The organism is Flavobacterium fructosi, assembly GCF_042787335.1.
Taxonomy (GTDB): domain Bacteria; phylum Bacteroidota; class Bacteroidia; order Flavobacteriales; family Flavobacteriaceae; genus Flavobacterium; species Flavobacterium fructosi.
This window is the reverse complement of sequence record NZ_JBHZQA010000003.1, coordinates 115,344-536,722: the sequence shown is the minus strand read 5'-3', so window position 1 is coordinate 536,722 and position 421,379 is coordinate 115,344. Positions and strand designations below refer to the sequence as shown.

At 33.0% G+C, this 421,379-nt stretch carries 378 protein-coding genes, 7 tRNA genes, 1 other RNA gene and 2 pseudogenes (1 of these 388 only partly in view); 230 read left to right on the top strand and 158 right to left on the bottom strand.

The genetic code is table 11. From position 1 onward, the window contains the following. The 3 genes from ACFX5D_RS07720 to ACFX5D_RS07710 all read left to right on the top strand — a co-directional run. On the top strand, positions 1-520 hold a 520-nt coding region (locus tag ACFX5D_RS07720), incomplete at its 5' end, for a thermonuclease family protein (protein WP_379857659.1). Positions 521-873: 353 nt separating this feature from the next. Beyond that, positions 874-2,025 carry a saccharopine dehydrogenase family protein gene (locus ACFX5D_RS07715; RefSeq protein ID WP_379857658.1) on the top strand — a complete coding sequence of 384 codons (1,152 nt, stop codon included), beginning with the start codon at positions 874-876 and terminating at the stop codon, positions 2,023-2,025. 119 nt (positions 2,026-2,144) lie between these two features. Beyond that, complete coding sequence (locus ACFX5D_RS07710) at positions 2,145-2,894, top strand: GYF domain-containing protein (RefSeq protein WP_379857657.1); 750 nt, start codon at positions 2,145-2,147, stop codon at positions 2,892-2,894. An 81-nt stretch (positions 2,895-2,975) separates the two neighbouring features. Here ACFX5D_RS07710 and ACFX5D_RS07705 read toward each other — a convergent pair whose 3' ends face one another. The 6 genes from ACFX5D_RS07705 to ACFX5D_RS07680 form a co-directional block, all read right to left on the bottom strand. Next, the gene (locus tag ACFX5D_RS07705; protein ID WP_379857656.1) at positions 2,976-3,569 is read right to left on the bottom strand and encodes a 2OG-Fe(II) oxygenase; all 594 of its coding nucleotides are present in this window, start codon (positions 3,567-3,569) and stop codon (positions 2,976-2,978) included. Between the two features lie 210 nt (positions 3,570-3,779). Continuing rightward, positions 3,780-5,243 (bottom strand): AAA family ATPase, encoded by a 1,464-nt coding sequence (locus tag ACFX5D_RS07700; RefSeq protein ID WP_379857655.1) that lies wholly within the window; start codon positions 5,241-5,243, stop codon positions 3,780-3,782. Between the two features lie 38 nt (positions 5,244-5,281). After that, on the bottom strand, positions 5,282-6,400 hold the full coding sequence (locus tag ACFX5D_RS07695; RefSeq protein ID WP_379852928.1) for a vWA domain-containing protein: 1,119 nt from the start codon (positions 6,398-6,400) through the stop codon (positions 5,282-5,284). 102 nt (positions 6,401-6,502) lie between these two features. Further along, on the bottom strand, positions 6,503-6,886 hold the full coding sequence (locus tag ACFX5D_RS07690) for a YchJ family protein (protein WP_379857654.1): 384 nt from the start codon (positions 6,884-6,886) through the stop codon (positions 6,503-6,505). 24 nt (positions 6,887-6,910) lie between these two features. Further along, positions 6,911-7,147, bottom strand: a complete 237-nt coding sequence (locus ACFX5D_RS07685; protein ID WP_379857653.1) for a hypothetical protein — start codon at positions 7,145-7,147, stop codon at positions 6,911-6,913. An 8-nt stretch (positions 7,148-7,155) separates the two neighbouring features. Then, positions 7,156-7,311: a hypothetical protein gene (locus tag ACFX5D_RS07680; RefSeq protein ID WP_139259865.1), complete on the bottom strand. Its 156-nt coding sequence runs from the start codon at positions 7,309-7,311 to the stop codon at positions 7,156-7,158. A 377-nt stretch (positions 7,312-7,688) separates the two neighbouring features. Between ACFX5D_RS07680 and ACFX5D_RS07675 the strand changes: the two genes are divergently transcribed. Further along, positions 7,689-9,656 (top strand): PAS domain S-box protein, encoded by a 1,968-nt coding sequence (locus tag ACFX5D_RS07675; RefSeq protein WP_379857652.1) that lies wholly within the window; start codon positions 7,689-7,691, stop codon positions 9,654-9,656. Then, entirely contained in the window at positions 9,653-10,048 is a 396-nt protein-coding gene (locus ACFX5D_RS07670; protein ID WP_379857651.1) for a response regulator, read from the top strand. Before ACFX5D_RS07675 ends, ACFX5D_RS07670 begins: the two co-directional genes overlap by 4 nt. A gap of 74 nt (positions 10,049-10,122) precedes the next feature. Here ACFX5D_RS07670 and ACFX5D_RS07665 read toward each other — a convergent pair whose 3' ends face one another. Continuing rightward, on the bottom strand, positions 10,123-10,668 hold the full coding sequence (locus ACFX5D_RS07665; RefSeq protein ID WP_379857650.1) for a hypothetical protein: 546 nt from the start codon (positions 10,666-10,668) through the stop codon (positions 10,123-10,125). A gap of 92 nt (positions 10,669-10,760) precedes the next feature. Between ACFX5D_RS07665 and ACFX5D_RS07660 the strand changes: the two genes are divergently transcribed. The 6 genes and pseudogenes from ACFX5D_RS07660 to ACFX5D_RS07635 all read left to right on the top strand — a co-directional run bounded on the left by ACFX5D_RS07660 (position 10,761) and on the right by ACFX5D_RS07635 (position 13,774). Then, a complete protein-coding gene (locus ACFX5D_RS07660) occupies positions 10,761-11,009 on the top strand; it encodes a hypothetical protein (protein WP_379857649.1) in 249 nt (82 codons plus the stop codon). A 174-nt stretch (positions 11,010-11,183) separates the two neighbouring features. Further along, complete coding sequence (locus tag ACFX5D_RS07655; RefSeq protein WP_379857648.1) at positions 11,184-11,624, top strand: KTSC domain-containing protein; 441 nt, start codon at positions 11,184-11,186, stop codon at positions 11,622-11,624. Between the two features lie 223 nt (positions 11,625-11,847). Then, positions 11,848-12,030 (top strand): hypothetical protein, encoded by a 183-nt coding sequence (locus tag ACFX5D_RS07650; RefSeq protein ID WP_379857647.1) that lies wholly within the window; start codon positions 11,848-11,850, stop codon positions 12,028-12,030. 317 nt (positions 12,031-12,347) lie between these two features. Then, the gene (locus ACFX5D_RS07645) at positions 12,348-13,115 is read left to right on the top strand and encodes a DUF4369 domain-containing protein (protein WP_379857646.1); all 768 of its coding nucleotides are present in this window, start codon (positions 12,348-12,350) and stop codon (positions 13,113-13,115) included. Positions 13,116-13,133: 18 nt separating this feature from the next. After that, positions 13,134-13,520: pseudogene (locus ACFX5D_RS07640) on the top strand (TlpA family protein disulfide reductase); the annotation flags it as partial. 173 nt (positions 13,521-13,693) lie between these two features. Then, a tRNA-Tyr gene (locus ACFX5D_RS07635) sits at positions 13,694-13,774 on the top strand. A 192-nt stretch (positions 13,775-13,966) separates the two neighbouring features. On the opposite strand, the gene ACFX5D_RS07630 is transcribed toward ACFX5D_RS07635, so the two are convergent. Next, on the bottom strand, positions 13,967-14,656 hold the full coding sequence (locus ACFX5D_RS07630) for an SIMPL domain-containing protein (protein ID WP_379857645.1): 690 nt from the start codon (positions 14,654-14,656) through the stop codon (positions 13,967-13,969). 58 nt (positions 14,657-14,714) lie between these two features. Further along, positions 14,715-15,353, bottom strand: coding sequence for a rhomboid family intramembrane serine protease (locus ACFX5D_RS07625; protein ID WP_379857644.1), 639 nt, complete (start codon positions 15,351-15,353; stop codon positions 14,715-14,717). A gap of 115 nt (positions 15,354-15,468) precedes the next feature. Here ACFX5D_RS07625 and ACFX5D_RS07620 point away from each other — a divergent pair, with 115 nt between their 5' ends. Beyond that, positions 15,469-16,338, top strand: a complete 870-nt coding sequence (locus ACFX5D_RS07620) for a lysophospholipid acyltransferase family protein (protein WP_379857643.1) — start codon at positions 15,469-15,471, stop codon at positions 16,336-16,338. Positions 16,339-16,656: 318 nt separating this feature from the next. Here ACFX5D_RS07620 and ACFX5D_RS07615 read toward each other — a convergent pair whose 3' ends face one another. From ACFX5D_RS07615 to ACFX5D_RS07600, 4 genes are all read right to left on the bottom strand, one after another. Beyond that, positions 16,657-17,208 carry a carboxymuconolactone decarboxylase family protein gene (locus ACFX5D_RS07615; protein ID WP_379857642.1) on the bottom strand — a complete coding sequence of 184 codons (552 nt, stop codon included), beginning with the start codon at positions 17,206-17,208 and terminating at the stop codon, positions 16,657-16,659. 82 nt (positions 17,209-17,290) lie between these two features. Continuing rightward, on the bottom strand, positions 17,291-17,407 hold the full coding sequence (locus ACFX5D_RS07610; RefSeq protein ID WP_379857670.1) for a hypothetical protein: 117 nt from the start codon (positions 17,405-17,407) through the stop codon (positions 17,291-17,293). A gap of 49 nt (positions 17,408-17,456) precedes the next feature. Then, positions 17,457-17,792, bottom strand: a complete 336-nt coding sequence (locus tag ACFX5D_RS07605) for a helix-turn-helix transcriptional regulator (RefSeq protein ID WP_379857669.1) — start codon at positions 17,790-17,792, stop codon at positions 17,457-17,459. Positions 17,793-18,372: 580 nt separating this feature from the next. Beyond that, entirely contained in the window at positions 18,373-19,860 is a 1,488-nt protein-coding gene (locus ACFX5D_RS07600; RefSeq protein WP_379857641.1) for an aminotransferase class V-fold PLP-dependent enzyme, read from the bottom strand. Between the two features lie 183 nt (positions 19,861-20,043). Between ACFX5D_RS07600 and ACFX5D_RS07595 the strand changes: the two genes are divergently transcribed. The 3 genes from ACFX5D_RS07595 to ACFX5D_RS07585 all read left to right on the top strand — a co-directional run bounded on the left by ACFX5D_RS07595 (position 20,044) and on the right by ACFX5D_RS07585 (position 21,370). Then, complete coding sequence (locus ACFX5D_RS07595) at positions 20,044-20,463, top strand: DM13 domain-containing protein (RefSeq protein ID WP_379857640.1); 420 nt, start codon at positions 20,044-20,046, stop codon at positions 20,461-20,463. A 10-nt stretch (positions 20,464-20,473) separates the two neighbouring features. Then, complete coding sequence (locus tag ACFX5D_RS07590) at positions 20,474-20,608, top strand: hypothetical protein (RefSeq protein ID WP_379857639.1); 135 nt, start codon at positions 20,474-20,476, stop codon at positions 20,606-20,608. Between the two features lie 72 nt (positions 20,609-20,680). Beyond that, on the top strand, positions 20,681-21,370 hold the full coding sequence (locus ACFX5D_RS07585) for a hypothetical protein (RefSeq protein ID WP_379857638.1): 690 nt from the start codon (positions 20,681-20,683) through the stop codon (positions 21,368-21,370). Between the two features lie 87 nt (positions 21,371-21,457). Here ACFX5D_RS07585 and ACFX5D_RS07580 read toward each other — a convergent pair whose 3' ends face one another. The 3 genes from ACFX5D_RS07580 to ACFX5D_RS07570 form a co-directional block, all read right to left on the bottom strand. Then, positions 21,458-22,039, bottom strand: coding sequence for a porin family protein (locus tag ACFX5D_RS07580; RefSeq protein ID WP_379857637.1), 582 nt, complete (start codon positions 22,037-22,039; stop codon positions 21,458-21,460). 37 nt (positions 22,040-22,076) lie between these two features. Then, entirely contained in the window at positions 22,077-22,853 is a 777-nt protein-coding gene (locus tag ACFX5D_RS07575; protein WP_379857636.1) for a membrane metalloprotease, read from the bottom strand. Positions 22,854-22,949: 96 nt separating this feature from the next. Continuing rightward, positions 22,950-23,993: a hypothetical protein gene (locus ACFX5D_RS07570; protein ID WP_379857635.1), complete on the bottom strand. Its 1,044-nt coding sequence runs from the start codon at positions 23,991-23,993 to the stop codon at positions 22,950-22,952. Positions 23,994-24,252: 259 nt separating this feature from the next. Between ACFX5D_RS07570 and ACFX5D_RS07565 the strand changes: the two genes are divergently transcribed. The 3 genes from ACFX5D_RS07565 (at position 24,253) to ACFX5D_RS07555 (ending at position 28,265) form a co-directional block, all read left to right on the top strand. After that, the gene (locus ACFX5D_RS07565) at positions 24,253-24,768 is read left to right on the top strand and encodes an RNA polymerase sigma factor (protein ID WP_379852873.1); all 516 of its coding nucleotides are present in this window, start codon (positions 24,253-24,255) and stop codon (positions 24,766-24,768) included. Positions 24,769-24,829: 61 nt separating this feature from the next. Further along, positions 24,830-25,744, top strand: coding sequence for a FecR family protein (locus ACFX5D_RS07560; RefSeq protein WP_379857634.1), 915 nt, complete (start codon positions 24,830-24,832; stop codon positions 25,742-25,744). Beyond that, the gene (locus ACFX5D_RS07555) at positions 25,731-28,265 is read left to right on the top strand and encodes a TonB-dependent receptor plug domain-containing protein (protein ID WP_379857633.1); all 2,535 of its coding nucleotides are present in this window, start codon (positions 25,731-25,733) and stop codon (positions 28,263-28,265) included. The genes ACFX5D_RS07560 and ACFX5D_RS07555 overlap by 14 nt, the downstream gene beginning before the upstream one ends. Before the next feature lie 82 nt (positions 28,266-28,347). Here the strand turns inward: ACFX5D_RS07555 and glmM are convergent, their stop codons facing one another. Continuing rightward, positions 28,348-29,736 (bottom strand): phosphoglucosamine mutase, encoded by a 1,389-nt coding sequence (glmM, locus tag ACFX5D_RS07550; RefSeq protein ID WP_379857632.1) that lies wholly within the window; start codon positions 29,734-29,736, stop codon positions 28,348-28,350. Positions 29,737-29,855: 119 nt separating this feature from the next. Between glmM and ACFX5D_RS07545 the strand changes: the two genes are divergently transcribed. From ACFX5D_RS07545 to ACFX5D_RS07320, 46 genes are all read left to right on the top strand, one after another. Further along, the gene (locus ACFX5D_RS07545) at positions 29,856-30,440 is read left to right on the top strand and encodes an acyl carrier protein phosphodiesterase (RefSeq protein ID WP_379857631.1); all 585 of its coding nucleotides are present in this window, start codon (positions 29,856-29,858) and stop codon (positions 30,438-30,440) included. Next, positions 30,437-32,122 (top strand): gamma-glutamyltransferase, encoded by a 1,686-nt coding sequence (gene ggt, locus ACFX5D_RS07540; protein WP_379857630.1) that lies wholly within the window; start codon positions 30,437-30,439, stop codon positions 32,120-32,122. Before ACFX5D_RS07545 ends, ggt (ACFX5D_RS07540) begins: the two co-directional genes overlap by 4 nt. A gap of 15 nt (positions 32,123-32,137) precedes the next feature. Beyond that, positions 32,138-33,823, top strand: a complete 1,686-nt coding sequence (gene ggt, locus ACFX5D_RS07535; RefSeq protein WP_379857629.1) for a gamma-glutamyltransferase — start codon at positions 32,138-32,140, stop codon at positions 33,821-33,823. 40 nt (positions 33,824-33,863) lie between these two features. Next, positions 33,864-34,544, top strand: a complete 681-nt coding sequence (locus ACFX5D_RS07530) for a DNA alkylation repair protein (protein WP_379857628.1) — start codon at positions 33,864-33,866, stop codon at positions 34,542-34,544. Between the two features lie 32 nt (positions 34,545-34,576). After that, positions 34,577-36,361 (top strand): chloride channel protein, encoded by a 1,785-nt coding sequence (locus tag ACFX5D_RS07525; protein WP_379857627.1) that lies wholly within the window; start codon positions 34,577-34,579, stop codon positions 36,359-36,361. 87 nt (positions 36,362-36,448) lie between these two features. Then, positions 36,449-39,280 carry an excinuclease ABC subunit UvrA gene (gene uvrA / locus ACFX5D_RS07520; protein ID WP_379857626.1) on the top strand — a complete coding sequence of 944 codons (2,832 nt, stop codon included), beginning with the start codon at positions 36,449-36,451 and terminating at the stop codon, positions 39,278-39,280. Positions 39,281-39,316: 36 nt separating this feature from the next. Beyond that, a complete protein-coding gene (locus ACFX5D_RS07515) occupies positions 39,317-39,676 on the top strand; it encodes a cupin domain-containing protein (RefSeq protein WP_379857625.1) in 360 nt (119 codons plus the stop codon). A gap of 121 nt (positions 39,677-39,797) precedes the next feature. After that, on the top strand, positions 39,798-40,526 hold the full coding sequence (locus ACFX5D_RS07510; RefSeq protein ID WP_379857624.1) for an LOG family protein: 729 nt from the start codon (positions 39,798-39,800) through the stop codon (positions 40,524-40,526). 186 nt (positions 40,527-40,712) lie between these two features. Further along, entirely contained in the window at positions 40,713-43,460 is a 2,748-nt protein-coding gene (locus ACFX5D_RS07505; RefSeq protein WP_379857668.1) for a gluzincin family metallopeptidase, read from the top strand. A 186-nt stretch (positions 43,461-43,646) separates the two neighbouring features. Then, on the top strand, positions 43,647-46,055 hold the full coding sequence (locus tag ACFX5D_RS07500; RefSeq protein ID WP_379857623.1) for an alpha-ketoacid dehydrogenase subunit alpha/beta: 2,409 nt from the start codon (positions 43,647-43,649) through the stop codon (positions 46,053-46,055). Positions 46,056-46,231: 176 nt separating this feature from the next. After that, entirely contained in the window at positions 46,232-46,360 is a 129-nt protein-coding gene (locus ACFX5D_RS07495) for a hypothetical protein (RefSeq protein WP_379857622.1), read from the top strand. Positions 46,361-46,561: 201 nt separating this feature from the next. Next, positions 46,562-47,239: a peptidoglycan DD-metalloendopeptidase family protein gene (locus ACFX5D_RS07490; RefSeq protein ID WP_379857621.1), complete on the top strand. Its 678-nt coding sequence runs from the start codon at positions 46,562-46,564 to the stop codon at positions 47,237-47,239. 3 nt (positions 47,240-47,242) lie between these two features. Further along, positions 47,243-47,719 carry a hypothetical protein gene (locus tag ACFX5D_RS07485; RefSeq protein ID WP_379857620.1) on the top strand — a complete coding sequence of 159 codons (477 nt, stop codon included), beginning with the start codon at positions 47,243-47,245 and terminating at the stop codon, positions 47,717-47,719. Between the two features lie 392 nt (positions 47,720-48,111). Next, positions 48,112-48,675, top strand: coding sequence for a helix-turn-helix domain-containing protein (locus ACFX5D_RS07480; protein WP_379857667.1), 564 nt, complete (start codon positions 48,112-48,114; stop codon positions 48,673-48,675). Next, positions 48,659-52,003: a PAS domain S-box protein gene (locus ACFX5D_RS07475; RefSeq protein ID WP_379857618.1), complete on the top strand. Its 3,345-nt coding sequence runs from the start codon at positions 48,659-48,661 to the stop codon at positions 52,001-52,003. The genes ACFX5D_RS07480 and ACFX5D_RS07475 overlap by 17 nt, the downstream gene beginning before the upstream one ends. A 2-nt stretch (positions 52,004-52,005) precedes the next feature. Further along, positions 52,006-52,440 carry a response regulator gene (locus ACFX5D_RS07470; protein WP_379857617.1) on the top strand — a complete coding sequence of 145 codons (435 nt, stop codon included), beginning with the start codon at positions 52,006-52,008 and terminating at the stop codon, positions 52,438-52,440. A 94-nt stretch (positions 52,441-52,534) separates the two neighbouring features. Next, a complete protein-coding gene (locus ACFX5D_RS07465; protein WP_379857616.1) occupies positions 52,535-53,359 on the top strand; it encodes a CheR family methyltransferase in 825 nt (274 codons plus the stop codon). Next, on the top strand, positions 53,360-53,920 hold the full coding sequence (locus ACFX5D_RS07460) for a chemotaxis protein CheB (protein WP_379857615.1): 561 nt from the start codon (positions 53,360-53,362) through the stop codon (positions 53,918-53,920). Positions 53,921-53,956: 36 nt separating this feature from the next. Next, complete coding sequence (locus ACFX5D_RS07455; protein WP_379857614.1) at positions 53,957-57,733, top strand: response regulator; 3,777 nt, start codon at positions 53,957-53,959, stop codon at positions 57,731-57,733. Between the two features lie 268 nt (positions 57,734-58,001). Next, positions 58,002-60,443 (top strand): response regulator, encoded by a 2,442-nt coding sequence (locus ACFX5D_RS07450; protein ID WP_379857613.1) that lies wholly within the window; start codon positions 58,002-58,004, stop codon positions 60,441-60,443. Positions 60,444-60,841: 398 nt separating this feature from the next. Then, positions 60,842-61,675 (top strand): ice-binding protein, encoded by an 834-nt coding sequence (locus ACFX5D_RS07445; RefSeq protein ID WP_379857611.1) that lies wholly within the window; start codon positions 60,842-60,844, stop codon positions 61,673-61,675. Positions 61,676-62,002: 327 nt separating this feature from the next. Continuing rightward, positions 62,003-62,452 (top strand): ferritin-like domain-containing protein, encoded by a 450-nt coding sequence (locus ACFX5D_RS07440; protein WP_379857610.1) that lies wholly within the window; start codon positions 62,003-62,005, stop codon positions 62,450-62,452. Positions 62,453-62,742: 290 nt separating this feature from the next. Beyond that, a complete protein-coding gene (locus ACFX5D_RS07435) occupies positions 62,743-62,937 on the top strand; it encodes a hypothetical protein (protein WP_073209943.1) in 195 nt (64 codons plus the stop codon). A gap of 317 nt (positions 62,938-63,254) precedes the next feature. Then, positions 63,255-63,611, top strand: a complete 357-nt coding sequence (locus ACFX5D_RS07430; RefSeq protein WP_379857609.1) for a hypothetical protein — start codon at positions 63,255-63,257, stop codon at positions 63,609-63,611. Between the two features lie 18 nt (positions 63,612-63,629). Next, entirely contained in the window at positions 63,630-64,622 is a 993-nt protein-coding gene (locus ACFX5D_RS07425) for a 2-hydroxyacid dehydrogenase (protein WP_379857608.1), read from the top strand. A 391-nt stretch (positions 64,623-65,013) separates the two neighbouring features. Next, the gene (locus ACFX5D_RS07420) at positions 65,014-65,364 is read left to right on the top strand and encodes a DUF892 family protein (RefSeq protein WP_379857607.1); all 351 of its coding nucleotides are present in this window, start codon (positions 65,014-65,016) and stop codon (positions 65,362-65,364) included. A 22-nt stretch (positions 65,365-65,386) separates the two neighbouring features. Further along, positions 65,387-66,769, top strand: coding sequence for an NAD-dependent succinate-semialdehyde dehydrogenase (locus ACFX5D_RS07415; RefSeq protein ID WP_379857606.1), 1,383 nt, complete (start codon positions 65,387-65,389; stop codon positions 66,767-66,769). 25 nt (positions 66,770-66,794) lie between these two features. Further along, positions 66,795-67,793, top strand: a complete 999-nt coding sequence (locus ACFX5D_RS07410; RefSeq protein ID WP_379857605.1) for an NADP-dependent oxidoreductase — start codon at positions 66,795-66,797, stop codon at positions 67,791-67,793. A gap of 38 nt (positions 67,794-67,831) precedes the next feature. Beyond that, positions 67,832-68,305 (top strand): Dps family protein, encoded by a 474-nt coding sequence (locus ACFX5D_RS07405; RefSeq protein WP_379857603.1) that lies wholly within the window; start codon positions 67,832-67,834, stop codon positions 68,303-68,305. Between the two features lie 19 nt (positions 68,306-68,324). After that, positions 68,325-68,492, top strand: coding sequence for a hypothetical protein (locus tag ACFX5D_RS07400; protein WP_379857602.1), 168 nt, complete (start codon positions 68,325-68,327; stop codon positions 68,490-68,492). 402 nt (positions 68,493-68,894) lie between these two features. Further along, on the top strand, positions 68,895-69,278 hold the full coding sequence (locus ACFX5D_RS07395; RefSeq protein ID WP_379857601.1) for a hypothetical protein: 384 nt from the start codon (positions 68,895-68,897) through the stop codon (positions 69,276-69,278). Positions 69,279-69,323: 45 nt separating this feature from the next. Continuing rightward, on the top strand, positions 69,324-69,542 hold the full coding sequence (locus ACFX5D_RS07390) for a YidH family protein (RefSeq protein ID WP_379857600.1): 219 nt from the start codon (positions 69,324-69,326) through the stop codon (positions 69,540-69,542). A 332-nt stretch (positions 69,543-69,874) separates the two neighbouring features. Next, on the top strand, positions 69,875-70,633 hold the full coding sequence (locus tag ACFX5D_RS07385) for an MlaE family ABC transporter permease (protein WP_379857599.1): 759 nt from the start codon (positions 69,875-69,877) through the stop codon (positions 70,631-70,633). A 1-nt stretch (position 70,634) separates the two neighbouring features. Further along, entirely contained in the window at positions 70,635-71,411 is a 777-nt protein-coding gene (locus tag ACFX5D_RS07380; protein ID WP_379857598.1) for an ABC transporter ATP-binding protein, read from the top strand. Positions 71,412-71,440: 29 nt separating this feature from the next. Next, positions 71,441-72,325 carry an MlaD family protein gene (locus tag ACFX5D_RS07375; RefSeq protein WP_379857597.1) on the top strand — a complete coding sequence of 295 codons (885 nt, stop codon included), beginning with the start codon at positions 71,441-71,443 and terminating at the stop codon, positions 72,323-72,325. Positions 72,326-72,374: 49 nt separating this feature from the next. Further along, positions 72,375-73,046 (top strand): ferredoxin reductase domain-containing protein, encoded by a 672-nt coding sequence (locus ACFX5D_RS07370; protein WP_379857596.1) that lies wholly within the window; start codon positions 72,375-72,377, stop codon positions 73,044-73,046. A 145-nt stretch (positions 73,047-73,191) separates the two neighbouring features. Next, the gene (locus ACFX5D_RS07365) at positions 73,192-73,959 is read left to right on the top strand and encodes a DUF4382 domain-containing protein (protein WP_379857595.1); all 768 of its coding nucleotides are present in this window, start codon (positions 73,192-73,194) and stop codon (positions 73,957-73,959) included. 158 nt (positions 73,960-74,117) lie between these two features. After that, positions 74,118-74,318 carry a hypothetical protein gene (locus ACFX5D_RS07360; protein WP_379857594.1) on the top strand — a complete coding sequence of 67 codons (201 nt, stop codon included), beginning with the start codon at positions 74,118-74,120 and terminating at the stop codon, positions 74,316-74,318. A 141-nt stretch (positions 74,319-74,459) separates the two neighbouring features. After that, entirely contained in the window at positions 74,460-74,861 is a 402-nt protein-coding gene (locus tag ACFX5D_RS07355; RefSeq protein WP_379857593.1) for a low affinity iron permease family protein, read from the top strand. Between the two features lie 145 nt (positions 74,862-75,006). Further along, positions 75,007-75,192 carry a CsbD family protein gene (locus ACFX5D_RS07350; RefSeq protein WP_379857591.1) on the top strand — a complete coding sequence of 62 codons (186 nt, stop codon included), beginning with the start codon at positions 75,007-75,009 and terminating at the stop codon, positions 75,190-75,192. 159 nt (positions 75,193-75,351) lie between these two features. Further along, on the top strand, positions 75,352-75,816 hold the full coding sequence (locus ACFX5D_RS07345) for a sll1863 family stress response protein (protein ID WP_379857590.1): 465 nt from the start codon (positions 75,352-75,354) through the stop codon (positions 75,814-75,816). Between the two features lie 200 nt (positions 75,817-76,016). Further along, a complete protein-coding gene (locus ACFX5D_RS07340) occupies positions 76,017-76,655 on the top strand; it encodes a porin family protein (protein WP_379857588.1) in 639 nt (212 codons plus the stop codon). A 123-nt stretch (positions 76,656-76,778) separates the two neighbouring features. Next, positions 76,779-76,931 (top strand): lmo0937 family membrane protein, encoded by a 153-nt coding sequence (locus ACFX5D_RS07335; protein ID WP_196851007.1) that lies wholly within the window; start codon positions 76,779-76,781, stop codon positions 76,929-76,931. Positions 76,932-76,964: 33 nt separating this feature from the next. Further along, complete coding sequence (locus ACFX5D_RS07330) at positions 76,965-77,342, top strand: YtxH domain-containing protein (RefSeq protein WP_379857587.1); 378 nt, start codon at positions 76,965-76,967, stop codon at positions 77,340-77,342. A gap of 52 nt (positions 77,343-77,394) precedes the next feature. After that, positions 77,395-77,742 (top strand): hypothetical protein, encoded by a 348-nt coding sequence (locus ACFX5D_RS07325; RefSeq protein WP_379857586.1) that lies wholly within the window; start codon positions 77,395-77,397, stop codon positions 77,740-77,742. A gap of 1 nt (position 77,743) precedes the next feature. Further along, a complete protein-coding gene (locus tag ACFX5D_RS07320; RefSeq protein WP_379857585.1) occupies positions 77,744-78,097 on the top strand; it encodes a hypothetical protein in 354 nt (117 codons plus the stop codon). Positions 78,098-78,143: 46 nt separating this feature from the next. Here ACFX5D_RS07320 and ACFX5D_RS07315 read toward each other — a convergent pair whose 3' ends face one another. Beyond that, the gene (locus ACFX5D_RS07315; protein WP_379857584.1) at positions 78,144-78,590 is read right to left on the bottom strand and encodes an IS3 family transposase; all 447 of its coding nucleotides are present in this window, start codon (positions 78,588-78,590) and stop codon (positions 78,144-78,146) included. A 77-nt stretch (positions 78,591-78,667) separates the two neighbouring features. Continuing rightward, the gene (locus tag ACFX5D_RS07310) at positions 78,668-78,817 is read right to left on the bottom strand and encodes a hypothetical protein (protein ID WP_379857583.1); all 150 of its coding nucleotides are present in this window, start codon (positions 78,815-78,817) and stop codon (positions 78,668-78,670) included. A gap of 270 nt (positions 78,818-79,087) precedes the next feature. Here ACFX5D_RS07310 and ACFX5D_RS07305 point away from each other — a divergent pair, with 270 nt between their 5' ends. From ACFX5D_RS07305 to ACFX5D_RS07285, 5 genes are all read left to right on the top strand, one after another. Continuing rightward, entirely contained in the window at positions 79,088-80,869 is a 1,782-nt protein-coding gene (locus tag ACFX5D_RS07305) for an Ig-like domain-containing protein (protein ID WP_379857582.1), read from the top strand. 78 nt (positions 80,870-80,947) lie between these two features. Continuing rightward, the gene (locus ACFX5D_RS07300) at positions 80,948-82,978 is read left to right on the top strand and encodes an OmpA family protein (RefSeq protein WP_379857581.1); all 2,031 of its coding nucleotides are present in this window, start codon (positions 80,948-80,950) and stop codon (positions 82,976-82,978) included. A gap of 230 nt (positions 82,979-83,208) precedes the next feature. After that, on the top strand, positions 83,209-83,688 hold the full coding sequence (locus ACFX5D_RS07295; RefSeq protein ID WP_379857579.1) for a nuclear transport factor 2 family protein: 480 nt from the start codon (positions 83,209-83,211) through the stop codon (positions 83,686-83,688). Next, positions 83,678-84,124, top strand: coding sequence for a DinB family protein (locus tag ACFX5D_RS07290; RefSeq protein WP_379857578.1), 447 nt, complete (start codon positions 83,678-83,680; stop codon positions 84,122-84,124). The genes ACFX5D_RS07295 and ACFX5D_RS07290 overlap by 11 nt, the downstream gene beginning before the upstream one ends. Positions 84,125-84,258: 134 nt before the next feature. Beyond that, positions 84,259-85,347 (top strand): AI-2E family transporter, encoded by a 1,089-nt coding sequence (locus ACFX5D_RS07285; RefSeq protein WP_379857577.1) that lies wholly within the window; start codon positions 84,259-84,261, stop codon positions 85,345-85,347. Between the two features lies 1 nt (position 85,348). On the opposite strand, the gene ACFX5D_RS07280 is transcribed toward ACFX5D_RS07285, so the two are convergent. From ACFX5D_RS07280 to ACFX5D_RS07245, 8 genes are all read right to left on the bottom strand, one after another. Then, the gene (locus ACFX5D_RS07280) at positions 85,349-86,395 is read right to left on the bottom strand and encodes an o-succinylbenzoate synthase (protein WP_379857576.1); all 1,047 of its coding nucleotides are present in this window, start codon (positions 86,393-86,395) and stop codon (positions 85,349-85,351) included. A 278-nt stretch (positions 86,396-86,673) separates the two neighbouring features. After that, positions 86,674-87,882, bottom strand: a complete 1,209-nt coding sequence (locus ACFX5D_RS07275) for a tetratricopeptide repeat protein (RefSeq protein WP_379857575.1) — start codon at positions 87,880-87,882, stop codon at positions 86,674-86,676. A gap of 165 nt (positions 87,883-88,047) precedes the next feature. Next, the gene (locus tag ACFX5D_RS07270) at positions 88,048-88,725 is read right to left on the bottom strand and encodes a metal-dependent hydrolase (protein ID WP_379857574.1); all 678 of its coding nucleotides are present in this window, start codon (positions 88,723-88,725) and stop codon (positions 88,048-88,050) included. Positions 88,726-88,802: 77 nt separating this feature from the next. Then, a complete protein-coding gene (gene menA, locus ACFX5D_RS07265; protein ID WP_379857573.1) occupies positions 88,803-89,753 on the bottom strand; it encodes a 1,4-dihydroxy-2-naphthoate octaprenyltransferase in 951 nt (316 codons plus the stop codon). Between the two features lie 23 nt (positions 89,754-89,776). Next, the gene (locus ACFX5D_RS07260) at positions 89,777-91,291 is read right to left on the bottom strand and encodes a PH domain-containing protein (protein WP_379857572.1); all 1,515 of its coding nucleotides are present in this window, start codon (positions 91,289-91,291) and stop codon (positions 89,777-89,779) included. After that, entirely contained in the window at positions 91,291-91,806 is a 516-nt protein-coding gene (locus tag ACFX5D_RS07255; protein ID WP_379852740.1) for a PH domain-containing protein, read from the bottom strand. Before ACFX5D_RS07255 ends, ACFX5D_RS07260 begins: the two co-directional genes overlap by 1 nt. Before the next feature lie 83 nt (positions 91,807-91,889). Next, on the bottom strand, positions 91,890-92,720 hold the full coding sequence (locus ACFX5D_RS07250) for a 1,4-dihydroxy-2-naphthoyl-CoA synthase (protein WP_379852738.1): 831 nt from the start codon (positions 92,718-92,720) through the stop codon (positions 91,890-91,892). 725 nt (positions 92,721-93,445) lie between these two features. Further along, positions 93,446-94,300, bottom strand: coding sequence for a CvfB family protein (locus tag ACFX5D_RS07245; protein ID WP_379857571.1), 855 nt, complete (start codon positions 94,298-94,300; stop codon positions 93,446-93,448). A 376-nt stretch (positions 94,301-94,676) separates the two neighbouring features. On the opposite strand from ACFX5D_RS07245, the gene ACFX5D_RS07240 reads away from it, so the two are divergent. Further along, the gene (locus ACFX5D_RS07240) at positions 94,677-96,029 is read left to right on the top strand and encodes a M28 family metallopeptidase (protein WP_379857570.1); all 1,353 of its coding nucleotides are present in this window, start codon (positions 94,677-94,679) and stop codon (positions 96,027-96,029) included. Between the two features lie 152 nt (positions 96,030-96,181). On the opposite strand, the pseudogene ACFX5D_RS07235 reads toward ACFX5D_RS07240, so the two are convergent. Further along, positions 96,182-96,277 (bottom strand): annotated as a pseudogene (locus tag ACFX5D_RS07235) (DUF2853 family protein); the annotation flags it as partial. 1 nt (position 96,278) lies between these two features. Continuing rightward, the gene (menD, locus tag ACFX5D_RS07230) at positions 96,279-97,940 is read right to left on the bottom strand and encodes a 2-succinyl-5-enolpyruvyl-6-hydroxy-3-cyclohexene-1-carboxylic-acid synthase (protein WP_379857569.1); all 1,662 of its coding nucleotides are present in this window, start codon (positions 97,938-97,940) and stop codon (positions 96,279-96,281) included. A 94-nt stretch (positions 97,941-98,034) separates the two neighbouring features. On the opposite strand from menD, the gene ACFX5D_RS07225 reads away from it, so the two are divergent. Further along, positions 98,035-98,532, top strand: a complete 498-nt coding sequence (locus tag ACFX5D_RS07225) for a GNAT family N-acetyltransferase (RefSeq protein ID WP_379857568.1) — start codon at positions 98,035-98,037, stop codon at positions 98,530-98,532. A gap of 92 nt (positions 98,533-98,624) precedes the next feature. Beyond that, the gene (locus ACFX5D_RS07220) at positions 98,625-99,575 is read left to right on the top strand and encodes a tRNA dihydrouridine synthase (RefSeq protein WP_379857567.1); all 951 of its coding nucleotides are present in this window, start codon (positions 98,625-98,627) and stop codon (positions 99,573-99,575) included. A gap of 62 nt (positions 99,576-99,637) precedes the next feature. On the opposite strand, the gene ACFX5D_RS07215 is transcribed toward ACFX5D_RS07220, so the two are convergent. The 5 genes from ACFX5D_RS07215 to ACFX5D_RS07195 form a co-directional block, all read right to left on the bottom strand. Then, positions 99,638-100,225: a glutathione peroxidase gene (locus ACFX5D_RS07215; RefSeq protein ID WP_379857566.1), complete on the bottom strand. Its 588-nt coding sequence runs from the start codon at positions 100,223-100,225 to the stop codon at positions 99,638-99,640. A gap of 143 nt (positions 100,226-100,368) precedes the next feature. Beyond that, the gene (locus ACFX5D_RS07210; protein WP_379857564.1) at positions 100,369-102,582 is read right to left on the bottom strand and encodes a TonB-dependent receptor; all 2,214 of its coding nucleotides are present in this window, start codon (positions 102,580-102,582) and stop codon (positions 100,369-100,371) included. 8 nt (positions 102,583-102,590) lie between these two features. Then, a complete protein-coding gene (locus ACFX5D_RS07205) occupies positions 102,591-103,886 on the bottom strand; it encodes a tetratricopeptide repeat protein (protein WP_379857562.1) in 1,296 nt (431 codons plus the stop codon). A gap of 104 nt (positions 103,887-103,990) precedes the next feature. Further along, positions 103,991-104,542 (bottom strand): DUF4331 family protein, encoded by a 552-nt coding sequence (locus ACFX5D_RS07200; RefSeq protein ID WP_379857561.1) that lies wholly within the window; start codon positions 104,540-104,542, stop codon positions 103,991-103,993. Positions 104,543-104,568: 26 nt separating this feature from the next. Beyond that, on the bottom strand, positions 104,569-105,219 hold the full coding sequence (locus tag ACFX5D_RS07195; protein WP_379857560.1) for a DUF4331 family protein: 651 nt from the start codon (positions 105,217-105,219) through the stop codon (positions 104,569-104,571). A 231-nt stretch (positions 105,220-105,450) separates the two neighbouring features. Here ACFX5D_RS07195 and ACFX5D_RS07190 point away from each other — a divergent pair, with 231 nt between their 5' ends. Both ACFX5D_RS07190 and ACFX5D_RS07185 read left to right on the top strand, forming a co-directional pair. Then, positions 105,451-105,981 carry an RNA polymerase sigma factor gene (locus ACFX5D_RS07190; RefSeq protein WP_379857559.1) on the top strand — a complete coding sequence of 177 codons (531 nt, stop codon included), beginning with the start codon at positions 105,451-105,453 and terminating at the stop codon, positions 105,979-105,981. Beyond that, complete coding sequence (locus ACFX5D_RS07185; protein ID WP_379857558.1) at positions 105,981-106,766, top strand: anti-sigma factor; 786 nt, start codon at positions 105,981-105,983, stop codon at positions 106,764-106,766. The genes ACFX5D_RS07190 and ACFX5D_RS07185 overlap by 1 nt, the downstream gene beginning before the upstream one ends. A gap of 102 nt (positions 106,767-106,868) precedes the next feature. On the opposite strand, the gene ACFX5D_RS07180 is transcribed toward ACFX5D_RS07185, so the two are convergent. The 4 genes from ACFX5D_RS07180 to ACFX5D_RS07165 form a co-directional block, all read right to left on the bottom strand. Beyond that, positions 106,869-106,991 (bottom strand): IS3 family transposase, encoded by a 123-nt coding sequence (locus ACFX5D_RS07180; RefSeq protein ID WP_379857556.1) that lies wholly within the window; start codon positions 106,989-106,991, stop codon positions 106,869-106,871. A 14-nt stretch (positions 106,992-107,005) separates the two neighbouring features. After that, positions 107,006-107,488: an IS3 family transposase gene (locus ACFX5D_RS07175; protein ID WP_379857555.1), complete on the bottom strand. Its 483-nt coding sequence runs from the start codon at positions 107,486-107,488 to the stop codon at positions 107,006-107,008. Between the two features lie 284 nt (positions 107,489-107,772). Continuing rightward, positions 107,773-107,955 (bottom strand): transposase, encoded by a 183-nt coding sequence (locus ACFX5D_RS07170; protein WP_379857554.1) that lies wholly within the window; start codon positions 107,953-107,955, stop codon positions 107,773-107,775. Between the two features lie 467 nt (positions 107,956-108,422). Continuing rightward, positions 108,423-111,566, bottom strand: coding sequence for a cytochrome c biogenesis protein CcsA (locus ACFX5D_RS07165; RefSeq protein WP_379857553.1), 3,144 nt, complete (start codon positions 111,564-111,566; stop codon positions 108,423-108,425). 200 nt (positions 111,567-111,766) lie between these two features. Between ACFX5D_RS07165 and ACFX5D_RS07160 the strand changes: the two genes are divergently transcribed. From ACFX5D_RS07160 to ACFX5D_RS07120, 9 genes are all read left to right on the top strand, one after another. Then, positions 111,767-112,540, top strand: coding sequence for a Rossmann-like and DUF2520 domain-containing protein (locus tag ACFX5D_RS07160; protein WP_379857552.1), 774 nt, complete (start codon positions 111,767-111,769; stop codon positions 112,538-112,540). Then, positions 112,524-113,051, top strand: coding sequence for a KdsC family phosphatase (locus ACFX5D_RS07155; protein WP_379857551.1), 528 nt, complete (start codon positions 112,524-112,526; stop codon positions 113,049-113,051). The genes ACFX5D_RS07160 and ACFX5D_RS07155 overlap by 17 nt, the downstream gene beginning before the upstream one ends. 43 nt (positions 113,052-113,094) lie before the next feature. Further along, positions 113,095-114,018, top strand: coding sequence for a geranylgeranylglycerol-phosphate geranylgeranyltransferase (locus tag ACFX5D_RS07150; RefSeq protein WP_379857549.1), 924 nt, complete (start codon positions 113,095-113,097; stop codon positions 114,016-114,018). Further along, a complete protein-coding gene (locus ACFX5D_RS07145) occupies positions 114,011-114,595 on the top strand; it encodes a Maf-like protein (RefSeq protein ID WP_379857547.1) in 585 nt (194 codons plus the stop codon). The genes ACFX5D_RS07150 and ACFX5D_RS07145 overlap by 8 nt, the downstream gene beginning before the upstream one ends. 13 nt (positions 114,596-114,608) lie before the next feature. Then, positions 114,609-115,139 (top strand): mechanosensitive ion channel domain-containing protein, encoded by a 531-nt coding sequence (locus ACFX5D_RS07140; protein ID WP_379857545.1) that lies wholly within the window; start codon positions 114,609-114,611, stop codon positions 115,137-115,139. Between the two features lie 188 nt (positions 115,140-115,327). Beyond that, the gene (locus tag ACFX5D_RS07135; RefSeq protein WP_379857544.1) at positions 115,328-116,548 is read left to right on the top strand and encodes an AI-2E family transporter; all 1,221 of its coding nucleotides are present in this window, start codon (positions 115,328-115,330) and stop codon (positions 116,546-116,548) included. Positions 116,549-116,582: 34 nt separating this feature from the next. Further along, on the top strand, positions 116,583-118,403 hold the full coding sequence (locus tag ACFX5D_RS07130) for a BamA/TamA family outer membrane protein (RefSeq protein WP_379857542.1): 1,821 nt from the start codon (positions 116,583-116,585) through the stop codon (positions 118,401-118,403). Between the two features lie 148 nt (positions 118,404-118,551). Further along, positions 118,552-118,869, top strand: a complete 318-nt coding sequence (locus tag ACFX5D_RS07125; RefSeq protein WP_379857541.1) for a hypothetical protein — start codon at positions 118,552-118,554, stop codon at positions 118,867-118,869. Between the two features lie 166 nt (positions 118,870-119,035). Continuing rightward, positions 119,036-119,521, top strand: coding sequence for a hypothetical protein (locus ACFX5D_RS07120; protein WP_379857539.1), 486 nt, complete (start codon positions 119,036-119,038; stop codon positions 119,519-119,521). 55 nt (positions 119,522-119,576) lie between these two features. Here the strand turns inward: ACFX5D_RS07120 and ACFX5D_RS07115 are convergent, their stop codons facing one another. The 13 genes from ACFX5D_RS07115 to ACFX5D_RS07055 all read right to left on the bottom strand — a co-directional run bounded on the left by ACFX5D_RS07115 (position 119,577) and on the right by ACFX5D_RS07055 (position 135,213). Then, the gene (locus ACFX5D_RS07115; protein ID WP_379857538.1) at positions 119,577-119,921 is read right to left on the bottom strand and encodes a protease complex subunit PrcB family protein; all 345 of its coding nucleotides are present in this window, start codon (positions 119,919-119,921) and stop codon (positions 119,577-119,579) included. A gap of 126 nt (positions 119,922-120,047) precedes the next feature. Beyond that, complete coding sequence (gene bshA / locus ACFX5D_RS07110) at positions 120,048-121,181, bottom strand: N-acetyl-alpha-D-glucosaminyl L-malate synthase BshA (protein ID WP_379857536.1); 1,134 nt, start codon at positions 121,179-121,181, stop codon at positions 120,048-120,050. Positions 121,182-121,257: 76 nt separating this feature from the next. Further along, entirely contained in the window at positions 121,258-123,273 is a 2,016-nt protein-coding gene (locus ACFX5D_RS07105; protein WP_379857535.1) for a heavy metal translocating P-type ATPase, read from the bottom strand. A 1-nt stretch (position 123,274) separates the two neighbouring features. Further along, a complete protein-coding gene (locus tag ACFX5D_RS07100; RefSeq protein ID WP_379857533.1) occupies positions 123,275-124,456 on the bottom strand; it encodes an MFS transporter in 1,182 nt (393 codons plus the stop codon). A 38-nt stretch (positions 124,457-124,494) separates the two neighbouring features. Continuing rightward, positions 124,495-125,115 carry a phosphatase PAP2 family protein gene (locus tag ACFX5D_RS07095; RefSeq protein WP_379857532.1) on the bottom strand — a complete coding sequence of 207 codons (621 nt, stop codon included), beginning with the start codon at positions 125,113-125,115 and terminating at the stop codon, positions 124,495-124,497. Between the two features lie 159 nt (positions 125,116-125,274). Next, positions 125,275-128,268: a glycoside hydrolase family 3 N-terminal domain-containing protein gene (locus ACFX5D_RS07090; protein WP_379857531.1), complete on the bottom strand. Its 2,994-nt coding sequence runs from the start codon at positions 128,266-128,268 to the stop codon at positions 125,275-125,277. Positions 128,269-128,282: 14 nt separating this feature from the next. Continuing rightward, positions 128,283-128,765 (bottom strand): ABC transporter ATPase, encoded by a 483-nt coding sequence (locus tag ACFX5D_RS07085; protein ID WP_379852708.1) that lies wholly within the window; start codon positions 128,763-128,765, stop codon positions 128,283-128,285. A 34-nt stretch (positions 128,766-128,799) separates the two neighbouring features. Beyond that, positions 128,800-129,573, bottom strand: coding sequence for a phosphatase PAP2 family protein (locus tag ACFX5D_RS07080; RefSeq protein ID WP_379857530.1), 774 nt, complete (start codon positions 129,571-129,573; stop codon positions 128,800-128,802). Between the two features lie 33 nt (positions 129,574-129,606). Next, positions 129,607-130,398 (bottom strand): (Fe-S)-binding protein, encoded by a 792-nt coding sequence (locus ACFX5D_RS07075; RefSeq protein WP_379857529.1) that lies wholly within the window; start codon positions 130,396-130,398, stop codon positions 129,607-129,609. 82 nt (positions 130,399-130,480) lie between these two features. After that, positions 130,481-131,818: a 4Fe-4S dicluster domain-containing protein gene (locus ACFX5D_RS07070; protein WP_379857528.1), complete on the bottom strand. Its 1,338-nt coding sequence runs from the start codon at positions 131,816-131,818 to the stop codon at positions 130,481-130,483. A gap of 5 nt (positions 131,819-131,823) precedes the next feature. Then, on the bottom strand, positions 131,824-132,789 hold the full coding sequence (locus ACFX5D_RS07065) for an MlaD family protein (RefSeq protein WP_379857527.1): 966 nt from the start codon (positions 132,787-132,789) through the stop codon (positions 131,824-131,826). Between the two features lie 50 nt (positions 132,790-132,839). Continuing rightward, positions 132,840-133,997: an N-acetylmuramoyl-L-alanine amidase gene (locus ACFX5D_RS07060; RefSeq protein ID WP_379857526.1), complete on the bottom strand. Its 1,158-nt coding sequence runs from the start codon at positions 133,995-133,997 to the stop codon at positions 132,840-132,842. A 46-nt stretch (positions 133,998-134,043) separates the two neighbouring features. Continuing rightward, complete coding sequence (locus ACFX5D_RS07055) at positions 134,044-135,213, bottom strand: N-acetylmuramoyl-L-alanine amidase family protein (protein ID WP_379857525.1); 1,170 nt, start codon at positions 135,211-135,213, stop codon at positions 134,044-134,046. An 82-nt stretch (positions 135,214-135,295) separates the two neighbouring features. Here ACFX5D_RS07055 and ACFX5D_RS07050 point away from each other — a divergent pair, with 82 nt between their 5' ends. Next, positions 135,296-138,043 carry a putative LPS assembly protein LptD gene (locus ACFX5D_RS07050; protein ID WP_379857524.1) on the top strand — a complete coding sequence of 916 codons (2,748 nt, stop codon included), beginning with the start codon at positions 135,296-135,298 and terminating at the stop codon, positions 138,041-138,043. A 136-nt stretch (positions 138,044-138,179) separates the two neighbouring features. Continuing rightward, positions 138,180-138,560, top strand: coding sequence for a RidA family protein (locus ACFX5D_RS07045; RefSeq protein WP_379857523.1), 381 nt, complete (start codon positions 138,180-138,182; stop codon positions 138,558-138,560). 170 nt (positions 138,561-138,730) lie between these two features. Here the strand turns inward: ACFX5D_RS07045 and ACFX5D_RS07040 are convergent, their stop codons facing one another. The 4 genes from ACFX5D_RS07040 to ACFX5D_RS07025 form a co-directional block, all read right to left on the bottom strand. Further along, the gene (locus ACFX5D_RS07040; RefSeq protein ID WP_379857522.1) at positions 138,731-139,582 is read right to left on the bottom strand and encodes an N-acetylglucosamine kinase; all 852 of its coding nucleotides are present in this window, start codon (positions 139,580-139,582) and stop codon (positions 138,731-138,733) included. 145 nt (positions 139,583-139,727) lie between these two features. Beyond that, positions 139,728-140,732, bottom strand: a complete 1,005-nt coding sequence (gene gap, locus ACFX5D_RS07035; RefSeq protein WP_379857521.1) for a type I glyceraldehyde-3-phosphate dehydrogenase — start codon at positions 140,730-140,732, stop codon at positions 139,728-139,730. A 76-nt stretch (positions 140,733-140,808) separates the two neighbouring features. Beyond that, positions 140,809-141,795, bottom strand: coding sequence for a 6-phosphofructokinase (pfkA, locus tag ACFX5D_RS07030; RefSeq protein WP_379857520.1), 987 nt, complete (start codon positions 141,793-141,795; stop codon positions 140,809-140,811). Positions 141,796-142,110: 315 nt separating this feature from the next. Beyond that, entirely contained in the window at positions 142,111-146,544 is a 4,434-nt protein-coding gene (locus ACFX5D_RS07025) for a translocation/assembly module TamB domain-containing protein (protein WP_379857666.1), read from the bottom strand. A gap of 210 nt (positions 146,545-146,754) precedes the next feature. Between ACFX5D_RS07025 and tsaD the strand changes: the two genes are divergently transcribed. The 8 genes from tsaD to ACFX5D_RS06985 all read left to right on the top strand — a co-directional run bounded on the left by tsaD (position 146,755) and on the right by ACFX5D_RS06985 (position 154,856). After that, positions 146,755-147,777 (top strand): tRNA (adenosine(37)-N6)-threonylcarbamoyltransferase complex transferase subunit TsaD, encoded by a 1,023-nt coding sequence (tsaD, locus tag ACFX5D_RS07020; RefSeq protein ID WP_379857519.1) that lies wholly within the window; start codon positions 146,755-146,757, stop codon positions 147,775-147,777. 3 nt (positions 147,778-147,780) lie between these two features. Then, positions 147,781-148,488: a 16S rRNA (uracil(1498)-N(3))-methyltransferase gene (locus ACFX5D_RS07015; RefSeq protein ID WP_379857518.1), complete on the top strand. Its 708-nt coding sequence runs from the start codon at positions 147,781-147,783 to the stop codon at positions 148,486-148,488. A gap of 23 nt (positions 148,489-148,511) precedes the next feature. Beyond that, positions 148,512-149,150 (top strand): DUF4159 domain-containing protein, encoded by a 639-nt coding sequence (locus ACFX5D_RS07010; RefSeq protein WP_379857517.1) that lies wholly within the window; start codon positions 148,512-148,514, stop codon positions 149,148-149,150. Positions 149,151-149,534: 384 nt separating this feature from the next. Beyond that, positions 149,535-150,485, top strand: a complete 951-nt coding sequence (locus ACFX5D_RS07005) for a zinc metalloprotease (RefSeq protein WP_379857516.1) — start codon at positions 149,535-149,537, stop codon at positions 150,483-150,485. Between the two features lie 500 nt (positions 150,486-150,985). Beyond that, the gene (locus ACFX5D_RS07000) at positions 150,986-151,936 is read left to right on the top strand and encodes a zinc metalloprotease (RefSeq protein WP_379857515.1); all 951 of its coding nucleotides are present in this window, start codon (positions 150,986-150,988) and stop codon (positions 151,934-151,936) included. Between the two features lie 75 nt (positions 151,937-152,011). After that, positions 152,012-153,103, top strand: a complete 1,092-nt coding sequence (locus tag ACFX5D_RS06995) for an AI-2E family transporter (protein ID WP_379857514.1) — start codon at positions 152,012-152,014, stop codon at positions 153,101-153,103. A 2-nt stretch (positions 153,104-153,105) separates the two neighbouring features. Next, entirely contained in the window at positions 153,106-154,287 is a 1,182-nt protein-coding gene (locus ACFX5D_RS06990; RefSeq protein WP_379857513.1) for a THUMP-like domain-containing protein, read from the top strand. Positions 154,288-154,289: 2 nt separating this feature from the next. After that, positions 154,290-154,856: a hypothetical protein gene (locus ACFX5D_RS06985; RefSeq protein ID WP_379857512.1), complete on the top strand. Its 567-nt coding sequence runs from the start codon at positions 154,290-154,292 to the stop codon at positions 154,854-154,856. Here the strand turns inward: ACFX5D_RS06985 and ACFX5D_RS06980 are convergent, their stop codons facing one another. The 4 genes from ACFX5D_RS06980 to ACFX5D_RS06965 all read right to left on the bottom strand — a co-directional run bounded on the left by ACFX5D_RS06980 (position 154,857) and on the right by ACFX5D_RS06965 (position 155,878). Continuing rightward, positions 154,857-155,513 (bottom strand): M15 family metallopeptidase, encoded by a 657-nt coding sequence (locus tag ACFX5D_RS06980; RefSeq protein WP_379857510.1) that lies wholly within the window; start codon positions 155,511-155,513, stop codon positions 154,857-154,859. Between the two features lie 93 nt (positions 155,514-155,606). Next, positions 155,607-155,680, bottom strand: a tRNA-Arg gene (locus ACFX5D_RS06975). A gap of 22 nt (positions 155,681-155,702) precedes the next feature. Continuing rightward, positions 155,703-155,777 (bottom strand) — tRNA-Pro (locus tag ACFX5D_RS06970). A gap of 17 nt (positions 155,778-155,794) precedes the next feature. After that, a tRNA-Ser gene (locus ACFX5D_RS06965) sits at positions 155,795-155,878 on the bottom strand. Between the two features lie 229 nt (positions 155,879-156,107). Between ACFX5D_RS06965 and ACFX5D_RS06960 the strand changes: the two genes are divergently transcribed. After that, the gene (locus ACFX5D_RS06960) at positions 156,108-157,286 is read left to right on the top strand and encodes an acetyl-CoA C-acyltransferase (protein ID WP_379857509.1); all 1,179 of its coding nucleotides are present in this window, start codon (positions 156,108-156,110) and stop codon (positions 157,284-157,286) included. A 71-nt stretch (positions 157,287-157,357) separates the two neighbouring features. Continuing rightward, complete coding sequence (locus tag ACFX5D_RS06955) at positions 157,358-158,119, top strand: C40 family peptidase (protein ID WP_379857507.1); 762 nt, start codon at positions 157,358-157,360, stop codon at positions 158,117-158,119. 52 nt (positions 158,120-158,171) lie between these two features. Here ACFX5D_RS06955 and ACFX5D_RS06950 read toward each other — a convergent pair whose 3' ends face one another. After that, positions 158,172-159,440, bottom strand: a complete 1,269-nt coding sequence (locus tag ACFX5D_RS06950) for a tetratricopeptide repeat protein (protein ID WP_379857506.1) — start codon at positions 159,438-159,440, stop codon at positions 158,172-158,174. A 47-nt stretch (positions 159,441-159,487) separates the two neighbouring features. Continuing rightward, positions 159,488-162,109 (bottom strand): DNA gyrase subunit A, encoded by a 2,622-nt coding sequence (gene gyrA / locus ACFX5D_RS06945; RefSeq protein ID WP_379857505.1) that lies wholly within the window; start codon positions 162,107-162,109, stop codon positions 159,488-159,490. 256 nt (positions 162,110-162,365) lie between these two features. Between gyrA and ACFX5D_RS06940 the strand changes: the two genes are divergently transcribed. The 3 genes from ACFX5D_RS06940 (at position 162,366) to ACFX5D_RS06930 (ending at position 166,949) form a co-directional block, all read left to right on the top strand. Continuing rightward, positions 162,366-164,912: an ATP-dependent Clp protease ATP-binding subunit gene (locus ACFX5D_RS06940; protein ID WP_379857504.1), complete on the top strand. Its 2,547-nt coding sequence runs from the start codon at positions 162,366-162,368 to the stop codon at positions 164,910-164,912. A 138-nt stretch (positions 164,913-165,050) separates the two neighbouring features. Further along, positions 165,051-166,421 (top strand): 30S ribosomal protein S6--L-glutamate ligase, encoded by a 1,371-nt coding sequence (gene rimK / locus ACFX5D_RS06935; RefSeq protein ID WP_379852684.1) that lies wholly within the window; start codon positions 165,051-165,053, stop codon positions 166,419-166,421. Between the two features lie 18 nt (positions 166,422-166,439). After that, positions 166,440-166,949, top strand: a complete 510-nt coding sequence (locus ACFX5D_RS06930) for a DUF421 domain-containing protein (protein ID WP_379857503.1) — start codon at positions 166,440-166,442, stop codon at positions 166,947-166,949. A 109-nt stretch (positions 166,950-167,058) separates the two neighbouring features. Here the strand turns inward: ACFX5D_RS06930 and ACFX5D_RS06925 are convergent, their stop codons facing one another. From ACFX5D_RS06925 to hutH, 3 genes are read right to left on the bottom strand one after another with little or no spacing between them, the layout of a single operon-like run. Next, entirely contained in the window at positions 167,059-168,405 is a 1,347-nt protein-coding gene (locus tag ACFX5D_RS06925; protein WP_379857502.1) for an inorganic phosphate transporter, read from the bottom strand. Positions 168,406-168,433: 28 nt separating this feature from the next. After that, entirely contained in the window at positions 168,434-169,078 is a 645-nt protein-coding gene (locus tag ACFX5D_RS06920; protein WP_379857501.1) for a DUF47 domain-containing protein, read from the bottom strand. Positions 169,079-169,125: 47 nt separating this feature from the next. Next, positions 169,126-170,640: a histidine ammonia-lyase gene (gene hutH, locus ACFX5D_RS06915; RefSeq protein WP_379857500.1), complete on the bottom strand. Its 1,515-nt coding sequence runs from the start codon at positions 170,638-170,640 to the stop codon at positions 169,126-169,128. A gap of 679 nt (positions 170,641-171,319) precedes the next feature. Between hutH and thrA the strand changes: the two genes are divergently transcribed. From thrA to thrC, 3 genes are all read left to right on the top strand, one after another. Next, positions 171,320-173,767: a bifunctional aspartate kinase/homoserine dehydrogenase I gene (gene thrA / locus ACFX5D_RS06910; protein ID WP_379857499.1), complete on the top strand. Its 2,448-nt coding sequence runs from the start codon at positions 171,320-171,322 to the stop codon at positions 173,765-173,767. Positions 173,768-173,807: 40 nt separating this feature from the next. Continuing rightward, positions 173,808-174,728, top strand: coding sequence for a homoserine kinase (locus ACFX5D_RS06905; RefSeq protein WP_379857498.1), 921 nt, complete (start codon positions 173,808-173,810; stop codon positions 174,726-174,728). A 136-nt stretch (positions 174,729-174,864) separates the two neighbouring features. Beyond that, a complete protein-coding gene (thrC, locus tag ACFX5D_RS06900; RefSeq protein ID WP_379857497.1) occupies positions 174,865-176,154 on the top strand; it encodes a threonine synthase in 1,290 nt (429 codons plus the stop codon). 130 nt (positions 176,155-176,284) lie between these two features. Here the strand turns inward: thrC and ACFX5D_RS06895 are convergent, their stop codons facing one another. Further along, the gene (locus tag ACFX5D_RS06895) at positions 176,285-176,824 is read right to left on the bottom strand and encodes a lipid-binding SYLF domain-containing protein (protein ID WP_379857496.1); all 540 of its coding nucleotides are present in this window, start codon (positions 176,822-176,824) and stop codon (positions 176,285-176,287) included. Between the two features lie 362 nt (positions 176,825-177,186). Between ACFX5D_RS06895 and ACFX5D_RS06890 the strand changes: the two genes are divergently transcribed. Continuing rightward, positions 177,187-177,696 (top strand): GNAT family N-acetyltransferase, encoded by a 510-nt coding sequence (locus ACFX5D_RS06890; RefSeq protein ID WP_379857495.1) that lies wholly within the window; start codon positions 177,187-177,189, stop codon positions 177,694-177,696. 28 nt (positions 177,697-177,724) lie between these two features. After that, entirely contained in the window at positions 177,725-178,261 is a 537-nt protein-coding gene (locus ACFX5D_RS06885; protein WP_379857494.1) for an SRPBCC family protein, read from the top strand. Between the two features lie 197 nt (positions 178,262-178,458). On the opposite strand, the gene ACFX5D_RS06880 is transcribed toward ACFX5D_RS06885, so the two are convergent. Continuing rightward, entirely contained in the window at positions 178,459-178,842 is a 384-nt protein-coding gene (locus ACFX5D_RS06880; RefSeq protein ID WP_379857492.1) for a DUF3037 domain-containing protein, read from the bottom strand. Next, the gene (locus tag ACFX5D_RS06875) at positions 178,820-179,614 is read right to left on the bottom strand and encodes a HipA family kinase (protein WP_379857491.1); all 795 of its coding nucleotides are present in this window, start codon (positions 179,612-179,614) and stop codon (positions 178,820-178,822) included. Before ACFX5D_RS06875 ends, ACFX5D_RS06880 begins: the two co-directional genes overlap by 23 nt. 290 nt (positions 179,615-179,904) lie before the next feature. Between ACFX5D_RS06875 and ACFX5D_RS06870 the strand changes: the two genes are divergently transcribed. Continuing rightward, positions 179,905-181,257 carry a TlpA family protein disulfide reductase gene (locus tag ACFX5D_RS06870; protein WP_379857490.1) on the top strand — a complete coding sequence of 451 codons (1,353 nt, stop codon included), beginning with the start codon at positions 179,905-179,907 and terminating at the stop codon, positions 181,255-181,257. Positions 181,258-181,286: 29 nt separating this feature from the next. On the opposite strand, the gene ACFX5D_RS06865 is transcribed toward ACFX5D_RS06870, so the two are convergent. After that, positions 181,287-182,132, bottom strand: coding sequence for an NAD(P)H-hydrate dehydratase (locus tag ACFX5D_RS06865; protein ID WP_379857489.1), 846 nt, complete (start codon positions 182,130-182,132; stop codon positions 181,287-181,289). A 194-nt stretch (positions 182,133-182,326) separates the two neighbouring features. On the opposite strand from ACFX5D_RS06865, the gene ACFX5D_RS06860 reads away from it, so the two are divergent. From ACFX5D_RS06860 to ACFX5D_RS06835, 6 genes are all read left to right on the top strand, one after another. After that, on the top strand, positions 182,327-183,862 hold the full coding sequence (locus ACFX5D_RS06860; protein WP_379857488.1) for a S10 family peptidase: 1,536 nt from the start codon (positions 182,327-182,329) through the stop codon (positions 183,860-183,862). Positions 183,863-184,191: 329 nt separating this feature from the next. Beyond that, positions 184,192-185,274, top strand: a complete 1,083-nt coding sequence (gcvT, locus tag ACFX5D_RS06855) for a glycine cleavage system aminomethyltransferase GcvT (protein ID WP_379857486.1) — start codon at positions 184,192-184,194, stop codon at positions 185,272-185,274. Positions 185,275-185,281: 7 nt separating this feature from the next. After that, a complete protein-coding gene (locus tag ACFX5D_RS06850; RefSeq protein WP_379857485.1) occupies positions 185,282-187,312 on the top strand; it encodes a S41 family peptidase in 2,031 nt (676 codons plus the stop codon). 105 nt (positions 187,313-187,417) lie between these two features. Further along, the gene (locus tag ACFX5D_RS06845; RefSeq protein ID WP_379857484.1) at positions 187,418-188,131 is read left to right on the top strand and encodes a YebC/PmpR family DNA-binding transcriptional regulator; all 714 of its coding nucleotides are present in this window, start codon (positions 187,418-187,420) and stop codon (positions 188,129-188,131) included. Positions 188,132-188,212: 81 nt separating this feature from the next. Beyond that, positions 188,213-189,070: an EamA family transporter gene (locus ACFX5D_RS06840; protein WP_379857483.1), complete on the top strand. Its 858-nt coding sequence runs from the start codon at positions 188,213-188,215 to the stop codon at positions 189,068-189,070. Positions 189,071-189,458: 388 nt separating this feature from the next. Next, positions 189,459-191,531 (top strand): hypothetical protein, encoded by a 2,073-nt coding sequence (locus tag ACFX5D_RS06835; protein WP_379857482.1) that lies wholly within the window; start codon positions 189,459-189,461, stop codon positions 191,529-191,531. A gap of 73 nt (positions 191,532-191,604) precedes the next feature. Here the strand turns inward: ACFX5D_RS06835 and ACFX5D_RS06830 are convergent, their stop codons facing one another. Next, complete coding sequence (locus ACFX5D_RS06830) at positions 191,605-192,645, bottom strand: PLP-dependent cysteine synthase family protein (protein WP_379857481.1); 1,041 nt, start codon at positions 192,643-192,645, stop codon at positions 191,605-191,607. 70 nt (positions 192,646-192,715) lie between these two features. Beyond that, the gene (locus ACFX5D_RS06825) at positions 192,716-194,776 is read right to left on the bottom strand and encodes a S9 family peptidase (protein ID WP_379857480.1); all 2,061 of its coding nucleotides are present in this window, start codon (positions 194,774-194,776) and stop codon (positions 192,716-192,718) included. Positions 194,777-194,917: 141 nt separating this feature from the next. On the opposite strand from ACFX5D_RS06825, the gene ACFX5D_RS06820 reads away from it, so the two are divergent. Next, a complete protein-coding gene (locus ACFX5D_RS06820) occupies positions 194,918-195,238 on the top strand; it encodes a YbaB/EbfC family nucleoid-associated protein (protein ID WP_379850375.1) in 321 nt (106 codons plus the stop codon). 68 nt (positions 195,239-195,306) lie between these two features. Here ACFX5D_RS06820 and ACFX5D_RS06815 read toward each other — a convergent pair whose 3' ends face one another. Continuing rightward, positions 195,307-196,332 carry a threonine aldolase family protein gene (locus ACFX5D_RS06815; RefSeq protein ID WP_379857479.1) on the bottom strand — a complete coding sequence of 342 codons (1,026 nt, stop codon included), beginning with the start codon at positions 196,330-196,332 and terminating at the stop codon, positions 195,307-195,309. An 89-nt stretch (positions 196,333-196,421) separates the two neighbouring features. Here ACFX5D_RS06815 and prfB point away from each other — a divergent pair. After that, positions 196,422-197,523 (top strand): peptide chain release factor 2 gene (gene prfB, locus ACFX5D_RS06810; RefSeq protein ID WP_379857478.1). Its coding sequence is split into 2 segments (ribosomal slippage): positions 196,422-196,484 and positions 196,486-197,523, totalling 1,101 coding nucleotides; the frame shifts between segments, so codons are not numbered across the junction. A gap of 145 nt (positions 197,524-197,668) precedes the next feature. Here prfB and ACFX5D_RS06805 read toward each other — a convergent pair. Further along, on the bottom strand, positions 197,669-198,385 hold the full coding sequence (locus ACFX5D_RS06805; RefSeq protein ID WP_379857477.1) for a L,D-transpeptidase family protein: 717 nt from the start codon (positions 198,383-198,385) through the stop codon (positions 197,669-197,671). 503 nt (positions 198,386-198,888) lie between these two features. Between ACFX5D_RS06805 and lpxD the strand changes: the two genes are divergently transcribed. From lpxD to ACFX5D_RS06780, 5 genes are all read left to right on the top strand, one after another. Continuing rightward, positions 198,889-199,887, top strand: coding sequence for a UDP-3-O-(3-hydroxymyristoyl)glucosamine N-acyltransferase (gene lpxD, locus ACFX5D_RS06800; RefSeq protein ID WP_379857476.1), 999 nt, complete (start codon positions 198,889-198,891; stop codon positions 199,885-199,887). A 166-nt stretch (positions 199,888-200,053) separates the two neighbouring features. Beyond that, the gene (locus ACFX5D_RS06795) at positions 200,054-201,682 is read left to right on the top strand and encodes an acyl-CoA carboxylase subunit beta (protein ID WP_379857475.1); all 1,629 of its coding nucleotides are present in this window, start codon (positions 200,054-200,056) and stop codon (positions 201,680-201,682) included. Positions 201,683-201,767: 85 nt separating this feature from the next. Continuing rightward, the gene (locus tag ACFX5D_RS06790; protein WP_379857474.1) at positions 201,768-203,351 is read left to right on the top strand and encodes a S41 family peptidase; all 1,584 of its coding nucleotides are present in this window, start codon (positions 201,768-201,770) and stop codon (positions 203,349-203,351) included. Positions 203,352-203,580: 229 nt separating this feature from the next. Next, positions 203,581-204,180 carry a hypothetical protein gene (locus tag ACFX5D_RS06785; protein ID WP_379857472.1) on the top strand — a complete coding sequence of 200 codons (600 nt, stop codon included), beginning with the start codon at positions 203,581-203,583 and terminating at the stop codon, positions 204,178-204,180. 125 nt (positions 204,181-204,305) lie between these two features. Continuing rightward, positions 204,306-204,728: a DoxX family protein gene (locus ACFX5D_RS06780; protein ID WP_379857471.1), complete on the top strand. Its 423-nt coding sequence runs from the start codon at positions 204,306-204,308 to the stop codon at positions 204,726-204,728. Between the two features lie 60 nt (positions 204,729-204,788). Here ACFX5D_RS06780 and ACFX5D_RS06775 read toward each other — a convergent pair whose 3' ends face one another. Together ACFX5D_RS06775 and ACFX5D_RS06770 are read right to left on the bottom strand one after the other, a co-directional pair. Next, complete coding sequence (locus tag ACFX5D_RS06775) at positions 204,789-205,835, bottom strand: AMP-binding protein (protein ID WP_379857470.1); 1,047 nt, start codon at positions 205,833-205,835, stop codon at positions 204,789-204,791. Positions 205,836-205,878: 43 nt separating this feature from the next. Then, complete coding sequence (locus ACFX5D_RS06770) at positions 205,879-206,793, bottom strand: CPBP family intramembrane glutamic endopeptidase (protein WP_379857469.1); 915 nt, start codon at positions 206,791-206,793, stop codon at positions 205,879-205,881. Between the two features lie 104 nt (positions 206,794-206,897). On the opposite strand from ACFX5D_RS06770, the gene ACFX5D_RS06765 reads away from it, so the two are divergent. Beyond that, on the top strand, positions 206,898-207,239 hold the full coding sequence (locus ACFX5D_RS06765; RefSeq protein ID WP_379857468.1) for an ArsC/Spx/MgsR family protein: 342 nt from the start codon (positions 206,898-206,900) through the stop codon (positions 207,237-207,239). Between the two features lie 100 nt (positions 207,240-207,339). After that, on the top strand, positions 207,340-209,802 hold the full coding sequence (locus tag ACFX5D_RS06760; RefSeq protein WP_379857467.1) for a TonB-dependent receptor: 2,463 nt from the start codon (positions 207,340-207,342) through the stop codon (positions 209,800-209,802). Positions 209,803-209,908: 106 nt separating this feature from the next. Here the strand turns inward: ACFX5D_RS06760 and ACFX5D_RS06755 are convergent, their stop codons facing one another. After that, complete coding sequence (locus ACFX5D_RS06755; protein WP_139259793.1) at positions 209,909-210,082, bottom strand: hypothetical protein; 174 nt, start codon at positions 210,080-210,082, stop codon at positions 209,909-209,911. On the opposite strand from ACFX5D_RS06755, the gene ACFX5D_RS06750 reads away from it, so the two are divergent. Continuing rightward, positions 210,081-210,308 (top strand): hypothetical protein, encoded by a 228-nt coding sequence (locus ACFX5D_RS06750; RefSeq protein WP_379857466.1) that lies wholly within the window; start codon positions 210,081-210,083, stop codon positions 210,306-210,308. The genes ACFX5D_RS06755 and ACFX5D_RS06750 overlap by 2 nt on opposite strands. 20 nt (positions 210,309-210,328) lie before the next feature. After that, the gene (fumC, locus tag ACFX5D_RS06745; RefSeq protein WP_379857465.1) at positions 210,329-211,726 is read left to right on the top strand and encodes a class II fumarate hydratase; all 1,398 of its coding nucleotides are present in this window, start codon (positions 210,329-210,331) and stop codon (positions 211,724-211,726) included. A gap of 165 nt (positions 211,727-211,891) precedes the next feature. Here fumC and ACFX5D_RS06740 read toward each other — a convergent pair whose 3' ends face one another. Then, positions 211,892-213,094 (bottom strand): NAD(P)-dependent oxidoreductase, encoded by a 1,203-nt coding sequence (locus ACFX5D_RS06740; RefSeq protein ID WP_379857464.1) that lies wholly within the window; start codon positions 213,092-213,094, stop codon positions 211,892-211,894. A 245-nt stretch (positions 213,095-213,339) separates the two neighbouring features. Here ACFX5D_RS06740 and ACFX5D_RS06735 point away from each other — a divergent pair, with 245 nt between their 5' ends. The 3 genes from ACFX5D_RS06735 (at position 213,340) to ACFX5D_RS06725 (ending at position 216,025) form a co-directional block, all read left to right on the top strand. Continuing rightward, positions 213,340-214,551 (top strand): serine hydrolase domain-containing protein, encoded by a 1,212-nt coding sequence (locus ACFX5D_RS06735; RefSeq protein ID WP_379857463.1) that lies wholly within the window; start codon positions 213,340-213,342, stop codon positions 214,549-214,551. A 96-nt stretch (positions 214,552-214,647) separates the two neighbouring features. Next, positions 214,648-215,044: a transfer-messenger RNA gene (ssrA, locus tag ACFX5D_RS06730) on the top strand. A 129-nt stretch (positions 215,045-215,173) separates the two neighbouring features. Next, a complete protein-coding gene (locus tag ACFX5D_RS06725; protein ID WP_379857665.1) occupies positions 215,174-216,025 on the top strand; it encodes an EamA family transporter in 852 nt (283 codons plus the stop codon). A 505-nt stretch (positions 216,026-216,530) separates the two neighbouring features. On the opposite strand, the gene ACFX5D_RS06720 is transcribed toward ACFX5D_RS06725, so the two are convergent. Further along, on the bottom strand, positions 216,531-216,983 hold the full coding sequence (locus ACFX5D_RS06720; protein ID WP_379857462.1) for a hypothetical protein: 453 nt from the start codon (positions 216,981-216,983) through the stop codon (positions 216,531-216,533). A 282-nt stretch (positions 216,984-217,265) separates the two neighbouring features. Then, positions 217,266-217,985, bottom strand: a complete 720-nt coding sequence (locus tag ACFX5D_RS06715) for a hypothetical protein (RefSeq protein WP_379857461.1) — start codon at positions 217,983-217,985, stop codon at positions 217,266-217,268. 279 nt (positions 217,986-218,264) lie between these two features. Here ACFX5D_RS06715 and ACFX5D_RS06710 point away from each other — a divergent pair, with 279 nt between their 5' ends. Next, entirely contained in the window at positions 218,265-219,176 is a 912-nt protein-coding gene (locus ACFX5D_RS06710; RefSeq protein WP_379857460.1) for a DUF6268 family outer membrane beta-barrel protein, read from the top strand. A gap of 100 nt (positions 219,177-219,276) precedes the next feature. Here the strand turns inward: ACFX5D_RS06710 and ACFX5D_RS06705 are convergent, their stop codons facing one another. Both ACFX5D_RS06705 and ACFX5D_RS06700 read right to left on the bottom strand, forming a co-directional pair. Then, on the bottom strand, positions 219,277-220,857 hold the full coding sequence (locus ACFX5D_RS06705) for an NADP-dependent glyceraldehyde-3-phosphate dehydrogenase (RefSeq protein WP_379857459.1): 1,581 nt from the start codon (positions 220,855-220,857) through the stop codon (positions 219,277-219,279). A gap of 59 nt (positions 220,858-220,916) precedes the next feature. After that, positions 220,917-221,228, bottom strand: a complete 312-nt coding sequence (locus ACFX5D_RS06700) for a rhodanese-like domain-containing protein (protein WP_379857458.1) — start codon at positions 221,226-221,228, stop codon at positions 220,917-220,919. 331 nt (positions 221,229-221,559) lie between these two features. On the opposite strand from ACFX5D_RS06700, the gene ACFX5D_RS06695 reads away from it, so the two are divergent. The 8 genes from ACFX5D_RS06695 (at position 221,560) to ACFX5D_RS06660 (ending at position 227,109) form a co-directional block, all read left to right on the top strand. Next, entirely contained in the window at positions 221,560-222,192 is a 633-nt protein-coding gene (locus ACFX5D_RS06695; protein WP_379857457.1) for a Crp/Fnr family transcriptional regulator, read from the top strand. A gap of 72 nt (positions 222,193-222,264) precedes the next feature. After that, entirely contained in the window at positions 222,265-223,053 is a 789-nt protein-coding gene (locus ACFX5D_RS06690; protein ID WP_379857456.1) for a sulfite exporter TauE/SafE family protein, read from the top strand. A gap of 79 nt (positions 223,054-223,132) precedes the next feature. Continuing rightward, positions 223,133-224,545 (top strand): MBL fold metallo-hydrolase, encoded by a 1,413-nt coding sequence (locus ACFX5D_RS06685; protein ID WP_379857455.1) that lies wholly within the window; start codon positions 223,133-223,135, stop codon positions 224,543-224,545. A 109-nt stretch (positions 224,546-224,654) separates the two neighbouring features. Beyond that, positions 224,655-224,864 carry a YgaP-like transmembrane domain gene (locus tag ACFX5D_RS06680; protein WP_379857454.1) on the top strand — a complete coding sequence of 70 codons (210 nt, stop codon included), beginning with the start codon at positions 224,655-224,657 and terminating at the stop codon, positions 224,862-224,864. Next, positions 224,861-225,685, top strand: coding sequence for a methyltransferase domain-containing protein (locus ACFX5D_RS06675; RefSeq protein ID WP_379857453.1), 825 nt, complete (start codon positions 224,861-224,863; stop codon positions 225,683-225,685). Before ACFX5D_RS06680 ends, ACFX5D_RS06675 begins: the two co-directional genes overlap by 4 nt. Before the next feature lie 2 nt (positions 225,686-225,687). Then, positions 225,688-225,903, top strand: a complete 216-nt coding sequence (locus tag ACFX5D_RS06670; RefSeq protein ID WP_379857452.1) for a hypothetical protein — start codon at positions 225,688-225,690, stop codon at positions 225,901-225,903. Positions 225,904-225,914: 11 nt separating this feature from the next. After that, positions 225,915-226,214 carry a thioredoxin gene (gene trxA, locus ACFX5D_RS06665; RefSeq protein WP_379857451.1) on the top strand — a complete coding sequence of 100 codons (300 nt, stop codon included), beginning with the start codon at positions 225,915-225,917 and terminating at the stop codon, positions 226,212-226,214. Positions 226,215-226,362: 148 nt separating this feature from the next. Continuing rightward, on the top strand, positions 226,363-227,109 hold the full coding sequence (locus ACFX5D_RS06660; protein ID WP_379857450.1) for an LOG family protein: 747 nt from the start codon (positions 226,363-226,365) through the stop codon (positions 227,107-227,109). Between the two features lie 91 nt (positions 227,110-227,200). Here ACFX5D_RS06660 and ACFX5D_RS06655 read toward each other — a convergent pair whose 3' ends face one another. From ACFX5D_RS06655 to ACFX5D_RS06635, 5 genes are all read right to left on the bottom strand, one after another. Then, the gene (locus ACFX5D_RS06655) at positions 227,201-229,345 is read right to left on the bottom strand and encodes a response regulator (protein ID WP_379857449.1); all 2,145 of its coding nucleotides are present in this window, start codon (positions 229,343-229,345) and stop codon (positions 227,201-227,203) included. A 688-nt stretch (positions 229,346-230,033) separates the two neighbouring features. Continuing rightward, a complete protein-coding gene (locus ACFX5D_RS06650) occupies positions 230,034-230,390 on the bottom strand; it encodes a PAS domain-containing protein (RefSeq protein WP_379857448.1) in 357 nt (118 codons plus the stop codon). A gap of 25 nt (positions 230,391-230,415) precedes the next feature. Beyond that, entirely contained in the window at positions 230,416-230,598 is a 183-nt protein-coding gene (locus ACFX5D_RS06645; protein WP_379857447.1) for a hypothetical protein, read from the bottom strand. Between the two features lie 5 nt (positions 230,599-230,603). Then, positions 230,604-232,304: a CheR family methyltransferase gene (locus ACFX5D_RS06640; protein WP_379857446.1), complete on the bottom strand. Its 1,701-nt coding sequence runs from the start codon at positions 232,302-232,304 to the stop codon at positions 230,604-230,606. Positions 232,305-233,008: 704 nt separating this feature from the next. Next, the gene (locus ACFX5D_RS06635; RefSeq protein ID WP_379857445.1) at positions 233,009-238,684 is read right to left on the bottom strand and encodes a PAS domain S-box protein; all 5,676 of its coding nucleotides are present in this window, start codon (positions 238,682-238,684) and stop codon (positions 233,009-233,011) included. A gap of 174 nt (positions 238,685-238,858) precedes the next feature. On the opposite strand from ACFX5D_RS06635, the gene ACFX5D_RS06630 reads away from it, so the two are divergent. The 5 genes from ACFX5D_RS06630 (at position 238,859) to ACFX5D_RS06610 (ending at position 245,203) form a co-directional block, all read left to right on the top strand. Continuing rightward, a complete protein-coding gene (locus ACFX5D_RS06630) occupies positions 238,859-240,172 on the top strand; it encodes a TolC family protein (RefSeq protein WP_379857444.1) in 1,314 nt (437 codons plus the stop codon). 4 nt (positions 240,173-240,176) lie between these two features. Beyond that, complete coding sequence (locus ACFX5D_RS06625) at positions 240,177-241,259, top strand: efflux RND transporter periplasmic adaptor subunit (protein ID WP_379857443.1); 1,083 nt, start codon at positions 240,177-240,179, stop codon at positions 241,257-241,259. A 173-nt stretch (positions 241,260-241,432) separates the two neighbouring features. Further along, on the top strand, positions 241,433-244,624 hold the full coding sequence (locus ACFX5D_RS06620) for an efflux RND transporter permease subunit (RefSeq protein WP_379857442.1): 3,192 nt from the start codon (positions 241,433-241,435) through the stop codon (positions 244,622-244,624). Positions 244,625-244,700: 76 nt separating this feature from the next. Next, on the top strand, positions 244,701-245,006 hold the full coding sequence (locus ACFX5D_RS06615) for a hypothetical protein (RefSeq protein ID WP_104000500.1): 306 nt from the start codon (positions 244,701-244,703) through the stop codon (positions 245,004-245,006). Between the two features lie 11 nt (positions 245,007-245,017). Next, a complete protein-coding gene (locus ACFX5D_RS06610; protein WP_379857441.1) occupies positions 245,018-245,203 on the top strand; it encodes a YgaP family membrane protein in 186 nt (61 codons plus the stop codon). Between the two features lie 101 nt (positions 245,204-245,304). Here the strand turns inward: ACFX5D_RS06610 and ACFX5D_RS06605 are convergent, their stop codons facing one another. Continuing rightward, positions 245,305-247,458 carry a catalase gene (locus ACFX5D_RS06605; RefSeq protein WP_379857440.1) on the bottom strand — a complete coding sequence of 718 codons (2,154 nt, stop codon included), beginning with the start codon at positions 247,456-247,458 and terminating at the stop codon, positions 245,305-245,307. Between the two features lie 786 nt (positions 247,459-248,244). Here ACFX5D_RS06605 and ACFX5D_RS06600 point away from each other — a divergent pair. From ACFX5D_RS06600 to ACFX5D_RS06530, 15 genes are all read left to right on the top strand, one after another. Then, a complete protein-coding gene (locus ACFX5D_RS06600) occupies positions 248,245-248,700 on the top strand; it encodes a MarR family winged helix-turn-helix transcriptional regulator (RefSeq protein WP_379857664.1) in 456 nt (151 codons plus the stop codon). A gap of 8 nt (positions 248,701-248,708) precedes the next feature. Further along, positions 248,709-249,341 carry an NAD(P)H-dependent oxidoreductase gene (locus ACFX5D_RS06595; protein ID WP_379857439.1) on the top strand — a complete coding sequence of 211 codons (633 nt, stop codon included), beginning with the start codon at positions 248,709-248,711 and terminating at the stop codon, positions 249,339-249,341. A gap of 44 nt (positions 249,342-249,385) precedes the next feature. Next, entirely contained in the window at positions 249,386-249,952 is a 567-nt protein-coding gene (locus ACFX5D_RS06590; RefSeq protein WP_379857438.1) for a YceI family protein, read from the top strand. 331 nt (positions 249,953-250,283) lie between these two features. Further along, a complete protein-coding gene (locus ACFX5D_RS06585; RefSeq protein WP_379857437.1) occupies positions 250,284-251,684 on the top strand; it encodes an anthranilate synthase component I family protein in 1,401 nt (466 codons plus the stop codon). A gap of 94 nt (positions 251,685-251,778) precedes the next feature. After that, entirely contained in the window at positions 251,779-252,345 is a 567-nt protein-coding gene (locus ACFX5D_RS06580; RefSeq protein WP_379857436.1) for an anthranilate synthase component II, read from the top strand. Positions 252,346-252,418: 73 nt separating this feature from the next. Continuing rightward, on the top strand, positions 252,419-253,411 hold the full coding sequence (trpD, locus tag ACFX5D_RS06575) for an anthranilate phosphoribosyltransferase (RefSeq protein ID WP_379857435.1): 993 nt from the start codon (positions 252,419-252,421) through the stop codon (positions 253,409-253,411). Positions 253,412-253,480: 69 nt separating this feature from the next. Then, the gene (gene trpC, locus ACFX5D_RS06570) at positions 253,481-254,260 is read left to right on the top strand and encodes an indole-3-glycerol phosphate synthase TrpC (protein WP_379857434.1); all 780 of its coding nucleotides are present in this window, start codon (positions 253,481-253,483) and stop codon (positions 254,258-254,260) included. 51 nt (positions 254,261-254,311) lie between these two features. Then, the gene (locus ACFX5D_RS06565) at positions 254,312-254,962 is read left to right on the top strand and encodes a phosphoribosylanthranilate isomerase (RefSeq protein ID WP_379857433.1); all 651 of its coding nucleotides are present in this window, start codon (positions 254,312-254,314) and stop codon (positions 254,960-254,962) included. Positions 254,963-254,973: 11 nt separating this feature from the next. Then, positions 254,974-256,155, top strand: a complete 1,182-nt coding sequence (gene trpB, locus ACFX5D_RS06560) for a tryptophan synthase subunit beta (RefSeq protein ID WP_379857432.1) — start codon at positions 254,974-254,976, stop codon at positions 256,153-256,155. Positions 256,156-256,392: 237 nt separating this feature from the next. After that, positions 256,393-256,713 carry a gamma-glutamylcyclotransferase family protein gene (locus ACFX5D_RS06555; protein WP_379857431.1) on the top strand — a complete coding sequence of 107 codons (321 nt, stop codon included), beginning with the start codon at positions 256,393-256,395 and terminating at the stop codon, positions 256,711-256,713. Between the two features lie 61 nt (positions 256,714-256,774). Then, complete coding sequence (gene trpA / locus ACFX5D_RS06550) at positions 256,775-257,536, top strand: tryptophan synthase subunit alpha (RefSeq protein ID WP_379857430.1); 762 nt, start codon at positions 256,775-256,777, stop codon at positions 257,534-257,536. 238 nt (positions 257,537-257,774) lie between these two features. Further along, entirely contained in the window at positions 257,775-259,490 is a 1,716-nt protein-coding gene (locus ACFX5D_RS06545) for a serine hydrolase (protein WP_379857429.1), read from the top strand. A 407-nt stretch (positions 259,491-259,897) separates the two neighbouring features. Then, a complete protein-coding gene (locus ACFX5D_RS06540) occupies positions 259,898-260,458 on the top strand; it encodes a DUF6642 family protein (RefSeq protein WP_379857428.1) in 561 nt (186 codons plus the stop codon). A 146-nt stretch (positions 260,459-260,604) separates the two neighbouring features. After that, positions 260,605-261,120, top strand: coding sequence for a GNAT family N-acetyltransferase (locus ACFX5D_RS06535; protein WP_379857427.1), 516 nt, complete (start codon positions 260,605-260,607; stop codon positions 261,118-261,120). A 64-nt stretch (positions 261,121-261,184) separates the two neighbouring features. Continuing rightward, positions 261,185-261,631, top strand: a complete 447-nt coding sequence (locus ACFX5D_RS06530) for an endo-arabinase (protein WP_379857426.1) — start codon at positions 261,185-261,187, stop codon at positions 261,629-261,631. A gap of 94 nt (positions 261,632-261,725) precedes the next feature. Here the strand turns inward: ACFX5D_RS06530 and ACFX5D_RS06525 are convergent, their stop codons facing one another. Beyond that, the gene (locus tag ACFX5D_RS06525; RefSeq protein ID WP_379857425.1) at positions 261,726-262,268 is read right to left on the bottom strand and encodes a DUF4494 domain-containing protein; all 543 of its coding nucleotides are present in this window, start codon (positions 262,266-262,268) and stop codon (positions 261,726-261,728) included. A 258-nt stretch (positions 262,269-262,526) separates the two neighbouring features. Between ACFX5D_RS06525 and ACFX5D_RS06520 the strand changes: the two genes are divergently transcribed. From ACFX5D_RS06520 to ACFX5D_RS06505, 4 genes are read left to right on the top strand one after another with little or no spacing between them, the layout of a single operon-like run. After that, positions 262,527-263,153 (top strand): TetR/AcrR family transcriptional regulator, encoded by a 627-nt coding sequence (locus ACFX5D_RS06520; RefSeq protein WP_379857424.1) that lies wholly within the window; start codon positions 262,527-262,529, stop codon positions 263,151-263,153. Next, positions 263,143-264,468, top strand: a complete 1,326-nt coding sequence (locus tag ACFX5D_RS06515; RefSeq protein WP_379857423.1) for a TolC family protein — start codon at positions 263,143-263,145, stop codon at positions 264,466-264,468. Before ACFX5D_RS06520 ends, ACFX5D_RS06515 begins: the two co-directional genes overlap by 11 nt. A gap of 9 nt (positions 264,469-264,477) precedes the next feature. Then, positions 264,478-265,557 carry an HlyD family secretion protein gene (locus ACFX5D_RS06510; RefSeq protein WP_379857422.1) on the top strand — a complete coding sequence of 360 codons (1,080 nt, stop codon included), beginning with the start codon at positions 264,478-264,480 and terminating at the stop codon, positions 265,555-265,557. A gap of 1 nt (position 265,558) precedes the next feature. Then, complete coding sequence (locus ACFX5D_RS06505; RefSeq protein WP_379857421.1) at positions 265,559-267,139, top strand: MDR family MFS transporter; 1,581 nt, start codon at positions 265,559-265,561, stop codon at positions 267,137-267,139. 72 nt (positions 267,140-267,211) lie between these two features. On the opposite strand, the gene yaaA is transcribed toward ACFX5D_RS06505, so the two are convergent. After that, positions 267,212-267,970 carry a peroxide stress protein YaaA gene (yaaA, locus tag ACFX5D_RS06500; RefSeq protein ID WP_379857420.1) on the bottom strand — a complete coding sequence of 253 codons (759 nt, stop codon included), beginning with the start codon at positions 267,968-267,970 and terminating at the stop codon, positions 267,212-267,214. Positions 267,971-268,132: 162 nt separating this feature from the next. Here yaaA and ACFX5D_RS06495 point away from each other — a divergent pair, with 162 nt between their 5' ends. From ACFX5D_RS06495 to ACFX5D_RS06465, 7 genes are all read left to right on the top strand, one after another. Continuing rightward, positions 268,133-268,657, top strand: coding sequence for a GNAT family N-acetyltransferase (locus tag ACFX5D_RS06495; RefSeq protein WP_379857419.1), 525 nt, complete (start codon positions 268,133-268,135; stop codon positions 268,655-268,657). Between the two features lie 5 nt (positions 268,658-268,662). Further along, on the top strand, positions 268,663-269,940 hold the full coding sequence (locus tag ACFX5D_RS06490; RefSeq protein ID WP_379857418.1) for an MFS transporter: 1,278 nt from the start codon (positions 268,663-268,665) through the stop codon (positions 269,938-269,940). A 105-nt stretch (positions 269,941-270,045) separates the two neighbouring features. Beyond that, positions 270,046-271,284 carry an NAD(P)/FAD-dependent oxidoreductase gene (locus tag ACFX5D_RS06485; protein ID WP_379857417.1) on the top strand — a complete coding sequence of 413 codons (1,239 nt, stop codon included), beginning with the start codon at positions 270,046-270,048 and terminating at the stop codon, positions 271,282-271,284. Positions 271,285-271,590: 306 nt separating this feature from the next. Next, positions 271,591-273,009, top strand: coding sequence for an adenosine deaminase (locus ACFX5D_RS06480; RefSeq protein ID WP_379857416.1), 1,419 nt, complete (start codon positions 271,591-271,593; stop codon positions 273,007-273,009). A gap of 222 nt (positions 273,010-273,231) precedes the next feature. Beyond that, positions 273,232-274,023, top strand: a complete 792-nt coding sequence (locus tag ACFX5D_RS06475; RefSeq protein WP_379857415.1) for a transglutaminase domain-containing protein — start codon at positions 273,232-273,234, stop codon at positions 274,021-274,023. A 22-nt stretch (positions 274,024-274,045) separates the two neighbouring features. After that, the gene (locus tag ACFX5D_RS06470) at positions 274,046-274,360 is read left to right on the top strand and encodes a glyoxalase superfamily protein (protein ID WP_379857414.1); all 315 of its coding nucleotides are present in this window, start codon (positions 274,046-274,048) and stop codon (positions 274,358-274,360) included. 103 nt (positions 274,361-274,463) lie between these two features. Next, the gene (locus tag ACFX5D_RS06465) at positions 274,464-275,525 is read left to right on the top strand and encodes an alkaline phosphatase D family protein (protein WP_379857413.1); all 1,062 of its coding nucleotides are present in this window, start codon (positions 274,464-274,466) and stop codon (positions 275,523-275,525) included. A gap of 110 nt (positions 275,526-275,635) precedes the next feature. Here ACFX5D_RS06465 and ACFX5D_RS06460 read toward each other — a convergent pair whose 3' ends face one another. The 3 genes from ACFX5D_RS06460 to ACFX5D_RS06450 form a co-directional block, all read right to left on the bottom strand. Further along, on the bottom strand, positions 275,636-275,890 hold the full coding sequence (locus ACFX5D_RS06460) for an NlpC/P60 family protein (protein ID WP_379857412.1): 255 nt from the start codon (positions 275,888-275,890) through the stop codon (positions 275,636-275,638). A 552-nt stretch (positions 275,891-276,442) separates the two neighbouring features. Beyond that, complete coding sequence (locus ACFX5D_RS06455) at positions 276,443-277,486, bottom strand: RluA family pseudouridine synthase (protein ID WP_379857411.1); 1,044 nt, start codon at positions 277,484-277,486, stop codon at positions 276,443-276,445. Then, on the bottom strand, positions 277,476-278,099 hold the full coding sequence (locus ACFX5D_RS06450; protein ID WP_379857410.1) for a PASTA domain-containing protein: 624 nt from the start codon (positions 278,097-278,099) through the stop codon (positions 277,476-277,478). Before ACFX5D_RS06450 ends, ACFX5D_RS06455 begins: the two co-directional genes overlap by 11 nt. 304 nt (positions 278,100-278,403) lie before the next feature. Between ACFX5D_RS06450 and ACFX5D_RS06445 the strand changes: the two genes are divergently transcribed. From ACFX5D_RS06445 to ACFX5D_RS06425, 4 genes are all read left to right on the top strand, one after another. Beyond that, positions 278,404-279,378 carry a D-alanine--D-alanine ligase gene (locus ACFX5D_RS06445; protein WP_379857409.1) on the top strand — a complete coding sequence of 325 codons (975 nt, stop codon included), beginning with the start codon at positions 278,404-278,406 and terminating at the stop codon, positions 279,376-279,378. A gap of 38 nt (positions 279,379-279,416) precedes the next feature. Then, entirely contained in the window at positions 279,417-279,641 is a 225-nt protein-coding gene (locus tag ACFX5D_RS06440) for a DUF433 domain-containing protein (protein WP_379857408.1), read from the top strand. A gap of 341 nt (positions 279,642-279,982) precedes the next feature. Then, positions 279,983-280,438 carry a pantetheine-phosphate adenylyltransferase gene (gene coaD, locus ACFX5D_RS06430; RefSeq protein WP_379857406.1) on the top strand — a complete coding sequence of 152 codons (456 nt, stop codon included), beginning with the start codon at positions 279,983-279,985 and terminating at the stop codon, positions 280,436-280,438. Positions 280,439-280,584: 146 nt separating this feature from the next. Continuing rightward, positions 280,585-281,163 (top strand): PhnA domain-containing protein, encoded by a 579-nt coding sequence (locus tag ACFX5D_RS06425; protein WP_379857405.1) that lies wholly within the window; start codon positions 280,585-280,587, stop codon positions 281,161-281,163. A gap of 163 nt (positions 281,164-281,326) precedes the next feature. On the opposite strand, the gene ACFX5D_RS06420 is transcribed toward ACFX5D_RS06425, so the two are convergent. After that, a complete protein-coding gene (locus tag ACFX5D_RS06420; RefSeq protein WP_379857404.1) occupies positions 281,327-282,676 on the bottom strand; it encodes a DEAD/DEAH box helicase in 1,350 nt (449 codons plus the stop codon). A 135-nt stretch (positions 282,677-282,811) separates the two neighbouring features. Here ACFX5D_RS06420 and ACFX5D_RS06415 point away from each other — a divergent pair, with 135 nt between their 5' ends. Continuing rightward, positions 282,812-284,542 carry a M14 family metallopeptidase gene (locus ACFX5D_RS06415; protein WP_379857403.1) on the top strand — a complete coding sequence of 577 codons (1,731 nt, stop codon included), beginning with the start codon at positions 282,812-282,814 and terminating at the stop codon, positions 284,540-284,542. Between the two features lie 160 nt (positions 284,543-284,702). Here the strand turns inward: ACFX5D_RS06415 and ACFX5D_RS06410 are convergent, their stop codons facing one another. Further along, complete coding sequence (locus ACFX5D_RS06410; protein WP_379857402.1) at positions 284,703-285,305, bottom strand: NUDIX hydrolase; 603 nt, start codon at positions 285,303-285,305, stop codon at positions 284,703-284,705. A gap of 7 nt (positions 285,306-285,312) precedes the next feature. On the opposite strand from ACFX5D_RS06410, the gene pyrE reads away from it, so the two are divergent. Both pyrE and ACFX5D_RS06400 read left to right on the top strand, forming a co-directional pair. Further along, positions 285,313-285,954, top strand: a complete 642-nt coding sequence (gene pyrE / locus ACFX5D_RS06405) for an orotate phosphoribosyltransferase (protein WP_379857401.1) — start codon at positions 285,313-285,315, stop codon at positions 285,952-285,954. Between the two features lie 27 nt (positions 285,955-285,981). Then, positions 285,982-286,374 carry an SRPBCC family protein gene (locus ACFX5D_RS06400; protein WP_379857400.1) on the top strand — a complete coding sequence of 131 codons (393 nt, stop codon included), beginning with the start codon at positions 285,982-285,984 and terminating at the stop codon, positions 286,372-286,374. Positions 286,375-286,440: 66 nt separating this feature from the next. Here the strand turns inward: ACFX5D_RS06400 and ACFX5D_RS06395 are convergent, their stop codons facing one another. Further along, positions 286,441-287,169 (bottom strand): biotin--[acetyl-CoA-carboxylase] ligase, encoded by a 729-nt coding sequence (locus ACFX5D_RS06395; protein ID WP_379857399.1) that lies wholly within the window; start codon positions 287,167-287,169, stop codon positions 286,441-286,443. 95 nt (positions 287,170-287,264) lie between these two features. On the opposite strand from ACFX5D_RS06395, the gene rsfS reads away from it, so the two are divergent. From rsfS to ACFX5D_RS06360, 7 genes are all read left to right on the top strand, one after another. After that, positions 287,265-287,636, top strand: a complete 372-nt coding sequence (gene rsfS / locus ACFX5D_RS06390) for a ribosome silencing factor (protein ID WP_073207166.1) — start codon at positions 287,265-287,267, stop codon at positions 287,634-287,636. A gap of 14 nt (positions 287,637-287,650) precedes the next feature. Then, positions 287,651-289,576, top strand: a complete 1,926-nt coding sequence (gene ftsH, locus ACFX5D_RS06385; protein ID WP_379857398.1) for an ATP-dependent zinc metalloprotease FtsH — start codon at positions 287,651-287,653, stop codon at positions 289,574-289,576. 114 nt (positions 289,577-289,690) lie between these two features. Continuing rightward, a complete protein-coding gene (locus tag ACFX5D_RS06380) occupies positions 289,691-290,293 on the top strand; it encodes a lactate utilization protein B/C (RefSeq protein WP_379857397.1) in 603 nt (200 codons plus the stop codon). 1 nt (position 290,294) lies between these two features. After that, on the top strand, positions 290,295-291,185 hold the full coding sequence (locus ACFX5D_RS06375; RefSeq protein WP_379857396.1) for a phosphatidate cytidylyltransferase: 891 nt from the start codon (positions 290,295-290,297) through the stop codon (positions 291,183-291,185). Further along, complete coding sequence (locus tag ACFX5D_RS06370; protein WP_379857395.1) at positions 291,175-291,828, top strand: phosphatidylserine decarboxylase family protein; 654 nt, start codon at positions 291,175-291,177, stop codon at positions 291,826-291,828. The genes ACFX5D_RS06375 and ACFX5D_RS06370 overlap by 11 nt, the downstream gene beginning before the upstream one ends. Continuing rightward, entirely contained in the window at positions 291,828-292,097 is a 270-nt protein-coding gene (locus ACFX5D_RS06365; RefSeq protein ID WP_379857394.1) for an acyl-CoA-binding protein, read from the top strand. Before ACFX5D_RS06370 ends, ACFX5D_RS06365 begins: the two co-directional genes overlap by 1 nt. Before the next feature lie 7 nt (positions 292,098-292,104). Continuing rightward, positions 292,105-292,872, top strand: coding sequence for a superoxide dismutase (locus ACFX5D_RS06360; protein WP_379857393.1), 768 nt, complete (start codon positions 292,105-292,107; stop codon positions 292,870-292,872). A 98-nt stretch (positions 292,873-292,970) separates the two neighbouring features. Here the strand turns inward: ACFX5D_RS06360 and ACFX5D_RS06355 are convergent, their stop codons facing one another. Then, complete coding sequence (locus ACFX5D_RS06355; protein WP_379857392.1) at positions 292,971-294,842, bottom strand: alpha-amylase family glycosyl hydrolase; 1,872 nt, start codon at positions 294,840-294,842, stop codon at positions 292,971-292,973. A gap of 287 nt (positions 294,843-295,129) precedes the next feature. On the opposite strand from ACFX5D_RS06355, the gene ACFX5D_RS06350 reads away from it, so the two are divergent. The 8 genes from ACFX5D_RS06350 (at position 295,130) to hemN (ending at position 305,406) form a co-directional block, all read left to right on the top strand. Continuing rightward, entirely contained in the window at positions 295,130-296,752 is a 1,623-nt protein-coding gene (locus ACFX5D_RS06350) for an OstA-like protein (protein WP_379857391.1), read from the top strand. Positions 296,753-296,883: 131 nt separating this feature from the next. After that, a complete protein-coding gene (locus tag ACFX5D_RS06345; RefSeq protein WP_379857390.1) occupies positions 296,884-298,074 on the top strand; it encodes an aspartate aminotransferase family protein in 1,191 nt (396 codons plus the stop codon). A gap of 242 nt (positions 298,075-298,316) precedes the next feature. After that, the gene (locus ACFX5D_RS06340) at positions 298,317-299,714 is read left to right on the top strand and encodes a tetratricopeptide repeat protein (RefSeq protein ID WP_379857389.1); all 1,398 of its coding nucleotides are present in this window, start codon (positions 298,317-298,319) and stop codon (positions 299,712-299,714) included. Continuing rightward, positions 299,714-300,463, top strand: a complete 750-nt coding sequence (locus tag ACFX5D_RS06335) for a shikimate dehydrogenase family protein (protein ID WP_379857388.1) — start codon at positions 299,714-299,716, stop codon at positions 300,461-300,463. Before ACFX5D_RS06340 ends, ACFX5D_RS06335 begins: the two co-directional genes overlap by 1 nt. 336 nt (positions 300,464-300,799) lie before the next feature. Further along, the gene (locus ACFX5D_RS06330; protein ID WP_379857387.1) at positions 300,800-302,824 is read left to right on the top strand and encodes a DUF349 domain-containing protein; all 2,025 of its coding nucleotides are present in this window, start codon (positions 300,800-300,802) and stop codon (positions 302,822-302,824) included. A 145-nt stretch (positions 302,825-302,969) separates the two neighbouring features. Beyond that, positions 302,970-303,317: a hypothetical protein gene (locus ACFX5D_RS06325; protein WP_379857386.1), complete on the top strand. Its 348-nt coding sequence runs from the start codon at positions 302,970-302,972 to the stop codon at positions 303,315-303,317. Between the two features lie 291 nt (positions 303,318-303,608). Next, on the top strand, positions 303,609-303,890 hold the full coding sequence (locus ACFX5D_RS06320) for a hypothetical protein (protein WP_379857385.1): 282 nt from the start codon (positions 303,609-303,611) through the stop codon (positions 303,888-303,890). A 151-nt stretch (positions 303,891-304,041) separates the two neighbouring features. Next, positions 304,042-305,406 (top strand): oxygen-independent coproporphyrinogen III oxidase, encoded by a 1,365-nt coding sequence (hemN, locus tag ACFX5D_RS06315; protein ID WP_379857384.1) that lies wholly within the window; start codon positions 304,042-304,044, stop codon positions 305,404-305,406. A gap of 69 nt (positions 305,407-305,475) precedes the next feature. Here the strand turns inward: hemN and ACFX5D_RS06310 are convergent, their stop codons facing one another. The 8 genes from ACFX5D_RS06310 to ACFX5D_RS06275 all read right to left on the bottom strand — a co-directional run bounded on the left by ACFX5D_RS06310 (position 305,476) and on the right by ACFX5D_RS06275 (position 314,239). Then, entirely contained in the window at positions 305,476-306,177 is a 702-nt protein-coding gene (locus ACFX5D_RS06310; RefSeq protein ID WP_379857383.1) for a sulfite exporter TauE/SafE family protein, read from the bottom strand. A gap of 75 nt (positions 306,178-306,252) precedes the next feature. Then, positions 306,253-306,702, bottom strand: coding sequence for a FixH family protein (locus tag ACFX5D_RS06305; RefSeq protein WP_379857382.1), 450 nt, complete (start codon positions 306,700-306,702; stop codon positions 306,253-306,255). A gap of 38 nt (positions 306,703-306,740) precedes the next feature. Continuing rightward, a complete protein-coding gene (gene ccoG / locus ACFX5D_RS06300) occupies positions 306,741-308,159 on the bottom strand; it encodes a cytochrome c oxidase accessory protein CcoG (protein WP_379857381.1) in 1,419 nt (472 codons plus the stop codon). 80 nt (positions 308,160-308,239) lie between these two features. Continuing rightward, positions 308,240-309,130 carry a cbb3-type cytochrome c oxidase N-terminal domain-containing protein gene (locus ACFX5D_RS06295; RefSeq protein ID WP_379857380.1) on the bottom strand — a complete coding sequence of 297 codons (891 nt, stop codon included), beginning with the start codon at positions 309,128-309,130 and terminating at the stop codon, positions 308,240-308,242. Positions 309,131-309,157: 27 nt separating this feature from the next. Beyond that, the gene (locus tag ACFX5D_RS06290; protein WP_073207217.1) at positions 309,158-309,328 is read right to left on the bottom strand and encodes a CcoQ/FixQ family Cbb3-type cytochrome c oxidase assembly chaperone; all 171 of its coding nucleotides are present in this window, start codon (positions 309,326-309,328) and stop codon (positions 309,158-309,160) included. A 5-nt stretch (positions 309,329-309,333) separates the two neighbouring features. Beyond that, the gene (gene ccoN, locus ACFX5D_RS06285) at positions 309,334-311,523 is read right to left on the bottom strand and encodes a cytochrome-c oxidase, cbb3-type subunit I (protein ID WP_379857379.1); all 2,190 of its coding nucleotides are present in this window, start codon (positions 311,521-311,523) and stop codon (positions 309,334-309,336) included. Positions 311,524-311,525: 2 nt separating this feature from the next. Continuing rightward, positions 311,526-311,717 (bottom strand): cbb3-type cytochrome oxidase assembly protein CcoS, encoded by a 192-nt coding sequence (ccoS, locus tag ACFX5D_RS06280; RefSeq protein WP_073207223.1) that lies wholly within the window; start codon positions 311,715-311,717, stop codon positions 311,526-311,528. Positions 311,718-311,833: 116 nt separating this feature from the next. Beyond that, complete coding sequence (locus ACFX5D_RS06275) at positions 311,834-314,239, bottom strand: heavy metal translocating P-type ATPase (RefSeq protein WP_379857378.1); 2,406 nt, start codon at positions 314,237-314,239, stop codon at positions 311,834-311,836. A gap of 112 nt (positions 314,240-314,351) precedes the next feature. Between ACFX5D_RS06275 and ACFX5D_RS06270 the strand changes: the two genes are divergently transcribed. Then, positions 314,352-315,032, top strand: coding sequence for a Crp/Fnr family transcriptional regulator (locus tag ACFX5D_RS06270; protein ID WP_379857377.1), 681 nt, complete (start codon positions 314,352-314,354; stop codon positions 315,030-315,032). A 15-nt stretch (positions 315,033-315,047) separates the two neighbouring features. On the opposite strand, the gene mazG is transcribed toward ACFX5D_RS06270, so the two are convergent. The 3 genes from mazG to def all read right to left on the bottom strand — a co-directional run bounded on the left by mazG (position 315,048) and on the right by def (position 317,097). Continuing rightward, positions 315,048-315,830 carry a nucleoside triphosphate pyrophosphohydrolase gene (mazG, locus tag ACFX5D_RS06265; protein ID WP_379857376.1) on the bottom strand — a complete coding sequence of 261 codons (783 nt, stop codon included), beginning with the start codon at positions 315,828-315,830 and terminating at the stop codon, positions 315,048-315,050. Between the two features lie 87 nt (positions 315,831-315,917). Further along, the gene (locus ACFX5D_RS06260) at positions 315,918-316,421 is read right to left on the bottom strand and encodes a DUF5606 family protein (protein WP_379857375.1); all 504 of its coding nucleotides are present in this window, start codon (positions 316,419-316,421) and stop codon (positions 315,918-315,920) included. 88 nt (positions 316,422-316,509) lie between these two features. Then, positions 316,510-317,097 carry a peptide deformylase gene (gene def / locus ACFX5D_RS06255; RefSeq protein ID WP_379850115.1) on the bottom strand — a complete coding sequence of 196 codons (588 nt, stop codon included), beginning with the start codon at positions 317,095-317,097 and terminating at the stop codon, positions 316,510-316,512. Between the two features lie 197 nt (positions 317,098-317,294). On the opposite strand from def, the gene ACFX5D_RS06250 reads away from it, so the two are divergent. Further along, on the top strand, positions 317,295-319,508 hold the full coding sequence (locus ACFX5D_RS06250) for an FUSC family protein (protein WP_379857374.1): 2,214 nt from the start codon (positions 317,295-317,297) through the stop codon (positions 319,506-319,508). A gap of 65 nt (positions 319,509-319,573) precedes the next feature. Here ACFX5D_RS06250 and ACFX5D_RS06245 read toward each other — a convergent pair whose 3' ends face one another. From ACFX5D_RS06245 to ACFX5D_RS06235, 3 genes are all read right to left on the bottom strand, one after another. Further along, complete coding sequence (locus tag ACFX5D_RS06245) at positions 319,574-321,070, bottom strand: malate:quinone oxidoreductase (protein WP_379857373.1); 1,497 nt, start codon at positions 321,068-321,070, stop codon at positions 319,574-319,576. Between the two features lie 97 nt (positions 321,071-321,167). Further along, positions 321,168-321,584 carry a Holliday junction resolvase RuvX gene (gene ruvX, locus ACFX5D_RS06240; protein ID WP_379857372.1) on the bottom strand — a complete coding sequence of 139 codons (417 nt, stop codon included), beginning with the start codon at positions 321,582-321,584 and terminating at the stop codon, positions 321,168-321,170. 266 nt (positions 321,585-321,850) lie between these two features. Then, entirely contained in the window at positions 321,851-322,342 is a 492-nt protein-coding gene (locus tag ACFX5D_RS06235) for a class I SAM-dependent methyltransferase (protein ID WP_379857371.1), read from the bottom strand. A 185-nt stretch (positions 322,343-322,527) separates the two neighbouring features. On the opposite strand from ACFX5D_RS06235, the gene ACFX5D_RS06230 reads away from it, so the two are divergent. Genes ACFX5D_RS06230 through ACFX5D_RS06215 form a run of 4 tightly spaced genes read left to right on the top strand, consistent with a single transcriptional unit; the run spans position 322,528 to position 326,264 of the window. Then, the gene (locus tag ACFX5D_RS06230; RefSeq protein ID WP_379857370.1) at positions 322,528-323,343 is read left to right on the top strand and encodes a 2,3,4,5-tetrahydropyridine-2,6-dicarboxylate N-succinyltransferase; all 816 of its coding nucleotides are present in this window, start codon (positions 322,528-322,530) and stop codon (positions 323,341-323,343) included. Between the two features lie 36 nt (positions 323,344-323,379). Further along, positions 323,380-324,360, top strand: coding sequence for a glycosyltransferase (locus ACFX5D_RS06225; protein WP_379857369.1), 981 nt, complete (start codon positions 323,380-323,382; stop codon positions 324,358-324,360). 20 nt (positions 324,361-324,380) lie between these two features. After that, the gene (locus ACFX5D_RS06220; protein WP_379857368.1) at positions 324,381-325,445 is read left to right on the top strand and encodes a glycosyltransferase family 9 protein; all 1,065 of its coding nucleotides are present in this window, start codon (positions 324,381-324,383) and stop codon (positions 325,443-325,445) included. A gap of 30 nt (positions 325,446-325,475) precedes the next feature. Then, positions 325,476-326,264 carry a glycosyltransferase family 2 protein gene (locus ACFX5D_RS06215; protein ID WP_379857367.1) on the top strand — a complete coding sequence of 263 codons (789 nt, stop codon included), beginning with the start codon at positions 325,476-325,478 and terminating at the stop codon, positions 326,262-326,264. Here the strand turns inward: ACFX5D_RS06215 and ACFX5D_RS06210 are convergent. Beyond that, positions 326,250-327,014, bottom strand: a complete 765-nt coding sequence (locus tag ACFX5D_RS06210) for a lipopolysaccharide kinase InaA family protein (RefSeq protein WP_379857366.1) — start codon at positions 327,012-327,014, stop codon at positions 326,250-326,252. The two genes, ACFX5D_RS06215 and ACFX5D_RS06210, sit on opposite strands and share 15 nt — an antisense overlap. 185 nt (positions 327,015-327,199) lie before the next feature. Here ACFX5D_RS06210 and ACFX5D_RS06205 point away from each other — a divergent pair, with 185 nt between their 5' ends. Continuing rightward, positions 327,200-328,270, top strand: coding sequence for a glycosyltransferase family 4 protein (locus ACFX5D_RS06205; protein WP_379857365.1), 1,071 nt, complete (start codon positions 327,200-327,202; stop codon positions 328,268-328,270). A 73-nt stretch (positions 328,271-328,343) separates the two neighbouring features. Here ACFX5D_RS06205 and ACFX5D_RS06200 read toward each other — a convergent pair whose 3' ends face one another. The 3 genes from ACFX5D_RS06200 to ACFX5D_RS06190 form a co-directional block, all read right to left on the bottom strand. After that, positions 328,344-328,946 carry a polysaccharide deacetylase family protein gene (locus ACFX5D_RS06200; protein ID WP_379857364.1) on the bottom strand — a complete coding sequence of 201 codons (603 nt, stop codon included), beginning with the start codon at positions 328,944-328,946 and terminating at the stop codon, positions 328,344-328,346. 234 nt (positions 328,947-329,180) lie between these two features. Then, the gene (locus ACFX5D_RS06195) at positions 329,181-330,293 is read right to left on the bottom strand and encodes a glycosyltransferase (protein ID WP_379857363.1); all 1,113 of its coding nucleotides are present in this window, start codon (positions 330,291-330,293) and stop codon (positions 329,181-329,183) included. Positions 330,294-330,369: 76 nt separating this feature from the next. Further along, a complete protein-coding gene (locus tag ACFX5D_RS06190) occupies positions 330,370-331,341 on the bottom strand; it encodes a WaaS/CpsH family glycosyltransferase (protein WP_379857362.1) in 972 nt (323 codons plus the stop codon). A gap of 525 nt (positions 331,342-331,866) precedes the next feature. Here ACFX5D_RS06190 and ACFX5D_RS06185 point away from each other — a divergent pair. The 6 genes from ACFX5D_RS06185 to ACFX5D_RS06160 all read left to right on the top strand — a co-directional run bounded on the left by ACFX5D_RS06185 (position 331,867) and on the right by ACFX5D_RS06160 (position 337,265). Beyond that, complete coding sequence (locus ACFX5D_RS06185) at positions 331,867-332,859, top strand: glycosyltransferase family 2 protein (protein ID WP_379857361.1); 993 nt, start codon at positions 331,867-331,869, stop codon at positions 332,857-332,859. 13 nt (positions 332,860-332,872) lie between these two features. After that, positions 332,873-333,439 (top strand): L-threonylcarbamoyladenylate synthase, encoded by a 567-nt coding sequence (locus ACFX5D_RS06180; protein ID WP_379857360.1) that lies wholly within the window; start codon positions 332,873-332,875, stop codon positions 333,437-333,439. A 67-nt stretch (positions 333,440-333,506) separates the two neighbouring features. Continuing rightward, on the top strand, positions 333,507-334,940 hold the full coding sequence (locus ACFX5D_RS06175) for a CCA tRNA nucleotidyltransferase (RefSeq protein ID WP_379857359.1): 1,434 nt from the start codon (positions 333,507-333,509) through the stop codon (positions 334,938-334,940). Between the two features lie 51 nt (positions 334,941-334,991). Next, positions 334,992-336,014, top strand: a complete 1,023-nt coding sequence (locus ACFX5D_RS06170) for a COX15/CtaA family protein (protein WP_379857358.1) — start codon at positions 334,992-334,994, stop codon at positions 336,012-336,014. Between the two features lie 57 nt (positions 336,015-336,071). After that, positions 336,072-336,845 carry a CDP-alcohol phosphatidyltransferase family protein gene (locus tag ACFX5D_RS06165; RefSeq protein ID WP_379857357.1) on the top strand — a complete coding sequence of 258 codons (774 nt, stop codon included), beginning with the start codon at positions 336,072-336,074 and terminating at the stop codon, positions 336,843-336,845. Between the two features lie 237 nt (positions 336,846-337,082). Continuing rightward, positions 337,083-337,265, top strand: a complete 183-nt coding sequence (locus tag ACFX5D_RS06160; RefSeq protein ID WP_379857356.1) for a CsbD family protein — start codon at positions 337,083-337,085, stop codon at positions 337,263-337,265. A 106-nt stretch (positions 337,266-337,371) separates the two neighbouring features. On the opposite strand, the gene ACFX5D_RS06155 is transcribed toward ACFX5D_RS06160, so the two are convergent. From ACFX5D_RS06155 to ACFX5D_RS06125, 7 genes are all read right to left on the bottom strand, one after another. Beyond that, a complete protein-coding gene (locus ACFX5D_RS06155; protein ID WP_379857663.1) occupies positions 337,372-338,127 on the bottom strand; it encodes a LytR/AlgR family response regulator transcription factor in 756 nt (251 codons plus the stop codon). Positions 338,128-338,175: 48 nt separating this feature from the next. Next, positions 338,176-339,666 (bottom strand): ArnT family glycosyltransferase, encoded by a 1,491-nt coding sequence (locus tag ACFX5D_RS06150; RefSeq protein WP_379857355.1) that lies wholly within the window; start codon positions 339,664-339,666, stop codon positions 338,176-338,178. A gap of 59 nt (positions 339,667-339,725) precedes the next feature. Beyond that, the gene (locus tag ACFX5D_RS06145) at positions 339,726-340,067 is read right to left on the bottom strand and encodes a 2TM domain-containing protein (protein WP_379857354.1); all 342 of its coding nucleotides are present in this window, start codon (positions 340,065-340,067) and stop codon (positions 339,726-339,728) included. Further along, a complete protein-coding gene (locus tag ACFX5D_RS06140; RefSeq protein ID WP_379857353.1) occupies positions 340,045-340,341 on the bottom strand; it encodes a 2TM domain-containing protein in 297 nt (98 codons plus the stop codon). The genes ACFX5D_RS06145 and ACFX5D_RS06140 overlap by 23 nt, the downstream gene beginning before the upstream one ends. A gap of 27 nt (positions 340,342-340,368) precedes the next feature. Beyond that, positions 340,369-341,724 (bottom strand): histidine kinase, encoded by a 1,356-nt coding sequence (locus ACFX5D_RS06135; protein ID WP_379857352.1) that lies wholly within the window; start codon positions 341,722-341,724, stop codon positions 340,369-340,371. A gap of 28 nt (positions 341,725-341,752) precedes the next feature. Further along, the gene (locus ACFX5D_RS06130) at positions 341,753-342,373 is read right to left on the bottom strand and encodes a hypothetical protein (protein ID WP_379857351.1); all 621 of its coding nucleotides are present in this window, start codon (positions 342,371-342,373) and stop codon (positions 341,753-341,755) included. 194 nt (positions 342,374-342,567) lie between these two features. Then, positions 342,568-344,775, bottom strand: coding sequence for a TonB-dependent receptor (locus ACFX5D_RS06125; RefSeq protein WP_379857350.1), 2,208 nt, complete (start codon positions 344,773-344,775; stop codon positions 342,568-342,570). A 138-nt stretch (positions 344,776-344,913) separates the two neighbouring features. Here ACFX5D_RS06125 and ACFX5D_RS06120 point away from each other — a divergent pair, with 138 nt between their 5' ends. From ACFX5D_RS06120 to ACFX5D_RS06090, 7 genes are all read left to right on the top strand, one after another. Beyond that, positions 344,914-345,471 (top strand): sugar O-acetyltransferase, encoded by a 558-nt coding sequence (locus ACFX5D_RS06120; protein WP_379857349.1) that lies wholly within the window; start codon positions 344,914-344,916, stop codon positions 345,469-345,471. Positions 345,472-345,477: 6 nt separating this feature from the next. Next, positions 345,478-345,666: a hypothetical protein gene (locus ACFX5D_RS06115; protein ID WP_379857348.1), complete on the top strand. Its 189-nt coding sequence runs from the start codon at positions 345,478-345,480 to the stop codon at positions 345,664-345,666. Positions 345,667-345,752: 86 nt separating this feature from the next. After that, positions 345,753-346,142, top strand: coding sequence for an SMU1112c/YaeR family gloxylase I-like metalloprotein (gene gloA2, locus ACFX5D_RS06110; protein WP_379857347.1), 390 nt, complete (start codon positions 345,753-345,755; stop codon positions 346,140-346,142). Positions 346,143-346,300: 158 nt separating this feature from the next. Beyond that, entirely contained in the window at positions 346,301-347,605 is a 1,305-nt protein-coding gene (locus tag ACFX5D_RS06105; RefSeq protein ID WP_379857346.1) for a chloride channel protein, read from the top strand. A 9-nt stretch (positions 347,606-347,614) separates the two neighbouring features. After that, complete coding sequence (locus ACFX5D_RS06100) at positions 347,615-348,220, top strand: HPP family protein (RefSeq protein ID WP_379857345.1); 606 nt, start codon at positions 347,615-347,617, stop codon at positions 348,218-348,220. A gap of 154 nt (positions 348,221-348,374) precedes the next feature. Beyond that, on the top strand, positions 348,375-348,914 hold the full coding sequence (locus ACFX5D_RS06095; RefSeq protein WP_379850056.1) for an IS1096 element passenger TnpR family protein: 540 nt from the start codon (positions 348,375-348,377) through the stop codon (positions 348,912-348,914). A gap of 94 nt (positions 348,915-349,008) precedes the next feature. Further along, positions 349,009-350,067: a nucleoid-associated protein gene (locus ACFX5D_RS06090; RefSeq protein WP_379857344.1), complete on the top strand. Its 1,059-nt coding sequence runs from the start codon at positions 349,009-349,011 to the stop codon at positions 350,065-350,067. 597 nt (positions 350,068-350,664) lie between these two features. Here ACFX5D_RS06090 and ACFX5D_RS06085 read toward each other — a convergent pair. Continuing rightward, positions 350,665-351,732 (bottom strand): hypothetical protein, encoded by a 1,068-nt coding sequence (locus ACFX5D_RS06085; RefSeq protein ID WP_379857343.1) that lies wholly within the window; start codon positions 351,730-351,732, stop codon positions 350,665-350,667. A gap of 397 nt (positions 351,733-352,129) precedes the next feature. On the opposite strand from ACFX5D_RS06085, the gene ACFX5D_RS06080 reads away from it, so the two are divergent. From ACFX5D_RS06080 to ACFX5D_RS06050, 7 genes are all read left to right on the top strand, one after another. After that, a complete protein-coding gene (locus ACFX5D_RS06080; RefSeq protein ID WP_379857342.1) occupies positions 352,130-353,962 on the top strand; it encodes a PAS domain-containing sensor histidine kinase in 1,833 nt (610 codons plus the stop codon). After that, complete coding sequence (locus ACFX5D_RS06075) at positions 353,952-354,353, top strand: response regulator (RefSeq protein ID WP_379857341.1); 402 nt, start codon at positions 353,952-353,954, stop codon at positions 354,351-354,353. The genes ACFX5D_RS06080 and ACFX5D_RS06075 overlap by 11 nt, the downstream gene beginning before the upstream one ends. 67 nt (positions 354,354-354,420) lie before the next feature. Continuing rightward, complete coding sequence (locus tag ACFX5D_RS06070) at positions 354,421-355,317, top strand: ABC transporter ATP-binding protein (protein ID WP_379857340.1); 897 nt, start codon at positions 354,421-354,423, stop codon at positions 355,315-355,317. 56 nt (positions 355,318-355,373) lie between these two features. Beyond that, positions 355,374-356,210 (top strand): ABC transporter permease, encoded by an 837-nt coding sequence (locus tag ACFX5D_RS06065; protein ID WP_379857339.1) that lies wholly within the window; start codon positions 355,374-355,376, stop codon positions 356,208-356,210. Between the two features lie 15 nt (positions 356,211-356,225). Continuing rightward, positions 356,226-358,565: a T9SS type B sorting domain-containing protein gene (locus ACFX5D_RS06060; RefSeq protein WP_379857338.1), complete on the top strand. Its 2,340-nt coding sequence runs from the start codon at positions 356,226-356,228 to the stop codon at positions 358,563-358,565. Between the two features lie 24 nt (positions 358,566-358,589). Then, positions 358,590-363,614, top strand: coding sequence for a T9SS type B sorting domain-containing protein (locus tag ACFX5D_RS06055; protein ID WP_379857337.1), 5,025 nt, complete (start codon positions 358,590-358,592; stop codon positions 363,612-363,614). An 82-nt stretch (positions 363,615-363,696) separates the two neighbouring features. Further along, positions 363,697-366,483 (top strand): T9SS type B sorting domain-containing protein, encoded by a 2,787-nt coding sequence (locus ACFX5D_RS06050; RefSeq protein WP_379857336.1) that lies wholly within the window; start codon positions 363,697-363,699, stop codon positions 366,481-366,483. A 150-nt stretch (positions 366,484-366,633) separates the two neighbouring features. On the opposite strand, the gene typA is transcribed toward ACFX5D_RS06050, so the two are convergent. After that, complete coding sequence (gene typA / locus ACFX5D_RS06045; RefSeq protein WP_379857335.1) at positions 366,634-368,430, bottom strand: translational GTPase TypA; 1,797 nt, start codon at positions 368,428-368,430, stop codon at positions 366,634-366,636. A 168-nt stretch (positions 368,431-368,598) separates the two neighbouring features. Between typA and ACFX5D_RS06040 the strand changes: the two genes are divergently transcribed. Both ACFX5D_RS06040 and ACFX5D_RS06035 read left to right on the top strand, forming a co-directional pair. After that, positions 368,599-370,314 (top strand): PAS domain S-box protein, encoded by a 1,716-nt coding sequence (locus ACFX5D_RS06040; protein ID WP_379857334.1) that lies wholly within the window; start codon positions 368,599-368,601, stop codon positions 370,312-370,314. Further along, on the top strand, positions 370,314-370,721 hold the full coding sequence (locus ACFX5D_RS06035; RefSeq protein ID WP_379857333.1) for a response regulator: 408 nt from the start codon (positions 370,314-370,316) through the stop codon (positions 370,719-370,721). Before ACFX5D_RS06040 ends, ACFX5D_RS06035 begins: the two co-directional genes overlap by 1 nt. A gap of 136 nt (positions 370,722-370,857) precedes the next feature. Here ACFX5D_RS06035 and rpsT read toward each other — a convergent pair whose 3' ends face one another. The 5 genes from rpsT to proS form a co-directional block, all read right to left on the bottom strand. Further along, positions 370,858-371,109, bottom strand: coding sequence for a 30S ribosomal protein S20 (rpsT, locus tag ACFX5D_RS06030; protein WP_073207384.1), 252 nt, complete (start codon positions 371,107-371,109; stop codon positions 370,858-370,860). Positions 371,110-371,143: 34 nt separating this feature from the next. Next, positions 371,144-371,215: transfer RNA gene (locus ACFX5D_RS06025), tRNA-Glu, on the bottom strand. 39 nt (positions 371,216-371,254) lie between these two features. Beyond that, positions 371,255-371,326, bottom strand: a tRNA-Glu gene (locus ACFX5D_RS06020). A gap of 46 nt (positions 371,327-371,372) precedes the next feature. Beyond that, a tRNA-Glu gene (locus tag ACFX5D_RS06015) sits at positions 371,373-371,444 on the bottom strand. A 78-nt stretch (positions 371,445-371,522) separates the two neighbouring features. Continuing rightward, complete coding sequence (proS, locus tag ACFX5D_RS06010; RefSeq protein ID WP_379857332.1) at positions 371,523-373,001, bottom strand: proline--tRNA ligase; 1,479 nt, start codon at positions 372,999-373,001, stop codon at positions 371,523-371,525. Between the two features lie 101 nt (positions 373,002-373,102). On the opposite strand from proS, the gene ACFX5D_RS06005 reads away from it, so the two are divergent. The 5 genes from ACFX5D_RS06005 to ACFX5D_RS05985 all read left to right on the top strand — a co-directional run bounded on the left by ACFX5D_RS06005 (position 373,103) and on the right by ACFX5D_RS05985 (position 378,629). Continuing rightward, on the top strand, positions 373,103-374,086 hold the full coding sequence (locus ACFX5D_RS06005) for a hypothetical protein (RefSeq protein WP_379857331.1): 984 nt from the start codon (positions 373,103-373,105) through the stop codon (positions 374,084-374,086). 48 nt (positions 374,087-374,134) lie between these two features. Continuing rightward, on the top strand, positions 374,135-375,640 hold the full coding sequence (locus ACFX5D_RS06000; RefSeq protein ID WP_379857330.1) for an OmpP1/FadL family transporter: 1,506 nt from the start codon (positions 374,135-374,137) through the stop codon (positions 375,638-375,640). 218 nt (positions 375,641-375,858) lie between these two features. Continuing rightward, positions 375,859-377,172 (top strand): 30S ribosomal protein S12 methylthiotransferase RimO, encoded by a 1,314-nt coding sequence (rimO, locus tag ACFX5D_RS05995; protein WP_379857329.1) that lies wholly within the window; start codon positions 375,859-375,861, stop codon positions 377,170-377,172. Between the two features lie 42 nt (positions 377,173-377,214). Beyond that, entirely contained in the window at positions 377,215-377,682 is a 468-nt protein-coding gene (locus tag ACFX5D_RS05990) for a hypothetical protein (RefSeq protein ID WP_379850024.1), read from the top strand. Positions 377,683-377,726: 44 nt separating this feature from the next. After that, on the top strand, positions 377,727-378,629 hold the full coding sequence (locus ACFX5D_RS05985; protein ID WP_379857328.1) for an N-acetylmuramoyl-L-alanine amidase: 903 nt from the start codon (positions 377,727-377,729) through the stop codon (positions 378,627-378,629). Positions 378,630-378,863: 234 nt separating this feature from the next. Here ACFX5D_RS05985 and ACFX5D_RS05980 read toward each other — a convergent pair whose 3' ends face one another. After that, a complete protein-coding gene (locus ACFX5D_RS05980) occupies positions 378,864-379,913 on the bottom strand; it encodes an outer membrane beta-barrel protein (RefSeq protein ID WP_379857327.1) in 1,050 nt (349 codons plus the stop codon). A 553-nt stretch (positions 379,914-380,466) separates the two neighbouring features. On the opposite strand from ACFX5D_RS05980, the gene ACFX5D_RS05975 reads away from it, so the two are divergent. Both ACFX5D_RS05975 and ACFX5D_RS05970 read left to right on the top strand, forming a co-directional pair. Beyond that, on the top strand, positions 380,467-380,826 hold the full coding sequence (locus ACFX5D_RS05975; RefSeq protein ID WP_379850018.1) for a hypothetical protein: 360 nt from the start codon (positions 380,467-380,469) through the stop codon (positions 380,824-380,826). 35 nt (positions 380,827-380,861) lie between these two features. Then, positions 380,862-381,341, top strand: a complete 480-nt coding sequence (locus ACFX5D_RS05970) for a hypothetical protein (protein WP_379857326.1) — start codon at positions 380,862-380,864, stop codon at positions 381,339-381,341. Positions 381,342-381,431: 90 nt separating this feature from the next. Here the strand turns inward: ACFX5D_RS05970 and ACFX5D_RS05965 are convergent, their stop codons facing one another. From ACFX5D_RS05965 to ACFX5D_RS05920, 10 genes are all read right to left on the bottom strand, one after another. Continuing rightward, positions 381,432-382,268 (bottom strand): hypothetical protein, encoded by an 837-nt coding sequence (locus ACFX5D_RS05965; protein ID WP_379857325.1) that lies wholly within the window; start codon positions 382,266-382,268, stop codon positions 381,432-381,434. Between the two features lie 39 nt (positions 382,269-382,307). Beyond that, positions 382,308-383,660 (bottom strand): NAD-dependent succinate-semialdehyde dehydrogenase, encoded by a 1,353-nt coding sequence (locus ACFX5D_RS05960; protein ID WP_379857324.1) that lies wholly within the window; start codon positions 383,658-383,660, stop codon positions 382,308-382,310. A gap of 67 nt (positions 383,661-383,727) precedes the next feature. Then, positions 383,728-384,378 carry a GNAT family N-acetyltransferase gene (locus ACFX5D_RS05955; protein ID WP_379857323.1) on the bottom strand — a complete coding sequence of 217 codons (651 nt, stop codon included), beginning with the start codon at positions 384,376-384,378 and terminating at the stop codon, positions 383,728-383,730. A gap of 76 nt (positions 384,379-384,454) precedes the next feature. Next, the gene (locus tag ACFX5D_RS05950) at positions 384,455-385,876 is read right to left on the bottom strand and encodes an aldehyde dehydrogenase family protein (protein WP_379857322.1); all 1,422 of its coding nucleotides are present in this window, start codon (positions 385,874-385,876) and stop codon (positions 384,455-384,457) included. Beyond that, positions 385,873-387,174, bottom strand: coding sequence for an aspartate aminotransferase family protein (locus ACFX5D_RS05945; protein WP_379857321.1), 1,302 nt, complete (start codon positions 387,172-387,174; stop codon positions 385,873-385,875). The genes ACFX5D_RS05950 and ACFX5D_RS05945 overlap by 4 nt, the downstream gene beginning before the upstream one ends. After that, positions 387,167-387,652: an Lrp/AsnC family transcriptional regulator gene (locus ACFX5D_RS05940; protein WP_379850004.1), complete on the bottom strand. Its 486-nt coding sequence runs from the start codon at positions 387,650-387,652 to the stop codon at positions 387,167-387,169. The genes ACFX5D_RS05945 and ACFX5D_RS05940 overlap by 8 nt, the downstream gene beginning before the upstream one ends. Positions 387,653-387,709: 57 nt before the next feature. Next, positions 387,710-389,305 carry an amidohydrolase gene (locus ACFX5D_RS05935; RefSeq protein ID WP_379857320.1) on the bottom strand — a complete coding sequence of 532 codons (1,596 nt, stop codon included), beginning with the start codon at positions 389,303-389,305 and terminating at the stop codon, positions 387,710-387,712. Between the two features lie 57 nt (positions 389,306-389,362). Then, entirely contained in the window at positions 389,363-390,709 is a 1,347-nt protein-coding gene (locus tag ACFX5D_RS05930; protein ID WP_379857319.1) for an aspartate aminotransferase family protein, read from the bottom strand. A 21-nt stretch (positions 390,710-390,730) separates the two neighbouring features. Next, positions 390,731-391,402, bottom strand: coding sequence for a GNAT family N-acetyltransferase (locus tag ACFX5D_RS05925; RefSeq protein ID WP_379857318.1), 672 nt, complete (start codon positions 391,400-391,402; stop codon positions 390,731-390,733). A 10-nt stretch (positions 391,403-391,412) separates the two neighbouring features. Continuing rightward, positions 391,413-392,939, bottom strand: a complete 1,527-nt coding sequence (locus ACFX5D_RS05920; protein WP_379849996.1) for a Na+/H+ antiporter NhaC family protein — start codon at positions 392,937-392,939, stop codon at positions 391,413-391,415. Between the two features lie 205 nt (positions 392,940-393,144). Here ACFX5D_RS05920 and mmsA point away from each other — a divergent pair, with 205 nt between their 5' ends. Both mmsA and ACFX5D_RS05910 read left to right on the top strand, forming a co-directional pair. Continuing rightward, positions 393,145-394,602, top strand: a complete 1,458-nt coding sequence (gene mmsA, locus ACFX5D_RS05915) for a CoA-acylating methylmalonate-semialdehyde dehydrogenase (protein WP_379857317.1) — start codon at positions 393,145-393,147, stop codon at positions 394,600-394,602. Between the two features lie 73 nt (positions 394,603-394,675). Then, positions 394,676-396,007 carry an aminotransferase family protein gene (locus ACFX5D_RS05910; protein ID WP_379857316.1) on the top strand — a complete coding sequence of 444 codons (1,332 nt, stop codon included), beginning with the start codon at positions 394,676-394,678 and terminating at the stop codon, positions 396,005-396,007. A 61-nt stretch (positions 396,008-396,068) separates the two neighbouring features. On the opposite strand, the gene ACFX5D_RS05905 is transcribed toward ACFX5D_RS05910, so the two are convergent. The 7 genes from ACFX5D_RS05905 to ACFX5D_RS05875 all read right to left on the bottom strand — a co-directional run bounded on the left by ACFX5D_RS05905 (position 396,069) and on the right by ACFX5D_RS05875 (position 405,429). Further along, positions 396,069-398,210, bottom strand: coding sequence for an ATP-binding protein (locus ACFX5D_RS05905; RefSeq protein WP_379857315.1), 2,142 nt, complete (start codon positions 398,208-398,210; stop codon positions 396,069-396,071). A gap of 292 nt (positions 398,211-398,502) precedes the next feature. Next, a complete protein-coding gene (locus ACFX5D_RS05900; RefSeq protein ID WP_379857314.1) occupies positions 398,503-400,044 on the bottom strand; it encodes an acyl-CoA carboxylase subunit beta in 1,542 nt (513 codons plus the stop codon). Between the two features lie 116 nt (positions 400,045-400,160). After that, entirely contained in the window at positions 400,161-401,600 is a 1,440-nt protein-coding gene (gene accC / locus ACFX5D_RS05895; protein ID WP_379857313.1) for an acetyl-CoA carboxylase biotin carboxylase subunit, read from the bottom strand. A 100-nt stretch (positions 401,601-401,700) separates the two neighbouring features. Beyond that, positions 401,701-402,186, bottom strand: a complete 486-nt coding sequence (locus ACFX5D_RS05890; RefSeq protein ID WP_379857312.1) for an acyl-CoA carboxylase biotin carboxyl carrier protein subunit — start codon at positions 402,184-402,186, stop codon at positions 401,701-401,703. 99 nt (positions 402,187-402,285) lie between these two features. Next, positions 402,286-404,487: a B12-binding domain-containing radical SAM protein gene (locus ACFX5D_RS05885; protein WP_379857311.1), complete on the bottom strand. Its 2,202-nt coding sequence runs from the start codon at positions 404,485-404,487 to the stop codon at positions 402,286-402,288. A 29-nt stretch (positions 404,488-404,516) separates the two neighbouring features. Further along, a complete protein-coding gene (locus ACFX5D_RS05880) occupies positions 404,517-405,170 on the bottom strand; it encodes an SdpI family protein (RefSeq protein ID WP_379857310.1) in 654 nt (217 codons plus the stop codon). A gap of 4 nt (positions 405,171-405,174) precedes the next feature. Next, positions 405,175-405,429 (bottom strand): autorepressor SdpR family transcription factor, encoded by a 255-nt coding sequence (locus ACFX5D_RS05875; RefSeq protein ID WP_379857309.1) that lies wholly within the window; start codon positions 405,427-405,429, stop codon positions 405,175-405,177. Positions 405,430-405,550: 121 nt separating this feature from the next. On the opposite strand from ACFX5D_RS05875, the gene ACFX5D_RS05870 reads away from it, so the two are divergent. The 4 genes from ACFX5D_RS05870 to ACFX5D_RS05855 all read left to right on the top strand — a co-directional run bounded on the left by ACFX5D_RS05870 (position 405,551) and on the right by ACFX5D_RS05855 (position 409,662). Continuing rightward, the gene (locus tag ACFX5D_RS05870) at positions 405,551-406,180 is read left to right on the top strand and encodes a hypothetical protein (RefSeq protein WP_379857308.1); all 630 of its coding nucleotides are present in this window, start codon (positions 405,551-405,553) and stop codon (positions 406,178-406,180) included. Positions 406,181-406,229: 49 nt separating this feature from the next. Next, complete coding sequence (bshC, locus tag ACFX5D_RS05865) at positions 406,230-407,822, top strand: bacillithiol biosynthesis cysteine-adding enzyme BshC (RefSeq protein WP_379857307.1); 1,593 nt, start codon at positions 406,230-406,232, stop codon at positions 407,820-407,822. A gap of 36 nt (positions 407,823-407,858) precedes the next feature. Further along, on the top strand, positions 407,859-409,130 hold the full coding sequence (locus ACFX5D_RS05860; RefSeq protein ID WP_379857306.1) for an acyltransferase family protein: 1,272 nt from the start codon (positions 407,859-407,861) through the stop codon (positions 409,128-409,130). Positions 409,131-409,242: 112 nt separating this feature from the next. After that, on the top strand, positions 409,243-409,662 hold the full coding sequence (locus ACFX5D_RS05855; RefSeq protein ID WP_379857305.1) for a nucleoside-diphosphate kinase: 420 nt from the start codon (positions 409,243-409,245) through the stop codon (positions 409,660-409,662). 111 nt (positions 409,663-409,773) lie between these two features. Here the strand turns inward: ACFX5D_RS05855 and ACFX5D_RS05850 are convergent, their stop codons facing one another. Both ACFX5D_RS05850 and ACFX5D_RS05845 read right to left on the bottom strand, forming a co-directional pair. After that, positions 409,774-410,070, bottom strand: coding sequence for a DciA family protein (locus tag ACFX5D_RS05850; protein WP_073207467.1), 297 nt, complete (start codon positions 410,068-410,070; stop codon positions 409,774-409,776). Further along, the gene (locus tag ACFX5D_RS05845; RefSeq protein WP_379857304.1) at positions 410,051-410,551 is read right to left on the bottom strand and encodes a hypothetical protein; all 501 of its coding nucleotides are present in this window, start codon (positions 410,549-410,551) and stop codon (positions 410,051-410,053) included. Before ACFX5D_RS05845 ends, ACFX5D_RS05850 begins: the two co-directional genes overlap by 20 nt. Before the next feature lie 194 nt (positions 410,552-410,745). Between ACFX5D_RS05845 and ACFX5D_RS05840 the strand changes: the two genes are divergently transcribed. Beyond that, positions 410,746-411,810, top strand: a complete 1,065-nt coding sequence (locus ACFX5D_RS05840; protein ID WP_379857303.1) for a serine hydrolase domain-containing protein — start codon at positions 410,746-410,748, stop codon at positions 411,808-411,810. A 189-nt stretch (positions 411,811-411,999) separates the two neighbouring features. On the opposite strand, the gene ftsY is transcribed toward ACFX5D_RS05840, so the two are convergent. The 9 genes from ftsY to ACFX5D_RS05795 form a co-directional block, all read right to left on the bottom strand. Then, the gene (gene ftsY / locus ACFX5D_RS05835; protein WP_379857302.1) at positions 412,000-412,980 is read right to left on the bottom strand and encodes a signal recognition particle-docking protein FtsY; all 981 of its coding nucleotides are present in this window, start codon (positions 412,978-412,980) and stop codon (positions 412,000-412,002) included. 127 nt (positions 412,981-413,107) lie between these two features. Next, positions 413,108-413,260, bottom strand: coding sequence for a DUF4295 domain-containing protein (locus ACFX5D_RS05830; protein WP_073207479.1), 153 nt, complete (start codon positions 413,258-413,260; stop codon positions 413,108-413,110). 74 nt (positions 413,261-413,334) lie between these two features. After that, complete coding sequence (gene rpmG, locus ACFX5D_RS05825; protein WP_017495179.1) at positions 413,335-413,517, bottom strand: 50S ribosomal protein L33; 183 nt, start codon at positions 413,515-413,517, stop codon at positions 413,335-413,337. Positions 413,518-413,544: 27 nt separating this feature from the next. Then, on the bottom strand, positions 413,545-413,781 hold the full coding sequence (gene rpmB / locus ACFX5D_RS05820; RefSeq protein ID WP_024980263.1) for a 50S ribosomal protein L28: 237 nt from the start codon (positions 413,779-413,781) through the stop codon (positions 413,545-413,547). 71 nt (positions 413,782-413,852) lie between these two features. Beyond that, positions 413,853-415,106: a CinA family nicotinamide mononucleotide deamidase-related protein gene (locus tag ACFX5D_RS05815; protein ID WP_379857301.1), complete on the bottom strand. Its 1,254-nt coding sequence runs from the start codon at positions 415,104-415,106 to the stop codon at positions 413,853-413,855. A gap of 42 nt (positions 415,107-415,148) precedes the next feature. Beyond that, positions 415,149-415,862: a hypothetical protein gene (locus tag ACFX5D_RS05810; RefSeq protein WP_379857300.1), complete on the bottom strand. Its 714-nt coding sequence runs from the start codon at positions 415,860-415,862 to the stop codon at positions 415,149-415,151. Between the two features lie 168 nt (positions 415,863-416,030). Next, positions 416,031-416,375, bottom strand: coding sequence for an Hpt domain-containing protein (locus tag ACFX5D_RS05805; protein ID WP_103999852.1), 345 nt, complete (start codon positions 416,373-416,375; stop codon positions 416,031-416,033). Then, on the bottom strand, positions 416,375-416,986 hold the full coding sequence (locus ACFX5D_RS05800; protein WP_379857299.1) for a fumarylacetoacetate hydrolase family protein: 612 nt from the start codon (positions 416,984-416,986) through the stop codon (positions 416,375-416,377). Before ACFX5D_RS05800 ends, ACFX5D_RS05805 begins: the two co-directional genes overlap by 1 nt. A 37-nt stretch (positions 416,987-417,023) precedes the next feature. Next, the gene (locus ACFX5D_RS05795; RefSeq protein WP_073207492.1) at positions 417,024-417,794 is read right to left on the bottom strand and encodes a 3'-5' exonuclease; all 771 of its coding nucleotides are present in this window, start codon (positions 417,792-417,794) and stop codon (positions 417,024-417,026) included. A 315-nt stretch (positions 417,795-418,109) separates the two neighbouring features. Between ACFX5D_RS05795 and ACFX5D_RS05790 the strand changes: the two genes are divergently transcribed. Then, complete coding sequence (locus tag ACFX5D_RS05790) at positions 418,110-419,348, top strand: porin (protein WP_379857298.1); 1,239 nt, start codon at positions 418,110-418,112, stop codon at positions 419,346-419,348. Between the two features lie 83 nt (positions 419,349-419,431). Here ACFX5D_RS05790 and ACFX5D_RS05785 read toward each other — a convergent pair whose 3' ends face one another. After that, positions 419,432-420,736, bottom strand: coding sequence for a dihydrolipoamide acetyltransferase family protein (locus tag ACFX5D_RS05785; RefSeq protein WP_379857297.1), 1,305 nt, complete (start codon positions 420,734-420,736; stop codon positions 419,432-419,434). A gap of 84 nt (positions 420,737-420,820) precedes the next feature. Next, positions 420,821-421,379 carry the end of a glycosyltransferase family 2 protein gene (locus tag ACFX5D_RS05780; RefSeq protein WP_379857296.1) on the bottom strand. 605 nt of this gene lie beyond the right edge of the window, so only the last 559 of its 1,164 coding nucleotides appear in the window; its start codon lies off the right edge, out of view; it ends in the stop codon at positions 420,821-420,823.

Genomic DNA, 421,379 nt, shown 5'->3' with positions numbered 1-421,379 from the left:
TAATTGTACACCAAAATCAGGTGGTCAATTTGAACTGGAAAGTGGTGGTCAGTTTGCTCCGAAACTGGTGGTCAATTTACACTGGAATAGGGTGGTCAATTTGACCGGTTTTTCCAATTATATAACAAAAAGAGAGTTTGAAATTCGCTTATATGGAATTGACGCGCCTGAAATGACCTATTGCAACAAAATTAAAAATGATGAAAAAGCACTACAAATGCCAGCTGCTCTATTAATCAAACTGGGGTACCTATCATTTAACTTTTTAAAAGATCAAGTTAACTTAGGTGATGTTTGTACGTTGGTTCAGGAAGAAAATAATTTAGTTGACAAATACGGTAGATCCCTTGGTTATTTGATACTAAATGACGGTAGAAGTTTGAATGAAATAATGATTCGAGAAGGATATGCAAAACCATATAGCGATGTATTTTGTAAAATGCTACCTTTGTACCAAGAATGGAGTTTACAAGCAAAAATCACATCAAAAGGACTTTATTCTTTAGTGAGTAAATTCTAATAGATATTGTTAATTATTGTCTTGTATTTATGGTTTTTATCGATTATTTGATGGCTGTTTGTTGCCCAATCTTCGTTAACCACTGTAAATATTAACTACTTCATATTCTGCATCGGAAAGTAATTATTTTACTGTCTGAACACACGATACATTGCAAGTCCGCAGAAAGTTATCCGTAAAATATAACCCCATAAGTAACTTCCTCAGGTTGCTGTTTCAGTGTTTGTTTTATAAGGTGCTTCTTCCCTTGCGTGCTTTTCATTAATATCCTTGACAGGAATCGGGCTTTCATAATCCACAAATTACTATACAATCTCAAATACTGAATAAAGAAAAAGCGGTATCTTTATTGTATGAAAAAGCACTTCAACATTATTATTGCTGGAGCTGGAGGAATTGCCGAAGCCGTCGGTTTGATATTGATGGAATGGAGCGAAGTCACCCCTACTCTTTTTATTGGTGACAGAACCCATTCGAAAGCAAAAAAAGTAGCTAATTGGATTCAAGAAGGAACAACCAATTCCGGATTCATAAAGGACTTTCATCTTGCGGAAACAGGTCTAACGGATGAAATGAGAGTAATCTTGCGCCAGGGAGACATCATTCTGGACTGTCTACCTGGAAGCCAGGCACCAAGGATCGCTCAGTTTGCCAAAGATTTCAAACTGCAGTACGCTAACCTCACGGAATATGTTTCCGAAACTGAAGAAATAATCGCTTTGGCAAAAAATGCCGAAACTGGTTTTTTACTTCAGACAGGTCTAGCTCCCGGATACATTGGCTTATTGGCCAACGGGATTTTTCAAGAGTTTTGTTCTGATTTTAATGTTGCCAAAGTGGACAAACTTGAGTTAAAAGTTGGTGCACTTACCACACATGCTGTTGCTCCACATTATTATGGATTTACTTGGAGCCCAATAGGTGTTGCAACTGAATATCTTGAAGACACCATTGTACTGAGAAACTTTATAAAAACTACCCTGCCATCCTTATCAGAAAGAAAAACGATTATTATTGATGGTGTAACTTACGAGGAAGATCTGACATCAGGTGGGTCAGCAGATTTGGCTGATGCATTATCGGGAAAAGTGGGCTCCCTTGATTACAAAACCCTTCGCCATCCAGGACATTATGCATGGGTACAGGATCAATTTTTAAATTTGGTGAATTTCGACAATTCAATTATTGACTTACAACAAAAAATGGAAGCTATAATACCTCACGTAGAAGACGATCAAATTATTTTATATGCTGCGGTAGAAGGAAAAGATGCAGATGGAATTTTACGCCGGCGAGAAATTGCCAAACGCATACTTCCTCAAAAAATAGGAAAGCACCAATTAAGAGCCATACAAACCACCACGGCTGCTCCTTTAGCCCAAGCTGCTAAGCTATTGCTCGAAAATCCTCATAATGGTATTATTCTGCAAAGCCACATTGATTCGATAGCGTTTTTAAACGGAAATTATATTGTGCGGGTCTACGGAAAAATGAAAACTTCATAAACTACTAATGAGTAAATCGAAATAAATATTCAAATAAAAACTTCTATAGAAAAAAGCGATTTGTTTTGTACTTTTGAATATTTAAAGCAGTAAATCTACAAATACATAAGTGTCAGTACATGAATACCTACTACATACATAACGGAAATGAAAGTACAGGTCCATTTGGGCTAGACGAACTAAGAAGTAAAAAAATTACTAAAACTACTCCTGTCTGGTGCCAAGGAATGGAAGACTGGAAATACGCAGAAGAAGTGGTAGAATTGAAAACTATTTTAATCATAATTCCTCCCCCTTTAAAATCTATCATTACGCCTACACAAACGACAAAATCTATAGATAAAGAACTTAATACCAAAATTTTAGGAATTAAAAAAGATATCTTTTTTCCAGTTTTAATTGTTTTAGTTTTAATAATTGGAACAATAAGTTTTAATCTTTTTGAAGAAAATAGAAAAAATGTTTTAGAGCAAAAAAATAAGATTACGGAAAGAAACAATCAACAATTTCTGATACAACAAAGAGAAATCGAGGAACAAAAAATCCGTATTGCAGAGCAAGAACGCAAAGAGTTAGAAAGGCTGACAACCGAAAGAAAGCAACAATTAAGTAGTCGGCTTTTAGAGATTCAAAAACAACTACTTGATGATATTAGAAATCTGGAAGAGGCAAAAAATAAATTAGTTGAAGCAAACGATTTCGAGTTTTTGCGAACAACCGATGAAAAAAGTGAAGAAATAAGTTTAATCCAAAGAGATATTGAACATTGGATAAACGAAATTGATAAACTTAGAAAAGAAAAAGATCAATTGTACTTAGAGCTGGAAAAAATACAGCCAAAAGTTAGTGGAGTTACTGACGTAAATTAGTTCGTGATTTTAATTAATTAGTAGTCGTATTTTCTGAATTTTAGAGAACAATAAAAGTAATAATTGTAACGAATACAGCTATCAATCGCACTTCAACCACCCTGTGATACTCATTCGGGTATTATGGGTTACCAAAACCTCATGCACCAATTCGTCACTTTTAAAGAAAACGGTTTTACCCTGAGTAGGTGAAATTTTTTGATTGTTATTTATTTGATGAATTAATAACTCTCCGCCATCACTTTCTTGCCAATCACTATTCAAATAACTAATCATCGAGTACTTTCGACTTGGGTTGTTTTTGAACTGATCCAAATGCTTTAGATAAAAATCTCCTTTTTCATACAAGGAATAATGAAACTCATATCCAGTAATTCCAGTATAACAACTTAAATTTAAGTAGGTTATAAAAGCTTCAATTTGAGTAAAGAATTCATTTTCGAATATATTATTGTGCTTTTTATCCAGCCAATAAATAGAATCTCTTCTTACCGTACTATCGTAAGAAACAACTTCTGAGTTGCCTGTTCCTGCTTCTATCAATAAACTCTGTTGGTTTAAAGCAAGTAAATTTTGCTTTAGGTTATTTGCCAAAGCGTCACTTAAAAAATGTTCGGATATACCTACACTATTTTCAATATAGGAGGCTATTAAATCCTCAAAGCTGTTTTCCATGTCGTTTTTGTTAACTGCAAATACCGCCAACGGGACAAGGTAGACTAAATAAAATCGTTATTGGCTCATTACGAAATAAATAAAAATTTAAAATGCAAAATCGTTTCTTTAAAGTAAAACACACTAACAATTATATCCATAAAAGTCATTTAAGAAACTACAAAATTGAAATTCCTTAAATGACTTACATGGCTTATAACTTGCAGGTATTTATAACTTACTGATATAACTTCCGTAGATATCTTTAAATTGATAGCCATCAGCAAAGCGATCTTTACTAAGTTTCTTATATTCCACTAATCCCCAAAGTATAAATTCTTTCATGAAAAACTTTTCCTCTTTTTCTAATTCTGGTTGGTATTTCTTGATTAAAATTTCTAAAGGAACAATACCTCCCAGAATTCTTTGGTACTCATCATCAGAACAATCATCCAATAATTCGAAACCGCTTTCTGCAAAAAACCATTCGATGATATCCGTATAAGGTGTTTTCTCGTCTTGTTTTTCCAGTTTTTCAATTTTTGGGAAATAGGCAGGAAAAAAAGTATGAATGGCATCCCCTAATAAATGTTGTGCTACAGCGGCTGCGCCCTCCTGCTCTCCTTCGTAAACTAATTCTACTTTACCGGTAATAGCGGGAATAATTCCCATAAAATCAGATAATCGTAAAGTAGTTTTATCTTCTCCTGATTTCAATGCTCTTCTTTCGGCAGTGCTTAATAAATTCTCTAAAGCGGTAATACTCAATCTGGCACTCACGCCACTTTTATTATCAATATACTCACTTTCTCGTGCTTCAAAACTGATTTGTTCCAATAAATCTCGGGCTAACGAAGGAACATAAACCATATCACTTTGTTTAACATCAAGTTTAGCTTCCTGCTCTGTAATTGTTCTGGCAATCTTAATAGTATCTGGGTAATGTGTTAAGATTTGAGATCCAATTCTGTCTTTCAAGGGCGTAACAATACTCCCTCGATTCGTGTAATCCTCTGGATTAGCAGTGAAGACAAACTGCATATCTAGTGGCATTCGCAATTTAAAACCTCGAATCTGGATATCACCCTCTTGCAATATATTAAATAAGGCCACTTGAATTCGAGCTTGTAAATCAGGTAGTTCATTGATTACAAAAATACAACGATTCGCACGCGGAATCATTCCAAAATGTATCACACGATCATCCGCGTAAGACAGTTTTAAATTCGCTGCTTTTATCGGATCTACATCGCCTATTAAATCCGCAACGGTAACATCCGGCGTGGCTAATTTTTCGAAGAAACGGTCGCTTCTGTGTAACCAGGAAATTGGCGTTTCATCGCCTTTTAATTCAATAATGTCTTTTGCAAAACGGGAAATTGGTTGCAACGGATCGTCATTAATTTCGGAACCGTTTACAAACGGAATATATTCGTCTAATAATTCCACCATTTTACGTGCCAATCTGGTTTTGGCTTGACCACGAAGACCTAACAAATTGATATTGTGACGCGATAAAATTGCACGTTCTAATTCTGGAATTACCGTATTCTCAAATCCATGAACTCCTTCAAAAGTGGGTTTTCCTAATTTAATCTTTTCTCTAAGATTGGTACGCAACTCATCCTTGATGCTTTTGCTTTTATAACCTGATTCTTTTAATTCTCCGAGTGTTTTTATATTTTCTATTTTCATGTAAATTGTCTTTCGTCTTGTTTCTTTTCTCTAATCCTTTATTTTATTCTTTTTTTACGATTTGTTTCATAATCTTCAAAAATCATTTCTCCTAAACCTTTCAATCCAGTATAAAATGCTTTTCCTTGGTTAGCTTCCGTAAACCGATTGACAAACTGTTGTAAATACGGATCATTAGCAATCATAAAAGTAGTAATGGGAATGTGCAATTTTCGGGCCTGTTGTGCCTGACTGTAGCATTTATCCACAATATATTCGTCCAAGCCATTGCTGTTCATGTAATAAGAACCATCTTTTTCGCGAACACAACTTGGTTTACCATCGGTAATCATGAAAATTTGCTTGTTGGTATTTCGTTTCCTGCGGAGAATATCCATGGCCAATTGTAAACCTGCGACCGTATTAGTGTGAAAAGGTCCTACTTTTAAATAGGGCAAGTCCTTGATTGCTATAGTCCAGGCATCATTCCCAAAAACCAAAATATCTAAAGTGTCTTTTGGATAACGTGTCGTAATCAATTCAGCCAGAGCCATTGCCACTTTTTTAGCAGGTGTGATTCGGTCTTCACCATATAAAATCATACTGTGACTGATGTCGATCATCAAAACGGTACTCATTTGGGATTTGAATTGGGTTTCTTCAACGACCAAATCATTTTCAGTGAGCATAAAACTTTCTACCCCATTATTAATTTGGGCATTGCGTAAACTTTCGGTCAATGAAATTCTTTCGAGACCATCACCAAAATGAAACTCTCGAAATTCTCCTGTATGTTCATCTCCATTCCCAGAATGTTTAGTTTTGTGATTACCAGTTCCAGAACGCTTTAAGTTCCCAAAAATGGTATCTAACGCTTGTTGCCTGATGGCGCGCTCCGTTTTTGAAGTAATTCCAATTCCTGAAGTACCATCTTCTTTGAGTTCATCACGGATGTACCCTTTTTTCTTTAAATCTTCGATGAAATCATCAATGGTGTAATGTTCATCAGTCAATTTATACTCCTTATCTAATTCTCTTAACCAATCAATCGCTTCATCAAAATCTCCTGAAGTATGTGTGATTAATTCTTTGAAAACACCAAAGAGTTTATCAAATGGAGACTGAAATGGCGCTTCATATTGTTTAAAATAAAATCCTTTTTTATTATCATTTTTCATAGACTTTAAAAGTACATTATTTTAAACCGTAGGTTAGACAAACGTTTATTAATTTTTAGTTAAAACATAAAGACACTATTATGCAGGTATAAAAAATAAAAATTAATTAAAAAATTCCCCATCGACATAAAACCAACTTCCGTTTTCACATATGAAAGCAGAACGTTCATGATGAATTTGTTTTTGAAATTCTCTGTCCAAAAAATAGGCTTTGAATTCAACCGTATTCGCTGTAGCGTTGATAATTTCTAATTTAAGCCACTGATTACTACTAGCCCAATTTAGAATTTCGGATTTAGAATGGTATTTCCTTTCAGAAAAATGAGTTGTAGCCATTAAATAATCAACGTGAAGTGTGGCATAAGCGGAATACCGAGATTGCATTAGTGTTACAGCAGTTGGGGCTTTTTTACTTTCGTTTATAAAAGGTTCACAACAGTCCTTAAAAGTTTTAAAGGAACCGCAATAGCATTTTTTTTGAATCATTAAATTGATAAGATCTTTTTAAATTTAACTTGTCGCTTGTCCGTCAAGCCCCGCTATTTTTTGATGCAATTGATTTAACAATACTTGATAGCGACTTACTTCCATTAGATCTTCATCGTCGTCAGAAAAATCAAGCAATTCGTCCAGTTCCTCACTTACTTCAACTAATCTATTGTTGGCCTTTCTCGAATTTTTTTCGGCAATAAAATTAATTATTTCCTGCACCTTATTTTTTATTATATTAAATTTATCTTTTTGCATACTAGTATTTATTGGTTACTCTCGGAAGAATTAGTTTCGTTAAACTTCTTTACAATTTGCTTTAATTTTTCTTTACGATCTCGTTCAGCTTGCTTTGCTTTGTCCTGTGCTTTATGCAGTTTATCGTTGTGTTTCTTGATATTCCCTTCATTATTTCTACTCATTTCCTTTACTCTTAATTATCACAATCAATTATTTGATTCAAAACTTGTGCAAAGTTCGGGTTATTTATTCAAATTTAGATTGTTTTTGTCTTGATTATCGATTGAATTCAAGATTCACTGAGACTAATTAGCAACTTTTTAAACGAAAAAAAATAAAAAAAATAAGATATTACTTATAGATAAATTAATTTTATTACAAAAATTAAATCCGCAATTTAAATAGCGTTGATAAACAATTATATAGGAATACAATATGGACTACTTCACTAGCGTCAGAAAATTTCTTTGCAATCAATTAACGACTTGTGCTAATTAATTTTTTTTATTTATATTTAGCCACTAGTAAAAAAAAGTCTCAAAGCCGATCAAATTATCCTATGATATTAGAAAAAAAATGGACAAAGTTTATTTCGTGGTTTTTAAATAAACCAAAAACTACAGGTCTGCTTGTGTTCCTTTTTTTGAGCCTAGTTGTTGGCTATATTGTTTATCAACAATATCGAATAGTTAAAGAAGATGAACACACGGAAATGAATAACACGCTACAAAGCGTTCAACAAAATATAGAACAATCGCTAAGAAACTGCTACACTACTGCATTAACTTTAGCATTAACTATAAATGACAAAGGTGATCCACAAAATTTTGATGCTATTGGAAAAAAACTATTAGAATCAAATCATAGTATTTCTGCCGTTCAACTAGTGCCAAAAGGAGTGATTAAATATATTTATCCAATGAAAGGGAATGAGGCTGTGATAAATTTAAATATTTTAGCTCCTCCTTATCTTAAGGAAGCACTAAAATCGATTGCAACTCAAAAAATGTATTTTGCCGGTCCTTTAGATTTAAAACAGGGAGGTGTTGGAATTGTTGGACGTTTCCCTGTTTTTCATAATAACGTATTTTGGGGATTTTCTGCTGTAGTCATTAAATTGAATCATTTATTAGATTCAGGCATTAATAATGCTGATGGGTCAAAATATTATTTTCAGTTATCCAAAAAAAATGCAGTTACCTTACAAGAAGTTTTTTATTTACCTAATACAAGTAATTTTTCTAAAAAATATCACATTTCTGCATCTATTCCTGATGGAGAATGGAAATTATACCTAATTTCTAAACATCAAAATTATCTTTACTACCAAATTTTAATCCCAGGAATATTAGGTCTTATTTTTGCGGCAGTTTTTGGTTTTACGATAACTTCACTTTTAAGAATGCCTCAAGAATTTCAGCTTTTAGTTCATAACCAGGCAACGAAACTTTTGAATAGTGAAATAAAATACAAGTCAATTTTTGATCAGGCCGCCGTAGGAATTGCCTATATTGATTCGTATTCTGGCAATTTTCTGAAAATAAATAAGCAATTATGCAACTTACTAGGATATTCTGAACAGGAAATGAAAGAAATGAGTTTTCAATTCGTAACCTATCCAGATGATTTAGAAGAAGATTTAATGAGTATGGCAAAATTAAAAGAAGGAAAAATAAGAGCGTATTCAATGGAAAAACGCTATATTACAAAGAAAAACAATGTTATCTGGATAAAACTTACTGTTTCGCCTCTTTGGAATATCAATGAGAAACCCACAACTCACATTGCAATTATTGAAGACATTTCATTAAAAAAGGAAGCCGAAAAAGAATTAAATGATTCTTTCAATTTAGTTACGGAGCAAAATAAAAGACTTCTTAATTTCTCTTATATCGTTTCTCATAATTTAAGATCACATACGAGCAATATTTCTTCGATTATGGATCTAATTGAAATTTCGGAATCAGAAGAAGAAAGAAATGAAATGATCCAGTTATTGAAATCTATTTCTAATTCATTGAATGAAACCATGCTTCACTTAAACGAGGTCATCAATATAAGAACGAATATAGGTTTAGTATCAGAATCCTTAAATCTAAAACAATATATAGACACTGCGCAAAGGGTCCTAACCGAACAAATAACACTAAATGATGTTGCAATTACCTCTATGATACCAGACGACGTCATGGTAAATTATAATCCGGCTTATCTGGAAAGTATACTTTATAATGTTATCTCTAATTCCATTAGATACAGGCATCCGGAGCGAAAACCAGCTATTTCAATCAAATGGCTTTTAGAAAATGAGATAAATGTGCTACAAATTTCAGATAATGGAGTTGGAATAGATCTTGTTAAAAATGCGGATAAAATTTTTGGAATGTACAAAACATTCAGTAATAATTCAGATGCAAAAGGAATTGGGCTATTTATAACAAAAAATCAAATTGATGCCATGGGAGGCAATATAACTGTAGAAAGTGAACCTAATATTGGGACAACATTTAAAATCTATATTCAATGAGAAAAAAAACAATATGGGTAATAGACGACGATACTATATATCAAATTATAGTTAATAAAATTATTCAAAAATCTGAAATGTTCTCTAACGTAACTTCTTTTAAAAACGGTAAAGAAGCAATAGATACTTTAACTTCTCTAGCAAAGCAGGATGAATTGCTACCAGATATCATATTATTGGATATTAATATGCCCATTATGGATGGATGGGAATTTATGGAAGAAATGACAATTTTAAAGCCTTCAATGACCAAAAAAATTATTGTTTACGTCGTAAGTTCTTCCATTGCTATAGAAGATAAAAATAAATCGAAAACGTATCCAGATATATTAGGATATTTATCTAAACCTGTACACATAAACGATTTAATTTTAATTGCCTCAAATGATTAAAATACCATAATAAATTTTGGCAATTGTTGATTGTATTTCGAATGACATAAATCTTTGTTATTAAGGATTGAAAGCTAAACGATTTCTCTTTTTATTTCGTCCAAAGTTCTACGGGTAAATATTAATTCCTCAATAATTTTTTTTCGCAAAATGTCCAAATCATCATATTCAAAATACTTTGCCCATGATGTCAACGCAAAGAGATTCCTAATTTGTTTGATTCTTTTTGTGGTTTCAAAACTCGTCCGAAGAATGGCTTTATTATCATAATTTGAATTGTTTTTATGCTGATAATTGACAGTCTGTTTCAAATAATTTGCTTCTAAATAATACAACTCATCCACTGGATTATCATAATAAAAATTCTCCCAAGGAGCAAAACCTAATTTAATTTTAGATTCTGATTCAGGTTCCAGTGGCTCCAAACGCCATTTGCTATTAGCCAATCGCCCCCAATGATTAGACAATCGATACATTCCTGATTTAGAATAATAATAACTGCTCCCTGCTTTACTTTGGTATTGAACTACCAATCCTTTCAGGCTAATCAATGACACTTCCTGAAACACACAAAAGGTATTTTTGAATGAATTGGGATTGGGACGAAATATTTTTTCCATAAAACAAAGGTAATCAGAAAGTCTAAAATAGAGCAAGACAAATAATATTTGATTAACTTTGCAAACTAGAATTTCAATAAATAAAATAGATCATGACCAAAGCTGCAGACGAAAAGATGTTACAAAAAGGGGTATATACCGGAATAATTGAAAAAGATGAAAACAACAATTTTTTTTGTGGTGTATATCTTTTAGATTACAAAATGGTTCAGGCTAAACATATTGTTGGAGATTGGATTACAATAAAATCCATAATAGAAAATCCAAGTGATATTAGTTATAATAAATATCAGAAAAAGTCAAAAAACTTTGACAAAGCAAATAATAAACCACAGCAATAAAAATCGTTGAACCGTATTTTTAAATAAAATACATAAGTATTGGTCACTTTTTTTTGAAAATTTTTTAGTCATAAACTAAAAAGTTAAAAAAAAGTGTACCTTTGCAAAAAATTTGTCGATTTTGAAATCAAATTATATTGATTTTATATTAAAAGACAAGTAGTTACCATATTTATGAAAAAAATAGTTGAATACCGCAAACTACTAAATGTAGACAAAACTGCTGCGCTTAAAGATTTGAAAACAATTTATCGTAATGCGATGAAAGAAGCACATCCTGACAAATTTTCAGGAGATGAAGCTGGATTAAAAGCTGCTGAAGAAAATAGTAAAAAAATTATTGAAGCTTATCATTTCTTGGTAAGTATCAATCCGGAAACTCTTAAACAAAACTTACCAGAATATACTGAAACTATTGCAACTGCAACAATTTCAGATTATAAGTTTGTTGAAGGTCGATTGATAATCAATTTTTCAAATGGTAGTGTTTACGAGTATATTAGTGTACCAAAAGCAACTTATGTGAAAATGGTCAATGCAGATTCTCCTGGAAGATTTGCAAAAAGACATATTCTTAATTCTTTTACTTGGAGAAAAACGATAAACCAAGATTAATTTTTTAAGATAGAATATCCCAAGCACCCTATAGACGGGTGCTTTTTTATTTTAATATAATTTTATTCTTTGTTTTCGAAGAGTCCTTCAAAAAACAAACTTGTGTAATAAACTTATATTTAACAATTTAGCGATCAAAAGTAAATTTAAATATAAAATCATAAAACATCCTTGCGAAATATTTAAGTCCCAATGCAAAAAAGCAAAAGAAACTTTGGAGATATTGCAACTACAAAAATCTCAAATTGAATTAGTGCTTGAATCAAATCCTATCTCTTCGGGTTTAAACAAAAAATTGAGAGAAATCAATTTAGACATTAAGATTCCCGTTAATGAATTAGAACATGCGGATTACAGTAATGCAAAATGTGAAATTAGTCATCCTACATCTATAGAAAATACTTAATCCTATTGCTAAATAAAACATCCATAACCTTTTCCATTACTCGAAGGTCTGATTGTGTTGTTACTACTATTTATTTTTACTGAAATTAGGCTAAACAATTACTAATCAGTATTTTAAAATATATTGTTTTTTTAGAAATAGAAATCAAAAAAAATTACAAATTTGATTTAGTATAATATCGCCAATTATTTCGCTTTTAACGATCCTAAAAGCTTATTAAGAATAAAAAACTATAACAAAAATTTAAGTGCTAAAGTTATAGATAATTTATTTTTTTAAATACTTTTGCTGACTTAACTTAATTAACTAAATAAATAATGAAAAAAATAATTTTATTACTTTCTGCTGTTGTGATCTTGACTTCTTGTGCTAAAGATAAATATACCATCTCCGGTACTGCAACAGGATTTGAAAATGGAAAAACAGTGATCATGGAAACCCAAAATGAAAATGGTATGGGAATGATTGCTATCGATACTGTAAAAATTGAAAATGGTAAATTTGAAATTAAAGGAAAAGCTTTAGAGCCTACTTTTCATACATTACAAATTGAAGGAACACAAGAAAAAATTCCTTTCATTTTAGAAAATGGCGATATTACAATAGTAGTAAATAAAGACACTCTTCAAAAATCAAAAGTTTCAGGTACATATAACAACGATGAATATGTAACTTTCAATAAGGAAATTACTCAAGTTCAAAAGAAATTAATGGATTTCCAAACAAAAAACATGCAAGCAATGAATGCTGCACAACAAACTAAAGATACTGTTGTAATCAATGGTTTAATGAAAGATTTTGCTAAAATCCAGAAAGAAGTTGGCGAGGCTTCAAAAGCTAAATATGTAGCTTATGCTGAAACTCACCCAAAATCATTTATTTCTGTTTTAATTATTCAAGGAATGTTGAATGATCCAAGCGCTGATTCTAAAAAATCTGAAAAAATGTACAATGGCTTAGAGGAGTCTCTAAAAAATACGAAACCAGGTAAAGCAGTAAAAACAAAACTTGCCGAAATGAAATCACCGTCTGTTGGAACTACTCCTCCAGCGCCGGCTCCAGCTCCAGCAGCTGAAGCTAAATGAAGAGCAGATTTTTCTGGTCCTAACCCTGAAGGGAAAGTAATTTCTCTGAAAGAATGTTTAGGTAAAGTTACAATCGTTGATTTTTGGGCTTCTTGGTGTGGACCTTGTAGAGCAGAAAATCCAAATGTTGTAGCAATTTATAAAGACCTGCATTCAAAAGGTCTTAATATTGTTGGGGTATCTTTAGATAAAGATGCTAAAGCTTGGAAAGAAGCTATAGCTAAAGATAAATTGACTTGGAACCATGTTTCAAATTTAAAATTTTGGGATGAGCCTATTGCCAAACAATATAAAGTAAAATCTATTCCAGCCACTTTTATTCTTGATGCTTCAGGGAATGTAGTTGCAAAAGATCTAAGAGGTGAAGAATTAAGAGCGAAAATTATAGAGCTTTTGGCTAAATAAACGTAATTAATAGAATAAACTGAAAAATCTCCCTAGTGGAGATTTTTTTATTTTATTCAATACCAACACTTTAAAAATAATAGTAAAATTAAGTGCAAATATAGTTTGGAAACTTCAAAACAGTTTTTATATTTGCACCCGGTTAGCACAATAAGCAATGCTTGTTGAGTCTTGGGGAGATACTCAAGCGGCCAACGAGGGCAGACTGTAAATCTGCTGTGTAAACTTCGCAGGTTCGAATCCTGCTCTCCCCACTAAAACGTTTCAAGCAATTGAAACGTTTTTTTTATATAAAAATTTTGTAGGTTCTCCAACCCTGAAGTCTCCTAATTAGGGACTGCTATCAACATAAAATGTTTAACTTTTTTTTTTGCAAAAATAAATTCAAAAAAAATCCCATCTCTTTTTAAATGAGATGGGATTTATATAATTCATAATTTATTTTATTACTCCAAAATAAAACTTACACTAACATTAGCAGTAATATTAATTTCTCCCACTGCCAGCGTTTCTCTTGGAGCTTTAGAATCGCTCATTTCCATTGATTTCATGGCCGCATACATTGGTTGTGGATAATAAGTCTGTGAATTGTCAGATATTGTCATAGCACGCCCTACTTTTTGTCCCAGAACAGAAACATAATCCTCCGCTTTCATTTTTGCCTCTTTCATAGCTAATTTTCTAGCTTCAGATTGGTATTGAACCAACTTAGAAGATTGAAAGGTTACATTATCAATTCTATTAATCCCCTGGTCGACTAAACCGTCCATTAATTCATCATATTTTGATAAATCTCTTAGCAAAATTTCCACAGTCTGAGTTGCATTATAGCTGTGTTTCTTTTTTTCATAATCGTATTGTGGATTCAAAGAAACACGTTGGGTCTTGTAATCTGCGGCAGCCAAGTTCATTTTTTTAATAAATCTCAAAACGGCTTCCATTTTTTGATCATTGTCTTTTTTAACGTCTTTGGCGTTATTCCCTTTGGTTTCAATTGTTGCAAGTATAGTCGCCTGATCCGGAACAACCTTTACTTTACCTTCCCCATTTACATTTATTTGCGGAATTTGTTTAATTTCCTGACCATAAGAAAGTGTGAGAAATAGAATTGACAGAATTAGTAGTGCTTTTTTCATCTTATCTAATGTTTAATTGTTTTTTGTTGTACTACTCTTTCAAAAGTTGTGCCATTACTTATAACTTGCCCATTTTTTCCATCACAAAAAGAATAACTATGGGAATAGCCAATAAAATCACCATCAAGGTATGATCTACAAACAATTGAGGGTCTTTTATAAGTGTTATCATATATCCTCCAATAGCGCCTCCGAAATGCGCAGTGTGACCAATGTTATCATTTTTAGCTTTCATCCCATAAATAGAATACATTAAATAAAGAATTCCAAAAAGATAAGCTGGTATAGGAATAACGAAAAATAAACCCAACATCATATCCGGTTGTAATAATATCGCCGAATATAAAACACCTGTAACTGCCCCTGATGCTCCTACGGCTCTATAACTATAATCATTTTTATGCAAAATCATAGTCAATAAACTTCCAAAAATTAAACTCCCGATATAAATCAAAGCAAAAGAGAACTCTCCCAAATACTCAATAACAACAGGTGCAAAAAAATATAGCGTTAACATATTAAAAATCAGATGTGGAAAATCAGCATGAAGAAATCCTGACGAAAACATTCGGATTTGTTCTCCAGCTCGAATACTGCCCACATGAAACTCATATTTTCTAAAAAAAGAAAGGTCATTAAACCCTTTGTAACTCATCAGTACATTAGCAACTATTATTCCTATTAAAATGGCATTCATAAAGTATATTTATTTTGAATTGTAAATGTAGTGATTCTCCTAGATCTCTTTAGTAAGTGTTCAAAACTTATATCGATATTCATTTTTGCCTTATATTTGCATAAAAAATTACTGAATGCAATTTCTTATATTTATAATAGCTTATCCATTTCTATGGATGATTTCTATTCTCCCTTTTCGCATTTTTTATTGGTTATCTGACTTCGTCTATTTTATAGTCTATTACATCATTGGTTACCGAAAGAAAACCGTTAGAGCAAATTTAACCTTGGCGTTACCTCATCTTAATGACGAAGAACGTCTCGTCATAGAGAAAAAATCCTATCAGCATTTATGCGACATGTTCATGGAAATGATAAAAACCATGACCATTTCGTCTGAAGAAATGAACAAAAGATTCGTAATAACAAATCTGGAGGTTATTAAGGACTATGAGAAAAAAGGAAAAAGTATTATGCTAATAGCTTCTCATTATGCAAGTTGGGAATGGCTGATTACACTGAACCAAAAAATATCTTTTCAAGGTGTCGGTGTTTACAAAAAATTAGCTAACAAGTATTTTGATAAACTCGTTCGAGATATTCGATCAAAATACAACACAGAATTAGTTCCAACGTATAAAACAATTCCATTGATTGCAGCTAATCAAAAAAATGGGATTCATTGTGTATATGGACTAGCCAGCGATCAATCTCCAAAAGCAGACCGGATATTCCATTGGGATAGCTTCATGGGTGTCGAAGTTCCTGTTCATACCGGCCCTGAAATGTTAGCCAAAAAATATGATATGACCGTAGTTTTTGCCAAAGTAAAAAAGGTTAAAAGAGGGTATTACGAACTTACCATAATTCCTTTAAGTGACAATCCAAATTCAGTTCCCGGCTTTGGGATTACTCATACCTTTATAAAAGAAGTAGAAAAACAAATACACGAAGCTCCTGAATATTATTTTTGGACGCATAAAAGATGGAAACATAGGAAATAGTGTTTATTTAAAGGTATCTAACAAAAAAAAATCAAGAAAAAATTACATAGTATAAACAATTACGTTTATGCGATGTGATTTTTATGTTTCTTTTAAACATCCTCTTTCCAGCTCTATTTACAATATTTTCAATTCTCATTTAACTCTTTCAATTGAATAGTCAATATGGTTTTTTTACCTGAAGAAACTCAGGAATACCGACATCGTCCTTTGCAACTTCCTAACACGGAGCTCGGATTTCCTCTGCCAATAAAAAAACCAACAAAAAAATTAATCTTTATTGGTTTTAATAATTAAAAAGATACAGGATTGTTTTATTTATTTTTTCCAAACTCTATCTGCGAAGGTTGCATCAACTTCAGCATTAGTAATGTGATTGGAGTAATTACTCATTAATTTTACTGCAATTCCTGCAATAATACCCAACACATGCACTTCTTCATATCCAGCTGCTAAAAAAGAATCTACGTCTGATTGGGCAGCATTACCACGCGTTGAAGTAAGAATTCGTGTTAATGTAGACAATGCTGCTAATTTTTCATCCGGAACTTGTTTTCCATCACGGATGGCGTTTGTTACTTCTGTTGGAACTTTTGACATTTTATCCGCAATAAAACTATGAGCTGCAACGCAATAGTCACAATTATTCTCGAAAGCTACTGATAAAAAAATAACTTCCTGCTCCACAGAATTAAAACCTGAATTAGCTCTGAAACTGTTGTAAGAATAAATATAGGAATCCAACAAAGCAGGATTTTGTCCCATTTTCGTGTACATATTAGGAATAAAACCCAAACCTTTTTGTGTTTTATCAAAAATTTCCTGTGAGATTGGAGAAATTGAATTATTTTCTAATTTTAAATGTGCCATTTTTTTCTTTTTTAAGTTAAATAACGGCTATGCTATCTAACAAAACAAAGATAGCATGAATAGGTCGAAAAAACTTTTGTAATTAGTTCAATAATTTGCCTATTTGGTTCAATCGATACGTTGAAGGAATACAATTGAATTTATCATGAAAGAGAGTGGAAAAATTAGCCAAATCGTTAAAACCGCAATCAAAAGCAATATCCGTGACTCTCTCTTCTGAAACAAATAAATACTGCTGCTTTTTCTAACTATTTATTCCGAATATAATTCGCAGGACTGTCATTGTAATTTTTTTCGAATACACTTTTAAAAGAAGAAAGACTAAGATTTGCCATTTGTGCAAAGTCATCCATAGTAAAATGTGAAAATAAATTATTCTCGATAACTTGTTTAAGAGAATAACTTGTAGGAGAGAAAAGTTGAGATAAAATTTGCTGAATTACAAGAGCATTTTTTGTCTGACACAATAACAAAACAATCTCTTTTAACTTTATGATCAAAATATCCTCATTTATAAATGTTGGCTTATCAAAGTAAAACAACATGCCTTCAATGTATTTTTGTATTAGAAAATCATTATTGATTTTTCCTAAACTTACACTTAGATCTCTTTTCGCAGGCTCTTGAAAAATCTTTGGTAAATCCGTATTGTAATTTTTTTTAGGATTTCAGGATGAAAATGAACAATTACAATCTGATTATTTTTTGATGTTGTACTATTTCTAATTTGGCTAAAATAATTACCACACTTTAATATGACAGCAACATTAACTGGAATAGTAACGCTTTTATTTTCAATTCATACTTAATGTGACCTTCTACCAGGTAAATAAAACAAGCTTCCTCTGGCATTGGATTTGGTATTTTAAAAGGGGTTTCAATAATCACTTTCTCAAAATGATTTTCCCAAATAATTCATGTTGTTTTCTAAAAAGTATCATTATTTAGTATCGGTTTCCATTTATTGACTGCAGAAAATTAGCCTTTTTTATTTAAGTTAAAAACTGTAGGCTTTTATAAGCTTACAATGTAATTTTATTCTGGATAGTTAGATTCCTAATATGTTAACTTATTGTCTTTATATTACTTTTAATACAAGTTTATCTTCATTGTTTTATTTATTTATCCAATCTAAAAAAATACTAATGAAACAAATGTTCAGTCTTATAACGAAAACCAATTTTTAACCAATTCATCTTCTAAAGGTTTTGCGTTCTGATGCACAAACTCATTGGTAGCCGAATTATAATCATAATCCAAAGCCCAGGTTTTATGACTTTCGGCCAATGCTTTTATTCCGTTACAGACGAATTCAATTTCAGCATTTGTAGTTGTTGGATGAATAGACATTCTGATCCAACCCGGTTTTCTGATTAAATCGCCTAAAGTGATTTCGTCAATTAATTTATGGGAGGTTTCTTGGTCTACATGCAACAGAAAATGACCATAAGTTCCCGCGCAACTGCAACCTCCACGAGTTTGAATTCCAAATTTATCGTTCAGCAATTTCACCCCTAAATTAAAATGCAAGTCCTCAATAAAAAAAGAAATCACCCCTAATCTATCCTGATGTTGACCGGCAAGGATTTTAATATTTGGCACATTACCTAATGATTCAAAAACATAATCAACGATTTCGTGCTCGCGTTTCAGAATATTATCAATTCCCATTTTCTCTTTCAACTGAATAGCTAATGCGGTTTTTATGACTTGAAGAAAACCAGGTGTTCCGCCATCTTCCCTATCTTCAATATTATCGATGTATTTGTGTTCTCCCCATGGATTCGTCCAACTTACGGTTCCTCCTCCGGGATTATCAGGAACTAAATTTAGATATAATTTTTTATTAAAAACCAAAACGCCACTTGTTCCTGGGCCTCCAAGGAATTTATGTGGTGAAAAGAAAATGGCATCCAAATAACTTTCCGGATCTTCGGGATGCATATCTATTTTTACATAAGGTCCAGAACAGGCAAAATCTACGAAACACAATCCATTATGCTGATGGATCAATTTTGCTGCTTCATGATACGGCGTTCTGATTCCCGTAACATTGGAACAAGAAGTGATCGAAGCAATTTTGAAAGTTCTATCTTTATATTTTTCAAGAAGTATTTCTAAATTTTCAACACTGAACAAACCATCTTCAGTAGACGGAATTACTTCAACATCAGCAATAGTTTCTAGCCAAGAAGTTTGATTGGAATGGTGTTCCATATGCGAAATAAAAACTATTGGCTTTTTTTCGACTGGGATAGTGATAAAATCTTTTAGGTTTTCAGGTACTTTTAAACCCAAAATACGTTGGAATTTATTAACAACTCCTGTCATTCCGGTTCCATCAGTTATTAAAACATCGTCACGATTTGCATTAACGTGCTGTTTGATAATATAACGTGCCTGATGATATGCTTTAGTCATTGCTGTTCCCGAAACGGTAGTTTCTGTATGTGTATTTGCCACAAAAGGACCAAATTCATTCATCAGTTTTTCTTCAATAGGGCGATATAAACGACCACTGGCTGTCCAATCTGTATAAATAATTTGTTGCTGCCCGTAGGAAGTTTCAAATTTTTGATTGATTCCAATAATGTTATCGCGAAACTGTTGGAAGTATTGTTCTAATTGAGTTGGCATTTCTGTGGTGGTCATTGTTACTTAATTTGAGTTCAAAGATATCGATTTTTACTAAATAGTCTTTTTCAAATATCGTTAATCCCATCATTAAACTAAATTAAAAAAATTGGCTAAATGTAAACTAGCTGACAAAGAATAAACCGGATTGCTTTTAAATTTGATTACTTGATTAAGTATGAATTAAAATCCATTTTGACTATGAAAAAAATTGCATTTTTATTACCCATCTTCTTTACCCTACTTTCCTGTAAGATTGAAGGTCAATTGACTCGGAAACCAGAGCAAGATGCTGGAATTCCTGAAAATACAATTCCTGTATTTACAGGCAATTTTATGCCAACTTCAGGTATAAATGTTAATGGTTCTGCTAAAATTTATTTAAATGCAAATCAGAATGATGTGCAATTGGAAAATTTTAGTATTTCTAATGGCCCAGATTTAAAGGTATATCTTTCTAAAACAGATACGCCAACCGACTTTGTTACTTTAGCAAATTTAACTTCGGGAACCGTTTACAAAATTCCGTCGCGAGTAGATGTTTCACTTTATAAATATGTACTAATTACTTGCCAGCAATACAATCATCTTTTTGCAATAGCACAATTATCCAAAAATTAAAAACATACGCATGAAAAAAATAATATTAATTTTTGCTTTAGGATTCGTTTCAAATTCCCATGCACAAGGATGGAGTGACGCGGGGATTTGTTCAATTGCCAACAGCTTTCATACTTCAGATCGAGAATATAAAAACAGAATATAAATAGGAAGTTTTTTTGGCGCTGGTGAAGCCGATGTTTCTTATTTTTCACCTTCTGTTACCTATACAACGACTGTGAATGACCGCTTATCGTTAAGTTCAAAAATCACGTACTCGGTCGCTAGTGGAAGTTTTGGAAAAAGAGGAGGTTTGGGTGATGGGTATTTAATAGGAAATTACAATTGGAAAATAAAAACTAAAACCCAATGGAGTACTCTATTAAGTTTTAAAATACCTTTTACCACTTCGAATCAAAAAATTAATGGTTTTTCACTTCCGCTAGACTATCAGTCGAGCCTTGGAACTTTTGACTTGATTGCGGGATTGAATTTAAATTATAAGAAATGGGACTTAAATACCGGTTTTCAGATTCCTCCATTCAATAACAATAAAAATTCATATTTTAAGGAGTTTTCTAACTCGGATGATTTTCCTTCTACCAATTTATTCGAAAGAAAATCTGATGCGCTTTTTAGAACAACTTATTCCTTTCAAATTGCAAATAATAAATTCACTTTTAAGCCCAATATTTTATTTATCTATCATTTAGGTGAAGATAACTATGAAAATACTTTTGGAAAAAGAGAAAACATTAAAAACTCTGATGGATTGACCATTAATGGGAATTTAATTGTTTCTTATACGATTAATTCTAAAAATTCTATAGAGTTATCAGTTGCTACTCCATTTGTAGTGAGAGAAATTAGACCAGATGGCTTAACGCGGAAATTTACTGGAGGGCTTATTTATAAATACTCTTTTTAGACCTCCAGCAAAAGAAAAAGAAATAGAAGTACAAACAAAAAAATGTCCAAGAATTCTTGGACATTTTTAATATATACTTGGTAGGTTTTATAAATCAAACCCTACTGAAAATTGCCAAACTCTGTTGTGCGCCTGACCATTATCATACAGATCTCCTAAGCCCAAATGATAACGAACACCTAAACTTATACCGGAATCGGTTTTAAAACCACCTCCAAAGTTCATTCCCCAGTCAAAATTGTTTGGATCGTATTCTTGTGAACTACTAATAAAACCATTGTACTCTTCTTTGTGAGAAATCGCCAATCCTATTTGTGGGCCTGCTTCCAAAAAGAAATTTTTAGAAGGGTACGCTTTAAGCATTACCGGTAAATTGATATAATTTAATTTTTGCGTAAATGTCCCGTTACTGTCTTTGATCTCATATCCTTGTTGAGAATACATTAATTCCGGTTGAATTGAAAAATTTGGGCTAATAAATTCCTCACCGTAAACACCTACATGAAATCCATGACGTTGTCCTGTTTCTCCTTGACCATCATAATTTACTGCGGCTAAATTATACCCGCCTTTTATACCTGCGCTTGATTTGTGATACGTTTTATTTTGGGCACTGATTGAAGCTACCATCCCAAAAAATAAGGCTAATACTAAATTCTGCTTTTTCATAAAATTACTGTTTTTGAATTATTATATTTATACTATTTTATTTTCCTCCATTGGCACGCAGATCTGCAATACATTGCGCGTCCAACTGCGGCGCTGATCCACCTGAAACCATATTCCCAATACCATTTCCTGTTTCTGAAGACCAAAACATTAAGCAACTATTTACATTACAATGCTTAGCATGTGCCGTATCTTCATGATTACTTTGCAAAGCAGTACCAAGGTTTGTTAGTCCAAGAATATGTCCAAACTCGTGTGTAATTACGGTCGTTTCAAGCAAAGCCCTGTTGGGCTCAAATGGACTGTCGCTTAAACCTTGAACGGTTTTCTCATAAATAACAAATGAAGTATTTCTATATGCGGTTCCTAAAATAACACTTGTACTGGTATCACTAGTTGATTGTCCATCGGCAAAGAATGCCCATATTGCTACTTGATTTGCCGTATTGTATTTTGTTCTGTTAGCATCCTCAATTGCTGCGATTTCTTCATTTGTATAAGGAGCATTCCCAGGCGAGGTAATTGCTCTTTTAATTACAGTTATTCCCTCAGGTTTATAGGTTCTTGCTTCTAGAAACGCTACGAAGTTGTTTATTGCGGCAGTTGTGGGTTCAAAACCTACGACATAAACCAATTCAACAACTGTACTTTTAAAAGTATTGTCAGATAATAAATCATTTGCCGAACTACCGGTAGGCTTTTTATTGTTAGCAATGGAACTTCCTGTCCCGGAAACGTTACTTAAATCATCCTCTTTTGAACAGGATAGTAATAAGCCAAAACATATCGTTAGTACTGCAATTCTTTTTTTCATTATTATCTTTTTAGGTTATTAGTTAATTTATAAATAACAGCCACAGTATTTACCGCAACTGTTATTTATTATATAGCATTCAAATTAAACCCTGCTTTATATTTGTTTCAAAACTACTGTTACTGCTGCGTTAGTAGTACTTTGTAATGAAATTGATGTCGCAGTAAAACTAATTACTTTCCAATTATTGTTTAATAAATTGAATGTCGCATTACCAGAAAAATTCAATTTAAGAAAAACTTCTAATTGTGAACTTACAGCATAGGTTCCATTTACAGTTGCGCTTAATGTACTAACAGCAGTTACAGATAAATTATTTGCAAAATCAACCGTGTAATCTTTATAGTTAGTTGCGGTATTGACTCCTGAAGTTAAAAATGATTCCACTTTAAACTTTCCATTTACCAAAATTGTCTCTAGTTTTTTTGAATTTTCAATCGCAGCTGCCATCGTCGCTTCTGTTTTTAGAGATGCATTAATAGTCGATTGAAATTCGGCGTCACTTGAAATTGTTGTTTTTGTACCATCAATAAGTGTAACTGTCATTGGGTATTTTACTGAAAATAATTCCGTGCTACTTACATTAGACATATACGTGTATAATTGTTGTTCGGATGTGATGACAACACTTCCTGTTTGTACTAAACTTACATTATAGGTTAAAATTGTAATTGGGAAGTTAATATTTACCGAAGAAATGGCATCTTGTCCAGAAGCCTCTGCTGATGTACACGCATTAAGAATAGCATTATACTCGGTTTGATTAATAACAGTAGCCTCTGTATAGTTACTTAATCTTACTTTTAAAGGGAATTGCAAAACGACAGTATCTTGATTATTATTGTATTGCCCTAAAATAGAAATTACCTGTTGGTAATCCAGTTGACTTAAAATTGAAACCTGAATACCATTAACTTTTGCACTAGCTGGTAGTACAATTGAAGAGCAAGAAGCTCCATCAATAAAATCATCAAATGAGCCATCGTACATAGAAGTACGTTTTAAATTGTTTGCAGTCGTAGAATTGGCTGCATTTGTATTTGGATTTTCTCCGTAAACATCGTTTACTTCACTTTGACAAGAAGTAAAACCTAAAATAGCCATTAGTGCAATCCCTGTAATCGTTTTTAATTTTTTCATGATTTTCAAATTTAATGTTTTTTTATATTTACAAGCGGTCTTTCTTGCGCCTTTCTGTTAGTAAGACAACTCTCTTTATATTTACCCTACCCTAAATTCTAAAAAAAATAAAATAATTAATCAAATAAAACGCAACACATTTATTTACAATATTTTAAACATTTAAATTTTAATTAAAATAAAGTAAACTCATAATTTGCAACATTAATTTTGAAAAAAAAATTTACTTTTACCACCTACCAAAATGAAATAGTATTAAATGAGCGACGATAACACTAAACTTTGCGAAGAAAATCATTTTAGAGACTTTTACTTAAAACATGTCCAATCGGCAAATAACTTTGCTTATTATAAGTGTGGAGATAACGAAGCTGCATTAGACTTGGTACAGGATGCATTTACTAAAATTTGGGAGAATTGTTCCAAAATTGATTTTAGTAAAGTAAAAACCTATTTGTTTACCAGCATCAATAATTTATTTCTAAACAATATCAAGCATCAAAAAGTCGTACTGGCTTATGCTAAAGAATCTCCAAATTTAGATACCAACAATCAAAGTCCTGAATATTTATTAGAAGAAGAAGAATTTAAACAAAAACTTACCCATGCAATCGCATCATTAAGCGAAGTGCAAAGGGAAGTGTTTTTACTGAATCGTATTGATGGAAAAAAGTATAGAGAAATAGCAGAGTTACTCGATATCTCTCAAAAAACCGTAGAGAAAAGAATGTCTGGAGCACTACAAATATTAAAAGCCCAAATAGAAAATATATAATTAGTCATTTAGCTATAGGGTAAATACAAAGTTAGTTGTCTTATAAACATAGAAATATAAAATGAAAAACGAAAAAGAGATATTAAAATGGTTGAATAATGGGCTTTCAAGCAAAGAAATTGAGGATTTAAAACAATCTGAAGGTTTTGAAACGCTGGAAAAAATTGCTCATTATGCATCACAATTGGAAACTCCAAAAGTGGATGCAGCTGTTGCGCTTGAAGCTTTTAAGCTCAGAAACAAAACTAAAAAAGAAATAAAAGTTAGAACATTAAACTTTAAAACATTCTATAAAGTTGCTGCTGTTCTGGCTATTTTATTAACTTCATCCTATTTTTTATTCTTTAATAATACTACCTCATTTGAAACTCAAATAGCACAAACGAAAACCTTCAATCTTCCCGATAACTCAGAAGTAACATTAAATGCTGCTTCAAAAATAACTTTCAATGAAAAGAAATGGAAAGAAAAAAGAGATTTATCACTGCAAGGCGAAGCTTATTTTAAGGTGCAAAAGGGACAAACTTTTAGTGTTAATACCTCCGATGGAATCGTTCAAGTACTAGGCACACATTTTAATGTAAAACAACGGGACAACTATTTTGAAGTTCATTGTTACGAGGGATTAGTAAGTGTAACGTATAAAAATGAAACCGTAAAATTACCACCTGGTAAAACATTTCGAGTTATAAATGACATTATCGAAAATGTTGAAGATTTTAATGCCCAAAATCCTTCGTGGATTCAACAAGAATCAAGTTTTAATCAAATACCATTAAATCAGGTTATTGCAGAATTGGAGCGTCAATATAATATAAAAATTAAAGTGAAGGATGTGGATACTTCAAAACTTTTTACGGGAAGTTTTACACATACTGACAAAGAAATAGCGCTTCAAGCGGTTACAATTCCGCTTCAATTAAGTTACAGCACCGAAGGCAAAAATATTATATTTTACAACTATGGTCTTAAATAAATGGCTGATTTATTTGCTACTTTTTATTGGCAATATTTGTTACGGACAAAATACAGCTAAAAAAACACCTTTGACCGAGGTCATTATTTCCCTCGAAAAACAATTCAATGTTAAGTTTTCGTATGCTGTTGAAGATGTAGCCATCATTAAAATTGACAAACCGAATGCTTCTTTTACATTACAAGAAATAATTGATTATTTAAATTCGAAAACCACTCTGAATTTCAAGGCGTTAGACGATCGATATGTTACAATTTCTGTGCTAAACAAAACAATATCTGTTTGTGGAATTGTTTCCGACGAAAAAAAATCTCCTTTAGTTGGCGCTTCAATATTGGTAAATGATATTGGAAAAAGTACCATAACAGATGAAACGGGAAAATTTAAATTACAGAACATTCCGATCAATGCAATACTAAGCATTTCCTATTTGGGTTTTGAATCCAAACAATTTGAAGCAAGCGAATTGTTTTCTGCACAAAAAAACTGCAAAGAAATTGTTCTATCTGCAAAAAATGAGGAACTGAATCAGGTTTTGATAAATGTCTATTTAACCCCTGGATTACAAAAATATTTAGATGGAAGCACTGTTTTAAACACTAAAAAATTTGGTATTCTTCCCGGATTAATAGAACCGGACATTTTGCAATCTATACAAGCGCTTCCCGGTGTTGAAAGTTCCAATGAAAGCATCGCTAATATCAACGTTCGTGGCGGTACTAATGATCAAAATTTAATCCTGTGGGATAATATCAAAATGTACCATTCCGGTCACTTTTTCGGTTTAATTTCTGCTTACAACCCAAACCTTACCGAAAAAGTAGTGGTGAGCAAAAACGGAACAAGTGCTGAATATAGCGATGGCGTTTCCAGCACGATAAGTATGTACACTAAGGATATCATATTTAATACGTTTACAGGAGGCGGAGGAATAAATCTACTCAGTGCCGATGCGTTTTTGGAAATCCCTATTGCTAGAAACCTGGCACTACATATATCCGGACGCCGTTCTATTACCGAATTATTTAAATCCCCTACCTATACCCGATATTTTGAACGCAGTTTTCAAGACAGTGAAATCAATGCCGACAGCGATAAAAATGATACTTCATCTGACTTTTACTTCTATGATTATACGGCTAAATTGCTTTTTGATTTAAATGAAAAACATCAATTCAGAGCTAACGTTATTGGGATTAATAATGCGTTAGATTATTCAGAACGTTTAACTGCAAACTCAAATACAAACCAATCTAAAACCAGTAACCTATCTCAGAAAAATATTGGTTACGGAGGAAATTGGAAAGCACAATGGAGTCCAAAATTAAGCTCCAACTTCAACACTTACTTTTCTAGATATAATATTGATGCTACGGATTATAGAGTTGAAACGGATCAACGCTTGACTGAAGCCAATGAAGTGCTTGAAACGGGAGTAAAATTGAATACTTATTACAAAACTAATGAGCACTTAAATTTCTTAGTTGGTTATCAATTAAATGAAACGGGTATGCTCAATCAAACCGTTGTTAGTAATCCTTCCTACTCCAGCACCATAAAAGACGTATTGCGAAATCATGCTGTATTTTCTGAAGCCGAATTCAACAAAAAAAACACCTATTTGAGAGTTGGGGTACGCTTAAATTATTTTCAAAAATTTGCAAAGTTTTTGGTGGAGCCGAGAATAAACTTTAGACAAAAATTATCAAACGAATTTGCGTTAAAACTTGAAGGAGAATTTAAAAACCAATCTACTACTCAAATTGTAGATTTTGAGGATGATTTTCTAGGTGTGGAGAAAAGACGTTGGGTTCTGGTAAATAATAATGATATTCCTATTGCCATAAGCAAGCAGGGTTCTGTTGGTGTGGAATTCAATAAAAATAAGCTAATGGTTGATCTTACGGGTTTCATAAAAAAAGTTGACGGAATCACCGCCTCCAATCAGGGATTTTATAACAATTTTCAATATAAAAATGCTCATGGCAGCTATATTGTAAAAGGCATCGAGTTTTTAGCAAATAAGACTGCTCGCAACTATAGTACTTGGATTAGTTATACTTTTAGTGTCAATGATTATGAATTTGAAATTTTTAATCCATCGACATTCCCGAATAATGCAGATATTAGACATTCGATTTCTTTTGGCCTTAACTATGAAATTAATAAAAACTTAAAAGCCTCTATTGGCGGAATTTGGAGAAATGGACAACCATATACAAAACCAGTTAAAGGTGATGAAACAGTAACCATTGGCAATACAACGATGGTCAATTATGATAGCCCTAATGGTAGCAGCCTAAATAATTTCATGCGTTTGGATGCATCCTTTAGTTATAACTTTAATGTTACAAATGCCATAAAGGCAACTGTGCGTGCAGGTATAATTAATTTAACTAACGAAGATAATATAATCAATAGGTATTACAAGGTCGATCCAAACAACACTGATAACGCTATAAAAGTGGATAACAAATCACTTGGCCTAACCCCAAATGTAAGTTTTAGAGTGAATTTTTAATTCCATTTTATACCGCATAAGAAAAATTAAAACCCTTTCAAATTTTATTTTGAAAGGGTTCCTATTATATAAAAACATGAAATTAAATTCCTGCTACTGCTTTTATTTCTTCAATGATTCGAAGTGCTAACACATCTGCTTTTTCTTGTGAAGAAGCTTCTGTGTAAATACGAATAATTGGCTCGGTATTCGATTTTCTCAGATGAACCCAATTTTCTGCAAAATCAATTTTTACTCCGTCAATGGTTGTGATATCTTCATTTTTGTATTTCTCCGTCATAGCAACAAGAATCTCATCAACATCAATTTGTGGTGTCAATTCAATTTTATTTTTGCTCATATAATATTCAGGATACGAAGCGCGCAAAGCCGAAACAGTCATTTTTTTGTTGGCCAAATGCGTTAAAAACAATGCCACTCCCACCAAACTATCGCGACCGTAATGCAATTCCGGATAAATGATTCCGCCGTTTCCTTCACCGCCAATCACCGCATTATTCTTCTTCATCAATTCCACTACATTTACCTCGCCTACGGCACTGGCTTCATAGCTTCCGTTATGTAAATTGGTAACATCACGCAAGGCACGAGACGACGACATATTTGACACGGTGTTTCCTGGTGTTTTACTCAAAACATAATCGGCGCAAGCCACCAAGGTATATTCTTCACCAAACATTTCACCGTTTTCGCAAATGAAAGCCAAACGATCCACATCGGGATCTACCACGATACCTAAATCGGCTTTTTCTTTAACTACTAATTCTGAAATATCCGTCAAATGTTCTTTTAAAGGTTCCGGATTATGAGGAAAATGTCCGTTTGGTTCACAATATAATTCTACTACTTCCACGCCCATTAATTCCAGTAATCTTGGAATAATAATCCCTCCTGAAGAATTTACACCATCCACCACCACTTTAAATTTAGCCGCTTTTACAGCATCAACATCTACAAGTGGTAAATTTAAGACCTCGTCAATATGAATATCCATATACGCATCGTTAATCATAATAGCGCCTAAATCATCCACATCCGAGAAATCGAAAGCTTCCGCCTCAGCAATTTCAAGAATTTTAAGCCCTTCTTCGCCATTCAGGAATTCTCCTTTTTCGTTCAATAATTTCAAGGCATTCCATTGTTTAGGATTGTGCGAAGCAGTAAGAATAATTCCACCTTCCGCTTTTTCAAGAGGAACAGCAACTTCAACCGTTGGTGTTGTTGAAAGCCCTAAGTCAATAACATCAATTCCCAAACCTATTAAAGTATTCACTACTAGATTGTGAATCATGGGGCCAGAAATACGAGCATCACGACCTACAACAACAGTAATTTTTTCTTTACCAATATATTTTTTCAACCAAGTTCCATACGCCGAAGCAAATTTAACCGCATCAACTGGTGTAAGATTATCACCTACTTTACCTCCTATTGTTCCCCGAATTCCTGATATTGATTTTATTAAAGTCATTGATTATTATTTTAATTTTTGAAATATAAATTTTAAATTGCTCACAAATATAATAATTGACGGTTTATAAAAGTCATTTAGAATTCAAAATTCATCATTTAAATTCCTAAATTAGGCGAATGAATTTTCTAGCACATATCTATCTTTCCGGCGATAATAATTTAATCAAAATTGGCAATTTCATGGCCGACGGAATTCGTGGAAAACATTTTGAGAGTTATCCTTTAGAAATTCAAAAAGGAATCATCCTGCATCGTGCTATTGACACTTTTACCGATGCACATCCCATTTTTAGACAAAGTACTAAAAAACTTCATCAAAATTACCATCATTATGCCGGAGTGATTGTAGATGTTTTTTATGATCACTTTTTGGCAAAAAACTGGAACACTTATTCTGATGAGAAATTGGAAGAATTTGTAGCAAGGTTTTATCAATCTTTACAGGATAACCATACCACTCTTTCGGAAAGGACCAAGGAAATAATGCCCTATATGATTGAGCAAAATTGGCTCGTTAGTTATCAAACGGTGGAAGGAATTAATCGAATTTTGACGCAAATGGATCAACGTACCAAAAACGAATCTAAAATGCGCTTTGCTACTAATGAACTTTCAGAATTTTATACGGAATTTGAAAAGGAGTTCACTAATTTTTTTCAAGAATTAATACAATTTTCGAATACTAAAATAATCACTATATGAAAAAAATACTATTCTTACTGGCCTTTGCCGTTTTGGGTTGCAAATCGAATGAAAAAACGGTAGAACCCACTGGTTTAGTAACTTCAAAAGCCATGGTCGTTTCGGCACGGGAAGAAGCTTCACAAATTGGAGTTGAAATCATGAAAAAAGGTGGAAACGCTTTTGACGCTATGGTAGCGACTGAACTGGCTTTGGCGGTTTCACATCCACAGGCAGGAAATATTGGTGGTGGCGGTTTCATGGTTTTCAGAAAAGCCAATGGCGAAACAGGTGCTATAGATTACCGAGAAAAAGCACCTTTGTCAGCATCAAAAGATATGTTCTTGGATAAAAACGGAAATGTTATTGAAGGTAAAAGTAGAGAAACCGCTTTGGCATCCGGAATTCCGGGTACCATTGCAGGAATATTTGAAGTACATAAAAAATATGGTTCTTTACCCATAGGTGAAATTCTTAAACCTGTAATTGCTTTGGCAGAAAGAGGTGTTGTCGTTACTAAATTTCAAGCGCAAAGTCTAGCGGATTACCGAGCTTCTTTCATCAAGGTTAACGGGCGTAACAGTTTATTTTCAAAAGAATATAAAGAAAATGACACTATTAAATATCCAGCATTAGCAGCTACTTTAAAAAGAATTGCAATGAATGGCCGTGATGAATTTTATCATGGAGAAACCGCTCAAAAACTAGTTGCTTTTTTAGCCAATAAAGGCGGAAATGTAACAATGGAGGATTTGAAAAAATACCAAGCAAAATGGAGAACACCCATTACATTTCAATATAAAGAATTAAAGATTACCTCAATGTCTCCACCAAGCAGTGGCGGAATTTGTTTGAATCAAATCATGAAAATGATTGAGCCTTATAACCTTTCACAAATGGGACACAACAGTCAAAAAACGATTCAGGTAATTACGGAAGCGGAACGAAGAGCGTATGCCGACCGGAATTATTTCTTGGGAGATCCTGATTTTGTAAAACTTCCGTTGAAAGAATTAGTCGATCAAACCTATTTAGAAAAGAGAATGACTGATTTTTCATTCGATCAAGCTTCAAAATCTTCGGATATCGCTAATGGGAAAATTAAAGGATATGAAAGCAAGCAAACCACTCATTATTCGATTGTGGATGCCAAAGGGAATGCTGTATCAGTAACGACTACATTAAACGACAATTATGGTTCTAAAATATATTGTGATGAATTGGGTTTCTTTTTAAACAATCAAATGGACGATTTCAGCGCAAAGCCAGGTGTTCCAAATTTATATGGACTTACAGGAACGGAAGCCAACAGCATTGCTCCCGAAAAAAGAATGCTGAGCTCTATGTCGCCAACAATTGTGGAGAAAGACGGTAAACTTTTTATGGTTGTGGGAACGCCGGGCGGGTCAACTATCATTACATCCGTTTTACAAACGATATTGAATGTGTATGAATTTGGAATGAGCATGCAAAAAGCGGTAAACGCACCTCGTTTTCATCATCAATGGCTACCCGATGAAATTACATTTGAACCAAATTCTTTTGATAAAGAATTATTAAATAACTTGAAAAAAAAGGGATATATTATCAATGAAAAAAACAAGGAAATCATTGGAGAAGTAGATGCTGTTTTAATTCTTCCAAATGGTAAACTAGAAGGTGGTGCAGATAAAAGAGGTGATAATAAAGCGGTTGGTTTTTAAATTTATACTATTCTAATGAAAAAAATTATTATTCTATTGAGTGTTCTTTCTATTGGTTGTAAAACGCAAAACGTTATGGTTAATCCCACAGGACTAGTAGCTAATGAAGCAATGGTAGTTTCGGCACGTGAAGAAGCTTCCAAAATTGGAGTTCAAATTATGAAGAAAGGCGGCAATGCTTTTGATGCGATGGTGGCAACCGAACTGGCGCTTGCAGTGGCTTATCCGTTTGCAGGAAACCTTGGTGGAGGAGGTTTTATGGTATATCGAAAAGCAAATGGCGAAATTGGTTCTTTGGATTACCGAGAAAAAGCACCATTAGCAGCCACTAAAGATATGTTCCTTGACGAAAAAGGAAATGTTATAAAAGGAAAAAGTACTGCTACAGCTTTGGCCATTGGCGTGCCTGGAACGATTGCCGGAGTTTTTGAAGTTCATAGAAAATTAGGCTCCTTGCCTATAGAAGAAATATTAAAACCTGTAATTGCATTAGCAGAAAGAGGTGTGATTGTTACTAAGAAACAAGAACTTCGTTTTAATGATTATAAAGCGGAAATATTAAAAAAAAACGGACCAAATTCTCTCTTTTCGACTGTTTTCAAAGTAAATGACTTTATAAAATATACTGCTTTAGCGGCTACTCTAAAAAGAATTTCTAAAAATGGCAGAGACGAATTTTACATCGGAGAAACAGCCAAAATATTAGTCAAATACCTTCAAGAAAAAGGAGCTATTATCACCTTGGAAGATTTGTCCAAATATGAAGCTAAATGGCGTACTCCTCTTACTTTTGATTACAAAGATTTAAAGATAATCTCCATGTCTCCGCCAAGCAGTGGCGGAATATGCCTGGCAGAAATATTCAAAATGATTGAGCCCTATGACCTGGCAAAAATGGGTCATAATTCATCCCAAGCCATTCAGGTTATAGTTGAAGCCGAAAGAAGAGCGTACGCGGACAGAAGTTATTTTCTGGGGGATCCTGATTTTGTAAAAATACCTGTAAAGGAATTAATGTCAGATGAATATTTGAAACAGAGAATGTCAAACTTTAGTTTTGATAAAGCCACTTTATCAACTGATATAAAACAAGGAAAAGTAAATTATAACGAGAGTATGGAAACTACTCATTATTCTATCGTAGATCATTTTGGTAATGCCGTTTCTGCCACCACAACATTAAACGACGGCTATGGTTCGAAATATTATTGTGATGAATTGGGCTTTTTTCTAAATAATGAAATGGATGATTTCAGTGCCAAACCGGGTGAACCCAATATGTTTGGATTAGTTGGAAATGAAGCCAACAGTATTGCACCACAAAAACGAATGTTGAGTTCTATGACTCCAACTATTGTAGAGAAAAAAGGCAAATTATTTATGGTTGTGGGTTCCCCTGGCGGTTCTACGATAATCACATCAGTATTACAAACGATATTAAATGTTTATGAGTATTCTTTGAGTATGCAGGAAGCGGTAAATGCGCCTCGTTTTCATCACCAATGGTTACCAGATTTAATTACTTTTGAGCCTAATACTTTCAACACTAAAACCTTTGAAACCTTGAAATCAAAAGGATATCTTATCAACGAAAAAACGACACCCGTAATAGGTAAAGTGGATGCGATTTTGGTTTTACCAAATAAAAAACTGGAAGGTGGTGCTGATTTTAGAGGAGACGATAAAGCGGTGGGATTTTAGCCCTTCGTCTGCGCTCAGGATGACCAAAAATTTACTATTTATGAACTTTATAATTGTCTTAGAAAACGCTTTTAAACAAAATAAGAATCCAGAAAATGCTTTGTCCATGGCAAAATACATGAAAAATAACTTTCTTTTTTTTGGAATAAAAACAGACGACAGAAGACGCATTTTTACAGAAATTTGGAAAGAAAACAAACAAGAAGTTACCGAAAATGTTAGAGAAATTGCAGTTGCGTTATATTCTAAACAAGAACGGGAATTTCATTATTGTGCTATTGAAATTTTGATAAAAGAACTCAAAGGAAATTATAAAAAAGAGGATATTCAATTAATTGAAAAACTGATAGGCAACAATTCTTGGTGGGATAGTGTCGATACAATTGCAAAGTACATTTTAGGAGAATATTTATTAGAATTTCAATCGGAAACAAAAAATGTAATGGAACGATTTTCAAATTCAGAGAATATGTGGTTGAACCGAAGTGCTATTTTATTTCAATTGGGTTACAAACAAAAAACGAAAGCTGCTTTTTTATTTTCAGAATGCATCAAACAGGCTCATTCTAAGGAATTTTTTATTCAAAAAGCAATTGGCTGGGCATTACGGGAATATGCAAAAATAAATCCCGAAGAAGTGAAGGATTTTGTTCTAAACAGTGATTTAAAACCATTAAGTACAAAAGAAGCATTAAAAAATATTTTGTTGCCCTTAAAATAGTAGTAATTTTGCACCCCCTTTAAAAAATTATAATGTTCAAAAAATATTTATCAAAATTAGAAACCATAATAGCTTTTGCGCAATCTATGTTGACGCCAAAGCAGTTTATCTTTTTGTCCTCTGTATTAGTTGGCATTTCTGCGGCTTTTGCCGTTATCGTTTTAAAAACTTTTGCGCATTGGGTATTTTCTTTCGCCACTTATGTAAGTGGAATTTTGAAATTGGGGTTCATCAACAGTATTTTACCAATCATTGGAATTTTGCTTACCGTTTTTGTTGTCAAAAGAGTTTTAGGTGGCACTATTGAGAAAGGAACTTCGCAGATTTTATATGCCGTTGCCAAAAAAGCGAGCATTATTCCAAAAAAACAAATGTATGCTCAAATAATAACCAGCTCACTTACAGTTGGTTTAGGAGGTTCGGCAGGTTTAGAAAGTCCTATTGTAATTACCGGTGCCGCTTTTGGATCCAATTATGCTCAGAAATATAAATTAAGTTATAAAGACCGAACTTTATTGATAGGTTGTGGTGTTGCTGCAGGAATTGCCGCGGCTTTTAATGCTCCTATTGCCGGAGTTTTATTTGCTATTGAAGTTTTGTTGGTTGATGTAAGTATTTCGGCGTTTACTCCCATTATGATTGCGGCTGCGACTGGTGCATTAGTATCCGTTATAGCTTTAGACGAGACTATTTTATTATCTTTTAAACAGCAACAAACTTTTAACTATCATAATATTCCTTTTTATGTTCTTTTAGGATTATTTACAGGATTTATTTCTGTTTATTACTCCAGAAATTTTGAAAGAGTAGAACATTTTTTTGACCGACTTAAATTTTCTCCTTATAAAAAAGCATTCTTTGGGGCTTCTGTTTTGGCTATTCTAATTTTTATTTTTCCGACACTTTTTGGAGAAGGATACGAAAGTATTAAAACATTATCAGAAAATGATCCTGGGCAATTATTAAAAAACACCCTCTTTGAGGGATTTAGAAATAACAGTTGGGCCCTTTTGGCTTTTGTTGGTGTAACAATGATGCTAAAAGTTTTCGCCACAGGAATTACGCTGGGTTGTGGGGGTAATGGAGGAAACTTTGCTCCCTCCCTCTTTTTAGGCTCCTATGTTGGGTTTTTCTTTTCCAAATTTTTAAATCTTACCGGATTAACAAAATTGCCAATCAGTAATTTCACTATGGTTGGAATGGCAGGGATTTTAAGCGGTTTGTTTCATGCGCCACTAACGGCTATTTTCTTAATTGCTGAAATTACCGGAGGATACAACTTAATGATTCCTTTAATGATTGTCGCTTCAATTAGTTTTGCCATTTCTAAACGATTTGAAAAACATTCTATGGACGTGAAAAATTTAGCAAAAAAAGGACATGCTTTTACCAGTAATAAAGACACAAACGTATTATCTACATTAGATACTAATTCCATTATTCAAACGGATTATTTAACCGTTTCTCCAGATGAAAATCTAGAAAAATTAGTTGATTTAATTTCACATTCCAATCAAGTTATTTTTGCTGTGGTTGATAAAGACGGAGAAATATTAGGTATCGTACATTTTAATACCATTAGAGAAATTATTTTTAACCCATATCGCGTAAAATATACCTTGATAAAAGAAGTTATGATTTCGCCTGTTGAAATAATATCCCCCGAAGATAGTATGGAAACCGTAATGAATAAATTTGAAAAAGCGAAAGTTGTTTTTCTGCCCGTAATCAAAGAGGGGAAATATTATGGTTTTATCTCCAAATCTATTGCTCTTGAAGCCTACAGAGCCAAACTAAAATCAATGACGATAGAATAAATTATAATACTTCTTTTAACACAATCTTCTAAACTGTTCTATCGAAAGAATAAATCAAAATGGTAACTTTGCTTTTTTGCAAAAATTATGTTAGACAAAGACAATACCATTGAAGTTCAAGGCGCTCGCGTTCACAATCTTAAAAATATAGATGTTTCCATTCCTCGGGAGAAACTGGTTGTGATTACCGGTCTTTCAGGTTCTGGGAAATCTTCCTTAGCTTTTGATACTATTTATGCAGAAGGGCAACGCCGTTATGTAGAGACTTTTTCTGCCTATGCGCGTCAATTTCTGGGTGGTTTGGAGCGTCCCGATGTAGATAAAATCGACGGACTTTCTCCAGTAATTGCCATTGAACAAAAAACAACCAGTAAAAGTCCGCGTTCCACTGTGGGAACAATTACTGAGATTTACGATTTCCTGCGCTTATTATATGCCCGTGGTGCCGATGCGTACAGCTACAATACCGCTGAAAAAATGGTGAGTTATAATGATGAGCAAATCAAAAATTTGATTATTCAGGATTTTACCGGAAAGCGAATCAATATTTTAGCTCCGGTTATTCGTGCTCGAAAAGGACATTATGCCGAGCTTTTTCAGCAAATTGCCAAGCAAGGTTTTCTTAAAGTTCGAGTAAACAACGACATACTGGATATTACTTTAGGAATGAAATTAGACCGTTATAAAACACATGATATAGAAATTGTTGTGGATCGAATGGTGATTGATGATACTCCCGAAAACGAAAAACGTTTGACTGAAAGCATCAATACGGCGATGCATCATGGGGAGAATGTCTTGATGGTTTTAGACCAAGATTCAAATGAAGTACGTTTTTTTAGCAGGAATTTGATGTGTCCTTCTACTGGAATTTCCTATCAAAATCCCGAACCTAATTTATTTTCTTTCAATTCCCCAAAAGGCGCTTGTGATCATTGCAACGGTTTGGGAACGGTAAATGAAATCAATACTAAAAAGATAATCCCAAATCCGAAATTATCTATAAAAGCAGGTGGATTTGCTCCTTTGGGAGAATACAAATCCTCTTGGATATTTAAGCAATTGGAAATCATAGGTGAAAAATATGGCTTCAAATTGACGGATGCCATAGAAACCATTCCGCAGGAAGCCATGGAAATGATTTTGAATGGCGGAAAAGAAAAATTCACCATCAACTCCATAGATTTAGGCGTTGCACGAGAATATAAAATTGATTTTGAAGGAATTTCGCATTTCATAAAAAACCAACATGACGAAAGTGGATCTACAACTATAAAACGTTGGGCAAAGGAGTTTATGGACGAAATAAAATGTCCTGTTTGTGAAGGTTCCCGCTTGAAAAAAGAAGCGATGTTCTTTAAAATCAATGAAAAAAATATAACCGAATTGTGCGATATGGACATTTCGGATTTGACAGCTTGGTTCAATGACCTTAACAGTCATTTATCAGATAAACAAAAACGTATCGCCACTGAAGTTATCAAAGAGATTAAGGATCGATTGAACTTTTTGATGAATGTAGGTTTGGATTATTTGGCTTTAAGCCGAAGCTCAAAATCACTTTCTGGTGGTGAAGCACAACGCATTCGATTAGCTACTCAAATTGGTTCGCAGTTGGTTGGGGTTTTATACATTTTGGATGAACCCAGTATTGGTTTACACCAAAGAGACAACGATAAATTGATTCATTCTCTCGAACAATTACGAGATATCGGAAACTCCGTAATTGTGGTGGAACACGATAAAGACATGATTGAACGTGCGGATTATGTCATTGATATTGGTCCAAAAGCGGGAAAATACGGAGGAGAAATCATCAGTAAAGGAACACCTGCGGAAATTCTGAAACATCATACTATTACAGCGATGTACATGAACGGTGAAATGAAAATTGAAGTTCCTGCAAAACGTCGGGAGGGAAATGGAAAATTCCTGAAACTGACTGGAGCAACAGGAAATAATTTGAAAAATGTTTCGATAGAATTGCCTTTAGGCAAAATGATTTGCGTGACTGGAGTTTCCGGAAGTGGAAAATCAACTTTGATAAATGAAACGCTCTACCCTATTTTGAACGCCTATTATTTTAACGGTGTCAAAAAACCGAAGCCTTATAAAAAAATTGAAGGATTAGAACATATTGATAAAGTGATTGATATTGACCAAAGCCCGATTGGAAGAACTCCAAGAAGCAATCCAGCAACTTATACCGAAGTTTTTACCGAAATCAGAAACCTGTTTACGATGACTTCTGAAAGTCTGATTCGGGGATATAAAGCAGGACGATTTAGTTTTAATGTGAAAGGCGGACGCTGCGAAACCTGTCAAGGTTCCGGTGTGCGAACCATTGAAATGAACTTTTTACCCGATGTGTATGTAGAATGTGAAACGTGTCAAGGAAAACGTTTTAACAGGGAAACATTGGAAATTCGATTCAAAGGAAAATCCATTTCGGATGTGTTGAATATGACGGTAGATGAAGCGGTTCCGTTTTTTGAAATGATTCCGAAGATTTATAGAAAAGTAAAAACCATTCAGGATGTTGGTTTAGGTTATATTACGCTTGGCCAACAAAGCACAACGCTTTCCGGCGGTGAAGCACAACGCATCAAACTGGCGGGAGAATTATCTAAAAAAGATACCGGAAACACTTTTTATATTTTGGATGAACCCACGACTGGATTGCATTTTGAGGACATTAGAGTGTTAATGGAAGTGATTAATAAACTGGTGGATAAAGGAAATACGATTTTGATTATCGAACACAATATGGACGTAATTAAACTTGCAGATTACATTATTGACATTGGTCCTGAAGGAGGAAAAGGTGGCGGACAACTTATTGCCAAAGGAACTCCGGAAGAAATTATAAAAAATAAAAAAAGCTACACGGCGCAATTCTTAAAAAAAGAATTACTTTAGTATACATAATAAGTAAAAAAATAATTTGTGCAAATTATGAATTTAAAAGAAGCGTTCAGTACTGTCGAAAACTACTTTTCACCTAAAATAATTGGTGAAGTTAATGATCAATTTATAAAAGTGGCAAAAATCAAAGGCCAAGATTTGCCATGGCACAATCACGAAAATGAAGATGAATTATTTTACATTGTAGAAGGAGAACTTTTAATGGAAATTCAAAACGAACCTAAATCGACTTTGAAAAAAGGTGATTTATTTGTGGTGAAAAAAGGTGTAAATCATAGAGTTTCTTCCACTGATGAATGTTTAATAATGCTTATAGAATCAAAAACTACTGAACATACTGGTAAAGTTATATCCAAAATAACAAAATCCATTGAACAACAAACGTATTAAATTTGCCTAGCCCTGATAGTAATGGAAATCCTTTATTGTTTTTCTTTAAAACAATAAAGATTGAAATGAATAGCAGGAAATAGCTCCAAAAAAAAACAGAAATTAAATTATATTTTTGAAAATGAGATTAGAAGATTTTGATAATGACGAGGATAAAGTAATCCAAGACAGATTGAAAAGAAAGACGTGGAACGAAATAAGAACCAATGATAGTTGGGCGATTTTTAAAATTATGGCCGAATTTGTTAACGGTTATGAGAGTATGGGACGTATAGGTCCGTGTGTTACTATCTTTGGCTCTGCCAGAACAAAACCAGATCACGATTATTATTTGCTTGCCGAAAAAATTGCCTATAAAATAAGTAAAGCAGGCTATGGCGTGATTACTGGTGGCGGACCCGGAATTATGGAAGCAGGTAATAAAGGAGCGCATTTAGGCGGTGGAACTTCAGTGGGACTGAATATTGTATTACCTTTTGAGCAACATTACAATCCTTATATTGACAGTGATAAAAATTTGAATTTTGATTATTTCTTTGTTAGAAAAGTGATGTTTGTTAAATATTCACAAGGTTTTGTAGTGATGCCAGGAGGTTTTGGAACTATGGATGAATTGTTTGAAGCGATGACTTTAATTCAAACAAAAAAAATAGCCCGATTCCCTATTATCTTGGTTGGAACCAGTTTTTGGTCGGGATTGATTGACTGGATTAAGACGGTACTTGTAGAAAAAGAAGGCACGGTTCACGCTGAAGATTTGAATTTATTTAAAATTGTAGACACCGCTGATGAAGTTGTTGATGTTTTAGATAAATTTTATAAAAAATATGATCTAACTCCAAATTTTTAATTATAAGCTGCCTAAAAGCAGCTTATTTTATTTTGAACTAACATTTCTTCATTTAATGTTTAATAATAAGTACATTTATTTTTTATTAAATTTTAAATTATTTACTTGAAATCACTCTATAAAATCATCGTTTTAACTCTTGTTTTATTAGCTTCAATAAAACAATATGGACAACATCATTCTACAATGACTGTTGAATTGAATTCAGAAAATAAAACGCTGTATGTAGAACAAGAAATGACTTTTTTTAATCAATCAAATGATACTTTGACATCGATTGTTTTGAATGATTGGAACAATGCCTATTCTAATAAAAATACTCCACTGGCAAAACGATTTTCTGATGAGTTTTACAGAGGTTTTCACTTAGCTAAAGAGGAAGAACGAGGAAGTACCAAAAATTTGACTATTACCGATAAAAGTCATTTAGCATTTATGTGGGAACGAACAGAGAAAAACCCTGATTTTATCGTTGTTAAATTAAAAGATAAATTAATCCCCAACCATAAAATCACATTACAACTTACCTATATTACTAAAATTCCAAGTGATAAATTCACTAAATACGGTTATAATGATAAACAAGAAATAAACCTTAAAAACTGGTTCCTTACTCCTGCTCGTTATGAAAATCATGATTTTATTAGATACAGCAACAATAATTTAGATGATATCTCAAACGCAGTTTCAGACTTTGATATAAATTTGACTGTTCCTTCTAATTTAGAAGCCACTTCTGATTTAAATAATAATGCTCCAATTAAGAATAAAAGTCTTTCTATCTATAAATTATCCGGGGAGAATAGAACAGATTTCAGTCTTTTTCTCGAACCCAAATCCAGTTTTATCAGTTTTAAAAACAGCACTAACGAGGTGCTGACCAATCTTAAAGAAAATAAGCTAAGCGCCGTTCAAAAAGCAATTATTATGGACCGTGTGATGAATTATGTAACCAAGCAAATTGGCCAATATCCGCATAAAAAAATAATTGTTTCACAAACCGATTACGAAAGAAACCCCTTTTATGGTTTGAATCAATTGCCCTCCTTCTTGAGTCCGTTTCCGGATGAATTTATTTTTGAAATTAAATTTTTGAAAACTTATCTGAATACTTATCTCAAAAATAGTTTAGGATTAAATCCTAGAAATGACAACTGGATTTATGATGGAATTCAGGTTTATGCCATGATGAAATACATTGACGAAAACCATCCAAATACGAAGATGTTTGGTAGTATTTCCAAATTTAAATTATTGAAAAGTTATAATCTGACAAACTTAGATTTTAACGAGCAATACAGCTATTTTTATATGCTTATGGCACGGAAAAATTTAGATCAACCGTTAGGAGATCCGAAAAATACCTTAATAAAATTCAATGAGCAAATTGCGAGTAAATATCGTGCGGGTTTAAGTCTTTTATACTTGGATGATTATTTAAACCTGAATACCGTAAAGAATAGTATTCGTCAATTTTATCTTCAAAACAAGGAAAAACAAACCTCGAGAGATGATTTTGAAACCTTATTAAAATCAAATACCACCAAAGATATTGATTGGTTTTTCAAAACAATCATCAATTCCAGGGCTATTGTTGATTACAAATTTTCGGGCGTCTCAAGAACTTTAGACAGCATTACTTTTTCCGTAAAAAGCAAAACAGGAGTCTTGGTTCCTGTTCCTGTTTATGGTATTAAAAAAGGAGAAGTTGTTTTTAAGAAGTGGCTTGATATACCTGAAATAGACAGCAGTTTTACTATTGAGCGAAAAAGTGTTGATAAAATTGTCTTGAATTACAACAATGAAGTTCCAGAGTATAATTTAAGAAATAACTGGAAATCATTAAAAAGTTTCTATCCAAACAATCGCCCTTTCAAATTTAATTTCATGAAGGATTTAGAAGATCCTTATTACAATCAAATTTTGTACGTTCCCTCGATAACTTATAATTTATACGATGGTTTGTCACCGGGATTACGATTACACAACAAAACAATATTAGATAAACCATTTATCTTTGATATAAATCCATCTTATTCTACTAAAACTAATAATTTTTCCGGTTCTGGTTGGTTTGCAATTAACCAAAATTATAGAGAAAGCAGACTATATAACGTGAGATATTCGCTATCAGGTACTTATTTTCATTACGCCCCTGATGCTTTTTATCAGAAGATAAATCCAATGGTTCAAATGAGAATTAGAGAAGAAAATTTTAGAGACAACAGAAAACAATTAATTATGCTGCGTCAAGTCTTAGTAAACCGCGAGAAAAGCGCTTTTGTTGTTGATAATTCAACGGAAAATTACTCGGTTTTTGATGCGAAATACTTTAATTCAACAACGGAAGTGACCAATCATCTCAGTTTCACGTCGGATATACAAATCGCAAGCAAATTCGGAAAAATTGCAAGTGAATTGGAATACCGAAAACTGTTTGAAAATAATCTTCAAATCAATTTAAGATTGTACGCTGGAAGCTTTTTATACAACAAAACCGATTCGGATTTTTTTAGTTTCGCACTGGACAGACCTACGGATTATTTGTTTGATTATGGCTATTATGGAAGATCCGAAAGTACTGGTCTTTTTAGCCAGCAATTTATATTATCGGAGGGCGGATTTAAATCGAAATTAGCAACTCCTTATGCTAACCAATGGATTACGACGGTGAACGGAAGTTTTAATATTTGGAATTGGATCGAAATTTATGGAGACTTGGGTTTGGTTAAAAACAAGTATCAAAATCCAAAATTTGTTTATGATAGTGGTATTCGTCTGAACTTGGTTACTGATTATTTTGAATTGTATTTCCCTGTATATTCGAATAACGGATGGGAAATAGCGCAGAATAATTTCAATGAAAAAATACGATTTTTAGTTACTTTTTCACCAAAAACATTAATCAATCTTTTTAATCGAAAATGGTTCTAATCGATTGTTAAAATGATTTTTATTTACATAATTATCATTAAAATCGTTATTTTAATAAATATAACAAAAAAAGAAGTCCATTTTATATCAAATTTATTACAATAATTAAATTATATTTTTTTCAATGAATTATGAAAATAGCTAGTTTTTAATTAAATTTGCCTCACAAAGTTATACTTTTCAATTATGATAAAAGAAAAAACCAATTCTACGTTGACATTTGAAGATTTCAAAACCGAAGTATTAAATGACTATAGAACAGCCATAGTAAGTCGGGAATGTAGTCTATTAGGACGTAAAGAAGTATTAACCGGGAAAGCAAAATTTGGAATATTTGGAGACGGAAAAGAAGTTCCACAGTTAGCCATGGCCAAAGCTTTTAAAGATGGTGATTTTCGTTCTGGATATTATCGTGACCAAACTTTTATGATGGCCATTGGTCAATTAACCGTACAACAATTTTTTGCAGGATTGTATGGTCATACGGATATTGAACAAGAACCAATGTCAGCAGGAAGACAAATGGGTGGGCACTTTGCGACACACAGTTTGAATGAAGACGGAACTTGGAAAGATTTAACAAAACAAAAAAATTCAAGCGCAGATATTTCTCCAACGGCCGGGCAAATGCCAAGGTTGTTAGGGCTTGCACAAGCTTCAAAGATTTACAGAGAAGTTTCAGGTATAAAAAACGCAAGTAATTTCTCTGACAAAGGGAATGAAATTGCTTGGGGAACGATAGGAAATGCCAGCACATCTGAAGGATTATTTTTTGAAACTATAAATGCTGCAGGTGTTCTACAAGTACCAATGATAATGAGTGTTTGGGATGATGAATACGGTATTTCAGTACATGCAAGACATCAAACTACTAAAGAAAATATTTCTGAAATTCTAAAAGGATACCAAAAAGAAAAAAATACCAATGGGTTTGAAATACTAACAGTCAAAGGATGGGATTATGTTGATTTAGTTGCTACTTACGAGAAAGCTGCCCTTATATCAAGAGAAAACCATGTTCCGGTTTTAATACACGTAAACGAACTTACGCAGCCACAGGGGCATTCCAGTTCAGGATCTCATGAGAGATACAAGGATGCGGCCAGATTAGCCTGGGAGAAAGATTTTGATTGCATTCGCCAAATGAAACTATGGATGATAGCCATTAACATTGCGTCTCCAGAAGAAATTGAAGCCATTGATCAGGAAGCCCGAAAAGAAGTATTGGAAGGAAAAAAAGCAGCTTGGAGTGCTTTTTTAAACCCTATTATTGACGAACAGAAAGAACTTGTTTCTTTGTTGCAAAAAGTAGCAGAAACCAGTAAAAATAAAGAAACAATATTAAAATTCGTTTCTGAATTAAATAGCAATAAATCTCCTTTGAAAAAAGAAATTCTTGTTGCCGCTCGAAAAACATTACGCTTAGTGATGAACGAAGCCGGAAAAGAGGAATTATCTCAATGGATAACTTCCTATACTAAAAAAACACAGCAAAATTTTAGTAGTAACTTATTTTCTGAAACCGAATTGAATGTATTTTCAGTAGAGAAAGTTTTACCGGTATATTCAGAAAATGCTAAAGAAGACACAGATGGACGCATGATTTTGCGTGATAATTTTGATGCTATTTTTACCAAATATCCGGAAACACTAATTTTTGGCGAAGATGCAGGAAATATTGGAGATGTAAACCAAGGTTTAGAAGGAATGCAAGAAAAATATGGAGAACTCCGTGTTGCCGATGTAGGAATTCGTGAAGCAACCATTCTTGGTCAAGGTATTGGAATGGCATTACGTGGTTTACGACCTATTGCTGAAATTCAGTATTTAGATTATTTGTTGTATGCCATCCAAATTATGAGCGATGACCTAGCAACATTAAGATATCGTACGGTAGGCAAGCAAAAAGCACCTTTAATCATACGTACACGTGGTCATCGTTTAGAAGGAATCTGGCATTCCGGTTCTCCTATGGGAATGATTATTAATGCCATAAGAGGAATTCATGTTTTGGTTCCAAGAAACATGACACAAGCTGCTGGATTTTATAACAGTTTATTAGAATGTGATGAACCGGCTTTAGTAATCGAATGTTTGAATGGCTACCGATTAAAAGAAAAAATGCCGTTGAATTATGGTGAATTCAAAACTCCTATCGGCGTTGTTGAAACGTTGAAAGAAGGTCTAGATATTACATTAGTTTCTTATGGTTCGACTTTGAGATTGGTACAACAAGCGGCCAAAGAATTGATTGAAGTAGGGATTGATTGTGAGATTATCGATTTACAGTCTTTACTCCCTTTTGATATTAATCATGATCTTGTAAAAAGTATAGCCAAAACAAATCGACTTTTAGTAATAGATGAAGATGTTCCGGGTGGTGCTTCGGCCTATATTTTACAGCAAATAATAGAACACCAAGATGCCTATAATTATTTAGACAGCAAGCCACAAACTTTAACTGCAAAAGCACACCGACCAGCTTATGGCACGGATGGGGACTATTTCTCAAAACCATCAGTTGAGGATATTTTCGAAAAAGTATATGGAATGATGAATGAGGTTAATCCAGTTAAATATCCTAGTTTGTATTAAAACATAATTTTAAAAAAATTGAAATCCCATTTTTATGAATGGGATTTTTTTTGATTTATAATTAATCACTTGTTAACAAAGACTAAAATATTAAATTGGCGATCAATTATTTAGTCAACAACCATAAAAACAAATAATAGAAAAAAAAAATACTGATCTTAGAAATACTTACGATTATGACAATAGTTTCCTGCAAGAAAAAAGACAACAAACTTAAGACTTCACAAGCAGAAACGTTTACTACTACAACTATAGACGCTTCTAAAACTGATGCTTCAGGGCAGGTAAAGACAGCTCCTCAATAATAGTTGGCACAAATGGCGTCAATGTTAGTACTAAAATTGGCACCACCAAAACTATTGTAAATATTTCTGGTGGTACGGCAAAAATTGAGGTAAAAAAAATAAGATTCGGATATTCTCTTAATTAAAAGTTATAATGCCAATGTAAATTTTTTATGTTGGCATTTTTTATTTTATTTTAAGGTTTATTCCAAATAATATAAAATGAACACATTACAAACTATTTTAAAAAGTATTCATAACGTCAAAGTAATTGATGATTCTATTGTTACTAAATACTACACTCCTTTAGATTTATCCGTTTCAAATAGTTTTTTTTCAAAACAAGAAATTAGCACATCAGGCGATTTCGAAGAATTTATTGAAAAATATTTAGCAAAAGAAAATTCAAAAGTAGCTTTTGGTGGTTACAATGAAGAACGCAATTTATACAAGCGAAGTACTGTTTTTAATGATGCTGAAACAGCAGAAAGAAATATTCACATTGGATTAGATTTATGGATAAAAGCGGGAACTCCGGTACTGGCGGCTCTTGATGGAACAATTCACAGTTTTAAACACAATATAGGCTTGGGGGATTATGGTCCAACTATTATCTTAGAACACAAGATAGAAAATCAAACTTTTTATACGCTTTATGGCCATTTATCAATAGAAAGCATTACTAAAATTGAAGTTGGCACTACTTTCAAAAAAGGACAACAATTAGCAACTTTGGGTAATGCAGCCATTAACGGAGATTATGCGCCACATTTGCATTTCCAAATTATAAAAAATATAGGAGATAATTTTGGGGATTATCCCGGGGTTTGCAGCAAAAATGACCTGGATTATTATTTAGAAAACTGTCCAGATCCAAACATATTATTAAAAATCACATAAATTATGAAAAAGATAATTCTTATTTTAGTAGTAGCTTTATTTACTAGCTGTAAATCTAAAAAGGTCGGTGATGCACCAAAGCCTGCCGAAATAAAAATTGCAAAACTGATGCTGTCTGATGTTAGTGTCTCTCAAAAAGATAAAGCGTACGAATTAGGAAAAAGAGTGCTGATGACGTGCAATACTTCCAAGTTTAAACCTTTTAACGAAAGTGAAGCAATTACTTCGGTTATTCAAAATACAACCGAAGAAAGATTGACAAAAACATGCACTAAATTTCGTCAATATTACGGCACCTTTAAAGACCTACAGTTAGTCGAAATCTATAAAAACTACATTGACAAAATAATTATTTTTAGATATAAAGCTTTGTATACCAAAAAAGTGGCTAACAAAGAGCTCCGAGTATCAATGAATGAAGAAAACAAAGTTTCGGCTATTAAATCTCTTGATTGGATAGATACTTTTCAAAATAAATAATGCCAAACTGAAAAACTGGTTTCAAAATTTATTTGGAATATTAGTTTTAACTTTTTACAAAAACTCGGTACCGGGTATTACTTTGGGACAATTCAATACTACTATTACTGCTTCTACTACTAGTTTCTGAACGCTACTATTTTATTAAAATGGAATTAGTTTCCCTTTGTCGCAGTTTCTTCGTAAATTTAAAGAAAGTTTTTTTTGAGGGTTTATATGTTTAAAAAACAGCTTCCATTTAACTACTTTTTCTTTGAACACCAACATTATTGAAATTAATAATGTGTGAATTATGCAACTTTTTCTGTAAGTTATATAAGTAATTTTAACCTATTTATTCGATTTTTACATAATCAATTAAAAAAAATAATTTGAAACTATATATCAAATACATGGTTAGTAATCGCTGTAAAATGGCGGTAAAAGAGGAATTGAAAAAACTTGGACTACATTTTATTGTTGTTGATTTAGGTGAAGTTGAAATCATGGAGAATATTACTATGATTCAACGTGAGCAATTAAAAAAAGTTCTTTTAGATTCAGGACTTGAATTGATGGACGATAAAAAGGCGATGTTGATTGAAAAAATAAAAAATGTTATTATTGAAATGGTACATCATTCAACTGAAAATATCAAAGTGAATTTTTCTGATTATTTAAGTGAAAAAATGAATCATGATTACACTTATTTATCTAATTTATTTTCGGAAGTTCAAGGAACTACTATTGAACAATTTATAATTTCACATAAAACAGAAAGAATAAAAGAATTGATTATTTACGGTGAATTGAATATTACCGAAATTGCTTGGAAAATGAACTACAGTAGTGTAGCACATTTATCGAGTCAGTTTAAAAAAGTTACCGGTCTCTCCCCTTCTCATTTTAAACAATTAAAAGATAAAAGACGAAATCCAATTGAAGAAATTGGAACTTCACATGAAACAAATAATTAAAATGGAAACTTCAAGAACGCAGGATCCTCTGTATACTCGTAGTTTAATTGAAGCCAGCTTGGACCCTTTTGTAACTATTAGTTTAGAGGGAAAAATTACTGACGTTAATGAGGCATCGATAAAAATTACTGGTATTTCGCGGGCAAAATTGATAGGTACCGACTTTTCAAACTATTTTACGGAAAGAGAAAAAGCTAAAAAAGGATATGAACAAGTTTTTGAAAAAGGATTTGTTAAAGATTATCCTTTGACCATAAAACACAGCAATGGAAAATTAACTGACGTGCTGTATAATGCTTCTGTTTATAAAAATGAAACAGGCGATGTGTTAGGCATTTTTGCAGCTGCAAGAGATGTAACAGCCCAAAGACTATCATCTAAGTATTCCCTTAGCTTGATTGAAGCAAGTTTAGATCCATTAGTTACGATAAACATTAGTGGTAAAATCACTGATATGAATCAAGCGACGGTTAATATTACTGGAATAGAACGTAAAAAGCTAATTGGTTCAGATTTCTTTGATTATTTTACTGACCCCCAAAAAGCTCGTGAAGTATATCAAAAAGTTTTTGCAAAGGGATCAGTTGCTGATAGTCCGCTGACACTTCGCCATAAAGACGGTAAGTTAACTGATGTATTATTCAACGGATCAGTTTATAAAGATGACAGAGGAAATGTTTTAGGGGTTGTGATTGTCGCCAGAGATGTTGCAGAGCAAAAATGGTCAATAGAATTGCGTTCCGCTAACAAAGAACTGGCATACCAAAATGATGAAAAAGAAAAACGTGCAAATGAGTTAGTTATCGCCAATAAAGAGCTGGCGTATCAAAACGATGAAAAAGAAAAACGTGCAAATGAGTTGGTTATCGCCAATAAAGAGCTAGCGTATCAAAACGATGAAAAAGAAAAACGTGCAAATGAGTTAGTTATTGCGAATAAAGAACTGGCATACCAAAACGATGAAAAAGAAAAACGTGCAAATGAGTTAGTTATTGCGAATAAAGAACTGGCATACCAAAATGATGAAAAAGAAAAACGTGCAGATGAGTTAGTTATTGCCAATAAAGAGTTAGCGTATCAAAATGAAGAAAAAGAAAAACGTGCAGACGAGTTGGTTATTGCCAATAAAGAGTTAGCATTTCAAAATAATGAAAAAGGAAAACGGGCAGACGAGTTGGTAATTGCCAATAAAGAACTTCGTTTTCAAAACAATGAAAAAGAAAAACGTGCCGCAGAATTACTAATTGCCAACAAAGAACTTATTTTTCAAAATAAAGAAAAAGAAAAACGAAAAATTGAAAATAAAGAGCTGGAAGATTTTAGCAATTCTTTAAAATTAGCTTCACAATATTCTTTAAGTTTAATTGAAGCAAGCCGTGATCCTTTATTTACTATTAGTCCAAAAGGCAAAATAACAGATACTAATGAAGCATCAGTGAGAGTGACTGGCATTCTGCGTGAAAAGTTAATTGGTTCAGATTTCTTTGATTATTTTACCCAACCACAAGATGCTCGTAAAGCGTATCAGGAAGTTTTTGACAAAGGTTTTATTGTCGATTATGCATTAACTATAAAAGATCATAAATTAACGGATGTTTTGCTGAATGGTTCTGTATATAAAAATGAGCAGGGTGAAGTACTTGGAGTTGTTGTGGTTGCAAGAGATATTACGGATCAAAAAAGAATTGAAAAAGAATCAATAGAAGCTAGACTTTTTGCCGAATTAGCAACCGAAATTGCAGAAGAAGCAAAACTTAATGCCGAAAACGCTACAAGTATAGCAGAAGATGCAGTGAAGGCAAAACAACAGTTTTTGTCAAACATGAGTCATGAAATTCGTACGCCGATGAATGCTATTATCGGATTTACAAAAGTAGTCTTGAAAACTGAATTATCTGCCAAACAAAAAGAATATTTAACAGCGATAAAAATGAGTGGAGATGCATTAATCGTACTCATAAACGACATACTTGATTTAGCAAAAGTAGATGCAGGTAAAATGGTGTTTGAAAAAACTCCCTTTAAAATGAAGACTTCCATATCTTCAATGCTTCATTTATTTGAAACTAAAATCCAAGAAAAAAATTTACTTTTAATAAAGGAATATGACAACAAAATTCCTGCAGTTCTGGTGGGAGATCCAGTTCGATTACATCAAATAATTTTAAATCTCGTAAGTAATGCTGTAAAATTTACGCATAAAGGAAATATTACTGTAGGAGTTCATATGCTCCATGAGGATAATGAAAAAGTAATTCTTGAATTTGCAATTACAGATACTGGAATTGGTATTCCCAAAGCGAAAATAGAAACCATATTCGAAAATTTTCAACAGGCATCCAGCGGAACTTCCCGATTATACGGAGGAACTGGACTAGGACTCGCTATCGTGAAGCAATTAGTTGAACCCCAGGGTGGCAAAATCCGAGTAAAAAGTACGATTGATATAGGAACTACATTTAGTTTTACATTACCTTTTCAAAAAACAAATGCTGATGCTGAATTAGAACACGAAATTTTAGAATTAGATACTGAAATAAAAGATATAAATGTATTAGTAGTTGAAGATATTGCACTTAATCAATTATTAATGAAAACGCTGCTGGATGATTTTGGATTCAATAAAGATATTGCCGAAAATGGCCTAATAGCAATTGAAAAACTAAAAGGCAAAAAGTATGATATTATCCTGATGGATTTGCAAATGCCGGTAATGAATGGATTTGAGGCTACAGAATATATCCGCAATACCATGAATTCAAAAATTCCCATTATAGCTTTAACTGCTGACGTCACCACAGTGGATTTGGCTAAATGCAAAGCCGTCGGAATGAATGATTATATTGCAAAACCTGTTGACGAAAAAATACTATACAGCAAAATAGTTGGAATATTAAAAAAACCAAAATTAGAACAACTTAGTATAAAACTGAATAAAAATATTGAGATTAAAGATGGGGCAGAAAAAAAACAAAAATGCACTGACTTGGTTTATTTAAATCAACGAACAAAATCAAATCCGAAATTAATGATGGAAATGATTTCTCTTTATTTAGAACAAACTCCGTCCTTAATAAAAACTATAAAGCACAGTTTAGCTAAAGAAGACTGGCTCTTATTAGGCTCAACTGTACATAAAATGATTCCTTCTTTTTCAATGATGGGAATACATCCTGATTTTGAAAATATGGCAAAAAAAATTCAGGAATATGCAAATGCGCAAGAACAAAAAGACGGAATACATGACTTGGTCAATCAAATTGAAGATGTATGTTTGCAAGCCTGTAATGAATTACAAGAAGAATTTAACCTTATAAAAAATAATTAACTATGAAAAACGATACTAAAATAAAAATATTCTTAGTTGATGATGATGCACTTTTCTTAAAGTCTTTAGAAATTGAATTTCTAGAAAATGCTGATTTTACGATTGAAACTTACCCTACTGGAGAATTGTGCGTTGCCAATTTATCTAATACTCCTGATGTCGTAATATTAGATTATCAACTTGATGGTATTGTTGAAAATGCAATGAACGGATTAGAAACTTTGGATAAAATAAAAGGTTTTAATATAAATATTCCAGTTGTCATGTTATCATCTCAAGATAAAATTGAGGTAGCTATAAACTGTATGCACCACAAGGCATTTGATTATGTTGTAAAAAGTGAAACTGCCTTTGTTCGTTTGCAAAAGATTATTACTACCATTTTTAAATATCAAAAAATGGAAAAAGAATTAAGCTGGTATATGGACCGAATGTAATCCATATTCCTCTATAATTATCCTTATCATTCATCGATAAGTATTTTAATCACACTCGATTTGGTCAAATTAAAACCAAATTTATTTCAATAAAATGCATTATAAAGACACATCAGATCTAGAAATTTTATTGCTATTAGAAGCGATTTATAGAAAACATGGTTATGATTTCAGGCAGTATTCTCAAGCTCATATTCGCCGAAGAATAATGAACAGAATGGCCATTTCAGGATTTGCAGATGTTTCTCAAATGCAGTCTAAAGTTTTGAATGACGAAGAATTTGCTTCAGAACTCCTGCAGGATTTATCAATAACGGTAACCGAAATGTTTCGTGACCCAACTTTTTATCGGTCATTAAGAGAAAAGGTCATCCCTATTTTAAAAACGTATCCCTTTATAAAAATATGGCATGCTGGCTGTGCTACAGGAGAAGAAGCGTACTCAATGGCTATTCTTTTGCAGGAAGAAGGCCTGTATGACAGAACTACGATTTATGCCACTGATTTTAACCAGTTGGCATTGAACCGTGCAAAAGAAGGTATTTTTTCGAACAAAATGATAAAAGAATACACTGTAAACTATCAATTGTCTGGAGGAAAAGAATCTTTTTCAAGTTATTATACTTCAAGTTATGACAATGTGATTATGAACCAATCTTTGAAAAAAAATATTGTTTGGGCCAATCATAATTTAGTTACAGATAGCGTATTTGCTGAAGTTAACTTGATATTATGTCGAAACGTACTCATATATTTTGATAAAAATTTGCAAAACAGTGTGCAAACTCTTTTTTACAATAGCCTCATTAATGGAGGTGTTTTATGTTTAGGCTCTAAAGAAAGTTTGCGATATTCCGATTTATATTCGGAGTATCAAGAGATGGATAATAAACAACGAATATTTAAAAAGAAATATTAAATGCGTTATGAAGCAATTGTTATAGGAGTTTCATCTGGAGGCATGAATGTTTTAAAAATCATATCCGCGGCCTTACCGATTGATTTCAAAATACCAATTATTGTAGTTCAACATGTAGGGGCACATTCCGATAGCCAATGGATACAACTTTTAAATGAAAAAAGTAATCTTCATGTTAAGGAAGCCGATGAAAAAGAAAAAATAGAAAAGGGAAAAATTTACATTGCTCCGCCTAATTATCATTTGCTAATTGAAAAAGATAAAACTTTTTCACTTACAATAGACGAGCGCGTAAATTTTGCAAGACCAGCAATTGATGTTTTATTTGAATCAGCTGCTGAGGCTTACAGGAACAAATTAATAGGAATCGTGCTAACAGGCTCAAATAATGATGGCACTAACGGTATAAAACGAATAACAGAATGTAATGGTCTAACCATTATTCAAGACCCAAAAACAGCTGAATCTCCTTATATGCCCGAATCAGCTATTAGGGCTATTAAACCGGATCATGTTTTATCAATAGAGAACATAATCGCATTCTTGATAAAACTAAATTAGTAAAAACGAATAGATATAAACTTTACAAATAAAAAAATGAAAATGACCCTTGGCAGAAAAATAGTAATAGGATTTAGTACCTGTGCCGTTATCCTTTTAGCAGTTGCAATTTTCTCTTTTAAAAATAGTGAGAAATTTGTGGCTTCAAATGCCTTGGTTAATCATTCTAATGAGGTGATAAATCAATTTGACCTAATATTGATAGCGACTATCGATTCTGAGACAGGAGTACGAGGTTATGCAATTACAGGTAACGAAGATTTCCTAAAACCATTTTTATCTGCCAAAACAAGAATAATAGAGCAACTTGGTAAGGCTAAGCAACTAACAACCGATAATGCCAATCAACAAAAAAATATAGAGGAACTTTCGGAACAGATCAAAGTTCGTTTTGATAATCTAAATAAATGCATTGCTTTTCGTAAAAGCGGTTTTAAAAAAGTGCAAGAATTTATTGCGTCTGGCGAGGGAAAACAGCTTCAAGATGAAGTAAGAAGAACAATTGCCAAAGCACAAGAAACAGAATATACTTTACTCAACGAAAGAAAACAAACGAGCGAATATGATGCTAGTAAGTTTAATCTTGTTTTTGCTTTTTTATTGTTTATTATTTTTCTAATTCTCCTTGTTGTTTACACTATAGTCATTGAAAATTTGAAAGCACTTAAAAGCTCCGAATCAGAAACTGCCAATAAAAACTGGCTGCTTACAGGTAACTCAGAACTGAACGAAAAATTAATAGGAAATCAAAGTATTGTGCAATTAGCAAACAATACCATTAGTTTTTTATGTAATTATCTGAACGCTAATATAGGAGCTGTTTATCTATATAATGAAAAAGAAAATACGCTGATTCTAAAAGGAAAATTTGCTTTTTCATCTTCAAAAGAAGGTAAGGAAATATTTAAAGTAAATGAGGGACTAATTGGTCAGGCCGCCTGGGAACAGAAACAAATTGCTATAACAGAAGTATCCGAAGATCAAATACGCATCACATCAACCGTGCTGGATGCAAAACCTAAAAATTTACTTATTACCCCTTTTCTGCTTGACGGAAAAACGATAGGAGTAATCGAAATAGGCAAGCTTAACGATTTTAATGAAACAGAAAAGGAATTTGTTAATGTCTCGATGAATAGTATTGCCATAAGTGTCAATACGGTACAACAAGCTGAAGAAAAGGAAAAAAGAGCTGCAGAGTTAGGAATTGCCAACAAGGAGCTTGCTTATCAAAATGATGAGAAAGAAAAAAGAGCTGCCGAATTAGGAATTGCCAACGAAGAACTCGCCTATCAAAATGATGAGAAAGAAAAAAGAGCTGCCGAATTAGGAATTGCCAACGAAGAACTCGCCTATCAAAATGATGAGAAAGAAAAAAGAGCTGCCGAATTGGGAATTGCCAACAAAGAACTCGCCTATCAAAATGATGAGAAAGAAAAAAGAGCTGCCGAATTAGAAATTGCAAACAAAGAACTCGCCTTTCAAAATGAAGAAAAAGAAAAAAGGGCTGTCGAATTAGGAATTGCAAACAAGGAACTCGCCTTTCAAAACGATGAAAAAGAAAAAAGAGCGGTAGAGTTGAGTTTTGCAAACAAAGAGCTTTCGATTCAAGCAGAAGAACTTCAAATGCAGCAGGAAGAACTCAGACAACTGAATGAAGAACTGGAACAACAAACGCAAAATCTTAAACAGCAACAAGAGAAATTGCAAATGACCAATCAAGAATTGGAAGAGCAGACCCAGTCATTAGAAGAGAAAAACAAAGAAGTTGAAGCCTCAAAAAACAGTATAGAATTAAAAACAAAACAACTGGAGATAAGCAGCAAGTATAAATCTGAATTCCTGGCAAATATGTCCCATGAATTGAGAACACCACTGAATAGTTTACTGATACTGTCAAAAGATCTATCAGAAAACAGAAAGAAAAATCTGGACGAAGTACAGGTTGAAAGTGCGGAGATAATTTATAAAAGTGGACATGACTTACTGGTCTTAATAAACGAGGTACTGGACCTCTCTAAAATTGAAGCAGGTAAAATGTCTATCAACATTGAAAAAGTATACTTAAAAAATTTCACCGATGATTTAATTCGTGATTTTAGACATCAGGCAGAACAGAAAGGATTAAAACTAGTGTGCAAATTGAATACTAATTTACCCGAATATATACATACTGATTCACAACGATTGAATCAGATAATAAAAAATCTTATATCCAACGCTATAAAATTCACCGAAAAAGGAAGTGTAACTTTATCTATTGACCCAAATACAGCAACTACATTGAACATTTCAATTACCGATACCGGTATTGGAATATCTGAAGACAAACAAACCGCCATATTTGAGGCTTTCCAACAAGCCGAAGGTGGTACTTCAAGAAAATATGGAGGAACGGGTCTAGGACTTTCTATTTCTCGTGAACTTGCAAAATTATTAGAAGCAGAAATTCAGTTAAAAAGTGAATCAAACCGTGGTTCTGTTTTTTCTCTTATTATTCCATTACAAATTCACCCTCAAAAAGAATCATTCCACCCAATTCCGGTACAAGCTGTTTCCTATACATCACAAGTTACAAAGGAATTAACGTATCTTAATTATGACACCATAAAAGATGATAGAGATACGATAAATAAGGAGGATAAAGTGGTACTGATCATTGAGGATGATCGAAATTTTGCCGCTATCCTTTTAAAACAAGCGCACAAAAAGGGATTCAAATGCTTGTCGGCAGCAACAGGCGAAGATGGACTATTACTGACTTCAAAATACAAACCTAACGCCATTATTTTAGATATGGGTTTACCCGGAATCAAAGGGCGGCAAGTATTACACGAACTAAAAGCAAATCCCTCCATAAGACATATACCGGTACATATCATTTCAGCAAATGACCGCACACTAGAACCAATTAGAGAAGGTGCTGTGGAGTATTTGATGAAACCAATCGATAAAAATGAACTGGAAGAAGCTTTCAACCGAATTGAGAATTTTGTCAATAGAAAAATTAAAAACCTGCTGATTATTGAAGATAATGAAAATTCCAGAAAAGCAATGAAAATACTCATTGGTAATGGCGATGTAAAATGTTTTGAAGCAGGAAGCGGTAAAGAAGCTTTAGAGCTATATGAACAAAATAACATCGATTGCATTATTTTAGACATTGGTTTACCAGACATAAGTGGCTTTGAGCTCATCCATAAATTGGAAGAGATCAAAGGACATAACATGCCTCCTATTATTATTTACACCGGAAAAGAACTCACAAAAGAAGAAAACAATCTGCTTCAAAAATATGCAGAAAGCATTATTATTAAAGGAATAAAATCAGAAGAAAGATTACTCGACGAAACCGCGCTATTTCTGCATCGTACAATTAGTAATTTACCAAAATCGAAACAAATAATCATAAATAATTTGTACGATAAAGAGGCTATATTTCATTCTAAAAAAATACTTTTAGTGGATGATGATATGCGAAATGTTTTTGCATTATCCAAAATACTTCAAGAACGCGGAATGGAGGTTATAAAAGCCGAAAATGGAAAAACAGCATTAGATATGATGGAAAAAAACCCTGATATTGATTTAGTTCTAATGGATATAATGATGCCTGAAATGGACGGTTATGAAGCCATGAAAAGAATACGTAATCAAATAAAATTTAGGAGTTTACCTGTTATTGCACTCACCGCAAAAGCCATGAAAGACGATAAACAAAAATGTATAGACGCTGGTGCAAATGATTACATTTCTAAGCCCATTGATGTAAAACGTTTGCTATCATTGATGCGCGTATGGTTAAGCAAATAATGTAATGTCATTAAGTCTTGTTGATATTTCAATATTCGTTATTGAAAATTCAACTTTCAAACTTTTATTTTAAAATTGTATTTGTTTAAATAGTCTTCAAAAAAGAAAAAAACAACGAATTTTGAAATATAAAAAAAACTTAACATAATGACATTGGGTATTTCCCGATAATTATCAGGAGAAGCAATCTTAACCTTGTGAACAGGTTGCTTCACTTCACTAACCTTCGCAATGAAATAAAAAAAATTGAGATTAATTTTTATTGAAAATGAAAATAAATAGCCCTGTTAAAATTTTATTAGTAGACGATTTACCTGAAAATTTGTTTGCCTTAGAAGTAATTCTGCGTACGGAGGATTATTTATGCGTAAAAGCAACTTCCGGTAATGATGCCTTAAAAATTCTACTTCATGAACAAGATTTTGCCATTATATTAATAGATGTGCAAATGCCCTTGATGGACGGATTTGAAACTGTAGAACTAATTCGCCAAATCGAAACACTCAAACATGTTCCGATTATTTTTTTAACAGCAAGTATGGACAATACGGTCCAAATTTTCAAAGGCTATCAAGCAGGGGCCGTCGATTATATGATTAAACCGCTTTCTCCTGAAATATTAAAGGCAAAAGTGGCGGTTTTTGTAGATCTTTATAAGAAAAATCAGGAACTATTAGTTCAAGCTGAGCAACTTAAAAAATTAAATACTGATTTGACTGCACAAAAATTACTATCTGAATATTCACTTAGCCTTATTGAAGCAAGTCATGATCCTTTGTTTGCTATTAATCCTGAAGGAAAAATAACCGATATGAATAATGCATCAGTGCAAGTAACTGGAATGCAACGAGAAAAATTAATTGGAACCGATTTTTTTGATTATTTTACTGAGCCTCAAAAGGCCCGTGAAGTGTATCAAAAAGTGTTCGAAAAAGGATTTGTTGCTGACTCACCACTTATTCTTCGCCATAAAAATGACAAGCTGACAGACGTATTATTTAATGGATCGGTATACAAAGATGAGAAAGGAAATGTGCTTGGAGTAGTAATTGTTGCCAGGGATGTTACAGATCAAAAAAGAATCGAAACCGAGCTGATTGAAGCAAAAGTATTTGCGGAGTTAGCCACCTTAATTGCGGAAGAAGCAAAAAGTAAAGCAGAAGATGCTATGAAAGCAAAACAGCAATTTTTGTCTAATATGAGTCACGAAATCCGGACGCCAATGAATGCGATTATCGGGTTTACAAAAGTGTTGATTAAAACCCACTTGACGGATAAACAGAATGAATATTTTAATGCTATTAAAGTATCGGGAGATGCCTTAATAGTACTCATTGACGACATACTCGATTTGGCAAAAGTTGATTCAGGAAAAATGACCTTTGAGCAAACTCCTTTCAAAATAGCGACATCACTATCAGCCATGCTTCATTTATTTGAAACAAAAATTCAGGATAAAAATCTACAATTATTTAAAAATTACGACAGTAAAATTCCTGAGGTTTTGGTTGGAGATCCAGTCCGTTTGCACCAAATTATTTTAAATTTAGTCAGTAACGCTTTAAAATTTACCATAAAAGGAGAAATTACAGTTAGTGTTGACTTGGTACATGAAGATAATGAAATAGTTATTATCCAATTTGCAGTTACAGATACGGGAATAGGTATTGCTGCAGAAAAAATACCCACAGTTTTTGAAAATTTTCAACAGGCTACAAATGGAACCTCAAGATTGTATGGGGGAACTGGTTTAGGATTAGCCATAGTAAAACAATTAGTAGAAACACAAGGAGGCAACATACAAGTAGAAAGTAAAATTGACCAAGGTTCAACATTTAGTTTCACACTCCCTTTCCGTAAAACAAAAGCAAAAACAAAAGCAAAATCAAAATCAAAATCAGAGAAAGTTATAACACAATTAAATTCGGAAATTAAAAATATAAAAGTATTGGTAGTGGAAGATATTGCTCTTAACCAGTTACTGATGAAAACCCTACTGGATGATTTTAGATTTGAACGCGATATTGCCGAAAACGGAAAAATAGCCATCGAATTATTTCAGAAGAATTCCTATGATATTATTTTGATGGATTTGCAAATGCCCATAATGAATGGATTTGAAGTCACGGATTATATTCGTAATACCCTGAAATCAAATATTCCCATCATTGCATTAACTGCTGATGTAACAACAATTGATCTCGCTAAATGCAAAACAGTTGGGATGAACGATTATATTTCGAAGCCAGTCGACGAAAAGATATTATACAGTAAAATCGTTGGCTTAGTAAAAAAATCGAATCTCGAAAAAACCGAAGAGTTTATTGCGGTTGAAAATAGTCAACGTAAAAAAACAAAATGTGTTGACTTAACGTATTTGAACAACCGTACCAAGTCAAATCCTGCATTAATGATGGAAATGATAATCTTATATATGACTCATACTCCTCCTTTAATTACTACCTTAAAACAGAGTTTAGAAGACAAAAACTGGACTTTATTAGCAGCTGCGGCACATAAAATGATTCCTTCTTTTTCGATAATGGGTATCAGTGCAAATTTTGAAAGTATGGCTAAAAAAATTCAGGAATTGGCTGATAAAGAAGAAAACACAACTGAATTAATCGATTTAATTAGTCAACTTGAAGCTATTTGTGCTCAGGCTTGTGAAGAATTAGAAGAAGAATTTGCCATTATAAAAAACAAATAATATTTTAACTAAATTACAAAAGAACACTTTAAAATAATTTTTAGAAAAAATTGAAGAAAAGTTAAAATTAACACATTATTTTCCTTGTTTGAAAATTCAAAAAAGCGAGATATTACACTTTGATAAAAGCCACTAATAATAAAAAATCTTTTAAAAATAGTACATAATGCCATCTATTCTTAAATCTGATCAAAATTTAGAACCGCAAAAAACCGCTTTCTAATTTAATATAAATTATTGTTTTTTTAATAATTTATCAGAATTTTTATTCATTATTTACAATAATAGTTGAATACTACAACATTAAACTCATATCTTATAACTTCTTTGGATAGCAAACCGTGCATCTTTGTGATGTGATAAATATGTCCCAAAATAAATAAATAAATAAATGAGTTATGAAATTAAAAAATACACTATCTACCCTTGCATTGCTTTCGGTAGTATTTTTTTCCAGTTGTAATAATGATACTGCTGAGAAATCAACTGCCAACAGTTCTACTGTTGCAAAATCAGATGGTTCAGCTTCAAACATATATGCATTTAATGAAACCTATAATATAACGCCAAGCGTGGGTTCGTTGAATCCTGTAAATCTAGGTATTGCAGGAGATTTTGCTATTTTATCAAAAACAGGAATTACCGATGTTTACAAATCAGCAATTACGGGTGATATTGGTTCAAGCCCAATAACTGGTGCTGCTATTTTAGTTAGATGTACAGAAGTAGTGGGAACAATTTATACTGTTGATGCAGCAGGACCACTCCCATGTAGTGTAACTAACGCAACACGATTAACTACAGCAATTGGAGATATGCAAACAGCATACACGGATGCAGCTGGACGAACTAATCCTGATTTTCTAAATTTAGGTGCGGGAAGTATCGGCGGAAAAACACTTACGCCAGGCTTGTACAAATGGACAACTCCACTTAATATTCCAACCGATATAACGATTGCAGGTAGCCCAACAGATATTTTTATCTTCCAAGTAGCTGGTACTCTTAAATTGAGTTCTGCTGTTAGAATGACATTAACCGGAGGAGTTCAAGCTAAAAATATTTTCTGGGTAACTTCGGACGCTGTTACATGTGGAACGACTAGTCATTTTGAAGGTAACATACTAGGAATGACAGGTATTAATTTACAAACTGGAGCAACAATCAACGGAAGAATGTTAGCACAAACGGCCGTAACTCTACAAATGAATTCGGTTACGAAACCACAATAAATTAAAATAATTCAATTCTCAAGAAGAGGCTGTCCTAACGGATAGCCTTTTTTTTTGCAATTTTGCTAATGCTTCAAACACTTATGCCGTATCGAAAGTTACGTTTATAAATCAGGTCAGATCTATTTTTTAACTCTTAGCATCCATTAATTTCGGTTATTATACCATATAAAAAATCAACAGTTAAATAATTATTAAATACTATATACCAAACACTTAAGTATGTGTGAATATTAAAAAAAAAAAAAATAATTATATAAAAATAATACTCTAAATTTTATTGAACTTTGTATTGTGAAAATTAATTCACTACATAAATATTAAAAAATGGATACTGAAAAATCAATTGCCATATTAAATTCCTTAATCCAAATTAATAACGATCGAATTGAGGGATACGAAACTGCTTCAAAGGAAGCTGATGAAACAGACTTAAAAACATTGTTTTCTCACTTTACTGAAACTAGTTTAAAGTGTAAAGCTGATCTTGTTACAGAAGTAAAAAGATTAGGTGGGAAACCTACGGAAGGAACAACTGCATCAGGTAAATTATTTAGAGTATGGATGGATATAAAATCAGCTATTACCGGTCGCGACAGAAAGGCCATAGTTAATTCATGTGAATACGGCGAAGATGTTGCTGTTCAAACTTACGACGACGCATTAAGTCATAGCGAAGATTTAACTCCAGAGCAATTAATGATGATAAAAGAACAACATTCAGTTTTAAAAGCAAATCATGACAAAATCAAAAACTTGCGCGATTTAATGGGGTAATCAATACTGATTTTTAATCAAAATATTCGTTAACTGCAATGTCTTTTCTACGCCAATTTTTTTTCTTTCTCCAGCTTAGACTTTAGTCTTTTACTTTTTAAGTGTGAATGATGTAACTTATAGTGACAATTATATAATAATTTTTAGACTTTATAAAAATACATTTGTGATACAATTATGATGCTAAGCGTAAGAGATTTAAAATATTTTTTCTCTTTATTTTAAAGTCTATTAATCATTGAAAACATCTAATTCAAAAAAATATACTAATAAATCTAAAAATAAAAATTATGAATCTTAAAAGAATCTTTGGAGCATTACTTACAGCTCTCGGAATAGGTGGTCTAATCTACACTGCAATAGTGTTTAGTAGCACTTCAGGTGAAACACAGGATATAAAATCACTCATCATTTATGGTGTTCTTGGAATTGTATTCTTTGTTTCAGGAATTAGCTTAGTTCGCACCACAAAGGACGAAGCATAATTTAAAATTGGTTAAACAGTTCTATTTTTTTTTAAATATAACTAATTATATAATGGTTAAAAATCAAATCGCTCTGGTATTTTCGAATATTCAAAAGCGGTTTTTTTGTTTTACCTTTTCTATATTCCTTAGTCGATCCATTTTTCTGCTTTTAAAATTCAATTATAGTAGATGTAACGACTTATATATCAAATACTTAATTTTATTTGTTTTTAATAATTACCTGTTAAAATGTGAATAATACAACTCTTACCCTTAATTTTGTAACAGTGTTTTATTATATTATTCCAACCTTGAATTTTTAAATACTAAAAAAAATGAAAAAGAAAGCAATTATCTCGAACCCGCTTAAAAAGGAATTAAATAAAGAGAATGAGGACAATTTTCCAGATCATCAAATCTATCCCTCCAGTGACGATATTTATAACAAAAATCACAAAGAAAGCGATATAGATCCTGAAGACATTGACAAAATGAAAGAGGCAATAGAAAGAGATCAAATTGGCGCATCTAATGAAAAAAATTTTAATCAGGATATGTCAGGAAATGATTTAGACATTCCAGGTACAGAATTAGATGACATACAAGAAAATATAGGAAGTGAAGACGAGGAAAACAACTATTACAGTACTGGGGGCGACAATCATAATGACTTAGAGGAAGATAACGGTTAATCATTTTAAAATTAAATAATGAAAATAGCGGTATTTAGTACAAAACCCCATGACCGGGAATATCTAGATAAATTCAACAGCAATAACAGGCATCAGCTTACTTACTTTGAAGCACCTCTAAATGCTGATACAACTAATCTAGCATTAGGATTTGAGGCTGTTTGCATATTTGTCAATGATAAAATAGATGCAGTAACGATTGAAAACCTTTTCAAAATAGGTGTTAAACTTATTGATTTAAGAAGTGCAGGTTTTAATAATGTTGATATTGAAGCCGCAAAAAATAAAAATATAAAAGTAATGAGAGTTCCTGCTTATTCTCCAGAGGCAGTTGCGGAGCATGCAGTAGCATTAATTTTGACTCTAAATAGAAAAACCCATAAAGTTTACAATAGAGTGCGTGAGAGCAATTTTTCATTAGAAAACCTTATTGGATTTAATCTTCATGGAAAAACAGTTGGAGTTGTTGGAACAGGAAAAATAGGTATGGCGTTTTGCCAAATAATGTTAGGTTTTGGATGCAAAGTCATTGCTTATGATATTACTGAATCTGAAATGCTAAAAGATAAAGGCATTGAATACACAACCTTGGTTGACTTGTATAAAAACTCAGATATAATTTCACTGCATTGCCCTTTAAATGAGAAAACAAAATATCTCTTTGACATTAGAACCTTTTCTACAGTAAAAAAAGGAGTCATGCTCATTAATACCAGTCGAGGAGCTTTAATCAAAACATCCGACGCAATTGATGCGTTAAAAAAAGGTCAACTGGGGTATTTAGGAATCGATGTTTATGAACAAGAAGAAAATTTATTCTTTAACGATCTGTCTGAAAGTATTATCGAAGATGATTTAATAGAGCGATTAATGGCGTTTCATAATGTTTTGATTACACCTCATCAAGGATTTTTTACAAAAGAAGCGTTAGATCAAATTGCCGTTACTACCTTAAAAAACTTCGCGGATTTTGAAGAAGGATTACCATTAGAAAACGAAGTCAAATTATAAGATATTAATTGATTTTATTTTTTATATAAAGTACAATAACCAATTGATTTAAAATTAATTATATTTTTTTATGATCTTTTTAACTAAAATCAGGGCTTAAATCCTTAAATTTAAATTGCGATTCCATTTACAATTTTTAATCAGCAGGTATACCTTACTGATATTTAATCCGGCTATTTAGGCCTCTTCGTAAAAAAAAATTGGCATAATAAATCATATAAAATAGTCCTGTAATTTTTTTCAATACCAAACCATTTTTTTGAACTATTCCATATTTCCGAATGAAAATGTGTGAAAGTTGTAACTCATATATAAAATTGTATAAAGCGTTAAATCACATTAAACCTGAAATTTACAATATTAAAATTTCACGATAATTAAATACAAAATTATGAAAAGTACCGACACCAAAACTGATAAAAAAAGAATGACAAAAGAGGGGAAGGGAAAATCAATGTTTGCAAAACAAGAGATAAAGGAAGGTTGTCGCAATATTTTTGTTGATGAACTTAAAGAGATTTATTTTGCTGAAAAAGCATTAATTATATCCATACCCATAATGATTAAAAAGGCTACAACGAAAGAATTAGTTGATGCGCTTACCATACATTATGACTTTACAAAAGAACATATCAAACGCTTAGAAGCTATTTTTTGTTCGATAGGGGAATCGGAAATAATAACGAAATACGAAGCAATGTATGGGGCGATTAAACCTTTAAAAGAAGAAGAAAAGGAATAATACCTATCAAAAATTACAAACTATGTCTATTCAAACCGTTAATCCAAACAATAATAAAGTTGTCAAATCATTTGAAGAAATGTCTGACAAAACTGTTGACACATTAATAGAAAAATCTGCAAAAACATTTAAAGAATGGAAAGAAACAAGCTATGCAGAACGTGCTAAAATATTGCACAAAGTGGCTAAATTAATGCGTGATAAAAAAAAATCGCTTGCTAAAATAATTACTTTGGAAATGGGAAAATTAATTGCTCAAGCTGAAGGTGAAATTTTATTAAGTGCTGATATTTTTGATTATTACGCAAATAATGCCGCTCATTTTTTAGCTGATAAACATTTGGAGCCGGAGTTCGGGAGCGCTTTAATACGGTTCAGTCCAATAGGAATAATTTTAGGTGTAGAACCTTGGAATTTTCCATTTTATCAAGTAGCGCGTTTTGCTGCTCCAAATATAATGGTAGGAAATACGGTTTTAGTAAAACATGCCTCCTCGGTTCCACAATGTGCCATTGCCATTGAAGAATTGTTTAATGAAGCAGGAGCCCCAGTTGGTCTTTATACCAACCTTTTAATTTCAGGTAAAAGAGCTTCCGCTCTAGTTTCTGACAAAAGAATAAAAGGAGTAGCATTAACCGGTAGTGAAGAAGCAGGCGCAAATATAGCCGCAGAAGCAGGTAAAAATTTGAAAAAATCTGTTCTGGAATTAGGAGGTAGCGATGCTTTTATCATATTAGATGATGCTGATGTTGATAAAACTGTTGAATGGGCTGTCGTTGGTAGAATTAACAACAATGGCGAGTCCTGCGTGGCTTCCAAAAGATTTATAGCAGTCGAAGCTGTTGCTGATGAATTTATTAAAAAATTCAAAGAAAAATTATCAATCTTAGTTATAGGTGATCCAATGGATCCTAAAACCGAGCTTGGTCCATTAAGTAGTGAAGCGGCAGCTATGCATATCGCAGACCAGATAAAACGATCAGTCGATGCTGGCGCAAAACTTTTATTAGGCGGTACACGGTCTGATCGTGAAGGTGCTTTTATGCAACCTACAATTTTAACTGCTTTAAATCCTAAAATACCAGCTTACTACGAAGAGCTATTTGGCCCGGTTGCTTCTTTTTATCGGGTAAAAAATGAGCAGGAAGCAATTGACTTAGCAAATGATTCGAATTTTGGCTTAGGTTGTTCCGTTTTTACTCAAGATATAGAAAGAGGAAAACGTGTTGCTGATAAAATCGATGCCGGTATGGTTTTCATTAATCATCCAACTGGTACTAAAGCAAATCTACCTTTTGGAGGAACAAAAGGCTCGGGTTATGGAAGAGAATTATCGGAATTGGGAATTCAAGAATTTGTAAATAAGAAACTCATTCGCGTAAGCGGTCTTTCGGACCCTTTTTAGAATTTGACTTTTAATGAAAAACGTAATGAAAACAAAACAAATAGTATTAGCATCAAGACCAAAAGGATTCCCTACTCTTAACAATTTTAGATCAGAAACTGTTGATGTGGCTGAACTTAAAAATGGTGAAGTTTTATTAGAAGGGATGTATTATTCCGTTGATCCTTATATGCGAGGCCGAATGAATGATGCAAAATCTTACAGTCCTCCTTTTAATTTAAATCACCCTCTAAATGGTGGTGTGATTGCAAAAGTATTGGAAAGTAAATCTGATATTCTTAAAGCGGGTGATATCGTTTTGGGAATGTTACCGTGGAAAGAAAAATGTACGGTTTCAGAAAAAGATTTAAAAAAAATTGATACTTCTATTGCACCAGCAAGCTATTATTTAGGTGTTTTAGGAATGACAGGACTTACCGCTTATTTTGGTTTATTGAATATTTGTAAACCAAAAAAAGGAGAAACTGTTGTCATATCAGGCGCTGCCGGAGCTGTGGGAGTTGTGGTAGGACAAATGGCAAAAATTCAGGGATGTCGGGTTATTGGTATAGCCGGTTCTGATGAGAAAACTAAATTGTTAAAAACCGAATTCGGTTTTGATGAAACCATCAATTACAAGACCACTAAAGACATGAGCAAAACAATTGGAATGTTGTGTCCAAATGGTGTAGATATTTATTTTGATAATGTAGGCGGTGAAATCTCTGATGCAGTTATAGCAAATATAAATTTTAATGCAAGAATCGCATTATGCGGACAAATTGCTTTGTACAATAGCACTGACACACCCATGGGACCCCGTTTACAGCCAATGTTATTGACTAGAAGTGTACTAATGCAAGGCTTTATAGTAAGTAATTTTAAAAACGAGTTTTCCGAAGGTATCAGCCATTTAGCGAATTGGGTAAAAGACGGAAAAATAAAATTTACTGAAACAATCGAAAATGGCTTTGATCAATTACCTAAAGCATTGCTCGGATTATTTAAAGGAGAGAACACAGGCAAAATGATTGTTAAAGCTTAATAATTATATGAAAAAAACAAAATATAAAACAAAGAATTATGAAACCACAAATTGGAATTACAGAAAGTCATTTACAAAAAAGCAATTCATTTCTTTCGTCTATTTTAGCTAATGAAATGACATTATATGTTAAATTAAGAAAATTTCATTGGAATGTTGCTGGTGAAAATTTTATGGAACTGCACAAATTATTTGAAGGTCAGTATAAACAATTGGAAGAAGCGATTGACGAAGTTGCGGAACGTATCGGCAAACTTGGTGGCAAAACTATTGGTACGATGAAAGAGTTCTCGGAACTGACCATTCTTAAAGAATCGCCAAATCATTACCCTTCTAATAAAGAAATGAAAAAAGAACTGTTAGAAGATCATGAAACTCTGATTGTACAATTACGAAAAGATATTGATATCTGTGCTGAGGAAAATAAAGATGCCGGTACTGCAGATTTTATAACTGGATTAATGGAGCAGCATGAGACAATGGCATGGGTATTAAGGAGATATTTAAGCTAATTTAAACTTTTATCCTAAAATGGAAATATCAGAAAACAATTTACAAATCGTTTCCAAAAGTAATTGCAGAGTTGGTAAAATAAGCTCCTCAAGAGTTCTTGATGAAGAGAAACTAATCACTGAAATGGAGTTTGAAAAAGAAAATTTGGAGATATTAAATGACACTATCACAGTTGAAGTTTCCTAAATAATCTTTATTACCTATTGATTTATACATAAAAAGTAAAATTTTATTGAAGAATGTAATTCTATATTAAGCAAATGGTCTGTTGAATTAGAACGATTATAAAAAACAATAAGTTGAGTATTTTTTTTGGTTTGGATTAAGAGGGCTGTTGGTATCAACAGCCCTTTGATAGTTAAAAATAATTACAACTGCTAAATACACTTGCACCAATCACGATTGTAAAGAATAAAAAAAATCTTCTCTATTTTCTTCTTGAATTAAAAAATACGTGAATTATATAAATATATCGCAAAGTTATATAACATTTTTAATACATAAATAACTGAACTTTAGACTATTGCAATTCCTAGATTATAAATAGTGTTTATGATTTCATATTTATCATATTTTTAAAATAAAGTTATGAAAACGAGAAAAAGATTAGGCATTTGGATGGATCATTCTATTGCGCATTTAATGGAATTTACCAATAAGCATTTTGAAATCAAAACCATTGTATCAAAATTAACTGATGAGGTAAAAGAAGAAACTTTGTCTGAAAGAGAAAGTCTAATGCACATTAAAAAGAAACGCCTTCTTTTAGACTATTATAAGAAATTAAGTGAGGCAATTAAGGATTATGAGCAAGTTATACTCTTTGGTCCTACTAATGCTAAAATTGAATTTTTTGATATTATAAGCGAGGATATTCATTTTTTCAAAATAAAATTCAAAATAAAAAATACCGATAAAATGACTCATAATCAGCAACATGATTTTATTAAAGAATACTTTTCAGAAGCATAATTATATTAAAAAAAATAATTAATAACCCCTATAAAAAATAAAAACATGCAATTAAAAAATTTAGGAATCGCAATGGTCATAATAGGAATAGTTATGATGGCATATACGGGGTTTAACTATGTAACTACTGAAAAAGTGGTTGATTTTGGCCCTATTCAAGTAAACAAAGAGGTAAACCATCCGATAAACTGGTCTCCTATAGTTGGAATTGTATTGGCTGTGGGAGGTATTGTATTAATTCTAACAAATAAAAAAACTACTTAAGCAGTGCTTCATTATTGCAGTTTAATCTGTTAATCTGTGAATAATACAACTTTTAACAAAAGTTATGTAAAAAATTAAAATGAAATCTTAATGATATTTGCACGCTGTTATTTTGCTGTACTAAATATTAAAACACATTAAAGAGGATTATTATTCTTTTTTATAAAAAAAAATAATAATAAAATGCTTCACTGTTTTTTATTTTGAATTGGTATATTCATAAATGAAATTGGATAAAACACTTTAGTTTTTACATTTTTTGTCAGCATATTTTATACTTTTATATTGTATGGTATCAATAATAAATTAAACTAACCTAATAAATATAGATTTTGATTATTTATTTAAAAAATATTTTTGACGATGTTGGTAAAGTTTCGATTTTTGCGATTCGATTTTTCAAAGAAGTTTTAAAACCACCCTATGAATTCAAAGAGTTTATTAAGCAATGTTACGTCATTGGTTATAAATCTTTGCCATTAGTGGCTATTACAGGCTTTATAATGGGATTGGTCCTTACACTTCAATCTAGACCCACTTTAGCAAAATTTGGTGCAGAATCTTGGTTGCCGGGAATGGTTGCACTTTCTCTAATAAGAGAGATTGCTCCTGTAATCACAGCCTTAATTTGCGCGGGGAAAGTTTCATCTGGTATTGGGGCCGAACTAGGTTCAATGAAAGTTACCGAACAAATTGATGCTATGGAAGTAGCAGCTATTAATCCTTTCAAATATCTGGTAGTTACAAGAATTTTAGCCACTACGCTTATGATTCCGGTTTTAGTAATATTTGCAGATGCAATTGGAATGTTAGGAGGATATATTGGTGTGAATATGCATAGCGAAATTAACCTAACCCGCTATACCTCTCAAGTTTTTGAATCGTTAGCCTTTTTAGATATTATACCAGCAACAATTAAAACATTTTTCTTTGGTTTTTTTATTGGAATGATTGGATGTTATAAAGGATTTACTGCCGCTAACGGAACTGAAAGCGTTGGTTTAGCAGCAAACTCTGCCGTGGTTACTGCTTCCTTGACTATATTCATTATTGATATGTTGGCAGTACAGATAACTGATTTATTCTTTTAAAATGATACGAGAGAAAAAAAATATAGATACTCCTGCCCTACCAGATAACAAAGCTCCAATAATAGAAATTATAGACTTGTATAAATCCTTTGGAAAAAACGAGGTACTCAAAGGAGTGAGTTTGATTGTAAATAAAGGAGAAAACTTAGTAATATTAGGGAAATCCGGATCTGGAAAATCAATAACTATTAAATGTTTAGTTGGGCTGGTTTTAGCGGATAAAGGCGAAATAAAAGTTTTTGACACGGATATAACTAAGCTGGATAATAGTCAGCTGAACGAAATCAGGGTCAGAATTGGGTTTCTTTTTCAAAATGCTGCTTTGTATGACTCGATGAGCGTTCGGGAGAACCTGGGTTTTACATTGAAAAGACATGTAACGGATTTATCACCTGAAGAACTGGAAGCTGAAATAAAAGCAGTTCTAGAAAGTGTTGGCTTGGCTGATGCAATTGATAAAATGCCGTCAGAATTATCAGGTGGTATGCGTAAAAGAATTGGACTTGCACGTACGCTTATCCTTAAACCTGAAATAGTACTTTATGACGAACCTACAACAGGATTAGACACTATAACATCAAGGGAAATAAGCGAATTAATACTGGATATACAGAAAAAAAACAAAACGTCTTCTATCATTATTACTCATGATATGGCTTGTGCAAAACACACGGCTGACCGATTGATCATTTTAAAAGATGGGGTAATTCATGCGGAAGGCAGTTATGAAGAATTAGAGAAAAGCGACGACGAATGGGTACGTTCTTTTTTTATTTAAACATTAAAATAATATTAAAAATATAAATTATGAATAAAGAATCTGGGTTCCAATGGAAATTAGGAATGTTTGTAATAATTGGATTAGTCCTGTTTGTTAGTACTATATATTTTATTGGAAAGCAGCAAAATCTTTTCGGTTCAACATTTAATTTAAAATCTAATTTCAAAAGCGTTAGTGGTCTTGAGATAGGAAATAATGTGCGTTTTGCCGGAATCAATATTGGCACGGTGAGTGACATTCAGCTAAAAACAGATTCCTCAGTAGTCGTGGTCTTTTTAATTAAAGATGAGGTACGAAAGTTTATTAAAACCGATGCAACGGCAAGTATTGGTTCAGACGGGCTGATGGGAGATAAAGTATTGACAATCTCTCCTGGAATTGCCTCTAATAAAATTGTTGAGGATAATGATGTTATTGCCTCAAAAATACCAATAGACATGGAAGATGTGATGGGTAGCGTTAAAAAAAGTGTAGACAATGCCGGAATTATAACTGCACAACTTGCCCAATTTACGTATAACATGAATAATGGAAATGGGACTTTATCAAAATTAATGACTGATAAAGAAATGGCCAACAGTATAAAAAAATCACTCTCTAACCTTGAAAACAGTTCCAATGACTTCTCCTCATTCACCACTAAAATGAACAATGGAAATGGCGCTTTATCAAAATTAGTGACGGATAAAAAAATGGGTAAAATGATAGATTCTACGATGAAAAACATTCAAGAAACTACTAAAGGATTTACAGAAATTACGGAAGCTGCAAAACATAATTTTTTATTGAGAGGTTATTTTAACAAAAAGAAAAAAGCGGAAGATAAAAAGCTGGAAAATTTAGATAATCAGGAAGAGATTGAAATGAAAAAAGAATTGAAGATTACTGAAGATAGTATCTCCAAAAAATAATTTGTTTGAAAAAAATTTACCAAAAAGTAACATTAAAAATTAAGGGGTCATGGAAAAACATACGGTAAAAATAAAATCTATAAAAAGCGTCACACATGATGTTTTGCAAATTGTAACCAACAAACCAGAATTTTACACCTTTTCACCAGGGCAAGCCACAGAGTTATCAGTTAATAAAGTTGGGTGGGAAAGTAAAAAAAGACCTTTTACTTTCACCAGTCTACCACAGAATGACTATCTTGAATTCACGATAAAAACATACCCATCACATAAAGGAGTTACGAATGAACTTTTGAAATTAAAAAAAGATGATGAGTTAATTTTACATGAAGTCTTTGGTTATATCTCATACAAAGGGGAAGGTATCTTTATAGCGGGAGGAGCAGGCATTACCCCTTTTATATCAATTTTCAGACATCTTAAATCGATAAACAAAATTGGGAATAACAAACTTATTTTTGCTAATAAAACTAAAGATGATATACTATTAGAAGATGAATTTAAAGAGCTGTTAGGTAATAATTTTATTAATATTCTGTCACAAGAAAAACGTATTGGATATGAGTATGGTCAAATCGATGAAAATTTCATTAAAATCAACCAAAAAGGAACTGCTGAATTATTTTACCTCTGCGGACCTCCGCCAATGATGGAAGCAGTAGAAAAGCAATTAACAGTTTTACAAGTCAAAAAAGACCGTATTATAAAGGAAAAATTCTGAGATAGGGAAAAAAGTATAATTTAATGTATTTTCTATGTGTGAATCCTGTAACTTAATGCTAAAGTTATATAACAAATCATTTTCACGTTGCTATTACCTTTACTAAATACTATAAAGTATCTTATAACTATAAAAATAAATGAAAATGAAAAAAATGAAAATCATCCTATCTTTCTTCGTATTGGGAATTATTATGACTGCATGTAACAACAACGATGAATCGTCTTCAAGTTATCCTTATGCTATTAAAATGACTGATGCTCCCGGACCATATCAGAAAGTAAATATTGATTTACTAGGCGTAGAAGTAACTGGAGATGCAGGACAGACAGTAACATTGAATGTTCGCAAGGGAATTTATAACCTGCTTGATTTTTCTAATGGTGTAAGCACATTAATCGCTACTGATACATTGCAAATTTCTAAAGTTGCTCAAATTAGACTTATACTTGGAACAAACAATACGGTAGTTGTTGATAATGTAACCTATCCTTTGAGTACTCCAAGTGCTGAACAATCTGGACTAAAATTACAAGTACACCATACACTTGAACAAGGAATTTTGTATAATGTATTACTTGATTTTGATGCGAACAAATCAATTGTGAATACAGGAAACGGTACTTATAAATTGAAACCTGTTGTTAGAACAATTGAAACTGCAATAAGCGGTAATATAAAAGGTAAAATTACTCCTGTAGGTAGTTTAGCTGTAGTAACCGCTGTTGATGTTCTTACAAGTTTATCTTATTCAACCAACGTGAATACAAGTGGTGAGTTTTTAGTTATGGGACTTCCTTCAGGAACATATAATGTAACTATTACTCCTGTATTACCATTGTTGCCAGTAACCAAAAGTACTATTGTAGTGACAACGGGAATTACAACAGATATTGGAATAATTACATTTTAAAAAAGAATTAATATTTCTATTAAAAACACTTAATTTTCTAAAAAAATTAGGTGTTTTTTTATCATAACGCATTCTATAATGAGATATTTTTAAATTAAAAAACACAACATCCTCTTATTATAAAAACAGTCCATTTAAAAAATAAAAAAATAATTATTATGAAAACTGAAACTGAAATCGAAGATGCTATTCTTAAAATCACAATGAAAATCAAAACTGAGTATCCCGAATTATCTAAATACCTGGAAGAAATGCCTACCACCGTTCCCGACGTCAAAAATCCGGAAATAAATATAAAAATTTTACAGGATTACTATAATTCTTTGGAATCATTGTTAAAAAAATATACGATAAAATAATACCACTATAAATCATAAATAATTACTTTTATTTTTTTTTAGAACCAACAAAAATATATAAAATTAAATTTACTGAAATGATAGATTTAATTTTTATATATTTTACTTGTTTTTATAATTTTGAAATTAAACTTAAAATTCATGATTAAAATTTATGGCCATTTAGAAAGTGTTTTTGAAAAACTCACTTCTGTAGCAACAAGTATTCTTGGTAATTCAATTACATTTATTATTGCATTAGGTTTAGTGTTGTTCTGGTGGGTCAACAGTTTTTTAGCTACGCGAGATATGCATCAAATTATTGGAGATATTATTTTTGGAACCACTTTTTTAAGTTTATTCATCATTCAAAAATCATTTAATAAATTTTCAGCGTCATTACATTTAAAAATTAATGAGCTAGTTTCCTCCCACGATACAGCTAGTAATACAGTACTGAATGTTGAAGCAAAAACAGAACGTGAAATAACAGAACTTTCTAAAGAGTACAGCGAACTTGCTGAAAAAGTTAGTGATCTTAACGATGAAATTGAAACTAAATAATTTTATTTTTTCTGTAAAAAAAATTACTTTATTAGCAATGTGTGAAATATATAAGTTTTGAGTAAAATTCTATAAGCCAAATCATGTCTCAATCATCGAACTTTGTACAATCATGAACACTTTTTTATGGTATAAATAAATCAAAATGAAAGCGGAAGAATCAAAAGGGAATTGGGACGAACAGAAAGATAAATTAAAACAAAAGTTCGCTGCATTGACTGATAATGATATGTTGTTTAAGGAAGGCACAAAAGAAGAACTGATTACAAAACTTCAACAAAAACTGGGAAAAACCAAAGAAGAATTACTCAAAATTATTGAAGGACTTTAAATAAATTTATATCATATTATCCCACGGTTTAAACATTTTACACCCGCTCTATTTCAGTTCCAAAGCTTGCTAAATTTTTTAATTTTGACAAAAAAATGCTTCGGACAAGTAAATTCTAATTGACTACTTCAACGATTGTAAATCTTTAAATTTCAAAAAATGAGCAAAACAATTTATATGTTAGGAATACTAACCGTCATGACAGCGACAGTGTTAATAGCATGTCAAACTTCTGCAAAAAAAGAAGACGAGGCGAAAGACAATATAGCAGATGCTCGAGAAGACACAGAAGATGCCAAAGAAAATTTAATGGTGGCTAAAAAAGTGGCAACTGCTGAAGAGTGGAGAAAATTCAAAGAAGAAACAAATATAAGAATATCTGAAAATAAAATTATAATAACTAAATTGAAAGCTAAAATAAAAAATACTGGGAGTTCAATAGACGTTATGTATGCAAAAAAAATTGATGAACTGGAACAAAAAAATAAGGGAATCAAGATTAAAGTTGATAGTTACAAAAACGATACCAGTGATGATTGGGAATCTTTTAAACGAGAATACAATCACAATATGGATCAGTTAAGTCAGGCGCTAAAAAACTTGACTGTAGATAATAAAAAATAATTTACAGCACTAATTCTAAAAGCGAGTTTTAAAAAACTCGCTTTTTTTTGTGCTATATATTTCCTTAAAAAAATAGGGTTTCTGCTTTAAATATTTAGAGGTGTGAATAATGTAAGTTTTACAAAAAGTTTTGTAACTCTCTTCTCCCTAATCATGACCACCTTTGTATTATATCAAAAACACATTAAATATAAATTAAAATGAAAAATTCAAGGAACATAATTTTAGCTTCTTTCGTCTTAACTTTTATGGGTTATATTAATGCTAACGCTCAAAGTAACGTCACCGAGTTTGGTGTAAAAGGAGGCGTTAACTTCTCTAACTTGTATACGGACAATGCCGATGACGAAAATGTCTTAACTGGTTTTAATGTTGGTTTGTACGCTAAGGTTCCTGTAACCAATTCTATTTCTATTCAACCGGAAATTTATTATACAGGAAAAGGTGCTGAAGTAGTTTATAACAATGCTTTTGCTTCAGGAACGGCAAAATTCAAACTGAATTATATTGAAGTACCAGTTATGTTAGTTGCAAACGTTACCACAAATTTCAATGTACAAGTAGGACCTTATGCTGGTTATTTAATTAATGGTAAAACTACAAACGAATCAGGGTCTTATAATTTCCAAGACAATATAAACACAGATAATTTCAATAAAATTGATGCTGGTGTTGCTGCTGGTCTTGGGATCGATTTAGAAACTGTTAGTTTTGGTGTACGATATAATTACGGTCTTACTAAAGTAGGAAAAGAAAGAAATTATTATGGAACAAATCAAACTTTTCCGGACGCTAAGAATAGTGTGTTAAGTTTTTATGGAGCTTTTTCATTTAACTAATACCCAAAGTGGCAATAAAATAAAATAATATTTTAAAAAAATACATAAATAACTGCAATACAGTTAATTAATTTTTTTAAATTTAAGTAATAATTAGTAATTAATAACTAAAAAATAGAAATCATGAGCAATCTTCTTTACACAATCGCAGTAATTTTAATCATTTTTTGGGCAATCGGATTCTTTGCATACAGCGCTGGATCAATAATACACATACTTCTTGTTATTGCAGTTATCGCGATAATATTGAGACTTATCCAAGGAAGAAGATTATAAAAATCAGAATACAAACAGTAAAAAAAATTTATTATGAAAACAGATAAAGTAGTTTTAGGTATATTAGGCGGTGTTGCTGCCGGAGCATTATTAGGAATCTTATTTGCACCTGAAAAAGGAGATAAAACAAGAAAAAAACTTATGGACAAAAGTAATGATTATGCTGATGAGTTGAAAGACAAATTAGATACATTATTAGGAACCATTACTAACAAATACGAAAAAATTTGGAAGGAAGGTGAAAACTTAATTGCTGAAGGAAAATCAAAATTTGAAGATATTAAATCAGAAGGAAAATCAATGTATGATGATGCTAAATCTGAAGGAAAATCAAAATTTGATGATGTTAAAGCAGAAGGAAAAACAAAATTTGATGACCTTAAAAATGAGATTAAAAATACAAGTATTTGAAAGTATTACGATGACAAAATTTCATAATACAAATAAGTTTAAATTTTAAATCATGGACAATCAAGCAACACCAATAGAAAAGCTTTTTGAAAAAGCGGAGGATTACACCCGAACAACGGTAGAATTAGCAAAACTAAATGTTATTGATAAATCTGCCGATGTTTTATCTTCATTACTTTCAAGATTAACCGTTATCATTGTTGTTGCTATGTTTGTTGTATTGATTAATATTGGACTTTCAATTTGGATAGGTGAATTACTTGGTAAAATCTATTATGGTTATTTTATGGTTGCCAGTATATACTTTATTCTTGCTATCGTTATAAATAGTTTTAAAGATCAATGGATTAAATTACCCGTTAGTAATTTTATAATAACAAAAATGCTTAAAAAAAGATAGTATGAAAAAGAGTAATGAAACGGACGCTTTAAATGAAACTATCGCTTTATTAGAATACAGACAAAAGCAAGAATTAAGGATACTCAAAGAACAATTTGAAGTGACCTATGCTAGTTTAAAACCATTAAACATCATTAAGAGAGTCTATTCTGAAATGACAACTTCTCCTGACTTAAAAGGGAATCTAATTAGTATTGTCATTGGGATGGCAACAGGCTACATTACCAAAAAAGTAGTAGTAAGTTCTAGCCATAATCCACTCAAAAGATTATTAGGTAACGTTTTGCAATTTGTAATTACTAATGTCGCTACAAAATATAGTGACACTAGGAAATCGAGGGAATTACTGGAATAGTAAACAACACCAACAGAACTAAAAAACATTCTTACTTTTTTATTTTTTATACATAGCTATATATTGAATTATATTCTAAAACAGGATCGCATTTACTACGGTATAGGTTACTTCGATATGCAAATAAAACCCGCAGTATTAGTTTAGCAACATTTTTAAAATTATTTTTCTTTTTCCAGAATTCTTCAATAGTTGCATAATTCAAAACAAAGTTTCTCCTTTTTCTGTTGTACCAAATTTTAATATGTTCAAAGATTTCCAGTTTCATTTGTTCTTTAGAAATCAGTTTGTTTCCATAAATCAATTCAGTTTTCAAGTATTTAAAAAAGCTTTCCGCTACCGCATTGTCGCGAAAATTTTCTTTGCGACTCCTACTGCAGGTTATTTTTTTATAGGAATCAAGAACATTTACAAACTTTTTGCTCGCATATCGAACACCTCTTTCGGAATGAAAAATCAAACCTTCCTCAATATTTCGGTTTTTAACCGCCATTTTCAAAGCTCTAAGCTTAGTTTACTTCGCCTGTTCACTATCGCTCGGATCATCTGTACTCATCCATCGATCAAATTTCAACCTATAATTTTTCGGTCGTATAAATCCATAATAGTTGTCAGGTATACAAATCCCTCTTTGGTTTGGATATAGGTGATATCCGAAACCCAAGCATTTGAAGGTATTTTCAAAAGAAACGCTCCAGTAATCACAAATTTACTTTCCATACTATTAGTATTGCATTTATGTAAAAAAAACGACGCTGTTTTTTGAATGAAATTTAAAGTTTTTTTAGATTTTTTTTAAAATTTTTTTAGTAGCGAACTAGTGGCTAAAACAATAAATAAACATAAATAACTATATAACAGTACATTAATAAATAGAATAAATTTATAATAAGTGAATTTTACAAGCTAATTTTTTAATTGTATAATAGATTTAGTCTGCAACTAACCAATCTTTGTCTTAGATAATTTCTTAACCTAAATACAATGAAAATGAAAACAAAAAATTTACTTTTAACCCTTGCAATAGTGTTTATCGCATTCTTTTCTGGCTGCGCCGAAGATGATTTCGTAGAAATCGACGGAGTTTGTCCAGTTGTTGTGTCTACCGTTCCAGTAAACGGAGCTACAAATGTACCCCTAGATCAAGTAATTAGTGTTACTTTTAATGAAGAAATGAATGCTGAAACAATTAATCAGTCTTCCTTTACTTTGAAAAGTGGTACTTCTCAAATAGCTGGTGTAATTACATACATAAATAAAACAGCGACCTTCAAGCCATCTGCTTTACTTGATCCTAACACAACTTATAGTGCTAGATTAACAAGAAAGGTTATGGATCTTACTGGTAATGCGATACAAACAGAAACTAATTGGACTTTCAGTACAGGTTTAACCGTTACCCCAATGGTTACGTCAACTGATCCAGACAATAACGCAAACAACATATTTTTGAATAAAGTTGTAAGTGTTAACTTCAATATGCCAATGAAAGCTTCAACCATTAATACTACAACTTATACCTTAAAACAAGGAACTATTGCCGTGCCAGGAACCGTATCCTACAGTGGCACTACAGCTATTTTTATTCCTACGGGACTTTTGGCTCCAAATACTGTTTATACGGCTACTGTTTCAAAATCAGTGACAAACTTAGACAACACCACGTTGATAGGTGATTATATATGGAAATTCACAACAGGTTCTTTGGTAGCTCCAACTGTGACTTCTACTGATCCTATCAACAGTTCAACAGGAATTAGTCTTTCAAAAACCATTACCGCTAACTTTAGTATGATTATGGATCCGTTGACAATTACCGGAACAACTTTTACCTTAAAACAAGGTGCAACAGTAATTGCTGGCGCTGTAACTTATACTGGGTCTACTGCCTCTTTTAAACCTACCAATGCTTTATTAGAAGGTAAAATTTATACTGCTACAATTACAACTGGGGCAAAAAGTGCTACCGGATTACCTTTAGCAAATGACTTCGTATGGAATTTTACAACATTAGTTGTTAATGCTCCTGCTCCAACTGCAGGTTTATTCTTCGGAGTATTTGGTGGAAATGCAGGAATAACTAATCAAGGTCTTAATACCAGAATTAATAATGGAGGTATCGGAACAACAGCTGCTTCGACATTAGTAACTGGATTCACCGATAAATTAGCTTCGCCAAATGATATTTATACCGTTACACCACTTAATAACGGGCTTGTTTTTGGTGGAATCTATGCCGCTGCACCATTGCCAGGAAATGCTTTAAAAGCGCAAAAAGCACTAGAAGGATTGAATGAAGCAAGAGCACTTTATAACAGTATTTCTCCCGCTTCAAAACCAGGAGGAAGTGACCAAGGATCAGGTGAGCTGGGTGGATTAACTTTAGCCGCAGGAGTTTATAAATCAGCCAGTGGTACTTATAAAATTACAAATGGAGATTTAACTTTATCCGGAAGTGCAACTGACGTTTGGATTTTCCAAGCAGAGTCTTCATTAACAGTAGGTTCTCCCGCAGCTGTCAGAAATGTTAAATTGTCAGGTGGAGCCTTGGCTAAAAATGTATATTGGTATGTAGGTAGCACAGCAGTTATCAACTACGCCGGTGGTGGTGTAATGACAGGAACGATACTTGCAGAAGACGGAGTTACATTGTCTTCTCCAGGTAGTAGCACAACTTTACCAGGTCAAGAAACGGTATTAAACGGAAGAGCAATTTCATTAATTGCTTCGGTAACGATGGTAAATACAATTATTAATGTTCCTGCGAACTAAGCAATTAATATAAAATTTAAATATCCCGTCTTAGGGCGGGATTCATTTAAATAAAATCTAATAATAAAATATATAAAAATGAAATCAAAAAATATTTATAATGAGACATCATTTATTTCATTGTCTCCTAATAAGCTAACCATTAAAAGTGTTGCATTAATTGCTTTGTCGTTGTTAAGCTTTCAAACAGCAGTTCAAGCACAAGAGACACTACCAGTTAAATACACAAAACCCTCTTGGTTTTTTGGCGTAGCAGGTGGCGCAAATTTCAATTTCTATCGTGGTTCTACGCAGCAATTGAATGCTAGTTTTACATCCCCAAAAACATTTCATGACGGATTTGGTGCTGGACTATTCATTGCACCACTTTTAGAATACCGTCCTACCGATTCAAGATGGGGTGTTATGTTACAAGCTGGATATGACAATCGTTCAGGTAAATTTGACCAAGTGATTACAGCATGCGACTGCCCAGCTGATTTAAAAGCCAACGTGAGTTACATTACCATAGAACCAAGTTTGCGTTTTGCACCATTTAAATCTGACTTTTATTTATATGGAGGTCCACGTTTAGCTTTCAACATGGATAAATCATTTACTTACCAATTAGGTGTTAATCCGGCGTTTCCAGATCAGGAACCTAATGCCGCTGTGAAAGGTAATTTTGACAATATCGAAAAAACAATTATTTCAATGCAAATTGGAGCAGGATATGATATTCCGCTTTCATCAGACAGTAACAAGACACAATTTGTATTATCGCCTTTTGTATCGTTCCAACCTTATTTTGGTCAAAATCCACGTTCAACTGAAACATGGAATAATACCACTGTAAGAGCCGGTGTTGCATTAAAATTTGGACAAGGACAAAATATCCAACAGTCTACTGATATGGAGAAAGACGGTGAAGTTCAATTCTCTGTAAACTCTCCTAGTAATGTTCCGGGAGAAAGAAAAATGACGGAAATTTTCCCACTTAGAAACTATGTATTCTTCAATACTGGATCTACTGAAATACCAAATCGTTATGTCTTATTAAACAAAGATCAGGTTAAAGATTTTAAAGAAGATCAATTGGAAGTATTTGCACCAAAAACTTTATCAGATCGCTCAAAACGTCAGATGATTGTTTATTATAACGTTCTAAACATACTTGGTGACCGTATGCAAAAAAATCCTTCAGCAATAATTACTTTAGTGGGTTCATCAGAAAAAGGCCCTGACGATGGAGCTGTAATGGCAGAATCAATCAAAACTTACTTGGTAACTGTATTTGGTATCAATCCTTCTAGAATTAATACTAAAGGTCAAAATAAGCCAAATATCCCATCAGAACAACCTGGTGCAACATTAGAACTTGAACTTTTGCGTGAGGGAGATCAAAGAGTTTCAATCGAAAGTAACTCTCCAGATTTATTAATGGAATTTCAAAGTGGACCAGATGCACAGATGAAGCCTGTTGTAATCAATGCGCTGAAAGAAGCACCCGCTGAAAGTTACGTTACTATAAATAACAACGGAGCTAAAGAAGCTTTGTCTTCATGGTCCGTACAAATGACTGATGAACAAGGAAAAGTACAATCTTTTGGACCGTACAGCGAAGATGTGGCTAGTATTCCTGGAAAATCAATTTTAGGAGACAGACCAGAAGGAGACTTTAAAGTTAAAATGGTAGGTCAAAGTAAAAGTGGTAAAATTATAGAAAAGGAAACCACTATGCATGTTGTACTTTGGACACCTGCAAAAATTGAAGAAGGTATTAGATATAGCATCATCTACGAATTTAATAAATCAAAAGCGATTGCAATTTATGAAAAGTACCTAACTGATATTGTAACACCAAAAATTCCTGCAGGAGCAACTGTAATCATTCATGGTCACACTGATATTATTGGTGAAGAAGCGCATAATCTTGATTTATCTTTAGCCCGTGCTAATGATGTGAAAGGAATTCTTGCAAGCGCTTTATCTAAAGCCGGTAGAAATGACGTGAAATTTGAAGTAAACGGATTTGGAGAAGATGAAAATAAATCTCCTTTTGAAAACAAAACTCCAGAAGAACGTTTTTATAACCGTACAGTGATAATTGATATAATTCCGGCAAAGTAATTAGTTAATCATTTTACATATTTTTATTGAATACAAGAAAGGATAGAAACTTAAAAGTCTATCCTTTTTTTTGTACCTAATTTCTAATTAGAACTCATTTCTGCTTAAGCAATTACAATACTAGATTATCAATTACGATTTAAAATTCTACAAATTAAAAGGTTGAAGTTTAAAAAAAGAAAAAAATTAACAAAAAAATTACTAATTTTACTATTCATTTTTATGTAAATATGATTGAAAACGATAAAACCTTAATCAAATTTTATACTGCTTTTGCAAACGCTGATGCAGCAAGCATGTGCGAATGTTATCATGGTGATATTCAATTTCGTGATCCTGTCTTTGGCTTACTAAAAGGAAACGATGTTTGCGAGATGTGGAAAATGTTGGTTGAAAAAAGTAACGGAAAACTTAAAATCGAGTTTGATGAAGTAAAAGCGACTGAATACATTGGTTCAGCACAATGGATTGCAACCTATAACTTTAGTAAAACGAACAGAAAAGTAGTTAATGTGATTAATGCTCAGTTTAAATTTAAGGATGGATTAATAATTAAGCATACTGATGATTTTGACATTTGGAAATGGTCTACGCAGGCCTTTGGAATTAAAGGTTATTTATTTGGATGGACGGGTTTCTTTCACAAAAAACTTAATGAACAAGCATTATTTTCGTTGAAAAAATATAAAGAAAATAAACATGCTAATTAAAACTTTAAAATCGGTATTCACTAGAGATTTAAATAAACTTAAAGCAGAAATTGAATTATATAGAAATGATAGTGATATTTGGAAAACCCAAGAAGGCATAAGTAATTCTGCCGGGAATCTTTGTCTACATTTAATAGGTAATCTCAACACCTACGTAGGAGCTGAATTTGGAAAGACCGGTTATATTAGAAACAGAGCCCTTGAATTTTCACTGAAAGATATTCCGAAGACAGAATTGCTATCAAAAATCGAGGAAACTATTATTGTCGTTGACGATGCACTTAATAACATCTCAGATGAAGAATTAAAACTGGAATTTCCTATTTTAGTTTTCGAAACAAAAATGACAACTGAATTCTTTTTGATTCATTTAACTACTCACCTAGCCTATCATTTAGGCCAAATCAATTACCACAGACGATTATTGACCTCATAATAAATAATTTACTTATATTATCATCGTTTAAAACGGCTAATAGATTTAAAATTTGTAAATTTATTATTAGTATTCTTTATAAAACTCTGATACTAAAGCTAGGGAAGAAATTGAAGTTTTAATACGATAAAAGTATGGTACCATTTCCAAATATACCCAACCCAATTACTTCCAAAAGAACCTTTTCAGCACTGGAAATCCTTCAACTAATCGTATTTACTTCGTTGATACTTTACTTTGGAAAAACACTTTTTATTCCTTTAAGTTTTTCATTGCTCATTAGTTTTATTCTGTATCCAATATGTAAATGGATGGAGAAAAAAGGAACAAGCAAAGGCCTTTCAATTGTAATCTCTCTTGTTTTTGTCACTTTAATAGCAACATCAATTATCTATCTAATTTTAGCACAAGTGATGGAATTCTTAAATGAATGGCAATTGTTGCAAGTAAAACTTAAGGATGCGACAACTCAAATAAGTACTTTTATCACGGAGCGCTTTGACATAAGCAATGAAAAACAATTGGAATTTATCAAAAAAACAATTGACAATTCTGGGTCTGAAGCTTTTTCAGTGCTACGCAACACGGCTTACTCGATATCAGAAACATTCTTTTTTCTTTTAATAATACCTGTCTTTTCCGCTCTTATATTGTATCATCGCCAACTTTTATCAAATGCACTATACGGCATTTTTCCGGTTGAACGAAAAAATATTATACATGAAATCCTTATTGAAACCATTCATGCCTATTACAATTTCATCAAAGGAATGCTGGTTGTATATATGATTGTTGGGCTATTAAATAGTGTTGGTCTCGCAATTATTGGTGTGCCACATCCTTTTCTGTTTGGTTTTATCGCTTCCATTCTAACATTTATACCCTATGTAGGAATAATGATATCATCACTACTGCCAATAGCAGTTTCTTGGATCACCTATAACTCTATCTGGTATCCATTAGGTGTAATTCTTGTATTTTCTATTGTACAAGTACTGGAAGCTTATGTTATATTTCCTTTTACAGTTGGAAGTCGTCTAAAAATAAACACACTTGTCATTATTATAATGGTACTTGTGGGAGGCATTTTATGGGGTGCTGCGGGAATGATTCTATTTATTCCATTTATAAGTATTGTGAAATTAATTGCAGACCGTACACCAAGTTTAAAATCATTATCCGTTTTATTGGGTGATGGCGAACACGAAAATCTAGGAAAATAATCTACTCTAAAAGGTCAAAATCAAACGCCCAGCCCAACTCTTTTTTATACCATAATTGTCCTTGCGAAACTTCTAATGGACAATCAAAATTATTAGTATAAAGACCTCCAGTTCCCAAACCTTGAGGCATCGAATTGTGCTTTAAAAACGTCCATTGTGAAATTGCGTTTAGACCAATATTACTCTCTAAAGCGGAGGTAATCCACCAGCCAATTTTATACTTTTCAGCCAATGAAATCCATTCTTGCGTACCTCGAAAACCACCTATAAAACTAGGTTTCAAAATAATATATTGAGGCCTAATTTTTTTCAATAATTGTTCTTTTTCACCCAATGTAAACACACCAATCAGCTCTTCATCCAAAGCAATAGGAAAAGGAGTGGTTTTACACAGCTCTGCCATCCTGTCAGTACAATTTGTTCGTATCGGTTGTTCTATACTATGTAACTTAAATTCAGATAGTTGAAGTAATTTACCTAAAGCTAAATTTACACCAAAAGCACCGTTCGCATCGACACGTATTTCGACTTGTTCCGGAGTGAAATGTTCTCGAATAAACCGCAATAATTGCAGTTCTTTATCGAAATCTATTGCACCAATTTTGAGTTTTACGCATCGGAAACCCTGAGCTAGTTTTTCCTCGATTTGTTCCTTCATAAAAGCCGCGTCACCCATCCAAACTAAACCGTTTATCAGGATTGATTTTGCACCACTTGTAAAGTCCGAAGGAAACAGTAAAAAAGGGTTTTCACTCTCCAAAGATTGAAACGCCATTTCTACTCCAAACTGTATCGAAGGAAACTCCAATAATGCTTTCCAAAGCTGGTCTTTTCCTAGGTGGATATGACCACAAGTCCATCGCAATTTTTCTTCATAATCTGGTCGATCATCAATACTCAATCCGCGAAGAATTCCGCATTCACCAATACCTTTTTTACCATCGTGTTCCAAGACGATAAACCAAGTTTCTTTTTGGGTCATAACACCACGAGAAGTTCCTGATGGTCGTTTGAAATCTAGAATATATTTGTGGTAGGTTGCTTTCAAAATGAATAGTGAATAGTTAGTGGTGAATAGCTGTTAAACTTTTAATTGAATTATGCTATTTCAATTTCTAATAAGAAATTCCAATTAAAAAAAATCCTAAAAGACATAATAGGAAAAACAGGTAAGTTGGCCATTCATTAAAAATATACATTTTTAATATTTAAAATTATTCCAACAAGAAAAACAAATAATCCAAAATAGCGTATAAACAAATTTGTTCTTTTCATTTTTTTTTATTTATTATTTCTTTTTTTACAGAATATTTAATAAACAATTCTCTATTTATCCATTAACTTCAAAACTCTTTCAAAATCATCATTTTTAATCCCAACTTTCTTAAAAGCTTCAAAATCTTGTTTTACTTTTTGAGTCCAACTCAAACTATCGGTAACGTTTTGAGATTGGTATTGCTTGTAAATGGCTTTTGCAGAAGCATAGTTATCATTCAATAAATAAGCGTGCGCCAAATTCAGCTTTATCAATAATTCCGAACCATCCAGCTTCTCGCCTTCTTTTAAAAATTTAATAGCTTTACCATACTGTTTAGTCAAAATATAACTATTCCCTATCGCATTGTAATCTAATGCTGTTGCTTTTCCGTCATTAATTATAGTACTCAATTTCATGATTGCCTCCCCTTGCTTCCCTTGTTTCGCAAACAAAGTGGCTTGTTTACGTAAATCATCATAAACTCCTTTAGAAAGACTTGTTTCACCAAAGCAACTATTCCCAAAATCCTTAAAAGCTTTTGAACGCTCCATCGGTAATAATTTTTGGAATTCATTGAACTTGTATTTGGACTGTATTTTATCAAGAATACAAACGCAAAAATCATCTGAATTGGTCATTTTTTGAGCCATATTAGATGTCCTACATTGATCAATGATTGATTTTCTGTTTGCTAAAGTCCATCCGCGACTGAGCTTGCTATCAACCCACGGAACCACTTCGAGAATGATTTTTTGATTCATGATCCAGTTCTTACTTTCGAAACCAAACCATAAATTTCCTGAATTCAATTTCATACAAGCCGATTTCTCTGTAGAAAGTCGCTTGGCATCTTTACTGACTGGTGTATCCTTAACCAAACAAGCATCATCTGTTTTTCCATCTGCTTTATATTTTGTAGCTAATTCTTCTTTTGAAAAAATGGCATATTTACACTTATCATCTCCCGAAATTTTGGATAGAATAAAAACTGCCCCTGCTGAACCTTGACTGATTCCTGTAGGATCTGGAATGGCTTTTAAAACCGATACCAAACTACCTGCCATTTGCTGATTTTTATCCAAAAGTGTTATTCTGTAAACGACTTCGGTAGTTCCCTCAGGAAAATCTTGGGTTTTTATAACAATCCTATCTCTTGCCGAAACGGTAATTTCTTCTGATGTAGCGCGGGTTTTATCCCAATAGCCGTCTTTTTGAGAAAAAACAGTGCTTGTTGAAAATAGAAATAGTATAAAAAAAATGAAATATTTATTTTGCATGATTAATTTAAAATTTAAACACTAAGCTCCCAAAGTTTTTTCGCGAAGTTCACAATGTGTCGCGTCAACGATAATCCTAGCCCTGATAAAAGCGGTATCCTTTAGTTTTTTTTTTTAAAGCAAGTAAAGATACAAGCGGATAGCAGGAAATAGCTTCAAAAAAAATTACAAGTCTATCGAACTTCCTATTTCCAGTAACATCAAATCTTTTCCTTTATCGAAGAATTTGCGAATAGCAGCTTCATGATCGATTTCGATATAACCAAAAGTATCATAATGATAGCCTAGAATTTTATCGCAGTCTACAAAATCAGAAGCAATAATCGCATCATCGACATCCATCGTAAAATTATCGCCGATAGGAAGAATCGCCAAATCGAGTTTGGTGCGCATAGGAATTAGCTTCATATCCATGGTTAGTGCGGTATCTCCAGCAATGTAGATATTTTTGTGTTCGCCTTCAATTACAAAACCACCGGGATTTCCGCCGTAGCTGCCGTCAGGAAAAGAACTAGAATGAATCGCATTTACATATTTCAATTTCCCAAAATCAAAATTCCAGCTTCCGCCGTGATTCATTGGATGCGATTGAAACCCTTTTTGAGAATAATATCCTGCAATTTCTGCATTAGAAACAATTACTGCGTTAGTTCTTTTAGCAATTGCTTCCACGTCAAGCATATGATCTCCATGAGCGTGCGTTACCAAAATATAATCCGCTTTCAAGGTATTAATATCGATATGTGCTGCCTTAGGATTCGCAGAAATATAAGGATCTACTAAAATATGCTTACCACTCACTTCGATTCCCAAAGTGGCATGACCGTAAAAAGTTATTTTCATTTTTTTGAATTTAAAAATTGAATGATTCCAAGATTGAAAAGTCAAACCTTGAATCTTTACTGTTATCTATTTTCCTGCTAAGAATTATTTACTATTAAATCTGAAAAAAAGTATATCATAGACAATGCTAATAATATCGAAAGCGCAAAAGTACTCAGCGCTAATTTTTTTAATTCAGGATCTAACAATCTAGGCTCTTTATTTTTATAAACATTAATTAAATGTTTAGTTAAAGGCAAGTAAGCCAACAAAAACAAATATTGGTCAAAATGGAAATGACTTAACAACGCAAAAATAAGAACCAAAACCATTGCTGTAATCACCAAAAAATAATGATATTTTTTTGCTTTACTTCCACCAACTTTTACAACGATTGTATTTTTATTAGACTTCCTGTCTGAAGCTTCATCGCGCATATTGTTCAAATTTAAAACTCCCACGCTCAATAATCCGATTGCAATTGCTGGCAAAAGCAACACAAAATCCAATTGTTTTGAATAAAGAAAATTCACCCCTAAGGTGCTAACCAAACCAAAGAACACAAAGACAAACAAATCGCCATATCCACGGTATCCGTAGGCAGTATTCCCCACTGTATACCGAATTGCCGAAACAATAGATAAAAGCCCTAAAGCTAGAAAGAATAAAGAATACCAAATATTCGTATTTGCAAACGCAAAATAAATCAATAATATCGCAGCGAACAAAGTCAGTAATGAAGTTATTATTATAGCACGTTTCATAGCTGCAGGAGAGATTACGCCACTCTGTATGGCACGTTTTGGTCCTACACGGTCTTCGTTATCCGTTCCTTTCGTGCCATCTCCGTAATCATTAGCAAAATTTGATAGTATCTGCAATCCAAGAGTCGTCAAGATTGCAAAACCAAATATCCGCCAATTGAATACTTCGGTTGGCGTAAGGATGTTATCTGTTGGGTTTGCCAGCGCATACATACTACCTACAATAATACCGGATACTGATAATGGCAATGTTCGTAATCGTGCGGCTTGAATCCAGTGTTTCATATATTTTTATTTTAAACTATTTTTCACATCCAATTGCTATTGGAGGTTTCTATTTCGTACAACCAAAGGTTGACATATTGTTTTATTGTTGTAAAATTACCCAATTGGAAAGCGATTTCACCACCAGCAGTATGCAAAGTTATCGAACCTATATTTAAATTTTTATGCCAAAAAAGCTGTGAAGTCGTAATCGCTTGAATTTTAGCCGGTTCAATAATTTCATTACTAATATCCCAAGCGCCACTTTGTTTGATAATAAAATGATCATCGATAAAGAGTCTATTATTTTTGAATCTGAAAAACTGAACCAATGCTAGTAAGGCAATGTAAATTGGCACTAAATAACTATATTCAAAAACAGCAGGCATAATCCAATATCCAAATGCTCCGAATCCAGACAAAGGTAATCCTATCGATAAGAAAAGAGAAAAAACAAGCTTACGAAAATTAGGTTTTAGCATTACTCCTTTTTTGGGAATTGTTAGAAACAACAACTGTAATATCGCATCACTTTCTGATGCACTGCAACCTGGAATTTCGATGGCTGATTTACGCTCTTCTTTTTCACCATTTGTGGCTTGCCTGATTTTTAGTTCCAGAATATTCATTTTCTTTTGAAAATAATTACTGGTAACTGTTGTAATTTGAACTTTTTCTGGCTTTATAATCGTGCTTTTTGTATTTAACAAACCGAAAGAGAGCAACAAAGAACCTTTCTGTCTTGTGATGTTATAATTGTAATATTTGAAAACAATGCGAACCAAATTGATTACCAAAACAGTCGACAGCAACAGTATAATAAAAATAGAAAAGGTTTGAATTACTAAATTCTTATCAACATAATTTTCAATATTTTCGTCATGAAAAACATCTCTGCCTGTGATTTTTTTTATGTAATCGGAAACTGTGATGAAAAACAGCAACAATAATGAAATGCTTCTTCCGTAATTAGAGGTAATTCCAATTTTCAACAAGCTTAAAAAACTTATTTTTATAAAAGGATGTTCTTCTTCAAGTTGTTTTTCAATTGATTCTACAAATGGAAATTCCTGGGTTTCGCTGCTACTTTTTTTAACTTCATTTTGCAACAAACGAGATTTTAATTCCAATGCCAGTTCATGCGAAATTGCTTTAATTGCGCCTTCTTTTTTATTAGTTCCGGCTGTATCTACATCAAGTTCGTATATGCCAATCATCCTTTGAACAAAAGACTGATTTATATTTACTTGTTGGATTTTATGGAGCTGAATCGCCGTTTTAGTTTTATTAAAGACTCCTTCGGTGATTATAAATTCATCGTTTATGGTATCTAAAAAGAAAGTGAAATTCAAATATTTCATATACGAAACTACTGCTGTAGCAACGAACACAAGAATTCCTCCAAGTAAAAGATACGTTTTATTAACTTCGTCAAACTTGAAAATCCAAATTACAATAATGGGCCATAACGCTCTTCCATATTGCTGCAGCGAATAAAAAAATAGCACTAAAATCCCAACAACAGACTGACGTTGCGGTTGACTGAAATCCGTACTCATTAAAGTTGTTTTTGTATTTTACCCATCAACAGCTGCTTGATATTTTCGGCTTGCTCTTTTTCAATTCCTGGAATTTCAATATCACTGGAACTGCCTCCAGCGGTGAAAATTTCAATTTTAGCCAATCCAAAATAACGGGAAACTAATCCTTCATGCAAAGCCACGTGTTGTATTCTGTTATAAGGAATTACAATTGTATTTGTAGCAATAATTCCATGTCTAAAAAGAACATCGTGGTTCCTGAAAGCGAATCTTTTTTTGCGGAAAGCGATACGGGAAAACAACAAAATAAAAACTATTAATACAGTCGTTAAGCTGATTAATTCTAATTGAAACTCAGACAACTCTTTTATAAAAATCAATCCCAACATCATTCCAAAACATATAAACACTATTAAAATAAAACAACTTATCAAAGTTACTTTCCAATAATTAGGATGCAAAGCTGTAAACTGCACTTCCTCAAATTTTGGAAGCTGACTCGTATCTATAATTTCGTTTGTGAAATTTTCCATTTATAAAGTTTAGTTTAAAATTTATGGTTAAAAAGTTTAAAGTTCCTGGTTAAAACAACTTTAAACTTTAAACATCAAACTTTTTATGGTAACCATTTTTTTTCAAAATTTGGTTTTCTTTTTTCCAAGAATGCATTTCTACCTTCTTTCGCTTCTTCGGTCATATAAGCAAGACGGGTTGCTTCACCGGCAAAAACCTGCTGTCCCACCATACCATCATCGGTAAGGTTCATCGCGAATTTTAGCATTTTGATAGCCATCGGTGATTTTTGCAAAATTTCCTGTGCCCATTCGTACGCCGTATCTTCTAATTCCTCATGCGGTATCACGGCATTTACCATCCCCATATCCATAGCGTCCTGAGCTGAATAATTGCGTCCAAGGAAGAAAATCTCACGAGCTTTTTTCTGTCCGACCATTTTGGCCAAATACGCAGAACCATATCCTCCATCAAAACTGGTAACATCAGCATCGGTTTGTTTAAAAATAGCATGCTCTTTACTGGCTAAAGTCAAATCACAAACCACATGCAAACTATGTCCGCCACCTACAGCCCAACCAGGAACTACAGCAATGACTACTTTTGGCATAAAACGGATTAATCGTTGTACTTCTAAAATATTTAGCCTGTGTTGTCCGTCATCACCCACATATCCTTGATGACCTCGTGCGTTTTGATCTCCACCGCTACAGAAAGAATACACACCATCCTTTGAAGATGGTCCTTCCGCCGATAATAAAACTACTCCAATTGAAGTATCTTCTTGGGCATCATAAAAAGCATTAAACAATTCAGCAGTCGTTTTTGGACGGAAAGCGTTGCGTACATCCGGTCTGTTGAAAGCGATTCTGGCAACACCATTGCATTTTTTATAAGTGATATCTTCGTATTCTTTGGCAGTAATCCAATCCATGTCAATTCGTTTAAATTATTTACTGTAAAATTAAAATATTTTTCCCATAATATCTACTCTATTTCATTGTAGGTCATGGGTAATCATTCTCTCATAAAATAAGCTAAAAATGTTAAAAAACCAAAATGAAATTAGGAAATATTTGTCGTCAAACAAAATAATTATTAATTTTAATCATTGCTAATCATTGTTGTACGTGTTATTTTAATCTGATTTGGCATTTTTTTCACTGAATTATTAACCTAAAAAATGACTGTTTGAACACAATTAAAAATTTTGTCGCTTCTTTTTCTTTGGTAATAAATTATAAAAATATTTTTAAAACCGGGAATAATGAGCAATTTAAAAGAGCATTTGTCCCAATAGCAGAAAAATAAAATTTACACCTACGGTTAAAAAATAGATTGTCGTCCTCGCTCATTGCCAAGGTTGAGCACAACAAAAATTGTTGAGAGTACAAATCTTTTGAAAAATACAAAACCAACGGCTTTAATGTAAAATTGAATATACGCTACAAAGTGAATGTTTGGATATTTAAAGGCAAACCACATTTATTAAAGCAAATGGAACTTTATTCAACATGCCAATAGTTTATACTATTAAATTTGTAAGTGAATAAAAAACACTTTAATAAAGAAATTTAGATTATTTTACTACGGTTTTAAATTTATGAAACAGTAGTAAAAAGAGAAAGACTAACCACTACGATTAGTCTTTCTTTTTTTTTATTCCTTAACCAAGTAAATTCCGTCTTCCTTAATTTCTATTAATTTTTCCCTGTACAAGGCACCAATCGCTTTCTTGAAAGTTTTCTTACTCATCTTCAAAACCGTTTTAATGTCTTCCGGATGTGAATTATCAGTCAAACGCAAAAAACCCCTACTGGCTCTTAATTCATCTAGAATTTTCTCCGCATTCGGTTCGATGCTTTGATAGCCCTGAACTTGTAATGCCACATCAATTTTATTGTCAGGACGAATCGTTTTAATGTACCCGCGCATACGGTCTCCCGTACGAATTGCATCATCGTACACCTCATCTTTGTACAACAAACCTTTGTGTTTCTCGTTGATGATTACGTTAATTCCTAACTCAGTGATATGGGAAACGATTAAATCTACCTCTTCTCCTTTTTCAACTGTTAGGTGGTCATTTTTTAAAAATTGATTCAATTTACTTGAGGCCACCAAGCGCTTGGTTTGTTCATCCATATAAAGATACACCAAGTACCGTTTCCCTTTTTCCATAGGACGCGCCTGCTCTTTAAATGGAACCAAAACGTCCTTTTCCATTCCCCAATCCATAAAAGCACCAATCTGGTTGGTATAATTCACACGCAAAAGTGCAAATTCATTCAATAATATATAAGGTTCTAATGTGGTGGCAACGGGTCTTTCTTCGTGGTCTAAGTATACGAAAACGATCAACTCCTCGCCTATTTCAAATTCGTTAGGAACGTATTTGTTAGGTAAAAGAATATCATGTATTCCCTCCGGATCTTTTTCTGGATTCCCCAGAAACAAACCCACTTTGGTATCGCGTAAAATGGTAAGCGTATTGTATTTTCCTATTTCAATCATTTTCTTTCAATTTCTAAAGCGCAAAGGTACGAAGTTTGAAAATAGTAAATTAAGAAACCGTCCACAAAAAAACAAAGCCCAAATCCGATGGATATTTTCTTTTTTAGGAGCATAACTTTATGTTCTTCCATCACGGCTTGTCCCGCTGTCCGCAGTATCTTTCCAGTCCTGAATTTGTTTCAGGATCCTGAAACAAATTCAGGACTGGAAAGGATACTTGCTACCATCGCGGCTAGATTTGGACGTTTTGTTTTTCAAAATAATAAATCCTTTAAAATCCTAAATTTACACACCAATAAACAATTCCTAAAATCCAATTTCTCCACAATTTCCTTTTCTTTTTTACTAACTTTGAAAAAACTAAAAAATCCTATTAATGAAACCAGCCTTAATTTTCTCTTTATTCCTACTACTCTTCATTTCCCACACCAATTACGCACAAACCACAGTCGACGACCCAGAAATCAAAAAAATGGTGGCCGAGGTAAAATCGGAAAATATGGAAGCTACAGTTCGAAAACTCGTATCTTTTGGAACCCGCCATACGTTAAGCGACACTAAAAGTAATACCCGCGGTATTGGAGCGGCACAACGCTGGGTAAAATCAGAATTTGATAAATATGCTTTAACATCGGGCGGAAGACTGACTTCGATTATTGATTACTTCATGATCAAAGCCGATGGGAAACGCATTGCAACTGACAGCCAATTGGGTAATGTAATGGCAACGTTAAAAGGTACAGATTCTACTGATGATCGCGTTTTAATTATAAGCGGCCATTTAGATTCCCGTGCTTCGGATGTGATGGATGCCAAATCAGATGCGCCAGGCGCTAATGACGATGCTTCAGGTGTAGCCGCGATGATGGAACTGGCCCGAATAATGAGCCAGAGAGAATTCCCTTTTACATTGATTTTTGTCGCTGTAGTTGGTGAAGAACAAGGATTGTACGGAGCCAAGCATTTAGCTGATGTTGCCAAAGAAGGAAAATGGAATGTTATTGCCATGATCAATAACGATATGATTGGCAACAGTTTATCCAGCGGAACTAACTTAAGAGACAATACTAAAGTTAGGGTTTTTAGTGAAACGATTCCTTATCTGGAAACGGAAGCAGAAGCTAAAATGCGAAAAGCTACCAATCGTGATAACGACAGTCCATCGAGACAATTAGCCCGTTACATCAAAACGGTCACCAATCAATATGTGGAGCAATTAGACATTAATTTAGTATACAGAAACGACCGATTTTTACGCGGGGGTGATCATACTCCTTTTAGCCAAAATGGATTCACCGCAATTCGTTTTTGCGAAAGGAATGAAAACTACAATCAACAGCATCAAAATCTGAGAACAGAAAACAACATAAAATACGGTGATCTTCCTGAATTTATGGATTTTGAATATTTGAGAAAAATAACCTGCTCCAACTTGGCAACTTTCAGCAATCTGGCTTGGTCACCAAAAGCACCAACAAATTTGGGTATTGAAGTAAAAGACCTGACTAATTTCTCCACTTTGGTTTGGAATGCACCAGAAGGTAAGCCAGTTTATGGATACAACATTCTTATTCGCGAAACGGCAACGCCACACTGGGAAAAAGCAATTTTTGTTAAAGATTTAAAAGCCGAAATTCCCTATTCGAAAGACAATTATTTCTTCGCAGTACAGACAGTCGATGCTTTAGGTCATTCCAGCTTACCGGTTTTTCCAATTCCAATTCGTTAAAATATCATACGATTTTGAACTATTATGACATATAGAAAATTAAGTATTTCTTAATGGATTCTAATTTCTTAATGGTTCAATTTAGCATTAAACAAAAAAGCATTTGCCTTAAGCAAATGCTTTTTTTATGGGTACTATTTAAAAATTTAGCATTAATTGTAAACACTCTCTTTTTTAAAGTGAACAGTCAATAAGTAATAAAGCACTACTCTGTATTTATTAGCGTTTGAACAACCATACACTTCCAGATTATATTAATTCTTTAAAATACTGTAATAAAATTCGGTTATTGTCTAATGTTGGCGTAAAAATTTCTAGAATACTTGGTCGGTCATCTTGATCGTACAAACCAGTCAAACTAGTTTCTAAACTCGCTTCATCACTAGCGATACTATAATCAAATCCATACATTTTGGCTAGATGTTCGGCAGTTAAACAATGTGATGTTTCAAAAAAAGTATTAAAAACGGGACTTTCTTCATGCCCAGGTAAAATCCTAAAAATACCGCCACCACCGTTATTAATCAAAATAATTTTGAAATTCTTTTGGATATATTGGTTCCAAAGCGCATTGCTGTCATATAAGAAACCGATATCTCCTGTTATGAAAACAGTCTGTTTTTCATTGGCTACAGCCGCACCAATAGCTGTTGATGTACTACCATCAATACCACTCGTGCCACGATTGCAATACACTTCAATCGATGAATCGATGTCTATTAATTGCGCATATCGAATGGCCGAACTGTTGCTGATTTGCAATTGACTATTTTTTGGTAATCCTTTAATCACTTTCTCGAAAACTGCAAAATCTGAAAAAGGAATATTGGACAAATAGGCATCATGTTTTTCTTTTCGCAACGTTTGCACTGTATCCATTTTGATAAAATAGTCACTTTTGATTGCTATAGTCAGAGGCACAAAAGCTTCAAAAAATGAATTCGGGTTAACATTAAAATGCTTTGTCAATGCTCCAAAAGTGTCATACGCTCTCAAAGTATCTATGTGCCAATGGTGTTTGGGCTTATAGTTGCGTAAAAAAGCTTTGATACGCTTTGAAACAATCATTCCTCCAAAAGTCACCAAGATTTCAGGACGAAAAGTCTCAAAATCATCTGAAGTGAAAGGCGTAATTACAGTATCAATATTATTTATAAAGTTAGGATGGTGCAAATTTGACGTGGTCTCTGTCATCACCACAATAGATGGATCATCAGCAAGATAATTGATTGTTTTATCAGAAATCATATCAGGGTCATTTACCCCAACAAGAATCATTTTCCGTGTTGAATTGTTCCAAATGGAAGCATATTCAGATAAATTTTCGATTGCAGGCAATGGATTCAAATTAGCAAAAACATTCACCATCATATCAATGGATAGCTCTGAAACCGTTTCGTACAAAGGTTCTTCAAAAGGTGCATTAATATGAACCGGTCCTTTATCATTCAAAGCAATATCAATCGCCTGGTTTATTTTATGGTCATTTTCTTTTGAAACAACTTCGTTTAAGTTGGCGTTATACAAAGAATGATTGGCAAATACATTTTCCTGACGAATCGTTTGCCCATCACCTATATCTATCTTGCTTTGCGGTCTATCCGCAGAAATCACAATCAAAGGAATCTGACTGTAAAAAGCTTCCGCAAAAGCAGGATAATAATTCAGTAATGCAGAGCCGGAAGTACACACCAGAGCCACGGGTTGCTTTGTTTGTTGGGCAATTCCCAGTGCAAAAAAAGCAGCACATCTCTCATCGGCGATACTATAACACTGAAAAACTGGATTGTTTACAAAACCTATTGTCAAAGGGGCATTTCGAGAACCCGGAGAAATTATGATGGTGGTAACTCCTTTGGCTAAACAAATCTGAATAATGCTTTGTGCTAAAGGTATTTTGGGGTAAATCATTGTTTTAGTTTCAAAGAAACAAAGATACAAAGATGTAAAGGTTTTTCTCTTATCTTAAATAGTTTTCTTAAATTTGAAGGAAAATAAATGCTTTATGGAAATCAAAATAAGACCGGCTGTTTTTACCGATTTAGATACAATATTGGAAATCATCAATCACCAAATACTGAACAGTACTTCGATTTATGATTATGAGCCACGTGATTTTGAAACCCATAAATTGTGGTTTGAAGAGAAACAAAAATCCAATCAACCGGTAGTTGTCGCTGAATTTGAAAATGGTACAATTGGATACGCTACTTATGGCACTTTTCGTCATAAAACAGGCTACCGCTTTACAGTCGAACATTCTGTGTATGTTGCAGAAGAATTTTTAGGAAAAGGTATTGGAAAATTATTATTGGGCGAACTAATTAAATTGGCAAAAGAACAAGGTTATCATACTATGATTGGCGTTATCGATGCTGAAAACAAAGGAAGTATCGCTTTTCATGAAAAATATGGATTCGAAACTGTAGGCGTTATTAAAGAATCGGGATATAAATTTGACCGTTGGCTCAGTTCGGTTTTTATGCAGTTGATTCTAGAATAAAACTACAAATCTCTGCTTCACAAAAAACATAGTTTCCCTATTAAAAACAATAGCAGATAAAGAAGTAGTATATTTGCACTTTTACAAATATTATGGATTACACATTGCTTTCTTCTCCTTTACAAGGATTTACTGACTTTCGTTTTAGGAATGCCCAAAACATTTTTTTTGGAGGAATTGATACTTTTTATTCCCCTTATATTCGTCTAAACGGAAAAATGGTTATTAAACCTTCTTATGAACGCGACCTTCTTCCTGAAAACAATGTTGGTTTAGAGGTAATTCCGCAAGTAATAACGAACGATGCTGATGAATTTTTATTTGTGGCTAAATATGTTCGAGAACTGGGTTACAAGGAATTAAACTGGAATTTAGGCTGTCCGTATCCCATGGTTACAAAATCCGGTATGGGTTCCGGTTTGATCAGTAATCCCGAGAAAATTAATAACGTCCTTCACAGAGCACATTCTGAATCTGACATTATTGTCTCTATGAAAATGCGATTGGGTTATGAAAACAGCGAGGAAATCCTTGATGTTTTACCTATTTTAGACACCTACCCTATTAAGAATATTGCAATCCATGCTCGAATTGGGAAGCAATTATATAAAGGTGGCGTAAACTTAGATGCGTTCCAGCTTTGTATTGACAACACAAAACATAAATTGTATTATAATGGAGATATCACTTCCGTGGCTAAATTTCATGAAATGCAACAACGCTTTCCTTCTATAGACCACTGGATGATTGGCAGAGGATTAATTTCAGATCCTTTCTTACCGAGTATGATTAAAAACAATACTTCGGAATATCCAGAAAATAAAATTGAATTATTTAGTACGTTTCACGACACTTTATATGCTATTTATAGCGAATCACTTTCAGGTTCTACACATATTTTATTGAAGATGTATCATTTATGGGAATACTTTTCCGCTACATTTTCAAACCCACATAAGGTATTGAAAAAAATAAAAAAAGCGCAAAGCATTCGAAATTATGAGGCGGCAGTTGCAGAAATTTTCAAAAATGAAAAATTTTAATTTCTGTTTTCAAAAAAAAAACGATTCTCAGTTTTCCTGAAAATCGCTTTTTTATTTTTTAATTATGCCTTAATCCAATTTACTATTGAAGGATCTGTTGGTAACGTTTGTGGCGAGATCACTTTTTCAAGTTCCCCTTTTTCGTTGATTAGGTATTTTTGAAAATTCCATTCTACTTGTGAATCTTGTAATCCGTTTTTAGATTTTTGAGTCAAGAACTTATAAATTGCGCACATATCATCCCCTTTTACAGAAACTTTGTCCATCATAGGAAAGGTCACGCCATAATTCAACTGACAAAAAGCAGCGATCTCTTTATTAGTTCCTGGCTCTTGTGAAGCAAAATTATTAGCTGGAAAACCTATAATCACAAAACCCTTGTCTTTGTATTCTTTGTAGATGGCTTCAAGATCTTTGTATTGCGGTGTATTCCCGCATTTTGAAGCAGTATTAACAATCATTACTTTTTTACCTTTAAGAGACGCAAAATCAAAAATCTTTCCTGATAAATCCTCAACTTTAAATTGATAAATAGTTTCCTTGACCATAACAGTATTACTTTTATTTAATTTCGTTTTTTTTGTTTGTGCCTGATTTTGACAACTAAAAAGAAACATGATAGAACATGTTAAGAATAATAGATTTTTCATAGTTATATTTTTTATAAAATTAAAACAATTAATTGTTCCTTAAAAATTTATTTTCGCTAAACAAAAGTTAAAAACAATGAAGCCTGATATTAAACAAAACACCAGGCTTCCAAACAAATAAACAACAAAACTTAAATATTATATTAAAAGGTATACGTAATCTTACCTTTTGCATAAAACGGGGTACCTGGTGTAAAATGAATTTCTTCTACGCTTGCTGATTCATTTTGTAACCTTGATTCAGTGGCAAACTGCGTTTCGTTCCATTTGGTATTAAATAAATTATCGATTACTATTCCGTAAGAAATATTTTTAACTTTATAATTAATATTAAAATCCGAAACAAAATAGCCTTTGGCAACAATGGAATTATCTTCATTTGCAGGACGACTTTTTAGATAGCGATATCTAATTCCGCCTGAAAAACCATTCAATTTCTGGAAACTCAAACCTCCAGTAGATGTAAAATCTGGAGCTAACGGAATATAATTTTGTCCTCTTGGTTCATCGATACTTCTGGCATACGTATAATTAGCATCGGTATCCAGATATAACCAATCATTCAGTTGATAACGAAATCCCAAATCAAATCCCATACGTTTAGATTTTCCACTTGGCTCAATAATTCCTGCATCGCCTACATAAACAAATTCTTGTTCCAGATACAAATACCACAGAGTTGAATTCACGATTAACTTTGGGAATGGTTTCCAAATCGTACCTACATCGGCTCCTATTGCTGTTGGTAAAATTTGTTTTCCAGTATTTTGAACTACAACGCGAGTATCATTCGAATGAAAACCCATTCCTGATTTTACATAAAACTGCAAATTGTTATTTTGCGAATAAATAAAATTCAATTTTGGAGAAATTTTAACTTTACTTTCCGTTTGCGTGTTATAATCAGTAGTCAATTTATCTTGATAGTTGAATTTAAAATAATCTACTCGCACTGCGGGATTAATCATTAGTTTTCCAAAACTGAATTCTGAATTCACGTACGAGAATAAATTAGACTCATTAATATCCCCTAATTTAATTTGCTGCAAAGTAGTCCTTCTATTTAATGTATGTGAAAGCTCTGTATCCTTTGTAGCATCTGCACGAAAACCTATTCCATACTGCATCAAAACATTTACATCATTCAACTTCGTTTTCTTATTCAATTCGGCATTCATTCCATAAATCGTTCTATTTTCTTTCTGCCTAATTTGATCGCCATTAATAGGATCTTCAAGGAAAAAAGTAAAATTAGAATACAATTCAAATTGATATTGAGCGGAAAAAGCATTAGCTTTAATAAATGTATTTTCGTCGATTGGTTTACTAAAAGAGGCATTTACATTTGTTCTTGATGTGCTTCCTCCTTCTGTATCATCCACTGAACCAAATCTTAATATTATTCCGCTATCAACCAATCGTTGTGGTATTTGACCAGAAGCATCCCACTTACTGGAAAAACGAGAGGCTAAAATGGAAAACTTACTGTTGTCTTCCAAGATGGCTGCGTATTTGCCTAATAAATTTATTCTATTAAAATTTTGAGGAGAATCAAAAGGTCCATCAGTTAAAATATACTCGGTTGCAATATAAGCACTCTGTTTTTTTTTGTTCCCCAAAAGATTAAACAATCCTACTGTTCTCAAGGTATTAAATTGTCCTATTTCAAGTCCAATACTGCTTTTCTCTAATTTATCTTTCGTTTGAAAAGCAACGTACCCTGCAGTAGCAAAGTCCCCTTTGTTAGCATAATACGTTCCTTTTCCAAAATCTATTTTCTCCACGGTTTCCGGAATCACAAAATGCAAATCAGCATACCCTTGACCATGAGCATGCGACACCATATTTACTGGCATTCCGTCAACTGAAATGGCAATATCAGTACCGTGATCAATATCAAAACCTCTCAAGAAAATTTGTTCCGCTTTGCCCCCACCGGCATGTTGACCGATAAATAATCCTGGTACTTTTCGTAAAATCTCTTGCGACGAATTTACGGGTGTTGTTTGCAAATCTATTTTTGAAATCACATTCATCGCCGAAAGTTTAGCCTGAATAACTACTTCGTTTAATCTAAAACTATCCTCTTCTAAGCGCATTACAACTTCAGATGAGGTAACGGTAAAACTTGTTTTTTTATAACCTAAAGCAGTTACTCTTAATACACTTTCCACATCAGTTTTATCAATGCTGAATATTCCAAATTCATTGGTATGCGCATGAGTTTCTGTAATTGTATTAATGAGGTAGGCATTTTCTATAGGATTTCCGTCCATATCTGTTACTTTCCCTTTTTGTACTTGGCTGTAAGCGGCCATTCCGAAAAAAGCGATTAGGATTACAAAAATATTTTTCATCTAATGAACTATAATTGATTTACCTTTTTATCCATATTAGGTCCCAGTTCATAAATGCTGGAAAGTAGTTCTTCCTTAATTGGCTGAATTTTTTCAGTTTCTTTATTAGACTTGTAAATCATTGCCAGGTGGTATTGTACTTTTGGTTCGAATGATTTTCCGGCAACAAATTTTTGGGCAATTTCTAACGCTTTTTTATTTTGACCAGTATTTAAATAAGACCATGCCAACAAATCATAGGAATCAGGAGTTGGACGGTGATCCACTTCTACTTTTGCGATTTCCAATGCTTTCGCTGCTGTTTTTTTTGCATCAGCATAAATTAAAACGTTGTATTTATTATACATCGCACCATAATTATTTTTCTGTAACATTGAAAAATAGGCATTTCTATTGCTGATTTCTTCTTTCATATTTCCTTCAAATTGGGCTATTTGAGATTTCAACAAATAAAAATCAGGAGTATTGTGCGTCACTTCAATCGCTTCGACTATCCTTTTAGCCTCGACAGTATTTCGTTCATGAGAAAATACAATCCAAGCAATTCCTTTTAAAGCATACGAATAATTGGGATCTATTGCCAATGTTTTTAAATAACTGTCGTATGATTCTCGGATTCTTCCAGCATGACCGTAAAAATCACCTAAGTTAGAATACGACCAGATTTTAAGTACTTTATTGTCTTCTTTCTCTGCAATATCTCTGGCTTTTTCCATAAAAGTTATAGCCGTTTTCAAGTCACCTTTGTGATCATTCCATTTTGCTAAGCGAATGAGATAATCATAATCTTTCATATCACGCATAGCATTCAAATTCTTTAAGGCTTCCCGATAATTACCCAATTCCATTTGAACATCAAATAATAATTTTTGAGTTTCCTTCTTTCCTTCTCCTATTGCCAAAGCTTTAGTGGCTAAGCCCAAAGCTTCCTTAAAGCGGTGCTGCGCAATATAATTTCTTGCTAAAGATCGAATTGTAGAAACCTTAGAATACTTATATGTACTATTAGATTGGGTTAGCAATGCCTCCGTTTTATATAAGTATTTGATATTTCCGGTATATTCAAAAAGTGTAGCATAATTAGAGGCTATCATGCTTAAATAGCTGATTTGATTGGGAGCAGCATCGAATTTTTTTTGCCAAAAATCAATTTCATTATTGGCAAAAGTCATTGATTTATTGTCTTTTACATTCAAATATTTATTGTAATCTGTTGTTTTTGTAATTTGTTTTGGTTTGGTATCGCAACTAAAAAGAGATAGGATTGTAAAAACCAATAATGAAATTATTTTTAAAGTTTTCATAATCCGATGTTGTTTGTTTGTTTGTTTGTTTGTTTGTTTGTTTGTTTTTAAAAGAAAAAAACAGAGCACTATTAAAATAAAAGTACCCTGTTTTTTTGAAAATATTACCAGGCTGTTGCCAAATAAGGGAAAGAAACTCCGAATGCTTTATCGTTTGAATTTACGTGATCTGAAGTAAGTGTTGCATTTGAAGTTCCCATTGGTCCTCCAAAAATCAACAATAATTCTACATCAATAACATCATCTGCCAAAGCTCTACCAGTTAAAATATTTGTTCCGTCAAAAAATGTTGTTTTTTTAGTTTTGTCAACATTTAATACATCAGTAGCTAAGAGACCAGTCAGTTGCGGTGCCGTTTGACCTAATGCATTTGTAGTATATCCTGCATTTAAAGCTAATAATCTAGATTGAAAGATTGATTGGTATTTTGCACCCATCATTGATGGAATTGCTGCGTTGAAATCATCTTTAGGTTGACCGGCTGCAATAAAAACAGTATTGATCGCTGGTCTTGCCATTTGATCTTGCTGAACAAAAGTTCCTGAAAAATCAACATTTACCGCAGCATTATTATCTGAATCATTATTATCACAATTTACTGAAACAACTGCACATACTAGTGCTACAGCTATTAATTTGAATTTATTAGATTTCATGTCTTTATGTTTTAAAATAAAATTAGTTATTGTTTTTTCTTTGTTTCAGCCCAAACATTTAGTTTGTCAGCAGTCCCTAACATTGCTTTTGGAACTTCAACTACTATTGAAAGTACATTTGTTCCTGCAAAAGTATCTGTACCAGGATTTTTAAATCCAGAAGCTGTTCCTCCAAGAATTGCTTTGAATTGACCTAAGTCAAAAAAGAAAGGATCATCTCTTGGTCCTGCGAAAAATTTCATTCCGTTTTTCTCCGCAATTAAAGGAGCTAAACCGTAAGTAGAAATGGTTACACTTCCTGAAGCGGCAGCAGTTTTAATAGTGCTTGAAGTTCCTGTAGTTGTTGGAGCATAAGGTCCAAAGAAGTACATTTTGTCATCTCTTTTGATGGCTTGAATAACTAAATCTTCAACATTGTCGCCTGTGTTATCGATATTGATTTCAATCATAACATTTTCATTAAATGTTGCTGCGGTTGTAGCATTGGGACTTAACAATCCTTGAGTGTTAACTGCAAATGCAAGATTGTTTGTATCTTGTCCTTGAAAGGTGTATACATCAGTAATATCTGCTGCATTACCTGTTACTGCTGGAGCATCAACGTGATCAGCAGCTACTAAAATTAAGCCAGCAACCGCCACTAGCGAAAGACCTAATATCATTTTTGTTTTTTTCATTTTTTTATAATTTGAAAGGTTATTAAAGCATTTACGGGATTGTTTTCGATTTGGTTTTAAAAATCATAAAAAAAAATTAATTTATTTATTAAGTAACTGATTTGCAGTATTTTAAATACTTAAATAAAATACAATTATTTTATTTTTAAAATTATTTTGAAGTAGCCATTGATAAAATTTGTCAATTGTGAATAAGAATGTATAAGTTTGTAAAAGCAAAATAAAAAGTATATGACCCAAGATGAATTGTTAGTATTAATATATAAGAAAGATGACAAGGCTTTTACACATCTATATGATATGTATTCAAAAAGCTTGTTTGCAGTGATCAATGTTCTTGTAAAAAACAGAGAAGAAGCAGAAGATGTGCTTCAGGACGTATTTGTCAAAATCTGGAAAAATATAGATTCCTATCATGAAAGCAAAGGGCGTTTCTATACTTGGATTCTAAATATTGCCCGTAATACATCAATAGACAAACTGCGTTCTAAAAATTTTAATAACAGTCAAAAAAACCTTTCTTCAGATAATTTCGTACATCTGTTAGACGACAGTAACAAACTCGTTAATAAAATTGATACTATTGGTATACAAGAATTTGTAAAAAAACTAAAACCAAAATGTATTCAAATAATAGATTTACTGTTTTTTAAAGGGTATACCCAACAAGAAGCTTCTGAGGAATTAGAAATTCCTTTGGGAACCGTAAAAACTCACAATCGAAACTGTATTAATGATTTAAGAAATTATTTGAAAGTATAATGGAAGCAAAAGAATATATAGAATCAGGTATTTTAGAGCTCTACGTTTATGGTTTACTCAGTGAAACCGAAAATGAGGAAGTGAATACCATAGCAAAAAATAATCCAGAAATAAACGACGAAATTATTGCTATAGAAACGGCTATCATCGCTTTATCTTCTAGCTTTTCACCGTTTATTTCTGCCGCACATTTTGAGAAAATAAAAGAGAAATTAGAGCTCAAACACTCAAAAGTTATCGAGCTGGAGCCAACTCGAAACTGGTCGCAATATGTTGGTTGGGCAGCAGCAATTATTTTGTTGGTTGGTGTTGGTTACCAATACAATCAGTTAGAGCAAACCAATACTCAGGTAGTAAATGTTGAAGCTACAAAAGCGAAAATTGAAAAAGATTTGAATGCTTTACAATTAAAAAGCAAAGCAAATGAAACTAGTTTAGCGGTTATAAGAGATGTTAATAATACTGTAGTACCTTTAGGTGGACAGACAGTTGCGCCACAATCTTCAGCTAAAGTATATTGGAATAAAGAAACCAAAGCGGTTTATGTAGATGCTGCAGGATTACCAGAACCTCCAGAAGGAATGGTATATCAAGTTTGGGCATTAAAACTGAATCCATTATCTCCGACAAGCATTGGATTATTGGACAATTTCAAGGTTAATGACCAAAAAATGTTTGCTGTAGATAATGCAATGGATGCGGAAGCTTTCGGTATTACATTAGAACCTAAAGGTGGAAGTTTAACTCCTACAATGGAACAATTATATACGCTGGGGAAAGTGTAAATAGTATTTTTTCTTCATAATTAACAGAAAAGGTTCAACTTTACAGTTGAACCTTTTTTTATTGCCAAATATTGGATATGCAAATAAAAAGTGCACATTAAGTTAAGCTACATTTTTGTAATTAATTTGATTGTTAAATTCTTCAATAGTTGCATAATTCAACCCAGAATGTCTCTTTTTCCTGTTGTACCAAATTTCAATGTATTCAAAGATTTCTAGGTTCATTTGTTCTTTAGAAATCAGTTTGTTCCATAAATCAATTCCGTTTTCAAGGATTTAAAAAAACTTTCCGCTACAGCATTGTCCCAACAATTTCCTTTGCGACTCATACTACGGGTTATTTTTTTATAGGAATCAAGAACATTTTCAAACTTTTTACTGGCATATTGAACACCTCTGTCGGAATGAAAAATCAAACCTTCCTCAATATTTCGGTTTTTAACCGCCATTTTCCAAGCTCCAAGCATAGTTTTATTTGTACTCATTCCATCGCTCAAACTCCAACCTATAATTTTTCGGTCGTAAAAATCCATAATAGTTGTCAGGTATACAAATCCCTTTTTGGTTTGAATATAGGTGATATCAGAAACCCACGCTTTTGAAGGCATTTTTACAATAAACCCGCTGTTTAATATATTTTCAACGATTAAATAATTATGATTTGAGTTGGTCGTTACTTTGAATTTCTTGCTTAATTTACTTCGTAAGCCTAGCTGTTTCATATATTTTACTACACTAATTGCTTCGCCTGTTCGAGCAAAGCTCTCGAGTCTTGAAATTTCATAACCAATACTCCTAAGTTCTTATGTTATTCTAGGACTTCCGTATCATTGTTTGGATTCAAAATAAATCAATGTTATCTTTTCTTTTATGGCGATTTTTCGTTGCTGTCTTGCAGTGATTGTTTGTTTGTTCCATCGATAGTAACTTCCATTACTCACTTGTAGAACTTTGCACATTTTTTCAATGGGGAATAGTTATTCATTGTTTTTAATGAAACTATAAATCATCGACCGCTCTTGGAAAAAATGCCGATTGCTTTTTTTAATATAGCACGCTCTAACTCGGCATCTTTGTGTCTTTTCTCCAATTCGTGAATTTTTTCTTGTTCAGGACTTCGTTTTAAATTCCCTTTTTCAGGAAAACTTCCCTCTACAAACTCCTCGAACTCTTTGCGCCATTTGTACAACTGTGGTGCTGTTACTCCCAGCGCTCTGGCCAGTTCTGATACGTTTGTTCTCTCTTAACTTAATTGGACGGCTTTTTCATTGAAAGCTTTGTCGTCAATTTTGTGCACTTGTTTCATAGGGTAAAATTAAGATTATTTCTTAACCTTCTTTGATGGCTAAGTTAGCATGTCCATATCTCTTATCTATTTAAATACCACTCGACTATTTCCTTTTCTGAATACAAAAAGTTAGTCCGAATCCATGATGCAATCAAGCATATCGAATAAAATTATCTGAAAAACAACACTTTAGACTCTCTATCTGAAAAGGTTGGATTTACTTCCTACAATCCTTTTTTTACTAGTTTCAAAGAAATTTCGGGTGTTTCGCCTTTGGAATATTTAAAAATCGCAAAAGTTACATTTGACGAATTAAAAAAAGGTTCAACCGTTAAGTTAAACCTTTTTTTAAGGAAATAATTCAAGAACTATTTCTTGTAGTATTTTCTATATTTTGGATAGGAAATAGCTCCAATTAAAGCAATTGCTCCTAACGAAATCCAAATCCAATCCAATGATTTAGCTTCACCACTTGCATAGGAATGCAAACCTACTAAGTGAAAATTCACTCCATAATAGGTAAATAAAATGGATACAAAAGCAAACATACTCATCAGGTTAAATATCCATTTACCACGCAAAGACGGAACAAATCGAGCGTGAATCACAAAAGCATAGACCATAATACTAATTAAAGCCCAAGTTTCTTTTGGATCCCAACCCCAGTAACGTCCCCAGCTTTCATTGGCCCATTGTCCTCCAAGGAAGTTTCCAATGGTTAGCATTATTAAACCTATTGTCAGTGCCATTTCATTGATATAAGTGATTTCTTGAATATTCAAATCCATTTTGGCTTTGTTTTTTTCATTGGTAAACAATATCAGTAATAGAGAAACCGCTCCCAAAATCATTCCCAGTGCAAACGGTCCGTAACTTGCAACAATAACCGCTACGTGAATCATCAACCAATACGAATTAAGAACAGGCTGTAAATTAGCAATCTCGGGATCAATCCAGTTCATAAATGCAGCAAACAAAATCATTGAAGTTACAAATGCAGACGCGGCAACCGTAAGTTTTGATTTTCTGTCGAAAGCCAAACCAAAGAACATTGTAGCCCAAGCAACATATATAATGGATTCATACGCATTACTCCAAGGTGCATGACCTGAAATGAACCAGCGCACTATCAATCCAATGGTATGTAAACCGAATAATATTCCAATAATGACATGAAATGAATTAATCACGATACGCAATATCTTTTTCTCAAAGATAATGTTGAGTATTGTAAAGATTAGCATTAAGCAACCGATTGTAAAATAAGCCATGAAAAGATTCTTGAAAAGATCAGATTTGTTATATAAGATTTCCAGTGAAATTTTATCTTCGCTTGGTCTTACTTTAGCTCCAAATTTTTTCTGAAAACCATTTATACTTTCTAATAATTCATTAGCCGTTTTATATTTTTTGGTATCCGCCGCATTAGTCAAAGTCCCAAAATACAATGGCAATACACTTTTAGTATATGTTGAATCCATTCCTTTCATTCCTGATTCATTCAATTCTAAGTAGGAAATCCACTTATTATTTTCATGGTTCGGAATAGGGAAAATCTTTAATATTCGTCCGCTTAAAGCCGACTCCATCAGATTTACTTTTTTATCAGTTTCAATAAAGTCCTTCTCAAATTGATTTGGATTGGCATTTTTAAAAGCATCATCCAGATAAGGTGACAATTTATAGTTTCCTTTTTCGTCAAAAAAGGAGATGAAAGGAGCATATTTTGCTTCTTTAGCAATCCCAATAATTTTTCGAATGCTATCATTTCCTGCTTTGATATAAATTAAAGGAACTTCAATCCATAGTTTAGCATATTGCGTCATCGACAATAATACCTGATCTGAATTCATACCTTTGTAAGACTCCATATGACTTACTTTTCTCAGCAATTCAGATGAAAAGGTATTAACCGGTTTCATTCTTCCTCCAGCATCTTGTATAATTAAACGTCCAAATTTGGCGGCATGATCTTCTGGAACTTTATATTTATTCAGTAATGAATCAATTTGTTTTTCGCTTGGAGTCTGATGTTGATGATCGTCATGACCTTGGGCAAAACTATTAAAACCAAGTAGTAAAACTAAAATCGTAAGCACTTTAGCCTTTTTCGCTTTCACTACTTCGAGTTTTCGTTTCAAATCAGCAAAACGGGAATACTTGGTAAACATAATAGACATCATTGCAAAGAACAACATGAAGTAACCGCTATAAGTAATTGCAGTTCCCCAGAAATCGTGATTCACTGATAAGACCGTTCCTTTTTCATCAGGATCGAATGAAGATTGAAAAAATCGAAATTGTTTATAATCTAAAACATTATTCATAAAAATTCTGGCATCAAATGATTTAGTTGAATCCTGAACGGTCACCTGGCTTTCAAAAGAAGAATAGCTTTTCTCTGTTCCTGGATATTTTTTGGCGATAAAATCATTCAGTTTTATCTTGAAAGGCAAGATATAAGCTTTACTTCCGTAAAATAAAGTATACTCTATATTTCCAATTTTGACTGTTTTAGATTCTCCTATTTTACCTTTAGAACCTAATATTGTAACTTCTTTTTGTTGTCCATCCGCACTAACATTCAAGACTAAAGCGTCTTCATGATTCTTTTCTTTAAAATCATTTTTTGAATCATACCCAATTACACCTTTCACCGCAGGATCTGGAAATACAAATCGCATTTCACCAATAGTATACAAAGAACGCATCATTAATGGTTGCGATGCACCTTTAGTCACTTTACCTTGTAATTTATCAGCCATGCGCATATAATTACCTTCAAAGGGTGTTTGTATGGTACTGGTATTACCGGCAATATTTATATTAATAGCTCCTTCGGTATATTTATTCAACGAAAATAATACATTATGTATATTTTGAATTTCACCTTCTTTTAGCAGGTGTTCATGACGTCCGCCATCGCCTGCTTCAACGATTTTAAAATACAATATACCTTTAGGATCCGGTTTGATAACTTCTTTTGCACCCAAAATAAAATTTTTATATTTTACTTTGAACTCAGTATCAGCAAATTTATCTGAAATAGAAAAATTATTATTGGTAACTGGCGACAGCAATAAAGGTTTTTCAAAAACTCTGCGTTTCATTTCGCCTTTGTACTCACCGTCGACAAAAACAGTAAGAAAGGTTTTATCTGAAAAAACTTGATTTTCAGCAGCCCCTTCGCGAATAGGCATCATCCCTTCATAACTAATATATCGGGTAACGAATGCACCCAAAAGAATAAAAACAAAGGCCAAATGGAGTAATAAAGTCGCCCATTTTTCTTTTTTCAATAGTTGATAACGCTTAATATTTCCTATGAAATTGATCATAAAAAACACCATAATGGCTTCAAACCACCAAGCGTTGTAAATCCAAATTTTAGCTGTATCAGTATTGTATTTGCTTTCGATAAAAGTTCCGGCCCCCATTGCAATTGCAAATGATAAGAAAAGGATAGCCATTAATCGTGTAGAGAACAAAATAGAGAATATTTTTTTAATCATTTGTAGGGTATTTCATTTCATATAAAGTGCCACAAAAGTACTTAAAAATGTTGACTTCTATATTTGTACAATTGTTAATTTAATCCAAAATTAAGACTTTTTGTTTTCTGATAAAAAAATGATTTTGATGCCAATAATACTTTGCAAAATATTGCAAAAACAGTAAAAAACGGTTAATATTTTTTTCATAATTTTGCCTTATGACTAAAGTAATAATTATTGGTTCTGGAAATGTAGCACAGCATTTGATTGCTGCTTTTCAAAATTCGCAAAAGTTGGGAACAGAAATCGACTTGATTCAGGTTTTTTCAAGACAAAAAGAAAGTATCGCTCACCTTCTCGATTTAGATAAAATCACAGATGATTTAGCAACTTTGGAAGAAGCTGATTTGTATATCATAGCCGTTTCTGATGATGCAATCCCTGCTGTTTCTTCGCTACTTTCATTCAAAAACCGTTTGGTGGTACATACTTCCGGAAGTATTCCCTTAAATGCTTTGGATGATGATAATCGAAAAGGCGTATTTTATCCCCTGCAAACATTTACCAAACATAAAGAAGTTGATTTTAAAACTATCCCCATTTGTTTAGAAAGCGAAAATGCGACTGATTTTCAATTATTGGAAAAAGTGGCCAAAATAATTTCAGATAAAGTTTTCGCTATTAATTCAGAGCAACGCAAAGCATTGCATGTTGCGGCTGTATTTGTCAATAATTTTGCCAATCATTTGTACCAAATAGGAAGTGAAATTTGTCAGGAAAATCAGGTTCCTTTTGAAATTTTAAAACCTCTAATTACAGAAACGGCACAAAAAATAATGGTTCTTTCGCCAGAAGAAGCTCAAACCGGACCTGCTAAACGCAATGACAGTGCTACTATTAGGACGCATGAGGCTTTTTTATCCAATGAAAACCATTTGAAAATTTACAAAACACTAACACAATCAATACAACATAATGGCAAAAAGTTATAAAGAAATAATGAATGATATCACCACTTTTATTTTTGATGTCGATGGCGTACTAACTGACAGCTCTGTTTTTGTAACTAATGAAGGAGCTATTTTGCGAACTATGAATATTCGTGATGGTTATGCCATGAAAGCAGCTGTGGAAAGTGGTTACAATGTCTGTATTATTTCAGGCGGAAGTAATGAAGGCGTTCGAATTCGGTTAAGAAACCTTGGTATTACTGACATATATCTAGGAACACCAAACAAAGTGGAAACATTTGATGAATATACGGATGTTTACAATATAAATCCAAAACACGTTTTGTACATGGGAGACGATATTCCTGATTATCATGTCATGAAATTAGTTGGTTTACCAACTTGTCCGCAAGACGCAAGTCCTGAAATTAAGACAATTTGTACATATATTTCGCATATAAACGGTGGAAAAGGAGCTGCTCGCGACGTGATTGAACAAGTGATGAAGGTACAAGGAAAATGGATGGAGCATTTTGACGGGAAACACGATTAGTTGCTATTTTAAAATATTGAATTATAAATTTTAAATGAAATAAATGTTTCCATTTCTAAAACTAATCCGTTACCAAAATTTACTGCTGCTTGCATTTATGCAGCTCATTTTCAGATATGGGTTTTTTAAATTTCAAAATATCCCACTGTCCCTAGCGGATTGGCAATATTTATTATTAGTCTTATCCACCATTTTACTTGCAGCGGGTGGTTATGTAATCAATAATATAGTTGACCAAAATACGGATAACGATAACAAACCAAATGATGTCGTTGTAGGTAAAATAATTTCTGAAGCAAAAGCATACAATATATACATTGTGCTCAATTGTTTGGGTGTGGGTATTGGATTTTATCTATCAAATGTGATACTAAAACCTGGCTTTGCTTCTATTTTTATTTTGATTGCCGCCACCCTTTATCTTTACGCCACAAGTTTAAAACAAATGGTTCTCATAGGAAATGTAATTGTGGCTTTATTGCTCGCTTTTAGCGTTGTTATAATAGGAATTTTTGATTTATATCCTGCTACTTATGAAGGAAACCAGGCACAAATGTCTGTTATTTTCTCTATTCTTTTAGATTATGCGATTTTTACTTTCTTCCTTAATTTTATTAGGGAAATTGTTAAAGATTTGGAAGATGTAAATGGAGATTACAATCATGGAATAAATACTTTACCGGTAGCAATAGGAATTAACAGAACTACCAAAATAGTTTTTGCATTAAGTATCATCCCTATAATTGCAATCCTTTTTTATATCTATAATTATTTGTTCCTCTTGATTTACATCACTATTTACTTCTTATTTTTTGTTGTGGGACCATTACTTTATTTCACAATCAAAATTTGGAATGCAAAAACAAAAAAGAACTTTTCTCAATTGAGTTTGTTACTAAAATGGATACTTTTTTTTGGAATTTTATCTATCCTTATAATCACCATAAACATGAAATACAATGCTTAAAAATAAATTAAAAAAATACAAATTGATTCTTGCGTCCGGTTCGCCAAGACGTCAACAATTCTTAAAAGATCTAGATTTGGATTTTGAAATCAGATTAAAAGAAATTGAAGAAGTGTATCCTCCTGAATTAAAAGCATCATCAATTACAGATTATTTGGCTAAATTGAAAGCAAGTGCATTTGAGGGCGAATTACAACACAATGAAATTCTTATAACAAGTGATACGATTGTTTGGCATAACGACAAAGCTTTAGGCAAGCCGAAAGATGCAGCGGAAGCATTTTCCATTTTAAAATCTTTGTCGAATAATACCCATGATGTGATTACTTCAGTTTGTTTTAAAACTACTTCGGAAATAAAGGTTTTTAATGAGCTGACTAAAGTTACTTTCAACGAATTAAGTGATGAAGCTATTAACTATTATTTAGAAAATTACAAACCGTATGACAAAGCAGGTGCGTATGGTATTCAGGAATGGATTGGTTTTATAGGTGTTTCAAAAATTGAAGGTTCTTATGCTAATGTGATGGGAATGCCAACGGATAAAGTTTATGAATATTTAAGTAAATTAGCATAATTAAATAATTGGTATGGATTTAATTTTCGATTATATAAAAGAACTAATTGGTACAGGAGTACTTTTGACTATATACATTTCATTACGATTGTTAACAACAAAACTAGTAAGACGCTATGCTAAATCAAGTCATACGCTGGAACATCGTACTAATTTAGTCATCAAATACATTCATTTATTTATTAATATTTTAATGTTTATTGCTTTAGTCTTAATCTGGGGAGTAGAGACCAAAGATATTTTTATTGCACTTTCTTCTATTACGACTGTTGTAGGCGTTGCCATGTTTGCGCAATGGTCTATTTTAAGTAACATCACATCTGGTATTATTTTGTTCTTTTCTTTTCCGTTTAAAATTGGAGATGTAATAAAAATTCATGACAAAGACTTCCCTTTTGAAGCTGAAATTGAAGATATTGGTGCTTTTCATGTGTACTTGAAAACCCTTGATGGAGAAATGGTTATCTACCCTAACAACTTACTTTTACAAAAAGGAATTTCAATAATGAAAAATCAATTTATTGATAAAGAATTTATTGATTAATTGCAATTTTATAAAAATATAATTTACTTTAGTTCTAGCTATAAAATCATTTTGTTGCTAATGTAGAAATTATGCAACTATTTTTAAAAAATTTATAAACATTAAAAGTTTTTTTACCTCATATTTGTTTGTTAGATTTTAAATTATTTGTAATTAAATTTTAACACATTATAAATACAACGAAAAATATGAATGACACTATAAAACTTCCATTTTACGCAAAACTTGCCCTAACTTTAGTGTGCCTTATTAGTTTTGGCTATATTTTTTACATCGGTCAGGAAATTTTGATCCCAATTCTATTGTCCTTTATATTTGCCATATTATTAAGACCAATTGCACATTTTATACGACACAAACTTTATTTCCCGCATGTCATCGCGGTTATGATAACTGTATTATTATTTGTTTTATTTTTTATTGGCCTTTTTACCTTTTTATCAATTCAGATTAGTGAAATGGCTAATGATTTTAATAAAATCGAGAGAAACATTGCAATTCATATTCATAATGTTCAACAATATATACGAGAACATTTCAATATAAGTTCCAGAGAGCAAAAACAATATCTGGACAGTGCGACGCAAGATTCCATGGAAAAAGGAAAAGAAATGATAGGAACGACTTTAATGTCTTTTACAGATACTCTCCTAAATCTTATTTTAATTCCTATTTATACTTTTTTAATCCTTTTGTACAGAACGCATTTCATGCTTTTCTTTTCAAAATTGGTAAAAAAAGAATACCATACTAAATTGCAGGATATTTTATCTCAAATAAAAGTAGCCGTAAAAAGTTATATTGTAGGCTTAATTATAGAAATGATTATGGTTTCTATCTTAACAACTGTTGGATTCATGATAATAGGCGTAAAATATGCTATCTTATTAGGGATTATTACGGGAATTCTAAATTTAGTCCCTTACGTAGGAATATTGTTTGCAGGTGTTTTAAGCATTGTAGCATCGTTAACAGGATCTCCTGACTTATCCATAATTGTTGGTGTGATTGTAGTCAACATAATTGTACAATTAATTGACAATAATATTTTAGTTCCATTGGTTGTGAGCTCAAAAGTCCAGATAAATGCATTTGTTTCCATCGTTGGAATCATTATTGGCGGGGCAATTTCTGGAATTTCCGGAATGTTTTTGGCTATTCCGATAATTGCCATTCTTAAAGTAATTTTTGACAGAATAGAATATTTAGAACCTTGGGGTTATTTGATGGGAGATGATTTACCAAAAACATATACTTGGCGCAACATTAAATTACCCCTTTTTGACTCAGAAACATCGGCAAAAAAAATCATAATCAAAACGGATATTGTAGTTCCCATGTTTACGGAAACCACAACAGAAACTGATATAACTAGGATTAATGATGAGAATTTAGAATCGAAAAATTAAAATAATTACACCCCATTTAAAGTATTTTTTTTAGATGCTAAAAAAACAAAGACTCATATTATTCCTTTTATTACTCTGCTGCTCTCAAGTCTCTTTTTCGCAAGTCGATAAACAAAAAAAAGATTCTTCCGAAGTATATAAAAATATTCAAACCTATTCGAAAAAAAATAAATTTACCAAATTCGTCCACAAATTAGTTTTTAGACCCGTTAATGTAAAAGTTGCGAAGAAAAAAGTAGTGCAAAAAAAACAGCAAGCTATTGAAGGTAAAGTAATTAGAAAAATTAATGTCATTACACTTGACCCATTTGGATATTCAGAAATTGATTCTACGAGAAGACCTAAAAATTGGGCAGAAAGAGAGGGAAACAGAATACATATTAAAACCAATAGACTTGCTATTCTGAATTTATTACTTATTAAAAAGAATAAACCGTTAGATTCTCTGTTAGTAAAGGAGTCCGAGCGTTTAATTAGAACTCAAAGATATGTCAGTAGAGTCAGTATAACCGCAGAACTGATCAACAACAATCCAGATTCGGTCGATGTTTCAGTTCGGGTGTTAGATTCATGGAGCATGATTCCAAAAGGTTCTGTTTCAAGTTCTAGGGCTACTTTCGATTTGAATGAACGTAATTTTCTTGGTTCAGGTCATGAATTTGATAATAAATTTAGAAATCGATTCAGCGATGGAAAAAACGCCTATAGTTTAGCATACAGTATTCCAAATATCAAAAATACGTTTATAAAAACTACCGTCAGATATTTCATCGATTTAGATAATTATTATGGTAAAAGTATCAATATTGAACGTCCTTTTTATTCCCCTTTAACAAAATGGGCTGGTGGAATTTATGTAGACCAACAATTTAGAAAAGATACGCTTCAAGATTCTAATTTGTTATATGCCAAACAAAATTTCAAATACAACTCACAGGATCTTTGGATAGGACATTCTTTTAAAATTTTTGAAGGAAATACAGAAAGTGACAGAACAACAAATTTAATACTATCAGGTCGATTTTTAAATATAAAATATCTTGAAAGTCCTTCGATTGAATATGACCCTATCGATTTCTATTCTGGAGAAAAATTCATTCTTTCGGGAATTGGCTTTACTTCAAGAAAATTCGTTGAAGATAAATACATATTCAAAAACGGCATCATCGAGGATGTTCCCATTGGAAAAATATATGGAATAACGGCCGGTTATCAATATAAGAATAATCAGGGACGTTATTATTTAGGTGCGCAAGCTTCTTTCGGAAATTTTTATGAGTGGGGTTTTTTAAGCACTAATATTGAGATAGGCAGTTTTTTTGACAAATCAAAAACCTCCCAAACTGCTTTTTTATTTCAGGCAAATTATTTCACTAATTTGATTGACATGGGAAGATGGAAATTAAGACAGTTTATTAAGCCCCAATTTATAGTGGGAACAAATCGTGCAAATTCTATTGGAGACCAACTTACTATTAATGAAAATTACGGAATCAATGGTTTTAACAGTGCCCAGTATGGAACTAAAAAAGTAATGTTGACATTACAGACTCAAGCTTATTCTCCTTGGGACCTATGGGGATTTAGATTAAATCCTTACTTTAATTATTCAATCGCTATGCTTAGTAATGTTGAAAAAGGATTGAAGGATAGTAAAGCCTATTCCAAAATTAGTATTGGATTTATTATAAATAATGACTTCTTAGTATTCAGTTCTTTCCAGATATCACTTTCTTATTATCCTTCAATTCCAAATGTTGGTGACAATATCTTTAAAACTAATTCATTTGAAACTACTGATTTTGGCTTTCAAGACTTTGAACTAGCTAAACCACGCACCGTAATTTTTAAATAGGCTAAAAATTAAATTATCTACTATTAAATCACTTCATTTTATATAGTGTGAATTATGTAATTATATACTAAAATTTTGTAAATTTATCTTACACATTATTTTATATCTTTATATTATTAAAAAAATTAACAAAAAACCTTAAAAAAAAATGAAAAAAATCACTTTTTATTTAATGATGATGGTATTATCATTAAGTGCGTTCCCAAGCACGATTTTGGCTGCTGAAAAAGCACCTGTTACAGTAACTAATACTACAAAAGAAGTACCAGCAGAAGTAAAAGTTTTGCTAAATCGCTTAGATGAAATTAAAGCAATGGATAAGTCTTCATTGAATTCTTCTGAGAAAAAACAACTTCGTAAAGAAGTTCGCACTATCAAATCTGAGTTAAGATCAACTGGAAATGGAGTATATTTCTCTGTTGGTGCAATTATCATTATCATTCTTTTATTGATTCTTTTATTGTAACAGACCTTGAATATATAAATTTAAGAGAAGTTTTAAAGCTTCTCTTTTTTTTTAAAATTACATCCCAATTTTGTGTGAACTAAAGTTTTATGGCATAACTATTGAATTTGTAAGAAATATTAGCTTTTAGCTAATAAAAAAATGAATGTTAATCAAATTATTATAAATGAAAACATTAAAATTAATCGCTTTAGGAATTATACTTTTTGCCTCAAGCACAATACACGCCCAAGTTTCAGTAAATGTAAATATCGGAACGCCTCCATTATGGGGTCCTGTTGGATATTCTAACGTTGATTATTATTATTTACCTGATGTTGAAGCCTATTATGACATTAGAGCAACACAATTTATTTACCTAAATGGAGGAACATGGATTCGCTCTAGATATTTGCCAGGACCTTATAGAAATTATAATTTGTACAATGGATATAAAGTTGTACTAAACGATTACCACGGATCTAGACCATACAGTAACTTTAAAAATCATAAAGTTAAATATTATAAAGGATACCATGGTAAACCACAAAAATCAATAGGTTCAAACCGTAAAAATGATAAAAAATACGAAAATCATGGTGACAACGGTAATTATAACAAAGGTCATAAAGAAGGAAAAGGTGATAAGGATCATGGAAATGGAAAACACTAATTAATAATGTAAAAAATACCAAAACATAAAAAAAACTCCACAATGGAGTTTTTTTTTATTTAAAAATGATTTCTTTTTTTGAATTTATTCTTACAACACAAAAAGGGTTTGTAAAAACTTGTGTAACCATACCTCCTGGTTCAGGAATAGTTTCTTTGACAGTTATGATTATATTTTTATCCGTTTCGACAACATTTTCAATTCCTATTTTATAGCCCCCAGTTGTTTTTTCTCCCATATTTAAAACAACAAAATTTGCGGTCTGTATATCATTTGAGCTAATTTTATTTTTTAAATTCTCATCGCTTTGGAGCATTTTTATCTCATTAGGCTCCGAAAGAATTTCAAAAAAACGAATACTTGCGCCACCATCATTTTGCTGAGTTAAAATTTCAAACAAAGGTTTTTTACCTGAAATTTTAGTAGCGGACGAACAGGAGACTAATACCGATGCGGTAAAAAATAGCAGAGCAATTTTTTTCATTTTTATTTAAAATAAAATTAAGAATATAATTCAAGAAGAACTTTATACGTATTGCTTTATTGCTTTTTTATATAACTCTTCATACAATGGCAATATATTTTTTATATCGAATTTTTTAGCTATATCTAACGCGTTTTCTCTGAATTTTTTTAGAGTTTCATCATCTTTCAAAATTTTCAAAGCATTCGCAGCCATTTCATCCGTATTTCCTACATCGCTCAAATAGCCTGAAATCCCATCAAAATTTACTTCTGGTAAACCTCCAGAATTACTTGAAATTACCGGAACACTCCAAGCCATTGCTTCCAAGGCAACTAAACCAAAACTTTCCGTTTCTGACGGTAACAAAAACAAATCAGTGTAACTTAGAATTTTATCAATTTCATTACTGTTTCCAAAAAAGATTACCTTGTTGGAAATACCTAATTCTTGGCATAAATATTCCGCTTTCTCCTTTTCTGGACCATCCCCTACCATCATTAACTTAGCAGGAATTTCCTTTTGAATGTTGTAAAATATTTTTATAATATCGGGAATTCGTTTTACTTTTCTAAAATTACTAATATGGGTAATTATACGTTCATTTGCTTTTGCCATAACAGAACGATGACATGCAATACTTGGATCATTAACATTCTTATCCAATTCAATAAAATTTGGAATAACCTCAATTTCTTTTTTTATGTTAAATAACTTAAGAGTCTCGTCTTTCAAACTTTGGGAAACTGAAGTTACATAATCTGATTTATTGATACTAAAAGTTACTGCAGGCTTATAGAATGGGTGATTCCCAACTAAGGTTATATCAGTTCCGTGTAGCGTTGTAACCATAGGAATGTTAATTCCTTCATCTTTTAGCATTTGTTTGGCCATATAACCTGCATATGCATGTGGGATGGCATAATGCACGTGTAACAATTCAATTTTATATAACTTTACCATATCGACTAATTTGCTCGATAAAGCCAATTCATATGGTTGATAATGAAACAAAGGATATTCAGGTACATTAACTTCGTGGTAATGCACATTAGGATTCAAAAGAGCCAGTCGCACGGGTTGACTATAGGTTATGAAATGAATTTCATGACCACGTCTTGCCAATTCAAGCCCTAATTCTGTAGCTACAACTCCACTTCCTCCAAAGGTAGGATAACAAACTATTGCAATTTTCATGTATTTATTTTAATGAAACGAAATTAATAAAATTAGCTCGGAATTTTAAAGAAAGTTAAGTTAAAAACTCATTTTTTTAAAATTTCATTCGTTGAATTCTTACCGCATTCAAAATGGCCAATAAAGCAACACCAACATCCGCAAAAACGGCTTCCCACATTGTGGCTAATCCCCCAGCTCCCAAAATTAGAACTATCAGTTTTACAGAAAAAGCTAAACCAATATTTTGCCAAACGATTTGTTTTGTCTTTTTTCCAATGTGTATTGCGGTAAAAATCTTTGTTGGTTGGTCATTTTGAATAACAACATCTGCAGTTTCAATGGCAGCATCACTTCCTAAGCCACCCATAGCAATTCCAACATCGGCCAGAGCGATTACTGGTGCATCATTTACTCCATCACCAACAAATGCTATTATTAAATGCTGTTCTTTTAATTCTGTAACTTTTTGAACTTTATTCTCCGGCAATAATTCCCCAAAAGCTTGGTCAATATTCAACTCTTTGGCGACAAGCGAAACAATGGCCTGATTATCGCCAGAAAGCATAATAGTTTTAATATTTAATTTGTGTAAGCTTTGAATTGCTTCTTTTGCATCTTCTTTAATTTCGTCAGCAATAATAAAATAACCGACATATTTTTGATTCAGGGCAACTACAATAATTGTAAATAGAATAGCATCAATTTTAGTGTCATAACTGATGTTAAATTTCTTCATCAATTTAGTACTTCCTACTAAAATTTCTTTTCCATCGACAAGCCCTTTCATCCCATGACCTGCTATTTCTTCTACTTCAGCAACTACAGTATCTTTTGCAATATTTTTTGCATATTCAATTATAGCTGAACCAACAGGATGCGTAGATTTAGTCTCAATTGCGGCAGTATATTTTACCAAATCAGCTTCCAAAATCCCTACAGCTACCACTTTTTGAACTTTAAAAACACCTTTAGTTAATGTTCCGGTTTTATCCATAACCACAACTTGAATAGCTGCTAAAACATCTAAAAAAGTAGAGCCTTTAATTAAAATTCCGTTTTTACTGGCTGCGCCAATTCCACCAAAATAACCCAATGGGATTGAAATTACCAAAGCACAAGGACATGAAATCACCAAGAAAATTAAAGCTCGATATAACCAATCTTTAAAAACATAATTCTCTACAAATAACATTGGAAGCAAACAAATTCCTATGGCCAGGAAAACAACTATTGGGGTGTAAATTTTGGCGAATTTTCTAATAAATAATTCGGTTATAGCTTTTTTAGCAGTGGCTTCCTGAACCATCTCCAGAATTTTAGATAATTTGCTATCGGTAAAAATGGCTGTAACTTCAACTTCAGCAACCCCATTGAGATTAATCATTCCCGCAAGAACCATTTCTCCTTTTGATTTGGTATCAGGTTTGCTTTCTCCAGTTAATGCTGCTGTATTGAAAGTGGCAGATTCGGAAAGTAGCTTTCCATCCAAAGCTAATTTTTCACCGTGCTTTAATTGTATAATTTCACCAATGGTAATGTCCGAAGCTTTTTTAGAAATAGTTTCAAGTCCTTCAACAACATTTGCAGAATCTGGTCTTTGGTCCAATAATGCCTTGATGCTTGATTTAGCTCTTTTTACAGCTAACATTTGAAATAATTCCCCAATAGAATAAAATAACATTACAGTAACACCCTCAGCATATTGGCCAATTCCAAAAGCACCGAGTGTAGCAATACACATTAGAAAAAACTCTGAAAAAACGGCGCCTTTACGAATACTCTCAAAAGCTTCTTTTAACACTGGCAAACCTACCGGAATATAAGCGACACAAAACCATACAATCCTAACCCAACCCACAAACCAGGTTTGAGGAAAATAATTGTCTAATGCGATTGCCACTAATAGCAGTAGTAAGCTTATTATTGAAGGCAAAAACATTTTAAAAACAGTATCGTTCCCATTTGAATGATCGTGGTCGTGATCATCATCAGCATGGTTTTCTGAATCATCGTGCGAACAACATCCCACATCTTTGACCATTTTATTAACTTTTTTTTCTTCTGCTGCGCAACATTTGTTCTCCGGTAAAGTTTTATGTTGGGATGCCATTTTAAATTGTTTTATATTTAATGAAAAACGAAAAATAAATAATAATAAGTAATGTGGTTATCCCAGTAATAAAAAATGTAGTATTCGCACCAAATTGATACCAAAGGACTCCGGCAAAAGAACTGGCCAATAACGCGCAAATACTTTGAAATCCAGAATAAGTTCCAATAGCAGTCGCAGTATCTTTTTTATCAGAAATATTACTGATCCATGCTTTCGAAATCCCTTCGGTTGCAGCAGCATATACACCGTAAATTATAAATAATCCACCAATAATATAACTGTTTTTAGTAAATGCCATTCCAAAGTAGACAATTGCAAATAGAAAAAGTCCAAAAGTAAACATTTTTTTCAATCCAATTTTATCAGCAAAAATTCCTAATGGAAATGCACAAAGAGCATAAACCAAATTGTAAAAAATATAAATCTCTATTACCACAGTATCATTTAAACCTGCTTGCTTCGCTTTTAAAAGTAAAAAAACATCGGAACTATTGAATAAGGCGAAAGCTAATAGTCCAATTACTAATCTTCGATATTGTGCAGGACTTGTTTTCCAATAGCTAAGAAACGAGAAAAACGAAGTCTGTTTTACCTCCGTTACCTGTATCTTAAGTTTATCTTTAAGCAAAAAAGAAGCAAATACCGCTAGTAAGCCTGGAATAAAAGCAACATAAAAAAGCGTTTTGTACTGTTGTGGATAAAAATGAAGATAAATCAAAGCTACAACAGGTCCTAGAACGGCACCAAACGTATCCATTGATCTATGAAATCCAAATATCTTTCCTTTCGTTTCAGCAGTTGCTTGATCAGATAAAATAGCATCTCTTGCACCAGTACGAATTCCTTTTCCAAAACGATCAATTGCTCGGGCAAAAAATATCCAAAGAGGGAAGACGAATACCGCCATCATGGGTTTTGAAATAGCACTAAAACCGTAGCCCAGACGCACAAATGGAACACGTTTACCTGAACTATCAGATAACTTACCAAAATATCCTTTACTTAATCCAGCTAAAGCCTCGGCAAAGCCTTCTAAAACACCAATTAATACAATCGAGAACCCAATCGATTTAAGGTATATAGGCATTATTGGGTAAAGCATTTCGCTCGCTGTATCCGTAAATAGACTAACTAGTGATAATATCCAGACTGTTTTTGTTATGTAATTCAGTATTTTCATTTTGCCTTTTTTTCAGTGAATCCTATTCTTAATAGCAATTATCTGTCCTTTTTAGACCTTTTCTTGTTAAGCCATTTATTAGCTTTATACGTTATATAAGCAGAGCCACTTCCTATTATTGCTCCAGCAAATACATCCGTGGGATAATGTACCCCTAAATGCATTCGAGAATATCCTACTGCGCTCGCCCATACAAAAGAAGGCGCAATAACATACCATTTTGGATAAGCCATACTCAATGACGTTGCTGTTGCAAAAGCGGTAGAAGTATGACCGGAAGGAAATGAATAACCCGGTGCCGACGTCGCCTGATCAATATCTGAATACGTATCAAATGGTCTCTCCCGCTTTATAGTACGTTTTAAAGCAGTTGTTATAAATGCTGAAACCAGAAAAGTTTCTCCAATAAATATTGCCTGTTTTTTGATTGTACTGTCTTTCTGAATTAATCCTACGGAATAAATAATAATTGGTGCTGCTACACTAATTGGAATCGCACTATTTGTTATTGTCTTAAAAGTGGGGTCTAAGGATGTATTTCTGTGAACATTGATATCACGCAAAATATTGATATCGATATTTTGTGCATTTAAAAATGTTGTGCAAAAAAGTAAAACCGTTAAATAGCTTATTTTAAAAACATTTTTGTTATTATTCATACTCTTAATTTTCAAACCAAATATACTATAATACATAAAGCGATTTTCAAATAAATGTTTCAAAATTAAATTCCTAAATGGCTTTTAAAAGCAAAAAGCCAATGCGAAATTGTTTACTAATTTCATATTGGCATTTTGCTTTTAAAGTGATTAATTCCGCTATTTTACGATCGCATCATAAATTACTTCCTGAATATCTTCTCGAATATTTTCTTTAGAAAGTCTGTTTTCTGCTGCAACCGGAAAAGTTCTATTAGATAAAAATATATAAACTATTTCTGTTTCAGGATCGGCCCACGCCATCGTACCTGTGTAACCAGTATGCCCGAAGCTAGTCATCGAAGCACATCCGCAGGTAGGTCCTGCAATACCTAACTGTGGCTTATCGAAACCTATACCTCTCCTATTTCCTTCTGCACAAAAATAGCAGGTGTTAAAATCATTAAATGTTTTCTCAGAAAAATATTGGTGATTTCCATAATTCCCCTTTTGCAAATACAACTGCATAATTTTAGCCACATCCATGGCATTCGAAAAAACACCTGCATGACCAGAAACGCCACCTTCTAATGCTGCCGATAAGTCATTCACATAACCTTGCAAAATTTGTTTACGGAAATAAGAATCCATTTCGGTCGGTGGAATTCTGTTTTTATCAAACTTTTTCAATGGATTAAAGCTTGAATTATTCATTCCGAGTGATTGATAAAAATTTTCCTGGATTAAATCATCTAATTTTTTACCCGTTGTATTTTCTAAATAATCTTTAAGAATCATAAAAGTAAGATCACTGTATTTATATTCTTTTTTAACAGCTAATTTACTTTTAACAATCATTTTCATTATCGAGTCATGAAAATCATTTCTTATAAAAAGACTATCTCCTAACTGTTTAGAAAATTGATCATTGGATACTTTTTTAAAATATTTTTCTGAAAGATTCGATTTATCCATTGTTGACTTATAAAATGGTATTCCCGCTACAAGTCCTGCATAATGTGACAATAATTCCTTGAAATGAATATTTTCTTTATTGGAATTTTTAAATATTGGAGACATCGTTCCTAATGTCGTTTCCATATTAATTTTTTGCTGATCATATTGTTGCATCACGTTTGGCAAAGTAGCCAGAATCTTTGTTAATGATGCGACATCATAAATATCTGAATCCACAACCTTCAAATCATTGTTATAAGTGTGATAGCCAAATGACTTTTGGTAAATAACTTTTCCTTTCCTAGCAACAACTACCTGAATTCCAGGAGTCATTTTGTCATTGATAGCCTTTTGGGCTAAAGCATCAATTTTAGACAGTATTTCAGGATTCATCCCCACATTTTCTGCAGCGGTAAATCCCAATCGGTTTAGTTTTTCGGTGGCTAAACCATCATTAACTTTGAAATTTGTGTTTATGGATACCGGTAATTTTCCTTTGGCTTCAATAGCTCCAAAAATCAATTCTGCCGCAACTTCTTGCGCGATCGTACTGTTCTGATAAGAAACAATTAAGCCTTCAATATCATCAAAATTTGCAATAGGCAATAAAGAATATGGTTTTGCAAAAATATCCAGAATAACATTATTATTGCTGGCTAAATAATTGATTTTAAATAGTTCCTCTGAGTTTAAATCACCGTTTTTAAAAGCTATATCTGATTTATGATAACCAATAATCACCGTCGAAAATAATTTTAATTTCTCTTGCAAACTATCCAAGTTACTATCTGACAAAACTGTAATCTCTGCATACTTTTTTAATGTAGAAACAAAAGTATCATTACTGTCATCCCCCATTTTTACATAAGCAATTTTTTGATTTTCTAAATTTTTAATAGGTAAAAGAGAGGTCTTATTTTTTAAAACAGTAACAGCATTTTCAAATAATTCATATTGCAAAGCGTCATTTTTAGTTGCATTTAAGTCTTTATATAAATTAGATATTTCAATAGGTTTATAGTATTTTAAATCCGCTTTATATTTAAATTTTAGAATCTTTTTTACTGAAAAAGCTAATCTTTCCTCCGAAATTAAATTAGTAGAATAGGCAAGTTTGAATTTATCTATTGCTATAGGAACATTTTCAGGAAATAATAAAATATCATTTCCAGCTATAAAAGCTTCAAAATTGATTTCACTCGGAGTATTAGAGTTACTAACCCCTTTCATATTCAAAGCATCCGTAAATATAAGTCCTTTGAAACCCAATTCTTTTTGAAGAATAGTAGTGACTACATTATAAGAAATTGATGAAGGGTAATTTGGCCTTGGTTCTAAACTGGGAACATTCAAATGCCCAACCATAACCGAAGAAAGTCCTTCGTGAAACATTTTTCTATAAGGATAAAACTCCACCTCTTCCAATCTTTCTTTAGAGAAATTAATTGTTGGCAGTCCTTTATGAGAATCCGTCTCTGTATCACCATGCCCGGGAAAATGTTTCCCGGTCGAGAAAATACCTTGGCTTTGTACCCCTTTCATTAAAGCAATTGCTCGCTCTGTAACTTTATATTTATCTTCACCAAAAGAGCGAAAACCTATGATAGGATTTCTGGGATTTGTGTTAATGTCAAGAACAGGCGCAAAATTAAATTGAATCCCTAATCGTTTGCTTTGTTCCCCCATTTGAACTCCCAATTTCTGTATCAATTTCATATCCTGAATGGCTCCAAGAGTCATATTCCAAGGATATCGAGCGGTAGAATCCAATCGCATATTTAAACCCCATTCCGCATCATTGCCTATAAATAATGGGATTTTAGATTTGGATTGAAAACGATTTGTCAAATTTGCTTGACGTACCGGACCACCCTGAAAGAAAATTAGGCCTCCAATTCTGTTTTCGGTAATCAGTTTATCAATAGCATTAAAATGAACTGTATCTTTATTAGAATAAGCAGCTACCATAAATAATTGGCCTATTCTTTCGTCTAAATTCATTACAGCGTAAATACTATCTACCCATTTAGTTCCTTCAGGAGGTAACTCAAAAAGTGTCGGTGCATTTTTTAAATCATCATTTACAGAATTACCTGTTTTCGATGGAATATTGCTTACAATTATTTTAGGCTTATTAATTTTTGTACCAACACAACTAGCGGCAACAAAAAGAAACAGGACATAAAATAAAACAATTCTGATGCCTATTTTTTTCATTGAACTATTTGTTTTTAAAAAAAGCGACTGTGCCAGCTGTCAATGGCAGGAACTTCCCAAGATTCATTGTATTCTTCAATGTTATTAACCAAATTATTAAAAACGATAGTGTTTTCAGTAACAGCTTTATCCTTAACCATTTTCTTAAAATCAATCAAAGGCTTATGTGCAATATGCTCTCCTAATTTGAAAGTCACATTCATTTTATCCAATAAATCAACCGCATATTTTTGTTCTAAACTTTGAATAAACTCAACAGATGAATCAATTGAACATCCTGTTGCAGCCTGAACATCCTGATCAACGGCAATTATAATGAATCTATTGTATTTTAACTGATAAGAAGACACTAGGCTTGTTCCGTGTGCAGCCCAGCCTTCAAGAAAGAATTGCAAAGCGGTTTCTATTTCAGAAAACTCGGCATCCGAAAATTTTCTGTTTGATTGATAAATCCATATTTTAGATTCTTCGGGTAAATTTTCAAAAGGAACGTACATAATTTTATTTTTATAATTAACGCTGTTATTATGATTAAAATGTCGAAACAAGTCCAAATCCTACTCGTTTACCGTCATAATAAGGAATAAATGCTGTTTTTTTATTTGTTTGTTTTTTAGAATCCAGTAGTCTTTTAATGGAAGGATATAACCAGTAAGCAGCCTTTGCACTTAATATCCCAATTCCTGCTCCGGCAACTACATCCGTGAGCCAGTGTCTATTATTATAAAGTCTAAATGCTCCTGTGCCTGTAGCGACTAAATATCCTGAAATACCATACCATATAGAAACATCCTTATATTCTTGATAAACTAATTCTGCTCCCATAAAAGCGGTGGCGGTATGTCCTGAAGGAAAAGAATTAAAGGCAGAGCCATCAGGTCGTTCTACTTTAAAAGTTCTTTTTAAACTATTTAGTGCAATTCCCATAATTAAATAAGAAGTTGCAACGATGATGGTTTTATCACGGAAATTATTTTTCCCTTTAATTCCAATAGCACTCAAACCATAAACGGAAGCTAAAGGCAGATATTGTGAAAAATCATCAATACTCACCTTTTTATCGATGTTCTCTTTTACCTCTTCTTTAATCTGGTTATTAAATGATTCGAGTTGATCATTACCAATTCCTATAATTCCATAAGTAATTAAAGCAACAGGAACAATTAATTGCTTTGCTCTAAACTGGATTTGTGGTTTACTTTTAATTAATAAACTATCTGCTGTGTTCGTTAAATCAATTGTCTGAGCAGATGATACCAAACTCAATAGTATTATAATAAAAAATGCAAACTTTTTATAAATCATAATACCAATAGATTAAGAAATTAAAATACTTTACTACAAATCCTGCGCATTAGCAATCAATTCAGCAATGTCCATAACCTTCACATCGCCTTCTTTTTCTTTATTTTTTATTCCATCAGTCATCATTGTATTACAGAACGGACAACCTGCAGCAATAATATCTGGTTTTGTTTCTAATGCATCTTCGGTTCTTTCTATGTTGATTTCCTTGTTTCCAGGTTCGGCGTCTTTAAACATCTGCGCACCACCGGCACCACAGCATAATCCATTAGCTTTAGAACGTTTCATCTCTACTAATTCGGCATCCAGTTTAAGTATTAGATCTCTAGGGGCTTCATACACGTTATTAGCTCTACCTAAATAACACGGATCATGAAAAGTGATTCTTTTTCCTTTAAATTGCCCTCCTTCGATTGTCAATCTTCCATCATCTAAAAGGGATTTCAAAAATTCCGTATGATGGACTACTTCGTACTTTCCTCCTAATTCAGGATATTCATTTTTTAAAGTGTTAAAACAATGCGGACAAGCAGTAACTATTTTTTTTGCCTCATATGCACTTAAGACCTCGATATTCATCATGGCTTGCATTTGAAACAAAAACTCATTTCCAGCTCTTTTTGCAGGATCTCCAGTACAACTTTCCTCAGTACCCAGTACCGCAAAAGAAACATTGCTACGATTTAAAATTCGAACAAATGCTTTTGTTATTTTTTTTGCTCTATCATCAAAACTTCCTGCACAACCTACCCAAAATAAAACTTCTGGTTGCTTCCCTTGAGCTAGCATTTCTGCCATTGTTGGCACTATTAAATTTTCTGACATGATTTCTTTATTGATTCGGTTAATCGATTATTTGATGATTAGGCAAAACGTCAAAACGCTTAACCAATTAAACTATAAAATTTTAGTTTTCGTCTTTCCAATTCAATCGGTCTTGTTGATTGTACTGCCACGGCGCACCATTATTTTCTATATTGGTCATCATTGCATTAATTGGCATAGGAGCAGAACTTTGTTCCATAACTAAATACCTTCTCATATCCATAATAATTGATAGCGGACTAATACTTACAGGACATTCCTCAACACAAGCGTTACAGGAGGTACATGCCCAAAGCTCTTCTGGTGTAATATAATCGTTTAACAATGATTTATTATCCGGAATAAAAACTCCTTTATTAGCATCTATATTCCGGCCTACTTCTTCAATTCGATCCCTGGTGTCCATCATAATTTTACGAGGAGATAATTTTTTTCCTGTAATATTAGCTGGGCATGCGGAAGTACAACGACCACATTCTGTACAAGTATAAGCATTCAATAATTGAACCCAATTTAAATCTTGTACATCACTTGCGCCAAACTTACTTGGCACTTGATTTTCCCCAGCTGGTGGCACTGCTGCAAATGAATCTGCGTTTGGATCCATCATCATCTTTACTTCTTTGGTCACAGATTCTAAATTATCAAATTGACCTTGAGGATTTAGATTTGCAAAATAAGTATTAGGAAAAGCTAATAGGATATGTAAGTGTTTTGAGAAGTACAAGTAATTCATGAAAATCAAAATACCAGTAATATGAAACCACCAAAATATTTCGGTAAGAAGCATCACCAATTCGTTTGACATCCCGTTAAATAACGGTTCAATAAATTGACTGATAGGAAATGAGCCTCCTTTGATAAAGTGAGAAAAGCCGCCAGGAACATTTTGCAAATGCAAATCACTTGCATTCATTAATAAAAACAAAGTCATTAAAACAACCTCAAAATACAAAATGTAATTAGCGTCATTTTTGGGCGCGCCTTTTAAATCTGAACTTGCAAATCGTTTTAATCTTATAATATTTCTTCTAGTCCAAAAAGTGATTACAGCGACTAAAACTAATACTGCTAATATTTCAAAAGAAGCAATCAATACATTATATACTGGTCCTATAAAAGCAAAAACCCTGTGAGTACCAAATAGACCGTCAATTATTATTTCTAGTAATTCTATATTGATTATTACAAAACCAACATATACTACAATGTGCAATGCGCCAGCTATTGGTCTTTTTACCATTTTAGACTGACCAAGAGCAATCATGGCCATATTATTCCAACGTGCTTTAGCGTTATCTTTTCTGTCAACTGCTGTACCTAGATTTATATTTCTAATAATTTTTCTAATATTATTATAAAAATATCCAAAACCTATAACCAATAATATGGCAAATAATACATTGTCTAAATAGCTCATTATTGCTAGTTTTTTGTTTTTACTATTGAATCATTTTTTGGAGCAATATATGGTTTGTTTTTCTTTCCAAATACAGAAATATTAACATATCTTGTTGGTGCTAGTCTTATATCTTGCAGTAACAATTCTAATTCTTTTGTAGTAGCTTTTAAATTTTCATAGAAGGCTTCATCGTGTAATAATTTTCCCATAGAACCCTTTCCAGCTTCTAAACCGCTCATTATACCGTCAACTCTTGCCAATGTTTTATTTAGATTTCTTACGGTTTTTCCTAAATCAGCTTTATTGATTGAATCCGATATTTTAGAAAAATCGTTAGAAATTTTGTTGAAGTTAGTGACAGCTCCTTTTATTTGAACTTTGTTTTCGTCTAATAAAGTATTTACACTCGCAGATGCTTTATGAAACTGTTCAATAGTTTTAGACAACTCTGATAAACTTACTTTCAAATCTTCTTGACCTTTTTTATCTAAAACATTATTAACTCCTGTTATTAGTTGATCTGTATGAAGCATTATTTTTTCAAACTTTTCCTGAAGCGGAGCTAACTGATCACCTACTTTTTCAGTAAGTCCTATTTTTACGTCTCCACGCAGTTTTTGTCCATCTTCTGCAATGGTTTTATCTTCAAAATTAGGATAAATCGCGATTTGCTTTCCTCCGATAAATCCTGGCTCATAAATTGTGGCTACACTGGATTTAGAAATTGGAAAATCAGTTTTTAATTGAAGCTCTACTAATAGATTTCCGTTTTCGTGATTTAAAGCGATACTATTCACTTTACCGATGATTAGACCATTTAAGGTTACAGGTGAAGATGTGGCCAATCCTTCAACATTTTTATATTCAACATAAAAAGTTTTGTAATTTGTAAAAAGGTCTCTTCCTTTTAGAAAACTGTAGCCCCAAATAAATAATAAAATAGATGCAATGACTAGTACGGCAGTTTTAATTTCTCTTGTTATTTTCAAAATTTAAGTATTTTGCACAAATTTAATATAAAAATTTAAACTTGTTATTATTATTTAACGGCTTCTTTTATACTAATTCTTTCACCGTTTTTAAAAGCTACCAGATATGCAGAGGAAAAACCTTTAGATTTTGCAATTTCTAAATTTTGTTTAGCTTCAGTATATTCTGATGTTGAACTATAATTGTACTTAAAAAAAATTCCATTCTCTGTTGATAATGAAACGTTTTTCAATCCTTTAAAATTAACGGGTACTAATTTGATGCTTTTTTTTGAAGTTGCAATTTGAACTTTAAAAACTACTTCAGAGGATTCTTTATCAACAGTCTTTTTTTGTGCAGATACCGTTTGCTCCGATGTTTTATTTTTTAAAATAATTGAAGAGTCTTTTCTTTGATTTTTCGTTGATCTTTCCAATACCGATTCATCTGAATCGATTTCAAAATATTGTTTTTTATAACTAATAATTGCACCAGCAATGGTTTCTGCCATTTTTTCTTGCCCCGATTCAGAATTCAGGTAAAGTCCTTCTCCTTTATTGGATAAAAAACCTAATTCAATCAAGACACTTGGCATATATGCAGCATCCAAAACCCACAAAGGCATTTGCTTAATTCCTCTCGATTTTCTATTCAATTTAGAAGTGAAATTCTTTTCTATTTTTGATGCCAAACTAATACTTCTGTTCAGATATTCTTCTTGCATAATCTTCAGACCGATAAGTGTTTCAGGCTTATTAGGATCAAAACCTTTATACGATTTTTTATAATTTTTTTCCAATAGTATTACCGAGTTTTCTTTTTTCGCTATTTCAAAATTAGTGTTGCTACGTGCCAAACCCATTACAAAAGTTTCAGTACCGTAAGGAGTTGCATTGGAAACAGAATTGCAATGTATAGAAATAAACAAGTTAGCGTCAATATTATTTGCAACCTTTGGCCTTTCTCTTAATTCTATAAAAACATCTTTTTTCCTTGTGTAAATAACCTGAATGTCCCGATCTCTTTGAAGATATTTTTCAACTTTTAAAGTAGTTTTAAGAGCGATATCTTTTTCAACAAAACCATTATAAGCGTTCCCTGGATCTTTGCCTCCGTGTCCTGCATCTAGTATAATAACAAAATTGCGACTGGATTGAGAAATAATATTTAAAGAAAAAAATAGGATTATAAACAAGAACTTGACATTAATTTCTTTTGATATTTTCAAAATTCAGGGAGTTTTTTTATTTTAAATGGAAACCTTTTCTAGTATGTTAATTTTTAATCGCGTCTTCAATACTGATTTTTTCGCCATTTTTAAAGGCGATTAAAAATGCAGAATCATAGCCTTTTAATTTGGCCTCTTGTAATTGTTTTTTTGCTTCTTCATAATCACGAGTTTCCCCGAACATATATTTATAGACATTGTTATCATAGGCTACAGATATATTTTTCAGCCCCTTGAAATTTCTTGGTTGCAATTCAACTCTTTTACTACTTGCAGAAAGTTGCACTTTAAATAGTGTTCCTGCGTTATCAGTTCCTTTCAGAGTTTTTTTTTGTTCAGAAGAATTAAAATTCAATTTAGGTCTAACTGCCATCACTGTATCTCTAATTGGTTTTTCAATGATTTTCTGTGATGGTTTAGTATCAAAGGTTTCCGGTTCGCCACTTCCGTAATATTCGTTTTTATAGCTAATAATCGCTGATGCAATAGCTTTTGCGATTTCATTCTGACCTTCTTCAGAGTCTAGAAGATTTCCTTCTTCAAAATTAGAAATAAAGCCCATTTCAATAAGAACTCGGGGCATGTACGCTTTATGAAGTACCATATAAGGCGCTTGTTTTACTCCTCCTCCTCTAATTTTTTTACCAAGAGCTCCAAATGCATCCTCAACTTTACTGGCCAAAGAAATACTGTTATCTAAGTATTCCTCTTGCATAAGAGTCATTCCAATCATGGTCTCAGGAGAATTAGGGTCAAACCCTTCGTATTTTTGTTTGTAATCTTTTTCCAAAGTAATTACAGAGTTCTCCTTTTTAGCCGCTTCTAAGTTTGAAGCCACTTTTGTCATACCCATAACGTACGTTTCCGTACCAAATCCAGCTGTATTTCTATTTGCATTACAATGTATAGAAACAAAAATATTGGCATCGGCTCTATTGGCAATATTAGCGCGCTCCACTAAATCAATAAAAACATCTGTTTTTCGGGTATAAATTACGTCCGTTAGTGGAGTTACCTCCAAAAGTCTACCTACTTTAAGCACCACAGCCAATGCAATGTTTTTTTCTACATGACCATTATACACTGCGCCAAAATCATGAGCTCCATGACCAGCGTCTAATGTTACCTTAAAAACATTAGATTGGCTAGAGGCAGAAAAAGAAACTACCGTAAGAAAAAAAGAAACCAGTATTTTAATTTTAAATGTAATGTGCATAATTCTTGAAATTAATTTAATTAAAACTCTAGGGTCATAAAATCTTTATTTGATTATTTTTGACAAAAAATTATATGTAAGTTTGACGTGTCAAAAAACAGGCCATAATTTTACAAAAATAGCATTTAAACCTTTGCATACAAACTTATTTAATATCGTTTTATTATCAATTTTCCTATCAATTGGATCAGGTAAATTATATTCCCAAAATAAAATAAAAAAAACATCCGTTATAGCTATTAATAAACAAAAAGATAGCTCTAAAACTGTTGTTTCATCGATTGGAAAATCGACTGCGATTATAAATAAAGAAAACGATTCAATAAAAATCGATTCTCTAAAACCAAAAAAAGCATTTCTTGATGGTAAAGTAAAATACAAGGCCGAAGATTACGCTAATATTGATCAAAAGAAAAAACTTATTACCTTGTATAATAAGGCCGAGCTATATTATCAGGACATAGAACTAAAATCTGGTATTATCGTTATGGATTATGAAAAGAATGAAGTTTATGCGGGTCGGATAAAAGATTCTTCAGGAGTTTACACTCAATATCCAAATTTCAAACAAGGAAGTAATGTTGTAGAACCTGATTCTATTCGTTTTAATTTTAAAACTAAAAAAGCACTAATTTGGAATTCAAGATCTGACCAAGGGGAATTTAAAATAAAAGCAGAAATCACAAAAAAAGAAAATGACTCTGTTTATTTCCTAAAAAACGCTCGATTTTCAACATCAAAAGATGTAGATAATCCAGAATATTACTTCCAAACTAGAAAAGTAAAATTTATTCCGGGCAAAAAAGTAGTCACGGGATTGACTAATATGGTTATCGCTGATGTTCCAACACCAATAGCATTGCCTTTTGCTTTTTTTCCTATGAGTAAAGAAACCAGCCTGTCAGGAATAATCTTACCTAGTTACAATGATTCTAACACCAGAGGTTTTTCGTTGCAAAATGCTGGATATTATTTTGCGCTAAGCGACAATTATGATTTGACTGTTTTAGGTGATTACTACACCAATGGTAGTTATGGTATGCGTTTTGAATCCAGTTATGCCAAACGGTATAAATTTAGAGGTAATTTCAATGTTAGATTTGAAAATTTAATTAATAGTGAAAGAGGATATCCTGATTACTCCAAGCAAAAAATTTACAACATACAGTGGTCACATGCAAAGGATTCAAAATCGAATCCGAATTCAAGCTTTTCGGCATCTGTGAATCTGGGGAGCAGCAAATATTTTAGGCAGTCGATCAATCAGGCAAATGTCGGTTCAAACCTGAATAATACATTAAGTTCCTCGATTTCATACAGTAAAACATTCAACACCATTCCGCAAGTTAGAATGTCGTTGACGGCAACCCATTCGCAAAACACGCAAACCCAAGAAATTAACATGACTTTGCCTACTCTTCAGGTAAGTATGGATCGTATTTATCCTTTTGTTGGCAAAGACGGTGTCAAAAAAGGATTTTTCAAAAATATCAACCTGCAATATAATTTAAGCGGAAAAAATAGTATTGTAACGACTGATTCTTTATTCTTTAAACCACAAATGTTTAGAGATGCTAAAACCGGTATTGAACACACAATCCCCTTAAGTACTAATTTCAAATTATTTAAATATTTCAGTGCTTCTAGCTCTTTCAATTACAGAGAAGTATGGTACACCAAAACAATTTCAAGAAATTACGATATAGATAAAAGTAAAGTAGTGGATAATACTATCAATGGTTTTGATGCATTTAGAACGTATTCTTTCTCATCCAGTTTAGGAACTACAATTTATGGTACTTTTAATTTTGGTGATGATAAAAAAATAAAATCCATCAGGCACGTCATGCGACCTTCCCTTTCATATGGCTACACTCCTAGTTTTGAAAAATATTACGATAGCTATGCTTCGGATGCTACAGGAACTATGATTAAACAATATTCTCGATTTGAAAGTGGGATTTTTGGAGCACCGGGAAACAGCAACTCTAACACGCTTGGTTTCGATTTGAGTAATACATTTGAAGCAAAAGTCACCGATAAGGATTCGACAAAAATTGAACCTAAAAAAGTAATGCTTCTTAACAATTTGAATCTTTCTACAAGTTACAACCTAAATGCTGACGGAGTTACCGCTCTTGCTTTTGCACCAGTTCGAGTTAGTGGTGGTACACAACTATTTAAAAATAAGATGAATGTGAATTTTGGCGCCACATTAGATCCTTATGCCATTAATAATTCAGGAACCAGAATTAATGTTTTCAATATTGACAATGGCGGAAGTTTGTTCCGAATGACAAGTGCAAATATGACTTTGAATTACGCCATATCAAGCAAGGAAAAGGATAAACCTAAGAAAGAAAAGAATACCCAAAGTCAGAGAAACGGTGGTCGTGAAGATGATTTATTTGGAACAAATACAGATTTAGGCGATAGTAGAAAAAGTCAATTTGGTGAGGAAAAAGAAAATGAAGAGGACAAAATATCGGAGTTTTTTAGTGCTAAGTTACCTTGGGATATGACATTTGCATATTCACTCACTTATGGGAATAACAACAGAGAAAAGAAAATTATTGGGAATTCATTAATGATTTCAGCTAACGCAGACATTACACCGAAATGGAAAGCAGGTGTATCTACAGGTTATGATTTTGTTCAAAAAGGCGTAACATTTACACAGTTTCGTTTCGAAAGAGATTTACTGAGCTGGAGAATGGATTTCAATTGGACACCATTTGGAAATAATGCTAACTGGGGATTCTTTATTGGAATAAAAGCCGGAGTGTTAAGCGATATTAAATGGGATAAACGCAGTAGAACCAATCGATAGTTTCGTAACTTTTTTTGATTACGATTAATTTCAAACAGAAAACAGATAAGGATTTCGCATCTTTAAAAACAGAAATTAATAAATCATCATTGATTAATTTCCAAAGAAACATTTAAAAATCTAATACATTCATTTTATGAAAAAAATAATTTTTACCGAAAATGCACCAGCGCCAATCGGCCCTTATAATCAAGCCGTACTTAAAGGAAATACACTTTATACTTCAGGTCAAATTGCTATAAATCCAGCAACTGGAGAATTAATTACGAATACTATTGAATCCGAAACTGAACAAGTGATGCAAAACATGAAAGCGGTTTTAGAAGCTGCGGGAATGACATTTGAAAACGTTGTAAAAACAACTATTTTCATAATGGATATGAATGATTTTGGAAAAATAAATACTGTTTACGGATCTTATTTTAATGAAAAAACCGCGCCCGCTCGTGAGACAGTTCAAGTGGCTTGTTTGCCAAAAAACGTAAATGTAGAAATTTCTATGATTGCTATTCTTTAGTAATCTTGTGATCAGTTCAGGTTCTTAATATAGCTAACGGCTAGGTAAAAGTACTATAAAACATATTAGTAAAAATTGATTTTAAATAAAAAACACTACTAATTTACTTGTAAAAAAGTAAATTAGTAGTGTTTTTTATTTAATGGTAAACAGAAAGCTCCTTCTTAAAACTATTTATTTGCTATATGATACGCAATAAGTCCGTCAATAGGTCTTCTCAAAACATTTCCTAATTTCAGTTCATATTTATCAAAAGTCTCTTGCAATTCATCCTTTAAATAAAAGGCAATGGAACCTACAAAATGAACAGGAACTTCTTTACAGTTTTCGTATTGTTTAATGTAATTTTTTACAAAAGATTTCATCCCTTTAAAGATAATTTTTCTGCAAAACTCATTGTCTTTATGTTGAATTAGGAACTTTGCAAATGTTGCTAAATAAGCGTTTGGATTTGCTTCTTTATATAATTTACTTTTAACTGCATCAGGTTCTAAATCGTATTCTTTTTCAAATTCAACAGCTAATTCCTTAGGCATTTTGTTGAAATAATACTTTCTGATTAATTCTTTTCCAAAAACATTACCGCTACAGTCATCCATAACTATATAACCTAATGATTGCACTTTTTGATGTAATTCTTTACCATCAAAATAACTGCAGTTAGACCCAGTACCTAAAATACTAACAATAGCTTTTTCACCTTTAGGAGTAGTGGCATATACAGCAGCATAAGTATCCTCTTCAACGACTATAATTGCGTTTGAAAAATAGCTTTGAAAGATTTGTGAGAGAGAAACTTTCATTCTTTCAGTTCCGCAACCTGCTCCATAGAAAAACAAATGGGTAGCTTCCTTTTTATTTTGCAAAATATCAAAACGGTCATTTAAACGTTCAATTATTTCTTCTCCGTCTAAAATTTCAGGATTTAATCCTAAAGTTTGTGTTGTAAACAATACTTTTCCATCATCATCTATCGCAATCCAATCGGCTTTGGTAGAACCACTATCAACTAATAATCTCATTTTTTTTTGGTTTTTTTGGTTTTTTTGGTTTTTGAATTTTGAGCAATTTAAATTAAAATACCTGCAGCATAAAATTTGGACTTTAAAAAGTGCGCAAAAAATAAAATCCCGTTAAAAATATAACGGGATTTGTAAATATAAAGAATTATTTTAAACCTGCAATATGTACAGATAAATCAATTAATTTGCTAGAATAACCATATTCATTATCATACCAAGAGATGATTTTAAAGAAAGTAGAGTTCAATCCAATTCCAGCATTAGCATCAATAATAGATGTTCTTGAATCAGAAACGAAATCTTGCGAAACAACTAAATCTTCCGTGTATCCTAAGATACCTTTCATTGTAGTTTCAGAAGCATTTTTCAATACTGCCATAATTTCTTCGTAAGAAGTTTCTTTTTCAACTTTTACAGTTAAATCAACTACAGAAACGTCAGTTGTAGGAACACGCATTGACATACCTGTTAATTTTCCATTCAATGCAGGAATAACTTTCCCTACCGCTTTAGCGGCACCTGTAGAAGAAGGGATAATGTTACAGGAAGCAGCACGTCCACCTCTCCAGTCTTTTCTAGAAGGACCATCAGTAGTCATTTGAGTTGAAGTTGTAGCATGAACAGTAGTCATTAAAGCTTCAACAATTCCGAAATTATCATTTATCACTTTAGCTAATGGAGCTAAACAGTTCGTTGTACAAGAAGCATTAGAAACAATTAAATCAGAAGCTTTTGCCGATTCATGATTAACACCCATTACAAACATAGGGGCATCAGCTGAAGGAGCAGAAATAATTACTTTTTTGGCTCCACCTTTGATATGCTCGTTTGCAGTTTCAATAGTAGTAAAGAAACCGGTACATTCAGCGACTACATCAACTTCAACTTCATTCCATTTTAAATCTGCAGGATTTCTTTCTGCTGTGATACGAATATTTCTTCCGTTTACAAAAAGTTTTCCTTCTTTTACTTCAACAGTTCCATTAAAACGACCGTGAACTGAATCATATTTTAATAAGTAAGCTAAATGATCTACATCTAACAAATCATTTATAGCTACAACTTCTACATTATCTCTGTTGAAAGACTCTCTGAATACAATTCTTCCAATTCTTCCAAAACCGTTTATTCCTAATTTTACTTTTGACATTTTAATTGATTTTTTGTTTATTTTCTGTAACTTCATTTAAAGTCTAATTTCCTCGCAATAAACTTCATTTTTTTATTTATGTAGACATGATGTCTGAAACTCTTAATAATTCTCTGTCTATTTCTGTTTTACCTTTAATAGCTTGTTCTAATGGCGTCAACGTTACCTTATCATTTTGTAAGCCAACCATGTAGCTCGATTTTCCTTCTATTAACGATTCAACCGCTTTTACTCCTAGTCTACTTGCCAAAACTCTATCAAAACAAGATGGTGAACCACCACGTTGCATATGACCCAAAACTGAAACACGTACGTCATATTCCGGTAAATTAGCATCAACATAATCTTTCAATTCAAATACGTTCTTCCCTATTTTATCACCTTCAGCAATAACAACTATACTAGATGATTTACCGGAAGCCTTACTTTTTTGCAGGGATTCAAGTAATCTTTCTAATCCTAAATCTTCTTCAGGAATAAGGATTTCTTCTGCTCCTGCACCAATACCGGCATTCAAAGCAATATGACCTGCATCTCTACCCATTACTTCTACAAAAAACAGTCGGTTGTGAGAACTTGCGGTATCTCTAATTTTATCAATTACATCTACAACGGTATTCAAAGCTGTATCATAGCCTAATGTATGACTTGTTCCAAAAATATCATTATCAATGGTTCCGGGAATACCCATTACTGGAAAATTAAACTCATTATTAAATAACAAACCTCCAGTAAAAGTTCCGTCACCACCAATTACCACCAAAGCATCAATTCCTGCTTTTAAAAGATTTTCATGTGCTTTTTCTCTACCTTCTGGCGTTCTGAATTCCGTAGAACGAGCCGATTTTAAAATCGTCCCTCCTTTATTAACTATGTTATTTACACTACGAGGTCCCATTTCTTTGAAGTCACCTTCAATCATTCCTTGATATCCTCTATAAATTCCTATACATTCTATGTTATGATAAGCACATGTTCGAACAACTGAACGTATCGCGGCGTTCATTCCTGGCGAGTCTCCGCCTGAAGTTAGAACGCCAACCTTTTTTATTGTTTTTGGCATTATTTAAGTATTAAAGTGTAAAATTAACAAACATTCAGCACTTATAGAGCTGAGTTTTTAATAAATTAGAACAGTCCTTTAAATTCAAACGTTTTCGTTAGTAAGTTTTTAAAAAAGTAAAAAAATATTGGTTTTAATTAACAAAATTTAAAAAAATCAATTATTTTTTAAGTATTAATAGTTAAAGATAGTTAATAATTAAATATTTAAGAAATGAGGTATGAGAATTTAAGTAAAAAGTAGGCAAAATCTTTTACAATAAAGTACAACCGGATCAATCCAAAATCTTTTATCGAAATATGATAATCAATTTAATTAATCCTCTTCAGGTGCTATAGCTTCCCGATCGATGACCTGTTTTTTCGTTTTTGATTTTTTTTGATTCGAAAAATTAATGTAATCCGGAGTTAAATCAGAATCCTGCTTTTCTATAACAGGATTTGGGCTATTGTCAACTCCTAATTTATGGCTTTTGAATATTTTATTGACAAATTCTTTAAAGGTATCAAAATCCACTTCGTAAGAAACCCCTACTCCTTGTGTATAGCCAATTCCTTGCCCTATATAATTAATATCATTTTCTTTGTTAAAGAGACGTAAGTTCATGGTGCCGTCTTCATTTACCCTGTAAAGTACTTCGACATCACCTACAATTGCTGATTCATTTATTCCTCCAAAAGGAACCCCTACTTTTCCGTTTATTGTAATCCTTTCATTTATTTTGGATGAAATGGTAGCTATAAATCTTCCGTCCGTTTCTCTTCCGATTCTTTTATCAGCAGAAACAAAATTGAATCCAACTTTAAATTTCTCATTATCCGTGCGGATTATACCACCTAATAAACTTGTAGCAGTTTCAAACAAACTTCCAGAAAAATCAGATTGATTAACTCCTTCCGGACTTAAAAAACCTCCTGAAGACAATAAATATAAAGCTTGAGTCTGCCTTACATCTTTATCATTTAATTTGTATTGAATCTCAGATTTCAAAACATTGCTTACCGTTGGGAATTCAATATTAAATTCAGGCTCCGGACTAGTTAAATCTCCGCGAACACCTATTATAACTTCAACAGGTACTTTTGTATTAAAAGACGAATTTTCTAAAAGTACAGCAGGATTTGCGGTAGTTTTATAAACTGCTTCCAAATTTAATTGTGCTTTCATAGGATTTCCTTCCCAGGTAATTGATCCGCCTTTTTTTACTGCAAATTTCTTATCTATCAATCCACCATACTTAAAGTTATAACTCCCTTCATATGCCTGGAAATCTCCCCACATGTTGAATTTACCTAATGTATTTATCTTAAATAATAAAGATCCAAAACCTTTACCCTTCATTCCATGTCCCGTATTTCTGTCTAAAATAACTTCAACTTCGGCATCAGGTGTTATATCTAAATCAAATTCTAATTCTAGTCCTTTATAATTTCTGGTATTATCAAAGATGCCTTTTTCAATATTATACTTTTCCTTTGGAGTAACAAAATGAATAAAACTATTATCGCTTACACTTTGGGCATTGTTAATTGGAATTTTAATGGTCGTTCCTTTTTCAGATTTTGCGTCAACTTTTATAAAAAGTCCATTTGTAGGTCCTTTAATAGTTGCAGTACCATCAATAAATGCAGTGCCGTAATAAGCCGCATCATCACTGTCTTTGGTATCTAATGCTAAAAGTCTTTTTGAATTTATAGTTAAGTCTAATTTCCAATCAGAAAAATTTTTATGTTGAATACTTCCGTTTAAAGATCCCTTTGTTCCATATTTAGTATCTGTCAGCGTATTATCTCTAAACAAAAACCGTTCATCAGAAAGATCAATAATTGTTTTATCTTTCAACGCATAATCTACATTCAAATATGGAATCGTCATACCGGCATCGTCAACATACAGTCGACCATTAATATCTGGTTTTTTAAAATTTCCCTGAATAGTGGAATTTCCTGAAACAAAACCCCTGATATTAGACAAAACATTACCCCCAAGGGAGCTTAAAGTACCTAAATTAAATTTATCGAATTTTAATTTTAGATCTAGGACAGTCTCTTTATTAACGATTTCAAAATTTCCGTTAGCATTAAAAGACTCTATATTTTCATTTTCAATAGTGGAATTAATGGTGAACTTCTTAAAGTTTTCATCTCCTTCAATATTAAAATTTAGCAAACCTAAATCGGTTTTGTTCACGTTTAAATGATCAATTTCAATCGATGCTGTAGGCTGATAAATATTTTTATCTTGCTTGTAATGTACCTCGCCATTAATATTTCCATTAAAAACAAACTTCTCATTTTCGGGTGTTATCTTATTTAAATCGACATCCTTAAAACTCAATTTTAAATCTTTATATGTAGGACCATTGATATCTCCCATCAATGAGATTGCCTGATTTTCATGAGACAATATAATATTATCGATGTTAAAATTTTTAAATGCTTTATCAAAAACAATTTGATTATCAGGGCTCTCTTGTTCATTCAAAAACCATAAATAATCTTTAAATTTAACTTCCGATTTACTAATCCCAACCACATTTTTATTGTTCTTATTGATGGTATGGTATAAATTCAGATTAAAATAATCTTCTCCCTGATTTCCTCCTTTAAATTCAGAACGAAAGAATAATGTATCTTTCATTGTTACATTTATCAAACTAAAATCTCGTACTTTATAGTATTTCGTTTTTATGCTATCTAATTCAATGTAAGCATTGTATAGAGGATTTTTATTATCCACAGAAATTCGGATATTATCAAATGTATTTTCTGAAGCTTTAATCTGCGGTGAATTAAAATTTAGTTTAAACTCTTGATTATCTGAGTTAATATTTCCTTTTACAATAGTATTAGGTCCAATTGAAATTTCGGGATAAAATATTTCAATAATTTTATTATAAATGGTAAAATCAAATTTAAGAAATTGACCTTTTTTAACTTTATTGGGTTTGTAATTCGTATAAAGACTTCCCAACGAATTAGTTATCATATTTTTTAATTGGCTAAACTCGTATTTACCCACAATTTCACCCTCCATCACATCAGGAGAATTCACAACTATAGTTCGGACTCTATTTGGATCAAAACTGGATTTTATCGCAAAATCATCAAAATTATAGGTTCCTTTTACATTTTGATATGAAGTTTTATTGATATACAAATCTCCCTGAAGATTCTCAATCGTATTACCTGAGGCTTGAACTACAACATCACCTTTAAAAATAGATATTGAATCTTTTACAAAATTTAATTTGTGTAAATCCGCATTTTCCACGTTAATATGAAAATCGTATCGGCTGTCTTTTTTGCTTAAATCCAGTAAACCATCAAATGTCATACTTAAATTAGGGTCATTTACTGAAAGTTGTCCTTTATAATTAGGCATTTTAAAATTACCATTTACAACAACATTATTATAGGTATAATTATTATAATCAATTTGACTGACATCTCCTTTGATCGAAGTGTCTAAATATTTTTCTTTAAAACCTTTTCCGTCTACGTCTAAATCGAAACTTACTCTTCCTATATCTTTTCTATCAAATAAAGTACCTATGTCAAAATCTTCAATAACAACATTTCCTATATAAGACGCTTTGTCTATCACATCTATATTTTTCATCTGTAATTTAGAAGTTACTTTTCCCAATTCTGTTACCATTGAAAAATCAGCATCAATTGTCGTAGTAGTAATATGTGTAATACCCTTTGCCGAAAATTTTCCTAATTTTTTTAGTGTGGTTGGTAGCTTTTTCCCCAAAATATCAGGAAGTATAACTATCAGCTTGTCATAACTGGAATAAAGTTTATCAAATTTACCATACATGTAAAACCCATGCTCTTTGTTTGCAAATAAATTCTTGAAATTTACATCACCTATTATCTGAGTGTTTTTGGAATCAATTAAATTTAAATTTGTTATCCTTAAATCATTCAGCGTTCCCTTAATATTTGCTTTGGTAAAAAAATGTTGGTTTTTCCCTAACTCTTTATAAAAAAATCGAATGTCATTTGACGCAATTGACGCCGTATCCAATTTTATATTAAATTGAACTTTATCCGTAAAATTGGAGAAATCTTCAATTTTATAATTTAAATAGACCGTCCCCTTTACCTTTGATCCCCTGGTTAATAAATCAAGATCTTCTAGTTTAATACTCTTCTTCGAATAACTAAATTTTGAACTCAAATTCTCGACATATAAACCACGATGATCCAGAAAAGACATTTTGTTAATTATGGTAGTAACTTCTGAACCGTATAATTGAAAATCATCAACAGAGGCATTAAGTTTCGTAAAATTAACTAATACTGGAGTCGCCCTATTCTCATCTGTTAAAATGAAATGACCATTATAAACATGAAGTTTAGAAGATTTTAATAGAAAATGTTTTTTTGACTTTTTTCCGGTTTCAAAAGCAGCAATAAACTTATCAATATTGGAGAATTTCTCGTTTTTATACGTTTTTAAATTAAAAATTAAACCATCTAAACGTAAATCTCCAAAAACCAAATCACCATCTAATAATTTTTTACCCTCTAAAATTGTCGTTTTAATTCGATTTGCATAAATCAAAGTGTCTTTATGATGATCAAGTATCAAAACTTTTTTAAACTTTACACCCCCAAAAATAGATACTGCAACTCCATCAATTGCAATATCAGTTTTAAAATCTTTATTAAGACTTCGGACAAAATATACAGCTATTTTTGTTTGAATAAAAGGTGTTGTCAATGCAATACCAAGCACCAATAAAAGTAGGATAAGTCCAAGTATAGAACGTAATACTATTTTTCTAAATTTTTTGATACTTGTTTATTTTTTTAATTTTTATAATATTTTATTTTGCTTTTAGAAACAGTGGTCCTTTTAATAAAAATTCTTTAATTTTGGCTCCGCCGTAAAAATAAATATTTTAAAATCAGTTCGTCAAATATAATTCAAAATTTGTACCTTTTTATGCAAAATCCAGAGGTTTTTATTCTTGCTATCGAAAGTTCATGTGATGACACAGCTGCTGCTATTTTACAAAACGATAAAGTCTTGTCAAATGTTGTTGCTAATCAGTTAATTCATTCTCAATATGGCGGCGTAGTCCCGGAACTAGCTTCTCGGGCACATCAGCAAAATATAGTACCAGTAATTGCTGCTGCACTCCAAAAAGCAAAGATACAAAAAGAACAATTATCAGCAATCGCATTTACCCAAGGGCCAGGATTGATGGGGTCACTGCTTGTTGGGAGTTCATTTGCAAAATCATTAGCATTAGCATTGAAAATTCCTTTGATAGCTGTAAATCACATGCATGCTCACATATTAGCTCATTTTATCGATGAAGAAGGATTTGAAAAACCTACTTTCCCGTTTTTGGCGTTAACAATTAGCGGAGGACATACCCAAATTGTGCGAGTTAATGATTTTTTTGACCTTAAAATTATAGGAGAAACCACTGATGATGCGGTTGGTGAAGCATTTGATAAAAGTGCTAAAATACTCGGTCTTCCCTACCCCGGCGGTCCTTTTATTGATAAACATGCGCAATTAGGAAATCCTAAGGCTTTTGCTTTTACAAAACCAAAAGTTCCAGGATTAGACTTTAGTTTTTCGGGATTAAAAACGGCTATTTTATATTTTATACAAAAGAAAAAGCTTGAGAATCCAAATTTTATTGAAGAAAATTTGGATGATATTTGTGCCTCTATTCAATTTACAATAATTGAAATTTTAATGGATAAATTAAAATTAGCTGTAAAAGAAACAGGAATAAAACAAATCGCAATTGGAGGAGGTGTTTCTGCCAATTCAGGAATCCGAAAAACATTAAAAGAAACGGAGAATAAATATGGATGGAAAACATTTATTCCTAAATTTGAATACACTACGGATAACGCTGCAATGATTGGAATTGTAGGTTACCAAAAATTTTTAACTGAAAATTTCGAAACTTCATCTGTCGTTTCTAAAGCAAGAATACAATTCTAAATTATGCAATTATTTTATAACATAAATATTAATGAAACCACTAAAAACTTTTCTTTTGACAAAGAAGAAAGCAAACATATTATTAAAGTATTACGAAAAAAAGATACTGATATTCTCTATGTTACCAATGGTTTAGGTTTATTATTTAAGACCGAAATTACTTTAGCTTCCGACAGTAAATGCACAGTGAAAATTATTTCTTTTGAAAAATCAGCAACTCCTAAATTTCATTTGCATTTAGTAGTAGCTCCAACCAAAATGAATGATCGTTTCGAATGGTTTTTAGAAAAAGCTACCGAAATTGGTATCCATGAAATCACCCCTATTATTTGTGATCGATCAGAAAGAAAAGTAATCAATACCGAAAGATTTGATAAAATTTTATTGACTGCCATGAAGCAATCTAATGTATTATTTCTTCCTAAATTAAATAATGCTATACCTTTAAAAGAATTTTTGAAACAAAAACAACAAGGATTAAATTTTATAGCTCACTGCGAAGAAACAGATAAAAAAACTTTAAAAACGGCCTTAAAACCGAATGAAAATGTTACAATACTCATAGGTCCTGAAGGAGATTTTACAGAAAAAGAAATCGAATTAGCACTTGATTCAAATTATATTCCAGTTTCTTTAGGAAATACCCGATTAAGAACAGAAACTGCAGCAATTGTTGCGTGTCATAGTGTAGTTTTTGTTAATGAAAATTAATAATTAATAACTTCTTGCGAGTCATGAAAAAAATATTTTACATAGTATTACTAGTATCGATTTCTTCATTTTCGCAAGAAATAGCTTTATTAAAATATAGTGGCGGTGGAGATTGGTATGCTAACCCAACTTCATTGCCCAATTTAATAAAATATTGTAATGCAAATATAAACACTAAAATAAAATCGAAACCAGGAACTGTTGAACCCAGCAGTCCCGATTTGCTCTCCTATCCGTTCGTTCATATGACTGGACACGGAAATGTAGTGTTTAGTGATAGTGATGTAATAAATCTTAGAAATTATTTATCAGCTGGCGGTTTTCTTCACATTGATGATAATTATGGTATGGATCAATACATTAGAAAAGAAATCAAAAAAATTTTTCCAAGTACTGATTTAGTAGAAATTCCTTCAAATCATGCCATTTTTCAGAAACCTTACCTTTTTTCTAATGGATTACCTAAAATACATGAGCATGATGGCAAACGACCACAGGCTTTTGGAATATTTGTAGAAAACAAATTAGTACTGCTTTATACCTATGAATGTGATTTAGGCGACGGATGGGAAGATCCCGAAGTACATAACGATCCAATTGAAGTTCGTGAAAAAGCACTAAAAATGGGTGCTAATATCATAAATTACATCTTTACTTATTAGTTTAAACGAACAATCATAATTTTTTATAATTATTTTTCATAATTCTTTTTCTTAAAATAGTTTAAAAAAAAAATCATTCGTTTGTCCAAACAATTGGTTTTTAACTTATAATTATTAAATCATTTATAAACAATTCTCTTCGCTCCTTTTTATTTTATTTCAAAGTTGCCTTTAACGAAGTACAACAAAAAATAGTGCTCTAGTACAAATTTACCTAAGACGAAGGAATTAAATATGATTATTTAAGAACTTTGGAAATAGGCGCTACGACGTTACTTATTAGTTTTTATTATTTTTATAAATATTTTTTTATTTAAAAAATTGTTATATAATTGTATTAATATTAACTAAAACCAATTTTTATAACAAAAGCCCTTTATTATTATGAAAAAAATTCTTTTAACCGCAACTGTATTTTTAATGCTTTTCTCTTGTCAAAATGACACAACTGAAACAACAACGCAAAATGCTGCTGCTCTTACCAAACGTAGTTGTGCATCTCAAGATGTATTAGTTGCTCAATTAAAAGCTGACCCTACTTTAGCTTTAAGAATGAACCAAATTGAAGCTTTTACCCAAAATGCTATGTTAACCAATCGTTTAGTAAACGGAAAAGTTGAGATTCCCGTTGTGGTGAATGTTTTATACCAAACAACTGCCGAAAACATCTCTCTAACAAAGATTCAATCTCAAATTAATGTACTAAATCAAGATTTTAACGCAACAAACTCTGATTTTAATAAAGTTCCTTCTTTATTTTCAGGTGTAAAAGCAAATGTTGGAATCACATTTGTATTAGACCAAGTAATTAGAAAATCTACAACTAAAACTTCATGGGGAACCACTGACACCATGAAAAAAACAACTTATGGTGGAATTAATCCTACTTCACCTACTACAAAACTTAACTTATGGGTTTGTACTATTGGTGGTGGGATCTTAGGCTATGCACAATTCCCAGGTGGAGCATCTTCAACTGATGGAGTAGCTATTGATTCAAAATATTTTGGATTATCTGGAACTTCAAGCGCTCCTTACAACTTAGGAAGAACTGCAACGCACGAAGTAGGACACTGGATGAATTTACGTCATATTTGGGGAGATGCGAATTGTGGAAGCGATTTAGTTACTGACACACCAACTCATAACGATGCAAATTACGGTGTTCCTGCATACCCACATTACAGTACATGTTCAGGAACTCCGGTGGAAATGACTATGAACTACATGGACTATACTGATGATAATGCAATGTATATGTTTTCAAATGGGCAAAAATCAAGAATGTCTGCTATTTTTGTATCAGGTGGTGCAAGATCAGGATTCGGAATATAAATTTTAAAATTGAAGATTCTAAAACTCGCTACTAATTAGCGAGTTTTTTATTTAAAATATTACAAGTCAAAAGAAATAGTATTATTCTACTTGGTATAAAATAGTACAATTTACTTTCTGTGATACCTGTTACTAATATTAAGCTCTTAAATTAATCTCTTCGTTTTAATTAATTTTCAAATAATAAAAAAAATAACTTTACTATGGTTAAAAAACCAGATAAAACGAATAGCTGTATACTACATCTTTTTTGAAAATATTGTAACTATATTTAAATTATTGCATTAAATACAATAATCTTTGACTATTAATCATTTAAAAACTCGCATAATTTATTTAATTGTAAAGTAAAACCTTACAGCAGACAAATTAACTTTACGAAAACGATATAGTCGCTAAATTTTTCTTTTAAATATGTTTTTTTATTCAAAAAATTGTTATAAAATTGCATCATTATTAACCAAAACCTATATTTTATAACAAGTAAACCCCAATTAATTATGAAAAAAATTCTTTTAACTGCAACGGCATTTTTAATGCTTTTCTCTTGTCAAAATGACCCGACAGAATCTACTGCTGCTGCAACAAATGCTATAGCTCGTCGTTCATGTGCATCACAAGATGTTTTGGCTGAACAATTGAAAGCTGATCCTACTTTAGCTTTAAGAATGAACGCAATTGAAGCTTTCACACAAAAATCAATGTTAACTAACCGTTTGGTAAATGGTAAAGTGGTAATTCCAGTTGTAGTAAATGTATTGTACAACACTACCGCAGGAAATATTTCTGATGCTCAAATTCAGTCACAAATCGATGTATTAAACAAAGATTACACTGCAACAAACCCTGATTTCAGTAGTACTCCCACTGAGTTTGCTGGTGTAGCTGCAAATGTTGGTATCACTTTTGAATTAGTAAAGATCAATAGAAAATCAACTACTAAAACATCATGGGGAACTAGAGATGCAATGAAAAAAACAAAACAAGGAGGATTAGATCCTACAACACCTTCAACAACATTAAACATGTGGGCTTGTACAATTGGTGGAGGAATCTTAGGCTACGCTCAATTTCCGGGTGGCGCATTAGCAACTGATGGAGTTGTAATTGATTCTAACTATTTTGGTTTATCGAGTGCCGCAAGCTATCCTTATAATTTAGGAAGAACTGCTTCTCATGAAGTGGGTCACTGGATGAATCTACGTCATATATGGGGAGATGCTTCTTGTGGAGACGATTTAGTTTCTGATACTCCCGTTCACAAAACTTCAAACTTTGGTGTACCAACTTATCCGTATGTAAGTACATGTTTACCTGCTCACAATGAAATGACGATGAACTACATGGATTACACTGACGACAGAGGTATGTACATGTTTACTAATGGTCAAAAAGCTAGAATGACTGCTTTATTTGTTTCAGGTGGTGCAAGATCTGGTTTCGGAATATAATTTTTTAAATTTTACAATTCAAAACTCGCTACTTGTTAGCGAGTTTTTTTTATCTTTATATCCTAAAAAGTATAAATGATCACATCAAAAATTATAGCCAATGGCATATTGCGAGCAATCAGCATACTGGTTTCAGTCGCTTTGGTTCTTTATTTTTTATATCAAATTCAATCGGTGCTGATTTACCTTATAATAGCATTAATTCTTACATTAATAGGGAATCCAATTTTAGATTTTATTAAAAGAAGATTAAAATTCAATCATACATTCGCAACAATTACAACTTTATTCCTATTCATACTTATCATCGCTGGGTTTATTATGATGTTTATTCCTTTGATATTATCTCAAGGTCAGAATTTATCTCTTTTAAATACTGCTGAGATTGAAAAAAGCATTATTCAATTAATCAATCAAATTTCCATTTTCCTAGAAAGCCATCAGATTGATTCTTCAAGAGTTTTAAAAGAAACAGATATTACCTCTAAAATAAATTTTAATCTTATACCTAATTTTTTAAATGTAATCTTTGGCACAATCAGTAGTTTCGGAATGGGATTGGCCTCCGTTTTATTTATTACTTTTTTCTTTTTGAAAGATCGATTATTATTCATTTTAGGAGCAAAAAAAATAATACCAGATAGCCACGAGGACCAAATTTTGAATTCTTTAGAAAAAATAAATCACTTTTTGTCACGCTATTTCATCGGTTTATTAATTCAATTATTTATCGTTTTCTTGTCCTATATTATTGTTTTACTCATTTTTGGGATTCCAAACTCGATTGTCATTGCATTTTTATGTGCCGTTTTAAATATCATTCCTTATATTGGACCATTAATAGCGTCTATTCTAGCGGCGATTCTAACTATGATTAGTAATTTAGGAAGCGATTTTCAATCTGAAATTTTACCTACGACCTTATATGTATTAGTGGGTTTTTGGATAGTTCAAATTATTGACAATAATGTATCGCAGCCCATTATTTTTTCAAAAAGTGTAAGTTCTCATCCATTAGAAATATTCCTTGTGATATTGATGGCTGGCTTCCTTTTTGGTATTTTAGGAATGATTGTAGCAATCCCTCTTTATACCATACTAAAAGTAATAGGCAAAGAATTTTTTCCAGAGAATAAAGTAATTCAGCTGTTAACTAAAAATATTTAATTTTGAATGTAAATATTCTAAATTCTGAAATTCAAGAATTTATAAAAAGAAATATTGGAATCTCTATTTCAAAATTAGCACTGCAAAAAAACCCCTTTGCAATACTGGAATGGATTTCAATTTTGAATCAAATCGAAGCCAAAACAAAAAGTAAAGACAAACTCCCAACTTGGTTTTCGACAAAAAATATTATTTATCCAGCTAAAATTTCAATTGAACAAACTTCTTCCGAAAAAACAGCTTTGTACAAATCTACGATTGTTTATGGAGACAGTTTAATTGATTTGACTGGAGGTTTTGGTGTAGATGATTACTATTTTTCAAAAAAAATAAAAGCAGTTGCTCATTGCGAAATTAATCCAGATTTATCAGATTTGGTAAAACATAATTTTGTACAATTGGATGTAAAGAATGTTACTTGCTATTCAGCTGATAGTTTAGCAACTTTAGCATCATTAAACAAAAAATGGGACTGGATTTATATTGATCCTTCCAGAAGGAACGATGCCAATGGCAAAGTTTTTATGCTAAAGGATTGCTTACCAAATGTTCCCGAAAATATAGACTTCTATTTTAAAAACTCGGATTCAATTCTAATAAAAACAGCGCCATTACTCGATATTTCGGCAGGTTTATTAGAACTTAAAAATGTAAAAACTATTCATATTGTTGCTTTAGAAAACGAAGTAAAAGAACTGCTTTGGGAATTACACAAAGAATATAATGGGACAATTACGATCAAAACGGTAAATATCGGTAAAGAAAAATTAGAAACTTTTGAATTTGTATTAAACGAAAAATCAAAATTAAACCATTTTAGTTTACCTCAAAAATATCTGTATGAGCCCAATAGCGCCATTATGAAATCTGGTGGCTTTGATGAAGTGAGTACTTATTTTAAGCTTAACAAACTTCATAAGTTTTCTCATTTATATACCTCCGAAAATTTACTAGATTTCCCAGGAAGAACTTTTGAAATTATAAATACGATACCGTACAATAAAACCGAGATGAAAATACATTTCGAATACAAAAAAGCCAATATAACCATTAGGAATTTTCCTGACACTGTGGAAAGTATTCGAAAAAAATGGAAAATAAAAGACGGAGGAAATGTTTTTTCTTTTTTTACAACTGATGAAAATAATCGCAAAATTGTTTTAATTTGCACCAAAATAAAATAAAAATGAAACAACTGATTGCACTTACTTTACTTCTTATAAGTTTTACTTCATTTGCGCAAAAACCATGTGAGTTCAATATCGATGTTACCGATTCTATAGGTACTTATAAATCAACAAAGGAATATATTATTTCCGAGCAAAATTTTGCTGGTAATACCAACTATATCTTTTTTTCATTAGCTTTAACGGACGGATTACCTACTTTGAATGTTCAATTGCTTCAAAAAAGCAAAGGATTCTTGAAAGCAAATTGTTTTGATAAAAATTCGAAATTATTTTTACAATTAAACAATGGAAAAATAATCACGTTAATTCATCTCGATGAGGAAAATTGCGGTTCCTTAATTCGGGATGACAAAAATTTTGACAATCGAGTAATTACGGGTAGTTTTATGTTTATGAAAGATAGTTTTGAAGAATTAAAAAATTCACCTGTATCGTTGATGAGAATTAAATATTTAACCGATACTGAAGATTATGTAATCAAAAAAGAATTTACATCTGAATTAAACAATATCGTTTACCAGCCTGAAAAATTCTTTATCAACACCATCCCGTGTATCGAATAATTAATCGCACTTCCATTTTACGTTTGAAATTTTATCATTCAATCCCAGTTTGAAGTTATAGTGCCACCATTCAGAATCGAATGAATTAAAGCTGGCCTCTGTCATTCCTTCCTTTAACAACATTCTATTTGCCTTCACTTCTTGAGATACGTCAGTGAAATTGTGACCTGCTTCTTTACCGAAAAAATCAAAATGAGTTCCCATTTCCAATTCTTTCCCATTACTGTCAACTAATGTTATGTCAACTGCTCCTCCTCTATTATGAATGGAACCTTTGGCCGGATTGGCAACATATTCCGGGTTAGAAACGATCTTCCACATTTTTTTTTGAATATCTAAAGGGCGGTAACAATCAAAAATTTTGATTTTGTAACCCTTTCTCTTGAATGAAGTATTGGCCTCAATCAATGCTTTCACCGTTTTTAAACGCAGAAAACATTCCGCACAATCATACACTTTTACTTTTAAGAAATTATCTGCTGTAGCGTATTTCAAATCGTATTCAAAATCCTGGCTGTAGTCTTTTAAATTTACGAAGGTAGTGTCACTAATAGAAATGTTTTTTTCTTCCATTTTAGTACTTCCAACTTGTGATTTACAGGAAACCATCCCCAAAAGAAAACAAAAAAGAATACCTGATTTTAAGTAGGAAGTCATAAATATAATTTTTTTATAAAAATAAGATAATTTAGGTATTTACATCAGATATAAAAACAAAAAAACCAATACTAATTAAAGTATCGGTTTTTGTGAAGGCAGAAGGATTCGAACCTTCGACCGCCTGCTTAGAAGGCAGGTGCTCTATCCAGCTGAGCTATGCCTCCATTACTCATGTAAAAAATCTAGTCGGGGTGGCAGGATTCGAACCTGCGGCCTCCTGCTCCCAAAGCAGGCGCGATAACCGAGCTACGCTACACCCCGAAAAACAAAATATAAAGCGGAGGGACAGGGACTCGAACCCTGGCACCGATTACTCGATGACAGTTTAGCAAACTGCTCCATTACCACTCTGGCACCCCTCCAAACTCAAGGAAATGTGTCCTGTTTTGCGGTTGCAAATTTAAGACATCTTTACGTTACTCACAAGTATTTGAAAGCTTTTTTTTAATATTTTTTAGCCTTTTTATAAAAACACTTCACAATCAAACATATAGAGTTCAATAAATATTTAAAATATATTATGATGCAATCAAAATGTGAAATTCTATAAAAAAGATTAAATTTGCTACATAAACTAACATTATATATATCATGAACAAAAAAGTTGTTATTGTGTCTGCCGTTAGAACACCTATCGGAAGTTTTATGGGAGGATTATCTGCAGTCCCTGCGACAAGATTAGGGGCGGTTGCTATAAAAGGAGCTTTGGATAAAATTAATTTAGATCCAAATCTAGTTGATGAAGTGTTTATGGGTAATGTTGTTCAGGCTGGCGTAGGACAAGCTCCTGCTCGTCAAGCGGCTTTATTTGCTGGTTTACCAAATACCGTGGCTTGCACAACTATTAATAAAGTGTGTGCTTCAGGAATGAAATCAGTCATGTTAGGCGCACAAGCAATTATGTGCGGTGATGCAGAAATTGTTGTTACCGGTGGTATGGAAAATATGAGTTTGATTCCGCATTATATGCATTTGAGAAATGGAACAAAATTTGGACCAACAACAATGATTGACGGAATGCAAAGAGACGGATTGTCTGATGCCTACGACAACAATGCTATGGGAGTGTGTGCTGACTTATGTGCATCTGAATATAAATTTACTAGAGAAGAACAAGATAACTTCGCAATTCAATCGTATGAGCGTAGTACAAATGCATGGAAAGACGGGAAATTTGACAATGAGGTAGTTTCAGTTCCAGTTCCACAAAGAAAAGGTGATCCAATTATTGTTTCTAAAGACGAAGAATTTACAAACGTAAAATTAGATAAAATCCCAACATTAAATCCAGCCTTCACTAAAGATGGTACGGTAACAGCTGCTAATTCATCAACAATAAATGATGGTGCCGCTGCAATAGTATTAATGAGCGAAGAAAAAGCAATAGAATTAGGATTAAAACCATTGGCTTACATAAGAAGTTATGCTGATGCAGCTCAAGAGCCAAAATGGTTTACAACAAGCCCTTCTAAAGCCATTCCTAAGGCTTTAGAGAAAGCAGGATTAGCGATAAGTGATGTTGATTATTTTGAATTTAATGAGGCATTTGCCGTAGTTGGTTTGGCGAATGCCAAAATCCTAGGATTAGAAGACACTAAAGTAAATATAAATGGTGGCGCTGTATCCCTAGGACATCCTTTAGGATGCTCTGGTGCTAGAATCATCGTAACATTATTGAATGTTTTGGAACAAAACAACGGTAAGATTGGTGCAGCTGCAATTTGCAACGGTGGCGGTGGAGCTTCAGCAATTGTTATCGAAAGAGCCTAAATAATTTTAAGTTATGAGTTATGAGTTTTAAAACTTATAACTCATAATTCTTAACTCATAAATTAACCTAAATGTTCGGAATTTGTAATCTAGCCATAATCCCACTTCGCTTTGAACCCAATGACAGAAGCGAAATTGTTTCTCAAGTTTTATTTGGCGAACATTTTGAAATTCTAGAACAATTAAAACAATGGTCCCGAATCAAAATGCAATATGATGATTACGAAGGATGGGTAGATTCTAAGCAGTTCCAAATAATTTCTGAATCAAGTTACAATCAGTTATCAACTGAAGCTATCATTCTAAATGCAGATTTAATAGAATATATAACTGGTCGATCCAACTTATTGATGCCAATTCCTTTGGGTTCTTCCTTGTCTTTTATAAATCATAATGAGATAAATACGTCAGGTTTTGATTTTGAAGGAACAAAAACAAGTGGAGAAAAGAATAAAGAAAACTTAATCTCAACTGCTTTCATGTATTTGAACGCGCCATACCTTTGGGGAGGAAAAACTCCTTTTGGTATTGATTGCTCTGGGTTTACTCAAATGGTTTATAAACTGAATGGTTACAAATTACTACGAGATGCTTCACAGCAATCAACACAAGGAGAACCTTTAAGTTTTATCGAGGAAAGTGAACCTGGCGATTTAGCTTTTTTTGACAATGAGGAAGGCAATATAATCCATGTAGGGATAATTATGGATGATAATTATATTATTCATGCAAGTGGAAAAGTTCGAATTGACCGATTAGATCATCTGGGAATATTTAATTCCGAAACAAATAAGCATACTCACAAACTTCGAGTTATCAAAAAAATTATTTAAATAAAAAAACCTATCAATATATTTGATAGGTTTTTTTACTATTAAGCAAAATTTACATTTTTGCTTTTAATGCCTTCTTCTTTTCATTCATTTCTAAAGCTCCGTAAACACTTAATAAGGTGTTTTTTACTTCTGTATTTTTAGGATCCAATTCACTTGCTTTTTCGAGATAAGGTAAAGCACTTGTAAAAACTACTTCTCTTTGTTTCTTTAAAACCGCATACCTTTTATTGTCTTTTTCAGAATTTCCTAATTTACTCATTTCTTCAAAAAGTGCTTTATCAGCATCTAATTTCAAAATTGCTAAATTCAAATAAGCATTTACATAATCAGGCTTGATTTTAATTGCTTGTAAATAATATTTTTCAGCATCAGCATTATTCTTCGCATTGTAACTGATTACTCCTAAATTAAATATCAAATCAGCATCATTAGGATTTTTTTGCAGTACTTCTGAAATTAACTTTTTGTAAGTATCAAAGTCTTTTGTTTCTAAATACAAATTAGCTTCTGTTAGGATTAATGAAGTGTCTTCAGGATTAGCAACTCTAGCTGCTGCAATTGCACTTTTAGCTTCTTCTGTTTTTCCTTTCTCAACTAAAATTAAAGCCATATTTTTATATATTTCTCCTCTTTTTGAAGGTATAACATCAGTTCTTGGTTTTTCGTGAGTCCCTAATTTTACCATTCTATCTCTTTCCGTAACTGTTGTAAAAAGATCTTCTTCCCCACTTAACTTATTTACAGCTAAATAACTAGTTCCCTTTCCTGAATAGTTCAAAGTTTTCAACTCTTCATACAATTTAAGAGCCTCATCATAATTTTTTGCGTTTATATAAGTAGAAGCCGCATAATACAAATTAAGAGTGTCTTTTTTATCTAATAGATAAGCATCATATAATTTTTTAGCGCTATCTGAATGCTTATCAACTTTAGAATCTGCAATTGCAGAATTTATTAATTTAAATTTGATATCAGTAATAGAAGCTGCAGCTTGAGTAGAAAATTTCATTTTCCCTGAAGCTTTTTCAACTGAAATTAAATCTTGGTATGCTTTTGCTGCAAGAGAAAGATTTTTATCTATATCAACTTTTTTATTCGCTAAATCTAAATAGGCATTCCCTTTAACAAAGAAAAATTGTGCCTTTTCAGCATCTGGAGCAGTTGCAGAGGCAGCTTCTGCAGCTACCAAAATATTTACTGCTTCTTGCGAATTACCACCTTTAATCGCTTTTTCAGCAGCTTTAATTTGATCTTTTTGAGCAAAAGTAGCTACTGATATCAATAAGGCTGATGCAAGTATTACATATTTACTTTTCATAATATTCTATTTTTATTTAATAATTATTCTTGTTTATATTCTAATTTTTAAGCTTCATCATCAGCGTCGTCGTCAGTATCTTCTTCCTCCTCTTCACTCTCTTCAGAATCATCCTCGTCCTCCTCTTCTTCCGTTCCTTCATCCTCAAGAACTTCTAATACTGGCTTAACTCTTTCGATAGCTTCTGATTCAATAACATTTCCGTCTTCGTCAACAATCACTTCAGCAACATCGTCTTTCATTACCTTTGTAACCGCTGCAATCGAATCGTTTCCTTTGATGTTAATTAACTTCACTCCTTGTGTCGCACGTCCCATAACTCTCAAATCTTCAACAGCCATTCTAATAGTTAATCCAGATTTGTTGATAATCATTAAATCATCAGCATCTGTAACCGCATTTATAGAAATCAGTTTACCTGTTTTTTCGGTAATATTTAAGGTTTTAACTCCTTTACCACCACGATTTGTGATTCTGTATTCGTCAAGACTAGAACGTTTTCCATATCCGTTTTCAGCAACAACTAAAATTTCGCTGCTCATATCGTTTACAGTAACCATGCCAATTACTTCATCGGTATCATCTTTAAGTGTAATTCCACGAACTCCGGAAGCAGTTCTTCCCATCGGACGGGTCTTAGTTTCTTCAAAACGAACTAATTTACCTGATTTTACAGCCAAAATAATTTGGCTTTGTCCGTTGGTTAATTTAGCTTCCAATAATTCATCTCCCTCTTTGATGGTAATTGCAGCAACACCATTTACTCTAGGCTTAGAATATTTCTCTAAAGATGTTTTCTTAACCTGACCTTTCTTAGTTACCATAATCAAATTATGACTATTGATATATTCCTTATCTTTAAGATCTTGAGTACAAATAAAAGCTTTTACTTTATCGTCACTTTCTATATTTACTAGGTTTTGAATTGCTCTACCTTTTGCGGTTTTACTTCCTTCTGGAATTTCATAAACACGCATCCAGAAACATTTTCCTTTTTGGGTAAAGAACATCATATATTGATGATTCGTTGCTACAAACATGTGCTCTAAGAAATCTTGATCTCTTGTTCCAGCACTTTTTTGACCAACTCCTCCTCTATTTTGTGTTTTGTATTCCGTAAGATTCGTACGTTTAATATACCCTGCATGAGAGATCGTAATTACCACATTTTCATCGGCAATTAAATCTTCAATACTTACGTCTCCTCCTGAATATTCAATTACAGAACGACGTTCATCGCCATACTTATCGCGAATTTCTACCAGTTCTTCTTTTATCAGTGCAGTTCTTAAATTCACATCGGCTAATAAAGCTTTTAAATGCTCAATTAACTTCATAATTTCTTCATATTCGGTTCTTAACTTGTCTTGTTCCAGACCCGTTAATTGACGTAAACGCATCTCTACAATTGCACGAGACTGAATGTCTGATAATTTGAATCTTTCGATTAATTTTTCTCTTGCTTCTTCCGTACTTTTTGAAGCTTTAATTAAAGCAATTACTTCGTCAATATTATCAGAAGCGATAATTAATCCTTCCAAAATATGAGCTCGCGCTTCTGCTTTTCTTAATTCGAATTGCGTTCTGCGGGTCACCACGTCATGACGGTGCTCAATAAAATAATGAATCAAATCTTTCAGATTCAACATTTGCGGACGACCTTTTACAATTGCAATATTGTTTACACTAAACGAAGATTGTAATTGTGTAAACTTATAAAGTGTATTTAAAACTACGTTTGGTGTAGCATCACGTTTCAAAATATAAACGATACGCATTCCGTTTCTATCCGATTCATCACGGATATTAGCAATACCATCTATTTTTTTATCATTCACCAAATCAGCAGTACGTTTAATCATATCCGCTTTATTGACTTGGTATGGAATTTCGGTAACGATAATACATTCCCGACCATCCACTTCTTCAAAACCAACTTTAGCACGCATTACAATACGTCCTCTACCGGTTTTAAATGCTTCACGAACACCATCGTATCCATATATTATACCTCCAGTAGGGAAATCCGGGGCTTTAATATGGTTCATCAGTTCATCTATTTCAATATCATTGTTATCAATATAGGCTAATGTTCCGTTGATTACTTCAGTAAGATTGTGAGGAGGCATGTTAGTTGCCATACCCACAGCTATTCCTGTTGCCCCATTAATTAATAAGGTAGGAACACGCGTTGGCATAACCGTTGGCTCTTCTAAGGTATCATCAAAATTTAATTTAAAATCAACGGTTTCTTTATCGATATCCGCCAAGATTTCTTCTGAAATCTTACGCATTCGAGCCTCCGTATAACGCATAGCTGCCGGACTATCTCCATCCACCGAACCAAAGTTACCCTGACCATCAATTAACAAATAACGCAAACTCCATTCCTGTGCCATACGAACCATAGCATCATATACAGATGTATCTCCGTGAGGGTGATATTTTCCAAGAACTTCACCGACAATTCTTGCTGACTTTTTGTGAGCAGATCTTGAGTTAACTCCCAAATCATGCATCCCATAAAGTACTCTTCGATGTACTGGTTTCAAGCCATCTCTGACATCTGGAAGTGCTCTTGATACAATTACTGACATCGAATAATCGATGTAAGCTGTTTTCATTTCATCTTCAATGTTAATAGGAATTAACTTTTCTCCTTCAGACATAAGTTGTTATATTAAAAAATTATATTAGTTTCAAAACGTGCCAATATACGCTTTTTTGAAATTTTTGACCCTGTTTTACCGTACTTATTTCAATGATTTATTAACAAATTTTTCTTCTTATTAAGTTAATAAATTATGTAAAATTTAACTCTATTATGATTAATATTTTTGTCTATTAGCTGACAGTAGTTGTTAAAGGAACGATTATTGTTTTTCAATCACTAATTCACTAAATTTACAGTATCAAATATATATTATGGATGATAATTTTTCACCAAGAGTAAAAGACGTTATAACCTACAGCAAAGAAGAAGCTTTGCGATTAGGTCATGACTTTATAGGAACAGAACACCTAATGCTAGGGATTTTAAGAGATGGTAACGGGAAAGCAATTCAAATTTTGAATAACTTATCTGTCGATTTAGATCATTTACGCAGAAAGGTTGAAATTCTTAGTCCTGCAAGCCCTAGCGTTGAAGTCAATGTAGAAAAGAAAAATTTACACTTGACACGTCAGGCCGAACGAGCACTGAAAACAACATTTCTTGAAGCAAAAGTATTTCAGAGCTCTTCTATTAGTACAGCGCACCTGTTGTTATGCATTTTAAGAAACGAAAACGATCCCACAACCAAGCTATTAAATAAACTTAAAATTGATTACGATATAGCTAAAGAACAATATTTAAATATGACTCCAAACGACGAAGAATTTTTAGAAAACTTGCCAAAAAACGAATCGTACAATGACGATTCAGGACAAGATGACAGTCTTAAAGAAGGAACTTTTAATAATCCCGCCAATAAATCAAACAAAAAATCTAAAACACCTGTTTTAGACAATTTTGGGAGAGATTTAACAGAAATGGCCGAAGAAGGAAAATTAGACCCCGTTGTAGGACGCGAAAAAGAAATTGAGCGCGTTTCTCAAATTTTGAGCCGTCGTAAAAAGAACAATCCACTACTTATAGGAGAACCCGGAGTAGGGAAATCAGCGATTGCTGAAGGATTAGCTTTACGCATTATTCAAAAAAAAGTGTCTCGAATCTTGTTTAATAAACGTGTTGTTACATTAGATTTAGCCAGCCTTGTAGCGGGAACAAAATATAGAGGACAGTTTGAAGAACGTATGAAAGCGGTTATGAATGAATTGGAAAAAAATGACGACATCATTCTTTTTATAGATGAAATTCACACAATAGTCGGTGCTGGTGGAGCAACTGGCTCTTTAGATGCCTCTAATATGTTTAAACCCGCTCTAGCACGAGGTGAAATCCAATGTATTGGTGCCACAACCTTAGACGAATACAGACAATATATAGAAAAAGATGGTGCTTTAGAAAGACGATTTCAAAAGATTATTGTAGAACCAACGTCCGTTGTTGAAACGATTACTATTTTGAACAATATCAAAAATAAATACGAAGACCATCATAATGTTACTTACTCGCAAGAAGCAATTGAAGCTTGCGTTAAATTAACCGATCGATATATGTCAGAACGTTTCTTACCCGACAAAGCTATTGATGCTTTAGACGAAGCAGGTTCAAGAGTTCACATTACAAACATTGAAGTTCCTCAGGCAATACTGGATTTGGAACGTCAATTAGATGATGTTCGAGAATTGAAAAATGTTGTTGTCAAAAAACAAAAATATGAAGAAGCCGCTAAACTTCGTGATGACGAAAAACGCATAGAAAAAGATTTAGCAATTGCCCAAGAGCAATGGGAAGAAGATGCCAAAAATAATCGAATTGAAGTTACGGAAGATAATGTTGCCGATGTAGTTTCTATGATGACTGGTATTCCCGTAAACCGTATTGCTCAAACAGAAAGTAACAAACTTGCAAAATTACCAGAACTCATTGAAGGTAAGGTAATCGGACAAAAAGAAGCAGTAATGAAAATTGCTCGTTCTATCCAGAGAAATCGCGCCGGATTAAAAGATCCGAACCGCCCAATTGGTTCCTTTATTTTCTTAGGACAAACAGGTGTTGGTAAAACGCAATTGGCGAAAGTATTAGCAAAGGAACTATTCGATTCTGAAGATGCATTGATTCGAATTGACATGAGTGAATACATGGAAAAATTTTCTATCTCTAGACTTGTGGGTGCACCTCCGGGATACGTAGGTTATGAAGAAGGCGGACAATTAACAGAGAAAGTTAGAAGAAAACCATATTGTGTAGTACTCTTAGATGAGATTGAGAAAGCGCATCCTGATGTTTTCAATATGTTATTACAGGTTCTTGATGACGGTTATTTAACAGATAGTTTAGGTCGGAAAATTGATTTCAAAAACACTATAATTATCATGACTTCCAATGTTGGAGCCCGACAATTAAAAGATTTTGGTCAGGGAGTTGGTTTTGGAACTGCTGCCAAAGTAGCTCAGGCCGATGACAATTCGAAAAGTATCATCGAGAATGCGTTGAAAAAAACTTTTGCGCCGGAATTCCTCAACAGAATTGATGATGTAATTGTATTCAATGCTTTAGAGAAACATGATATTGATTTGATTATTGAAATCGAATTGAAAAAATTATTTGCTCGTGTTTCAGAATTGGGATATCAACTAAGTTTATCTGACAAAGCGAAAGCTTTTATCGCGGAAAAAGGGTTTGACAGACAATTTGGTGCCAGACCATTGAAAAGAGCCATTCAAAAATATGTTGAAGATACCCTTGCCGAGGAAATTATTACTTCAAAAATTGCTTCTGGAGATGAAATTTTTATGGATATTGAAGATGGAGCCCAAGAATTGACGGTACAAGTTCATAAGGCTGGTGAACCAACCAATCTATAGTTTATCTCAACTTTAAATATTTAATAACCCGTTACGTTTTTATGACATAGCGGGTTTATTCTTTACACAAATTCTTATTTTTTCGAAAACAAATATTTACATTTGATTTACGAAGAACAGGTTAAATAAAATCAATTTATGTCTCAAAACAAAGTCATCCTGGGTAGCGAAGAATGGTGTTCATTCCCTGAATTAGGAATTCCAACAATAAAAGCACGTGTCGATTCAGGTGCTAAAACATCTGCTTTACACGCAATAAATATTGCCCCATTTATAAAAAATGAAGCCAACTGGGTAAAATTTGATATCAATCCCATTCAGAATAACCTAAAAACTGTTATTCATTGTGAGGCACCTTTGGTTGACAAACGGATAGTAAAAAGTTCCAGTGGATTTAGAGAGCAGCGTTATGTTATTAAAACCAATTTAAAAATTGGAGAATCGATATGGCCAATAGAAATGACATTGACCAATAGGGATTCCATGGGTTTTAGAATGCTTTTAGGCCGTGAAGCCATGAGCGGTAGAGTTCTTGTTGATCCTGAACAAAAATATCTTTTAGGCCAACCTACAGCTGAAAGTTTGAAGGAACTTTATAAAAATTCTGAAAAAGCGAGTTCTGGTTTACGTATAGGCCTTTTAGCCAGTAATCCCGACCTGTATAGCAATAAGAGAATTATGGAAGCAGGTGAAATGCGTGGTCATGAGATGCACTTTTTGAATATTAAGGAATGCTACATGAAGTTAGACGCAAAAACGCCGGAAATTCACTACCGGGGAGGGAAAATTCTAAATCAATTTGATGCTATCATCCCTAGAATCCGACCTAGTATTACCTTTTATGGCTGTGCTTTGACGCGTCAGTTTGAAGCCTTAAAAGTTTTTTGTTTAAATTCTTCCACCGCAATTACGCAATCACGAGATAAATTATATTCTTTGCAACTATTACTGAATCATGGTGTAGATATTCCTACCACTGGTTTTGCAAATTCTCCTTTGGACACCAATGATCTAATTAAAATGGTTGGTGGTTCTCCCCTAATTGTAAAATTACTGGAAGGTACGCAAGGAAAAGGTGTAGTATTGGCAGAGACAAAAAAAGCCGCTGAAAGCGTTATTAATGCTTTTAAAAGCTTGAATGCTAACATATTAGTTCAGGAATTTATCAAAGAAGCCAACGGAAAAGACATCCGTTGTTTTGTCATTGACGGTAAAGTGGTAGCTGCGATCCAACGAGAAGCAATGCCAGGTGAATTTAGAGCCAACATACACCTCGGCGGGACGGCCTCCATTATAAAAGTAACAAGCGAAGAAAAGCGCATCGCAATTAAAGCTGCTAAAGCCATGGATCTCAAAGTCGCAGGCGTAGATATTATTCGTTCTGCAAAAGGGCCTTTACTATTAGAAGTTAATTCCTCACCAGGACTTGAAGGCATCGAAGGTGCTACTAATAAAGATATTGCGGGCGAAATGATAAAAGCCATTGAAAAGAATTTCAAATTGGTTTAATTAATTTTAACTAAAAAAATGAATATATATATTGACATTATACTGAGGAGCGTATCCGTTTATTTATTTATGATTATTGCTTTACGGATTTTCGGCAAGAAAGAGTTATCACAACTAAATACCGCTGATGTAATACTAATTTTGTTGATTAGTAATTCTGTGCAGAATGCCATGGTAGGAACGGACACTACGCTTTGGGGGGGATTAGCGGCAGCGACGGTACTTTTCTTTATCAATTTTGTTTTGAAGAAATTAATGTACAAGTATAAAGGTTTCAGCGATTTTATGAAGGAAAAACCAGAAATCTTAATTCATAACGGAAATTTAGACTTTAAATCTTTAAGTCGATTAAACATCACGGCTGACGAATTAAAAGAAGCGATGCGAGAACATGGCTTAGAATATTTTAAAGATGTAAAATTAGCTATGTTAGAGATCGATGGGAATATAAGCATCATTTCTGGAGATCGAGATCTTAAACAAACCCAATATAAACGAAAAATAAGAAGAAAAAAAATATTGGTTTAAACTTCGTTTTAAATTTTATTCAGGTTTTAAAATACAATTTCATTTATAAAAACCCCATCCGCAGCACATCCTCGGATGGTTTTTTTTTATCAATTATAAATCTATGTTTTTAAAGAAATAAACTTAAAGTGTAATACACCAATCCCGCTAAAAAAGCTGAAATAGGAATAGTTAGAACCCACGCCCACAATAAACTAACCGTCATTCCCCAACGCACCGCTGATATTCTTTTAGTAAGTCCTACTCCGATAATAGAGCCGGTAATAGTATGAGTTGTACTTACGGGCACTTTAAAATGTTCCGTGAAATACAACGTTAATGCACCTGCAGTTTCTGCCGCGACTCCTTCAAAAGAGGTAACCTTAGTGATTTTGGAACCCATTGTTTTTACAATTTTCCAACCACCACTTAAAGTACCTACAGCAATTGCGGTGTAACATGCTAATGGAATCCAACCTGGCATTGCGCCTTTTATATTTAAATCATCATTAGGCAACACTACTTGCAACCATTCCGGAAGCGTAATTATATTTGCTCCGCTGGTGTTTATATAAACAGCAACCGCAGCAGCAATAATACCCATCACTTTTTGTGAATCGTTTCCTCCATGCCCTAAACTAAAGGCAGCAGAGGAAAGTAATTGCATTTTCTTTAACCAGGCTGTAGCTTGGTGTAAATTTAAACTGCTAAATATTAAGCAAAATAAACTTACTGTTAAGATAATAAAAGCAACCAAAAACCATTTTATGTTATGCGATTCAAAGACAACACTCCAGAAATGAGAATCGAAACGCGGTTTTTCAATATCAGCATAATTTACCATCTGACCTTGTACAAACCAGATTGTCAATACCATTAGGGATAAGGTGAAAATTTTAGGAAAAATACTTTTTTTCGATGCGTTCAAAAGCCATATTGAGATCAAATAGGAAATCAAAGCTCCTAATAATGGTGCCAAAACAATAAAAGCAACAATGATAAAAACCCCAGATGGCATTCCCCCGTCTTTGCCTGCTTTGTACCAACTTACGATATTATACCAGTGTCTGGTATGCGCAACACCTTCTTCAAGGACCATGTAGTCACCAAAACCATGAACAGCAATAGCATGCGCCAATGCAGCACCTGCAAAACCACCAATCAATGTATGTGAAGAACTAGAAGGAATTCCTTGCCACCAAGTAATTAAATTCCAAACGATAGCAGCGATTACTCCTGCCAGTATAACAGTAAGATTAATTTCGCTAGTTTCAGCGGTTTTTGCGACCGTATTAGCGACACCTAAACCAAAAACCCAATAGGCCAAAAAGTTAAAAAAAGCGGCCCAAATTACGGCCTGAAAAGGAGTTAATACCTTTGTAGCAACAACTGTAGCTATAGCATTAGCAGCATCATGAAAACCATTTATGTAATCAAAAATTAAAGCCAAAACTATAATAACAATAAGTAAAGTCATAATAAATTTTTAAAATGAAACTGAAAGATTAAGAATGTTTTACAGAAATTGATTCTAAAACACTTGCGACACTCTTACATTTATCAGTTGCTGATTCTAAAACTGACAACACTTCTTTATACTTAATAATATTTTTTGCATCAGTTTCATTTTCAAAGATTTCGAAAACAGCTTTATTATAAACATTATCAGATTTATTCTCTAACTTATTTATTTTTGCGCAAGCATCGGTAATCTTTTTGATATTTTTTAAATTTCTAAGTTCCTTTACCGCTACATCAATATGTTGACAAGCTTCAAGATTGATTTCTGTCAACTTTCTAATAGACTTAGTAATTTTATCTACCTGATACAAGCGCATTCTGCTGGCGGCTCCGTGAAGATAATCAGCAACATTGTCTATTGAAGTAATTAAGGAATGGATATCCTCTCTATCAAATGGGGTAATGAAATTTCTACTCAACTCAAGATTGGTTTGACGCGTTATGTCTTCTCCTTTTTGCTCTAAAGCATCTATTTTTTGAAAAAGAACTTCTCTTTCTTTCAAAGGAAGATTTACTGCTTCGTGCAAATTAGAAGCCAATTCAATTAAATTACTAGAAGCTTGCTCAAAAAGAGGAAAGAACTTTTTATCCTTAGGAACCAAAAATTGGAAAATACTATTTAATGACATTTTATTAATTTTAGATTACAAAATTACTTCTTTATTTTGCGTTAACGTTATGAAAACGTTAACAAATCTTCTTCAATCTGAAAACTATTCAAAAACGAAACTGATTTTTCTATATCATAATGCAAAATTCGATCTTCTTTTACCAATGAAACCTCTTCACGATAAGCCCCTAAAAACATTTCGATGAAATCACTTGATTGCAAAGGTCTTCTATATTCGATCGCTTGCGAAGCATTCATCAATTCAATAGCTAAAATTCGCTCTAAATTATCCATTACTCGCAATGCTTTTGTAGCTGCATTAGCTCCCATACTTACATGATCTTCTTGGCCATTACTTGACACAATACTATCTACACTAGCCGGTGTTGCCAATTGTTTATTTTGACTTGCAATGCTCGCTGCTGTATATTGCGGAATCATTAATCCCGAATTCAAACCTGGATTATCGACTAAAAATGCAGGAAGACTTCGCAAACCAGAAATCAATTGGTAGGTTCTTCTTTCAGAAATACTTCCTAATTCTGCCAATGCAATTGCCATGAAATCCAATGCCAAGGCTAATGGTTGACCATGAAAATTACCGCCGGAAATGATTTGATCACTTTCAATAAAAATATTAGGATTATCAGTCACCGAATTGATTTCTGTTTTAAAAACTTTTTTTACATAATCAATAGTGTCTTTTGATGCACCGTGAACCTGCGGCATACATCTGAACGAATACGGATCTTGAACATGCTTTTTTTCCTGCTCAATAATTTCACTGCCTTCAAGAATACCTTTTATACGATTAGCAGTTACAATTTGTCCTTTATGAGGTCTGATAAAATGAATTAATTCATTAAAAGGTTCAATTCTTCCATCGAATCCTTCAAGAGAAATCGCACCTATTAGATCTGCCAAATAGGAAAACTTATTGGCTTTCATTATTATATGCGCGCCATAAGCACTCATAAATTGTGTCCCATTCAATAAAGCTAGTCCTTCTTTCGATTTTAAAACGATAGGTTCCCAATTGAAATGCTTTAAAACTTCACTGGAGTGGACTTTCTTTCCTTCAAAAAACACTTCACCTTCACCCAATAAAGGCAATGATAAATGCGCTAATGGAGCTAAATCACCAGAGGCTCCCAGAGAACCTTGCGTATAGATAATAGGTAAAATATCATTATTATAAAATGCTATTAAACGCTCAACTGTTTGCAACTGTATCCCGGAATGACCATAACTCAAGGATTGAATTTTAAGCAATAACATCAGTTTAACAATTGCATGTGGCACTTCTTCACCTGTTCCACAAGAGTGGGATTTTACCAAATTTTCTTGTAGTTTTGACAGATTTTCATTTGATATTTTAACATTACAAAGTGAGCCAAAACCTGTATTTATTCCATAAATAGGCGCAGCGTGCGTCTCCATTTTCTTGTCTAAATAATCCCTGCATTTCTGGATATTAATTTTTGCTTCTTCAGACAGCTCTAACGATTTATGATGCGAGATAATTTCATTCAAAGCTTCTAACGAAAGTACCGCTGTACTTATAAAATGTGTATTGTCCATTTCATGTTCTTTTTAATTGCCCAAAATTGAATAAATCAATATTAAAAAGCAAGATATTTTATTGATAATTTAAAATTCCTATACAAAAAAGTTTAATTAATAGATTTCACGCAAATAATCCTATCTTTAATATAATTGTTTAAATCTCTTTCTATTTATTTTCAAATGATTAGAATCCAAATTTAATAAATTTCAACTATTTCTTACCGTTTTGTATTTTAAGCAAACTCCCGGAAATAAAGCAAAAAAGGTCAAAAAGCACCTATTTAGACCTAAAAAGACTTGATAAAATCGCTTTCCATTAGCTTAAAATTTTGAACAATTATAAGAATAGCTACGATAAACAGCTTGTATATTAAACAATATCTAATTTAATTCAAATTGGAACTGAATTTTTAAAATATTCGCAAAAAAAAGAATTTAGCGCTCCTTTTTTTATAAAAAACTGTACTTTTGAAAAATAATAATGACAGCTAACAGACCTCTATATCACCCTTCGATAACAACTCAAATTTGGGTCGTAATTCCTGTTACTTCTACATTTACAACTACAACAACTCCTACCCCTTAGGGGTATACAATTTACATATAATCCTATTTTTATATTTTTCTTTTTTTAAGAAGGAAAGGTATTGGATGTATAAATAATGTTTCCTTTTTATAAAAAAAAACAAACAAAATGAAAGTATTAAAATTTGGTGGAACTTCGGTAGCCAATGCACAAAATATAAAACTAGTCCTAGACATAGTCATCAATAAAGCACAAGAGGAAAAATTAGTGGTAATAGTTTCTGCGTTTAGCAAAGTAACTGATTTGCTTCAACTCGCTTCCCAAAAAGCGGCTGCCGGTGATGAAAGTTTCAAAGAAATTCTGGCAGAAATAGAGCGAAAACATCTAGATGCTTTAAAAGAATTTATTCCAGTAAGTGAGCAAAGCAGTTTATTAAGCCACGTAAAAAGAATTGTAAATCATCTGGAAACATTACTGGATGGCTGCTTTCTTTTGGGCGAATTATCGGCCAGAACTTCAGATACTATTTTGAGTTTTGGAGAATTATTGTCTTCCTACATCATTTCTGAAGCCTTAAAACAGAATCTAAAAAATAGTGGATATAAAGACAGCCGGGAATTAATAAAAACCGACAATCATTTTGGGAAAGCCACTGTGAATTTTGAAGTTTCGAATCAATTAATTACTGATTTTTTTGACTCTAATGAAAATCAAGTGGTTGTAATGCCTGGTTTTATCGCTGCATCACTTGATGGAATAAACACGACTTTAGGCCGTGGTGGCTCTGATTATACAGCCGCAATCCTTGCCGGAGCTTTGAATGCATCCGACTTGGAAATTTGGACTGATGTAAACGGAATGTATACTGCCAATCCAAAAATTGTAAAACAAGCGCAACCTATCGCCTTCATTTCCTACCAGGAAGCGATGGAGTTGTCGCATTTTGGTGCCAAAGTTTTATACCCGCCAACCATTCAACCGGTATTGAAAAGGAATATTCCAATTCTTATCAAAAATACTTTTGAGCCAAAAGCCGAAGGAACTTATATCTCAAATCAAGAAATGGCGCACACAAACCCTGTGAAAGGAATTAGCCATATTGACAACATCACTTTGATAACTCTTGAAGGTTCTGGAATGATTGGTGTCAGCGGTTCTTCTAAAAGACTTTTTGAAGTATTGTCTCATGAAAATATCAATGTTATTTTTATTACTCAGGCTTCATCAGAGCATTCTATTTGTATTGGAATTTTAAATTCGGATGCTGATGTAGCGGAAGAGGCAATCAACAAAGCTTTTGAAATTGAGATTTTACAAAACAAAATTGATCCATGTATTGTCGAAAAAAACCTTTGCATCATTGCTTTGGTTGGCGAAAATATGAAAAATCATCAAGGTTTAAGTGGTCGAATGTTTAGTACCTTGGGGAAAAATAACGTAAACATCAGAGCGATTGCACAAGGAGCTTCCGAAAGAAATATTTCGGCGGTTATCAACGAAAGAGATGTTAAGAAAGCGTTGAATACCTTGCACGAAAACTTTTTCGAAGAAAATACGAAACAATTAAACCTGTTTGTGATGGGTGTTGGAAATGTAGGGGAGAAATTCATCGAGCAAATTCACCAACAAAAGAAATTCCTAAAAGAAAATCTAAAAATAAATCTGCGCGTCATTGCTTTATCTAATTCCCGAAAAATGTATTTTGACGAGGATGGAATCGCGTTAAAAGAATGGCAGTTCTTACTAGAAACGGGAGAACCTGCAGACAAAGAAAAGTTCATTGCAAATGTAAAAGAACTCAATTTGCGCAACAGTATTTTTGTGGATATCACAGCAAATGAAAGCATATCTAAAACCTACGAACAATATCTGAAACGCAATATTGCCGTAGTAACTTGTAACAAAATTGCCTGCGCTTCTGAGTACGACAATTATAAAAAGCTAAAAAAACTATCCAGACAATTCAACGCTCCTTTTCTGTTCGAAACTAATGTTGGAGCTGGATTACCAATTATTGACACTGTAAAAAATCTGATTGCCTCTGGCGATAAAGTGAATAAAATTCAGGCCGTTTTATCCGGTAGCTTGAACTTTATCTTTAACAATTTTGATGAAAATCATACTTTCCATGACGTTGTAAAAGAAGCTGGCGTACAAGGATTTACAGAACCGGATCCTAAAATTGATTTGAGCGGAATTGACGTAGCCAGAAAGATCTTAATCCTGATCAGAGAAAGTGGCTACAAAATGGAAATCGATGAAATTGTCAATGAATCATTCATGCCTGCAGAATGTTTGGATACTACTTCAAATGAAGCTTTCTTCGAATCCCTGAAAACTCATGCGGCACATTTTGAAACTATTTATAAGGAGGCTTTAAGCAAAGATTCCCGTTTAAAATACGTTGCACAATTCGAAAATGGAAAAGCAAATGTTGGTTTAAGATTCATTCCTAAAGACCATCCTTTTTACAATCTGGAAGGAAAAGACAACATCGTATTATTCTTCACAGATCGCTATGTAGATCAACCTTTATTGATAAAAGGTGCCGGTGCTGGAGCTGCGGTTACCGCTTCTGGAATATTTGCTGATGTAATCAGAATTGGAAACGTGTAGAGACGTTGCAATGCAACATCTCTACGTAAAATAAAAAATTATGAATGAAATAAAAATATTTTGCCCCGCGACAATCGCCAATCTTTCCTGTGGATTTGATGTCCTAGGGCTTTGTTTAGAAACAGCGGGTGACGAAATGATTATTCGAAAATCAGATATTAAAGGGATTCGTATCACTAAAATTGTGGGTGCCGACTTGCCTCTGGAAACCGAAAAAAATGTAGCTGGAGTAGCTGCTTTGGCGATGCTGGAAGCTATAGAAACCGAATTTGGATTTGAAATCGAAATCTACAAACACATCAAAGCCGGAAGCGGAATTGGAAGCAGTGCCGCAAGTTCAGCGGGAGCTGTTTTTGGAATCAACGAATTATTGGGACGGCCATTTACCCGAAAAGAGTTGGTTTTATTCGCCATGCAAGGCGAAAAATTAGCCAGTGGAAACGCCCATGCCGATAACGTTGCTCCTGCCCTTTTGGGCGGCTTTACGTTGGTAAGAAGTTCAAATCCATTAGACATTATCAAAATAGAAAGCCCTTCCGAATTATACGCCACTGTCGTTCATCCTCAAATTGAATTAAAAACATCGGATGCGCGTTCGGTATTAAAGCAAACTGTTTCCCTGAAAAGTGCTATTACGCAATGGGGAAATGTGGGCGGATTAGTAGCTGGATTATACACTAAAGATTACGATTTAATCGGACGTTCCTTACATGATGAAATCGTCGAACCGTTGCGAAGTGTATTGATTCCAGGATTTGATTTAATCAAGCAAACAGCTTTAGAAAACGGAGCCTTAGGGTCTGGAATTTCAGGTTCAGGTCCTTCAATTTTTGCTTTAAGCAAAGGAAAGGAAACAGCTGATAAAATTGCCAAAGCCATGAGCGCCGTATACGACGCAATGAATTTACCGTATGAGATTCATGTTTCTAAAGTGAACGATGAAGGAATGAAAATAATATAATCCACCTAACCCCCGAAGGGGAATAAAAGGAATAAAAATAGTGATTTTAAAATTACAATAAACACATTCTGAATCCAGTTTCGTCTCCCTTCCCTTTTGGGAGGGTTGGGGTGGAGATTCTAAATTTTTATACACAATGAAATATTACAGTTTAAACCATAACGCACCCAAAGTTTCTTTCCAAGAAGCCGTAATACAAGGATTAGCAACAGACAAAGGATTGTATTTTCCGGAAACAATTACTCCTTTAGCTCCTGTTTTTTTTGAAACTATCGAAAGTTTAAGCAATGAAGAAATTGCTTTCGAAGCGATTCAACAATTTATAGGTGACGAAATCCCCGTAGCCACTTTAAAACAAATCATTGCCGAAACTTTGTGTTTTGATTTCCCACTGGTTGAAGTAGAAAAAGACATTTATTCTCTCGAATTGTTTCATGGCCCAACCATGGCTTTCAAGGATGTAGGAGCGCGTTTCATGTCACGTTGTTTGGGTTATTTCAATAAAGACAACAAAGACAGCAGAAATACCGTTCTTGTAGCTACTTCCGGTGATACTGGTGGTGCTGTAGCCAGTGGTTTCCTTGGTGTAAAAGGTGTGGAAGTCATTATCCTGTATCCATCCAGAAAAGTGAGCGATATTCAGGAACGACAATTGACCACTTTAGGACAGAATATTAAAGCACTTGAAGTAGACGGTGTTTTTGATGATTGTCAGGATATGGTCAAAAAAGCATTCTTGGACGAAAGTCTAAAACATAAAAATCTAACTTCGGCAAATTCGATTAATATTGCGCGCTGGTTGCCACAAATGTTCTATTTTTTCTTTGCGTACAAAGCATTAAAAAAACAGAATAAACGATTGGTTTTCTCTTGTCCGAGTGGTAATTTTGGAAATATTTGCGCCGGTATCATTGCCAAAAAAATGGGATTGCCAATCGAGCATTTTGTAGCTTCCACGAATGTGAATGATACGGTGCCACGATTTTTAGAAAACGGAATCTACAATCCAAAACCTTCTATCGCCACGATTTCGAATGCGATGGATGTGGGCAATCCAAGTAATTTCATCCGAATTCAGGAAATGTACCACAATGATTTGGAGCAATTCAAAAAAGATTTTTCTTCTTTTACTTTCAATGATGAAGAAACCATTATTGCCATGAAAACCATTTACAATACCAGCGGTTACATTGCAGAACCGCACGGAGCAGTTGGATATCTAGGTTTGAAAAAAGAATTACAAAACCACGTCAATGCGATTGGTATTTTCTTAGAAACCGCCCATCCAATAAAGTTTTTGGATACGGTTGAACCAACATTAAACGTAAAACTGCCGATTCCTGCGCAAATTAAAAGTGTGTTAGGAAAGGAAAAAGTGAGTACAAAAATTAAAACGTATGAGGAATTGAAAGCGTTTTTAGCCTAGTTTTTATAGCTTCCTCTTAAAAAGACAAAAACGGCTGAAAAAATTTTTAGCCGTTTCTAAATAATTGTTTACTCTGTCAAATTCGAGCAGTTAAAAACTAAATCGCTCGAATTTGAAATAGTAAAGAATCTTACAATTTATTAAACTTAAACTTCTGCCCGCCAACCGATGCTTCGTACATGAGTCCCCCTTTTTGCATGGTGAATACCATTACGCCTTCTGTATATTTTACATTTGCTGAGGCACCTTCGGTTACGGCCACTGCTGAAGCTTGAGCGGAAAACTCGAATCGACTTTCTTTAAACCGTTCCAATTCCTTTTTTGTCTCAAAAAATATTACCTCTCGATACGCTTGTCCGCCTGCCTGAAATCCTATGCTCAATTGCGATAACTTTGCCATACCTACCATTTTGCTATTTTCATAGACAACACCATTCCCAGCCGCTCCTCCAATACCAAACCCTGCTTTACCAACATTGGGAAAAATAACATAGCCTGCCGCTTTTTCAAAAAGTCCTTTCATTAAAGGATCACTTTTAATGAACTCTGCTTTTGCGGTATGACTGTCAGCAATAACTTTGTTCTTTCTCGCAGTCGATTGCCCAAATGTAAGTGTACTATTGATTGCAAAAGCGATCAGTATTATCCAAATAATCTTTAAATTTTTCATATATTACAGCTATTAAATTAGTATTAATTTTCTTTATTCAAAGTTAAGATAAATTCCTTAAAAAAATTCAATTTACTGTTGATTATCAATACTATAGGTAATGTAAATTTCGATTTATTAGCTCCTTATCTCACAAAACTAAATTAGCACAATTACTATGAAGGGATGTTACACAATTATTGCTTTTACTTTCAAAATTACTTTTTTGAAAGTACAATTTTTGCTTTCAAGTATTTTTAGCTTTCAGCCTCGATAGTTGGGATTTCTCGAATTCCTTTTGGTTCTATAATACCAAAATATAATTCTGTTATCCTTTTTCCTATCTTTGAAAAAGACAAACAAAAAATATAACATTAGTATTCATGATTACAAAAGCGACTTTAGAAGACGTTTCCTTATTAAATAAATTAATCAATTCAGCGTATCGCGGGGAATCTTCTAAAAAAGGATGGACCACTGAAGCCAATATTCTAGAAGGGCTCCGAACCAATGAAAAAGAACTAAGGGAAACCATCCAGAATACTAAAAATACGATTCTGAAATTTACGGAGAATCAAGAAATTATAGGTTGTGTATTGTTGGTGGAGAAAGAACAAAAATTGTATTTAGGCATGCTGACCGTTTCGCCAGAATTACAAAACAGTGGCATTGGCAAAAAATTATTACAGCAGGCCGAAATTCATGCTTCGACGCTGGGATTACCAAAAATTATAATGACAGTGATTTCCGTTCGGGAGGAATTAATTGCTTGGTACAAACGCAATGGTTATGTTGATACAGGAGTAAGAGAACCCTTTCCGGCAAGTGATGTTCATGTTCCAATCTCAGAACAACCTTTGGAATTTATTGTGTTAGAGAAAAGAATAACGTAAATTCAGGATCTATTTACAAAAATAATTTATGGGCTACAAACAAATATCAAATCGAAATGAAATGGAAAACAGCAACAAAACACTCGTTATAAAAGATTTAAAAGAAAAATCAGTTCTTGTATCCAGAGAATTTAATGCTCCGCTTGAAAAAGTATGGCGTGCTTACACGGAACGTGAATTACTGGAACAATGGTGGGCACCACAGCCTTGGAAAGCCCAAACCAAAACAATGGACTTCTCAGTTGGCGGATATTGGTTGTACGCGATGGTAAGTCCTGAAAATGAAAAACATTGGGGTCGTATGGACTATACTGCAATAACGCCTCATAAAAGCTTTATGATCAAAGACGTTTTTTGTGATGACGATGGAAATATAAACTCTTCTCTGCCGGTTTCTAAAGGAACTATTGTTTTTACTAAAACTGACACTAGTACTTTGGTTGAATTCAAGATGATTTATTCTACTGAAAAAGAGATAGAAACCATAATTGAAATGGGCTTTGAACAAGGCATTACTGCCTGTCTTGACCAATTAGAAAAGTTATTTCAAGAGAATAAAATCTAGCGATAAGCAAAATTTCTCTTAATCTTCGGCTGCTCGCGTAAGGGATTGCGGCGGCATCCTTTATTTTTTTCTTTCAAAAAATAAAGATAGAGCCAAAAGCCCGACCCCAAAGCTGAAGATTCGTGAATATAAAACGGGATTTTCTGCTTTGGGGTTACGCCCAAATTATGACTACAATTTTTGAGTTTAAATCTCTTTTACAAAACCATTTCTTCAAACAGGCGTTGTGTTGTTTGTTCCAAATCATCGCAAATGCCCGGATGCGGTCTTGAGGTTTGTATAGCCGAACTACGAATGGCGGTCAACCAACGGAAACGGGACGGAATATCGAATTGCGCTATTGGCCCACCCGATTTCTCGCCATGTCCCACCTTCTCAAATGCCTGCAAATTTAAATGTATTTGTTCCAAATCTAAATCGGCTGAAAACAATTGAAGTTTAGCTTCATTAATTGAACAGAGCACTTTTATAAACTTGGCTTTTTTACAAAAGAGAATAATACCCACATTGAGGAATTCTTCGCGTTCTACCCTTGGCACAACGCGGATTACCGCATACTCATATAAGTGTTTCTCTTGCATTTTGGGCTTCATTTATAAAAATTTCGGAATGGTTTAAGCGTATGGATAAAAATCGAAAATAAACGTTCCTGATGGCTTCGGGAGTTTCATCCGTATCTTCCCATTGCAGCCATTCCAACGGAATAAGATTCACAATAGATTGCAGGACTTCATCTGTTAATATTTTTTTGAATATCGCATCCGTTTCTTTCAACAGAGAAGCCTGTGGTAACAATACGTGGTCTTTTATCAGTGCAAAAGGGCTTTCTGCATGCTTTTCCCAATTAGTCCAAGAATGATGAAAATAAAGACTTGCGCCGTGATCAATCAGCCATAATTCTTTATGCCAAATCAACATGTTGGTATTTCTGAAGGTTCTGTCAACATTAGTTATAAAGGCATCCAGCCAAACAATTTGCGAAGCTAATTCTGCATCTATAACGGTCACAACAGGATCGTAATTAATAGCCCCAGATAAATAATGTAAAGCCAAATTAAGTCCCTGACTTCCTTGAAGCAAATCCTGAATTTCTTCGTCGGCTTCTGAGCGGCCAAAAGCTTCGTCGAGATTAGCATAAACCAATTCCGGCATTTTTAGGTTTAAAACACGGGCAATTTCACCGCCAATTAATTCGGCGATTAAAGCTTTTACGCCATGTCCGGCACCTTTGAATTTCAATACATATTTAAAATCATCATCGGCTTCAGCTAGAGCAGGTAAAGAACCTCCTTCCCGCAAAGGTGTGATGTATCGCGTAACACTTACGGTTCTAAGCTGGGGAATTTTTTCCATAATCGAATTGGATAAAGCTATTGTGCTTAAATGCAAACTTACAAATAAGTGAGATAAATTTAATTACAATTTTGTAGAATGATTATGTGCTATTTGTCAAGAATGACAAATGAAAAAAAATAATCTTTGTTCTATAAATTCAAATAGGTTTTTCCAATGTTCGAAATAGAGATAAATAATTAGTAACAAGTTTCTGTAAAACAATATACTTTTATTTTATTATCTAAGAATTAAACAATAATTTTTATAAGAATTAGTTTATATTTGAAGACACCTATAAATAATCCCTCATGAAAAAAATTATTTATTTATTGCTGATTTTAGTTTTAGCCTCATTCACAACTTCAAAAGAGCTAATAACACTTTCGGGGAAAATTATAAATACCGAGAACGGAAAAATCAGCATTAAAGGAGAATCATTTGAGAAAGAAATTACTTTAAATGCTGACGGTAGTTTTTCAGAAAACATAAGCATCCCATATGATGGAATTTACACTCTTGAAACTAATAAAAACAGGAGTCCAATATATCTGTCAAAAGAAACAAAACTATCGCTGATTGCTGATGACAAAGCTTTTAATGCAACTCTAAAATATACTGGTGAAGGAAGTATCGAAAATCAGTACATTGCTAAAAAATCAAATATAACTTCTCAAATTTCAGACGAAGAATTGTATAAGTTAAATGAAACAGAGTTCCTAAACAAAGTGACGGAAATTAAAAATGCTATTTTATCCTTATATCACAATACTAAATTTCCTAATACCGATTTTAAAGATAAAGAGGTCGAGAGCATTCATTATCTGGTGCAAAAGCACTTATCTTTTTATAAATATTCCCATGGTTACCATGCCCATTTAAAAGAATTTCAAGTTTCTGACAAATTTCCAAAACTTGACAAAAAAATAGATTTGGATAATGATGCTGATTTTCTATTTTCCAATGAATACAAAGAATTAGTATTGAATAAGTTCTACGAAAATATTCAAGGAGATGGAACAAGTTTTTTTATTACGGCTAAGGACGCAATTCCAAAAATTAAGGCGCTTAAAAGTCAAAGCATTAAGAATCGCTTAATTCAAAACTCAATATCTGATGTTAGTACGGAAAATGCGAATTACGAAAAAATATATAACGACTACATTTCTATTACAAATAATACAAAATTAAAAGACAACCTTACCGTTAATTATAAAAATACCAAAATTTTAGAAAATGGCAATCCATCTCCAAAATTTGATTACGAAAACTACAAAGGCGGAAAAACATCTTTAGAAAGTCTAAAAGGAAAATACGTTTACATTGATGTTTGGGCAACTTGGTGCGGACCATGTCGCAAAGAAATTCCATTTCTTCAAAAAGTAGAAGTACAATATGAGGGGAAAAATATCGAATTTGTCAGCATTTCAATTGACAGCATGAAAGATCATGAAAAATGGAGTAAACTTGTAACTGAAGAACAGTTGGGAGGAATTCAATTACTGGCAGATAAGGAATGGGATTCTAAATTTATAAAAGATTACGGTATTCAAGGAATTCCAAGATTTATTCTTATTGATCCAAATGGTAATATCGTAAATTCCCAAGCCCCTAAACCATCCGATACTAAACTAATTGATTTACTCAACAGTTTGCAACTATAATTTCTAAAGCCCCTTTTTACAAGCTTTTTTTATGCTGTAATACTCAAATAGGCTCTTCCAATATTATCAATAATATCAGAAGCGATAAAGGATTGATAACCGGTTTCGGGCAAAGCAATATCAGCAGTTAATCCGTGAAGGTAAACACCCAATATGGCTGCATTTATTGGTTCATAGGATTGGGCCAATAAACTGGTGATCATTCCTGTTAAAACATCGCCCGATCCTGCGGTGGCTAAGGCAGCATTTCCTGTGGTATTTTCGTAGACTGCATCTCCATCAATTATATGTGTTGGCGCTCCTTTCATGACGATTATAAGTTGGTATTTTTTTGAAAAAGCTATGGTTTTTTCGAATTTTTCAGCCTCTGAATCCCACTTTCCTATCAATCGTTCCAATTCTTTGGGATGTGGTGTAATGATGGTTTTGGGCTTTAATAAAGAAAGCCAAGATTTATTTTGCGATAAAATATTCAAAGCATCCGCATCGATTACTAATGGGACTTTAGTGGTTTTCAGGAATTCATGAAAGGTGATTTGGGTAGCTTGTTCCTGTCCTACTCCCGGACCAATTCCGATGGCTTGCGGTACAATATCGAAAGTGATATTCGAGATAAATTTTTCTTGAACATCAGTCAATACCATCACTTCAGGAATGGAGATTTGCAAAATTTCATAACCGCATTTTGGAATAAAAGCAGTGACTAATCCGCAACCTGTTTTAAGAGCTGCTTTGGAAGAAAGACAAGCCGCACCGATTTTACCATAGCTTCCGCCAATTAATAAAGCATGACCTTGAATACCTTTGTGAGTGTGTTTATCAATGGGTTTATAGCATTTTAAAATTTCATTCTTGTCAATATAAATAGGATTCATCGTAGGATTTGTTTGTCTAAAATTACGAATTATAAACGGAATTCAATGATTCTAATTCTACAATTTGGCATTCCATAAAAATGAAGGTTCAATCCATTTGGCTTCAGAATTGGATAAATATGTTCCAACACTTATTGTTATTCTTTTAAAAAAGAATACTTTAGTATCCTATAATTACTATTAAAAATAAACCAATGAAAAAAACATTATTTTTATTACTGTTAGCAGTACTTATAAATACTTCCTATGCCCAAGAATCTGGTACTCCACCTAAAGAAACAAAAGCAGTAGCAAAAGAGAATAATTCTACTTCTAATCTTGTTTTCAATCCTGATCAAAATGTTGTTACTGAACACACCACGACCATAAAAGGACAAAGAGTTTCATACAAAGCAACCACTGGTACCATGCCGGTTTGGGATGAAGATGGAAAAGCAATTGCAGGATTATTTTATACTTATTATGAACGCTCTGATGTTAAAGATCGTGCTTCACGCCCGTTAGTAATTTCTTTCAATGGTGGTCCCGGTTCTGCTTCGGTTTGGATGCAAATTGCGTACACCGGTCCTAGTTTATTAAATATTGATGATGAAGGATATCCTTTGCAGCCTTACGGAATCAAAGAAAATCCCTATTCTATTCTAGATGTTGCTGATATCGTTTTTGTAAATCCCGTTAACACTGCCTATTCCAGAGCAACAAGCAAAGAAATTCCAACGACTAAATTTTTTGGCATCAATGCGGATATTAAATATTTAGCCGATTGGATTGGCGGATTTGTAACGCGAACGAACCGTTGGGCTTCGCCTAAATATCTTATTGGCGAAAGCTACGGTACAACACGTGTTTCCGGATTGGCGCTTCAATTGCAAAACAATCAATGGATGTATCTTAACGGAGTTATATTAGTTTCCCCAACGACATTAGGAATAACTCGTGGCGTGGCTGCTGATGGAGCCCTGAAACTTCCTTATTTTGCAGCTACTGCATGGTATCATAAAATGCTTCCTCCAGATTTACAGAATAAAGATTTGACTGATATGCTGCCAGAAGTGGAAGATTTTACTATCAATGAACTTCTTCCTTCTTTAAGCAAAGGCGGTTCACTTGACGAGCAAAAAAGAAAAGAAATTGCTGTAAAAATAGCACGGTACTCCGGTATTTCAGAAAAAGTGGTTATGCAAAACAATTTAGACGTTCCTTATAATTATTTCTGGAAAGAATTGTTGCGCGACAAAGGTTTTACGGTAGGCAGACTAGACTCCCGTTACAAAGGAATTGATCGTAAGAATGCAGGAGATGGTCCTGATTTTAATGCTGAACTTACTTCGTGGCTACATTCCTTTACTCCCGCAATCAACATGTACATTCGCAATGATTTGAATTATAAAACTGATTTCAAATACAATATGTTTGGTTCGGTAAATCCTTGGGATAAATCAAATGATGAAACAGGTGAAAATCTACGTCAGGCAATGGCACAAAATCCTTATTTGAATGTTATGGTTCAGTCTGGATATTATGATGGCGCCTGTGATTATTTCAATGCAAAATACAATTTATGGCAAATGGATCCCAGCGGAAAGCTAAAAGACAGAATGAGTTGGAAAGGCTACCGAAGCGGACACATGATGTACTTAAGAAAAAAGGATTTAGAAACGGCTAATGAGGATATCAGAGCGTTCATAAAAAATTCATTGCCTAAAACGGGAGAAGCGGCGAAATATTAAGGCTGTGACTTTTGGCTAAAAAGACAAATCAAATCTATTTTTGATTTGTCTTTTTTTGTTTAATAACGCATCGTAATTATTAAAAAAAGATTGAAATTGAATAACAAATTCCCTAGCCCAGATAGAAATGGAAAGCCCACAGTCAAGCCTTTTTAGGCGAGACGAGGACTTGAAATGGAAAGCTGGAAATAGCTCCAAAAAAGATTTAGACGATGACGTTTCAGTAATACTTCGAAAACGTTTGAAACTTTAAACTTTGCGTGCTATCGCCTTTGTCACTCAAAATAAAAGCAATAAATTAGCGCCATCAAATTTTATACAAAAACACAATGAAAAACACTGCGCTTACGCACATACATGAAAGTTTGGGAGCAAAAATGCTTCCTTTTGCCGGATACAATATGCCTATTTTATATGAAGGAGTAAATGCGGAACATGAAACAGTTAGAAATGCTGTGGGTGTTTTTGACGTTTCACACATGGGAGAATTCTTGCTTACAGGTCCAAATGCCTTGGCTTTAATTCAGAAAGTGACTTCGAATGATGCTTCAACACTTACGATTGGGAAAGCGCAATATTCTTGTTTGCCTAACAATGACGGTGGAATTGTAGATGATTTGATTGTTTACAAAATAAAAGAAGAGCAGTATTTATTAGTTGTAAATGCATCGAATATTGATAAAGATTGGAATTGGATTTCAGCTCATAATAATTTGGGTGTGGAAATGAAAAACCTTTCGGATGATTATTCTTTATTGGCGATTCAAGGACCTAAAGCGGTCGAAGCGATGCAAGCTTTGTCTTCATTAGATTTAGCGGCTATTCCTTATTACCATTTTGAAGTTGGCGATTTTGCCGGAATTGAAAATGTAATTATTTCCGCTACAGGTTACACCGGTTCTGGAGGTTTTGAGATTTATTGTAAAAACTCGGAAGTAGAACAAATTTGGAATAAAGTTTTTGAGGCGGGTGCTGCATTTGGTGTAAAACCAATTGGATTGGCTGCGCGTGATACGTTGCGTTTAGAAATGGGTTTCTGTTTGTACGGAAATGACATTAATGACACGACTTCTCCAATGGAAGCTGGTTTGGGTTGGATTACAAAATTCAATAAAGAATTTACCAATTCAAAAAATCTAAAAAAGCAAAAAGAAACCGGGGTTGCTAAAAAACTTGTTGCTTTTGAAATGCAAGAACGAGCGGTGCCAAGACATGAGTATGAAATTGTAAATGCTACAGGAGACGTAATCGGAATTGTAACATCGGGAACGATGTCTCCATCTATGAATAAAGGAATTGGTTTAGGTTATGTAACCCTCGAAAACAGTCCCGTTGACAGCGATATTTTCATTAGAATTCGTAAAAATGATGTTCCTGCCAAAGTGGTAAAATTACCTTTTTACAAGAAATAAATTTTAAATGAATAAATTTTCACTAATACTATTCTTGACTACATTCTCTCTATTTGGTCAAAATAGTGCTACCACTTGTGAAAAACTTTCCAAAATAAATGTGTTGATACAACGCGAACATCTTAATCCAAAACCGGTAGACGATAGTTTATCGGTTTTTGTTTTTGACAGTTTTATTGATAAATTGGATCCATCAAGAAACATTTTTCTAAAATCAGAATACGATATTCTTTCTAAAAAATACCGACTAAATATAGATGATTTTATCAAAAGTAACGATTGTTCTTTTCTAACGGAAATCTCAAGCGTTTACAAAAAAGACCTTTTGAGAAACAAAGCTATTTTAGAAAAAATTGACCGTGAAGCTATCGATTATGAATTGAAAGATACGATTCGGTTTTATAAAAAAGCATTTCCCATTTATTTATTGGATAGCCAAGTGGAGAAAGTTTGGCGAAAAAAAATAAGATATCAAATTCTGGATGAGATCTCCCAAACCAGTAAAAATCTGGATTCTATAAAAGTTAATTTCAATTCAATAGAAGCTTTATCAAAAAATATTGTCATTCAAAATGAACTTTGCAGAATAAATATCATTTTACAAAATGAAACCGATTTAGAAGAAAATCTATATAATGCCTTTTGTGGTTATTTTGATCCTCACACGTCCTATTTCAATGACGATTCGAAGTCCAGTTTTGTAGCATCATTATCAAAAGAACACTTATCACTAGGACTCAATGTAAGATTAAACGAAAAAAGCGAAATTATTGTTGAGGATTTAGATCCAAACGGTCCCGCATTTTTAACAGGAAAAATAAAAAAAGGAGATCAAATTATTTCAATTTCAAACCAAAAGGAAACGTTATTGGTTACCTGCGCATCACTAGAATCGATTTCGAATATGATTTTGTCAGAAGCGAATAAAAACATTGTTTTGACCTTAAAACGAAAGACTGGAAAAAGTTTTGAGGTACTTATTGAAAAACAAATAATCAAAGATGAAGAAAACACGGTCTACAGTTTTATTGTTGAAAAAAACATCAAAATAGGATACATAAAAATACCTAGCTTTTACGCTAATTTTGAAGACAATAATGGCAAAGGCTGCGCTCAGGATGTCGTAAAAGAAATAATCAAATTACAAAAAGATAATATTAAAGGATTAATTATCGATCTTGTGGATAATGGTGGTGGTTCTATGGAAGAAGCTATAAAATTGGCGGGCATTTTTATAGACAAAGGTCCTATTTCTGTTGTTATTGACAAAAATAAAATCCAAACGAAAATTGAAGATCCATTTAAAGGAATGTTTTATAAAGATCCTATTGTGCTACTTGTTAATGGAAATTCAGCATCAGCGAGTGAGTTTTTCGCGTCCATTCTTCAGGATTACAATAGAGCTTTATTGATAGGAAGTACTACTTTAGGAAAAGCGACTATGCAAACGATTATTCCATTGGACGTAAATGACAAAGAAAATTTTGTAAAAGTAACTGTTAACAAATTTTATAGAATTACAGGAAAAAGCCACCAAAGTTTGGGCTTAACGCCAAATGTAATGCTTCCTGAAATTTACGAAACCATCTTCCAAAAAGAAAGTAACTTTCCAACGGCTTTTAAAAATGACAGCATTACAACTTCTATTAAATTCAAAACTTACTTTAAAAATAGTTTGATTGAAAAAATAACAAAAAAAAGTAATCAAAGAGTTGCAAACGATTCTTATTTTAATACTATTAGGAAGATAAATAAACAGATCGACGATATCGTAAACAAACCGAAAACAGTAACGCCCGTTACTATTGATGCTGTTTTTGAGGAACAAAATAAAGTTACCAATTTATGGGAAGAGATTGCTATTTTTAATTCGAAGAGCATTGATCTAAATGCTTATAATTCGAATTTAAATAAATATTTTCTGGCGATTCATCCTTTGGAAAAAACATACAATCAATTTCAATTAGACGCTTTGAAAACAAATCATTATCTAAAGGAAGCAATTACTATAATTGAAGATTTTAATACTTTAAAATAAAAAAATAACAGCCCAAATCATCATAAACTGACGAAAAGAATTTAAATTGATTTTGGTAAAATAACTAATAGCTGTATTTTTGCAGTTCAAAATAAAAAATTAGCAATGGGAAGAGCGTTTGAGTTTAGAAAAGGTAGAAAAATGAAACGTTGGTCAGCAATGGCTAAAGCATTTACAAGAATTGGAAAGGATATCGTAATGGCTGTTAAAGAAGGCGGACCAAATCCTGATGCTAATTCAAGATTAAGAGCAGTTATCCAGAATTCAAAGGCTGCAAATATGCCTAAAGAAAATGTGGAACGAGCTATTAAAAAAGCAACTGATAAAGATACAGCCAATTATAAAGAAGTTTTATTTGAAGGATACGCACCTCATGGGATTGCAATTCTTGTGGAAACGGCTACAGATAACAATAATAGAACTGTTGCAAATGTTAGAAGCTATTTTAACAAATGTAATGGAGCAATGGGAACTCAGGGTTCAGTAGAATTTATGTTTGACCATACTTGTAACTTCCGAATTCCTGCGAACGGAATGGATCCGGAAGAACTAGAATTAGAATTAATTGATTTTGGCGCTGAAGAAGTTTTTGAAGACGAAGATGGTATTCTGATTTATGCTCCATTTAATAGTTTTGGAACGATTCAAAAAGAATTGGAAAGCAGAGGTCTTGAAATCCTTTCTTCTGGTTTTGAAAGAATACCTCAAATTACGAAGACATTAACAGAAGCTGAAATGGCCGATGTAGAAAAACTAATCGAAAAATTAGAAGAAGATGATGATGTAATGAACGTATATCATACAATGGAAGAGGCATAAACTTCAGTACAATTATATATAAAACTCTGGCTCCGGCTGGAGTTTTTTTGTCTCAAATTAATTGCATTTAATATAAAGCCCATGTTATTTCTTATTTTAAGTATTCTCTGTAGCGTAACGGTAGGGGTGATTTTCAAAGTCGGCCGAAAATACACTTTAAATACAACCCAAATAGTTGCGTGGAATTATGTATTTGCCCTGCTACTTTGTTATTTCTTTTACAGCCCTGATGTAAGCGCAATTGATACATCAGCACCCTGGAATATTTATATTCCGTTAGGGATTTTATTACCTATTATATTTTTGTTTTTAGCTGCTTCCATCAAGCACATGGGAATTGTAAAAACAGATGCAGCACAACGCCTTTCCCTTTTTATTCCTGTACTCGCAGCTTGGTTATTATTCAATGAAGAATTTAACACTATGAAACTGATTGCCTTCTTGATAGCCCTACCCGCTTTAATATTAATACTTTCAAAAAAAACCGATAATTTAAATAACAAATGGATTTATCCAGCGGTCGTATTAGTTGGCTTTGGAGCGATAGATATCTTGTTTAAACAAATTGCTTTGGCGACGAGCTTACCTTTTCCAACTTCTCTATTTATTGTTTTTGGTATTTCGCTGCTCATAATTTTGGCAGTAGTTCTTTACGAAATAGTGTTAAAGAAAGACCCATTAAAAAGTAACAATTTTCTTTTTGGAGCGCTTGTAGGAGTGTTTAATTTTGGAAATGTTTTATTTTATCTTAAAGCGCATCAGGCTTTCGCCAAAAATCCATCGACAGTATTTGCTGCAATGAATATGGGCGTAATTATTATAGGAAGCATCGTAGGAATAGCTGTTTTTAAAGAGAAAGTTAGCCATTACAATTATTTTGGATTACTATTAGCCATAGTTGCTATTGTCCTTATCACCTTTTCTCAAGTTCTTACTTAAAAATAAAAAATTGTGCTAAATCATCTTTATAATTGGTATATTACTTCCCTAATTATTTAGAAATACAGCTTGATTGACTCTTTCAAATTAAATGGAAGGGCTTTAGTAAACGAGTGGTTTTATATTTCACATGATTGCAAGTTCATTACATTTGTTTATTTTTTGATAAATGTAACAACCAAAAACAAGCGAAGCTTTAAAAGATTTGGAGTATCCTTATTCATTAATAGAATAGTTTCGCTTTACATAAATAATCCAAAACTGAAAAATCAGCTTTTTATGATGATTTTTCAACAGAATATAGCCGTTGATTGAATTAATTTAGTCAATTAACTAAATATTCTAATAAAGAATATCGTTCGAAGGAACGCTTTAAATTATAACATCTATGACAAACAACATTCTAATTGAAAATCAATATAAAAGAACAAGTTTATTTGAAAAAGAAAATGTAAACTATTTAGTTCGTATTTTAAAAAGATTTAATACCGTACCAAAGATAAATAACATCAATATTATCACCTCAACTAGTGAACCTGATATTTTCAAAATTGTACCCAATAAATCGATTATAATTGGTTCGTCCTTTTTAGACAAACCCATATTAGCTTTAGTTTATTTAAGATATGGTATCGAATGGCAGCTATGGTATAAAGCGTTGAATAACGAAAAAAAAGATACAGCGTTATGTGATATCGCTGCACTTGAAGTGATTCGAATATTTTATAATTTACTACCTAAAGATGATAAAGAAAAATTAGAAAATCTTGATTATATTTTAATTAATTTAATTAAAAATGATACTGATTTAAATACAGAACATCCATTAAAACTCGAAGAGCTACAATCTTTTCATGGCTTGAAAAATTTAAACCATGAATTCAAAGAATCGTGGAAACCTATTGTTGAAAATTTGGCAAAACCTACAGAATACTTATTGATGTCTGGAGGAGATCTTAGATTGAACATCGACGAAATTCATTTACTAAATAAATACGGATGTCGCCCATTCCCAAGACCTGATGCATTTACTTTTGCCTCGTCGACAGCGTCAAGCGTTTCAAATTTTGCCTTTGATAAAACAGATAAAGTTAGAAGAATTTTAATTAGAAATAGCTTGAAAAATGGTTTTAAAAATGCTACACACGAGTTTTCTGAATTACTAAAAAACAACCTCAGAAAAATATTCAAATTAAATGAGGAATGCGAAATAATTTTTTCACCATCGGGAACTGATTCATCACTTCAAATAGCAGCTATAACGCAAATTATTTCCGATAAAGAAATCACACATATTCTGGTTGCGTCTGATGAAACTGGCAGCGGCGTTGCTGCGGCCTTAAAAGGATATCATTTTGAAAACACAACAGCTTTAAATTATCCAATTAAAAAAGGCGATAAAATTGAAGGATTTAGAGATGTTAATTTGATTAAAATCCCTTTTAGAGATGAAAACGGCGCGTTAAAATCCTCTCATCAATTAGATGAAGAAGTATTTAATGCCGTTTCTAAAACCAAAGATCTAGGCAGGCACGTAGTGTTGCATACAATGGATCAATCGAAATTAGGTTATCAATCTCCCAGTGATGAATTTATAAAAAGACTAAATACACTTAAAGATTTATCAATACAAATAATTGTAGATGGTTCACAGCTTAGATTAGATCCAAAAGACATACAAAATTATTTAAATAAAGGATATATTGTTACCATAACAGGGAGCAAATTCTTCACTGGTCCTCCGTATTGCGGCGCATTAATTCTGCCTGAAAGTGTCAATAAATTAATTCGTTCTGTAAAAAACACATTACCCAAAGGTTTGACTAAATATTACAATCATTCCGATTGGCCGACTTCTTGGTTCTGTTCAAATGAATTATCTGATGGTTATAACTATGGTTCCTATATGCGCTGGAACGCTGCTGTAGTTGAAATGGACAGGTATTATAAAACACCTATTTTATACCGAAATATGGGTATTGAGATGTTTTGCAATTTTGTTGACGAATCAATAAAAGAGGCCGCTTTTTTACAGCCTATCTATGGTGATGAAACCAAAACGAAGTGTTACAGTAGTAAAGAGTTTGGAATAAGAAATATCCGCACCATTTTTCCTTTCTTTATTTTTAGAGATAAGGAAGTTTTATCTGTTGATAAAGTAAAAAAACTTTATACTTTATTAAATTCTGATTTATCGGATCAATTTGAAGATTCTTCTTTAGAAATCATCCGACTTGCTGCCCAAAAATGTCATATTGGACAAGCCGTTAATGTAAAATATACTACTGAAATTGAAAGTGCTATTTTAAGAATTAGTTTGGGTTCAAGAGTTATTTCTGAAAGTTGGGTCAATAGAGATATTAGTCTCTTTTTTAGAAATATAGAATTGCAAATGAGTCAGATTACAATCACTATTAAAAAGATAGAATTAATACTTAGTAATCCTGAATTACTGAAATAAATAGTGTTATCACTGGTCAAAATAAAGTCCCATTTGCATCAGCAAATGGGACTTTATATCTATAATTCTAAATTTATTTTATAAATTCGATTTTTTGTGCTTCTTCTTCATTGATGCTATCAAAGAAACCTTGTTCGTTCATCCAGTCGTCACTAAATACTTTACTCATATAACGAGAACCATGATCTGGAAAAATAGCGATCACATTACTGTCCTTGTTAAATTCTCCTTCTTCTGCGTATTGTTTTATGGCCTGCATTACCGCACCAGAAGTATATCCTACAAATAATCCTTCTTTTTTTACAATCTCTCTGGCTGCATGAGCACTTTCTTCATCAGTAACTTTCATAAACTTATCAATCATATCAAAATCGGTCGCTGATGGAATTAAGTTTTTACCCAAACCTTCTATTCTGTAAGGATAAATTTCATCGTTATCAAACTCTCCTGTTTCATGGTATTTTTTCAATACTGAACCAAAAGCATCTACACCTAAAACCCTAATGTTTGGATTTTGTTCTTTCAAGTATTTTGCAGTTCCCGAAATGGTTCCACCAGTTCCGCTACAAGCGATGAGATGCGTAATTTTACCTTTTGTTTGTTTCCAAATTTCTGGCCCGGTCGATTTGTAATGCGCATCAATATTCAGTTGATTAAAATATTGATTGATATATACAGAACCTTTCGTTTCCTCATGCAAACGTTTGGCAACATTGTAATACGAACGCTCGTCATCGGCAGAAACATGAGCAGGACAAACATAAACTTTAGCTCCTAAACTGCGAAGCATGTCAATTTTATCTTTGGATGATTTTGAGCTAACTGCAAGAATACAATTATAGCCTTTTATAATGCTTACCATTGCTAAACTAAAACCGGTATTCCCGGATGTCGTTTCGATTATTGTGTCACCAGGAGATAAAATCCCTCTTTTTTCAGCCTCTTCAATTATATATAAAGCAATTCTATCTTTAGAAGAATGTCCCGGATTAAAAGCTTCTACTTTAGCATAGAAATTACCTTCTAACTCTTCGGTGACTCTATTTAGTTTAATAAGTGGAGTATTACCTATTAATTCTAATACATTATTATAAGCGTTTATTTCTTCTTTCATAAAAAAACAGTTACTCAAAGTTCTTTTTATTTAACCTCGAAATATCACAAATTTAACAAAATTTTTTGAATTACTTTTTAATTTTTTCTAAATCTAATAAAAAACTAAATTCTTTCGCCAATTCCTTTAATGCTTCAAATCGTCCAGATGCACCACCATGACCTGCTTCCATATTTGTATCAAGATATAAAACGGTATCATTTGTTTTTATGGTTCTTAATTTAGCCACCCATTTAGCAGGTTCCCAATACTGCACTTGTGAATCATGAAGACCAGTAGAAACATACATATTGGGGTAATTTTGTTGTTTAATATTATCATAAGGAGAATAGGATAACATATAATTATAATATTTCTTTTTGTTTGGATTTCCCCATTCATCATATTCACCAGTTGTCAGTGGAATACTATCATCAAGCATCGTAGTTACCACATCCACAAAAGCCACCTGAGCTATAATCCCATTAAACAATTCTGGTGCCATATTTGCCACTACACCCATTAATAATCCTCCCGCAGAGCCACCTTCAGCATACAAATGTTCTGGTGACGTATATTTTTGTTCAATCAAAAATGTAGAACAATCAATAAAATCCGTAAACGTATTTTTCTTTTTCAATAATTTTCCGTCCTCATACCATTGTCTCCCCAGATCTTCACCGCCACGAATATGTGCTATGGCATATATAAATCCTCTGTCCAATAATGATAATCTGGTGGAAGAAAAAGTAGCATCCATAGAATGCCCATAAGAGCCATACGCATATTGAAGCAGGGGATTTTTTCCGTTTTTCTTTACTTCTTTTTGATACACCAGTGAAATTGGAATTTTGATTCCGTCTTTGGCAGTTGCCCAAACACGTTCTTCGATATAATTATTTTTATCAAACTTACCTCCTAAAACTTGATGTTCTTTTTTGACGTCCTTGGCTTTGCTCCTCATATTGAAATCTATAACCGAAGATGGAGTTGTCATTGATTGATAGCCATACCTCAAAATTTCCGTGTCAAAATCAACGTTGGTGCTAGTATATGCAGTGTAGGTTTCGCTTTCAAAAGGCAAATAATACTCCCCTTCGCCACTCCAAGGCATAATTCGGATTTTATTCAAACCATTTGAGCGTTCTTCAACAACTAAATAATCAGCAAAAATTTCGATATCTTCTAGCAATACATCTTCTCGATGCGCTATAACTTCTTTCCAATTCTCTTTGGTTGTTGCTGTTTCTAGCGTTTTCATTAATTTGAAATTCTCAGCATCATCCGCATTAGTCATAATATAAAAACTGTCCTTGTAATGATTAATACTATACTCTACTCCTCGAATTCGCTTTTGAAAAATTTCAAATTTTCCATCAGGATTGTCTGCATTTAGAATTCTGTATTCCGTTGTTAATGTACTTCCGGACTCAATTGCAAGGTATTTTCTAGATTTAGATTTTGCAATTTCTACATTATAAGTATCATCTTTTTCCAAATAAACCAACACATCTTCAGAAGATTGTGTACCCAATTTATGTTTGAAAATTTTATCAGAACGCAACGTGACTTCGTCCTGACTGGAGTAAAAAATAGTTTTATTATCATTTGCCCAAACAGCAGTTCCGGTAACTTTCTCTATTTTATCTTCTAAAATTTCGTTGGTTTCCAAACTCTTAACTTGAATGGTATATATTCTTCTTCCAACCGTATCAAAACTAAAAATAGCTAATTTATTATCTGGACTAACACTTAAACCACCCAATTGAAAGTAGGATTGCCCTTTGGCCATTTCATTACAATCAAACATGATTTCTTCTTTTGCCGTAAGACTTTCTTTTTTTCGAGAATAAATAGGATAGTCTTTTCCTTTCTCAAAACGAGTGATATAGTAATAACCATTATATAAATAAGGAACCGATTCGTCGTCTTCCTTGATTCGGCTCTTCATTTCCTCAAATAATTCTTTTTGGAAATCTTTAGTATGCGCAGTCATTTTATGATAATATTCATTCTCCTTGTTCAAATAATCGATGACTTCAGGGTTTTCTCTGTCGTTCATCCAAAAATAATTATCGGTTCTGGAGTGTCCTAAATTTTCTAGTGTTTTAGGAATTATTTTAGCAACAGGTGGTAGTATATTTTCTGACATTTTTATACGTTTATTAAATATGTGATTTTACAAAAATAGTACAAAGCCAATTTAAAACACCTCCGTTTTTCATCTAATTTAACATTGCTTATTCCTTCAAATGTAGTAATTTCGTATTTCAATAATTTAAAATTTATCAAAATGGATTTAATGGGAATGATGGGAAAACTTAAAGAGACCCAACAAAAAATAGAGGATACAAAAAAACGTTTGGATACTGTTCTTATCGATGAGCAAAGCACAGATGGTTTATTGAAAGTAACTTTGACTGCCAATAGAAAAATAAAATCAATTACAATTGACGATACTTTACTGGAAGACAAAGATCAACTGGAAGATTATTTAATTCTAACTATAAATAAAGCCATTGAAAAAGCAAGTAAAACAAATGAAGCTGAACTTGATGCTGTCGCAAAAATGGATATGCCAATGATTCCAGGAATGGACAATTTGTTCAAATAAAAAATAAAGTTTAAGGTTTAAAGTTGCTGATTATGGCAAAACATTAAACCTTAAACAAATTTTACATACTAGAAAATTAATTTTTCTAAAGTTTCCAAAACATACGTGTGCATTACTTCTCTATAATCAAGATGTGTAACGATTCTTAATTTTCCATGACCCATAGAACTAATTGAAATATTTTTTTGTTTTAATGTTTCTATCAAAACGGTATCACTGACATTACTTGCTAAAGAAAAGATTAAAATATTAGTTTCAACAGGCTCTACTGATGCTACCCAATTCACTTTTTTCAGTACTTCGGCTATTTCTTTAGCTCTTCGATGGTCTTCGCTAAGACGCTCCATGTTATGATCTAACGCATAAATTCCGGCTGCCGCCAAATAACCTACCTGACGCATTCCTCCTCCTAATATTTTTCTGATTCGCAAAGCTCTGTGAATTGTTACCTTATCAGCCAATAAAACAGAACCGATAGGCGCTCCAAGTCCTTTGGATAAACAAACAGAAATGGTATCAAACAATTTCCCAAATTGTTTTGGGTCTTGTTTTTTGGCTACCAATGCATTCCAAATTCGGGCTCCATCCATATGAAACTTCAAATTATTAGCATCACAAACCTGTTTTATTTTTTGCAAATCTTCTAGTTCATAACAAGCACCACCGCCTTTATTAGTTGTATTCTCTACACATACTAAACTGGTTAAAGGGCTGTGATAAAACTCCGGATCATTAATGGCTCCAGCCACTTGTTGGGCAGTAATCATTCCACGATTTCCATCTAATAAACAACAGGAAACTCCGCTGTTAAAAGAAACTCCTCCTCCTTCGTAATGATAAACATGAGCATATTTATCGGCTATTAATTGTTCTCCAGGTTGCGTATGTAATTTTATCGCCGTTTGATTTGCCATGGTTCCAGATGGAAAAAAAAGACCTGCTTCCATGCCAAACATTTCAGCAACTTTAGCTTCTAGCGCAATAACTGTAGGATCTTGTTTATATACGTCATCGCCAACTTGGGCTTTAAACATATACTGTAACATTTCATATGACGGCTTGGTAATCGTATCACTAACTAAATTTATTTCCATTTATTTATGTTATATTTAGGTTACGGACAAGTCACGACTTGTCTCTTCTCAAAATTTTCTTATTTTTGTGCCACAAAATTACATAATTTATGACAACTACCGAACAAATAAAAGGTATTGTAGAGCGCCTTGGTGCGTTGAGGAGGTATCTTTGACGTTGATGCCAAATTAATTGAAATTTCTAACGAAGAAGAGAAAACTTTTGCTCCCGACTTTTGGAATAACGCAAAAGAAGCGGAATTGATTGTAAAGAATCTTCGAAATAAAAAAAAATGGATTGAAGATTACAACAAAGCAATCGAAATGACTGACGAGTTGCAACTGGCCTACGATTTTTATAAAGAAGGAGAATTTACCGTCGAAGAACTAGACGATCAATACAAGCAAACCCAAGACCACATTGAAGCGATTGAGTTCAAAAATATGCTTTCGGACGAAGGTGATACTTTGAGTGCAGTAGTGCAAATAACCGCCGGTGCCGGTGGAACGGAAAGTTGTGATTGGGCTGAAATGCTTATGCGTATGTACATGATGTGGGGCGAAAAATACGGTTACAAAATAAAAGAATTGAATTACCAAAAAGGAGAGGCTGCAGGAATAAAAACCGTTACACTTGAATTTGAAGGAGACTATTCTTTTGGATATTTAAAAGGCGAAAACGGCGTTCATCGATTGGTTCGTATTTCTCCATTTGACAGTAATGCAAAGCGTCATACTTCGTTTGCATCCGTTTATGTATATCCGCTTGTAGATGACAGTATCGAAATTGACATTAATCCTGCTGATATTGAAATTACAACTTCGCGATCCAGTGGTGCTGGAGGACAAAATGTAAATAAAGTAGAAACCAAAGTACAATTGTTTCATAAACCAACCGGAATTCAAATACAATGTTCTGAAACGCGATCTCAACAAGATAACAGACAACGTGCGATGCAAATGTTACGATCTCAATTGTACGAAATTGAGTTGAAAAAGAAACAGGCACAACGCGCTGATATCGAAGCCGGAAAAATGAAAATAGAATGGGGTTCGCAAATCAGAAATTATGTAATGCAGCCCTATAAATTAGTCAAAGACGTTCGCACGGGCCATGAAACCAGCAATGTTGACGGCGTAATGAATGGAGAAATCGACGAATTCTTGAAAGCCTATTTAATGATGATGGGACAGAGAGAAGAAGAAGAATAGTTTGCAATGTTCATTTGCAGTTTTAAGTCTCTAGCTTGCATCTCAAATTTATATAAAAAACCCCTCAACTTTTGTTTAACGAAATGCTTGAGGGGATTTTTTTTGAATTTTAAAAGCTCGTTTTTCAACTGTGCCTTAGTAGCATTTAAAGCCCCCTTTTCAAAACATTGTAATTACCCATAATTATAGTTGGGTTTAGTTTGGGATCTAACCAATTTACTATCAACTTCATATTTTCCTCATTAATAGCAACACAACCCGCTGTAAAATATGGTTTTTTAACACCTAAATGAAAAAAGATAGCACTTCCTTTTCCTTTAATAACTGGGTTCATATTATATTCTATAACTATGCAATACTTGTAGGCATCATTATTCAGTAATAGATTTTCATAAGATTTTGCATTAGTAGAACCTCTAATATATTTATTATAATCGTCTGAATTGGGATCATCAATCCATTTATCTTCTTTAGTTATTTGCTGGTATTCCAATAATGTGTTTAACTTTTTTTCATAGGTAAATATTTTACCTAAACGAAAGATACCAGTTGGCGACTTGCCGTCACCTTCAATCTTTTTTTGCGAAGGCGCAAAACCATTTTTACCAACACCTACTTCTACCGAATTATATTTCACAACCCAACTCCCCTCTTTCCTCTCTAATGCTACAAGAAAAGCACTGTAACTTTCTGGCTGGTAATTATACACTACCAACAATTGTTCACAATTTTCTATTTTACGTTTACTATGATTTGCAATTAATAATGCATTTTTAATAATACTATTATCTGTTTGAGCAGCCGTGTTAATAAAAAAAAACAATACGGCAGGTAAAAATAGAAAACGGTTAAAAAGTTTCATTTATTATGGATATAGTATTCAATTGCTAGTAATAAAGTCGCATTAGAATTATAAATTCGATTGTAATTTCACCTGCAAACATAGCCAATTTATGGTAAAACCGTAACGCTGTTTGAATACTATTGTAAAAACCTAAGGCTATCAGGTCAAAGAAACTGAAACATCTACCTTTGTTAGCAGGTTAATTAATCAATCAGCGTTTCAAGAAACTTGCATAAATCCTTTTAGATTGTATTTTTATGCGATAAAACACACGGTTTAAATTTGAGCATTTACTTCAAAACAAGAAGAAAAGACTACGAACAAACAAATTTCGAATTTGATACAGTTATTCATTTACATTATAAATCAACCCGCAAATCAAGGTGTAAAATATTTTGTTTTAGAATCATGGCTTAAAATATAGTGGTTTTAACTTGTTAAAGAATTTCGAAAGATTTGGAATTATAACTCGAAATTGTTTTATTTGGTAAAAATACAATACTAAATCCAACTTGTACGAAATGAAATCCTACACAATTCAAGAAATAAATGAGATTTTAAAAGGAGAAGTAATAGGGAACACTATCCAACACATTACAGCACCTGAACAACTTGAAGCTGCCAATGAATCTGAAATTTCTTTCATTGGAAACAAAAAGTACGAAAAGTTTTGGTCTACATCCAAAGCTTGTGTCGCAGTTGTTAATGAAGATATATCAATCGAGCCAGGAGAAAACAGGGCTTTCATAAAAGTTAAAAATGCTGATCTGGCCATGTCACAAGTTTTAGCTCTTTTTGCACCTCCAACCCCATTATTTACTATAGATATTCATCCGACAGCCGTTATAGATGACACCGCAATTATTTGTAATGGTGTTCGAATTGGTGCAGGTTGTTATATTGGACCTAAAGTTGTTCTTGGAGACAATTCAACACTATATCCAAATGTCACTATTCTAGACGAATGTACCCTAGGAAAAAACACTGTAATCTGGTCTGGGGCGGTAATTCGAGAGCGTTGTCACATAGGGAACGATTGCATAATACACCCTAATGCAACTATTGGTGCAGATGGTTTTGGTTTTCGCCCTGATCCTGAAAGAGGTTTAGTGAAAATCCCACAAATCGGAAATGTAATTATAGGTAATGGTGTTGAAATTGGCGCTAATACTTGCGTTGACCGAGGAAAATTCAGTTCTACCATTTTAGGTGATGGTTGTAAAATTGATAATTTAGTTCAAATTGGGCACAATAGTAAATTGGGGAAATTTTGCATTATGGCTGGAAACAGTGGATTAGCAGGGTCCGTAACTTTAGGAAATGGTGTAATTATAGGCGGAAGCGCTTCTATTAAAGACCACACAACAATTGGCGATGGTGCCATTGTAGGTGCTGGTTCCGGTGTTACAGGAGATATTCCCGCAGGGAAAACCATGTTGGGATATCCTGCTGTCGAAGCACGTGATGCTTTAAAACAATGGGCAATTTTAAAAAGAATGGTGAACGATTCAAAAAAATAACAAATCTTGTCATTTGCTAAATTCATAAAAAAACAGAACTTAAATTCTGTTTTTTTGCTAAAACATCAATAATATATTCGGTTTTCTTTCTAAACTAACAGCTTTTAAAATATTTATCTCAATAATTTTTTTAATTTAGCGCTAATTATTTAACAACTATTTCATCATGGATTTGAACTTCAATAAAAACGAAGACCACAACAAACTTTTACTTTCAGCATTACGCCAAAAATTAAGCCTGGTTAAATTGGGCGGTGGTGAAAAACGCATTCAAAAATTACATAACGAAGGTAAAATGACTGCTCGGGAACGCATTGATTATTTGCTGGATCCCAAAGCTAAAAGTATAGAAATTGGAGCATTTGTTGGTGAAGGAATGTATGCTGAACATGGTGGTTGCCCTTCGGGTGGAGTTGTCGTGAAAATAGGATATATCAGCGGAAAACAATGCATTGTGGTGGCCAATGATGCTACCGTAAAAGCGGGTGCTTGGTTTCCAATTACCGCTAAGAAAAACTTACGTGCTCAGGAAATCGCAATGGAAAATAGATTACCAATTATCTATTTAGTAGATAGCGCCGGTGTGTATTTGCCTTTGCAAGATGAAATTTTTCCTGACAAAGAACATTTTGGTCGCATTTTTAGAAATAATGCTCAAATGAGCAGTATGGGAATCACTCAAATTGCTGCTGTTATGGGAAGTTGCGTTGCCGGTGGAGCTTATCTGCCAATTATGAGTGATGAAGCATTAATTGTAGAAAAAACAGGAAGTATTTTCTTAGCAGGAAGCTATTTAGTCAAAGCAGCCATTGGCGAAAGCATCGATAATGAAACATTGGGCGGAGCAACTACACACTGCGAAATTTCGGGTGTTACGGATTATAAAGCTAAAGATGACAAAGACGCATTAGACAAAATAAAAAATATAGTTGATAAAATTGGTGATTTCGACAAGGCAGGTTACAGCCGAATAAAATCGGTAAAACCGGCATTAGATGAAAATGATATCTATGGTATTTTGCCAAAAGCTAGAAATGAACAATATGATATGATGGAAATCATCAATCGTCTGGTTGATAATTCTGAGTTTGAGGCGTACAAAGACGGTTACGGTCAAACCATTATTACTGGTTATGCCAGAATTGATGGTTGGGCCGTGGGAATTGTTGCTAATCAACGAAAAGTGGTGAAAACTAAAAATGGTGAAATGCAGTTTGGAGGCGTAATCTATTCAGACAGTGCAGATAAAGCCACCCGATTTATCGCAAATTGTAATCAAAAGAAAATCCCTTTAATATTCGTTCAAGATGTTACTGGTTTTATGGTTGGATCTAAATCAGAACATGGCGGAATTATAAAAGATGGGGCTAAAATGGTGAATGCTGTTTCTAATTCGGTTGTTCCCAAATTTACCGTTATTGTTGGAAATTCATATGGCGCAGGAAATTACGCTATGTGTGGAAAAGCGTATGACCCAAGATTAATTTTTGCTTGGCCAAGTGCTGAATTAGCCGTTATGGGCGGAACACAAGCAGCAAAAGTATTGGCACAAATTGAAGCTTCTTCGCTTAAAGCAAAAGGAGAAATAGTTGATGAAGCCAAAGAGAAAGCCCTTTTTGACAAAATAAAAGCAAGATATGACGAGCAAGTTTCTCCCTATTATGCAGCCTCTCGCTTGTGGACAGACGCGATCATTGATCCTTTGGACACTCGAACTTGGATTTCTATGGGAATTGAAGCGGCAAATCACTCGCCTATTGAAAAAAAGTTTAACTTAGGAGTAATTCAGGTATAAAAAAGTTTTTAGTTCCAGTGTTTATTTTAGTATTCTACTAGTCTTATGCTCACTTAAACTAAAAACTGGGACAAAAATAAACAATATGAAAAAAATATTTATTTTAGTTCTTGGCTCATTATTTTTTGTTCAATGCACTTCTATTAAAAATCACAACAAACATTTGAATGATTTAATTTCTGAAAAAAAATTAAAATCTGATGTTGATTTTACTTATAAAAAACTTCAGCAATTACATCCCAATTTATACTGGTACATTTCTAAAAAAGATCTTGATTATAAATTCGATAGTTTAAAAACGACTATTCAAAATCCAATAACCAGTTTAGATTTTTACAAGAAACTGAGTCCTGTGATTGCTGCGGTAAGACAAGGTCATATGTTTCTATATCCTGCCACCAAATTAAAAACAAAAAAAGAAACCAAAGCACTTCTTAAAAAAGGAATTGGACCATTTTCACAATTTGATTTTGATTATTTCAATGATAAACTATATGTGATAAAAAATAAGTCTTATGACAAAAGCATAAAAGCAGGAACCGAAATTGTTGATATAAACGGAACAAAACCAAAAGATTTAATTCAGGAATACAATAAATTCTATACTTCCGATGGTTATAATACTACTTTAAAAACACGCAGTTCCGGCAAAAGATTTTCCTCTTTTTTCACTACTCAAAATGGCATAAAGGACAGTCTTAGATTTAATTTAAAATTTAATGACAGTTTAAAAGTAGTTACAATCAAAAGACATAAAGATGACACTACTGATAAGAAAAATAAGAAAGTCAAAAAAAGGCTAACTGAGGTTGAAAGAGCAAAATTAAAAGCAATAAAAAAGAAGAAAATAGTTAATGGGTATAATTCAGATTTAAAAAATTACAACCGAAACCTGCATTTTGAAGAAAAAGACAGAAGCGTTGCTGTAATGAAAATCAGAGGATTTAAGATTGGGGATTTTAGAACTTTTTATAAGGAAAGCTTTACTACAATTCAGAACTATAAATCGACCACATTAATACTTGATCTGAGAGATAATGGAGGTGGTCGTGTAACTGAAATCAACAATTTATACTCTTATTTATCAGATTCTACTTTTGTGTTTTTGGATAAATCTGAAGTAGTATCTAAATCAAGTCTATTCGGAGGAGCCTATTTTAATGGGGGTTCTTTCGCAGTAAAAACCATTAAAACTATTTTTTCTCCATTACTCTACACTTATTTACTTTTGACCGTTCATAAGGATAAAAATGGAAAAAATATTTATGCAACACAAACAAAACCCCAAAAAGTAAATAAAAATTCTTTCAAAGGAAAGATATATGTACTTATTAATGGAATGAGCTTTTCGGCTTCCAGCATCATTTCCTCAAATTTAAAAGGTTCAAAAAGAGCCACTTTTGTAGGAGAAGAAACGGGAGGAGCTTATAATGGAACCGTAGCGGGGTTTATGCCTCTCCTAAAATTACCCAACTCTAAATTAAAAATTAGGATAGGTTTGATGTTGATGGCTCCTCATTATAAAACAGAAATTAATGGTAGAGGTATTTTTCCAGATGTAACAATCATCCCAACATTGCAAGACCGAATTAAAGGAAATGATCCAGAAATGGATTGGATTTTGAATGATGTCAAGCCAACTCTTTCAGAAATTCCTAAAACAAAATAACTTCATAAAAAATCTAGCAACTATCAAAAAAAATAAAAATTTATTTTAAAAAAAATAAAAAAAAACATCTAAATATTTCATATAAAAATATGATTAATAAAGACTTAACGAAATTGTTCTTTGTATCTTTGATTATTATTTGGTAAAAGCAACACCCTAAATTGTACCTCATGATTTTTTTATAAAATATTTTTTTTTGCTAAGAGCTAAATTTTAATTCCAATAAAAAATGAAAAATATTTTAGATCATACCATAACTATAATGTTTCTTATGATTGTCCAGTTTGCATTTGCACAAAAAGAATCAGACAATTCATTTGCATTAGAATCTGGCATTAATTTATCATTGCCCGTTCATATACAGATGTACAGGTCCCATAGACTTGGAATTGGTGTCAATCTAAGAATTGCAGAAAAGATTACACCTACAACTGAGTTTGGACTCAGAGCGGAGTATGATTATCGGTTTACTAAAAAAAATCATCCCGATGTACCACCTGAAAGTACCGTAAAGGAAAGAGCGCTCTATAGAAATTTTAGTCTGTTTGCCATTAAACCAAATATACAATTTAACTTGAAATCAAATTGGTGTTTAGGAGCCGAAAGCGGTGTTGGTTATGCGATCTCTGACGAGGATTCAAAAATTGGATTAGGTTTTGTTGACGAATACAATGGTCCTACACGTTTTGGTTCTTGTTCTGGAATCTATTTAGGAAAATATTTTTCTAAAACGAAATACAATATATCTTTAAATTTAACAAATTTCATAGCACATGGCCATGCCGAAAATACGCTTGGACTGAAATTTAATTATTGCTTTTTTAAATAAAAAAATGCCTGTTTTTTTATTTAAAAATCTATTTTACAGCAAAAAATTTTGCGTTTTTTTTGCAAAGCATTTCCTATGTCATTAAAAATTAATACCTTAGTATATCATTTCTAAAACTAAGTATTATGAACAGCGTAAAAGAATTAAATAAATGGGCTAATACCCATACTTATTTACCAATTGATTTGTTAAGAATAGCGCTTGGTGTGTTTTTATTTATGAAAGGAATTTCCTTTATAACTAACATCCAATATCTCGCGGATTTAATATCTCCAATCGACAAAATTGGTGGAGGAATGTTTCTCATCCATTATATTGCTCCAGCACATATGGTAGGTGGAATAATGATTGTTTTTGGTTTATTGACCAGATGGGCAATAATTGCGCAATTACCAATATTAATAGCTGCTATAATTATAAATTTCATGGGAGAAATGCATTCTCAAAATCTATTATTTGCATTATTTGCATTGGCAATTTGTGTGTTTTTCCTGTTTTATGGTAGCGGAAAACATTCAGCCGATTACTATTTTAAAATGCAGAAGTAACAAATCATAAAAAAAGCATCACGCTGCTAACGGATGCTTTTTTTTATCCTTTAAATTAGTCTACAGACTTTCTTGAATTTCTTTTCTTTTTATTTTTCCGTTATGTGTTTCAATAAATTTTGAAACATAAAATATTTCTTTGGGTTTTTCATATTTATCTAATTCATCAAAAGTACTTTCGTCTAAATTCTGTTTCTCACCTTCGATAACTACTATTACTTTTTCTCCCAAAACAGGGTCTTGAATTCCGGTTACAAAAAATCTTGAATGAATTTTATTGAATAATTTATCTTCAATTTGTTCCGGAATCAATTTAATTCCGCCGCTATTGATCACGTTATCAATTCGACCCAAATATTCAAATTGACTTTCATTTATTAATTCCACTAAATCATTAGTAACAATAGTTTCGGACGAAATTTTAGGTGCATTAATCACTAAACAATTTCGATCGTCCTGATAAATTTTAATATTAGGTAAAATAGTGAAATATTTTTCTCCTGTTTTTTTGGCTGCGATGTGCGTTATGGTCTCCGTCATACCATACGTCTCATAGGTCTCTGTTTTCAACTTAGAAAGACTTTTTTCTAAAGATTTACTCATTTTAGCACCGCCAACAATCATTTTTTTAACATTTTTCAATTCAAGCAAAGAATTTTGAGCTTGCAAAGGAACCATCGCAACAAAATCATATTTAATTTCATTATGCAGCAGAGGATGTGAGCTAGGAGCGACAAAATCCATATCAAGTCCCAATATAAAACTCCTTACAAACATCATTTTCCCGGCAATATATTTTGTTGGTAAACAATGTAGTGTTCTATCGCCAGGACTCAAATTAAAAAAATCACCTGTCGCTAACGCTGAATTGACCATAGCTTGTTTTTCAATTCTAATAATTTTTGGAGCACCAGTTGTCCCGGAAGTATTAAGTTCAAGATATGACTTGTTGTCAAACCAGTCCAAAATAAAATCACCGACAGACTTTTCATGATCTTCACCTTCTTTTATAAAACTATAGGCTACTCTGCATAAATCTTTTCGGTCTAAATGAAATCCATTCAGTTTAAAATGATTGTGTACGTTTTTGTAAGTGATTGTATTCATAATATTTTTACTTGTATTTAAGTCTTTTTTTGAAAGATGTTTGTTATTCTATTTTGCCTGTTAGCTTCTCTTTCCAATTAGTCCAATTGTATTTTTTACTAAAGATAAATAAAAGTATTGGGTAAATGATGACAACAGGAAATATAACATCTAAACCAGCTGATGGTTGTGAAATATCTTTGAAAATAGAATGTGTTTGAAAAGCCGACCAATCTGATGTTACCAATAGTGCACTAACTAAGTTGTTAGCGGCATGAAATCCCAATGCTAATTCCATTCCATCATCCATCAAAGTGATTATTCCCAACATTAATCCAGTTCCTATGTAATATACTAAAATGATATTTCCCATTTTAGTTACTTCCGGATTAGAAAGATGCATAGCGCCAAAAATCACAGAAGTCATAATTAATGGAAACCACTTGTTTTTAGCGAGATTAGCAAAACCTTGCATTAAATAACCTCGAAAAATATATTCTTCCGTGCTGGTTTGAACAGGAATTAAGACCGTGCCTATTGCAACCAAAATTGCAAATGGAATCGGTTTAAAATTGATTACAAGATCAACTGGATTAGATAAATAGAAACCTAATGTGGATATAATAGTAAACATTGCCCAAATAGAAAATGAAAAAAGCACTCTTTTCCAATCAATATTTGCCCTTGATGTTGTAATAGAAAGTATCGTTTGATGATGTAAATAGCGCACAACGAACAAAATCCCAAACATCGTAAAAGCAAAGGAAATCAAGATCAAAAATAATGTCAGATTTGGTTCGAAAAAATGCATAACGTCATCATTTTCTGAAGGATATGATTTACCATTAATAAAACTGTTATACAAAATAGCAACTAATAAAGGAGCTTGACCTAAAAAAGAAGCAAGGACAATAAGCAATGATCCTAAAATATACTTCCAAAATTTATTCTCTGACTTGATACCCTGCTCTATGAACATAGATTATTTGTTTTTATATTTTATTAAAATTAGAGTAACAAATTTAACTTTTGCTACTCTAATGAAGAGCGTTAAATTCCTAATTTCCTTTATCCAAAAATCACATGATACAAATATACCATAATCCACGATGTGGAAAATCAAGAAACTGTCTACTTCTCATAAAAGAATCTAAAAAAGAACATCTAGTTATTAACTACCTTGAAAATGGACCAACTTTCGATGAATTAGAAAGTGTTCTTCAAAAGCTAGATTTTGAACCTCTTTCATTAGTTAGGCAAAAAGAAAAAATTTGGATTGAAAACTTCAAAAATAAACAAATGACTAATGATGAAATCATACAAGTAATGGTTAATTATCCTATTCTTATCGAAAGACCTATAGTAATTATTGGAGATAAAGCCATAATCGCAAGAGAATTAGATTCCGTAATTGATTTTTTATAATCTTTTTTTTTTAAAAATTAAATTAACATTTTTTTGTGATTTTACTTTTAAACCAAACCCATTTTTTACAATCTAAAATAGCATAACTAAAACTACTAGCATGCCAAAAAAATTAAAACAATACTTAGCCTTTGCACTTCTTTTTACTAGCTTACTAAATTTTGCGCAACAAGGATCCAATTCAAAACTAAAAATTAAAATTACTGGAAATGTAATAGAAAAAATAAGTAAACAGCCGCTTGAATATGCAACAATTACTTTTCTTTATCCAAAGAATCCAAAACCAGTAGCAGGTGGAATTACAAATGCAAAAGGGGAATTTGATATTGCTGTCATTCCTGGTGTTTACGATATAAAAATTGAGTTTATATCTTTCAAATTAAATCAGATTAAACAAAAAAATCTTCAGACAAGCACAAATCTTGGGCAAATCGCTTTAGAAGAAGATGCAAATCAATTAAACGAAGTTGTTATTCGATCTGAGAAAACAACTGTTGAAATCAAATTAGATAAAAAAGTTTATAATGTAGGGAATGATTTAATGGTAAAAGGTGGAACTGTAAGTGATGTTTTAGATAATATTCCATCAGTTTCAGTGGATGTAGAAGGAAATGTAAGCCTTCGTGGAAACGATAATGTAAAAGTACTTATCGACGGAAAACCTTCTAATGCAATTAATATTGCTGAAGCTTTACGATTAATCCCTGCTGATGCCATCGAAAAAGTAGAAGTCATCACTAATCCATCAGCTAGATATGATGCCGAAGGTGGCGGTGGTATATTAAATATTATTTTGAAAAAAGGAAAAAATCTTGGTTTAAACGGAACCTTTATTGCTTCTACTGGTTACCCCGATAATCACGGTTTAAGCGGTACTTTAAATTACAAATCTAAAAATTTTAATCTTTTTACCAACCAGGGATATAATTATCGAAACAGTCCGGGAAATGCGATTACAAATTCTAGATACTTAAATTCCGATAACACCACCCGAAATTACATCAACGAATCTAGAAAAAATGACAGATATAGCAAAGGATATAATGGAAACTTTGGTATGGAATGGTATTTAGATAAAACAACATCGTGGACCAATACCTTCAATTATAGAAAAAGCGCTGGAGATAATAGAGACAATGTTTTTCAAAATAATTATAATGCAAACAATGTCTATGATTACACCAGAAACCGTATCAATGAAGAAGACAGCAATAGCGAAAACGTGGAATTTGCAACAAACTTCACTACAAACTTTAAAAAAGATGGTCATAAATTAACGATTGACGGCTCATTTTCTACTAATAATGACATCAATAATGCACTAATTACGGACAACGCTACCAATTCAAATATTACAAAATTTGACCAAACTATAAATAATCAAAGTCAAAGCAGAAATTTACTTCAAACGGACTACGTTTTACCTCTTGGGAAAGGAAGCCAGTTTGAGGCCGGATACCGTGGTAATTTCACAAAACAACTTACAGATTATCAAGTACAAAATGATGGCGTAACCAACAATAACTTCACTAATACTTTAGAATATAAAGAGAAAACAAACGCAATTTACACGCAATATGGCTTTAAAGCCAATAAATTCTCTGCTCTTTTTGGATTGCGATGGGAAGATTCAAATATCGATATTAATCAGTTAGCCACTAACGATTTTAACAATAAAAAATACAATAGCTTTTTCCCTAGCGCGTTTTTCACTTATGAATTATCAGATAAAAGCAGTACTTCTATAAGTTACAGCCGAAGAATCCAAAGACCAATGGGAAGAATGTTAAATCCATTCAGCAATTTATCAAGTAACATCAATATTTTTGTTGGAAATCCGGATTTAGATCCAGCATATACCGATGCGATTGACTTAGGATATATCAAACGTTGGGACAAACTGACTTTTAATACTTCATTATACGTAAACAAAACGACTAATGTTTTTCAATTTGCAAGAAGAGAATCAGGAGATTTTGTTAATGGCACACCAGTAATTATTAGTTCACCAATTAACTTGGCTACGGAATACCGAACAGGTTTTGAATTCACCTTAAATTATTCTCCATATAAATGGTGGAAATTAAACGGAAATTTCAATTTTTTCAGAAATCAAACTCAAGGTAATTATGTTTACACTGATTTTAATAATGTCGAAATAACTCAAAATTTTGACAACACAGCAACTTCATGGTTTACAAGAATCACATCAAAAGTTACCTTGCCATACAAAATAGATTGGCAAACTAATGCAACCTATAATGGTCCGCAAAATAATGCTCAAGGAAAAAGTTTAGGTGTTTTTGCTGCCAACTTAGCGTTTAGCAAAGACATCATGAAAGACAAAGGAACTCTTTCTTTCAACATCAGCGATGTATTCAATTCCAGAAAAAGAATCATGGAAACTTACCTTCCAGGACTTGTAAGTTCTTACTCCGAAATGCAATGGAGACAAAGACAGTTTAGCTTGTCATTTACGTATCGTTTCAACAAACAGAAAAACGAAAAGGAAAAACAACCTAAGAAAAATATGAATGAAGGTGAAGGAGACTTTCAGGGATAAATAAAAAAAAGGACTCGTACAAAACGGGTCCTTTTTATGGAATATTAATTATAAGAATAAAAAAAAGGACTCGTGAAAACGGTCCTTTTTTTATGTCACAATCAGATTACACTGATTGTTGCTGTTGCTTCTTTTTAGCTCTTTTCTCTTTATACGCTTCCCAAGTAGCTCCACCTATCCAATAAGATACGAAACCAACTAAAAAAAACATCAACCAGAATCCTATCGTAAGAACGGTTAAGAAAAGTAAAAAGCCTAAGTACTGTGAAAATTCAAACATGTTTTCCGGAATTTTGAATGTAGCCACAAATGTAAGTTTAATTCCTTTTCTTACCAATAAAAAAGAACAAAAACTATCAATCAATTTTTATAAAAAGGGAATTATGCGTATTTTTGAGCACAGAATTTGGAGCTACTCCCGCTATCCGTTGCAATCTTTTATGCCGAACACCGGCATAAAAGGATTTTCACTATTATCGGGGCTAAAAATCAAACAAACTACTTAATACTTATAAATAACAACGAAATGAAATTCAGAATAGAAAAAGACACGATGGGTGAAGTGCAGGTTCCTGTAGACAAATATTGGGGAGCACAAACAGAACGTTCCCGAAACAATTTCAAAATCGGATCATCGGCTTCCATGCCAAAAGAAATTATAGAAGGCTTTGCTTATTTAAAAAAAGCAGCTGCTTACGCTAACTGTGATTTAGGCGTTTTGCCAATTGAAAAACGGGATGCAATCGCTGCCGTTTGTGATGAAATCCTAGCTGGTAAATTAGACAACGAATTTCCCTTGGTAATTTGGCAAACAGGGTCGGGTACGCAAAGTAACATGAACGTAAATGAAGTAGTTGCTAATCGTGCTCAGGTATTAAAAGGATTCAACATTGGTGAAGGAGAACAATTCATCAAAGCTAATGATGATGTAAACAAATCACAATCTTCTAATGATACTTTCCCAACGGGAATGCATATTGCAGCATACAAAACAGTAGTCGAAATTACTATTCCGGGTGTAGAAAAGTTAAGAGATACACTTCATGCTAAAGCTATTGAATTTAATACTGTCGTTAAAATTGGTCGTACCCATTTAATGGATGCTACTCCACTTACATTAGGACAAGAAATTTCGGGGTACGTAGCGCAATTAAACTACGGTTTAAAAGCGGTTAAAAATACTTTAGCACACTTATCTGAAGTGGCTCTAGGTGGAACGGCTGTAGGAACTGGATTAAATACTCCTGAAGGATATGATGTAAAAGTAGCTGAATATATTGCTGAATTTACCGGACATCCATTCGTAACTGCTGAAAACAAATTTGAAGCTTTGGCTGCTCATGATGCAATCGTTGAAACTCATGGTGCATTAAAGCAATTAGCCGTTTCATTAAATAAAATTGCAAATGACGTTCGTATGCTGGCTTCTGGCCCACGATCAGGAATTGGAGAAATCATAATTCCAGAAAACGAACCAGGGTCATCTATTATGCCCGGAAAAGTAAATCCTACTCAATGTGAAGCTTTAACTATGGTTTGCGCACAAGTAATGGGTAACGATGTTGCGATAACAGTCGGAGGAATGCAAGGTCATTATGAATTGAATGTATTCAAACCATTGATGGCAGCTAACTTTTTGCAATCAGCAAGATTATTAGGTGATGCTTGCATGTCTTTTGACGAGCATTGTGCACAAGGTATAGAACCAAACTACAAACGAATTAAAGAATTAGTAGATAATTCATTAATGCTTGTTACGGCTTTGAATACTAAAATTGGATACTATAAGTCAGCTGAAATTGCTCAAACGGCACACAAAAACGGAACTACCCTAAAAGAAGAGGCGGTACGTTTGGGTTATGTAACACCAGAGGATTTTGATGCTTGGGTTAAACCGGAAGATATGGTAGGAAGCTTGAAATAGTTATAAATTTTGAGTTACAAATTAAAAACCCAGCAGTGATAAAACATTGCTGGGTTTTTGTCATTGTTAATCTTTTTACCATTAGGCTATATTAATTACTAAATTTGCGACTGTTATAAATACCTTTCGATTTGGTATTCACAATTAACAACACAAAATTTATAATTATTTTCCATCTACATAATCTTGTAAATAACTAAATCTAGGCGTCAATTTTCCTTTTTCGGTGATTTTGGCTCTTTGAAGAATACCGTCTTTATCACTATTAAAAAAGGCTGGAATTACATGTTCCATGAACATCTCACCAAAACCTTCGCTGGCATCTTTTGGTAATTCGCATGGCAAATTATCAACTGCCATTACAACTACGGCAGCAGGATGAAATATATCAACTTCTTTATTTTCAGCAGATAAATATCCATACAAGGGTTCTGCAATAGTTGATGATCTAAGCGTAGATGCAACCGGACCATTGACATCACAGGAAATATCAGCAACCACTTTTATTTTACAATCATTAGATTGAAGCATTTCCTGAGTAAGAATTAGTGGTGCTTCATTGGCATAATAATGACCGGCAATAAAAATCTCTGTTACTTTTGTGAATTTTTCGAAATCAGAAACATATTCCTTTGGATTATTATAAAAATCATTGAAATCCAATACTTGACCGTCTTTACGTTTATTATAATCCAATACATCAATTTGAGTGTAAACGGGCTGTGTATAATTTTTCGTTAAGTAATTTTCAACAGAAACTTCTTTAATTTTTATAGCATCCAAAATTTCTTTTGCTCCGTTCCCCACTTTTCCGGTGCCGGTAATAACAAACTTTAAAGGTGGCAAAACCACACGTTTTAAATGCGCTATTAATGCTTCTTTTCCAGAGAGCGTTTCCGCTTTCGGGATTTTAAACAAGCTAAATTTTATTCCAAAAGCTCTGATACTATTATAAGCACCTACAATTCCGGCATATCTCCCAAAACCTATTAATCGGCGATTGTTAGCATCAACAATCGTTTCATGATCATACAAATCAATATTTTTCTCAAGTATAGCCTGGAGCAATTTTCTGTTATAAGGTTGCTTTTTTATGGTATGAGAAAAGAAAAAATACGATTTATTAGGAATTAGATCTTCTACAGGAACTTCTTTTACACCAAAAAAAACATCACAATCACTAATATCACTTGCAACTTCAATTCCTAAGTTTTTGTATTGCTCGTCAGTAAAAATTCTAATATCTGAACTTTCTACTTTTATTGAAGCGTCTTGATATCGCTGTCTTATTTTGGCCAATTCATTTGGTGAAAAAACAACTCTTCTGTCTGGTGGATTTTTTCTCTCTTTTATAATTCCGAATTTCATTTTTAAATGCTTTATTTATGATTTAATATAACTTAATATCGCTAATTTGTTACAAATATAACAAATAAGATTAAATTTAATTTATTTTTTTAATAAATTTATAATTCTGAAACTATTAAAAGCTGATGTCCATAAAGATAGAAAACGGCTAATGCAAGACAGTGATAAAATAGTGTTAAGGTTTTGGAAAAAAAATAAATCAACAGAGATTGATTCTATATATTTGCCTTTCTAGCACTACAGAAATGAATTTTATAAAAAACGCAAATATACTACAAATACTCATCCTTACATTAGTTTTGAGTTCTTGTACAAAAGAGAAGAAAAAAGTACAAATAAGCGATGCACAACTACCCAAGAGTACCTTGCCTAAAATGAAACCTTTAACGAATGAAAATCCTAAATTAACGGCTGAATACATTAATTCTAAAAAAAGATCAGTAGAATCTTTTTATAATAAAACGTGGCCCAATCATAGTGCAAATGGAAGTTTTCTTGTTGCTCAAAATGGTCAAATAATCTATGAAAATTACGAGGGTTATGCCAATAAAAGAGACAAAAGATTAATAACAAGTACTACTCCACTTCACTTGGCCTCTGTGAGCAAAGTACTAACTGCAACTGCAGTTTTGAAGCTAATTAATGCGAAGAGGATTGATTTAGATCAAAAGGTAAATACCATCCTAAAAGAATTTCCTTATCCTGATGTTACTATAAAAACCCTTTTGGACCACAGAAGCGGAATGAGGAACTACGCCTATTTTACAGATCGCGATAAAACGGTATGGGACAGACATAACAGACTGACTAATCAAGATATTTTAACTATCATGGCTACTAAAGATATTGGATTGGAGTTTAAAACAGACACGCGCTTCAGCTATTGCAATACTAATTATGCCATGTTGGCATTGATAATAGAGAAAATAACCAAGCTTCCCTACAAAGAAGCAATGAGACAAATTATTTTCAAACCATTAGGAATGAAAAATACTTATGTCTTTGATTACGAACGAGATAAAGACACTATTGCGCCGTCCTATAAGGGAAATGGAGTCGAAATAGGTAAAGATTATTTAGATGCCGTTTACGGGGATAAAAACATTTATTCGACGCCCCGAGATTTATTAAAATTTGACAGAGCAAGAAATTCCGGAGTATTTTTAAATCCAAAGTTATTCAAAGAAGTTTTTGAGGGATACAGCAATGAACGCGCAGGAGAAAAGAATTACGGTCTCGGTATTCGAATAATAAATTGGAAAACAGGACAAAATTTTTATTTCCATAACGGTTGGTGGCATGGTAATACATCATCATATGTTACTTTGCAAAAAGAGAAAGTTACCATTATAGCGTTGTCTAATAAATTCACAACAAGAACTTATCAGGTCAGGAAGCTATCTAGGTTATTTGGTGATTATCCATTCCCATTGGGCAAGGGAGAAAAAGAGGAATGATTTTTGATAAATATATTCTAAATAGAAATGGCAGAATTCAACTAAAATAGAATACATTTGCAAACTCAAATTAAATTTTGGGAAATAATAAAAAAAGGGGTCGACTGGTTTTGACAGCAAGTCGAATTGAAAAGTAAGCACGTCGAGAACTGGGACAATTCTCGTTAATAAAAGGTCTCAAAACACTTACACGGCGAAGGAAACTACGCTCTTGCTGCATAATCTGAATCATAGTAAGATTAGCCTCGTTCCTATTAGATAGGAAAGCAGGATTTACCTCGAAAGCTTTGGTTTATAGCGGTCGATATAGGTGAATCGTAAATTTAAACCTAGATTTCTATAAGCTTCGGGTGGATTTCGAAATTAAGAAGATAAGTATAGTGTGGCTGTTTCTGGCCTAGCACAATATCGAAAACTCAATCAGGAAATAAGCGCGTAGAAAGCTTTTTAGTTGCTTGTTTGGACCCGAGTTCGATTCTCGGCGACTCCACTTTAAAAAATCCATTTTACTGCCAGTAAAATGGATTTTTTATTTTTATTAAAACCATCTTTATAATTGACGATAGCAATACCGACACAATTATAAATTTTGTAGTTTTACTCCCTATATTTGAACTATTCTGTGAAAAATAAATTAATCAATATTCCTCCAATACCTGCTGTGCTCATCGCTATAATTAGCGTTCAGTCTGGGGCAGCAATCGCGAAAGGTCTTTTTCCTTCCATCGGTGCTGCCGGAACCGCCTCCCTGAGAATTGGCATATCCGCCTTAATCTTGTTATCGGTTTATAGACCAAATCTGTTGAAGATTGCCCCTAAGCAATGGAAATTTGTGATTCCATACGGTTTATCCTTGGGAGCAATGAATTTAGTTTTTTACCTCGCAATAGAGCGGATTCCAATTGGACTAGCGGTAACGTTAGAATTCATAGGCCCACTATTAGTAGCCGTTTTAGGTTCAAAACGCTTAATTGATTTTTTTTGGGTACTGCTTGCAGCAGCTGGAATTGTTTTGATTGCTCCATGGTCAAGTAATGGAATAGATATTTTAGGAGTTTTATATGCACTTTTAGCAGGAGGACTTTGGGCTGCTTATATTATTTTAGGCGGGAAAATTTCAAAAATTATGAAAGGTGGTGATGCCGTTGCAACAGGTATGCTTTTTGCCGCAGTACTTATTGTTCCTTTTGGAGTTATGGGAAATGGATTAACTAGTCTCACACCAAAACTTTTTTCTTTAGGTATTGCACTCGCCCTTTTATCAAGTGCTATTCCTTTTACTTTAGAAATGAAAGCACTTGGCCAGCTACCAGCCCGAACATTTAGTATTTTAATGAGTTTAGAACCTGCAGCAGCGTCAATTTTTGGACTTATTTTTCTGCATGAATACCTAACTTTTAATGAGATTTTGGCTGTCTTTTTTGTTGTAATCGCTTCTGCCGGATCTACAATTACTTCTAGAAGTAAAAAATAGATATCTTTTAAAATTCGTATTACAACTAGAACTATTCTGTAAAATTTTTATATCAAAAAACTTACAAAATTAGCTGTAGCACTTTAGATCACGATAATTAGTATTAAATTGGAAGTGACCAAAATTAATCCAAATGGTAAAACTTTTTAATTAAATAGTTGAGGAGAAAATAAAGCAAAGTGCCTACCAAGGCAAAGGAAAGCATGAAACTAACTAAGTTTATAACAATATTAGGAATAAACTTCAATCTGGGATGCGTAAAGTAAGGCTCCCGATGCAGTCTTTCGTGAATGTGGCTTTTTGCTATTTTGATTTTCTTTTTTATGATTCAGTGATTTTAAAGATAACCAAAAATGGTACACTATGATTGTATCGTTAATTCCTACTTTGAACATCCTAAATTAAGCAATTAATTTAATATAAACGAATTCAGAAATGAAAAAAGAGAATTACCCGACGGAAATCCTCTGTTTGATTTCTCTGTTTATTTTAGAATTCCAGTACTTTATATTTTTTTTATATTCCCTTTATTCTTTAAAAATATAACTTCTATAATTTTGCTGGCCATTCCGGCATCTATCTTAAGTTGTTTTGATAAAACTTCAATTATGCTTTTTTCTTCTTCCCCGAGTAAGCCGTCAGAAATTACAATTTCCAAAGCAAGGGCAAATAACGTTTCTTTATCTTCTTTAATTACTTCACAACAAGCAGTAATATATTTTAATTGTCCAAGTTCCGTTTTTAAAAGGGACGATTTGGCATAAAGCGGTGAAATATCAATTCCAACAAATTTCTCTTTAGAATATAACAATTTGGATAATGATACTGTTTCAGAATCCTTAATTTGATTGTCAGCGGAAATACAAGCATATAAAATTCCAACCCAAGCATCCAGTTCTGAGATTACGGGATTTATAACAGTGTTATTTTTTTCTTCAAATTTATCAGATAAGCTCATGTTTTATTTTTTGTTTAAAGTTACTGCTAACCTCTGTATACATTGCTCGGATTTGGGAATAAATTACCATTTGGTTAGTGGGTTAAATCCAATTTTCTTGAAGGCAACTATTGCTGTTCCATTCTACAACCGTTTTTTTGTTTCCTTTCAAGGCTAACTAAACCGTAGCTGGATGCGGTAAACGATTTTTTTTTATTCAAAAAACTTAAATTCCATAAAAAAACCATCTTATTCCTAAAAACAAGATAGTTTCTTTATATATATATATATGAAAATTATAAACTAATCCATTACTTTATAAAAAAATATTTCTGGAGTGCCTACTACTCCGGCATCCACCATTAGCTTTTTCTTTGCCTCAGATTTTATATTTTCTTTGGCTTTTTTCATATCCGTGATAGCAAACACTACGGTCACCATATTCGGATCATCTATTCCTCGAGCTAATCCTCTGTCAATAAAACCTTCTTCCATCCTTTTAGCAGTTCCTTCGGCATCGTATACTTTTAGCCAAACATCAAAATCTTTTACTTTATGTGTAACCATCACTCTATCTTTCTGGTCAATTGGCGTATCATCATTTCGTATCACCTCATAATAAGAAAATTCAGGTTTACTAATCACTCCTGCTTTTTTCATTGCTTCTTTTAGGTATGGAAGTGCGCTGAAATCTTTCGCTTTTTGCAAATCGATAAATTTTGTTGCTGTCACAATCTTATTGGCATCATCTGTTCCTCTTCCTACCATATAATGTGAAATAGCATAAGCCGTTCGTATCGAATCATGAGCATCGTATTCTTTTCTCCATTTATCATAATCAGCTACTTTGTGCTTAATTACCATCACTTTAAAAGGTTCAAATACTGCAACAGCGGTAGCAGTATCCTTAGGCATTGTCTCTTCAGTTTCTATTTTTTCTGTCTTTTTGTTTTTACAAGATAAAAATGAAGCGACCAAAAATACTATCAAAACTGGTTTTAAAAATTTTTCAATGTTTTTCATACTATTATTTTTTAAATTGTTTTTATTACGTAAATATAACGATAAATACTGATAATCAGGTGTTTACTATTTATTTTAGACGCAAAATTATTTTTCGCCTACTTGTATAATTCACTGAATTCTTTAAATACCAATTTTACAGAAGAACAATATCATTATATTCGCAAATAATTAGGATGATTAATCATCACTATCTCTTTTGTTTAAAACGGATTAGGGTTTCTTTTATTAATTTTAAGAATGAATATTGAGTAATTAAATAATATCAAAATTTATAAAATGAAAAAAAAAATAATACAATTGATATTATTAATACTGCCTTTTTTATGTAACGCTCAAGAATATATAGATCTATTTTCCGTAAATTATGGAAAATCCCAAAAAACTACTTTTGAAAATTCATTTGTTACTACCCTCATATCTACATTTCAAACGAATCTTACTTTACCTATTGTTTTAAATGAAAAATATACAGCTATCACTGGCGTAAATTTTAGCAGCTATAATTTACAATTATTTCCTGATGCCAACAATAATAATCTATATTCAACAAATTTAAGAGCTGGTTTAAGAATAAGCCACGGCGAACACTGGAGCGAAATATATCTTTTTCTCCCAAAAGTCGCTTCCGATTATATCAATCTAAGCAATGAAGATATTTACCTGGGTGGTTTGGCGTTATTAAAGTATAAAAGAGACGAAAACTTTGGTTATAGTTTTGGACTTTATGGCAGTACAGAAGCTTATGGTTTATCTATGGTTCCAATTCTTGGCCTCTATTATCATAGTCCGAACAAACGATTTGAGATGAATTTCTTCATGCCAAACGATGCCGATATCAATTATAGTCTGACTGATAAAACAAGAATAGGTATTGATTTTCTAGGTCATGGAAACAGTTACAAACTTACAACCGATAATGTCCGTTCCAATTATGTAGAAAATAATTCAATAGATTTTTCTTCTTATGTGCAACGAAGCGTTTTCGACAATAAAATCCTTTTACGTCTAAAATTCGGATATTCTTTAAACCAGTTTAGGGTGTATCCGATAGATCAAAAACTTGATTTACAAATTCTAGCATTAAAATTTGGAGATAATCGCACCCGATTATTCGAAGACAAATCAAACACTATCCTTTTAAAGATAGAAGCCATCTATCGTTTTGATTTGAGCACCATTAAAAAATAAACGTTTTTTAAAAGCTTTTCTGTCAACAATTAATACTAGTGTCCAATAAAAAAAGCCGTTTCAAAAGATGAGACGGCTTCAATTTTTTAATAAAAAAAGATTACAAAATATAATCTGTATTGATAAAATTAGATTCTTTGCTATTTAGTAATTCTTGCAAAATGGCATTGTTATATTCATTGTCTTTAGAAGCTACAAAAGTTCTGATAGAGAACGAACGCAATGCATCGTGGATACTCAAAGTTCCCACTGCTGAATCTTTTCTTCCTGTAAAGGGGAAAACATCAGGTCCTCTTTGGCAAGAACTATTCAAGTTTACTCTGCAAACAAGATTCACTAAAGTATCAATAAGCGGCGCAATGGTTTTAATGTCTTTCCCAAACAAACTTACTTGCTGTCCGTAATTAGACTCCGCCATATCGTTTAAAGGCTCCTGAATGTCTTTAAAAGAAAGAATAGGCACAACTGGACCAAACTGTTCTTCATGATACAAACGCATTTCTTTGTTTATGGGAAACAAAACTGCTGGAAAAATATAATTCTCAGTATGCTCCCCTCCTTTTTCATTAATAATTTTTGCTCCTTTACTTGTAGCATCATCAATCAATCCTTGGATATAAGCTGGTTTTTCTTTTTCTGGCAAAGGAGTAAGAAATACTGATTTATCCCATGGATTTCCAAAAGTCAGTGCATCTACTTTGGCAGCAAAACGCTTATTGAATTCATCGGCTATTGATTCATGAACGTACAAGACTTTCAAGGCGGTGCAACGTTGACCATTAAATGATAATGAACCAGCTATACATTCTTGGATGGCCAAATCTAAATCGGCATCCGGAAGGATTATAGCAGGATTTTTTGCTTCTAAACCTAGTACTAAACGTAATCTATTTTTGTTTGGATGTTGATCTTGCAAAGCAATCGCCGATTTACTGTTTCCAATCAAAGCCAAAATATCAACTTTTCCTGATTTCATAATAGGCGACGCTACTTCTCGTCCTCTGCCGTATACAATGTTGATTGCTCCGGCAGGAAAACTGCTTCTGAATGCTTCTAACAAAGGAGAAATTAATAAAACACCATGTTTAGCCGGTTTAAAAATTACAGGATTACCCATAATCAATGCCGGAATAAGCAACGAAAAAGTTTCGTTCAACGGGTAATTATATGGGCCTAGGCACAATACAACACCAAGTGGTCCCCTACGAACCATAGCATTTATACCTTGCACTTTAGAGAAATGAGCACTTCGTGCATTTAATTCTTTGTAGCTATCAATTGTGTCGTAAATATATTCTACAGTTCTGTCAAATTCTTTTTCAGAATCTCCCAAAGATTTACCAATTTCCCACATCAAAAGCTTTACAACTTCTGTTCGAGTCGTTTTCATTTGAGTGACAAAATTTTCCATGCATTTGATACGATCCACAACTTTCATTGTAGGCCACAATCCTTGACCATTATTGTAAGCTGCAGATGCTGCTTCCACTGCTTCAATTGCTTCTTTTTCTCCCATAGAAGGAATAGATCCAAGTATAGTAGGCTCATACTTCTCTGTTGATGAGATAGTAGAAAAAACAGCCGAAGTTTGGCCTTCCCATTTTTTTAATTCACCATTAACTAAATATGTATCTTGATTTAATAACGTTGTAATCTGAAATTCTTCTGGTATTGCATTCATTGTAGGTCGTTTTTGTTTTTTGGTATTAAAATATAGGCAGATTTATACGCTACTCCGTTTTATGGTGCAACAATATCACCGTTCCAAGCCAAAATTCCCCCGGTTAAATTATAGGCATTTTCAATACCCAGTTCATTCATAACTTCGCAGGCTTTTGCGCTTCTTGCTCCAGAACGACAATAGACATAATAATTTTTACTTTTATCTAACGTTTCAATTTCATTTACAAAACCTTGTCCCAAATGAATATCAATATTTATGGCATTTGTTATAATTCCGTCATTGTATTCGTCCTCTGTTCTTACGTCTAGTATTACTGCATTCTCATCTGCTTCGAGCTGAGAAATCCAATCTTCTTGTGTTAAATTCATGATGATGTTTTTTGTAAAAATACGATGTTTTTAAATAACTATAAACAGTCCCAAATTAAATTATATAATAATTCAAAGAAAACGTTTTCGTTAAATACTAATAATCAGCAAATTACATTTTTACTTACGAAATTATTAAAATTTAGTCCATTAAATCTATAGGAAATAGAACTAATTTCTTCTAAAACTCTTTCTTTCTAAGTATAAATTTCAATTAAATAGTTCACCTGAATAACTAACTTTTTAGCTTACTTTTACAATACTTATCTTCATTATTTTTCAAAATAACAGTTCCTTTTTTAACCAAATACATTTAAAAAAATACCTTGCAATGCATGATTCTGATAATCTAAAAAAAATATTTCCATCATTTTCAGACGATCTTATAGATGAGATTGAAACGAATGCAATTCATCAATCTTATAAAGCTGGTGCTGTAATCATGCGTACAGGTCAATATATAAACAACACGATTTTAGTTACTAAAGGTCAGATTAAAATATATCGTGAAGGAGAAAATGGAGGGGAGTTTTTTATGTATTATTTACAACCTGGACAAGCTTGTGCAGTTTCAATGATATGTGCAACTAGAAGTCAAACAAGTCAGATTATGGCAAAAGTGGTGGAAGATGTTGAATTGATAATGATCCCGCTTTCCCTGATGGAAAAATGGATGATGCAATATCGTAGTTGGTATGAATTTGTCCTATTTACCTACCGCACCCGCTTTGAGGAAGTATTGGAAGTGTTAGACAGCATCGCATTTAGAGCCATGGATGAGCGATTAGAGTTTTATTTAAAACGTCACGCAGAGGCTTGCGGTTGCAAAGATTTGAAATTATCGCATCAAGAAATTGCTACGGAATTGAATACTTCCAGAGAAGTTATTTCTCGCTTGCTAAAAAAGATGGAGCAAAGAGGATTAGTTCGACTACATCGCAATCAAATTGAACTTTTGACATAAAAATTGTTCTATGTGATAAATGTTACTGTTTATAAAAATCATAGTAACAATCTTTGCAATAAAAAATTAAAGATGGAATATTTAGGTTATTTGGCTTCAATTATTATCGGACTTTCACTGGGTTTAATAGGCGGTGGCGGATCTATTCTCACCATACCCATTTTAGTTTACCTATTTAAAATCGAACCGGAATTAGCCACAAGTTATTCTTTATTCATAGTGGGAATCACCGCTTTATTTGGTTGCATCAGTCACTATAAAATGGGAAACCTTAAAATAAAATCAGCGCTATACTTCGCTATTCCTTCCGTATTTTCTATTTTGATTATCCGCGAAGTAATTTTTCCCAAAATAGCCTCTACAATTTTCTCTATCGCTTCCTATCAAGTTTCAAAAAATTTCTTGATAATGATTGTTTTTTCGGTACTTATGATGACTGCAGCTATATCGATGATTCGAAAAAGAAAAGCAATGGCGAATCCTCCAAAAACAAATTACACACAATTGGGACTAATTGGATTTATAGTGGGAATTGTAACTGGTTTTTTAGGTGCTGGCGGTGGGTTTTTAATCATTCCTGCTCTTTTATTTTTTGCTAATTTACCAATGAAACAAGCCGTAGGAACCTCACTACTTATTATTTTCATTAATTCAAGTATCGGTTTTGCTGGCGATTTATACATTGGCACACCTATTAATTATTCGTTTTTACTCGTGATTTCCAGTATTGCCTTTGTAGGAATGGTAATTGGAATCCAACTTTCAAAGAAAATTGACGGAGCCAAACTCAAACCAATATTTGGTTGGTTTATATTAGTCACGGGAATATACATTATTTTCAAAGAAATCCTTTTTAAATAAAACACTTTGTGTAACAATAGTCACTTATAAAATCAGATACAAGAATTACCTTTGTATAAGAATCTTAAATTATAAAATCATGCAGATAGAACAAATATATACAGGATGTCTAGCCCAAGGTGCTTACTATATAACTTCAAATGGTGAAGCGGCCATTATAGATCCGCTTCGCGAGATACAACCCTATTTAGACCGATTAGAACGTGATAATGTAAACCTTAAATATATTTTTGAAACTCATTTTCATGCTGATTTTGTTTCTGGGCATGTTGACTTAAGCAATTCAACGGGAGCACCAATTGTTTATGGCCCAACTGCCAATCCAGAATTTGAGGCAATAATAGCAATAGATAGTCAGGAATTTAAAATTGGAAATATCAAAATAAAAGCATTGCACACACCAGGCCATACCATGGAAAGCACGACTTACTTATTACTAGATGAGAACGGAAAAAAACATGCTATTTTCTCTGGGGATACTTTATTTATTGGGGATGTAGGAAGACCCGATTTAGCCCAAAAAGCGGCTCACATGACTCAGGAACAATTAGCCGGAATCTTATTCAATTCGTTAAGAACAAAAATAATGACTTTGCCCGATGATGTAATTGTATATCCAGCCCATGGTGCAGGAAGTGCTTGTGGTAAAAACATGAGTAAAGAAACCGTTTCGACTATTGGCAACCAAAAAGAGTCCAATTATGCTTTGAGAGCTAATATGACTGAAGCTGAATTCATCAAAGAAGTGACCGAGGGATTACTACCTCCTCCGCCCTATTTTGGGATGAATGTAGCAATGAACAAGCAAGGATACGAAAGCTTTGACAGCGTTCTACATAACGGAATGAAAGCCATTCCCGTAAACGATTTGGAAGCTGTAGTTGAAGAAACTGGCGCTTTGATTTTAGATACCAGAAAAAATGGAGATTTTGCCAAAGGCTTTATCCCACAATCTATAAACATAGGCATTGAAGGTGATTTTGCCCCATGGGTAGGTGGTTTAGTTGCCGATGTAAAACAAGCAATTATTCTTGTTACAGAAGCAGGTCAGGAAGAAGAGTCTGTAACTCGATTAAGCCGAGTAGGTTTTGACAATTTAATTGGCCATCTGGAAGGCGGTTTTAACGCTTGGAAAAAATCAGGAAAAGAAATCGACACTGTACACCGAATTACCGCAGAAGAGTTTGCTAAACAAGTCAAAATTGGTGAAAGCAAAGTAGTAGATATCCGCAAAGAAAGCGAGTATTGTGCGGAACATGTTGAAGAAGCTTACTGTAAACCTTTGGCGAGCATAAATGAATGGGTAAAAGATATCAATCCTAAAGAACCTTTTTTCTTGCATTGTGCAGGTGGTTACCGCAGTATGATTGCCGCTTCAATCTTACAAGCGCGTGGTTTCAGGAATTTTACAGAAATAGAAGGAGGATTTAATGCTATAGCAAAAACTGATTTACCAAAAACTGATTTTGTATGTCAAAGCAAAGTCTTTTAGCGACTACATTTTAGTATAATTACTGCGAAAATAACTGGATATCAAAAAATTATATCTTAAATTTACTATAGGTTTTTACTCAATTTTAATGCGTTAAATTTATATCCAAATGAAAAAAAACATGGGTTCCACCGACAGAATTATTCGTATCGCTTTAGCAATTTTAATAGCTGTATTGTATTTAACCAATACTATCAGTGGTACAATTGCGCTAATTTTAGGTGCATTTGCAATTATTTTTATAATAACCAGTTTTATTAGTGTTTGCCCATTGTATATGCCTTTCAGGATTTCAACCCGCAAAAAAATTATAGAATGAAAGAGGTACAGTGTTGTGTTGTTTCATGTGAAAAACCGCTTGATGCAACCTATTGGGAAGCACAATACAAAGCGAAGTTAACGGGATGGGATTTGGGACTAATATCTCCACCCATAAAAACCTATATAGATGAACTAGAGAATAAAAACAGTAGCATTTTAATTCCAGGATGTGGCAATTCCTATGAAGCAGAATACCTTTTGCAAAAAGGATTTACCAATATCACCGTTATTGATATTGCGCCAACATTGGTTGGGGTTTTGAAAGACAAGTTCAAAAACAACCCAAATATTCAGATTATATTAGGGGATTTTTTTGAACACAAAGAAAAATATGACTTAATTATTGAGCAGACTTTTTTCTGTGCTCTGCCTCCTATTATGCGTCAAAAATATGTGTGGAAAATGCATCAACTTTTGGTTGATGAAGGAAAATTGGCAGGGTTACTCTTTAATAGAACATTTGAAGTAAGTCCCCCTTTTGGCGGAAGCAAAGAAGAATATGAGAAGCTTTTCGCTGTTGCTTTTGACTTTTTGAAAATAGATGTTTGTCTAAATTCTATTTTGCCTAGAGCCAATTCGGAATTATTTTTCGAATTGAAAAAGAACAAAGCAGTCAAAATTAACCTTTATAAATTTAGTGGCATTACTTGCAGGGATTGCATGGAAGCAGTTACTAAAAAGTTTGCAACAATTAACGGAATATTAAATACAAGCATGACCAATGATTTTGCTGAAGTGTTAATAGTCAGTAAAAATGAAATTGCAATCGAAACACTTCAAAATGCAGTTTCCTTTGATGAAAAGTATAAAATTGAATAAATATGAAATTAAATTTTAGTGCAGATAATTGGAAAGAATTAGTATTTTCTAATTGGCATGTTATGCGTTGGGTACGTTTAGCGTTCTCTCTATTTTTATTTACCCAAGCTTTTATACTTAGAGAATGGATGTTCATCGCTTTTGGGGTATTTTTTTTCTTGCAGGCGATTTTAAATTTAGGTTGCAGTTCTAATGGCTGCACTATTCCAAAACAATAAAAACACTAAAGATGAGTAATTTCGATACTATAATCAAATCAGATAAGCCTGTTTTAATAGACTTTTTTGCAAGCTGGTGTGGGCCATGTAAAATGCTTGGACCTATTTTGAAAGAAGTAAAAGATAGTCTGGGAGATCGCATTTCCATTATAAAAATTGATGTAGACAAAAATCAACAAATTGCTTCTCAATACCAAGTTCGTGGTGTCCCAACTATGATTTTATTTCAAAACGGCAAACAGTTATGGAGACAATCCGGAGTTCTAAACAAAGAAGATATCATTAAAATTATATTAGAAAAAAGTAACTAGCAACTTACTTTGTACATTGTTCTTACAGGACTTGCGCTATAACTTCTACGCCTCTAAATTCAAACTTTTACTGGCGTTTAACGGCGGATTAAGACCTAATAATTGTGTAAAAAAAAGCTGAATTCTTTTTTTTATCTTCAAAATTAGTATGGAAAACCAACCGAAATACCGACTTTCAAAATCCGAATCTTCATTTGTAAGAGAACCACTATCCCATTTTAAAAACTTACTTTTCACGTTTAAAGTACAATACAACTTTATTAAAGCATTTCGCAAAATGCATTTTATTGGTCCCTGTGTTACTGTTTTTGGTTCTGCCCGTTTTGGTCCCGAAACAAACCATTATCAAGATGCAGTCAGAATTGGGGCAGCACTAGCTAAACTTGGTTTTACCGTTATGACTGGTGGCGGACCCGGCATAATGGAAGCCGCAAATAAGGGTGCTTATGAAGCGGGTGGATATTCCGTGGGATGCAATATTGTGCTGCCCATCGAACAAAAACCAAATCCTTATCTGCATAAATGGATTTATATCCCTTACTTTTTTGTGCGAAAAGTTATTTTGATAAAATATTCATATGGATTTGTTGTAATGCCTGGCGGATTAGGAACTTTGGATGAATTGTTTGAAGCGCTGACGCTAATCCAAAATAAAATAATCAATAGTTTTCCAGTTGTAATTTATGATTCGTTATATCACAAAGAACTTTCTCACCATATTCAAATAATGTCGGACAACGAAAGTATAAGTCGCGAAGACATGAAGTTATTATTCATTACTGATTCTGTGGAAGATTTGATAGCCCATATTAAAAAACACTCCATTAAAAAATTTGGTTTAAAAAAACAACCTTATAAATCAAAATGGTGGTTCGTAGAAAAAAGAAAAAAATAGTTGAATTACCTCATCAATAAATCTTTTACATACCTGATTAATAGTCATTCCATTGGTAACTATTACTTGGCAATGTTTCCTGTTTAATAATTTATTTCACCCATTTATGCAAAATTTGTTCTAATTCAGACTGAATAATGGGTTTAGAAATATAGTCATTCATTCCTGAATTCAAACATTTTTCTTTCTCTTCAACAAATATTCCGGCAGTCAAAGCAATTATGGGTGGGTCTTCAGAATGACCTAATTTTCTTATTTCAAGTGTTGTTTCAAAACCATTTTTTTTCGGCATTTGTATGTCCATTAAAATGATATCTAGTTTCTCTTTTTTATATAATTTTATAGCTTCTTTTCCATCAGAAGCTTCAAAAATTATACAATTAGGAATTATTCTTTTTATTAATTTTTTGGCCAACAGCATATTAATTCTATTGTCTTCCACAATCAATATTTTGCTCTGCTTATGGCTCGCAACTCCCGATTCTATATTTTTTTCGATTACATCTGAAACTGCGGCTTTTAGATTTCGTTTCTTGCTTGATTTTTTTAATTCGATTGAGAAATTAAAATCACTACCTCTACCATAAAGGCTATTTAGACTTAACTTGCTTCCCATTAATTCCAACAATTGGTTAGAAATGGCCAATCCTAACCCTGTACCTCCAAATTTTCGGGTGGTTGATGTATCTTCCTGAACAAAAGAATGAAATATTTTTTCTTGATTATGGTGTTTTATCCCTATCCCAGTATCTTTGACTGAAAAATTAATAGTAGCATATTTTTTTGAGGAAGAAGCTATTTCTTTAATTTCTAATTGAATTTTGCCTACTCGAGTAAATTTTAACGCGTTACCAATCAAATTTACAATGATTTGTTTCAAACGAACGGAATCGGCATAGATGAATTGAGGCACATCTGACTCTATATTTAAGATTAAGTCAATATTTTTTAAATTTGCCTGATGTTTAAAAAGGCTAATCACTTGATGTGCTAGTGAAAAAAGATCAACTTCTTCAATATTTAATTCTAGTTTACCTGCTTCAATTTTAGAAAAATCTAAAACATCATTAATTATATCCATTAAAATAATGGCAGATTCATTGACTATATTTATGTATTCCGCTTGATTATTATCAAGATTTGTTTTCATTAACAAATCCGTAAAACCTATAATTCCATTCAATGGAGTCCTAATTTCATGACTCATATTGGTTAAAAAATTTGATTTAGCTTTGTTCGCAGATTCCGCTTGTAGTTTGGCTTTTATTAATTCTTTTTCCAAAAGCTTAATATCGGTAATATCAATAAAGCTTGTCACTATCTCCGTTAATTCATTATTATTGTTCGTTACAGGAAATCCGTTGACTAAAAGCAAAATAATATCATTTGTGAGGGGCCTATTAACTCCAACTATAAAATTTTTGAGGGATTTTCCAGTGCTTAAAATTTGATTTACCGGATATTCTTCAATTGGCAAGGGAGTATTATTTTCATCTAAAAATTTCCATTCAGAGTCAAATAATAATCCTCTTCTCATTTGCTCTTCGCTTAGTCCAAGCAATTCTGCCGCCTTAGGATTACTCATAATAATAAAAGTGCCTATATCATGAACAAGAATACCTTCATCAAAATTATTCAGTAAATTTCTATAGCGTTCCTCGCTTTCTCTTAATGCTAATTCCGCTAACTTAAGTTCAGTTATATCAACTACCGTTATATGACATTGATTTCCGCCGTCAAAAACGCAACCGCTAAGAAAACCATAAAAAACTGATTTGTCATTTGGTAATAGATTGACTTCACACGATTCTTTAATGTTACTTTTGAAGGTTTTTTCTAAAAATTTATTAAAAACACTTTTTGTATCATCTGAAACAAAAAATCCAAACTGACTGTTTATTAATTTCGAACGTACTTTCCCCAGCATATTGGAGCCCGTAAGATTGGCATCAAGAACTTTTCCTGTTTCAGAAAGTATAAAATACCCCGAAGGTGCAAAGTCATATAATTTGGTATATTTATCGATTGCTATTTCGGCCTGTTCTTTTGCTAATAGAAGCTCTTCATTTTGCAATTCGAGCTCAATCTGATGTAGTTCTAATTCGTGAATTAGCTTCAAATTTTCCGCTTGTGAGAAAATCGAATCAGACTCTACTAGTTGTTTTTTTTCTAGCAATTTCGCTGCTTTTTGTCTCAGAGTTGTTAAGACTTTCGATTTGTTTTTAAAATTTTCCATTTTTTTAGCTTTTTTTAAACAAATAATCTCATGCTAACTTATTGCTATTTCGGAAATTAAATTAATTTGTATATGCTTTTCCCGATCCCTTCAACCGTTTATTGTTCACACCATATTATGAATAAAACATTGTATTATTTTACGATCCTCTATTGCGTAAATATTGCATGAAAACTCAATTGCGATGTTTTGACCAATATTCATTTCAATCTGTAAATTTTTATAAGCAACAGATTCTTTCTTTTCTAATTCTTCAAATTTGTCTCTATTGTCAACCAAATTTTAAAAAAAATCAATTTTCCACATTGGTTTCTCCATAAATTGCTCTTTTGGATACCTCTATAAATTAACCAAAAACTGATTCATATTCGAAATTTTTCTGGTTCCCCCACCAATAAAAAAAATGCCTCTTAAGCGCGCTCAAAAAGATGATGATAACGGGTTTCCAAAAAAGTCAATACATATTCAACTACTTTATTATCAGCAATATAACGAATAACACATTGAAGAACCTTCTTATCATTCAATGAATACATGGTACTTATAAACGCTACACTAATCTTTAGCTCATCAGCTGTTTTAAGCGGCCGATTTTCATAGCGCACGAATCTCTTATGCTGTAATTCTGAAAATTTATCTTTATTAGCCACTATATCTTTTAGCGAACCTATTTCCCAAATCGCCTTTTCTATAAATTGTTCATAGGAGTACGCATTTCAGGATATTTTAAATCACTGACGAGGTGTGTAAAAGACCTTCCTGCATCAGTAACCCTAATTTTAAATATGTTAGTTACTGCATCAGTAAATCTGCGGATATTCATCCTCTTGTCCAGAAAAAGAATGGCTATTTCGGTGCTGTTCAACAAATTTTTCATTTCGTTGTTTACTTGGTCATAGTCACTTAACTTATTTTGAAGTTCCGCGTTAACGGTCTGTAATTCTTCGTTTAGACTTTGCATTTCTTCCTTAGAGGTAGTCAATTCCTCATTAGTTGATTGCAATTCTTCATTAATGGATTTCAATTCCTCCTGTGATGTTTGCATCTCTTCCCGAGAGTTTTATTAGTCTTCAATTATTTGCTTCAATTTCGCTTCTCGTTCCTGTGCTTTTACAGATGTATCTAATTCTTCCATTTGATTTATTTGCAGCGATGTCAGTAAATACAATCATTACGATCCCCTTTATCGGCTCAGTTGTTTCAATGCGCTGCTCTTTGATTGCAACAAAATTAGTATCGCCGTTACTTCCCATTTTTTTTAATTTCGCAGTATAACCGGATCATTACTTTTCAACGCTTTACGGAATGCCCCAGGCAGTTTATTTCTCAAACCTTCACCTGCCATCAAATGAATATTCCAGTTTGCCTTACCTACAACAGGTTCTAAATACTTGCCGATTCTTCTAGTAATATATAAAATATCACCTTTTTCATTTACAAAAATACGCGCTGGTGCAAAACGTTGAAGCAAAATTTGATCTGCAAGAATCTGTATATTTTCAACCCCTTTAGGTTCTAATTTATTCTCAGTTACGTCTACTTTAGTGTGTGAAAAGGAACTTGGAAAATCAGTTAATTCGTATGAAATAGATGACTGGGTACGTTTAAATAATTTTAATTTGGAATCAAGTATTTTAAACCCTTCCGAATTTTGCCCTAGTGTTTCTGCTGAACCTAAAACCATTATACCACCGGGAAGTAAACTATAGTTAAATAATTTCGAAAGCTTTTTTTGAAATGGTGGTTCCATATATATCAGCATACTACAACACATCAACAGGTTGAGTTTGATAAAGGGTCGGTCTCTAATTACATTATGAGGCGCAAAGACAAGTAGCTCTCGTATTGCTGCTGTTACACGATACTGACCTGGTTCCACAGTAAAAAACTTGTGGATTCGCTCTGCAGAAACATCTGCAACTATATTAGAAGTAAAAAAACCTCTTCGCGCTTTATCAATCGAATCAACATCTAAATCTGTGGCAAATATTTGTAATGACAGCTTTCTTTCACTTCGTATATTCTCTAAAACCTCCTTGAAAACTATAGCTAAAGAATAGGCTTCTTCACCTGTAGAGAACGCTGTAAACCAAACTCTTACTACAGATCCATCTGGCAAACTTTTTATCAGCTCAGCAAGAACTATGGTCTTAAGTTTTTCCCAAACTGCGGGATCTCGAAAAAAACTGTTACCTCCTATCAATAATTCTTTGAAGAATTCTACTTCTTTAGGATTTTCTTTTAAAAAATGAACGTTTTCAATTTTATCAATTTGGTGAACTCCCATACTTCTCTCAATTCTGCTTATTAAGGTCGTTTTCTTGTGCAATAAAAAATCATGTCTGGTCTGTTCCCGCAACAAAATTAAAATTTTATCAAAACTACTTTTATCCGTATTTTCGATTTTATTTTTAATTGGCGGAATATACTTAAGAAGATTAGTCCGTTTAGATGGTAATTCTTCTGCTGGGGCTAAAATATCAGCCAATGCGGATTCAGTTGCATTTCTTGGCATACTATCAAATTTTGACGTTACTGATTCCTGAACTAATACTAAACTATTATTTTCTTTTATGGTTTTAATTCCTAAACTTCCATTAGAGCCCATTCCGGAAAGAATTACACCAATGCTTTTATTGGGCGGAATCACATACACATAATTTGGGTTCATTTTAAGTTGGTCAGTAGCTTGTATGTCCTCCATGGGCGTTGCTCTTTGCAAAATTTCTGGTAAAACTCCAATATAATTAGGGTCAAGATGTTGAATAACGACAAATGCCAGACTGCTATTTTCCGGAATGTTTTTCAAAAAATTCTCTATTAGTTCCAGCCCACCAGCTGATGCTCCAATACCCCCAACAGGAAAGTCATTGAGTTGATTTTGCTCCTGACGTTTCTGCTCTATCTTTAAAATTTTATCTTTTTGTAATAAAATTTGATTGTTTTCCTTAATTTTCATTATCTCATTCTAATTTTATATCTCTACCGTCTACGCTTTTATAATTTCCTTTTATTTCATTACAAACTTTAGTTGAACGACCTTTTTACTAGGAGTTTATTTCTTTATTTCAAGTCAAGAGACAAGAAGACCTTTCGCTTACAAGGATTATTAATTTTCTAAAGATTTTTTGTCGTAAATTAAAATATTTAGCAATAAAATATTAAAGAAATCTAAGAAAAAAATTAATGGGGAGTTTTTAGAATTTTCAAGCAGGTCTAATTATAGTTACAAAATCAAAGATGAAATTTCATAAATTAATTTTATAAAAAAATCAATCAATTCTGCAATTTAAAAAAATTAGTTTGCTTCGACAAAAAAACCAAATCGATTTAATTGCTTGTATTTTTACCAACAATATATAGGAATCAATAATAAAATTCAAAACTTCCCCTTTTTGCATTTTAAATTCATACCTAAAGTAGTCATTTTTTTTATTTTACAAACTGTTTTTATTTAACAATTTTCAAATGAAAACAAATTAACTGATTGTCTTTTAAACAATTAATAATCTACACTAAAAATAAGACTTTAATTAATGGAAGTAATAATCCCTTTTAGGTTCCTATTGTTATTAAAAAATGAGTTTTTCTTCTATTCTTATTCAAATCGAATAAACATAAAAAAAACATGCTTTTATTTTAAAAATTTAAACTTAAAAAAAATCATTTATGCAGCCATTTATGCAACATTTTTTCTAAATCAACTTGAATAATTGGTTTTAGCAGATAATCATTCATTCCGGCTTCAAGACATTTTTCTTTATCACCAATCATTATACCGGCTGTAATTGCAATTATCGGGATGTTCTCAGAATCTTTTAATTTCCTGATTTCGTCCGTTGCCTCATAGCCATTTTTATTAGGCATTTGAATGTCCATTAAAATAACATCGGGCTGCTTCTTTATATACTGTTCAACTGCTTCATTGCCATCTTTAGCTTCAAAAATGATGCAATTTGAAATTAATTTCTTCACCAGCGTTTTTGCTAAAAGCATATTAATTTTATTGTCCTCAACAATCAAAACTTTTTTACCAGTTAACGCCGCAGTAATCACAATAGGCTTTTCTATTGCATTGGTAGTGCGTTCGCTCTTTTTCATATGTTTTGATTTCTTAAATTTAATTTCAAAGAAAAAGTCACTACCATCACCATATTTACTGATCAATTGCAGTTTACTATCCATTAACGCCAATAACTGGTTTGAGATAGCCAAACCTAATCCTGTCCCACCAAATTTTCGGTTTGTTGAATTGTCTTCTTGTACAAACGAATTAAATATTTTTTGGTTGTTATTCACTTTAATACCAATACCGGTATCTTTCACAGAAAATTTTAAAACGGAAGATTTAATATTTGAATTTGGAACCTCAATAATGTCCAATCGAATTTCTCCAAAAGTGGTGAATTTTAACGCATTACTTAATAGGTTCACTAATATCTGTTTCAAACGGACAGAATCAGCCATTATATACTGAGGCACATTACTGTCGATGTCTAATACTAAATCTATCCTTTTTAAATCGGCCTGATAACTAAATAAATTAACAACTTGACGAGTCAATTTAAATAAATTTATTTCTTCTACGTTCAATTCCAATTTTCCCGATTCAATTTTAGAAAAATCTAAAACATCGTTTACAATATGCATCAGCAAAGTCGCCGATTCATTAATTGTCGACATATATTCTGCTTGATTCTTTTTAAGATCAGATTTCATCAATAAATGGGTAAATCCAATAATTCCATTTAACGGAGTCCTTATTTCGTGACTCATATTGGCCAGAAAATCTGTCTTCGCTCTATTAGCTGCTTCCGCTTGCTCTTTGGATTTCACTAATTCAATTTCTAATAATTTACGTGCTGTAATATTCATAAAACTAATTACAATTTCAGTAATATTTCCCTTTTTGTCCAAAACGGGAAAACCATTACATAATAACCAAATTACATCCTGTTTTGCAGGCCTGTTTACTCCAACAGTTACGTTTTTAAAAGCTTGTTTTTTAGATATAATTTGGTTTACGGGGTATTTTTCAACCGACAGCACCGTAAAATCTTCATTCAAAAATGACCAGGCAGGATCAAGGGCTTTTTTTCCTTTCATTTGATCATCATTCAATCCAAGCAATTCAGATGCCATACTATTACTGACAATTATTGATGTATCGGGTGCGTGAACTACAATGCCTGCCTCGAGGTTGTTCAATAAACCTCGATACCGCTCTTCACTTTTAAACAATGCAAAATCTACTTTTTTGGATTCCGTAATATCTCTGGAAAGACATATGAAATGAATCTCATGATCTTCACTTTCTTTCATAGCAGCAATAGAAAGTTCAAACCAATGCATTCCATCCGACAATTCTAGGGTATATTGCCTTCCATTAGAAAAACCCTTCACCGAAGCTTCATGTAATGCTGAAATAATTAAATTTGAGGCATCCAAAGGTAATACTTCAATAACTGTTTTGCCCAGAAATTCACTTGGTGGCATTTCCGATAAATTAATATGGTGGGAATGGTAATTATAAATGTAACCATCTAAACCTATTTCAAACAACAAATCTGGAAGTGCTGCAAATATACTTGCCAATTTTTCATTCATTTTCAGTAAATCCTCTTCCGCTTTTTTAAGATCGGTTACATCTAACATTGAACCAATAAAACGTATGGGTTTTCCCGAATCATCTCGTATAATTGCTGCACGTTCATAAAAGAAACCATAACTGCCGTCCGCTTTCTGAAAACGAAATTCGTCTGTCCAAGCAGTCGAATTTCCTAAATAAGCACTCTCAATATTTTTCACAACCCTTTCTCTGTCTTCTGGGTGAAGTTTAGATTGCCATATTAGTCTGTTTTCAGCCATTGACAAATCGTCATCATAAGAGTTAAGAAGTTGATTAAACACTGAATTATGCCAACTTTTATCTGCTTCGAAATCCAATTCAAATATAGCATCGTTTGTAGCAAGAGAAATCATTTCGAATCGATCGTTAGCTACTTTAATTTTTTCCTCTGCTCTTTTACGCTCGGTAGTATCTAACATCGATCCTATATAGCGAATTGGTTTTCCTGACTCATCTCTAATAATAACAGCACGATCATAAAAATCTCCATACGTTCCATCTGCTTTTAGAAAACGAAATTCATCCGACCATGAAGTGGCTGAACTCGCATACGTCTGCTCTAATTTTTTGATCACTCTGTCTTTATCATCCGGATGTACTCTGGATCTCCATATCGACCTTGAATCAATTTTATTCTCTTGAATGTTATTACCGAAATTGAAAAGTTCAACAAACCTTTTGTTGTTCCAACTGAATCCCGTTATTAAATCAACTTCAGATATAGCGTCATTTGTCGCCATGGAGATTCGCTCAAATCGCTCATTAGCAATTTTTATTTTTTCTTCTGTTATTTTTCTTTCTGTAAGATCAATACCCATTCCTAACAGGCATTTCTTTCCTTCGTATTCTATCGTTAAAGAATTAATATAATACGGAATTTTATTTTTATTTTTTGTAGAAAATTGAACTTCAATATTAGGTAATTTTGTTTCAAACACAGTTTTTATCCTTGTTTCAACTTTTATTTTTTCATCACCATCAAAAAAATCTAACGGATGCATTTGAGTAATTTCGTCATAATTATACCCTGTAACTTCTTCAAAGTGTTTATTCCATTTTACAAATTTCCCAGATTGATCATAGAGATAAAAAATACCTGGCAAATTATTAATTATGGTTTCTGAAAGCTGTTTTTCTTTTAAAATAAGGCTTTCCGTAATTTTACGTTCTGTTATATCTGTAACTGTACCAATATAACCAATTGTCTCATTTTTAGAATTTTTTTCAGGAATAGCTTGTCCAATAACCCAAGCAATTGATCCGTCAGCATGAACAAATCGATATTCTGAAAATGAGCTTTCTTGCTTGCTGGCGGCCCGTTCCCAATCTTTTAATAATGTTTTTTTATCCTCTTCATGTAACGCTTTGAGCCATCCGTTACCTAAACCCTCCTCTTTCGACAAACCCGAAATTTTACTCCACATAGGATTAACATAAGTTGTATGGCCTTTTACATCCGTATGAAAAATCCCAACGGGCGAGTGCTCCGCAAGCGTATGGTAGCGCTGTTCACTTTCAATAACGGCTATCTCCGCTTTTTTTCGTAACGACTCTTTTTCAAAAATATCTAAAGCAAAAGCAACGTCTCCAATAGCTTCTTCCAGCAAAGCTATTTCCTCTTGATCAAAATAATTTTTTTCATTAGAATAAAAAGCAAACGTTCCTAAAACTCTTCCAAATTGCCTTATTGGCAATACCATTAAAGATAAATAATCTCTTTTTAATGCTTCTTCTTTCCACGGAAGCATCATGGGATCATTTTCAATATCGTTACAAACAACGTATTTGTTCTCTCTAATTGCGGTTCCTACCGGACCTCTGCTTTCTTCAATATCTACATCAATTGAAATTGTTTTTATCATTGAAAAGTATTCGGAATCATCTCCCGCTATCATAACCGGAATTACTTCTTTGGTAATAGGATTAATTGTACTAATCCAAACCATTTTAAATTTTCCAAATTCAACAGCAATATCACATGCTTCTTTATAAAGGTCTTGCTGATCTGTAGTACGAACAATCATTTGGTTTATCTGGCTAATAAATAAATAAAGCCGATTTGCTCTAATGAGTTTTTGTTCTTCATCTTTCCGTTCTGTTATATCAGTTATAACACCGTGACAAATTACTGTTCCTTCGGATTCAACCATCGGTAAAGCATTAACATCGTGCCATATCAATCCTTTCGTTGGATGCCTATATCGGTATTGACATTTGAAAGGAACTAACTTCGATTTAGTTAATTTAATACTTTCCATCACAAACTTTATATCTTCTGGATGAATCAATGAGAAAATGATATTTGAATCATTTTTAATCTCATCGTAACAAAAACCAAAAATTTCTTCAATCGCATCACTCGCAAAAGAATAACTCAACGACCCGTCATTATTATGCCGCATGGAATAAATTAAACCTGGAGAAGTCGCAACAATTTTAGTAAATTTATCTCTTTCTTCTCTTAAGGTTTTAATTACTTTTTTACTTGCGGTAATATCTTTAACGAAACCGAGGAACGTATTCTCGGAAAGTTTAACAGCCTCAACGGACCAGCATCTAATTTCTCCATTTTTATGAATCGCTTTTATTTCTTTTTTTACAACTCCATTCTCTGAAAGATTTCCGAATTCCTTAAAATAATCTGCAAGAGATTCTAAAGTTGATAAATCTCCAAATTTCATTGTTAAGAGTTCCTCTTTTAAATAACCAGTTAATATAGTTGCGGCATGGTTAACTTCTAAATAATTTCCCTTTTCATCCAACACAAAAACGCCATCAGGAGCATTTTCTATATAATTTCTAAATTTAGCATTACTTTCTTCTTTTATAATTGCTGACTTATATGCATTTTCAGCTTGGACTTTTGCATTTAAATTTTTACTATTTATAATTTTTTGTGTAATATCTTGTGTACTGCCTCTAATTGCATAGACAGTTCCTGATTCATTGATCAATGGCACTAGAATCGCATGAACCCATTTAGTTCTACCATTAAATAATACAACTTGCTGTTCTACCTCAAAAGGCTTTTTATCAATTACAGATTGATCTATTTTGCGGAGAAATAGCGCAACATCTTCTTTACTAAAACGATTTAAATAAATCTGAAATAAATTTTGGTTTGGTTTGGTTTCAACTTCATAAATGGTATACAATTCCTCGGACCAAATCATTTTTTTAGTAAAAAAATTGAACTCCCAGCTTCCAATTTTAGCAATTTTTTGTGCCTCGTTTAAAAATTTCTGATTTACAAGGAGATTCTGCTGACTGATTCTAATTTCCGTAATATCCCGTCCTATGGCATAAATAAAATTTCCGGTGACATCAACACCTGCTGCCCAATCGATTATAACATTTTCACCATTTTTTTTAACTATTCTATTCTCAAAACTTATTGAAGTTATCCCATGTGATAGTTTTTCCATTTCCTTTTTTGATTTTTCCAAATCATCCGGATGAATAAAACTAAGTAGTGAATTGTTGAGCAATTCTTTTTTGGTAAAGCCAAATATTTTTATAAATGCGGGATTTACCATCTTATAGAAACTATCTGTCCCTACGACACAAATTAGATCATGAGATTCTTCAATATAGAATTCAAAATTAGTAAAGGAATGTCCTTTTTTGGCTAATCGAATTAATTCTAATTCTTGTTCTTGCGTTTTTTTGAGTAATTCATTATACGTTGGTTTAGCCTTATTCCTACTCATAAATTGTCAATAAATTTGTTGTAACCGCTAAATATAGCAAAATAAAATTACAAATTGAATGAGGTTCTTTATTATACAAAAAAATTAAATTCTCAATATTATTCAACTGTGACTTTTGTTACTGTGTTAGGATTTATCACCTAATATCTTTGCTGTATTAATTAAATAAAAATTATGAAAAAAATAAATTTAATACTGATTTTAGGAGCATTTTTGATTTCTACTTTAGGATTTAGTCAAGACACGTTGACTATTTCTAAAAAGGATATTTGGAAAAAGGCTTCCAATAAAAACCTCCTAATCAAAATAGCCAATCAGGACTTCAAATCGGCACAAGCGGATTACAGACAATCTAATTCGTTATTCCTACCAAGTATTTCGGCATCGCATACAGCTATTTCAACAACAAATCCTTTGATGGCTTTTGGTTCCAAATTGAATCAGGAAATTTTAACGCAATCGGATTTTAATCCAGACTTATTGAATAATCCAACAAGAACGAAAAATTTCGCTACTAAAATTGAAATTTTACAACCCTTAATTAATGTAGATGGATATTACGGAAGACAAGCTGCAAAAGCAAAAATGCAGGCCTTTCAATTGCAAACGGAGCGAACCAAAGAATATTTGGAACTGGAAGTCAGTAAAGCTTTCATGGAATTGCAATTGGGTTATAAAGCGGAAAAAGTTCTGGAAAAAGCCAATACGACTGCTACAGCCAATTTGAAATTGATAGAGAACTATTTTAAACAGGGAATTCTTCAAAAAACAGATTTGCTTTCGGTTCAGGTTCGTGTAAATGAAATTAAAAATCACTTGCAATACGCCAAAAGTAATGTGCAAAACGCTTCGGATTATTTGGGGTTTCTTTTAAATGAAGATACAGCAAATAAAGTTTATAAACCGATTGAAGAATTGGAAAATGCAATTGTTATTGAAACGTTCAACACGACACTTTCCAGTAATAGAAAAGACATTCAGGCAATAGATAAATCATCTGAAGCCTACGCAAAAATGGTACAATCAAGCAAAATGAATTTTTTACCAAAGTTAAATGCTTTTGGAAGTTATGAAGTGTATGATGATAAACTTTTTGGAACCAATGCCAAAGGATATTTGATCGGAGCACAATTGTCATTGAATGTTTTTGACGGTTATAAATCAATTGGGAAAATGGAAAAAGCGAAAGCGGATTTCCAAAAATCAGAAATGGAAAACCAACAGTATAAATCCAAAAGCCAATTGGAATTAAGCAAAACCAACCGACAATTAAAAGATGCTGAAAATAAAGTAAATCTTTCCAAATTAGCATTAGAACAATCACAAGAAGCTTACAGAATCCGAAGCAATCGTTTTACGCAAGGACTGGAAAAAACGACTGATTTATTGCAAGCAGAAACCCAAATGTCTCAGAAAGAACTAGAATTCCTGCAAGCTGTTTTCGAATATAATTTTACTCAAGAATATTTACAATTTTTAACTAAATAAACACATGAAAAAAATATTTATCCCAATACTGACTGTAGCCCTGACCCTTTTAACTTCCTGTAACGGAGAAAAGAAAGAAGCTCCTGCCAAAGAACTTGCCATTGCCGTGAAAGTAAGCGGGATTTCGTCCAATGACAATAGTCCATTTGTAACGGCAAGCGGAAAAATTGAAGCCGAAAACAGTGCTAATCTCAGCACTAGAATGATGGGTTATGTCACCAAAATTCATGTACATGTAGGACAAAAAGTAGGTGTCGGACAATTATTAGTCAGCATCAACAATACTGATTTGCAAGCCAAAAAAGCACAGGTCGATGCCAGTATTCATCAAGCGACTGCTGGTTACAGCAACGCTAAAAAAGACTACGATCGTTTTGTAAATTTATTCAAACAACAAAGTGCCTCTCAAAAAGAACTCGACGATATTACAGCACGTTACGAAATGGCGAAAGCAGGATTGGAAGGAGCCAGACAAATGCGAAACGAGATTTTAGCTCAGTTTTCGTATTCGAATATTACGGCTCCGTTCTCGGGAACGGTGACCAATACTTTCGTAAAAGAAGGTGATATGGCGAATCCAGGAATGCCACTAGTAAGTTTGGAAGGCGCTTCAAAATTACAAGTAACGGCCATGGTTTCTGAAAATGATATTGTAAGTATAAAAAAAGGAATGACTGTAAATGTTTTGGTAAAATCATCTAATGTCACACTGACCGGAAAAGTTAGCGAAGTGAGTATTTCGGCTGCGAATACTGGAGGACAATATTTGGTAAAGGTAAATTTAGATAAAACAGATGCATCGGTGTTATCAGGAATGTTTGTAAATGTGCAATTTCCTGTTGCAAACAAAACTCAAACAGTTGAAACCAATAGAATTTTAGTTCCCGAAAATGCTTTGGTAAAACAAGGACAACTAAGCGGAATCTACACGATTGCAACTGGAAACATTGCCATTTTAAGATGGTTACGAACTGGGAAAACGTTTGGCAATCAAGTAGAAGTTTTATCTGGTTTATCGGCTAATGAGCAATACATTGTTTCAGCAGATGGAAAGTTGTATAACGGAGCTTTGGTTCGTGTTCAGTAATAAAGTTTAAGGTTTAAACTGAAAAGCTAAAAATCTATAAAATAAATGTCATTGTTAATTCCGCGTGAGGGATTGAGGCGGCATCCTTTTGTAAAGCGCAGCGGAACAAAAGATACAGCCGAAAGCCCGACCCGACCTTTTTGGGAGGGTCACGCCCAAATAAATAAAAGAAAATGCAAGAAGGTATTTCAGGTAAAATAGCCCAATTTTTTATTAACTCAAAACTGACCATTTTACTGATGGTGGGTTTGATGATTATTGGAGTTTATAGTTCGTTTCTAATTCCGAGGGAGGAAGAACCGCAGATTAATGTTCCGATGGCCGATGTAATGGTGGGTTATCCGGGAGCGAGTCCTACGGAAGTGGAAAGTCGTGTGGCCAAACCATTGGAGAAAATTATTTCGAATATTAAAGGAGTGGAACACGTGCATACGATGGCGATGAACGGTCAGGCGATGCTGATTGTGCAGTTTTATGTAGGTCAGGATGTGGAGCGTTCGTATGTTAAATTGTACGACGAATTAGCGAAACACGAAGATATGTTTCCGAAAGGAGTGTATAAACCGATGGTGAAAACACGTTCTATTGATGATGTTCCTATGTTGGGAATTACGCTTTGGAGTGCTAAAGAAGATAATTTTCAGCTGCGCCAAATTACCGAAGAAGTAACATCGGAGATTGAAAAAATAAAAGATGTGGCGATTACCAAAGAAATTGGTGGCAGCAATCGCGAACTGAAAATAATTCTCGACAAGGATAAAATGGCCGAAAATGGCGTGGATGCTTTGGGAATTATGCAAATGATACAAGCCAATAACGGAAGTTCACAATCCGGGAGTTTTGTACAAAATGATCAGGAATATTTGATTACTACAGGTCAGTTTTTATCGAATGCCGAAGATGTAGAAAATTTAGTGGTTGGTGTAAATAAAAACATGCCAGTATATCTGAAACAAGTGGCGAAAGTTCAAGACGGACCGGCTACGCCCAGAAGTTATGTGTCTTTTGGCTATGGCAAAGCCAATGAAAAATTCAAAACGGCAAAATCAGAATATCCTGCCGTCACTATATCAGTTGGTAAAGTTAAGGGGGCAGATGCAATGAAAATTTCGGAGAAAATAATTGCGAAAGTAGAACAGCTAAAGAAAAATTTAATCCCGACTGATGTTCATGTTGAAATCACCCGTAATTATGGGGAAACAGCCTCGGATAAAGTAGGCGAATTGTTGTTGCATTTGGGAGTGGCGATAGTAGCGGTGACTATTTTGGTGATGTTAGCCATGGGATGGCGCGGTGGATTGGTTGTATTTTTCTCGGTTCCATTGACATTTGCACTTACCCTGTTTGCTTATTATTTATTGGACTACACGTTGAATAGGATCACACTTTTCGCTTTGGTTTTTGTGGTGGGAATTGTGGTCGATGACAGTATTATTATTGCCGAAAACATGCACCGACACTTCAAGATGAAGCGACTGCCCTTTAAACAAGCGGCTATTTATGCGATAAATGAGGTGGGAAATCCAACGATTTTAGCAACATTTACCGTTATTGCGGCTATTTTGCCAATGGCTTTCGTATCTGGAATGATGGGACCATATATGAGCCCGATGCCAATTGGTGCCTCGATTGCAATGATTTTATCTTTGTTTGTGGCTTTGACTGTAACGCCTTATTTGGGATATCATTTGCTTCAGGAAAAAGACGATCAAAAACACAAAGAATCTGAAGGATTAGAAACCAGTCGTATTTATAAATTGTACAACAAACTGGAACGACCATTCTTAGAAAGCAGTACAAAAAGAAGAATGCTACTTGCCGTTACTGTTGTGTTATTGTTTGGTTCTGTTTTGATGTTTTTCACGAAATCAGTAGTGGTAAAAATGTTGCCCTTTGATAACAAAAATGAATTTCAAGTCGTGATTGACATGCCCGAAGGAACAACATTGGAGCGAACTGCAGTGGTTACCAAAGAAATTGCTCAATATTTATCGACCAGAGCAGAAGTAGTCAATTATCAGAATTATATTGGAACCTCTGCTCCTATTACATTCAACGGATTGGTACGTCATTATGATTTGCGTGGCGGAAGCAACATGGCGGACATTCAGGTGAATTTATTGCACAAAGAAAACCGTGATATACAAAGTCATGCAATTGCGAAAGCGATGCGTCCTGCCATTCAGAAAATTGCTAAGAAATATGGTGCAAACGTGAAATTAATTGAAGTACCACCAGGACCGCCTGTATTGTCAACCTTGGTTGCTGAGATTTATGGTCCAAATTATAAAGATCAGATAAAAGTAGCCCAACAGGTAAAAACTACATTGGAAACTACTTCGGATGTTGTGGATATTGACTGGATGGTTGAAGACAATCAAACGGAGTATAAACTAGAAGTGGATAAAGAAAAAGCGATGCTGAATGGAATTGCTCCGCAGCAAGTGGTTGGAAATTTGACGTATTTACTCAAAGAATATCCAATTTCTAATTTGTATGATGAAAATTCGAATGATAATGTGGGAATTGTTCTTTCGCTTGACGATAAAGACAAAACGAGCTTACAGGACATTCAAAACCTAAAAATTAAAGGAAGCCAGGGAAATATGATTCCCGTAAGTGATTTGGTAAAAGTAAAAACGGATACATTACAAAAAACCATTTACAGAAAAGACCAGAAACGTGTGGTTTATGTAACGGCTGATATGGCTGGAGCATTAGAAAGTCCGGTTTATGCGATTTTAGGAATGAGTGAAAAATTGACTAAAATGAAAGTTCCAAAAGGATACAAAGTCAATGAATTGTATCTGGAGCAACCCACAGATGAAAGTGATTTTACTGTAAAATGGGATGGGGAATGGCAAATTACTTTGGAAGTATTCCGTGATTTAGGGGTTGCCTTTATGGTGGCGATCGTAATCATTTATATGTTGATTGTGGGCTGGTTCCAAAACTTTAAAACACCAATTGTGATGATGCTCGCTATTCCGCTATCCTTAATCGGGATTGTGTTTGGTCACTGGTTGTTAGGTGCTTATTTTACAGCTACTTCTTTCATTGGAATGATTGCATTAGCTGGTGTTATGGTAAGAAACTCGGTTTTACTGATTGACTTTATAGAAATCCGACTGAATGATGGTGTCCCATTAAAACAAGCGATAATCGAGGCTGGAGCTGTGAGAACCTCTCCTATTCTATTGACAACTGGTGCGGTGGTTATTGGAGCTTCCATCATATTATTTGATCCTTTGTTTCAGGGACTGGCTATTTCCTTGGTGTTTGGAGCAATAGTTTCCACTATTCTAACATTGATTGTGGTACCATTGATTTATTATATAACGGAGAGAAAGAAATGGGAAAAATAAAAAATGGTGCAACGTTTAAGGTTTAAAGTTGTAAAATCGGAACCTTAAATTTTAAAATTTTAAACAAAAAACAAACATGAAACTACTGATTATTACCGCAGTCATATCATTTGAAAAAGACATCAAACAAATGCTAAAACAAGCCCATGTGAAAACCTTCACCTACAAAGAAGTTAAAGGCTTTAATGATATTTCTGAAGAAGCCATTGAAAGCAATTGGTTTTCAACAGAATTAAATGAAACTGAATCGATATTATTTTATGCTTTCGTAAAAAAAGAGAATATAAATGCACTATTTGATTTGTTTACTGAATTCAATGAAAAGCTAAAAACGTCATCCAAAATACATGTTGCCGTTCTAAATATCGAAAAATCAAATTAAAATAAAGAATTATGAAAAACAGAATTGTAAGAGCCGTAGCCGGCAGTTTTATATTAATCAGTTTACTTTTGGCAATCTATGTCAACCAAAATTGGTTATGGTTTACCGCTTTTGTAGGAGCCAATTTATTACAGTCTTCTGTTACCAAATGGTGTTTGATGGAACAAATACTCAATAAGTTGGGGGTAATAGATTAATAATATACTTTAAATTTAAAATATAGAAAAACCGAAATGTAAGTTTCGGTTTTTCTGTATATAAATAATTTCTTTTAAATCGGAACCATAGCAAACTGTATTTATAGTTCTGCTTCACGGTTCCAGAAACGGTGATTTCCCATAGCATCTATAAATTCTTTTGTAAAATTTTTATTGTTAGTTTTTGAATTAATAATAATTCCTTCTTCTTCATTTTTATCTACTTTATCATCGATATTGGTTTTACCCAATATTTCAAATTCATCAGCACCTATGACTTTGCAATGCTTGTAAGCTTCATTGATAAATTCGATAGCTTCAGCATAGGAATTTAAAAAACCAGCATTTTTTCCGCCGGGAATATATACAGCATCAAATAAAACAGAAGCGGCAATTAAGAAACTCTGATCAACCGCAAGTTCATTCCCTTCGCTAGTTTTTATAGTCCCTAAATGCGGTGCTATAATTTTTGCAGTGGCGCCCGCTTTTTCTAATGCGGTTTTCATGGCATTAATTGATGCTTGATGAACTCCTTCTGAGCATAAAAACGCCACTTGTCTTGTCGCAATTGTTTTAGACAATGTTTTGTTTTTAATCATACTCAACGCATCCGATGATTTCACACTTTGGGTAACTTTTTTTGGTTCATATTTTTGTTTGTCAGCATTCGCTCCAACACCACGATTTATTGGTTTTTCTGGGCTGCTCGGAACTTTAAGTCCTAAGCCTTGGGCTACTTTATCAGCTAATGTTTTATCAATTTGCGATAATAAACCTAACATTCGGGTTTTTATGGCAATGGTTTCTAATTTGCCCAGTTCAAAACGCAATGCTTTTATGATATGATTTTTTTCAACTTGCGTTTGACTGTTAAAGAACAAGGTTGCCTGGCTAAAATGATCCGAAAAACTCTCGCTGCGGTCCCGTACTTTGTGAGCATCAATCCTTTCATTGAAACTGGTAAAACCACCTTCATCAATTTTTGCCTGAAAAGGACAACCTCCACCAAGAGAATTGGGGTGATAGCTAACCCGACCTACATTAATTTCCTGACGCATGTGACCATCACGCTGATTATTGAACATAGGTGCAATAGTTCTATTGATAGGAATTTCATGAAAATTAGGGCTTCCTAAACGTGATAATTGGGTATCGGTATAAGAAAATAAACGGCCTTGTAATAAAGGATCGTTTGTGAAATCGATTCCTGGCACAATATGACCCGGGTGAAAAGCAACTTGCTCCGTTTCTGCAAAGAAGTTGTCTGGATTACGATTGAGGATCATTTTTCCAATTATGGTTACAGGAACTAACTCTTCAGGAACTATCTTAGTTGGGTCTAATAAATCAAATTCAAATTTGTGTTCATCGGCTTCGGGAATAATCTGAACGCCTAATTCCCATTCCGGATAATTTCCATTTTCAATGGCTTCCCATAAATCCTGACGATGAAAATCGGAATTTTTTCCAGATATTTTTTGGGCTTCATCCCAAACTACGGCATGGGTTCCTAATTTTGGTTTCCAATGGAATTTCACAAAATGGGATTCATTTTTGGCATTTATAAAACGAAAAGTATGCACACCAAAACCTTCCATCATGCGCAAACTTCTCGGAATCGCCCGGTCTGACATTACCCACATAATAGTATGCATGGTTTCTGGCATTAGGGAAATAAAATCCCAAAAAGTGTCATGTGCTGAAGCTGCTTGTGGCATTTCGTTATTCGGTTCCGGTTTTACAGCATGAATTAAATCCGGGAATTTTATGGCATCCTGAATAAAAAACACCGGCACATTATTTCCAACTAAATCATAATTGCCTTGCTCTGTATAAAATTTAACTGCAAATCCTCTGATATCACGTGCTAAATCCGTAGAACCTCGTGATCCTGCAACAGTGGAAAAACGGGCGAAAACGGGCGTTTTAAGACTAGGATCCTGAAGGAATTCTGCTTTAGTATATTTCTCCATAGACTCATAAACCTGAAAATAACCATGCGCAGCTGAACCTCTTGCATGCACAATTCTTTCCGGAATTCTTTCATGATCAAAATGGGTTATTTTTTCTCTTAAGATAAAATCTTCCAATAACGAAGGCCCGCGTTCGCCTGCTTTAAGAGAATTAGTATCATCATTAATTTTTAAACCTTGGTCGGTTGTCATAAACTGATTAGTACCATCGGATTTATTTAATTTCAAATCCTGCTGTTTCTGATTTTCAGAATCATCTACGTTTTTTTTGGTGTTTTTCATTTTAATAGTTTATTGGTTTTTACACTTTCTAACTTTTAATAAATTTACATATTAAAGATAAAAAAAAATTATATAATTCTATTTTAAATTTATAACATTATTGAAATTTAAAATTATAATAGTTTTATTTACAATAACTTATGTTTTTTATTTAGATTTTACAATCCTTTTTTAAAGGAAAATTTAATGCCAAAATAGTACCGCACTTCACAATAGAAATTTCTTTAGTAACAAATATTTTTAGATAAGAAATGAACTAAAAAACTGTGTCAATTTCATCACATTGACTACCTCAGCAATATTATTAAAATAGATTTAAACCTCTTTAATTATTTTGCATTTTTAACCAATATCTAATTACTGTTTTTTAAAAAGATGTTGCATTTTATTGCGAAATCAATTCATTAGTTAATAGAAAGTAAACGGTTTACCCGCTTTATTTAACCGCATTTTCGTCTTTGCATTCTGAAAGAATTTAGTTATTTCGATGTACTTTTTTCTTGAATTTAAAATCCCTGTTTTTACTTCCAAAATATTTATGGTTCTTTTATGACTATTGTTACATGAAAAGATTCGTACTCTGTAACTTCAATACTGGAATCTCAAAAATAAATCTAATTTTATATTTGTAACTAACAGTCAAGGAGCTGATTTACGAATTTTAAGCCTGAAAATTTAAATGCTTTACAGTTTTACAAAGTTATTTTTTTGTTAAAACATATAACATTTGTATATACAAATAAAAAACATGTTACATTTGTATCTACAAATGACATACGTAAAGGCATGAAAATTGAAGATGAAATAAAAAGTACGATTGCATTAGACATTTCAAAAAAAATTATTTTGAATGTTTTGTATACACAAAATGTAATTAATGATAATTTTAATGATATACTGAAATCGTATGATATATCTGGCGAACAATATAATGTTTTACGAATATTGAGGGGTCAGAAAGGCAGTCCTGCAAATATGTTTGTAATTCAAGAACGCATGTTGGCAAGAACGAGTAATACTACTCGATTGGTAGATAAATTATTACTAAAAAATCTTGTTACCAGAAATGTTTGCCCTGAAAACAGAAGAAAAATTGAAGTTTTAATTACACAAAAAGGCTTAAATGTTCTTAACGAATTAGATCCTAAAGTAATTGAACACGAAGAATTTTTTTCTAACAATTTAAGTTTACAAGAATCTGAACAATTAAATAGTTTATTAGAAAAATACAGAAATAAATAACAATCATTATGAGTACATTTTTAGAACACCAAAACTGGCGTTACGCCACCAAAAAATTTGATACAACAAAAAAAATAGCAACGGAAGATTTAAATATTTTAAAAGAAGCCATTCGTTTAAGTTCTTCCTCATATGGTTTGCAACCTTACAAAGTTATTATCGTTGAAAATCCTGAATTAAGAGCACAATTACAACCAGCAGCTTGGGGTCAATCGCAAATCGTTGAAGCTTCTCATTTAATCATTTTTGCCAATGAAACAAACATTGGAGATGATGCAATTGATAGTTTTTTGAAAAACATAAGCGCAACAAGAAGCACTCCATTAGAAGATTTATCTGGCTACGGCGATATTATGAAATCAAACATTTCAAAATTAACTTCGGAAGCAAAAAATATTTGGACAGCTAAACAAACGTACTTAGCTTTGGGAAATTTATTAAATGCAGCAGCTGAATTAAGAATTGACGTTACACCAATGGAAGGGTTTCTTCCTGCTCAAGTAAATGAAATCTTAGGACTAGACAAATTAGGTCTTAATGCTTGTCTAATGGCAACTTTAGGTTACAGACATATAGAAGATGCTACACAACATTACAAAAAAGTAAGAAAGTCAACCGAAGAATTATTTATCACCTTATAATTACTAATTCAAATTAAATATTAATCAAAAATCAAATTAAACACATGAAAAATTTAAAGTCAATTGCATTAGCATTAGTTGTAGTTTTATCTACTTTATCAGTAACCGCGCAAACTAAAAAAGTAGATGTTTCAAAAAGTTCAATCAACTGGGTTGGGAAAAAAGTAACGGGACAACATAGTGGAACCGTTAACCTAAAAGATGGTCAATTAGTTTTCAAAGGAAAAAAATTAGTTGGTGGTACTTTTAATGTTGATATGACTTCATTAACATCTACAGACCTTACAGGTGAGTACCTAGGAAAATTAAACGGTCACTTGAAATCAGAAGATTTCTTTGGAACTGAAAAATTTCCAACTGCAACCTTAGTTTTCAAAAAGGCTACTATAAAAGCTCCTAATGTATATACGGTAACTGGTGATTTAACAATAAAAGGAATAACTAAACCGATAACTTTTGATCTTGCAACAACAAAAAATACTGCTGCAACTACATTTAAAGTGGACAGAACAAAATACGATATCAAATATAATTCTGCAAGTATCTTCAGTGCTATTGGAGACAAAGCAATCTCTGATGATTTTGAATTAAATGTAGCTTTAAAATTTTAATATTTTTTCAAAGAAAAATATTGAACCCCAACAAGAAATTGTTGGGGTTTATTTTTTACCCAAATTTATTTAACAAAAAAACTTGAAATTTAATATATATTTTTAGTTTTTTATTTTTGAATAATCGAAATTCATTTATATATTTGTAACAAGAATAAAAAGATGAAAGCAATTACAAACAATACTTGGTGGTGGAACAATTTACGTCAATCGTCGTGAACTAAGCTTCCTATAGTATTATTAAACTATAAATATAAAAGGCTTGTCATCACGACAGGCCTTTTTTTTTGCTCATTTTATCACTATCACACAACACTAAAATATATATAAATTGAAACCTTTTAAACTAAATACAAAATATAAGCAAATCCTTGCCGATACTATTACACCGGTAAGTGTATATCTCAAAATTCGTGATAAATTTCCAAATAGTTTATTACTGGAAAGTAGTGATTATCACGGAAGTGACAATAGTTTTTCATACATCTGCTGTAATCCGATTGCTTCTATAAAAATAGAAAATGAAACCATTCATAAGACTTTTCCTGATGGTAGTTGTGAGAAAATTAAAATTGATTCTTCCATTGATATTCCAGCAGTTATTCAAGAATTTTCGCATCAGTTCAAATCGGAGAAGAATAATTTTAAATTCATCAATAATGGTTTGTTTGGTTACATTTCGTACGATGCTGTTCGTTATTTCGAAAAAGTAACGATCGCTAAAAAAGACAATAGTATTTCTATTCCTGATGTGTATTATGCCGTTTACCAAAACATAATAGCTATCAATCATTTTAAAAATCAAGCGTATATTTTCTGTCATAGTTTAGACGGAAGAAACAACATTTCAGAAATCGAACAATTATTACAATCCCGAAATCTTGCTTCCTATAAATTCTCTAAAGAAGGAGCCGGTTTTTCTAATTTGACAGACGACGAATTCAAACATAATGTGGCTTTGGCCAAAAAGCATTGTTTCCGTGGTGATGTGTTCCAATTAGTTTTATCCAGACGATTCACCCAAGGCTTTAAAGGCGATGAATTTAATGTTTACAGAGCGTTACGAAGCATTAATCCTTCGCCCTATTTATTCTTTTTTGACTATGGTGATTTCAAAATATTTGGTTCTTCTCCGGAAGCCCAAATTATTGTAAAAGACCGTAAAGCAGAAATTCATCCCATCGCAGGGACTTTTAAACGAACGGGTGATGATGAAAAAGACGCTATTCTTGCTAAACAATTATCAGAAGACAAGAAAGAAAATAGTGAACATGTCATGTTGGTGGATTTAGCCAGAAATGATTTAAGTCGAAATGGACATAATGTTAATGTCGAAAAATATAGAGAAGTACAATTTTTCTCCCATGTTATTCACTTAGTTTCAAAAGTAACAGGACATTTGCACGAAAATGCTACAACGATGCAAGTGGTAGCAGATACTTTTCCTGCGGGTACATTGAGCGGCGCTCCTAAGCACAGAGCCATGCAGCTAATTGAAGAATATGAAAAAACAAACCGTAATTTTTATGGCGGAGCCATTGGTTTCATGGATTTTGAAGGTAATTTTAATCACGCCATAATGATCCGAACATTCCTAAGCAAAAACCATCAGCTGCACTCTCAAGCCGGAGCTGGAATCGTAGCCAACTCCGATGAAGAAAGCGAAATGCAGGAAGTATATAATAAGTTAAGAGCGTTGAATGCAGCTTTGGATTTAGCGGAAACAATATAAAATAATTTAAAAATTCAATAATTTAAGAATTTAAAGATTGCTGAAACGCAAGAATTTTTCAATCTTTAAAACTTTCAATTTTTCAATAATAAAAATGAAAAAAATACTAGTCATAGACAATTACGATAGTTTCACTTATAATTTAGTGCATTATCTAGAAGATTTAAATTGTGAAGTAACCGTTTATAGAAACGATGAATTTGATATTGATGAGATAGCTAAATTTGATAAAATATTGCTTTCTCCAGGACCTGGAATCCCGGATGAAGCAGGATTATTGAAAGATGTAATTAGAAAATATGGCCCAACCAAAAGTATTTTTGGCGTATGCCTAGGTCAACAAGCGATAGGCGAAGTTTACGGAGGAACGCTTTCAAATTTGGATAAAGTATATCATGGTGTAGCTACGATGGTAAAAACCGTCGTGGATGATGAACTCTTATTCGAAGGATTAGGACACGAATTTGAAGTAGGACGCTATCATTCTTGGGTGGTGGACACCAATTTACCTGATGTTCTGGAAGCGACTTCATTAGACGAAAACGGACAAGTAATGTCGTTGCGCCACAAAACGTACGATGTACGAGGTGTCCAATTTCATCCAGAAAGTGTGTTGACTCCCAATGGAAAAAAGATATTGGAGAATTGGGTTAAAAATTAGTCATATTGACAAATTTCATACTCGCGAAAGACTTTAAGACCTTGGACTTTCAACTTTAAGACATATTTAAAAAATGAAAAACATATTAAACAGATTAATTAATCACGAAATGCTTTCGCAAGAAGAAGCAAAAAACGTATTGGTAAACATCTCCAACGGAAGTTATAACACCAGTCAAATTGCTTCTTTTCTTACTGTATATATGATGCGTAGTATAAGTATCGAAGAGCTTTCCGGATTCCGTGAAGCATTATTGGACTTGTGCATCCGTGTGGATTTATCCGCTTACAATACGATCGATTTATGTGGAACAGGCGGTGATGGAAAAGATACCTTCAACATCTCAACTTTATCTTCATTTGTGGCTGCTGGTGCAGGAATAAAAGTAGCAAAACACGGAAATTATGGAGTTTCCTCAATTTCAGGTTCCAGTAATGTGATGGAGAAACTAGGAATCAAATTCAGTAATGACACTGATTTTCTGGAAAGATGCATTGATAAATCAGGAATTTGTGTTTTACACGCTCCGTTATTTCACCCCGCAATGAAAAATGTGGGACCCATTCGAAAAGAATTGGCTGTAAAAACATTCTTCAACATGTTAGGGCCAATGGTAAATCCATCATTCCCAAAAAATCAATTAGTCGGTGTTTTTAATTTAGAAATGGCCAGAATATATGCATATTTGTACCAAACTACCGATGTGAATTTTACCATCCTGCATTCGCTTGACGGCTACGACGAAGTTTCATTGACAGGACCTACAAAAACAATTACCAGTTCTATGGAAGGAATGCTAAATCCGGAAGATTTTGGTGTTCGTCTTTTGCTTCAAAGCGAAATAGAAGGTGGAACTACTATCGAAGAATCAGCTCAAATATTTACTGATATCATTTCTGGAAAAGGAACTGAAGCTCAAAATAATGTGGTTTGTGCCAACGCCGCAATGGCAATAGCAACGGTTACTAAATGTTCTCCTTTAGAAGGATTTCAAATAGCGAAAGAAAGTTTATTATCCGGAAAAGGACTTGTAGCTTTGAAAAAATTGAAAGAGTTAAGTAAATAAAAATAGTTGGAAATTTAAAGTTGTTTGTTTTTTTCAATCTTTAAATTCTTGATCTTTAAATTAAAATAAATGAACATTTTAGATAAAATTATAGTTGACAAAAAAAGAGAAGTCATTCTCAAGAAATCAATCATTCCTGTTTCGCAATTGGAAGCTTCGATTTTCTTCGAAAAAAAGACTATTTCTTTGAGCAACAATTTAAGGAACAGCACATCAGGAATTATCGCAGAACACAAACGGCGTTCGCCTTCGAAAGCCGAAATAAATTATAGTTTTACGGTGGAAGAAGTAACTAAAGGTTATGAAAATGCTGGTGCTTGTGGAATTTCAGTATTGACGGATGGAAAATATTTTGGTGGTTCGTTAGACGATTTACTTTTGGCAAGAGCCACAGTAAACATACCATTATTGAGAAAAGAATTTATTGTTGATGAATACCAAATCTTGGAAGCCAAAGCCCACGGAGCTGATTTAATTTTGCTAATTGCTGCGGTTTTAACAAGAGACGAAATCAAATCATTATCTGAATTCGCTAAAAGCTTGGGATTGGAAGTTTTATTGGAAGTTCACAATCAGAAAGAATTGGAAAAATCGATTATGCCCACATTAGATATGATTGGCGTGAACAACAGAAACCTGAAAACATTTGAGGTGAGTTTGGATTTCAGCAAGCAATTGGCAGCACAAATTCCGAATGATTTTGTAAAAGTTTCCGAAAGCGGGATTTCATCCGTTGAAGCGATTAATGAATTAAAGGCCTACGGATATAAAGGATTTTTAATTGGAGAAAACTTTATGAAAACGAATAATGCCGGTAAAGCGGCAGCCGAATTTATCAGTCAACTATAAAATAACAATGTTAGGGTTTTAAATCTTAGCAGGGATCAATAAAAACATATTATGAAACTCAAAATCTGCGGCATGAAATATCCCAGTAATATATTCGAAGTAGGTTTACTCCTACCCGATTATATGGGCTTTATATTCTGGGAGAAATCAGCGCGGTATTTTGATGATGTTATTCCGGATTTACCAAAATCAATCAAGAAGGTAGGAGTTTTTGTCAACGCTACACAAGAAGATATTCTTGAAAAAATAGCAAAATACGATTTGCAAGCCGTTCAATTACACGGACAGGAATCGGTTGAATTTTGTTTAGATTTGAAGCAAGTTTTAAAAGAGGAGAATGGAAAACAGGCTCAGATTAAAATTATAAAAGTATTCTCTGTTGATGATTCTTTTGATTTTGAGGTGCTCAAACCGTTCGAAACCGCTTGTGATTATTTCCTCTTTGATACCAAAGGGAAATTACCTGGCGGAAACGGAACCACATTCGACTGGAAAGTATTAGAAAAGTATCCCTCAAACAAACCGTTCTTCCTGAGTGGCGGAATCGGAATTGATGAAATGGACGCCGTGAATGAAATTTTGAAAACGAATTTACCCATTTACGCTATTGATGTAAACAGTAAATTTGAGATAGAACCCGGATTAAAAAACATACAATTATGTAAAGACGTTGCAATGCAACGTCTTTACCCAAAAAAATAAAAAAATAAAATATGTCATACAACGTTAACGAAAAAGGCTATTACGGAGAATTTGGAGGCGCCTACATTCCTGAAATGTTATATCCAAATGTAGAAGAATTACGTCAAAATTATTTAAAAATCACGGCTGAACCTGAATTTCAAGCTGAATTTGATGCCTTACTAAAAGATTACGTAGGTCGCCCTACGCCTCTTTATTTTGCAAAACGCCTATCTGAACAGTACAACACTAAAGTTTATCTAAAAAGGGAAGATTTGTGTCACACTGGCGCCCATAAAGTCAACAATACCATAGGACAAATCCTTTTGGCGAAACGTCTAGGCAAAACTAGAATCATAGCCGAAACTGGCGCGGGTCAACATGGTGTCGCTACAGCGACCGTTTGTGCGCTAATGGGGTTGGAATGCATCGTATATATGGGCGAAATCGACATCAAGCGTCAAGCGCCAAATGTAGCTCGTATGAAAATGTTAGGTGCTGAAGTTCGTCCGGCTCTTTCGGGTTCAAAAACCTTAAAAGACGCCACTAACGAAGCTATTCGCGACTGGATCAACAATCCCGTTGATACCTATTATATCATAGGATCTGTCGTGGGACCGCATCCCTATCCAGATATGGTAGCGCGTTTCCAAAGTGTTATTTCTAAGGAAATCAAGGAACAATTACTGGAAAAAGAAGGACGTGAAAATCCAGACTACGTAATCGCTTGTGTAGGTGGCGGAAGCAACGCTGCCGGAGCTTACTATCATTTTCTTGATGAACCATCCGTGAATATTATCGCTGTTGAAGCCGCAGGATTAGGAGTAGATTCGGGCGAAAGTGCCGCTACCTCCGTCTTAGGTAAGATTGGTGTTATTCATGGCAGCAAAACCTTGCTAATGCAATCTGTTGACGGCCAGATTACCGAGCCATATTCCATTTCTGCAGGTTTGGATTACCCAGGAGTTGGCCCTATGCACGCGCATCTATTCGCTTCAAAAAGAGCTCAATTCATTTCCATTACAGATCAGCAAGCTATGGATTGGGGTTTAAAATTATCTAAAATGGAAGGTCTGATTCCTGCAATTGAAAGTGCGCATGCCTTTGCCGTCCTCGACGAAATGAAATTCAAACCACAAGATATCGTAGTCATCAATCTTTCCGGTCGTGGAGACAAAGATTTGAATACCTACATCGATTATTTTAAATTATAAGTTGGGTTTATCCCGTATTTATTTCGGTGCGTTACCTCGCTTTCACTAGCGTTTCAGTGCGGTCAGGCTTTCCGTTGCAATCTTTTTTATCTCGTTAAAAAAAGAGATAAAAAAGGATTTCCACTTCAAACGAAGTTCACTGAAGTCCTATAAAAAATAAGAGTTTAGTGAAGTAATCCTTATCGCTAACCCAGCAATAAAAATAACGTTCAATTCACATTTTTCAAAATAGAAACTATGGAAAAATTATTTGCTTACGGCAGCTTACAAAATGAGGACATACAAAAAGATCTTTTTGGGCGTATTCTTGACGGAACTCCTGAAACGTTAGTTGGTTATGTAGTGAAAGAAATTCAAATCGAAGAAGAATTTGGATTGGTACACTATCCCATTATTACTGAAACTAATAAACCGGAAGACACCATCAACGGAATGGTATATTCCATTTCGCTGCAAGAACTTCGCCAAACGGATCTTTACGAAGGATTGCATTACAAACGTGTGGAAGTGCATTTGCAATCCGACCAAAAAGCTTGGGCCTATAGTGCGGCAATTTAAACTAGTAAATTAAAACTATGAGGTCAAAAAAGACCTTGTAAACAGAATAAAAAATATAAAAATGAACAGAATAAATCAAAAATTACAAGAGACTAAAAAGATACTTTCCATTTATTTCTCTGCGGGATATCCTAGCTTAAATGATACCGTACAAATCATTCAGGATTTAGAAAAAAGCGGTATCGATATGATTGAAATTGGATTGCCATTCAGCGATCCACTGGCCGACGGGCCAACGATTCAAGCCAGTTCCACACAAGCATTGCACAACGGAATGACGACACAAGTTTTGTTTGACCAATTAAAGAATATTCGTAAAACGGTTTCTATTCCTTTGGTGATTATGGGGTATTTCAACCCAATGTTACAATACGGAGTGGAGAATTTCTGCCAGAAATGTGCGGAGATTGGTATCGACGGATTAATCATTCCTGATCTTCCCGTTGATGTCTATGCTGATGAATACAAAGCTACTTTTGAAAAATACGGATTGAAAAATATATTCTTGATTACGCCACAAACTTCTGACGAGCGTATCCATTTTATTGACAGCGTCTCCGATGGATTTATTTATATGGTAAGTTCGGCAAGTGTTACGGGTTCACAAACTGGTTTTGGAAGCATTCAAGAAGCCTATTTCAAACGCATTGCTGACATGAATTTAAAAAACCCACAAGTAATTGGTTTTGGAATCAACAATAAGGAAACATTTAACCAAGCAACACAATTTGCCAAAGGAGCGATTATAGGAAGTGCCTTCATTCAGCATTTAACCGAAAACGGAACAGGAAAAATTGAAGAGTTTGTAAAAGCGATTCGATAAACGACATCTTTTGTATTAAATTAAACGGTATTTAAATGAACTTTAAACGCCGTTTTTTTTTGTAAATTACAAAAATTTTGTAATAATTTATTTATATATTTACAAAATAGTAAAACCCTTTTTATGCACAAAGCCAACGTAATTTGGCTGGATTGGAGCCACTTTACATCTCCTATATACTAGTTGTGAGAAATTTTAGCTAAACCGATAAAAAAGTATAATCTACATCAAAATCATTATGAAAAAAATCAAATCCTTCTATTTTAAAAACTTTTTTTTAAGTATTATTATTCTATTGACTACTTTAACAAATGCTGTAGCGCAAAATAAAACTGCTGAACTAGATAAATTAATGAATCAAGCTCACGCAAATGGTGTATTTAATGGAAGTGTTTTAGTTGCTGAAAACGGAAAAGTTATTTATCGCAAAGGTTTTGGTTATGCAAATAAAGAAACAAAACAGTTATTAAAACCAGAATTTTGTTTTGATTTGGCATCTGTTTCAAAGCAATTTACTGCTATGGGAATTATGATATTAAAAGAAAGAAATAAGCTTTCTTACGATGATAAAATCACGAAGTATTTCCCTGAATTCCCTGCTTATGGGAAGGATATTACGGTACGAAATTTACTCAATAATACTTCAGGAATACCTTTATATCAGCCATTCGCTACTAAAGATAACTTGACGAATGCTGAAATTTTAAAAATAATTGAGGAAAGAGAAGCGCTAGACGCTAATATCGGTGAGCGATATGTCTACAATAATGCTGGGTACGTGATGTTGGGTATAATTATAGAAAAAGTTTCGAATATGACCTTAGCGGAATTTTTGAAAGAAAATATTTTTAAACCATTAAAAATGAAAAATAGTTTGGTTGCTGATGCTCCAAAAATCGATTTAAAAAATAGGGCTCTGGGTTATTCTGTGATTGGTGAGCTTGATGATTATACAGTTTCACATACTGGTTCTACTAGTATATTTTCAACCGTTGATGATTTGTTTTTGTGGGATCAAGCTTTATATACTGAAAAGTTAGTTTCAAAGAAAACAATTGAGGAAGCATTTACTCCTGTAATTTTAAATAATGGTTCATTGTCTAATTACGGATTTGGATGGTTTCTTACTCCAGAAAAAAAATCAGTTAACCATTCAGGAAGTGATTTTGGTTACCGTACATTTATCATGAGGGATTTAGACAAAAAAAACACTTATATATGGCTTACGAATGCTGGAAATGCTATTCCAAAAGATGTAATGAATGTTGCAATTGAGAACATATTAGCTTCTAAGCCTTATGAGATACCTAAGATTACTGTTATTTCAGAATTTCAAAAAGCGTTAGAAGTAAACTCTATGGATGAAGCTATTACCAAAACGACTAAATCTATACAATCTGATTCAAATCTGTTTATGATGGACGATGCCGCTATTAATGAATTGGGGTACAAATATCTTAACGACAAAAAATTAGCAGAAGCTTTCTCCATTTTCAAATTTAATGTGGCACTAAATCCAAACTCTTCAAATGTTTATGACAGTCTAGGCGAAGTTTATCTATTGCAAAAAGATACGGTCAATGCTATCGAAAATTATAAAAAATCAGTGGCTTTGAATCCAGATAATGCAAACGCAATAAAGGTTTTAAAAAAATTAGGTATTGAGACAACTGACATAATTACTGAAGTAAGAATTACACCAGAAGTTCTTAAAACCTATTTAGGAAAATATCAGTTAAATGAAAATTATTCTTTTACGGTAACCGAAGACAAAGGGCAGTTGTATATACAAGGAACGGGCGAAAAAATTACAACTGTATATCCAATGGCGCAAAATAGATTTTACAGTAAGCTAATTACAGCTCAGTTTACTTTTAATAGAGATAAAAATGGGCATATTGATAGTTTGACATTGAATATGGGAAAAGACATGAATGCTAAAAAGTTGAACTAAAATTAAGAGTTTATAAAAAACGAACCCACAACACACACATTGCAATAGTCGGGTTTAAGGCTGAATTTAAAGATGTTTTTGTACCATCCCTTGGAAGAGTACTTTACGTTATCGTTAATGCTGCGCAAACGTCTCTGACTTTGCGCAATTTTATGAATTTGATAGAAAAATAAAACACTCTAAAGTCTCTGACTTTCATCAATCTTAAATTTAAAAACACAAACAAGTCATTAAAATCGTTATTTTTATATTAAAAATACATCAAGATGAAAGAAGACTATGTAATTTGGGATCAGACTTTACCAAGCTCCGAAAACGTCCCAACTCCCCGAAGTGTTGCCACTTCCGAATTTATTTTTCAATAAAAAAATCATTTATTTGTACTACATCTATAAAACATAAATTTCATGGATTATGATCAATTTATTTTCTGTCTCGAAGCCGTTACCGATGTAGAAACGAACACCACTACTGAAGTGGTCAAAAACTTAGAACAATTAGCCTTTGAACAAGGTATTACAAGCATTTATAAAACGTGTGATACTATTGAAGGATTAGAAGAAAGTTTAAATACCTTGCTCCATGAGGACCATAATTTTAAGGATTATGAAATAATCTACTTAGTCATGCAAGGCGAAGGAAACACTATTTGCCTCAATGAGTATTACTACAGTTTAGAGGAAATAGCCGAAATCTTTGAAGGCAAAATGAAAGGTAAAATTTTCCATTTTGCCAATTCAAAGGTATTAGACTTAAGCGAGGAAGAAGCACAATACTTTTTAGATATTACAGGAGCACGTGCTATTTCTGGTTATGGATCGGCATTTCATAACTTAACTAGCGGTCCCATCGACAAAGCTTTTTTTAGCTTATGTCAAGAACAAGATGATCTCGTCGAAATTGTAGAAGAATTATATAAAAAACACTATGCGCTTTGTAAACTACTCGATTTCAGAATGTACTATTAAAAAATTAAATTCAGCGCTAAAGATCCCCGCTTCGCAAATTAATCTTCTAAAAAATAAATACATTCTACAATACGGATTGGGTAAAATTCAAAGTTTGTTTTGTACTTTTAAAACATACTCATATACCGAACACTCAAATTACAACAATGAATTATCAGTTTAGAAAAGCGGAACTATCTGAAATAGCTCCAATATGGGAAATTTTACAACAGGCTATTCGACGAAGAAAAGAAGACGGTAGTACTCAATGGCAGGACGGTTATCCAAATCCAGACGTTGTTCAAAAAGATATTGAAAAAGGAGAAGGATTTGTTTTGGTTGCAGGAGATACAATCATCGGTTACAGTGCGGTACTAATCAATGACGAACCTGCTTATGAGAAAATTGAAGGCAACTGGCTAACGAATGATGATTTTGTAGTACTGCACCGCGTTGCTATTTCGGAGCAGTATTTGGGTAAAGGCTTGGCAAAAATGATTCTCAAACACATAGAATATTTTGCGCTAAGCAACAACATTTACAGCATAAAAGCAGACACCAATTTTGACAACATAGCCATGATGAAAATTTTTGAAAATTTGGGCTATACGTATTGCGGCGAGGTATATTTTAGAGGAAGTTCTAGAAAAGCGTACGAGAAAGTACTAACAAAATCTTTCTGAAATTTCTACAATTTGGTTAACTATAGAAAAAACACTACTTTTAATTTTATCAAACGCTATTAATATGAAATGGACACTAATCTTTTACTTACTTATTGCCATCAGTCTTACAGGATACAGTCAAAAGAAAGAGGAATCTGAATTGATTAAAAAACTGTTAGAAAAAGAATCGGCTACGTGGAGAGCCAGGGACAGTAAAGGTCATAGTGACTGTTGGTATATCCAGCCGTACAGCCGAATATTAATTTCTACACCTAAAGGCGAAACATTTGATGTTCCCCCATCTGCAATGATCAACACCAAACCGGAAGCAATGGGAAATGGTGGTTTTGCAGTCAACAGCAACTATAAAATGAGCATTAATGCTAAAACGGCCTGGGTAAGTCATGATGAAGAATCTACAGCTAAAGACGGCAAAAAAACATTCTCATATGAAATTCGGCTTTTAGAGAAAATTAAAAACAAATGGAAAGTAGTGGGACAGTCGATTCATATTTATAAATCGGAATAAACAATCCTTTTGTGCATTTGCAATACTAATTAAAAACGCCCCTTAATTCTAAAATAATAGAATTAAGGAGCGTTTCTTTTTTACTGCTAAACACCTACTCCGCCATCTCCGTTTCAAATTCCATATGATCTACTATTTCTGCAGATTCCGGTTTTGAAGCTTTAAGCGCATTGAACCTTTCTAATTGTTCTGTTTCCCCTTCTTCCCCACTGAAATATGGAAAAACATCCATAATAGGAGATTCTGATACGGCGGGTATGGTATAATCACCCATCGTGCCTTTCATCACACCGACGGTGTTATCATACGCTTCTTTTACATCATTGGCTTGCACTAATAAATACATATTGGTTTTGCGTTCTTTGCCACTTTCTTCGTCATACGCCAATAAGGATACTTTGGATCTAAACCAACGATCCGCATTTTCAAAAGGATGTATCTCTGCATAATTAGCCACTTTGATATTCGTGATTTTAAATTCTTCACTGATGTAGGCCGACATCTCTTCATTAATTCTGCTTTCTGCTTCCGTGTAGGATAACGCGTCTACCAAGTACGGTTCTGTCGTAATCTTTTGTCCTCCAGTTTCGTCTGTTTTTCTATATTTTACTTTGCATTCGTACCAAATTGTGCTCATATATTTTTTTTTAAGAACGTCAAAGATAGATTTTAAAGAAAAAAAATAAAACAATTAATAAAATAGATATCCACAATTTCGGCGGGCGGTAAATATTTCTTCGCTCTGCTTTTACGACGCAATAAAAGATATGTCAATCTTCTGTTTCAACATTTATAATGACTCGAAAAACCTGTTAAATTTAAGTTAAATAAAAAATTAAACAAGCGTTTAAATTAAACAGTTGTTTAATTTTGCATCGAATTAAAAACAGAAGAATTGAAAAGCAATTTTAACGATAAACAAATTATAATTCTGGAAGTAGCCGAAACGCTATTTGCAGAAAAAGGATTTGAAGGCACTTCGATACGAAATATTGCTAAAGAAGCCAAGATAAACATTGCGATGGTTTCTTATTATTTTGGTTCTAAAGAAAAACTGCTGGAATCACTTATACTTTATAGAACTTCCGACTTAAAAATACAGTTGGATAATTTAATAATCGAAGACCTCGAACCTACCGAGAAAATAAATAAATTGATTGAGCTTTACATCAATCGCATCAATTGCAATAAAGGTATTTACAGAATTTTACACTTCGAATTTACCTCTAAAAAAGGAGATTCAAATCTTCAGGCTTTCTCGGAATTAAAAAAAGGAAACCTTAAATCCTTAGAATCCATTATTATAGAAGGTCAAACCAAAGGCATTTTTAGAAAAGACGTGATCATTCCTTTAATAACGCCAACAATTTTAGGTACTTTCTTTCATTTCCATATGAATAAAACTTTCTTTCAAAATTTACTAAATTTGAACACAGAAGATTTGTACAATAATTATATAAAAACCAATTTGACATTACACATTCAACAAACTATAAAAGCCCTTCTGATATATGAAAGTTAGTCAATTAATGCTCTTCGGGATTTTCTTTATAGGAACTTCTGCTGTAGAAGCACAAGAAAAAACGAGTTTAACACTCGATGAAGCCATCCATTTGGCTTGGAAAAACAGTAATGAGGTTAGCTTGGCCAACACTAAAGTGGCGACTAAAAAATACGAATTACAATCTACAAAAAACAATCAATATCCTGATTTGAAAGTTTCGGGACAATATCAAAGATTGGCAAAAGCGTCTATTGATCTAAAAATCAATAAAAGTGCTACTTCACAACCACTTCCCGTTGTGGATCAATTGATGATTGGACAAGTTAACGCCAGCGTACCCGTTTTTGCAGGATTTAAAATCCAAAACAGCATCAAGGCTTACGAAAACTTATATCAGGCAGAAACAGCTACAGCTTCTCAAACAAAGGAAGAAGTGGCGATGAAAGTGGTTAACCATTATGCTAATTTGTACAAAGCACAAAAAACATTGGAACTTTTAAAAGAAAATCAGAAAAGAGCGCAACAGCGAGCAACTGATTTTAGTAATTTAGAAAAAAACGGAATTATCCCTAGAAACGATTTATTAAAATCACAGTTACAAGTTTCTAAAATTCAGTTGTCCATAGATGAAGCTGCTAAAAATTTAAATATAGTAAATTTTTATCTGGTTACCTTACTGAAATTGCCCGCTGGTACAAAACTCGTGATTAACGAAAGTGATTTTGCCAACTTTCAGATGGATAATATTCCAACTAATGACGAACCGGCGCTGCAAAATCGTAAAGATTTAGAAGCAATCCGTTTTCAAGGAAAAGCAAGTCAGGCAAATATTAAAATCGCAAAAAGTGCGTATTATCCTTCTATAGCAATTATAGGGGGTTATACCGCATTAGATCTAAAAAATGTAATAACTGTTCAAAATGCAATGAATATTGGTGTGGGAGTTTCTTATGATTTAAGTGCTATCGTAAAAAATGGAACTACCGTAAAAATAGCTGAAAGTAAAGCGCTTGAAGTACAAAATTCTGAAGCGATGCTGACTGATTATATCAAACTAGAAGTTCAAAATGCAATAGAAGATTATGATCTGGCATTAAAACAAAATGATGTTTATATCCAAGCGGTTGAACAATCATCAGAAAACTACAGAATTATAAAAGACAAGTATGATAACGGTCTTTCAGATACCAATGATTTACTCGAAGCCGATGTAGAACAATTAGGTTCAAAAATAAATAAAGCGTTAGCAAAAGCAAATATTATTCAAAAATATTACGAACTGCTTTCCGTTACCGGTCAGTTATCTCAATCATTCAATCTAGCAAAAATATAATCAAAACACATGGAAAAGAAAAAGACAAATACAAAATTTATTATTATCCTAGCGGTTTTGGTAGTATTAGGCGGAACTTATGGAATTTATAAATACATGCACTCTTTGGCTCATGAAGAAACAGATGATGCACAAATCGAAAAAAACATGAATCCTATTATCCCTAAAGTTTCCGGGTATGTGGATAAAGTATATATCAAAGATAATGATTTTGTGAAGAAAGGTGATACCTTATTTACCATAGACAAGAGAGATTATCAGTTGAAAATAGACGAGGCAAATGCTTCCTTTCTTGCTGCTGAAGGTAATTTTGAAGTTTCTAAAGCAGATATTGGTAGTGCTTTGGCCAACATTTCTGTATCTGATGCTAATGTATTATCTGCCGGAGGAAATATTCAATCTGCAAAAATTAGATTGGACCGAATCGACAGTGATTACATTCGATACAATAATTTGTATAAAAATCACTCTATTACAAAACAACAATACGAGCAAGCCTTGGCGTCGAAATTAGAGGCCGAAAATCAAGTCCGCATTTTGCAACAGCAAGAAAGAGCCAGTGCTTTTCAAAAATCTGTAATTGTGGCTAAATCAAAAGTTTCGAATAAACAGACTGATGTTGCTGCCGCCAATATCAAAAGAGCAAAAGCGATTCTTGATGCTGCCGAATTAAATTTGACCTATACAGCAGTTACAGCGGCTATTGACGGTCAGGTTTCAAAAATTGATATTCAGCCAGGACAATTGGTACAACCGGGACAATCTCTTTTTTATATTATTAATAATTCTAATGCTTGGGTAATTGCTAATTTTAAGGAAACGCAATTGAATAAAATGGTCATTGGACAAAAAGTAACTGTAAATGTAGACGCATATCCTGACTATAATTTTGAAGGGTCGATCACGTCATTTTCGCCGGCAACAGGGTCCCGTTTCTCTATTTTACCCCCAGATAATGCAACAGGGAATTTTGTAAAAACGATTCAAAGATTACCTGTAAAAATAAGCTTGAACAAATCTAACGATGTCGAGAAAATTAAATTACTGCGTCCGGGGATGAATGTTGATGTTGACGTACATTTAAAATAAAATGGCAGTAGTAGAAGACGATTTAGTAGAATATGGCTATAGAAGGGTTATTATTACGATAACAGCTGTACTTTGTGCATTGCTGGAAATCGTTGATACAACGATTGTGAATGTAGCTTTAACTAACATGAGAGGAAGCCTGGGTGCGACCTTGAATGATGTGGCGTGGGTAATTACGGCTTATGCTATTGCAAATGTAATTGTCATTCCCATGACGAGTTGGCTTTCGCAACAATTTGGCCGAAGGAATTACTTCGTGGTTTCCATTATCATTTTTACGGTTGCCTCCTTTATGTGTGGGAACTCCAATAACATATGGGAACTCATTGTGTTCCGATTTATACAAGGTCTTGGTGGTGGTGCTTTATTGGTTACCGCACAAACGATTATCACCGAGAGTTATCCTATTGCAAAACGGGGCATGGCTCAGGCAATTTACGGAATGGGTGTGATTGTGGGCCCTACTTTAGGTCCGCCGTTGGGAGGTTATTTAGTAGATCATTTTTCTTGGCCTTATATTTTCTATATCAATATTCCTCTTGGTATTATTGCCGCTATTTTAGCATTTTCTTTTGTAAGAAGTCCGCAATATGGTGAAAAATTAAAAGTCAACCAGGTCGATTGGTGGGGTATTTTTCTATTGGCTGCTTTTATAGGTTCTTTACAATTTGTTTTAGAGCATGGGCAACAAGATGATTGGTTTAACAACTCAACAATTGTAATTTTAAGTACCGTCTCTTTATTTGGATTAATATTATTTGTATGGCGCGAATTAACCTATAAGCATCCCATTGTAAACTTAAGTGTCTTAAAAGATGGGAATCTTAGAATTGGTATTGTAATGTGCTTTATTCTGGGATTTGGGCTTTATGGTTCGACATTAATAATTCCAATTTATACACAATCTATTTTAGGGTGGACAGCAACTGATGCCGGATTATTACTTATTCCAGGTTCAATTACTACCGCTTTTATGATGCCAATTATTGGTAAATTAATTCAACGCGGAGTTCCTCAAGGATATATGGTGGGTGTTGGTTTTTTGGTTTTCTTTTTCTTTACTTTTATGATGCACAACAGAATGACCCCGAATACGGGTACTGAACATCTATTTTGGCCTTTGATTTTGCGAGGAATTGGATTAGGATTACTTTTCGTGCCTATAACGACCTTATCACTTTCTACGCTGAAAGGGAAACATATTGGTGAAGGCGCGGCGTTTACAGGAATGATGAGACAATTAGGTGGTTCTTTTGGTATTGCTATTATCACCACTTTTATTACAAGATTCAGTCAGAAACATCGTGTAGACTTAGTTTCTCATTTAGATGCCAGCAAATTTGAAGTGCAGCAACGCATCGCGATGCTACAAAAAGGCTTTATGTCTAAAGGATTCAGTAGTAATGTTGCACTAAAAAAAGCGTATCAAGCCATTGATTATTCTATAATGAAGCAAAGTACCGTTTTATCATATATGGATATTTTTCTTTATCTGGGAATTATGTTTTTATGTTGTATTCCTATTATATTTTTAATAAAAAAAGGAAAAAACAAGATCAATCCTGCGGATGCAATGCATTAATTTATATAATTTTTAAAAAAAATGCCGATTTCCTGATGAATTCGGCATTTTTTTTGTTTAATGAAGCGGCTTTTATCGCGTAAAAACTAAATGATTTCCTTTTGATAAATTAGCGTCAAACTGATAGCCTTCATAATTAAAACCTTTTAAATCATCTACGGTGTTAGCATCCGTATCAATAATATAACGCACCATCATTCCCCTCGCCTTCTTGGCAAAAAAACTGATTATTTTAAGTTTCCCATTTTTATAATCTTTGAATTCCGGGGTAATCACAGGAACTTTCAAGGTTTTGACATCAATTACTGAAAAATACTCTGTACTGGCGAGATTGAGGAACAATTCTCCTTTTTTAAGTTCTTTGTTCAATTCTTTTGTAACAGCAGTTTTCCAAAATTCATATAAATTTTTGCGCTCACCAATAGGTAGTTTTGTTCCCATTTCTAAGCGATAAGCTTGCATCAAATCTAAAGGCTTTAGCAATCCATACAAACCTGACAATATTCTCAAACTGTCTTGTAACGCTTCTAATTTCTCGATTGGAATCGAATAGGCATCCAATCCGGTATACACATCGCCATCAAAAGTAAAAACTGCCGGACGGGCATTTTCTGCAGTGAAAGGCGTTTTCCATTCTTGATTACGTTTCCAATTCAAATCAGCCAGTTTATCTGAAATACTCATCAAATCAGATAATTCTGCGGGCTTTTTTTCCTTTAAAACTTTATGAACCTGTCTCGCTTCTTTTAGGAATAAAGGTTCGGTATGCTGTGAGGTAGGTAACTTTTTTTCAAAATTTAATGATTTAGCAGGCGATATAACAATTTTCATATTCAGATTCAATTTTAGTATCAGATTCAAAAGTACAAATTGAAAATAAGATATAAGTACGTATGAATTGATTTGTCTAATAATAGGATAGATAATATAAATCATTGCAAGTAAATTTTTACTATTTTTGATTGAAACAAACCAAAATCGCTATAATTTATTATGTCTAAAATTAAAATTAAAAAAGCTTATTTATCTGACCTTGAAGTATTACAAATTATAAGCATACAAACCTTCTCTGAAACTTTTGCCGAAGTAAATACACCTGAAAACATTGAAAATTACAATCGTGAAAGTTTTAATTTGGAACAATTAACTTCGGAATTAAGCAATCCAAACTCTCAATTTTTTATAGCTTATTCTGATTCAGAACCGATTGGTTATTTAAAAATAAATTTTGGTAACGCACAAACCGAAATACTAAATGATGATGCTTTAGAGATTCATAGAATATATGTTTCACAAGCTTTTCTCGGAAAAAAAATAGGTCAATTATTGCTCGATAAAGCAATAGCGGTTGCACAACAAACTACTGCTGATTATATCTGGCTTGGTGTTTGGGAAGAAAATCACAGAGCGTTAAGATTTTATACCAAAAATAGTTTCGTGGCCTTTGATAAACATGTTTTTATTCTTGGTGATGAAGAACAAACTGACCTATTAATGAAATTGGATGTAAATAAATAATCATAATGAAAAACACTAATTTTCCAGATATAAAAAAACCGGTTTCAATTCTTAATGCAGCCGTATTTGTAGCGGCTCTTGGCTATTTTGTTGATATTTATGATTTATTACTTTTTGGAATCGTTCGTACCGATAGTTTGAAAGACTTAGGAATCACGGGAGATGCTATTAGAAATCAAGGCGAATATTTGATTAGTATGCAAATGTTTGGAATGCTTTCTGGAGGTATACTTTGGGGAATTTTGGGCGATAAAAAAGGACGTATTTCTGTTTTATTTGGTTCTATCTTAATTTATTCTGTTGCAAATATTGCTAACGGAATGGTAACTACTGTTGATGGATATGCCTTCTGGAGATTGATTGCGGGAATTGGACTTGCGGGCGAATTAGGCGCAGGAATTACTTTGGTAACGGAAAGTTTACCTAAAGAAAAACGAGGCTACGGAACTATGATTGTAGCTTCTGTAGGTGTTTCGGGAGCGGTAGCCGCTTACTTCGTCTATCAAATTTTTCAGGATTGGCGCTTGTGCTACTATGCCGGAGGAGTTTTGGGAATCCTATTACTCTTTCTAAGAATCAGCATTTCCGAATCAGGCATGTTCAAAAAAGTACAAGAAAGCGAGGAAAAGAAAGGTGATTTTTTGTCTTTATTTACCAATAAACAACGTTTTACAAAATACATTCAATGCATTCTTATCGGAATTCCATTGTGGTTTTTGGTTGGCGTATTGATTACTTTTTCACCTGAATTTGCCAAAGCATTAGGTGTTCAGGGTTTTGAAACTATTGCCGCAGGAAAAGCCATCGCCTGGTGTTACGGTGGATTGGTTTTTGGTGATATTGCCAGTGGGTTGCTAAGTCAGTGGCTGAAAAGTCGAAAAAAAGTGATGTACTCGTTTCTTATTTTTAATTTAGTAATGATTTTTGTATACCTAAATGCTTTTGGAATTACAGCTTCTTCTTTCTATACGCTTTGTTTTATGATGGGATTCTCTGTAGGATATTGGGTGTTATTTGTAACCATTGCTGCAGAACAATTTGGGACCAATATTCGCGCAACAGTGACGACTACTGTTCCTAATTTTGTTCGAGGTTCATTGCCGCTGATTATTCTAATTTATGGGTTTTTCAGAGATACTGTTTTTGATGGAAATATTCTGCAATCGGCGATGATTGTGGGATCAATATTATCCGTAATTTCAATTTTGGCACTTTGGAAATTAAAAGAAACCTTTCATACCGATTTGAATTATTCAGAACAGGAATCTCCGGCTTTCCTTTAATTTTTTTAAATAATAACAGTACACTTTACTTCTTAATTAATAGCGAAAAGCGCTTTCTTTTTAAAGTCTATTTGCCTTATTTTTGTATAAAACATTTCAAAAAATATGAAACAGGATGTAATTATTGTTGGAGGGGGACTCGCCGGATTATCAGCTGCAGTTTATTTGCATCGTCAAGGTAGAAAGGTATTAGTATTAGAAGCTAGTGAACGAGCAGGCGGAAGAATAAAAACTGATTCCCATGATGGTTTCCTTCTTGACAGAGGTTTTCAGGTCCTTTTGACTGCATATCCCGAGACAAAAGCATTACTTAATTACAACGCTTTAAACTTAAAGAAAATGTTGCCTGGAGCGACCGTACTGTATGATGGTGGCAGTTTTGAAATCGCAGATCCATTGCGAAGACCTTCGGCTGCATTAGCAACTCTATTTGCTCCCGTTGGTACGTTGAAAGACAAACTTAATACACTTTGGTTAAAAAATAAATTACAAAAATTGACCATTAAGGAAATTTTTGAACAACCCGAGCAAACGACCCGCAAGCAACTGGAAGATTATGGTTTTAGTCCAAAAATGATTCAGCGTTTTTATGCTCCTTTCCTTTCGGGTATTTTTCTGGAAAATGAGTTAAGCACTTCTCGAAGAATGTTCGATTTTGTAATGAAAATGTTTTCTGATGGTGATGTGGCTGTTCCTGCTTTAGGAATGGAAGAAATACCAAAACAGTTAGTCGCTATACTTCCAGAAGGCAGTATTCAATACAATACAAAAGTGGTTTCTATTGACGGGAATACGGTAACAACTGCCGACGGAAACGTCGTAGAAACCAACCAAATACTTTTGGCTACGACCGCAAATAACCTTACACAGCAATTCTTCCCGAAACAAAAAATGACGTCGCATAAAGTAACCAATATCTATTTCGTAGCAAACGAAACTCCAACTAAAAAAGCGGTTGTCATTTTGAATGCTTCGACCAAAAAGAAATGGGTGAATAATTTGACTGTAATGTCTAATGTTTCTAATGCTTATGCTCCAAAAGGGAAAGTGCTTATTTCCGTTTCCTATAATGGAATCACAACTGTTGATGATGCTACTTTGGCCGAAAACATGAAACAAGAATTGAAACAATGGTACGGTCAAAAAGTAACTTCGTGGAAAATGCTGAAAGCGTATCGCATTGAATATGCGTTGCCGAGTCAGGAAAGTGTAAGGAACGAAATTGATGCTTCTGAAATAAAATTCTCTGATTCGCTATTTATTTGTGGAGACCACTTGCTGAATGGTTCTATAAACGCCGCCTTAAAAACCGGTCGATTAGCAGCAGAATTGATGAAATTATAATTTGTATAATTCTTTAAAACTTGAAGGATCTCATATTGGATATTTTGTTCAGATTTTAATTCAAAAAAAATTCGAGGAAATAGAACGCTTCCTATTTCGCACAGACTGGAAAATATTTTTTTTAATCACGACTCAATTTGGCAAAAATTAATGTCGCTGTTTCAAAATATAAGAGTTTATGTCCTAAATTTTTAAATTCAAGCAAAAATATTCATCTTTGTGTAATTTTAATTTTTTTAAATTAAGAAAATAAAGAACAAACCACTTTTGGTCATCGCGAACAATTCCTTCTATAAAAAATATTCTATGAAATTATTTCTCACCTTTTTTCTTTCCATCTTATTAAATGTTGGTTATTCACAATCCGCCAATACCTATTTTGAAAAGATTAGAGACAATGAAGCGGCTTTGACTGCTTTCTTTTCTCAAATGCCAAAAGGAGGCGATTTGCACCACCACTATTCCGGATCAATTTACGCTGAACCTTTATTAGCGCATGCCATTGCAGATAATTTTTATCTCAACACCGAAACAATGGATGTTTTAAAAGAAAAACCATCAACTGGAAGCTGGGAACAATTTTCGACCTTAAAAAGAAATGGAACGTTAGACGTTTACAAACAAAAAATCATGCAAAAATGGTCTGTTAAAGACTATAATCATGTTGATTATCCATCAGATAAGTTGTTTTTTGAATCTTTTATGAAGTTTGAGCCAGCCCTTAAAGGGAATTTTGGGCAAGGATTATTGGAACTCAAAAACAGAGCCATTACTGAAAATGTAAGTTATATCGAAACTCAATTATCGACGATTCCCTGTTCTATGAATACGGATGATTTGACAAAATTCAATGCGCAATTGCGACAATTGGCAAAGGTAAAAGACGAAAAAGGAATTCTGCAGTCTTTGGATTCCGTTTACAATACCTTTCAGCAAAAGAATGCCAAATCATACGCTACCGATTTCAATACTAATTTTGTAGCCAAACTTCACAACGACCTTAAGATTGATGATTCCCGTTTCACGATGCGCTATCAAAATTTCGTCTTGCGTTTTATGGAGCCGGTTGATTTATTTAAAAATCTAGTGATTGCCTTTATATCGGCAGACAGCAGCCCGCTTATGGCCGGCGTAAACATTGTTTCTCCAGAAGATGGCGAAACCTCCATGAAAGATTACTGGCTGCACATGGTCATGTTTGAATACTGTCATTCCCGTTTTCCAAATGTAAAATACACTCTACACGCTGGCGAATTAACTTTGGGATTAGTGCAACCAGAAGACCTGACTTGGCACATTAATGCAGCGATACATATTGCCGGAGCCAATCGAATAGGTCATGGCGTGGATATGGCCTACGAGAAAGATTCGTATGATTTAATGCGATATATGGCTAAAAAAGACATCCCAATTGAAATAAACTTAGTGAGTAATGAGTTCATTTTAAAGGTTAAAGAAAACCGTCATCCTTTGTCATTGTACAAAGAATTTGGAGTTCCAATAGTGATTAGTACCGATGATGCGGGAATCTTACGGACCAACATGACTGAGCAGTACGTTTTATTGGCAAAAAGATACAAAAACATCACTTATGCGGATATTAAACAATTTGTTTACAATAGTCTCAATTACAGTTTCATTCAAGAAAATTCAGTAAAGAAAGAACTACTAAAAAATTTAGATTTCAGATTTAAAACTTTTGAATCTAATTTTCCAAAAAAATAAATAGTTCTCAATAATTATTTTACAAATGCAATAAAAAGCCCTGAGTTGAGGCTTATTTTATTTTCTGTTCAATATTAAAATAATATTTCGTTTTTTGAAACTTTTATTTTATTATATTTGACACTACCTACTTAACTACTTGATAGTTACATTTTATAATAAATCCCAATGATTTAGAATTTCGAAGTTTTAATTGTTTAGTAACAAGATAAATTATTGAAAATGAGTAGAGCTTTACTTTGGTATTTACGAAGACATCCATTATTATTTAAAATCCGATTCAGATTGATATCTAAGAACGTATCGAGTGATCGCGCTGATCGTTTTTGCTATAATGTATTAAATAAGAAAGAGGATATTCCCGCTATTTATTATCAATTAAACAATATCATTTTAAACAAAAAAAAAACTCCATTAAGTGATATCAAAAAAGTAAAAAAAATAGCAAAATGGTTACGAAATAATATTAAAGGCGGTCCTGGACTGGGTAAATCTTCTGAAAATTCGCTACGCAAAATGATTAAAGGCGAAGGAGGAGTTTGCAGCGATTTCTCTCAAATTTTTAATAACTTCTGTGTCATAAATGATTTAAAAGTGAAAGAATGGGGACTAAAAATTAATACCGGAAAAGCAAGCCTTTTAGGTGGGCATTCTTTTAACGAAGTGTATTGTAAAGAATTTCAAAAGTGGATTATTATTGATGTATCCAAATCTATATTTTTTTATCACGTCAGTCCAAAACTGCCCTTATCCGTTTGTGAATTAATTCATTTAAAGCAAGAAAATAAAGAAATCTATTATTCCAAATTCAACAAAAATTTCACAATCGATAATGAAAACATAAATGACCTGTATCTTATTTCTAAATCCTATCCTTTTATAATAACGAATTATCGCAACAAAACCTATGACTATTATTTAGACAAACTGGGATTTCTTCCGGAATCAATTATTCATGGTTTGGTATATCTCAGCGGAAATAGTTATGCTTATGAGTTTCCCAAATACAACTAAATAGGTCTGCACGTCATTCAATTTGATTACATTTGGGACACAAAATTATTTACAACTACTCATGGCCATTGCGAGACCTCTCTTTAGAATTTTTGATTCCGTAAAAGCCAAAGAATTTTACAACGATTGGCTTGGATTTACAATTGACTGGGAGAATAAACCAGACAACTCTCCTATCTATTTGCAAATATCCCTTAATGGCATCGTTATTCATTTAACAGAACACCACGACGATTGCAATACCGGCGCAAGAATTCACATTGAAAACTTCAATAATCTTGCAGCCTATCACGAAAAAATCCTATCTATAAATTACAATTTAACAGACCCGATTTAGACAAAGCTTTTTGGAGCCATAGGTTACATGCATGGAAGCAATTGATCCGTTTGGAAATCGACCAACTTTTACAAAGGAAATATAAAAACAGAATAAACACAAAATGATTCAAAATACTTCTCTTAAAATACAAGTCCTTTTATTCGTTTTATCGCTACTTTCATGGAATGGTTTTGCTCAAAAAAATATTTCAAAAATAGCCTTTGGATCTTGTGCAAATCAAAGTGATCGGTTACCTATTTTTGATATTGTGGTAAAGCACAAACCAGATTTATTCGTATTCCTTGGCGACAACATATACGGAGACACGAACAATATGATTACACTGCAATCCAAATACGATAGAATGGCAGCTAAACCTACATTTCAAAATTTAAAAAAAAATGTGCCTCTAATAGCCACTTGGGACGATCACGATTACGGACAAAATGACGCAGGCAGACATTATCCTAAAAAAGAAGCTTCTAAAGAAATTTTCCTGAAGTTTTTTAATGAATCTGAAAATTCAGATAGACGAAAACACGAAGGTGTTTACACTTCCTATATGTATGAAAACAAAGGAAAAAAAGTGCAGATTATCTTGCTGGACAACCGCACTTTCAGAGACAATTACAAGAAATACAACGGTGAAGTCGCAAGTGATAAAAGATATTTTTACAGCTTAGATTATGCGCCACAACAAAATCCGGACTCCACTTATTTAGGAGCAGCACAATGGAAATGGCTGGAAGAAGAATTAAAGAAACCTGCTGACTTACGACTGATTGGCTCAGGTTCGCAGTTTGGGATTGAATACAACGGCTATGAAGGCTGGGCAAATTTTCCGCTAGAACAAAAAAGGTTTTTAGCTTTAATCAAAAAAACGAAAGCTAACGGTGTTTTGTTTCTATCTGGAGACGTGCATTATGCTGAAATATCTAAGCTTACCGAGCCTGGATTATATCCTATTTACGATTTTACCTCCAGCGGACTTTCCTCGAATTGGCATTTTGCAACACCAAACAAAAATAGGATTGAAGGTCCTATTATGGAAAACCATTTTGGCTTATTAACGATAGACTGGAAAAAGAAAATCCCAGAAATAAAAATGGAAATTTGGGATATCAATGACAATCAGCGTGCGGAACACACGATTGGCTTGGATGAAATTAGGTTTAAGAAGTAGTTTTTTGTGAGAATAAATTATTATTAAAACCTCATTAAGTGATAGTAGTCTAAAGCTATTTGCGTTACGCAAAAATCAACATCCAAATCGCAATCTTAAGCATTATTTCTTTACAAAATACGTATTGCTTTTACGAATCTGCGAGTATAGCCTGGCTTTTTCAGACTTGTAACAATCACTTTTATTTCACAATCTGCGCAGGAGTGTATAAAATCATTGCCCATTCCGTTTGGATTAGTGAAGATAACAATATGACCAATAACGTTTCTGGTAAGACATAAAAACAAAAGGACATCTCCTATTTTCACACTGTCAATCGGCATTTCTTTCCCAAAATTTTTAAATTCTGAATAGCTTCGTGGCATCTAAATTTTAATATGATTAAAACATAATAAACAAAACCCTAAACAGTCAAACCCATTCTTACTGGAGCCGGCTGCAACATAAGGCGTCATTAACAAACTCATTCCAAAGCTCACTATCTTATTCCCAAGTACACATCACTTTCGGTTGGAAAGATCACTGTGCCTTTGACAATAAATTCATTTCTTTGTGGTAAAAATTTATTTTCTCTAGAGGAAGCATACGAAACGCTATCAAATAAGAAGGGATAAATAATGAAAGGCGCAGGTTTTAAGAAATTTATTCTTTTAAATGTCATAATAGAAGAATTTAATTAGCATGTTTTAAGTTATAAAATGGCTATAACTATTTTCAGTATTCCATAATTGAAAAAGTAAGATGCTAACTAACTTACTCCTTACAAATCTACTTTTTTTATATAATTTAGGGAGACTGCAATGTAAAAAAAACAGATTATTGATGACGTACAATAAACAAACCAATAGCGTATAAATATCATTAACCCTTGCAAAATTATATCCAACAAAAAAGCCCCAAACGGGGCTTTTAATATCTTAATTTTCTTCTTCTTCCGTGCTATGGGATTTCGAATATCCTCTCCATTTTTCGATACAATCCTGAAAATCCTGTGGAAGTTCCGTATCAAAACGCATCATTTCTCCCGTCGTAGGATGCACAAAGCCAAGAGTTTTGGCGTGCAATGCTTGACGTGGTAATGCCTTAAAGCAATTTTCTATAAATTGTTTGTATTTGGTAAACGTCGTTCCTTTCAAAATCAAGTGACCGCCATAACGCTCGTCATTAAACAAAGTGTGACCAATATGTTTTAAATGAACTCGAATCTGGTGTGTTCTGCCAGTTTCCAGTTGGCATGAAATTAAAGTCACATAACCAAAACGCTCTAGCACTTTATAATGTGTCACAGCAGGTTTTCCTATTTCTGGATCAGCAAAAACCGCCATTTGCATTCGGTCTTTTACGTGGCGAGCCACATTTCCTTCAATCGTACCTTGATCAGCAATTACATTTCCCCAAACCAAAGCGATATATTCCCTTTCTGAAGTTTTAGCTTCAAATTGTTTGGCAAGATGCGTCATCGCCGCTTCGGTTTTGGCAATCACCAATAAACCAGAAGTGTCTTTGTCAATTCTATGAACGAGACCTGGACGTTCGCTGCTGTTCATTGGCAAATTATCGAAATGATACGCCAAAGCATGCACTAAAGTCCCGGTATAATTACCATGTCCGGGATGAACCACCATTCCTGGCTCTTTGTTTATCAACAACAACGCTTCGTCCTCATAAACAATATCAAGCGGGATGTTCTCCGGGATAATATGATTTTCAAACGGTGGATGCGATAACATTACGCGCAACACATCATTGGCTTTTACTTTGTAATTTGACCTAACAATAACGTCATTTACAAAAATATTTCCTTCGGTGGCCGCTGTTTGTATTTTATTCCGAGTCGCATTTTGTATTAAACTCATCAGGTATTTATCAATTCGCAAAGACGCTTGGCCTTTAGGAACTTCAAATCTAAAATGTTCAAATAACTCCTCTTCTAAATCTATTGTTTCTATATTACTGTTCATTTGCTGGTACTTGTTCTTCTACTGGTATTGCTACACTATCTACTACACTTTCATCTACATAACTCGCTTTTCCATCTCCCAAAACCAAATCAATTTTAGACGATTTCAATACTCTGTCTCCCACTTTCAAGTTTCTTCCCTTGTAACGCATTTCCAGAACCATATCTTTTCCTAGATTCGGAATATAAGTAATCGTTCCTTCTTCAAGTCCCAATGCTTTCAAAGTTGGAACCGCTTCACGGTATGTTTTTTCAATTAAATCCGGAATTTTTACGGATGAAAACCCTGATGCATTAATTTTGATATATACTTTTCTACCCACTTTTACTTTAGCGCCTGGCAAAGGATCCTGCTCTACCACACTAAACTTAGGAAATTCATTTCTAAAATCTACGCTATCCAACAGCACATAATCTAAATCAAGCGCATCAAGCTTCTCCTCCACCTGTTCCACAGTCAATTTTCTCAAATCCGGCACCGTTATCTCATGACCATGATCAGTCGTAAAAGTTAACCAGTGCATAAACAAATAGCCCAAAACGGCAATAATAGCAAGAGCAGATAATGCTTGTAGAAAAAATACACGGCTTGTAAGATACTTACGTAAACTCATAAATTTATTTTTATATGTGGCAAAGATAAACCTATTTCGTTTCAAAAAAAATGATAATTTTGTTTAATAATATATGTGATTCATTTGTAATCCTGAGCGTAGTCGAAGTATGGAGCCATTTCCCGCTATTCGTTGCAATCTTTTTATCCGCCGAAAAGGCGTAGAAAAAGGATTTCCACTGCTATCGGGGCTAAAAACAAATAGCATTCAATAAAACTGTTCTTATACCAATTCTAAAATAATCCGTTTTCTTAACCCGCTCCTTTGGAAAGGGCTGAGTAGAGGATAAACTTAAACTACAACAATGAAAAACATTGCTATTATTATGGGCGGCTATTCCAGCGAGTACAAAATCTCACTAATTAGCGGAAACGTCGTATATCAATTTCTGGACAGAAATAAATTCAACGGATTCCAAATCCATATTTTCAAGGAAAAATGGGTTTATGTAGATGTTAATAATGTTGAATTTCCTATTGATAAAAATGATTTTTCAGTAACAGTAGACGGAGCTAAAATCACTTTCGACTGTGTTTTTAATGCGATCCACGGCACTCCGGGCGAAGACGGATTAATGCAAGCGTATTTCGAATTGCTAAATATTCCACAAACATCATGTGATTATTACCAAGCCGCATTAACTTTTAACAAACGCGATTTACTATCTGTCTTAAAACCATACGGAATCAAAACAGCTATATCCTATTATTTAAATAAAGGTGATAGCATCAATACTGAAGAAATTGTAGCCAAAGTAGGTTTGCCTTGTTTTGTAAAACCGAATAAAGCCGGTTCCAGCTTCGGGATTTCAAAAGTTAAAACGGCTGCCGAATTGCCAATCGCAATAGAAATGGCGTACAAAGAAGACAACGAAATCATTATAGAAAGCTTCCTTGATGGCACCGAAGTTTCTGTTGGAGTCATTAATTACAAAGGAACTGTAACCGTTTTACCCATAACCGAAATAGTTTCAGACAATGATTTCTTCGATTATGAAGCCAAATATTTGGGTAAATCACAGGAAATTACACCCGCGAGAATCTCGGATGAAATGACCCGAAAAGTCAGCGAAATAGCCAAACGTGCTTACGAAGTGCTAAAAATGAAAGGCTTCTCCAGAAGTGAGTTTATCATCGTAAACGGTGAACCGCACATGCTCGAGATGAACACTATTCCCGGGCTTACTACTGAAAGCCTTATTCCGCAACAAGCCAAAGCTGCCGGAATTTCATTGGAAGATTTATTTACAAATTCGATAGAATTAGCGTTGCCAGAATAACTGATTATTTCGTTAACTTTGTGTAAAACAAAATCATCATGATTGATTACAAACAATATATCGCTATAAATTCACAAGTTCGTTTTGGTAAACCAACAATAATTGGTACTAGAATTACAGTTTTTGATGTTTTAAATTGGCTTGCAAATGGAATGACAACAAATGAAATCATTGAAGACTTTCGGGAACTTAACGAAAATCAGATTAAAGCTTGCCTAGCTTACGCTGCCGATAGAGAACATAAAATTCAAATTGCATCGTGAGCTTGTTGTTTGACCAGAATATTTTTTTTAGAATCATCTCTAAAATTAAATTCAATTTCCCTGAAGCAAAACAAGTCAAACAACTCGGAATTGAAAATTATTCAGATGTTGAAATACGGAAATACAAAAACTGATTTTCTAGCAAATATTATAAACGCTAGAAATACAATCATTACAGATTTTATAAATTCCATTACTTATTCCGAAATTGCCTGTTTAAAAATTAAATAATTTTAGTGTGAATTTAATTGATAATTATTTCAGCATAAAGTTGTCATTTTACAAAGGATAAATCCCCTACAATAAGTTACTTCCTTCGTCGGAATAACAAAGAAAAACAAATGAGAAAAGCCATATTTCCCGGATCATTTGATCCCATTACCTTAGGACATGAAGATATCATCAAAAGAAGCATTTCGTTATTTGATGAAATCGTAATTGCGATTGGTATCAATGCCGAAAAAAAATACATGTTTCCCTTAGAAGAAAGAAAACGTTTTATCGAAGAAACATTCAAAAACGAACCTAAAGTTTCGGTGATTACGTATGAAGGTTTGACTATTGATTTGTGTCATAAAATAAAAGCAGATTTCATACTTCGTGGTTTGCGCAATCCGGCCGATTTCGAATTTGAAAAAGCCATTGCTCACACCAATCGACGTTTGTCAAAAATAGAAACTGTATTTTTATTGACTGCTGCAAGTACTTCTTATATCAGTTCCAGTATTGTGAGAGATGTAATTCGCAATGGCGGACAATACGAAATGCTGGTTCCTGATGCTGTCCGAGTGAAATAATTTTATAGAAATTTGTCAAATCGAGCGCAGTCGAAGCTGAATCATAGGTCTCAACTGCCATCGACTTGGCAAACAAAAAGCAATAATATAAATTTGTGGAAAGGGCTATTTAGCCTTATTTTTGACAGAGATAAAAGCCATTAGACATGAGTGTAGAAAAAGAATTAAATAAACGCAGCGAATCAAAATGTGAACTTTGTGGAGCAACTGAAAACCTAAAAGTGTATGAAGTGCTCCCAACAAAAAAGGGTGGAATAGATGAAAGTATATTGGCTTGCAACACCTGTATTGACCAAATAGAAAATGCAGGACATGAAGATTTAAACCACTGGAGATGTCTAAATGACAGTATGTGGAGCGAACACACAGCGGTTCAAGTGGTTGCTTGGAGAATGTTGAGTCGTTTACATAAAAATGGATGGCCTCAAGAATTATTAGACCAAATGTATTTAGACGAAGATACTTTGGCTTGGGCTCAAGCAACTGGTGAAGGAGAAGAAGAGGAAAATAAAATTATACACCGTGATAGCAACGGTGTAATTCTGGAACATGGTGATTCAGTAGTTTTAATCAAAGATTTAAAAGTAAAAGGATCAAGCATGGTTGCTAAGCAAGGAACCGCCGTACGCAACATTCGATTAGATCACGAAAACGCTGAATATATAGAAGGAAAAGTAGATGGTCAGACTATTGTAATTATTACACAATACGTCAAGAAAACATAGCCATCAATTTTAGTGATTAGAAAGGAGCCTGATCAGCGACTTCATTATAGCAAAAAATCGTTAACAGTAAATTTGTTTTACTATTAACGATTTTTTTTTAAGTCTATTTTACTGCTCACTAGAAACTGAACACTGATTACTGATCATTTTTTTTAAATGAACACTAATTCTCCTCTTCTTTCTTAACCACTTTTCGGGCAACTTCTATTTTAAACTTCTTACCTTTCATTTTTTCGTCTTTGATGGCATGAAGTAAATCTTTCACTTTATTAAATTTCACGGCAGCAAAAGAAATAAAATCTTTCACTTCGATCAAACCTAAATCTCCTTTTTCTAATTTTCCTTTTTGGGAAAAGAAACCGACGATATCAATTTTATTCAATTTATTTTTCTTTCCGCCACTGATGTAAATAGTTTGAAATTCAGGAGGTTTTGGTAATGAAGTCGAATTCTCGATTTTCAAAGCTTCCATTCCGTAATCAATATAATCCATCTTTTTCTCGCTTTCGTGAGCAATGATGTAAGCGGTTCCAGAAGCCAGCATACGTGCCGTTCGACCGTTCCTATGCGTGAATTCGTCTTCTTTGGATGGCAAATGATAATGAATAACATGATTCATTTCAGGGATATCAAGTCCTCGAGCAGCTAAATCTGTTGTGATTAAATAGCTCACACTTCCGTTACGAAATTGAATTAGAGCACGTTCTCTTTCGTCCTGATCCATTCCGCCATGATAATAAGTAGAATAAATTCCTTTTTCGTTTAATGTATCGCTGATACGTTCTGCAGCATCACGGTGATTACAAAAAACAATAGCCGATTGCGATTTCAAAGAACAAATCAAGTTAAATAAACTTCCTATTTTGTCTTTTTCTTTAGAAACGACCATTTTCATGGACAGGTTCGATTCTTCCACGTTTTCTGGAATAAAGTCTAAAATCGTTGGATTTACGACTCTGGTATATCTTGGAATCTCAATATCTGAGGTTGCTGAAACCAAAACACGTTTGTTCAATTTAGTTAATTTCCCAATGATAAACGACATTTGTTCATGGAAACCCAATTGCAGTGATTTATCAAATTCATCCAGAATCAAAGTTTGTATTTTATCAGTGCGGAAAGTTCCTCTGTCAATATGATCAGCAATTCTCCCTGGCGTTCCTATTAAAACAGCCGGTGGATTGCTTAAATTCTTGATTTCAGTATCAATAGAATGTCCACCGTAGCACACATTTACTTTATAATCAGTTCCCATTTTTTTCCAAACTTGTTCAATCTGTAATCCTAATTCACGAGAGGGAACTAAAATTAAACATTGAACCGATTGAAATTCAGGTTGTAACATTTCTAAAATAGGCAATAAAAAAGCCAAGGTTTTACCAGATCCTGTAGGCGAAAGCAACAAAACATTAATATCATTTAAGATGGCATCTTGGGCTACTTCCTGCATTTCGTTTAGGCTTTCAATACCTAAATTTAAAAGTATATTATTGGAATGGTGTTTCTTATTCATTTTTTCAATTTGGGCAAAGGTAATTTATAATTTTGAGTTATGAATTTTCATTTATACTATTATTTTTATTGAAATCGGTATTTACAGAGGCGTAAAAAATATAGTATATTTGGTTTCCGTTTTTAAAACTTAGCTATGAGATTTTTCACTATTCCGTTTTTTCTTCTTACCATTTCCCTATTTGCACAAAACACCCATAAATACGATACTTTTTTCGAAAAAGGAAACGGAAACCAATCGGCTACCTATCAAGAAACGATCGCGTATTACAAACTTTTGGCCAATGATTTCCCCACCATAAAGATGCAGGAAATGGGCTTGACTGACAGTGGAGAACGGTTGCATATCGTGACTTTCAATCCTGAAAAGCAATTTGATTTTGAAGAAATTAAAAAAAACAAAGCTGTGATTCTCGTTAATAACGGAATTCATGCCGGCGAACCAGACGGAATCGATGCGAGCATGCAGTTGTTTCGGGATTTGGCGTTGGGAAAAATAAAAATGCCAAAAAACACGGTCATCGTTTGTATTCCCATTTATAACATTGGCGGAGCTTTAAATAGAAATTCTACTTCAAGAGCCAATCAGGACGGCCCTGAAGAATATGGTTTTCGCGGCAACGCCAGAAACTATGATTTGAATCGAGATTTGATTAAATCAGATACACGAAACACAAAAAGTTTTGTAGAAATTTTTCATAAAATAAATGCAGATGTTTTTATTGATAATCATGTAAGTAATGGCTCAGATTATCAATACAAACTAACTTATATCATGACACAACACAATAAATTAGGCACTGTTTTGGGTCATTTCTTAAATACTGAAATGATGCCTGCGTTAGTCAAAGACTTGCAAAAAAAGAAAATAGAAATGACACCTTATGTTAATTCTTTTGCTGACACGCCAGACAAAGGTTTTGGTCAGTTTTTTGAAAGTCCACGATTTGCAACTGGTTACACTTCCCTGTTCAATACTATTGGCTTTGTGGTAGAAACTCACATGTTGAAAAAATATGCGGAACGGGTGAAAGTAACTTACGAATACATGAGATCTGCTATTGATTACACGGATGCGAATTTTCAAAAAATCAAACAACTGCGTTTGCAAAATGAAGAGCAATACCAGCCTAAAAAATCGTACACTATCAAATGGGAATTAGACAGTACCAAAACGATTCCTTTTTCTTTTTTGGGATATGAAGCAATTTATAAAAAAAGTGATGTGACATCCGGAAATCGATTGTTTTATGACCGAACAAAACCATACAAAAAGTACATTCCGTACATCAAGGAATTTAAATCGGTAAAAGAGGTAATTATCCCTACAGCCTATATTATCCCTAAAGGTTTCTGGCCCGTAATCGACTTATTAAAGACCAATACAATTACGTATAGCCAACTTAAAAACGACACCATAATAGCAGTTGAAAGTTATAAAATTGCAGATTTCAAAACGACATCATCAGCTTACGAAGGTCATTATCTACATCGAAATACAAAAGTGAGTTCTAAAATAGAAAAAGTGGCTTTCGCCAAAGGGGATTATATTATTCCAACACAACAAAAGGGAATCAAATACTTATTGGAAACTCTGGAGCCCGAAGGAATTGATTCTTTTTTTAATTGGAATTTTTTTGATACGATGCTACAACAAAAAGAAGGATATTCAGATTATGTTTTTGAAGATACAGCCACGAAAATTCTACAAGAAAATGCAACGCTAAAAGCACAATTTGAACAGCAAAAACAGACTGACGATTCCCTTATCAATAAACCTGAAGCACAACTGGACTGGGTTTACAAGCATTCCATTTATTATGAACCCGCCCATTTACAATATCCCGTTTACCGTATTTTAGAATAAAAACAAACTCCAATTGGACCATTTATTAAACATGAATTTCACGAATTCACACGAATAAATTTGTGATAATTCGTGAAATTCGTGTTTCACTTTATACTATCTACCTACAAAGAAGTGTAAAACTGTTTAATCAGTATTATTGGTCTCCAGAGGGTAGATCTTATCTCAGTAGCTTTTCTTCTTCAAATAATAATTTTATGTTTTCGTAGGAGTTTTTTAAAGCTTCCGGAATTTGATCAGGACTCAACCAAGCCACTTTTTCAATTCCTTCTTCTAATTGGCCCTGAGGCGTGCCTTCAAAATCAGAATGCATTTCGAACCAATGCGTAATTTTCAGTTTATATTTTCCATTACGTCTAAAAACGTGATACGTTTTTTGTAGTTTATGTTTAATGGATAAGAGATTAACACCCGTTTCTTCCTCAACTTCACGCGTGGCTGTGTCTGCAATTTCTTCCCCTTTCTCAATTCCGCCTTTGGGTAAATCCCATTTTCCGTTTCTAAAAATAAATAAAACCTCCCCTTTTTTATTGTAAACCAAGCCTCCTCCAGCTTTTGTAACCGGAATTTTAGCTTTCAAAGTCTTCATAATCTCCTTTTCATCAGGATGATAAAGGTAAGCTTTTTGAATTTTATTTTGAAATATTTTTACTATAAGTTGCTCTATGTCAATACTTTCTAATAAGAACAATTGGAAATCCGTCTCTTTAGAGATGTGATTTGTCAAAAAAAGTGGTTTGTCGTTAACAAAAACTTTATACATTTGTATTATGATTTTTAATAAAGAAACAGCCGAAAAAACAGCCGAATTGCTTTTGCAAATAAATGCAATTAAATTGAATCCAAGAAATCCTTTTACATGGGCTTCCGGATGGAAATCGCCAATATATTGCGATAATCGTTTAATCCTCTCATTTCCAGCCATAAGAAATTATGTCCGCGATGAATTTTCCAAAAACATTGAAAAACAATTTGGTAAACCTGATGTTATTGCTGGTGTTGCCACTGGAGCAATAGGAATTGGTATGCTAGTTGCAGAGAGTTTAGGATTACCGTTTGTGTATGTTCGCCCAGAAGCAAAAAAACATGGACGATTAAACCAAGTGGAAGGTTTTCTACAAAAAGGACAAAATGTAGTCGTTGTAGAAGATTTGATAAGCACTGGAAATAGCAGTTTGCTTGCCGTTGAAGCTTTGCGCGCAGCAGGGGCAAACATAAAAGGGATGGCAGCAATATTCACGTACGGATTTGATGTTGCGAATCAAAATTTCAAAAATGCCAATATCGATCTATTGACGTTAAGCAATTATCAAAATCTATTGAATTTGGCTGTAGCCAAAAAATATATTACAGAAGAAGAAGAACAAACCTTAAGAGAATGGAACGTGAGCCCATCCACTTGGAACGTATAAATAGAAATATAATAAGCTAACAAAAATATGAACTTAGAAAGTCCAAAAGTTACTATCGAAAAATCAGCACAAGAATTATTTGATTTATTGAGTAATGTCCAAAATTTCGAAAAATTGATGCCTGAAAATATTGCAAAATTCGAAGTTATTGGTGACGATGCTTTCATTTTTGGATTGAAAGGTATGCCGGAAATAAAATTAAAAATGAAAGAAAAAGTAGCGCCAAACAAAATTGTTTTGGGAGCTGCAAGCGATAAACTTCCATTCACACTAGTTGCTACTATCAATGCAATTACTGACAATTCAAGCGATGTGAAACTTGATTTTGAAGGGGATTTCAATCCTATGATGGCCTTGATGATCAAAGGCCCAATTGGAAAATTTATAGAAACTTTAGCCACTAATATGGTAAAATTGTAGTCAATACAAAACCTGATATTGAAAATGTTTAAGATTGAAATCGAAATTCAATCTTAAACATTTTTTTTAATACAACATTTGAATTTCTTTTATATCAAATTCAGAAATACTATCATCTTCCAAAAGAATTTTGAGTTTACCAATTGAAGAAATGCCTTGAATAATTCCCATAAATTTTTGATTATTCCCATAATTAAAAGCCATCGGAATTCCTTTTTTAAATAACTTACTGGTGTAATCTGACCATAGCATTTCAGAATGTTGTTCCCATGATTTTACATTATATTCTATTTTAGCAATAATCGTAAATAGCAACTCTTCCTTATTAAATTTTCTGTCACAAATAACCGCAAGTGAAGAGGCTTTTGGCAACTTTTCAAAATTAGTTTGATTTACATTTAAACCTAAACCAACAATAGAGACAATACTTCCGTCACTTTTGATACTGTTTTCAATCAAAATGCCACCTATTTTTTTATTGTATGACATTATGTCGTTTGGCCATTTAATACTAAGATCCGGAATCTTATAGCATTCAAGAGCCTCAATTACCGCTAGAGAGACAATAATATTGAGATTGTAAATCTGACAAATATCTAATAAAAAGTCCTTTACCAAAACACTCAATATTAAGTTTTTACCAGCCTCAGAAGCCCAAACGGCTCCCATTTGCCCTTTCCCTTTTGTTTGATTCTCTGCAGTGACAACCGTAAAGTTTTCGAATTCTCGTTTGTTCGATAATCCTTTGAGAAACTCATTTGTTGAATCTATGGCATCGAGTTTGATTAGTTTCATATAACGTATTTTGTGAAACAGAATTTAATATTATGTTAAGGTTCAAAAATAATCACAAAAAATGGTAACTTTACAAACTTATTTAAAAATAATTCATGGCGAAAAAGACTATAAATAATGATGACCTGTTGGCAAACATCATTAAGGGGATTGAAGAGGTAAAAGGAAATGATATCGATATTCTTGATTTAAGAGAAATAGACACGGCAGTTTGTGACTATTTTATCATCTGCAATGGTAATTCAAACACACAAGTTAACGCGATCGTTAACTCTATTCAAAAAACAGTATCAAAAGAATTGAAAGACAAGCCCTGGCATGTTGAGGGAACGGATAACGCTGAGTGGGTACTTATGGATTACGTTAACATAGTGGTACACGTTTTCCAAAAACACATCCGTGAATATTATAATATTGAGAGCCTTTGGGGTGATGCAAAAATCACTACAATCCAAAACAAATACTAAAGAAATAACTTATAATGGCTAAAGATAATAATCCAAATTCGAATAAATTCAAAGTAAGTCCTTGGTTAATTTACACTGCAATATTATTAATTTTTTTGTTTATAAGTTTTATAACTGGGGGGTCCAGCTTACAAGAACCCGCACAATTAACTTCATCTAAATTTAATAACTATTTAGAAAAAGGACAAATTGAAAAAGTTATCGTTTACAATAAAACAGAAGCCGAGGTGTATCTTAACGCAACAGCTTTGAAAGATGCTGTTCATAAAAAAGTAGCAAAAGATGTTTTTGACAGACCCAATAAAGGTCCACATTACTCTTTTGATATTGGCAATGATCAAATATTTCAAACCAAACTGGAGAAAGCAGTTGCGGAAGGAAAATTAAAAGATTTTAATTTCTTGCCAAAAAATAACTGGACTGACATACTCATCAGTTTATTGCCAATTATTATCATCATTGGTGTTTGGATTTTTATTATGAGAAAGATGTCAGGCGGCGGCGGGGGCGGTGGCGGACAGATTTTTAATATTGGCAAATCGAAAGCTAAACTTTTTGACGAAAAAACAGATATTAAAACAACATTTAAAGATGTTGCCGGACTTGAAGGAGCAAAAGAAGAGATACAAGAAATTGTAGAATTCCTTAAAAATCCTGAAAAATACACAAACCTTGGAGGAAAAATTCCAAAAGGTGCTTTATTAGTAGGGCCTCCTGGAACCGGAAAAACACTATTGGCTAAAGCAGTTGCAGGTGAAGCACAAGTACCATTTTTCTCTTTATCTGGTTCTGATTTTGTTGAAATGTTTGTAGGTGTAGGAGCATCCCGTGTACGTGACTTATTTAAACAAGCAAAAGAAAAATCTCCTGCTATCATTTTTATTGATGAAATTGATGCAGTAGGTAGAGCTCGTGGAAAAAGTAATATGTCAGGCGGAAATGACGAGCGTGAAAATACATTAAACCAATTGCTAACAGAAATGGATGGTTTTGGTACTAATTCTAATGTTATTGTTTTGGCCGCTACAAATAGAGCAGATGTTCTTGACAAAGCTTTAATGCGTGCAGGTCGTTTTGACAGACAAATTTTCGTTGATTTACCGGATATTCGTGAACGTGCAGAGATTTTCAAAGTACACTTAGCTCCTTTGAAAAAAATTGAAGGACTTGACACCGACTTTTTAGCAAAACAAACTCCCGGTTTTTCAGGTGCAGATATTGCAAATGTATGTAATGAAGCTGCTTTGATTGCCGCGAGAAATAACAAAACAGCTGTTGATAAACAAGATTTTTTAGATGCTGTCGACAGAATTGTTGGTGGTCTTGAAAAGAAAAATAAAATTGTAACCCCAGAAGAAAAGAAAGCAATTGCGATTCACGAAGCTGGTCACGCAACCGTAAGCTGGATGCTAGAGCACGCTGCGCCTTTAATTAAAGTAACTATTGTTCCGAGAGGACAAAGTCTTGGAGCGGCATGGTACTTACCAGAAGAACGATTAATTGTTCGTCCTGATCAAATGCTTGACGAAATGTGTGCAACAATGGGCGGAAGAGCTGCTGAAAAAGTAACTTTCAACAGAATTTCAACTGGAGCATTAAGCGATTTAGAGAAAGTAACCAAACAAGCACGTGCGATGGTGACCATTTATGGTTTGAATGAGAAAATTGGTAATGTTACTTATTACGATTCAACCGGACAAAGTGAATACACTTTCTCTAAACCATATTCTGAAGAAACGGCAAGAATTATTGATGAAGAAATTTCATTACTTATTGAAAGCCAATACAAAAGAGCTATTGAAATCTTAGAAGAAAATAAAGACAAGCTTAATCAGCTTGCAAATATACTTATTGAAAAAGAAGTTATTTTCAAAGATGATTTAGAAGCAATTTTTGGAAAAAGAACTTTTGATAAAAATCTAGAAGAAGTAGTCTCTTAGAAAAACACCTATAATTTAATTATTTTTAAAATCTTAATTCAAAAACCTCTTTTGAATTAAGATTTTTTTATCTTTGGACGTTTTCAAATAATAAATTAAGTAGTTTAAAAGTATATGAGTCTTTTTAGAAAATTTTTTGGTTCTATTAATCCAGCCTCTGATGAACATAAAGAGAGTGAATTTAGTAAATCCTTTACTGACAATGCTACCTCTATAGATGAAAAATTCATCTACAATTTTAAAAAAAATGGCGGTAAATTTTTATACTGTGAAAATTCAGAAGAGGTAAACGAACATTTTGAAAATATACTTGAAGAAAATGACTGGTTTGAAAGCGCGGTAATGTGTTACGACCCCACTCTTTTCAAGATTCTTGATGATAACAAACTTACTTACGGTAAAGTAGCCGATCCAAAATTTCTATTTGCAAATTGTGAAAATTTAATTGCTGAAGAGGGTTCTATTCTATTTTCTTCCAAACAAATAAAACAACACAAACCAAATGAATTACCTTCAAACATTATAATTTTAGCTACTACAAGTCAGATTCTTGCCACAAAAAGCGATGGTCTTAGTGCTATAAAAAAGAAATACGAGAGAGACTACCCTACCAATATTACTACAATAAAATATTTCGAAAAAGCAAAAGAGGAAGATTTTACACAATACGGAAGTTCAGCTAAAAATCTTTATTTATTGCTTTTAGAGGACCAATAAGATGAATGAAACCCTCAAGAGAGCGATATCTGGTGCTATTTACATAATATTATTAATAGTTTCGATATTATATTCTACTGAAAGCTTTTTCATATTATTTGGAGCTTTCCTACTTATAACTGTTTATGAATTTTGTAATTTAGTTCAGATAAACAAAGTATTTCCAATTCTGCTCGGAACAGTTTTATACAGCGCAGTAACTTTAGTAAGTCATTACAATAAAATCACTGCAGATACTATCAATCAACTATTCAATACTGATTTAGAAATTTCGATTAACATACAACAGTTAGACATCGTTCTATTAGTTATAGCATTGGTTGTATCCATAAAATGTATCCTTTTCTTATTTTATGATAACATTCAAAAAATAAGCACTTCATCAAAATACTTGTATTTGTTAGGGTATATTATCCTACCATTTGTTTTCATTACTAAAATTTCTTTTGGAATAAATGATTATAATCCTAAAATTATAATTGGATTGTTCATTTTAATATGGACGAACGATACCTTTGCTTATATTGTTGGAAAATCTATAGGTCGAACTAAATTATTAGAAAAAATATCCCCTAAAAAAACAGTTGAAGGATTTATAGGGGGAATTATTTTTGCAATTTTAGCAGGTTACCTTATCTCAAAATACTATATCAGAGCCAATCCGGAGTTTAGCGAAAGATCTATATTAATTTGGACCTCAATTGCTGTAATTGTTGGGATTGTAGGTACAATAGGAGACTTAATAGAATCCAAATTCAAACGTATTGCTGGCGTAAAAGATAGCGGCAGTATAATGCCTGGTCATGGAGGCATTCTAGATCGATTAGATAGTGTTATATTTGTAGCACCAATTATATTTTTATTTTACCAAATCTTAAACTATGTTTCATAAAGAAGGAACCCCGTCTATATTGCTAGGCATTATTTTCAGTACTGCTGTACTTTTATTGTCTGATAAATTTATTGACACCAACTGGATTAAAATGTTACTTCAAATAAGTGCATTCTTAGTGTTAATTATCATTTTGCAATTTTTTAGAAATCCAAAAAGGACTGTTATCCTTAATGAAAATCAAATTCTTGCACCTGTTGATGGTAAAGTAGTTGTTATTGAAGAAGTTTTTGAGGGAGAATATTTCAAAGACAAACGTCTTCAAATATCTATTTTCATGTCACCAATAAATGTACATGTGACTCGGTATGCCCTCAGCGGAATTGTAAAATTCAGTAAATACCATCCTGGAAAATTCTTAGTGGCATGGCATCCAAAAGCTAGTGAAGAAAACGAAAGAACTACAGTTGTTATTGAAAATGAGACATTCGGTAAAATTCTATACAGACAAATTGCAGGAGCTTTAGCCCGAAGAATTGTAAATTATGCCGAAGAAGGAATGCAAGTTATCCAGGGAACGGATGCTGGTTTTATTAAATTTGGTTCAAGAGTAGATATATTTTTACCTCTTGGAACTCCTGTCAATGTAGTACTTAATCAAAAAGCCATTGGCGGAAAAACAATTATTGCTACAAAAGGATAATGATTGAAAAAGATTTAGATACCCGATTTCAAGAAGCCTTTGAAATTGCCTCTGACATGACCCAGGCATCTTTACCTCAAGATGTCCAGCTGAGACTTTATGCTTTTTATAAACAGGCAACTTTGGGAATTTTGGATTTAAAACAAGCGTCGAACTATCATTTGAGAGATGCTTTCAAAACAAATGCATGGATGCAGATTAGCCATCTTAGTTCTGATGAAGCCAAGGAACAGTATATAGAAATTATCAACTCTCTTTTGAAAAAGTAAATTCCAAATGAAAAAAAATATTTTTTTTATATCTAACTTACTGTTACTATTATTACTATCCTGCAATAATAAAAAATTAGTTGAAGTTGTAGACGTTCCGCTTCCTACAGTTCAAGAAAAACTAGCGATGGGACTCCCTGAGGATGTCAAAGCTAACGAAGGTTCCTTCCAGTTGGAAAAATTACCTTATTCATACGATGCATTAGTCCCTAATATTTCGGTTGAGACCTTAGAAATGCATTATTCTAAACATTACTTAACATATACCAATAATTTAAATAGGGCGTTAGCAGGAACACCATTAGAAAACCTAACAATTGAAGAAGTATTAGCTAAATTAGACTTGAATGACGCTAATCTAAGAAATAATGCAGGAGGTTTTTACAACCACACGCTATATTGGGGATGCATGGCTCCTAAAGCCGGGGGGCAGCCTAATGATCTTTTAGCAGATGCGATTACCAAAAATTTTGGATCATTTGAAGATTTCACGGCATTATTCAAAAATGAATCCGAAAAATTATTTGGTTCTGGTTGGGTATGGTTAGTAGTTGATAAATCAGGTGAATTACAAATTACGAGTACGCAAAATCAAGACAATCCTTTAATGTTGAATGCATTAATATCAGGAAAGCCTATTTTGGCTATAGACATTTGGGAGCACGCGTATTATATTGACTACCAATACAAAAGAAAAAATTATATTGATGCTTTTTTCAATGTAATCAATTGGAACAAAGTTTCCGAAAATTATGATGCTGCTATAAAGAAATAGTCGTTTCACTTTTAAGATAAAATAAATGCTGCTACGAAATATGTAGCAGCATTTATTTTTTATAGAAATTAAGCTTTAAAGATCTTATTATAATTGAGTTATTTCAATTGATAAATAAATGATTCTGATGGAGCGATTGTAATTCCCGCTTTTCCTTCACCGTTAATAACTTGCAATTGAATCGAACTTTTATGATACAATTGATCCGTTAATGTATAATTACCATCTTTCAAATTCCACTTCTTAATAAGATCGGAAGGAATGTTTAGTTCAAAATTGCTAGTAGAAAGCCAAGAAAAATTTGCGACCACAATCAATTTTTGAGTATCAGACCAACGTATGAATGAATAAATTCCAGGATCATAACCTTTTGTATTATTACGATTTAAGGTTTGAATTTCTTCAAATTTTGCCATTAATGCTGAACTATTAGTTGAAAAATTAAGCAATCGTTTATAAAAATCCCGCAATTCTTTTTCGTCTTGTGTGAGTTGGCCTCCGTCAAATTTTCCTCCATTCATCCAACGTTGATGATTTGGAACTCCAATATAATCAAAAATTGAAGTTCTGGAATGTGTACCGAAACCCGCATTTTCGTTTCCTGCTTCTCCTACTTCCTGTCCAAAATAAACCATAGTTGGCGAAGTACTTATCGCAGTCGAAACGACCATCAATGGCTTTCCTTTTTGGGGTGTTCCTGCAAATTCAGCACTAGCTAAACGCTGCTCATCATGATTGTCGAGAAAATGTAACATATGATGTTCAATATCTGCCATTCCCTTTTGAATGTCTGATAATCCATCGGGTAATGCTCTTCCTTGAATGATATCTTTTAATTTATCATACGTTTCGACTTTATCATACAGATAATCCATTTTCCCCAGATGAATGTAATTTCTATATTCTTGAGGATTGTAAACTTCAGCCAATAAAAAAGCATGTGGGTTAGCCATTTTTACAGCAGAATTCATATAACTCCAAAATTCATATGGAACCATTTCCGCCATATCATATCTAAAACCGTCTACTCCTTTTGCTGTCCAATATAAAGCAATAGAACGGAATTTTTTCCAAGAATCCGGAACGTCTTTATCTTTCCAAAAATTGTAATGTTCTAGATAAGATTTGGTATCAAAACCAGCAGGAAGAGTTGGGAAATCTTTAGAACCATCTGGTCGAATTCCATAATTTACTTTTACGGTTTCGTACCAATCATTCGTATCTGGTTTTGCCATTCGAGAACCATTTCCTGTCCATTTAGCCGGGTATTCCTGAAATTTTCCGTCCACTAAAAGATTCTTTTCGCCATTTAAAGGTTTTGCAGTATTTGGAATTTCAAACCGAGTATTTGGAATATAATAGAAATTATTGTCTCTTTTATATTCAACAGAAACATCATCATCAGCACCAAAATCGTTAACCCCAACTGGATTATTCTTCCCTTCGTATTTGCGTGCAATATGATTGGGAACAATATCAATAATCAGTTTTAATCCTGCTTTATGGGTTCTTGCAATTAATCCTTCAAATTCCTGTAAACGATTTTCCGGATTCACTGCTAAATCAGGGTTTACATTATAGTAATCTTTTACTGCATAAGGAGAACCAGCTCTTCCTTTTACTACTTCTGGATCATCATTCGAAATTCCTATTGCTGTATAATCCCGAATCAAAGCATGATGTGGAACTCCGGTATACCAAATATAAGATACACCTAAATCCTTTATTTCATGTAGCGCTCTATCGGTGAAATCATTAAACTTCCCAACTCCATTTTCTTCAATGGTTCCCCAAGGTTTATTGGTGGTATTTTTATTTCCGAATAATCGGGTGAAAACTTGATATACTACAATTTTCTTGTTATCTACTGTCTCTTTCTTTTCTGCATTCATTTTTAAATCCTTTGTTTTGCAAGCAGTTGCCAATAGCACCACGCTAATCCCTGCAACTATAATTGTCTTTTTTATCATATAAAATTATTTATGCTCGTTTCAATTCGTTTTTTTAGATTAATGAACCTAATGGGCTATTGAATTTTTAAATTTAATATAATTTATAGAACGAACTTAAAATCGCTATCAATTAAAATAAATACTCTTTTTAAAACAACAACTACAACGAAAGAGTAGCGCTATTTGTTGATAACTTTAAAAGCACGGTTGTCTTGTTTTTGGTGCGTTTTTCAAGTATTATAAATAAATCCTAATATCGATTAGGATTGTAACCTTTTTCATAAATTTGACAAAAAATAAATCCATTGAAGAAATTCCTATTTTGTTGTTTAATACTGATTAGTACAAATTTGATTTTGGCTCAAGCCGCAAAAAAAATTATTGTTGAACATTCAGATTTTGCAGATGTAAATCAAGTAGAAATTCCAGATGCTTTTTTGTTGACCGGAAATGTTCGTGTTAATCATGATGGTGTGGTGTTGACTTGTAATAAAGCATATTACTTTCAAAAAGAAAATTACATAAAAGCATTTGGAAATGTACAAATCGTACAAGGTGACACCCTATTTTTAAACAGCAGATATGCGGAATACAATGGTAATGTTAAACAGGCATTTGCAACAGGAAACGCGGTTATGAGTTCTCCTGATGCGACGTTGGCTACTGACACTATCAACTTCAACAGGAATACTCAAGAAGTATATTATAATACGCAAGGTACAATTACCAATAAGGAGAACACATTAAATAGTAAATCAGGTAGATATTATGTTTCTCAAAAAAAGTTTCAATTTCTTACTGCCGTTACGATTACCAATCCAACGTATGTGATAAAATCCAATCATTTGGATTATTACAGCAATTCTGGTCACTCTTACCTCTTTGGACCTTCCACCATCACCAGTAAAGCCAATTATATTTACACTGAAAAAGGATTTTATGACACTAAAAAAAATCTGGCTCATTTTGTAAAAAAATCCTATATCAAATATGACGATAGGGTGATTAAAGGAGATAGTCTGTATTATGACCGAAACAGGGAATTTGCATCGGCAACGCGGAATGTAAAAATAACCGATTCCATTAATCGGGGAATCATCAAAGGGCATTATGCCGAATTATATAAAAAAAAGGATTCTGTTTTTGTAACCAAAAGAGCCGTGGCTGTAAACTTTGTCGAAAATGACTCCGTTTATATTCACGGAAAAAAAATGATGGTAACGGGTAAAGAAGGCAATCGAATCATTCGTGCTTTTAATAATGTACGTTTTTACAAAACGAATATGAGCGGAAAGTGTGATTCGATACATTCGAGTTCAAAAACTGCCCTGACAAAAATGATAGGAAACCCAATACTTTGGAATGGAGAAAGCCAAATTACAGGGGATGTTATGCATCTTATTGGAAATAATACCACCCAAAAACTTGATTCCCTCAAAGTACTTAATAACACCTTTTTGGTCTCCAAAGACACATTAGGAACGGGTTACAATCAAGTAAAAGGGCAAAATCTTTATGGAAAATTTGAAGAAGGAAAACTCCATGATGTTGACATTGTAAAAAATACAGAGGTCATTTATTATATGCGCAATGATGCCAAAGAACTCATAGGTATCAATAAAAATGTGAGTAGCAAAATCAATCTTATTTTAGAAAAAAATGCCATTGAGAGCATTACTTTTTTCAAACAAGTGGATGGTGACATTTATCCCGAAAAAGACCTACCTGAAAATGCCCGAAAGTTAAGAGGATTAGTTTGGCGTGGTGATGAAAGGATTAAATCAAAAGATGATATATTTCCATCTGAGGAAAATGAAGATAATGATAAAATAGCTAAAGCAACTAAAGCTGATGAAGCTAAGAAAGATGTTCCTATGAAAATTAGAAAAGAAACATTGAATTACGACAAAAAGAAAGGTAAAAAATAGTTTGCAGTGTTCAGTCGCATTTTTCAGTCTCCAGTTACAGATAACACATTGCAAATTAAAAAAACACCTTTAAAAAACTTCGAAAATTTTGCAAAAAAATTTTGCGAACTTTACGGTTAAAAACATAAAACGTGAATACCAATTTCTTAAAATACCAAGCGCAAACCTCTCCTTACCCATTGGGAATGGAAGTTTCCCATGCTTTAGGCTCCTATATTTACGACACCAATAATAAAAAATATTTGGATTTTGTTGCTGGAGTTTCCGCTTGTGCGCTGGGACATCAACACCCAAGAGTCAATCAAGCGATTAAAGATCAGCTAGACAAATACTCCCATGTAATGGTTTATGGAGAATATTCCCAAAGTCCGGCAGTCCAATATTGCAAATTATTGGCCTCACTCCTGCCCGCACCTTTAAAAAAAACCTATTTGGTTAATTCAGGAACCGAAGCCATTGAAGGCGCCTTAAAACTTGCCAGAAGAACTACAGGAAGAAGCCAGTTGATTTCTTGTCACAATGCGTATCACGGGAACACCATGGGTTCCATGAGTGTAATGGGATTTGAGGAACGCAAAAGAATTTTTCGTCCGTTGATTCCTGATGTGGATTTTATTACCTTTAATAATGAAGAAGATTTACAAAAAATAACGACTAAAACTGCAGGAATTATTTTGGAAACTATTCAAGGCGGTGCTGGGTTTATTCAGCCACATAATGATTTCCTTAAAAAAGTGCGCCAACGCTGCACTGAAGTGGGCGCGATGATGATTTTGGATGAAATCCAACCGGGTTTCGGGAGAACAGGAAAACTCTTCGGATTCCAAAATTATGATGTCGTACCCGATATTGTGGTAATGGGAAAAGGAATGGGCGGTGGTATGCCAGTTGGTGCTTTCACTGCTTCATCAGCAATGATGGATTTATTAAGTCATGACCCAAAACTGGGACACATCACGACTTTTGGTGGTCATCCTGTCATTGCGTCAGCTTGTTTGGCAACTTTGCAGGAAATTACTGAGACCAATCTGATGACTGAAGCGCTGGAAAAAGAAAACCTATTCCGATCACTTTTGGTACATCCTTTGATAGTAGATATAAGAGGAAAAGGATTAATGCTGGCCGCAATGACAAAAAGTGCCGATGTAACAAATGAAGTGATTCTCAAATGTCAAGATAAAGGACTCATTTTGTTTTGGTTATTATTTGAAGAATGTGCCATAAGAATAACACCTCCTCTTACCATTTCTGAAGAAGAAATAAGAGAAGGTTGCGACATTATCCTTGAAGTAATGAATGAAATTTTGAACAAAAATATTTAAAAATATCTCAATTGAGCGCTATTTCTTCGTCAGTTCGCTTCGCTCGTGTGCTGCTATCCTTTGCAAATGAAATTCACTGAACGCTAATAAAAATAAGAGTATTGTGAAGTAATCAGGGCTATCGCATCAGTTTAAACCACAGCTAATTTTGTTAATTAAATTGTTCACAACAATTCTAACTTTCCCTCACATTAAAAGTACGATTACCTAAATTTATTTAGGCCAAATTAAAAACAAACAGTATGCAATTAAGCAACGAAGAAGAAGACTATAACTTATCCCTGTCCAAATTTGAGTCCATGTTGAAAACCAACAAAGTTCTCTTTTTTGACTCCGAAGAATTTGAAGAAATTATTCTTCATTACATCGATATGGGTAAGGCCGCCTTGGCAAAAAAAGCACTAAAACTAGCATTGGATCAACACCCAAAATCTACAGGACTAAAGTTAGTTCAGGTAGAAATGCTTGTTTACGATGACAAACTTGAAATAGCGGAAAAGCTATTGAATGAGTTGTATGCCATCGAGCCGACCAACGAAGAAATTTATATTCAAAAAGCAAATATTTGCTCTAAAAGAGACCAACACGAAAAAGCAGTTGAGCAATTGAAAATTGCTTTAAAATTCACTGATGATTACGCCGATGTTTATAACTTAATAGGCATGGAATATCTTTTTATGGACAATCTAGAATTGGCCAAAGAAAGTTTTATTAAATGCCTTGAGGAAGATTTTGATGATCAATCCGCATTGTATAATGTTGTGTATTGCTTTGAATTTTTAGATCAAAATCAAGAAGCGATAACGTATTTGAATAAATATATTGACAAAAATCCATACAGCGAAATTGCTTGGCATCAATTGGGCCGTTTGCATTATGGGGTAAAAGAGTATGAAAATGCAATACGTGCTTTTGATTATGCTACCTTAATTGATGATGAATTCCTTGGTGCATTCATGGAAAAAGCCAAAGCACACGAACGATTAAAAAAATATGCCGAAGCAATTGAAAGTTATGAAAGAACCATCGAATTAGACGATGCCACTTCCTATGCTTTACTTCGAATAGGAAAATGTCATGAGAAATTAGGTAACAAGGCGTTAGCATTAAAATATTTTAACAAAACAGTTCATGAAGATCCCCTTTTAGACAAAGGTTGGATTGCTATTACTGATTTTTATGTTCGCCAAAAAAACTACCAGAAAGCACTCTTTTATGTTAACAAAGCATTAGCCATTGACAATCAAAATAGATTATACTGGAAGCGTTTTGCTTCTATCAACAAACAGTTGAATTTCTATGAGGAAGCAGAATTTGGTTATAGAAAAGCGGTGGAATTTGGTGATTATCAACTAGACACTTGGTTATTTTGGGTTGACATCCTTAAGTTTTTGGGTGAATTCGAAAGCGCAATACAAACCTTATTACAAGCTTCCGAATATTTTCCGGAAGAAAATGAAATTGAATATCGTTTGGCTGGACTATACTTTATGATTCAGGACAATACAAAAGCGAAATTTCACTTGAGCAACGCCATGAGATTAAACTTTGAAAATTATATTATTATTGAAGATTTATTTCCAGTGGTTTGGACCAGAAAAACGGTGCAAAATTATATCACAAAACATAAAAAATTGTAATGATTGAAGTAGTAAGAAAACGTTTTGGTTTGCTGGGAAGAAATATTCATTATTCCTTTTCGAAAGGATATTTTACAGATAAATTCAATAGCGAAAACTTTGAAGGTTGTACGTATGAGAATTTTGACATTCCCGAAATAACGGCGTTTAATGATATTATAAAAAATACACCTGACCTAAAAGGTTTAAATGTTACAATTCCATATAAAGAAACAGTAATTCCTTTTTTAGATAAACTTTCAAAAAAAGCCGAATCGATTGGTGCTGTAAATACGATAAAAATTACCAAAAAAGGAAAACTGAAAGGCTACAATACCGATTATTATGGTTTCAAAAAATCGTTGGCGCCCTTGTTGCGACCACATCATAAAAAAGCTTTGATTTTAGGAACAGGAGGCGCTTCAAAAGGGGTGGCATATGCATTAGATGAATTGGGTATATTTTACACTTTTGTATCAAGAGAAGCAAAGGAAAATGTAATTGACTATAATAGAATTAATGCCACTACATTTGATAATTACCAATTAATTATCAATTCGACTCCTGTAGGCACAAGCCCTAATATTGATGCGTTTCCAGCAATTCCATACGAATACTTTACGGAGAAACATATTGCTTTTGACTTGATATATAATCCAGAGGAAACGCAATTTCTTAAAAAAGCGAAAGCCCACGGAGCACAAATAAAAAATGGTTTGGATATGCTAATTTTTCAAGCAGAAAAAGCATGGGCAATCTGGAATAAATAATATTAAATCCTATTAATCAGTTTCTCTTAAAATTTAATTTAAGAACCAATAAATAATATCCTAAAACTACAACCAAGAAAAGTTGTAGTTTTTTTATTAATATCAAATCATTCACAATTTAATTAGGCTACTTTTTCTCCCATCTAATAAAAACTCCTTTACTGAAAAATCAAAAAAATTGCCTGAAAAATTATTATTTCATATAATTCATAACGAATTTAAATCAATGATTTTCAACAAAATTAATTGGTAATCAAAGGATTTATTTTGTAAATTAGTACTGCTTTCACTATCTTTCGCACTCGAAAAAAAATAAAAACCTTATACATTGAAAAAATGTTAGAAGAAATGAATGATAACCTGTCCCATAAAGAAAATGAGACAGATGGAAATTTAGCACAAGATTCAGCGGAATCAAATCAATCCGAAACAGAAGTATTGGAGACGAAACCCGTAGCTGAACCAATTGATGCGCCTGCAGAAAATAATGTTGTAATTCCTTCAGCCGAAGAATTACCAACTAATGATGCTGCTTCAGAAAGTGATAACCAAACGGCATTAAACGCCATTGCTGATACAAACGCAGAAGAAAGTGAGGACGAGACGCTCAAAGATCGTCATGACATTCCTATGCAAGATTATGATAAACTTTCTTTAGAATCACTGGTAGATGAATTGAAAAATCTGGTAAGCAATGAAAAAGTGCTGTCTGCTAAAGATCATATTGAAGAAATTAAAAAATCATTCTTAGCAAAATACAACCATCTATTAGAAGAGAAAAAAGAAGAGTTTCTTGCCGAAAATAAGGATCCAAGTGAAGAATTTCAATATCACTCTCCACTAAAAAGTAATTTTGATAAATACTACTCGATCTTCAGAGATGCAAAAAATACTCATTTCAAAAGTTTACAAACGAATCTAAAAACTAATTTAGAAAATCGTTTAGCAATTGTTGAGGAATTAAAAGAGTTAATTAACCCTCAAGAAAACATCAAAGACACCTTAAAACATTTTAATGATTTAAGAGAAAGATGGAAAAATGCAGGATCAATTCCAAAAGACAAGTATAATCACGTTTGGAATAATTTTCATTTTCATGTAGAAAATTTTTACGATTATTTACATCTTGACAGAGAAGCGCGCGATTTAGATTTCAAACATAATCTAGAGCAAAAGCAAAAAATCATTCTTAGAGTTGAAGAATTGGTACATGAAGCGGATGTAAATAAGGCTTTTCGCGAATTACAAGATTTGCATAGAATATGGAAAGAAGATATCGGTCCGGTTTCTAGAGAACATCGTGATGAAATTTGGAATAAGTTTAGTGACCTAACAAAAAAAATGCACGATAAACGCGAAGTTCTTTTTGAAAAATTAAGAGGAACCGAAGCTGAGAATTTAGAGAAGAAAAAAGAAATTATATCTAAAATTGAAGTTTTAGCAACCGAAAAAGTAAATGCTCATTCGCAATGGCTCGCTCAAATTGAAAAAGTAGAGGCATTGCGTAATGATTTTTTCTCTGCGGGAAAAGTACCTTCTGAAGTAAATGAGCAAACCTGGTCGAGTTTTAAAACTGCAGTCAGAAATTTTAATACTTTCAAAAATGCTTTTTACAAAGATATTAAGAAAGATCAAAATGACAATTTAAGCAAAAAAACAGCTCTTGTTGACAAAGCTAAAGAATTACAAGAAAGCCTAGACTTTAATACGACTACGCCTATCATGAAGCAAATTCAAGAAGAGTGGAAACAAATAGGACATGTTCCTAGAAAATATTCTGACAAAATCTGGAAAGACTTTAAAGATGCATGTAATCACTATTTTGAAAAACTAAAAGAGCAAAAAAACGAGGAAAACGTTGAAGAAGTTGAAGCTTTCAATAATAAGAAAGCCTACTTAGAAAAATTGCGCGAATATGAATTGACCGGAGACCATAAAACGGATTTGGATGCTATCAAATTACATATCGAAACCTGGAAAAACTACGGGAAAGTTCCTTTTCCTAGAAGACATATAGAAGGAAAATTCAATAAAATCTTGGATGCACTTTTTGAAAAATTAAGTTTGAGTAAAAAAGATACAGAAATGCTTCGTTTCTCTAATAGAATGGATCATTTATCAGAAAGTAACGATACGAGAAAATTAGATAATGAAAAGATTTTCTTAATGCGTAAAATTGAGGAAGTTAAGAATGAAATTTTTCAATTGGAAAATAATATTCAGTTTTTTACCAATACCCGAAATGCTAAAAAAGAAAATTCAATTGTTTTAGAAGTTCGTAAAAACATTGCACTGCATAAAGAGACTTTAGATGTTTGGAAAGAAAAACTGAAACAAATCAGAAATTTGAAACAAGAATAAAATTCCAAAAAAGTTAAAAAAATTAGCCTCGATTTATATTCTATTTCGAGGTTTTTTTTGTCAATACATTTCAAAAGATTAAATTTTTACTTTCATTTATTATGAAAAATGATATAAAGTTGAACACATATTCTAAATTTACAAAATGAATTGGATTCGGAAAATAGTCGTTCTTATTGGATTTTCAATAGTTTTTTTAGTTGTATTTAATGCAGATGAAAATCGTATTGATACCATCCAATCAGAAAAATCCAGTTCAACTTTTTCTGATGACAGAATTCATTCTTCGATTTTTATTCAACCTCAAGCACTTATTACGTTTGCATTAAATAGTAAAACCACAACTACTGGAATTGCTAAATGGTTTGAAAATTTCCTGGTTGCTATTCCTGATTTTAAAGTTTTAAACCTCTTTAATACATTCCTGAACCAAGACATCAACCGATGCGAAAAGGTCTCACTCTTACTCTTTCCTTTCCATTATTTTTGGTGATTTGACACACTGATTCCTCAATTAGAAGATTAAATAATCTTCAATTTAGAATTGATTCCATTTGGAATGCAGTTCGTCTTTTCATTCTATACAAATAACTTAAAAAATAAAAAAATGGATACATCCGTAAATATAATAGGCTTGATAATATTAATCTTAATTGGAATTCCTCTTTACTTTGCATTTCGATCAAACGTTCTAAATAAGAAAAAAATCAAAGCGATAAAGAAAAAATACAGTCAGAATGATCGTTTAAATTTTGAATCAACGATATCCTAAAATAAAAAAGTATTGGCTTTAGACGAAAAGAATAAAGGCTTTCTTTTTATGTATTTTAACTCCGAGAAAGATTTCGTTTATTTTGCAAATTTAAACGATACCAATTCCTGTAAAATAGTACTTACAACCGAAAACAATTCGGATACCATTGTAAAAATCGAATTTGAATTTGAATATATAGAATCTAAAAAGAAGGAATTAATTCAATTTTATACGATTGAAAATGAACCAATCAATCAAGTTTGCTTATATGAAGATCATCAACTAGCAAAACAATGGAGAAAAATTATTTAGGATTGCATTTCCAGTTAATATCAATTATTATCCAGCGAAAGAGGCTCACAATATCGCATCTTTTTTTATACTACCGCTTTTTAATATGATAAATATCATTTTAAATAATTAGTAGTAGCATTACTTTTGATAGATGATAAATGTCGTTCCCATGAAAAATTCTCTAATTCAAAAGTACAATGTTCCAGGCCCTAGATATACTAGCTATCCTACTGTTCCTTACTGGGAAGAAACTGATTTTTCAAATGAAATTTGGACGGAAACTTTAAAAAAATCATTTAAAGCCAGCAATACTTCAGAAGGGATAAGCCTATATATTCACTTGCCTTTTTGCGAAAGCTTGTGTACCTTTTGTGGTTGCAATAAACGTATCACAAAAAATCACAAAGTAGAAAATCCATATATAGAAGCAGTTATAAAAGAATGGACAATCTATTGTAAAATTCTTGATGAAAAACCGACAATAAAGGAAATACATCTGGGCGGAGGAACACCTACTTTTTTTTCTCCAAAGAATTTAGAAGATTTAATTAATGGTATTTTAAGTCATGCTACTAAAGCTTCTGATTATGAGTTTAGTTTTGAAGGCCACCCTAATAATACAACTCATGAACATTTACAAAAACTCTATGATTTAGGCTTCAGAAGAGTAAGTTTTGGTGTCCAGGATTACTCCGAAAAAGTGCAAAAAGCGATTCATAGAGAACAGCCATTTCACAATGTGGCGAAAGTAACCTTTTGGGCAAGAGAAATTGGCTATACGTCGATTGGTCATGATATTATTTTTGGACTGCCATTTCAGGAAGTTGAAGACATTATCGATACCATTGAAAAAACTAAATCATTACAGCCAGACAGACTAGCATTTTATAGTTATGCCCATGTTCCTTGGATAAAAGGTAACGGACAACGAGGCTTTAATGATGAGGACATTCCTAAAGATGATAAAAAGAGATTGCTTTATGAAACAGGCAAAAAATTATTATACGAAAATAGCTATAATGAAATAGGAATGGATCATTTTGCACTTGATACTGACAGTTTAAATAAAGCCTTTAAAAGTGCCAAACTACACCGTAATTTCATGGGATACAGCTCCTCAAAAACTCAATTAATGATTGGCTTGGGGGTTTCTTCCATCAGTGACAGTTGGCTTAGTTTTGCGCAAAATGTAAAGAATCTGGAAGATTACTACCAGATTTTAGAATGGGGTAAATTACCCGTGTACAGAGGGCATTTACTAACAGATGAAGATCTGATCATTAGAAAACACATTTTGAATTTAATGTGCCAGTTTGAAACTACTTGGGGGAATTCTGAAACATATTTTGAAGAGATTCCCGAAGTTTTAATTCAGTTAAAAGAAATGGAAAAAGACGGACTTGTGATCATTAAAGAAAATATGATTCAGGTTACTGATGCAGGAAAACCCTACGTAAGAAATATTTGTATGGCATTTGACCTGCGCTTAAAACGAAAAGCTCCAGAAACTGAACTGTTCTCCATGACAATTTAAGCATGAATAAAAACAAGAAAAACACGCATAAAGCGTGTTTTTCTTGTTTAAGATGCAACGAATTTAACCTTAATGACAATCCGGGTTTTGCTGTACAAACAAACTCATATTTGATGGAGAAACATAAGGAATACCTAACCCTAGCCCCCTTAAAATAAATAATATACCAATTATAACGGTAACATATGGTATTGCTTTTTGAATTTTATTTCGGATGGGAATCGTTAAAAAAGAATTTAAATAAACTACACTGCTCATCAATGGAACGGTACCTAATCCAAATAAAACCATATACAAAACACCAAAACCAGCACTTTGCATCGCTATAGCACCAAACAAAGCAACATAAACCATTCCGCAAGGCAAAAAACCATTCAGTAAACCTATTGTAAATAGTGATTTGTAACTTTTGTTTTTAAACTGACTTCCCAGCTTTGTTTTAATTTTGGAAATCAAATTAAAAACAGGTTTCGAAAAATTGTATTTTGCAAAAGCTCTCTCTGGTATTAAAATTACTAAAATCATTGCAATTCCAATGAATATAGATAATTTTTGTTGCAAACCCGCTAGAAAAAAACCTTTGCCTAATAATCCAAAAACCAAACCAATGGTCGCATAAGCCGATATCCTTCCTAAATGATAAGTGAAAATTTGAGATGCTTTTTTTACGGGATTGTTTCTATCCACAGGTAACATCATAGCAATTGGACCACACATTCCTATGCAGTGCAAACTACTGATTAAACCGAAGATAAAAGCTGTATAAAGCATTGTTTTAGAATAATGTGCTAAAGTCAAAAGGATTTAAAGTCAAAAAAAAGAATTTATCACCTTTCGATTTTAAGACTAATTGATATATACTGTTTCTTTGGTCAAATACGACTTTCCCTCATATTGCCATTCCATATTAATGTCCCATCGACCGCCTACCAGACTTTTTTTAGGTATGAGCAAAGTAGAATTAAATAATGAAATTGACACTTCAAAATCTAATTTTTTGTTAGACGGTCTATACAGGGACACATTTCCTTTTATTTTTTTTGGAATAAACACATCTGGAAAAACAATGCTGATTCCTTCCGGAGTATTTGTAATTATTGGCTTTTGAGCCAAATCATGTGCGTGTTGAATTCGGACCATTTCATCTCCAAAATGAACATCATGTTTGTAATACTCTTCTACAACCAACTCATTATCATATTTTGAATCCGACTGAACTTTGAAAACAAAGTATAAAATGAAGGTCATAAATAATGCAAATGCAATTACAATTCCTGTTCCCCAATTAATTTTCATGTCTTATGTTTTTATATTTAAAGCGCAAAACGCTCATTTTAATCAAAGCTTCTCGGGCTTAAGAAACTAGTTGTACTAGTCTCAATTTTATGGTTCCCGTTGAAAACTTCAATTTTTAATTTGGTCTTATCACTATCTAATAAATTCTGATTGATTTCAATAAATAAAGTTCCTCCGTTCATACCTTGCTTTGGCACTTTTATATCTTGTTTTCCAACTACTTTCAAAGTTCCTTTAATATCAACTAATTTAAAATGAATATCATTAAAATCATCATTGGTTTTATTGATAATCTTAAAAGTATAAATATTGCTGATGTTGTCGCCTTTGTGTTGGAATAATTGGCCTGGCAAACGTAAAATGCTTGCTTCTACATCTGTTCTCAAAAACAACAATCCTATCAAAATCCCAGTCAAAATAAGTAATATAGCCGAATAACCTTTCATTCTTGCCGTGAATTTGAACTTGGTTTTCTTCTCAATTTCATCTTCAGAAGCGTAACGGATTAACCCTTTTGGTAGTCCGACACTATCCATAATAGTATCACATTCATCAATACACGCGGTACAATTCACACATTCCAGCTGAACTCCATTTCGAATGTCAATTCCTGTGGGACAGACATTTACACATTGTTTACAGTCGATACAATCCCCTTTTCCTGATACAGCTCTATCTTCTTGTTTATTGAATTTAGCTCTGCCCACTTCTTTTTCACCGCGAACAAAATCATAGGCAACATTAATAGATTTGTCATCTAATAAAACTCCTTGTAATCTTCCGTAAGGGCAAGCAATAATACAAACCTGTTCTCGAAACCATGCAAAAATAAAATAGAAAACTCCTGTAAAAATTAACAATGAAACTAAAGTACTTACATGATTTGCAGGTCCTTCTTCAATCATTAAAAACAACGTATCACTACTAATAAGATAGGCCAGAAAAACATTGGCGATAAAAAAAGAAATTATTAAAAACAAAGTCCATTTTAAGGCTTTCTTTCTTATTTTCTCTGCATTCCACTTCTGTTTTTCTAAACGAATCTGTGCACCACGATCCCCTTCTATCCAGTATTCAATTCTGCGGAAAACCATTTCCAGAAATATGGTTTGCGGACAAATCCACCCACAAAATATGCGTCCAAAAATAACGGTAAAAAGGATGACGAAAACAACGCCAACAATCATAAAAAGAACAAAGAGATAGAAATCTTGTGGCCAAAATGGAAATCCAAAAATATTAAATCTTCGTTCCAAAATATTGAACATCATGAACTGATTCCCATTAATCTTAATAAAGGGATTCGCAACAAGTATAATCAACAAAAAGTAACTGACCCACTTTCGATACTCATAAAATTTACCTGAAGGTTTTTTAGGGAAAATAAATTTTCGATTTCCTTCTTTATCAATTGTTCCGATGGTATCTCTAAAAGCTTCGTCTGGTAATTTTGACATTTTATTTTTATTTAAATATTTAATCTCAAAGACAAAGTTATTTAGACGGTGACGATGGCATTTTGAGATTAATTTATTATTTATTTTGAAGCAGTTTCATCTACCCAAATCTCACCATCCGGGGCTTTTGGATCTTTAGGATTACTTCCTTTTAGAGACAAAATATAACTGGCTACTTTTTGCATTTCTTTTGGCTTCAACGTTCCTTTCCATGCAATCATTCCTTTTCCATCACGGCCACCATTTGTAATTGTATGGAATAAGTTTTTAATTCCTCCTCCCAAAATCCAATTATCATCCGTTAGATTTGGACCAATTTGACCTCCGGCGTCTGCTCTGTGACATGCAGCACAATTGGTAGTGAAGATTTCTTTTCCCGCCGCTAAATCAGTCGGTTCCGTTAACAAAGTCACCGTTTTTTCATCCATCATATCAGGAGCAGTTTTCATATATTCCGCTACTTCAATTTTGGCTTGAGTCAATTCTTTTTTAAGTTCAGTTTCTTGGTTATCAGCACCTAATAGTTCATAACGCACCATATAAACTACCCCAAAAAAAATACCTGCATAAAATAAATACACCCACCATGGAGGTAAATTATTATCTAATTCTTTGATACCGTCGTAATCATGATCTAACAATAGTAAGCCTTCATTTTCTATTGGTTCTGATTTAGTAATACTTTTCATCAGTTTTTTATACCATTCGGTATCTTTGAAACTTATACTATTTACTTCATTAAGTTTGTCTTTCTGGTCTTCTGTCAAAAGATGATACGTAATATTATCAACAGCGCTCAATGTTATTTCTATTGCGATCAATAGGAAAAGAAACACGAATAAAAAGACAGAAACCATTGGGAATTTTAAGAAAGCAGGTCTGTCTCCGGAGTCTATAAAATATTCCATTGCTGCAAAGACAGCAAAGAAAATAACAGGGACTCTAACATATGCTGGAATTAATTTTTTCATTTTCTAAATTTTAAAAAATTGTACTTTTTAATTGTCGTTCAATGGCATTTGGCTCATTTCATTGATTTTTTCTTTTTTATATGTTAGAACCCAAAAACCGAGTCCTACAAAGAAAATGAAGAAAATTAATAACGAAAGAATTGGATAAGTAGCAACTCCCTCGATTGTTTCCATATTATGCTTTATTTGTTCAAACATGATTTTTATTTTTTAGCTATATCTTTTACTTTAATATCTGTTCCAAGTCTTTGTATGTAAGCAATCAAAGCGATAATTTCTCTTTCATTCATTGGAACAAATTTTTCCCCTCTTGCTTCTGCCTTTTTCTTACTATCATTATAACTTTTTACAAAATCAGGATCATTTTTTAAGCTTTCTTCAATTTTTAGTGCTTGTGTTCTTAGATCCTTAACCCCATTTGCAACTTGAAGCGCCGTGTAAGGAACTCCAAGAATAACCATAGCTTCCATTTTCTTTTGCGTCAAAGAAATATCCATTGGTTTGTTATCAAACAACCATTTGTAACCTGGCATAATAGAACCTGCAGATATACTTTGAGGGTTCCAAAAGTGATTAAAATGCCAATTGTCATTGTATTTCCCTCCTATTCTTTGTAAATCCGGACCAGTACGTTTTGATCCCCAAAGAAATGGGTGGTCATAAACAAATTCTCCTGCTTTAGCTTGTGGACCATATCGTTCTACTTCACTACGGAAAGGACGAACCGATTGCGAGTGACAACCCACACATCCTTCACGAATATATAAATCACGTCCTTCTAATTCTAGAGGAGAATACGGTTTCACACTAGCAATCGTAGGAATATTCGATTTTACCATAATGGTAGGTACAATCTGAATAATACCACCAATTAAGATGGCAACAGTAGCCAAAATGGTTAATTGAATAGGTTTTCTTTCTAACCAAGGGTGAAATTTTTCTCCTTGAACTCGTCCAGAACTAATTTTCAATAATGCCGGAGCTTCCGCTAATTCGTCTTCAATTGCAGAACCTTTTCTTAATGTTTGAACAATGTTATATACCAATGTCAACATTCCTATTAAATAAAGTGAACCACCAATAGCTCTCATCCAATACATTGGCATGATTTGAGTCACTGTTTCCAAAAAGTTACCATAAGTTAAAGTTCCATCTGGGTTAAATTGTTTCCACATTGAAGCTTGTAAAAACCCGGCAACATACATTGGAATTGTATATAAAATAATCCCTAAAGTACCAATCCAGAAGTGAAAGTTAGCCAGTTTAAGAGAGTACAAAGTGCTTTTAGTCATTCTTGGAATCAACCAGTAAATCATACCAAAAGCCATAAATCCATTCCAAGCTAATGCACCTACGTGAACGTGAGCAATAATCCAATCCGTGTAATGCGCGATAGCATTTACATTTTTCAGAGATAGCATTGGACCTTCAAAAGTGGCCATTCCGTAACCTGTTATTGCTACTACGAAGAATTTTAAAACTGGATCTACTCGTACTTTATCCCAAACTCCTCTCAAAGTTAATAGTCCGTTTATCATTCCACCCCAAGATGGTGCGATCAACATTATTGAAAAAGCAACACCTAAATTTTGCGCCCAGTTAGGCAAGGCAGAATATAATAAATGGTGTGGTCCTGCCCAGATATAAATAAAAATTAAGGACCAAAAGTGAACAATTGATAATCTATAAGAATATACCGGGCGATTCGCTGCTTTTGGAACAAAATAATACATCAATCCTAAAAAGGGCGTGGTTAAGAAAAATGCAACCGCATTATGTCCGTACCACCATTGCACTAAAGCATCTTGAACTCCTGCATAAACAGAATAACTTTTCATTGCAGAAACAGGCAATTCTAAACTGTTGAAAATATGCAGAACGGCTATAGTTACGAATGTTGCTAAATAAAACCAGATGGCAACATACAAATGTCGCTCTCTTCTTTTTATTAAAGTTCCAATCATGTTGATACCCATCACTACCCATATTAGGGTAATTGCAATATCAATTGGCCATTCTAATTCGGCATACTCTTTTGATGTACTAAAACCTAATGGTAAAGAAATCGCTGCGGCAACAATAATCAACTGCCAACCCCAAAAATGAATATTACTTAAAAGGTCACTGAACATTCTTGCCTTAAGCAATCGTTGCATCGAATAATACATTCCCGCAAAAAAAGCATTTCCTACAAAGGCAAAAATAACTGCGTTAGTATGTAAAGGTCTCAATCTACCATAACTTAACCACGAAATTCCGTCAGTTAGGTTTGGAAAAAGGAACATGATCGCCAACGTAAGACCGACCAACATTCCTACTACACCAAAAAGGATAGTAGCGTAAATGAATTTCTTTACAATTTTGTTATCATAATAAAACTGCTGCATTTCCATAATTAAATTTGTTTTTCTTCTATTGTTTGTATTGGTTTAGGGCTCTCAATTTTTAGCTCATCGTCAAAAAGCATTCTGACTGATGGCGTATAATCGTCATCATATTGACCTGTTTTTACTGCTCTTATAAAAGCAATAAAAAAGCCTATAGCAACTACTATACTGATGGAGATTAATAAATAAATGACACTCATACCTTAATTTGTGTTAACAAAGTTACTCTGACGTTCTCTAGTAAAATATGACATTTGTCATATATATTGAATTATGTTAAAATTATGTGAAATCAAAATATAAAAGTTATAAGATCCTATTTTTTACTTGCATAATAATTACTCATAACCGTCACAAAACTGACTATGGTTACTGTACTTAACGGCATAATAATAGCTGCAACCAAAGGCAATAAATTCCCTGTAATGGCAAATGATAATCCAACGACATTATATAATAATGACAAGATGAAACTCATTTTAATTGTTGTGATAGAATTCTTAGACAGTTTTAAAAAATAATCCAATTTTGGAAACTCATTGGCATCCAAAATAGCATCACAAGCCGGTGAGAAGACATTTACATTCTCAGAAATAGAAATCCCAACATTACTTTGTGCCAAAGCTCCCGCATCATTCAATCCATCGCCTACCATCATCACATTTTTACCTTGTTCTTGTAAATTTTTGATAAATTCTAATTTTTGTTCTGGTTTTTGATTAAAAATTAATTCCGTGCCTTTCGGCAAAAGTTTTACTAACGTTGACCTTTCTCCTTCATTATCGCCAGACAAAACCTTTATTCGATACTTGTTGTTTAAATTCTTAAAAAGCGTCTCTAATCCTTCTCTATATTGATTATTAAAAATATATTTTCCGTAATAAATTCCGTTAATCTTAATATGAACCGACGTTTGCTGAATGCTATTATCTTCAGATTTTTCTACAAATGAAGCAGAACCAATTTGAATTTGGTATCCAAAAATTTGTGCGCGAATCCCTTTTCCTATAATTTCTTCAAAAGCATCAACTTTTAATTTTTTAGTTTCCTCTGCCGATTTGTTTTGCAAGATTACAACCGATAAATAATCATATAACATTCTGCTCAACGGATGATTTGAAGCCCGAAGTACATTTTTAATCAACACCAAATTTTCATCAGAAAGAATAACTCCTTCATAAGATATATTCGATTTTTTATTGGTGGTAATTGTTCCCGTTTTATCGAAAACAATAGTATCAACTTTCGCCAATTGCTCAATAACCAAAGCATTCTTGAGATAAAATTTCTGTTTTCCTAAAATTCGCAATACATTTCCAAAAGTAAATGGAGCGGTTAATGCCAATGCACAAGGACAAGCAACAATCAGTACCGCCGTAAACACATTGAAAGCGATACTAGTATCTATAAAAATCCAATATCCAAAACCTGAAAAGGCAATTAATAAAAGAATAGGAGTAAAATATCGAGAAATTCTATCTGTTATCGTTTTGTACTTTTGCTCGACATTTTTTTGAAAAACATCATTACTCCATAACTGTGTCAGGTAGCTTTGTGAAACGGAATGTAATACTTCCATTTCTATCACTTTACCCATTTGTTTTCCTCCTGCAAATACTTTATCACCAGAATGTTTGGTAATGGGAATTGCTTCCCCAGTGACAAAACTATAATCAATCTCCGCTTTTTCTGAAATTAAAATACCGTCAACAGGAATTAGTTCTTGGTTTCTGATCAATAATCGGTCACCTTTTTCAACTTCATAAATTGGAACACTTTCTTCTGAAGCATTTGAATTGATTTTGGTAATGGCTATTGGAAAATAGGATTTAAAATCTCTTTCGAAACTTAAAAAACTATAGGTTTTAATCTGAAACATTTTGCCAAGAAGCATAAAGAAAATAAGACCACAAAGGCTGTCAAAAAAACCAGAACCGTAATCCATCACGATATCAACCGTACTTCGCACAAACATTACAACAATTCCCAAAGCGATTGGGATATCGATATTGAGCATTTTAGATTTGATACTTTTATAAGCCGAAACATAATAACCACTAGCCGAATAGAAGAAACTTGGTAACGACAAAACAAAAATCAACCAACGGAAAAAACCGCGGTACTGATCCAGCCAGAATTCTTTAACTTCGAAATATTCAGGAAATGAAAGCAACATGATATTTCCGAAACAAAAAAATGCAACACCAAGTTTATAAGTCAAACTTCTATCTACATCGTTTTTACCAGTTTCATAGTTTTCTAAACTAATATAAGGTTCGTATCCAATGGAACTTAATAAATAAACAATCGTCTTTATTGAAACCGTTTCTGGATTGTAAGTGATTCGCACGGTCTTTTCAGGAAAATTGACCTGAGAAGTACTTATTCCTTTTTGAAGACGTTGTAAATTTTCCAAAATCCAAATACACGAGCTACAATGTATATGTGGAATATTAAGTGAAATAATAGCGGTTGAATTCTCTTGAAATTCCAAAAGTTTTGACACGATACTTTCATTGTCTAAAAAATCATATTTACCATTAATGTCTTGGGGTGTTGCTCCAGGTGATTTTTCAAAATCATAATAGCAAGTCATATCATTAAGACTGAAAATTTCGTAAACGGTCTTACAACCATTGCAACAAAATTCCTTTTTATCAAAAATAATTTCTTCCGCTTTTATAATATTCAAACCACAATGGAAACAGTTTTGTCTGTCCATAATTCTTTGCTCATTTTACCTACTACAAAAGTTGTAAATAGATTAAGTAAAAAATATGACATTTGTCATATAAATTCCTAAATTTGTTAAGTTATTAAATCCCCTTTTTATCATGAGTAAATGTGAACAATGTATTGTTAGAGAATTCAGCTCATTGAAGGCACTTTCGAAAAACGAATTAGTACATCTTTCTGATTGTAAAACATCTCATATTATAAAAAAGGGTGAAGTTATTTTTGAAGAAGGTGAAAATGTAAATGGAATTTATTGCATAAAAGATGGTGTGTGTAAACTAACCAAATTGAGTCCAAACGGTAAAGACCACATCATTAAACTGGTTACAAAGGGAGAATTATTAGGACAACGCTCGATGATTAGTGAAGAACCCGTGAATTTAAGTGCAGTTGCTCTAGAAGATATGGAGGTTTGTTTTATTCCAAAAAGTGAAGTGATGGGTTTCTTTGACAAGAACAATCAGTTTTCGATGAATGTGATGAAAACAATTTGCGGAGATCTGAAAGACGCAGATGATCAGATGGTCAATTTGGCCCAAAAAACAGTAAAAGAAAGATTAGCGGAAACGCTACTTTATTTGCACGATACTTTTGGAAAAAATGAAGACAATACATTAAAAATCCAACTTTCAAGAGATGAATTAGCCAGTATGATTGGCACTGCTACCGAAAGTTGTATTCGTTTGTTATCTGATTTCAAAAAATTAGGTTTGATTGAATTAACAGGCAAAAAAATTCTTTTGAAAGACATCAGTAAACTAAAAAAATTGGCTGAATAGCTATCAAATAACTCCCTATTTATTAGGAAGCCGCTTCGCTTCTTCCCAAAAAACATCCATTTCAGCAAGGGTCATGTCCATTAATGGTTTTCCTAATTCTCCCGCTTTACTTTCCAGATATTGAAAACGTTTGATAAATTTTTTATTGGTTCGTTCCAAAGCGTCTTCCGGATTTACATTAAGAAATCTTGCATAATTTATCATCGAAAACAAAACATCACCAAATTCAGCTTCAATTTTGTCCTGGTCACCCGCTTCAACCTCAACTTGCAGTTCCCCTAGTTCTTCTTGCACTTTGTCCCAAACCTGATGTGACTCTTCCCAATCAAATCCAACACCTTTTACTTTATCTTGAATTCGGCTTGCTTTTACCAATGCAGGCAAACTTTTAGGAACTCCTTCTAAAACTGATTTTTTACCTTCCTTAAGTTTGAGTTTTTCCCAGTTTTGTTTGACCTCCTCTTCATCTTTAACAACAACATCACTGTAAATATGTGGATGACGATGAATCAGTTTATCACAAATTTCATTGCAAACATCGGCCACATCAAAATCATTTGTTTCACTTCCAATTTTAGCATAAAAAACAATATGCAATAACAAATCACCTAATTCTTTCTTTACTTCACTTAAGTCATTGTCTAAAATGGCATCACCCAACTCGTACGTTTCTTCTATGGTAAGATGACGTAGAGTTTGCATGGTTTGCTTTTTATCCCAAGGACACTTCTCTCGCAAATCGTCCATGATGTCTAATAGTCTTTCGAAAGCCTGAAGCTGAGTTTTTCTTGAATTCATTACGCAATTGGTTTTTGTAAAAATAAAAAAATCCTGCTAAGAAATCATCTTAACAGGATTAAATATAATTTATTAAAATATAATCTGCTATTTTTTTACTGGAGCTTTTTTTGCAGGAGCTTTCGCTTCTGTAACAGAAGCTTCTTCTGCTACTGCAGCAACTTCTACTTTATCTGGTGTTTCTTCCGTAACAACAGTATCTGCTACTTCATCAGTAACCAATCCTTTTGCTTGAAGCATATTATACCAGTTTAAAACTTTCTTAATATCCGATGGATATACTCTTTCTTCATCATAATCAGGTAAAATTTCTTTGAAATAAGCCGTTAGTTTAGCATTGTCTTCTTTATGAGAAATCGCTGGACCTTTGTTTTCTTTATCAGCAATTTTTTGCATGATTTCAGCTAATGATTTTTCCCCTTCATGCGTATAAATTGAAATCTCAGACAATAAACTCACATTACTTTTTAAATTTACTGTGATTTTTTTTCCGTCTAATAATGATTCTGCAACAAATCCTGTACGTGTTTGTACTTTTAATACATATAAACCTGGTTTCCCAGCAATGGCTAATATTTTTTCTAAAGTCATGTTTTTCTAATTATTATTAAGAATTCAATTTATTTTTACTTTTCATTATTCAACTAAAACCATACCAATATTAAAGAATAGTATTAAATTACCTGCCTTTTTTGGCGAAAAATTTCATTCGGTAATCTTGAAATGTTTTTCCTTCCAAGATATTTTTTAGTTTCTTTTGAATCAAACGCTTTTTAAGTGATGAAATTTTATCGGTAAATAAAACGCCTTCAATATGGTCGTATTCGTGTTGGATTACTCTGGCGATTAAACCATCAAAAACTTCGGTTTTCATTACAAAATCCTCTTCACAATACTCGATCGTTATTGTTGGATTGCGAAATACATCCTCCCGAACATCAGGAATACTCAAGCAACCTTCGTTGAAACTCCATTCTTCACCTTCTTCTTTTATCATTTTTGCGTTGATAAAAGTTTTTTTGAATCCTTTAAGTTCTTTTTGTTCCGCATCTTCGAGATCTTCATCCTCGCTAAAAGGCGTTGTATCGATTACAAATAAACGAACTGCCAATCCTACTTGTGGTGCAGCAAGTCCAACTCCATAAGCATTATACATGGTCTCATACATATTAGCAATTGTTTCCTTCAAATTAGGATGATCTTGTGAAAGAACCTCTCCTACTTTTCTTAAAACTGGATCACCGTATCCTATAATTGGTAAAATCATTAGTGTTGTATTAAGTATTATCTACTGTAAGTCTGAAATCAATTTACTTTTAATTCAGTTTGCAAAAATAGTAAAAAAATAGACAATGAATAATCCTCCAATGATTATTAGTGCTTTTTTAGAATTTAAGTTAAAACGCACTTAAATATTCTTTATATAAATCGTACAATTCCTACCTTTGCGAACAATCCAATTGTATGATCTACGAAATCCGAAAATTCACCGACAGTACTTATTTTACCAATGCTTTAAAAGTAACAATAGCAGCAGTTATTCCTGTTTTGCTTTTTTCTTTTTTTGGTAATTTTGAAATCGGATTTACGATAGCTCTTGGGGCTTTTTTCACCTATCCAAGTGATATCCCAAGTAATCTAAAACATAAAATTAACGGTATTCTCTTCACTGCATTTCTTGTAGCGGGTGTCAACCTAATAGTGAATATTATACATCCCTATTCTTTGGTTTTTTATCCCTTTTTAGCCGTTTTAATTTTTTTATTATCAATGATTTCAGTCTATGGACAAAGAGCCACCATGGTTTCCTTCTCCGCATTACTTACAGTTTCACTTGCATTTGCACACTTACACACTGGCGCGGAAATGCTCCGATATTCCGGTTTAATTCTTGTTGGCGGTTTATTTTATCTCCTTATTTCGCTTATTTTTCACTACATCAGACCTCACCGATATATCGAATTACAAATTGCTGAATGTATTAAACTCACGGCTAAATACCTGAAATTAAGAGGCGATTTATGGACTATCAATGCTGATAAAAAAGCGATTATAGAAAAACAATTACATCTTCAGGTAGAACTGAATACGATTCGACAAAACATTCGAGAAGTGCTTATTAGCACTCATACTACTTCCGGTTCTTCGAATCAAAACCGAAAAATGCTTATCGTTTTTATTTCATTGACAGAAATTCTGGAACTCGCATTATCTACTTCATTTGACCACGATAAATTACATCAAAAATTTGATGACCATCCAAAAGTGCTATTTACTTATCAAAGCCTAGCATACAATCTTGCCGCCAGTTTAAAGCAATTATCCAAAAGCATTCAAAATAAAACTAAATATGTTTCTAAACACACTTTGCCAGGCGATTTAAATATATTAGAACTTGCGATAACAGATTACGAAAATAAATTAGGGAAGGCTTCGGCTTCCGAAGGTGTTTTTATGCTGACGACCATGCTTCAATATGCAGAAAAACAAGTTGAAAAAATAAAAATTGTTGAACGTGCTTTTAGCTTGGCTATTAATTCACTCGACTTTAAAGGAAAAGATAAAGATTTAGAAAAGTTTCTGACGCCACAATATTACCCTTTAAGCACTTTGATTCAAAATCTGAGTTTCTCTTCTACTATTTTCAGACATTCGCTACGATTAACCGTAACAATTCTGATTGGTTTTATAATTGGAAACATACTGCCTTTTCACAATGTATATTGGATTTTATTGACTATTCTGGTCATCATGCGACCCGGATACGGCTTGACAAAAAAACGTTCTTTTCATCGAATTTTCGGTACTATTTTAGGCGGATTAATTGCATTTGGAGTGCTTTCATTGGTACATAATAGTATTGCAATCAGTATTTTTTCGATCCTTTGTATACTCTTGGGATTCTCCTTTACGCAAACAAATTATAAAATCAGTGCAACATTTGTGACGATGTATATTGTTTTCATTTACGGAATATTGACTCCTAATATTACTGATGTGATTCAGTATAGAATTTTAGACACCATTGTAGGTGCCACTTTAGCTTTTCTCGCCAATCATTTTTTGTGGCCTTCATGGGAATTTTTAAACATTCCCATTTATTTGGAAAAATCTATTAAAGCCAATCAAAATTACTTGAAAGAAATTTCTATATTTTATAACAAAAAAGGTTCCGTTTCGACTTCCTATCGATTAGCTCGAAAAAATGCTTTTATAGAAATTGGTAATTTAATGGCGTCATTCCAAAGAATGGCGCAGGAGCCTAAATCAAAGCAAAAGCAATTACCTCAAGTATATAAACTAGCGATTCTTAATCATTCGCTGCTTTCCTCTTCTGCTTCTTTAGGGACCTATATCCAATCACACAAAACAACATCAGCTTCCGAGGCATTTAATGTGGTGGTGGATACCGTCATTAAAAACTTGGATAATGCAATTGCACTGCTAAAAGAGAACGATATAGAACTAAAAGAAAATCTTGCAAAAGAAGATTTAGCCATGCGTTTTTCGGAGTTAAAAAATATGCGAGCCATAGAATTGAAAGAAGGAATATCAATTGATGAAGAAGCATTCCATTTGAAAATGCAGGAAGCACAACTAGTAATCGAACAATTAATCTGGCTAACTAATTTATCCGAAAATATTGTAAAAACGACTAAAGAATTAATCGCTACTTAAAACAAAAAAGCTGGATTTAGAAGTTCAAATCTAAATCCAGCTTATTCGATCCTATTGTAAAATTTCTAATTATTCAATTTTAAAATTTCAGCAGTATTTTTTCTTATTTCTTCCAATAAAGACGGTTTATCATTTAATGTTTGTCCAAATGATGGTATCATTATTTTCAATTTTTCTTGCCATTCCGGATTAACAATTTCATTTTTAAAACATTTTCCAACCAAATCTGTCATGATTGAAACTGCTGTAGAAGCACCGGGAGAAGCGCCAAGTAATACAGCTAAATTACCATCCGCAGTTGTAATTACCTCAGTACCAAATTCAAGTATTCCACCTTCTTTTTCATCTTTCTTTATAACTTGTACCCGCTGCCCCGCTCTTTCTATTTTCCAGTCCTTAGATCTGGCTGTAGGAACATATTCTCTCAACGCATTAATCCTGTCTTTAGGGGATTGACGTACTTGTTCTATCAAATATTTTGTAAGCGGTATATTCTTAATACCTGCAGCTATCATCGGAATAATATTGTCCGTTTTAATAGACAAAGGCAAATCAGAATAAGAACCATTCTTTAAAAACCGAGTAGAAAACCCGGCAAAAGGACCAAAAAGAAGTGCTTTTTCTCCATCTATCATTCGGGAATCAATATGTGGTACAGACATTGGTGGCGCTCCCACGGAAGCTTTACCATAAACTTTAGCCTGATGTTTTGCAATTACTTCCGGATTCGTACATTTTAACCATTGTCCACTAACCGGGAAACCTCCAAAACCCTTTCCTTCTGGAACGTCTGCTTTTTCTAGTAATGGCAATGACCCACCTCCAGCACCGATAAAAACAAACTTGGTATATGCTTTTCTTTTTTGGCCGGTAGCCAAATCGGTTATTTTTATTCTCCAAGATTTATCTTCCCGTTGTTTCAATTTTTGAACTTCGTGATGAAAATGCATCGTAACACCATCTAATTTAGCCAAATAATTAAACATACTTCTTGTTAATTCCCCAAAATTCACATCCGTACCAATTGCCATAGAAGTAGCTGCAACTTTTTCATCTTCGCCTCTACCCTCCATAACCAAAGGCATCCACTTTTTTAATTCTAAAAAATCAGTACTAAATATCATTTGTTTGAAAAGTGGATTGAATTGTAAAGCTTCAAATCTTTTCTTTAGATATGCTACATTTTTTTCACCCCAAACAAAACTAACATGAGGAATACTTTTTATGAAATTTTCAGGGGATGTAATTTTTTTTTCTTGGACTAAATAGGCCCAAAATTGCCGAGAAACTTCGAACGATTCAGCGATACTAATTGCTTTTCTTGGATCAATAGTTCCATCCAAACTTTCAGGCGTGTAATTAAGTTCACAAAAGGCAGAATGTCCGGTTCCGGCATTATTCCAGGCATCAGAACTTTCAGCAGCTGCAATATCTAATCTCTCGAAAATATCAATTTTTAAATCTGGTTGTAATTCTTTAAGAATTAAACCAAGAGTGGCACTCATTATTCCAGCTCCTATAAGAACTACATCACTATTTGAACGAATTGTTGTATCAGGCATAACAAAAATTTAAAGCGCAAAGATACTTCATATAATTGCAAAAAAAACCTTAAATTTTGTGTGAAAAGTTACATAATTACGAAAACGTTTTAGAAATTTAAAACGATTTTCGTGTCAAATAGTCTTGCAACATTATCGTTGCCGAAATTTCATCTATAAGTGCTTTATTTTGACGTTGTTTCTTCTTGAGTCCGCTGTCTATCATCGTTTGGAAAGCCATTTTTGAAGTAAAACGCTCGTCTACCCGAATAACTTTCATCTCCGGAAAATGATTTGTAAAATGCGTTACAAAACCTTTTATCATCGATGCGCTTTCAGAGGGTTCGCCATTCATTTGTTTTGGTTCACCAATAAGAACAGCTTCTACTTTTTCTTTGGAAAAATAGTCCTTCAAAAAAACAATTGCAGTGGCGGATGGAACAGTAGTTAATCCTGAAGCAATAATTTGCATTTCATCAGTAACAGCTATTCCTGTGCGCTTTTGTCCGTAGTCTATGGCGAGTATTCTTGGCATTTGTATATTTTTTTCAAAGGTAACTATTTTAATTTTCCAATTCTTAGCAACAACGGAAAAGTCACTTTCTGATCGCTTTTTAGCCAAAACGTTTTCAAATCATCGTAAATCAAATCCAAAGGATTTTTATTGTTTTTCGAAATATAATGCTGTCTCGCTGACCATGTTTCCAGATATCCAATGAGTTCGTCAAAAGTCCAAGTTAAATTATTTTCGAACGATTTCGTTACAATTTCATCAAATGGGAATGGTATCGTTTTGTAATTTTAATCTAAATACTTTCGCTCGGCATCCCAATACGGCCCTACAATATTGTGATAGTAATCCTGTATTATTGTATCCGAATCTGCATTGTTAGAAAACAAACCATAACCCAGAACCGAAAAAGTTCCGTCTGGTTTTAAGATTCTGTAAATTTCTTTGTAAAAAACATCTAAATCAAACCAATGAATGGCTTGTGTTACGGTAATTAAATCAAACTCTTTATTTTTGAAAGTAGTATTTTCAGCAGCCGCTATTTTATATATTATGTTCGCGCCTGGAATGGCATTATCAAATTGGCTTTGACTAATATCAATTGCGTCAACCGTTTCAAAAAACGGAGAAAGTTTATGGGCAACCTGACCATTTCCTGTCGCAATATCAAGCGCAACAGATTTATTAGTGACAAATGAAATCAAATAATCAATCATTTCATCTGGATATTGTGGACGAAATTTCGAGTATACAAGCGATTGTTTAGAGAAATTATCTTTCATAATAATTCATGAATCAATTAAAAAGAAGATTTAGAACCAGAAAAAAGTTCTGTACTGATTACCAATTTACTACTAAATAACATTATCCATATAAAAATAATGAATTAAATTTATTAACATTTTCAATTCATTTCGACTTTTTGCTTTTAGCTAAAAACCCTATCTTTGCCAAAAAACTAATTAAAATGAATCCATTACAAACTATTATAGAGCAAGCTTGGGAAAACCGTGCTTTGCTGCAGGAAAAAACTACAACTGACGCAATCAGAGAAGTTATTGAGTTACTTGACACGGGGAAATTACGTGTTGCTGAACCAGTTGCTGAAGGATGGCAAGTAAACGAATGGGTTAAGAAAGCCGTGGTAATGTACTTCCCTATTCAAAAAATGGAAACATTACATTCTGGTATTTTCGAATATCACGATAAAATGTTATTGAAAAAAGACTTTGCCGAAAAAGGAATTCGTGTCGTTCCAAATGCAGTAGCGCGTTACGGTGCTTACATTTCTAGCGGTGTTATATTGATGCCTAGTTATGTAAATATTGGTGCATATGTAGATGAAGGTACGATGGTAGACACATGGGCGACCGTAGGAAGTTGTGCTCAAATTGGTAAAAACGTACACTTAAGTGGTGGTGTTGGTATCGGTGGTGTTCTTGAACCATTACAAGCGGCTCCAGTAATTATTGAAGACGGTGCTTTTATTGGTTCTCGTTGTATTGTTGTAGAAGGGGTACATGTTGGGAAAGAAGCTGTACTTGGTGCCAATGTTTGTTTGACTGCCTCTACAAAAATTATTGATGTTACAGGAGATACTCCAGTTGAAATGAAAGGTTATGTCCCTGCTCGTTCTGTAGTGATTCCTGGAAGTTATACTAAAAAATTCGCTGCTGGTGAGTTCCAAGTGCCTTGCGCACTAATCATTGGAACCCGTAAACCTTCAACAGATTTAAAAACATCATTGAATAATGCTTTACGCGAATATGACGTAGCGGTATAATACGCTTTCGTTTATAAATTTTTATAAAAAAACCTATTGGATATTTCAATAATTATTGTCAATTACCGTGGTTGGAAAGCCTTAGACGACTGTTTAGAATCTATAGACGCAATTATTTCAAAAACATTCGCATTCGAAGCTATCATTGTTGATAATTTTTCTAATGACGGACAATTTCCCGTTTTTAAACAAAAATATTCCAAGTTTACATTTATAGAAAATTCTGGTAATAATGGTTTCTCAAATGGCTGCAACTTTGGTGCAAGTATTGCTACGGGAAACCATTTCCTTTTTTTAAATCCAGATACAAAACTTACTCTTGAAGCCCTTGAAACTCTTTTAGAAACGGCTAGTTCAAATCCTGAAATTGGAATTTTGTCTTGTGTGCAAATAAATGAAAACGCTGTTTTTTACAAACAGAATAATTTATTTCCGGTTTTGGGACGATTTTTCGGAATCTCAAGATCTCTTTTTAGAAAGCTGAACAAGGCAAAACTGGAAAACCGTTTTAACCACAATAATGACTTATTTTACCCAGATTGGGTTACCGGAGCGGTCATTTATATGAGCCGAGAATGGTTTAATAAAATTAAAGGCTGGAACGAAGATTACTGGTTGTATTTTGAAGATGTTGATCTTTGCAAAAAGGTTTTTGATAGTGGAGGAAAAGTTGCCGTAACCAGAAAAGCGACGATTTTTCATCAGCATGGTGGTGCATCCCGATTAAATGTCAAGACAAAAGCACTCACAAAAACCGAAGTAATAATTTCTAAACACACTTATATCAGCAATCAATTCCCAACTGGAATTCAGATTTATTTACACAGCTTATTGATTACAGGAGTCCTTCTGGAGAAAACCATCTTGTCCATTTTAAGCCTATTTTTGTTTTTTATTCCAAAATTAAAAGTGAACCGATTGATGTTTAAAAACCTATTTGTTTATTATTTTAATGTGCTTCAAAAGCAAACATGGATTAGTCCTCGTGCAATGAATTACTTGAAAACAAAAGCATAATTTTTTCAAATTTACTTCGAATGAAAATACTTGTAATTCAACAAAAAATGATTGGTGATGTTTTGGTAAGCTCCATTTTATGCGAAAATTTGCGCAAAGCCTATCCAAAAGCGCAAATTGATTATATGGTTTACGAATCTACAATTGCAGTTTTACAAGGAAACACCAGTTTCGACAATCTCATCCTTTTTCAGGAAAAACATCAAAAAAGCAAATGGGAATATTTTAAATTATTGAAATCCATTCGAGCTGAAAAATATGATATTGTTATAGATGCGTATTCCAAATTAGAAAGCTGGCTTGTCGTATTGTTATCGGGTGCAAAACAAAAAATATCGTATTGGAAAAAAGCAAGAGAATTTCTTTATACAGATACTGTTAAACGAAAAAAAACCTCCAATACTAATTTGGGTTTAATAATCGAACAACGATTAGCCTTGTTAAATCCTTTGTATCTGGATATTGAATTAGAAACTTTTCCGCGAATTTACGTCACGAACGAAGAAAATAATTTTGCCACTTCACTTTTTGAATCGCACGGAATAAATCACTCCAAAAAGACGATAATGATCAGCACAATTGGTAGCAGTCCAGACAAAACCTATCCGCTGGAATACATGTCGCAGTTCGTTGATTTTATTGCAGCTAAGGGGGATGTGAATATCCTTTTTAATTATTTTCCAAAGCAAATTGAGGAAGCAAAAATAATCTACAATGGTTGTAAAGAAAGTACTAAACAGAAAATTTACTTCTCCGTTTTAGGAAAAAATATTCGTGAATTTATTGCTATTATGAACCATTGTGACATGATAATTGGCAATGATGGTGGCGCAATTAATATGGCAAAAGCTTTAGAGAAACCTTCATTTATTATTTTCTCGCCATGGATTGATAAAAAAGGTTGGGCTACCTTTGAAGATGGAATAAATCATGTTTCGCTTCATTTAAGAGAGTTCAAACCGAGTTTATTTGAAGAAAAAACAGCTAAAACAGTAAAAAAAGAAACCGTTTTATTCTATAAGGAATTTACTCCCGAGTTGATTTTTCCTGCTTTAAATACTTTCTTGGAAACACATTTAAAATAATGTTTTATTATTGTAAACAGCCAAATATTAATGAAATACAATCACAATACTAACATTTCAGTTTTAATAATTACATTAAACGAGGAAAAACAAATTACAGCGCTTTTAGCTGATTTGGATTTTGCTGACCAAATTATTGTTGTAGATTCATTCAGTACCGATACTACTGAAGTTATTTGTAAATCATTTGAAAACGTAAAATTCATTCAAAACAGGTTTGAAAATTATACTTCTCAAAGAAATTTTGCTGTTTCACATGCAAAAAATGATTGGATTTTATTTCTGGATGCGGATGAAAGATTGACTTCTGAATTAAAAAATGAAATTTTAGTTACCTTAAAAAATAACGAAACATACGCAGCTTTTCTATTTCGGAGAACTTTTATGTTTGGCAACAAAGTATTGCATTTCAGCGGAAATCAAAATGATAAAATATTTAGGCTTTTCCATAAAAAGCATGCTGAATATACATCAGACAGACTGATTCATGAAAAATTAAAAGTAGATGGAAAAATTGGCATCCTTAAAAACAAACTCATTCATTATTCCTATACCAATTATGAATTCTATAAATCAAAAATAATTCGTTATGGAAAGCTGAAAGCGCAAGAGAAGTTTAACAAGAGACAAAAAGGTTTCTATTTACTTCATCTTCTTCATCCAACTTATAATTTTTTATACAATTTTATAATACGTTTGGGTTTTCTTGATGGAAAAAAAGGAGTGATTATTTGTTATCTAAATGCCTATTGCGTTCATATTAGATATAAAGAATTAGAACAACTTTGGAATAAAAAACAATCTCTATCTCCAAAATAACAATTTCTTTTTCAAGGCGATTTTTTTTTGAAGTTTCACTTGAAAATCATCAGTATAAAAACACATTTTACTAAAAACTTCATCATATTCTTTATGGTAAAGTTTAGCGTATTCATCACTCATTACGGCCAACATTTCTGTTTTTGGCGTAAGCCTGTGAAAATTTTTCATTCGAGAATCAAAATCCATAACTTCATGAAAAATCATACGGTTTAAATCTACCAAGAAAAATTCATACTGATTTTGAGAACTTTTTTTAATCAAAGTATTTCCTGGCGAGTGGTCTAGAAATTCGACTCCTTTTTCATGTAAATCGAAAGTAAACTTAGTAAACTGTCTCAATATATTTTCATGATCCGGATAATCTTGGTCTAGCACTAATTCTCTAAAAGTCAACTCTGCCTGAAGATGTTCACTAATATAAAAACTTTCTTGTAATCCTACTACCGAGAAATTTTCATAGTATGCAATAGGTTTTGGAGTTCCTATTCCACTTTCCAGTAAACGGTTAGCATATTCGTAAGAACGTCTGGCTTTAGATTTTCTGAAATATTTATAAGCTACCTTATTAATTAAATGTGGAATCTTAAAGGATTTGATATTAATCGTTACGCCATTTAAATCAAAAAATTTAATTTTATTTCTTTTACCATCGCCAAAGAGAATTCCAGAAGTATTAAAATCACTAATGTTTTTTTTAATCTCCTTTTTTTTAGAAAGAAAATTTTTATGTATAACTGTTGTACTCATGGATTATCTAATATATATATCAGCGACAAAAATAGTTAAATGTATTTTTAGTTTTATAAAAAAAAAGTGTTACTTTAAATAAACTAAAAAACAAATTAAACCTTTTATGCTTTGTATTGTCTAAGCAAACACAATTAACATTACTAAACTACGGTGTGTTTTTAATTTTATAAAAAAATATTAAAATGTCAAAGTCAGTCTTTATTGAATCTCACAATTTAAAAAATAAAGCAACTGGCTTAGGAACATTTAATTACGAACTGATAAAAGGGTTTTCACAATTAGAATTCAGCAGTTTAGAATTGATATTAAACGCCAAAAACCCTAACGCTCTTAAGACCGAATTTGGAAATAAGTTTACCTACAATAAATACTCTGACTTATCTAGACTCCATTTATTTCGAACTAGAAAAAAAAATGATTTATGGCATTCGCTTAATCAAAATACAAAAATTGAACCTTATCACGTAAGCAACTATTTATTAACGGTTCATGATGTGAATTTTGTGGAGGAAATTTCATTTGACATGAATCATAAAGTAAATAGACTGTTTAAGGAAAAATTAGAAAAATCAACTGCAATCACTTACATATCCGAATTTGCAAAAAAGCAAACCCATGAATATTTTAATGTTCCAAATATTCCTGAATATGTAATTCATAATGGGAATCCTATTACCACTATTTTAGACACTTCAGGATTTGCATCAAACGTACCAATCGATAAGCCGTTCCTCTATTCGATTGGCGACTTTCTGGAACGGAAAAACTTTCTTTCAATAGTAAAAATGATGGTTCATATTAGTGATTTTAATTTGATTATTTCAGGAAATAATAATAAAGAATATGGTTTTGAAATCGTGAAATTCATACAAGACAATAATTTACAAAATCGTGTTTTTCTGACCGGAAAAGTAGATGATGTAGCTAAACAATATTATTTATCAAATTGTCATGCCTTTTTATTCCCATCAATAAGAGAGGGTTTTGGACTTCCTCCCATTGAAGCGATGCGCTTTGGAAAACCTATTTTCTTATCCAATAAAACTTCTTTGCCAGAAATTGGCGGAGAACATTGCTTTTATTGGAATAATTTTGATCCTGAAAATATGAAAATGATTCTCTTCGAAGGTTTAAACTATTTTTACAATCATCAACTTGAAATGGAAACATTTATGAAGGAAAGGGCGAACCGTTTTAATTGGAAAACGGCAGCATCAGAATACTTAAACGTATATAAAAAGTGTCTTTATTGATAAGGAAATACACTTCATTTTTTTTTTGCAAATTGATAAGTCAATAACCCAAAATAAAAATTATCAGAAGTCTCTAAAATATCTTTTTTCTACCTAAAATAACTTTCTTTTTAAAGTCTTCCATTGAATCAGTTCCCCGTATATCAATACGTTGTACTACATATTTATTTCTTAATGGAAAGATATTGATTCTATTTCCTATTCGCAGCGCGTACTTAATGCCGTATTTGTTTAATAATTCAAAAAATAGTTTCTGTTTTTCTCCTTTTTTTCTGTAATATCCACCGTAAGTATATGCCAATGCTGGAAAAACATTCAAATTCTCTTTTTTAATTATTTCCTGACAAAGCTGTAGGTCTTTTTCGATTTCCTCTAAGGTTAAATCAGCATAATTATCATGCTTAAAAGTGTGATAGCCCAACTCAATATGAGAACCAATTTTTAATAATTGTTGCTTATCCATCAACTTCATATTCGCATTGACATATTTTCCGTTCCAATCAACATCTTGTCCTATTCTACCTAAAACCATAAAACAAACTGCTTTAAAATTGAACTGTTGCAATAAAGGATATAACTCTATATAATTATCTAAAAAACCATCGTCAAACGTAAGAACAACTGTTCTGGGAGCCAATTTGAGATTTTTGTTTTTTAGCTCATCTACTTCTGACATCCATAGCGTTGTATAATTATTGCTCTTTAAATATTCAAATTGCTCAATTATTTTTTCTTTACTAATAGTAATTTGATCTTCAAAACCATTTGTAGAAATGGAATGATACTCTAAAATTCTGAGCTTTTTTTTAGACGAATAAAACAATTTAAATTGCAAATTTAGAAAAAAAATAAAAATTACTAAAAAAATCACTATTACCATAAAAACCATACTGTACAATTTTAATATAAATTAAATCAAATTGTTATTAGTCACTTCATTCAAAACTTCTAAAAATTTTGCTCCAATTATAAAACGAGTAGAAGTTGCCATTAAGAAATCAAAACCATTATTGACAAATTTATCTTGCATGGTTTTGTCATTTATTAAAATTTCTACTTTATCTGCAAAATCAATTGCATTGCCCACTTCTGCCAACAAACCAGTTTCATTATCCGTTAAAACTGTAGGAATCCCACCGGCTTTTGCTGCTACCACAGGAACTTTGCAAGCATAACTTTCTAGTACTACTCCGCCTGTTGCCTCATTTTTTGATGTAAACAAAAACAAGTCTAATTCTGGGAGGCATTTATGTACATCTGCTCTGAAGCCTGCAAAAATAACTTCATTCTCTAATCCTTTTGATTTAACATAAGTCTTAATCTCTGGTTCTAAAGACCCTTCACCTATTAAAATATATTTTGCTTTCAATCCTCTTTTATGCAACACTTCTACCGTATCAATCCAGGTGTAATGATCTTTTACTTTGCAAAAAGCAGAAACATTACCAATAATTTTATAGTCTGATGGTATATTAAATTCTCTATGAAGAAACCCATTTTTAGCATTATTTATAAAACGATCAGTATCAACAACACTTCCGATTACAGTCATTGACTCATGATTTTTTATAGAAGGTTTTAGGATTTCAACTACGGCCTCAGATACACACACAATTTTTTTAATTCCTTTGTAATTATATTTGTATTTTCTTAAAAAATTGGTGCCAATATTTTTTATTAACGTCCTACATAAAACTAAAGGAACTTTTAAACCATAAAATACAGCTGACAGAACACTTATGGTATGTGCTTTACTATTATGAATAATAACCACATTCGCACTGTAAGAGTCCACAATTTTTTTAAATTTCTTTGCTAATTTTAGATCATATTCTGATTTAAAATCAAAAGTCTGAACCTGTAAATTTCTTTCTGTGGCGACTTTATACAGTTCAGAATTAGCAGGACATATAATTAACTGATTCTCAATAAATCTGTTATCCCTAAATGATTCATATAAATCAACAATCATCTGTTCATGACCTCGCCAAACAGTTGAAGTAGTAAAATGGATTAGTTTCATCAATTAGTATTTTATCGACAAATGTAATCTTAATAGTAAAGTAAAAACTTAAAAAAGTACTTAAAAACTAACCAAATTAATTATTCTCCTTAATATTGACTTTAAAAACCTCAAAAATCCAATTGTCTAATTTGTACCTATTAAGAATAGCACTATTAATTTCTACAAAATCTTTTTCGAAAAAACTAGACGGTATTTCGTAATTACTTTCTGAAATTACAAAAATATTATTGGGATTATAAAAATCATATGTGACAATATCCTGATTATTTGTTATTAATTTTTTCTTGTATCCTAAAGCCTCAAAAATACGGAAAGTCAAGCCATCCTGATTCTTCTGCTGGATATCTACTAGTACTAAACTGCTTGCGATTATATCCTTCACCTCACTTATTGAAAGGTATCTATCAGAAATTTCAATATTCTTGTGTTCAAAAATCCGATCTTTCTTTACTATAAAACGAAAAGAAATTCGCTTTTGCGAAAAATAGTTAGCAAGTTTTTCTAGAAACGGAAATCGGTCATCAAAGGAAGATATATTAAAGACCAGATTAGTTATTTCTTTAGTTTCAATTTGATCATCATAAATATAATTCGTCAAAAATTGAAAATTATATTTTTCAACATCTGCCTTATCATAACTGTAAACCGTATCAAAAAAGGACAATATCTTTTTTTGATCTTTAAAATTTTCAATACCATCAAACAAAAAGCAGCTCATTTGAATTGCATTTTCCCTTAAAAACACCAAAGCTTTCCGCTCTAATTTATCGGGCCTAATAATTAAAATTTGATCAAATAAATCTTCATTTTGAATTAATGTTTTTATATAATTTGTTTTGTTTTTTTCTTTTAAACTAGGGAAATGAAGCAATTTTAAAAGGGAATTCGTAATTCTTGAAATTTTATTTCTATACGAAAAAGGAATAACATCAATATTAACGTAAGTCAAATCAACACCTTGTGCTTTGTTAAGCTTTTCAACTAAAAAATCAATATAACCAAATGAATGTGTACTTAATATTGCTATTCGCTTCCGTTTTATCACTATTGCTTGCTTTGTAAAGTAATTATTTCAAACAAAAATAGAAAGTTAATTAGAGAATATAATCTAAATAAACGTTTAAGTTTATTTAAAATTATTTATCCGGAAACTATTTCCTGCTTTTAATTCCAAATTATATAATAAAAGCTCCTAATTAGGCCTGCATTAATCCTAAAATAGCTTCCAAAATCAAGCAGCGTCGGTTTTCTTAGAATATTTAATAAAAAACGTATAATTTTGCAAAGCCAAAATCCTTTAATTTGAAATTAAAATGAGAATTGCAGCATGTGTACTATTATACCATCCCAAAGAAAATGATTTAAAAAACATATTAAGCTATTTGTCAAAGGTAGATAAATTGTATATCTATCATAATACGGAAAATAAAGGACTATATATCCGTTTAAATCAAGCAAGTAAAAAAGCAATTCCGATGGTCTTAATTTTTTAATGACAAGGATCAAGATTCATATTTTGTTGCGGAAAATCTGCAAAAGTATTTTGAATTCATAATAAAGGTAATAAAATATGAAAATATCGGTTGCAATGTGTACCTATAATGGTGAGAAATACATTAAAAAACAAATTGAGAGCATTTTAAATCAAACACTTGTTATTGATGAAATAGTCATTTGTGATGATGGATCAAATGATAAAACTATTGAAATCATACAGCAATTTCAATTAGAAAACCCCAAAATAATATCTTTACAAAAAAACGAAGTTAATTTAGGAAGTAATAAAAATTTTGAAAAAGCAATTTCCATTTGTGATGGTGATTATATTTTTTTAAGTGACCAAGATGATATTTGGAAAAAAGATAAAGTAAAAAAAATTATTCAATATTTTTATGAAAATGAATCTTTAGAAGCTATTTTTACAAATGGTGAATTGATTAATGACAAAAATGAAAAGTTTACTGAAATTAGTCTTTGGGATTCTGTAAGTTTTATGGAAGATCAATTAAAAAATTTAAATGATTTATATCTTCATCTAATATTTAAATCAAACATGGTAACTGGTGCAACTCTATGCATTAAAAAAGAAATAAAAAATTTAATTTTACCATTTCCTGATATAAAAAATTTACATCATGATGAATGGATTGCTGTTATAATCGCCTCAAGAAAAAAAATAGGTTATTTAAAAGAAGATCTAATTTCATATAGATTACATTCTGAGCAACAAATTGGTACTAAATTAAGAATCAAAAAAAACAGATTAAAAAATAATCATTTAATTATAGACCATATTTTAGGTAATTCAATCCCAAAATCATTCGTAGATCATAGACGATTAGCTAAAGTTTATTATAATAATTATTTAAAATTTAAAAAATTTTCCACTAATCAAAAAAATGATTCTCATTTTATTTTTAAAGAGATATCAGAGCTCAATTTAGAATTGTTTAAAAAAAGTAATTTTTCTTTAAAAAAAGCAAACCCTGTTATTTATATTTTCACAAACATAATAGACAAACTAAGAGGAAAAAGGCAATTAAATAAACAACAGACTGTCTAACTAAATAAAAATAATGGATATCAATCAAGAAATACATAATGCTTACGAAGTCATAAAAGAAGGTGGAATTATACTCTACCCTACTGACACTGTTTGGGGAATTGGATGTGATGCAACCAATCCGGAAGCAGTTGCGAAAATTTACAAACTCAAGCAAAGAGCCGAGACGCAAAGCATGATTGTTTTGATGAATGGTGAAAAGATGATGTACAATATATTCAAGGATATTCCCGAAGTAGCATGGCAAATTATGGATTTATCCGAAAATCCGACCACTTTAGTTTTGGATAAACCCAGAAACGTGGCTCCCAATTTGATTGCACCCGATAACACATTAGGAATCAGAATTGTAAAAGAACCTTTCTGTTTTAAATTATTGGAAAAGATGAAAAAACCATTAGTTTCAACTTCGGCAAATATTTCTGGCAAACCCACCCCAAAAAGTTTTAAAGAAATTAGTCCCGAAATTATAAAAGGCGTGGACTATGTTGTAAATTTGCACCATGAAAAAATTGCTGGGAAACCTTCAACAATTATAAAATTGACGAACGATTCTCAGGTAAAAGTGATTCGGAAATAGTTTGCAGTATTCAGTTTTCAGTCTTCAGTTTAGCAACTTTAGACTTTAGACTTTAAACATTTTTAAAATGAACATCAAAACTTCATACAAAGAAGCTTTAAATAATAAAATTTTCGAAGTCATTTCTCAAGCTTCCCAAGAACTTAACGTTGAAAGTTATGTTATTGGTGGTTTCGTGAGAGATTTGATTTTGAATAGAGATTTCAAAAAAGATATCGATATTGTTGCTGTTGGCAGCGGAATCGAATTGGCTTTACAAGTTTCCCAATTACTTCCTAACAAACCAAAAGTTCAGGTTTTCAAAACCTACGGAACAGCAATGTTGCGTTTTGAAGATACTGAAATAGAATTTGTAGGCGCTAGAAAAGAATCCTATCATTTTGAAAGCCGTAATCCGGTTGTAGAAAATGGAACATTGGAAGACGACCAAAACCGTCGTGATTTTACGATAAATGCATTGGCTATATCATTAAACTCAAAAAATTTTGGAGAGTTATCCGATCCTTTTAATGGTTTGGAAGATTTAAAAAACAAAATAATCAGAACACCACTGAATCCAGATATTACTTTTTCTGATGATCCTCTGAGAATGTTGAGAGGCGTGCGGTTTGCAAACCAATTAGGTTTTGAAATTGAAGAAAATTCGTTGAACTCAATTACAAAAAATGCGGAGCGAATTAAAATTATATCCGGGGAACGCATTGTTGATGAACTAAATAAAATTCTTTCGACAGATAAACCTTCTTTAGGATTTTTGTTGCTATTTAAAACCGGACTTTTGGACATTATTCTTCCAGAACTGACAGCTTTGAATCAGGTAGAAGAAATTGAAGGCCACACGCACAAAAACAACTTTTACCATACCTTAGAAGTAGTAGATAATATTTGTCCAAACACAGATGATGTATGGCTACGATGGGCTGCTTTATTGCATGATATAGGTAAAGCACCAACCAAGCGTTTCAATAAAAAACAAGGCTGGACGTTTCACGGTCATGAATTTCTAGGCGGGAAAATGGCCAAGAAAATCTTTGAACGTCTTCATATGCCTTTGAATCAGAAAATGAAATTTGTGCAAAAAATGGTGATGATGAGTTCGCGTCCCATCGTTTTGTCACAAGATACCGTTACGGACTCCGCGGTTCGTCGTTTGGTTTTTGATGCTGGTGAAGATGTAGAAAATCTAATGACGTTATGTGAAGCCGATATCACTACAAAAAACCCTAATAAATTCAAGAAATACCATAGTAATTTTGAAATCGTTCGTAAGAAAATTGTGGAAGTAGAAGAGCGCGACCATGTTCGTAATTTTCAACCGCCAATAACTGGTGAAGAAATAATGGAAATCTTCAATTTACAGCCATCAAAGGAAATTGGTATGCTTAAGGAAGCTATAAAGGAAGCTATACTCGAAGGGGAAATTGCAAATGATTATGATGAAGCATATCAATTTATGATAAAAAGAGCCACAAAAATTGGATTAAAGATTAACGCTTGTTGAATTAACAATTTATCAAATTTCAAATATCTTTGTACAAATTAATTTCAAATAATGAAAAAAGAGAATAATTACGTTATCATTTGGTTATTATCAGGATGTTTATTATTGTTTATGATGGTTGTAGTAGGAGGAATTACACGCTTAACCAATTCTGGCTTATCAATGACCGACTGGCATTTAGTTACCGACACCTTTCCACCTTTGACAGAGAGAAAATGGACACAGGTTTTTGAAGAATATAAAAAATTTCCGGAGTATCAAAAAATAAATATTCACAATGATTTTACGCTAAGCGATTATAAATTCATCTATTTCTGGGAGTGGTTTCACCGTTTTATAGGAAGAATTATCGGTTTGGCATTTATTGTTCCTTTTGTCTATTTCTTGTTAAGAAAACGTCTTTCAGATGCAACCATCAAAAAATGTGTTATTTTACTTTTCATGGGAGCATTTCAAGGTTTTCTAGGGTGGTTTATGGTAAAAAGTGGTTTGGTAAATGATCCTGATGTGAGCCATTTTAGACTTGCATTGCATTTGACTTTTGCATTTATAACATTTGCGTATACACTTTGGGTCGCCTTAGATCTTATTTATCCTGAAAAGAAAGAAATTGAAAAATCATTACGCACCATTGCCCGTGTAGCATTAACTTTATTATTATTGCAAATTATCTACGGAGGATTCGTCGCTGGTCTCAATGCTGGTTTAATTCACAATCACTGGCCGTTAATGAGTGATGGACAATTCATACATGACAGTGTTTTTCTCGAACAAAAAAACCTCTTTTTGAGTTTTACTGAAGGAAAAAGTGGTGTACAATTCGTACATAGAACATTGGCTTATTTTGTAGTAGGAATGATTGTCATCTTGTATTTTAAAAGCATCTCTTTTACTTTGGATAAATCACAAACAAATGGTATAAAGACACTTTTATTTCTTGTTTTTGTTCAGTTTGGATTAGGAGTGTTTACTTTACTTTACGGTGTTCCTTTATGGTTGGGGCTAACCCATCAAGTTAGTGCATTTTTTTTGCTTACTGCTATGACATATACTTTACACCGACTAACAAAATAATTTCTATCGAATTTTTATACTGACTATATTGTCGCATTTCTTTGTTCACAAACTTAAATGTCTAAACTTGCTGCTCAAGATAAATTTTTGGATTTATCCGATTACGGAAGACCATTCGGGAAATTTTTAGCCAATCAATTAAAGAATACTCGCTTCACTCCCATTCATGTTACGTTGCTTTTTGGGCTTACTGGTCTTTTTGCTATTTATTGTATTTTACAAAACCATTACTTTTTAGCCGGTTTTTTCATCATTCTGAAATCAGGAATTGATGCTGCCGATGGAGAACTGGCAAGGATAAAAAACACCCCGTCTTACACGGGAAGATACCTCGATAGTGTGTTTGATATCATCCTAAACTTCTTGATTTTCATGACCATTTGTTATATTTCAAAAACCACTATTTGGCTTACTTTTTTAGCTTTTATTTGTATTCAATTACAAGGAACTTTATACAATTATTACTATGTTATATTGAGAAATAAATCTGTTGGAGGAGACACCACCAGTAAAATTTTCGAAAACAAATCACCCAAAGCTTTGCCTGGAGAAACTCAAAAATCAGTTGATATCTTGTTCTGGATTTACACTGTTGTTTACGGTGCTTTTGACAAAATAATTCACACACTTGACAAAGAGGCCTACAAGGTAAAAACATTTCCACATTGGTTTATGACCTTCCTTTCCATTTACGGATTAGGATTTCAGTTACTGATTATTGCCATTATGTTACCAATGAATTTAATCGAATACATCGTTCCCTTTTTTATCATTTACACTTTGTTTATTTTCGTTCTGATTGCTATCAGAAAGACCCTTTTTAAGGTATAAAGTCACCATAGTAATAATCTATAGTAGTTATTTATTTTATTATTTATCAGAATATTAAGCTAATTTACTTCTTATTTAAATTTAAGCTGAAACAATAATCTAATTTTAAAAATAACAACTGTCAATTACAGCTGTCACGTTAAAATTAAACAAGTTTTCCAATTAATTATATAACAATTTAACCTCTGTTTTTTCGCAAATTTGTGGTAGAATAATTTTAATTTAAAACTATATACTATGCCAAATTCAACAGAGATTAAAGGAAATTACAATGAACTGAAAGGTAAACTTAAACAAAAGTTTGCAAAACTAACAGATGACGATGTGTTATTTGAAGAGGGAAAAGAAGATGAAACTTGGGGAAGATTACAACAAAAATTAGGGAAGACAGAGAAAGAAATTAAATCTTTGTTTGAGTAATTTCAGGATTTAAAAAATTCCAAAAACTGTTTCAAAAGCTTCGTTAAATATTTCCCATTAATGGATTTTATTTGTGCTATTGAAACAGTTTTTTATTGTGATTTAATTAGTCAATCCAAGATTTAAAATCGGATACTTTCTCTCTACTTACGATTACCTCATCCGCTTTAAAAGAAGGTAAAATTAACTTCAGACGAGAGTTACTATAGAGGATAATTTCTTTGATTGCTTTGAGCGGAATTATAAATTTTCTACTCACTCGGAAAAAATCTTTTGGATCTAATTCCTGTTCCAAAACTTCCAAAGTATTTTCGATTAAATAATTTCTGTTATCGAAAGTGTGAATGTACGTTCCTTTATTTTCACTAAAAAAACATTCAATTTCATCGACAGAGATCACTTTCAAATGTTGTCCTATTTTTACCGTAAAGCGTTTTTTGTAATTTTTTTCAAAAGGGTTCGTTAGCATTCTTTTGATCTGCTCAAAATCCAATTGTACCGTTTCTTGTTTTGGTAATCGCGCTTTAAACTTAAAAACTGCCACTTCCAAATCATCCTCATCAATGGGTTTCAAAAGATAATCTATGCTGTTTAATTTGAATGCGCGTAACGCATACTCATCATAAGCCGTTGTAAAAATTATGGCACTTTTGATGGCTACTTTTTCAAAGATTTCAAACGACAATCCATCTGATAATTGAATGTCTAAAAAGATCAAATCCGGGTGCTCATTTTTAGAAAACCACTCGATAGATTCTTCCACGGAATGAAGCATCACTCCTACTTCTATATTTAGCTTCTCAAGTTTTCTATGAAGCAATCTCGCAGCTGGTTTTTCGTCTTCAATTATTATTGTTGTCATCATTTATAATTAAGGTTTCATAAAGGGAATCGTTTTATTTTGTTTTTACTAATCAAATACATGCTCCTCCAATGATTTCCACTTTTGTTGCATATTTATTTTTGGCTCACGGCAAAGATATACTGGAATATTATTTTCTTCTTCGATTGCATATTTGTGTTTTATGATTTTCACTAATTTGCATTCACTATAAGCGCTTTCTACAATTACTTTTTCATTACCAATACTTATACAAACTTCTCCTCTTGTAGTTCCAGTTCCCCAAAGCCAAAAACTTCCATTACTACAAATTGGATTTGGCAATAAATACTTTTTTCCTATGATTTCTATTGCTCCAGCTTCACCATAATTTTTAGCCCAAATAATGCAGTTTTCTTTGTCTTTTACTGGCAATGAACGATATAAACTATCAGCTAATTTCACTTGTTCTTCCCAACCAAACATATCAGCATAATCATCTGTAAGTTGAATGCGCCCATTTTTTTGCAATTTTAAATAAGCATAACTAATATAGGTTTCAATTGGCAAAACAGCAATTGAATGAGGCAAAAAAGGAATTATTGGAAGAAACACAACGCAGGCGACTGCATAATTCCATCTTGGTTTATTTTGCAATAATTTTTCAATTTTCACAGCTCCAGCGGCAAATAATATTGGGTAAATCGCAAAGAAATAATACGCCTTAGACTGCATGATCCACATGCTGGCAAATATCACCAAAGCGGATATTCCAAACGTTTTATACTTTTTCAAATCCTTGTCAAAAAAGTAGGCAAATAGCCCGATTAAGCTAATTGTTAATGTGAAAGGATGTTTCAACTGCTCTATTGCAAAATCAAAAGGACCATTCTCATCCAGCTGACTTTCTTTTAACTTTTGCAAATGTAGTAAGACTGGAAAATGATGATTAAATTGCCAAATCAAATTTGGCAAAACAATTAAAAACATGACTAATCCTGCAATATAAAGCCACTTATTCTTGAATAGCTTCCCTTTTTCATAAAACAATAAACCAACAACAACTCCTAATCCCCAAACTACTATAGTGTACTTGTTCATTAAACCAAAACCAGCAGAAACTCCAAGTAAAACAAGAAATTTTACGTTTTTAGTGTTAAAATATTTAATCAAAAAATAAAACCCAAGTGTCCAAAAAAACTGATCGAAAGCTACAGGCTGGAACAACATATGATTGCGATAAAAAGGGACAAATGCCAATACTGAAACTCCAGCCAACAGAATTGCTTTTATTTTTCCGCCCAATTCTTTGGCAATCAAACAACAAAGCGCAAGAATTGCAACTCCGGCTAAAGTAGAGAAAAACCGAACACCTGATATCGAATATCCAAAAATAAAATGGGCAATTTTACCAACAAAAGCTATAAAAGGCGGAAATTCAAAATACCCCCAATCTAAATGCTCACTAACAGACACATGCAATAATTCATCGCGATGAAATCCATAATTGCGATTCCCGACAAAATGAATACAAAGTTTAATAAAGGCTAAAATGAGTATAGTTGGTAAATATTTTTTCAAGGTTGAGTGTTTAAAGTTTAAATTTTAAAGCAATATGAGAGTAAACTGAGACGGAGTTTTCACTCCCATTTCTCGCTTTTCTCCTTCTCCAAAAACTTTTTAATCTTGCGATCTTCCCAGCTTTTTCCAAAAATCCAATTTGGAATAAAAGTCGAAAGTGCATGGGACAACAATCCGATTCCCCAAAAGAATGCGGTGGTAAAACTCCTCCACTGAAAAAAACTTTCTCCAGCTTCTAAATCCTGATAATTGATTATCAAAATCATAATATTCACTACCAAATAGATTGTTAGATGGGTATAAAAACTTTTTATTTTTTTCACACGTATCAAAGCTTCCTGATACTCCACTTCTTCTGTTGAATTTGTTTCCATAATCTCAGTAGTTTTTATTTTTTTCATTTTCCATCAATTCATTAATCTTTTTTTCTTCCCAATTCGATCCTAAAAAAGGCATGTAATTAAAAACCTTCATCGCGTGGAAAGCCAAACCAATTCCCCACCAAAATAATGGCCAAAAAAACCATAAATATTCTGGAGATGTGCTCAAATTTATAATTGCTAAAGAAACAATTACAATAAAATAAGCCGTTAAATTTCTATAAAACCCCTTTATTTTTTCTACTTGCTTTTTAGCCTGAAGATATTTTTCTGAGTCATTCTTATTTGTTTCCATATTTATATTTTGAAAAAAATTAAAATTTTAATTCCATTTATTATTAGACCTGCCTTTGTTTAAAATCTCATTAATTTTGCGTTCCTCCCATGATTTTCCATATCCAAAAATTTCTAGACCATGAAATGTAAGTCCCATTCCCCAACCTAATAACGGAAACCAAAACCATTGGAAATTAGAACCGTAACTTAAATTAATAAAGATTAAAAAAGGAATTACACAGCAATATGAAATTAAATTTCCATAGAATGCCTTGAGCTTTTTGACGTGATCTTTTGCTCTATGGTAAGCGTTATTTTCGTTGTAATAAGTATTAGTTTCCATAACCGAAATTTGTTTGGTTAAAATTGGTATTTTGACCGTGAAGGTTTTTTCATTTTGTTCAATCAATACTTTTCTCTTGGTTATAATTCCGTAGCGATTGATAATATTTTGCAATCCCAAACCTTGACGATCCTGCAAAATTTCTTTCTTTTGAAAGTCGTTTTGAACCGCGAGATAATCCCCTTCAATTGTAATGCGAATATGTAATGGTCTTTGTTCACTTACCACATTATGTTTTACGGTATTCTCCAATAAAAGCTGTAAGGAAAGAGGAACTACTTTGGCTTCAGCATTTAAATTAGAAGTAGGCAGTTCATAAAACAAACTGTTTTCGAAACGCATTTTGAGTAAGTTCATATAGGTTTTGGCGAAAGCCAATTCTTCTTCTACGGAAACTAACTCTTTATCTTTTTGCTCCAATACATACCGATAAATTTTTGATAATGAAGTCGTAAATCGTTGCGCATTGTCTGGGTTTTCTTCAATTAAAGAACTTAAAACGTTTAAGCTATTGAAAAGAAAATGTGGGTCAATTTGATTCTTTAAACTTTCAAACTTTGCCGAAGCCGTTCCAGCAATTATTTTTTGTTGTGTTACTTCTTTTCTCGATGCTTGTTTCCAATTAGCCATGAAACTTCGAGCATGCATGAAAGTAGAAACCCCTAATGAAAGTATAATATAAAATAAATGAACCCAGATCATTCTGTCATTAAAAAACTCATTAGGGTTCATTTTTTGAAAAATCACAAAAGTTATATAATCAATTACTAAAACAACAGGAACCGTATACAACACTGTAGCTATTATTCCGAAATACACCCTCAAATTAGTGTGCTCCAGCCAATCCCATTTCTTATTCAGAAGTGAGTTGATTACACCATTGCCAAAACCAATTCCAAACGAATACAATGAACTTACCCAAAACGTAGTCAGTATTGTTTCGAAATCAAAGCGACCTTGAATTAAAGAAAATACAAATGTAAAAATCAGAGCAATTTTAAGAGAAACAATTGTTCCTTTTTTAAATTCTGTGTAGATATTTATCCTTTGATTTTCCATTTTCAGTTTATATTTTTTCTAGTACATTTTATTTACAGTTCAACAATGCAGCTGTTGCTCTATCTAACCCCCATTTTGGAGAGAAAGGCGTTTCCGGTTTAAAAGTAGCAAAAAGTCCGATTGCTTTTTCAATTTCTAAACATAAAGGTTTCGTGTCAATTCCTGTCCATTTTGCACCTCCAATTTGAAATTCGGCTTTACCAAAAACTACTCTTGGATTTTCTGGCGCAATCGCTTCTGCTTTGGCATACATTTCCATTGTTTTTCCAGACAATTTCATTCCGTTTGTCATCGGATCAAAAACAATCCAAGCCGTATTAATCATGGCTTGCATTACATATAATTCAGCATTGTTTTGATCTTTTATCATTTCAATGTCTAATGCATTTTGCGCTTTTGTAAGCAACAAATTCATTTTGTCTTTATCCTGTGTACCAAAAGCAGTGGTTGTATTTACCAGCGCCACATAATAGTTAGGCAACCAGCTCGTTTTTTCTGCTGCTGCAATTCTTTCGAATAAATCCGAAGCTTCACTATTTTTTCCTTCTTTCCAAAGTCCGAATGCTTTTCCCATTCCTTGTTCAAATTGTCCTTGAGCGGCTAACAAACTACATACAAATAATGCGATTGCTGTGATAACTTTTGTCATGATATTTAATTTTTAGTTGTTGATTAATTGTTTCCCAAATTTACATTGGTGGAACCTTTTTTAAAATTTATACTTACTGAACTGTAGATTTTGATGGATGAATTGTTTTTTGAGTCAAAAGTCATAAAGTCGAGAGTTTATGCAGTTGAAAAAAAACGTTACGAGGCTTTAGATATTTGATTTTAAGACCATTTTTAAAGATTCTTTAGCTGATTTTCTTTTTTATCATTACTAATGGTCCAAAAGAATCCTAGAAAGAAAAACCGATCCGCAATTGGTGTAATTGCTGACCTGTTATAAACTCCAGCTGCATTTGGATTTTTTGCATAATCGTAACCATACACATTTTGGCTTCCTAAAATATTAGAAACGGAGAAATATAAAATTTTTTGTGTCGTCAATAAATAAGCCCAGTTGAAACTTAAACTATTGTATGATTTGGTTTTTCCGTTCATGAATTTCGTTTCATTTGGATTGTTGTAAGGTCTTCCTGAGCTGTATAAATTAGTAAAACCAATTTGTGATTTCCAATCGTTAATCCAATATTTGGTAACAATCGACAAACTGTGATCGGCAACAAAATTAGGAGTGACTTGAGAACTAAAGTTTTTATAATCTCTCTCCGTATCGATATAAGAATACGAAACCCAATATTCTAAATTTTTAAATGATTTCCCATCTCTCCAAAACAAATCCAAACCTTTCGCATAACCAGAACCATTGTTATTAAATACGGAATTATATTGTATGGATGATGTGTCGTATTTTACTAAATTACTGTAGTCTTTGTAATAGGCTTCTGCTCTGAACGTTTTTCCGTTTTTATTATATTGATAATTCAAAATATAATGTGATGCTTTCTCACTTTCAAATTGATGAAACTTAGAATATTTAATGTAATCAACATTTGGCGTTTGCGAAAAATCACCATAAGCCATTGAAAGCTGACTATTTTTAGCCATTTTGTAAGCAAATGAAATTCTGGGAGAAATAGAAGTTTCATTTATTAAATCATTATAAGATACTCTAAATCCAGCTTTTGCAGCAAACTTTTTAGAGAAAAAAATATCAGCCTCTGTGTAAATTGCTCCAATATTTGAATTATAACTGTTTGTGTTTGTTGCACCTAAATTTTCTTTAAAATCCTCATTAAATTTGGTTACAAAATAATCAGCTCCAAAGGATAATTTCATTCTATCTGAAAAACTCTTCTTTAATTTTAATTTTAAATGTGCCGCGTTCTCCTCATTGGCGACGCCATTTAAATCAATCCCAATTTTATTTTTTGCATAACTATAACTTAATCCTGAAGTTATTTGCCAATTAGTACCGAAACCTCCTTTGTACGAAGAATTAAAATAGAAGTTATTGTTAGTGAGATTGACTCTTATCTTTTGAGGTGAATTAATATTTTCCTGATTTACATCAAATTTTGACGAGTCAAAAGCAGTGTATAATTTCAAAATTCCACTATTGAAGTTGTAGCGATATACCATTTCTCCAGACAAAGATTGATAGGGACTATTCCAATCTACATTCTGCTTAATTATAGCTTGATAAGGCGCTAAATTGATGTAAGCCGTATTTACACTCAAGGAGCTTTTTTTCCATTTGTGAGTATTTCCTAAACCCAAACCGACAGTCATCAAGGAAATTTCAGTTTTGTTTTGGTCGGGTTCATCTTGCGTATTCAATAATAAAACACTGGATAAAGCCTCCCCATATTCAGCAGAATAACCCCCTGTGGAGAATGATATTCCACTAAAAAGGAACGGCGAAAACCGACCTCTTGTTGGCAAATTTTGAGCAGAAGCGCCATAAGGTTGTGCAACACGAATACCGTCTACAAAAGTTTGAGTTTCATTAGCCTCGCCCCCACGTACAAATAATCGACCATCTTCACCCACATTTTGTGTTCCAGGCAATGTTTGTAAAGCCGCAATAATATTCCCTGCTGAACCCGCCGTAGTAACAATATCTAACGGTTTCAACACAGAAACTCTGGCTTTATCCCCTGCTTCTAAATTTCCTGCGGTAATAATTACTGTATCCAGCGCATTGATATTGTCTCTTAATTTTATGGTTCTATTTTTAAAATTTGAAACATCAATTACCGTTTTTGAAGTCTCATAAACTAAAAAACTCACCACCAATGTTTGATTAGCAGTTGTAGTAGTTATAAAAGTAAAATCACCCGTTTCATTACTTGAAGTACCATCATAAGTCCCTTCGATAAAAATATTGGCTCCAGATATAGAGTTCCCTTTTTCATCTACTACTTTCCCGGAAACTGTAGTTTGCGAAAAAAGAGCAATTGAAAATAAAAAACTGGCAAAAGTAAAAATAATTTTACGATCGTTATTTCTATAGTTTTTCTTGTATTCGTGAACCATTGGTTTCATAATATTTGATTTTGATGAAACAAATATATTTTACGGATTAAACTAATAAAACAATTATTAACTGAACTGTAGAAATTTTAGGATGAATTGTAATCATCCACAATTTCTTTTATATTTACGCTAACAAGATTCTATTTTATGAAAACAGAAAAAGAAAAAATGATAGAGGGAGAATATTATTTGGCTGGAGATCCTCTTTTACTAAAAGACAGACGAAAATCAAAAAATCTTCTTCACAGATTAAATGTTACCGAGTATAGAATAACAAAGAAAGCTCGAGAAATAATAAAAGAACTCATCCCTAATGCAGGAGCCAATCTATATATTGAACCGCCTTTTTTTTGTGATTATGGATATAATATCTATTGTGGAGAAAATGTGTATTTCAATGTGAATTGTGTTGTTTTAGATTGTGCCAAAGTAACTATTGGCTCCAATGTCTTTTTTGCACCAGGAGTTCAGTTGTATACCGCAACACATCCACTTGATGCTGAACTAAGAAAAACACTGGAAAATGCGCTACCTATAAAGATTGGAGACGATTGTTGGATTGGCGGAAATTCAGTAATTTGCCCCGGAATTACAATAGGAAACGGTTGTGTGATAGGTGCCGGCTCTGTTGTTACAAAAGATATTCCTGAAAACTCATTGGCAGTAGGAAATCCAGCAAAAGTGATTCGGAAACTTAATGAATAAATGCTAATGATGCCACAAATTCTAGCAAAAATCACAAATGTTCCTCTGGAAATTATCAAAGCTATTTTAGAAAAAGACCAAGCGTTTCATGTATCTCCAGAAATGTGTTTAGAACAGCTTTGGCAAAATGCAAATGATGAAAATGAAATGCAGTTCCTTTTTAGAATTGATACATCGACAAAACAAAAATGGTAATCTATAAACTTCATTCAGATTCTTTAGCACAAGATCCAAATGCGAATCTTCCTGAAATGACTTATTTAAAATAAACACAAACAACTATGATTTCTATCAACAAAGTACACCATATAGCTATTATTTGCTCCGATTATCAAAAATCAAAAACGTTTTATACCGATGTTTTGGGCTTAACCATTATTCGGGAAATTTACCGTGAGGAAAGAGAATCCTACAAACTTGATTTGGCTTTAAATGGTATTTACATTATTGAACTTTTCTCCTTTGCAAATCCACCGCAGCGTACGTCAGGACCTGAAGCGACTGGATTACGCCATTTAGCCTTTGAAGTAAATGATATTCATCAAATAATTGCTTTTTTATCTTCAAAAAATATTGAATCAGAAACTATACGCTTAGATCCCACCACAAACAAACGCTTTACTTTTATTGCCGACCCAGACAACCTCCCGATTGAATTTTATGAAAAATAAGAGCTTTTCTATATCATTAAAAAGCATAATTCACAAAGAAATCACAAAAAATGATGATTCTAGGCGGTTTTTAATTTAATTTCAGGATTGTTTCATTAAATTTGCAATACCCTCAAAAACTCCTTTTTTAAATACCATAGTTGTTATTTTATTTGAAAATGAGTTTTACAAAACATCTTATAATGACCAATACTGCCCGAATTAAAAAAAATTACCACTTAATTAAATTTCAAAAATTAGTTATTGTTTCTGTTCTAATTGGTTTTCTTTCTGCATTTTTAGGAATTTCATTAAAAAAAATTACCGAATATTACGAAGAAATATTTTTTCATAAAGCGTCCCTAAATCCTATATTCTTTGTTTTATTTCCAATTTTCGGCCTATCTATTATTTATTTTCTTCGAGAATACCTTTTTAGAAAAAAAGAGAACAAAGGGATTAAAGAAATTTTTGAAAGCACCAATTCCAAATCAAAGAACTTACCCAATTATAAAATTCCATCCCACTTCATCAACGGATTGTTAACGGTAGTTTTTGGAGGATCTACCGGAATTGAAGTTTCAACTGTTGTTGCTTCTGCGACGATTGGTTCCGTTGCTCAAAGAAAACAAAATGTATTTAGACAATACAAAACCGAGCTTATATGTGCTGGCGTAGCGGCAGGAATTACCGCTTTATTCAGCAGTCCGGTAGCTGGAATTCTTTTTGCACTTGAAGTCATTTCGAGAAAAGTAACACGAGCATTTTTAATCAGTACCTTAATTGCTGTTGCGACTGCTTTTGGATTGGTTTTTTTATTAGATGAAAAACCATTATTTACTGTAGCGCTAACAACTTGGCATTTAAAAGCCATACCTTATTTTATACTTTTAGGAATTTTGTCCGGATTAAATTCTGTATATCTCACACGATGCGTATTATTTTTTAAATCTCAATTTTCAAAAATAAGCGTTCATTATTACAAAATTATTTTAGGTTCTGTAATCTTAAGTCTTTCGTTGTTAATATTCCCTCAACTTTATGGTGAAGGTTATCATGCCATCAAAACTATTTTTATTAATTCAGGTGATACACCCATGACATTTTCATTAGCGCTTACCTATATTGGGATTATAATTTTAAAACCTATTGTAACTTCAGCTACTTTGGCTTCGGGAGGCGACGGAGGTGTCTTTGCACCGAGTCTTTTTATAGGTGCATTTTTAGGATTACTTGTTGCATCTACTTTGAATACTTTGTTTAATGCCAATGTAATTCCGATAAATTTTGTAATTATTGGTATGGCTGCCGTTTTAAGTGCTAGTATCCACGCACCATTTACTGCAATTTTTTTAGTTTGCGGATTAACAAATAATTATACTTTATTTCTGCCCATTTTAGTTGTTTGTCTTATTTCAAAATATACCGCTAAAATGACATACCCTTTTACGGTATATACCTATTCTAACAGTTTATCAAAATAATAGATTTTTATGTCGGTTCAAAAAATAAAAAGGAATTATCGCAAAACTAAATACATTCTTTACAAAGAAACGTTAGTTGATTTCAAAGAACATTTTTGGGCTTTTTTAGGATCGTTTATTGGTATAGGTCTAATGGCTTACATGCAATCGAAAACGCTGCTACATTCAGATGTTGTTTTTTTGATTGGGTCTTTTGGCGCTTCCAGTGTTTTGGTTTATGGCGCAATCCAAAGTCCATTAGCACAACCCAGGAATCTTATTGGTGGTCATCTTGTATCGGCTATTGTAGGAGTGACAGTAGCTAAATTTGCGCCCGATATTTTATGGATAAGTGCTCCTCTAGCCGTATCGTTTTCAATTGTTTTGATGCAAGTAACTAAAACACTGCATCCTCCTGGAGGCGCAACTGCATTGATTGCAATAATTGGCTCCCCTAAAATTACAAATCTTGGCTATTGGTATGTATTGTATCCTGTTCTAACTGGTGTGATTATTCTACTGATTGTGGCTTTAATTTTCAATAACATGACCGCGAACAGAAGCTATCCAAATCATAAAAAGTATCACATTATTAGAAAACGAATTACTAATAAATTCAAAAACAGCTTATCCTAATTTATAAAAAGCATTGCTATTTTAGAAATTATTACGATCAACTGCTTACACAGATATAGAACCATACGCAAAAATCTTATCAACAAATCTGAAATCTGAAATCTAAAATCTAAAATTAAATTTTACCTTTGACCTTTCAACAAAAATAAAGATTATGGTTTATAAATTTAGAGTAATTCTAGACGCAGAAGATGATGTTTTTAGAGACATTGCAATACTTGAAGACGATACTTTAGAAGATTTACACAATGCTATCTTTAATTCCTTTGGTTTTGACGGAATGGAAGTCGCTTCGTTCTATACTTGCGATGAAACATGGAATCAGGAAGATGAAATTTCGCTTTTTGATACGGGAGATATCCCTGGTGAACAAAAAGTAATGAGTGATTATCCATTGTCTGATATATTGGATAAGGAAAACACAAAAATCATCTACGTTTACGATTTTATCAATATGTGGACTTTCCTAGTAGAACTTGCAGCTGTCGAAGATCAAGTAATTGGAAATTTATATCCCGAAACAATTTTTTCTCATGGTGAAATGCCTGATGAAGCGATGGAGAAAAATTTCGAAGCTGATAACGCAGATGACTATAATGATGAATTTGAAGATGGACTGGACGAAGATGATTTAGACATGTTTGAAGGAGATGATAGTTTTGAAGACTACGGGTTTGAGGAGAATTGGAATTAAATAACAAAGCGATTAAGCATCAGGAGCCAAGATGAAAGACTAAAAAATTGTCATTTATCGTGGTACTCTCATCTAAAATAAAAAAATAGAGAATATGATCAATCTGTATAATACGCATATCGAAAACTTATCGATCCACAGAGTTGGAAATAAAAGTAGAAACGAAGCCATTTTTTTATCAGAGCAGCCCTTTAATTTAAATGATGAAATTGTTCCCTTGATGAAGGAATTTTTCTTTAAACCTTTTAGAGAAAAAGAAGAAAACTATTTTCAGTTTGCGCATGAAATCGATTTGGATTATAATGATATGTTCAAATTTGCATCGGAAGTTTTTGGGAATCCATCTGCTATTCACGAAACTTCAAAAAAAATAACGCAGCATTTATTTGAGCAATCCAATCACCCGCACATCAAGAATGGAGAAGTCTATGTTACGTATTTAACAAACGTAAGTATTGACAATAATGTAGTGGATGCTATTGGAATCTTCAAAAGTGAAATACAAGCGGACTTTTTACAATTTGAAGAAAAAGCCACACACTTGGAAATGATTTTACAACAAGGTGTAAGTTTAAACAAGTTAGATAAAGGTTGCATTATTTTTAATTATAAAAAAGAAGAAGGCTACAAAATACTGACTGTTGACAGTAACCGATATGATGCGCGCTACTGGCTAGAGCATTTCCTATCTGTAGATGCTTTTGAGGACGAAAATTTCATCACAAAGAAATATTTGAAATTTTGCCAGAACTTTGCCAAAGACGTTGTTTTTCCAGCCGAAGACAAGAAAGAAGAAGTGATGTTTATGAACCGTTCCGTGAATTATTTTGCGAAAAATGATCAATTTGAAGAAACTAATTTTTTAAATGAAGTTTTAGACAATCCAGATTTGATTCCAGAATTCAAAAACTATAAAATAGATAAAGGAGAAAAATACAGTATAGAAGATGTAACCTCATTTCCGATTGCTAATGCAGCGGTTTCTGACGCAAGAAAATCAATCAAAAATGTAATCAATTTAGATACGCATATTCAAATAAAAATGGATTTTATCAATCCTGAAAGTGCTGAAAAATATGTAGAAAAAGGGTGGGATGAAGAAAAACAAATGTACTATTATTTAGTATATTTTAACAAAGAAGAGAAGAGCTAGTAAATAGTGCTGTTAAAGAAATAACTATGCAATCCTCTATTACGAAAGTAGTTGAGGATTTTTTTTGATTTCACATTATAAAAAAATATTGTTTTGTAAGATTTATTATGTTTTATTTGAAACATGACGCCTTTAATCGATTTTATTCATTGTTTAAACAGTTATTGATTGCATTTAACTTACCTAAATCTTAGTATTATTATTACAACTGAATTCAAAAAAAAAATCATGAAAGAAATTTTGTGTTTATTGCTCGGATATAAATTTATACTAGCTAGAGCAGACCACTTCAAAGAATATAAATGTACGGTCTGTCAAATCGAATTAACCAACGATGAAAATGTCCATAAAACATTTCTCACTTCAGAATTAAAAGAAATAAACGAAACCCTGTTCGGTTTTAATAATAAAAAGATTCATCTGGTTTAATTTTTTCAAATAGAGATTTTAAAAATTAAAGTCTGCGTACTCCAATACCTTCCTAAACGCTACAAAGATGCTCATGCTATTATTAATCCAATCTATTATCATTTTTAAACAAAAAATAAAAAAAAGGGTTAACACCAATTAGCTCAAATATTATTTTGAACTATTTTGTTAAAATCCAGTATTAAATAAGTTGGTGTTTTTAAAGTTTCTGGTTATAAATTCAAATGCAGCACTCATCACATTTCCCATAGACCTTGCTTTTTTAAAATTCAAATCATTGGTATAATTATACAATTCCAATTTCAGCTGATTCAAATGTTCCTCAGTCGAAATAACATCTGACCCCATGATTTGCAATAATCTTTTGATCCGATTTTCGGCAGAATGTATTCTTTTGGCTAAAACAGCCCGTTCTTCATCTTTATACTGCTCAATCGAACTGTGTTGAAGTTTCTCTTTTACTAATTTTACCATTGGATAATTCTCTTTAAAAAACTGCGGGCGATAGACCTTAAAATTCCCTTCAAAGCATTGTTGGTCAAAATCAATAGCACGAATTCTATATACAACCTGATCAAAATCGTGAATTGGAATAATGACATAATTATAAGAACGCATATCTCCTAATAAACGTATCATACACCGTTCATTGAACTTAACAAATTCTTTGGCGATTTGTGATTTTTCTGTTTCAGTACAGTCTGCGAGTAGCGTTTTTATGAACACATCTCCGGCAATTCCCATAATATGTTCTTCAATCAAAGTATCTTTATAAACCAAAAAATTTATCTTATCCGGTGACAAGATATGCTCCAACTCCAAGCCGTAAACACGAGAAGCATCTGCTCGCTTAATATAAAAATGCGTGTAATTATCATTTAAAATATTTCTAACTTTTATTCTAAAAGGCTTTGAATTTCCAAAAGTGCAATAGTCGATCGAATCCACATTCAAAAACTTAATAATCCCTAAATTTCCATCAGAATGCAACAATGAATAGATTTTCATTAACGTCAAATCAATTTCATTTCTTTCAAATTCAGTGTAATACACCCTTACCCATAAAGTATCCATATCGTGTTTATCATACACATTTATCGAACCTGAAAAACGCAACAAATCATCGTAGAAAATGGGTACTTTGGAAATACGGTCAAATCGTTCCAAGTAATCCAAGAGAGAATTATTAATGGGATATGTAGGTTTTTTTAGAAGCATTAGTGGCTCACTGCTCATTTGAAAGGTAATTTAACGCTAAATTACAATAAATTATGTTGTTGAAGGTTTTTCCTTTTTAAATATATAATTATAAACTACTGGCCTACTAAAAACATAAAAATTTGGTAGTTATTATTATCCGTTTCATTTTATAATTCCAAAATATTTTATCGAAAAGCACTAAATACGACTAAAAATTCCATGAAAATAGCAACTGCTTCATAATTATACAAAAATTAATTTTTTTATTTTTATATCCTTAGTATAAAAACATAAATTAGAAAAAAAAGCCAGTTGAATCTAATTTAATAAAAAATAATTATGGTTCGCCTGTTTTTTTTTTTTTAAAGGGCAATAATAAGATATAAACTTTATATTTGATTGTCCCCATGATTATTAAAACATTTAAACTCTGATGATGGAAGAAAAGCTTGAACTTTATTTCAAGGCTGCGCAATCAGCTAAAATTGGAATTTGGAAAATGAATTTGACAACCCTTGATGAATCTTGGGACGCTGTTATAAAGTGTATTCTTGAAGTCCCTGAAAATTTCAAACCTGTAAATGGAAACGGAATTAATTTTTACACGGAGGGTAAGAATAGAAATCGAATAAAAATCTTAATTGAAAGAGCAATCAGTGAAGGTATTTCATTTGATGAAAAATTTCAGATTACTACCGCCAAAAATAACATTAAGTATATCGAATGTATCTGTCAGGTAGAAATTATTGACGGAAAACCAATGAATCTGTTGGGTACATTTCAAGACATTACAAATGAGCAAAATTTAATAAATGAGTTACAATTAAGTGTTGAAAAATTTTCTTCAATTTTTTCCAGTGCTAACGATGCCATTTTTATTATTGACACTTCAAATGGACTTATTAGCGATTGTAATCCCAGATCATTGGAACTCACCGGATACGATAGGTATGAAGTAGTTGGCTTACATAATTCTAAATTATTTCCAAAAGAATTTAGAAAAAAAGCCGGTTTATTTCTAAAATATAATTTACCCAAAAATACATACACCGTAGTTGAAACGTACATAAAAACTAAATCTGGTAAATTCATTCCCGTAGAGATAGCCTCCGGCAAAAAATTTAAAGTGGAGAATATCACTTATTTAGTTTGTTTTATTAGAGATATTAGTGAAAGAAAAAATGTTGAAAATAAATTGAATTTACTTTCACTTGCTGCATCTGAAACGACAGATACCATTGTGATTGTTAATAAAGAAGGAACTGCAGTCTGGGCAAATCAAGCCTATTTAGACCTTACCGGTTTTAATATGGAAGAAATAATAGGTCAAAAACCAGGCAATTTATCCAAAGGTCCTGAAACTGATGTGCAGACAACATTATTAATAAAAAAAGCGATCAAGAATAAAGAAAGTATTAAAATCACAATACTCAATTATACTAAGAATAAAGAAAAATACTGGTTTGAACTCAACATCACTACAGTCTTTGATAGCCAAAATAACTTTATCAATTTCATTGGTGTAGGACGAAATGTAACCTCAAGAATTGAAAAAGAATTAGAATTAAAAAGACTTTTAGAAGTTACAAGCAATCAAAATAGTAAATTATTTAATTTTACGCACATCGTGTCCCACAACATTCGTTCGCATACCAGCAACCTCTCCATGATTGTAGATGTTATAGAAAATACTGATAGCGTTGATGATAAACTTTCTTATTTTGATTTGTTCAAGGAAGGAACCGAAAAATTATCTGAATCAATAGAGTATCTGAATGAGATTATTTGCGTTCAGCAAAAGACAAATATTGAAAAAACGAAAATTTTTTTAAAAAACGAAATTGAGAAAACTAAAATGGCATTGAGTTTAGTTATAAAAGAAAGTGAAATAACAATAACGGACACCATACCAAAAGATTTGACTGTTACTGCTATTCCCGCCTACCTAGATAGCATATTACTAAATTTATTTACAAATGCAATAAAATACAAATCTTTAGAACGCAATTCAACCCTAGAAATAGGTTATGAAATTATTAAAGATTACCTTGTCATAAACTTCAAAGACAATGGTTTAGGGTTAAATTTAGAAAAAAATGGTCATAAAATTTTTGGAATGTATAAAACGTTTCATGATAACGAAGATGCTAAAGGAATTGGGCTGTTTATAACCAAAAATCAATTGGAAGCCATGAATGGTAAAATTGAAGTAGAAAGTAAGGAAGGTGAAGGCAGTAATTTTAAAATTTATTTATATGAAAAATAAATTAACATACATCATTGACGATGACAAATTAACCATAAAACTAATGAGTATCCTTATTTCTAAAAATGATTTTTGTGAAGAAATAGAATCGTTTTACAACGCAAAAGATGCCATTAGTAAATTAAAACAAAATGCGGCAGACAATGGGATTCTGCCTGACGCAATTTTACTGGATCTCAATATGCCAGTCATGGATGGATGGCAGTTTTTAGACGAATTTATTTCTTTACCAATAACAAAAGAAATTCATATTTTTATTATGACTTCTTCAATTGACCCCGCAGATATTGAAATGGCCACTAAATATAAAGTAGTTAAAAAGTATATAATGAAACCTATAACAACCCAAAAATTAGATGATTTATGCAAATTAATCGGTGATTTAAACTAATTCTATTAAGGTAGTAACAAATGGCTTCCTTAATAGTCCTATATGAAAATATAAAAAGATAAAACCATTGGAAACGATACTTTCGATCAAAAATCTCAATAAACGTTATGGCTCACTTCAAGCCCTGAAAAATGTTACTTTCAATATACACAAGGGCAATGTCTACGGAATTCTAGGTCCTAACGGAAGTGGAAAATCGACAACCTTAGGAATTATATTAAATGTAGTCAATAAAACCTCTGGCGAATACAGCTGGTTTGATGGTACAATGCAAACTCATGAAGCACTTAAAAAAGTAGGGGCAATTATAGAAAGACCCAATTTTTATCCTTACATGACTGCGAAAGAAAATCTAGAATTAGTCTGCAAAATTAAAAGTATAAATTACGCTAAAGTAAACGAAAAGCTCGAATTAGTAGGTCTAGTAGATAGGCAAGATAGTAAATTCAGCACTTTTTCTCTTGGAATGAAACAACGATTAGCGATTGCTTCTGCCCTGCTCAACGATCCAGAAATTTTAATTCTTGACGAACCCACAAATGGTTTAGATCCGCAAGGTATTCATCAAATCCGTGATATCATCAAGCACATCGCTGCTCAAGGAACTACCATTTTATTGGCTTCTCATTTATTAGACGAAGTAGAAAAAGTGTGTACACATGCTTTAGTTTTAAGAAAAGGAGAAGTATTATATTCCGGATTGGTTGATGGAATGTCAGCAAACCAGGGATTCTTTGAGTTGCAAGCTGATGACACTGAAAATCTGATATCCGTTTTAAAAACCCATCCAGCGGTAAAAAATAGTGTAAATGAAGAAGGAAAAGTATTGGTTTATTTAAAAGATAAATTGGAGCCAAGGGAATTGAATCAATTTCTATTTGAAAATAATATTGTTCTCGGTCATTTAGTGAAACGCAAAAATAGTTTGGAAGAACAATTTTTGGAATTAACTAAAAACAAATAACTGTTTCAATAAAAATCTACATTTATAAATCCTATCTCCAAAATACCAATTATAAAATGAAACGACTTCTCTCAATAGAATTACAAAAAATATGGAAAAATAAAGCCAGCCGTGTTTTGACTTTAACTTATTTTATTCTCTTAACTTTTATTGCATTAATTGCTTCAATAAAGTTTGATCTGGGCGTTTTTAAACTTCATCTTGCTGAAATGGGAATTTTTAATTTTCCTTTTATTTGGCATTTCAACACTTATATTGCCGCAATATTAAAATTATTTCTGGCTATTGTTATTGTTTCCATGATGGCTAATGAATACAGTTATGGTACTTTGAAACAAAATTTAATTGATGGAATGAGTAAAAAGGAGTTTATTCAATCTAAATTTTTGACAATTTTTTTATTTGCATTTGTATCGACTGTGTTTATTTTCATCTTGTCTTTAATTTTAGGGTTTAGCTTTTCTTCTTACACAGAAATTGGAATTGTTTTCTCAGATTTAGACTATCTAGTGGCTTATTTCATAAAATTAATTGGCTTTTTCTCGCTCTGTTTATTTTTAGGAATATTAGTAAAACGATCCGCATTTGCTCTTGGATTTCTATTAGTTTGGAATATCATTGAGGGAATTTTAAAAGGAATTTTGACTTTTAAAATTTTCCCTGATAGTAAAATAGCCGCCTATATTACACAATTTTTTCCTTTGGAATCAATGTCGAATTTGATTGTAGAACCATTCTCCAGACTATCTGTCGTAAAATCTATCGGAACACAAATAGGTATAGAAAACACTAAGGATTATGGCGTACACTTTTCATCTATCGTAATTGTTTTGTCTTGGACCTTGATTTTCAATTTATTATCTTACCGATTATTAAAAAACAGAGATTTGTAGTATCTTTATATAGCTATGAATTGTATAAAAAAAATCTTATTATATATTTTCATCTTTTGCTCTACTTCTATTGCAACGGCACAATCTATATTGGTAAACGATTCCTATACAGCCCAGCAACTTGTTGAAAATATCCTAGTAAATAATAGTTCCTGTGCTTCTGTTTCTAATCCGATTGCAACAGGAGATACTTTCACTCCTCCTAACAAAAGTTACGCCTATTTTAACAATCAGGGAGGAACTTTTCCTTTTGCCGAAGGTGTACTATTAAGCACATGGAGCAGTATTTATTCCGAAGGACCTTTTGTTGCAAATGTTGATGCTCCCGATAGTTATAAATGGTTAGGAGATTCAGATTTAGATACTATTTTAGGGAAATCTACTCTAAACGCAACGGTTTTAGAATTTGATTTTACGCCTTTAACCAATTTTTTAAGTTTTGATTATATATTTGCTTCCAATGAATACCAAAGTTTTTTCCCTTGTACCTATTCAGATGCTTTTGCTTTTTTAATAAAAGAATCAGGGAGCATAGCCCCTTATCAAAACCTGGCTGTGATTCCAAACACCACAATTCCTGTTTCATCTACAAATTTGCATCCCCTAATTCCTGCTGTGATTCCCGCTCCTGCTTTTGGAATAAATGGTTGTCCTGCAATAAACGATGCGTTTTTTGGAGCATTTAATACCTCTTCAAGTCCAGTCAACTATGCAGGACAAACTATTGTACTGACTGCTGAAACGACTGTAATTCCTAATAAAACGTACCACATAAAACTAGTAATTGCAGATAATGGATCTACAACATTTAACTCCGCTGTTTTTTTAAAAGCAGGAAGTTTCACTTCCAAAATAAATTTAGGTTCAAATCGACTATTTCCAAATAATCCTATTTGTTATGGCGAAAATTTTACCATAGATACTAAACTATCGCCAGCATATTCTTATAAATGGTATAGAAATGGTGCCTTAACTCCAATCCTCGGAGCAATAACTCCTTCTCTTAAAGTTACAGATACTGGCACTTATAAGGTTGAAGTTGAATTAGGCAGTCCGAATTGTATCGCTACTGGTGAAATAAAAATTGAATTTACACCGCAAATTATTTTAAACACCACGACTTTGGTTCAATGTGACGACAATAATGATGGTACTACCATTTATGATTTGAACAGAGTTGATAATTTGGTGAAAAATAATGATATCAGTTTAAGCGCCGTTGTTTACTATGAATCATTACTTGAAGCACAAGAACAAAGTAATCCAATTACAAATCCTTCAACTTATAGGAACAAAACACCAAACCAAATTCTTTTTGCCAGAGTCACAAATTCATTTGGGTGCGCAAATTATGCAGAAGTTAAACTGTTGATTTCAAACAAAAGCATTGCACCACAAAATCCAATTAATATCTGTGACGAAGATGGCGTTCAAGATGGTTTGTATCATTTTGATTTGAATGCGCAAGTCACACCGCAAGTTTTGAGTGGATTACCTGCCGGATTACAAGTAGAATATTATTTGAATACAACTGATGCTATTTCTCAAAAAAATTCCTTACCAAATATTTTCAATAACACGATTGCAAACCAACAAACCATTTATGCGCGAATCGTAAATGGTTCTGATTGTTATGCAATTACTCCAGAAACACTGATAGTTAATACCTTTAGTCCACCAAATTTTAAAGATGAAACAACTTCTTTGTGTAATGGTGCTTCCATAAACTTAACAGTCAATGCTGGTTTTTCTAGTTATTTATGGAATACCGGAGAAACTTCAAATACGATTATCGTTACGGTACCAGGAAATTATTCTGTAAAAGTCACCAATACAAATGGATGTACTGCGACAAAAAAATATAATGTTTCAGCATCTGGAATCGCAACAATTACAGATGCAATAGTGACTGATTTTGCAGGAAACGGAAATTCAGTTTTGGTCGAATATTCTGGGGTCGGAAATTATGAATTTTCACTCGACGGCTCTTTATTTCAAGACAATCCTTTATTTACGCAAGTAGCTGCGGGAGAATATTTAGTGTATGCTCGAGATAAAAAAGGGTGCGGATTATCGATTCCTTTTAAAATATATGTATTGGATTATCCCCGTTATTTTACTCCAAATGGAGATGGATATAATGATTTTTGGGAAATTAAAAATCTGGAACTTTTGCCAAAATCCACGATAACCATCTTTGATCGATACGGTAAATTATTGAAACAGTTCGCTTCGACCAGCTCTGGTTGGAACGGAACATTAAATGGATATTTATTACCATCTGATGATTATTGGTTTAACATAACTTTTGATGACAATAAAATCATAAAAGGTCATTTTTCACTAAAAAGATAATAGTTATTTTCCTATTTTTAGTCCATGAAAAAAACTTTACTTATTTTATTTATTTTTTTATCAATAAGTTGCTTTGCCCAATTTAGTAAAACGCATTATATACCCCCACTAACTTCAGGAACTTCAAGTGCAGTTGCTCCGCAAGATCATTATTTATACATTTCTACCCCTAGCCTACTAGATGTCAAAGTAAAAGTAATTGAAATTGGAAAAAATGTATATACACGTTCAATAAACAAAAATAACCCGTGGATTTACTCCATTGGATCAGGCAATGACACGCAAATTTTCACACCAAATACAACTATCGGAAAATTAAATAACAAAGGTTATATTGTAGAAGCAGAGGATTTAATTTACACCAGCTTACGAACAAATGCCGGATCGTATGCTCAAGCTGGAGGATTAGTTTCCAAGGGGAATAGTGCTTTGGGGAAAGAATTTAGAATTGGAGCCATGTTAAACAAATATAACACTACCGGCTTAATGAATTTTGCATCAATTTTAGCTGTTGAAAATGGTACCAATATAACGATATCGAATATTCCTAATGGTACAGTTTTAACCGACGGAACACAGTTTACAGGACCATTATCATTTACCTTGAATAAAAATGAAAGTTACGTTTTAGCCATGGAAAATAACGGTTCAAACTTTAACAGTACTAACATTATCGGTAGTTTAATAAATTCTGATAAAGATATCGTTGTAAACGCGGGTTCATTTGGTGGTTCTAATTATGAAGGACCAATTACTGACAATTCCCGGGGAAGAGATGTTGGTTTCGATCAAATTGTTTCTTTTGAAAAAACGGGAAAAGAATATATTTTTATAAAAGGATTAGGTACTGATGTTTTAGAACGTGTCTTGTTAATTGCACATAAAGACAATACTAAAATTTACGTTAATGGAAATCTTACGCCAGTTATTAAAAATGCCGGGGAATATTTAATCCTTGACGGCAGTGATTACAGTAATAATAATTTATATGTTACTAGTTCCGAAAATATTTTTGCCTACCAGAGCATAGGCGGCACGGTTTCACCAGCAAACCAAAATCTATTTTTTGTGCCACCCATAAATTGTTCTACACCTACTATAGTTGACAATATTCCTTTTATAGATTCAATAGGAAGCACCGCTTTCTACGGAAGTATCAATGTTGTGACTGAAACTGGTGCTACTGTTTTAATCAATGATGCCCCAATCCAATCCAGTCCAATAACTATAAATGCAAACCCTGGTTTTGTTTATTATTCTGTCAGTGGATTGTCTGGGAATGTAAGTGTAAAGTCTACAACACAGGTTTATGTTTCCTATTTGGGCACAAATGGTTTTGCAACTTATGGAGGGTATTATTCTGGTTTCGATTTAAAACCAGAAATCATTTCAGATAAACTTACGGCAGCCACTACAGCGTGTATTCCAAATGTAATTTTAAAAATAAATGAATTAACCTCTTATGACACTTTTCAATGGTTTTTTAATGAAGTAGCTATCCCAGGAGCGACTACTAATAAATATACTCCTTCCCAACCTGGATATTACCAAGTAAGAGGAAGTATTTTGAACTGTGGTTCTACTGTTTTCTCAGACAAAATACCGGTAAGTAAATGTCCCCATGATTCTGACAATGATGGCACCAATAACAACATTGACATTGATTTAGATAACGATGGAATAACTAACCAATCTGAAGTATTTATTTCATTAATTAACCAATCTAACCCCCTTTTAGGCACAGAATATAATGGTGTAATAAGCGGTTCCGGCACAATTACGGGGAAATCTTTATATGGATTTGTATCTGAAGTACCCGCAGGTAAAGCCAAAACAGTACGTTATACCATAAATTTAAACCAACCGGAATCTTTAATATTTAGTTACATCAGTCAAAATAATGCCAATCAAACGACACTTGTTACTGATTATATGAATAGTGAGGGAGATTTCATAGTACGTGTGCCAACTGACAAGACCATCACGGTTACTGATCCTACTGGACAATTATTGATCGACACCAATTATGATGGAATTTATGAAAGTGGCGTAAAGCAATTTTCATCGTTTGAAATCCGTTTCAGACTCAATACCACAACTCCATTAATTCCAGGAACTGGTTCATTCCATTTTCAAACCTATTTAACAAATTCACTTACTTTTTCTCACAGCAATTTATCTGACTTAAATAACAACAAAGCAACATTTGCTATTGAACATATCCAAACATTTGATTCCGATTCTGATGGCATTCCGGATTTATTAGACATTGACAGCGATAATGATGGAATTCCTGATACTGTTGAAGCACAAGGAAAAGGTTTTAAAGTTTTTTCTGGAATTGATTCCGATAAAAATGGATTAGACAATGTTTTTGAACCTGGCCTAATTAGAATTAATACCGACAACGACATTTTCAATACTTTTCCTGTTGTATATGACCAGCTCGATTTAGACAGTGACAATGATGGCATTTATGACTTGGTCGAATCAGGAAGCAATGCAATTGATTCCAACAAAGATGGAGTTATAGATGGGTTAGCAGCTTCTTTTGGTATAAATGGCTTGTTTGACGCACTTGAAACGAGTCCAGATAGCGGTAAATTAAATTACATCGTTACTGATACTGACTCCGATGGAAATTTTAACTACATAGATTTGGACAGCGACAATGATCTTTGCAATGACGTCACAGAAGCTGGATTTACAGACCCTAATTTTGATGGATTATTGGGAAACAATCCAATTACAATCAATACAAATGGTATCGTAAAAAGCGGTTCAAATGGTTACACAGTGCCCAATTCAAACTATATCACCGCAGGTCTTATCATTATTACATCACAACCACAAAACAAGTCACAATGTGTTTTACAAAATGTTAGTATTACAAATGCGTCAAATGCAGACACATTCCAATGGCAGGTTTCTACCGATGGAATCTTATGGAATAACATTGTAAATAATTCAATCTACTCTAATTCGAATACAAATTCGCTTTTAATTACAAGTGTAAGTGCCTCAATGAATGGTTATCAATATCGTGTAATTTTAAATAAAACAGGCAATTCATGCGGATTAACTTCTTCGTCGGCAACATTAACAACTTTGGCACTGCCTGTAGTAGCCAATTCTATTATCTTAAAACAATGTGATGATGACACAGATGGCATCTCCGATTTTAACTTAACCCAAAAAAATAGTTTTATTTCTACAAACTACTTAAACGAAGTTTTTAGCTATTTCACTACTTTAAATGGAGCAAACACCAATGATCCAACATTAAAAATAGGAACACCTATAGCTTTCAGCAGTGGAAGCGGCGCGGTATGGGCTAGAGTTGAAAATTCAAATGGATGTTTCAGCACCAGTAAAATCAATTTAATCGTTTCAGCAACCCAAATTAATCAAACAACATTTCATAAAAATTTTACGGTTTGCGATGATTATGTAGATACTTTAAATGATGATAGAGACGGAATAGCCACATTTAATTTCAGTAGTGTTACGGCTAATATTCAGGCAATTCTTCCTTCTCCAAGTTCATCATACACCATTAAATATTATAAAAATGAGGCCGATGCTTTAGCAGAAACCAACGAAATCACTAATACAACCACTTATAAAAATGTTGGTTTTCCAAATCAACAGCAAATTTGGGTGAGAGTAGACAGTAACCTAGACAATGCTTGTTTCGGATTGGGTAATTATATTACTTTAAGAGTTGAAAAACTTCCTGTCGCACATGCAATTCCAAGTTATAAAGAGTGTGATGAAATTAGTAATGATGGTCTCTTTACATTTAACACAAGTACTTTACAATCTAATTTGTTAAGTGGACAAACTAATGTAACAGTTACTTATCTTGACCAAAACAACAATCTGTTGCCAAGTCCATTCCCAAATTCGTTTGCAACAAGGTCACAAATCATAAAAGCAAGAGTTACAAATAATACGACTAACACTAATAATGCCATTCCATGTTATGATGAAACGAGCATAACTTTTATTGTAGATAGGCATCCGGTTGCTAATCCAGTTGTGATTCTTCCAGCTTGTGATGATGCTGCACCCAGCGATACTGATGGCTTAAATAAATTTGATACTTCAGCAATACAAAGTACAATTCTTAACGGACAAGTAGGAATGGTAGTCAAATATTACAACAGCAAAGGTAATTCATTGTCCAGTCCATTGCCAAATCCATTTAATACTGCCACTCAAAATGTAAAAGTAACTGTTGAAAATCCATTAAATACAACCTGTACAGAAGAAACTATTATACAATTCATCGTCAATTCGTTTCCCATTATTAACATTAATGCAAATGGTGATGTTGATGAATTAGTTTGCTCCAACCTACCCACTTTTTATGTACAACTCCATGCGGGAGTGCAAAACGGAACACCTCCTAGCAATTATACGTATCAGTGGAAAAAAGACGGAATTAATATTGTCGGACAAACACAGGAAATTTTAAATGTTAATACTGAAGGTAATTATACTGTAGAGGTAAGCACCGTTTCGGGATGTAGCAGAACCCGCACCATAAAAGTTACCGCTTCGGATGTTGCTCATTTAGACAGCATAAAAATCGTAGATTTAACAGATATAAATTCAATTACTGTAAATGTTACCGGACAAGGGCAATACGAATATAGTTTAGACGAAACAGCCGGGCCTTTCCAATTATCTAATTTATTTAATAATGTTCCCGCTGGAATCCATGAGGTTTTCATTAATGACAAAAATGGTTGTGGAATAGTCCGTCAAACTATTGCTGTACTTGGACTTCCCAAATATTTTACTCCCAATGGTGATGGCTATAATGACTATTGGAGTGTAAAAGGTGTGAATTCCAATTTCAATACCAATTCAATTATATTTATATATGACCGTTATGGGAAATTGATAACTAAAATAAACCCCAATAGTGAAGGCTGGGACGGAAATTTGAATGGAAATCCTTTACCCGCTGATGATTACTGGTGCACAGTGAAATTAGAAAGCGGACGAGAAGCGAAAGGACACTTTAGCTTGAAGAGATAACAAGATTAAAAAGTAATCATCGTTTCTGTAAAATTTTTTTTTTCAGATACATATTAATTACCTTTATCTGTTTAATGTAAATATGAAAAATTGTACATTATTTATCTTTATTCTTTTATTATCTACAGCACCTACTTTTTCCCAAAAGGAAGCTGCAAATTGGTATTTTGGAGTAAGGGCCGGTTTAGATTTTAATTCCGGAAGTCCCATTATTTTAACGGACGGTCAACTAAATACTGCCGAAGGATGCACAACTATTTCAGATAAAAATGGAAATTTACTTTTTTATACCGATGGCTCTGTTGTATATGACAAAACACATCAAGTTATGCCAAATGGATTTGGCTTATTGGGACACAACTCAAGTACACAATCCGCGATTATAGTTCCAAAACCTAACAATCCTAATCTGTATTATATTTTCACGGTCGACCAGCCACTTCCTGCAAACGTAGATAGCAACCCATTAAATGATGAAGATCCTCCCAATAATGGACTAAATTATTCTTTAATTGATTTAAGGTTAAATAACGGTTTAGGTGATGTTTCCACTATGGAAAAAAACATACCTCTTATAACCTACGATGTAAATAATGCTGAAGATGTAAAATTCAAATGTTCCGAAAAAATTACGGCAGTACAGCATGGAGACGGCGTTTCTTTTTGGGTAATCACCCATTTTAAAAGCACTTTTTTTTCCTTCAAAATAAGTAATCTGGGTGTTGATAAAAAACCTATCCAATCAAATACACCACTAAATGTACCTACAGGCGGTTACCTTTCAAATGCAATTGGATATTTAAAAACATCGCCTAATGGAAAAAAAATTGCTATAGCAAATACAGCTGTAAAACCGAATGATGATTTAGGTCCAAAAAATAATATAATCAGAAATACAGGTAACGTCTGGTTATTTGACTTTGATTCTTTAACCGGAAAAGTAGGTAATGGATCTTCAATTCTTAACGGAGCAAATCCGTATGGTATAGAATTTTCAGCAAAATCTAAAAAATTATATGTCACTACAAATCTATTCAGTAACGATGACGTTTCATTAGGAAGTTTATTAATTCAATTTAATCTGAAAAGTTCTAATATTATTGCATCAAAAACCACAATCAACTCTTCAACAAATGTCGCAGGTGCTTTACAATTAGCTCTTGATGAAAAGATATATCGCTCCGGATATCCTTTTGGAGCTGATAGCAGCAATAAATTATCAGTAATAAACAATCCAGAATTAGATGGATCCAGTTGTAATTTTCTACAGAACTATGTAGATTTAGGTACAGGAAAAACTAAATTAGGCTTGCCTCCCTTTATCACCTCTTTGTTTTTATATGCGTTTAATTATGAATTCAATTGTTTAGGACAGGCTACACATTTTCACATCAATTCTGTCGAAAATATAGATGCTGTTCTTTGGGATTTTGGCGACGGTTCAACTTCCAAAGACCGAGATGCATATCATACATATGCAAAAACTGGCGATTATAAAGTAAGTTTAATAAAAACTGTAAATGGGGAGGATAGGGAGCCCCTGGAAAAAATAATTACCATATATGATGTTCCCAAAATACTTGCAACGACTTATAAATTAATTCAATGCGATACACAAGACAGCTTATCTACAGATGGTCTAACAATGTTTAATTTAGCTCTCGCCAATGAACCTATTAGCTTAGGCCAAAAAGAGTACGAGGTCTATTATTACCATAGTAAAAGTGATGCAGATAATGACATTACAAATTCCTCATCAATACCCCTAAAGTACCGAAACAGTATTCCCAACGAGATTTTATTTGCAAAAGTAACTCAACCCAACTCATCTTGCTACAGTATTGGATCAGTAGTGTTACATGCCAATAAAAGTGTTCTTTTATTACCTGAAGCAATGCATGAATGTGATCTTGGTAGTGGAAAAGGTTTGTTTAATTTAAAACAAAAAAAAGATCTAATAAAAACCGAATTGAATTTACCTCCCGATGTACGTTTGTTTTTTTATGCCAAAGAATCCGATGCATCATTGGGCATTAATGAACTCGCAGAACAATATTCTTCAGTTTCAAAAACAATATACATTAGAGCTGAAAATGATGAAGGCTGTTATGGAATGGGACATTTTGAAATTATTGCAGAACCAACACCAAAAGTAAATAATTTAGAAAATAAAATTCTATGTGAGGGAGCTACAAATCCTTTTTTACAATTAGATGCCAGACTTCTAGCACCATCAACCGAAAGTGACTTTACTTATCTGTGGTCAACTGGCCAAACTAGCCCCACGATATCGGTCAATAAAGAAGGAGAATATAGCGTAGTATTAAAAAACAAATCTGGTTGCATCACAACGCGAAAATGCATAGTAACACTATCATATTTAGCAAAAATAAATAATATTATAATCCAAGACTTACAGCCTGTCAACCAAGTGATAATTGAAGTAGCTAATTCAGAAGATTACAGATATAAGATACATTTTCAAAACGGAACCGAAACTTCTTTTCAAAGTTCACCAATTTTTGAAAACGTACCAGGTGGTTTTCATGAATTAGTTGTAGAAAACAAAAATGGATGTGGTCAAAGATCGAAAAGTTTTTCAGTATTAGATGCCCCTAAATTTTTCACACCAAACGGTGACGGTTACAACGATTATTGGAACTTAAAAGGAATAAGTTCAATTATTTATAAGAATGCGGTTATATCTATTTTTGACCGATACGGAAAATTACTGAGACAATTATCCCCTTCAAGTCAAGGTTGGGACGGAATCTATAATAAAGCAACTATGCCTTCCGATGATTATTGGTTCATCATAAAATTAGAAGACGGCCGAGAAGCGAAAGGACATTTTAGTTTAAAAAGATAATCAGATTCAAAGTAAAAAACACCTATACCCTTCCATACTTTCACTCTTTTTTTAGCATAAAATAAAAATTTACAAAAATAAAATAGTAAAAAATAAAGCCATAAAAAAAGCCATTCTTGCGAATGGCTTTTCTTTTATAAAAATATAAAATTAAATTTTAAATCTTTTTCTATCAGTTTCAGTCAAATAGATTTTTCTCAAACGAATAGATTTTGGTGTAACCTCTACATATTCATCTTTTTGAATGTATTCTAAAGCTTCCTCTAATGAGAAAATAATCGGAGGGATAATTCTTGCTTTTTCATCATTTCCAGAAGAACGAACGTTAGATTGTTTTTTCTCTTTAGTTACGTTTACACACATATCATCTGCACGAGAGTTTTCTCCAATTACCTGACCTTCGTAAATTTCGGCATTTGGTTCAACAAAAAATTTACCACGATCTTGCAATTTATCGATAGAATAAGGAATAGCTTTTCCTTTCTCCATAGAAATCAATGAACCTTTGTTACGTCCCGCAATTTCTCCTTTGTAAGGCTCATATCCAATAAAACGGTGTGCCATAATAGCCTCCCCAGCTGTTGCAGTAAGTAATTGATTACGCAATCCAATAATTCCACGAGATGGAATATTAAATTTTACAATCATACGTTCCCCTTTAGTTTCCATAGAAAGCATTTCTCCTTTACGCATTGTAACGAATTCTACTGCTCTACCTGAAAGATTTTCTGGCAAATCGATTGTCAATTCCTCAATTGGCTCACATTTTTTACCATCAATTTCTTTAATAATAACTTGTGGTTGACCAATTTGTAACTCATACCCTTCTCTTCTCATTGTTTCAATAAGAACAGATAAGTGAAGTACTCCACGTCCAAAAACCATGAACTTATCAGCTGAATCAGTTTCACCCAATTTCATTGCTAAGTTTTTCTCTAATTCTTTTGTCAAACGATCTCTAATATGACGAGAAGTTACAAATTTACCCTCTTTACCAAAGAAAGGAGAGTCATTAATTGTAAACAACATACTCATAGTAGGCTCATCAATGTCAATTGTTTTCAATGCCTCTGGGTTTTCAAAATCAGCGATAGTATCTCCAATTTCAAATCCTTCAACACCAATAATTGCACAAATATCTCCAGCAATTACTTCTTGTACTTTTTTGCGACCAAGTCCTTCAAAAGTATGAAGTTCTTTAATTCTAGATTTCATTATTGTACCGTCTCTTTTTACTAATGAGATTGGCATACCTTCTTTCAATACACCTCTTTCAAGACGACCAATAGCAATACGACCTGTAAAAGCGGAGAAGTCTAATGAAGTAATCAACATTTGTGGTGTTCCTTCAGAAACTTTTGGAGCTGGTACATTAGCAATAACCATATCCAATAATGCTTCAACATTATCAGTTACGTTTTCCCAATGGTCAGACATCCAGTTATTTTTAGCTGAACCATAGACAGTTGGGAAATCTAATTGCCATTCTTCTGCTCCTAATTCGAACATTAAGTCAAAAACTTTCTCATGAACTTCTTCAGGAGTACAGTTTTCTTTATCTACTTTATTAATAACAACGCATGGTTTCAAACCAAGATCTAGTGCTTTTTGTAATACAAAACGAGTTTGAGGCATTGGGCCTTCAAATGCATCCACAAGTAAACAAACTCCATCAGCCATGTTCAATACACGCTCTACTTCACCACCAAAATCGGCGTGACCAGGAGTATCGATAATGTTGATTTTTGTTCCTTTGTATACTACAGAAACATTTTTTGAAGTAATAGTAATACCTCTTTCACGCTCTAAGTCGTTGTTATCAAGGATTAAGTCACCTGTGTTTTCGTTGTCACGAAATAACTGACAGTGATACATAATTTTATCAACCAAAGTTGTTTTACCGTGATCGACGTGGGCAATAATTGCAATGTTTCTAATAGATTCCATCTGTGATTTTTAATGGGTGCAAAGGTACACTTTATTTTGATATAAAAAATATTTATGCAATAGTTTACATATTGTTAACGTATTACATTAAAAATAAAGTAGCAAAAAGAGACAAAATAAGTTCAAATGTTATTTAGTATTTTAACATTATTTCTATATATTTGAGTAATGAAAAACAAAACCAATCAAATAATTATAATCTATATCCTTATCTCGTTATTTTTGGCCATTATTTGCCATAAATTACTTCAAAAATTCATTTACAACACTAGCTATCAAAACTATAATTTCGTAAAAGATTTGCTGTTTATAATTTTAACAGGAATAGCTTACAAATTAATTTTATCAAAAAACGACAATCAAAACGCCTCAATTGTCGAAAAACTCAAGAAGACAAATGAAGAAATTAAAGAGTCAAATGAAAAATATGATATCGTAGCAAAAGCAACAAGTGACACCATATGGGACTGGAAAATACAAGAAGACAATTTTAATTGGAATAAAGGAATAGAAGTGATTTTCGGATATACACAAGAGGAAGTTGGCAGTAGTTCCACTTGGTGGTTTGAAAAAATACATCCTGAAGACAGTATAAAGATGTCGATTAAATTATATTCATTTATAGAACAAAAAACGGAGAATTGGCAAGATCAATATCGCTTTAAATGTGCTAATGGAAGTTATAAATACGTTTTAGATAAAGGTTTCCTTTTAAAAGATGAAGAAGGAAAAGCAGTAAGAATGATTGGTGCAATCCAGGATATCACAAAACAAAAAGAAGAAGAACAACGCCTTAAATTATTAGAAACCGTCATTACACAGTCCAAAGATTCCATAATTATTACGGAACCAAATTTTAAAAATTCTGAAATTCCCAAAATAATATATGTCAATCCGGCCTTTTCCGTAATGTCTGGTTATCATACAGATGAAATTATTGGAAAAACTCCAAATATTTTTAAAGGTCCTAATTCTGATAAAGAAGAATATAGAAAATTAATTGATGCTTTAAAAAAGAAACAAGAATGCCTAATTGAAACCATTAGTTATAAAAAAAATAAAGAAGAATATTGGGTGCGTTTCTCCATGATTCCAATCTACAATACAGAAAACGAACTTTCACATTGGATATCAATACAACGAGATGTTTCGGAGGAAAAAAAACAGGAAAAAGAAAAAGAACAGCTTATCAGAGAATTAACGCAAAACAATAAAGACTTAAAACAGTTTTCTTACATTACTTCACATAACCTCAGAGCCCCATTGTCTAATTTAACCGGACTTTTAAACTTAATCGAAGACATACCAATAGAAAATCAAGAATTAAAGGAAATTATAAATGGCTTTAGTAAATCAACTCATTTACTAAACGACACCGTTAACGACTTAGTAAAAGTAATTATCATTAAAGACAATCCGTCTATTCAAAAAGAAGCTTTACTCTTAAAAGAAATTTTTAAAAACGTTTTTAATCAATTAAGTTTTCAAATAGAATTATACAAACCGATAATTAAACTTAATTTCGAAAAAGTTTCTGTTTTAAACACTAACAAAGCGTACATAGAAAGCATTATGCTAAACCTACTAACAAATGCCATAAAATACAAATCCGAAAACAGACAGTTAAAAATAACAATAAATGCTAGCGAAGTTGACGATATCGTTTACTTAACATTTCAAGACAATGGAATTGGAATTGATTTAGAAAGAAATCGAGATAAAGTATTTGGACTCTATCAAAGATTTCACAATTATCCTGACAGTAAAGGATTAGGATTATATTTAGTCAAATCCCAAGTTGAAACCATGGGAGGAACTATTAGCATTGAGAGCGAAGTAAACAAAGGAACTTCATTCACATTAACATTTAAAAATAAACAATAATGTTAGACCAAATTTTATGCATTGATGACGATCTTATAACACTTATGTTATGCGAAAAAGTGATCATTAAAGCTTCCTTTTCAAATGAAATTATCACGGCACAAAATGGAGAAGAAGCTCTTCATTACTTTAACACTTTAAAATATACTAACACTGAAAATCAATTAAAAAGACATCCACAATTAATTTTTTTGGATCTAAATATGCCAATTATGGGAGGTTGGGAATTTCTGGATTATTTTAAAAGCGAAGCATTCTCTGAATTTAAAGATATAAAGATTATCATTCTTTCCTCAACTGTAGACCCCGAGGACCGAGAAAAGTCAAAAACCTACCCTATGGTTATTGATTTCCTATCGAAACCTATCACCTTAACCATGCTTGAATACTTAAAAAATAAAATCTAAAAGCTAGTACTATTGATTCTTTTTAGCCTAGAACATTTGCTGTAAGTGTTACCTAAAAAATAAAATCTAAAAACACTGTATAAAAAAAGCTCCCAATATATGGGAGCTTTTTTTATATGTAGATAAATTATATTAATTACAATTTAGCAACGTGTTTCGTTAATTTAGATTTTAAATTAGAAGCTTTGTTATCATGAATGATATTTTTCTTAGCTAATTTATCAATCATAGATATTACATTTGACAATTTAGAAGTAGCATCTACTTTATCAGTAGCTATTCTTAATGCTTTAATTGCATTACGAGTAGTTTTGTGTTGGTATCTGTTTAATACTCTTCTCTTTTCGTTACTTCTAATTCTTTTTAGAGCTGATTTATGATTTGCCATTTTATTGCTTTTTTATCTTTTACTATTTTTTTTGTAGTCCGTAAGGGAATCGAACCCCTGTTACCAAGACGAAATCTTGGCGTCCTAACCCCTAGACGAACGGACCTTATCCTCCTAAGTTATTTCAATCTTACAATTGAATTTGTAGCCCGTAGCGGAATCGAACCGCTCTTACATGGATGAAAACCATGCGTCCTAACCGATAGACGAACGGGCCATTTTTCCTTCTAAGTTCAGGATAACTATAACATGCAGAAAAATAGTAGCCCGTAGCGGAATCGAACCGCTCTTACATGGATGAAAACCATGCGTCCTAACCGATAGACGAACGGGCCCTGCTTCTCTAATGCGGATGCAAAAATACAACTATTTTTGAAACGTACAATAGTAGACGCGAAAAAATTTATTTTTTTTTAATATGCCTTCGCAAACAACACTCTCCCTATAGACTCACCACCAGTAAATACACAGCTTCCCGTCTCTTCTACTCTGTCTAAAGGAATACATCTGATGGTCGCTTTAGTCAAGTCTTTAATCTTCTCTTCAGTAGCTGCAGTTCCATCCCAATGAGCTGATACAAAGCCTCCTTTAGCGTCCAAAACTTGTTTAAATTCATCAAAACTATTTACTTCGGTAATGTGTGTATTTCGATAATTCAATGCTTTTTCGAACAATTCTTTTTGAATTTGTTCTAACAAATCGCTGATATAAGTCGTAATTCCTTCTTTTGAAATAATTTCTTTTGATAATGTATCTCTTCGTGCAACTTCAAAAGTTCCATTTTCTAAATCTTTAGGACCTACCGCAATTCTAACAGGAACACCTTTTAATTCCCATTCTGCAAATTTAAACCCTGGTTTTTGAGTTGTTCTATTGTCATATTTCACAGAAATATTCAATTTCTTAAATGCTTTTACCAAAACCTCTACTTCGGCCGTGATGGCTTCTAGTTGTTCGTCTGTTTTATATATAGGAACCACTACCACTTGAATCGGCGCCAAATTAGGAGGTAAAACCAACCCTTGATCATCAGAATGCGTCATTACCAGAGCGCCCATCAAGCGAGTTGAAACGCCCCAAGAAGTTCCCCAAACATGTTCTTGCTTTCCTTCGGCATTAGCAAATTTAACATCAAATGCTTTTGCAAAGTTCTGGCCTAAAAAATGAGATGTTCCAGCTTGCAGTGCTTTTCCGTCCTGCATTAAGGCTTCGATACAATAGGTCTCTTCAGCTCCTGCAAAACGTTCTGTTTCCGTTTTTATTCCTTTTATAACTGGAATTGCCATGAAATTCTCGGCAAAATCAGCATAAACATTCATCATTTTTTCAGATTCTTCAACAGCCTCTGCTTTTGTAGCATGAGCTGTGTGCCCTTCTTGCCACAAAAATTCAGCGGTACGTAAAAATAATCTGGTTCTCATTTCCCATCGAACAACATTTGCCCATTGGTTAATTAACAACGGTAAATCTCTATAAGACTGAACCCATCCTTTGTATGTTGACCAAATAATAGCTTCACTCGTTGGACGAACGATTAATTCTTCTTCCAGCTTCGCATTAGGATCAACCATAAGCTTACCAGGCCTATCAGGGTCGTTCTTTAATCTATAATGAGTAACAATCGCACATTCTTTTGCAAATCCTTCAGCATTTTTCTCTTCTGCTTCAAACATGCTTTTTGGAACAAATAAAGGAAAATAGGCGTTTTGATGACCTGTTTCTTTAAACATTCGATCCAACTCCGCTTGCATTTTCTCCCAAATTGCATAACCGTAAGGCTTGATTACCATGCAACCTCTTACACCTGAATTTTCGGCTAGATCAGCCTTCACAACCAGCTCGTTATACCATTTTGAATAATCTTCTGATCTTGTAGTTAAGTTCTTACTCATATTGAATAGTTTGGCACAAATTTTGTTTTAATTATTTTAACTAAATAGTTCCGCAAAACTAACTATTTTTGTAGTGTCCAACAATAAAAAACCCCATAGATATGAAAACTAGTACTTTTTTCTTCAGAAATGCATCAATTTATTATATTATTGGGTTTTTGATCATTTTCTTATCCTCTTGTGGCTCCTATCAAAACAGTTCTTATTACAATAGAGACGGTATATATGGAACTACTGAGACTGAAAATATTCAAAGAGAGCCTCAAGTTGGCGCAAACAATCGGTACAAGGATTATTTTAGTTCTTTGCAAAAAGACAATCAGTCTACTCAAATTTTCACTGATATTGATAGTTACAATGATTCAAATCAAAGCGATCAACAAACTGGTTCCGGCTACAGCGATTGGGGAAATAATTATCAAAAAGCTGATATAAATATCTATCCAAATCAATGGGGTGTTTCGTTAGGATATGGATATGGCTCGCCTTATGGATATGGATATTCAAATTTCGGTTATGGCTATCCTTATGGATATGACTATTCAAATTTCGGTTATGGTTATCCTTATGGATATGGTTATTCTAGTTTCGGCTGGGGATTTCCTTATTATGGGTTTGGATTTGGATACTCAAATTATGGATATCCTTATTATGGTGGAGGATATTCATCTGGATATTACAACAATAACAATTATTCTTACAACCCGAGTAGAAGAGGCTCTAATTATTCGAACAATATAAATAGCACTCGAAACTATAACAACCGAAGTTCTACAGATTATTCTCAAAACCAAGTAAATGGCACTAGAGGAGGAAACTATAAAAATTCTACTTACAACGACACTAGAACAAGTCCTACGTTTTCTAGAAACCAATTTCAAAATCAAAACAATTCTAGCTATACGCCCAGCAGAAGATCAAGTACAACAAACTCTCGCAGTGATAGCAACTCCAATACCAGAACCTACACACCAAGCCCTAGAAACGACTCTAATTCATCCTCAAGATCATATAGCCCTTCAAACTCTGGCAGCAGCAGCAATGATGGTGGAAGATCATCTGGAGGCGGAGGAAGAAGAAGATAATTTTTACTTTAGATTGAACAAAACAAAACAAATTTAAGCTGATATAAAATGAAAAAAATTTTATTCCTATTACTAACTGGCTTCACTTTTACTGTAGCTCAAGCACAAGAAATAACAGATGCCATGCGATATGCACAAGATAACTTGAATGGTACCGCCCGCTTTAGAGCTTTGGGAGGCGCTTTCGGAGCTCTAGGCGGTGATTTATCCTCTTTGAATATAAATCCTGCCGGTTCTGCCGTTTTTTCAAATAATCAGATTGCGGTAACTTTAAGTAGTTATAACACAAAAAATAATTCAAATTATTTTGGCACAACAACTACTGAGAAGGATAACTCCTTTGATTTAAATCAAGCGGGCGGTGTTTTTGTTTTTAGAAATGGAAACTCAAACAGCGATTGGAAAAAGTTTTCATTGGCTGTGAATTATGACAATGTGAACAATTACACTAATTCATTATTTTCAGCCGGAACCAATCCAACCAACTCAATTGATGATTATTTTTTGAGTTATGCCGATGGAATACCTTTAAGCAAACTTAGAGACTCTAGTTATAGAAGTTTAGATAACGGAGCGCAGCAAGGGTTTTTAGGATATCAAGGGTATATCATAAATCCAGTCGATCCTAATAATAACAACAATACCCAATACACAACAAATGTTCCTGCTGGAGGAAATTACTATCATGAAAATACAGTAACAACAAACGGTTACAATGGAAAACTATCTTTTAATGCCGCTACATCGTACAAAGACAAACTATATATAGGACTGAACCTAAACTCTCATTTTACAGATTACAGACAATCTACTAGTTTTTATGAAGACAATAGTGCTCCATTGACTGCTGATTACACAATAACGAAATTACGTTTTGATAATGAATTGTACACTTACGGAACTGGATTTTCATTTCAAGTGGGCGCTATTGCAAAAGTTACTACCGAAGTTCGCTTGGGACTGGCTTATGAATCATCAACTTGGTATCATTTGAGTGATGAATTTTCTCAAAAACTTGTTGCCGTAAGCAGTGCAGCAAATCAAACAGATACCAATGATGTTGTAGATCCTCAAGTCACAAATGTTTATGCACCATATAAACTACAAACACCAAGCAAATTGACTGGAAGTTTTGCTTATGTTTTTGGAAAATCTGGATTAATCAGTATTGATTATGCCATGAAAAATTACAGCAACACGAAATTTCAACCTGAAAATGATTCGTATTTTAATAGTGTCAACAATTATATGAGTTCTGTTTTGGATAAAACCAGCGAGGTGAGATTGGGTGCTGAATACAAAATTGAGAAGTTGAGTTTAAGAGCGGGTTATAGATACGAACAAAGTCCTTATAAAAACAAAACAACTGTAGGTGATTTGACTGGTTATTCCGGTGGTTTAGGGTATAATTTTGGTTCAACCAAAGTCGATTTGGCTTATTCAACTGCAAAAAGAAGTTCACATCAAGGCTTTTTCAATCAGGGTTTCACAGACGGTGCAAATATTAAAACTATCAATAACAATGTCTCTTTGACTTTATTATTTGAATTGTAATATCTAAAAAGCGCTATAGAAAATCTGTTTCGTTATCAGAAAACGGATTTTTTTTAGCCCTGATAAAAGTGGAAATCCTCCCGATTTTTTTTTTCGGGAGATTGCAACGGATAGCAGGAATAGCTCCATGAAACACTTGAAAAGAAACGGAAACAAGTTCAGTTTGAATAAAAAATCGTAATTTTGCAAACTTCCTAAATTATCGGGAATATAATACTATGAGAACGAAGTCCTTAAAAAAGAATAAAATCAATGTGATCACTCTTGGGTGTTCAAAAAATGTATATGATAGTGAAGTGCTTATGGGTCAACTGCGTGCCAGCGGCAAAGATGTTGAACATGAAGCGCCAGCCGAAAGTGAAGGAAACATTATTGTAATAAATACTTGTGGATTTATCGATAATGCTAAGGCAGAATCAGTAAATATGATTCTCGAATATGCAGACAAAAAAGAAAGAGGTTTAGTAGATAAGGTTTTCGTTACTGGATGTCTTTCAGAACGCTACAGACCTGATTTAGAAAAAGAAATTCCAAATGTGGATCAGTTTTTTGGTACGACAGAGTTACCGCAATTATTGAAAGCATTAGGAGCCGATTATAAACATGAATTATTAGGAGAGCGCTTAACAACAACGCCAAAAAATTACGCCTATTTAAAAATTTCTGAAGGTTGTGACAGACCATGCAGTTTTTGTGCAATCCCATTAATGCGAGGAAAAAATGTTTCTCAAACTATTGAAAAATTAGTAAAAGAAGCAGAAGGTTTAGCTAAAAACGGAGTTAAAGAACTAATTTTGATTGCTCAGGATTTGACTTACTACGGTCTTGATTTATACAAAAAACGTAATCTTGGAGAATTACTGGAAGCATTAGTAAAAGTAGAAGGAATCGAATGGATTCGTTTGCACTACGCCTTCCCTACTGGTTTTCCTATGGACGTTTTGGAGATCATGAAACGCGAACCTAAAATTTGTAACTACATCGACATTCCTTTGCAACATATTTCAGATTCTATCTTGAAGTCAATGAGAAGAGGAACAACTCAGGCAAAAACAACAAAATTATTGAAAGATTTCCGTGAAGCAGTTCCCGGGATGGCAATTCGTACAACTTTGATTGTGGGATATCCTGGAGAAACGCAAGAAGATTTTAATATTTTAAAAGATTTCGTTCAAGAAATGAAATTTGACAGAATGGGTTGTTTTGCCTATTCTCACGAAGAAAACACACATGCATACCTACTGGAAGATGATGTCCCTGATACTGTAAAACAAGAGCGTGCCAACGAAATAATGGAATTGCAATCTCAAATTTCCTGGGATTTAAACCAAGAAAAAGTAGGTCAAGTTTTCAAATGTATTATTGACAGAAAAGAAGGCGGACATTTTGTAGGCCGAACTGAATTTGACAGTCCTGATGTTGATAACGAAGTACTTATTGACGCATCCAAGCATTATGTAAAAACTGGAGAGTTTGTTATGATAAAAATTATCGAAGCTACTGAATTTGATTTGTACGGAGAACCTGCTTAGATTTCTAATTCACATCCCCCCAACCTTTATAAAATATTCAATATGAAAATAGTTAAACCGTCAGTAATAAGTATTGTTGTGTTATTATCAATTCAAACGGTTTCTGCGCAATACGGAAACAATGGATATGGAGGCGGAGGTTACGGAGGTAATGGTTATGGTAATAGTGGCCGAATGAATAGCGGAATGAGTCAGGACAGAAGTCATGATAAACCAAGAGAAATTCCTGCCGAAGAAACGATAGGCAAAATAATGCTTAAACTAAAACCGGCGGTAAGTCTAGATGAGCTTCAGGAAATTGCCATCTCAAATATCTTGTTAGAAAGCATCAAACGACAAGGTGTTATTTTGAAACAAGAAACGAATCAAAGCGATCAGATGAAAGACCTTCAAATACTTTCAGAAAATATGGAACGAAAAGTTATTGAATTATTAAATGAAGATCAAAAAGAAAAGTATAAAATATTTTCAGAGGAAAGTAAAAATCCAAAAAAATCCAAGAAAAAATAATTAACCCCTTTTTTTGGAACAAAGAAATGTAATTATAAAAAAACATGAAGAATTCTTTTTACTTTCTGATTTTAATTATCGTTATCACGTCTTGTGCAACAAATCCTTACAAGGCCAGTGAGAAAATATACAATACAAAACTTAATACATTAAAAGAAACGATTTCAAGCAAGCAATCTATTTCTTTACCATTGGTTAATAATTATAAAATCACAATCGATACTTTATTTACCAATCAACTGCATAATGTCAAAGATTCGATTTCAAGAACTAGGCTTACTATTTTGAAAAATGGTGTAAATACAGAGTGGATTAGCACCGTGAATTTTAACTTAAGAAAACCTAACTTTATTATCATTCATCATACAGCACAAGATTCTTTACAACAAACTATAAAAACATTCACTTTAGCAAGTACGCAAGTCAGTGCCCATTATGTAATTGGTGATGATGGCAGAGTGATACAAATGTTGAACGACTATCTAAGAGCATGGCATGGAGGAACTGGATCCTGGGGTAAAAATACCGATATCAATTCTGCATCAATCGGAATTGAGCTAGACAACAATGGAACCGAAGTTTTTTCTGACGCACAAATTAATAGTTTGATAGCCCTTTTGACTAAATTAAAAAAAGATTACAACATTCCAACTCAAAATATTATTGGACATTCTGACATTGCACCTACCAGAAAAAAAGATCCTAGCGCATATTTTCCATGGAAAATTTTAGCCGAAAAAGGATTTGGTATCTGGACTGATGAAATAGTAGAAATGGCACCTTTAGACTTTAATATTGAACAAGGATTGCGAATTATTGGTTACGATACAAAAAACCTTTCTGCGGCTGTTACAGCTTTTAAGTTGCATTATATTCAGTCTGATGTAAATGATGCAGTCGATGAAAATACTAAGAATATTATTTACTCGATATACAAGAAACAATAATTTATTAGTTTAAAAGAATATTTAAAACCTTCCAAATCTAAGTAATACGATTACAAAACAACAAAATCCTAACTAATGGACACTTCTAGTTTGGGAAAAGGCTCCGTGTGACCTTATACGTAACTTCAGCACTTAAAAAAAATCTTGATTAAGTCCCCCCAATAAAAAAAAGCTGCCAAAATACTGAAGAAGCATCTTGACAGCAAAAAAAAATATTGCCTTTGTATAATTTAATTAAAAACGGTACGCTGTTCCTAACAAAACATAAGCGTTAGAACTTGATGGACTTGAATTGCGATCTATAAATACATCTTCCGATGACAAATCAACTCTAACCTCAGGAATGATTGTTAAATTTCCAACTTTGTAGTTCAATGAAAGTGTGTTTCCTATAATTCTAGACCCACCTAAAGCAGATAGTGTTACAGCAGCATTCGTTGCATCAAAATATTCCAATCTGTACGCTAAACTAAGATTATTTTTTGGAGCGTAGGCTGCATATCCTATTAAAGCAAACCATTTTTCATCATTTGCACTTCTCATATCATCATTTATTAAAGCATAAGTCCCATTAAATCCTAAAGAGAATTTATCAGAAATCTTTTTTGACGCTACTACATCAAATTGTGTTTTGTTTACAGTAGTTGCAGGATTTGAGCTGCCAGAAGTTGCATTAAAATAGATACTTCCTGTATCCCCAATATATGCTATTTGTCCGATTAAAGTTTTTTGAGTTGACCCCGCTTCAATCGCTGTTTTAAAATCTGTTGGATTTGTTACCCCGGCCATAAAACTAACTTTTCCTGAAGTATATTGCGCTTTTACACCAGTATTAAAAAATGGTCCGTTTGTAAAGGCATAAGACATACTGTAGTTTTTATTATCCACAGCATCCAATAGTTCATATCCTATGTGAGTGCCAAAGCTACCTGCTGTAATTTTAAATTTATCTGAAATTTCATAAGTGAAATTTAATTGTTTAATCATAAATGAACTGCCAGTATCATTATATGTAAATTCTTTAGCTCTATTTCCAAATCCCAAATCCACAAATACAGAAGCTTTCCCCATTTTATGAGATGCAGCAATAGAAACCATTCCAAGCTCAAATGAGTTATGTGAATTAGTAAAACTTGTTTTTCCGTTTCCTACTAAGTCCGCAAAATCATATTTATAATACATATCAGCCGATCCTCTAAAAGTAGTCGCTGGTACTGGTGTGTCTTGTGCAAAAGCAAATCCAGATGCACATAAAACCGCTAAAATGGTTGTTAATTTCTTCATGAATAATTTGGTTTTTAGTTAATAATATGGTTGGTTTTTAGTTTTCATTTTGAATAAAACAAATAAGTTAAATTGCTGTTTTAAACAAATTTCATCAATTTTAAATAGATTAATTCTTACTAAAAATAGACCGATTCGCTATTGTTCTGAAGCGAAATTATTAACTTTTTTTTCTCATCAATTCTTTTTTTTAAAATTTGGATAAGAATTATCGATATCAAAAAATAGCTTCCTAATAATAATTATTTCTTATTTTAAACGAATAATTTAAATTAATCAATAATAATACTTTTTTTAAAATACCCCTTAAAAAACATAGTATAAAAAATAAAAATGAATAAAAAATACTTTTTATTAAAGTAAATAATATTTAAAATAAAATATACCATATATAAAATAGGGTGCAAACAAAAATATAAATTTTATAAAAAATAAATTTCACTTAAAAATGCAACAAAAACATCCTATATACATTAACCGAAACTATAAAAACGATTAATCCACACCTTCCCTAGATTTGCTAATTAGATTTACTTTTTTTAAATTTGACAATATGAGTTATAGAATAATTAAATTCAGTTTTATACAATTGTTGACGATCTTTTCATTTATCTTGATCAGTCAGAAACTGGCATTTCTTATCGAAAATGAGAAACAGACTTTTTCTGAATTAAACAAAAACATTGACGATGAAACTAACCTAGAAGATGATTATACATACCTATCCGCTACCGAAACTTTCAACGAATCAAATTTTATAGCATTCCCTCATCTTTTCAAACAAAAAAATAATTTTACTTATTTATTAAAATTCGAAGATTACCAATCTAACATTCCAACTCCACCTCCGGAGTTATCACCATTTCCGTTTGCAATGCTACACAAAGACCCTTTTCTAAGAGACAACTCCTAAAAGGCATTATTTCAGAAACAAAAAATCATCCAAAAATGAAAATATCACTTTCCCTGGTACTGCTGTTCTTTACAGCGTATTTACAGGCACAAACACATCAAATCATAAAGCATAACGACGAGAAAATAAATGTAAATTTTATTAAAATTGAAAATAATTTGATTTATTATACCTTTCCTGAAAGTTCTGAAGAAAAAAAAATAAGCAAATATGCTGTTGCACAATTAAATGACAAATCAAACAAATCACATTTTATCGCATCCCAAAAAATTGATATAACAAAAAGAGCCGACTACAAAAAAGTAATTATTTTGAGAGAAACAGAAACTATTGGTCTAAAAAAATTAGAGACCATCCGTGTCTTTACACCTAAAATCAAAGGAGAATCTAATCTATCTACACAAGAACGAGGCGAACGACGATTAAAAGAAAAAGCAGCTTTTAAAGGAAATCCCTTTTTTGTAATTGTATCAAGTAAAAACGAGTATTTAACAGCGATAAGCTACACCTATTAGATCTTTTAACAAAGAGGATAAATAAACCAAAAAAAAGAGGCTGTCTTTATAACAAGACAACCTCTTTTTTTATGTAAATATTTTTCTTTATTAATATGAAAAAGTAACTCCTGCCACCAAAAACTGCTTCCCAAATGGTTCTAAATTAGCCTTATTTGAAGCGGCATTGTAGGTATAATTCAACCAAATGGGCATCGTAATACTTTTGTTTAATTTAATTTCTTTTGATACTTTACATCCTAGATTTACAAAAGATGGCTTATCATAATCAGCATAAGAATAATACCCCGCCTTATTATTAAGAACCGCACCCACAACTGGAGAAACACTTAATCCCAAAGGAGCTTCTATCTTATATCCCAACTCTACATAAGTCGTGAAATTTTGCTTCCCTTTCACATCATTATCATCTTTATATCGAAAATCATTCCCGGCAACCAAAGTACTTAGAGTAAACCAAATAGGCACTCCTTTTTCAGAAAAATCAAATAAAAACTGTAAATCAATAGATTGTGACCCATCGTTTCCAAAATTAAAAAAATCATTAGAAACCCCTTCTTGTTTGTCTGTGGAAGGCCAATAATAATCTTGCACCGAAACTGTCAAAAAATCAGACACAGCATAATTTAAAATCAAATCCAATTCTTGGTATCCTTTTGATGCTCCATTGGCATCATAATATGCTTTTTTAAAATTATGTGTGGTCCAAAATCCAACGGAAAACTTATCATTTACATTATAATTACCATACAATTGTGCTACTGGATAATTACCTCCCCAAGATTGTCCTCTCCAAATGTATCGGCTGGCGATATCGAGATTTATATCCCACTTTTTCTCCACTTTTGAAGTGTCTGAAACAATTTCCTGAGCAAATGTCACTGTACTGGTTAGCATAAAAGCTAAAATGATTACTACTTTTTTCATATTTGGTTGGTTTTTTGGTTGGTTAATTCAATTTTAAAATTATTCGATAATCACTGATTTCATATTCATAAATTCTTTAATTCCAATTTCAGACAACTCTCTTCCGTACCCTGATTTTTTTGTTCCTCCAAAGGGAATTCTGGGATCAGAACGAACCAAAGAATTTATAAAAACATTTCCGGCCTCAATTTTTCGTGCCAATCGGTATGCATTTTCACGATCTTCTGTCCATATTGCTGATGCTAGACCGTATCTATGGTTATTGGCAATTTCGATAGCATCATTTTCATCTTTGGCTCTAATTATTGTTGCTAATGGTCCAAAAGTTTCCTCTTGAAAAGCAATATTGTTAGCATCTACAAAATCAATTAATGTTGGTTGAAAATTGCAATTTTCACGTTCTCCACCTACTACTAATTTCGCTCCTTGTTGCAATGCTTTTTCTAATTGATGGCTTAGTTTTTCGGCCAAATCCAATCGGGCTAATGGTCCCATATTAATTCCATCTTGTAAAGGATTTCCTTGACTTAAAACACGTACTTTTTGGGCAAAAAGAGCCGCAAATTCATCCGCTACTTTTTCGGTAACGATAAAACGTTTGGCACAAATACAAGCCTGACCTGCATTTAGCATTCTGGATTGGGTAGCAACAGTCGCCGCTTTTTCAATATCGGCATCATTCAAAACTATAAATGCATCTGAACCTCCCAACTCCATAACTGATTTTTTTATGTGCTTTCCAGCCAAAGAAGCCACAGAAGAACCTGCCATTTCACTACCTGTCAACGAAATCCCATGCACAATATCCGAAGCGATTACACTTTCGACTTGAATAATATCAATGGTTATTTGTTGGAAAACACCTTGTGGAAAACCGGCTTCCAGAAATGCATTTTCAATAGCTTTGGCGCAGCCAATAACGTTTGGAGCATGTTTTAAAAGTGTCACATTACCAGCCATAATTGCCGGCGCCGCATAACGCAATACTTGCCAAAAAGGATAATTCCAAGGCATAATGGCAAAAATAGCACCCATCGGGTCATAGACAGACATACTTGTAAAAGGCGTGTCGTACTTTTCATCTTTTAGCATTTTCTCTGCATTCTCGGCATAGAAGTCACAATTTCCTGCTGATTTTTCGACTTCACTAATTCCTTCGGATACAATTTTACCCATTTCATTAGTAATCAATAAACCTAATTCTTCCTTTTTTTCTCGAAGAATATTGGCTAGATTTTTCATTTTATCAGCTCTTTCCTGAAAAGACGTATTCCGCCAATTTTTAAAAGCACTTTCTGACAATTCCAATTTTTGATTCAATTGTGCATTTGTCAACACTTCGTGTTCCGCAATAATTTCTGTTGAAAATGGATTTATTGATTTGAATATCATTTTGTTTTTTGTTTAAAGTTTAAGGTTCCTTGGCAGAACTCCATTACGATTGAACACTGATTACTCTTTAATGGCTATCGCTTAATTTCGTATTTGGATCCAAAGGCCAATACATCAAAACAGAACAATTTCCGCTTCGGGGATCATCTAAATAATCAAATAATGGCTCTACCAAAATGAATCCACATTTAGTTTGCGCCGTGACCGTTGGGTCGATAATTTCGCCCTTAATTAATTTATCACAATATTCAGCAATAGTCATTTGATCTTTCACATTATCAAACCCAATAGGCATTCCTGCGGTCATTTGTCCTTTGGTTCCCAATGCTCTAGCTACCTCCTGACGTGCATTGTAAATTTCTCTACCAATACCTTTTCCTTGATAATCCGGATGAACTGAAACGTCTAATCCGTAAAGCCATTCCGCTTTTGGATCGTGTGTTCCCAACCATAAATTATCCGAAATTTCCAAGAAAGTATGATTTCCTTTGTGGTAATTTTGCAGCAAAGTTGTTGTTGCGGCAATAACTCTATCGCCATCTAAAACAACCATTTGTCCTTCAGGAAAAATCTCCATGTGACGTATGTATTGCGCTTCAGTCATCAACTCTTCTTCAGACAAAGTTGGAAAAACAATTTTTTGAAGTTCAGCTTCTTGTTTGGCATATTCAGGAGTAGCTGTTCGCAAAATGTATTTACCTAAAATTTCTTTTTTCATGTATTTATAATTGAAAGATTTAAAATTTGAAAGACTAATAATATTTTTGACTTTATGGCTTTCGACTTTAAAACATCTATGACATATTACCGTAACTAATTAGTTTCAATTCCATGTATTCTTTTAACCCTTCGGAACCGGACTCGTGTCCCACTCCGCTACTTTTTATTCCAACAAAGGGCAATTCAGTCCCGTGAGCAGCCCATTCATTGACTCCTACCATTCCAAATTCTAGATTTTCCGCATAGAAATTAGCTGTTTTAATATCATTAGTAAATACATAAGAAGCCAAACCATATTCGGTGTCATTCGCCCATTCCAGAACTTCTTCTTTCGTTTCGAAAGCGATGACGATCATCAAGGGTCCAAAAGCTTCTGTCTTAATAAAAGCCTGATTTTGTCTGGCTTCAATCAATGCCGGATGAACAAAAAATCCTTTCTCAGCAGCTTCTCCTCCAATGTGAACAATTGCTCCTTCGCTTTTTGCTTTTTCGAGCATTTCCAAAGAATGTTCCTGTTGTTTTTTATTAATTAATGGTCCAATAAAATCAATATCACCTCCATTAATTCCTGTTTTTAATTGCGAAATATCTTCTTTTACAATCGAAACAAATTGGTTAAAAATAGAGGAATGCACATAAAAACGTTGCGGAGCAACACAAACTTGACCGCAATTTCGCAATTTCGCAACCAAAGCCTGATGCGCAATTGCTTCAACATTTACGTCTTTTTCTATAATCACCGGAGCATTTCCACCTAATTCAAGTGATAATTTAGTTGCTGTTTTTGAAGCACCGTCCATCAGAATTTTTCCAACTCTTGTGCTTCCCGTAAAACTTATTTTTTTCAATAAAGCATTTTCAATCATTTCAGTTCCGGTAGTAACTGGCTCAGTATTAATCAAATTGAAAACACCTTTTGGTATTCCGGCTTCGTGCAATGCTTTTGCCATATTGAAACTAGATAAAGGCGTAAATTCAGAACCTCTCATGACCACGCTACATCCAGCAGCCAAAGCAGCCGCAACGGCACGAGCAGGATTATAAGCTGGAAAATTCCAAGCTGTAATTACACCAACAACTCCTAATGGCTGATAAATAACCATCGAACGTTTATCGATTCTGCTAGACGGAATAACTCGTCCGTAACTGCGTTTTCCTTCCTCGGCAAACCATTCGAAAAGATTAGCAGATACTTGCCACTCACCACGAGATTCCAGCATTGGTTTACCCGTTTCCAGCGAAGTTTCCTTGGCGAAAGCCTCCACATTTGTCCGCATATAATTGGCTGCCTTTTTTAGAAATTCAGCTCTAAAATAAGGTGTTGTATTTTTCCATTCTTTGAAAGAAGCTTCAGCGGCTGCAATCGCCAAAGCACAATCAGCAGTATTCCCAAAAGGAACTTTATCAATTATTTCTTCGGTAGCCGGACTTTGCAAATCCCAAGTTGCGCCATCAATTGCGTCGCACCATTCTCCATTAATATATTGCTTTCTCATGATAGTATTTCTTGTATTGTTTCTTCTAAAATTGACAAGCCTTTTTCTAAAATTTCATCTTCTATAAATAATGGACTTAAAATTCGGATGCAATTTCCGTACGTTCCAGAAGTGATTACGATTAGTCCTTTCTCTAAACATTTATTGACAATGGCTTTTGTGGCATCACCATCAGGCATTTTAGTTTCTGGATTAAAAAATTCGATTGCCAACATCGCTCCCAATCCACGAACATCAGTAATGTTTTTCGGATATTTTGCCTGTAACTGATTGAATCTTTCTCGAACTATCTTGCCTACTTTATCTCCAGCCGCATTGATGTTATGTTTTTGCATGTAATTGATACTTGCCAATGAAGCCACACAACTCAATGGATTTCCCAAATACGTTCCTCCGATAAGTCCCGGTTTAACGGCATCCATAATTTCCTGTTTTCCAATAACAGCACCAATTGGCATTCCGCCACCCATAGATTTAGCCCAAGTTGACAAATCTGGAATTACTCCATAATGCTCATAAGCGGCCCATTTTCCAGTACGACCAAAACCGGATTGCACCTCATCAAAAATCAAGACAATGTTATTTTCTGTACAGAATTTTCGTAGATACTGCACATATTTTTTAGAAGCAACCGTAAAGCCACCTTCACCTTGTACTAATTCCAAAATGATTGCAGCGGTTTGACTCATTGAAACGGTTGATGAAAAAGTTTTATGCAACTTCATAATCATCAAATCATCGAATTCATCTGCGGTCATACGGGCATTCATACTCGGTTTGTAATATGGATATTCCAAACGGTATACTTCAGGCGCATAGGGTCCGGCACCTTCTTTGTATTTCACATTAGATGTCAAAGTCATTGCCATCATTGTACGTCCGTGAAAGGAACCGTCATAACAGATAATTCCTGCTTTTCCGGTTACAGCACGAGCAATTTTTATGGCATTTTCAACGGATTCAGCGCCAGATAACGTCAGCATTGCTTTAGTAGATTCACCATGCGGCAAAATCTCACACAATTTTTCCGTTAAGTCTAAATATTGTTCGTAAACGGAAACATTGAAGGAAGCATGAATGAATTTATCTACTTGACTTTTGATTGCTTCAATAATTTCTGGCACACCGTGTCCTGCATTATTTACCCCAATTCCTCCAGCAAAATCAATCAATTCTCTGCCATCGGCATCAATAATAATGGCTCCTTTGGCAGATTGAATGCTGGACGGATTGAAAATTCCCAAAGCGTTTGGAACACTTTTTTTTCTTCTTTCGTATAATTTGTCTGTATTATTCATGTTGCTTGCTTGATAATTTTGCCAATTCTAAATCGGGTTGCGCGAATTTGTAAATTTTCATATACATATTTGTTTTCGTATCAAAAACACCTTCCATCGCATGAATTTTATCGCCTAATAATTCATTTAGATGTTCCATATCGCGACACATAATATTAGCTTCAATATCATAATCCCCTGAAACAGAAGCCAAAAAACTAATTTCGGGTAACTTTGCTAATTCCTCAAAAATGGTTTTCATATATGATTTTGGTTTAACCGAAATCAAGACACTTGCGTATGCATTAAACCCAATTTTATTAGGATCGACCCTTCCAATTATTTGTAAAGTGCCATCTTCAATTAAGTTAATGTAACGGTGCCTAATAGTACTCACTGCCACATTAATTTCTTTAGAAATTTCCGTAAATGACATTCTGCCATCCTTTTGAAGCAGCTTCAATATTTGGTAATCTAGTTCATCATCTAATGCGCTCATCTTTTTACTATTTTAATAACCCTATCATATTTTAAAACTCTGATAAAGTAAAATTCTCTACTCTTTTCGATATTTTAATTCTCCATCTACCCAAGTTTCATTGACTTCTACAGTAGAAACATCGTCTAATTTAAATGGATTTTTATTCAAGACAATAAAATCGGCATATTTCCCTGTAGATAGATTTCCTTTTATATTTTCTAAATTATCTGCAATCGCACTTCCTACTGTATAGGCTCGTAAAGCTTGCTCGAAAGTTATTTTCTGGCTTTCGCCAATGACAAACCCATCCATTGCTTTTCGGGTAACCGCCGTTTCCATATTAACCCAGGGATTTATTTCTTTTACCACAGGTCCATCGGTAGATAAGGCTAAATTTATTCCGTTATCCAAAACCGTTTTACACGGGTAAACCACATCTAATAAGTCGTCTGGCAAAGTACTTTTGAAATTATTTGCCAATTCGTAAATGAATATCGGTTGCATTGCTGCAGTCATATTCATCAGTTTAAAATCTTTTATATTTGCATTGGATAAAAACCCAACGTGTTCAATTCTGTGTTTTAATGTATTATCAATTTTGAACAAATCACGATACACTTTCAAAGTCAAATCGACTGCCTTATGACCAATGGCATGTGTGGCAACCGAAAATCCTTTTTCAACGGCTTCTTTTGCTGTTTGATAAAACTTATCGTAATCCAATCTCAAAACGCCTTTGTATCCGTCCGTATTTTTATACGGAACATTCAATGCCGCAGTAGCCGAACTCAAACCACCATCAGAAAAAAACTTCACGGTTTTTATTTGCAAAAATTCCGATTCATATAATTTCGGTAAAACCTGAATTTCGTCACTACCATCCGGAATTCGAAGCGGAAAAACATTCATTCGCACTTTCAACAATCCTTCTTGGTCCAATTTAATGTAAGCCGCCAATAATTCCTCATTCGCAGCCGGATCAGTAGCGCTTGTAATTCCCAAAGTCAACAAATATTGATGCGCTTCTAGAATCATGTTTTTATATTCTTCGAAAGTAAATGGAGGAATGTTATTCATGATTAATCCCAAAGCTCTTTCGGTAAAAATACCTTGCAGGCTTCCATCTTGATTTTTGCGAATTTCTCCTCCAAAAGGAACTTCAGTAGCTTCATCAACTTCTGAAATTGCTATGGCTTTTGAATTGGCAATTCCAATGTGCGCACAAGTTCTTATTACAAAAACAGGTCTGTCAGAAATAATTTCGTCTAAATCTTCTTTGGTTGGCAACCGTTTTTCTTCCAGTACCATTTCATTAATTCCACGAGCCATAATCCATTCGGAATTCGGATTTTTATCGGCAAACTCTTTTAATAATCTTTTGAATTCCACAATCGATTTCACACCCCGAACATCCAACATATAGGTACGAAGATGTCCAATTTTCCAAACATGAATATGCGCATCATTTAACCCCGGAACAACAGTTTGTCCATTAAAATCAAATTCATTGGAAAAAGAACCAAATTGATTTCGCAATTCAGTTTCCGTTCCTATGGCTTCAATTTTTCCCAAATGGTTAATTACCATGGAATCCGCTTTTGCAAAAGCAGGATTCATAGTAATAATATTGGCATTATATATCAGTTTAAAAGTCATAAAGTCTAATATCATAAAGTTTAAATATCGAATTAGTCTTTATGACTTTCGACTTTTAGACTTTCGTCTAAATTATTTTCTTTCGTTCAATACTTCTTGGATTGCATTTTCAATTACATCCAATCCTTCATGCAATTGTTCGTCAGTAATAACAATTGGAGGTAAAAAACGAATACAATTGGTGTACAATCCTGCTCTGATTAAAATCAATCCATTTGCGACTGATTTTTTGATTACTGCCATCGCAAAATCCATATCAGGCTCTTTGGTTTTTTTATCTTTTACAAATTCAACTACCAGCATCGCTCCTATTCCACGAACATCACCAATACAAGAAAACTTATCTGCCATTGTATTTAATCGTGTTCTAATAGCATCTCCCACATGAACCGATTTGGCTAAAAATTCCGGTGTATTAATTTGTTTCACGGTTTCAAGTGCTGCCACTACAGCAATTGGACTTCCAGAATACGTTCCTCCAACACCTCCTAAATGCGGTGCATCCATCATCTCTGCTTTACCAGTTACGGCGCTAATTGGCAATCCTGAACCTATCGATTTTGCCATCGTTACCATGTCCGGAATCACTCCGCTGTGTTCAATAGAAAGAAACTTCCCTGTTCTTCCTGCTCCTGCCTGAACCTCATCGGCAATGAAAACGATACCATGTTCATCACAAACTTTTCTGATTTTTTCCAAGAAACGTTTTGGCACAGGAATAAAGCCACCTTCCCCTTGAACAGGTTCGATAATAATTGCTGCAACCGAAGAAGGATCGACGTGTGAAATTAAATTCTGGTCAAAACGCTCGATACAAAAATCTATATATTCCTCTTCCGTAAAATTATCGGGTTTGCGATATAAATTTGGAGAATGAAAACGATAAATATCCTGGGCATAGCTGCCAAAGCCTCTTTTAAATAAAGCGTATTTACTAGTTAAACTCAAAGTAAGTAATGTTCTACCGTGATAAGCTCCTTCAAAACAAATTACTGCAGGTCGCTTTGTATAATATCGTGCAATTTGCACTGCATTTTCTACCGCTTCAGATCCGGAACAAGCCAACAATGTTTTCTTAGGAAAATCACCTGGTGTAATTTTGTTAAGCAGTTCTGCAAATTCTAAATACGGTTCGAAAGTAGTCACTAATGCTCCGGTATGCAGGTATTTATCCATTTGGTCTTTTATGGCATCAACTACTGCTTTTGGTCTGTGACCCAAATTTACCATCCCGATTCCTCCCGCAAAATCAATCAATTGATTTCCATCTACATCCCATACTAAAGCCCCTTCAGCCTTTTCGACAACCACTTCGGTAGATTTTCCTAAACCGGCAGGTAAAGCGGCGGCTCTTCTTGCTAACATTTCTTTGCTTTTTGGTCCAGGAATTTCTGATACTTTTTTAATTTGAGTTCCCATTTTTTTTATTTTAATTTTATTCTATTTTTTATTTTGCAACTGTTTTTTCAAACTATAATCTTCATCGACCGGTAAATACATTAGGATACTGGCAAACCCAGATTCAGGATCATTTATATAATTATACAAAGGTTTGATCCATCTAAATCCTGATTTTCGCTGTGGCGTAATTGTAGGATCTGTATATTTATTCATTTCTAATCCGTAACAATATTCTTCAATTGTCATTTTGTCTTTTACTTTTCCATAACCAATTGTCATTCCGGCTATAATCTGACCTATCAAACCCAAATTTCGACAAACTTCTAGGCGAGCTTTATACATTTCTTTCGAAAGACCTAAACCACGATATTCCGGCAATACTCCCATATCGATGCCATACATCCAATTTCCATCTGGTATATGCACATTGGATAACCATAAATTATCTGTCTCTTCCAGAAAAGTACTATCATGTTCTGGAAAATGACATCTAAAAGTACTTGCCGACGCAATAATCTTTCCATCCTCCTCAATCACTAACTGCCCTGCAGGAAATATTTTTATGTGATTAGCAAAATGATTTCTATTCAATATTTCTGATTCGTGCAAAGTTGGATAACATCGTGATTGTAAATACTCCATCTGAATGACATCATCTAATATAGCATTACGAATTATAAATTGATTTTCAAAAATACTCTTGCTTATCATATCTTTACTTTTAAATTACATATCCAGCTATTAAATATAAGATCGATGAAACTCCAAATATTACTAACTGATAGGGAAATTGTGAAATACCATGTTTCATCATATCTATTTTACAAGACTGCGCTGTAAGCACTCTGTTATCAGAGAAGAAACATGCTGCAGCTCCCCAAACAGTTCCTGAAGCCAAAGCTCCTTGCGTTAGCCAAAAATCTGCTCCAAGGGAACGAGACAATATGGCTGTTGTTGGTACTAAAATTGCATATATTCCCCAGTTTGAACCTGTAGCCCAACAAATCCATGCCACTAATGCAAAAACAACAAAAGGCAGCGTTGCACTATTCAACCAGCTAATTCCTTGTAATTTCTCGGCTACAAATTCATTAAATCCCAATCCGTTTTGAACATCTTTTAATAAATAGGTCATTCCTAGAACTACTAACACGAAAGTGATTGATTCCATCCCTTTGACAAAGTTGTTTGAAATTTTATTAAATTTTATTACTCCTAATACTAAATAAAACAAATACGTAAATACACAAGCTGTTGCTATTCCGCGAAGGGCATCAATACTACTGAAAATTGATTCTGAAGAAAACGTTAAACTATCCCAATATTCCGCATCATACGGATAAGGAAAAATGGTACACCAAATTAGAATAACCAAAGGCAGAATAAAATAGACCAACTTCCCTTCTCTTGCTGGTTTTTTCTTCACTTTTACAACTTCGGGATCTATTAGTTTCACGCTTGCTTCCGCCTCCTTGATTGCTTTTGAATCCGGAATTAACTGAAACACTACTAATGCTCCCAGAATTAATGAAATCCACGCTGAAAAATTATAAGGAATTGTACCTAAAAATGCTTCAATAGGACTTGTTATAACTTTTCCTGCACTATTTAAAACGCCTCCTTGAATAGCCGCAATTTGAGTTCCATAAAAAATAGTCCAAGTCGAAATAGGAAATATTATTGTCAGTGGTACACAAACAAAACTCAAAACCAATGCTAATTTCTCTCTTGAAACCCCAAATTTATCTGTAATAGGTCTCATCGTATTACCAATAGACAGTGCACTTAAATAGTCATCCAGAAAAAAGAAGAAACTTAAAAAATAAGTCATAATTAATGACTGCTTTTTATTTTTAACGTGATTCTCAGAGTATCTTCCGACAGCATTTATTCCTCCAGAAGCAACTAATAATTGTACAAATGCACCATATAATATACATACTAAAATCACCCATATTAGACCTTGATCATGAGCGTCTCTGGAAATCGATGAAAACATTCCGTCAAACATATTAAGAGGAAAAATCATTCCTTGTCCTTCCGGAAAAAATTCTTTCGATCCACCTTGCATAGCCAATAATACAAAACCAACAGCGCATCCTATTATTAAAGGTTCCAATGCTTTTCTTGTCATTATTGCAATTCCTAATACCGTAAATGCGGGAACTAAAGCGTGCCAATTGATAAAATAACAAAGGCCAGCCAGAAATAGTAAGGCGACTCCAATAATAGTTGAGATTGATTTCATTGAGTTTTGGTTTTTGGTTAATAAAATAATTTAAACTGGTCAGTTTTTAAATTATCATTTTTAAATAAATATTATTCACATTGTAAATAAATTAATAATTAAGTATTTATTTTGTAAATCTAACAATAATTTAAACACTTACAAAAAATATTATTATTTTTTTTAATAAAAAGTGTATATTTGAAAAACTAAAAAAAGTATAGTTATGGTATTTAATGAAGTAAAAAACTTTATAAATGGGGAGTTTAAATCAGGTAGCTCCAGCAAAATTCATACCGTTATATCCCCATTAGACGATAAGGAATTAACTACTTTCAATGAATCTACGATGGACGATTTGAATGAAATTATTGATTTTGCTAAAAAAGCGCAAAAAGCCTGGCAAAAAGTTACCTTAAAAGAAAGAGTACAAGTGTTCTATAAATACAAGCAGTTACTGGAACAAAATAGCGCTGAACTAACCGAAATTATCTACCATGAAAACGGAAAAATTCACTCGGAAGCTAGAGCCGAAATTGACAAAGCAATTGAACTGACCGAATTTGCCTGTTCGCTACCTCAATTTGTAACTGGAGAAAATATGGAAGTCAGCAAAGGGGTTTATTGCTCTACAACTAAATTACCCTTAGGAATTGTAGCTTCGATTGTTCCTTTTAATTTCCCCACTATGGTTCCGCATTGGACCATTGTAAATGCCATTGCATTAGGAAATGCTTTTATTTTGAAACCATCCGAAGCGGTGCCAATTAGCAGTCAATATACAGCAAAACTATTGAAAGAAGCAGGTCTTCCTGATGGTTTATTCAATATTATAAATGGTACACAATCTACAGTTGAGAATCTTTGCGACCATCCTGATATTAAAGCGATAACCTTTGTAGGCTCTACGAAAGTGGCAAAAATAGTGTATCAAAGAGCAAGTCAAAATTTGAAACAAGTTTTAGCACTTGGCGGAGCAAAAAATCATATCATACTTCTTCCAGATGCGCATCGTGACATGGCGTCATCAAATATTGTGGCATCTATGAGTGGTTGTGCGGGACAACGATGTATGGCAGCGGCAACTTTAATTGCTGTTGGCAATTGCGATATGATATTGGACAAATTAATTGATGATGCCAATCAAATTCAATGTGGCACAACATTGGGTGCCGTAATTTCGAAAGCAGCCAAAGAAAGGATTGAGTCCTATATCGCTGAAGCGGAACAGCAAGGCGCCAAAATCGTTTTGGATGGTAGAAATACGATAGTTCCGGGGAAAGAAAATGGTTTTTATGTCGGGCCAACGATTATTGACTTCGCAACTGCAGATATGAAAGTTGCAACAGAGGAAATATTTGGGCCAGTACTAACTATTGTTCGTGTTAATACAATTGATGAAGCTTTAGCAATTGAAAATGCCAGTCCTTATGGAAATGCGTGTTCCGTGTTTACACAAAGCGGCGGTTTAGCCAATTATGTAACCGAAAATGCTTCAGCAGGAATGTGCGGAGTAAATATTGGTGTTCCTGTTCCCAGAGAACCTTTTGGTTTTGGCGGATGGAATGAATCAAGATTTGGCTCAGGAGATATTACGGGGAAAAGTGCTATTGGCTTTTTTACCAAAGAAAAGAAAACAACTACCAAATGGAATCCTGAAGCAGGAACCAACTGGATGAGTTAAAAAATTTTCGAATGATGATTAATTATTTATGATTTCAGAATTTTGAGAATTAAAAAAATTTAAAAAAATTAAAATGACTAAAGAACAAATAATAAGTGACAGTAAACAATACAGCTTATTTACTTGGGTGGCCCAAAAAAATATAAATCCTATTCCAATTGAAAGAGCCGAAGGCGTTTACCTTTATGAGGTAGGCGGAAAAAAAATCATCGATTTTTCCAGCGGATTAATGTCAGTGAATATTGGTCATGGCGACCAGCGTGTTACGGATGCCGTAGTCGAACAAATGCAAAAAGTGAGTTATGTAACGCCTTCTTGTACGACCGAAATTAGGGCTCAGTTAGCTAAAAAACTAGCAGCCATTTGTCCAGGAGATTTAAACAAAGCTTTTTTTACCCTGTGTGGTGCTTCATCCATAGAAAATGCCATAAAACTAGCCCGATTGTATACCGGAAAACATAAAATATTTGGCAGGTACCGCGGTTTCCACGGAAATTCATCTGCGAGTATGACTGTAGGTGGAGATCCAAGAAAACAATATACTGATGCGCAGCAATCAACTAATATTTTTCATTTGGACGATCCTTATGATTTTTATGGATTAAGCGATCAAGATGAAGAAACGAGATTAAAATGGAGCCTAGATTCAGTAGAAAGAATCATTCGATATGAAGGCGGACATACGATTGCAGCCTTTATTTTTGAAGGCGAAAGCGGTTCATCTGGCTGTCTTCATTATCCAAAAGGGTATTTAAAAGGCATTAAAGCATTGTGTGCAAAATATGAAATCCTATTTATTGCCGACGAAGTAATGAGTGGCTTTGGAAGAACAGGAAAATGGTTCGGATTTGAACATGGCGAAATTGTGCCTGATATGATTTGTATGGCAAAAGGATTAACGTCTTCTTATCTACCTTTAGGTTGCTTAATGGTTTCAGATAAAATTGCAGAAAAATATGAAGATTCTCCTTTATGGTTGGGATTGACTTACAATTCGCACCCTGTTTCGTTAGCGGCTTCGCTGGCGGTAATCAACATTTACGAAACTGATAATTTGATAGAAAATACCAATAAAATGGGAGTCTATATGGAGAAACGCATAAACGAAATGCGAGCAAAACATCCTTCGATGGGTGATTTCAGGAACAAAGGATTATTGGGTTGTTTAGATGTTGTAAAAAGCAAAGATCCATACCAATTGATGGCTCCTTTCAATGCTAATGCTGCCGAAATGGAAGTTATGAATAAAGTGGGTGCCAAGTTAAGAGAGCTAGGATTATATACCTTTGTTCGCTGGGGTTATATTTTTATAGCACCACCATTAATGATTAACGAAGCTCAAATTGATGAAGGATTAGCAATTATTTCTGAAGCTTTAAAAATACCAGACGAACACATGAACTAAAATATTTTTCCTACAAGAAAGAGTAAATATGTTTAACAACTCTTTCTTTTAGGACTTTTTATTAAAGACCTGCGACCTTTATTTTGTGTTTGTTTTTGTTATTTTCAACAAAAAATTCATCTAATAATTCAAATATTTTTTCTCGTTTCAAAGGTTTCGTAATATAATTTTTAAAACCTAGATTCAGTATCATTTCTTTATCCTCGGCGGAAGAGTAAGCCGTTTGGGCTATTACAATTAAATCTGGGTTCGTTTTTTTTATAATTGCGAAAGCATCTAATCCATTCATTACTGGCATTTTGACATCCATAAAGACCAAATCAATATCTTTATTTACTGCGCAAATATCGACCGCTTCTTGCCCATTATTTGCTCTAATAATTGTATAATTTCTAAGTTCTAAAATTTTCTTTAATAATAAGAAGTTTATATTATCATCCTCAGCAACCAATATCGTTTCATTTCCTGAATTACGTTCAAAACTAGCATTAGTTTTAGTTTTACTTTTTCTTTCTGATTCATCCAAAACTAATGGTATTTTAAATGTAAAAGCTGAACCATTACCAAATGATGACTTTACAGAAATTGAACCTCCTAACATTTCGATATATGCCTTAGAAATAGCAAGACCCAATCCTAAGCCATTTGATTCAGCATGAAAATGATCCTCAACTCTTAAAAATCGATCAAATATTGCCTTTAGATTTTTTTTGTCAATTCCCCTTCCGGTATCTTTTACGGTAAAAACCACGGTTCCATCTATTTCATCTATTTCATAACCAAAAGATATAGAACCGCTATCTGTAAATTTAATTGCATTTGCTATTAAATTTACAAGAATCTGTTTTAACTTAACGACATCTGTAATTAAATATTTTTCAATTGGATGTGAACATTCAATAACAAAAAATTTAATTTGTTTTTCTTTTGGAATGGTGACTTTTATGGTTTCATACAATTCGTGAATGCATTTATTAAGATTAATCCCTTTGTATTTAGGCTTAATTTGAAGTGCATCAATCTTCGACATTTCAATAAGATCCTCAATAATTGAGACCAAATTAGTGCCGCTTCTATTAATTATTCTTAAATACTCTGCTTTATCCTTTTCCTCTAATTCGGGATTATTCAACAAATCACTAAAACCAACGATAGCATTCATTGGAGTTCTGATTTCATGTGATAAATTAGCCAAAAAAGAAGATTTTAGTTTATCACTTTCCTCTGCCTTATGTTTAGAAATCTCTAATTGCGTTCTTTGATTGCTATTTTCTTCAAAAAGATTACCAATATACCCAAATTCTCCTTTTATTCTTTTTAAACTACCAATGGCAAATAAACTTCCTGTTTCTAAAATACTGGTGATTAATTTCAAAGGATTATAAACCCAACGTTTGGTGAAATAAAGACAAATTATAATATTAAATAGTGAAGCCAATATAACGACAAAAAGAATCTCTTTTGTGTTTTTAAAATTTAGATTAAAAACTCTTTTAAAAGTTAATTGCGATACTACATTGTTTTTGTAATCTTTCAGATTTATATCTACACTTACCGCATCTTCTCCTGATGTGTTTGTATGTTTTTCATTCTTCAAACTTGTTTTAGAGCTGCTAATCAGATTTAGATTTTCCAAAAATTGTTTGTCTAAAAGTCGAACCATAAAAAAGTAGCCCGAAGGGTTCGATTTAATCTTCTTAGGGTCGTTTGAAGGATGGATTGTTGCGCCAAAAACCTCAACTATTCCTTCCGGAATCCTCAAATAAAACCGAGTGATTTTAGACTTATAAAGGTGCGACATTACCTCCTTTTGAATAAAATTGTCCGTTTTAATCCTTGAAGAAACTGTTTTGCTAATCAAATTATTGTTTAAATCATAAACGCCAATATAATCCATGTTGTAAGTTTCGAATTGGCTTGCAACAGACTTTTTATACCAATTTTCATCTCTCGTCTTGGTATATTTTACTAACTCATCCCAAAATGTAACGTCGATAATTGTGGCATTAGCTGTTTCAGAATTGAGTTTGAAAAGCGAATTGACTTCATTTTTATACTGATTATAGGTACTTTTATAAAATTGTTTCTCTTCTTGAATCGTATACAGATAAAGTGAAACATAAAGCAATAAAAAGAACAAACTTGTCGCACTAATCAACAATAAAAGTTTGTAGTAGGTATTAATATTACCGTATTTTTTCATAGAACAAAGTGGTATTTTTTAAAAAATAAATTCATTTGATTTTCATTATAAAAACTACTATTTTTTTTTAGAAGAATTATCTTATTTCTTTTTCGCAAGTTAAACTTTTTTTTCATAAAATAACAAACTACATAATTGAATATGAACCTTTCAATATTGTAAAAAAAAACAATTCGAATAAAAGTCAAGGACCTAAAAAAGCAACCATATACCAGAGAAACCTACAATGTACTTTAGTGTTGTAACAACAAAACCACCTCTATCAGGTGGATTTTTCAATTCTGATAAAATTTTATAAAGGAATATTACCGTGTTTGCGCTTAGGCGATACGCTTACTTTATTTTCAAGCATACTAAAGGCTTTTATCAGTTTCCGCCTTGTATCTTGTGGCAGGATTACTTCATCAACAAAACCACGTTGTGCTGCTGTGTATGGATTCGCAAACAGATTAGCATATTCAGCTTCTTTTTCTAAGAGTTTTGCTTCGTGATCGACGGCATCACTGATTTCTTTTTTAAAGATAATTTCAGAAGCGCCTTTGGCTCCCATCACCGCAATCTCGGCAGTTGGCCAAGCAAAATTCATGTCGGCACCAATGTGTTTCGAGTTCATCACATCATAAGCGCCACCATAGGCTTTTCGGGTAATCACAGTAACTCTTGGCACGGTCGCTTCGCTTAAAGCGTAAAGTAATTTCGCCCCATGAACTATAATTCCATTCCATTCTTGATCGGTTCCTGGTAAAAACCCGGGCACATCTACCAAAACTAATAAAGGAATATTAAAACAATCACAAAAACGGGTAAATCGTGCTGCTTTTATCGAGCTTTTTACGTCCAAACAACCGGCTAAAATCATTGGTTGACTAGCAATAATTCCAATGCTTTTTCCTCCCAATCGGGCAAAACCCACCAGGATATTTTCGGCATAGTTTTTATGAATTTCAAAAAACGAATCTTCATCAATAATGCCATCAATTACTTCATGCATGTCATATGGCTTATTTGGATTCTCAGGAATAATTGTCGTTAATTTAGTACGGATCTCATCATTGAGTTCGTATGGTAAATTATGCGCTTTCTCTTTATTGCTTTGCGGCAAATAACTCAACAAGCGTTTCAGATCTTCCAAGCATTCCACATCATTTGCTGATGTGCAATGCGCCACTCCCGATTTAGTAGAATGTGTACTCGCCCCGCCCAATTCCTCGGAAGTTACGCTTTCATTTGTTACGGTTTTCACGACGTTTGGTCCCGTTACAAACATATAACTGGTATCTTCGACCATCATCGTAAAGTCAGTCATTGCAGGCGAATATACAGCCCCACCAGCGCAGGGTCCCATAATCGCTGAAATTTGCGGAATCACTCCAGAAGCTTGAACGTTTTTGAAGAAAATATCGGCATAACCACCCAAAGAACGAACGCCTTCTTGAATACGTGCTCCACCAGAATCATTCAGTCCAATCATTGGAGCACCCATTTTGACGGCCATATCCATAACTTTGCATATCTTCTCGGCATGTGTCTCTGACAACGAGCCACCAAAAACCGTAAAATCCTGAGCAAAAATATAAACCAATCGTCCGTTGATTGTTCCGTATCCTGTGATTACGCCGTCACCATAAAACATTTCCTTATCCATCCCAAAATCGGTGGTACGGTGCGTCACCAACATGCCAATTTCTTCAAAAGAACTTTCATCCATCAAATACTCGACACGTTCTCTCGCCGTTAGTTTTTTATTGGAATGCTGTTTATCAATTCTATTTTTACCTCCACCCAAATGAGCTTGAGTAATTTTATCGTTTAATGTGTTTATTTTGTCTTCCATACTATTCTTATTTTAACCGCCAATTCGCTAATTATTTATTTATTTTAAATCCATTAAGAAAATTAAGTTTTGTTTTTTCTAAATGAAGCTTAATCTCTTAATGGTGAATAAATATTTTAATGAGGTAATCGTACGATTTTTTGATCTTCAAAATATTGTTTCATAGCCACAAGAGCGGCAATTTCGGCTTCTTTAGCCATTTGGTTTTTCACTACATCGGCATTGTAATATTTCTTTACAAAATGGGTATCAAAATTTCCGGAACGAAATACTTCATGTTCAAAAACGAATTTTCCGAAAGGCAATGTTGTTTGTACACCTTCCACATGGTAACCATCAATAGCTTTAAGCATCAATTGAATCGCTTCTTCACGAGTGTCTCCATACGTGATTAGTTTGGCCAACATGGGATCATAATAAATAGGAATATCCATGCCCTGCTCAAAACCATTATCGACACGGATATTTTCGCCCACAGGCAATTGATATCTATCTAAATGACCTACACTTGGTAAAAAATCATTCATCGGGTCTTCGGCATACACACGCAATTCTAAAGCATGTCCTTTTATATGCAAATCTTCTTGTTTGATGGTTAATTCCTCCCCTCTAGCCACTCTGATTTGCAGTTCAACTAAGTCTGTTCCTGTTATCCATTCGGTAACGGGATGTTCCACTTGCAAACGAGTATTCATCTCCAAAAAATAGAAATTATTATTTTCATCCAATAAAAATTCGACAGTTCCAGCTCCTAAATAATCACATGATTTAGCTACCAAAACGGCAGCTTCACCCATTTTTTTACGCAATGCAGGTGTTAAAACGGAAGAAGGTGCTTCTTCAATCACTTTTTGATGACGGCGCTGTATACTGCATTCTCTTTCAAATAAATACAAAATGTTTCCATGACTATCCGCCATAACCTGAATTTCTATATGTCGCGGCGACACCACATATTTTTCTATAAAAACGGAACCATCGCCAAAAGCAGAAATCGCTTCGCTAATTGCTCGATTCATTTGAGATTCAAAATCGTTTTCGCTTTCTACGACACGCATTCCTTTTCCACCTCCGCCAGCAGAAGCTTTAATCAGAATAGGAAAACCAATTGCTTTTGCAGCCAATTTGGCTTTTTCGATATCAGTAATTGCTTCATCTAAACCGGGAACCATTGGAATATTAAATTCTTTAACGGCCTCTTTAGCCGCTAATTTGCTTCCCATTATTTTTATGGCTTTGGATTTTGGACCAATAAATATGATTTTGTTTTTTTCGGCTTCTTCGGCAAAATCAGCATTTTCACTTAAAAATCCATAACCGGGATGAATGGCATCCACGTTTAAAGATTTGGCAACTTCAATAATTTTACTTCCTAACAAATACGACTGACTTGAAGGTGCTTCCCCAATCCAAACGGCTTCATCGGCAAACTTTACGTGCGGTGCATTTCGATCAGCAGTTGAATAAACTGCTACGGTTTTAATGCCCATTTTTTGTGCGGTTTTCATCACCCGAATGGCAATTTCCCCTCTATTGGCAACTAATAATTTTTTCATTTTTTATTTTTTTAACCACCGATTTTCTAATTTTTCATCCTCTGACAATCAATTGCTTTGAATAATTAAACATGCTATTTTTAATTTGCGAATTATTTTATTACTCGAATTCAATTAATAACTGTCCTTTATCTACTGCATCTCCCATGGCAACCGAAATCGATTTGATAACACCATCACGGGGAGAAAGGAAACTATTTTCCATTTTCATCGCGCCTAGAATAATTAAATTGTCGTTTTCTTTGACCTCTTGTCCCACCACAACACTAATTTCCAAAATTAATCCGGGCATAGGCGCTTTAATGAAATTGACTTGTTTAGTAAGACCAACTTCAAATCCCATTTCTTTGATAAGAATATCCAAAGGATTTGAAATCGCTATAGTGTAGGTGTTGTTGTTTACCTTAACGGTATAGATTTTTTGATTGAAATCAGAAGTTACAATTTCAGCTTTATAAGGTGTATTTTCATGCAATACATGGAATTTATTTGTTTCCACACTCACTGCATCTAGTTGTGAGACATGTTTCTTTTCAACAATAAAATGAAAAGTGTCATTTACATTTACTTTATAACCAATACTCATACATACATTTTTTATTGATTGTAAAAATAAGTAAAGAAAACGTTTGCGTAATCTAAAAGTTGGAGATTTATGCTAATTTAATATAGTTTTGCTAAAAAATTACAATACTAATAATCCGAATTCTCTTAAGGTTTTAATTGGTTTTGAATACCAAAATAATTCAAAATCTTCTAAATGAATTTCGAAATCACTTTTTATTTCGTGAAAAGTGCAAATTTTAGCATTTGAAACGGAGATTTTTAAAAGTATTTCTATCAGCCATTCGCCTTCCTTTTTACCGGTCTGAAGGGTGAAACTTTCTTTTTTGTCATGGAAAGTCAAAGTCATCATTTCCCATGAATTTCCTTTTTTGGATTTGGTAAAATGTTCTATAAATGGTTTTCCTCCAAGCCAAACGGTTTTTGCAGTAGGTTTTATTTTAAAATCATCGTCTTCCTGTAAAGCATCGAAAATAAAATCAGGTGAAATTTTGGTCTTTGGGATTTTAAAGTCAAACCAATCTTGCAACTCATAATCAAAACAGATTCCGTGCATGAAATTGAATAATGATTTCTTGAGTCCAAAACTGAATTTATCGTGATCAATTCCTGTTGAATCTGTATAACTAATATCGTTATTAGCAAAAGTCCCAATAATTTCAGTTTCTTTTACCACGCCAAATTTCTCTGGGTATAATCCAACTGGACTGTGTGCTGTCATCGCAAATTGATGCCAGAATCCAGACTGCAATATCCCCATTTCAAATAATTGCCGAACCATTTCCAGACTATCAACGGTTTCCTGAATCGTTTGTGTGGGATAACCATACATCAAATACGCATGAACCATTACTCCAGCTTCGGTAAAATTACGAGTAACTTTAGCGACTTGTTCCACCGTTACGCCTTTATCTATCAGTTTTAATAATCGGTCGGAAGCAACTTCGAGTCCGCCAGAAACGGCAATACAACCAGATGCTTTTAGAAGCAAACATAAATCTTTGGTAAAACTTTTTTCGAATCGAATATTCGTCCACCATGTCACTGCTAATTTTCTTCGAAGAATTTCAAGTGCGAGTGCTCGCATCAAAGCTGGAGGTGCCGCTTCGTCAACAAAATGAAATCCGTTCTCGCCTGTTTGAGCAATCATTTCTTCCATACGATCACACAACAAATTGGCAGCGACCGGTTCGTATATTTTTATATAATCCAAAGAAATATCGCAAAAAGTGCATTTCCCCCAATAACAACCATGCGCCATGGTAAGTTTATTCCAACGTCCGTCACTCCACATACGATGCATTGGATTCACAATTTCGATTACCGAAATGTATCTATCCAAAGGCAAATCCGAGTAATCCGGCGTTCCTACTTGCGATTGTTTGTAATCTGGCTTAGTGGAATTATTTTTATAAATTACTTTCCCATCTTCCAGAAGAAAAGTTCGTTTATATTGCTTCTCGACTTCACTCGAAGTGACAGCATTTATAAGTTCTTCAATTGGTATTTCACCATCATCCAACGTGATATAGTCAATAAATTCAAAGACTCGTGCATCCGAAAGTGAACGCAATTCGGTATTTGGGAAACCGCCACCCATTGAAATTTTAATATTTGAATAATGCTTTTTGACCCATTGAGCCGAACGAAAAGCTGAATACAAATTCCCTGGAAACGGCACGGAAATCAAAAATAATGTAGGTTCAATAGTTTCTATTCTTTCCTTTAAAATTGAAAGAAGTACGTTATCAATATAAGTTGGTTCCTGCTGCAAGGCTTCATACAATTCATCAAAAGAATTTGCAGAACGACCCAAACGTTCCGCATAGCGGCTAAAACCAAAATTAGCATCGACACATTCAACAATAAAGTCCGAAATATCTTCGAGATACAAAGTCGATAAATGTTTTGCTTTATCTTGCGTTCCCATTGTTCCAAATGCCCAATCTAATTCTTCCAATTGTGCAAAACGAGACGCTTCCGGCAAGAAATCTTCTTGACAAATTTGAAGTGCCAATGTTGGATTTTTACCTTGTAAAAAAGCGATTACAGGATCAATGGTTTTAAGATATTCTTCTTGTAAAGCATAAATCCGCTTTGAATTATCTGAAACTTTTCCAACTTCAAAAGTTGAACTTGCAACTTTAAACAAACTTATTAAACCATCTTTGGAAAACAATTTCAAAATTACTTCAATTCCTAAATCAGCCTGAACAGAATCAATATTTTTGGTATTCAGAAACCCTTTTATATACGCTGTTGCTGGATACGGCGTATTCAATTGGGTAAAAGGCGGCGTGATGAGGAATAGTTTGGTTTTCAAAAGAAATAAGTTTTATGCAAAAATAAGGGTTATTTATTAGTTTCTATTTCTTTAAATATAAAATAAGAATAAACCGTAGGAACAATAACAATTAATGCAATTATTGATAAGAATACCACTAAAAAAAAATCATCCGGCAGAAATATCCCTCCAATAATAATTAGTAAACCACCAGTGAACCAAAGTTTACTTGCAAAAGTATGCGTAGATCTCCACACTTCTTTATTTTCTAAAGTCCACGGTGTCCGTATCCCTAAAAAATAATTAGGCTGTATTACTTTAAAATAATTCCCCATCACAACAATTAAAATTCCCATAAGAGCAAAAATTAAATTTGGATTTGAAATAGATTCATTTTTCGTTAGGTGTATGATAAACATAGAAAGCAAAGACATCATTAAAACCAGTATAAATTTAATCTGATAATACTTCCCTCCCATTAGGTCAATTCTTTTTTTGGGATCAATTTTAGGAATGATTAATAGTAAAAGATACGTTAAAACAGGTAAAAGAAATAACAATCCAATTAAAGAATATTTATCTCCCCATCGATCAATTTCTCCTTTGTAATTCCAATGGGTTGGCACTTTTTCAGGTAGCGAATTCCACAAAAAAGCCAAGTAAATACAAGGAACTAAAATAATTCCGATAATTGGCAATTCTTTTCTTAAAGTTAATTTCATGTTTTTATTTTTTAAAAGTTAATATCCATTGCAAAACATCTTCCATTATAGTAGTGTTAATAGAATAAATTATGAATTGCCCTTTTTTTTCAGAGGTAATTAAATCAGCTTGTTTTAAAATATCCAAATGGTGTGAAATACTGGGTTTTGAAATATTAAATTGATCCGCGATTTCACCCGCTGACAATTCCTTTTTTTTCAGAAGTTCTAATATTTCTCTTCGTGTGGCATCATTTAGTGCTTTAAAAATGGCATTCATTATTTAAAGTATTTATATATTTAGACAAATGTCTAAATACTTTTTCGATTTAGCAAATATTTGTTTCCATTTTTATGGTATTTTAGCACTAAATAAAACATGTAATTCTTAACGTAGCATAATGATTTTTAATAAAGAATTTAAAAATGCAATCCAAAACCTACCTGGTGCTGAAAAAGATAAATTGATTTTAAGGCTACTGAAAAGGGATTTGGATTTAGCCAACCACTTGTATTTTGAATTGGTAAGCACACAAAGTGTTGAAGACCGTAGAGAAATTCTTCAAAATAATATAACGGTTGCAACAAAAACAATGTATGATCACTTTCATTCGCTGGGATATCTTCTTATGGATATGCGCCGTTTGAGCGGCGATATAACAGAACATGTAAAAATAACCAAAGATAAATATGGCGAAATTAGTTTCAACTTACAAATGTTAAACCAAGTAATAAGCTTAAACAAATTACATATATTAAACACAAAACCTCAAAATACACACACTTTTTGCACTTATGTAAATGCCCGTGCATTCAAAATTTTAATACTTATTAATGCTCTTCATGAAGATTATAGAATAGAATTTAAAGCTGATTTAAAAAAATTAGGTCTACTTATTTCCGAGAATAGTCTCTTAATGAAAACAGCTATTTGCAACGGATTGGATGTAAAGTGGCTTTTAGAAAACGAAATACCTACCAATATTGTTGCCATACACAAAGAAATTAGAAATAATGGTTTTCTAAAATAAATAGTTCTTCCAATATTTTTCGGTAATTTAGCATCAAATAAAATTCAACATGCCAACCGACTGTATCAGCTATCAGAATTCAGGATATTTCTCTTCTTTAATAAATGATTATTTAAATAAAAATAACAATATAGATTCTCTATATCATCGGTTTCCAAAGCTTGAAAACTTTGAAAGCCAAATCCTTGAAAAGCAAAACAACTATGACGATACTATTAGACCCACTTTAGTTTCAACTTTACAAAAACAATATTCGGCTATTTCAACTTCCGTTTTAACAAAACAAAATATTGAAGCTTTAGCACTTTCAAATACATTTACGGTAACGACTGGTCACCAATTAAATTTATTCAGTGGACCTTTGTATTTTTTATACAAGATTATTTCAACAATTAATTTAACCACTGAATTAAAAGCAAAATATCCTTCCTATAGCTTTGTTCCCATTTACTGGATGGCGACCGAAGATCATGATTTTGAAGAGATTAATTATTTCAATTTTAAAGGAAAAAAATTCAGATGGAATACTCAAAGTACTGGTCCTGTTGGCAGATTAACCACTAAAGGTTTAGAAGATTTCTTTGAAGTATACGCGCTGGAAATTGGTTCAAGCACAAATGCCGAGACCATAAAAAAACTATTTAAGGAATCGTACCTCAAGCATGATAATCTGGCTGATGCTACAAGACATTTAGCTAATGCATTATTTGGTGTATCTGGTTTAGTTATTCTGGATGCGGATAATTCAGACTTAAAACGAACTTTTATTCCTTTTGCAAAAGAAGAATTACTGCATCAATCTTCACATAATTTAGTACTTGAAACTGCCGAAAAACTAAAAGATTATACGATTCAGGTAAATCCTCGTGAAATCAATTTATTTTACATTGAAGATAAGCTACGTGAACGCATTATTCTTGAAAACGGGAAATATAAAGTAAATCATACTAAAATTGAATTTTCTGAAAGCGAAATTCTAGCATTATTAAAAAATCATCCCGAAAAATTCAGTCCTAACGTGATTATGCGTCCCTTATATCAGGAAGTGATTTTACCAAATCTTTGCTACATTGGAGGAGGTGGAGAAATTGCATATTGGTTGGAATTAAAATCATTTTTCGCTGCTGCAAAAGTGACTTTTCCAATACTTTTATTAAGAAATTCAGTAGTGCTAACCACCGAAAAACAAGCTAAAAAAGCAGACAAACTGGGGCTAAGTTGGAAAGATTTATTTTCTAAACAAGCTGAATTATTAAATAATAAAACCAGACAATTATCTGAATTTCCAATCGATTTATTAGCGATGAAAGAGCAATTACGAAAACAATTCGAATCATTGTATGAAATAGCAAATCATACCGATAAAGCTTTTATTGGAGCCGTAAAAGCACAAGAAGTGAAACAAACCAAAGGATTGGAAAATCTGGAAAAACGGTTACTAAAAGCACAAAAAAGAAAGTTAAGCGACGTATTACAGCGCATCACAGACTTACAAAACGATTTGTTCCCAAACGAAAGTTTACAGGAGCGTCAAGCTAATTTCTCTGAATTTTATTTAGAAAATGGAGAGGATTTGATTCCAATGATTTTCAGTCAGTTAAGACCTTTGGAACAAAATTTCGATATTATTTTGTTACCATAAACGCTCGCAGCATTAACCCAAACCAACCAAAAGCCAATGACCAAAGAACGCTTAATTTCGCTGGATACATTTAGAGGTTTTACTATATTGTTAATGACAATTGTAAATAATCCTGGAAGTTGGGATCACATTTATCCGCCGTTAGAACATGCAGAATGGAACGGATGCACCCCAACCGATTTGGTGTTTCCTTTCTTTATTTTTATCATGGCCGTTGCCATATCTTTTGCAATGCCAACTAAACAGTTTGACAGCGCAACTTTCAATAAAACAACAATACGCGCTTTACGGATTTTTTGTTTGGGATTATTTCTTAATTTTTTTGGTAAAATAGAACTTTTTGGACTAGAAGGAATTCCATTATTATTGGGCCGATTAGTTATAACTATTGGAGTAAGTTATGCGCTTTTGGGAAACTTCAGTCTAAAAATCAAAACTTATTTGACACTTTTTGTTTTTATTATTTTACTGTTTTTAGCGTATAGCGGTATCGAAGCGTATCAAGAGGTTAGAATTCCAGGCGTACTTCAACGCATCGGGATTGTCTATTTTTTGGTTTCGCTGTTCTATTTAAAAACTAGTCAGAAAACACAACTTTTAACCGCTATAGCGCTATTACTCCTTTATTGGGGATTAATGGCTTTAATACCCGTTCCGGGAATTGGAGCGGCAAACTTTCAAAAAGGAACCAACTTGGGCGCTTGGTTCGATAGCGTAGTATTAAAAGGACACATGTGGATTTTTTCAAAAACTTGGGATCCCGAGGGAATATTAAGCACTATTCCAGCAATTGCTTCAGGAATAATCGGGTTACTAATCGGCCAATTGATTAATCGTCCTTTACCAAAGTTAAAAATTGTCAAAAAAATGGCAATAATAGGTTTAATACTTACTGTATTGGGACTACTTTGGAACATCATATTCCCTATCAACAAATCACTTTGGTCCAGCTCTTATGTTTTATACACTTCCGGATTAGCCATTTTGTGCTTGACTATTTTATTTTACGTTATAGAAGTAGTAGAGTATAAAAAATGGACAAAACTATTTCTAATTTGGGGAGTAAACCCAATGGTAGTATTCTTTTTCTCTGGCATAATTCCACAAGGATTGCGAATGATTCAATTCCAAAATCCTCGAATACCGCGAGAGCAAATCAATCTTCAAAAATATCTTTATAGTTTTTGGATTGAACCATTTTTTACTAATCCTTTATTGGCATCGTTGGTTGGAGCTTTAATTTATGTTGGAATTTGGTCTTTTATTTTGTGGTTATTTTACAAAAACAAATTAATTTTTAAAGTATAAAATAATAAAAACAGCATTTTTAAATACATAAAAGAGGCCAAACTGCTGATTTAACAATTTTAATTCAAAAAAAAGTCTATTTTTGCACAAAATTTAAAAAACAGAAAATAAAATGGCTACTAATAGAACTTTTACAATGATTAAGCCTGATGGGGTTGAAAACGGACACATCGGAAATATATTAGCAATGATTACAACTGCTGGTTTCAAAATTGTTTCTTTAAAATTAACACAATTGACTGTTGCTGATGCACAAGCATTTTATGCTGTACACGCTGCAAGACCTTTCTACGGTGAATTAGTTGAATTCATGACTCGTGGTCCTATTGTTGCTGCTATTTTAGAAAAAGATAATGCTGTCGAAGATTTCAGAACTTTAATTGGCGCTACAAACCCAGCTGAAGCTGCTGAAGGAACGATCCGTAAAGCATACGCAACTTCTATTGGAGAAAATGCAGTTCACGGTTCTGACAGTGATGATAATGCAGCTATTGAAGGTGCTTTCCATTTTGCTGGAAGAGAGCAGTTCTAGTATTCAGTCACAGATTACAGATAATTAGAAAATCCCGTTTCAAATTGAAACGGGATTTTTTTATGACCGAGAATTTTAAATCTATAATCGTTAATCAACAATTTCAAATCATTATCTCAAAACAACATCCCTCACCACATCCCGACGTAATTCTTCATTAATCATCGCGACAATTTTAGACTTTCCGTGACTTAATTCTTCTCTTAAAACCGATGAAGTTAATTCAACATACAAAGTCGAACCTTTCAGAACCACGTTATTCGTATAACTGTTCACTCCGTTCCCCATCAAATTTTTCCACGCATCTTTCACATCAATCTGGTCCATACCGGGTTGAAGTTTGTTTACTTGGATAATTTGTTTCAAAACATCTCCTATCGTACTTTGATTATTTAGTCTTTTTGCCATCGCCCAGTAAGTTTATTGGTCCCGTTTTCTTATAATGATATTCTTTTTTCTCTGGGTTTTTAAGCACCATCTTATCCTCAGAAAGGGAAATTAATTCCTCACTCCATTTTGTAAACGGAGTCGAATAATCTAAAAATGCTTTATCCCCTGCAAATCGTATGGTTACATTTTCATAAGTATTGTTTACCAAAAAAGTACCGTCTAATTGCGGCATCACTTTCTTTCTGGTTCCGCTGTTATTTTTGCCTATTTGAAAATAATCATAACTTTCATTCATACCATAATCCTTATCTTTTCCTTGGCCAAAAACTACTTTTTCAATTTCCCAATACCCATTAATTTTAACAACATCTGCAGGAGTTATCTTTTGCTGACAAGCAACAAAGAATAGTGAAATAAATACAATTCTAAACACGTTTTTCATATAATTATCATTTTTAGGAGCCATTTCCTGCTGTCCACTATATCTTTTTCTTGTCATTCTTCCTTTGTCAGAATCCCAAGAAAAAGGATGCCGTTTCCATCAGGGCTAGGGCATTCGAGACAAAATATTATTTTCTTTTCAAAGACAAAGTTAAACTTATTAAACGCAAAGAAAACAAAAAAAGCAAAAACAGATTAAACTATTTTATATATTTTTGGTCTTAAACTAATTAGAAAAAAATCATTCGTAAGATGCCAAAAACAATCTATAGTTTCCTTCTCTTATTCTTCTGTTTCGGTTGTAATAAAGAAACTGTTGACCCTACACCAACAGAAACGATTTATTTCCCTCCATTAACAGGCACTATTTGGGAAACAAAATCAATTGCAAGCTTGGGTTGGAAACAACCAGCCGTTCAACCACTTTTGGATTATTTAGAACTCAAACATACAAAAGGTTTCATTATTCTGGTCAATGGCCGAATTGTAATGGAAAATTATTTCAATGGTCATTCAGGAACTACTAATTGGTATTGGGCAAGTGCCGGAAAAACCTTGACTTCCACCCTAACTGGAATTGCACAACAGGAAGGGATTTTGAACATAAACAATAAAGTTTCACAATATATTGGAACGGGTTGGACAAGCGAAACTTTGGCACAAGAAAATCTAATTACCTGCAAAAACTTACTCACCATGACTTCTGGTATCGAAGATATTGCTAATGGCGATGATGTGTCCTCTGCGAATCTTCAGTACAAAGCTGATGCAGAAACGCGTTGGGCCTATCATAATGTATATGTAAAATTACAAGATGTGATTGCTCAGGCTTCGGGACAAAGTTGGAACACTTATTTCAATACCAAATTAAGAGATAAAATAGGAATGGATGGCGTTTGGTTTCAGTCCGGAAATAATTCAGTTTATGGAAGTACAACACGCAGTATGGCTCGTTTTGGATTACTGATGTACAATAAAGGAAAATGGAACAACACAGTAATTTTAAACGAAACCTATTTTAGGGAAGCTACATCCACTTCTCAAAACATAAACCTCAGTTATGGCTATTTATGGTGGCTCAACGGAAAAAGCAGTTACCTTTTACCTCAACCACAACTGACCATTCCCGGAAGTATCATCCCCACTGCTCCAAATGATATGTTTATGGCGTTAGGCAAAAATGACCAGAAAATCTATGTAATTCCCAGCAAAAAAATGGTAATAATCAGAATGGGTGATGCTGCCGATAATGTCAACCTAGCTTTATCCGATTTTGATGAAACTTTATGGGAGAAAATTAGCGCTTTATATCTATAAAAATTTATTTACTTTTCATTCTTTTTACCATTCCCAGAACAAAGAAAACTAAACCAACCAGCAACAAAAAATAGTAAAAATTAATACTTTTGCTTCTGACAAGATTGGCCAAAACAAAAGAAGAAATACTGATAAAATAAAAATAAATTGGGTTTGTATTTTTAAAAGAAGAAAAATTCATTGCACTTATTATTTAAAGAAACTATCTACGAATTCGTATTTATTAAAGACCTGTAAATCTTCAATTTTTTCCCCTACACCAATGTATTTAACAGGAATCTGAAATTGATCGGAAATCCCAATTACAACACCACCTTTAGCAGTACCGTCTAATTTTGTTACCGCTAAACAAGTAACCTCTGTAGCGGCAGTAAATTGCTTCGCCTGTTCGAAAGCATTTTGACCAGTGGAACCGTCAAGAACTAACAAAACATCGTGAGGCGCATCTCCAACTACTTTTTGCATCACTCGCTTTACTTTTGTCAATTCGTTCATCAAATTAATTTTGTTATGCAAACGTCCTGCAGTGTCAATAATAACGATATCGGCATTTTGCGCAACCGCTGACTGCAAAGTATCAAAAGCTACCGATGCAGGATCACTTCCCATATCCTGACGAACGATAGGAACACCTACCCTATCCGCCCAAATTTGTAATTGATCTATAGCTGCGGCTCGAAAAGTATCTGCAGCACCCAAAACCACTTTGTAGCCTTGTTTTTTAAATTGATATGCCAATTTTCCGATAGTAGTTGTTTTTCCAACTCCGTTGACACCAACAACCATTAAAACATAAGGCTTGGTTTGAGTTGGAATGACAAATTCCGTTGCCTCACCTGAGTTAGTTTCAGATAATAAACTAGCTATTTCTTCTCGAAGTATTTGATTGAGCTCTTCTACACCAAGATATTTATCCGAAGCGACACGGTTTTCTATTCGAGTAATAATTTTCAATGTGGTATTAACTCCCACATCCGAAGCCACTAGAATTTCTTCCAGATTGTCTAAAACGTCATCATCAACTTTAGTCTTTCCGGCAACCGCTTTGCTCAGTTTTGAAAAGAATGTTGTTTTTGATTTTTCCAGACCTTTGTCTAATGTTTGCTTCGCCTGTTCGCTAAAGCTCGCGTCTTTTTTCTCTTGGGAAAATATTCTTTTGAAAAAACTCATTGTATAATAGTATTAAAAATGAAGTATTTAGACTTAAAGAGTCAATACGATTTTCTAACGGTAAATATAGAAAATAAAAAAGCTACTTCCGAATGAAAGTAGCTTTTCTATATAATGTGATTGTTAACTATTTCTTTTTCAAGAACTCATCAACCGCTTCTGGAGCCATAATAGATTCTACGAATGTATATGCTCCTGTTACTGGAGATTTCACCATTTTGATGGCTTTTGATAATCTCTTAGAAGATGTCTGTAACGTTGCTACTGTTTTCTTTGCCATGATTTAAATGTATATGTATTTTAACAAAATCTACAAATGTCTCCATTTGATATTTTTATCAAAATCTCTAATTATTACTTAATTTCTTTGTGAACTGTTACACGTTTCAAGATTGGATTAAATTTCTTAATCTCTAATCTGTCTGGAGTATTTTTTTTGTTCTTTGTTGTGATGTATCTTGAAGTCCCTGCAACACCTGAAGTCTTGTGCTCAGTACATTCTAAAATTACCTGGATTCTATTACCTTTCTTTGCCATCTTGCTATTTTTTTATTTTGGAATGGATTATTTAATAAATCCTTCTGACTGTGCTTTTTTCAAAACCGCAGCAATTCCATTTTTGTTAATTGTTTTTATCGTAGATGCTGCTACTCTAAGAGTAATCCATCTATCTTCTTCTGGAAGATAAAAACGCTTTTTAACTAAGTTTACAGAAAATTTTCTCTTAGTTTTATTCATAGCGTGAGAAACGTTATTTCCTACCATCGCTCTTTTACCTGTAAGGTCACAAACTCTTGACATTATCTTATCTTTTATCGTTATTCAAATCGAGGGTGCAAAGAAAAGAAAAATAAACCTATTATGCAAAATAATCAAAGCACATTTTTCAAAATTTCTTTCTGTAATATTTCTAAACTCTTGATTACTGTTCTATCTATCACTTTTTCACGGGGTTGCCCAAAATTATATTCTTCAACAATTATATCGTTTGGCGTTGCCAATGCAATAAAAACGGTCCCAATTTCAGCTTTTGAGTCCCCTTTTGAAGGTCCGGCGTTACCAGTTGTCGCAATTGCGTAATCCGTTTTCATCATTTTTTTGATACTCAAAGCCATAGCCGAAACTACTTCCCGACTTACAACAGAATACTCTTTTATGAGGCCTTCCGGTACACCAAGCACATTGATTTTAGTCTCTGTCGCATAGCAAACTACACTACCCTTAAAATAATTTGAAGCTCCCGGGACAGAAGTCAAAACTAGAGCTATTTTACCTCCAGTACAACTTTCGGCACTTGAAATAGTTTTATTTTGTTTTGTCAGCATTTTCCCAACAACTACCTCTAAGGTTTCGTCATCATCAAAACCAACAATAATATCGTGGATTATCGCATCTAGTGATTTAACATTTTCGGCAATTGCCTTCTCTAATTTTTCTTTATCAGTTCCTCTGGCAGAAAGTCTTAAGCGAACCCTCCCCGGAGCTGGCAAATAAGCTAATTTTATAAACGGTGGGAGGTTATTTTCCCATTCTTCTATCCGTTCTGCAACATGACTTTCACCCTGGCCATAAGTAAGAATCGTTTTATGGATAATATAAGGCCGTTTGTATTCCCGAACCACTTTGGGAATGATTTCATTCTCCACTAAATATTTCATTTCATAAGGAACTCCGGGAAGCGAAATGAAAACAGTATTTTCTTTTTTCATCCACATACCAGGTGCTGTTCCTACCTGATTATGAAGCACCGTACATTTAGAAGGGACAAGCGCTTGGTCTTTATTAATTTGTGAAGCTTTCCTGTTCATCACACGCTCGATTAACTCGACAACATGCTTTTCAACTTCTTTATTAACAATCAATTCATCATCAAAATAATCGCAGAATGTTGTTTTGGTAATATCATCTTTTGTAGGTCCTAAACCACCCGTTATAATAACTAAATCCACCTTATTTTGAAGCTTTGCAAAAGTATCCAAAATATGCTTTTTATCATCACTGATCGAAATCATTTCGTTGATTTCAACACCAATTCTATCTAATGATTTAGCGATAAATCCAGAATTCGTATCGACAATTTGTCCTATTAAAATTTCGTCACCTATAGTAATTATGGTTGCTTTCATTTGTTTCTGTTTTTGGATTAAGTTATTTTACAAATTAAAAAATTAATTAACCCTAACCTTAAGAGGCATTAAAACTGAAGTATCACAGTTTTCAGGAATTAAGAAATATTTATTAATTTTGACATATTGTATCAGCTTAAAAATATAATTCAAACTTTTTCCATCATAACTCGTAGTGAAAATTTCATTCGCTATGCCGTTGGGGAATTTTTTACTAGTCATATTATCGTCAAAAGAATATGACAAAGCCAACAAAGGCTTATGAAATTCTGTATTATTCTCAACAATATAGTGTGATATCGCACCTTTATATCTTTTAGATTCTTTTAACTTGTGGTATTTCATGGTATAATGCCTAAAAAGCGATCCGTTAATCAATGTGCCATTCTCGTTCGTAAAATCATACCGGTCAGCATCATATTTTTCATCAAGAGCCTTGTAAAAACGTAAATGTTCACATGGCAAAGTAATTGATTCAGCTTTTAAAAATTCAACTTTATCAATAATTACTTCGCTGGTCAACCCCGAATCGGCCCTGAAATTAACATCAAAACCTTGTAACTGTGATTTACTTTTGGTAAGACGCGCACTATAACTATCATCCTTAGAGTTAGTCAGCAAGTAGATTATTTCGACTTTTGAATTTTCAGTTCTTTGAAAATGATATTCAATCATATAATCGAACGAATACTTATTTTGGCCGTATGTATTTAGAGTAAAAAATAAAAATAGAAGAGGTATTATTATGTATTTCATATTCGCCTTTTAGATCAAAAAAATCTTAAAAATGCCGCTTATCAAGTATAAGTACCATAATTCTTGCGTGAAGATACAAGTAAAAATCATCTCTAGTCTTGTTCTTATAAAAAGACTAGAGATATTGTAACGCATAGCCCGACCCCGTTTTAAGGTCAACCCCAAATTTTACAAATCAAAGTCTTTTTTGATTTCTTTAATAGCGTCATTAACCTGATTCTTTACGCTTTTAAAAGTCTCTTTTATTTCTTTCTTTTTACCTTCCGCTTTTGTCCAAGCTTCAATTTGAAGAATTTCTTCAAAAGCTACATTCAGACCCAATAAATCAAGGGTCGGTTTAATTTTGTGAGCATAAGCATAAGCATGTTTATGATCTTTCTTTTTTATTCCTTCTTTGATTTGCATTAAATCTTCAGGAACTTCGGTAACGAACAAAGTCAGAATTTCATTTACAAATTCTGGGTCGTTATCTGAAAGTGCGTACACTTTGGAAAGGTTATATTTTAAAGCCATTATTTTACTTGTATTCTAAAGAGTTGTTGTCCTTCTAAAAATCCTTCTAAAACATCGTCTGGTCTTACAGCAGCAACTCCTTCTGGGGTTCCTGTGAAAATAATATCGCCAATTTTAAGCGTAAAGAACTGAGAAACATAAGAAATTAGCTCATCAATTTTCCACAACATATGACTCGAATTACTTTTTTGCGCTGTTTCATTATTGTTCGTCAATTCAAATGTAAGATTTTCTAACGAATTAAATTGATTTTTTGGTATAAATTCTCCTATAACTGCCGAACCGTCAAAAGCTTTTGCTTTTTCCCAGGGCAGCCCTTTTGCTTTTAATTTGTCTTGTAAATCCCGAGCTGTAAAATCGATCCCTACACTGATTTCGTCATAATATTTATGAGCAAATTTAGGTTCAATATACTTCCCAACTTTATTGATTTTTACAATAATTTCGATTTCATGGTGAACATCTTCCGAAAATTCAGGAATTACGAACGGATGTTGCTTCAATAAAACAGCCGAATCCGGCTTCATAAAAACGACCGGTTCTGTTGGCCTTTCGTTCTGTAACTCTTCTATATGGTTGGTATAATTTCTACCAATGCAGATTATTTTCATTGTTTTGATTTTCAGTGGTCAGGGTGTAAACGGAACCTTATTTCGTATTCAGTTTTCGAAGTTTAATTGCAGTTAAAACTTTTTTGGTATACAAAGGAAAATCAGCATTTTGAATCCAACTAAAATAACCTGGTTCTGTTTCTAAAACCTTATCCACTTTTACTCCTTTGTGTTTCCCAAAAGAAAAAATCTCTTCATTATCCTTATCAAAAGCAATCATTCCTGCAAAATCGGCAATCTTTTTTCTTGTTGAAAATTCCGAAAGCAATTTCATATCATTTTCCAATTCCGGATAACGATCTAATTGTGCTTTAAGGATTTCATAAGTAGCCATCGTATCCGCTTCGGCAGAATGTGCATTTTCCAATCCTTTACCACAATAGAATTTCAAAGCGGCAGATAAGGTACGTTCTTCCATTTTGTGAAAAATCGTTTGAACATCTACTGAAACTTTTCCTTTCATATCAAAATCTACTCCGGCACGCAATAATTCTTCCGCCAGTAATGGAATATCAAAACGATCTGAATTAAATCCAGCCAAATCACTGTCTTTAATCATTGCGTAGACCTGTGAAGCCAACTCATTAAATGTTGGTTCATTTGCCACTTTTTCATCAGTAATCCCGTGAACGGCGGTAGTTTGTGCAGGGATCGGAATAGTGGGATTCACTAACCAAGTTTTACTTTCCTTATTTCCGTTAGGAAAAACTTTGAATATTGATATTTCTACAATCCTGTCTTTTCCAATATCAATTCCCGTAGTTTCGAGGTCGAAAAAGCAAATTGGCTTACTTAACTTTAATTCCATGTCTTTATTTTGTATTAGTACAAATATAAGAGTTTAGAATGAATATCAAATTGGCAGATGCAATTTCGTTATTAGAATCTTTTTTGTATTCCAAAAAAAAAATAAATAAATTTTCAACTATAACGCAAACAGCAACTTACAATTATTTTATGACACTCTTTCAAATAAAAAACAAACTTAGATTTTATGTGAATTAACAAAATGCTCAAAATATAACACTATCCAAAAAATTACAATTAAGCAATGATAACATTCCCTTAATATACACTGAAAATAATAACGCTACTTTTGCAAAAAAATAACATTTACTTAAAAATGAAGAAATTAATAACTGCCATTATTGCTTGTATAATTACAACTTATTCCGCAAAATCTCAAAATTTGGATTCAAAAATCGACAGTATTTCTAAAAAAGAAGAAAAAAAAGAAATTCTCGGTATTCCAAAAAAATGGTTCGAAAATATTAGTTTAAGAGGTTACATGCAAGTGCGATATAATGGATTATTAGAAACGAATCCAGATTTAGGTTGTGAGCAATGTGACAGATCATGGGGAGGAGACAACAATGGATTCTCCCTACGACGCGGCCGTATTGTTATTTCTGGCGATATAAACGAGCACATCTATATATACATACAACCGGATTTTGCATCATCAGCTTCTACAACAAATAATATTCTACAAATTAGAGATGCTTATTTTGATGTGTCTCTCGATTCAAAAAAAGAATACCGAATCAGAATAGGACAAAGTAAAGTACCTTATGGCTTTGAAAATTTACAATCAAGTCAAAATCGATTGACTTTGGATCGTAACGACGCTTTAAACAGTGCTGTATCTAACGAGCGAGATTTGGGAGTAACATTTTATTGGGCTCCAGCCGAAAAAAGAGCTTTATTCTCAAAATTAGTAAAAGACGGACTAAAAGGTTCCGGAGATTATGGTGTTTTTGGATTAGGAATCTATAATGGACAAACTGCTAATAGACCGGAAGCCAATAAAAACAAACATATAGTCGCCAGAGTATCTTATCCGTTTGAACTGAACCGAAACCAAGTTCTTGAATTAGGCTTACAAGGATATACTGGAAAATATGTAGTCAATTCCATATCAAGCAAAGTAATCACAAAAACTGATGCAGAATATTTAGATCAGCGTGTAGCAGCTAGCGTTGTACTGTATCCAAAACCATTTGGTTTTCAGGCAGAATATAATATTGGTAACGGTCCAGAATTTAATACGAGTAATAACACCATCGAACAAAAGAAATTATATGGAGGTTATGCACAGGTTTTTTACAAAATTGACATGAAAAAACAGACTCTTTTACCTTTTGTAAAATACCAAATGTATCGCGGTGGTAAAAAACATGAATTAGATGCCAGAAGCTATTCTGTAAATGATTTAGAGATCGGTTTTGAATGGCAATTCTTTAAAAACCTAGAACTCGTAGCCGATTATACGGTCGCCAACAGAAGATATGAGGATGCCATAAAACTGGACAATCACCAAAAAGGCAACTTACTAAGATTACAACTACAAATGAGCTTCTAAAAAAGCTTTACACCTGCTTATTTTAAATAAAAAAGTCCGACTAAATAAATTCAGTCGGACTTTTTTTTATTCTATATTTTCGTTTAAAAATCTCTATTTACATCAAAAGCTTCTAAGTATTCAGCGACTCTTTTTACAAAACTTCCTCCTAATGCACCATCTACAACTCTATGGTCGTAACTGTGCGACAAGAACATTTTTTGACGAATACCGATAAAATCACCTTCTGGAGTTTCGATTACGGCAGGCATTTTTCGGATTGCGCCAAGGGCTAAAATCCCTACTTGCGGCTGATTCAAAATTGGTGTGCCAAAAACACTTCCAAAAGTTCCCACATTAGTCACAGTATAGGTTCCACCTTGAGTATCATCCGGTTTTAGTTTTCCCGCTTTTGCACGACTTCCTAAGTCATTTACTGCTTTTGCCATTCCAACTAAGTTCAATTGATCCGCATTTTTAATAACTGGAACAATCAAGTTTCCGTTTGGTAACGAAGCTGCCATTCCAAGGTTAATATTTTTCTTTTTGATGATAAAATCACCATCAACAGAAATATTCATTCCTGGATAATCTTTTATAGCTTTTGCAACTGCTTCCATGAAAATTGGCGTGTACGTCAACTTTTCTCCTTCTCTTTTTTCAAAAGCTACTTTATTTTTCTCTCTCCATTTTACAATATTCGTAACATCCACTTCAATAAATGATTGCACGTGAGCTGAGGTTTGAACTGAAGCGACCATATAACCCGCGATCAGCTTACGCATTCTGTCCATTTCAACAATTTCATCACCACCGCTTACGGAAACGGGGGGCGCTTTTTGAGCTACTGGAGCTAAAACTGTTTTTTGAACTTCTGCCACAGGAGCTGTAACAGCTACCGGTTGACTTGTTCTATTTTTAACGTGCTCTAAAATATCATTTTTAGTAACTCTTCCTTCTTTTCCAGTTCCTGAAATCGAGTCTAATTCAGCAACAGAAACACCTTCTTCTGTGGCAATATTTTTCACCAATGGCGATAAGAATTTTTCAGATTCAGAGAAATTTACTGGAGCTGCAACACTTTCTTTAGCCGCATCAACCGTTTTTGTCACTTCAGCAACAGCCTCTGAGATAGCCGCTTGTTTAACAACCTCTAAAAGTTCTCCACCTTCAGTTTCAATGATAGCAATTGTTTGCCCTACCTGAACTAAATCATCTTTACCAAATAGCTGTTCCACCAAAGTACCCGAAACTTCGCTAGGCACCTCACTATCAACTTTATCAGTTGCTATTTCGAGCACCGCTTCATCTGCTTCAATTTTATCTCCAACTTCTTTCAACCAATTTGTAATGGTTGCTTCTGCGACACTTTCTCCCATTTTAGGAAGTTTTAATTCAAATCTTGCCATATTGTTAAGCTAAAAGGTGTTTTTTGTTTTCAGTTTGCGAAATTACTAAATATTTTAAACATAAATTACATTTAATGTAATTTTTCATTCAATTCTCACTACCTCTCCTCTTTCCCTCGAATTATCACTTCCAATTAAAAAATTGGCATTTTTGGGTAAAATTCTAAAGGTAAAACCTTTATTTTTTGATGATTCCATAAAACGAATGCATTCTTTAAAAGAAATAAATTCGTTATCCAACATGATTTCCGTTTCTGTTTCCCTTTTAACAGAAGACGAAATTACCATTTTTTCTGTTTTTAAATCGTGAAAAGAGACTTTATTTTGAAAAATCACAGCCAGTTTATTTGCTATTTCCTTGTTCGAAGAATAAAAAATAAAAGATTTTGCTCTTGTTTTTATTTTAGGCTTACCTTGAAACATTTTTATGAAAGAGAAAAACACAATTCCTACTTTCATAAATAAACAAAAGACTACCGAAGCCTGAAAGTGTTTTTTATAAAAGAAATTCATCGCTTCCTGAAACCGTTTCATATAAATTCCGTCCTTAATTGTACTTTCTCCTTTATAATGCATGACCGTTGTTTCATGAAAATAGTAATTAAACTTTCCTTCTTTCAGTACGCGATAAGACAAATCAATA

What these genes read in the sequence shown, in the direction of transcription:
- ACFX5D_RS05790 (WP_379857298.1), top strand. Translation starts at nt 418,110, where the DNA reads ATGAAGAAATTAATAACTGCCATTATTGCTTGTATAATTACAACTTAT.
- ACFX5D_RS06125 (WP_379857350.1), bottom strand. Translation starts at nt 344,775, where the DNA reads ATGAAACCAATGGTTCACGAATACAAGAAAAACTATAGAAATAACGAT.
- hutH (WP_379857500.1), bottom strand. Translation starts at nt 170,640, where the DNA reads ATGGACAATACACATTTTATAAGTACAGCGGTACTTTCGTTAGAAGCT.
- ACFX5D_RS06355 (WP_379857392.1), bottom strand. Translation starts at nt 294,842, where the DNA reads ATGATAAAAAAGACAATTATAGTTGCAGGGATTAGCGTGGTGCTATTG.
- ACFX5D_RS06815 (WP_379857479.1), bottom strand. Translation starts at nt 196,332, where the DNA reads ATGGAAATAAATTTAGTTAGTGATACGATTACCAAGCCGTCATATGAA.
- tsaD (WP_379857519.1), top strand. Translation starts at nt 146,755, where the DNA reads ATGCAAAATCCAGAGGTTTTTATTCTTGCTATCGAAAGTTCATGTGAT.
- ACFX5D_RS06765 (WP_379857468.1), top strand. Translation starts at nt 206,898, where the DNA reads ATGATACAAATATACCATAATCCACGATGTGGAAAATCAAGAAACTGT.
- ACFX5D_RS07305 (WP_379857582.1), top strand. Translation starts at nt 79,088, where the DNA reads ATGAAAACAAAAAATTTACTTTTAACCCTTGCAATAGTGTTTATCGCA.
- accC (WP_379857313.1), bottom strand. Translation starts at nt 401,600, where the DNA reads ATGAAAAAATTATTAGTTGCCAATAGAGGGGAAATTGCCATTCGGGTG.
- ACFX5D_RS06250 (WP_379857374.1), top strand. Translation starts at nt 317,295, where the DNA reads ATGATCTACGAAATCCGAAAATTCACCGACAGTACTTATTTTACCAAT.
- ACFX5D_RS06410 (WP_379857402.1), bottom strand. Translation starts at nt 285,305, where the DNA reads ATGTATAAAGTTTTTGTTAACGACAAACCACTTTTTTTGACAAATCAC.
- ACFX5D_RS06370 (WP_379857395.1), top strand. Translation starts at nt 291,175, where the DNA reads ATGTTTCATAAAGAAGGAACCCCGTCTATATTGCTAGGCATTATTTTC.
- ACFX5D_RS06440 (WP_379857408.1), top strand. Translation starts at nt 279,417, where the DNA reads ATGATTGATTACAAACAATATATCGCTATAAATTCACAAGTTCGTTTT.
- ACFX5D_RS07665 (WP_379857650.1), bottom strand. Translation starts at nt 10,668, where the DNA reads ATGGAAAAAATATTTCGTCCCAATCCCAATTCATTCAAAAATACCTTT.
- ACFX5D_RS05855 (WP_379857305.1), top strand. Translation starts at nt 409,243, where the DNA reads ATGGCTACTAATAGAACTTTTACAATGATTAAGCCTGATGGGGTTGAA.
- ACFX5D_RS07145 (WP_379857547.1), top strand. Translation starts at nt 114,011, where the DNA reads ATGCTTAAAAATAAATTAAAAAAATACAAATTGATTCTTGCGTCCGGT.
- ACFX5D_RS07645 (WP_379857646.1), top strand. Translation starts at nt 12,348, where the DNA reads ATGAAAAAAATAATTTTATTACTTTCTGCTGTTGTGATCTTGACTTCT.
- ACFX5D_RS05800 (WP_379857299.1), bottom strand. Translation starts at nt 416,986, where the DNA reads ATGAAAATAATCTGCATTGGTAGAAATTATACCAACCATATAGAAGAG.
- ACFX5D_RS07120 (WP_379857539.1), top strand. Translation starts at nt 119,036, where the DNA reads ATGAAAACATTAAAATTAATCGCTTTAGGAATTATACTTTTTGCCTCA.
- ACFX5D_RS06880 (WP_379857492.1), bottom strand. Translation starts at nt 178,842, where the DNA reads ATGCAAGAGAAACACTTATATGAGTATGCGGTAATCCGCGTTGTGCCA.
- ACFX5D_RS05990 (WP_379850024.1), top strand. Translation starts at nt 377,215, where the DNA reads ATGAAAATAGTTAAACCGTCAGTAATAAGTATTGTTGTGTTATTATCA.
- ACFX5D_RS06155 (WP_379857663.1), bottom strand. Translation starts at nt 338,127, where the DNA reads ATGACAACAATAATAATTGAAGACGAAAAACCAGCTGCGAGATTGCTT.
- ACFX5D_RS07040 (WP_379857522.1), bottom strand. Translation starts at nt 139,582, where the DNA reads ATGAGATTATTAGTTGATAGTGGTTCTACCAAAGCCGATTGGATTGCG.
- ACFX5D_RS06095 (WP_379850056.1), top strand. Translation starts at nt 348,375, where the DNA reads ATGGTTTATAAATTTAGAGTAATTCTAGACGCAGAAGATGATGTTTTT.
- menA (WP_379857573.1), bottom strand. Translation starts at nt 89,753, where the DNA reads ATGAAACACTGGATTCAAGCCGCACGATTACGAACATTGCCATTATCA.
- ACFX5D_RS06715 (WP_379857461.1), bottom strand. Translation starts at nt 217,985, where the DNA reads ATGAAAAACATTGAAAAATTTTTAAAACCAGTTTTGATAGTATTTTTG.
- ACFX5D_RS07680 (WP_139259865.1), bottom strand. Translation starts at nt 7,311, where the DNA reads ATGAGTAGAAATAATGAAGGGAATATCAAGAAACACAACGATAAACTG.
- ACFX5D_RS06760 (WP_379857467.1), top strand. Translation starts at nt 207,340, where the DNA reads ATGCCAAAAAAATTAAAACAATACTTAGCCTTTGCACTTCTTTTTACT.
- ACFX5D_RS07360 (WP_379857594.1), top strand. Translation starts at nt 74,118, where the DNA reads ATGAAAACTGAAACTGAAATCGAAGATGCTATTCTTAAAATCACAATG.
- ACFX5D_RS07510 (WP_379857624.1), top strand. Translation starts at nt 39,798, where the DNA reads ATGAGATTAGAAGATTTTGATAATGACGAGGATAAAGTAATCCAAGAC.
- ACFX5D_RS07400 (WP_379857602.1), top strand. Translation starts at nt 68,325, where the DNA reads ATGGAAATATCAGAAAACAATTTACAAATCGTTTCCAAAAGTAATTGC.
- ACFX5D_RS07430 (WP_379857609.1), top strand. Translation starts at nt 63,255, where the DNA reads ATGAAAAAGAAAGCAATTATCTCGAACCCGCTTAAAAAGGAATTAAAT.
- ACFX5D_RS07455 (WP_379857614.1), top strand. Translation starts at nt 53,957, where the DNA reads ATGAAAATGACCCTTGGCAGAAAAATAGTAATAGGATTTAGTACCTGT.
- ACFX5D_RS06605 (WP_379857440.1), bottom strand. Translation starts at nt 247,458, where the DNA reads ATGAAAAACACCAAAAAAAACGTAGATGATTCTGAAAATCAGAAACAG.
- ACFX5D_RS07710 (WP_379857657.1), top strand. Translation starts at nt 2,145, where the DNA reads ATGAATACCTACTACATACATAACGGAAATGAAAGTACAGGTCCATTT.
- ACFX5D_RS06865 (WP_379857489.1), bottom strand. Translation starts at nt 182,132, where the DNA reads ATGAATCCTATTTATATTGACAAGAATGAAATTTTAAAATGCTATAAA.
- ACFX5D_RS06090 (WP_379857344.1), top strand. Translation starts at nt 349,009, where the DNA reads ATGATCAATCTGTATAATACGCATATCGAAAACTTATCGATCCACAGA.
- trpA (WP_379857430.1), top strand. Translation starts at nt 256,775, where the DNA reads ATGAACAGAATAAATCAAAAATTACAAGAGACTAAAAAGATACTTTCC.
- mazG (WP_379857376.1), bottom strand. Translation starts at nt 315,830, where the DNA reads ATGAATTCAAGAAAAACTCAGCTTCAGGCTTTCGAAAGACTATTAGAC.
- ACFX5D_RS07300 (WP_379857581.1), top strand. Translation starts at nt 80,948, where the DNA reads ATGAAATCAAAAAATATTTATAATGAGACATCATTTATTTCATTGTCT.
- rsfS (WP_073207166.1), top strand. Translation starts at nt 287,265, where the DNA reads ATGGCGAAAAAGACTATAAATAATGATGACCTGTTGGCAAACATCATT.
- ACFX5D_RS05845 (WP_379857304.1), bottom strand. Translation starts at nt 410,551, where the DNA reads ATGACAAGAAAAAGATATAGTGGACAGCAGGAAATGGCTCCTAAAAAT.
- thrA (WP_379857499.1), top strand. Translation starts at nt 171,320, where the DNA reads ATGAAAGTATTAAAATTTGGTGGAACTTCGGTAGCCAATGCACAAAAT.
- ACFX5D_RS06600 (WP_379857664.1), top strand. Translation starts at nt 248,245, where the DNA reads ATGAAAATTGAAGATGAAATAAAAAGTACGATTGCATTAGACATTTCA.
- ACFX5D_RS05850 (WP_073207467.1), bottom strand. Translation starts at nt 410,070, where the DNA reads ATGGCAAAAAGACTAAATAATCAAAGTACGATAGGAGATGTTTTGAAA.
- gap (WP_379857521.1), bottom strand. Translation starts at nt 140,732, where the DNA reads ATGTCAAAAGTAAAATTAGGAATAAACGGTTTTGGAAGAATTGGAAGA.
- ACFX5D_RS06080 (WP_379857342.1), top strand. Translation starts at nt 352,130, where the DNA reads ATGATGGAAGAAAAGCTTGAACTTTATTTCAAGGCTGCGCAATCAGCT.
- ACFX5D_RS07630 (WP_379857645.1), bottom strand. Translation starts at nt 14,656, where the DNA reads ATGAAAAAAGCACTACTAATTCTGTCAATTCTATTTCTCACACTTTCT.
- ACFX5D_RS06795 (WP_379857475.1), top strand. Translation starts at nt 200,054, where the DNA reads ATGGATTTGAACTTCAATAAAAACGAAGACCACAACAAACTTTTACTT.
- coaD (WP_379857406.1), top strand. Translation starts at nt 279,983, where the DNA reads ATGAGAAAAGCCATATTTCCCGGATCATTTGATCCCATTACCTTAGGA.
- ACFX5D_RS06555 (WP_379857431.1), top strand. Translation starts at nt 256,393, where the DNA reads ATGGAAAAATTATTTGCTTACGGCAGCTTACAAAATGAGGACATACAA.
- ACFX5D_RS06685 (WP_379857455.1), top strand. Translation starts at nt 223,133, where the DNA reads ATGCAGATAGAACAAATATATACAGGATGTCTAGCCCAAGGTGCTTAC.
- ACFX5D_RS07225 (WP_379857568.1), top strand. Translation starts at nt 98,035, where the DNA reads ATGGAAATCAAAATAAGACCGGCTGTTTTTACCGATTTAGATACAATA.
- ACFX5D_RS07485 (WP_379857620.1), top strand. Translation starts at nt 47,243, where the DNA reads ATGAAAAAGATAATTCTTATTTTAGTAGTAGCTTTATTTACTAGCTGT.
- thrC (WP_379857497.1), top strand. Translation starts at nt 174,865, where the DNA reads ATGAAATATTACAGTTTAAACCATAACGCACCCAAAGTTTCTTTCCAA.
- ACFX5D_RS06450 (WP_379857410.1), bottom strand. Translation starts at nt 278,099, where the DNA reads ATGAGTTTACGTAAGTATCTTACAAGCCGTGTATTTTTTCTACAAGCA.
- proS (WP_379857332.1), bottom strand. Translation starts at nt 373,001, where the DNA reads ATGAGTAAGAACTTAACTACAAGATCAGAAGATTATTCAAAATGGTAT.
- ACFX5D_RS06510 (WP_379857422.1), top strand. Translation starts at nt 264,478, where the DNA reads ATGGAAAAGAAAAAGACAAATACAAAATTTATTATTATCCTAGCGGTT.
- ACFX5D_RS06460 (WP_379857412.1), bottom strand. Translation starts at nt 275,890, where the DNA reads ATGCCACGAAGCTATTCAGAATTTAAAAATTTTGGGAAAGAAATGCCG.
- ACFX5D_RS06325 (WP_379857386.1), top strand. Translation starts at nt 302,970, where the DNA reads ATGAATTGGATTCGGAAAATAGTCGTTCTTATTGGATTTTCAATAGTT.
- ACFX5D_RS07080 (WP_379857530.1), bottom strand. Translation starts at nt 129,573, where the DNA reads ATGATTTATAAAAAGTTTGCATTTTTTATTATAATACTATTGAGTTTG.
- ACFX5D_RS07395 (WP_379857601.1), top strand. Translation starts at nt 68,895, where the DNA reads ATGAAAACGAGAAAAAGATTAGGCATTTGGATGGATCATTCTATTGCG.
- ACFX5D_RS06445 (WP_379857409.1), top strand. Translation starts at nt 278,404, where the DNA reads ATGAAAAACATTGCTATTATTATGGGCGGCTATTCCAGCGAGTACAAA.
- rimO (WP_379857329.1), top strand. Translation starts at nt 375,859, where the DNA reads ATGAGAACGAAGTCCTTAAAAAAGAATAAAATCAATGTGATCACTCTT.
- menD (WP_379857569.1), bottom strand. Translation starts at nt 97,940, where the DNA reads ATGATTTACCCCAAAATACCTTTAGCACAAAGCATTATTCAGATTTGT.
- ACFX5D_RS07250 (WP_379852738.1), bottom strand. Translation starts at nt 92,720, where the DNA reads ATGGATTGGATTACTGCCAAAGAATACGAAGATATCACTTATAAAAAA.
- ACFX5D_RS06710 (WP_379857460.1), top strand. Translation starts at nt 218,265, where the DNA reads ATGAAAAAAAAAATAATACAATTGATATTATTAATACTGCCTTTTTTA.
- ACFX5D_RS06830 (WP_379857481.1), bottom strand. Translation starts at nt 192,645, where the DNA reads ATGAAAGAAGAAATAAACGCTTATAATAATGTATTAGAATTAATAGGT.
- ACFX5D_RS07380 (WP_379857598.1), top strand. Translation starts at nt 70,635, where the DNA reads ATGATACGAGAGAAAAAAAATATAGATACTCCTGCCCTACCAGATAAC.
- ACFX5D_RS06275 (WP_379857378.1), bottom strand. Translation starts at nt 314,239, where the DNA reads ATGGACAGACAAAACTGTTTCCATTGTGGTTTGAATATTATAAAAGCG.
- ACFX5D_RS07700 (WP_379857655.1), bottom strand. Translation starts at nt 5,243, where the DNA reads ATGAAAATAGAAAATATAAAAACACTCGGAGAATTAAAAGAATCAGGT.
- fumC (WP_379857465.1), top strand. Translation starts at nt 210,329, where the DNA reads ATGAAATTCAGAATAGAAAAAGACACGATGGGTGAAGTGCAGGTTCCT.
- ACFX5D_RS06105 (WP_379857346.1), top strand. Translation starts at nt 346,301, where the DNA reads ATGAGTTTTACAAAACATCTTATAATGACCAATACTGCCCGAATTAAA.
- ACFX5D_RS06960 (WP_379857509.1), top strand. Translation starts at nt 156,108, where the DNA reads ATGAACAAAAAAGTTGTTATTGTGTCTGCCGTTAGAACACCTATCGGA.
- ACFX5D_RS06055 (WP_379857337.1), top strand. Translation starts at nt 358,590, where the DNA reads ATGAAAAAAACTTTACTTATTTTATTTATTTTTTTATCAATAAGTTGC.
- ACFX5D_RS05815 (WP_379857301.1), bottom strand. Translation starts at nt 415,106, where the DNA reads ATGAAAGCAACCATAATTACTATAGGTGACGAAATTTTAATAGGACAA.
- ACFX5D_RS06980 (WP_379857510.1), bottom strand. Translation starts at nt 155,513, where the DNA reads ATGACTTCCTACTTAAAATCAGGTATTCTTTTTTGTTTTCTTTTGGGG.
- ACFX5D_RS07590 (WP_379857639.1), top strand. Translation starts at nt 20,474, where the DNA reads ATGAAAAAAATAATATTAATTTTTGCTTTAGGATTCGTTTCAAATTCC.
- ACFX5D_RS07465 (WP_379857616.1), top strand. Translation starts at nt 52,535, where the DNA reads ATGCATTATAAAGACACATCAGATCTAGAAATTTTATTGCTATTAGAA.
- ACFX5D_RS06720 (WP_379857462.1), bottom strand. Translation starts at nt 216,983, where the DNA reads ATGAGCTTATCTGATAAATTTGAAGAAAAAAATAACACTGTTATAAAT.
- ACFX5D_RS07055 (WP_379857525.1), bottom strand. Translation starts at nt 135,213, where the DNA reads ATGCACATTACATTTAAAATTAAAATACTGGTTTCTTTTTTTCTTACG.
- ACFX5D_RS07105 (WP_379857535.1), bottom strand. Translation starts at nt 123,273, where the DNA reads ATGGCATCCCAACATAAAACTTTACCGGAGAACAAATGTTGCGCAGCA.
- rpmB (WP_024980263.1), bottom strand. Translation starts at nt 413,781, where the DNA reads ATGTCAAGAGTTTGTGACCTTACAGGTAAAAGAGCGATGGTAGGAAAT.
- ACFX5D_RS06625 (WP_379857443.1), top strand. Translation starts at nt 240,177, where the DNA reads ATGAAAAAAATATTTATCCCAATACTGACTGTAGCCCTGACCCTTTTA.
- ACFX5D_RS06615 (WP_104000500.1), top strand. Translation starts at nt 244,701, where the DNA reads ATGAAACTACTGATTATTACCGCAGTCATATCATTTGAAAAAGACATC.
- ACFX5D_RS07405 (WP_379857603.1), top strand. Translation starts at nt 67,832, where the DNA reads ATGAAACCACAAATTGGAATTACAGAAAGTCATTTACAAAAAAGCAAT.
- ACFX5D_RS07165 (WP_379857553.1), bottom strand. Translation starts at nt 111,566, where the DNA reads ATGATTAAAAAAATATTCTCTATTTTGTTCTCTACACGATTAATGGCT.
- ccoS (WP_073207223.1), bottom strand. Translation starts at nt 311,717, where the DNA reads ATGAGTGTCATTTATTTATTAATCTCCATCAGTATAGTAGTTGCTATA.
- ACFX5D_RS05785 (WP_379857297.1), bottom strand. Translation starts at nt 420,736, where the DNA reads ATGGCAAGATTTGAATTAAAACTTCCTAAAATGGGAGAAAGTGTCGCA.
- ACFX5D_RS06365 (WP_379857394.1), top strand. Translation starts at nt 291,828, where the DNA reads ATGATTGAAAAAGATTTAGATACCCGATTTCAAGAAGCCTTTGAAATT.
- ACFX5D_RS06885 (WP_379857494.1), top strand. Translation starts at nt 177,725, where the DNA reads ATGGGCTACAAACAAATATCAAATCGAAATGAAATGGAAAACAGCAAC.
- ACFX5D_RS07160 (WP_379857552.1), top strand. Translation starts at nt 111,767, where the DNA reads ATGACTAAAGTAATAATTATTGGTTCTGGAAATGTAGCACAGCATTTG.
- ACFX5D_RS06050 (WP_379857336.1), top strand. Translation starts at nt 363,697, where the DNA reads ATGAAAAATTGTACATTATTTATCTTTATTCTTTTATTATCTACAGCA.
- ACFX5D_RS05975 (WP_379850018.1), top strand. Translation starts at nt 380,467, where the DNA reads ATGAGTTATAGAATAATTAAATTCAGTTTTATACAATTGTTGACGATC.
- ACFX5D_RS06395 (WP_379857399.1), bottom strand. Translation starts at nt 287,169, where the DNA reads ATGAAACTAATCAAACTCGATGCCATAGATTCAACAAATGAGTTTCTC.
- ACFX5D_RS07130 (WP_379857542.1), top strand. Translation starts at nt 116,583, where the DNA reads ATGCTAAAAAAACAAAGACTCATATTATTCCTTTTATTACTCTGCTGC.
- ACFX5D_RS07010 (WP_379857517.1), top strand. Translation starts at nt 148,512, where the DNA reads ATGAAAAAAATATTTTACATAGTATTACTAGTATCGATTTCTTCATTT.
- glmM (WP_379857632.1), bottom strand. Translation starts at nt 29,736, where the DNA reads ATGACTTTAATAAAATCAATATCAGGAATTCGGGGAACAATAGGAGGT.
- ACFX5D_RS07625 (WP_379857644.1), bottom strand. Translation starts at nt 15,353, where the DNA reads ATGAATGCCATTTTAATAGGAATAATAGTTGCTAATGTACTGATGAGT.
- ACFX5D_RS07500 (WP_379857623.1), top strand. Translation starts at nt 43,647, where the DNA reads ATGATAAAAGAAAAAACCAATTCTACGTTGACATTTGAAGATTTCAAA.
- ACFX5D_RS07425 (WP_379857608.1), top strand. Translation starts at nt 63,630, where the DNA reads ATGAAAATAGCGGTATTTAGTACAAAACCCCATGACCGGGAATATCTA.
- ftsH (WP_379857398.1), top strand. Translation starts at nt 287,651, where the DNA reads ATGGCTAAAGATAATAATCCAAATTCGAATAAATTCAAAGTAAGTCCT.
- ACFX5D_RS06950 (WP_379857506.1), bottom strand. Translation starts at nt 159,440, where the DNA reads ATGAAAAGTAAATATGTAATACTTGCATCAGCCTTATTGATATCAGTA.
- ACFX5D_RS06835 (WP_379857482.1), top strand. Translation starts at nt 189,459, where the DNA reads ATGACAAACAACATTCTAATTGAAAATCAATATAAAAGAACAAGTTTA.
- mmsA (WP_379857317.1), top strand. Translation starts at nt 393,145, where the DNA reads ATGGTATTTAATGAAGTAAAAAACTTTATAAATGGGGAGTTTAAATCA.
- lpxD (WP_379857476.1), top strand. Translation starts at nt 198,889, where the DNA reads ATGAAATCCTACACAATTCAAGAAATAAATGAGATTTTAAAAGGAGAA.
- ACFX5D_RS07350 (WP_379857591.1), top strand. Translation starts at nt 75,007, where the DNA reads ATGAAAGCGGAAGAATCAAAAGGGAATTGGGACGAACAGAAAGATAAA.
- ACFX5D_RS06120 (WP_379857349.1), top strand. Translation starts at nt 344,914, where the DNA reads ATGAAAACAGAAAAAGAAAAAATGATAGAGGGAGAATATTATTTGGCT.
- ACFX5D_RS06490 (WP_379857418.1), top strand. Translation starts at nt 268,663, where the DNA reads ATGAAAAACACTAATTTTCCAGATATAAAAAAACCGGTTTCAATTCTT.
- ACFX5D_RS06650 (WP_379857448.1), bottom strand. Translation starts at nt 230,390, where the DNA reads ATGCAAACATCACAGGAGGAATTGAAATCCATTAATGAAGAATTGCAA.
- ACFX5D_RS07445 (WP_379857611.1), top strand. Translation starts at nt 60,842, where the DNA reads ATGAAATTAAAAAATACACTATCTACCCTTGCATTGCTTTCGGTAGTA.
- ggt (WP_379857629.1), top strand. Translation starts at nt 32,138, where the DNA reads ATGAAAAAAATTATTATTCTATTGAGTGTTCTTTCTATTGGTTGTAAA.
- uvrA (WP_379857626.1), top strand. Translation starts at nt 36,449, where the DNA reads ATGTTAGACAAAGACAATACCATTGAAGTTCAAGGCGCTCGCGTTCAC.
- ACFX5D_RS07205 (WP_379857562.1), bottom strand. Translation starts at nt 103,886, where the DNA reads ATGAAAACTTTAAAAATAATTTCATTATTGGTTTTTACAATCCTATCT.
- ACFX5D_RS06230 (WP_379857370.1), top strand. Translation starts at nt 322,528, where the DNA reads ATGAATCCATTACAAACTATTATAGAGCAAGCTTGGGAAAACCGTGCT.
- ACFX5D_RS05945 (WP_379857321.1), bottom strand. Translation starts at nt 387,174, where the DNA reads ATGAATAATACAGACAAATTATACGAAAGAAGAAAAAAAAGTGTTCCA.
- ACFX5D_RS07375 (WP_379857597.1), top strand. Translation starts at nt 71,441, where the DNA reads ATGAATAAAGAATCTGGGTTCCAATGGAAATTAGGAATGTTTGTAATA.
- ACFX5D_RS06170 (WP_379857358.1), top strand. Translation starts at nt 334,992, where the DNA reads ATGAAAAAAGAGAATAATTACGTTATCATTTGGTTATTATCAGGATGT.
- ACFX5D_RS06675 (WP_379857453.1), top strand. Translation starts at nt 224,861, where the DNA reads ATGAAAGAGGTACAGTGTTGTGTTGTTTCATGTGAAAAACCGCTTGAT.
- ACFX5D_RS07435 (WP_073209943.1), top strand. Translation starts at nt 62,743, where the DNA reads ATGAATCTTAAAAGAATCTTTGGAGCATTACTTACAGCTCTCGGAATA.
- ACFX5D_RS07290 (WP_379857578.1), top strand. Translation starts at nt 83,678, where the DNA reads ATGCTAATTAAAACTTTAAAATCGGTATTCACTAGAGATTTAAATAAA.
- ruvX (WP_379857372.1), bottom strand. Translation starts at nt 321,584, where the DNA reads ATGCCAAGAATACTCGCCATAGACTACGGACAAAAGCGCACAGGAATA.
- bshC (WP_379857307.1), top strand. Translation starts at nt 406,230, where the DNA reads ATGCCAACCGACTGTATCAGCTATCAGAATTCAGGATATTTCTCTTCT.
- ACFX5D_RS06905 (WP_379857498.1), top strand. Translation starts at nt 173,808, where the DNA reads ATGAATGAAATAAAAATATTTTGCCCCGCGACAATCGCCAATCTTTCC.
- ACFX5D_RS05860 (WP_379857306.1), top strand. Translation starts at nt 407,859, where the DNA reads ATGACCAAAGAACGCTTAATTTCGCTGGATACATTTAGAGGTTTTACT.
- ACFX5D_RS07345 (WP_379857590.1), top strand. Translation starts at nt 75,352, where the DNA reads ATGAGCAAAACAATTTATATGTTAGGAATACTAACCGTCATGACAGCG.
- ACFX5D_RS06180 (WP_379857360.1), top strand. Translation starts at nt 332,873, where the DNA reads ATGGATATCAATCAAGAAATACATAATGCTTACGAAGTCATAAAAGAA.
- ACFX5D_RS05880 (WP_379857310.1), bottom strand. Translation starts at nt 405,170, where the DNA reads ATGAAATTAACTTTAAGAAAAGAATTGCCAATTATCGGAATTATTTTA.
- ACFX5D_RS07440 (WP_379857610.1), top strand. Translation starts at nt 62,003, where the DNA reads ATGGATACTGAAAAATCAATTGCCATATTAAATTCCTTAATCCAAATT.
- gyrA (WP_379857505.1), bottom strand. Translation starts at nt 162,109, where the DNA reads ATGTCTGAAGGAGAAAAGTTAATTCCTATTAACATTGAAGATGAAATG.
- ccoN (WP_379857379.1), bottom strand. Translation starts at nt 311,523, where the DNA reads ATGGAAATGCAGCAGTTTTATTATGATAACAAAATTGTAAAGAAATTC.
- ACFX5D_RS07140 (WP_379857545.1), top strand. Translation starts at nt 114,609, where the DNA reads ATGGATTTAATTTTCGATTATATAAAAGAACTAATTGGTACAGGAGTA.
- ACFX5D_RS07180 (WP_379857556.1), bottom strand. Translation starts at nt 106,991, where the DNA reads ATGAACCTAGAAATCTTTGAATACATTGAAATTTGGTACAACAGGAAA.
- ACFX5D_RS07175 (WP_379857555.1), bottom strand. Translation starts at nt 107,488, where the DNA reads ATGAAACAGCTAGGCTTACGAAGTAAATTAAGCAAGAAATTCAAAGTA.
- ACFX5D_RS06175 (WP_379857359.1), top strand. Translation starts at nt 333,507, where the DNA reads ATGAACATCAAAACTTCATACAAAGAAGCTTTAAATAATAAAATTTTC.
- ACFX5D_RS07410 (WP_379857605.1), top strand. Translation starts at nt 66,795, where the DNA reads ATGAAAACAAAACAAATAGTATTAGCATCAAGACCAAAAGGATTCCCT.
- ACFX5D_RS07315 (WP_379857584.1), bottom strand. Translation starts at nt 78,590, where the DNA reads ATGGCGGTTAAAAACCGAAATATTGAGGAAGGTTTGATTTTTCATTCC.
- ACFX5D_RS05925 (WP_379857318.1), bottom strand. Translation starts at nt 391,402, where the DNA reads ATGATAAGCAAGAGTATTTTTGAAAATCAATTTATAATTCGTAATGCT.
- ACFX5D_RS06535 (WP_379857427.1), top strand. Translation starts at nt 260,605, where the DNA reads ATGAATTATCAGTTTAGAAAAGCGGAACTATCTGAAATAGCTCCAATA.
- ACFX5D_RS07295 (WP_379857579.1), top strand. Translation starts at nt 83,209, where the DNA reads ATGATTGAAAACGATAAAACCTTAATCAAATTTTATACTGCTTTTGCA.
- ACFX5D_RS05840 (WP_379857303.1), top strand. Translation starts at nt 410,746, where the DNA reads ATGCCAAAAACAATCTATAGTTTCCTTCTCTTATTCTTCTGTTTCGGT.
- ACFX5D_RS06360 (WP_379857393.1), top strand. Translation starts at nt 292,105, where the DNA reads ATGAAAAAAAATATTTTTTTTATATCTAACTTACTGTTACTATTATTA.
- ACFX5D_RS06735 (WP_379857463.1), top strand. Translation starts at nt 213,340, where the DNA reads ATGAATTTTATAAAAAACGCAAATATACTACAAATACTCATCCTTACA.
- ACFX5D_RS06145 (WP_379857354.1), bottom strand. Translation starts at nt 340,067, where the DNA reads ATGAAAAAAATAAAAACTACTGAGATTATGGAAACAAATTCAACAGAA.
- ACFX5D_RS07310 (WP_379857583.1), bottom strand. Translation starts at nt 78,817, where the DNA reads ATGGAAAGTAAATTTGTGATTACTGGAGCGTTTCTTTTGAAAATACCT.
- ACFX5D_RS07480 (WP_379857667.1), top strand. Translation starts at nt 48,112, where the DNA reads ATGGTTAGTAATCGCTGTAAAATGGCGGTAAAAGAGGAATTGAAAAAA.
- ACFX5D_RS06775 (WP_379857470.1), bottom strand. Translation starts at nt 205,835, where the DNA reads ATGAATACAATCACTTACAAAAACGTACACAATCATTTTAAACTGAAT.
- ACFX5D_RS06860 (WP_379857488.1), top strand. Translation starts at nt 182,327, where the DNA reads ATGAAAAAAACATTATTTTTATTACTGTTAGCAGTACTTATAAATACT.
- ACFX5D_RS06620 (WP_379857442.1), top strand. Translation starts at nt 241,433, where the DNA reads ATGCAAGAAGGTATTTCAGGTAAAATAGCCCAATTTTTTATTAACTCA.
- ACFX5D_RS06610 (WP_379857441.1), top strand. Translation starts at nt 245,018, where the DNA reads ATGAAAAACAGAATTGTAAGAGCCGTAGCCGGCAGTTTTATATTAATC.
- rpsT (WP_073207384.1), bottom strand. Translation starts at nt 371,109, where the DNA reads ATGGCAAATCATAAATCAGCTCTAAAAAGAATTAGAAGTAACGAAAAG.
- ACFX5D_RS06525 (WP_379857425.1), bottom strand. Translation starts at nt 262,268, where the DNA reads ATGAGCACAATTTGGTACGAATGCAAAGTAAAATATAGAAAAACAGAC.
- ACFX5D_RS06380 (WP_379857397.1), top strand. Translation starts at nt 289,691, where the DNA reads ATGAGTCTTTTTAGAAAATTTTTTGGTTCTATTAATCCAGCCTCTGAT.
- ACFX5D_RS06260 (WP_379857375.1), bottom strand. Translation starts at nt 316,421, where the DNA reads ATGACTTTAGAAAAAATATTAGCCATTGCTGGGAAACCAGGTTTATAT.
- ACFX5D_RS07195 (WP_379857560.1), bottom strand. Translation starts at nt 105,219, where the DNA reads ATGAAAAAAACAAAAATGATATTAGGTCTTTCGCTAGTGGCGGTTGCT.
- ACFX5D_RS05970 (WP_379857326.1), top strand. Translation starts at nt 380,862, where the DNA reads ATGAAAATATCACTTTCCCTGGTACTGCTGTTCTTTACAGCGTATTTA.
- ACFX5D_RS06165 (WP_379857357.1), top strand. Translation starts at nt 336,072, where the DNA reads ATGTCTAAACTTGCTGCTCAAGATAAATTTTTGGATTTATCCGATTAC.
- ACFX5D_RS06780 (WP_379857471.1), top strand. Translation starts at nt 204,306, where the DNA reads ATGAACAGCGTAAAAGAATTAAATAAATGGGCTAATACCCATACTTAT.
- bshA (WP_379857536.1), bottom strand. Translation starts at nt 121,181, where the DNA reads ATGAAAATTGCAATAGTTTGTTATCCTACCTTTGGAGGAAGTGGAGTT.
- ACFX5D_RS07330 (WP_379857587.1), top strand. Translation starts at nt 76,965, where the DNA reads ATGAAAACAGATAAAGTAGTTTTAGGTATATTAGGCGGTGTTGCTGCC.
- ACFX5D_RS07045 (WP_379857523.1), top strand. Translation starts at nt 138,180, where the DNA reads ATGAAAAAAATAATTTTTACCGAAAATGCACCAGCGCCAATCGGCCCT.
- ACFX5D_RS07335 (WP_196851007.1), top strand. Translation starts at nt 76,779, where the DNA reads ATGAGCAATCTTCTTTACACAATCGCAGTAATTTTAATCATTTTTTGG.
- ACFX5D_RS06895 (WP_379857496.1), bottom strand. Translation starts at nt 176,824, where the DNA reads ATGAAAAATTTAAAGATTATTTGGATAATACTGATCGCTTTTGCAATC.
- ACFX5D_RS07575 (WP_379857636.1), bottom strand. Translation starts at nt 22,853, where the DNA reads ATGAAAAAAAGAATTGCAGTACTAACGATATGTTTTGGCTTATTACTA.
- ACFX5D_RS07580 (WP_379857637.1), bottom strand. Translation starts at nt 22,039, where the DNA reads ATGAAAAAGCAGAATTTAGTATTAGCCTTATTTTTTGGGATGGTAGCT.
- ACFX5D_RS06740 (WP_379857464.1), bottom strand. Translation starts at nt 213,094, where the DNA reads ATGAAATTCGGAATTATAAAAGAGAGAAAAAATCCACCAGACAGAAGA.
- ACFX5D_RS07555 (WP_379857633.1), top strand. Translation starts at nt 25,731, where the DNA reads ATGGTCTTAAATAAATGGCTGATTTATTTGCTACTTTTTATTGGCAAT.
- ACFX5D_RS06425 (WP_379857405.1), top strand. Translation starts at nt 280,585, where the DNA reads ATGAGTGTAGAAAAAGAATTAAATAAACGCAGCGAATCAAAATGTGAA.
- ACFX5D_RS06130 (WP_379857351.1), bottom strand. Translation starts at nt 342,373, where the DNA reads ATGACAAAAGTTATCACAGCAATCGCATTATTTGTATGTAGTTTGTTA.
- ACFX5D_RS06805 (WP_379857477.1), bottom strand. Translation starts at nt 198,385, where the DNA reads ATGAAACTTTTTAACCGTTTTCTATTTTTACCTGCCGTATTGTTTTTT.
- ACFX5D_RS06005 (WP_379857331.1), top strand. Translation starts at nt 373,103, where the DNA reads ATGAAAACTAGTACTTTTTTCTTCAGAAATGCATCAATTTATTATATT.
- ACFX5D_RS05985 (WP_379857328.1), top strand. Translation starts at nt 377,727, where the DNA reads ATGAAGAATTCTTTTTACTTTCTGATTTTAATTATCGTTATCACGTCT.
- ACFX5D_RS06955 (WP_379857507.1), top strand. Translation starts at nt 157,358, where the DNA reads ATGTTCGGAATTTGTAATCTAGCCATAATCCCACTTCGCTTTGAACCC.
- ACFX5D_RS06630 (WP_379857444.1), top strand. Translation starts at nt 238,859, where the DNA reads ATGAAAAAAATAAATTTAATACTGATTTTAGGAGCATTTTTGATTTCT.
- trpD (WP_379857435.1), top strand. Translation starts at nt 252,419, where the DNA reads ATGAAAAACATATTAAACAGATTAATTAATCACGAAATGCTTTCGCAA.
- pfkA (WP_379857520.1), bottom strand. Translation starts at nt 141,795, where the DNA reads ATGCCAAAAACAATAAAAAAGGTTGGCGTTCTAACTTCAGGCGGAGAC.
- ACFX5D_RS05930 (WP_379857319.1), bottom strand. Translation starts at nt 390,709, where the DNA reads ATGGGAACTCAAATTAAAAAAGTATCAGAAATTCCTGGACCAAAAAGC.
- ACFX5D_RS06340 (WP_379857389.1), top strand. Translation starts at nt 298,317, where the DNA reads ATGCAATTAAGCAACGAAGAAGAAGACTATAACTTATCCCTGTCCAAA.
- ccoG (WP_379857381.1), bottom strand. Translation starts at nt 308,159, where the DNA reads ATGTCAAAATTACCAGACGAAGCTTTTAGAGATACCATCGGAACAATT.
- ACFX5D_RS06825 (WP_379857480.1), bottom strand. Translation starts at nt 194,776, where the DNA reads ATGTCAGAAAATATACTACCACCTGTTGCTAAAATAATTCCTAAAACA.
- ACFX5D_RS06480 (WP_379857416.1), top strand. Translation starts at nt 271,591, where the DNA reads ATGAAATTATTTCTCACCTTTTTTCTTTCCATCTTATTAAATGTTGGT.
- ACFX5D_RS06755 (WP_139259793.1), bottom strand. Translation starts at nt 210,082, where the DNA reads ATGTTTGAATTTTCACAGTACTTAGGCTTTTTACTTTTCTTAACCGTT.
- ACFX5D_RS05870 (WP_379857308.1), top strand. Translation starts at nt 405,551, where the DNA reads ATGATTTTTAATAAAGAATTTAAAAATGCAATCCAAAACCTACCTGGT.
- ACFX5D_RS06000 (WP_379857330.1), top strand. Translation starts at nt 374,135, where the DNA reads ATGAAAAAAATTTTATTCCTATTACTAACTGGCTTCACTTTTACTGTA.
- ACFX5D_RS06660 (WP_379857450.1), top strand. Translation starts at nt 226,363, where the DNA reads ATGGAAAACCAACCGAAATACCGACTTTCAAAATCCGAATCTTCATTT.
- ACFX5D_RS07075 (WP_379857529.1), bottom strand. Translation starts at nt 130,398, where the DNA reads ATGTCAGAAAATTTAATAGTGCCAACAATGGCAGAAATGCTAGCTCAA.
- ACFX5D_RS07475 (WP_379857618.1), top strand. Translation starts at nt 48,659, where the DNA reads ATGAAACAAATAATTAAAATGGAAACTTCAAGAACGCAGGATCCTCTG.
- ACFX5D_RS07670 (WP_379857651.1), top strand. Translation starts at nt 9,653, where the DNA reads ATGAGAAAAAAAACAATATGGGTAATAGACGACGATACTATATATCAA.
- ACFX5D_RS06465 (WP_379857413.1), top strand. Translation starts at nt 274,464, where the DNA reads ATGATTCAAAATACTTCTCTTAAAATACAAGTCCTTTTATTCGTTTTA.
- ACFX5D_RS06940 (WP_379857504.1), top strand. Translation starts at nt 162,366, where the DNA reads ATGGATGATAATTTTTCACCAAGAGTAAAAGACGTTATAACCTACAGC.
- ACFX5D_RS06530 (WP_379857426.1), top strand. Translation starts at nt 261,185, where the DNA reads ATGAAATGGACACTAATCTTTTACTTACTTATTGCCATCAGTCTTACA.
- ACFX5D_RS07545 (WP_379857631.1), top strand. Translation starts at nt 29,856, where the DNA reads ATGAATTTTCTAGCACATATCTATCTTTCCGGCGATAATAATTTAATC.
- ACFX5D_RS07090 (WP_379857531.1), bottom strand. Translation starts at nt 128,268, where the DNA reads ATGAAAAAAATAGGCATCAGAATTGTTTTATTTTATGTCCTGTTTCTT.
- ACFX5D_RS06475 (WP_379857415.1), top strand. Translation starts at nt 273,232, where the DNA reads ATGAGTAGAGCTTTACTTTGGTATTTACGAAGACATCCATTATTATTT.
- ACFX5D_RS07190 (WP_379857559.1), top strand. Translation starts at nt 105,451, where the DNA reads ATGACCCAAGATGAATTGTTAGTATTAATATATAAGAAAGATGACAAG.
- ACFX5D_RS07560 (WP_379857634.1), top strand. Translation starts at nt 24,830, where the DNA reads ATGAAAAACGAAAAAGAGATATTAAAATGGTTGAATAATGGGCTTTCA.
- rimK (WP_379852684.1), top strand. Translation starts at nt 165,051, where the DNA reads ATGTCTCAAAACAAAGTCATCCTGGGTAGCGAAGAATGGTGTTCATTC.
- ACFX5D_RS06235 (WP_379857371.1), bottom strand. Translation starts at nt 322,342, where the DNA reads ATGAAAGATAATTTCTCTAAACAATCGCTTGTATACTCGAAATTTCGT.
- ACFX5D_RS07270 (WP_379857574.1), bottom strand. Translation starts at nt 88,725, where the DNA reads ATGAAAATAACTTTTTACGGTCATGCCACTTTGGGAATCGAAGTGAGT.
- trxA (WP_379857451.1), top strand. Translation starts at nt 225,915, where the DNA reads ATGAGTAATTTCGATACTATAATCAAATCAGATAAGCCTGTTTTAATA.
- trpC (WP_379857434.1), top strand. Translation starts at nt 253,481, where the DNA reads ATGAACATTTTAGATAAAATTATAGTTGACAAAAAAAGAGAAGTCATT.
- ACFX5D_RS07150 (WP_379857549.1), top strand. Translation starts at nt 113,095, where the DNA reads ATGTTTCCATTTCTAAAACTAATCCGTTACCAAAATTTACTGCTGCTT.
- ACFX5D_RS07420 (WP_379857607.1), top strand. Translation starts at nt 65,014, where the DNA reads ATGAAAAGTACCGACACCAAAACTGATAAAAAAAGAATGACAAAAGAG.
- ACFX5D_RS06890 (WP_379857495.1), top strand. Translation starts at nt 177,187, where the DNA reads ATGATTACAAAAGCGACTTTAGAAGACGTTTCCTTATTAAATAAATTA.
- ACFX5D_RS07135 (WP_379857544.1), top strand. Translation starts at nt 115,328, where the DNA reads ATGAATGACACTATAAAACTTCCATTTTACGCAAAACTTGCCCTAACT.
- ACFX5D_RS05795 (WP_073207492.1), bottom strand. Translation starts at nt 417,794, where the DNA reads ATGGAATTAAAGTTAAGTAAGCCAATTTGCTTTTTCGACCTCGAAACT.
- ACFX5D_RS07470 (WP_379857617.1), top strand. Translation starts at nt 52,006, where the DNA reads ATGAAAAACGATACTAAAATAAAAATATTCTTAGTTGATGATGATGCA.
- ACFX5D_RS07285 (WP_379857577.1), top strand. Translation starts at nt 84,259, where the DNA reads ATGGTACCATTTCCAAATATACCCAACCCAATTACTTCCAAAAGAACC.
- ACFX5D_RS07100 (WP_379857533.1), bottom strand. Translation starts at nt 124,456, where the DNA reads ATGAAAATACTGAATTACATAACAAAAACAGTCTGGATATTATCACTA.
- ACFX5D_RS07530 (WP_379857628.1), top strand. Translation starts at nt 33,864, where the DNA reads ATGAACTTTATAATTGTCTTAGAAAACGCTTTTAAACAAAATAAGAAT.
- ACFX5D_RS07320 (WP_379857585.1), top strand. Translation starts at nt 77,744, where the DNA reads ATGAAAAAGAGTAATGAAACGGACGCTTTAAATGAAACTATCGCTTTA.
- def (WP_379850115.1), bottom strand. Translation starts at nt 317,097, where the DNA reads ATGATTTTACCAATTATAGGATACGGTGATCCAGTTTTAAGAAAAGTA.
- ACFX5D_RS06655 (WP_379857449.1), bottom strand. Translation starts at nt 229,345, where the DNA reads ATGGAAAATTTTAAAAACAAATCGAAAGTCTTAACAACTCTGAGACAA.
- ACFX5D_RS07525 (WP_379857627.1), top strand. Translation starts at nt 34,577, where the DNA reads ATGTTCAAAAAATATTTATCAAAATTAGAAACCATAATAGCTTTTGCG.
- ACFX5D_RS07085 (WP_379852708.1), bottom strand. Translation starts at nt 128,765, where the DNA reads ATGTACGTTCCTTTTGAAAATTTACCCGAAGAATCTAAAATATGGATT.
- ACFX5D_RS06705 (WP_379857459.1), bottom strand. Translation starts at nt 220,857, where the DNA reads ATGAATGCAATACCAGAAGAATTTCAGATTACAACGTTATTAAATCAA.
- ACFX5D_RS06790 (WP_379857474.1), top strand. Translation starts at nt 201,768, where the DNA reads ATGAAAAAAATATTTATTTTAGTTCTTGGCTCATTATTTTTTGTTCAA.
- ACFX5D_RS06995 (WP_379857514.1), top strand. Translation starts at nt 152,012, where the DNA reads ATGATCACATCAAAAATTATAGCCAATGGCATATTGCGAGCAATCAGC.
- ACFX5D_RS06595 (WP_379857439.1), top strand. Translation starts at nt 248,709, where the DNA reads ATGAGTACATTTTTAGAACACCAAAACTGGCGTTACGCCACCAAAAAA.
- ACFX5D_RS07260 (WP_379857572.1), bottom strand. Translation starts at nt 91,291, where the DNA reads ATGAGTACGGATTTCAGTCAACCGCAACGTCAGTCTGTTGTTGGGATT.
- ACFX5D_RS07600 (WP_379857641.1), bottom strand. Translation starts at nt 19,860, where the DNA reads ATGACCACCACAGAAATGCCAACTCAATTAGAACAATACTTCCAACAG.
- ACFX5D_RS06690 (WP_379857456.1), top strand. Translation starts at nt 222,265, where the DNA reads ATGGAATATTTAGGTTATTTGGCTTCAATTATTATCGGACTTTCACTG.
- ACFX5D_RS06195 (WP_379857363.1), bottom strand. Translation starts at nt 330,293, where the DNA reads ATGAAACTAATCCATTTTACTACTTCAACTGTTTGGCGAGGTCATGAA.
- ACFX5D_RS06495 (WP_379857419.1), top strand. Translation starts at nt 268,133, where the DNA reads ATGTCTAAAATTAAAATTAAAAAAGCTTATTTATCTGACCTTGAAGTA.
- ACFX5D_RS06310 (WP_379857383.1), bottom strand. Translation starts at nt 306,177, where the DNA reads ATGCTTTATACAGCTTTTATCTTCGGTTTAATCAGTAGTTTGCACTGC.
- ACFX5D_RS06770 (WP_379857469.1), bottom strand. Translation starts at nt 206,793, where the DNA reads ATGTTCATAGAGCAGGGTATCAAGTCAGAGAATAAATTTTGGAAGTAT.
- ACFX5D_RS07255 (WP_379852740.1), bottom strand. Translation starts at nt 91,806, where the DNA reads ATGGAAAATTTCACAAACGAAATTATAGATACGAGTCAGCTTCCAAAA.
- ACFX5D_RS07220 (WP_379857567.1), top strand. Translation starts at nt 98,625, where the DNA reads ATGGATTACACATTGCTTTCTTCTCCTTTACAAGGATTTACTGACTTT.
- ACFX5D_RS07245 (WP_379857571.1), bottom strand. Translation starts at nt 94,300, where the DNA reads ATGATTGAAATAGGAAAATACAATACGCTTACCATTTTACGCGATACC.
- ACFX5D_RS06545 (WP_379857429.1), top strand. Translation starts at nt 257,775, where the DNA reads ATGAAAAAAATCAAATCCTTCTATTTTAAAAACTTTTTTTTAAGTATT.
- ACFX5D_RS07070 (WP_379857528.1), bottom strand. Translation starts at nt 131,818, where the DNA reads ATGAGCTATTTAGACAATGTATTATTTGCCATATTATTGGTTATAGGT.
- ACFX5D_RS06400 (WP_379857400.1), top strand. Translation starts at nt 285,982, where the DNA reads ATGAACTTAGAAAGTCCAAAAGTTACTATCGAAAAATCAGCACAAGAA.
- ACFX5D_RS05905 (WP_379857315.1), bottom strand. Translation starts at nt 398,210, where the DNA reads ATGAAAAAATACGGTAATATTAATACCTACTACAAACTTTTATTGTTG.
- ACFX5D_RS07715 (WP_379857658.1), top strand. Translation starts at nt 874, where the DNA reads ATGAAAAAGCACTTCAACATTATTATTGCTGGAGCTGGAGGAATTGCC.
- ACFX5D_RS06925 (WP_379857502.1), bottom strand. Translation starts at nt 168,405, where the DNA reads ATGACTTTACTTATTGTTATTATAGTTTTGGCTTTAATTTTTGATTAC.
- ACFX5D_RS07390 (WP_379857600.1), top strand. Translation starts at nt 69,324, where the DNA reads ATGCAATTAAAAAATTTAGGAATCGCAATGGTCATAATAGGAATAGTT.
- ACFX5D_RS07570 (WP_379857635.1), bottom strand. Translation starts at nt 23,993, where the DNA reads ATGAAAAAATTAAAAACGATTACAGGGATTGCACTAATGGCTATTTTA.
- ACFX5D_RS06420 (WP_379857404.1), bottom strand. Translation starts at nt 282,676, where the DNA reads ATGAATAAGAAACACCATTCCAATAATATACTTTTAAATTTAGGTATT.
- ACFX5D_RS07005 (WP_379857516.1), top strand. Translation starts at nt 149,535, where the DNA reads ATGAAAAAAATTCTTTTAACCGCAACTGTATTTTTAATGCTTTTCTCT.
- ACFX5D_RS06590 (WP_379857438.1), top strand. Translation starts at nt 249,386, where the DNA reads ATGAAAAATTTAAAGTCAATTGCATTAGCATTAGTTGTAGTTTTATCT.
- ACFX5D_RS07200 (WP_379857561.1), bottom strand. Translation starts at nt 104,542, where the DNA reads ATGAAATCTAATAAATTCAAATTAATAGCTGTAGCACTAGTATGTGCA.
- ACFX5D_RS06870 (WP_379857490.1), top strand. Translation starts at nt 179,905, where the DNA reads ATGAAAAAAATTATTTATTTATTGCTGATTTTAGTTTTAGCCTCATTC.
- ACFX5D_RS07185 (WP_379857558.1), top strand. Translation starts at nt 105,981, where the DNA reads ATGGAAGCAAAAGAATATATAGAATCAGGTATTTTAGAGCTCTACGTT.
- ACFX5D_RS06415 (WP_379857403.1), top strand. Translation starts at nt 282,812, where the DNA reads ATGAGATTTTTCACTATTCCGTTTTTTCTTCTTACCATTTCCCTATTT.
- ACFX5D_RS07000 (WP_379857515.1), top strand. Translation starts at nt 150,986, where the DNA reads ATGAAAAAAATTCTTTTAACTGCAACGGCATTTTTAATGCTTTTCTCT.
- ACFX5D_RS06505 (WP_379857421.1), top strand. Translation starts at nt 265,559, where the DNA reads ATGGCAGTAGTAGAAGACGATTTAGTAGAATATGGCTATAGAAGGGTT.
- ACFX5D_RS06215 (WP_379857367.1), top strand. Translation starts at nt 325,476, where the DNA reads ATGAAATACAATCACAATACTAACATTTCAGTTTTAATAATTACATTA.
- ACFX5D_RS05810 (WP_379857300.1), bottom strand. Translation starts at nt 415,862, where the DNA reads ATGAAATACATAATAATACCTCTTCTATTTTTATTTTTTACTCTAAAT.
- ACFX5D_RS07095 (WP_379857532.1), bottom strand. Translation starts at nt 125,115, where the DNA reads ATGAATAATAACAAAAATGTTTTTAAAATAAGCTATTTAACGGTTTTA.
- ACFX5D_RS06335 (WP_379857388.1), top strand. Translation starts at nt 299,714, where the DNA reads ATGATTGAAGTAGTAAGAAAACGTTTTGGTTTGCTGGGAAGAAATATT.
- ACFX5D_RS07325 (WP_379857586.1), top strand. Translation starts at nt 77,395, where the DNA reads ATGGACAATCAAGCAACACCAATAGAAAAGCTTTTTGAAAAAGCGGAG.
- ACFX5D_RS06680 (WP_379857454.1), top strand. Translation starts at nt 224,655, where the DNA reads ATGAAAAAAAACATGGGTTCCACCGACAGAATTATTCGTATCGCTTTA.
- ACFX5D_RS07215 (WP_379857566.1), bottom strand. Translation starts at nt 100,225, where the DNA reads ATGAAAAATCTATTATTCTTAACATGTTCTATCATGTTTCTTTTTAGT.
- ACFX5D_RS06140 (WP_379857353.1), bottom strand. Translation starts at nt 340,341, where the DNA reads ATGGAAACAAATAAGAATGACTCAGAAAAATATCTTCAGGCTAAAAAG.
- ACFX5D_RS07340 (WP_379857588.1), top strand. Translation starts at nt 76,017, where the DNA reads ATGAAAAATTCAAGGAACATAATTTTAGCTTCTTTCGTCTTAACTTTT.
- ACFX5D_RS05965 (WP_379857325.1), bottom strand. Translation starts at nt 382,268, where the DNA reads ATGAAAAAAGTAGTAATCATTTTAGCTTTTATGCTAACCAGTACAGTG.
- ACFX5D_RS07505 (WP_379857668.1), top strand. Translation starts at nt 40,713, where the DNA reads ATGACTGTTGAATTGAATTCAGAAAATAAAACGCTGTATGTAGAACAA.
- ACFX5D_RS06985 (WP_379857512.1), top strand. Translation starts at nt 154,290, where the DNA reads ATGAAACAACTGATTGCACTTACTTTACTTCTTATAAGTTTTACTTCA.
- ACFX5D_RS06645 (WP_379857447.1), bottom strand. Translation starts at nt 230,598, where the DNA reads ATGGGAAGTAACGGCGATACTAATTTTGTTGCAATCAAAGAGCAGCGC.
- ACFX5D_RS05890 (WP_379857312.1), bottom strand. Translation starts at nt 402,186, where the DNA reads ATGAGTATTGGTTATAAAGTAAATGTAAATGACACTTTTCATTTTATT.
- ACFX5D_RS07155 (WP_379857551.1), top strand. Translation starts at nt 112,524, where the DNA reads ATGGCAAAAAGTTATAAAGAAATAATGAATGATATCACCACTTTTATT.
- ACFX5D_RS06785 (WP_379857472.1), top strand. Translation starts at nt 203,581, where the DNA reads ATGAAAAATATTTTAGATCATACCATAACTATAATGTTTCTTATGATT.
- ACFX5D_RS07675 (WP_379857652.1), top strand. Translation starts at nt 7,689, where the DNA reads ATGATATTAGAAAAAAAATGGACAAAGTTTATTTCGTGGTTTTTAAAT.
- ACFX5D_RS06210 (WP_379857366.1), bottom strand. Translation starts at nt 327,014, where the DNA reads ATGAGTACAACAGTTATACATAAAAATTTTCTTTCTAAAAAAAAGGAG.
- ACFX5D_RS06185 (WP_379857361.1), top strand. Translation starts at nt 331,867, where the DNA reads ATGAAAATATCGGTTGCAATGTGTACCTATAATGGTGAGAAATACATT.
- ACFX5D_RS07015 (WP_379857518.1), top strand. Translation starts at nt 147,781, where the DNA reads ATGCAATTATTTTATAACATAAATATTAATGAAACCACTAAAAACTTT.
- ACFX5D_RS05875 (WP_379857309.1), bottom strand. Translation starts at nt 405,429, where the DNA reads ATGAATGCCATTTTTAAAGCACTAAATGATGCCACACGAAGAGAAATA.
- ACFX5D_RS06075 (WP_379857341.1), top strand. Translation starts at nt 353,952, where the DNA reads ATGAAAAATAAATTAACATACATCATTGACGATGACAAATTAACCATA.
- ACFX5D_RS07240 (WP_379857570.1), top strand. Translation starts at nt 94,677, where the DNA reads ATGAAACCAGCCTTAATTTTCTCTTTATTCCTACTACTCTTCATTTCC.
- ACFX5D_RS06295 (WP_379857380.1), bottom strand. Translation starts at nt 309,130, where the DNA reads ATGAAAAAATTAATTCCAGCATATGTTAGAGTCCCTGTTATTTTCTTT.
- ACFX5D_RS07210 (WP_379857564.1), bottom strand. Translation starts at nt 102,582, where the DNA reads ATGAAAAATATTTTTGTAATCCTAATCGCTTTTTTCGGAATGGCCGCT.
- ACFX5D_RS07365 (WP_379857595.1), top strand. Translation starts at nt 73,192, where the DNA reads ATGAAAAAAATGAAAATCATCCTATCTTTCTTCGTATTGGGAATTATT.
- ACFX5D_RS07415 (WP_379857606.1), top strand. Translation starts at nt 65,387, where the DNA reads ATGTCTATTCAAACCGTTAATCCAAACAATAATAAAGTTGTCAAATCA.
- ACFX5D_RS06220 (WP_379857368.1), top strand. Translation starts at nt 324,381, where the DNA reads ATGAAAATACTTGTAATTCAACAAAAAATGATTGGTGATGTTTTGGTA.
- ACFX5D_RS07655 (WP_379857648.1), top strand. Translation starts at nt 11,184, where the DNA reads ATGAAAAAAATAGTTGAATACCGCAAACTACTAAATGTAGACAAAACT.
- ACFX5D_RS06245 (WP_379857373.1), bottom strand. Translation starts at nt 321,070, where the DNA reads ATGCCTGATACAACAATTCGTTCAAATAGTGATGTAGTTCTTATAGGA.
- ACFX5D_RS07370 (WP_379857596.1), top strand. Translation starts at nt 72,375, where the DNA reads ATGGAAAAACATACGGTAAAAATAAAATCTATAAAAAGCGTCACACAT.
- ACFX5D_RS06375 (WP_379857396.1), top strand. Translation starts at nt 290,295, where the DNA reads ATGAATGAAACCCTCAAGAGAGCGATATCTGGTGCTATTTACATAATA.
- ACFX5D_RS06635 (WP_379857445.1), bottom strand. Translation starts at nt 238,684, where the DNA reads ATGAGTAGGAATAAGGCTAAACCAACGTATAATGAATTACTCAAAAAA.
- ACFX5D_RS05940 (WP_379850004.1), bottom strand. Translation starts at nt 387,652, where the DNA reads ATGAGCGCATTAGATGATGAACTAGATTACCAAATATTGAAGCTGCTT.
- ACFX5D_RS07450 (WP_379857613.1), top strand. Translation starts at nt 58,002, where the DNA reads ATGAAAATAAATAGCCCTGTTAAAATTTTATTAGTAGACGATTTACCT.
- ACFX5D_RS05910 (WP_379857316.1), top strand. Translation starts at nt 394,676, where the DNA reads ATGACTAAAGAACAAATAATAAGTGACAGTAAACAATACAGCTTATTT.
- ACFX5D_RS07595 (WP_379857640.1), top strand. Translation starts at nt 20,044, where the DNA reads ATGAAAAAAATTGCATTTTTATTACCCATCTTCTTTACCCTACTTTCC.
- ACFX5D_RS06565 (WP_379857433.1), top strand. Translation starts at nt 254,312, where the DNA reads ATGAAACTCAAAATCTGCGGCATGAAATATCCCAGTAATATATTCGAA.
- ACFX5D_RS06040 (WP_379857334.1), top strand. Translation starts at nt 368,599, where the DNA reads ATGAAAAACAAAACCAATCAAATAATTATAATCTATATCCTTATCTCG.
- ACFX5D_RS06200 (WP_379857364.1), bottom strand. Translation starts at nt 328,946, where the DNA reads ATGTCAGAAGTAGATGAGCTAAAAAACAAAAATCTCAAATTGGCTCCC.
- ACFX5D_RS05935 (WP_379857320.1), bottom strand. Translation starts at nt 389,305, where the DNA reads ATGATATTAGACTTTATGACTTTTAAACTGATATATAATGCCAATATT.
- ACFX5D_RS07460 (WP_379857615.1), top strand. Translation starts at nt 53,360, where the DNA reads ATGCGTTATGAAGCAATTGTTATAGGAGTTTCATCTGGAGGCATGAAT.
- gcvT (WP_379857486.1), top strand. Translation starts at nt 184,192, where the DNA reads ATGAAAAACACTGCGCTTACGCACATACATGAAAGTTTGGGAGCAAAA.
- ACFX5D_RS05980 (WP_379857327.1), bottom strand. Translation starts at nt 379,913, where the DNA reads ATGAAGAAATTAACAACCATTTTAGCGGTTTTATGTGCATCTGGATTT.
- ACFX5D_RS07515 (WP_379857625.1), top strand. Translation starts at nt 39,317, where the DNA reads ATGAATTTAAAAGAAGCGTTCAGTACTGTCGAAAACTACTTTTCACCT.
- ACFX5D_RS07490 (WP_379857621.1), top strand. Translation starts at nt 46,562, where the DNA reads ATGAACACATTACAAACTATTTTAAAAAGTATTCATAACGTCAAAGTA.
- ftsY (WP_379857302.1), bottom strand. Translation starts at nt 412,980, where the DNA reads ATGAGTTTTTTCAAAAGAATATTTTCCCAAGAGAAAAAAGACGCGAGC.
- ACFX5D_RS06085 (WP_379857343.1), bottom strand. Translation starts at nt 351,732, where the DNA reads ATGAGCAGTGAGCCACTAATGCTTCTAAAAAAACCTACATATCCCATT.
- ACFX5D_RS06820 (WP_379850375.1), top strand. Translation starts at nt 194,918, where the DNA reads ATGGATTTAATGGGAATGATGGGAAAACTTAAAGAGACCCAACAAAAA.
- ACFX5D_RS06290 (WP_073207217.1), bottom strand. Translation starts at nt 309,328, where the DNA reads ATGTTTGAACAAATAAAGCATAATATGGAAACAATCGAGGGAGTTGCT.
- ACFX5D_RS06485 (WP_379857417.1), top strand. Translation starts at nt 270,046, where the DNA reads ATGAAACAGGATGTAATTATTGTTGGAGGGGGACTCGCCGGATTATCA.
- ACFX5D_RS07495 (WP_379857622.1), top strand. Translation starts at nt 46,232, where the DNA reads ATGACAATAGTTTCCTGCAAGAAAAAAGACAACAAACTTAAGACTTCA.
- ACFX5D_RS06875 (WP_379857491.1), bottom strand. Translation starts at nt 179,614, where the DNA reads ATGGAAAAAATTCCCCAGCTTAGAACCGTAAGTGTTACGCGATACATC.
- ACFX5D_RS07685 (WP_379857653.1), bottom strand. Translation starts at nt 7,147, where the DNA reads ATGCAAAAAGATAAATTTAATATAATAAAAAATAAGGTGCAGGAAATA.
- ACFX5D_RS06850 (WP_379857485.1), top strand. Translation starts at nt 185,282, where the DNA reads ATGAATAAATTTTCACTAATACTATTCTTGACTACATTCTCTCTATTT.
- ACFX5D_RS05830 (WP_073207479.1), bottom strand. Translation starts at nt 413,260, where the DNA reads ATGGCAAAGAAAACAGTAGCAACGTTACAGACATCTTCTAAGAGATTA.
- ACFX5D_RS06920 (WP_379857501.1), bottom strand. Translation starts at nt 169,078, where the DNA reads ATGTCATTAAATAGTATTTTCCAATTTTTGGTTCCTAAGGATAAAAAG.
- ACFX5D_RS06205 (WP_379857365.1), top strand. Translation starts at nt 327,200, where the DNA reads ATGTCAAAGTCAGTCTTTATTGAATCTCACAATTTAAAAAATAAAGCA.
- ACFX5D_RS06700 (WP_379857458.1), bottom strand. Translation starts at nt 221,228, where the DNA reads ATGAATTTAACACAAGAAGATTGGATTTCTCAGCTCGAAGCAGATGAG.
- ACFX5D_RS05950 (WP_379857322.1), bottom strand. Translation starts at nt 385,876, where the DNA reads ATGAGAAAGCAATATATTAATGGAGAATGGTGCGACGCAATTGATGGC.
- yaaA (WP_379857420.1), bottom strand. Translation starts at nt 267,970, where the DNA reads ATGAAAATTGTTATATCGCCTGCTAAATCATTAAATTTTGAAAAAAAG.
- ACFX5D_RS05960 (WP_379857324.1), bottom strand. Translation starts at nt 383,660, where the DNA reads ATGATATTCAAATCAATAAATCCATTTTCAACAGAAATTATTGCGGAA.
- ACFX5D_RS07690 (WP_379857654.1), bottom strand. Translation starts at nt 6,886, where the DNA reads ATGATTCAAAAAAAATGCTATTGCGGTTCCTTTAAAACTTTTAAGGAC.
- ACFX5D_RS06135 (WP_379857352.1), bottom strand. Translation starts at nt 341,724, where the DNA reads ATGGAAAATCAAAGGATAAATATCTACACAGAATTTAAAAAAGGAACA.
- ACFX5D_RS06580 (WP_379857436.1), top strand. Translation starts at nt 251,779, where the DNA reads ATGAAAAAAATACTAGTCATAGACAATTACGATAGTTTCACTTATAAT.
- ACFX5D_RS06670 (WP_379857452.1), top strand. Translation starts at nt 225,688, where the DNA reads ATGAAATTAAATTTTAGTGCAGATAATTGGAAAGAATTAGTATTTTCT.
- ACFX5D_RS07615 (WP_379857642.1), bottom strand. Translation starts at nt 17,208, where the DNA reads ATGGCACATTTAAAATTAGAAAATAATTCAATTTCTCCAATCTCACAG.
- ACFX5D_RS06305 (WP_379857382.1), bottom strand. Translation starts at nt 306,702, where the DNA reads ATGAAAATTAATTGGGGAACAGGAATTGTAATTGCATTTGCATTATTT.
- gloA2 (WP_379857347.1), top strand. Translation starts at nt 345,753, where the DNA reads ATGATTTCTATCAACAAAGTACACCATATAGCTATTATTTGCTCCGAT.
- ACFX5D_RS06035 (WP_379857333.1), top strand. Translation starts at nt 370,314, where the DNA reads ATGTTAGACCAAATTTTATGCATTGATGACGATCTTATAACACTTATG.
- ACFX5D_RS06695 (WP_379857457.1), top strand. Translation starts at nt 221,560, where the DNA reads ATGCATGATTCTGATAATCTAAAAAAAATATTTCCATCATTTTCAGAC.
- ACFX5D_RS05955 (WP_379857323.1), bottom strand. Translation starts at nt 384,378, where the DNA reads ATGAAAAAAGAAATTTTAGGTAAATACATTTTGCGAACAGCTACTCCT.
- ACFX5D_RS06845 (WP_379857484.1), top strand. Translation starts at nt 187,418, where the DNA reads ATGGGAAGAGCGTTTGAGTTTAGAAAAGGTAGAAAAATGAAACGTTGG.
- ACFX5D_RS06270 (WP_379857377.1), top strand. Translation starts at nt 314,352, where the DNA reads ATGAGTAAATGTGAACAATGTATTGTTAGAGAATTCAGCTCATTGAAG.
- ACFX5D_RS06330 (WP_379857387.1), top strand. Translation starts at nt 300,800, where the DNA reads ATGTTAGAAGAAATGAATGATAACCTGTCCCATAAAGAAAATGAGACA.
- ACFX5D_RS06455 (WP_379857411.1), bottom strand. Translation starts at nt 277,486, where the DNA reads ATGAACAGTAATATAGAAACAATAGATTTAGAAGAGGAGTTATTTGAA.
- ggt (WP_379857630.1), top strand. Translation starts at nt 30,437, where the DNA reads ATGAAAAAAATACTATTCTTACTGGCCTTTGCCGTTTTGGGTTGCAAA.
- ACFX5D_RS06115 (WP_379857348.1), top strand. Translation starts at nt 345,478, where the DNA reads ATGATGCCACAAATTCTAGCAAAAATCACAAATGTTCCTCTGGAAATT.
- ACFX5D_RS05920 (WP_379849996.1), bottom strand. Translation starts at nt 392,939, where the DNA reads ATGAAATCAATCTCAACTATTATTGGAGTCGCCTTACTATTTCTGGCT.
- ACFX5D_RS07565 (WP_379852873.1), top strand. Translation starts at nt 24,253, where the DNA reads ATGAGCGACGATAACACTAAACTTTGCGAAGAAAATCATTTTAGAGAC.
- ACFX5D_RS07275 (WP_379857575.1), bottom strand. Translation starts at nt 87,882, where the DNA reads ATGCAAAATAAATATTTCATTTTTTTTATACTATTTCTATTTTCAACA.
- ACFX5D_RS07620 (WP_379857643.1), top strand. Translation starts at nt 15,469, where the DNA reads ATGCAATTTCTTATATTTATAATAGCTTATCCATTTCTATGGATGATT.
- ACFX5D_RS06065 (WP_379857339.1), top strand. Translation starts at nt 355,374, where the DNA reads ATGAAACGACTTCTCTCAATAGAATTACAAAAAATATGGAAAAATAAA.
- hemN (WP_379857384.1), top strand. Translation starts at nt 304,042, where the DNA reads ATGAAAAATTCTCTAATTCAAAAGTACAATGTTCCAGGCCCTAGATAT.
- ACFX5D_RS06750 (WP_379857466.1), top strand. Translation starts at nt 210,081, where the DNA reads ATGTTTTCCGGAATTTTGAATGTAGCCACAAATGTAAGTTTAATTCCT.
- ACFX5D_RS07695 (WP_379852928.1), bottom strand. Translation starts at nt 6,400, where the DNA reads ATGAAAAATGATAATAAAAAAGGATTTTATTTTAAACAATATGAAGCG.
- typA (WP_379857335.1), bottom strand. Translation starts at nt 368,430, where the DNA reads ATGGAATCTATTAGAAACATTGCAATTATTGCCCACGTCGATCACGGT.
- ACFX5D_RS07660 (WP_379857649.1), top strand. Translation starts at nt 10,761, where the DNA reads ATGACCAAAGCTGCAGACGAAAAGATGTTACAAAAAGGGGTATATACC.
- ACFX5D_RS07355 (WP_379857593.1), top strand. Translation starts at nt 74,460, where the DNA reads ATGATTAAAATTTATGGCCATTTAGAAAGTGTTTTTGAAAAACTCACT.
- ACFX5D_RS06640 (WP_379857446.1), bottom strand. Translation starts at nt 232,304, where the DNA reads ATGAAAATTAAGGAAAACAATCAAATTTTATTACAAAAAGATAAAATT.
- trpB (WP_379857432.1), top strand. Translation starts at nt 254,974, where the DNA reads ATGTCATACAACGTTAACGAAAAAGGCTATTACGGAGAATTTGGAGGC.
- ACFX5D_RS06160 (WP_379857356.1), top strand. Translation starts at nt 337,083, where the DNA reads ATGCCAAATTCAACAGAGATTAAAGGAAATTACAATGAACTGAAAGGT.
- ACFX5D_RS06060 (WP_379857338.1), top strand. Translation starts at nt 356,226, where the DNA reads ATGAATTGTATAAAAAAAATCTTATTATATATTTTCATCTTTTGCTCT.
- ACFX5D_RS07125 (WP_379857541.1), top strand. Translation starts at nt 118,552, where the DNA reads ATGAAAAAAATCACTTTTTATTTAATGATGATGGTATTATCATTAAGT.
- ACFX5D_RS05900 (WP_379857314.1), bottom strand. Translation starts at nt 400,044, where the DNA reads ATGGAAGACAAAATAAACACATTAAACGATAAAATTACTCAAGCTCAT.
- ACFX5D_RS06930 (WP_379857503.1), top strand. Translation starts at nt 166,440, where the DNA reads ATGAATATATATATTGACATTATACTGAGGAGCGTATCCGTTTATTTA.
- ACFX5D_RS07705 (WP_379857656.1), bottom strand. Translation starts at nt 3,569, where the DNA reads ATGGAAAACAGCTTTGAGGATTTAATAGCCTCCTATATTGAAAATAGT.
- ACFX5D_RS05805 (WP_103999852.1), bottom strand. Translation starts at nt 416,375, where the DNA reads ATGGCTTTAAAATATAACCTTTCCAAAGTGTACGCACTTTCAGATAAC.
- ACFX5D_RS06100 (WP_379857345.1), top strand. Translation starts at nt 347,615, where the DNA reads ATGTCGGTTCAAAAAATAAAAAGGAATTATCGCAAAACTAAATACATT.
- ACFX5D_RS06840 (WP_379857483.1), top strand. Translation starts at nt 188,213, where the DNA reads ATGTTATTTCTTATTTTAAGTATTCTCTGTAGCGTAACGGTAGGGGTG.
- ACFX5D_RS06515 (WP_379857423.1), top strand. Translation starts at nt 263,143, where the DNA reads ATGAAAGTTAGTCAATTAATGCTCTTCGGGATTTTCTTTATAGGAACT.
- pyrE (WP_379857401.1), top strand. Translation starts at nt 285,313, where the DNA reads ATGATTTTTAATAAAGAAACAGCCGAAAAAACAGCCGAATTGCTTTTG.
- rpmG (WP_017495179.1), bottom strand. Translation starts at nt 413,517, where the DNA reads ATGGCAAAGAAAGGTAATAGAATCCAGGTAATTTTAGAATGTACTGAG.
- ACFX5D_RS06540 (WP_379857428.1), top strand. Translation starts at nt 259,898, where the DNA reads ATGGATTATGATCAATTTATTTTCTGTCTCGAAGCCGTTACCGATGTA.